Source organism: Pandoraea pulmonicola (assembly GCF_000815105.2).
Lineage (GTDB): Bacteria > Pseudomonadota > Gammaproteobacteria > Burkholderiales > Burkholderiaceae > Pandoraea > Pandoraea pulmonicola.
Window position 1 is genome coordinate 1,952,324 of record NZ_CP010310.2, and the last position, 456,809, is coordinate 2,409,132.

At 64.0% G+C, this 456,809-nt stretch carries 413 protein-coding genes, 5 tRNA genes, 2 other RNA genes and 6 pseudogenes (1 of these 426 cut by a window edge); 271 read left to right on the plus strand and 155 right to left on the minus strand.

Annotation, left to right across the window (positions count from 1 at the left end; genetic code table 11):
* Window positions 1–56 precede the first annotated feature (56 nt).
* From RO07_RS08480 to RO07_RS08515, 8 genes are all read left to right on the plus strand, one after another.
* Window positions 57–575 (plus strand): flavin reductase family protein, encoded by a 519-nt coding sequence (locus RO07_RS08480; protein WP_052267135.1) that lies wholly within the window; start codon window positions 57–59, stop codon window positions 573–575.
* Window positions 576–604: 29 nt separating this feature from the next.
* The gene (locus RO07_RS08485; protein ID WP_039409774.1) at window positions 605–2,086 is read left to right on the plus strand and encodes a 4-hydroxyphenylacetate 3-hydroxylase family protein; all 1,482 of its coding nucleotides are present in this window, start codon (window positions 605–607) and stop codon (window positions 2,084–2,086) included.
* Window positions 2,087–2,178: 92 nt separating this feature from the next.
* On the plus strand, window positions 2,179–2,559 hold the full coding sequence (locus RO07_RS08490; RefSeq protein WP_039409776.1) for a cupin domain-containing protein: 381 nt from the start codon (window positions 2,179–2,181) through the stop codon (window positions 2,557–2,559).
* 105 nt (window positions 2,560–2,664) lie between these two features.
* Window positions 2,665–3,906 carry an ABC transporter substrate-binding protein gene (locus RO07_RS08495; RefSeq protein WP_039409779.1) on the plus strand — a complete coding sequence of 414 codons (1,242 nt, stop codon included), beginning with the start codon at window positions 2,665–2,667 and terminating at the stop codon, window positions 3,904–3,906.
* 22 nt (window positions 3,907–3,928) lie between these two features.
* Window positions 3,929–4,618, plus strand: coding sequence for a DUF2848 domain-containing protein (locus RO07_RS08500; protein ID WP_039414781.1), 690 nt, complete (start codon window positions 3,929–3,931; stop codon window positions 4,616–4,618).
* 173 nt (window positions 4,619–4,791) lie between these two features.
* Window positions 4,792–5,280: an Rrf2 family transcriptional regulator gene (locus tag RO07_RS08505; protein WP_039409782.1), complete on the plus strand. Its 489-nt coding sequence runs from the start codon at window positions 4,792–4,794 to the stop codon at window positions 5,278–5,280.
* A gap of 307 nt (window positions 5,281–5,587) precedes the next feature.
* Entirely contained in the window at window positions 5,588–5,878 is a 291-nt protein-coding gene (locus RO07_RS08510) for a DUF4148 domain-containing protein (RefSeq protein WP_039409785.1), read from the plus strand.
* Between the two features lie 86 nt (window positions 5,879–5,964).
* Window positions 5,965–6,855 (plus strand): AraC family transcriptional regulator, encoded by an 891-nt coding sequence (locus RO07_RS08515; RefSeq protein WP_072636996.1) that lies wholly within the window; start codon window positions 5,965–5,967, stop codon window positions 6,853–6,855.
* A gap of 60 nt (window positions 6,856–6,915) precedes the next feature.
* Here the strand turns inward: RO07_RS08515 and RO07_RS08520 are convergent, their stop codons facing one another.
* The 4 genes from RO07_RS08520 to RO07_RS08535 all read right to left on the minus strand — a co-directional run bounded on the left by RO07_RS08520 (window position 6,916) and on the right by RO07_RS08535 (window position 10,774).
* Window positions 6,916–8,151, minus strand: coding sequence for a porin (locus RO07_RS08520; protein ID WP_039409787.1), 1,236 nt, complete (start codon window positions 8,149–8,151; stop codon window positions 6,916–6,918).
* A gap of 201 nt (window positions 8,152–8,352) precedes the next feature.
* Entirely contained in the window at window positions 8,353–9,336 is a 984-nt protein-coding gene (locus RO07_RS08525) for a glycerophosphodiester phosphodiesterase family protein (RefSeq protein WP_052267136.1), read from the minus strand.
* A gap of 81 nt (window positions 9,337–9,417) precedes the next feature.
* Window positions 9,418–10,185 (minus strand): DeoR/GlpR family DNA-binding transcription regulator, encoded by a 768-nt coding sequence (locus RO07_RS08530; RefSeq protein WP_039409790.1) that lies wholly within the window; start codon window positions 10,183–10,185, stop codon window positions 9,418–9,420.
* Between the two features lie 103 nt (window positions 10,186–10,288).
* A complete protein-coding gene (locus RO07_RS08535) occupies window positions 10,289–10,774 on the minus strand; it encodes an Lrp/AsnC family transcriptional regulator (protein ID WP_039409793.1) in 486 nt (161 codons plus the stop codon).
* Between the two features lie 152 nt (window positions 10,775–10,926).
* Between RO07_RS08535 and glmS the strand changes: the two genes are divergently transcribed.
* Complete coding sequence (gene glmS, locus RO07_RS08540; RefSeq protein WP_039409796.1) at window positions 10,927–12,756, plus strand: glutamine--fructose-6-phosphate transaminase (isomerizing); 1,830 nt, start codon at window positions 10,927–10,929, stop codon at window positions 12,754–12,756.
* A 139-nt stretch (window positions 12,757–12,895) separates the two neighbouring features.
* On the opposite strand, the pseudogene RO07_RS26550 reads toward glmS, so the two are convergent.
* A pseudogene (locus RO07_RS26550) lies at window positions 12,896–12,979 on the minus strand (hypothetical protein); the annotation flags it as partial.
* A gap of 318 nt (window positions 12,980–13,297) precedes the next feature.
* Here RO07_RS26550 and RO07_RS08550 point away from each other — a divergent pair.
* Entirely contained in the window at window positions 13,298–14,059 is a 762-nt protein-coding gene (locus RO07_RS08550; protein WP_147284525.1) for a hypothetical protein, read from the plus strand.
* Window positions 14,060–14,145: 86 nt separating this feature from the next.
* On the opposite strand, the gene RO07_RS08555 is transcribed toward RO07_RS08550, so the two are convergent.
* A complete protein-coding gene (locus RO07_RS08555) occupies window positions 14,146–15,312 on the minus strand; it encodes a DJ-1/PfpI family protein (protein ID WP_237171403.1) in 1,167 nt (388 codons plus the stop codon).
* 48 nt (window positions 15,313–15,360) lie between these two features.
* Between RO07_RS08555 and RO07_RS08560 the strand changes: the two genes are divergently transcribed.
* Window positions 15,361–16,362: a GlxA family transcriptional regulator gene (locus RO07_RS08560; protein ID WP_039409801.1), complete on the plus strand. Its 1,002-nt coding sequence runs from the start codon at window positions 15,361–15,363 to the stop codon at window positions 16,360–16,362.
* On the opposite strand, the gene RO07_RS08565 is transcribed toward RO07_RS08560, so the two are convergent.
* Window positions 16,359–17,117, minus strand: a complete 759-nt coding sequence (locus RO07_RS08565) for a COG4705 family protein (protein WP_039409803.1) — start codon at window positions 17,115–17,117, stop codon at window positions 16,359–16,361. The two genes, RO07_RS08560 and RO07_RS08565, sit on opposite strands and share 4 nt — an antisense overlap.
* 297 nt (window positions 17,118–17,414) lie before the next feature.
* On the opposite strand from RO07_RS08565, the gene RO07_RS08570 reads away from it, so the two are divergent.
* Entirely contained in the window at window positions 17,415–17,840 is a 426-nt protein-coding gene (locus tag RO07_RS08570) for a VOC family protein (RefSeq protein ID WP_039409805.1), read from the plus strand.
* Between the two features lie 121 nt (window positions 17,841–17,961).
* Here the strand turns inward: RO07_RS08570 and RO07_RS08575 are convergent, their stop codons facing one another.
* Both RO07_RS08575 and RO07_RS08580 read right to left on the minus strand, forming a co-directional pair.
* Entirely contained in the window at window positions 17,962–19,368 is a 1,407-nt protein-coding gene (locus RO07_RS08575) for an MFS transporter (protein WP_072636997.1), read from the minus strand.
* A gap of 5 nt (window positions 19,369–19,373) precedes the next feature.
* Complete coding sequence (locus RO07_RS08580) at window positions 19,374–20,027, minus strand: DsbA family oxidoreductase (protein WP_039409808.1); 654 nt, start codon at window positions 20,025–20,027, stop codon at window positions 19,374–19,376.
* 312 nt (window positions 20,028–20,339) lie between these two features.
* Here RO07_RS08580 and RO07_RS08585 point away from each other — a divergent pair, with 312 nt between their 5' ends.
* Together RO07_RS08585 and RO07_RS08590 are read left to right on the plus strand one after the other, a co-directional pair.
* Window positions 20,340–20,852, plus strand: coding sequence for a cupin domain-containing protein (locus RO07_RS08585; RefSeq protein WP_039409809.1), 513 nt, complete (start codon window positions 20,340–20,342; stop codon window positions 20,850–20,852).
* A 49-nt stretch (window positions 20,853–20,901) separates the two neighbouring features.
* Window positions 20,902–21,522: a flavin reductase family protein gene (locus tag RO07_RS08590; RefSeq protein WP_039409812.1), complete on the plus strand. Its 621-nt coding sequence runs from the start codon at window positions 20,902–20,904 to the stop codon at window positions 21,520–21,522.
* Window positions 21,523–21,645: 123 nt separating this feature from the next.
* On the opposite strand, the gene RO07_RS08595 is transcribed toward RO07_RS08590, so the two are convergent.
* The 6 genes from RO07_RS08595 to RO07_RS08620 all read right to left on the minus strand — a co-directional run bounded on the left by RO07_RS08595 (window position 21,646) and on the right by RO07_RS08620 (window position 27,668).
* A complete protein-coding gene (locus tag RO07_RS08595) occupies window positions 21,646–22,164 on the minus strand; it encodes a hypothetical protein (RefSeq protein ID WP_039409815.1) in 519 nt (172 codons plus the stop codon).
* Between the two features lie 709 nt (window positions 22,165–22,873).
* Window positions 22,874–23,869, minus strand: a complete 996-nt coding sequence (locus RO07_RS08600) for an aldo/keto reductase (RefSeq protein WP_039409818.1) — start codon at window positions 23,867–23,869, stop codon at window positions 22,874–22,876.
* A 17-nt stretch (window positions 23,870–23,886) separates the two neighbouring features.
* Window positions 23,887–25,002, minus strand: a complete 1,116-nt coding sequence (locus RO07_RS08605) for an alkene reductase (protein WP_039409822.1) — start codon at window positions 25,000–25,002, stop codon at window positions 23,887–23,889.
* Between the two features lie 68 nt (window positions 25,003–25,070).
* Window positions 25,071–25,877, minus strand: coding sequence for a 2,5-didehydrogluconate reductase DkgB (dkgB, locus tag RO07_RS08610; protein ID WP_039409826.1), 807 nt, complete (start codon window positions 25,875–25,877; stop codon window positions 25,071–25,073).
* A 206-nt stretch (window positions 25,878–26,083) separates the two neighbouring features.
* Window positions 26,084–26,407, minus strand: a complete 324-nt coding sequence (locus RO07_RS08615; RefSeq protein ID WP_039409829.1) for a MoaF-related domain-containing protein — start codon at window positions 26,405–26,407, stop codon at window positions 26,084–26,086.
* 58 nt (window positions 26,408–26,465) lie between these two features.
* Window positions 26,466–27,668: an MFS transporter gene (locus RO07_RS08620; protein WP_039409831.1), complete on the minus strand. Its 1,203-nt coding sequence runs from the start codon at window positions 27,666–27,668 to the stop codon at window positions 26,466–26,468.
* A gap of 103 nt (window positions 27,669–27,771) precedes the next feature.
* Between RO07_RS08620 and RO07_RS08625 the strand changes: the two genes are divergently transcribed.
* The 6 genes and pseudogenes from RO07_RS08625 to RO07_RS25850 all read left to right on the plus strand — a co-directional run.
* The gene (locus RO07_RS08625) at window positions 27,772–28,698 is read left to right on the plus strand and encodes a LysR family transcriptional regulator (protein ID WP_039409834.1); all 927 of its coding nucleotides are present in this window, start codon (window positions 27,772–27,774) and stop codon (window positions 28,696–28,698) included.
* A gap of 57 nt (window positions 28,699–28,755) precedes the next feature.
* A pseudogene (locus RO07_RS08630) lies at window positions 28,756–28,974 on the plus strand (phage minor tail protein L); the annotation flags it as partial.
* A 220-nt stretch (window positions 28,975–29,194) separates the two neighbouring features.
* Window positions 29,195–30,379, plus strand: coding sequence for a hypothetical protein (locus tag RO07_RS08635; protein WP_039409836.1), 1,185 nt, complete (start codon window positions 29,195–29,197; stop codon window positions 30,377–30,379).
* A gap of 96 nt (window positions 30,380–30,475) precedes the next feature.
* Window positions 30,476–30,787, plus strand: coding sequence for a type II toxin-antitoxin system ChpB family toxin (locus RO07_RS08640; protein WP_052267137.1), 312 nt, complete (start codon window positions 30,476–30,478; stop codon window positions 30,785–30,787).
* Between the two features lie 227 nt (window positions 30,788–31,014).
* On the plus strand, window positions 31,015–31,323 hold the full coding sequence (locus RO07_RS08645) for a hypothetical protein (protein ID WP_039409841.1): 309 nt from the start codon (window positions 31,015–31,017) through the stop codon (window positions 31,321–31,323).
* Window positions 31,324–31,455: 132 nt separating this feature from the next.
* A pseudogene (locus RO07_RS25850) lies at window positions 31,456–31,629 on the plus strand (IS256 family transposase); the annotation flags it as partial.
* Window positions 31,630–31,725: 96 nt separating this feature from the next.
* Here RO07_RS25850 and RO07_RS08655 read toward each other — a convergent pair.
* From RO07_RS08655 to ybgC, 9 genes are all read right to left on the minus strand, one after another.
* Window positions 31,726–31,801 (minus strand) — tRNA-Lys (locus RO07_RS08655).
* A 105-nt stretch (window positions 31,802–31,906) separates the two neighbouring features.
* Complete coding sequence (locus RO07_RS08660; RefSeq protein ID WP_039409844.1) at window positions 31,907–33,022, minus strand: YeeE/YedE family protein; 1,116 nt, start codon at window positions 33,020–33,022, stop codon at window positions 31,907–31,909.
* A gap of 325 nt (window positions 33,023–33,347) precedes the next feature.
* The gene (ybgF, locus tag RO07_RS08665; protein WP_039409846.1) at window positions 33,348–34,091 is read right to left on the minus strand and encodes a tol-pal system protein YbgF; all 744 of its coding nucleotides are present in this window, start codon (window positions 34,089–34,091) and stop codon (window positions 33,348–33,350) included.
* A 10-nt stretch (window positions 34,092–34,101) separates the two neighbouring features.
* Complete coding sequence (locus tag RO07_RS08670; RefSeq protein WP_039409849.1) at window positions 34,102–34,602, minus strand: OmpA family protein; 501 nt, start codon at window positions 34,600–34,602, stop codon at window positions 34,102–34,104.
* Window positions 34,603–34,632: 30 nt separating this feature from the next.
* Window positions 34,633–35,925, minus strand: a complete 1,293-nt coding sequence (gene tolB / locus RO07_RS08675) for a Tol-Pal system beta propeller repeat protein TolB (RefSeq protein ID WP_039409851.1) — start codon at window positions 35,923–35,925, stop codon at window positions 34,633–34,635.
* 101 nt (window positions 35,926–36,026) lie between these two features.
* The gene (tolA, locus tag RO07_RS08680) at window positions 36,027–37,037 is read right to left on the minus strand and encodes a cell envelope integrity protein TolA (protein WP_039409854.1); all 1,011 of its coding nucleotides are present in this window, start codon (window positions 37,035–37,037) and stop codon (window positions 36,027–36,029) included.
* Window positions 37,034–37,468, minus strand: coding sequence for a protein TolR (gene tolR / locus RO07_RS08685; protein ID WP_039409856.1), 435 nt, complete (start codon window positions 37,466–37,468; stop codon window positions 37,034–37,036). The genes tolA and tolR overlap by 4 nt, the downstream gene beginning before the upstream one ends.
* Window positions 37,469–37,489: 21 nt before the next feature.
* Window positions 37,490–38,164, minus strand: a complete 675-nt coding sequence (gene tolQ / locus RO07_RS08690; protein ID WP_039409859.1) for a protein TolQ — start codon at window positions 38,162–38,164, stop codon at window positions 37,490–37,492.
* Window positions 38,165–38,203: 39 nt separating this feature from the next.
* The gene (gene ybgC, locus RO07_RS08695) at window positions 38,204–38,665 is read right to left on the minus strand and encodes a tol-pal system-associated acyl-CoA thioesterase (RefSeq protein WP_039409862.1); all 462 of its coding nucleotides are present in this window, start codon (window positions 38,663–38,665) and stop codon (window positions 38,204–38,206) included.
* Window positions 38,666–39,008: 343 nt separating this feature from the next.
* On the opposite strand from ybgC, the gene RO07_RS08700 reads away from it, so the two are divergent.
* Window positions 39,009–39,857: an NAD(P)-dependent oxidoreductase gene (locus tag RO07_RS08700; protein WP_039409865.1), complete on the plus strand. Its 849-nt coding sequence runs from the start codon at window positions 39,009–39,011 to the stop codon at window positions 39,855–39,857.
* 273 nt (window positions 39,858–40,130) lie between these two features.
* Complete coding sequence (locus RO07_RS08705) at window positions 40,131–40,889, plus strand: IclR family transcriptional regulator (RefSeq protein WP_039409869.1); 759 nt, start codon at window positions 40,131–40,133, stop codon at window positions 40,887–40,889.
* 77 nt (window positions 40,890–40,966) lie between these two features.
* On the opposite strand, the gene RO07_RS08710 is transcribed toward RO07_RS08705, so the two are convergent.
* The 5 genes from RO07_RS08710 to RO07_RS08730 all read right to left on the minus strand — a co-directional run bounded on the left by RO07_RS08710 (window position 40,967) and on the right by RO07_RS08730 (window position 44,824).
* Window positions 40,967–41,578, minus strand: a complete 612-nt coding sequence (locus RO07_RS08710; protein ID WP_160118052.1) for an SRPBCC family protein — start codon at window positions 41,576–41,578, stop codon at window positions 40,967–40,969.
* 10 nt (window positions 41,579–41,588) lie between these two features.
* The gene (locus RO07_RS08715; RefSeq protein WP_039409871.1) at window positions 41,589–42,119 is read right to left on the minus strand and encodes a glycine cleavage system transcriptional repressor; all 531 of its coding nucleotides are present in this window, start codon (window positions 42,117–42,119) and stop codon (window positions 41,589–41,591) included.
* A gap of 182 nt (window positions 42,120–42,301) precedes the next feature.
* Entirely contained in the window at window positions 42,302–42,964 is a 663-nt protein-coding gene (locus RO07_RS08720) for a phosphoribosyltransferase (RefSeq protein ID WP_039409873.1), read from the minus strand.
* A 147-nt stretch (window positions 42,965–43,111) separates the two neighbouring features.
* Complete coding sequence (locus RO07_RS08725) at window positions 43,112–43,864, minus strand: sulfite exporter TauE/SafE family protein (RefSeq protein WP_039409875.1); 753 nt, start codon at window positions 43,862–43,864, stop codon at window positions 43,112–43,114.
* Between the two features lie 306 nt (window positions 43,865–44,170).
* Complete coding sequence (locus RO07_RS08730; protein WP_052267139.1) at window positions 44,171–44,824, minus strand: phosphatase PAP2 family protein; 654 nt, start codon at window positions 44,822–44,824, stop codon at window positions 44,171–44,173.
* A 589-nt stretch (window positions 44,825–45,413) separates the two neighbouring features.
* On the opposite strand from RO07_RS08730, the gene RO07_RS08735 reads away from it, so the two are divergent.
* The 11 genes from RO07_RS08735 (at window position 45,414) to RO07_RS08775 (ending at window position 55,079) form a co-directional block, all read left to right on the plus strand.
* A complete protein-coding gene (locus RO07_RS08735) occupies window positions 45,414–47,033 on the plus strand; it encodes a restriction endonuclease (RefSeq protein WP_039409876.1) in 1,620 nt (539 codons plus the stop codon).
* A 185-nt stretch (window positions 47,034–47,218) separates the two neighbouring features.
* A complete protein-coding gene (locus RO07_RS08740; RefSeq protein ID WP_237171404.1) occupies window positions 47,219–47,734 on the plus strand; it encodes a YjjA family protein in 516 nt (171 codons plus the stop codon).
* 183 nt (window positions 47,735–47,917) lie between these two features.
* The gene (locus RO07_RS08745) at window positions 47,918–48,562 is read left to right on the plus strand and encodes an FMN-binding negative transcriptional regulator (protein WP_039409878.1); all 645 of its coding nucleotides are present in this window, start codon (window positions 47,918–47,920) and stop codon (window positions 48,560–48,562) included.
* Window positions 48,563–48,664: 102 nt separating this feature from the next.
* A complete protein-coding gene (locus tag RO07_RS08750) occupies window positions 48,665–48,823 on the plus strand; it encodes a hypothetical protein (RefSeq protein WP_157118199.1) in 159 nt (52 codons plus the stop codon).
* A 51-nt stretch (window positions 48,824–48,874) separates the two neighbouring features.
* Window positions 48,875–49,834, plus strand: a complete 960-nt coding sequence (locus RO07_RS08755) for a DNA/RNA non-specific endonuclease (RefSeq protein WP_237171405.1) — start codon at window positions 48,875–48,877, stop codon at window positions 49,832–49,834.
* A gap of 185 nt (window positions 49,835–50,019) precedes the next feature.
* Complete coding sequence (locus tag RO07_RS08760; RefSeq protein WP_039408197.1) at window positions 50,020–51,039, plus strand: IS110 family RNA-guided transposase; 1,020 nt, start codon at window positions 50,020–50,022, stop codon at window positions 51,037–51,039.
* A 286-nt stretch (window positions 51,040–51,325) separates the two neighbouring features.
* Window positions 51,326–51,607, plus strand: coding sequence for a hypothetical protein (locus tag RO07_RS08765; protein WP_039409885.1), 282 nt, complete (start codon window positions 51,326–51,328; stop codon window positions 51,605–51,607).
* A gap of 746 nt (window positions 51,608–52,353) precedes the next feature.
* On the plus strand, window positions 52,354–52,689 hold the full coding sequence (locus RO07_RS25855; RefSeq protein WP_147284524.1) for a hypothetical protein: 336 nt from the start codon (window positions 52,354–52,356) through the stop codon (window positions 52,687–52,689).
* A gap of 165 nt (window positions 52,690–52,854) precedes the next feature.
* Window positions 52,855–53,022: a hypothetical protein gene (locus RO07_RS25860; protein WP_157112269.1), complete on the plus strand. Its 168-nt coding sequence runs from the start codon at window positions 52,855–52,857 to the stop codon at window positions 53,020–53,022.
* A complete protein-coding gene (locus tag RO07_RS08770; RefSeq protein WP_039409888.1) occupies window positions 53,022–53,375 on the plus strand; it encodes a hypothetical protein in 354 nt (117 codons plus the stop codon). Before RO07_RS25860 ends, RO07_RS08770 begins: the two co-directional genes overlap by 1 nt.
* A 243-nt stretch (window positions 53,376–53,618) precedes the next feature.
* On the plus strand, window positions 53,619–55,079 hold the full coding sequence (locus RO07_RS08775) for a M20 family metallopeptidase (RefSeq protein WP_039409891.1): 1,461 nt from the start codon (window positions 53,619–53,621) through the stop codon (window positions 55,077–55,079).
* A 95-nt stretch (window positions 55,080–55,174) separates the two neighbouring features.
* On the opposite strand, the gene RO07_RS08780 is transcribed toward RO07_RS08775, so the two are convergent.
* From RO07_RS08780 to RO07_RS08805, 6 genes are all read right to left on the minus strand, one after another.
* Window positions 55,175–56,428 carry a hydantoinase/carbamoylase family amidase gene (locus RO07_RS08780; RefSeq protein WP_039409895.1) on the minus strand — a complete coding sequence of 418 codons (1,254 nt, stop codon included), beginning with the start codon at window positions 56,426–56,428 and terminating at the stop codon, window positions 55,175–55,177.
* A gap of 70 nt (window positions 56,429–56,498) precedes the next feature.
* On the minus strand, window positions 56,499–57,449 hold the full coding sequence (locus RO07_RS08785; RefSeq protein WP_039409897.1) for a dihydroorotate dehydrogenase: 951 nt from the start codon (window positions 57,447–57,449) through the stop codon (window positions 56,499–56,501).
* Entirely contained in the window at window positions 57,442–58,377 is a 936-nt protein-coding gene (locus tag RO07_RS08790) for a dihydroorotate dehydrogenase electron transfer subunit (protein WP_084072523.1), read from the minus strand. The genes RO07_RS08785 and RO07_RS08790 overlap by 8 nt, the downstream gene beginning before the upstream one ends.
* A 58-nt stretch (window positions 58,378–58,435) precedes the next feature.
* On the minus strand, window positions 58,436–59,698 hold the full coding sequence (locus RO07_RS08795; protein ID WP_039409899.1) for an MFS transporter: 1,263 nt from the start codon (window positions 59,696–59,698) through the stop codon (window positions 58,436–58,438).
* 197 nt (window positions 59,699–59,895) lie between these two features.
* Window positions 59,896–60,222, minus strand: a complete 327-nt coding sequence (locus RO07_RS08800; RefSeq protein WP_237171406.1) for a hypothetical protein — start codon at window positions 60,220–60,222, stop codon at window positions 59,896–59,898.
* 263 nt (window positions 60,223–60,485) lie between these two features.
* The gene (locus tag RO07_RS08805) at window positions 60,486–61,541 is read right to left on the minus strand and encodes a porin (RefSeq protein WP_039409905.1); all 1,056 of its coding nucleotides are present in this window, start codon (window positions 61,539–61,541) and stop codon (window positions 60,486–60,488) included.
* Between the two features lie 338 nt (window positions 61,542–61,879).
* Here RO07_RS08805 and RO07_RS08810 point away from each other — a divergent pair, with 338 nt between their 5' ends.
* The 6 genes from RO07_RS08810 (at window position 61,880) to RO07_RS08835 (ending at window position 70,039) form a co-directional block, all read left to right on the plus strand.
* On the plus strand, window positions 61,880–62,794 hold the full coding sequence (locus RO07_RS08810; RefSeq protein WP_039409908.1) for a helix-turn-helix domain-containing protein: 915 nt from the start codon (window positions 61,880–61,882) through the stop codon (window positions 62,792–62,794).
* A 185-nt stretch (window positions 62,795–62,979) separates the two neighbouring features.
* Entirely contained in the window at window positions 62,980–65,064 is a 2,085-nt protein-coding gene (locus RO07_RS08815) for a hypothetical protein (protein ID WP_039409910.1), read from the plus strand.
* 420 nt (window positions 65,065–65,484) lie between these two features.
* Window positions 65,485–66,207: a gluconate 2-dehydrogenase subunit 3 family protein gene (locus tag RO07_RS08820; protein ID WP_039409913.1), complete on the plus strand. Its 723-nt coding sequence runs from the start codon at window positions 65,485–65,487 to the stop codon at window positions 66,205–66,207.
* A gap of 3 nt (window positions 66,208–66,210) precedes the next feature.
* Window positions 66,211–67,986 (plus strand): GMC family oxidoreductase, encoded by a 1,776-nt coding sequence (locus RO07_RS08825; protein ID WP_039409916.1) that lies wholly within the window; start codon window positions 66,211–66,213, stop codon window positions 67,984–67,986.
* Window positions 67,987–67,997: 11 nt separating this feature from the next.
* Complete coding sequence (locus RO07_RS08830) at window positions 67,998–69,401, plus strand: c-type cytochrome (protein ID WP_237171407.1); 1,404 nt, start codon at window positions 67,998–68,000, stop codon at window positions 69,399–69,401.
* Between the two features lie 170 nt (window positions 69,402–69,571).
* A complete protein-coding gene (locus RO07_RS08835) occupies window positions 69,572–70,039 on the plus strand; it encodes a hypothetical protein (RefSeq protein ID WP_039414808.1) in 468 nt (155 codons plus the stop codon).
* Window positions 70,040–70,082: 43 nt separating this feature from the next.
* Here RO07_RS08835 and RO07_RS08840 read toward each other — a convergent pair whose 3' ends face one another.
* Window positions 70,083–71,396 (minus strand): MFS transporter, encoded by a 1,314-nt coding sequence (locus tag RO07_RS08840; protein ID WP_039409919.1) that lies wholly within the window; start codon window positions 71,394–71,396, stop codon window positions 70,083–70,085.
* A 79-nt stretch (window positions 71,397–71,475) separates the two neighbouring features.
* A complete protein-coding gene (locus tag RO07_RS08845) occupies window positions 71,476–72,387 on the minus strand; it encodes a LysR substrate-binding domain-containing protein (protein WP_039409922.1) in 912 nt (303 codons plus the stop codon).
* Between the two features lie 364 nt (window positions 72,388–72,751).
* Between RO07_RS08845 and RO07_RS08850 the strand changes: the two genes are divergently transcribed.
* A complete protein-coding gene (locus tag RO07_RS08850; protein WP_039409924.1) occupies window positions 72,752–73,351 on the plus strand; it encodes a LysE family translocator in 600 nt (199 codons plus the stop codon).
* 54 nt (window positions 73,352–73,405) lie between these two features.
* On the opposite strand, the gene RO07_RS08855 is transcribed toward RO07_RS08850, so the two are convergent.
* The 5 genes from RO07_RS08855 to RO07_RS08870 all read right to left on the minus strand — a co-directional run bounded on the left by RO07_RS08855 (window position 73,406) and on the right by RO07_RS08870 (window position 77,035).
* A complete protein-coding gene (locus RO07_RS08855) occupies window positions 73,406–73,948 on the minus strand; it encodes a GNAT family N-acetyltransferase (RefSeq protein WP_039409927.1) in 543 nt (180 codons plus the stop codon).
* Between the two features lie 51 nt (window positions 73,949–73,999).
* The gene (locus RO07_RS25865) at window positions 74,000–74,737 is read right to left on the minus strand and encodes a hypothetical protein (protein WP_147284523.1); all 738 of its coding nucleotides are present in this window, start codon (window positions 74,735–74,737) and stop codon (window positions 74,000–74,002) included.
* A gap of 121 nt (window positions 74,738–74,858) precedes the next feature.
* A complete protein-coding gene (locus tag RO07_RS08860) occupies window positions 74,859–75,650 on the minus strand; it encodes an alpha/beta fold hydrolase (RefSeq protein WP_039409929.1) in 792 nt (263 codons plus the stop codon).
* 80 nt (window positions 75,651–75,730) lie between these two features.
* A complete protein-coding gene (locus RO07_RS25870) occupies window positions 75,731–76,036 on the minus strand; it encodes a hypothetical protein (protein ID WP_039409932.1) in 306 nt (101 codons plus the stop codon).
* Between the two features lie 117 nt (window positions 76,037–76,153).
* Complete coding sequence (locus RO07_RS08870; RefSeq protein WP_039409935.1) at window positions 76,154–77,035, minus strand: zinc metalloprotease; 882 nt, start codon at window positions 77,033–77,035, stop codon at window positions 76,154–76,156.
* A 568-nt stretch (window positions 77,036–77,603) separates the two neighbouring features.
* Between RO07_RS08870 and RO07_RS08875 the strand changes: the two genes are divergently transcribed.
* Window positions 77,604–78,467 carry an N-acetylmuramoyl-L-alanine amidase gene (locus tag RO07_RS08875; protein WP_052267141.1) on the plus strand — a complete coding sequence of 288 codons (864 nt, stop codon included), beginning with the start codon at window positions 77,604–77,606 and terminating at the stop codon, window positions 78,465–78,467.
* Between the two features lie 47 nt (window positions 78,468–78,514).
* Here RO07_RS08875 and RO07_RS08880 read toward each other — a convergent pair whose 3' ends face one another.
* The 7 genes from RO07_RS08880 to ubiG form a co-directional block, all read right to left on the minus strand.
* Window positions 78,515–79,414, minus strand: coding sequence for a DUF3626 domain-containing protein (locus RO07_RS08880; protein WP_052267142.1), 900 nt, complete (start codon window positions 79,412–79,414; stop codon window positions 78,515–78,517).
* A 504-nt stretch (window positions 79,415–79,918) separates the two neighbouring features.
* Window positions 79,919–81,028: a hypothetical protein gene (locus tag RO07_RS08885; protein WP_039409938.1), complete on the minus strand. Its 1,110-nt coding sequence runs from the start codon at window positions 81,026–81,028 to the stop codon at window positions 79,919–79,921.
* A gap of 551 nt (window positions 81,029–81,579) precedes the next feature.
* Window positions 81,580–83,589, minus strand: a complete 2,010-nt coding sequence (locus RO07_RS08890) for an NEL-type E3 ubiquitin ligase domain-containing protein (protein ID WP_084072525.1) — start codon at window positions 83,587–83,589, stop codon at window positions 81,580–81,582.
* Window positions 83,590–84,582: 993 nt separating this feature from the next.
* Window positions 84,583–84,941, minus strand: a transfer-messenger RNA (tmRNA) gene (ssrA, locus tag RO07_RS08895).
* Window positions 84,942–84,970: 29 nt separating this feature from the next.
* Complete coding sequence (locus tag RO07_RS08900) at window positions 84,971–88,963, minus strand: DUF748 domain-containing protein (RefSeq protein WP_084072526.1); 3,993 nt, start codon at window positions 88,961–88,963, stop codon at window positions 84,971–84,973.
* Window positions 88,964–89,078: 115 nt separating this feature from the next.
* Window positions 89,079–89,804, minus strand: coding sequence for a phosphoglycolate phosphatase (gene gph / locus RO07_RS08905; protein ID WP_084072527.1), 726 nt, complete (start codon window positions 89,802–89,804; stop codon window positions 89,079–89,081).
* A gap of 1 nt (window position 89,805) precedes the next feature.
* Complete coding sequence (gene ubiG, locus RO07_RS08910; RefSeq protein WP_039409941.1) at window positions 89,806–90,501, minus strand: bifunctional 2-polyprenyl-6-hydroxyphenol methylase/3-demethylubiquinol 3-O-methyltransferase UbiG; 696 nt, start codon at window positions 90,499–90,501, stop codon at window positions 89,806–89,808.
* Window positions 90,502–90,988: 487 nt separating this feature from the next.
* On the opposite strand from ubiG, the gene RO07_RS26770 reads away from it, so the two are divergent.
* Entirely contained in the window at window positions 90,989–91,423 is a 435-nt protein-coding gene (locus RO07_RS26770; RefSeq protein ID WP_039409943.1) for a biotin/lipoyl-binding protein, read from the plus strand.
* A 68-nt stretch (window positions 91,424–91,491) separates the two neighbouring features.
* On the opposite strand, the gene ald is transcribed toward RO07_RS26770, so the two are convergent.
* On the minus strand, window positions 91,492–92,625 hold the full coding sequence (ald, locus tag RO07_RS08920) for an alanine dehydrogenase (protein ID WP_039409946.1): 1,134 nt from the start codon (window positions 92,623–92,625) through the stop codon (window positions 91,492–91,494).
* Window positions 92,626–92,729: 104 nt separating this feature from the next.
* Complete coding sequence (locus RO07_RS08925; protein WP_039409949.1) at window positions 92,730–94,016, minus strand: D-amino acid dehydrogenase; 1,287 nt, start codon at window positions 94,014–94,016, stop codon at window positions 92,730–92,732.
* A gap of 104 nt (window positions 94,017–94,120) precedes the next feature.
* On the opposite strand from RO07_RS08925, the gene RO07_RS08930 reads away from it, so the two are divergent.
* Window positions 94,121–94,609 (plus strand): Lrp/AsnC ligand binding domain-containing protein, encoded by a 489-nt coding sequence (locus tag RO07_RS08930; protein ID WP_039409952.1) that lies wholly within the window; start codon window positions 94,121–94,123, stop codon window positions 94,607–94,609.
* An 89-nt stretch (window positions 94,610–94,698) separates the two neighbouring features.
* Here the strand turns inward: RO07_RS08930 and RO07_RS08935 are convergent, their stop codons facing one another.
* The 5 genes from RO07_RS08935 to RO07_RS08955 form a co-directional block, all read right to left on the minus strand.
* On the minus strand, window positions 94,699–95,883 hold the full coding sequence (locus RO07_RS08935; RefSeq protein ID WP_237171451.1) for a PA0069 family radical SAM protein: 1,185 nt from the start codon (window positions 95,881–95,883) through the stop codon (window positions 94,699–94,701).
* 237 nt (window positions 95,884–96,120) lie between these two features.
* A complete protein-coding gene (locus RO07_RS08940) occupies window positions 96,121–97,062 on the minus strand; it encodes a Rossmann-like and DUF2520 domain-containing protein (RefSeq protein WP_039409955.1) in 942 nt (313 codons plus the stop codon).
* A 9-nt stretch (window positions 97,063–97,071) separates the two neighbouring features.
* Window positions 97,072–97,521 carry a TM2 domain-containing protein gene (locus tag RO07_RS08945; RefSeq protein WP_039409958.1) on the minus strand — a complete coding sequence of 150 codons (450 nt, stop codon included), beginning with the start codon at window positions 97,519–97,521 and terminating at the stop codon, window positions 97,072–97,074.
* 9 nt (window positions 97,522–97,530) lie between these two features.
* The gene (locus tag RO07_RS08950) at window positions 97,531–98,340 is read right to left on the minus strand and encodes an META and DUF4377 domain-containing protein (protein ID WP_039409959.1); all 810 of its coding nucleotides are present in this window, start codon (window positions 98,338–98,340) and stop codon (window positions 97,531–97,533) included.
* A gap of 186 nt (window positions 98,341–98,526) precedes the next feature.
* Window positions 98,527–99,747: a PQQ-dependent sugar dehydrogenase gene (locus RO07_RS08955; protein ID WP_084072529.1), complete on the minus strand. Its 1,221-nt coding sequence runs from the start codon at window positions 99,745–99,747 to the stop codon at window positions 98,527–98,529.
* Window positions 99,748–99,946: 199 nt separating this feature from the next.
* Between RO07_RS08955 and rpsP the strand changes: the two genes are divergently transcribed.
* The 6 genes from rpsP to RO07_RS08985 all read left to right on the plus strand — a co-directional run bounded on the left by rpsP (window position 99,947) and on the right by RO07_RS08985 (window position 104,284).
* Window positions 99,947–100,198: a 30S ribosomal protein S16 gene (gene rpsP, locus RO07_RS08960; RefSeq protein ID WP_017234865.1), complete on the plus strand. Its 252-nt coding sequence runs from the start codon at window positions 99,947–99,949 to the stop codon at window positions 100,196–100,198.
* 121 nt (window positions 100,199–100,319) lie between these two features.
* The gene (gene rimM, locus RO07_RS08965; protein ID WP_039409963.1) at window positions 100,320–100,955 is read left to right on the plus strand and encodes a ribosome maturation factor RimM; all 636 of its coding nucleotides are present in this window, start codon (window positions 100,320–100,322) and stop codon (window positions 100,953–100,955) included.
* A 70-nt stretch (window positions 100,956–101,025) separates the two neighbouring features.
* The gene (gene trmD, locus RO07_RS08970) at window positions 101,026–101,796 is read left to right on the plus strand and encodes a tRNA (guanosine(37)-N1)-methyltransferase TrmD (protein WP_039409964.1); all 771 of its coding nucleotides are present in this window, start codon (window positions 101,026–101,028) and stop codon (window positions 101,794–101,796) included.
* Between the two features lie 104 nt (window positions 101,797–101,900).
* Window positions 101,901–102,290, plus strand: coding sequence for a 50S ribosomal protein L19 (gene rplS, locus RO07_RS08975; protein WP_039409967.1), 390 nt, complete (start codon window positions 101,901–101,903; stop codon window positions 102,288–102,290).
* A gap of 302 nt (window positions 102,291–102,592) precedes the next feature.
* Window positions 102,593–103,210, plus strand: a complete 618-nt coding sequence (locus RO07_RS08980; RefSeq protein WP_084072530.1) for a CoA pyrophosphatase — start codon at window positions 102,593–102,595, stop codon at window positions 103,208–103,210.
* A 135-nt stretch (window positions 103,211–103,345) separates the two neighbouring features.
* Complete coding sequence (locus RO07_RS08985) at window positions 103,346–104,284, plus strand: CobD/CbiB family protein (protein ID WP_039409971.1); 939 nt, start codon at window positions 103,346–103,348, stop codon at window positions 104,282–104,284.
* Window positions 104,285–104,375: 91 nt separating this feature from the next.
* On the opposite strand, the gene rsgA is transcribed toward RO07_RS08985, so the two are convergent.
* The gene (gene rsgA, locus RO07_RS08990; RefSeq protein ID WP_039409975.1) at window positions 104,376–105,320 is read right to left on the minus strand and encodes a ribosome small subunit-dependent GTPase A; all 945 of its coding nucleotides are present in this window, start codon (window positions 105,318–105,320) and stop codon (window positions 104,376–104,378) included.
* Window positions 105,317–106,564 carry a M48 family metallopeptidase gene (locus RO07_RS08995; RefSeq protein WP_039409978.1) on the minus strand — a complete coding sequence of 416 codons (1,248 nt, stop codon included), beginning with the start codon at window positions 106,562–106,564 and terminating at the stop codon, window positions 105,317–105,319. The genes rsgA and RO07_RS08995 overlap by 4 nt, the downstream gene beginning before the upstream one ends.
* 101 nt (window positions 106,565–106,665) lie before the next feature.
* On the opposite strand from RO07_RS08995, the gene orn reads away from it, so the two are divergent.
* On the plus strand, window positions 106,666–107,307 hold the full coding sequence (gene orn, locus RO07_RS09000; protein ID WP_052267145.1) for an oligoribonuclease: 642 nt from the start codon (window positions 106,666–106,668) through the stop codon (window positions 107,305–107,307).
* A 133-nt stretch (window positions 107,308–107,440) separates the two neighbouring features.
* Here the strand turns inward: orn and mog are convergent, their stop codons facing one another.
* The gene (gene mog, locus RO07_RS09005; RefSeq protein ID WP_039409979.1) at window positions 107,441–108,064 is read right to left on the minus strand and encodes a molybdopterin adenylyltransferase; all 624 of its coding nucleotides are present in this window, start codon (window positions 108,062–108,064) and stop codon (window positions 107,441–107,443) included.
* Window positions 108,064–108,669, minus strand: coding sequence for a ribosome biogenesis factor YjgA (gene yjgA, locus RO07_RS09010; RefSeq protein ID WP_039409982.1), 606 nt, complete (start codon window positions 108,667–108,669; stop codon window positions 108,064–108,066). Before yjgA ends, mog begins: the two co-directional genes overlap by 1 nt.
* Window positions 108,670–108,784: 115 nt before the next feature.
* Between yjgA and pmbA the strand changes: the two genes are divergently transcribed.
* The 7 genes from pmbA to RO07_RS09045 all read left to right on the plus strand — a co-directional run bounded on the left by pmbA (window position 108,785) and on the right by RO07_RS09045 (window position 116,744).
* Entirely contained in the window at window positions 108,785–110,143 is a 1,359-nt protein-coding gene (pmbA, locus tag RO07_RS09015; protein WP_039409984.1) for a metalloprotease PmbA, read from the plus strand.
* Between the two features lie 218 nt (window positions 110,144–110,361).
* Entirely contained in the window at window positions 110,362–111,513 is a 1,152-nt protein-coding gene (locus tag RO07_RS09020; protein ID WP_039409987.1) for an ABC transporter substrate-binding protein, read from the plus strand.
* Between the two features lie 130 nt (window positions 111,514–111,643).
* Complete coding sequence (locus tag RO07_RS09025; protein ID WP_039409990.1) at window positions 111,644–112,525, plus strand: branched-chain amino acid ABC transporter permease; 882 nt, start codon at window positions 111,644–111,646, stop codon at window positions 112,523–112,525.
* 13 nt (window positions 112,526–112,538) lie between these two features.
* Window positions 112,539–113,414: a branched-chain amino acid ABC transporter permease gene (locus tag RO07_RS09030; RefSeq protein ID WP_039409992.1), complete on the plus strand. Its 876-nt coding sequence runs from the start codon at window positions 112,539–112,541 to the stop codon at window positions 113,412–113,414.
* Between the two features lie 18 nt (window positions 113,415–113,432).
* Entirely contained in the window at window positions 113,433–114,236 is an 804-nt protein-coding gene (locus tag RO07_RS09035) for an ABC transporter ATP-binding protein (protein ID WP_039409995.1), read from the plus strand.
* Window positions 114,233–114,946, plus strand: coding sequence for an ABC transporter ATP-binding protein (locus RO07_RS09040; protein ID WP_039410000.1), 714 nt, complete (start codon window positions 114,233–114,235; stop codon window positions 114,944–114,946). Before RO07_RS09035 ends, RO07_RS09040 begins: the two co-directional genes overlap by 4 nt.
* A gap of 382 nt (window positions 114,947–115,328) precedes the next feature.
* The gene (locus RO07_RS09045; protein WP_052267147.1) at window positions 115,329–116,744 is read left to right on the plus strand and encodes a sensor domain-containing diguanylate cyclase; all 1,416 of its coding nucleotides are present in this window, start codon (window positions 115,329–115,331) and stop codon (window positions 116,742–116,744) included.
* A 75-nt stretch (window positions 116,745–116,819) separates the two neighbouring features.
* On the opposite strand, the gene RO07_RS09050 is transcribed toward RO07_RS09045, so the two are convergent.
* The 3 genes from RO07_RS09050 to RO07_RS09060 are packed head-to-tail and all read right to left on the minus strand — an operon-like array spanning window position 116,820 to window position 119,276.
* Window positions 116,820–117,308: a dihydrofolate reductase gene (locus RO07_RS09050; protein WP_039410003.1), complete on the minus strand. Its 489-nt coding sequence runs from the start codon at window positions 117,306–117,308 to the stop codon at window positions 116,820–116,822.
* Window positions 117,305–118,099 carry a thymidylate synthase gene (locus RO07_RS09055; protein ID WP_039410008.1) on the minus strand — a complete coding sequence of 265 codons (795 nt, stop codon included), beginning with the start codon at window positions 118,097–118,099 and terminating at the stop codon, window positions 117,305–117,307. Before RO07_RS09055 ends, RO07_RS09050 begins: the two co-directional genes overlap by 4 nt.
* Before the next feature lie 58 nt (window positions 118,100–118,157).
* Window positions 118,158–119,276 (minus strand): ABC transporter ATP-binding protein, encoded by a 1,119-nt coding sequence (locus RO07_RS09060; protein WP_039410010.1) that lies wholly within the window; start codon window positions 119,274–119,276, stop codon window positions 118,158–118,160.
* A 274-nt stretch (window positions 119,277–119,550) separates the two neighbouring features.
* Between RO07_RS09060 and RO07_RS09065 the strand changes: the two genes are divergently transcribed.
* From RO07_RS09065 to RO07_RS09105, 9 genes are all read left to right on the plus strand, one after another.
* A complete protein-coding gene (locus RO07_RS09065; protein WP_237171409.1) occupies window positions 119,551–121,362 on the plus strand; it encodes an ABC transporter permease in 1,812 nt (603 codons plus the stop codon).
* 564 nt (window positions 121,363–121,926) lie between these two features.
* Entirely contained in the window at window positions 121,927–122,850 is a 924-nt protein-coding gene (locus RO07_RS09070; RefSeq protein ID WP_039410013.1) for a LysR family transcriptional regulator, read from the plus strand.
* Between the two features lie 161 nt (window positions 122,851–123,011).
* The gene (locus tag RO07_RS09075) at window positions 123,012–124,088 is read left to right on the plus strand and encodes an ABC transporter substrate-binding protein (protein ID WP_052267148.1); all 1,077 of its coding nucleotides are present in this window, start codon (window positions 123,012–123,014) and stop codon (window positions 124,086–124,088) included.
* 117 nt (window positions 124,089–124,205) lie between these two features.
* A complete protein-coding gene (locus RO07_RS09080) occupies window positions 124,206–126,230 on the plus strand; it encodes an aconitase family protein (RefSeq protein ID WP_072637001.1) in 2,025 nt (674 codons plus the stop codon).
* A gap of 3 nt (window positions 126,231–126,233) precedes the next feature.
* Window positions 126,234–127,493 (plus strand): CaiB/BaiF CoA transferase family protein, encoded by a 1,260-nt coding sequence (locus tag RO07_RS09085; protein ID WP_052267149.1) that lies wholly within the window; start codon window positions 126,234–126,236, stop codon window positions 127,491–127,493.
* Between the two features lie 123 nt (window positions 127,494–127,616).
* Window positions 127,617–128,726 carry a CaiB/BaiF CoA transferase family protein gene (locus RO07_RS09090; protein ID WP_039410014.1) on the plus strand — a complete coding sequence of 370 codons (1,110 nt, stop codon included), beginning with the start codon at window positions 127,617–127,619 and terminating at the stop codon, window positions 128,724–128,726.
* A gap of 384 nt (window positions 128,727–129,110) precedes the next feature.
* A complete protein-coding gene (locus tag RO07_RS09095) occupies window positions 129,111–129,800 on the plus strand; it encodes a hypothetical protein (protein ID WP_237171410.1) in 690 nt (229 codons plus the stop codon).
* Window positions 129,801–129,871: 71 nt separating this feature from the next.
* Window positions 129,872–131,002: a DNA polymerase IV gene (dinB, locus tag RO07_RS09100; RefSeq protein ID WP_039410016.1), complete on the plus strand. Its 1,131-nt coding sequence runs from the start codon at window positions 129,872–129,874 to the stop codon at window positions 131,000–131,002.
* Window positions 131,003–131,025: 23 nt separating this feature from the next.
* On the plus strand, window positions 131,026–131,559 hold the full coding sequence (locus RO07_RS09105) for an MgtC/SapB family protein (protein ID WP_052267150.1): 534 nt from the start codon (window positions 131,026–131,028) through the stop codon (window positions 131,557–131,559).
* A gap of 251 nt (window positions 131,560–131,810) precedes the next feature.
* On the opposite strand, the gene RO07_RS09110 is transcribed toward RO07_RS09105, so the two are convergent.
* Window positions 131,811–132,200 (minus strand): hypothetical protein, encoded by a 390-nt coding sequence (locus tag RO07_RS09110; RefSeq protein WP_147284521.1) that lies wholly within the window; start codon window positions 132,198–132,200, stop codon window positions 131,811–131,813.
* Between the two features lie 144 nt (window positions 132,201–132,344).
* On the opposite strand from RO07_RS09110, the gene RO07_RS09115 reads away from it, so the two are divergent.
* Window positions 132,345–133,856 (plus strand): cryptochrome/photolyase family protein, encoded by a 1,512-nt coding sequence (locus tag RO07_RS09115; protein WP_052267151.1) that lies wholly within the window; start codon window positions 132,345–132,347, stop codon window positions 133,854–133,856.
* Between the two features lie 430 nt (window positions 133,857–134,286).
* Here RO07_RS09115 and RO07_RS09120 read toward each other — a convergent pair whose 3' ends face one another.
* The 3 genes from RO07_RS09120 to RO07_RS09130 form a co-directional block, all read right to left on the minus strand.
* Window positions 134,287–135,207, minus strand: coding sequence for an urea transporter (locus tag RO07_RS09120; RefSeq protein ID WP_039410019.1), 921 nt, complete (start codon window positions 135,205–135,207; stop codon window positions 134,287–134,289).
* A 295-nt stretch (window positions 135,208–135,502) separates the two neighbouring features.
* A complete protein-coding gene (locus RO07_RS09125) occupies window positions 135,503–137,221 on the minus strand; it encodes a glutamine--tRNA ligase/YqeY domain fusion protein (RefSeq protein WP_039410022.1) in 1,719 nt (572 codons plus the stop codon).
* Window positions 137,222–137,458: 237 nt separating this feature from the next.
* Complete coding sequence (locus RO07_RS09130) at window positions 137,459–137,644, minus strand: hypothetical protein (protein WP_039410025.1); 186 nt, start codon at window positions 137,642–137,644, stop codon at window positions 137,459–137,461.
* A gap of 157 nt (window positions 137,645–137,801) precedes the next feature.
* Between RO07_RS09130 and RO07_RS09135 the strand changes: the two genes are divergently transcribed.
* The 9 genes from RO07_RS09135 to RO07_RS09175 all read left to right on the plus strand — a co-directional run bounded on the left by RO07_RS09135 (window position 137,802) and on the right by RO07_RS09175 (window position 148,511).
* Window positions 137,802–138,317 (plus strand): hypothetical protein, encoded by a 516-nt coding sequence (locus RO07_RS09135; RefSeq protein WP_039410028.1) that lies wholly within the window; start codon window positions 137,802–137,804, stop codon window positions 138,315–138,317.
* A 638-nt stretch (window positions 138,318–138,955) separates the two neighbouring features.
* A complete protein-coding gene (locus RO07_RS09140) occupies window positions 138,956–139,189 on the plus strand; it encodes a hypothetical protein (protein WP_039410031.1) in 234 nt (77 codons plus the stop codon).
* A 113-nt stretch (window positions 139,190–139,302) separates the two neighbouring features.
* Window positions 139,303–139,776, plus strand: a complete 474-nt coding sequence (locus tag RO07_RS09145) for a GNAT family N-acetyltransferase (RefSeq protein ID WP_039410035.1) — start codon at window positions 139,303–139,305, stop codon at window positions 139,774–139,776.
* A gap of 91 nt (window positions 139,777–139,867) precedes the next feature.
* The gene (locus RO07_RS09150; protein WP_039410037.1) at window positions 139,868–141,799 is read left to right on the plus strand and encodes an ATP-binding cassette domain-containing protein; all 1,932 of its coding nucleotides are present in this window, start codon (window positions 139,868–139,870) and stop codon (window positions 141,797–141,799) included.
* Between the two features lie 285 nt (window positions 141,800–142,084).
* The gene (locus RO07_RS09155; RefSeq protein ID WP_039410039.1) at window positions 142,085–144,064 is read left to right on the plus strand and encodes a DNA topoisomerase IV subunit B; all 1,980 of its coding nucleotides are present in this window, start codon (window positions 142,085–142,087) and stop codon (window positions 144,062–144,064) included.
* A gap of 108 nt (window positions 144,065–144,172) precedes the next feature.
* A complete protein-coding gene (locus RO07_RS09160; protein WP_218026539.1) occupies window positions 144,173–144,592 on the plus strand; it encodes a DUF4399 domain-containing protein in 420 nt (139 codons plus the stop codon).
* Window positions 144,593–144,641: 49 nt separating this feature from the next.
* Entirely contained in the window at window positions 144,642–145,505 is an 864-nt protein-coding gene (locus tag RO07_RS09165; RefSeq protein WP_084072835.1) for a lytic transglycosylase domain-containing protein, read from the plus strand.
* A 204-nt stretch (window positions 145,506–145,709) separates the two neighbouring features.
* Window positions 145,710–148,046, plus strand: a complete 2,337-nt coding sequence (gene parC / locus RO07_RS09170) for a DNA topoisomerase IV subunit A (RefSeq protein WP_039410041.1) — start codon at window positions 145,710–145,712, stop codon at window positions 148,044–148,046.
* A gap of 12 nt (window positions 148,047–148,058) precedes the next feature.
* On the plus strand, window positions 148,059–148,511 hold the full coding sequence (locus tag RO07_RS09175; RefSeq protein ID WP_039410042.1) for a CopD family protein: 453 nt from the start codon (window positions 148,059–148,061) through the stop codon (window positions 148,509–148,511).
* Between the two features lie 30 nt (window positions 148,512–148,541).
* On the opposite strand, the gene RO07_RS09180 is transcribed toward RO07_RS09175, so the two are convergent.
* The gene (locus tag RO07_RS09180; protein WP_039410044.1) at window positions 148,542–149,465 is read right to left on the minus strand and encodes a LysR substrate-binding domain-containing protein; all 924 of its coding nucleotides are present in this window, start codon (window positions 149,463–149,465) and stop codon (window positions 148,542–148,544) included.
* Window positions 149,466–149,596: 131 nt separating this feature from the next.
* Here RO07_RS09180 and RO07_RS09185 point away from each other — a divergent pair, with 131 nt between their 5' ends.
* Entirely contained in the window at window positions 149,597–150,859 is a 1,263-nt protein-coding gene (locus RO07_RS09185; protein ID WP_039410046.1) for an MFS transporter, read from the plus strand.
* 210 nt (window positions 150,860–151,069) lie between these two features.
* Here the strand turns inward: RO07_RS09185 and RO07_RS09190 are convergent, their stop codons facing one another.
* The 5 genes from RO07_RS09190 to RO07_RS26285 form a co-directional block, all read right to left on the minus strand.
* Entirely contained in the window at window positions 151,070–151,525 is a 456-nt protein-coding gene (locus RO07_RS09190; protein ID WP_039410052.1) for a RidA family protein, read from the minus strand.
* Between the two features lie 151 nt (window positions 151,526–151,676).
* Entirely contained in the window at window positions 151,677–152,867 is a 1,191-nt protein-coding gene (locus RO07_RS09195; protein WP_039410055.1) for an aminotransferase-like domain-containing protein, read from the minus strand.
* A 140-nt stretch (window positions 152,868–153,007) separates the two neighbouring features.
* Entirely contained in the window at window positions 153,008–153,904 is an 897-nt protein-coding gene (locus RO07_RS09200) for a DMT family transporter (RefSeq protein WP_039410058.1), read from the minus strand.
* Window positions 153,905–153,985: 81 nt separating this feature from the next.
* Window positions 153,986–154,672, minus strand: coding sequence for a VOC family protein (locus tag RO07_RS09205; RefSeq protein WP_039410061.1), 687 nt, complete (start codon window positions 154,670–154,672; stop codon window positions 153,986–153,988).
* A gap of 219 nt (window positions 154,673–154,891) precedes the next feature.
* On the minus strand, window positions 154,892–155,254 hold the full coding sequence (locus tag RO07_RS26285; protein WP_052267153.1) for a DUF2917 domain-containing protein: 363 nt from the start codon (window positions 155,252–155,254) through the stop codon (window positions 154,892–154,894).
* A gap of 256 nt (window positions 155,255–155,510) precedes the next feature.
* On the opposite strand from RO07_RS26285, the gene RO07_RS09215 reads away from it, so the two are divergent.
* From RO07_RS09215 to RO07_RS09235, 5 genes are all read left to right on the plus strand, one after another.
* Window positions 155,511–156,956 (plus strand): aminotransferase-like domain-containing protein, encoded by a 1,446-nt coding sequence (locus RO07_RS09215; RefSeq protein ID WP_039410063.1) that lies wholly within the window; start codon window positions 155,511–155,513, stop codon window positions 156,954–156,956.
* 223 nt (window positions 156,957–157,179) lie between these two features.
* Window positions 157,180–159,066, plus strand: a complete 1,887-nt coding sequence (gene htpG, locus RO07_RS09220; RefSeq protein WP_039410065.1) for a molecular chaperone HtpG — start codon at window positions 157,180–157,182, stop codon at window positions 159,064–159,066.
* A 192-nt stretch (window positions 159,067–159,258) separates the two neighbouring features.
* A complete protein-coding gene (locus tag RO07_RS09225; protein WP_039410067.1) occupies window positions 159,259–159,855 on the plus strand; it encodes a chorismate--pyruvate lyase family protein in 597 nt (198 codons plus the stop codon).
* A 23-nt stretch (window positions 159,856–159,878) separates the two neighbouring features.
* Window positions 159,879–160,460: a DNA-deoxyinosine glycosylase gene (locus RO07_RS09230; RefSeq protein ID WP_072637003.1), complete on the plus strand. Its 582-nt coding sequence runs from the start codon at window positions 159,879–159,881 to the stop codon at window positions 160,458–160,460.
* Window positions 160,461–160,552: 92 nt separating this feature from the next.
* Complete coding sequence (locus RO07_RS09235; RefSeq protein ID WP_039410069.1) at window positions 160,553–161,395, plus strand: spermine/spermidine synthase domain-containing protein; 843 nt, start codon at window positions 160,553–160,555, stop codon at window positions 161,393–161,395.
* Window positions 161,396–161,526: 131 nt separating this feature from the next.
* Here the strand turns inward: RO07_RS09235 and RO07_RS09240 are convergent, their stop codons facing one another.
* From RO07_RS09240 to RO07_RS09255, 4 genes are all read right to left on the minus strand, one after another.
* On the minus strand, window positions 161,527–161,868 hold the full coding sequence (locus tag RO07_RS09240; RefSeq protein WP_039414858.1) for a DUF2322 family protein: 342 nt from the start codon (window positions 161,866–161,868) through the stop codon (window positions 161,527–161,529).
* Window positions 161,869–162,003: 135 nt separating this feature from the next.
* Window positions 162,004–163,200: a benzoate/H(+) symporter BenE family transporter gene (locus tag RO07_RS09245; RefSeq protein WP_039410072.1), complete on the minus strand. Its 1,197-nt coding sequence runs from the start codon at window positions 163,198–163,200 to the stop codon at window positions 162,004–162,006.
* 142 nt (window positions 163,201–163,342) lie between these two features.
* A complete protein-coding gene (locus RO07_RS09250; RefSeq protein WP_039410074.1) occupies window positions 163,343–164,518 on the minus strand; it encodes a vWA domain-containing protein in 1,176 nt (391 codons plus the stop codon).
* A 13-nt stretch (window positions 164,519–164,531) separates the two neighbouring features.
* Window positions 164,532–165,374: an AAA family ATPase gene (locus RO07_RS09255; protein WP_052267154.1), complete on the minus strand. Its 843-nt coding sequence runs from the start codon at window positions 165,372–165,374 to the stop codon at window positions 164,532–164,534.
* 281 nt (window positions 165,375–165,655) lie between these two features.
* Between RO07_RS09255 and RO07_RS09260 the strand changes: the two genes are divergently transcribed.
* Complete coding sequence (locus RO07_RS09260; RefSeq protein ID WP_039410080.1) at window positions 165,656–166,012, plus strand: c-type cytochrome; 357 nt, start codon at window positions 165,656–165,658, stop codon at window positions 166,010–166,012.
* 27 nt (window positions 166,013–166,039) lie between these two features.
* Window positions 166,040–166,462 carry a c-type cytochrome gene (locus RO07_RS09265; protein WP_237171412.1) on the plus strand — a complete coding sequence of 141 codons (423 nt, stop codon included), beginning with the start codon at window positions 166,040–166,042 and terminating at the stop codon, window positions 166,460–166,462.
* Window positions 166,463–166,597: 135 nt separating this feature from the next.
* Here the strand turns inward: RO07_RS09265 and RO07_RS09270 are convergent, their stop codons facing one another.
* Window positions 166,598–167,029, minus strand: a complete 432-nt coding sequence (locus RO07_RS09270) for a DUF1841 family protein (RefSeq protein WP_039410083.1) — start codon at window positions 167,027–167,029, stop codon at window positions 166,598–166,600.
* Window positions 167,030–167,167: 138 nt separating this feature from the next.
* On the opposite strand from RO07_RS09270, the gene RO07_RS09275 reads away from it, so the two are divergent.
* Together RO07_RS09275 and RO07_RS09280 are read left to right on the plus strand one after the other, a co-directional pair.
* Window positions 167,168–168,100, plus strand: a complete 933-nt coding sequence (locus RO07_RS09275; RefSeq protein WP_084072533.1) for a DMT family transporter — start codon at window positions 167,168–167,170, stop codon at window positions 168,098–168,100.
* A 91-nt stretch (window positions 168,101–168,191) separates the two neighbouring features.
* Window positions 168,192–168,785: a malonic semialdehyde reductase gene (locus tag RO07_RS09280; protein ID WP_039410086.1), complete on the plus strand. Its 594-nt coding sequence runs from the start codon at window positions 168,192–168,194 to the stop codon at window positions 168,783–168,785.
* 124 nt (window positions 168,786–168,909) lie between these two features.
* On the opposite strand, the gene nth is transcribed toward RO07_RS09280, so the two are convergent.
* Both nth and rsxB read right to left on the minus strand, forming a co-directional pair.
* Window positions 168,910–169,554 (minus strand): endonuclease III, encoded by a 645-nt coding sequence (gene nth / locus RO07_RS09285; protein WP_039410088.1) that lies wholly within the window; start codon window positions 169,552–169,554, stop codon window positions 168,910–168,912.
* Between the two features lie 68 nt (window positions 169,555–169,622).
* On the minus strand, window positions 169,623–170,486 hold the full coding sequence (rsxB, locus tag RO07_RS09290; RefSeq protein WP_052267155.1) for an electron transport complex subunit RsxB: 864 nt from the start codon (window positions 170,484–170,486) through the stop codon (window positions 169,623–169,625).
* A gap of 104 nt (window positions 170,487–170,590) precedes the next feature.
* Between rsxB and RO07_RS09295 the strand changes: the two genes are divergently transcribed.
* Window positions 170,591–171,229, plus strand: a complete 639-nt coding sequence (locus RO07_RS09295) for a TetR family transcriptional regulator (protein ID WP_039410090.1) — start codon at window positions 170,591–170,593, stop codon at window positions 171,227–171,229.
* 138 nt (window positions 171,230–171,367) lie between these two features.
* Here the strand turns inward: RO07_RS09295 and RO07_RS09300 are convergent, their stop codons facing one another.
* Window positions 171,368–172,609 (minus strand): polyhydroxyalkanoate depolymerase, encoded by a 1,242-nt coding sequence (locus tag RO07_RS09300; protein ID WP_052267156.1) that lies wholly within the window; start codon window positions 172,607–172,609, stop codon window positions 171,368–171,370.
* Between the two features lie 225 nt (window positions 172,610–172,834).
* On the minus strand, window positions 172,835–174,034 hold the full coding sequence (locus RO07_RS09305) for an amino acid aminotransferase (RefSeq protein ID WP_039410092.1): 1,200 nt from the start codon (window positions 174,032–174,034) through the stop codon (window positions 172,835–172,837).
* Between the two features lie 294 nt (window positions 174,035–174,328).
* Here RO07_RS09305 and uvrB point away from each other — a divergent pair, with 294 nt between their 5' ends.
* On the plus strand, window positions 174,329–176,416 hold the full coding sequence (gene uvrB / locus RO07_RS09310; RefSeq protein ID WP_039410096.1) for an excinuclease ABC subunit UvrB: 2,088 nt from the start codon (window positions 174,329–174,331) through the stop codon (window positions 176,414–176,416).
* A gap of 119 nt (window positions 176,417–176,535) precedes the next feature.
* Here uvrB and RO07_RS09315 read toward each other — a convergent pair whose 3' ends face one another.
* Complete coding sequence (locus RO07_RS09315) at window positions 176,536–177,477, minus strand: hypothetical protein (protein WP_039410098.1); 942 nt, start codon at window positions 177,475–177,477, stop codon at window positions 176,536–176,538.
* A 1,948-nt stretch (window positions 177,478–179,425) separates the two neighbouring features.
* Here RO07_RS09315 and RO07_RS09320 point away from each other — a divergent pair.
* The 11 genes from RO07_RS09320 to iscX all read left to right on the plus strand — a co-directional run bounded on the left by RO07_RS09320 (window position 179,426) and on the right by iscX (window position 188,404).
* The gene (locus tag RO07_RS09320; protein WP_039410101.1) at window positions 179,426–179,911 is read left to right on the plus strand and encodes a low molecular weight protein-tyrosine-phosphatase; all 486 of its coding nucleotides are present in this window, start codon (window positions 179,426–179,428) and stop codon (window positions 179,909–179,911) included.
* Window positions 179,912–180,184: 273 nt separating this feature from the next.
* The gene (locus RO07_RS09325) at window positions 180,185–182,293 is read left to right on the plus strand and encodes a site-specific recombinase (protein ID WP_039410104.1); all 2,109 of its coding nucleotides are present in this window, start codon (window positions 180,185–180,187) and stop codon (window positions 182,291–182,293) included.
* 116 nt (window positions 182,294–182,409) lie between these two features.
* Complete coding sequence (iscR, locus tag RO07_RS09330; RefSeq protein ID WP_039410107.1) at window positions 182,410–182,937, plus strand: Fe-S cluster assembly transcriptional regulator IscR; 528 nt, start codon at window positions 182,410–182,412, stop codon at window positions 182,935–182,937.
* 31 nt (window positions 182,938–182,968) lie between these two features.
* Window positions 182,969–184,192: an IscS subfamily cysteine desulfurase gene (locus tag RO07_RS09335; RefSeq protein ID WP_039410110.1), complete on the plus strand. Its 1,224-nt coding sequence runs from the start codon at window positions 182,969–182,971 to the stop codon at window positions 184,190–184,192.
* 18 nt (window positions 184,193–184,210) lie between these two features.
* Window positions 184,211–184,627 (plus strand): Fe-S cluster assembly scaffold IscU, encoded by a 417-nt coding sequence (gene iscU / locus RO07_RS09340; protein WP_039410112.1) that lies wholly within the window; start codon window positions 184,211–184,213, stop codon window positions 184,625–184,627.
* Between the two features lie 22 nt (window positions 184,628–184,649).
* The gene (gene iscA / locus RO07_RS09345; protein WP_023596698.1) at window positions 184,650–184,973 is read left to right on the plus strand and encodes an iron-sulfur cluster assembly protein IscA; all 324 of its coding nucleotides are present in this window, start codon (window positions 184,650–184,652) and stop codon (window positions 184,971–184,973) included.
* Complete coding sequence (locus tag RO07_RS09350) at window positions 184,939–185,184, plus strand: DUF3565 domain-containing protein (RefSeq protein ID WP_072637004.1); 246 nt, start codon at window positions 184,939–184,941, stop codon at window positions 185,182–185,184. Before iscA ends, RO07_RS09350 begins: the two co-directional genes overlap by 35 nt.
* A 111-nt stretch (window positions 185,185–185,295) precedes the next feature.
* Entirely contained in the window at window positions 185,296–185,826 is a 531-nt protein-coding gene (gene hscB / locus RO07_RS09355; RefSeq protein WP_039410115.1) for a Fe-S protein assembly co-chaperone HscB, read from the plus strand.
* Between the two features lie 86 nt (window positions 185,827–185,912).
* Window positions 185,913–187,790 carry a Fe-S protein assembly chaperone HscA gene (gene hscA, locus RO07_RS09360; protein WP_039410118.1) on the plus strand — a complete coding sequence of 626 codons (1,878 nt, stop codon included), beginning with the start codon at window positions 185,913–185,915 and terminating at the stop codon, window positions 187,788–187,790.
* A gap of 22 nt (window positions 187,791–187,812) precedes the next feature.
* The gene (gene fdx, locus RO07_RS09365) at window positions 187,813–188,154 is read left to right on the plus strand and encodes an ISC system 2Fe-2S type ferredoxin (protein ID WP_039410121.1); all 342 of its coding nucleotides are present in this window, start codon (window positions 187,813–187,815) and stop codon (window positions 188,152–188,154) included.
* Between the two features lie 55 nt (window positions 188,155–188,209).
* The gene (gene iscX, locus RO07_RS09370; RefSeq protein WP_039410124.1) at window positions 188,210–188,404 is read left to right on the plus strand and encodes a Fe-S cluster assembly protein IscX; all 195 of its coding nucleotides are present in this window, start codon (window positions 188,210–188,212) and stop codon (window positions 188,402–188,404) included.
* A gap of 198 nt (window positions 188,405–188,602) precedes the next feature.
* Here iscX and RO07_RS09375 read toward each other — a convergent pair whose 3' ends face one another.
* On the minus strand, window positions 188,603–189,295 hold the full coding sequence (locus RO07_RS09375; RefSeq protein ID WP_039410127.1) for a glycine zipper 2TM domain-containing protein: 693 nt from the start codon (window positions 189,293–189,295) through the stop codon (window positions 188,603–188,605).
* 487 nt (window positions 189,296–189,782) lie between these two features.
* Here RO07_RS09375 and RO07_RS09380 point away from each other — a divergent pair, with 487 nt between their 5' ends.
* Complete coding sequence (locus tag RO07_RS09380; RefSeq protein ID WP_039410131.1) at window positions 189,783–190,427, plus strand: hypothetical protein; 645 nt, start codon at window positions 189,783–189,785, stop codon at window positions 190,425–190,427.
* Between the two features lie 144 nt (window positions 190,428–190,571).
* Here RO07_RS09380 and lysS read toward each other — a convergent pair whose 3' ends face one another.
* The 4 genes from lysS to RO07_RS09400 all read right to left on the minus strand — a co-directional run bounded on the left by lysS (window position 190,572) and on the right by RO07_RS09400 (window position 194,230).
* Window positions 190,572–192,116, minus strand: a complete 1,545-nt coding sequence (gene lysS / locus RO07_RS09385) for a lysine--tRNA ligase (protein ID WP_039410134.1) — start codon at window positions 192,114–192,116, stop codon at window positions 190,572–190,574.
* A gap of 16 nt (window positions 192,117–192,132) precedes the next feature.
* Window positions 192,133–192,612, minus strand: a complete 480-nt coding sequence (locus RO07_RS09390) for an Ivy family c-type lysozyme inhibitor (protein WP_052267157.1) — start codon at window positions 192,610–192,612, stop codon at window positions 192,133–192,135.
* Between the two features lie 3 nt (window positions 192,613–192,615).
* Window positions 192,616–193,720, minus strand: a protein-coding gene (prfB, locus tag RO07_RS09395; RefSeq protein WP_174234863.1) for a peptide chain release factor 2 whose coding sequence is annotated in 2 segments (ribosomal slippage) — window positions 192,616–193,647 and window positions 193,649–193,720 — 1,104 coding nt in all. Because the reading frame shifts where the segments join, the coding sequence is not laid out codon by codon here.
* Between the two features lie 291 nt (window positions 193,721–194,011).
* Window positions 194,012–194,230 (minus strand): hypothetical protein, encoded by a 219-nt coding sequence (locus RO07_RS09400; RefSeq protein ID WP_039410136.1) that lies wholly within the window; start codon window positions 194,228–194,230, stop codon window positions 194,012–194,014.
* Between the two features lie 306 nt (window positions 194,231–194,536).
* Between RO07_RS09400 and RO07_RS09405 the strand changes: the two genes are divergently transcribed.
* The 5 genes from RO07_RS09405 to RO07_RS09430 all read left to right on the plus strand — a co-directional run bounded on the left by RO07_RS09405 (window position 194,537) and on the right by RO07_RS09430 (window position 200,084).
* Complete coding sequence (locus tag RO07_RS09405) at window positions 194,537–195,433, plus strand: LysR family transcriptional regulator (RefSeq protein WP_039410139.1); 897 nt, start codon at window positions 194,537–194,539, stop codon at window positions 195,431–195,433.
* A gap of 69 nt (window positions 195,434–195,502) precedes the next feature.
* Window positions 195,503–196,513, plus strand: a complete 1,011-nt coding sequence (locus RO07_RS09410; protein WP_052267158.1) for a helix-turn-helix transcriptional regulator — start codon at window positions 195,503–195,505, stop codon at window positions 196,511–196,513.
* A 128-nt stretch (window positions 196,514–196,641) separates the two neighbouring features.
* Window positions 196,642–198,924 (plus strand): TonB-dependent siderophore receptor, encoded by a 2,283-nt coding sequence (locus RO07_RS09415; protein ID WP_084072534.1) that lies wholly within the window; start codon window positions 196,642–196,644, stop codon window positions 198,922–198,924.
* 103 nt (window positions 198,925–199,027) lie between these two features.
* Window positions 199,028–199,675 carry a hypothetical protein gene (locus RO07_RS25875; protein ID WP_147284520.1) on the plus strand — a complete coding sequence of 216 codons (648 nt, stop codon included), beginning with the start codon at window positions 199,028–199,030 and terminating at the stop codon, window positions 199,673–199,675.
* Window positions 199,665–200,084, plus strand: a complete 420-nt coding sequence (locus RO07_RS09430) for a hypothetical protein (RefSeq protein WP_052267160.1) — start codon at window positions 199,665–199,667, stop codon at window positions 200,082–200,084. Before RO07_RS25875 ends, RO07_RS09430 begins: the two co-directional genes overlap by 11 nt.
* 58 nt (window positions 200,085–200,142) lie before the next feature.
* Here the strand turns inward: RO07_RS09430 and recJ are convergent, their stop codons facing one another.
* Window positions 200,143–201,840 (minus strand): single-stranded-DNA-specific exonuclease RecJ, encoded by a 1,698-nt coding sequence (recJ, locus tag RO07_RS09435; protein WP_039410150.1) that lies wholly within the window; start codon window positions 201,838–201,840, stop codon window positions 200,143–200,145.
* Window positions 201,837–202,916 carry a hypothetical protein gene (locus tag RO07_RS09440; RefSeq protein WP_052267161.1) on the minus strand — a complete coding sequence of 360 codons (1,080 nt, stop codon included), beginning with the start codon at window positions 202,914–202,916 and terminating at the stop codon, window positions 201,837–201,839. Before RO07_RS09440 ends, recJ begins: the two co-directional genes overlap by 4 nt.
* A 173-nt stretch (window positions 202,917–203,089) precedes the next feature.
* On the opposite strand from RO07_RS09440, the gene RO07_RS09445 reads away from it, so the two are divergent.
* The 9 genes from RO07_RS09445 to ftsB all read left to right on the plus strand — a co-directional run bounded on the left by RO07_RS09445 (window position 203,090) and on the right by ftsB (window position 214,906).
* A complete protein-coding gene (locus RO07_RS09445) occupies window positions 203,090–204,343 on the plus strand; it encodes a lipoprotein-releasing ABC transporter permease subunit (RefSeq protein WP_039410153.1) in 1,254 nt (417 codons plus the stop codon).
* Window positions 204,336–205,061, plus strand: a complete 726-nt coding sequence (lolD, locus tag RO07_RS09450) for a lipoprotein-releasing ABC transporter ATP-binding protein LolD (protein WP_052267162.1) — start codon at window positions 204,336–204,338, stop codon at window positions 205,059–205,061. Before RO07_RS09445 ends, lolD begins: the two co-directional genes overlap by 8 nt.
* A 198-nt stretch (window positions 205,062–205,259) precedes the next feature.
* Window positions 205,260–206,117 carry a TatD family hydrolase gene (locus tag RO07_RS09455; RefSeq protein ID WP_039410155.1) on the plus strand — a complete coding sequence of 286 codons (858 nt, stop codon included), beginning with the start codon at window positions 205,260–205,262 and terminating at the stop codon, window positions 206,115–206,117.
* 44 nt (window positions 206,118–206,161) lie between these two features.
* On the plus strand, window positions 206,162–208,978 hold the full coding sequence (locus RO07_RS09460) for a DNA internalization-related competence protein ComEC/Rec2 (RefSeq protein ID WP_072637005.1): 2,817 nt from the start codon (window positions 206,162–206,164) through the stop codon (window positions 208,976–208,978).
* 284 nt (window positions 208,979–209,262) lie between these two features.
* The gene (locus tag RO07_RS09465) at window positions 209,263–210,093 is read left to right on the plus strand and encodes an alpha/beta fold hydrolase (RefSeq protein ID WP_039410157.1); all 831 of its coding nucleotides are present in this window, start codon (window positions 209,263–209,265) and stop codon (window positions 210,091–210,093) included.
* 135 nt (window positions 210,094–210,228) lie between these two features.
* Window positions 210,229–211,887 carry a CTP synthase gene (locus tag RO07_RS09470; RefSeq protein WP_039410158.1) on the plus strand — a complete coding sequence of 553 codons (1,659 nt, stop codon included), beginning with the start codon at window positions 210,229–210,231 and terminating at the stop codon, window positions 211,885–211,887.
* Between the two features lie 36 nt (window positions 211,888–211,923).
* Window positions 211,924–212,778, plus strand: a complete 855-nt coding sequence (gene kdsA, locus RO07_RS09475; RefSeq protein ID WP_039410160.1) for a 3-deoxy-8-phosphooctulonate synthase — start codon at window positions 211,924–211,926, stop codon at window positions 212,776–212,778.
* A 361-nt stretch (window positions 212,779–213,139) separates the two neighbouring features.
* Complete coding sequence (gene eno, locus RO07_RS09480; protein ID WP_039410164.1) at window positions 213,140–214,423, plus strand: phosphopyruvate hydratase; 1,284 nt, start codon at window positions 213,140–213,142, stop codon at window positions 214,421–214,423.
* Between the two features lie 72 nt (window positions 214,424–214,495).
* A complete protein-coding gene (gene ftsB / locus RO07_RS09485) occupies window positions 214,496–214,906 on the plus strand; it encodes a cell division protein FtsB (protein WP_237171413.1) in 411 nt (136 codons plus the stop codon).
* A gap of 140 nt (window positions 214,907–215,046) precedes the next feature.
* On the opposite strand, the gene RO07_RS09490 is transcribed toward ftsB, so the two are convergent.
* The 3 genes from RO07_RS09490 to RO07_RS09500 form a co-directional block, all read right to left on the minus strand.
* Window positions 215,047–215,460, minus strand: coding sequence for a hypothetical protein (locus RO07_RS09490; RefSeq protein ID WP_052267165.1), 414 nt, complete (start codon window positions 215,458–215,460; stop codon window positions 215,047–215,049).
* 112 nt (window positions 215,461–215,572) lie between these two features.
* Window positions 215,573–216,508, minus strand: coding sequence for an Hsp33 family molecular chaperone HslO (gene hslO / locus RO07_RS09495; protein WP_039410165.1), 936 nt, complete (start codon window positions 216,506–216,508; stop codon window positions 215,573–215,575).
* Between the two features lie 232 nt (window positions 216,509–216,740).
* Window positions 216,741–217,265 (minus strand): gamma carbonic anhydrase family protein, encoded by a 525-nt coding sequence (locus RO07_RS09500; protein ID WP_039410167.1) that lies wholly within the window; start codon window positions 217,263–217,265, stop codon window positions 216,741–216,743.
* Window positions 217,266–217,314: 49 nt separating this feature from the next.
* On the opposite strand from RO07_RS09500, the gene RO07_RS09505 reads away from it, so the two are divergent.
* From RO07_RS09505 to RO07_RS09550, 10 genes are all read left to right on the plus strand, one after another.
* Complete coding sequence (locus tag RO07_RS09505; protein ID WP_084072535.1) at window positions 217,315–218,256, plus strand: ferritin-like domain-containing protein; 942 nt, start codon at window positions 217,315–217,317, stop codon at window positions 218,254–218,256.
* Between the two features lie 182 nt (window positions 218,257–218,438).
* A complete protein-coding gene (locus tag RO07_RS09510; RefSeq protein WP_039410168.1) occupies window positions 218,439–219,338 on the plus strand; it encodes an alpha/beta fold hydrolase in 900 nt (299 codons plus the stop codon).
* Between the two features lie 172 nt (window positions 219,339–219,510).
* Window positions 219,511–220,344 (plus strand): 3',5'-nucleoside bisphosphate phosphatase, encoded by an 834-nt coding sequence (locus tag RO07_RS09515; RefSeq protein ID WP_039414903.1) that lies wholly within the window; start codon window positions 219,511–219,513, stop codon window positions 220,342–220,344.
* A 12-nt stretch (window positions 220,345–220,356) separates the two neighbouring features.
* Complete coding sequence (locus RO07_RS09520; RefSeq protein ID WP_039410169.1) at window positions 220,357–220,983, plus strand: L-threonylcarbamoyladenylate synthase; 627 nt, start codon at window positions 220,357–220,359, stop codon at window positions 220,981–220,983.
* 73 nt (window positions 220,984–221,056) lie between these two features.
* On the plus strand, window positions 221,057–221,722 hold the full coding sequence (locus RO07_RS09525; RefSeq protein ID WP_039410170.1) for a site-2 protease family protein: 666 nt from the start codon (window positions 221,057–221,059) through the stop codon (window positions 221,720–221,722).
* A gap of 25 nt (window positions 221,723–221,747) precedes the next feature.
* Window positions 221,748–222,950 carry a tryptophan--tRNA ligase gene (locus RO07_RS09530; RefSeq protein WP_039410173.1) on the plus strand — a complete coding sequence of 401 codons (1,203 nt, stop codon included), beginning with the start codon at window positions 221,748–221,750 and terminating at the stop codon, window positions 222,948–222,950.
* The gene (locus RO07_RS09535) at window positions 222,947–223,555 is read left to right on the plus strand and encodes a class I SAM-dependent methyltransferase (RefSeq protein ID WP_052267166.1); all 609 of its coding nucleotides are present in this window, start codon (window positions 222,947–222,949) and stop codon (window positions 223,553–223,555) included. Before RO07_RS09530 ends, RO07_RS09535 begins: the two co-directional genes overlap by 4 nt.
* 42 nt (window positions 223,556–223,597) lie before the next feature.
* Window positions 223,598–224,515: a 4-hydroxy-tetrahydrodipicolinate synthase gene (dapA, locus tag RO07_RS09540; protein ID WP_039410176.1), complete on the plus strand. Its 918-nt coding sequence runs from the start codon at window positions 223,598–223,600 to the stop codon at window positions 224,513–224,515.
* A gap of 48 nt (window positions 224,516–224,563) precedes the next feature.
* On the plus strand, window positions 224,564–225,706 hold the full coding sequence (gene bamC / locus RO07_RS09545) for an outer membrane protein assembly factor BamC (protein WP_039410178.1): 1,143 nt from the start codon (window positions 224,564–224,566) through the stop codon (window positions 225,704–225,706).
* Window positions 225,707–225,714: 8 nt separating this feature from the next.
* The gene (locus RO07_RS09550; RefSeq protein ID WP_039410181.1) at window positions 225,715–226,506 is read left to right on the plus strand and encodes an MBL fold metallo-hydrolase; all 792 of its coding nucleotides are present in this window, start codon (window positions 225,715–225,717) and stop codon (window positions 226,504–226,506) included.
* A 125-nt stretch (window positions 226,507–226,631) separates the two neighbouring features.
* On the opposite strand, the gene RO07_RS25880 is transcribed toward RO07_RS09550, so the two are convergent.
* Window positions 226,632–226,889: a hypothetical protein gene (locus tag RO07_RS25880; protein WP_039410183.1), complete on the minus strand. Its 258-nt coding sequence runs from the start codon at window positions 226,887–226,889 to the stop codon at window positions 226,632–226,634.
* Between the two features lie 178 nt (window positions 226,890–227,067).
* Complete coding sequence (locus RO07_RS09560; RefSeq protein WP_039410186.1) at window positions 227,068–228,288, minus strand: cupin domain-containing protein; 1,221 nt, start codon at window positions 228,286–228,288, stop codon at window positions 227,068–227,070.
* Window positions 228,289–228,457: 169 nt separating this feature from the next.
* On the opposite strand from RO07_RS09560, the gene RO07_RS09565 reads away from it, so the two are divergent.
* Complete coding sequence (locus RO07_RS09565) at window positions 228,458–229,003, plus strand: FKBP-type peptidyl-prolyl cis-trans isomerase (RefSeq protein ID WP_039414910.1); 546 nt, start codon at window positions 228,458–228,460, stop codon at window positions 229,001–229,003.
* A gap of 212 nt (window positions 229,004–229,215) precedes the next feature.
* On the opposite strand, the gene RO07_RS09570 is transcribed toward RO07_RS09565, so the two are convergent.
* Both RO07_RS09570 and mutS read right to left on the minus strand, forming a co-directional pair.
* Window positions 229,216–230,517: a RodZ family helix-turn-helix domain-containing protein gene (locus RO07_RS09570; protein ID WP_052267167.1), complete on the minus strand. Its 1,302-nt coding sequence runs from the start codon at window positions 230,515–230,517 to the stop codon at window positions 229,216–229,218.
* Between the two features lie 150 nt (window positions 230,518–230,667).
* A complete protein-coding gene (mutS, locus tag RO07_RS09575) occupies window positions 230,668–233,379 on the minus strand; it encodes a DNA mismatch repair protein MutS (protein ID WP_072637007.1) in 2,712 nt (903 codons plus the stop codon).
* 312 nt (window positions 233,380–233,691) lie between these two features.
* Between mutS and RO07_RS09580 the strand changes: the two genes are divergently transcribed.
* The 24 genes from RO07_RS09580 to RO07_RS09695 all read left to right on the plus strand — a co-directional run bounded on the left by RO07_RS09580 (window position 233,692) and on the right by RO07_RS09695 (window position 256,566).
* The gene (locus RO07_RS09580) at window positions 233,692–235,665 is read left to right on the plus strand and encodes a diguanylate cyclase domain-containing protein (RefSeq protein ID WP_052267168.1); all 1,974 of its coding nucleotides are present in this window, start codon (window positions 233,692–233,694) and stop codon (window positions 235,663–235,665) included.
* Between the two features lie 339 nt (window positions 235,666–236,004).
* Complete coding sequence (locus tag RO07_RS26290; RefSeq protein ID WP_052267169.1) at window positions 236,005–236,262, plus strand: response regulator transcription factor; 258 nt, start codon at window positions 236,005–236,007, stop codon at window positions 236,260–236,262.
* 526 nt (window positions 236,263–236,788) lie between these two features.
* Window positions 236,789–237,793: an NAD(P)H-quinone oxidoreductase gene (locus RO07_RS09590; RefSeq protein ID WP_039410191.1), complete on the plus strand. Its 1,005-nt coding sequence runs from the start codon at window positions 236,789–236,791 to the stop codon at window positions 237,791–237,793.
* Between the two features lie 181 nt (window positions 237,794–237,974).
* Window positions 237,975–238,742: a triose-phosphate isomerase gene (gene tpiA, locus RO07_RS09595; protein ID WP_039414923.1), complete on the plus strand. Its 768-nt coding sequence runs from the start codon at window positions 237,975–237,977 to the stop codon at window positions 238,740–238,742.
* Window positions 238,743–238,840: 98 nt separating this feature from the next.
* Window positions 238,841–239,209, plus strand: a complete 369-nt coding sequence (gene secG / locus RO07_RS09600; RefSeq protein WP_039414926.1) for a preprotein translocase subunit SecG — start codon at window positions 238,841–238,843, stop codon at window positions 239,207–239,209.
* A gap of 164 nt (window positions 239,210–239,373) precedes the next feature.
* Window positions 239,374–239,458 (plus strand) — tRNA-Leu (locus RO07_RS09605).
* A gap of 129 nt (window positions 239,459–239,587) precedes the next feature.
* Window positions 239,588–239,947 carry an NADH-quinone oxidoreductase subunit A gene (locus RO07_RS09610; RefSeq protein ID WP_010807414.1) on the plus strand — a complete coding sequence of 120 codons (360 nt, stop codon included), beginning with the start codon at window positions 239,588–239,590 and terminating at the stop codon, window positions 239,945–239,947.
* 48 nt (window positions 239,948–239,995) lie between these two features.
* Window positions 239,996–240,475, plus strand: a complete 480-nt coding sequence (locus RO07_RS09615; RefSeq protein WP_010807413.1) for a NuoB/complex I 20 kDa subunit family protein — start codon at window positions 239,996–239,998, stop codon at window positions 240,473–240,475.
* A gap of 12 nt (window positions 240,476–240,487) precedes the next feature.
* Window positions 240,488–241,087 (plus strand): NADH-quinone oxidoreductase subunit C, encoded by a 600-nt coding sequence (locus RO07_RS09620; protein ID WP_039410196.1) that lies wholly within the window; start codon window positions 240,488–240,490, stop codon window positions 241,085–241,087.
* 9 nt (window positions 241,088–241,096) lie between these two features.
* Window positions 241,097–242,350: an NADH-quinone oxidoreductase subunit D gene (locus tag RO07_RS09625; protein ID WP_039410199.1), complete on the plus strand. Its 1,254-nt coding sequence runs from the start codon at window positions 241,097–241,099 to the stop codon at window positions 242,348–242,350.
* Window positions 242,351–242,521: 171 nt separating this feature from the next.
* Window positions 242,522–243,022 carry an NADH-quinone oxidoreductase subunit NuoE gene (gene nuoE / locus RO07_RS09630; RefSeq protein ID WP_039410200.1) on the plus strand — a complete coding sequence of 167 codons (501 nt, stop codon included), beginning with the start codon at window positions 242,522–242,524 and terminating at the stop codon, window positions 243,020–243,022.
* Window positions 243,019–244,311 (plus strand): NADH-quinone oxidoreductase subunit NuoF, encoded by a 1,293-nt coding sequence (nuoF, locus tag RO07_RS09635; protein WP_039410202.1) that lies wholly within the window; start codon window positions 243,019–243,021, stop codon window positions 244,309–244,311. Before nuoE ends, nuoF begins: the two co-directional genes overlap by 4 nt.
* A 29-nt stretch (window positions 244,312–244,340) precedes the next feature.
* A complete protein-coding gene (gene nuoG, locus RO07_RS09640; RefSeq protein ID WP_039410205.1) occupies window positions 244,341–246,653 on the plus strand; it encodes an NADH-quinone oxidoreductase subunit NuoG in 2,313 nt (770 codons plus the stop codon).
* Window positions 246,654–247,718 (plus strand): NADH-quinone oxidoreductase subunit NuoH, encoded by a 1,065-nt coding sequence (gene nuoH, locus RO07_RS09645; protein WP_039410208.1) that lies wholly within the window; start codon window positions 246,654–246,656, stop codon window positions 247,716–247,718.
* Window positions 247,719–247,741: 23 nt separating this feature from the next.
* The gene (nuoI, locus tag RO07_RS09650) at window positions 247,742–248,233 is read left to right on the plus strand and encodes an NADH-quinone oxidoreductase subunit NuoI (protein WP_039399235.1); all 492 of its coding nucleotides are present in this window, start codon (window positions 247,742–247,744) and stop codon (window positions 248,231–248,233) included.
* Between the two features lie 80 nt (window positions 248,234–248,313).
* Window positions 248,314–248,949 carry an NADH-quinone oxidoreductase subunit J gene (locus tag RO07_RS09655; RefSeq protein ID WP_039410211.1) on the plus strand — a complete coding sequence of 212 codons (636 nt, stop codon included), beginning with the start codon at window positions 248,314–248,316 and terminating at the stop codon, window positions 248,947–248,949.
* Window positions 248,950–248,958: 9 nt separating this feature from the next.
* Window positions 248,959–249,270 (plus strand): NADH-quinone oxidoreductase subunit NuoK, encoded by a 312-nt coding sequence (nuoK, locus tag RO07_RS09660; RefSeq protein ID WP_017233022.1) that lies wholly within the window; start codon window positions 248,959–248,961, stop codon window positions 249,268–249,270.
* Between the two features lie 17 nt (window positions 249,271–249,287).
* Entirely contained in the window at window positions 249,288–251,339 is a 2,052-nt protein-coding gene (gene nuoL / locus RO07_RS09665; RefSeq protein ID WP_039410216.1) for an NADH-quinone oxidoreductase subunit L, read from the plus strand.
* An 18-nt stretch (window positions 251,340–251,357) separates the two neighbouring features.
* Complete coding sequence (locus RO07_RS09670) at window positions 251,358–252,839, plus strand: NADH-quinone oxidoreductase subunit M (protein WP_039410220.1); 1,482 nt, start codon at window positions 251,358–251,360, stop codon at window positions 252,837–252,839.
* Window positions 252,840–252,859: 20 nt separating this feature from the next.
* Complete coding sequence (gene nuoN, locus RO07_RS09675) at window positions 252,860–254,329, plus strand: NADH-quinone oxidoreductase subunit NuoN (protein ID WP_039410223.1); 1,470 nt, start codon at window positions 252,860–252,862, stop codon at window positions 254,327–254,329.
* A 118-nt stretch (window positions 254,330–254,447) separates the two neighbouring features.
* Complete coding sequence (locus RO07_RS09680) at window positions 254,448–254,759, plus strand: DUF2818 family protein (RefSeq protein ID WP_039414929.1); 312 nt, start codon at window positions 254,448–254,450, stop codon at window positions 254,757–254,759.
* A gap of 79 nt (window positions 254,760–254,838) precedes the next feature.
* The gene (locus tag RO07_RS09685) at window positions 254,839–255,432 is read left to right on the plus strand and encodes an NUDIX domain-containing protein (protein WP_039410226.1); all 594 of its coding nucleotides are present in this window, start codon (window positions 254,839–254,841) and stop codon (window positions 255,430–255,432) included.
* Between the two features lie 68 nt (window positions 255,433–255,500).
* Complete coding sequence (locus tag RO07_RS09690; protein ID WP_039410229.1) at window positions 255,501–255,995, plus strand: DUF1178 family protein; 495 nt, start codon at window positions 255,501–255,503, stop codon at window positions 255,993–255,995.
* Between the two features lie 109 nt (window positions 255,996–256,104).
* Window positions 256,105–256,566, plus strand: a complete 462-nt coding sequence (locus RO07_RS09695; RefSeq protein ID WP_039410233.1) for a MaoC family dehydratase — start codon at window positions 256,105–256,107, stop codon at window positions 256,564–256,566.
* Between the two features lie 137 nt (window positions 256,567–256,703).
* On the opposite strand, the gene RO07_RS09700 is transcribed toward RO07_RS09695, so the two are convergent.
* The 7 genes from RO07_RS09700 to RO07_RS09730 form a co-directional block, all read right to left on the minus strand.
* Window positions 256,704–257,039 (minus strand): YegP family protein, encoded by a 336-nt coding sequence (locus RO07_RS09700; protein ID WP_039410235.1) that lies wholly within the window; start codon window positions 257,037–257,039, stop codon window positions 256,704–256,706.
* A 229-nt stretch (window positions 257,040–257,268) separates the two neighbouring features.
* A complete protein-coding gene (locus tag RO07_RS09705) occupies window positions 257,269–257,961 on the minus strand; it encodes a glutathione binding-like protein (protein WP_039410237.1) in 693 nt (230 codons plus the stop codon).
* Between the two features lie 187 nt (window positions 257,962–258,148).
* Complete coding sequence (locus RO07_RS09710; protein ID WP_039410240.1) at window positions 258,149–259,384, minus strand: acyl-CoA dehydrogenase family protein; 1,236 nt, start codon at window positions 259,382–259,384, stop codon at window positions 258,149–258,151.
* A gap of 21 nt (window positions 259,385–259,405) precedes the next feature.
* The gene (locus RO07_RS09715; RefSeq protein WP_039410242.1) at window positions 259,406–260,500 is read right to left on the minus strand and encodes a phosphotransferase; all 1,095 of its coding nucleotides are present in this window, start codon (window positions 260,498–260,500) and stop codon (window positions 259,406–259,408) included.
* 127 nt (window positions 260,501–260,627) lie between these two features.
* Window positions 260,628–261,344 carry a histidine phosphatase family protein gene (locus RO07_RS09720; protein ID WP_039414933.1) on the minus strand — a complete coding sequence of 239 codons (717 nt, stop codon included), beginning with the start codon at window positions 261,342–261,344 and terminating at the stop codon, window positions 260,628–260,630.
* Window positions 261,345–261,479: 135 nt separating this feature from the next.
* Entirely contained in the window at window positions 261,480–262,259 is a 780-nt protein-coding gene (locus RO07_RS09725; RefSeq protein WP_039410245.1) for an oxepin-CoA hydrolase, alternative type, read from the minus strand.
* A 16-nt stretch (window positions 262,260–262,275) separates the two neighbouring features.
* Window positions 262,276–263,823 (minus strand): 3-hydroxyacyl-CoA dehydrogenase, encoded by a 1,548-nt coding sequence (locus tag RO07_RS09730; RefSeq protein WP_052267171.1) that lies wholly within the window; start codon window positions 263,821–263,823, stop codon window positions 262,276–262,278.
* Window positions 263,824–264,436: 613 nt separating this feature from the next.
* On the opposite strand from RO07_RS09730, the gene RO07_RS09735 reads away from it, so the two are divergent.
* Window positions 264,437–265,090 carry a glutathione S-transferase family protein gene (locus tag RO07_RS09735; RefSeq protein ID WP_039410248.1) on the plus strand — a complete coding sequence of 218 codons (654 nt, stop codon included), beginning with the start codon at window positions 264,437–264,439 and terminating at the stop codon, window positions 265,088–265,090.
* Window positions 265,091–265,253: 163 nt separating this feature from the next.
* Here RO07_RS09735 and RO07_RS09740 read toward each other — a convergent pair whose 3' ends face one another.
* Together RO07_RS09740 and RO07_RS09745 are read right to left on the minus strand one after the other, a co-directional pair.
* Entirely contained in the window at window positions 265,254–266,447 is a 1,194-nt protein-coding gene (locus tag RO07_RS09740) for a pyridoxal phosphate-dependent aminotransferase (RefSeq protein WP_039410250.1), read from the minus strand.
* Window positions 266,448–266,588: 141 nt separating this feature from the next.
* Window positions 266,589–267,101 carry a putative toxin-antitoxin system toxin component, PIN family gene (locus RO07_RS09745; RefSeq protein ID WP_084072538.1) on the minus strand — a complete coding sequence of 171 codons (513 nt, stop codon included), beginning with the start codon at window positions 267,099–267,101 and terminating at the stop codon, window positions 266,589–266,591.
* Window positions 267,102–267,148: 47 nt separating this feature from the next.
* On the opposite strand from RO07_RS09745, the gene yaaA reads away from it, so the two are divergent.
* Together yaaA and RO07_RS09755 are read left to right on the plus strand one after the other, a co-directional pair.
* The gene (yaaA, locus tag RO07_RS09750; RefSeq protein WP_039410253.1) at window positions 267,149–267,928 is read left to right on the plus strand and encodes a peroxide stress protein YaaA; all 780 of its coding nucleotides are present in this window, start codon (window positions 267,149–267,151) and stop codon (window positions 267,926–267,928) included.
* Window positions 267,929–267,992: 64 nt separating this feature from the next.
* Entirely contained in the window at window positions 267,993–269,153 is a 1,161-nt protein-coding gene (locus RO07_RS09755) for a M14 family metallopeptidase (protein ID WP_039410256.1), read from the plus strand.
* A gap of 71 nt (window positions 269,154–269,224) precedes the next feature.
* Here RO07_RS09755 and RO07_RS09760 read toward each other — a convergent pair whose 3' ends face one another.
* On the minus strand, window positions 269,225–269,872 hold the full coding sequence (locus RO07_RS09760) for a BspC domain-containing protein (RefSeq protein WP_052267172.1): 648 nt from the start codon (window positions 269,870–269,872) through the stop codon (window positions 269,225–269,227).
* A gap of 325 nt (window positions 269,873–270,197) precedes the next feature.
* Here RO07_RS09760 and trmB point away from each other — a divergent pair, with 325 nt between their 5' ends.
* Together trmB and RO07_RS09770 are read left to right on the plus strand one after the other, a co-directional pair.
* Window positions 270,198–270,911, plus strand: a complete 714-nt coding sequence (gene trmB / locus RO07_RS09765) for a tRNA (guanine(46)-N(7))-methyltransferase TrmB (protein ID WP_039410259.1) — start codon at window positions 270,198–270,200, stop codon at window positions 270,909–270,911.
* Between the two features lie 70 nt (window positions 270,912–270,981).
* Window positions 270,982–272,754, plus strand: coding sequence for a hypothetical protein (locus tag RO07_RS09770; RefSeq protein ID WP_157118200.1), 1,773 nt, complete (start codon window positions 270,982–270,984; stop codon window positions 272,752–272,754).
* A 206-nt stretch (window positions 272,755–272,960) separates the two neighbouring features.
* On the opposite strand, the gene RO07_RS09775 is transcribed toward RO07_RS09770, so the two are convergent.
* The 5 genes from RO07_RS09775 to RO07_RS09800 form a co-directional block, all read right to left on the minus strand.
* A complete protein-coding gene (locus RO07_RS09775) occupies window positions 272,961–274,139 on the minus strand; it encodes a DUF2863 family protein (protein WP_039414943.1) in 1,179 nt (392 codons plus the stop codon).
* 132 nt (window positions 274,140–274,271) lie between these two features.
* Window positions 274,272–274,835, minus strand: a complete 564-nt coding sequence (locus tag RO07_RS09780; protein ID WP_039410264.1) for a methylated-DNA--[protein]-cysteine S-methyltransferase — start codon at window positions 274,833–274,835, stop codon at window positions 274,272–274,274.
* Complete coding sequence (locus tag RO07_RS09785) at window positions 274,832–276,319, minus strand: DNA-3-methyladenine glycosylase 2 (protein ID WP_039410267.1); 1,488 nt, start codon at window positions 276,317–276,319, stop codon at window positions 274,832–274,834. Before RO07_RS09785 ends, RO07_RS09780 begins: the two co-directional genes overlap by 4 nt.
* A 705-nt stretch (window positions 276,320–277,024) precedes the next feature.
* Window positions 277,025–279,730 carry an aconitate hydratase AcnA gene (gene acnA, locus RO07_RS09795; protein ID WP_039410273.1) on the minus strand — a complete coding sequence of 902 codons (2,706 nt, stop codon included), beginning with the start codon at window positions 279,728–279,730 and terminating at the stop codon, window positions 277,025–277,027.
* 207 nt (window positions 279,731–279,937) lie between these two features.
* Window positions 279,938–280,423 carry a hypothetical protein gene (locus RO07_RS09800; protein ID WP_039410276.1) on the minus strand — a complete coding sequence of 162 codons (486 nt, stop codon included), beginning with the start codon at window positions 280,421–280,423 and terminating at the stop codon, window positions 279,938–279,940.
* Between RO07_RS09800 and RO07_RS25885 the strand changes: the two genes are divergently transcribed.
* Window positions 280,422–280,964, plus strand: a complete 543-nt coding sequence (locus RO07_RS25885; protein ID WP_115088851.1) for a hypothetical protein — start codon at window positions 280,422–280,424, stop codon at window positions 280,962–280,964. The genes RO07_RS09800 and RO07_RS25885 overlap by 2 nt on opposite strands.
* 66 nt (window positions 280,965–281,030) lie before the next feature.
* On the opposite strand, the gene RO07_RS09810 is transcribed toward RO07_RS25885, so the two are convergent.
* Window positions 281,031–282,014: a malate dehydrogenase gene (locus RO07_RS09810; protein ID WP_039410281.1), complete on the minus strand. Its 984-nt coding sequence runs from the start codon at window positions 282,012–282,014 to the stop codon at window positions 281,031–281,033.
* 341 nt (window positions 282,015–282,355) lie between these two features.
* On the opposite strand from RO07_RS09810, the gene RO07_RS09815 reads away from it, so the two are divergent.
* From RO07_RS09815 to hisC, 25 genes are all read left to right on the plus strand, one after another.
* Complete coding sequence (locus tag RO07_RS09815; protein WP_039410284.1) at window positions 282,356–283,198, plus strand: GntR family transcriptional regulator; 843 nt, start codon at window positions 282,356–282,358, stop codon at window positions 283,196–283,198.
* A 191-nt stretch (window positions 283,199–283,389) separates the two neighbouring features.
* Entirely contained in the window at window positions 283,390–283,803 is a 414-nt protein-coding gene (sdhC, locus tag RO07_RS09820; RefSeq protein WP_039410288.1) for a succinate dehydrogenase, cytochrome b556 subunit, read from the plus strand.
* A gap of 1 nt (window position 283,804) precedes the next feature.
* Complete coding sequence (gene sdhD / locus RO07_RS09825) at window positions 283,805–284,170, plus strand: succinate dehydrogenase, hydrophobic membrane anchor protein (protein ID WP_039410290.1); 366 nt, start codon at window positions 283,805–283,807, stop codon at window positions 284,168–284,170.
* 3 nt (window positions 284,171–284,173) lie between these two features.
* Entirely contained in the window at window positions 284,174–285,949 is a 1,776-nt protein-coding gene (sdhA, locus tag RO07_RS09830) for a succinate dehydrogenase flavoprotein subunit (protein WP_039410293.1), read from the plus strand.
* 12 nt (window positions 285,950–285,961) lie between these two features.
* Complete coding sequence (locus RO07_RS09835; protein WP_039410294.1) at window positions 285,962–286,666, plus strand: succinate dehydrogenase iron-sulfur subunit; 705 nt, start codon at window positions 285,962–285,964, stop codon at window positions 286,664–286,666.
* Window positions 286,667–286,676: 10 nt separating this feature from the next.
* Window positions 286,677–286,949, plus strand: a complete 273-nt coding sequence (locus RO07_RS09840; RefSeq protein ID WP_039410297.1) for an FAD assembly factor SdhE — start codon at window positions 286,677–286,679, stop codon at window positions 286,947–286,949.
* Between the two features lie 28 nt (window positions 286,950–286,977).
* Window positions 286,978–288,279: a citrate synthase gene (gene gltA, locus RO07_RS09845; RefSeq protein ID WP_039410299.1), complete on the plus strand. Its 1,302-nt coding sequence runs from the start codon at window positions 286,978–286,980 to the stop codon at window positions 288,277–288,279.
* Between the two features lie 280 nt (window positions 288,280–288,559).
* Window positions 288,560–289,969, plus strand: coding sequence for a 3-isopropylmalate dehydratase large subunit (gene leuC / locus RO07_RS09850; protein ID WP_039410302.1), 1,410 nt, complete (start codon window positions 288,560–288,562; stop codon window positions 289,967–289,969).
* Between the two features lie 55 nt (window positions 289,970–290,024).
* Window positions 290,025–290,153: an entericidin A/B family lipoprotein gene (locus RO07_RS09855; protein WP_039410305.1), complete on the plus strand. Its 129-nt coding sequence runs from the start codon at window positions 290,025–290,027 to the stop codon at window positions 290,151–290,153.
* Between the two features lie 121 nt (window positions 290,154–290,274).
* Complete coding sequence (gene leuD, locus RO07_RS09860; RefSeq protein ID WP_039410308.1) at window positions 290,275–290,925, plus strand: 3-isopropylmalate dehydratase small subunit; 651 nt, start codon at window positions 290,275–290,277, stop codon at window positions 290,923–290,925.
* Between the two features lie 23 nt (window positions 290,926–290,948).
* Window positions 290,949–292,016 (plus strand): 3-isopropylmalate dehydrogenase, encoded by a 1,068-nt coding sequence (leuB, locus tag RO07_RS09865; protein WP_039410311.1) that lies wholly within the window; start codon window positions 290,949–290,951, stop codon window positions 292,014–292,016.
* 59 nt (window positions 292,017–292,075) lie between these two features.
* Window positions 292,076–293,206 carry an aspartate-semialdehyde dehydrogenase gene (gene asd / locus RO07_RS09870; RefSeq protein WP_039410314.1) on the plus strand — a complete coding sequence of 377 codons (1,131 nt, stop codon included), beginning with the start codon at window positions 292,076–292,078 and terminating at the stop codon, window positions 293,204–293,206.
* Window positions 293,207–293,345: 139 nt separating this feature from the next.
* A complete protein-coding gene (locus RO07_RS09875) occupies window positions 293,346–296,414 on the plus strand; it encodes a FimV/HubP family polar landmark protein (RefSeq protein WP_039410317.1) in 3,069 nt (1,022 codons plus the stop codon).
* 124 nt (window positions 296,415–296,538) lie between these two features.
* A complete protein-coding gene (gene truA / locus RO07_RS09880; RefSeq protein WP_039410321.1) occupies window positions 296,539–297,339 on the plus strand; it encodes a tRNA pseudouridine(38-40) synthase TruA in 801 nt (266 codons plus the stop codon).
* On the plus strand, window positions 297,336–298,001 hold the full coding sequence (locus RO07_RS09885; RefSeq protein WP_039410324.1) for a phosphoribosylanthranilate isomerase: 666 nt from the start codon (window positions 297,336–297,338) through the stop codon (window positions 297,999–298,001). The genes truA and RO07_RS09885 overlap by 4 nt, the downstream gene beginning before the upstream one ends.
* 60 nt (window positions 298,002–298,061) lie before the next feature.
* A complete protein-coding gene (gene trpB, locus RO07_RS09890) occupies window positions 298,062–299,264 on the plus strand; it encodes a tryptophan synthase subunit beta (protein WP_039410327.1) in 1,203 nt (400 codons plus the stop codon).
* A 57-nt stretch (window positions 299,265–299,321) separates the two neighbouring features.
* Entirely contained in the window at window positions 299,322–300,251 is a 930-nt protein-coding gene (locus tag RO07_RS09895; protein WP_084072539.1) for a DNA-methyltransferase, read from the plus strand.
* Complete coding sequence (trpA, locus tag RO07_RS09900) at window positions 300,205–301,029, plus strand: tryptophan synthase subunit alpha (protein WP_039410329.1); 825 nt, start codon at window positions 300,205–300,207, stop codon at window positions 301,027–301,029. Before RO07_RS09895 ends, trpA begins: the two co-directional genes overlap by 47 nt.
* 136 nt (window positions 301,030–301,165) lie before the next feature.
* On the plus strand, window positions 301,166–302,047 hold the full coding sequence (gene accD, locus RO07_RS09905) for an acetyl-CoA carboxylase, carboxyltransferase subunit beta (RefSeq protein WP_039410331.1): 882 nt from the start codon (window positions 301,166–301,168) through the stop codon (window positions 302,045–302,047).
* A 206-nt stretch (window positions 302,048–302,253) separates the two neighbouring features.
* Complete coding sequence (gene folC / locus RO07_RS09910; RefSeq protein ID WP_039410334.1) at window positions 302,254–303,552, plus strand: bifunctional tetrahydrofolate synthase/dihydrofolate synthase; 1,299 nt, start codon at window positions 302,254–302,256, stop codon at window positions 303,550–303,552.
* Between the two features lie 113 nt (window positions 303,553–303,665).
* Window positions 303,666–304,643, plus strand: a complete 978-nt coding sequence (locus RO07_RS09915; RefSeq protein WP_039414948.1) for an SPOR domain-containing protein — start codon at window positions 303,666–303,668, stop codon at window positions 304,641–304,643.
* Window position 304,644: 1 nt separating this feature from the next.
* Entirely contained in the window at window positions 304,645–305,613 is a 969-nt protein-coding gene (locus tag RO07_RS09920) for a CvpA family protein (RefSeq protein WP_052267175.1), read from the plus strand.
* A gap of 55 nt (window positions 305,614–305,668) precedes the next feature.
* The gene (gene purF / locus RO07_RS09925) at window positions 305,669–307,189 is read left to right on the plus strand and encodes an amidophosphoribosyltransferase (RefSeq protein WP_039410335.1); all 1,521 of its coding nucleotides are present in this window, start codon (window positions 305,669–305,671) and stop codon (window positions 307,187–307,189) included.
* A gap of 333 nt (window positions 307,190–307,522) precedes the next feature.
* Entirely contained in the window at window positions 307,523–308,710 is a 1,188-nt protein-coding gene (locus RO07_RS09930; protein ID WP_039410337.1) for an O-succinylhomoserine sulfhydrylase, read from the plus strand.
* Between the two features lie 15 nt (window positions 308,711–308,725).
* Window positions 308,726–309,796 (plus strand): histidinol-phosphate transaminase, encoded by a 1,071-nt coding sequence (hisC, locus tag RO07_RS09935; RefSeq protein ID WP_039410339.1) that lies wholly within the window; start codon window positions 308,726–308,728, stop codon window positions 309,794–309,796.
* A 61-nt stretch (window positions 309,797–309,857) separates the two neighbouring features.
* On the opposite strand, the gene RO07_RS09940 is transcribed toward hisC, so the two are convergent.
* From RO07_RS09940 to RO07_RS09955, 4 genes are all read right to left on the minus strand, one after another.
* Window positions 309,858–311,195 carry an MFS transporter gene (locus RO07_RS09940; RefSeq protein ID WP_084072540.1) on the minus strand — a complete coding sequence of 446 codons (1,338 nt, stop codon included), beginning with the start codon at window positions 311,193–311,195 and terminating at the stop codon, window positions 309,858–309,860.
* 52 nt (window positions 311,196–311,247) lie between these two features.
* A complete protein-coding gene (locus RO07_RS09945; RefSeq protein WP_115088849.1) occupies window positions 311,248–312,996 on the minus strand; it encodes a phosphoethanolamine transferase in 1,749 nt (582 codons plus the stop codon).
* A 304-nt stretch (window positions 312,997–313,300) separates the two neighbouring features.
* Complete coding sequence (locus tag RO07_RS09950; RefSeq protein WP_039410341.1) at window positions 313,301–313,639, minus strand: tRNA-binding protein; 339 nt, start codon at window positions 313,637–313,639, stop codon at window positions 313,301–313,303.
* 42 nt (window positions 313,640–313,681) lie between these two features.
* The gene (locus RO07_RS09955; protein WP_052267178.1) at window positions 313,682–314,491 is read right to left on the minus strand and encodes an AraC family transcriptional regulator; all 810 of its coding nucleotides are present in this window, start codon (window positions 314,489–314,491) and stop codon (window positions 313,682–313,684) included.
* A 285-nt stretch (window positions 314,492–314,776) separates the two neighbouring features.
* Here RO07_RS09955 and ssuE point away from each other — a divergent pair, with 285 nt between their 5' ends.
* From ssuE to gltX, 6 genes are all read left to right on the plus strand, one after another.
* A complete protein-coding gene (ssuE, locus tag RO07_RS09960; protein ID WP_039410343.1) occupies window positions 314,777–315,370 on the plus strand; it encodes an NADPH-dependent FMN reductase in 594 nt (197 codons plus the stop codon).
* 14 nt (window positions 315,371–315,384) lie between these two features.
* The gene (ssuD, locus tag RO07_RS09965) at window positions 315,385–316,536 is read left to right on the plus strand and encodes an FMNH2-dependent alkanesulfonate monooxygenase (protein ID WP_039410346.1); all 1,152 of its coding nucleotides are present in this window, start codon (window positions 315,385–315,387) and stop codon (window positions 316,534–316,536) included.
* Window positions 316,537–316,630: 94 nt separating this feature from the next.
* Entirely contained in the window at window positions 316,631–317,524 is an 894-nt protein-coding gene (gene ssuC, locus RO07_RS09970) for an aliphatic sulfonate ABC transporter permease SsuC (RefSeq protein WP_084072541.1), read from the plus strand.
* Complete coding sequence (locus tag RO07_RS09975) at window positions 317,521–318,540, plus strand: ATP-binding cassette domain-containing protein (RefSeq protein WP_039410349.1); 1,020 nt, start codon at window positions 317,521–317,523, stop codon at window positions 318,538–318,540. The genes ssuC and RO07_RS09975 overlap by 4 nt, the downstream gene beginning before the upstream one ends.
* Before the next feature lie 63 nt (window positions 318,541–318,603).
* Window positions 318,604–318,819 carry a TOBE domain-containing protein gene (locus tag RO07_RS09980; protein WP_010807342.1) on the plus strand — a complete coding sequence of 72 codons (216 nt, stop codon included), beginning with the start codon at window positions 318,604–318,606 and terminating at the stop codon, window positions 318,817–318,819.
* Between the two features lie 219 nt (window positions 318,820–319,038).
* Window positions 319,039–320,433 (plus strand): glutamate--tRNA ligase, encoded by a 1,395-nt coding sequence (gene gltX / locus RO07_RS09985; protein ID WP_039414966.1) that lies wholly within the window; start codon window positions 319,039–319,041, stop codon window positions 320,431–320,433.
* Between the two features lie 90 nt (window positions 320,434–320,523).
* Here gltX and aceE (RO07_RS09990) read toward each other — a convergent pair whose 3' ends face one another.
* Window positions 320,524–323,205: a pyruvate dehydrogenase (acetyl-transferring), homodimeric type gene (gene aceE / locus RO07_RS09990; RefSeq protein WP_039410352.1), complete on the minus strand. Its 2,682-nt coding sequence runs from the start codon at window positions 323,203–323,205 to the stop codon at window positions 320,524–320,526.
* A gap of 195 nt (window positions 323,206–323,400) precedes the next feature.
* Between aceE (RO07_RS09990) and RO07_RS09995 the strand changes: the two genes are divergently transcribed.
* Complete coding sequence (locus tag RO07_RS09995; protein WP_039410356.1) at window positions 323,401–323,859, plus strand: MarR family winged helix-turn-helix transcriptional regulator; 459 nt, start codon at window positions 323,401–323,403, stop codon at window positions 323,857–323,859.
* On the opposite strand, the gene RO07_RS10000 is transcribed toward RO07_RS09995, so the two are convergent.
* Complete coding sequence (locus RO07_RS10000; RefSeq protein ID WP_052267179.1) at window positions 323,838–324,974, minus strand: transketolase-like TK C-terminal-containing protein; 1,137 nt, start codon at window positions 324,972–324,974, stop codon at window positions 323,838–323,840. The genes RO07_RS09995 and RO07_RS10000 overlap by 22 nt on opposite strands.
* A 119-nt stretch (window positions 324,975–325,093) precedes the next feature.
* Here RO07_RS10000 and RO07_RS10005 point away from each other — a divergent pair, with 119 nt between their 5' ends.
* Both RO07_RS10005 and RO07_RS10010 read left to right on the plus strand, forming a co-directional pair.
* Window positions 325,094–325,747, plus strand: a complete 654-nt coding sequence (locus tag RO07_RS10005; RefSeq protein WP_039410358.1) for a glutathione S-transferase family protein — start codon at window positions 325,094–325,096, stop codon at window positions 325,745–325,747.
* Between the two features lie 3 nt (window positions 325,748–325,750).
* Window positions 325,751–326,071, plus strand: coding sequence for a DMT family transporter (locus RO07_RS10010; RefSeq protein WP_039410360.1), 321 nt, complete (start codon window positions 325,751–325,753; stop codon window positions 326,069–326,071).
* Window positions 326,072–326,146: 75 nt separating this feature from the next.
* Here RO07_RS10010 and RO07_RS10015 read toward each other — a convergent pair whose 3' ends face one another.
* Window positions 326,147–327,007, minus strand: coding sequence for an inositol monophosphatase family protein (locus RO07_RS10015; protein WP_039410362.1), 861 nt, complete (start codon window positions 327,005–327,007; stop codon window positions 326,147–326,149).
* 455 nt (window positions 327,008–327,462) lie between these two features.
* On the opposite strand from RO07_RS10015, the gene RO07_RS10020 reads away from it, so the two are divergent.
* Window positions 327,463–328,317 carry an RNA methyltransferase gene (locus RO07_RS10020; RefSeq protein WP_039410365.1) on the plus strand — a complete coding sequence of 285 codons (855 nt, stop codon included), beginning with the start codon at window positions 327,463–327,465 and terminating at the stop codon, window positions 328,315–328,317.
* A 348-nt stretch (window positions 328,318–328,665) separates the two neighbouring features.
* Window positions 328,666–329,469, plus strand: a complete 804-nt coding sequence (gene cysE / locus RO07_RS10025; protein ID WP_039410368.1) for a serine O-acetyltransferase — start codon at window positions 328,666–328,668, stop codon at window positions 329,467–329,469.
* A 79-nt stretch (window positions 329,470–329,548) separates the two neighbouring features.
* Here cysE and RO07_RS10030 read toward each other — a convergent pair whose 3' ends face one another.
* The 4 genes from RO07_RS10030 to RO07_RS10045 all read right to left on the minus strand — a co-directional run bounded on the left by RO07_RS10030 (window position 329,549) and on the right by RO07_RS10045 (window position 332,357).
* Window positions 329,549–330,355, minus strand: coding sequence for a UDP-2,3-diacylglucosamine diphosphatase (locus RO07_RS10030; protein ID WP_039410370.1), 807 nt, complete (start codon window positions 330,353–330,355; stop codon window positions 329,549–329,551).
* Window positions 330,356–330,419: 64 nt separating this feature from the next.
* Window positions 330,420–330,914 carry a peptidylprolyl isomerase gene (locus RO07_RS10035; protein ID WP_039410373.1) on the minus strand — a complete coding sequence of 165 codons (495 nt, stop codon included), beginning with the start codon at window positions 330,912–330,914 and terminating at the stop codon, window positions 330,420–330,422.
* 44 nt (window positions 330,915–330,958) lie between these two features.
* Window positions 330,959–331,561: a peptidylprolyl isomerase gene (locus tag RO07_RS10040; RefSeq protein WP_039414971.1), complete on the minus strand. Its 603-nt coding sequence runs from the start codon at window positions 331,559–331,561 to the stop codon at window positions 330,959–330,961.
* 67 nt (window positions 331,562–331,628) lie between these two features.
* Window positions 331,629–332,357 carry a tetratricopeptide repeat protein gene (locus tag RO07_RS10045; protein ID WP_052267180.1) on the minus strand — a complete coding sequence of 243 codons (729 nt, stop codon included), beginning with the start codon at window positions 332,355–332,357 and terminating at the stop codon, window positions 331,629–331,631.
* A gap of 254 nt (window positions 332,358–332,611) precedes the next feature.
* Between RO07_RS10045 and cysS the strand changes: the two genes are divergently transcribed.
* The 10 genes and pseudogenes from cysS (at window position 332,612) to RO07_RS10095 (ending at window position 342,779) form a co-directional block, all read left to right on the plus strand.
* Window positions 332,612–334,015, plus strand: a complete 1,404-nt coding sequence (cysS, locus tag RO07_RS10050; protein WP_039410375.1) for a cysteine--tRNA ligase — start codon at window positions 332,612–332,614, stop codon at window positions 334,013–334,015.
* 24 nt (window positions 334,016–334,039) lie between these two features.
* Window positions 334,040–335,209, plus strand: a complete 1,170-nt coding sequence (locus tag RO07_RS10055; protein WP_084072542.1) for a DNA-3-methyladenine glycosylase family protein — start codon at window positions 334,040–334,042, stop codon at window positions 335,207–335,209.
* A gap of 154 nt (window positions 335,210–335,363) precedes the next feature.
* Window positions 335,364–336,332 (plus strand): acetyl-CoA carboxylase carboxyltransferase subunit alpha, encoded by a 969-nt coding sequence (locus RO07_RS10060; protein WP_039410376.1) that lies wholly within the window; start codon window positions 335,364–335,366, stop codon window positions 336,330–336,332.
* A gap of 106 nt (window positions 336,333–336,438) precedes the next feature.
* Window positions 336,439–337,965 (plus strand): tRNA lysidine(34) synthetase TilS, encoded by a 1,527-nt coding sequence (tilS, locus tag RO07_RS10065; protein ID WP_052267181.1) that lies wholly within the window; start codon window positions 336,439–336,441, stop codon window positions 337,963–337,965.
* A gap of 113 nt (window positions 337,966–338,078) precedes the next feature.
* A pseudogene (locus RO07_RS26895) lies at window positions 338,079–338,186 on the plus strand (RidA family protein); the annotation flags it as partial.
* Window positions 338,187–338,398: 212 nt separating this feature from the next.
* Window positions 338,399–338,656 (plus strand): hypothetical protein, encoded by a 258-nt coding sequence (locus RO07_RS25890; RefSeq protein ID WP_039410378.1) that lies wholly within the window; start codon window positions 338,399–338,401, stop codon window positions 338,654–338,656.
* Window positions 338,657–339,383: 727 nt separating this feature from the next.
* Window positions 339,384–340,634 (plus strand): aspartate kinase, encoded by a 1,251-nt coding sequence (locus tag RO07_RS10080; RefSeq protein ID WP_039410381.1) that lies wholly within the window; start codon window positions 339,384–339,386, stop codon window positions 340,632–340,634.
* Window positions 340,635–340,859: 225 nt separating this feature from the next.
* Window positions 340,860–340,953: transfer RNA gene (locus RO07_RS10085), tRNA-Ser, on the plus strand.
* Window positions 340,954–341,074: 121 nt separating this feature from the next.
* Window positions 341,075–341,416, plus strand: a complete 342-nt coding sequence (locus RO07_RS10090; RefSeq protein ID WP_039410383.1) for an FKBP-type peptidyl-prolyl cis-trans isomerase — start codon at window positions 341,075–341,077, stop codon at window positions 341,414–341,416.
* Between the two features lie 151 nt (window positions 341,417–341,567).
* Window positions 341,568–342,779 carry an MFS transporter gene (locus RO07_RS10095; protein WP_052267182.1) on the plus strand — a complete coding sequence of 404 codons (1,212 nt, stop codon included), beginning with the start codon at window positions 341,568–341,570 and terminating at the stop codon, window positions 342,777–342,779.
* Window positions 342,780–342,876: 97 nt separating this feature from the next.
* Here RO07_RS10095 and RO07_RS10100 read toward each other — a convergent pair whose 3' ends face one another.
* Window positions 342,877–343,848 carry an aspartyl/asparaginyl beta-hydroxylase domain-containing protein gene (locus RO07_RS10100; protein ID WP_237171414.1) on the minus strand — a complete coding sequence of 324 codons (972 nt, stop codon included), beginning with the start codon at window positions 343,846–343,848 and terminating at the stop codon, window positions 342,877–342,879.
* 486 nt (window positions 343,849–344,334) lie between these two features.
* Between RO07_RS10100 and RO07_RS10105 the strand changes: the two genes are divergently transcribed.
* From RO07_RS10105 to RO07_RS10125, 5 genes are all read left to right on the plus strand, one after another.
* Window positions 344,335–346,179, plus strand: a complete 1,845-nt coding sequence (locus RO07_RS10105) for an extracellular solute-binding protein (protein ID WP_084072545.1) — start codon at window positions 344,335–344,337, stop codon at window positions 346,177–346,179.
* Window positions 346,180–346,312: 133 nt separating this feature from the next.
* On the plus strand, window positions 346,313–347,368 hold the full coding sequence (locus RO07_RS10110; RefSeq protein WP_039410384.1) for a microcin C ABC transporter permease YejB: 1,056 nt from the start codon (window positions 346,313–346,315) through the stop codon (window positions 347,366–347,368).
* A gap of 115 nt (window positions 347,369–347,483) precedes the next feature.
* Window positions 347,484–348,482, plus strand: coding sequence for an ABC transporter permease (locus tag RO07_RS10115; protein WP_418303720.1), 999 nt, complete (start codon window positions 347,484–347,486; stop codon window positions 348,480–348,482).
* Entirely contained in the window at window positions 348,479–350,074 is a 1,596-nt protein-coding gene (locus RO07_RS10120; protein ID WP_039410387.1) for an ABC transporter ATP-binding protein, read from the plus strand. The genes RO07_RS10115 and RO07_RS10120 overlap by 4 nt, the downstream gene beginning before the upstream one ends.
* Window positions 350,075–350,387: 313 nt before the next feature.
* Complete coding sequence (locus RO07_RS10125; RefSeq protein ID WP_072637009.1) at window positions 350,388–351,092, plus strand: C40 family peptidase; 705 nt, start codon at window positions 350,388–350,390, stop codon at window positions 351,090–351,092.
* Between the two features lie 251 nt (window positions 351,093–351,343).
* Here RO07_RS10125 and RO07_RS10130 read toward each other — a convergent pair whose 3' ends face one another.
* The gene (locus RO07_RS10130; RefSeq protein ID WP_039414987.1) at window positions 351,344–352,348 is read right to left on the minus strand and encodes a patatin-like phospholipase family protein; all 1,005 of its coding nucleotides are present in this window, start codon (window positions 352,346–352,348) and stop codon (window positions 351,344–351,346) included.
* A gap of 436 nt (window positions 352,349–352,784) precedes the next feature.
* On the opposite strand from RO07_RS10130, the gene RO07_RS10135 reads away from it, so the two are divergent.
* The gene (locus tag RO07_RS10135; RefSeq protein ID WP_052267183.1) at window positions 352,785–353,840 is read left to right on the plus strand and encodes a Fe(3+) ABC transporter substrate-binding protein; all 1,056 of its coding nucleotides are present in this window, start codon (window positions 352,785–352,787) and stop codon (window positions 353,838–353,840) included.
* Window positions 353,841–353,951: 111 nt separating this feature from the next.
* Here the strand turns inward: RO07_RS10135 and RO07_RS10140 are convergent, their stop codons facing one another.
* The 3 genes from RO07_RS10140 to trxA form a co-directional block, all read right to left on the minus strand.
* Window positions 353,952–354,953 carry a tetratricopeptide repeat protein gene (locus RO07_RS10140; protein WP_039410388.1) on the minus strand — a complete coding sequence of 334 codons (1,002 nt, stop codon included), beginning with the start codon at window positions 354,951–354,953 and terminating at the stop codon, window positions 353,952–353,954.
* A 199-nt stretch (window positions 354,954–355,152) separates the two neighbouring features.
* Window positions 355,153–356,415 carry a transcription termination factor Rho gene (gene rho, locus RO07_RS10145; RefSeq protein ID WP_039399112.1) on the minus strand — a complete coding sequence of 421 codons (1,263 nt, stop codon included), beginning with the start codon at window positions 356,413–356,415 and terminating at the stop codon, window positions 355,153–355,155.
* Window positions 356,416–356,606: 191 nt separating this feature from the next.
* Window positions 356,607–356,933, minus strand: a complete 327-nt coding sequence (gene trxA / locus RO07_RS10150) for a thioredoxin TrxA (RefSeq protein WP_039410389.1) — start codon at window positions 356,931–356,933, stop codon at window positions 356,607–356,609.
* Between the two features lie 294 nt (window positions 356,934–357,227).
* On the opposite strand from trxA, the gene ffs reads away from it, so the two are divergent.
* The 12 genes from ffs to RO07_RS10210 all read left to right on the plus strand — a co-directional run bounded on the left by ffs (window position 357,228) and on the right by RO07_RS10210 (window position 369,076).
* Window positions 357,228–357,326: signal recognition particle sRNA small type (gene ffs, locus RO07_RS10155), an RNA gene on the plus strand.
* A gap of 320 nt (window positions 357,327–357,646) precedes the next feature.
* The gene (dnaX, locus tag RO07_RS10160) at window positions 357,647–359,554 is read left to right on the plus strand and encodes a DNA polymerase III subunit gamma/tau (protein ID WP_039414992.1); all 1,908 of its coding nucleotides are present in this window, start codon (window positions 357,647–357,649) and stop codon (window positions 359,552–359,554) included.
* A 106-nt stretch (window positions 359,555–359,660) separates the two neighbouring features.
* The gene (locus RO07_RS10165; RefSeq protein ID WP_039410390.1) at window positions 359,661–359,987 is read left to right on the plus strand and encodes a YbaB/EbfC family nucleoid-associated protein; all 327 of its coding nucleotides are present in this window, start codon (window positions 359,661–359,663) and stop codon (window positions 359,985–359,987) included.
* 31 nt (window positions 359,988–360,018) lie between these two features.
* The gene (recR, locus tag RO07_RS10170) at window positions 360,019–360,618 is read left to right on the plus strand and encodes a recombination mediator RecR (RefSeq protein ID WP_039410392.1); all 600 of its coding nucleotides are present in this window, start codon (window positions 360,019–360,021) and stop codon (window positions 360,616–360,618) included.
* A 251-nt stretch (window positions 360,619–360,869) separates the two neighbouring features.
* Complete coding sequence (locus RO07_RS10175) at window positions 360,870–362,228, plus strand: sigma-54 dependent transcriptional regulator (protein WP_039410394.1); 1,359 nt, start codon at window positions 360,870–360,872, stop codon at window positions 362,226–362,228.
* Between the two features lie 744 nt (window positions 362,229–362,972).
* Window positions 362,973–363,548, plus strand: a complete 576-nt coding sequence (locus tag RO07_RS10180; RefSeq protein ID WP_039410395.1) for a hypothetical protein — start codon at window positions 362,973–362,975, stop codon at window positions 363,546–363,548.
* Between the two features lie 5 nt (window positions 363,549–363,553).
* Window positions 363,554–364,060, plus strand: coding sequence for a hypothetical protein (locus RO07_RS10185; RefSeq protein ID WP_147284519.1), 507 nt, complete (start codon window positions 363,554–363,556; stop codon window positions 364,058–364,060).
* Window positions 364,057–364,677 carry a hypothetical protein gene (locus RO07_RS10190; RefSeq protein WP_039410399.1) on the plus strand — a complete coding sequence of 207 codons (621 nt, stop codon included), beginning with the start codon at window positions 364,057–364,059 and terminating at the stop codon, window positions 364,675–364,677. The genes RO07_RS10185 and RO07_RS10190 overlap by 4 nt, the downstream gene beginning before the upstream one ends.
* Before the next feature lie 30 nt (window positions 364,678–364,707).
* Window positions 364,708–365,979 (plus strand): hypothetical protein, encoded by a 1,272-nt coding sequence (locus tag RO07_RS10195; RefSeq protein ID WP_052267184.1) that lies wholly within the window; start codon window positions 364,708–364,710, stop codon window positions 365,977–365,979.
* Window positions 365,980–366,034: 55 nt separating this feature from the next.
* The gene (locus RO07_RS10200) at window positions 366,035–366,745 is read left to right on the plus strand and encodes a C39 family peptidase (RefSeq protein WP_237171415.1); all 711 of its coding nucleotides are present in this window, start codon (window positions 366,035–366,037) and stop codon (window positions 366,743–366,745) included.
* 12 nt (window positions 366,746–366,757) lie between these two features.
* Window positions 366,758–367,519, plus strand: a complete 762-nt coding sequence (locus tag RO07_RS10205) for a hypothetical protein (RefSeq protein ID WP_147284518.1) — start codon at window positions 366,758–366,760, stop codon at window positions 367,517–367,519.
* Between the two features lie 225 nt (window positions 367,520–367,744).
* Window positions 367,745–369,076, plus strand: coding sequence for a hypothetical protein (locus RO07_RS10210; RefSeq protein WP_039410402.1), 1,332 nt, complete (start codon window positions 367,745–367,747; stop codon window positions 369,074–369,076).
* Between the two features lie 75 nt (window positions 369,077–369,151).
* Here the strand turns inward: RO07_RS10210 and RO07_RS10215 are convergent, their stop codons facing one another.
* Window positions 369,152–369,601: a RodZ family helix-turn-helix domain-containing protein gene (locus RO07_RS10215; RefSeq protein ID WP_147284517.1), complete on the minus strand. Its 450-nt coding sequence runs from the start codon at window positions 369,599–369,601 to the stop codon at window positions 369,152–369,154.
* A 369-nt stretch (window positions 369,602–369,970) separates the two neighbouring features.
* On the opposite strand from RO07_RS10215, the gene RO07_RS10220 reads away from it, so the two are divergent.
* From RO07_RS10220 to rlmD, 12 genes and pseudogenes are all read left to right on the plus strand, one after another.
* Window positions 369,971–370,711, plus strand: coding sequence for a helix-turn-helix transcriptional regulator (locus RO07_RS10220; protein WP_084072547.1), 741 nt, complete (start codon window positions 369,971–369,973; stop codon window positions 370,709–370,711).
* 338 nt (window positions 370,712–371,049) lie between these two features.
* Window positions 371,050–372,267, plus strand: coding sequence for a CaiB/BaiF CoA transferase family protein (locus tag RO07_RS10230; protein ID WP_039410411.1), 1,218 nt, complete (start codon window positions 371,050–371,052; stop codon window positions 372,265–372,267).
* Between the two features lie 103 nt (window positions 372,268–372,370).
* Window positions 372,371–373,402 carry an ABC transporter substrate-binding protein gene (locus RO07_RS10235; RefSeq protein WP_039410414.1) on the plus strand — a complete coding sequence of 344 codons (1,032 nt, stop codon included), beginning with the start codon at window positions 372,371–372,373 and terminating at the stop codon, window positions 373,400–373,402.
* Window positions 373,402–374,214, plus strand: coding sequence for an ABC transporter ATP-binding protein (locus RO07_RS10240; protein ID WP_039415007.1), 813 nt, complete (start codon window positions 373,402–373,404; stop codon window positions 374,212–374,214). The genes RO07_RS10235 and RO07_RS10240 overlap by 1 nt, the downstream gene beginning before the upstream one ends.
* 3 nt (window positions 374,215–374,217) lie before the next feature.
* Window positions 374,218–374,346, plus strand: a complete 129-nt coding sequence (locus RO07_RS26740) for a hypothetical protein (protein WP_257786861.1) — start codon at window positions 374,218–374,220, stop codon at window positions 374,344–374,346.
* Between the two features lie 45 nt (window positions 374,347–374,391).
* Window positions 374,392–375,210, plus strand: a complete 819-nt coding sequence (locus RO07_RS10245) for an ABC transporter permease (protein ID WP_039410417.1) — start codon at window positions 374,392–374,394, stop codon at window positions 375,208–375,210.
* Between the two features lie 291 nt (window positions 375,211–375,501).
* Window positions 375,502–376,263: a 5'/3'-nucleotidase SurE gene (gene surE / locus RO07_RS10250; protein ID WP_039410420.1), complete on the plus strand. Its 762-nt coding sequence runs from the start codon at window positions 375,502–375,504 to the stop codon at window positions 376,261–376,263.
* A complete protein-coding gene (locus tag RO07_RS10255) occupies window positions 376,260–377,414 on the plus strand; it encodes a protein-L-isoaspartate(D-aspartate) O-methyltransferase (RefSeq protein WP_039410423.1) in 1,155 nt (384 codons plus the stop codon). The genes surE and RO07_RS10255 overlap by 4 nt, the downstream gene beginning before the upstream one ends.
* 85 nt (window positions 377,415–377,499) lie before the next feature.
* On the plus strand, window positions 377,500–378,273 hold the full coding sequence (locus tag RO07_RS10260; protein ID WP_237171454.1) for a peptidoglycan DD-metalloendopeptidase family protein: 774 nt from the start codon (window positions 377,500–377,502) through the stop codon (window positions 378,271–378,273).
* A 15-nt stretch (window positions 378,274–378,288) separates the two neighbouring features.
* Window positions 378,289–379,380 carry an RNA polymerase sigma factor RpoS gene (rpoS, locus tag RO07_RS10265; protein ID WP_039410429.1) on the plus strand — a complete coding sequence of 364 codons (1,092 nt, stop codon included), beginning with the start codon at window positions 378,289–378,291 and terminating at the stop codon, window positions 379,378–379,380.
* An 88-nt stretch (window positions 379,381–379,468) separates the two neighbouring features.
* Window positions 379,469–380,245 carry a 3'-5' exonuclease gene (locus RO07_RS10270; protein WP_039410432.1) on the plus strand — a complete coding sequence of 259 codons (777 nt, stop codon included), beginning with the start codon at window positions 379,469–379,471 and terminating at the stop codon, window positions 380,243–380,245.
* 174 nt (window positions 380,246–380,419) lie between these two features.
* Window positions 380,420–381,739 (plus strand): annotated as a pseudogene (gene rlmD / locus RO07_RS10275) (23S rRNA (uracil(1939)-C(5))-methyltransferase RlmD); the annotation flags it as partial.
* A 245-nt stretch (window positions 381,740–381,984) separates the two neighbouring features.
* Here rlmD and RO07_RS10280 read toward each other — a convergent pair.
* Window positions 381,985–382,686 carry a Bax inhibitor-1/YccA family protein gene (locus RO07_RS10280; protein WP_039410434.1) on the minus strand — a complete coding sequence of 234 codons (702 nt, stop codon included), beginning with the start codon at window positions 382,684–382,686 and terminating at the stop codon, window positions 381,985–381,987.
* 405 nt (window positions 382,687–383,091) lie between these two features.
* Here RO07_RS10280 and ndk point away from each other — a divergent pair, with 405 nt between their 5' ends.
* From ndk to RO07_RS10365, 17 genes are all read left to right on the plus strand, one after another.
* On the plus strand, window positions 383,092–383,517 hold the full coding sequence (gene ndk, locus RO07_RS10285) for a nucleoside-diphosphate kinase (RefSeq protein ID WP_023596525.1): 426 nt from the start codon (window positions 383,092–383,094) through the stop codon (window positions 383,515–383,517).
* A 58-nt stretch (window positions 383,518–383,575) separates the two neighbouring features.
* Entirely contained in the window at window positions 383,576–384,697 is a 1,122-nt protein-coding gene (rlmN, locus tag RO07_RS10290; RefSeq protein WP_039410436.1) for a dual-specificity RNA methyltransferase RlmN, read from the plus strand.
* A gap of 261 nt (window positions 384,698–384,958) precedes the next feature.
* Window positions 384,959–386,026, plus strand: coding sequence for a helix-turn-helix domain-containing protein (locus tag RO07_RS10295; protein ID WP_052267189.1), 1,068 nt, complete (start codon window positions 384,959–384,961; stop codon window positions 386,024–386,026).
* Between the two features lie 18 nt (window positions 386,027–386,044).
* Window positions 386,045–387,325 carry a flavodoxin-dependent (E)-4-hydroxy-3-methylbut-2-enyl-diphosphate synthase gene (gene ispG, locus RO07_RS10300; RefSeq protein ID WP_039410439.1) on the plus strand — a complete coding sequence of 427 codons (1,281 nt, stop codon included), beginning with the start codon at window positions 386,045–386,047 and terminating at the stop codon, window positions 387,323–387,325.
* Between the two features lie 33 nt (window positions 387,326–387,358).
* Window positions 387,359–388,735: a histidine--tRNA ligase gene (gene hisS / locus RO07_RS10305; protein ID WP_039410442.1), complete on the plus strand. Its 1,377-nt coding sequence runs from the start codon at window positions 387,359–387,361 to the stop codon at window positions 388,733–388,735.
* 32 nt (window positions 388,736–388,767) lie between these two features.
* The gene (locus RO07_RS10310) at window positions 388,768–389,397 is read left to right on the plus strand and encodes a YfgM family protein (protein WP_039410445.1); all 630 of its coding nucleotides are present in this window, start codon (window positions 388,768–388,770) and stop codon (window positions 389,395–389,397) included.
* Between the two features lie 104 nt (window positions 389,398–389,501).
* Window positions 389,502–390,680 carry an outer membrane protein assembly factor BamB gene (gene bamB, locus RO07_RS10315; RefSeq protein ID WP_052267562.1) on the plus strand — a complete coding sequence of 393 codons (1,179 nt, stop codon included), beginning with the start codon at window positions 389,502–389,504 and terminating at the stop codon, window positions 390,678–390,680.
* Window positions 390,681–390,757: 77 nt separating this feature from the next.
* Entirely contained in the window at window positions 390,758–392,095 is a 1,338-nt protein-coding gene (der, locus tag RO07_RS10320; RefSeq protein WP_039410447.1) for a ribosome biogenesis GTPase Der, read from the plus strand.
* A 126-nt stretch (window positions 392,096–392,221) separates the two neighbouring features.
* A complete protein-coding gene (gene hfq / locus RO07_RS10325) occupies window positions 392,222–392,458 on the plus strand; it encodes an RNA chaperone Hfq (RefSeq protein ID WP_010807283.1) in 237 nt (78 codons plus the stop codon).
* A gap of 100 nt (window positions 392,459–392,558) precedes the next feature.
* Complete coding sequence (gene hflX, locus RO07_RS10330) at window positions 392,559–393,728, plus strand: GTPase HflX (RefSeq protein WP_039410449.1); 1,170 nt, start codon at window positions 392,559–392,561, stop codon at window positions 393,726–393,728.
* Between the two features lie 220 nt (window positions 393,729–393,948).
* Entirely contained in the window at window positions 393,949–395,301 is a 1,353-nt protein-coding gene (gene hflK / locus RO07_RS10335) for an FtsH protease activity modulator HflK (RefSeq protein WP_039410451.1), read from the plus strand.
* Between the two features lie 12 nt (window positions 395,302–395,313).
* Window positions 395,314–396,213 carry a protease modulator HflC gene (gene hflC / locus RO07_RS10340; protein ID WP_039410454.1) on the plus strand — a complete coding sequence of 300 codons (900 nt, stop codon included), beginning with the start codon at window positions 395,314–395,316 and terminating at the stop codon, window positions 396,211–396,213.
* A gap of 108 nt (window positions 396,214–396,321) precedes the next feature.
* On the plus strand, window positions 396,322–396,477 hold the full coding sequence (locus RO07_RS10345) for a DUF2065 domain-containing protein (RefSeq protein WP_237171455.1): 156 nt from the start codon (window positions 396,322–396,324) through the stop codon (window positions 396,475–396,477).
* Window positions 396,478–396,515: 38 nt separating this feature from the next.
* Window positions 396,516–397,676, plus strand: coding sequence for an ATP phosphoribosyltransferase regulatory subunit (locus RO07_RS10350; RefSeq protein WP_039410458.1), 1,161 nt, complete (start codon window positions 396,516–396,518; stop codon window positions 397,674–397,676).
* 74 nt (window positions 397,677–397,750) lie between these two features.
* Window positions 397,751–399,091, plus strand: a complete 1,341-nt coding sequence (locus tag RO07_RS10355) for an adenylosuccinate synthase (protein ID WP_039410459.1) — start codon at window positions 397,751–397,753, stop codon at window positions 399,089–399,091.
* Window positions 399,092–399,118: 27 nt separating this feature from the next.
* Window positions 399,119–399,655, plus strand: coding sequence for a phosphoribosyltransferase (locus RO07_RS10360; protein WP_039410461.1), 537 nt, complete (start codon window positions 399,119–399,121; stop codon window positions 399,653–399,655).
* Window positions 399,656–400,080: 425 nt separating this feature from the next.
* On the plus strand, window positions 400,081–400,560 hold the full coding sequence (locus RO07_RS10365) for a hypothetical protein (protein ID WP_160118051.1): 480 nt from the start codon (window positions 400,081–400,083) through the stop codon (window positions 400,558–400,560).
* Window positions 400,561–400,744: 184 nt separating this feature from the next.
* Here the strand turns inward: RO07_RS10365 and RO07_RS10370 are convergent, their stop codons facing one another.
* The 4 genes from RO07_RS10370 to RO07_RS10385 form a co-directional block, all read right to left on the minus strand.
* Window positions 400,745–402,823 (minus strand): M3 family metallopeptidase, encoded by a 2,079-nt coding sequence (locus RO07_RS10370; RefSeq protein ID WP_039415016.1) that lies wholly within the window; start codon window positions 402,821–402,823, stop codon window positions 400,745–400,747.
* A gap of 355 nt (window positions 402,824–403,178) precedes the next feature.
* Window positions 403,179–404,033, minus strand: a complete 855-nt coding sequence (gene folD, locus RO07_RS10375; RefSeq protein WP_039410464.1) for a bifunctional methylenetetrahydrofolate dehydrogenase/methenyltetrahydrofolate cyclohydrolase FolD — start codon at window positions 404,031–404,033, stop codon at window positions 403,179–403,181.
* Between the two features lie 375 nt (window positions 404,034–404,408).
* Window positions 404,409–405,053, minus strand: a complete 645-nt coding sequence (locus RO07_RS10380) for a response regulator transcription factor (protein ID WP_039410467.1) — start codon at window positions 405,051–405,053, stop codon at window positions 404,409–404,411.
* Entirely contained in the window at window positions 405,050–407,533 is a 2,484-nt protein-coding gene (locus tag RO07_RS10385; protein WP_237171417.1) for a PAS domain-containing sensor histidine kinase, read from the minus strand. The genes RO07_RS10380 and RO07_RS10385 overlap by 4 nt, the downstream gene beginning before the upstream one ends.
* Before the next feature lie 342 nt (window positions 407,534–407,875).
* Here RO07_RS10385 and aceE (RO07_RS10390) point away from each other — a divergent pair, with 342 nt between their 5' ends.
* The 4 genes from aceE (RO07_RS10390) to lpdA all read left to right on the plus strand — a co-directional run bounded on the left by aceE (RO07_RS10390) (window position 407,876) and on the right by lpdA (window position 414,802).
* The gene (gene aceE, locus RO07_RS10390) at window positions 407,876–410,563 is read left to right on the plus strand and encodes a pyruvate dehydrogenase (acetyl-transferring), homodimeric type (protein ID WP_039410469.1); all 2,688 of its coding nucleotides are present in this window, start codon (window positions 407,876–407,878) and stop codon (window positions 410,561–410,563) included.
* Window positions 410,564–410,660: 97 nt separating this feature from the next.
* Window positions 410,661–412,340, plus strand: a complete 1,680-nt coding sequence (gene aceF, locus RO07_RS10395) for a dihydrolipoyllysine-residue acetyltransferase (RefSeq protein WP_039410471.1) — start codon at window positions 410,661–410,663, stop codon at window positions 412,338–412,340.
* 81 nt (window positions 412,341–412,421) lie between these two features.
* On the plus strand, window positions 412,422–413,003 hold the full coding sequence (locus tag RO07_RS10400) for an Ntn hydrolase family protein (RefSeq protein ID WP_039410475.1): 582 nt from the start codon (window positions 412,422–412,424) through the stop codon (window positions 413,001–413,003).
* A gap of 20 nt (window positions 413,004–413,023) precedes the next feature.
* The gene (gene lpdA, locus RO07_RS10405) at window positions 413,024–414,802 is read left to right on the plus strand and encodes a dihydrolipoyl dehydrogenase (protein WP_039410477.1); all 1,779 of its coding nucleotides are present in this window, start codon (window positions 413,024–413,026) and stop codon (window positions 414,800–414,802) included.
* Window positions 414,803–415,201: 399 nt separating this feature from the next.
* Here lpdA and RO07_RS10410 read toward each other — a convergent pair whose 3' ends face one another.
* The gene (locus RO07_RS10410) at window positions 415,202–415,762 is read right to left on the minus strand and encodes a phasin family protein (RefSeq protein ID WP_039410478.1); all 561 of its coding nucleotides are present in this window, start codon (window positions 415,760–415,762) and stop codon (window positions 415,202–415,204) included.
* 486 nt (window positions 415,763–416,248) lie between these two features.
* Here RO07_RS10410 and RO07_RS10415 point away from each other — a divergent pair, with 486 nt between their 5' ends.
* The 4 genes from RO07_RS10415 (at window position 416,249) to pbpG (ending at window position 420,558) form a co-directional block, all read left to right on the plus strand.
* Window positions 416,249–417,226 (plus strand): histone deacetylase family protein, encoded by a 978-nt coding sequence (locus RO07_RS10415; RefSeq protein WP_084072550.1) that lies wholly within the window; start codon window positions 416,249–416,251, stop codon window positions 417,224–417,226.
* Complete coding sequence (locus RO07_RS10420) at window positions 417,223–418,218, plus strand: DMT family transporter (protein ID WP_039410481.1); 996 nt, start codon at window positions 417,223–417,225, stop codon at window positions 418,216–418,218. The genes RO07_RS10415 and RO07_RS10420 overlap by 4 nt, the downstream gene beginning before the upstream one ends.
* Before the next feature lie 159 nt (window positions 418,219–418,377).
* The gene (locus RO07_RS10425; RefSeq protein WP_052267563.1) at window positions 418,378–419,109 is read left to right on the plus strand and encodes a nitroreductase; all 732 of its coding nucleotides are present in this window, start codon (window positions 418,378–418,380) and stop codon (window positions 419,107–419,109) included.
* Between the two features lie 189 nt (window positions 419,110–419,298).
* The gene (pbpG, locus tag RO07_RS10430; protein ID WP_039410484.1) at window positions 419,299–420,558 is read left to right on the plus strand and encodes a D-alanyl-D-alanine endopeptidase; all 1,260 of its coding nucleotides are present in this window, start codon (window positions 419,299–419,301) and stop codon (window positions 420,556–420,558) included.
* A gap of 314 nt (window positions 420,559–420,872) precedes the next feature.
* Here the strand turns inward: pbpG and RO07_RS10435 are convergent, their stop codons facing one another.
* Window positions 420,873–421,700 (minus strand): IclR family transcriptional regulator, encoded by an 828-nt coding sequence (locus RO07_RS10435; protein WP_039410487.1) that lies wholly within the window; start codon window positions 421,698–421,700, stop codon window positions 420,873–420,875.
* Window positions 421,701–421,989: 289 nt separating this feature from the next.
* Here RO07_RS10435 and RO07_RS10440 point away from each other — a divergent pair, with 289 nt between their 5' ends.
* The 3 genes from RO07_RS10440 (at window position 421,990) to RO07_RS10450 (ending at window position 425,617) form a co-directional block, all read left to right on the plus strand.
* Window positions 421,990–423,279, plus strand: a complete 1,290-nt coding sequence (locus RO07_RS10440) for a hypothetical protein (RefSeq protein ID WP_039410490.1) — start codon at window positions 421,990–421,992, stop codon at window positions 423,277–423,279.
* 105 nt (window positions 423,280–423,384) lie between these two features.
* On the plus strand, window positions 423,385–424,110 hold the full coding sequence (locus tag RO07_RS10445) for a (Fe-S)-binding protein (RefSeq protein ID WP_039410492.1): 726 nt from the start codon (window positions 423,385–423,387) through the stop codon (window positions 424,108–424,110).
* Window positions 424,111–424,207: 97 nt separating this feature from the next.
* Window positions 424,208–425,617 (plus strand): lactate utilization protein B, encoded by a 1,410-nt coding sequence (locus RO07_RS10450; RefSeq protein WP_039410494.1) that lies wholly within the window; start codon window positions 424,208–424,210, stop codon window positions 425,615–425,617.
* Window positions 425,618–425,709: 92 nt separating this feature from the next.
* Here RO07_RS10450 and RO07_RS10455 read toward each other — a convergent pair whose 3' ends face one another.
* The 6 genes from RO07_RS10455 to RO07_RS10485 all read right to left on the minus strand — a co-directional run bounded on the left by RO07_RS10455 (window position 425,710) and on the right by RO07_RS10485 (window position 430,976).
* On the minus strand, window positions 425,710–426,369 hold the full coding sequence (locus RO07_RS10455; protein ID WP_039415029.1) for an amino acid ABC transporter permease: 660 nt from the start codon (window positions 426,367–426,369) through the stop codon (window positions 425,710–425,712).
* A gap of 254 nt (window positions 426,370–426,623) precedes the next feature.
* The gene (locus RO07_RS10460; RefSeq protein WP_039410497.1) at window positions 426,624–427,421 is read right to left on the minus strand and encodes a cystine ABC transporter substrate-binding protein; all 798 of its coding nucleotides are present in this window, start codon (window positions 427,419–427,421) and stop codon (window positions 426,624–426,626) included.
* Window positions 427,422–427,470: 49 nt separating this feature from the next.
* Window positions 427,471–428,499: a quinone-dependent dihydroorotate dehydrogenase gene (locus RO07_RS10465; RefSeq protein WP_039410500.1), complete on the minus strand. Its 1,029-nt coding sequence runs from the start codon at window positions 428,497–428,499 to the stop codon at window positions 427,471–427,473.
* A 244-nt stretch (window positions 428,500–428,743) separates the two neighbouring features.
* Window positions 428,744–429,520: an arginyltransferase gene (locus tag RO07_RS10475; RefSeq protein WP_039410502.1), complete on the minus strand. Its 777-nt coding sequence runs from the start codon at window positions 429,518–429,520 to the stop codon at window positions 428,744–428,746.
* The gene (gene aat, locus RO07_RS10480) at window positions 429,517–430,281 is read right to left on the minus strand and encodes a leucyl/phenylalanyl-tRNA--protein transferase (protein ID WP_039410505.1); all 765 of its coding nucleotides are present in this window, start codon (window positions 430,279–430,281) and stop codon (window positions 429,517–429,519) included. Before aat ends, RO07_RS10475 begins: the two co-directional genes overlap by 4 nt.
* A gap of 77 nt (window positions 430,282–430,358) precedes the next feature.
* The gene (locus tag RO07_RS10485; protein WP_084072838.1) at window positions 430,359–430,976 is read right to left on the minus strand and encodes an NUDIX hydrolase; all 618 of its coding nucleotides are present in this window, start codon (window positions 430,974–430,976) and stop codon (window positions 430,359–430,361) included.
* Between the two features lie 199 nt (window positions 430,977–431,175).
* Here RO07_RS10485 and RO07_RS10490 point away from each other — a divergent pair.
* Window positions 431,176–431,252 (plus strand) — tRNA-Met (locus RO07_RS10490).
* A 57-nt stretch (window positions 431,253–431,309) separates the two neighbouring features.
* The gene (locus RO07_RS10495; protein ID WP_237171418.1) at window positions 431,310–431,852 is read left to right on the plus strand and encodes a GNAT family N-acetyltransferase; all 543 of its coding nucleotides are present in this window, start codon (window positions 431,310–431,312) and stop codon (window positions 431,850–431,852) included.
* Here RO07_RS10495 and RO07_RS10500 read toward each other — a convergent pair.
* The 4 genes from RO07_RS10500 to RO07_RS25895 all read right to left on the minus strand — a co-directional run bounded on the left by RO07_RS10500 (window position 431,821) and on the right by RO07_RS25895 (window position 435,647).
* Window positions 431,821–432,705 (minus strand): EamA family transporter, encoded by an 885-nt coding sequence (locus RO07_RS10500; RefSeq protein ID WP_039410510.1) that lies wholly within the window; start codon window positions 432,703–432,705, stop codon window positions 431,821–431,823. The two genes, RO07_RS10495 and RO07_RS10500, sit on opposite strands and share 32 nt — an antisense overlap.
* A gap of 599 nt (window positions 432,706–433,304) precedes the next feature.
* Complete coding sequence (locus RO07_RS10505; protein WP_039410512.1) at window positions 433,305–433,565, minus strand: pyocin activator PrtN family protein; 261 nt, start codon at window positions 433,563–433,565, stop codon at window positions 433,305–433,307.
* A gap of 137 nt (window positions 433,566–433,702) precedes the next feature.
* Window positions 433,703–434,503 (minus strand): rolling circle replication-associated protein, encoded by an 801-nt coding sequence (locus RO07_RS10510; protein WP_039410515.1) that lies wholly within the window; start codon window positions 434,501–434,503, stop codon window positions 433,703–433,705.
* Window positions 434,504–435,425: 922 nt separating this feature from the next.
* Window positions 435,426–435,647 (minus strand): hypothetical protein, encoded by a 222-nt coding sequence (locus RO07_RS25895; protein WP_147284516.1) that lies wholly within the window; start codon window positions 435,645–435,647, stop codon window positions 435,426–435,428.
* A 1,201-nt stretch (window positions 435,648–436,848) separates the two neighbouring features.
* Between RO07_RS25895 and RO07_RS26560 the strand changes: the two are divergent.
* Both RO07_RS26560 and RO07_RS10525 read left to right on the plus strand, forming a co-directional pair.
* Window positions 436,849–437,118: pseudogene (locus tag RO07_RS26560) on the plus strand (helix-turn-helix domain-containing protein); the annotation flags it as partial.
* 119 nt (window positions 437,119–437,237) lie between these two features.
* Window positions 437,238–438,449 carry a HipA domain-containing protein gene (locus tag RO07_RS10525; RefSeq protein ID WP_039410521.1) on the plus strand — a complete coding sequence of 404 codons (1,212 nt, stop codon included), beginning with the start codon at window positions 437,238–437,240 and terminating at the stop codon, window positions 438,447–438,449.
* Window positions 438,450–439,406: 957 nt separating this feature from the next.
* Here the strand turns inward: RO07_RS10525 and RO07_RS25900 are convergent.
* From RO07_RS25900 to RO07_RS10545, 4 genes are all read right to left on the minus strand, one after another.
* Window positions 439,407–441,371: an ORC-CDC6 family AAA ATPase gene (locus RO07_RS25900; RefSeq protein WP_147284515.1), complete on the minus strand. Its 1,965-nt coding sequence runs from the start codon at window positions 441,369–441,371 to the stop codon at window positions 439,407–439,409.
* Complete coding sequence (locus RO07_RS10535; RefSeq protein WP_072637011.1) at window positions 441,368–442,636, minus strand: metallophosphoesterase family protein; 1,269 nt, start codon at window positions 442,634–442,636, stop codon at window positions 441,368–441,370. The genes RO07_RS25900 and RO07_RS10535 overlap by 4 nt, the downstream gene beginning before the upstream one ends.
* A gap of 3 nt (window positions 442,637–442,639) precedes the next feature.
* Window positions 442,640–443,599, minus strand: a complete 960-nt coding sequence (locus RO07_RS26900; protein WP_084072551.1) for a DNA adenine methylase — start codon at window positions 443,597–443,599, stop codon at window positions 442,640–442,642.
* Window positions 443,600–443,865: 266 nt separating this feature from the next.
* On the minus strand, window positions 443,866–445,005 hold the full coding sequence (locus tag RO07_RS10545; protein WP_072637013.1) for a site-specific integrase: 1,140 nt from the start codon (window positions 445,003–445,005) through the stop codon (window positions 443,866–443,868).
* A gap of 141 nt (window positions 445,006–445,146) precedes the next feature.
* Here RO07_RS10545 and dusA point away from each other — a divergent pair, with 141 nt between their 5' ends.
* Together dusA and RO07_RS10555 are read left to right on the plus strand one after the other, a co-directional pair.
* Window positions 445,147–446,175, plus strand: coding sequence for a tRNA dihydrouridine(20/20a) synthase DusA (gene dusA / locus RO07_RS10550; protein ID WP_072637014.1), 1,029 nt, complete (start codon window positions 445,147–445,149; stop codon window positions 446,173–446,175).
* Between the two features lie 173 nt (window positions 446,176–446,348).
* A tRNA-His gene (locus tag RO07_RS10555) sits at window positions 446,349–446,424 on the plus strand.
* Between the two features lie 84 nt (window positions 446,425–446,508).
* Here RO07_RS10555 and RO07_RS25905 read toward each other — a convergent pair.
* On the minus strand, window positions 446,509–446,823 hold the full coding sequence (locus RO07_RS25905; protein ID WP_147284514.1) for a hypothetical protein: 315 nt from the start codon (window positions 446,821–446,823) through the stop codon (window positions 446,509–446,511).
* A gap of 783 nt (window positions 446,824–447,606) precedes the next feature.
* Here RO07_RS25905 and RO07_RS10565 point away from each other — a divergent pair.
* Entirely contained in the window at window positions 447,607–448,560 is a 954-nt protein-coding gene (locus tag RO07_RS10565) for a hypothetical protein (RefSeq protein ID WP_147284513.1), read from the plus strand.
* A 167-nt stretch (window positions 448,561–448,727) separates the two neighbouring features.
* Here the strand turns inward: RO07_RS10565 and RO07_RS10570 are convergent, their stop codons facing one another.
* The gene (locus tag RO07_RS10570) at window positions 448,728–449,177 is read right to left on the minus strand and encodes a hypothetical protein (RefSeq protein WP_039410531.1); all 450 of its coding nucleotides are present in this window, start codon (window positions 449,175–449,177) and stop codon (window positions 448,728–448,730) included.
* A gap of 746 nt (window positions 449,178–449,923) precedes the next feature.
* Here RO07_RS10570 and RO07_RS25910 point away from each other — a divergent pair.
* On the plus strand, window positions 449,924–450,610 hold the full coding sequence (locus RO07_RS25910; RefSeq protein WP_147284512.1) for a hypothetical protein: 687 nt from the start codon (window positions 449,924–449,926) through the stop codon (window positions 450,608–450,610).
* Between the two features lie 195 nt (window positions 450,611–450,805).
* On the opposite strand, the gene RO07_RS10580 is transcribed toward RO07_RS25910, so the two are convergent.
* Window positions 450,806–451,948 carry a beta-propeller fold lactonase family protein gene (locus tag RO07_RS10580; protein ID WP_084072552.1) on the minus strand — a complete coding sequence of 381 codons (1,143 nt, stop codon included), beginning with the start codon at window positions 451,946–451,948 and terminating at the stop codon, window positions 450,806–450,808.
* 565 nt (window positions 451,949–452,513) lie between these two features.
* On the opposite strand from RO07_RS10580, the gene RO07_RS10585 reads away from it, so the two are divergent.
* The 3 genes from RO07_RS10585 to RO07_RS10595 all read left to right on the plus strand — a co-directional run bounded on the left by RO07_RS10585 (window position 452,514) and on the right by RO07_RS10595 (window position 454,150).
* On the plus strand, window positions 452,514–453,065 hold the full coding sequence (locus RO07_RS10585; protein ID WP_115088841.1) for an isochorismatase family protein: 552 nt from the start codon (window positions 452,514–452,516) through the stop codon (window positions 453,063–453,065).
* Window positions 453,066–453,594: 529 nt separating this feature from the next.
* Entirely contained in the window at window positions 453,595–453,852 is a 258-nt protein-coding gene (locus RO07_RS26295; protein ID WP_039410537.1) for a DUF1488 family protein, read from the plus strand.
* A 49-nt stretch (window positions 453,853–453,901) separates the two neighbouring features.
* Complete coding sequence (locus RO07_RS10595) at window positions 453,902–454,150, plus strand: hypothetical protein (protein WP_039410539.1); 249 nt, start codon at window positions 453,902–453,904, stop codon at window positions 454,148–454,150.
* Between the two features lie 39 nt (window positions 454,151–454,189).
* Here RO07_RS10595 and RO07_RS10600 read toward each other — a convergent pair whose 3' ends face one another.
* The gene (locus RO07_RS10600) at window positions 454,190–455,920 is read right to left on the minus strand and encodes an MBL fold metallo-hydrolase (protein ID WP_072637015.1); all 1,731 of its coding nucleotides are present in this window, start codon (window positions 455,918–455,920) and stop codon (window positions 454,190–454,192) included.
* Between the two features lie 380 nt (window positions 455,921–456,300).
* On the opposite strand from RO07_RS10600, the gene purT reads away from it, so the two are divergent.
* Window positions 456,301–456,809: the beginning of a formate-dependent phosphoribosylglycinamide formyltransferase gene (gene purT / locus RO07_RS10605; protein WP_039410541.1), read on the plus strand. It continues 694 nt past the right edge of the window; 509 of the gene's 1,203 nt are visible here — the first part of the coding sequence; its start codon is at window positions 456,301–456,303; its stop codon lies off the right edge, out of view.

The following is a 456,809-nucleotide window of genomic DNA, read 5'->3' on the forward strand; positions in this document are numbered from 1 at the left end:
TCGGGCAGAAAATCCCGTGCGTTTGTCAGCCGATCCGGCTTGAGAAGGAGGTTGCCATGAAGGACGCATCGACCGCAGTGCTGACTCAGGAAGACGAGGCGCGACAGTTTCGTCGCACGCTCGCCATGTTCGCGACCGGCGTAGCCGTGATCACGGCGCCACGCGCCGACGGGCCGCCCATCGGCATCACTGTGGCCTCGTTCAACTCGGTGTCGCTGGCGCCGCCGCTGATTCTGTTTTCGGTGGACCGCCGCTGCCTGAGCCTGGACGACCTGTGCGCGGCGGGCCGCTACACCGTGAACGTACTCGACGAGAGCCAGCGCGAAACGTCGAACCGTTTCGCCTCCGCGCGCGGCAACAAGTGGGACGGCGTGGCTTTCGAAAGCGACGGCGTCTGCCGTCTGCCCGGCGCGCTGGCGGCGTTCGAGTGCGAGCCGTTTGCCCAGCACGACGGCGGCGATCACGTGATTTTTGTCGGACGGGTCGTGCGCCACACCGCGCGCCACGACGGCCGGCCGCTCATTTTCTTTGGCGGGCAGTACCGCTCGCTCGATACCACGCCCGTCGCGGCGTGAGTTTCCCCCAAGGGTTTCAGGAGAGAGTCATGGTAAAGAACGGTAGTCAACATATCGCCCAACTGCGCGACGGTCGCGAAGTGTATATCGACGGCAAGCCCGTCGCGGACGTCACCACGCACCCGGCGTTTCGCAATTCCATTCGCAGCTACGCCAGCCTGTACGACTTTCAGGCCCGGCCCGAAAACCTCGACGCGATGACCTTTGCGTCGCCCGACACCGGCGACCACGTCTCGCGCATCTGGCAATTGCCCACGAGCTACGACGAACTGGTGCAGCGGCGCGAGATGCTGGAAGCCTGGAGCGAGCTGCACTACGGCTTCATGGGCCGTTCGCCCGATCACGTGGCCTCGTGCATTTCCGGCATGGTCATGGGCATCGACGTCTTCGAGCAATACGACAGGCGGCGCGCCGGGGCGCTGCGCGACTACTACAGGTACGCCCGCGACAACGATCTGTTCCTGACGTACGTGATCGTCAATCCGCAGGCCAACCAGTCGAAGGCGGCGCACGAGCAGGAGGACAAGTATCTGGCGGTGGGCATCGTCGATCAGGACCATGAAGGCATTACCGTGCGCGGCGCCAAGATGCTTGCGACGAGCGGCATCATGGCCAACGAGGTGTTCTGCAGCTGCATTCAGCCGCTCAAGGCCGGCGACGAGATGTACGCCCTGTCGTTCGCGATCCCGATGAACACCAAGGGGCTTCGCGTGCTCTCGCGCAAGTCCTACGAGGGCAGCGCCACGTCCGTGTTCGACAACCCGCTCGCGTCGCGCTTCGACGAGAACGACGCCGTGCTGTATTTCGACGACGTGAAGGTGCCGTGGGAGCGCATCTTCGTGGCAGGCGACACCGCCATGTGCGCGAAGCAGTTCCACGCCACGCCGGCGCACAGCTACCAGAACTACCAGTGCCAGGTGCGGCTGATGGTCAAGCTGCGCTTCCTGGTCGGGATCGCCCTGCGCATCACCGAGGTGAACGGCACCAACGCCTTTCCGCAGGTGCGCGAATCGCTCGGCCAGTTGGCGGCAGAGGCGGCGATGGTCGAAGCGTGGGTGCATGGCATGGAAGCGAAGGGCCATGTCGAGAGCGGCTACTACGTGCCCGATCGCAGCCTGCTCTACGGTTCGCAAGTGCTCACCCAGCAGCTCTACGCCAAGGTGCTCGGCACGCTGCGCGAGCTCGCCGGCGGCGGCATGATCATGCTCCCCTCGAGCATCCATGACTTCGAGAACCCGCTGCTCGCCAGCATCATCGAGAAGACGCAGAAGTCGCCCGTGGCCGACGCCGAGGAGCGCGTGAAGTTCTTCAAGCTGGCGTGGGACGCCGTCGGCTCCGAGTTCGCGTCGCGCCACAACCAGTACGAGATGTTCTACGCCGGCGCGACGTTCGTCACCAAGGGCCACGCCTATCGCACCTACGACTGGAAGAAGGCCACGCGGCTGGTCGACAACCTGCTCGGCACCTATTCGCTCTCGGACGAGATCGTCCGGCAGCCGGTCGCGGCCTGAGCGCAACGCCCCCGTCGCGTCTGCCGTCGGCGCTTCACGATCCGCGCTCACGACTCACGATTCACTGCCAACGACACAGACAAGGAGTCTCCATGGCAATCAACAAGCTGCACGACGAGTTCCATACCATCGATATGAAAAACGGCTGGGAGGTGCCTCCCGGCTACCCGCCCGGCATCGAACAGAAGATTCTCGCGGGCTCGCTCGACGAGGAAAAGCGCGCCGGCAGCCGTACGCGCCTGCTGCGCTTCGCGCCGGGCATCTATACCAAGGCGCCGTTCGTGCATACGTACTGGGAGGAGGTCTACCTCGTCTCGGGCGATCTGACCGTCGGCAACGACGCGCAGGGCGATGGGGGCGAGGCGTTCGCGCCGAACACGTACGCGTGCCGCCCGCCCGGCGCGTTCCATGGGCCGTTCAAGTCGAACGGCGGTTGTCTGCTTCTCGAAATTCATTACTACGACCCGGCCTGATTCGTTCAAGGCAAGGGCATTCGGCGCGGCGAACGTGAGGGCGTTCCCGCGCCGGCAGAGAGAGTCACTCACACGCAAACCGCTTCAGGCCAACGGGAAAACACCATGTCCACGTCTCGCGTACGTCGTCTTGCCTCATTCGCTTCGCTGGTGCTTGCCGCCGCGTTCTCCATTCCGTTCCCCGCACAGGCGCAGCCCGGCAAGACGAGCGACGGGGTGGTGAAGATCGGCGTGCTCACCGACATGTCGTCGATCTTCTCCGACATCGGCGGCAAGGGCTCCGTCATCGCGGCACAGATGGCGGTCGACGATTTCGGCGGCAAGGTCAACGGCGTGCCCGTCAAGGTGATCTCCGCCGACCATCAGAACAAGACGGACGTGGCGGCGACCATCGCGCGCGACTGGTTCGACAACCAGCAGGTCGACGTGGTCGAAGATTTGCTGCCGTCGTCGGTGGCGCTGGCGGTGTCCAACGTGGCGAAGGCCAAGCATCGCATCGCCATCGTGACGGGGGCCGGCACCACGCGGCTCGTCAACGAAGAGTGTTCCCCATACACGGTGCAGTACTCGTACGACACGTACTCGTTCGCGTCGAACACGGTCAAGGCCATGACGCGCGGCGGCGAGAACAGCTGGTACTTCCTGACGGTGGACTACGCGCTGGGCGCGTCGCTCGACAAGGACGCCAGCGAAGCACTGCAGCACGTAAACGGCAAAGTCGTCGGCCGCGTGAAACACCCGCTCAATTCGTCGGACCTGTCGTCGTACCTGTTGCAGGCGCAGGCCTCGCGCGCCAAGGTCATCGCGCTGGCCAACGCGGGCGCCGACACGGTCAACGCCATCAAAACCGCTCGCGAATTCGGCATTACCGGTCCGGGCAAACAGAAAATCGCCGGCCTGCACATGTTCATCAGCGACATCCACAGTCTGGGTCTCGAAGCGGCGCAGGGCATGACGCTCACCACGGCGTTCTACTGGGATCGCGACGACGCCTCGCGCGCCTGGGCGCAGCGCTTCTTCGCCAAGACCGGCAAGATGCCGACGCTCGTGCATGCGGGAACCTACTCGTCGGTCATGCACTACCTGCAGGCCGTGCAGCGCACCGGCACGGACGACGCCGATGCGGTCATGGCCTCGATGAAAAAGACGCCGGTCAACGACTTCTTCGCCAAGGGCGGGCAGATCCGCCCAGACGGCCTGATGGTGCACGACATGTACCTCGTCGAAGTGAAGTCGCCCAAGGAGTCGAAGAAGCCGTGGGACTACTACAAGGTCGTGCAGACCATTCCCGCCGGAGAGGCCTTCCGTCCGCTCGCCCAGAGCCAGTGCGCTTTCATCAAGAAGTAAGGTCATGACCGGAGTCGGCAAGATGAATCTCATGCATTTTGTAGTGCAAACGGCGAACGGCGCGGTCGATCGCGACATCGCCATCAAGCAGCTCGTGATCGCGGGCTGGACCGGACGCGATGCCGAAGCGATGGAGCATCACATCCGCGAACTGGAAGCGCTGGGTGTGAAGCGTCCGGCCGCGACGCCGATGTTCTATCGCGTGTCGAGCGACCGCCTAACCACGCAGGCGCACATCGAGGCGAGTGGCCGCGCGAGCAGCGGCGAAGTCGAATTCCTGCTCGTGCGCAGCGGTGGCGAGACATATGTCGGCGTGGCGTCCGACCACACCGACCGGGAGGTCGAGACGTACGGCGTGACGGTGTCGAAACAGATGTGCGAGAAGCCGTGCGCGACGGTGCTGTGGCCGCTCGCCGAAGTGCAGGCGCATTGGGACGCGCTCGTGCTGCGCAGCTACGCCAACATTGGCGGCGAGAAGGTGCTGTATCAGCACGGGCCGGTGACGGCGATGCGCTCGCCGCAGGATCTGCTCGAGAAGTTCGCCGCGGCGGGTGGCCGGTTCGAGGACGGCACGGCGATGCTGTGCGGCACGCTCGCGGCGATCGGTGGCATTCGCTCGGCCGAGCGCTTCGACTTCGAGCTCGAGGACCCCGTGCTGGGCCGTCGCCTGCAACACGGCTACGGCATCACGCCGCTGCCGGTCGTGGGGTGAGCGCATGCATCACGACGGCGGTTTGCCGCCCTGCGGGGCGGCATGGGCGGTGGCGCGAACATAAGATGCCTGCGCAAGCCATGTTAAACTGGCTCGCATCATCATTCTGAGCGGCGCCTGAGCCATACGCGCGTGTGCCGCCCGCCCGTTCCCGCCGACGTCTGGGCCGTGACATGCGACTCACCGACCACACCGATTACAGCCTGCGCACTCTGATCTACGTTGCGGTGCATCCCGACGAACTGGTACACGTGCAGGCCGTGGCGGACGCCTTCGACATTCCCAAGAATCACCTTGTCAAGATCGTGCAGAAGCTCGGCCAACTGGGCTTCCTGCACACCGTGCGCGGCCGCTCGGGCGGCATTCGCCTGGGACGCCGGCCCGAGCGCATCGGCCTCGGGGAAGTGGTGCGCGCGATGGAGCCCGACTTTGCCATGGTCGAGTGCTTCCATCAGGACGACAACGCGTGCGTCATCACCTCGGCGTGCTACCTTCGCGGCGTGCTCGGCGAGGCGTTGCGCGCCTACTTCGAGGTGCTCGACCGCTACACGCTGGCCGATCTGGTCGACAAGCCCGGCGTGCTGCGCAGGCTGCTCGGCGGCGCGGTCGCGGCCGTGCCCTTGGCCGATATCAAGGTCAGGCGGCGCGCCGCCACGTCGTAATCGCGGAAATCCTGCGCCCATACTGCACCGATCCCGCGCGGCGTCGCTGCGTTTCTCGAGGCGGTGCGCGCGCTCTCCCGTCGGTATATCGACGTTCTCTATCGTCCCGATAGCGTGGGCCAATGGCCAAGCCGTGTTCTGGACGATTGGTCGCATCTTGCAGACGCGCAGCCGCGAAATTCGAGCTGTCCTTTCGTAATCTTGAGTCATACCAAGCGGCGCCGATCCGGACTCCGAGGCCGGCGCCCAATGGAAACGACATACGGCATTCGCTAATCGCCAAATGCCGATCGAAAGGAGATTTACCATGAACGCTCGTCTTTTCGCCGCTGCCCTGATCGCCACCGCTACGCTGGTCTCCGCACCGGTCTTTGCCGAAACGCAAGTCGCCGACGCCGGCCAGCCGGCTGTCTCGCAAAGGTTGACGCGCGCACAAGTGCGCGAGGAACTGCGTCAGGCACGTGCGTCGGGCCAACTCGACCAATCGCTGGAAACCTACCCGTCGCTGCTGCAGCAGCGCTCCTCGGTCGGCCGTTCGCGCGCGGAAGTGCGCTCGGAGATCGGCACGTCCGACAACGTGAGCGACGGTCGCGCGTAAGTGGTTCGACGGGGTTGAGCCGTTCCCGGCAAGGATCGGACAAATCCTCCATAATCGGCGCACCGGGTTAATGTCATGAGTGCGTCATGGATCGGCTCTCCACCCTGATTTCGAATTTCGGCGTGCGCGCCGGTGTGTTTCATAGCGGCGGCCTGTGCGGCATTGCCAGCTACGGTGTCGATGCCCACGATGGCGGGCATTTGCACTTGCTGCGAGCGGGCGAAGTCGAACTGGTCCTCGAAGACGGTTCGAGGCAGGACATCGTCGAGCCGTCGCTCATCTTCTTTCCGCGCCGCAATCGTCACCAGTTGCTTGCGGGAGAGGGCGATCGCACCGAACTCGTGTGCGGCTCGTTGTCGTTCGACGGTGGGCATCACAACCCGCTCGTGGCGGCGCTGCCCGAGTTTCTCGTCCTCCCGACCCAATCCCTTTCCACGCTGGAACTCACGCTGAACTGGTTGTTCGCCGAGGCGTTCGGGGCGCAGTGCGGGCGTCTCGCGGTGATGGACCGACTGTTCGAGTTGCTCGTCATCCAGTTGCTGCGTCATGTGCTGGAGCAGCGCATCGTGAGCCACGGCATGCTGGCCGGGCTGGCCGATCCGCGTCTCGCGCGTGCGCTGAACGCCATCCACCATCAGCCGGGCGAAGCCTGGACCGTCGAATCGCTCGCGAGCACCGCGAACATGTCGCGCGCCAATTTCGCGGCGCAGTTCCGCGAGATCGTTGGGCAATCGCCAGCCGACTATCTGCTCGATTGGCGTATCGGGTTGGCGCAGAAGCGTTTGCGCGACGGCCAGCCGATCGCGCGCGTGGCCGAGGAGGTCGGGTATGACAGCGCGTCGGCGCTTGCACGGGCGTTTCGGCGCAAGACGGGCGCCAGTCCGCGCGACTGGCTGCGCGCGCAGATGCACGCCGTCACGAGGCTCCCGCCGCCGCGCGTGACGCTCGTGCCCGCGCTGCCAGCGCAAGCCGCATGAAAAATGCCCGGCAAACGCCGGGCATTTCCGCATTCTGGCGCGAGTGTCGGCGCGCTTGCCTCAGAACACGTGGCTCACCCCCAGTCGCACGACGGTCTGCGAGTTGGTTGCCGAGGACATGCCGTTTGCCGCATCGCCGACCGACGCCGTGGCGTCGATCACGTTGCCGAAGGCGTCAAGTGTGCTGCCGGACGCCTTCTGGTAGCCCGCCAGCGCATACAGCTCCGTCCGCTTGGACAGGTTGTAGAACGCCGCGAGGTTGAACTGGTGATACTTCGCGCCCGAGACGTTCGCGGCCGGAGCGTTCACCTTCGTGAAACTGTAGCCGCCGCCCAGCCGGAAGGCGTTCGTGAAGCGATACATCGCGAGCACGCCGACCGTGTCGAACTTCGCCGTGCGCGTGAAGCGCGAGTAGGCGCCGGGCGAATATTCCGTGTGGCTATAGTTCGCGCCCAGCGTGGTGTCGCCGATCTGGTACGTCATGGCGGTGGCGACGATGTCGCGCGCCTTGGCGCTGGCGTAGCCGGCGTTGATCGACGAAGCGAACGCCGATTCGGACGAACCCGCCCAACTGCCGATGGTCGTGTCCGTGGCACTCGCCTTGTCGTTGTTGGCGTGCGAGTAGCCGACGCCCCACGTGATCGGACCGTTGGCGTACTGTCCGGCGAGGCCCCAGGTGTTCTGACGGCCCATCGTGCCGGGTTGGCCGCCGAAGCCGTACATGGCGCCAAACGTGAAGCCGCCCCACGTCGGTGAACGGTATTTCACGCTGTTGTTCACGCGCGAGCTGTGGTCGAGGTTGTCGACGTCGCCCGGGTGCGCGGCGACGCCCGAGAGCAGCGCCGTGCCGCCGACCGAGCCGACCAGATCGATCAGCGGATCGTATTGGCGGCCCAGCGTCACGGTGCCGTACGCCTTGTCCTGCAGGCCGACATAGGCATGGCGGCCGAACTCCGCGCCGCCCTGGCTGGCGGTCCCGTTGCCGATATTGAAACCGTTCTCGAGCCGGAACAGCGCCTTGAGCCCGCCGCCCAGATCCTCCGTGCCCTGCATGCCCCAGCGGCTGCCCTGCCAGGTGCCACTCTGGAACGCGTAGTTCGACGCGCCGGCGACCGTTGCCGGGCGACCGGCGGCGCCGGCGCGCGTCACGGAGGCGACATTGCTGGCGTAGCCGATGCCGCCATCGACGATCCCGTACAGCGTGACGTTCGATTGGGCATGGGCGAGCGATGCCGCGCCGCAGCCGATGACCAGCGCCAGCGCGCGGGCGAGAGGAGAGCGAGAGTGAGTCTTCATGGTGTATGGATTTCCCTTGTGTGACGATGAAGAGCGACGTGTATTTCAGGGGCGATACCCTCTGTGGTTTCGTCGCGTATAAAATTCGTAGTCCTAACGGTAATGCGATCGAATCAGCCGGCGTACCCGTGAAACCCTGGCGCTGTGAAGCCGCGGCGACCGGGGGCGTGCGGTCTGCCGCGTCTTTCCTTTTTCCTTCGCTTACTTCGCCGCAGCCGCTGCGGCGGGTAGCGCGGCGCCCGACGCCTGTCCGGCCAATGCGGCGCGCAGGCGAGCGGGCGAATCCGTCATGACCGCATCGAAGCCGAGCTGCGACGCCGCCTCGAAGTCTTGCGGCGTTTCGACGCCGAACGCGACGAGATGCACATCGCCGCGCGACTTGAAGCACTGCACGGCCGCCGGCGTCCACCAGTTCGCGACGACCTTCGAAACGCCTTCGCCGAGCGTGAAGCGCTCCACGACTTCGACTTGCCGATGAAGCTCGATGCCGGCCCACGTGCCCGGTGCGGGCGGCGAAGCGCATTGCCCGGCAAGGGCGGCGGCCACGAGACGGTTGCGCGTGGCGTCGCGCGATTCGAACAATTGGGCCTGAGGGCGGCGCGCGCGCAGTCGATCGGTCGCTTCCGCCTCCGTGGAGTAGAGGCGAACGCGCGACCAGGCGTTCGTCTCGTCGAGCACCTGGATGACGGCTTCGACCAGCGGCGCGGCGGGCGTCTGCTTCAGGTCGAGCAGCACCGGTACGTCGGCTGGCACGGCGGAGAGCGCTTCGCGCAGCGTGGGTACGGGCAGCGGATGGTCGCGATACGGATAGGTGGGTCGTCCATCGGCCGACTTGCGCGAGAAGGCGTAGCCGGCGTTGAGCTTGCGCACGTCCGCATAGTCGACGTCGGCGAGCTTGCCGCGGCCGTCGGTCAGTGCGGAGAGATCGGCGGGGCGGTACATCACGGGCACGCCGTCGCGTGTGACCTGCACGGTCATCCACAGCGCCTGCGCGCCGTTCTTCAACGAGTTGGTGAAGGCTTGCACGGTATTCTCGGGCGTGTCGCCCGTGCCGCCACGATGCGCGACGATCAACGGCGCGGCGCTGGCGACCGGGGACGCAAGCGTGCCGAGGGAGCAGGCGAGGATCGCGGCAAGGCGTACCCACGCGGGGACGGGGTGGGGCGGGAGCGAGGCGGATGGCATGGGAAATCTCGAGAGTCGCGTGAAGGAGTTGAGGGCCGTGTCGGCGCTGGCGTCGGTATCGATATCGGTATCGGCGTCGTGTCAGACGCAGAGAATTTCGGGGGTGGATACGCCCGGCGCACCCGACCCGTCGCACAACGTTGCGGGCAGTGGCGCGTCGGTGATGATGAGATCCTGCTCGCCGAGCTGACCGCCGCGCACGCTTGGCCGGCGAGTGAACTTGTACGCGTCGGCGACGAGAATGCGGTATCGGCTGGCCTCGCGCAGCGCTTCGCGAGAGGCGGCTTCCTGCCGTTCGTAGTCGAGCAGGGTGCCGTCCTCGTCGATGCCCCCCACACTGTACACGCCGAAATCGGCACGGTAGGCGCGGAACAGCCGATCGGCTTCGTCGCCGAGAATCTCGGGATTCGGCGAGCGCAGCTCTCCGCCCGGCACGATCACGCGGTGTTCCGGATTGCTGGCAAGCACGAGTGCCGCGCGCAGATTGTTCGTGATGACGCACAGCCGCTTGCGATGCACGAGCGCGACGGCGACCTGTTCGGGCGTGGTGCCGATGCCGAGCAGTACCGTGGCGCCGTCCGGGATGCGTTCGGCGGCGGCGAGACCGATGCGCAGCTTGCCTCCGAGGTTGCGTACACGGCGCACTTCATAGGGCTGATTCGGGCCCGGCGTGAGCAGGCGCGCGCCGCCGTGGTAGCGGCGCAGTACGTTGGCCTCGCAAAGGGCATTCACGTCGCGCCGGATGGTCTGTGTGGCGACGCTGAAGTGCTCGGCAAGCGCATCGACGCTCATTTCGCCATGCTGACGAAACAGGGCGACGATACGGGTCTGACGTTCGGAGAGGTCCATCGGGCGGTCGTGTGGCGCGCATTCGTTCTGGAATGGGCGCCAGCTTGACAGCCACGCATGACATTCGAATGACGATGTCGAATGTTCAAATGAACATTCTCGATCAGCGGGAAACGTTCGGACGAACCGGGGCGTTCGCCTCGAACTTCGCGCAACGCGTCGAGAAGAACGTGCGCACGTTGCGAATGTTCGCCGAGCTTTTGAACAGACGCCGCGCGAGCGCGTCGTACTCGGCCATGTCGCGCACCTCGGCGATCACCACGAAGTCCGGGCCCGGCGAGACGCGATAGCACTGCGTCACCGCGGCTTCGGCACAGATGTACGACTCGAAGGCGTCGTAGTCTTCGGCGGCCTGCCGGTCGAGGCTGACTTCCACGACCGCCGTGAGCGACGGCCCCAGTGTCAACGGATCGACGATGACGATCTGCCGCGCAATCACACCCGCTTCGCGCAGGGCGCGCACGCGGCGCAGACAGGTTGGCGCGGACGCGTGCACGCGTCGCGACAGTTCCAGGTTCGAGAGGGAGGCGTCGGCTTGCAGCGCGCCGAGGATTCGCAAGTCCAGATCGTCGAGGGTGACGCTTGCCATATCGATTTCCGAAGGATGGTTTGAAATTAAATTTCACATAACTATTATTGTGAATTTTAATTTCATTTATAAATTTATTTTGATCATTAATTTCAGTTTGCTCACTTTACCATCGCCTCACTGACTTGCGAGACCCATTCTGGAGAGGCGTTATGTGTGGAATCATCGGCGCGGTGGCGCAGCGGGACATCGTGCCCAATCTGGTGGACGGGCTGAGGCGCTTGGAGTATCGCGGCTACGACTCGTGTGGTGTGGCGTTGTATCTCGACGGTGCGCTGGTGCGTGCGCGCAGCGTCGAGAGGGTGGCGCATCTGCAGGCGGAAATCGAGCAGCGTGGGCTGACGGGGTACACGGGCATTGCGCACACGCGTTGGGCAACGCACGGCAAGCCCGTGACGGACAACGCGCATCCGCACTTCTCGCCGAGCGCGGATGCGCCGCGCATTGCGCTCTCGCACAACGGCATCATCGAGAATCACGAGGCGTTGCGTGCGATGCTGCAGCGTCACGGCTACGCGTTCGCGAGTCAGACGGACAGCGAAGTGATCGCGCATCTGATCGATCATCTCTACGACGGCGATCTGTTCGAAGCGGTGAAGGCCGCGGCTGCGCAGCTGCAAGGCAGCTATGCGATCGCGGTGGTTTGCCGCGACGAGCCGCATCGTCTCGTGGGCGCGCGCGACGGCATGCCGTTGGTTGTCGGGGTGGGCGAGGGCGAGAACTTCCTCGCGTCGGACGCCATCGCGCTCGCCAACGTCACGGACCGGATCGTCTATCTCGAGAACGGCGACGTGGCCGACGTGCAGCTCCACCGCTATTGGGTCGTCGATGCGCGGGGCCAGCGCGTGGAGCGCGCGGTTCACCGTGTGGCGGCGCACAGCGGCGCGGCGGACCTCGGGCCGTATCGTTACTACATGCAGAAGGAGATCTTCGAGCAGCCGCGGGCCATGGCGGACACATTGATGGATGTGACCGCCATCATGCCGGAGCTGTTCGGCGACAATGCGTGGCGCGTGTTCAACGTCGTGGATTCGGTATTGCTGCTCGCGTGTGGCGGGAGCTATCACGCGGCGTTGACGGCCAAGTACTGGATCGAGAGCCTCGCGCAATTGCCCGTTGCCGTGGAGATCGCGAGCGAGTATCGCTATCGCGACAGCGTGCCCAATCCGAACACGCTCGTCGTGGCAGTCTCGCAAAGCGGCGAGACGGCCGACGTACTGGGCGCCATGCACGTTGCGAAGGCGCAAGGGATGGTGCACACGCTTGCGATCTGCAACGTCGCGACGAGCGCGCTGGCGCGCGAGTGTGCACTGACGTTCTTTACGCGTGCCGGGGTGGAGATCGGCGTGGCGTCGACCAAGGCCTTCACGACGCAACTCGTTGCGCTGTTCCTGTTGGCGTTGACGCTGGCGCAGACGCGCAAGCGGTTGTCGGAGGAGGACGAGCAGGAGCACTTGCGCGCGCTGCGGCATTTGCCCGATGCGATGGCAAACGTGCTGGCGCTCGAACCACAGATCATCGCGTGGGCGGAGCAGTTGACGCGTCGCCAGGACATCCTTTTCCTCGGCCGTGGCCTGCACTATCCGGTCGCCATGGAAGGGGCGCTGAAGATGAAGGAGATCTCGTACATCCACGCGGAAGCTTATCCGGCGGGCGAGCTCAAACATGGGCCGCTGGCGCTCGTGAGCGACGAGATGCCCGTGGTCGCCGTGGCGCCGAACGATCGTCTGCTGGAAAAGCTGAAGTCGAACATGCACGAGGTGAGTGCGCGCAACGGACGACTGTATGTCTTCGCGGACAGCGACTGCGGCCTGTCGCCCGGCCCGGACATCGACGTGATTCGTCTGACCGAGCATTACGGTTTGCTCTCGCCGATCCTGCATACGATCCCGATGCAACTGCTCGCCTACCACGCCGCCGTCGCGCGCGGCACCGATGTGGACAAGCCACGGAACCTCGCGAAGTCGGTGACGGTGGAGTGAAGGGGAAGGGCGGTGCGGCGGGGCTTACGGGGCCGCGCGCGCCCGCAGCCGACGCATTGCTGCCCGGCAACTGCGCGATCCGTTCGCTCAAAAAATCCACGAGCACGCTTACGCGCAGGGGCTGGTGGCGGCGCGGGGCATACAACAGGTGTGAATGTTGCGCCGGGCCGGCGTAGTTCGGCAGCACACGTACCAACTGTCCGCGTGCCAACGGCTCGACCACCGTCCAAGCAGGTTGCAGCGAAATGCCCGCGCCGCCGATAGCGCTATCGAAGAGCGCCCCCGTGCCGTCACGCGCTTACCATCCACCGGCGATCAATCGCTTGAAAAGCGTCCGGTGCACGGGTACGCCGGCGGCAAGTCTGTGCGTTCCGTCACCAGGCCACGCGGCGCTTTCTTTGCATGACTTGGTCATTATTTGCAACTGTTCCATTGGCTTCGCTAGTAATTTACTCACTCAAGTCGACATGCGGCATGAGCTGTTCCGCTTGAGTGTGTTGGAAGTCCGTCTCATCAGCTTCATTTTTTGGAGGTTGCAGATATGGGTGTTGAACTGACTAGTGCGCTGTTCTTGAGAAGCTTAGCGGAATACAACATTGGCGCTCCCAACGACGCCATTTCGCAGTCACAGGACGCGATGCGTAAGCTCCGTGACCAACATTCACGATCGACTGGCGCCTTAGAAACAGCACAACTTGTCAGCAGCGCTGTTCGTTCCGGTTCGGCCGAAATATTGATGACGGAGAGTGGAGAGCGTTGGTTTATCAAATTGCCAGAGTCAGACGCCAAAACGCTGGCGGAGCATGCGGATCGTTTGGTTACCACGGCCGGTGACGATCCTGTAAGCAGAAGGGCGGCAGTTCAGTGCCGAACCGCCCTGATGCAATGCACGGCTGTTCGGCCTGCTGGGGAGAGCCATCGCAGCGTTGTCAAGGAGATGTGCACCGCGACCGCCCCATGGACCCAACCTTCTCATTGGCATGAGCTATTTGCGTCTTTCGCTGGTGACACGAACGAAAAAGGGAATATTAAAACCGCGTCCTATAAGGAGGCCGCGTCGTACGTGGCGAAATCGCTGCCGAACGCCAAGTATTCCGATGAAAAAATGTCAAGTGATGCTGCGAAGAAACTGATTGGCGTGAGGGAAAAATTCGCTATCGGGACAGGCAGTAATTGGCTTAAGAAATTGCGCGCACGGGAATTTCAGAAGACATTTGACAAGAAGCTCTCCAAATTCCCCGAATACAAGTCTGCACTCTCGGCCCATCTCGCCAACCCCGGCGTTCTAACAACAAAACTCTGAAATACGCACATCGGCGTTCCATAGGAAGACATGCCGCATGAGGCTTCGGCGGTGGCATGATGCGGGCCCGCATCATGCCTCGGCGTTCACTGCGCCAGGGACGGCAGCGGGTATTCCAGTTGCAGGGCGACGAAGTGCGACGTGGCTCTGCCGTATCGCGAGTCGATGTCGCGTAGCGCGATGTCGAGCGCTGCGGCCGCGGGATTCCGTAGGCGTACGACGTGCGCCGCCGCGTCCGTCTCCCGGGTAGGCACCAGCGTCAGTCCACGCAGAGACTTGACGGTGTCCGTCGACGAAGCGACCGCCTTCGAACGATAGGTTCGGGACCATGCGTCGGCCGTGAGCGCGAGGGCAATTTCGTCGAATCCGGATGTCACCGGGATGTCGATGATTTCGTTGCGCCAGAATGGCAGCCAGTTCCTGGCGGCGGTGAAGACATGCTGCGACGTCAGTTTGAAGGGCGTACTATCGTGCTCGGCGCTCCATGTGGCGACCCCCAGGCGTTGCGCGGTCGCTTTCGCGACGTCGGCCCCCGCCATGCCCTGGAGAAGCGCGAGCGATGCCGGGAGAGAGGCCGTGACACCGCTCGTCGTCACGACATTCCCGTCCTGCACGTAGCGGCGGTCCTTGATCCAGCGCGTCCGCGCATGTTGGCGTTCGAGCTTGCGCAGCGCATACCAGTGAGACGTCGCCGTGCGAGCGTCGAGAAGGCCGGTGTTCGCCACCACGGCGGCGCCTTCGCAGATCGACACGATGAGCGCGCCCTTGCTTGCCTGCGCGCGTATCCATGTCACGACGGCGGGATTTTCGTCGTCGTGCATGGCGGGCACGATGACCACGTCCGCGCCTTGGGGCTGCGCCGAATCGAAGCCTTCGGTGCTCATGTCCGCGACCACGCGCAGCGCCGGCATGAGCTCGACGACACCGGGTTCCGTCGAGACGGTCACCACGTCAACGGCGCCGGACGCCTTCAGCACTCCGTACGGGACGATGAAGTCGGTCGTTTCGGTGCCTTTGTTGTCGGCCAGGATCGCGACCGTGGCGCGCGCACGCCCCGCCTTGGGCGGCGGAACGCGCAGCACCGAAGAGGCTTCGCTTTCGATGTGCCCCGCGTCGCTCGCCCAACCGGACGCAGGCGAACCGCCGCACGCCAATGTCGCGGCGACGATGGCTGCGGAAATACCGAATCGATGAGTGATATGCACGGTGTTGCAAGCCGGTGAGTTGTCAGCCGGGATGGTGACATGCATCATGCTGTCTGAAAGGACAATATAGTCGCAATTTCTGCCATTCTCTTCGTCATGCCGCCTAAACGTTCATCTGTCCGCGAAATCGTCGTCATTGGCTTCGACGGTGTTCAAACACTCGACGTTGTCGGTCCGATGGAGGTCTTCGCCGTTGCGAATCGTCACCGTCCGCCGTCCGTGCCGCCGTACCGCATTACGCTTGCGTCGCAAACCGGAGGAGAAATCGCCACGCATGCGGGCTTGCAACTCGCGGGCGCGGTCGCGCTCGATGCCGTGGCGCAACGCGTCGATACGATTCTTGTGGGAGGGGGCAGCGAACGCGCGCTGCGCGAGGCCGCGAGCGAGGCGGGCGTGCTGCCCTGGCTTCGCTCAAGGGCGCGGGGGACGCGCCGAATCGCAAGCATCTGCACGGGAGCGTTTGTTCTCGCGGCCGCCGGATTCCTGGACGGACGCCGCGCCACGACGCATTGGAACGCTTGCGATCTGCTCGCTCGGCTTCGGCCTGCCGTGCGCGTCGAACCGGATGCCATTTTCGTCGACGAACACCCGTTCTACACGTCGGCGGGGGCGACGGCCGGCATCGATCTGAGCCTCGCCATGGTGGAGGCGGACTGTGGTTCCGCGGCGGCGCTGGCAGTGGCGCGGGAGCTCGTTCTCTTCATGCGGCGCCCCGGCGGCCAAAGTCAGTTCAGCACGGGATTGCGGATGCAGGCGGATGCGACCCCGAGAGTGGCAAAACTCCTGACAAGCATCATCGACAACCCGACTGGCGATCTGAGCGCGATCGCGCTTGCGGCGCGGTTGGGTGTCAGCGAGCGGACGCTTTCGCGCCTGTTCCGCAAGACGGTCGATGCAACGCCCGCGGCGTTCGTGGAGTCCGCCCGTGTGGAACGCGCGAAGGGGTTGCTCGAGACATCCGACTGGCCGTCGGCCCGGGTGGCCGAGCGAGCGGGCTTCGGGAGCCTCGACGGGTTGCATCGCGCATTCCAGCGCAATGTCGGGGTGACGCCCGGCGAATACCGTGCGCGCTTCGGCGCGCGGCGGCATCGCGACTAATGCGCCTTGGCCGCGGCACGCTGCCGGACCAGCAGCAAAGCGGTCAGGATGAAGGCCAGCAGTGCGAACGACGCGGAGTAGCGGCTGAGTGCAAGGCCACCGGCGCTGACCGGTTTGTCCAGAAAATCGCCGACGACGGCGCCCAGCGGCCGCGTCAGTATGAAGGCCGCCCAGAACAGGAAGACGCGCGACGTTCGCGTCCAGAAATACGCACCCACAAGGACCAGCAGGAGCGCGCCGAAGATCATGGCCGCGCCCGTGTAGCCGAGCCCCGCCGTGTCCGCCGTCCAGTCGCCGAGCGCGGTGCCCAGCGTCTGCGAGAACATGATCGTGATCCAGTAGAACGCCTCCGCCCGGGGCGAATTGACGGTGTCGATCGACACCGACCCCATCGCCCGGTACCAGACCCACAGCGATCCGAGCAGCAACGCGAGCAGCAGCACCGATCCGCCTGCATAACCGATGCCGAGCGAACGATCGGCAAAATCGGCGAGGGTCGTGCCGACGGTAGTCGTGGCGATGATCGTCGCCCAGTACAGCGCGGGACGGAACGATTTCGCGCGAATCTGGGCGTACACGGCAACCAGGAAAATCAGGGCAAAGATCACCGTGGCGACCAGATATCCCAAATTCATCGACATGGACACCGCATCGCCACCGGTCTCGCCCAGCGTCGTGGCGGCAATCTTGACCACCCAGAACATGAGAGTGACCTCGGGCACCTTCGCAAGCGTCTTCCGAGTGTTTGTATTCATGGCAGAACCTGTCGTGACGACGCCCGCGAACGCTTCGCCGGCGCCAAAGAAGAATGCGTGCAGTTTCCGCCTCTATTCTTAGTTCTTGCATAGGTTAAGTATTTCGCCGACGTCGGCGCGGGCGTTCGTGGCTTCCTCTCCCAAGTGGCAAGGCGAGTTCCCGCGCGGAGCGGAATAGTCTCGGGAAGGTCCGTCGTTGGGGCAGGCCACAGATAACGATTGATCCCGGGCCGGAATTTGAGCGAGTATTGGCGTTTCGCACTGTCATCCATGACGGACGAGATAACGGAGACATAGATGAAACCATCGATTTCAGTGATGACGTTGGGGGTGGAGAATCTCGAGCGCGCGGTATCGTTCTATCGCGACGGACTGGGGCTGCCGACGGAGGGCATCATCGGCAAGGAGTTCGAGCACGGCGCCGTGGCCTTCTTCGATTTGCGTGGCGGCCTGAAGCTCGCCGTGTGGCCGCGCACGAGCATGGTGGCAGACACGGGGATCGCGTTGGCACCGGGGCAACCGATCCCGATCACGCTCGGTCACAACGTCACTTCGGAGGCGGAGGTCGATGCGGTCATGCGCGAGGCCATCGATGCGGGCGCCACGTTGATCAAGCCCGCACAGAAGACGTTCTACGGCGGCTACGCGGGGTACTTCCGCGATCCCGACGGGTATCTCTGGGAAGTCGTCTTCAATCCGGCAATGTTGCCGCCAGCCGAGTAGGCGACGTATCGATCCGGCGCGATTGACGCACAGAGACAGCAGCGAAACGTCAACGCCCCGCGCGAAGGCGGGGCGTTGGGTCGACATGTCGGACCGGCAAGGACCGGCAAGCGAAGCCCGCTCAGCCCTTCGGCTTGACCAGTCGTAGACCGCTCGCGAGGCATCCGGCGGCGGAGAACGCCGCGCCCCATGCAAGCGCCCACGTCGAGCCGTGCGTGCCGGCCAGGCCGAGGGCCAGCGCGACGAGTGCGGCACCCGTCGCCTGGCCGAGCAGTCGCGATGTGCCGACCATGCCGCTCGCGCCGCCGCTGCGCTCGGGCGGTGCGCTGTGCATGAAGGCCTTCAGATTCGGTGACTGGAAGAAGCCGAAGCCCAGCCCGCACAGTGCCATGCGCCAACCGATGTCCCACAACTGCGCGTGCTCCGGCATGACGGCGAGCAGGCCCATGCCCGCACTGAGCATGGCCAGACCGATCGCGCCGAGCGCGCCCGGCGGATAGCGATCGGAGAGGCGTCCCGCCAGCGGCGCGATCGCCGCGACGAAGAACGGCCACGGTGTCATCAGGAAGCCGGTTTCGATCGGGCTGCGATGCAGCACGTTCTCGAAATAGAACGGCAGCGACACGAGGCCCAGGCCCTGTGTCGCAAACGCGCAGATAGCCGTCACGGTCGAGAGCGCAAACGCCGGCAGACGCAGCAGATCGACCGGCAGCATCGGCGCGCGATGACCGCGTTCGCGCCGAATCAACGCCCAGCCGAACACGAGCGCGCCTGCGAAGCAGGCGAGCGTCAGATGCCAGTCGGCCTGTTGCGCGCTTTGACTCAGAGCGAAGATCAGCAGCGCGAACGTGGCCACGTTGAGCAGCGCGGCCACCATGTCGGGCCTGTGCTCGCTGCGCGGCGTGTCGGGCAGATTGCGTCGCGCGAACGCCAGCGCCAGCAGCCCCGTCGGCACGTTGATCAGGAAAAGCCACGGCCAGCTCGCAAACGCGAGCACGAGTGAGGCGACCGTCGGGCCGACCGCGAACGAGATGCCGACGATGAGCGCGTTCAGGCCGACGCCGCGTCCCAGTTGATGCGCCGGGTACAGGAAGCGGATCAGCGCGATGTTCACGCTCATCACGGCCGCCGCGCCAACCCCTTGCAGCAGACGCGCCGCCGCGAGAAAGCCGAGTGTCGGCGAGAGGGCGCACAGCAGGGACGCCACAAGGAACACGGCCACGCCCGCCATGAATACGCGCTTGTGGCCGACGCGCTCGCCCAGCGAGGCGAACGGCAGCAGCGTTGCCACCATGGCGAGCTGATACGCGTTGACGATCCAGACCGACGCCGAGGGCGATGTCTTCAGGTCGAGCGCCATCTGCGGCAAGGCGGTGTTGGCGATGGCCGTGTCGAGACTGGCCAGCGAGACGGCGAGCAGGACCGCCGTCATCGCGAGCCCGCGACCGGTGGCGGGAGGCTCGTGGGATTGCGCCGGAAGCGGGGCGCTGGCCACTGGTGCGCCGACGGGCGGAGGGAGTGACGACATGGCGCTCAGCCCTCGGCCAGAATCTGGCGGATGGCCTGTTCGAAGACTTCCGGCGGTTGACCGCCACTCACGAGATGGCGGTTATTGAAAATGATCGCGGGCACCGAGCGGATGCCGAGATTCTGGTAGTGACGCTCCAGGGCGCGCACCTGTTCGGCGTATTCGTCCGATGCCAGGATGTCGCGCGCGCGGGCGGTGTCGAGGCCGGCCTGTTGCACGGCATCGACCAGCACTTCCGGATCGCTCGTGCGCTTGCCGTCCACGAAATAGGCGCGCAACAGCGCTTCCTTGAGCGCAAGCTGCTTGTCGTTGCCAACCGTCTGGGCCCAGTGCAGCAGGCGATGCGCATCGAACGTGTTGTACGCGTGCGTGCGCAGATCGAGGCGCATCGGGAAGCCTTCGGCTTCGGCGCGGGCGCTGATGTTCGCGCGGTTCTGCGCCATCTGCTCCGGTGACAGGCCGTACTTGCGCGCCATGTAGTCGGCCAGCGGCACGCCTTCGGCCGGCATGTCGGGATTCAGTTCGAAGGGGCTGAAATGCAGGTCGACGTCGACCTCGTCGCCCAGGCGGCCGAGCGCCGTTTTCAGCGAGGCAAGGCCGATGGCGCACCACGGGCAGGCGACATCGGAGACAAAGTCAATCTTGAGCTTGGCGGGCATGATCTGGCGGCGCCGTCACGGCGCGGGCAATGAAAAACGCGCCGCCCTGACGCGACGCAACAAGCGAATCGTCGCATAAATCGGCCATTTGCGTCGGACCGTGGGAGGATCGTCTCCGCAGCCACTATCCATGCGGGTTCGGCAGGCATTGGTGCCGACGACGCATGCGACAGGCGGTTTTGCTTGCCGGAATAATTGCTTCATCAGATGAATCGCATCGTGCATGCATCATGCCGACCAGCAAATCCCTGCGGCAATGCGATATCGTGTGAGGCATTCGTCGCCTTGTTTTCTCATCCCCCCGGAGTCCTCATGACGTCTGCCGCCGAGTTCGTTGCCTCGCTTTCGTTGCAACCGCACCCCGAGGGTGGTTTCTATCGGGAGACGTACCGCTCGGCCGACACGATCGACGTGCACGCCTTGCCACCCGGCTTTACCGGCCCGCGCAGCGTCAGCACGGCGATTCTCTACCTCCTCGAAGCGGGTGACTTCTCGGCGTTCCATCGCATTCGCAGCGACGAGATATGGCATTTCCATCTCGGCGACACGCTTTGGGTCCATGAGATCGATGCGCAGGGCGCGCTCACGACCACCGCGCTCGGCAGCCGTATTTCCGATGGTGAACGTCTGCAGCACGTGGTGCGTGCGGGGCGCTGGTTTGCGGCGCAGCCTGCACCGGCGTCGCGTTTCTCGCTGGCCGGATGTACCGTCGCGCCGGGCTTCGCGTTCGAGGATTTCGAGATGGCCGATCCGGCGGCGCTGGCCGCACAGTGGCCGACGCACCGGGATCTGATCCTGCGCCTCGGGCGCGGCGCCGCCGGCTGACGCCGAAGACGCGGCGGCACAACCTTCACATCACGCTGTTCTTCCTGCTATGTCCAACGACGTTCATTTCTACGATCCGGCCAAGGGCCATGGTCTGTCTCACGATCCGTTCAAGGCGATTGTCGCGCCGCGCGTGATCGGCTGGATCTCGAGCCGCGACACCGAGGGCAGGGGCAACCTTGCGCCCTACAGCTTCTTCGGCGCGTTCGCGACGTTCCCGCCGATCATCGGCTTCTGCAGCGAAGGCTACAAGGACTCCATCGCCAACATCGAGGCCACGCGCGAGTTCGTCTGGAACCTGACGAGCAAGTCGCTCGTCGAGCAGATGAATCGCACCTCGGCACCGGTGCCGCACGAGGTCGACGAGTTCGAGCTTGCCGGGCTGACCAAGGCACCGGGCGTCAACGTTGGGGTGCCGCATGTGGCCGAATCGCCTGCCTCCCTCGAGTGCAGGCTCTTGCAGATCGTGCGCATGCAGGACCTCGACGGCAAGCCGATGAACAACTGGCTCGCGCTGGGGCAAGTGGTCGGCGTGCATATCCGTCGCGAGTATCTGCGTGAGGACGGTCTATTCGACACGGCAAAGGCACATCCCGTCATGCGAGCGGGCTACCTCGGCGACTATGCCGAGATCGGGCCGATGTTCGATCTGCGCCGGCCGAAGGGCTGAGTGTCGTGGCCGGCACTGTCGCAATTTCGTTCTCGAGTCCGTGGTGGACGAATTCCCGGAGAAGCTCGGCGTGGTGGCCGGCATCGTATGGATATCGCTGATCGGGATCTGACGTTTGAAACACTATCCCGCATTTTGTGGGTTGCTGCGCCTTAGCAGGTCGTTCCCCGTTGGCGTCAGTTCGCCGTCCTCCGTTACATATTGTCTTACCAAATGGAGACTCAGGCCCAACCTCTCCGCCCACGCCGTCAGGTCAAACGAACCGCCGCTGGCCCGTTCCTCGCGCAGCGCCAGCAAGTCTTGTGGCTCCACTGATCTCGACACGGACCAGGAGCGCGGGGGGAAGTTCGACGGCCAGTCTGACTCAGGAGGTAGAGAGGGGGCGTATTCCTGGATCGCTTTCAGTGTCCTTGCGTCGCTCAGCACCTTGTCGATGTGCACTTCGTACTTGTCCGCGAACGCCTGCGCGTCAAGCGGGGAGCCATTCTCTACCGCGATCTCCAGCGCCTGCAAGTAGTCGCGCTCGCCAAACTTCTTCCGGGAGACGGCCGCATTGCCGAGCACATCGATCATTTCATAACGCTCCAACGTCTCGAGGCTCACCCCGAGCGCTTGAGCGAGCGCAGGCTTGTCGGCGCGCATGCCGATGTCTGCCGCGGCCTGGACAAATGACAGGACACTTCGAATTTGATCGTCGCTTAATTTCTCATGAGACGCTTTTGCGGGAAAAGGTGTTGAGCCAGCGTATCTCTGGTTGCCTGTAACCTGTGATGCTGCTTGCGTTTCGGGATAACGCGGTTGTTCGACCAGACTCGTCGGCCTGTCGACCCACGTGCCGGCAAGGGCATGCGGTTCCTGAGAGACAGACCGCCGTCCCTCGAACGCCGAGGCTTGCCTGGCGATTCCCGGCATCCCAGTGGGAGGCCGGAATTGACCCGGGCTTGACGACGGAAGGGAGTCTCCGTCAGCCTGCCGTACTTCGCGCACATCGGTGCCGAATGGGTGTGGCTGCGTTGAGGTTGAAGTCGAGGTGGAGGACTGGACGGACGTCGAGGCCGTCACGGAAGGTTGGGAGCGCGGGCCCCCAGCGCCGGAAACGGAATACATGGTTTTTTTCTCGCAAGAGCTTTTTCGTTAGCGGCGTGCTCGTCGTTATCGGTGGCACGCCGTGTGTATTTTCATTGTCACAGACACTGTGCCATCTGGACTTGCATAAATCGCTCTTTTGCAATTGTGCAAATGCGGCGATAGGCGTGGGTGAGCCGACACGGGGGAATCGACCCGCGACAAGACGCCGAGCCTCGTGCGAGGCAGCCATGGGGCCGATGGCTGCCACCTCTCCCAGAGAGGCTTACCGCGGCGTCGGCGCGTTTTCGGCGATCAATCGGTTCGCCTTGAGCGCGGTCCAGACGTCGGCCGGAACCGGTGCCGCCGCCAGTTGCCGGTTCTCGTCGATGCGTTCCGGACGGCTTGCGCCGGGAATGGCGCCGGCGACCGCCGGATGCGCCAGTGAGAACTGCAGGGCCACCGAGCGGATATCCACACCGAACTGCTCGCAAAACTCTCGAATACGTGCTACACGTGCCAGCATCTCCGGCGGCGCGGGTTGGTATTCGAAATGCGTGCCGCCGGCCAGTACGCCGGAATTGTACGGACCGCCCACAATGATCCCCAGACCGCGTTCCAAGGCGAGCGGCATGAGTCGCTCGAGTGCGTTCGCATGGTCGAGCAGGGTATAGCGTCCGGCCAGCAGAAAGCCGTCCGGATCGGCGCGATCGAGGGCGAGCTCGCACGGCTCGATGCGATTGACGCCAAGCCCCCATCCCTTGATGACTTTTTCGTCGCGCAAACGCGTGAGCGCCTTGGCGGCACCCGACATGGCGATGTCGAACACGTCGCGCCAGCGCTCGCCGTGGAAGTCCACGGCCGGGTCGTGAATCCATACGTAGTCGAGGCGATCGGTGCGCAGGCGCTTCAGGCTCTCTTCGATGGAGCGCAGCGTGCCGGCTTCCGTATAGTCGTAGACGATTTTGTTGGGCAGGCCGTGACGGAACAGGCCGCCCTTTTCGCCGAGATCGCGTTGCGAGGCGTCTTCGTGTTCGTCCAGAATCAGGCGGCCGACTTTCGTGCCGAGCGAGTACTCGTCTCGTGGGCGGCCGGCGAGCGCCTCGCCAAGCCGGAGTTCGGCGAGGCCGGCGCCATAGAGCGGTGCGGCGTCGAAGTAGCGGATGCCGCTTTGCCAGGCGGCGTCGACCGTGGCGAGGGCTTCGTCGTTCGGGATGTCCCGATACATGTTGCCAAGCGGCGCGGTCCCGAACCCGAGGCGGGAGGGGAGATTGACTCTCATCGTCGTTTCCTTGGTGTTCAGGCCGCGGCCTTGTCCATCGCCGGGTAGTCGGTCAGACCGCGTGCGCCGCCACCGAAGAGCGTGTCGCGGTTGTGCAGCGCGAGCGGTGCATCCACGCGCAGACGCGCCGGCAGATCGGGGTTGGCCACGAACGGACGGCCGAAGCCGACCATGTCCGCCCAGCCTTCGGCGATGGCGTTGCGTGCGCGCTCGGCGGTGTAGCCGCCCGCGTAGATCAGCACGCCTGGGTAGACGGCGCGCAGCTTGAGCTTGAACTCGATCGGCATTTCGGGCGCATCGTCCCAGTCGGCTTCGGCAATGTGGAGATAGCCCACCCCCACTTCGCCGAGCAATTTCGCGGCGGCCAGATACGTCGTTTCCGGATCGGCGTCGACGCAGCCGTTGAGCGTGGTCAGCGGTGCGAGACGGATGCCGACACGCGAGGCGTCGCCGGTGCCTTCGACCAGCGCTTCGGCCACTTCGCGCAGGAACCGAAGACGATTTTCGAGCGAGCCGCCGTAGCGGTCGGTGCGCGTGTTGGCGTTCGAATCGATGAACTGATTCACGAGGTAGCCGTTGGCGCCGTGCAGTTCCACGCCGTCGAAACCGGCGGCCATGGCGTTTTGGGCGGCGACACGGTACTGATCGACGATCTCGGCGATCTCCGCGACGGACAACGCGCGTGGCGAGGACGCCTGAACGAAGCCGGGCGTCGCGCCGTCTTCGCCGGCGATGAAGACCTTCACCCCATCGGCCTGAATCGGTGACGACGACACCGGCTGGCGGCCGCCCAGCAGGCTCGTGTGGCTAAGACGGCCAACGTGCCACAACTGCGCGAACATGTGGCCGCCGGCCGCGTGCACGGCATCGGTAACGACACGCCAGCCCGCGACTTGCGAGGACGTCTGGATACCAGGCGTCCAGGCATAGCCCTTGCCCAGCGGCGAAATGTAGGTGCCTTCACTGACGATGAGTCCGGCACTCGCGCGCTGCGCGTAGTAGTCCGCCATGAGAGCGTTGGCTTCATCGCCGGGCTGGCTGGCGCGCGAGCGGGTCATCGGGGGCATCACGATGCGGTTCGGGAGCGTGAGCGCGCCGAGCCGCAGCGGTTGAAACAGAGGATCTTGCGTCATGATGTTCTGCGAATGGCTGCCGTGACCCGAAGGTCACGACGGGAGGGTTCAGGGGCGTGCGGTGTCGATCAGTCCCACTTCGGGGCCAGACCATCCGGGCTGACTTCGCGGCCGTTGCGATCGAGCGCGGCGATTCGGGCCATGTCGTCGTTCGTCAGACGCAGTGTCTGCGCCAGCAGATTGCTGGCAAGGTTCTCGCGCCTGGTCGACGACGGAATCACCGAGAAGCCGCGTTGCAGCGCCCAAGCGAGGGCCACTTGCGCGGGGGTGGCCTGATGGCGTTGCGCAATGGCGGCGATCACCGGATCGCCCAGCACCTTGCCGTAGGCGAGCGTCATGTACGAGGTGACGTGGATGCCTTCCTGCTGCAGGAATTCGACGAGCTTCGGATTCTGCAGGTACGGGCTCAGCTCGATCTGGTTGGTCGCGATGGCGTCCCTGCCGACGGCGGCGATCGCTTGCTTCGTCAGGTCGATGTTGAAGTTCGAGACACCGATCCGCCGAGTCAGACCTTTGGCCCTGGCATCGGCCAGCGCCATCATGAATTCTTCGAGCGAGACGCCGTTGCCAGGCGCGGGCCAGTGAATCAGCGTGAGGTCGACGTAGTCGGTGCGCAGCTTGGCGAGGCTCTCCTCGAGGCTCGGCACGAGCTTGTCCGTGGCGTAGTTGTCGACCCAGATCTTGGTGGTGAGGAACAGCTCGTCGCGGCGCACGCCGGAGTCGGCAATCGCTTGACCGACGTCGGCTTCATTGCCGTAGATCTGGGCGGTGTCGATGGCGCGGTAGCCGACTTCGAGGCCATTGCGCACGGAGTCGATCGCCACTTGCCCCTGCAGGCGGAAAGTACCAAGACCGAAGGCGGGAATATTGCTCATCGTGAGCTCCTGAATTGAGTAAATGCGGTGAAGAAAACGGTGAATCCGAGAGACATTCTGAGGTGTGTCACTCGTGAGATAAACGCCGTTACAGGTCAAATATTTTTGAATCTGAATCAAGTATCGGGCGGGGCGACAGCTCAATGCCGACGCTGAAACTTTCCTGGTCGAGCCTGCCGAGCGGGCAGGCCATCGCCGATCTCCGTTCAGATTTCCCGCAGGCTGCCGCTCAGGCGGAAGAAGTCGAGCGACGCGGCGGTAAAGAACGATTGCGATGTGCCGCCGGCGAAGTCGTCGATGTGGACGACGGTCGCGCGGTCGGTTTCCTGCCATGAAATGGCGAAGACGTGCGGTGCGATTTCGCGCCATGTGTAGGCGATTTCGCCCGTGGCGCCGGTGAACTCGCCTTCGGTGATTTCGTAACGCATGGTCTGGCCATCGTCCGCGTAGGCGTTGGTGGCCGTCAGTCCGTCGTAGCGGACTTCGAATATCTTGCCCGCGAACGGCGGGCGCTGGGTCGAGGTGTTCATGTGGATTGTTCCGGATGCGATGTGGGCAACGTGTGCAAAGCGATAGGGCCGACGACGTTCAATGCGCCATTTCGACGGGCTCGGCGGTGCTTGCCGGCAGGCCGTCGCGTTGATCGAGGCGCCCGCTTAGGGCCGTGAGCGCGAAGGCGCCGAGCGTGACGGCGGCGGCGATCCATGGCGTATGACCGAGCCCCACGTTGGCGACAATCAGGCCGCCCAGCGACGAACCGCCGGCCACACCGAGATTGAAGGCAGCGATGTTGAAGCCCGAGGCCACGTCCGTCGCTTCGGGGGCGAAATGGCGCGCCTGTTTGACGACGTACACCTGCAGGCCCGGCACGTTGCCGAAGGCCACTGCGCCCCAGGCCAGCATCGTCAGCACGGCCAGCCATTTCACGTGCACCGTGAACGTCAGCACGGCCAGCACTAGGGCGAGCAGCAGAAAAATACGCTTGAGCGCGCCCACTGGACCGATGCGGTCGGCGAGCTTGCCGCCCCAGACATTGCCGAACGCGACCGACACACCGTAGCCCACCAGCACCAGGCTCACCTGGGAGGGCGTGAAACCCGCGATCTGCTCGAGCAGCGGCGCCATGTAAGTGAAGGCGATCAGCGAGCCGCCGTAGCCGACTGCCGTCATCGCGTAGACGAGCAACAGGCGCGGCTGGGCAAGGACGCGGAACTGGCGGGCGAGCGGCGCGGGCGGCGTTTGCGGGAGGCGGCGGGGCACGAAGGCGATGGCGCCGAGAACGGCGATCAGGCCGAACAGGGAGACGACGAGGAACGTGGCGCGCCAGCCGAAGTGCTGACCAATGAACGTGCCCAACGGAATTCCCGCGACGAACGCCACGGTCATGCCGCTGAACATGGTGGCGATGGCGCTGGCGGCCTTGTCTTTGCTCACAAGCGTGGTCGCGATGATCGAACCGACCGAGAAGAACACGCCGTGGGCGAGCCCGGTGAGGACCCGGGCCACGATCAGCGAGGCGTAGCCGGGCGCTTGCCACGCCACCAGGTTGCCGACGGTGAAGAGCGCCATGAGCCCGACGAGCAGGATCTTACGGGGCACGCGTGCCGTCACGGCGGTGAGCAGCGGTGCGCCGATGGCGACGCTCAGGGCGTAGAGGCTGACGAGCAGGCCGGCGCTGGGCAGCGTGACGCTCAGATCGTTCGCAATCGTCGGTATCAAGCCGACGATGACGAATTCGGTGGTGCCGATGGCAAAAGCGCTGACGGTGAGCGCGAGCAATGCAAGTGGCATGGTAGGAAACCCCGGTTTGAATGATGTCGGACCGGAGTTTGCGCCCTTTACTTTTGATGAAAAAGTAGCTTATAAACGAAATTATTTTGATTTCAAATCAACAATGAAGGTCACGCTCGACGAACTCCAGGCCTTTGCCACCGTGGTCGACACGGGATCGATCACGGCTGCCGCACAGCAGCTCGACCTCACGGTGTCGGCCACCAGCCGCACGCTCGGGCGTCTGGAAGAGAAGTTGAAGACGACGCTGCTGCGTCGTACGACACGGCGGCTGGAGCTTACCGAAGAGGGGCAGGCGTTCTTGCAGAACGCGCGGGCGATCATCGACTCGGTCGAGAGTGCCGAGGAGCAGATGCTCACGCGGCGCGAGAAGCCTTCGGGCCGACTGCGCATCGATGCGGCCACGCCGTTCATGCTGCATGTGATCGTGCCGTTGGTGCCGGGTTATCGCGAACGTTTTCCCGAGGTCGAGCTGGAGTTGAACAGCAACGAGGGCATCATCGATTTGCTGGAGCGTCGCACCGACGTGGCGATCCGGATAGGCCGGCTCAAGGACTCCACGCTGCACAGCCGGCTGATTGGCAATAGCCGCGTGCGCATCTTTGCGAGTCCGGCCTATCTCGAAACGCATGGCACACCGCGCAAGGTGGAAGATCTTGGGAAGCACACGCTGCTGGGATTCAGTCAGCCGGAGTCGCTCAACGTATGGCCGGTTCTTGGCGTGGACGGCGAGCCGCACCGGATCGAGCCGGACATCATGTCGTCGAGCGGAGAGACGCTGCGCCAGCTCGCCCTCGAAGGCGCAGGCATCGTTTGCCTGTCGGACTTCATGACGGCGCGCGACTGCGAGTCGGGCCGTCTCGTGCAGATTCTCGCGCGCCAGACCCAGGACGTGAGGCAACCGATTCAGGCGGTCTACTATCGCAACACTGCGATTTCGTCGCGCATCGCCTCGTTCATCGACTATCTGGTCGCAGCCCTCGGCGAGCAGGCGTCGAAAGGGAAGGGCCGGTCGTGGACGGCGTCGTAGGGAAATCCCCCGCGCTGAAAAACAAAAATGCGGCGGTGATTTCTCGCAACTCCTTCCGAGTTGGCCAGTGTGCCTGATTTCAACGGCGAACTGCCGCCACGTCGGCAGATCGTTGAGAACGTTTGCATCTGGCTGACCATCGGCGGATACCGTGGCCCAAACCGCGGGTATATAGGTTCAGCCTATTTCGGCCGAGACGACGACCCTGTGGCAGATCGGTCGCTCGACAAGTGTGGTGGCCGTGTGTCGTCGTGCAAATGTCGGGCAAATATGTGAAGCCTCACACCACATCTCCATCAGGCCTTTGAAATCAATCAGCACAAGTGATTGTGTGCCGGCAATCCCTCGGCAATGCCATGGGATGATCGTTTTATGAATGCAGCATGTTCGACAACGGAACATTATTGCTTCGTCGGATCGAGGTAATCGACCGGCATAAGCGGACTCTCATTCATTACTCAGCACGAGAAGCGATTCGTTGTCGCTACCTGAACGTATGGATATTCATATCAGTGGAAGCTGGTACTCTCGATCAATCGACAAAAAGGGTATTCAGGCGTGTCTAAACGCTCAGCGCGAGAAAGATGTGGTCAGTCTATGGGGGAGGATCGCCGACTGGTTTCTTGGCACAAAAACCGAGGCCGCCAAGGTCGCTCTTTTCCGCCTCGCTCACTCGGACACGCTGGCACAACAACTATCCTCGTTTTCTGAACTTAAACAGTATGCGGCGCCTGCACGGCAAGACTCGCTGACTTGGCAGATTTCCGACAATGGCTCTCCCGTTTTCCGAATCGGGGATTTTGATATCCGATGCCACGCTGCTACGGAAAACACCATGGCGAACCTTCCCCCCTTCAACCTCGATGAGAGATCTCGCCTGCTTTCTTCCATGTACTACTCTGGCGAGAATGTTGTCGCCGAGTTTCACCGTTTCGCGGGGGAAAGCTCATCGTTGACAAAATCGGACAGGAGCGCCGATGCGGTGCTGGCGGACCAGGAAAGGTTTCTGACCCTGACGCCCAGCCTGCTCCGCGCCTTGAAGCTCATTGGTGTGGACAAAAATGATGTCAAAGGCGATTTCGCTCGCGACATTGGTCAGGCAGTTGAGCGCATGGTTTTGCAATGGACGGGAGACGAGGGCACCGCTGCACGGGCGGCTCGGAACGCAGAGAATCTGTCGATCTTTGCCAGTAATGCCAATGCCGTGCGCACAGTCAATGTGCCGGACACGTCCTATGTGTCGGAAACGTTGGATCGCCGTAGTGACGCCGCCCAGCTATACGGTCTTGATCCGGCGCTGCTCGATCGTCCACTGGACGCCATTCGCGCCATTCGTCTTAAGGCGCAGAATTCGAAAGAATACCTGTCGCCCTCCGCCGCCGCGCTTGAGTGGCTCGGCGCTTTATGCCGGGCCGGGCTGCTGCACGAGGCGAACGTTGCCTATACGGCGTTCGCCAAACAGTATCCGCGCAATGCAAATTACGTCGCGAGCATCGTGCCTGCCAAGGTCCTCAACCATTACTGGATGAGCCACCTCGACCATCACGGCGTCCAGCGCTCGAGAGTGTGGCAGACGGAGCATCCCACGTGGGTGGACGAAGGGGTGCAAGCGCTTCACGGCGGCAGGCTCGAAAAGTGGGCGGCGCAAGCATTGGATCAAATTCGCATGACCAGATTGTGATTGTCTGTATTGACCCAGCAAAACCTGCTCAGGTCTTGTGCTCATGTGTCAGTCTTCTAAGGTTAACACCTGGGCAGGTTTTCACTGGGTCATTACATGAGTTCGAACCCGACGATTGGGCATGAACAGCAGGGCGATTTTCGCCCTGTTCTTGTTCTGTCACCGGCGTCTTTTAATGCGCTGGGCGTAGCCTTGGTCGCACCAATCACCCAAGGCGGAGAATTCGCTCGTTTTGCCGGCTTTGCGGTGCCGTTGTCTGGTGCGGGCACGCAGACGCAGGGCGTCGTCGCGTTGGTGAACATGGTGCGCACGCTCGATCTTGACGCACGTGGAGCGAAGAAAATTGAGCGAGCACCCGTCGAGGTTGTGGAAGACGCACTCGCGCGCCTTCAGACCATTCTGGATTAATGGATTGGTGCACCGAAATTCGTTTGTAAGACGGAAGAATCGGGGCAGTCTACGTTCTTCTCGCCCACTATACGTCACGAACGTTTTCATTGCGTGTCGAAACGTTTCGAGTGTCGACGCATAGGCTGGGATATTCGGAAGTTGCTGAAACGCAAGGCGCAGCATTCCTGCGATGCTGGATTCAGCCGCTAGCACGGCTAAATCTACCTACATCTCAGGAGGTTTTGATGAGTGACTCAAACAAGAGCTGCGGGAAGGATGGAGGAAACGGCGGCCAAGGCGATGGCGGGCTCGACCTCCCCAAGTCGTTGACGCGTGAAGGACATGTTGTTTGGTTTCACGAATACAAGAAGTACCTCGGTTACGCGTGGGACGAGGCAGCGGGAGAAATCAGGCGGGCACATGTGTCCGACCCTGAGCACGCGATTTACTTTGGGACGTTCGCGGAAGCGATGGTGGCGACGGATGGGTTGATGGGGCCTCACGTCATCATTCACGCGTCGAAGCGGGGCGAGAAACCGCGATTGGTGCGGTGACTTCGGTTGCGGCCCATCCAAGGCGGTGGGCCGTTCTATCACGGCTATCAGACGTAACCGAACGGCGTTACTCTTCAAGGGGCCTGTCAGTAATTTCGTGTTAAAGGCATCAAATGCTCTCAAGGAGAGTTTATGCCTCGCAAACCGAAAACCCCGCTGGCAGAACTGCCGGCAATTCCCGCCGAACTGCTTGAGCAGTTCGGCAACGCTCCGATGACGGCCGAAGCTATCAATGCCGCGACCATGGCGCTCAAGAAGGCGCTGATCGAGCGCGCACTGGGAGGCGAGATGAACCACCATCTCGGCTAGAGGTGGATGGTTTTCATGGAGTTTTGCGGAAAACTCCACGGATTGCGGAAAACAAAAAGGGGCTGCGATTTCTCGCAACCCCTTGAATTCGTTTGGTAGGCCGTGCAGGATTCGAACCTGCGACCAACGGATTAAAAGTCCGCTGCTCTACCAACTGAGCTAACGACCCAACGAAGAAAAAGATTATAGCGTCGGGCTCGTTATAGTGTCAAGACGTGTGTGACGCAGATATGTCCGTTTCCACGCGATTTCTCGCGCGGCGCGCAATATCTCCTCAAACGCTGCGCTCAATGCGCCACATCTGGTACTTGAACGCGCAGACGCCGCCCGCCAGAATCGCCGCGATCGCAACGAACGAACCCACCGCCAGCGTCGACACACCCGACAGCCCCTGGCCCACCGTGCAACCCAGCGCCGTCACGCCGCCAAAGCCCATCAGCACGCCTCCGACCATGTGGTTCGCCGTATCCTCCGTGCCCTGAAAACCCTCCCAGCGGAACGTACGCGACGCCATCGCATAAACGAACGACCCCGCAATCACGCCCAACACGCTCGCAATGCCCAGCGTGATCACGTTGCTCGTGTCGCTCCACATCATCAGCCAGTACAGCGTGTACGCCAGCGGCGACACGAACGAGAGCGCTTCCATCTTGCCGGAGTTCGTCGCCACGAAGCTCTCCTCCAGCGTGTTCGGATTCTCGGCAACGTAGCCGACCTTGCCCGACACGTACCACAGCGCCACGATGATCGCGCCCACCACAACGCCGCCGAGCAGATTGTCGAACGTCCAGAATTCGCGTCGGGCCATGGCCGCCACCACGAACACCCCGCCCACGATCAGGCCGAGGACGAGCTGCGCGCGATGCACGTTGCCACCGAACATCCCGCCGAGCAACGTCGGCAGATCCTGCGACGTGGCAAACGTCGTCTGCACGCTGTCGATCGCCGTCACGCGCAAGACCGCGAAGATGCCTTTGAGCGTCATGTATGCCGACACGCCGATCATCACGAAAACGAGCAGCGACTTGAGGTTGCCGCCACCGATGCGCACGAGCGTCTTGCTCCCGCAACCCGACGCGAGCACCATGCCGAAGCCGAAGAACCAGCCGCCCACGAGATACGACAGCCAGGTGAAACGCGGCGTCGTGTAGATCGCCTTGACGGGATCGACGATGCCTTGCGAGGCCAGCACGCCGGTGCCGATGGTCGCCACGCCGATGGCGAGCCACCACATGCGCATGCGGTTCCAGTCGCCGATGTTCACGATGTCGGAGAGCGCGCCCATCGTGCAGAAATGCGTGCGCTGCAGTACGGCACCAAACACGAAGGCAAGAGCAAAGGTGAACCACACGACAGTGTGGGAGAGAGCGGTGAGATCGACGTCGGTCATGAGACTGGGAGCTAAGAGACGATATCGGCCGTGACCGGCCGTTCGATGCATTTTTGCGAACCACGGGGCGCGGTCGCTTTGTTATTGTCGACGCGTCGCGCAGTCCTCGCGCAAACCCGTCACGGGTACGGTCGCCATGCCACGCAGGCCATCGGCCCGCGCGCATCCCCTTCAGACGCCGCGCCTCGAACGCTTGGAAAGTCCGTATTCTACTTGAGGTCTCGCCAATGCCCGGAAACGACAACGCCGCCCTGAAGGCGGCGTCGTTCGTTTGACGAGTGTCCTCACACGGCAGGCTGGTTCGCACAGCCTGCCGAGGGGCGGACTACTTCAGCTTGGCCGCACGCTTCTTGGCCTCCGCTGCGGATTCGGTGTCCGGGTACTTGGCCACCAACTCCTGCAACGTTTTTTTCGCTGCCGCAGTCTGCCCGGATTCGGCCTGGTTGCTGGCAATCGCCAGCATGGCTTCGGCCGCCTTCGGGCTCGTCGGGTACTTCGTCACGATTGCCTGCAGCGTCGCAGTCGAACCCTTCAGATCCTTGTTGGCGTACTGCGCATTGCCAAGCCAGAACTGCGCTTCAGGTTGATACGGGCTGTCGGGATATTTGGCCGCGAAGGTCCGAAATGCCGTTTGCGCACCCTTGTAGTCACCGTTGCGGAATTTCGTCAGCGCGGCGTCAAAGACATCTTTTTCGCCCGGTTGGACGGTGCCCGTGACACCACCGACGGTCATCTGCTGCGGTTCGAATTTCTTCAGACGACCATCGAGGTCGTTGTAGAAATCCTTTTGACTCTGCTGCACGTTCGCAAGCTGGTTTTTCAGATCTTCGTTCTGACCGCGCTGGTCGGCCAGATCACGCTGCAACTGCTGAATCTGATTGTTCAAATCCAGCACGTTGCGCGTGAGCCCCTCGATCCGCTGCTTGTCCGAATCCAGACGGCTGCGGATATCGAGGATCGCTTTGCGCGCCTCGTCGTCGTCGAACAATCCGGCATGCGCAAGCGGGCTCAGCACCGCAGTGCCGAGCGTCGCCGCGCAAATCATGTTTTTAAGCAAACGAGACGTCATGACGATTCAATCAGTAAGCCAGATCGACGCGACGATCCTGTGCCCAGGACGCTTCGTCGGTACCGGTGGCCTTTTCCTTACCCAGCGAAACGGCTTCCATTTGGCTGGCGTTCGCGCCCAGGGCCGTCATGGTCTTCAGCACGGCTTCAGCACGCTTCTGACCCAGCGCCAAGTTGTACTCGCTCGTACCGCGCGGGTCGGTGTTGCCTTGCAGCAGCACCTTGCGTTGCGAATACTTGTTCAGGAAGGTGGCGTGTGCCTGGAGCAGCGGCGAGTACTGGCTGTCGACCGAGTAGCTGTCGAAACCGAAATACACGCTGCGCTTGGCGAGGGGACCGTTCGGGTTGTTCAGTTCCGCAGCCGACGCGTCGACCGGCGTGACGGCGCGAGCGTCGGTCGTGGTCTGGCCCTTGTTGGCGTTAGCCTGGTCGTCGAGCTTTACACCCGACGAGCAAGCGGCCACAGCGGTCAACGAGGAGATGGCGATAATGCTACGAAGCAGGGAACTCATATGAGCCTCCGATTGATGTTGCTGTTGATGTTATTGCATGAAAGGGCCCCAGGAGGGTTCGCGAACTTCCCCTCCCCGGACCTGAAGAATCTGCCGGGTTTGCCCGTCCACCGAGACTGCTGCGAGGACCTTCCGCCCCCCTGACTGCGTTGCGTAAAGAATGTACTTGCCGTTCGCGGCAAAACTCGGTGACTCGTCGTGCCTGGTGTCGGTCAGCGCCGTAACATCGCCAGTACTCATATCCTGCACGCACAGCTTGAATCCGCCATCCTGACGCGCGATGAACGCGAGCAACTTGCCGTCGGGACTGATTCGCGGGCTGACGTTGTAACTCCCCTTGAAGGTCACGCGCTGCGCGCCGCCTTCGCCTTCGCCACCGGCCGGCATCTTGTAGATCTGCGGACCACCGCCACGATCGCTCGTGAAGTAGATCCATTTGCCGTCCGGGGAATACTGCGGCTCGGTGTCGATCGCGCCGCTGCGCGACAGACGCTTGAGGCCGCCGCCATTGGCGTTGACCTGGTAAATCTGCGTGTTGCCATCGCGCGAAAGCGCCACGGCGAGCTTGCTGCCGTCCGGCGACCACGACGGCGCCGAGTTGTTGCCGCGCTCGTTGGCGAGCACCGCGCGTCGCCCCGAGGGCAGATCATGGATGTACACCACCGGCTTGCGCTTCTCGAACGAGACGTAGGCGACCTTCGTGCCGTCGGGCGACCATGCCGGCGAGATGATCGGCTCGCGGCTGTTGAGCGCCACGCGTGCATCCTGGCCGTCGGAGTCGGAGATCTGCAACTGGTAGGTGTTGCCCGTGTGCAGCACGTACGACAGGCGCGTGGCGAATACGCCACGATCGCCCAGCAGTTTTTGGTAGATGTAGTCGGCAATCTTGTGCGCGGTCAGGCGCAGGTTGGCGGCCGAAGAGGTCAGTGCCAGGCCGCCGAGCGGCTGACCGTTGACGGCGTCATACAAACGGAAGCTGACCTGGAAGTTGCCGTTGCCCGCCGGCGTGATCGTGCCCGAAACGAACGCATTGGCGCCCTTGGCGCGCCACGTGCCGAGATCGACCGAATCATCCACACCGACCGAGGCGCCGCCCGTGTCGATCTGGTTGAAGCGCCCGCTGTTCGTCAGGTCCGCCTTGACGACGGAGACGATGTCCGTCGGCGCGGTGCCCTTGAAGTTCGACACGGCGATCGGGTACCGGTTGGTACCGACGCCATTGATTTCGACGGTAAGTGGGGTCTGCGCATGGGCGATCGTGCAAGCCGCGGTGAGCCAGGTGGCCACCAGCGCACGCCATGCATATTTACTGGAAATTCGCATGCGTTCGATTGGTCAGTTGACGCGGTGCAAGAGGCATTTTTACCACATTCAGATGAAAATGGACTCGCATCGCTCGGTTTTCGTTCCCGTTTGGCAACAGTTCACCCCTTGGGACGGAGGCGAATGTCGAGGCTCGGGGGCGGGGCCTTGCCGTCGATACCGCGCGGCAATGGGTCTGATTTCTTGATGGCGGCCATGGCGGCGGCATCCCACGCCGGGTTGCCGCTCGACTTGCTCAGCGTCATCGACAGAATGCTGCCGTCCGGCGCAATGCGCACGGCGACGATGGCCTGTGGATTGCCGGTCGTGTCACCGGCATAGGCAATGTTCGGCATGACCTTGGCGCGCACGCGTTCCGCATAGCCTGCCGTCGACGTGCCGCCACCGCCTGCGCCCGTGCCGCCGGCCTGGGTGCCCAGGCCGTTGCCGTTGGCGCCCGGTGTGCCGTTGGCCATGCCGCGCAAGGCCGCCAGACGTTCGTTGCGCGCCGCATCGGCCGCCTTTTGCGCCGCGGCTTCCTTCGCGGCCTTGGCCTTCGCCGCCTTTTCTTCGGCGGCCTTCTTCTGCGCATCGGCGAGTTGCTGCTGCTTGAGCTGTTCGTCCTTCTGATGCTTCAGTTCGTCGGCCTTCTTCTGGTCGGCGAGCTTCTGTTGGCGCGCGGCCTCGTCTGCCGCTTTCTTGCGGGCGAGTTCGGCGGCGGCCTGTTGCTCGGCGAGCTGCTTTTGCTTGAGCGCTTCCTGACGTGCCTTTTCCTGTTGCTGGGCTTCGAGCAGGCGCGCCTGTTCGGCCGCTTCCTGCTCCTGCTTGCGTTTCTTCTGTTGCAGTGCGATATCGGCGTCGTCCTCGGGGCGCGGCGCCGGCACGGCAACGGCAGGTGGAGCAGGTGTCGGCGGTGGCGTTACGACCTGCGGCGTCGGCTCGGCGACTTCGGTAGGCGTCCACAATTCGGCTTCGGAGCCGGCGGGAGAACTGGTCTGCCAGCGCATGCCATAGAAGAGCAGCGCGAACAGCAGCGCATGCATGAGCAGCGCGAGGAGAAATGCCCGCCCCGTGCCGCGCTCATCCTTGCGCGGGCCGATGGGACGGTCGGAACGGGCTACGGTGGCGCTCATTTCTGCTTGACGAGCAGGCCCACACGCTTGACGCCCTGGGCCTTGAGATCGGACATCACGTTCATGACGATTTCATAGCGCACCGACTTGTCGGCGGCGATGACGACCGGCTGATCCGGATTGGCCGCCTGACGGCCTTGCAGGAAGCCGGTCAGATCGCCCGCGCTCATGCGCTGCTCGATGGTGTTCTGACCTTCCTTGTAGCGCACCAGCATGCGGTTGTCGGCTTCGATATTGACGACGACCGGAGGGGTTTGCTGCTGCGGGCTCGCATTCGCGACGCTCGGCAAATTGACGATCGACGGCGCCACCAGCGGCGCGGCCACCATGAAGATGACGAGCAGCACCAGCATCACGTCGATGTACGGCACGACATTGATGTCCGCCATGGCGCGACGGCCGCGGCGAGCGTTGCGCATAGAACCTGCCATGTCTCGGCGCTCCCGGAATGCTTAGTGAATCTGCCGTTGCAGGATGTTGGAGAACTCTTCGATGAAGCTCTCGAAGCGGATCGACAGCCGGTCGATGTCGGTAGCGAAGCGGTTGTAGGCAACCACGGCGGGGATAGCGGCGAACAGACCGATGGCTGTGGCTACCAGCGCCTCCGCGATGCCCGGTGCCACGTTGGCGAGCGTGGCTTGCTGGACGTTAGACAGGCCGCGGAATGCGTTCATGATACCCCACACCGTACCGAACAAGCCAATGTACGGGCTGACCGAGCCGACCGACGCGAGGAACGGCAGATTGGCCTCGAGCGAGTCCATTTCACGTTGATAGCAAGCCCGCATGGCACGACGCGCACCGTCGAGAATCGCGTGGGGATCGCTCAGACCTTTTTCGCTCGCCTTGATGTATTCGCGCATGCCTGACTCGAAGATCCGTTCCAGCGCGCCGGTTTGGTGGCGGTTGTTCAGCGCGCTCTGATAGAGCGCTTGGAGATCGCCGCCGGACCAGAAATCACGCTCGAAGCGCTCGGTCTGGGTGCGGGCGCGCCGAACCGCAAAAATCTTGCGGAAGATGTGTGTCCACGAGAGCAGCGAGAGCAGCAGCAGCAGGCCCATGACAGCCTGGGCGAGCACGCTGGCATGCATGACCAGCGAAATGATGGAAAGGTCTTGATCGGGCATGGTGTGGTGGTTGACGGACCAGAATGCTTGTTCTTGAAATCAGGCGTTCGCCGCGGCCTTGGCCGTTATTGACGCCGATTGCATGGCAAGGCGTACGTGCGGCGGAATCTTCCCGGGGCGTAGCGTTTGCGCGGCCACGCAGCCGATTTTGATGCTGCCGCGCGCCAACAGTTCGCTGGTGCCGTCAGAAGCATGTCGCCAGGCTTCCTGCAGGAAGTCGACGGAAGCCCCGCCAATGCGGTCGATGCGGCTTCGGATGTCGAGAAGATCGTCGAGCCGGGCGGGGCTCAGGTAGTCGAGTGCCGTGGCGCGCACAATGAAGATCATGCCGGTATTGCGGGCCAGTTCGTGTTGCTCGATACCGAGCGAACGGAGCCACTCGGTGCGGGCCCGTTCAAAGAATTTTAAGTAGTTGGCGTAGAAGACGACGCCTCCGGCGTCCGTGTCCTCGTAGTAAACGCGAATTGACCAACTGGTATCAAAATCAGCCATGCCGCGCATTGTATCGGAACCGGACAACAACGCCAGTCACGGAAACAGAATTTTTCAAACGTGCGCAACGATCCGATGTTTACAGTTTGTTTTGCCCCTCGCGGATTGCACCAAACTGGGGCAAAAGGCGTCGATGCCCCGTGTGACGGGCGATGCCGCTGGCGTGGGCGCGCCGCCCGTCTCTATAATGGCGGCTCGCAAGCCCCCTTAAATTCCGACGCGACCGCGCAGGCGCGCATCCACCGTGCGCCCGCGGTCCTCTCCTAGCGAAACCACCTGCGAGGCCCTCGAATTGACTTCCCCCACTTCCCAAGCTCCCGCCCTCCGCGTTGCCTTTCTCGGTCTTGGCGTGATGGGCTATCCCATGGCCGGCCACCTGCAGCGCGCCGGCCACACGGTCACGGTCTATAACCGCACTGCCGCGAAGGCGCAGCAATGGGTCAAGGAGTATGGCGGTGCTTGCGCGACGACCCCGGCGGAAGCGGTTCGCGACGCCGACATCGTTGCCGCCTGCGTGGGTAACGACGACGACCTGCGCAGCATCGTACTCGGCGAGCAGGGCGCCTTCGCCGGCATGAAGGCCGATGCCGTCTTCGTCGACCACACCACGGCCTCGGCCGACGTGGCGCGCGAGCTGTACGCCGTGGCGCGCGAGCAAGGGCTGCACTTCGTCGACGCCCCTGTCTCGGGCGGCGAAGCCGGCGCGAAGAATGGTGTGCTCACGATCATGTGCGGCGGTGACGCACCGGCCTTCGAGCGTGTGGCCGCGACGTTGGGCGCCTATGGGCGCGCCGTGACCCGCATCGGCGAGGCCGGCGCCGGGCAACTCGCCAAGATGGTCAATCAGATCTGCATCGCCGGGCTCGTGCAGGGCCTGTCCGAGGCGATCAACTTCGGGCAGCGCGCCGGTCTCGATATGCCGCTCGTGCTCGACGTGATCAACAAGGGGGCGGCGGCGAGCTGGCAGATGGACAATCGCGGTCAGACGATGATCGACGGCAAGTTCGACTTCGGCTTCGCGGTGGACTGGATGCGCAAGGATCTCGGCCTGTGTCTGGCCGAAGCGCAACGCAACGGCGTGTCGCTGCCGGTGACCGCGCTGATCGATCAGTTCTATGGCGACGTGCAGGCGTTGGGCGGCTCGCGCTGGGATACGTCGAGCCTGATTCATCGCCTGCGCGTGCTTTCCGGCAAGACTTGATCCGGGCTGGTGGCGGTATCGGCACCAGCGACAGGCAGGTTGGGGATATCGGGAAACCCCCGGGATAGTGCCCATCGCCCACTTTCGGCGATTGGCACTAGAATGCGCAAGACGGGACGTCGCGGCGCGACGGCACGGCGGTACGTTGGCGTAGCAGCGCGGGTGCGGGCTGGCGCGGTGGCGTTCGAAGTGCCCGAGGGAGCCTGGGGCAGGGAGACCGCCGCGAGCGATAACGACCTAGAAGACAACTCGACCCCGATATCCGACACCGACATGAGCAATCAGTCGAACGCCGCGGCTGTCCGCGCATTTCGCATTCTCGAAATTCTCAGCGCCGCTGGCGCCCCGATGACGCTGGCGCAGATCGTTGCCGCCATCGGTCTGCCCAAGCAGACCGTCCATCGCATTCTTAAACAACTCGAGGCCGCGTGGCTGGTGACGCGCGAGGCGGGTAGCCGGCATTACGAGCCGTCGTCGCGCGTACGTGCCATGGCTGTCAACGCCTTGATGCACGCCGGGCCGGCGGCGGCGCGCCACGCGATCCTTCAGCAACTCGTCGACAAGCTCGGCGAGACGTGCAATCTCTCGATGCTCTCGGGCGACGACCTCGTCTATCTCGACCGGGTGGAGACGGAATGGTCCCGGCAACTCAAGCTTTCCCCGGGCTCGCGCGTGCCGCTGCATTGCACCGCGAGCGGCAAGCTGCTGCTCGCGTACCTGCCGCGCGCGCGTCGCGAAAAGCTCATTGCACATCTGCCGCTGCGTCCGCGTGCGGAAAACACGATCACCGACCTTGAAGATCTCCGCAACGAGCTGACGGACACCCGCAAGCGCCGCATCGGCACCAATAATGAAGAGCACGTGCCGGGCATGATCGCCGTGGCGGTCCCGGTGATGCTCGACCGCAACCGCGCTTGTGCGGCCATCGCCGTTCAGGCAAGCGCGCAGCACACCACGCTCGAAAAGCTCATGACATATCTGCCGGATCTTCAGGAGGCGGCCGAGACGATGGCGGCGACGTTCAACGAGTAGGAGACAACACGGCTCGCGTGAGCCGTCGATGCCGCGCCAGCGCGTTTGTGCGAGGCGCGGCCTGTGTGGCTGACACTTCACTGCGCCTGCGTAGTGCTGGCTGGGCTGGCGGGGGCGGTGGAAGTGGCGGGACCTGTCGTCGACGCGGACGACGGCGTTGCCGGCGCCGACGTGTCGAACACCTTGGCAAGCTGCCGGGCGCCCTGTGCCGATTCGGCGCGCATGCGCGGGCCGACGAAGATCGGATCAAGAATCAGAAAAAGCAGGTTCGGGGTGCGATAGACGAAGTCGCGTTCGAAGCGGGTGCCCGAGCCGTCGGGCGTGAGCGTATAACGCACCTCCGCCGAAGGGCGCCGGTTGACCTCGCCCTCGGCCCGCCATGCCAGCGGCGGCTTCGCTTCAACCACTTTCCAATGAATGATGCCGTGCCGCCCGGCGAGCCGGAATTCTTCCGCGACCTCATCGCCGAGCACGAGAGGACGGTCCGTCGTGCCTTGCACCGCGAGCGAGGCCGGATGCCAGGCGGGCCAGTTCGCGGGCGTCGTCACATAATCGTAGACGGCTTGTGGCGGCGCGCGCAGTGTCACCACGTTGACGACGTGCGTCTGGCGTTCGAAGGGCAAGGGCAGCAGCGAAAGCAGGGCGACGACCGCCACCGCCCCGAGAACGAACAGGAAGGCGCGCTTCATCGGTGCGCGCTCAGGCACCGGCAGGCGAATCGAGTTCGACATCGACCATGAGATCGTCGGCGAGGCTTTCCAGAACGTCGCGCAATGCCTGCGTGCTCACGCTGGCCGGCACGCGCAGCCGCGCCGTGGCGCGAAACAGCGTACCGCCCGACATCGAGCCCTCGACACATTCGGTCGCGAGTTCATCGATGCTGATGCCGCGCGAGAAGAGTACATGCGAGATTTCCTTGACGATGCCCGGATGGTCCTGGCCCACGAGATCGAGTTGCAATGTGCGGGCCGCCGGATCTTCGACGGCGCTTTGCGCGCGCGTCACGGCGATGCGCAAGCCGTGCGTCTCGAGCGCATGGAGCGCCTGGGTGAGCGCTTCGGCCTGATCGTCGGGAACCTGCAGATGGATGATGCCGGCGAATTGGCCGGCGAGATTGGCGAGGCGGCTTTCCAGCCAGTTGGCGTTCGCGGCGGTGGCGCGATCGGCGATCGCATTGACCAGCCCCGGACGATCCGGGCCGATCACGTTCAGAATCAGGGACGTCGTCATCACAGGCTCCATCGATGCTGAGGGGCAAGAGGCGGCGCAGGCGGCACGCTCAGCCCTTGCCTGGGCCGTGGCGCGCATCAGGCTCAAGTGTAGTGCAATCGCAGGGGGTGCCGCTACGGCGCATGTTCGGCGCCGCTCAGCGGCGCGCCGCAGCATTCAGTGGCATCGAGCAGCGTTGCGCATCAGGGCCGGTCCGCCGCCATACGAAGCAGGGCGATGACGGTCGCGTCGTCCGTCTGGACGAAATCGTTGTAGGCGAGACTCACCGCATGGAACGGCTGTGGCGTCTCGAGGCAGACGACGGCGTCGGCGAGCGCGGTGAGGCGGGCGATGGCGTCGTGCGCCCCGACCGGCGCGCAGGCGATGAGCGGCGCCGCGCCGAGCCGCCGCATCGCACGCAAGGCGGCGATCATCGTGGCGCCGGTGGCAATGCCGTCGTCGACGAGCACCACGGGGCGCCCGTGCACGTTGGGTGCGCCGCGTCCCGGCGTGTAGGCCTGTCGCCGCTGGGTGATCAGGGCTCGCTGGCGTGCCGTTTCGCGCGAGAGATACATGCCGGTGGCGCCGAGCGAGAGCGCGTGGTCGGCGAGGAAGATGCCGCCGAATTCGTCGACGGCTCCGATGGCGAGTTCGGGCTGGTGCGGCGCGCGCAGCTTGTGCGCGAGCAACACGTCGAGCGTGCCGTTCAGTTGACGGGCGATCGGCAGGGCGACGGGCACGCCGCCACGCGGAATGGCCAGCACGAGCGGAGCGGCACAGCGCGTGAGCAACTCGTGCGAGGCGAGCACTTCGGCCAGCGCGTTACCGGCGGCGGCACGATCGAGAAACGAGGCAACGGCGGGCATGGCGGCGGTAGGAGGGCAATGCTCGCATCGTACCGCCGCTTGCGGACGTTCGTACGCGGTGAAGTGTATCCGTTTGTGACGACGCGAGCCCCTCTGTCTCCCGTGAGCCCGCGCGTGGGGAAGGGGGCAACAACACCGCTGCCCGGTTCAGCGTGCCAGCAGTTCCGGCACCGTGCCGACGAGCAGCGTTACACCGGAACATGCCAGCAGCGCGAGCACCATGCGCCGGAATGCGTGATCGGACAGGAATCGGTAGGCCCATGCGCCGACCAGCGTCGGCACGATCATCGCCGGCACGGCAATCGCGAAGACGTGCAACGTCGCGGTGGTGATCACGCCATGCACGGCATACAGCGTGACGGTGAGCGTGTGCATGACGATGAAGAAGATCTGCATCACCGCGCGTTGCATGTCCTTGTCCCAGCCGCGCAGCGTGCACCACAGCGTGGGCACCACGCCCACGAGCCCACCGATGCCGCCCATCACCCCGCCGATGAAGCCGACGACGCCGTCCGCGGCGCGTCCGCCGTGCGAGATGCGGGGCAGATGCGCCGAGAGCAGCAGGATCGAGCAGTAGATGACCAGCACCGCGCCGATGCCCGCGCGGAACCACACCGGGTCCAGATAGCGAAGAATCCACACGCCGACCGGCACACCGAAGAGTCCGCAGAGCACGAACGGTGCGAGGCGCTTGAGCGGCACGGCGCGGCGTGCGGCGCGCAGCCCGAGGAGCTGGCCGACGAGCGAGCAGAAAGCGGCGAGCGGGCCGGCCAGCGTGGGCGGCAGCGACCACGCCCAGAACGACAGGGCAACCAGGCTGAAGGCAAAGCCGGACAGGCCTTGGACGAAGCCGGCGATACAGGCGCCGGCAATGAGGGGGAGCAACGTGTCGACAGTCATGAATCGGGCGCGGCGGACGGCATTCGAAACTTCTCATGACTCCTTGCCGCGTCAGCCGCGTCGGGCGGCATCCCGTCGGACATCGCCAGACATCGTCGAGTGGCGTTCGATCTTGCCGGAACGCGGGCCGGACTCGGCAAGGCAGGGAAGCGAATGTGCCCGTCGCGGGGCGGTCTCGGTATTGTTCCGCGGACGGCGAGCCGTCCGCAGCTTTCGTTATCAATCCGCCATTATGCGGCGAACCCGGCAACTGGCAACAGGGGAGGGGGAGCGCCGCGTATGGGGCGCAACAGACCGTTTCGGGCCTCACGCCGCCCGCTGTCCCCAGCGCTCCCATGCGGCGATGAACGCCGTCCCGACCGCGATGCCGAGTGCGGCGCCGGCCAGCGCATCGCTGGTCCAGTGATACGCCGCCGCGATCTGGCCGAATCCCGTCACGGCGACCGCGACGGCGCAGGGCCAGCGCAATGCCCGGTGTCGAAGCGAGACGACCGTGGCGAAGGCGAGCATGACGGTGAGGTGTCCCGACGGAAATGATGCATAGGCCACGTCGCTGCCGCCGAACCACTTGAACGTGAAGACGCCGTCGCGCAGATACGAAGGGTTGTCGTGAATCCAGGTGGCGGGCCAGGTGCGTCCGAACGTGAACTTCAGACCTTGTTTGAGCAGGCTGCCGACGCCGACGGCGCCGCCGGCCAGCCAGAGCGTGACGGCCCATCGAGGGAGCGTGCGGCGCCATAGCAGCGCCGCGCCGCCGAGAACGAACACCGGCCACGCCAGCACGAAGAGCGGCGCCGGAAGTTCTGCGATGTGCTGGATCCAGGGAGTGCCTTGCGTGTAGACGTGCGCGACGTTCACGACCGGTCGGTCGATCCAGGCGATGGCCGCCAGCGCTGTCACCACGCAGATGACGGCACTTAGCCACGCGGTGCGCAGACAGTGGGCGGAAATGTCGGGCATGGACGACGCGGGAGAGGTGGGGGCTAGTTGGGTCATGGCGAGTACGAAGCGGATCAGGGGGGAGGCGGAAAGGGGCGGTGAAGGGGGGAGATGGCGAGCGCCAATGAAACCCTGGCATGGTAGTCGCCATCTTCCGTCGCAACCGGGAGATGTCCCATGATTCGGGCATTCTCCCAAACTTTTGGCGCGTTCGTGACGAATCGTGGAGAGTCGGATATGGCGCGGCACGTTGGCGGCGTGACAGGGCGCGGGGAGGCGGAATCCCCGACACTACGCAGACTGTCCCCGTCACATGGCGATTTGATGACGATCAGGACGCCGGCGTTGTGCTCATGACATGCTCCGGTCGCAAGGGATGGAAAGATTCCTTTGCCGGTTGAGGGGGCATCGTCCTACAATCGTCCCCTACGCAAACATCGGATATGGCGGGCGAGACTGCGAGGGAGGATGTGATGTCGTGGCTCGGCTATCGTGACGTACCGCGTTTCGAGGAACGGCAGCCGGGGCGTGGACCCAGCGCTGTTCGCCATCTCTCCGAAGTTGTTTTTCGAGTGGCAAAACAAAACCAATATCGCATGCGGGGGCAGTAGTGGATCGGGGATTCGAGGTCATCATCGACCGTCTGGCGCGCGAGTTCTGGCGCGCCTCGCACACGCGCGAACAACAGCGCGCAGACTCGGAAATACGCTCGCTCGCACCAGTGCGAGCGGTGGATCAGGCGCAGCGCGCGCTGGACGAGGCCGGCGCCATCGACGCCGCCGCCCGCGAGCGTCTTCAACTGGCGTTGGGGCAGGCCGAGGCCGCGGCCCGCAGCGCCCGCGCCAAACACGAAGTGACGCGTCTCGAGCGTTTGCTCGCCGACGGCCTCGCGCGCGACCTGCGCATTCCACCGGCCGATCTGCGCGCACGCAACACACCGCCGGTACTCGACACGCGTCGCCTGCCGAAGATTCTGGCCAAACCCGAATGGGAAGCCTTCGCTCCCGAGAAGCCGGGGCGCCTGGCGCTTGCCATGCCCGGCGCGTCGGCACGCTATGAGCAGGCCGTGGCCAAGGCACGCAGCGAGTTCGTCCACGCCGAGCGCGAGTACGAGGCGTCGAAGATCCGCCGCACGCAAGGCTCGATGATTCTCCAGATCGCGCAGCAGAAGGCCACGGAGGCGGCGCGCGCCGAGAGCGCGCGTCACAATGCCGCCGTGGCCGACTTCGAAGGCGCGCTGCTGCGTGGCGAGGCCGCGGCGGTCACCGGTTATGCGCGCATCGTGCTGAGCCGCAGTCCGTACCCCGAAGCGTTCATGCAGACGCTCGCCGCGCACTACGTCGAGAACCTCAAGCTGCTCGCCGTCGGCTACGACATTCCGACGCTCGACGCCATGGTGCCGGCCACGCTGGAATATCACTTCAACGCGACCGAACGCGTCGTGCAAGGCGTGCGGACAGGTGACGCGATGCGCGCTCAGGTGTACGCCAACGCACTGCGTCAGATTCTGCTTCGCTCGTTGCACGAACTGTTCTCGGCGGAGCCGCTGCGCCAGGTGAACGCCATCGTTTTCAATATGTACACGGGCGATGGCGAGACACGCGTCTGTGTGGCGAGCGTGCACGTATCGCGCGCCGACTTCTCGGCGCTCGCGCTCGCGGAGGGCGACCCCGCCGCGCATCTCGCAACGCTCGGCGCGCGTATCTCCGAGCGGCCCGAAGCGCAGCAGCCGGTCACGCCCGTGGCAGGTGTCGACATGACGCAGGCGATCACGGACGAGAAGGTCGCCGTCGACCGCCGCTTCAATCTGGCGACGCTCTCCGACAAGGACTTCACGCAGGTCATGTTCCATCTGCTGCGCTCGCACGGCTTCGAGGGGCCGCCGCTGCTGCCGGCCGAAGACGGCATGCTGACCTGCCGGGCATGGGATCCGCATCCGATCTTCGGCGGCGACGTGGTGGTGCACATTCGTCGGGCGTCGAGCCACAACGATCGCCTGGGGCTCCCGGCGGCCCGGGCGATACTCGCCGAGATGCAGCAGATCGGCGCCGCACGCAGCATGCTGATCACCACGGGTATGTTCGAAGATGGCGTCGAGGAATTTGCGCGCGACCGTCGCATCGAGCTGCTCGCCGGTCACCACCTCGTTTTCCTGCTCAAGGAGAATGCGGGAGTGGATGCGAGTGTCGTGGCGCCAGAGGCGGCGGATACGGTAGCGGCGCAGTTTTGACGTCTGCTGCGCCGCAGCATGACGGCGGTGCAAGACAACGAATCAAGACGACGAATGGCCGTGCGGTCGTCTCGGCGCGAGCGTCGGAGATCGGTCTCGGTGAAAGCGAATGCGACGTGATGTCCTGAGGGCCTGCTATAGTGGGTCTACCCCATCCACGTCACATCCCCATCACGGAGGTTCGTATGTCGCGACGCATGGACTGTTCGGCTGAGGTCGGTGTTACCCGTGGCGCCCGCGTGAGGCTTGCGGGGGCAACAGGGCTCGCACTGGCGCTGGCGTTAGGGACACCGCTGCCGGCCAACGCGCAGATCGACATGCTCAAGAACGCCCTCGGCGGAAGCTCGGGTGGCGGCAATTCCGGTGGCCTGGCCGGCAGTCTCGGCGGGCTGGCCTCCGCGGGGTCGTTGACGTCGGGCAGCATCGGCAATGCAACCGGTGTGCTCCAGTTCTGCATCAAGAACAACTATCTCAACGCGGCCAACCTGGGTTCGGCCACCGACGTCAAGGACAAGCTCCTCGGCAAGATCGGCACGCAATCCGGATCGCCTGCGGCGAGCCCCGGCTATCTCGACGGCGCCAAAGGCCTGTTGTCTTCGCCCGACGGCAAGACCGTCGACCTGAACGGCGGTGGGCTCAAGGAGCAGATCACCCGTCAGGTTTGCGACAAGATCCTCGACCAGGCCAAATCCTTCCTCTGACGGCGTGCTTCCGAACACCCCGAGGCGGCGACCGGTTGCCGGATCGCGCCGGGCCTTGGAACGCCTGGTGGCTCCAAAATAATCATCGGTTTTGGGTCTTTGCCGAGAGCCATGAGCGGACGTACGCTGCGTGGGTTTCCAACCCAGACAACGCCAGCCCACGGCCATCGCCCGGAGTCGCAGATGTTTCAGCCCGCCGCCTTTACCGAAGAACGCCCCGAGGTTCTGCACGACCTCATTCGCGCCCATCCGCTCGGCCTGCTCGTGAGCGCGGGCGCGCCGGGGCTGACCGCCGATTCGATCCCGTTCCTGATCGATCCGGCCGATGGTGAGTTCGGTACGTTGCGCGCGCACTTGGCACGGGCCAACCCGCATGTTGCACGCTTGCGCGACGTGGACGAGTGTCTCGTCGCGTTTACGGGCCCGCAAGGGTATATCTCGCCGTCGTGGTACGCGGCCAAGGCCGAGCATGGGAAAGTGGTGCCCACGTGGAACTACGCCGCTGTGCATGCGTGGGGCAAGCCGCGCGTGATCGACGATGCGGCATGGTTGCGTCGATTCCTCGACGGTCTCACGCAGTCGCAGGAGCACTCGCTGCCAGCACCGTGGGCCGTCGACGACGCGCCCGCGGACTTCATCGAGAGCATGCTGCGCGCGATCGTCGGCCTGGAGATCCCGATCCGGCGCATCGAAGGCAAGTTCAAGATGTCGCAGAACCGCGCGATGCCGGATCGCGTCGGCGTGGTTGCCGGGCTGCGGGCGCGAGGGGCGCAAAGCGAGCCGCTGGCGGCGCTTGTCGCCGAACGAGGGGACGTTCCCAAAAGCTGAGCCTGTCCCGTCGGTAACGAAACGAAACAATTCCATGGTTCGCAAGCGGGGCGTGCAATGGCATCCCCGCATACAATGCGGCATCCCGATTCGGACGCCGCAATGAAAACACTGCTGCTCATGCTCACCCTGACGCTCTGCCTGCTCTTTCTTGCGCAGGCATGGGCGCCAAGCGCGCAAGCGGACGAATGCGGCAACCTTGGCCCGTCGCAGACCTTGCAGTGCGCGGCCTACGGTGCAGCGAACGTCGTCCCCGAATAGCCATTCATCCGCTACAATCGCACCCCCTTAAGTCTTACCCTCAGCAGTGCGATGAAGCAGTCTCGATGGACGGTCGCCGTAATGCGCGCAAGCCGCTTGCGCGCGATGGCCGGGCAGTTGGCAGTCTCGTTGGCAATCTCCTCCTCCGCCGTAATCTCCGCCATCCCGGTGATGGCGCTCACCGCGGTCACTCCCCTGGCGAGTCACGCCGTCGCCGCGACCACGGCGTGCGGCGACCACTACTGGGCTGGTTCGGCGCCCGACATCACCAATGCCGCGATGGCGCGCAATGCGCGCGAGGTGTGCTTCAGCGCGTTCGGCGTGATGCACTCCGGTGTGACGCGCACCCCGCTGTGGTCCGCCGAACGTCTCACGCGGGCGAGCCTGAACGACGCGCGCGAGATCGGTCGCGTGAACAACTTCCACGCCGAATCGCGTCTGCCTCCGGGCGAGCGCGCCGAGTTGCGCGACTACGTGCGCTCGGGCTACGACCGGGGCCACATGGCGCCCTCGGCCGACATGCCCGACGCGCAGGCGCAGGCCGAGAGCTTCTCGCTGTCGAACATGGTGCCGCAGAACAGCGAGAACAACCGGTATCTGTGGGCCGGCATCGAAGCGAGCGTGCGCAGGCTTGCGCAGCAACGCGGCGAGTTGTTCGTGATTACCGGGCCACTCTTCAAAGGCAAGACGATCGTGCAGGTCGGCGATCGTGTCATGGTGCCCACGCAGTTGTTCAAGATCGTCTACGATCCGAAACGCAAGCAGGCTGGCGCCTACCTTGTGGCCAACGAGGCGACCGGCGACTATTCGGTGGTGAGCGTGGCGGAGCTCGAGAAGCTGGCCGGCATCGATTTCTTCCCCGACATGCCAGCCGAGGTCAAGAACACGGCGATGCGTCTGCCGGCACCCAAGGCCGCGGGCGGCGGTGGCAAGCGTAAGCGAGACCCGGACATGCCGACGTATCGCGAAGTGCAGACGGTGCTCGACTTCTTGCGTACGATCATCCGCTAAGGGAAGGGCGGCCTGGCTGCGCTGCCCGCCCCACGACTGACTTCCCCCCGATTCAGGAGAATGAAATGAACGCGTCCCACCCGAAACGGTGAGAGCAGAGGAAGGAGGTGAATCCTCACGGGCCAACGGCATCGAAGTGCCCAGGTGGAAAATGCACGCATTTCCCGGCAACCGGAGGATCCACGATGAACAGTATGGCCGTAGGCGTCGACATCGCCAAGCAGGTTTTCCAGGTGCATTACGTCGATCAGCACACCGGAGAGATTGTGAACAAGCCGATCAAGCGGGCAAAGTTTCTGGAGCACTTCGCGAACAGAGCGCCGAGCCTGATCGGCATGGAGGCGTGCGGCGGTGCGCACCACTGGGCTCGGCAACTCGCAAAGATGGGGCACGAGGTCAGATTGATGCCGGCGGAGTTCGTGAAGGCGTTCAACATCCGCAACAAGAACGACGCGGCGGATGCCCGGGCGATTTGGCTGGCGGTACAGCAGCCGAGCAAGCCGGTGGCGGTGAAGACGGAAATGCAGCAGGCGATGCTGGCGCTGCACCGGATGCGCGAGCAGTTGGTGAAATTCCGCACGATGCAGATGAACGGACTGCGCGGCCTGCTAACGGAATACGGCGAGGTGATGAGCCGTGGCCGGGCGAAGCTGGACCAGGAAATAGCCATTGCGCTTGGTCGGCTCGCGGAGCGCCTGCCGGGAGCGTTGATCGATACGTTGCGCGAGCAGTGGAGCGGGCTGGCGCGGCTCGACGAGCAGATTGCCGAGATCGAACGCCGGATGCTCGAATGGAAGAAGGAAGACAAGGCGGTAAAGGCGATCAGCGAGATACCCGGCGTGGGATTGCTCACGGCGACGGCGGCAGTGGCGATGATGGGCGACGCGAAGGCGTTTCGCTCCGGACGCGAATTCGCCGCGTGGGCGGGTCTGGTACCGAAGCAGACGGGCTCGGGCGGCAAGGTGAACTTGCACGGGATCAGCAAGAGGGGCGACACCTATCTGCGCACGCTGCTGATTCACGGTGCGCGAAGCGTGTTGAGCCATGCGAAGGAACCGGGTCCGTGGGTCGAGCAGATGAAGAAGCGACGGCCGGCGAATGTGGTGATCGTCGCACTGGCCAACAAGACGGCACGGACGATCTGGGCGGTGCTGGCCCATGATCGGCCGTATCGGAAGGACTACGTGAGCGTGAAGCCAGCCTGAACGGCCCGCGCGAGGTAGACGATCAATGTTTAACACAGGGTGAACGTCGAAAGGTTGCGCAGCAATCAAGTGTGATGACAAGCCAGGTAGGACCGGGACTCGCTAAGCCTGAATCGGTGCAAGAGCCTTGAGCTCGCCAGGAGAATGAGGCGCGAGTCAGCGAATTTCATAGGGGCCCGCAGCGGCAGTACCAGCTGCATCAAGGCCGGATATAGAGCTGCAGCCCATCCTGTCCGTCGGAACACAAGAAAACTGCTGCAAACGGGACGCGTTCATATAGTTACCAATGGCCGAATCGTCATCCGCCAACGTCAAGTTCACCCCCTTCGCCAACGACGCCGACGCACTCTCGCTCGGCGAGTTGAACGTCGAAAACCATGCCGATCACGTTGCCATCTTCGGTAACCTGGAGATCCGACGCGACGCCGAAGGTCGGCGCCAGGCGCAGGCGCTCAAGGCGGTGCTCGACGCCGTCGTGGCCGCACTCGCCGGTGACGACTTGCCGGAACGTGCGCAGGCGGACAGCCGCACGACCGCGCGACAGGTCAAAAACCCGTTTGAATCGTAAGTTTGACGAACCGGGAGGCGGGAGAGATGGGAGAAACGCCTCGGTGCCCCCCGGATTTACCCGAGGTTCGTCAATTATTTGAAGAATCGATGTTGCGGCGCACGACGCCACTTTCGACGGGCCTGGGCACCCCGTTATCGCGCGTCGGCTGCATGCCCAAAGCGGCTGCGACGGGTTCGACACATGTCGCGCCGCCAGGCCTGCCAAAACGGTGAATTCCACGGTTCATGCGGTTTGCGCGACAACTTGTCGCACCTGCGACATTCTGTCGCATTGACACATCCGGTCAGTAATTGCGAATCGCGTCACGGTGACGGTTTTCACCACATTTCCTGCTCGTCTCGAATTTCATCCGACATCCCCCATCGACATGCCGCGACGCAACACGGACGAGGGGTTTACGGGAAGTAAACGAAGCGCATACTAGCCCTGCGTCTCGTCGATTCCGATAGTCGGAATCGATGATCGGCAAGGCTACGAACACTAAACAACGCGAGGTAACTTATGCACATCCGTTGGAAAAAAGTGTATTCGAGTGGTTGGGGAACGATTCCTCACGAAGCACCGCGTTCCCATCGCAGCGCAAGCGAGCGCGAGCAACTCTTTCAACGTCTGTTGACAATCGCGATCGCCTGTAGCCTCGGCGGCTTCGTCCTCTTGTCAGTAGGCGCGGCCTTCCTGGGACGCTAAGTCACCCGTCTTCCTTTTCGTGTGCGGCGCCGCCTCCGGCGGATCGCCGCACCGCGTTGCCTGATCCCATCATCTTCATGCGCCCGGACCGGCGCACCCGCTCGGACGACGTCCGGGCCGCCGGCGTTTCGACGCCCGCTTTCCATCGTCGATTTCAAACGAACATTCGTACGGAATTGAAACGTCCCGTTACGGCGATTGCCATGTCGGGAAATGTCTGCGGCTATGCATTGCCGGCAATGCTGCCTGAGTTCCGTCGCGGGCTGAGGTCTGCCGATGCTAAATCTGTTTATCGTGCGTCGGTTGCGCTGATATCCATCGCCAATGAAGACGTCTTTCTCGTGGTTTCTCCGCACGCTTCGGGAAGTTCACTCTATTGCAATTCCGCTTGAATAATGACATCTTCAAACGACGACGCCGTGTCGGAATTTGGGGTGTTCCCGGTATCGGAAATCGCCCGGATTTGTCCGAATTGTCTTGCGTCTCGAAATTTCCGATAAAGAAGAAAAAAGATCAGTCGTCATGCGGGCCGGTTTGATTGCTTTGTGAGGTGCGTCATGGAAATTCGCTGGGAAAAGCTGTACTCGGGCGGATTGGGTCGTTTTTACGACACTTCGGAGTCGAGCCGCCGTCGGGCGCGGCGTGCGCAATTGGCATGGTTCGGCGTTGTCATTTCCATCGGCGTCGCCATTGGCGCCATTGCGATTGCCTGGCGCTGGATCTGATGTCAGGGGCAAGGCATATCCGTATTGGGGCGCTGGCGTTCCTCGGCCTTGCGCTGAGCGCTTCCCTGCATGCCCAGACACCGTCCGCCACCACGCCGGCGGAACCGGTGGATGCGTCGGGCCGCGCGTGCGGATCCATCCGCGCATTGCCGGCCGACGTGTTGAACTATCGCTACGAAGTCACCAATCTGTGCGCGCGGCCGATCACCTTCTCCTGGCGGTGTAACAGCACCGTGGCCGAGCAGTCGCTGGACGTTCCCGGCAAAGGCACCCAGCTCGCCACCTGCGTCAAGGCGAGCGGCGCGGCCGGCGAGATCGTGTTCCGTTTCGGGCCGCCCGGCACCGGCGATTGACCTCGTGAATCCTTCGGTATCCGATGCGGGGCGGCGTGCATCGACGTCCGCGACCGTCCTGCGCCGACTCTCCTGCTGTTCCATGACCTGATCGCCAGGCGGGTCGCCATGACTGCCCGGAATGGCTATCATGACGCCATACGATCCGCCGGTGTCGCGCTGTCGTGCTGTCGCGAACCCGTCCAGCGCGCATGATCCATCCCTCGCGCGCATCGGAACATCGGCACACCCCAAGGACTCCCCATGAACGATATCGTCACCCCGACCCAGCCGTCGCTCGACACCGCGGCGTTGCGCGAATTCGTCGAACGGAAATGGAACGATGAGATTCTCCATGCGCTGACCGACTACATCGCCGTGCCCGCCAAGAGCCCCGGTTTCGATGCCGATTGGGCACGCAACGGCTATATCGACCGCGTGGTGCGCGACGCCGCCCAATGGGCGGAACGCCAGCCCGTCAAGGGATTGACGCTCGAAGTCATCCGGCTGGAAGGCCGCACGCCGGTGATCTTCTTCGAAGCCCCGGCCACGCGCTCGGGCAGTACGGAGACGATCGTGCTGTACGGCCACCTCGACAAGCAGCCCGAGTTCGATGGCTGGCGCAAGGATCTCGGGCCGTGGACGCCCAAGTTCGAGGACGGCAAGCTGTACGGTCGCGGCGGCGCCGACGACGGCTACGCAATCTATTCGAGCGTGACGGCGCTCGCCGCCCTCGACGCGCAGGGTGTGGAGCGTCCGCGTTGCGTGGGGCTGATCGAGACGTGCGAAGAGTCGGGCAGCTACGATCTTCTACCGTACGTCGATGCGCTGCGCGACCGCCTGGGGCGCGTCGGCCTGGTGGTGTGCCTCGATTCCGGTGCGGGCAACTACGACCAACTCTGGCTGACGACGTCGCTGCGCGGGTTGATCTCGGGCAGTCTCGAGGTGCAGGTGCTGGATGAAGGCATCCACTCCGGCGGCTATGGCGGCATTGCGCCATCGAGCTTTCGCATCATGCGCCAGTTGTTCGAGCGCCTGGAAGACGCGGGCAGCGGCAACGTGCTGCCGAAGGGCTTTCACAGTCCGATCCCGTTGCAGCGTCTGAAGGAGGCCGAAGCCACCGCGAAGATCCTTGGCGACGACGTCTGGAAGAAGGTGCCGTGGGCCTGCGGGCAGGACGGCCTGTCCGTATTGCCGACCACGACCGACCCGAAGGAGGCGCTGCTCAATTCGACGTGGCGTCCGTCGCTGTCGGTGACCGGCGCGGCGGGGTTGCCGGCGCTGGCCGATGCGGGCAACGTGCTGCGTCCGCGCACGGCGTTCAAGCTGTCGCTGCGTCTGCCGCCGCTGGTGGATGCGGCGCAGGCCGTGGCGGAGCTCAAGTCGCTGCTCGAGGTCGATCCGCCGTACAACGCCAAGGTGACGTTCAAGTCGGATGCCGGTGCGGCCTCCGGATGGAATGCACCGGACGTGGCGCCGTGGCTCACGTCGGCACTGAACACGGCCTCGCAGCGCCACTACGGCGCGGACGTGGCGTACATCGGGCAGGGCGGCACGATCCCGCTGATGAACACGTTGCAGGCGGGCTTCCCGACGGCGCAGTTCATGGTGTGCGGCGTGCTCGGTCCGAAGTCGAACGCGCACGGCCCGAACGAGTTCCTGCACGTGCCGTACGCGAAGAAGCTCACGGCCGCCGTTGCCGAAGTCATCGCGCTCGCGCCGTGATCGCACAGCGAACCTGAACAAGCAGAACGGGCCGCGTCGACGCGGCCCGTTCCACTTTCAGGTGCTTGCAGGCGTCACAAGACGGGCGGCGTCGATCAGAGGCGGTGCGTGACGGCCTCCAGCACCTGCACGCCTCGCAGGAAATCGTCCAACGCCATGCTTTCCAACGGGTTGTGCGAGCCGTTGGCATTGCGCACGAACACCATGCCGCTCGGAATCCCCGCATTGGCGAAGATCGCCGCGTCGTGGCCGGCGCCGCTCGGCACGCGCTCCTGCGGCAGATCGAGCGCGCGGCACGCCTCTGCAAGCCGCGACGACACGTGGGCGTCCATGGTCGCGGGGGCGGACGAGAGGCGGCGATCGAACACGAACTGCACGCCGCGGTCACGCTCGATGGCGCGGCACTCGGTGCGCATGAGCTCATAGAACACGTCGAGCGTATCGGCACTCTGGCTGCGCACTTCCAGACTGAAGTCCACTTTGCCCGGGATGCGCGAGATGGCGTGCTCGGCAGGATCGGTGCCGACGACGCCGGCCGTCACCACGAGGTCGATGCCGCGCTCGAGCAGCGCGCGCCAGTGCTCGTCCAGACGCGAGATGAGATCCGCCACCGCGAACATGGCGTCGTGACGCAACCAGCGCGGCACCGCGCCCGAGTGCCCCGCTTCGCCTACGCACGATACGCGGTTGTGGCGCACGTTGCCGCGAATGCCGGGCACGATCGCCACGGGCATGTCGCGCGCGATCATGACCGGCCCTTGCTCGATATGCAACTCGAGCCAGGCCTTCGCGCGCGCAGCGTCGAACAGCAGCGCGCCGCAGCGAATCGCCTCGACATCGGCCCCGGCTTGCGCCATGCACTCCGCGAGCGTGCGACCGTGGGTGCGATGGGGCATGGCCAGATCGGCGTCGTTGAGCTTGCCGAACAGCGCGCTCGATCCCATGTAGGCCTTGCCGAACCACGCGCTTTCCTCACCGCGCAGCGCGAGCACGCGCACCGGCGTGTCGGCGCGGCGTCCGCTGCGCTGCTGCTCGACGAGACACAGCAGTCCCGCCACGATGCCGGCGAGACCGTCGTAGTTGCCGCCTTGCGGCACGGAATCGAGATGCGAGCCGATCCACGTGGCGGGCGCTTCGCCGGCGTCGTCCGGCAATGTGAAGATCAGGTTCGCCGCGCGATCGCGCGTGACCGCCAGTCCCTGATGGCCGGCCCATTCGGTGAGATAAGACGCGGCGGCGTTCTCGCCGTCGCCGTAGCTGTCGCGTGTGATGCCGACGCCGTCGCTGCCGAGACGGCGCAGGTCGGAGAAGAGTTGCTCGGCCAGTGGGGCCAGCGTGGTGAGTTCCATGAGCGTGCTTCTTTTCGCGACGACGGTCGCGAGGGTTGCGTATTCATTACTGCGATGGCGCGCGTGCCTGTCACCCCGACTGCTGCGCGAAGCGCAGCCAGCGGTCGGTGAGTTGCGCGTCGAGCGCCACGGCGCCGGTGAGCGTGGCGATGCGCTCGACGTCCTGCGCATCGCAATACGCGTCGAGTCCGTCGACGATGCGTCCCATGACGGCCGGGTCGCGAAACGAGGCCGTGCCCACCTGGACCGCGGTCGCGCCCGCGAGCAGGAATTCGACGGCATCGTCGGCCGTCTCGATACCGCCGCAGCCGATGATCGGAATGCGCACCGTGCGGTGACACTGGTGCACAAGCCGGATCGCGAGCGGCTTGATCGCCGGGCCGGACAGGCCGCCCATCACGTTGCCGAGCTTGGGTTTGCGCGTGCGCACGTCGATCGCCATGCCGAGCACCGTGTTGCCCATGACGATGGCGTCGGCGCCGGCGTCTTCGGCCGCACGGGCGATGGGCGCAATCTGGCCCGCGTTGGGCGTGAGCTTGACCCACAGCGGATGCGACGTGCGGCGGCGAATGGCGCTCACCGCCTTGTAGGTGCTCTCGGGCTGCATCGCGAACGCCATGCCGTCCGCTTCGAGATTGGGGCAGGAGATGTTGGCCTCGATGGCCGCGACCTCGGGCAGCGACAGCGCCTCGCAGGCCTCGCCGAAGGACTCGGCCGTATCGGCGGACACCGAGACGACGACCGGCGTATCGAAGCGCGTATAGGCGGGCAGCACGTCGCGCCGGTAGACGTCGAGTCCTTTGCTCGGAATGCCGATGGAGTTGAGCATGCCGCTGGCGGTTTCGGCCACGCGCGGCGTGGGGTTGCCCGCACGCGTGGCGGGCGAGACGCTCTTGACGACGAGTGCGCCGAGCCGGTTCAGATCGAGCGCCTCGGCGTACTCGACGGCGAAGCAGCCCGAGGCGGGCATCACGGGATTGCGCAGCGTGAGCGCGCCGACGCGTACGGAAAGATCAGCCAAAATCCACCTCCCCGACGACGTCGCGAATGGGAAACACGGGGCCTTCGCGGCACACCCGCAGAAATTGCTTGTCGCCGTCGCAATCGAACAGCCGCACGCACGACAGGCACACGCCCATACCACAGGCCATGCGTTGCTCCATCGCCACTTCGGCGGTGATGTGCGGGTGATTCGCCAGCACGCGCTGGAGCAGCATCAGCAAGCGATGCGAGCCGCAGGTGTAGACGGCGTCGTGCGGCGCGGCATCGAGCAGCGCGCGCACGCGCGGCTCCAGCGCTTCGACGGCAGACGAGCCATCGCTGTCGAACACGCAATGCACATCGGCGAGCGCGCGCGCTTCGGGCGATCGCAGGAATTCGTCACGCATCAGGTCGGCTTCGCGGCGCGCGGACATGACCGCCGTCAAGGCGACGCCTGCCGCCGCCGCCCGCTGCACGAGCGGAGCCATGGTAGCCAGACCCACGCCGCGGGCCACGACCATGACGCGCCGCCAGCGGGTGTCGAGCGTGAACGTATTGCCGAGCGGGCCGACGATGTCCAGCGAAGCGCCTTGCGCCAGCGTGGCGAGCGCGCGTGTGCCGACGCCCGTCACGTTGTAGAGGAATTCGATCGTATCCGGTTCGGGACCGGTGCCGTAGACGCTCATCGGCCGCAGCAGGAACGGCGTCTCGTCATCGGTCACCGGGCACTTCAACTGATAGAACTGGCCGGGCCGGGTGGTGAGCGCGATGGGCGCGTCGGCTTGCAACCGGAGGTAGCGGTAGCGCGTGTTGACGGCGCGGTGCTGCAGCACCCGGCAGCGGTGCGTCGCGACCTTGGGCACGGCATGCGAGGGGGCATGCGCGGGCGTATGCGCATCGGTGACGTTCGACGTGTCTGGGGCCGCGGGGCGGGCGGCGTCGAGACACGTCGGCGTGGCAACTGACATGGAGGGCTCCGGGGAAACGGTGGAGGAGAACGAAGTAGGGGGGAGGATCAACGTCGCGTCATTCGAGTTCGGCGCCCTTGAGCTCGGGAATCAGGAAGCGCGTGGCGAGCATGTCGAGCACGTACAGGCTCGCGAGCAGCGCAATGGCGATCTGGAACGAGTAGCGTGCGGCGAGCGCGCCGACCACGACGGGACCGAGCCCGCCGATGGCGCGTCCGATGTTCCACAGTACGTTCTGCGCGGTGGCACGGGCTGCCGTGGGGTAGGCCTCGGACATCAGGGTGCCGTAACCCCCGACCATGCCGTTGACGAACATCCCCATGAGCGCGCCGGCGAAGAGCATCACCGTCGGGTCGCTCAACTGGGCGTAGGCGATCACCATGATCACGGCGCCGGCCTGATAGAGCAGGAAGGTCGGACGGCGGCCGATGCGATCGGCCAGCTGCCCGAAGGCCCATACGCCGAACATCATTCCGACGACGGTGACGGCCGTCCACACGCCCGATTTCGTGAGCGAGAAACCGAGCTTCTGCGACAGGAAGGTCGGCAGCCAGATCATGATGCCGTAGTAGCCGAAGTTCTGCACCGAGCACAGGATCACGATGCCCAGGCTCACGCGGGTCGTGCGGGCATCCTTGACCAGCAGACGGAAGGCGTTGGCGCTGCCGTGAGCGCCTGCCGCGTTCCCCGTGCGTCGCACGAAGACTTCCGGTTCGTGCAGCTTGTTGCGCAGCACCCAGGCCACGAACGCGGGCAGTACGCCCACGAGGAACATGCCGCGCCAGCCGATATGCATGAGCAGCAGGGGCGTGAGCAGGGCAGCGGCGAGCACGCCCGTCTGCCAGCCCAGCGCCACGTACGACGACACGCGGGCGCGCTTTGCGGCCGGCCACGCTTCCGCGGCGAGCGCCATGCCGATGCCGAACTCGCCGCCCAGGCCGATGCCCGCGATCGTGCGATATACGAGCAGATCCCAGAACCCCTGAGCAAACGCGCACAGCCCTGTGAAAACGGCGAAGAGCAGGATCGTCCACGTGAGCATGCGCACGCGGCCATAGCGGTCGGAGAGCGCGCCGAAGAGGATGCCGCCCGCGACCGCGCCGATGAGCGTCCACGTCACGAGGGCGCCGGCTTGGCCGGGCGAGAGCTGCAGACCGGCCGTGATGGCCGGCAGCATGAAGCCGAGAATCAGCAGATCGAAGCCGTCCATCGCATATCCGATGGCAGAGCCCGCGAGCGCTTTCCACGCATACGGCGTAACGGTGTCGGCGCTGGTCGTACTGGCGCGTTGTGCGCTCGGCGTATTCAGCTTGGCTTCCATGATCGGTTCCTGTGTCGGTTCGTGTGGGGCGGCGAGGGGGAGAAAGTGCTAAGCCGAACCCGTCAAATATCTAAATTTTTAGACGGTCAAGGCGAAAAAAGCGAATAACTGGGGCAGGCGGCGTCGCGCACGATGAGCAGCGCGGTGTCCTGGTGCGACGCATCCCGCCGTCACCCCTGTTTTCACCGCCCACGGGTTCATGCGCAAACCTCGGCCGAAAGTTGTGCCGCGAAGGTATTGAGCGCGGTGAGGAAGCTGGCGTCCGAGGCGGCCGCCGCATCGCGCAACGTCATGGCATAGCTTCTGCAACGCGCGAGGAACGCGTGGAATGTCTCGCCGTTCGCAGCGACGCCGGATTGGCGCTCTGTGAACGTCTGTGCGGCCTGCGCCAGCAGCAACAAGGCGGCGGACTCTCGCGTCGCTGTATGTGACGCATGCAGACAGCGCGCGGCGAAATCCTCGATGTCGGACAGACCGGCCGTATCGCGCTGTAACCAGGCGTATGCAAGCTGCAGATCCATCATGCTCTCCAGTTGTCTAAATATTTAGACTAAACGAACCCAACGAGGTGGGCAAGGCGAAAATTATCGGGTCAAACCCTGAGGCCGATCGACGGTGATGGTGGCTGACGCGGCGGGTTCGCCCGCTGCCGTCGCCATTCTCCGACGCACGTCCATGCCTTCCGACGCGCTACCGCGGCGGTTGGCCGCATGACGGACGCCTGGAGGTGCGAGCGCCCGGGTAAGGGTGACGGCACACCTGTGCCGCCATCCCGCCTTCGACGCGTTCAGAACTTCATGCGCAGACCGGCGCCGTACGTCTGCCCGGTCGACAGATCGCTCATGTGGTCGTACTTGTATGCCGCGTAGATGTCCGTACGCTTGGACAGTGGATAGTCGTAGCCGAGCGCCCACGTGGTGCGACGCTGGTTGTCGCCCGAGCCGTTCGATCCGGTGTAGGCCACCGAAGCGAGCACGCTGCCCCGGCCCACAGGCACCGAGGCGCCCAACTGACCCGTATTCGCGTGGAAGTTGCCGCTTGCCGCCTGACTGGCCACGAGCATGTACTGCGCGAAGACTTTCACGACGGCGAAGTCGTACGAGAGGCCGACCTGAGCGGTGTTCTGGTTCGTGAGCCCGGCCACGCCCGGCAGTTGCGTACCGAAGTCGCCCGGCGTGTTGCTGAAGTTCACGTACTGATAGTTCGCGGCGGCCGCGAACGGCCCGTTGGTGTACGTGAGAGCCGCCCCCCATTTCTTCGCGCTATGGTCGCTCGCGCTGTTCCCCGTGGCGTAGATCAGCGTGCCGGCAAGCCCGGCGTAACCTGGCGACGTGTACGCCACCGCGTTGTTCCAGGCCGAGTCCCCGACCACGCCTTGCGTCCCCAGACCCTTGTAGGTGTGGAAGATCATCGGCGAGAACGTGTACGAGTTGTTGAACGGGTTGAACTGGATCGTCGCGAGATAGAGCGGCGTGGTGATGCGCCCGATGCGCAACGTGCCGAGGGTGGTGTTCGACAAGCCCACGTAGGCGTTGCGCGAGAAGAAGCTGTCGCCCGCGAAGCGCCCGTAGGTGCCGTTGTTCGGTTGGAAGTAGCTTTCCAGCACGAACAGTGCGCTGTTGCCACCGCCGAGGTCTTCCGTGCCCGACATGCCCCAGTACGAGGTGGTCATGCCACCGCCTTGCTGCACCACGGCGGCGTTGCCGCCCGGGTTCTTCACCGAGCCGACGTAGGCGTCGGCAAGTCCGTAGAAACTCACGCCCGACTGCGCGTGCGCCGTGGTGGCGAGCGTTGCTGCGCCCAGTGCGGCGGCGCCAGCCACCTTGTGCCAGGTCTTCATCATTCCCTCTCTGCTTTGTACAAATTTATGGACGGCGCGCAGGCTACCACTGCCGGCGCACGCGGTCATCCCCAAACGGGGAAGGGCAGCCCTGTGGTGCAGGGCATTCTCGTCGGATGGGGGAATCCGTGAGAGGATCGTGCCGATGTCTAAAAAAATAGACAATCGGAAAAATATTCTCGTAGCGGATGTGGGGCGCACGCGACAGTGTCCTCGATACGAGACCGGCAAATGCACCGCCGTGCGGGTGCCGGTGCACCGGTATAATCCCGGCACCGCCATGCGCGTGCTCCGCGACCAAGTACGCACCGGCATGGGCGAGGTATCCGACAGGGGGCGATTTGAATCGAACTGCGACGACTTCCCGGGCGCCGAGAGGCGCGCGCTTCAACTTCCGAGCCATCGGCGAGCGCTTGCGCGCCTATCGGCTGGCGGCGGAGTTGCGCAGTGACGATGTGGCGGAGCAGCTCGATATTTCGCGCGCCGCGATTTACAAGCTCGAGCGTGGCGAGATCGTCAAGATCGATACGCTGGAGCGGCTCGCGGCGCTGCTGGGGGTATCGCTCGCCAACCTGCTTGGCGTGGAGGTCGAGTACCACGACTCGGCGGTGAGCTACTTCGAGCGCATGCGGCAACTGGAGAGTCGCTCCGAGCGCATCGTTGCGCACTTCGACCCGATTTCCTTTCTGCTGACATCGGACGACTACGACGTGTGGCTTCGGCACATGCTCGAGGAGAGCATTCCGCCGCGCCTGGCCGATCGTCACTGGACGAACACGATGGACCGTGTGCTCGGCATTCTGCAGGAGCGCAAGTCGAGCTTTTCGCGGCAGCGGCTCGCGGTGACGAGCCTTATCGGACTGCGTCAGATCGAGCAGTTCCTGCATCACGGCCTGGTCGGACGTCTCGGTCTCCCGCCGGGCGTGCAGTTGGAGCGCAAGATGGCCGCGCGCCGCGAAGTCGCGCGCATCGTGGCGTTCCTCGAAGCGGATACGGCCGGCGTGCAGATCGGCATCGTGAGCGACAACATGCCGAACGAGACGTTCCAGATCTTCGAAGCCCAGGGCGAGGCGTACGTTGCCGTGTCGCCATTCCGCCTGGGCGAGTTGCCGAATCTGCGCACGGGCATCGCCACCATCACGACGTCGCCCGACGGCGTGGGCATGTATCGCGCCATGATCGACCGCCTGTGGGCGGACTCGGCCAAGGGCAAGGAAGGCGCGGCCTTGCTCGGACAACTGCTGGCGAGATTCTGACGCGTCGGTCGATGGCCGTTCCGGCGCCGCTCGGTGCGTGACGCCGGGCGCACCGTTCCTACGGGAAAGACGTCGAGCGATTCCACAACCAGAAGCCTTCCGTCACATTCGACATCCCGTTGCGTTGCAAGCGACTAGTCTCCTCGCGCCAAGACCCGGTGGTCTTGCGATCAGGAGATTACGTTATGGGATTCCCAAGAATTTTTTCATCGCAGGTCACGCCGCCTGTCGTGACACTGAGCCAGCGTCCGAAATCGGGCGATCTGCACGACAGTTTCGGTACCGATTTCGAGCGGCTCGGGCAGACGAGCCCCATCGCATCGAAATCGCCGTCCGCCCGCCCGTGGCGAGTCTGTCCCGAGCGCGCTCGCACCGTGCCCGGCGGGACGAGGCAAGTGTCGTACGGTGCGTGGCTCGCCGACTCGGGGCGCGATTGCTACGCCGTGATGGGGATGACGGCGGGCGTTGCCGCCCTGGGGCCCGTGGGCGACGCCCTCCGGGACTGGCGCATGTCGTTCCTTACCGACGTCAATGCCGCGCGAGACTTCGAAGGCGATCGTCACGACGCGTTGCGCGATATCGGCTGGGGGAGCCGGGTCTTCGATGTGCCGCGATTGCGCGCTTTTCACATGGGGGCGTTCCAGGTGCAGGCGAACGCCGTCGCCGGGCTGAGCGCGTGGATTGCGCAGCAATCGGCGGCGGGCGAGGCCTCTGCACCTGCGGACCTCGACGCCACCATCGATGCGGCGCTGGTCGAACGCGCGACGGATTTGCGCGACACGATGTTTGTCTACACCGCGAAGTCGATACGCAACCGCATCGCGCAACTCAACTGTGAGCGGCGCGATCTGTTCCTGCTCAATGACATGACGCGCGAGGCCGAAGGCATCGTCGGAAAAGGTGGCGAGAACGTACCTTTGCGCCTCGCGGTGCGCGGCGACAAGTGCGTGCTCAAACCTGCGAAATCGCGATCAAGGTTTCCGATCTGCATACAGCGCGCGCGTCGCGAGGCGGCCGCGTTGGCGCTGATGCTGGGGCGTTCGCCGAACGAACCCGTCACGCTGAAGACGTTGCGCGATCAGGGTTTCGGTCGTCACGAAAGCACGGTGCTGCTTGGCGATGCGCGCTGGACCGGTGTCGACATGGCGCCGGACGAACCGTGGTTGTTCGGTCGTATCCGCGAGCTGGAAAACGCGAAGCGCTCGGGCTTCAGTCTGCTCGACGAGATGAAGGACAGTGTGAACCGGCCGTACCGGGCGGGGGCGCCGGCGCTGGTCGTCGACGACAGCGCGGTCGATGTGGTGACAGAGGCGTCGTTGGGGCATCCCGGCGAGTTGCTGCTGCCGCAGGACAGGCACGAACCGTTGCGTGCGACATCTCGTCCGGTCGTGTCGGCGGAGGGCGCGCATCGGCGTGGATCGTCGGTCGACGACATGACGGCCGATGAACTCACGCCGCCGCAAACGCCTGCCCGCGAGGTCGGTAATGGCCCCACACCTCGCTCGACCGGTCGCGCATCCGTCGAGTTCGCGCGGACGATGGTGGATGCCGGACCGCAACGCCCGCGGGCACAGCGACAGGTGGTCTTTGCCGAGGTCATCGGCACGGACGACAATGCACGCGCCTCGCCATTGTCGTCGCATTCGCCACGGTCGCCACAGTCGCTCGGACAGCCGTTGTCGCAGTCCTCACCGCACTACGAATCGCAGCTGGAGTCGCGTGTGACACGGCACTACCAGCGACGCCACGAATCGCCGTCGCCGATCGCGTTGGCGTCGTCGACCGCTTCGGATGTTTCGACACCCTTGATACCCTCAACGCCTTCGACGCCGACGCCGCCACAAACACCTCAGTCCCGGCAGGCTTCGCAGGCGCCGTCTACACCGTCGTCGCTTCCACCGCCCGACGACCGGTCCGCTTCTCAGGGGGCTGACGATGCACCGCGCGCTCGCCGCCAGGACAAGTTCGAAGAGAAAGCGAACCGCCGTCCACACGTCACGTCGGCGCCGAAGCTGCCACCGGTGCTCTCGCTGAAGACGCTCAGGGCCAGGCATGGTCCCGCGCTGCGCGCCGCCGAAGCGCTGTCGGCGGAAAGGCTTCAGCAGGAGGAGAAGGCTGCCGAGCTTGCGCGCAGCCGCGTTGCCGCGGTTACCGCATCGGCCACGCCACCCGCGCGGTCGCCGGCAGGTGCTGCAGTGGCTTCAGTCGCTCCAGACGTGCCGTCCTCAAGGCCGCCGCATATGCCATCGATGCCGCCGATTCGGGAATAACGACGCGGCTCACTCGCAAGGCATGGTCCTCGCATCGAAAAGCGCGAGTTTCGAGACGCCGTCCCTCGTTGTCGAGGGGCGGTTTTTTATTGCCATCTCGGCATACGGAATGTCTCGGAGTTCTCTCCAAACTGCCGAAAATGCCCCGAACCCCCCCTCGATGTTCTGCATGCCAAAACACGTCGTGCGCGCGTGATAGTAAATATTTTAATTATTGGCAAGCCTTTTCCATCAACAAGTTGCGCAACTTTCGCAACGAACTCGACTTTGCCATGTAGGGAACTTGTAAGTAGAATGGCCGCGTTAAATTGCGCTACGCGAGGTGAATGCCCCCGTCAGGTTTTCTTCACGCATTGCGAGCCCCCGCTTGACTGTCATGCGTGATTCGTCCCGTCCCCCACAAAAAACGGAGAACACTCCATGTCACAGGACAAGGAACCGCGCCGGCGCTTTTTGCGCCAGGTGCTGGCGATCGTCCCTGCCACGACGCTCGCCGCCGGTGCGACGCTTACGCAGTCCGCCTGCAGCAGCGATAAAGCCGCGGCCCCCGCCGCTTCGAACACCCCCTACGAGCCCAAGTACTTCACTGCCGACGAGTGGCGTTTCGTCAACGCGGCGGTCGACCGCCTGATTCCGGCCGACGATCTCGGCCCGGGCGCACTGGCTGCGGAAGTGCCGCAGTTCATCGACCGTCAGATGGAGACGCCGTTCGGCCACGGCAAGCTCTGGTACATGCAGGGCCCGTTCCACACCGATCAACCGCCCGAAATGGGCTACCAACTGAGCCTAGTGCCGCGCGACATCTATCGCCACGGCATCGCGGCCTGCGACGCCTACTGCAAGAAGCAGCACAACAAGGCGTTCGCCGATCTCGACCATGCCACGCAGGAAGCCGTGCTCGGCGATCTGGAGCACAGCAGGATCGAGTTCGACAGCGTGCCGGCCCGCACCTTCTTCTCGTATCTGCTTGGCAATACCAAGGAAGGTTTTCTCTCCGATCCGATTCACGGCGGCAACAAGGACATGGTCGGCTGGAAGCTCGTCGGGTTCCCGGGGGCGCGCGCGGACTTCATGGACTGGGTGGACCAGCCGAACGTCAAGTACCCGTACGGGCCCGTGTCGATTTCCGGAAAGCGGGGCTGATCCATGGCAATCAAGAAAGACAAGGTCGATGCCGTCATCGTGGGCTTCGGCTGGACCGGGGCCATTCTCGGCCAGGAGCTCACCGACGCCGGGCTGAACGTGGTGGCGCTCGAGCGCGGCGCGATGCGCGACACGCCGACCGACGCCCAATATCCGAAGGTCATCGACGAACTCGAATACTCCGTGCGCGGCAAGCTTTTCCAGGAGCTCGCGCGCGAGACGGTCACGATCCGCCACACGCCTGACGACCTCGCCGTGCCGTACCGGCAGAACGGCTCGTTCCTGCTCGGCAACGGTGTGGGCGGCGCGGGTTTTCACTGGAACGGCATGCACTACCGGATCCTGCCCGAAGAACTCAAGCTGCGCAGCCACTACGAAGCGCGCTACGGCAAGAAGTTCATCCCCGAGGGCATGACGATTCAGGACTTCGGCGTGAGCTACGAAGAGCTCGAACCGCACTTCGACTTCGCGGAGAAGGTGTTCGGCACGTCGGGCAAGGCCGGCAATCTGAACGGCAAGATCGTGCCGGGCGGCAATCCGCGCGAAGGGGCGCGCTCGAGCGAGTACCCGACGCCGCCGCTGCAGAACACCTATGGCGCGACGCTGTTCGAGAAGGCGGCGCGCGAGGTCGGCTTCAATCCGTATCCGGCGCCCGCGGCGAACACCTCCGAGCCGTACACGAATCCGTATGGCGTGCGCCTCGGGCCGTGCAACTTCTGCGGCTTCTGCGAGAACTACGGCTGCTATATGTATTCGAAGGCCTCGCCGCAGACCACCATTCTGCCGGTGCTGCTCAAGAAACCCAATTTCGAGTTGCGCACGCACGCGTACGTCACCAAGGTCAATCTCGACAGCGACGGCAAGAAGGCGACCGGCGTGACCTACATCGATGCGCAGGGGCGCGAAGTCGAACAGCCGGCCGACATCGTCATCATGGCCGCATACCAGTTGCACAACGTGCGTTTGCTGCTGCTCTCGGGCATCGGCAAGCCGTACGATCCCAAGACTGGCGAGGGCGTCGTCGGCAAGAACTACGCCTATCAGATGAACGGCGCGATCAATGTGCTGCTGCCCAAGGGCACGCAGCTCAATCCGTTCATCGGCACGGGCGCGGGCGGGGTGTCGATGGACGATCTGAACGGCGACCAGTTCGATCACGGGCCGCTCGGTTTCATCGGCGGTGCGAGCATTCGTCACGTGCGCTACGGCGGCCGTCCCATCAAGATGACGCCGACGGTGCCCGGCACGCCATCGTGGGGCAGCAAGTGGAAGGCGGGCATTGCCGACGCGTACCAGCGCTACATGACCATCGGGATCTCCGGCTCGGTCATGTCGTATCGCGACGCCTGCCTCGATCTCGATCCGACCTATCGGGACGCGTACGGGATTCCGCTGCTGCGCATGACCTTCGACTGGCACGACAACGAATACGCCATGCTCGGCTACATGGGCGACCGGATGGAGGAGGTCGGTCGCGCGATGAACCCGGAGAAGGTGTTCCGTGCGATTCGCAAGAAGGGCACGCATTACGACACGCGGATCTATCAGAGCACGCACACGACCGGCGGCGCCATCATGGGCACGAACCCGTCGAACAGCGTGGTCAACAAGTACCTGCAGAGTTGGGATGTGTCCAACGTGTTCGTGATGGGCGCCTCCGCGTTTCCGCAGAACATGGGTTACAACCCCACGGGTGTGGTGGCGGCGCTGGCGTACTGGTCCGCGAAGGCGATTCGCGAGCAGTACCTCAAGAACGCCGGCCCGCTGGTGCAGGCTTGAGGAGCGACGCCATGATCCGCAAAACGATGATGAAACGCTCCGCCGCCGCCTTCGGGGCGGGAACGCTCGCCCTTGCGGCCTTCGCCGTGTGGGCGCAGAACGCGGCCTCGCCTTCGGCGGCTACCGTGTCGCCGGTGCCCACCCCTTCGGTGGCTGCTTTTCCCGTGAGCGCGGCGGGATCGCAGACGCCCGCCGCCAACGATCCGCAGGCGCAACTCGTCCGGCAAGGCGAATACCTCGCCCGCGCCGCCGACTGCGCGGCCTGCCATACGGCGCCCAAGGGCAAGCCGTTCGCCGGCGGCCTGCCGATCGCGTCGCCCATCGGCACGATCTATTCAACCAACATCACCCCGGACAAGGACACCGGCATCGGCAACTACAGCCTCGAGGACTTCGACAAGGCCGTGCGCCACGGCATTGCGAAGGATGGCTCGACGCTGTATCCGGCCATGCCCTACACGTCCTATGCGAAAGTGCGTCCAGCCGACGTGAAGGCGCTGTATGCCTACTTCATGAACGGCGTGCAACCGGTCGCACAGGCGAACAAGGCCACTGATATTCCATGGCCGATGTCGATGCGCTGGCCGCTGTCGATCTGGCGCAGGATGTTCGCGCCGCCGGTCGTGGCCGACGTCGCGTCGACCGACAACGATCCGGTCTCGCGTGGGCGCTACCTCGTCGAAGGGCTGGGCCACTGCAGCGCATGCCACACGCCGCGCGGCGTCGCGCTGCAGGAAAAGGCGCTGACGGACGACAGCACGGCGTTCCTCTCCGGTGGTGTGGTCGACAACTTCCTCGCGAAGAACCTGCGCGGCGATGTGACCGACGGTCTGGGCAACTGGAGCGAGGGCGACATCACGGCGTTCCTCAAGGGCGGGCGCAACGACCATTCGGCAGCCTTCGGCGGCATGTCGGACGTCGTGCGGCACAGCACGCAGCACATGAACGACGACGATCTCGCGGCCGTGGCGAAGTATCTGAAAACGCTCAAGCCCGTCGACCCGAACGCCAAGGCGCTCGCGTACGACGAGACGGCCGCCAAGGCGTTGCGTGCGGGCTCGGACAAGAGCAATGGCGCGCTCACGTTCATCGACAACTGTGCGGCATGTCACCGCAGCACGGGCAAGGGGTACACGCAGACGTTCCCGACGTTGGCGCTCAGCTCCACGGTGAACTCGGCCGATCCGACCTCGCTCATCCACATCGTGCTGCGCGGCGCGGAGATGCCGTCGACGAAGTCGGCCCCGACGCACTACGCCATGCCGGGCTTCGACGACCGTCTGACCGATCAGGACGTGGCCGATGTACTGACGTTCGTGCGCACGAGCTGGGGCAACAAGGCGCCGGCCGTGACGGCGGCGCAGGTCGCCAAGGTGCGCAAGGACGTGGGCGCCGCGCCGCAGCCGCAGCGGTGATGTGTCGTTGAGGCGTTGCTGAGGCCATACGGGCGTCGCGTCGGCATTGCGCGCGTGTGTGGTGAAATGAAGCCCCGTCGGGCTGTGCTGCCGATGGGGTTTCTCATTGGGGATTCGCGTCGCGCTGAGCGATGCGATCGAAGCGAACAACGCATGGCGAGGAGGTTGTCGTGCCATTCATTCTGCTGGCGCTCGTCGTTCTGGCGGGCATTGTCTATGGCGCGGTGCGGCTTTACGCGATTGTCGCGATGCGCTTCGGCACGCTGGCCGCCGTCGCGACGATTGCCATGTGTGTGCTCGTCGTGGCCTGGTTCGTGATGGACGCCGTGCGCCGGTATCGCGCGGTTCACGGCGTGCGGCGCGAGGGCAAGCGGCTGGTGCGCGTGGCGGGCGAATGGGGAGAGCTCGCGCTCGACGCCGATCACAAGATGGGCACGATCCGTGTCGATGGGCGCGAGACGCGCTTCGTCTTCTCCGACGTCGCGTCGGTGCATCCGGTGAGCGAGGGCGGGCGGTGGTCGCTGGTCATGACGCTTGCCCACAACACGCAGCCCGAGTGGCGCGTGCCGATGCCCGGGCGGGCGTTGGCGAAGCGCTGGACGAAGATATTCCGACTGGCCAATGCCCACCGCCTGTGACTCGCGCGCTTCCCTCGGGGCCTCCCCATGACCTTCATGCCCCTCATGCGCCTGCCGGCAGTGGCGTGCGCGCCGGGCGGACGACGCTGGCGTCATCGATTGGGAAGTGAAGTGCGGCGGCCGCGACACCCAGGATCGCGGTTGCGGCCCAGATCAGGTTGTAGGACCCGGTGACGTCGAGCACGTAGCCGCCGAGCCACGCGCCGAGGAACGAGCCGACCTGATGGCTCATGAAGCACACGCCGAAGAGTGTGCCCAGATGCTGGGTGCCGAACACTTTCGCGACCAGCCCGCTGGTGAGCGGCACCGTGCCGAGCCAGGTGAGGCCCATCACTGCCGCGAAGATCACCACGCTGGCGCTCGACTTCGGCGAGAGAAAGAAAATCGCGATGGCGGCGCCGCGAACGAGGTAGAGCCAGCCGAGCACATGATGCTGGCGGTAGCGTCCGCCCAGCCAGCCGCAAGCCCAGCTCCCCACCATGTTGAACAGACCGATCAGCGCGAGCGCTGTCGCGCCGAGGCCGATCGGCATGTGACACATCAGCAGGTAGCCGGGCAGGTGGGTGCCGATGAAAGCGAGCTGGAAGCCGCACGTAAAGAAGCCGAGCGTGAGCAACTGATAGCCGCGATGCGCGCGCGCTTCGCGCAGAACGTCGCGCAGCGACACGTGCTCGCTGTCGTTGGCCGCCGCGGTGTTGGTCGAGGTGCGAGCCGGCGGTGTTGTGGATGGCATTGTGGCGGTGGCGCCCGGCGTCTTGCCGCGGCGATGCAATGTCATCAGCAGGCCGAGCGGGGCCGCGCAGCACAGGATCAGTGCGAGCACGAAGAGCGAAGTCGAGACACCGAACGCCGAGCGCAGTCCTTGCGCGACAGGGACCAGTGCCACCTGCCCGAGCGAGCCGCCCGCGCTGACGAGCCCCATCGCCATCGTGCGCTTCTCCGGAGATACGGCGCGGCTCACGGCCGGCAGTACCACGCCGAACGTCGTGCAACTGATGCCGAGCCCGACGAGCACCCCCAGTCCGATGACGAGCCAGACGCCCGACGGTGCGAGTGCGGCCATGGCGAGTCCGCCGGCGAAGGCGAAGGCGCCGAAGGCTACCACGGGCGCTGGACCGTGGCGGTCGGCCATCGCGCCGGCGAACGGCTGTGCGAATCCCCACACCAGGTTATGCAACGCGATGGCGAAGGCGACGAGCGTCACCGGCACCCCTCGATCGTACGAGAACGGATTGATGAACAGCCCGAACGTCTGGCGCGTACCCATGGCGGCGCTCAGCACCAGCGCGCCGGCCAGGATGATCAGTGTGACGCGGCCTTGCAGCGAGGGCGATGCGGAAACTGCGGTTTTTGTCATGGCGGTGAGTCCTCCTCACCGAAGTGTCGCAACGAAAGTCCCGTCTGGCAAAGGAGTAATGCGTGAAGGCAGGTGAATTTTATTCACCTTCGATGGTGTCCGCCGAGAGCCTTGCCTGCTCGATGAGCCAGTCGCGGAAGGCGACGCATTCGGGGTGCGGCTCGATGTCGTCCGCACAGATCAGCCAGTAGGCACCCTGGGCTTGTGTGGCGACGTCGTGGGCGGGCACGAGGGCGCCGCTCGCAAAGTAGGCGTCGACCAGCGGACGTCGGGCGATCACCACGCCGAGGCCGGCCATGGCCGCGTCGAAGCCCATCTGGATACTGTCGAAGCTCAGCCCGCCGCGCGCATCGAAGTCGTCGATCGCGGCGCTCTCGATCCAGCCCTGCCAGTCTTCGCTGGCGCTGCTGACGTGAATGCGTGTGACGGTGCGCAGGTCGAGGCGCCCGTGCGCGTCGCCGTGTCTGGCGAGAAACGCGGGGCTGCAGGCGGGCACGAAACGCTCGCCGAATAGCCGGTGCCACCGATCGCTGGCGACGGGCGCGCGCGAGAGGCGGATGGCGAAGTCGAAGCCGTCCGACGGAAAGCCGACCTGGCGGCGCGAGGTGTCGACGGTGATATCGACGTTCGGCATGCGCGCCAGGAATTGATCGAGGCGCGGCAGCAGCCAGCGCGACGCGAGAGTCGGGGCGCAGGTGAGGGCGATGGCGCGCGAGGCGTCCGGCGTGGGCAGCCGGCGGGTGCCGGTGAGCAGCAGCGAGAACGCTTCGGTCACGTAGGCGAGATAGTCCACGCCTTCGGGCGTGAGCGCAAGGCCCTGCGGCGAGCGTGTGAAGAGGGCGACGCCGAGCGTCTGCTCGAGACCGACGATGCCGTGGCTGACGGCGCTCGGCGTGAGGTGCAGCTCGGCGGCGGCGCGTTTGAAACTCTGATGGCGGCCGGCGGCTTCGAACAGTCGCAGGGCGGAGAGCGGTGGCAGACGGGGCGGCATCGGGGTGAGTGTCGAGCGTTCGGGTGAGCGTGGCGCCGGGGTCGATAGCGTCGTTCGAATGCCGTCGATTCTCGCATGATGCCGGGCATTTTACCGCCGAGTGTTCACAGGGCCTCCGACATGCGGGAGGCGGCGCGGCACGACAGCGACATCGCTCCGACAACGTCGGCGCGCCCGCATCCTTGCCCGAGGTTGTGCTTCGACCGTCTGCGCGGGAACTGTCATGGCTGGCGGCCGGTACAGGCCCGTCCGTTTTTGGCGAACTGTACCGGGATTCGTCTGGGGAGCCTGCCTATGCTGTGACTCCGCGCACGCTGGGCGTCTGCATGGATGCGACGCCGGCGCGGCCTGATGCCATTCGACCATGTCTACTGAACAACTGCTCGCTTTCTGCGCTTTCGCCGTCATCACGCTTGTGACGCCGGGGCCGAACAATATGATGATTCTCACGTCGGGCCTGAACTACGGGTTCGTGCGCACGCTGCCGCATTTGGCGGGCATTGCGTTCGGTTTCGCGCTGATGGTCTTTCTGACGGGCACGGGGTTGCACTCGGTCTTCGTTCGTTTTCCCGTGATTCACACGGTGCTGAAGTATGTCGGCGCGGCGTATTTGCTGTGGTTGGCGTGGCATCTGGCGCGCTCGGGGCCGATCGACGGGGAGCGCGGCGGGCGCGAGCGTCCGATGCGTTTTCTGGGCGCGGCGGCATTCCAGTGGGTCAATCCGAAGGCATGGGTGATGGCGGTGGGCGCGATCAGCACGTATTTGCCGAATGCGTCGCATCTGCCGGACGTGATGCTGCTCGCGCTGATCTACGGCATCCTGTGTGCGCCGTGCATCGGCCTGTGGGCCGGCTTCGGGGTGGCGATGCGTCGCGTGCTGACCGATGCGCGTTCGGTTCGCATTTTCAACGGCGTCGCGGCGGCGTTGCTCGTGGCGTCGCTGTATCCGATCGTGGTGGATTGATCGGGCGTGGCGGTTGACGCGCGACGATCTTCGCGTGAAAGATCGCCGCTTTTTTCATTCCGGATCGGATGGCAAACGCGAGAAGACGTGGAAGTTGCCCGGCACGCCTCTGACCATTCGGTACGCTCGCAGGCATCCTTCCTGGCGATAGCCGCACGCGCGCAGGACGGCGGCCGATCTGAGGTTGCTCTCCAGCGTCACGCCCTGAATTCGAACCCAGCCATTCGCGTCGAATGCCCAATGGGTCATTGCTGCACATATGGCCTTGGCGATCCCTTTCCCCCAATGCGAGGGTGAGAGGTCGTAGGCGATTTCAGCACTCCGATTGGTTGCCGAAACACTATGAAAGCCGACCGTGCCGATCAGCGTGTTCGACGCAACGTCCATCACGGCCAACCGGCGGATGGACTCGGCGGCATCCGACGCGAGCGATTCGAACATCGGCAATAGATCCTCAGCCGCATTCAGATTCCAGCTCGTGTGCTCGACCACACTGGGTAGCCGCAGATAGGCGTACCACGCGTCGAGGTCGGCGCGCTCCAACTGGCGCAGTTGTATGCCGGGCAAGGTCACGTGCGGAGGATTGAAGATGCGCATGGCGGCTTGGCAGGAAGTGAGTCGGTCGCGTAATGATGCACCGCCAGCACATTATTGAAAAGAAATCACAACCAGTGGCCGTCCTGAACCCGTGTCGACCCATTTATTCAAACAATCGGAGTAATTGCAGGTCGCGCCGGAAACCTCGCCTGGGCTGCCAGTATTGGAGTCCACAATACTTGTCTGCCACGTGCCCGCATTTTCCTGGTATTTGGAATGGAGCCATTGGGCAGTGGTTTTCGGCCCACCGGAAGCCTGGATATTCCAAGTCACAGACTTATCTGCGTTGTTGCAATCGAATCCACTATTCCGATCGTCCAAATTGATTTGATAAGCCGTGCCTACGGGAACAGAAACTTTTTCGTTGCCGGGGCCGTACATGCATTGATAGTTCCCGCGGGTAATGGTCAGGTCATAACTACCAGAGCAATTCCAGAATGTTACGTCATGATATTGTTCTTTATTCTGGGTGGTGGCCTTCTCGGAACTACGTGATTGGAGGGGGAGGGTGGAGGTACACGAAATCCATCCATCTTTTCGCGCACTTGAACCTGTCCCATCTTCCTTTGCGGTCTGTTGCGATTTGACCGTGCCATTGACTGGTTTCTCCGCTTGCGCCGGAGTCAGAAAAATACTTGGCGCGAGCAATGAGATTATTATCCGCGCCGCGCCCAGCAGTCGATTCCCGTTGTGGCGTCTATTTTGACGTTTCCAGCAAGTGGGCACGGATATGTATTCCTCAAAAATCTCATCGCTGGTTCGACTCGCATCAAAACTGGGTCGTGCCATTTTTTGCTTCTCCATCGCAAGGTTGGTCGAAAGGGTACCGTCATCCGTTCAACGACACGGACCCCGTGTTGGCGCGAGTGGGCTTGTCACCGGATCGGTTGGCGGTACGACCCCATATCGCTCATTCATGCAGAAATTCACGAAGAATCTGCAAAAGACGCTCGGGCTGCTCGAGGGGACTTGGGTGCCCGCCCGGGATCTCGACGAACCGCGCGCCGAGTTTCGCCGCCAGCGCCTGCCCTTCACGCGGTGGGGTCAGCAAGTCTTCCGTTGCGGACACGACCAATGTAGCGTCGTGATGCGGAGGCATGCTGCCTACGCCTTCACCGAACGTCCTGAGGGCTGCCAATTGACGTCCCTGGTCTTCGAGGGTCTGAGGCGCCGGGTTCTGTCGAAGTGCTGCCTTGAAATTCTCGATGTTCTTCGGCTCCGAAAGCCATGCGAACCCCGATAGCAGGCGGAGACTGGCGTCAATCAGGAAATCGAAGTCGACATTCGCTCGTCGAAGCGCCAGCAGATCTTCAAGCAACATCAGCGTTGCCTGACTGAAAGTTTGCGTCGAGTTCAGGATTGCACACTTGCCGATCAGATCCGGATGCCGTGCCAGCAATATTTGCGCGATTGCTCCTCCCATGGATTGGGCGACAACGGCGGGCCGGGGCAGTTGCAAATATCGAATGAGTTGCGCGGTATCCGAGGCCATGGTTTCAACGGAAAACGATTTTCCGCTGTCTTTTGTGCGTCCGATCCCACGATTGTCGAACGTCACGACCTGAAAGCGCTTTGCGAGCTCGGGAACCATGGAGTCCCAGAACGTATGGTCGCAGGTATACCCTGCGATAAGGAGAAGCGGTGGCCCGCTGCCACGCATCTCATAGTGCATTTCCAGATCGTCCAGCCTGATGACATTCATGGTTGCTCCTTTGTCCCGGCTCATATCCTGTGGAAACGGATCGGCAACGCAGGACGGAAACGACTCGAGTTGATTTCGCGTTAATTCGCCTTGATGAGAACGCCTTCTATGTAGGTTCTGGTGGGATTGCATACGACCTCGACCGTGAACCCGGCCATGATGGCGACGTTCAGCATGTTGAGCAGGATTCTCCTGTTCTCAGGCGTAAAGGTGGGGTCGAATATGTAGGGAGAGGATGGATATTCCAGCAGTGAAAAGTAAGGCTGCGCGCCCATGAAACTGATGGTGGATATGTGCCCGGTATTCGATACGCAGTCAGCGCTGGCGACTTGGGACGCGGCCATCAGAATCACGGATGCGGCAAAGAGAATGGCTTTCTTTTTCATTCTGCTGCTCCAAAGTTATTGTATGGCGTGTCGTATCCGCTGAATGATTTGGGGCATCTCCACATCGCGTTGGCGCAAGGAATGCGTGGGGCCAATTGACAGACGCGTCAAATTTCGTCATCCATAGCTGTCGTCGCCATCGCCATCGTGGATGTAAGGCGGTTTGATGCAGAGCAGCAGGGATCCACATGTCGCCTGTTGCGTGCGCATCAGGGTTTGGACGGCATCGCCTTCTTCGGGCGTTACCTCGATGTAATCGTTGGTCAGCAATGTCTGGCTGGGATCGGGGACAAAATACTCGTCGGGTATATCCCCCATGTTGTTGACGAACGCAAACATCGTTCGAAGGTAGTAAAACAGGTTTCCTATCATGATGGGCGTTCTTAGCTGATTGTCCTGTACCTGGACTTCAACGAAGAAGTGGCTGCGCGCCTGGGTATGTGCGAGACCCAGAGCGTGGCCCAGTTCATGCTTTGCGATCCTTTTCACTATGAAACTAAGCAACCCCTGAATCGTTTGGTCCCTCAGGAACTGCAACGCCAGGGTGGCTTCGTGTCCGCCGAGATAATTTTGGAACTGATTGCTGTAGAACGTAATGGTGGTAGGAAGGCCGTTATGCGTCGGAATGGTGCCCGCCAGAACCGTGGATGTCGACGCTGACGGAGGATCCGTGGCGGTCGCAATGACGACATTGGCTTGAGCACGGTTGGTGACCCTCGTCAGCGACAGATTGCTCGTGCTTAGCGCAGCGCGCCACTCGCTGACGGCTTCCTCGATCACGCTGTTCCAGTCCACGCTATATGGAACGTTGTTGATCACGACCGTCATGAGCGCGGAATTGGGATCGATAAAATACCGTACAGTGCCGCCATATTCGGTCATTGGGTTGAATATGTGGCCGGGATTAGTCAGGCTGTTGGTGAAGGCGATGGGCATCTGCACCGCGGTGGCGGGAGTGGCGAAGAAAATAGCGACCAACAGCGATAGCAGAAACCTCATGTTCGTCCACCATTGAAATTAATCACGTGTATTGGCCTGGATTAAAACTGACAGTCGTCGGTTTTCTCCTGGGGCGCGGTGGTCGAGCTGGTGCTCGATGACGCTCAATTGCTGGTTGGGATTGATCGTTTCGCCTTTTTGCATCGATATTGTCGGTGCATATTCTCTGCGTAAAGGCGAGTCTATCCGAGTGGAAAGCTCAGTGATCCTATCAATGCTGATAGTTGAGTCTGTCGGGAAGTGTGCTGCGGCTGAATGCAAGTTGACCTGGCGTCGGGCTGCGCGCGCAGGATGTCGTGAGCGAATTGTGCTATTAGCCAGCGGGGCAGCAAGCTATGATCGGTTCCAGCGCCGACTTTGTATGTTTTACAGAGTTCGGTGCTTTGCCGAACGGGCGCCCTCCCACATGCGGGGCGTCGGTAAAGTGACGAAGTGTCTCCCTGCCAATCTATCGAATAGAAATCGAGGTGCCGACATGTTGCCAATTTCAGGAAGTGCAGCCTCTTCTGCCCAATTCGCTGCCGTTTCAGCCACGGCGAGCGCAGGACCTCGCGGGCAGCAGACGGGGATGGCGACCGATGTTGCCACGGTATCTTCCGGTGCGTCGCCATCCCTAATCCCGATCGACTACAACAGCTATCGTTCGACCGTCAGCTACGACAGTCGCGTGCGTTTTTTGGTCATGCACTACACGGCCCAGAATTTCAAGGATTCGATCCAATCGCTAGCGAGCGAAAAGTCGAAAGTCAGCGCGCATTATCTGGTTCCCGATCCGACCGATCCTTCATATCGAGACTCCGGGCGCACCGCCGTTCAGATCTTCAGCCTTGTGGACGAATCCAGCCGTGCGTGGCATGCGGGCGTCAGCGTATGGGCCGATCGCACCAACCTCAACGACAGTTCGATCGGCATCGAGCACGTGAATCTCGCGACAAGCGATAGCTCCGGCGAGATCCACTTTCCGCCCTACAATCCGGAACAACTGGAGGCGACCCGTCAACTGGCGCAGAACATCCTTCAGCGGTATCCCAACATCACCCCCACTCGTGTGGTCGGTCATTCGGACATTGCCATCGGACGCAAAAGCGACCCCGGCCCTTGCTTCCCATGGAAGGCGCTTCACGATTCGGGCATTGGCGCGTGGTACGACGAAGCGACCAAACAGAAATATACCGATCTCTTTAAGTCGCAAGGCGTGCCGCCCATTTGGGACGTCATGCAAAAATTCCGCGCTTATGGCTACGATACGTCGGTCGGGGTCGGTGATCCGCCTCTCGAATTCTCACAACTCGTCCGTGCATTTCAGCTTCATTTCCGCCCCGGCAATTATGACGGCAACCTGGACGTCGATACAGCGGCCACGCTGTACGCATTGGTCGAGAAGTACTTCCCTGACGCGGCAAAAGGGGCGTCGTGGAGTCCGGATGCCTGACGTTCGGCGCGTCTGATCAAATTGCCGGTTCGTTGTGCTGCGCCAGATCAACCGTCAATAAATACGAACTCGCGTCCCAGCCGGTGATTCAGATCGGTGCGCGCCCGTTCAAGGGTCTGTCGTAGTTTGGCCGGCATTTGCGACAGATCCTTGCGAGCGAAGTGAATTTCCTTTACGTCTCGATGCAGGACGATCCGGGCGTACACCTGTGCGTCGATGTAGTTATTCCAACCGCCATATCCATAGTTGCGATGGATTGGAATATCCTCGGCGCAAGCCTTTGCCTTGAGGCTTTTCAAACAGCTGTAGCCCCAAAGATCATCCTGGCAGTGGGCGATCAACGTTTCAAGATGGAAAAACGTGGACAGTTCATGCGGGTGAACGTTGGCATGTCGCAGCCTCAGTGCAAACGTGTCGACGGGGCAGTACGAGCATACATGCTTAAAGTGGTCGTGCAAGACGAGGAACGAGTGTCCATAAGTCGGCGCCCCGCCATTCGGTCCGTGTAGAAAGTCCAGCGCCGCATAGCAGGGTCGGCTGGTCCACTGAAAGTCCCGTGCCGGCCCGGCTCCGAAAACGACCGAGTCGTACCGACCGAACTCGGCGTATGGCTGTTTTCCCCGGAGCAATTCTCCCAGGCCCAGCACGTATTCTTCCATGTGCGCCCGTCCAGCGTTGGAGCCTTGTGGTGCGCCAGGTTTTTCACGAAACGCGAAACAATTCACCACCTCGTCGGCAATACGAGTGCTGGAAGACTGTTCAATCTGCACAGGATTGAAGTTGATGGTCAACCTCGCCTCCCGTAGCACTTGAAGCATCCCGTTGAGCAAGTGCTCGTCCCCACCAGCCCGTGCCAATGCTCGTTGCCTATCGACCTCGGCGCACTTTTCGCAGCGCGTGAAGATATCTTGCAACACCCGGGTGCGGAACAATTGTCCATAAATCAACTTGCGCTCTCGATCGCCATGGCGCGATGCAACGCTGTGTCGTCAGCCAGAGGCGCTTCCAATGACGTTCTGCCTTGATTTCCGCTGGACACCATGGCCTTGTCGCCAGCCACCCCGTGCGCGGAGATCTCGGTCGCCTGGGTTTGCCGCACCTCGTGCAAATCCCGGGCAAGAGATGGGAGCCAGGCCGATGCCGGGCGAACTGCTGGCATTGGGACCGCCGCTCTGTAGTGGTTGAGGTGGCTGGTGTTGTAATTTGGAGCGACAGGCATACAGGTCAAGGACAACGAGGTGAAGTATCGGCGGAGCCGCGCGCGGACGAAACGGTCTGGGCGTGGAGGGCGAAACTGCCACGGTCGGCATCGGGGCGGCCGGTATCTGCCGGGGTTGAGCAAACGCCGTGAACAGCGCGGGAACGCCACAGCCTGCCAGCGCTCTGGCGACAGGCGTGGTCACTGTGGACTTTTTGGTTCGGAGACGGTGCGGTCTTGGGAGCCTTGTCGTTCACATAGGCTGCGCGCCAGCCTTGCGGAGCCGGTTTTCGGCGACTGGGGTCAAGCGGCCGTCTGCACGAAGGTAATTTTTCAGTGCCGTCGCCGGAACCTTGTCCTGCCTGGCCACGGCATTGAGCCCCCCCGCGGCCTCGATGCCCGCCTGGCCGAGAGCTTTCCACTTCCGCAACATGGCGGCGGTGACCTTCATTTTCCCGCTTGGGTTGAGTCGGTCTTCGCCGCGCTGGGTCAGGCGGCCGTCGGCATGGAGGTAGTGTTTCAGCGCCCCAGCCGGGACATTGGCCCGCCTGGCGATACCGTTGAGCCCATCCGCCGCCTCAATCCCTGCTTGGCCGAGCGCTTCCCACTTCCGCAACATGGCATTGGTGATCTTTGTTTTCCCGGCTGGGTTGAGCCGGTCCTCGCCGATCTGGGTCAGGCGGCCGTCTGCACGAAGGTAACTTTTTATTGCCCCAGCCGGGACATTGTGCCGCCTGGCCAGACCGCTCAGCCCACCCGCGGCCGCGATCCCCGCCTGACCGAGGTCCTTCCACTTTCGCAACATGGCGTTGGTGATCTGCACATTCCTGCGCGAGGCGAGCCGATCTTCGCCGAGCTGGGTCAGGTCGCCGTCTTCACGAAGGTAACTTCTCAGCGTCCCGACCGGGACGTTGTCCCGTCTGGCCACGGCATCGAGCCCACCCACGGCCTTAATCCCGGCTCTGCCGAGTTCCTTCCACGCCTGCAACATGGCGTAGGTGATGTTCGTTTTCCCGCCTGGGTTGAGTCGGCCTTCGCCGCTGTGGGTCAGGCTGCCGTCTGCACGAAAACAGTGTCTCAGTGCCGCAACCGAGACATTGTTCCGCTTGGCCAGACCCTCGAGCCCCCCCGCGGCCTTAATCCCCGCTCGATCGAGGTTCTTCAATGACTGCAACAGGGCGTCGGTGATCTTCGCTTTCTCGCGCGGGTTGAGCCGGTCTTCACCGAGCTGGGTCAGGCGGCCGTCTACACGGAGGTAATTTCTCACTGTCCCAGGCGGGAGGTTGTTCTGCCTGGCCAGACCGCTGAGTCCGCCCGCGGCGCAAATCCCGGCTTTGCCGAGGTTCTTCCACGACTGCAACATGGCGGCGGTGACCTTCGCTTTCCCGCCCGACGCACCAGTCTCTTTTCGAGGGATTTTGGCTGGGGGCGGCATTGAAACAGCATCTTCTCTATCGCTTGCGTCCTCGGGTGCGGAACGCTTTTCCGGTCCACTGTTCGAGGTGATTCTTCGTGTTGCGAGGGAATGCGGTCGTTGGGTCGAGCTCGACGGCATGTCGAGTCGCTCATCGGCCTGACGCACCACCCGCACATTGGCAGCGAGCGCAGTAGGCGGCTGTGCATTCTGTTGAGGCTGCGCCGACGTTGACGCAGTCACTGGCGGATGGGAGCACGGGGCTCCAATGCTGGAAACTTGAGGCATGGCTTCACATGAGAGAACTTCTTGCGAACGCCTTTTACTGTCGCATGGTCTCGCCATCTGCGCTTGCATGAATCGCTCAGTGCGCGGCGTGCTCGGCCGGATGGGGCAGTGCGCTGCTCCACCGTCCGATGCGAAATGACGATGAAATCAGGGCGCGTCAATCATGAGAATGATCACCCGCCCGTTGCTGGCTTTGAACGATGCCGATGCTGTCACCGGTTGGCCGTGCCCAAGATCCGGTCCATGAGCGCCTCCTCGCCCTGCTTGCGCAAGAACTCTCGAGTGAGCGCTTCATAGACCGCCAACTGCTGTCTCTTCATGAGGTCGACTCCGACCTGCGCCTGCGTCTCGTAGTCTTCCGGCAGCCCGAGACTGACTAGCCGCCCCGCCGTTCCTTGCTCATATTCGGGGAGCATGTCCTGCAATTTTTGACGCGTGCGCTCGATCTCCTCCGGGGCCAGCCGGCCCAGCACCTGCTGCCAAGGCTCCCATTCGACCAGGAAATACTGGGGGAACTCCGCCCGCTCTCGGGCGAGAACTTCCTCCTCGGCGTCCTTCAGATCCTGTGGGGTCACACCGGAGAGCTTAAAGTAGCGCATGTTCGCGATGTCAGTGGGTAATTTCAGCGGTTCGCGCAAATGCACCTGATAGGCTAGATGGACTTCGATTTCCTCGACCAGCCGTAACGCCTGAGCCTTCTTGCGAGCGATACTTTCCAGGGCATCCAGACGAAATGTGCCGCGCCCGCGCTCGATGACCTCATCGAGCCTGTTGTCGTAATCGCCACGGCTGACGGCGTGGGCTTCACTGAGTTTCGTCAGGTTGTTATACGTTAGCGCGATCCGGTCCTCGCAGGACGTGGTGGCCTCCTGGACAGCCTGGAAGACCAGCCGGAGAAGCTCTTTATCCTGGATGACCTTGGACAACCACTTGGCGACAGCCGTCTTGAAGTCGACGTTGTCGTTGACGGGAAGTTCTTTCAAACGGTCCAGAAAACGGGAAAACTCTGCGGCGTGCGCTTCTCCGCTGTGCACCTGCCATTGGCCCACCTGCGCCTCTTCATTGTTGCTGAACCAGTCTTGAACCGTTTTGTAGAGGGGGCGCGTTGCTGCATCGTTCGCGCCGAAAGTCGCCATGGAGAAGTAGATTCGAGGCCCGCTATACCCCGGCGCAGACGTGACCTCCTGCAGCCATTGCAGGGCGGCGGCCGAGATTGGGTTGCCATCGATAATTACTGTGCCATCGCACGGCATGCTCAAAACGCTTGGCGGTAGGTGGGGCAACTGGTTATTGGCCGCCCAGAGGTCCGTGAGACTTACGGGCAGGTCTGGCAGCCGGGTCAACTGATTGGAAATGACATTGAGCACCGTGAGGCCCGGTGGCAATGCCGGCAGCCGGGGTAGCTTATTGTCGTGTACAGCAAGCATCGTGAGGTTCGCGGGCAAGGTCGGCAGGTGGTTCAACTCGTTGCCGGTTGCGTCGAGATTTTCGAGACTCGCGGGCAAGGTTGGCAGGTGGGACAACTGGTTGAATCGAGCGTTAAGCGTTACGAGACCGCTGGGCAAATCCGGAAGGCTGCGCAAACCTAGACGTTGTAAATCGAGTTTGCCATTCGCCATGTTGAGAATCCTGTCCTTCACGATCGCGCGGCCTTTGTCGTTCGGCGGCGCGATAGCCACCCATGCGCATAGGGCAGACCGGTAGAGTTCATCTACGCTGTTGCCATCCACCCCATGGTGCTCGGGTAAGCCCCCGATCAGTTCGCTCAGCAGTGGGCACGCGTCCACGCCTCTGTCCAGCGTGGCGAGCACGTCATGAGCAAGCTGCACATGCACCGGGGAGGGATCGGTGGATTGGCCATCGGGCGCATTTTCCGAGCAAAGGCTTGCGAGAGCGTCAGCCAATGCCTCGGCGTCTTCGCCTTCACTGCATGAGCGCTCCAAGTGCTGCGTCAGGTCGCGGCGCAGCGGCTCCATGTCGGCACCACCCCTCCGGTTGAACTGGCGATGGCTCCAGGCGAGCGCGGCCAATATTGCGGTGCAGCGCTGCTCGTGACCCCAGTCATCGCGCTGGCCCACATATTCGAGGACCAATCTTCTTGCTTCATCGACTTGCAGGGACGAGTAGGGCGGCGCGTTTAACGGCTGAGTCAGCGCGGTCAGCGAAGGTGATCCAGTTGGTGTGATTGGCATCGTGGATGAAATGGCAATGGAGGAGGGCATAGCCCCCGGTTCCCGGAAAAATGGGCCGCCTGTGTCAGGTCACTCTGGCATCGCTTCCACGGTGCTTGCAGTCGGCTTGGCGTGCGCTGACGGGGTGCCTGCGTACAGCCATCACCCCGCAGGATGAGCGTATGTTGGACGATAGGCCGCATAGGCGGCTATCAAAAAACGAGCGTCGGGACGGCATCACGCTGGACGCGGCGCACATCTCCGCCAGGGCCGCGAGGAGGCGCTATGTGGTGGGGCATATGGGGAGCGTGCTCCGTCGTGGAGGTTCTAAGTCGACGAGCCCGCGACCCTGCTCGGCGAGGACACATGGGAAATACGCCTGCGCGAGAGCGATGTCCATGCAAGGGAGCTTGCTGTTTGCCGCGACGCGATGGCGCAGGTTGATTGGGAGGCGCCCTACGCAACCGCAGTCCTCGGCCATATCAAATGTACAAGCTGTGCGTCTGAGCTTGTACATCCGATAGAAACAGCAGTTCGATATCGATCAGACCTGATCTTCGAATGTGTTGCATGTGGAGACCATTCGCCATTCGAAGGTGTCATCGATGATGCTATTTCCGATGCGTTTTGCGGCGAAAGCTATATCGCGATGACTGACGGAGGGGAGCAACCATTGGAGAGGTGTCCATAGTGCTACTAGGATGCCTTCCTCGTTGAATCAGGCCAGTGCATCATTTGCGATGGAAAATTGACGCATGTTCAGTGCCGTGTGTGCGGCGAAGGGTTGGGCCCACACGACCAGGACAATGGAGGGCTGTGCGGATATCACGCCTGGGCGGCGGAACGAGCAGACTGAGTTCATTGGAACGGGCGTTCCACGCATGGGGCGATGTTCAACGACCCGCCGCAGCGCGCCGTTTACGTGTCTTTTTTTCGACAACCAACGATAACCAGCGACAACGACGCAGAAATGAAAAACGGGCCCGAAGGCCCGTCTTTACTAGGTTTTTGACCGTCTTTCGTTGTCGTCGACGGTCGGTGTTTTGGTGGAGCCGGCGGGGATCGAACCCGCGTCCGCAAGTACTCTACGACCAGTTCTACATACTTAGTTCAGTCATTTGATTTAACCGTTTTGTCGCGGACGAACACGCTACGCAACGGCGATCCACTTGATTTTCGGCCCCGGCGTCATGGCACCACCGGAGATTATCTGACGTAAATGACCTCGCCTGGTATTGCTACCCTAGCCCGTCAGAGAGCTAGTGCGAGGGAGGCGCCCTTAGGCAGCCAGCTGGTAACGAGAGTCGTTAGCAGTTACTTAATTTCCCATTGATTAACGAGGTGACGGGTCCTCGGTATGCCCTGAATCGCTTCGCTACCCACGTCGAAACCATGTCGGCCCCGTGGAATTGCTGATTATGACACAAATGCCTCACTTGAGTGCGAAGTCCACCCGCGTCGTCGCCCCCTTGTCCTTGATGCCGTCCGCATTGAGTTTCGGCGCCACCACGAACAAGCGGTCCGACGCAATCTTGTCGTCCAGCCACGAGCGCACCCGCTGCGCACGGCGCTCGGCCAGCGCACGCAGATCGTCGTCGCCGACCTTGACGTTGGTCTCCATGAGCTTTTCCATCTCGTCGTCCGGCAGCGACTTGGTGAACCCGATCATGTTGCGCGGTTTCGCGAAGTCCGCCGCCTTGTATGCGGCCGTCAGGTACTTGCTGCGCTCCTCCGGCGTCACCTTCACGCTGTCCACGTCGATACTCTCGCCCTTGCCGACCATCGCTTTCACCTTCTGCGCCTTGATCGCACGCTCGACCGCCACCTGACGCAGCCCGTCGGTGTCCTTGGACGGATCCACACGGCCCACGATGTCGAGCTTGAGCGACGGACGGTCGTTCAGCGCCTTGACCAACGTCTCGAGACGCTTCTCGTCGCCCGGCATCAACCGCGCGCTGCCCGGTGCGAATTCCACGTAACCCAGTTCCTCGTCCTCGCCGCCGCCAAACGCCGACGCCAGCAGGCTGAACGGCGCGGTCACCGCCCTGACGACCAAATTGATCACCGCGCGGAAAATCACGCCGCCCAGACTGAACTGGGGATCGTCGAGCGAGCCGGAAACCGGAATGTTCACATCGATCTCGCCGCGCGAATTCTTCAGCAACGACACCGCCAGCCGCACCGGCAGGTTGGTTGCCGTCGGGCTGTCCACGTGGTCGCCGAACGTCAACTGGTCGATGAAGATGTGGTTGTTCGCCGTGAGCTTCGCGTGGTCGAGCAGGTAATGCACGTCGACCGTGAGCTTGCCTTTTTCGATGGGGTAGCCGGTGTACTTTGTCGAATAAGGGGTGAAGTTGGTCAGCTCGATGCCGTTGGCCTTTGCGCTCAGGTCGACGAACGCCATCGGCGCGAGCGGATTGATCTTGCCGTTGATGTCGATCGGTGCGTTGCGGTTGACCTTGCCTTGCAGCGCCACGTCAGCCGGTTCCGTCGTGGCCGTGCCGAACGCGCTGACGCGCCCACCGATACCCGTCAGATTGGCCGTGTAGTTCGGCTTCACGAAGTTGTCCGTGAAGTTGATGTTGCCGCCTTGCAGCGTGATCCGGCCAACGTGCACGTCCGCCGGCAGTGCCTTGCCCGTGCCGTAGCTCGGGCCGCGCTGCACGGTCGTCTCACCTGGCTTTTGCTCCTTCTTCTCGACTTCCGTCGGCTGCCCGGCTTCGACGGCCGAGGCTGCGGCGTCCAGCGGCGGCCTGACGGGCGAACCGTCGAGCGACACGCCGTCGTTGGCGCGCGTGAGCGAGCGCGGGGCTTCCTGCTTGTTGCCGATCACGTCGGCCAGGTTCAGACGCCCGTTCGCATTCACGATGATCCGCGCATAGAAACGCGACAGCGCAATGCTGCCCAACTGCACGTTCGGTCTGCCGCTGCCGATGGCCATGTTGATCTGCTGCACCGACAGCGCGTTCCAGCGCACGAAGTCGTCCGCCGTCACCTTGTCGAGCAGTCGCACATTGCCGAGAGTGGCGTCGCCTCGATAGGTGGCCTGCGGCGTGTCGCCCTTCATCGCGAAGGTCGCGCGGCCGCTGCTCGAGAGCAGGGCGCTCGCGATGCTCGCATTCAGTTCGTCGCTCATGTACGAATCGAAGGCGGCCAGATCGAGCTGCTGCGTCTTGATCTGCAGATCACCCGAGAGCGGCTGCGGGATGAGGTTGCCCGTGGCGTTCAGCGAGCCCTTCCTGTTGAGCGTGCCGGTCACTTCCAGCTGCAACGGCTTGCCCATGTCCTGCGATGCACCTTGCACCTTCACGTTGAGCGGCGCGAATTTCGCGTTGATCGGACGGCCTTTGACGGCGCGATCTTCAAACCCGATGCTGGCGTTCTCGATCGCCACCTTGCCGACCTTCCACTGCCAGTCGCCCGCGGCTTGTGCCTTCGATGCTTCGGATGCCTTGGCCGAGGTACGGCGACCTCGCTCGGTACCGACGCGAGCGTTGACGTCGCCGCGCCTGCGGTCCGACGCCTTCGCGTGACCATCGCCGGCGAGTGCGAGCAGGTTGATGGCGCCGTCCTTGTCGCGCCGCGCGGATACGTCGAGACCGGTGACCGAAAGTTCGTCGAGTTCGGCCTTGCGCGCCCCAAGATCGAAGTGCGATAGCTTCGCTTCGGCCTTGGCGAGCTTGAGCGGGGCGTCGCCCTTGCGGCCGGTGAGCCATTCGACCTTCTCGAGCGTCGCGCGCGCCGGTTCGATCTGTACGTTCGGCTGTTTGTCGGGAGCGAAGGCGGCGTTGAACTTGGCCTGCACGCCGAGGGTGCCGCTCTTGAGGTCGCCGGCGAGTGCCCCTTGCGCGAACGGCAGCAGCGGGGCGAGGGCGATGGACTGCGCGTCCAGCTCTCCGCTTGCGTTGTAGGCCGGCAGGCTGAATTGGCCGTGCGCCTTGATGGAGCCGCCGCTCTGGATGCCAATCGATGCGTCGTACGTGGCGGGCGTCTTGCCCAGCGTCGAGAACTGCTTCACGCCGACGGCGATGTTCTCCAGCGAGACGCTCGCCGGCTTTGCGCCGCGCTCATCGGTCAAGTGAACCTTGCTGTTGACGAGTGAGACGTCGCCCACCAACAGGTCGAGCGGCGCAGGCTGCGCAGCGGCGAGCGCCTTGACCTGTTCGGCCTCGGCGGCCGAAGCCGGCGTGGCCGGGCGCGCCGTCTGCTCGGCGGGCACCTTTGGCGCCGCTTTCGCGGCTTCGCTGGCCTTGGGCGATGCGGCCGCCTGATTGACGGCCTTGCCCACGGCCTTGATGGCTGGGCGCTCCGGCAGCAACGCACGCACGACATTGATCGAGCCGTCTTTCTCCAGCACGATGCGCTGGTCGAGACCGTCGACGCGCACGCTGTCGATGTGATAGACGTTGCCCAGCGGCTCGACCTTGCCCAGCTTCACGTCGACCTGCTTGAGCGAGACGAGCGGCGAGCCGTCCGCCTCGTTCACGACCGCATCGGTGAGCCCCGCCGTGCCGGTGAGCAGGACGTGCGCACCTTGCTTGTCGCGGGTGAAGTGCAGCTTCAGATCGGTGCTGATGGCAGCGCTCTTGATCTGTGCCGGCACCGTGACCGGCGAGTATCCGAGGTACTTCGGCACGTCGAGCCGATCGAGCTTGATGTCCACGGTCGATTCGAGCGAATCGGCAAACGGCTTCGTCTGGCCCGAGATATGCAGCGGCGAGCCGTCGATGGACGCTTGCAGCAGCGGCTGCACGAAGATGTTGGTGTCGGCCGGCAGATTGGCAATGAACGGCACGCCGACCTGCAGGTGGTCGACGACGTGCTTCTCGTTCTGCACGGTATCGTCGAAACGGATCGAGCCGTCTTTGATATGAACGTTGTTCAGCGCAAAGCGGGCAGGTTTCGACGGCTCGGGCGACGGTGGTCCGGACGTCGCGCGATCGATGATGTCCGAGAAGTTGAAGCGTTGCGGCGCCGTGCGCACGATGTTGACGACCGGCGTTTCCAGATAGAGCTCGTCGACGACGGGCGCCAGGCGGAACAACGAACTCCACGACGCGTTCACGCGCAGCAGGCCGACGTCCACGAACGGGTGGCCGGGCGTCTTGTCGCCGATATGAACCTGACGCAGGTCGAGGCGCAGCGTGTACGGATTGAAGCTGACGTCGCCAACGGTCACAGGCCGTTCCAGATAGGCGGAGAGCTTGTCGACGGCATAGTGCTTGAGCACCGCCGGCACCGTGAAATAGCTGACGACGCCGAACACGGCGATGACACCGATCGTCCAAAGACCGGTCTTGCGCGCCCGGCGGCGCACGTTGGGGTCGCGGCCCATCGCTTGCGCGCGGGCAAGACCCTGCTGCAGGCGGGCGCCGCCTGGGGAGGAATTTGAAGTCGGTTTGCGATCGTTCGCTTGCTCGGCCATGCGGTCCCCCGTAAGCAGCCAGTGAAGCACGCGCCGCGCCAGAGGGGCGCGGCGGGACAGACCCGGGACCGGCCGTAACGGCAGCGGCCCTGTCCCGGCAGGTGACGAAGCGGCGTCAGGCCGGCGACATCACCAGCGGGGCGATCGCGCCCGCGCGTTCGACGATCGCATCGGCCTGCCACTGAGCAGGCGCGAGCGTATCGCCGCAATAACCGTATGCGGCTGCGACGGTCGCCATCCCCGCCGCTTTGCCCGCCTGAACGTCGCGCAGGTCGTCGCCCACGTACACGATGTCGGCGGGGGCCACACCGATGCGCTCCGCTGCGTACAGCAAGGGCGCAGGGTGCGGCTTGCTATGCGGCGTCGTGTCACCCGAGACCACGCAGGCTGCGCTGTCGGCGAGGCCGAGCAGCTTGACGAGCGGGTTGGTGAGGCGAGCTGCCTTGTTCGTGACGATGCCCCAGGGCATGCCCCGCTCGGCGAGTTCGGCGAGCAGTGCCGGGATGCCGTCGAACAGACGACTCTGCACGCACAAGGCGGCTTCGTAGTTGGCGAGGAAGGCGTCGCGCAGTTCGGGAAACGCGGCGTCGTCCGGCGTGACGCCGAACGCGCTGCCGATGAGGCCGCGTGCGCCGTGCGACGCCTGCAGGCGCAACGTTTCGTACGGGCCTGGCGGGAGGCCGCGATCCGTACGTACCTTGTTGACCGCGGCGACGAGATCGGGCGCTGTATCGGCCAGCGTGCCGTCCAGATCGAACAGCACGGCGCGCACCCGGCCGCCCAGCAGGCGCGGAGGAGTGACCTGGACGGTGGAAAGGACTCGGGCGGGGGGCTCGAACATATCAGGCATCGCGTGTGCACGCGATCATATAGTTGACGTCGGTATCGCGATTGATCGCGTAGCGCTTGGTAAGCGGGTTGTACGTCAAGCCGCGCAGATCGCGGATCGTCAAGCCGCTGGCGCGGGCGAACGACGCGAGTTCGGACGGGCGGATGAACTTGGTGTAGTCATGCGTGCCGCGCGGCAGCATGCGCAGCACGTACTCGGCGCCGACGACGGCCAGCAGCCATGCCTTCGGATTGCGGTTGATGGTCGAGAAGAACACGTGGCCGCCCGGTTTGACGAGCGTGGCGCAGGCCGCCACGATCGATGCCGGCGACGGCACGTGTTCGAGCATCTCCATGCAGGTCACCACGTCGTAGGTGCCGGCGTCGCGCGCGGCGAGCGCCTCGGCGGATATCTCTTCATACTCGATGGACAGGCCGGCTTCAAGGCTGTGCAAGTCGGCTACGCCGAGTGCCTTTTTCGACAGATCGATCCCTTTGACACGTGCGCCCTGACGCGCCATGGACTCGGAGAGAATGCCGCCGCCGCAGCCGATGTCCAGCACGCGCTTGCCTTGCAGCGGTACGTGCTGCTCGATCCAGTCGAGGCGGAGCGGGTTGATCTCGTGCAGCGGTTTGAATTCGCTGTGCGGATCCCACCAGCGGTGGGCCAATTCACTGAATTTATTGAGTTCTTGGGGGTCGGCGTTCATCACTTGCTCATGGACATTGACGGCTTTCGGCAGGCGGGCCGTCGCGCGGCAGCGCGAGCCCGTTGACCGGGAGGATCGGCAGGCGCCGTCGAGATGGGGGAAGTATAACGAAGGGAGTGTGCCCATGTCCAAAGCGCGCCCATCTGACGCGGCGTAGCGACGAATGCACTGCCGGGATTGCCGTGATCGAAACGAGCGTTTGGAATATCGATTGCCGAGGGCGCGCCACCGACGCGACCATGGCGCGAGCATGGCGGGTAGCCATCGGTACGATGGCAAGGTATTGATCAGGCAGGGAAAATGGCGACTGCGAGCCCTACGTAGATGCGACACACTCGGGAAGCATTCCCTCGCATGAGCGGGACGCCATTTCGTATGTCGCGGCCCGGCGTGCCGGGCAGGACTGGTGGCGGCACAGTGCGGCAGCCGTCGCTGCCGCCGCCGTGAACCTCTGGCCGTTTTGGATCGGACTCCCGAGGGAGGCGCCATGACGCAACCCACGGCGCCGGACAATGCCGGCCCTGAGCCTGGCCGTCCACGCCCACCCGGCTGGCAACGCCGCTGGCGTTGGCTCGCGTTTTTCGTCCTTGTCGTCGTTCTTGTGGCCGCCGCGCTGCTGATCTGGCGCGGGGCCGTGCATCGCGCCCCGCCGCCGGATGCGGCCCAGCCTCCGATCGCTGTGGTGTTCACCGTCGTCGCCGCACGTGACCTGCCGCGCTACGTCGTGCAGGCTACGACGTCCGTGACCGTTCGGGCACGCGTCGACGGACAGATCGAGCGGGTGACGTTCTCCGAGGGGCGCGACGTGAAGGCCGGCGATCTGCTCGTGCAGATCGACCCGAGGCCGCTGCGCGCGCAACTCGATCGGGCGAGTGTCTGGTTCCGGGATCGAAAGGCGAGGCAGGCCCAATCGCCGGACTGAGCGCCTGCCTCCATGAGCTGCCGCCAGACGTTGTGGAGTCCGACGGCTGCCCGAGCGGATGCCGCCACTCAGGATGCGGCCGGCAGGTACGCGAGCACGGCACGCGGGTCGTGATAGCCGAGCCCGAGTGCGTCGGCTACGCCGCGATTCGTCACCATCCCACGTGCCACGTTGAGTCCGGCGAGCAAGTGCGGATCGGCGCGCATTGCGGCCACAGGTCCCTGGTCGGCAAGTTGCAGGATGAACGGCAGCGTTACGTTGTTGAGTGCCGAGGTCGACGTGCGAGGCACCCCACCAGGCATGTTGGCGACGCAGTAGTGAACCACGCCGTCGACGATGTAGACGGGGTCGGCGTGCGTCGTCGGATGCGACGTTTCACAACATCCGCCCTGGTCGATGGCGACGTCGACGATCACTGCCCCCTTGCGCATCAGCCCGAGCATGGCGCGCGTAATGAGCTTCGGTGCGGCGGCGCCTGGAATCAGTACGCCGCCGATGACGAGGTCTGCTTCGCGCAAGTGAGTTTCGATGGCGTGCTGCGTCGAGTAGACGGTTTGCACACGTCCACCGAACTGTGCGCTGAGGCGGCGCAACGCTTCGACCGACTTGTCGATGACCGTAACTTGCGCACCTATTCCAACGGCGACGGTTGCCGCATTGGTGCCGACGACGCCTCCGCCGAGGACGACGACTTTGCCGGCTTCGACACCAGGCACCCCGGAGAGCAACAGGCCCAGCCCACCGTGCGTCTTTTCCAGCGCAGTTGCGCCGGCCTGGATCGACATGCGGCCTGCGACTTCCGACATGGGGGCGAGGAGCGGTAGCCCGCCGGTGGCGGACGTCACCGTTTCGTACGCGATACACGTGGCGCCGCTCTTGATCAGATCGTGAGTTTGCTCGGGGTCCGGGGCGAGATGAAGATACGTAAACAGCGTGTGATGCGGCCGTAGCCGGGCGCGCTCGACGGCCTGGGGCTCCTTGACCTTGACGATGAGCTCGGCGCGATCGAAGACATCGACGGCATTGGCGGCAATGCGAGCCCCGGCGGCAGCGTAGACCGAGTCGTCCATGCCGATGCCCGCGCCGGCTTGCGTCTCGACCCACACCTCGTGCCCGCGTGCCACCACTTCGCGTACGGCTGCGGGCGTCATGCCTACGCGATATTCGTGGTTCTTTATCTCCTTGGGGATACCGATTTTCATGATGCGTCTCCTGTTTTCAGTGTCACGGCGAGAAATCCCGGCGCGTCCTCCGACGTAATGGACAGCCCAAACAAGAACGGCACCCGAAGGTGCCGTTTTCAACATCAGGCGAAGGCTGGTTGGGCCTGCGCATCGGGCGCGCCGCTGTAACGCGCTACGGAAAGGTCATCGGCAAGAATCGCGGGTCGGCGACCCGACATCAGGTCGGCCAGCAACTGACCGGAGCCGCACGACATCGTCCAGCCCAGCGTCCCGTGTCCGGTGTTCAGGAACAGATTGCGCAGTGCGGTGGCGCCGACGATCGGCGTGCCGTCCGGCGTCATGGGGCGCAGCCCCGTCCAGAACGACGCTTCGGCCGTGTTGCCCGCGCCCGGATACAGATCGTTCACGACCATTTCCAGCGTGGCGCGACGTGCCGCCTTGAGCGACTTGTCGTAACCCACCACTTCGGCCATACCGCCGACGCGGATGCGGTCGTCAAAGCGCGTGACCGCGATCTTGTAGGTTTCGTCCAGTACGGTCGAGACAGGCGCCCGCTGCGCGTCGACGATGGGAACGGTGATCGAGTAGCCCTTGAGCGGATACACCGGAATGTCGACGATGCCTTTCAGGAACGGCGTGGAGTAGGAGCCGAGCGCGACGACGTACGCGTCCGCACGTTGCATTGAACCGGCGCACACTACGCCTTCGATCTTGTCGCCCGCCACTTGCAGGCCGTCGATCGGCATGTCGTAGAGGAACTTCACACCAAGCGTCTCGGCCATGGCGGCCAGACGCGTAGTGAACAACTGGCAGTCGCCGGTCTCGTCGTTCGGCAGGCGAAGACCGCCCGTGAGCTTGTGCGATACGGCGGCGAGCGCCGGCTCCGCGCTGGCGAGCGACGCGCTGTCGAGCAACTCGAACGGAACACCCGCCTCTTCGAGAACGGCAATGTCGCGTGCGGCGTTGGCCAGTTGCTCTTCCGTACGGAAGAGCTGCAAGGTGCCGGCCTGGCGTCCTTCGTATGGGATACCCGTTTCCGCACGCAGGGCGCGGAAACAGTCGCGACTGTACTCGGCAATCCGCACCATGCGTTCCTTATTGACGGCGTATCGCTCGGGCGTGCAATTGCGCAGCATCTGGTAGAGCCACTTGAGTTGCGTGAGCGTGCCGTCCGGCCGGATGGCGAGCGGGGCATGCTTCTGGAACAGCCACTTGATGGCTTTTGTCGGAATGCCCGGGGCGGCCCACGGCGAAGCGTAACCTGGCGAAATCTGGCCGGCGTTGCCAAAGCTCGTCTCGAGCGCCGGACCCGCCTGGCGATCGAGCACAGTGACGTCGTGCCCGGCCTTTGCCAGATAGTAGGCGCTGGTGACGCCGATGACGCCACTCCCGAGAACGATGACCTTCATTGCGTTGACTCCTGTAAAACCATAGTTATCCAGTAATAATTCGCATGCTATTCTCGGTTAACTAGATTTAGTTAATGTATATCTCCTGAATTCAGGAAAAAATCATGAGAGTTCAACAGCAATCGATCCGGACGCTGGACCGGCTCGACCGGCGCATCCTCACATTGCTTCAGCAGGACGGACGGATGTCGATGAAGGACCTCTCGGAGCAGGTTGGCCTGTCGATCACCCCGTGCATCGAGCGCGTCAAGCGCATGGAGCGCGATGGCGTGATCATGGGATATTTCGCCCGGGTAAATCCCGCGGCATTGGGGGCGGCGCTGCTCGTGTTCGTCGAGATCACGCTGGACCACAAGTCGGGCAACATGTTCGACCAGTTCCGGCGCGAAGTGCTGCGCATACCTGAGGTGATGGAGTGCCACCTGATCTCGGGCGATTTCGACTATCTGATCAAGGCGCGTATTCGCGAGATGTCCGAGTATCGGAAACTGCTCGGCGACATCCTTTTGCAACTGCCGGGCGCTGTGCAGTCGAAGAGCTATGTCGTGATGGAGGAGATCAAGGAGACGCTGACGATTTACGTCGAGGAGTGAGGCGGGGCAGGGATGGCGTGGTGCCACTGCACCGCTTCGGCGCGAATATGGTTTTTGATGCCGGCTCCTGATGCGATTCGCCAGAAGCGTCAGAAGAGCGGCAACTGCGGATTGGCGGTTCCCGTTGGATCGCTGGAATCCAATGTTCCTCTTGGCGACGTCCGGTCGCGCGCTGGCTTACCGCCATTGCTGCCAGTCCTGGGCGGTGAGTCCGGCGCCGGGACCTTGAATTGATCGTTGCGCAGCGGCGGGCGCGCCTGGTTGAGTCCAAGCTTGCGCGCCGCCAGATGGAAGCGTTGCCGAATCAACTCGGCATGTAGACCCGTCCCCTTCATGCGGGTACCGAATTCCGAACTGTTGTGTTTGCCGTCCCGCACCTGCTCGATCAGGCTCATCACGTGGCGTGCTCGGAGCGGGTAGTGCTCTTCCAGCCACGTCACGAAAACGTCGTGAACCTCGAGAGGGAGCCGTAGCATCACGTAGGCGGCGTAGGTCGCACCCGCTTCGGCGGCGGTGGTTAACACGCGCTCGATATCAAAGTCGGTGAACGCGGGCACGATCGGCGCCACGATCACTCCGGTCGGAATCCCCGCACTGGTCAGCTTGCGAATGGCTTCTATACGGCGGGCCGGGGTGTTCGCGCGAGGTTCCATCTTACGGGCGATGTCCGCGTCGAGCGTTCCCACGGAGATGAACACACGCACCAGTCCCCGTTCGGCCATGCGCGACAGAATGTCGACGTCGCGTGTGACCAGCGCGGATTTCGTGGTGATGCCAACCGGGTGCCCGAAGCGCTCCAGCACTTCGAGCACGCTACGTGTGATGCGGTATTCCCGTTCGATAGGCTGGTATGGATCGGTGTTGGCGCCCAGTGCGAGAAGCGCGGGTTGATAACCACGTTTGCGCAGTTCTGCGTCCAGCCGTTCGGCCGCATTGTGCTTGGCGTAGAGCCGCGTTTCGAAGTCGAGCCCGGGGGACAGACCGAGATAGGCATGGGTCGGGCGCGCAAAGCAATAGGTGCAACCGTGTTCGCAGCCACGGTAGGGGTTGATCGAGCGGTCGAACGGAATGTCCGCCGACGTGTTGCGCGAAATGATCGTGCGCGCATTCTCCAGTGCGACCTGCGTGACGAATTTGACCTCGCATTCCTGGGCCATGTCCGATTCGTGGCGCGTTTCATCGCTTTCTCGGCGCCAGGCCGAAAAGCGTGACTCCAGATTGGCAGTAGCGCCTCGGCCCTTGCGCGACGGGGGCGGCGCGAACGAGGAAGCCATGGCTCGTCTCCTTGAAAGCAGTCCGGACACCGGCAACGGGTGTCCGCAGGGAATGCTCGTCATTATACTGTGTTTTTGTACAGTATTTCGACGGAGGCAATCATGTACGGCGACAAATGGACGAGTGTGGCGGGTGGGGCGAACACGGCCTGGCCGCTGAATGAGGCGAATAGCGTCGGGGACGACCGTGGCTGGCGGGGATGGCCGGCTGTCTGGATGTGGTGGAACTACGCAGCGTTATGCACTGCCGCCTGCTTTGGGCGGCGCGGTTGGGGGCAGGTAGGGGGCGATGGTTCTGGCGATGGCGTTGAGTGCAGCGTGGTCGGCGTTCGGACGTTGGCGGGCCAGATGGATCGCTCGAAGCGTCAGGAGCGAGTACAGCGTCGCGTGGTTTCCGCCCATGACCGCCAGCGCTTCCGTATGTCGAGCCACGATGCCGGCGTCGCCGCGCGACACCGGACCGGCGAGGGCGCCCGGCAGTCCGCGCTCGCGAGCCGCGTCAAGGGTGCCCATCACGAGCGGCCATATGGCGGCTTGTGCGTCGGCCTCCGGCATGCCGACCGCACGCCAGAGCGTCGTCGCTTCGTCGAGCAGGCAGAGCAGAAAACTGGCGGCGTAGTTGGCGCCGGCGTGGTAACGCATGCGTTCGCCAGCAGGAATCGACAGGGCGCGGCATCCCATGTCGCGGGCCAGTGCCTGCAGCGTGCGGTTCAGCGGCGCGTCCGCTTCGATCGTGATGGCGCAACCGGACATGCGCTCGGCGTCGTTGTCCAGCCCGGCAAACAGAAAGAGCGGGTGGAACCCCCCGATCTGGGCGCCGTGGCTCGCCGCCGGTGCGAGCAGAGCGACCTCGGACGCGCCACTGCAATGCACCAGCGCTTGTCCGGCTTTCGGGGACAGGGCGGTGGCGCAGATGGCGATGGCGTCGTCGGGAACCGTCAGAAACACCAGATCGGCATGGTCGAAGACCGCATTCATGTCCCGCGGCCGTTCAACTGGCATCGGTTCGCACTCGCGCAGCGCTGTCGCGATGCGTTGCGCGGCGTGGAGTTGCCGGCTAGCGACAACTGTCACCCGATAGCCGGCGCGCGATGCCGCAGCGGCCATGGCCCGAGCGACGCGGCCCGCGCCAATGAAGCCGAGCGTCGGCTTGAGAGAGGGGGAGGATGTCGTAGTCAAGGCGAAACGTTATTGCGACAGGCGGTTGGGCGTGTCGTGCGTTTCGAAATAGGTCTGGAACGCCACGGCAAAGCCGACCATCATCAGCATGGCGCCGACAAACAGGGAGACGGCGACAATGATGACCGCCGTCCAGCCCGAACGCGACTTTTGCCGCGCGCTCGGATTGAACTGGGCGTTCCAGCGTTCGTCGGGACGAAGGCCATAGACGATGGCGGCAAGAAAGGCCGAGAACAGCGAAATGGCTCCGAGGATAGTCAGGACCCACCCGGCGGGAGAACGCAACTCACTCGTCACCAACAATCCCCATCCGGCAATCCCGCATGCCGAGCCCACGATATGAGCCCAGCCAAAACGATCGCGCAGACCGTAAAGATAGAAGCGGTGCAGTCCGATCGTGCCGAACAGCATGGCCAGTCCAGCGGTCAGGGTCTTGGATTTATAGGCGACTGCGTTCATCGGGGCGCGTTATCGGGAAGGTGTTTCTCGAATGACTTCGACGAGCGTCCAGCGCATGCTCGAAGCGTCGGCGGGCGGATTTTCCATCGGTTCACCGTGGATTTTCACGCGGTATTCTACGCCGGGCTTCCACTCGAAGCCATCGATGTGGGCGTACCAGAGTTCCCACTGCGTTTTGCCCGAGTCATCCGCGTTGCGTACGCGCAGACACTTGCGCTTGGCCACGCCTGCGCAATCCGCCATCTTCGAGTCGACGTCCAGGATCCGGTCTTCCGTTTTTTGGTTTCCGGTGGCGCCGGCAATGGTGCGATTGAGCAGCGTTTGCGACGCGTAAGTCAGTGTTTCGCCGTCGGTCGTGCGAAGCGTCAATTGCGTATCGCGGCGCTCGAAACGCGTGACGCGAGGCAGCGTTTTCAGATAACGGTCTTCGAACGCCATCGAATCCGGACATGCCATGCGCGTTGCGGCAGGCGCCTGCAGACTCACTTGTCCGTTGCCCGGACCGATCTTGTACTGACCAAAGATCCGATTGCAGCCACCGGTGCCGGAGAAGGCGTTCTTGTCGTTGAATGTCAGATTGATCGTGCGACCTTCCGGCAGGGGCGGAACGTCGCTGGCACCCTCCCACTTCACCAACTGCCAGGTGCCGAGAATATCGGCCGGCGCATTGGCCGTGGCCGATGCGTCAGGCGAGGCGGATTGATTGTCCCCCCCGCCGGACGGTGCTGCGCAACCGGCCAGCATGGCTGCCGGGACGATCAAGGCCGCCAGATAGGAAGCGAACGACGAAGGCAGGAACGAGAGTCGACGTTGAGTCATGATGGGATTGTTTTTTGGTTGCGGAGAGGGCAGGGACGGCGAAATCATGACGACGGACGGAGGATGAAATGTCCGGATGAGGCCGTGAGTACCGTGAAGCGTTGACCGTCCGGGTTCATTGTCAGTTCCCCTTCGCACGGGGGAGGGGCGCTCGGAAGTGCAAGGGATTGGCGCCATGGTGATGTCTCACGGTCTGCGGTAGGTGATGCGGTAGATTGCGCCAGCATAGTCGTCACTGATCAACAAGGAGCCGTCCGGTAGCGTGAGGAGATCGACGGGGCGTCCCCAGACCGACTCGTCACTGCCGAGCCAGCCCTGTGCAAAGACCTCCTGTCTAGTGACGTTGCCTTTTGCGTCGAGCACGGTACGGACTACGCGATACCCGACCTTGCGGCTTCGGTTCCATGATCCATGTTCCGCGATAAAGATGCTGCCGCGATAGTCGTTCGGAAATTGCTTACCTGTATAGAAGCGCATGCCGAGCGCAGCGACATGGGCGCCGAGCTTGGTCATTGGGGGTGTGAAGGCTGCGCAGGGCTTTTCCCGGCCGAACTCCGGGTCGACGATATCGCCAGCGTGGCAATAGGGAAATCCGAAGTGTTCGCCCGGGCGGCCCAAACGATTGAGTTCGTCGTTCGGTAAGTCATCGCCGAGAAGGTCACGGCCGTTGTCGGTGAACCACAGCGCGTTGGTGCCCGGCTGCCAATCGAACCCGACGGTGTTGCGCACGCCACGGGCGACGACCCGCCAGTCACTGCCGTCCGCTTTCATGCTGCCAATTATGGCGTAGCGGTTTTCGTCGCGCTTGCAGACGTTGCAGGGCGCACCCACTCCCACATAGAGCCGCTGATCGGGGCCGAAGGCGATATATCGTCCGCCGTGGTGGCTCTCGCTCGGGAGCATGTCGTACACGACGACAGGCTTGCCCGGTTTGTCGAGCCGGTTTTCGATATCGTCAAGCTTAAGAATACGGGAGACAGCGGATATATATAGCGAGCCGTTGTGAATCGCGACGCCGATGGGCATGTTCAGATCGGACGCGATGGTGCGAACCTTCGCCGCGTAGGCGCGAGAGGGATCGAGCGTGATGGCGTAAACGTTGCCCTGTGCGCGGCTACCCACGAATAGCGTGCCTTTGGGGCCGAGCGCCATGCCGCGTGCGCCGGGGACCTGATCGGAGAGCACTTCGACGTGGAAGCCGGGCGGCAGGGAAAGGCGTTCGATGGGGAGCGCGTCCCGCGCAGTCGCAAGCGCAGGCCCGACGGCGAGACCGGTGGCAAGCACGTTTGCGGCGAGTACAGCGCCCGTCCGTTGCGCGAGGCTCCCGAGGCAGGCGCCTCGCGCGGCAAGCCGCGCTAGCCATTGCGGCCGGAAGGTGGGCTGCCATCCATCGGGAAATCGTCGCATGCAGGACTCGCTTCACACAAAGGATTGGTACATTGTAGACCAGTGACCCGCGGCCCTGGATTGCCGCGGTGCCCGCCCAGTCGTGGCCTGGCTTGACGGGCCTTGTCGATCGTTTGGCGAAGTGTTTGTTTTGACGAGGGTTTTGCGCTATAATCACGCGTTTTCTGTCCGAACACTTCTGGATTCACAAGGATTTATTATGGTCGTTATCCGCCTGGCTCGCGGCGGCGCGAAGAAGCGCCCGTTCTACAACATCGTTGCAACCGACTCGCGTAACCGCCGCGATGGCCGCTTCATCGAGCGTATTGGCTTCTACAACCCGGTCGCTGCCGAAGGCACGGAAGGTCTGCGCATCGCTCAGGACCGTCTGACGTACTGGCAAGGCGTTGGCGCCCAACTGTCGCCGACCGTGGCTCGCCTGATCAAGCAAGGCGCCAAGGCTGCTGCCTGAGCGTTTAGCAAGATACGCATTGCTATCGGTTTGCCGATGGCATAAGAATTGAACGGCGGTGCTTGCTCCCGAGCAATCTGGAGTGGGCATCGCCGTGTGTTCGTCACAACGTTGGATTGGCATGGTTCGTTCCGATCGACCCGCACGTGCGCGGTTGCCGCTGAAACTCGGGGCTGCCGGCAAGCGTGCTGAGCAGGTGCTCGCCCCGGTGTCCGAAGTGCCCGACGATCTCGTCGAACTGGGTTACATCGGCGACGCTTACGGAATTCGTGGCTGGATCAAGGTGCAGCCGCACACCGGCAAGGGCGAAGGGCTTCTGTCGGCGGATCGCTGGTATTTCCGCCGTCCCGGCGAGTCGACCTATGCGATGGCTGATGTGCTGCTTAGCCGTGGACATTCCGGAACGGTGGTCGCGCAGCTGCGCGGCAGTGGTAACCGGACGACTGCCGAGGCGCTCAAGGGTCTTCAGGTCTGGGTGCCAAGAAGTGCCTTCCCGACGGCCGGCGAAGACGAATTCTATTGGGTCGACCTGATTGGCGCCCAGGTAACGAATTTGCAGGACGAAGTACTCGGCAAGGTCGTGGGTTTGCTCGACAACGGCATTCATACCGTGTTGCGTGTCGCCTACGAAGCACCGGCGGCCGACGGCAAGCCGGCGAAGACCGCCGAGCGATTGATCCCGTTCGTCGGGCAATACGTGCAGACTGTCGATGTCGAGGCGAGGCGTATTGTGGCCGACTGGGGCCTCGATTACTGAGTTGCGCGTTGTTGCCGATTGACCGCCCGGCCGTTGCTGCGGTCGGGCACTTTTGGACGGATCCGGTCTGATGCAGTTTGACGTCGTCACGCTCTTTCCCGAGATGTTTCGGGCGCTGACCGAATGGGGCGTCACCAGCCGGGCGCTGAAGCAGTCTCGCTACGACTTGCGGTTCTGGAATCCGCGCGATTTCACGCACAACAACTATCGTACGGTCGACGATCGTCCTTACGGTGGTGGCCCGGGCATGGTTATGCTGGCCAAACCGCTGGATGATGCGATCGCCGCCGCGAAAGCGGCGCAGGCCGGAGCGGGCGTTGCGCGCGGCAGAGTGTTGCTGATGTCGCCGCAGGGCAAGCCGCTGACGCACCGCCGCGTGGTGGAGTTGAGTGAGCAGGAACAGGGCCTGATTCTGCTGTGCGGACGTTACGAAGCGATCGATCAGCGCCTGATCGATCGTGTCGTGGACGAAGAGATCAGCCTTGGCGATTTCGTCCTCTCGGGTGGTGAATTGCCCGCGATGGCGCTGATGGATTCGCTGATCCGGTTGCTGCCGGGCGCGCTGAACGATGCGCAGTCGGCCGAGCAGGACAGTTTCGTGAACGGCCTGCTCGACTGCCCGCATTACACCCGGCCCGAAGAGTACGAAGGTGTGCGCGTGCCCGACGTGTTGTTAGGCGGGCATCACGCAGAGATCGAAAAATGGCGGCGCCGCGAGGCGTTGACCAACACCTGGCGCAAGCGCCCCGACCTGATCGAGAGCGCGCGTGCCAACGGATTGCTCAGCCGGGCCGATGAGGCGTGGCTGGCAAGCCTGAAGGCCGACTCGTCGGCCAAGTAGGGCAACGGATGCCGTCATGGGGACGGCATTCGGTTTGAACCCATCCTCTGTCGGGGCCGGCATGCCGGTATAAAACGCCGATACGATGGCACAAGGAGTGGTAAATGAATCTGATCCAAAAGATCGAGCAGGAAGAAATCGCGCGTCTGACCGCGAACAAGACGATCCCTGAATTCGCCCCTGGCGACACCGTGGTCGTCAACGTGAACGTGGTGGAAGGTAACCGCAAGCGTGTGCAGGCCTACGAAGGCGTCGTGATCGCCAAGCGTAACCGCGGTCTGAACTCGGCGTTCATCGTTCGCAAGATTTCGTCGGGTGAAGGCGTTGAGCGTACGTTCCAGACGTACTCGCCGCTGATCGCCAGCATCGAAGTCAAGCGTCGTGGTGACGTTCGTCGCGCGAAGCTGTACTACCTGCGCGAGCGTTCGGGCAAGTCGGCACGTATCAAGGAAAAGCTCACGTTCAAGAGCAAGACCGCTGCTGCTGCCGAGTAAGTCGGACGCCGCTGCGCCCCGGCGACCTCGTGGCCGGGCGCAGCAAAGCCGCATGGAAAAAGCACCCTTCGGGGTGCTTTTTTCGTATTCGCGGCAAACGTTTTACGTCTTGCGGCGCTGCGTCATGAGCGTTGCATCGCACGAATTGGAGTGAGATTCGGTTTTTCTTCGCGTGTACGCATTTTCGTCTTCCTCGCTAAAATAGCGAAGTCCCCGATACTTCCAAGGTCTACGTGGCGCCACCTCTTATCCTGCATCCTGAAGCGTTACCCATCGTCTCGACAGGCGAGGGGGAGCCCTCGGTGCCGGCGGAGCGGCTCACGCCCGACGCGTTGCGAGACCGGCTTGCCCATCCGCCGATCTGGACACCGGATGCGAATATCGCAGAAGTCGTTCCCACCGCACTCTTCACGCCGCGTGCCGCGGCGGTGCTCATGCCGCTCGTCATGCGCCCGCAGGGAACGACGGTCCTGTTTACCCAACGCACGCAGCATCTGAGCACGCACGCGGGGCAGGTCAGTTTTCCAGGAGGCAGTCGCGAACCTGACGACCCGACGCCGATTGCCACCGCGCTGCGCGAATCACGCGAAGAGATTGGGCTGGATTCGGGTGTCGTCGAGGTCATTGGGCGTTTGCCGGACTACGTCACCAGGACCGGGTTTCGCGTCGCGCCCGTCATTGGACTCCTCAAGCCGCCATTCGACCTTGTGGCCGACACCGGCGAGGTGGCCGAGATCTTCGAGGTGCCGCTCGAATTCCTGATGAACCCCACGAACCATCAGGTGCGTCTCTTCCACTATCAGATGGGCGAGCGCCGGTTCTACTCAATGCCTTACCCCAAGCCAGCCGGAGGCGAGTATTTCATCTGGGGCGCGACGGCCGCCATGCTCCGAAATTTCTATCAGCTGTTGCGGGCCTGACGCGACGTACGGATCGAACGCGCAAGATGTCCGCTTGAACCGGCGGGCATACGCGCCGCGAAGGCGCACAGGGCGGGCATTTGCGAGAAGCTGTGCTATCGTTACACCATTCCGTCCGATGATCTGATCGCACGCATGACATTCTTTTCGGTACTCCTCGCGCTGATCCTCGAGCAGGTGCGTGCCCTCTCCACGCAAAACCCGATCTACAACCTGATTCGCTCCCACGCGGCCCACACTTCGCAGACGTTCGATGCCGGACAGCCTCGTCATGGTGTGCTCGCATGGCTCGTCGTCGTCCTGCCGTTCGTGCTGGGTGTCGGCGTTATCTATTTCCTGCTGATGCGGGTCAACATTTTCCTGGGCTTCGCATGGAACGTTCTCATCGTCTACCTGACGATGGGCTTCCGCCAGTTCAGTCACTATTTCACCGATATTCACGTCGCCTTGAACAACGACAAGGTGAACGAGGCGCGTGGGATCCTGCGTCAGTGGATCGGCATCGACACTGTCGACATGCCGGTCGACGAGATCGTGCGCCACACGCTGCTGCATGCGGTCATCGCGTCGCATCGCCACGTTTTCGGCGTATTTTTCTGGTTCCTGATGCCGATCGGCCCTGCGGGCGCCGTCCTCTATCGTCTTGCCGAATACCTGTCGCGCCGCTGGACGGAAGCGGCGCCGGACCGCAGTCCGGGCTTCGGCGCGTTCGCGCGCAAGGCGTTCTATGTGATCGACTGGGTGCCGGCCCGGCTGACCGCCATCGGCTTTGCTATCGTCGGCAACTTCGAAGACGCCATCTACGCGTGGCGTCACTACGCCAAGCAATGGCCGAACGAGAACGAAGGCATTCTGCTCGCTGCCGGCAGCGGCGCATTGGGCGCACGTCTCACGGGGCCGTTGGCGGAGGTGTCGAGTATCGACGCCCTCAATCAAGGCGACGATGCCGTCCTGCCCGTCGGCAGTGAATGCACGCCGCGCACCCTCCAGGCGGCCGTTGGCTTGGTCTGGCGCGCGGTGCTGCTGTGGATGCTGCTGCTCCTGCTCCTCACGCTGGCTGTCTGGCTCGGCTGATGGCCCGACTGGCGAGGCATTCGCATACGAATAGCAAAAACCCCGCTGCTGCGGGGTTTTTTCATGATTGGCACGGCGAGGACGCTTCGCCTTAGTAGGGAATTTGTTGCTCGGACTCGTGCACAAGTTGGGCATAGAGTGCATGGCGTTGTGCAGAGATCCGCCCATCGGCCACCGCCTCAAGGATGGCGCAGCCGGGCTCTTTCAGATGATGGCAGTTGTAGAAGCGGCAACCGGTCAGCAGTGGACGGAACTCCGGGAACGCCCGCTCCAGCGCGCCTTCCTTGAGATGGTGCAGTCCGAATTCCTGAAAGCCTGGCGAATCGATCAGCAGGCCGCCTTCGGGCAGATGGAAGATGCGGGTGAAGGTCGTCGTGTGCTTGCCGGAATTGAGCACCGTCGAGATTTCGCGGGTCGCGGCGTCGGCATTCGGCACCAGCAGGTTCACGAGGCTCGATTTCCCCATCCCCGATTGCCCGAGCAGCAACGACGCCTGGTGCGCCAGACGCGGTTGCAGCAACGCCGTCGCCGCTGCCGGATCGGCGCGCACAGACAACTCCAGCACCTCATAGCCCAGCGCGCGATAGGGCGCCAGCCGTTCGCGAGCGGCCGGCACGGCATGCGCCACGTCCGTCTTGTTGAGCACGATGAGGGGGCGCAGTTCGTTGGCTTCCGCGGCAACGAGCGCTCGGCCCAGCAGGTCTTCGCTGAAGTACGGCTCCGTCGCCAGCATGATCACCAACTGGTCGATGTTCGCGGCAAAGAGCTTGCTCTTGAACTGATCGGAGCGATACAGCAGATTGCGCCGGGGCAGGATCTCCTCGATCACGCCCTGATCGCCCGTACGCGCCCATTGGACTTCGTCGCCGACGGCGATTTCACTCTTCTTGCCGCGGGGAAAGCACAGCACGGTCTCGCCATCGTCCGCTTCCACGACGTAGTGGCGACCGTGCGCTGCCGTCACGCGCCCGTGGCGGCGCGCTTCCTGCGCGGTTGCGGCAACCGGCGACATCTTGCCCTTCACACCGCGCTTCATGCGTGCCCCAGCAAACGATCGATGCGCTGGGACGCAGGCGGATGCGAATAGTAGAACGCCGTGTAGACCGGGTCGGGCGTGAGTGTCGAGGCGTTGTCCTGATACAGCTTGACGAGCGCATTGACGAGGTCGCTCGCCTGCGTCTGGCTGGCGGCGAAGGCGTCGGCCTCGAACTCATGCTGGCGGGAGCTCAGGCTGCCCAGCGGGCTGGCGAAGAAGCCGAACACCGGCAGAACGAGGAAGAACAACACCAATGCCAACGCGTTGTTGCTGCCGGTCATCGATGGCATCACGCCAAGGTCGGTATAGAACCACGTGCGGCCTGCGAGCCAGCCCAATAGTTGGAGAAACGCGAGCGACAGCGCGAACGCGACGGCCAAGCGCTTGGTAATGTGATGACGTTTGAAATGCCCCAGCTCGTGAGCGAGCACGGCCTCGATTTCGGCGGGCGAGAGTCGTTCGATCAGCGTGTCGAAGAAGACGATGCGTTTCGCACGGCCGAAGCCGCTGAAATACGCGTTGCCGTGTGCCGAGCGCTTCGACCCGTCCATCACGAACAGGCCGCGCGCCGCGAAGCCGCAACGTTGCATCAGGCCCTCGATGCGTTGTGCCAGAGAGGCGTCCGAGAGTGGCTCGAACTTGTTGAACATCGGTGCAATGACGTGCGGAAAAATGAATTGCACGAACAGGTTGAACGCCACCCAGACCACCCATGTGTAGAGCCACCATAGCGGCCCGGCGCGGTCCATCAGCCACAGCACGACAAACAGCAGCGGCAAGCCGAGCACGGTCCCCACGGCCGTGCCCTTGATCAGATCCGCAATGAACAGCCCGAGCGACATCCGGTTGAAGCCGAAGCGCTGTTCGATCACGAACTGGCGGATGTAGGTGAACGGCAGATCCACGATGCCGGAGATCAGCAGCACGGCGCCGATCAGGACGATCTGGCCGAGGTAGCCTTCACCGAGCCACTCCGAAATGCCGATGTGCAGCACGTTCAGGCCACCGAGCAACGTGAAGGCGACGAGCAGTACGGCCTGAGCAAAGATCTCGGCCATGCCCAATCGCGTGCGCGCGACCGTGTAGTCGGCGGCGCGCTGATGGTCGGTCAGCGTGATCGTATCGGCGAACCGTGCGGGGACGGTGGCCCGGTGCGCAACCACGTGGCGGACCTGGCGAGCGGCCAGCCAAAGCTTGGTCATGACCATCGCCAGCAGGAAGATCACGAAGAGATAGGTGAACATGCGCTTAAGAAGAATCCGAAGTATGCGAGAATTATAAGTTCTTTCGACCGGCCAGGCGCCTTGTGGCCGTCCACCGACGCGTTTTCCAGAGTCCTCCGATCATGTCCGCCATTCCATCCCAAAATTCCACCCAAGCCGAAAGCGAACTGACGCTCGCACGCGCCGAGTTCAATCTGGTCTGGCTCGATATGGAAATGACGGGTCTGCAGCCCGACACCGACCGGATCATCGAAGTGGCGGTCGTCGTCACCGACTCCGCGCTCACGCGTCGTATCGAAGGCCCGGTCTTCGCCATCCATCAGTCGGACGCCGTGCTCGACGGCATGGACGACTGGAACAAATCGACGCACGGTCGCTCGGGGCTCATTGATCGCGTGAAGGCGTCGACGGTGGACGAGGCGTCGGCCGAAGCGCAGTTGATCGCGTTTCTGTCCCAATACGTACCGCCCAACAAGTCGCCGATGTGCGGCAACTCGATCTGTCAGGATCGCCGCTTCATGGCGCGTCATATGCCGAAGCTCGAGGCGTTCTTCCACTATCGCAATCTGGATGTGAGCACGCTCAAGGAGTTGTGCCGCCGTTGGGAGCCGACGGTCTACAAGGGCTTCACGAAGCGTGCTGCCCACACGGCATTGGCCGATATTCACGAGTCCATCGACGAGCTCGTGTATTACCGCGAGCACTTCCTCAAGACGTCCGTGCCGGGTGGGCCCGACGCCGGCGCGCCCGTCGTGACGGCCTGACTCGGCAGGCGCGCGGGGGCAGTGCTGACCTCGCGCCTGTCCGCCAAACGAAAAACGCCAGCGACGTTTGCGCTGGCGTTTTTCGTTGTGCAAGGCTCACAGCCTCGCGTTGCGAGGGCTTGCGAGCGGGGGCTCAAGCAGCCGGCTTTGACGCACGAATCGCGCTCTTGGGCCGGAACGCCTTGCATACGGCGTCGTCCGTCTCGATGTAAGGCCCGCCAATCAGATCGATGCAGTACGGCACGGCGGCAAAAATGCCCGGCACGATCGATTTTCCGTCGGCATCGCGCAAGCCTTCGAGCGTTTCCTTGATCGACTTCGGTTGTCCCGGCAGGTTGATGATCAGAGCCGCATGCTCGGCCGTTTCGCGGATGACGGCCACCTGACGCGACAGGATTGCCGTCGGCACGAAGCGCAGACTGATCTGACGCATCTGCTCCCCGAAGCCCGGCATTTCCTTGGTGCCCGCGCGAAGTGTGGCTTCCGGTGTGACGTCCCGGCGCGCCGGACCCGTACCGCCGGTGGTGAGCACCAGATCGCACTGCATCGTGTCGACGAGTTCGATCAGCGTGGCGGTGATGCCGTCGGCGTCGTCGGGAATCAGGCGCGTCTCGGCGACCCATGGCGTGGTGAGCGTGCTGCCAAGCCACGCCTGCAGGGCCGGGATGCCCTGGTCTTCGTACGTGCCCTGGCTCGCGCGGTCGCTGATCGATACGAGGCCGACGCGAAGTTCGTCCGGATGTGAGCGCGCAACCATCAGTCTTCCTCGCGGGTTGGGAATTCGGGCAGATCGCTATCGGCGTCTTCCGAAGTTTCGGCGCTCGCGGGGGCGCTCACGAGCAGGTCCTTGAGGGCCTGAAACAGCTCGCGGAAGGCCTTGGGCGGTTTCTGAGCCGCTTGCTCGCGGCGCGCGTTGCGAATGAGCGTGCGCAATTGCTGGGCATCGGCTTGCGGATGTTGCGCCAGCAACTCGGTAAGCGCCTCATCCTTGGCCATGAGGCGTTCGCGCCAGCGCTCGAGCGAGTGGAGCTTGGCGGTTTCCGCTTTCGAGACGCCCTTGATGGCATCCAGTGCGCGGCGAATCGCTTCGACTTCCGACTCGTGCAGCGTGCGCATTTGCTTGCCCACGTACTGCAACTGGCGGCGTCGGCCCTCGTGGGCGGTGATCTTGCGGCAGTCGCGAACCGCCTGTTCGAGATTTTCGGGCATCGGCACGCGGGCGAGCGCGTCCTTGGCCAGATTGACCAGTTCTTCGCCCAGATCCTGCAAGGCGTGGGATTCTCGCTTGCGCTGGGATTTGCTCGGGCCTTCGTCGGAAAGCTCGCTGTGGGCGATACGGTTAAAGCGTTGAATGTGCGTCATGGGCGCTATTGTAACGCGGCGCGCGGCGGGCAAATAGTTGCCGAGCGCCCGCACGACAGCGAGTAAGTCGCGCTAAGATGGCGGTTCCTATTCAGCTATTGACTCAATCGCGCCGATGTCCCAAGCGACCCAGCACTTCACGCATACCCAGGACCAACTCAAGGAAATCGTCAGCGACGTACTGCAGTACGCCCGTTCGCTCGGCGCCACCGATGCGGCGGCCGAGATTTCAGAGGGCGACGGCCTGTCGGTCTCGGTGCGGCGCGGCAAGGTCGAGACGATCGAACGCAACCGCGACAAGCTCGTGGGCGTGACGGTCTTCATCGGCCAGCGTCGCGGCAACGCCAGCACGTCGGACTTTTCGCGCAAGGCGCTGCACGACACCGTCGACGCCGCCTACAACATCGCCCGCTTCACCGCGGAAGACGATTGCGCCGGGCTGGCCGAGACGGAACTGCTGGAAATGCATCCCCAGGAGCTGTCGCTGTTTCATCCGTGGCGCATCGGCGCGGACGACGCCGTCGAGCTGGCGCGCCGCGCCGAGAAGGCGGCGCTCGACGTGAGTCCGCTCATCCGCAACTCGGAAGGCGCAAGCGTGTCGGCGCAACACTCGCAATTCATGCTGGGTACGACGCGCGGTTTCCTCTCCGGCTATCCGTATTCCCGTCACTACCTGTCCGTTTCGCCGATCGCGGGCTCGGGCAGCCACATGCAACGCGACGACTGGTATTCGTCCAAGCGCGCGGCCGAAGACCTGGCTTCGCCCGAATCGATCGGTCGGTACGCCGCCGAGCGTGCGCTGGCCCGCCTGCATGCCCGCAAGCTCTCCACGCGCAAGTGCGCCGTTCTGTTCGAGGCCCCGCTGGCGGCCGGCCTGCTGGGCGCGTTCGTGCAGGGGGTGAGCGGTGGGGCGCTGTACCGCAAGGCGACATTCCTTGTTGACAGCCTCGGCAAGCCGGTGTTTGCCGACCACGTCGGCATCCATGAGGATCCGCACGTGTTGCGAGCCATGGGCAGCGCGCCATACGACGAAGAGGGCGTGAAGACGCGCGCCCGCGACGTGGTAAGCGACGGCGTGGTGCAGGGCTATTTCCTCTCGACCTACTCGGCACGCAAGCTCGGCATGCAGACGACGGGCAACGCCGGCGGCTCGCACAACCTTCGCATGTACAGCAAGCTGACCGCGCCGGGCGACGACTTCCGCGCCATGCTGCGCAAGCTGGGTACGGGCCTGCTCGTGACCGAACTGATGGGGCAGGGCGTGAACTATGTGACGGGCGACTACTCGCGCGGTGCGTCGGGCTTCTGGGTGGAAAACGGCGAGATTCAGTACCCGGTCGAGGAAATCACGCTCGCGGGCAACCTGAACGACATGTTCCGCCAGATCGTCGCCATCGGCGCCGACACGCTCGTGCGCGGGACCAAGGAGGTCGGGTCAATCCTGATTGAACAAATGACCATTGCCGGTCATTGATGCTGCGAAAAGCCGTTATGACGCCATAATCGCGTTGCATTTATGCGCCATGACGGGGTGAAAACCCTTTTGTCGTGTCCGATGCAGGCAGTTTGCGTTATGCTTAGGAGTTTTCTTAAGCCGTGGCTTAAGAACCGACACGGTAGTTAGGGTAATGGGCGCGCTCATAAGGCGCGCCTTCTCATAACTAGAGACTAGGTATTGGAGGAAGAGGACTCATGAAAAGCACCATGACCAAGTTGCTGTGCGCACTTGTCGCTACGGGGATGGTGGCTGCGGCACACGCGGCCGATCTGAAGATCGGCGTGGCCGAGGCACTGTCGGGCGGTGCTGCGCAGTATGGCGCAGCCATCAAGAACGGTTTCCAGCTCGCGGCTGACGAAATCAACGCCGCCGGCGGCATCAACGGCAACAAGCTCGTGCTTCAGGTCGAAGACGAGCAGGGCAAGAAGGAAGAGGCGATCAACGTTTTCAAGAAGCTGATCTTCCAGGACAAGGTGCTCATGGTGTTCGGTCCGACGCTGTCCAACTCGGCCCAGGCGGCCGACCCGATCGCTCAGGCGGGCAAGACGGTGGCTTTCGGCACGTCGAATACGGCTGACGGCATCACGTCGATCGGCGACTTCATCTTCCGCAATTCGGTGACCGAAGCCGACGTGCTGCCCGAGACCATCAAGGTTGCGGCCAAGCATACGGGCATCAAGAAGGTCGCGGTGCTGTACGGTAACGACGACGTGTTCACCAAGAGCGGCTACGACAACTTCAAGAAGGCGCTCGAGGACCTGAAGATCCCGGTCACGACGACCGAAACGTTCGCCAAGGGCGACGTGGACTTCAAGGCGCAGCTCACGAAGATCAAGGCGACCAACCCGGACGCCATCGTGCTCTCGGCACTGATTGCGGAAGGCGCGCCGATCATGGTGCAGGCTCGCCAGTTGGGCATCAACGTGCCGTTCATCGGCGGCAACGGCATGAACTCGGTGAAGGTGTTCGACCTGGCCAAGGGCAGCTCGGACGGCCTGTGGGTGGGCAGCCCGTGGTCGATCGAGAACAACACGCCGGCCAACACGAAGTTCATCGGTGCTTACAAGGCGAAGTACAACGTGGCGCCTGACCAGTTCGCCGCGCAAGCCTACGACGCCATGTATATCGCGGCCAGCGCGATCAAGAACGTGAAGATCTCGGGTAACCTCGAGGCCGATCGCAAGGCACTGCGCGACGCGCTGCCGAAGGTCAAGCATGACGGCGCGACCGGTGCGTTCGCCTTCCGTCAGGCGACGGGCAAGAACGGCAAGCCGGCCGGCTACGACGCGCAGCAAGCGCCGATCGTCAGCGTGACGAAGGGCGGCAAGTACGTCATCGAGAAGTAAGCAGCCCGGCAGTACTTGAAGAAGTCCGCATGGGCGTAGGGCCGAAAGGCGCTACGCCCATCGGCGTTTCTGGCGCATGCCGCGTCCCCGCGCGGTGCGCGCCTCCGTCCCTCAGGCTGGAATACACACCATGCTGGAACAGCAACTCGTCAACGCGCTCTCCCTTGGGTGCGTGTACGCCTTGTTCGCGCTCGGGTTCACACTCGTGTTCGGCATTCTCGGCGTCATCAATCTCTCGCACGGCGCGGTTTTCATGGTCGGCGCCTACGCCGCCCTGCAAGCCGTCGTCCGTTTGCATCTGCCGCTGTGGGCCGCCATCGTCGTGGCCGTCGTCGCGGCCGGCCTGCTTGGTCTCGTCATCGACGTGCTGGTGCTCAAACCGTTGCGCAAGCGCGGTGCGCCTCACCTGATTCCGATGATCGCCACCATCGGCGTGGGCATTCTGCTCAACAACGGTGTGCAGGGCATCTTCGGTGCCGAGAACCTGCGCTTTCCGTACGACGTCGTCTCGCAGGACACCATCACGGTGGCCGGCGTACACATGACGGTGCTCGAGCTCGCGATCATCTTCATCTCGTTCGCGCTCATGGCCGTGCTGATCACCACGATCAAGAAGACGCAGCTCGGCCGCGCCTTGCGCGCCATCGCCGAGTCGCCCAAGGCAGCCTACCTGCTCGGGATCAACGTCGAAGGCCTGTTCCTGGCGACGTCGTTCGCGGCGGCCGGGCTGGGCGGCATGGCCGGTGTGCTGATCGGGCTGTATTCCAACGCGGTATTCCCGCTCATGGGGCAGCCGATGCTGCACAAGGGCATTGCCGTGATCATTCTCGGCGGCATGGGCGATATTCGCGGCGCGATGATCGGCGGGCTGTTCCTGGGCTTTGCCGAGGTGCTGTCGGTGGCTTACATCGGCTCGAACATGCGCGACGCCGTGGCGTTCGGCCTGCTGTTCCTGATCCTGCTGGTGCGTCCGCAGGGGTTGTTCGGCAAAGTGCTCGAACGCAAAGCGTAATCACGGGGGCGCAATGGACTGGTTCAATAATTTCTGGGCGGTTTACAGCAATCTGGTGCTCACACTCGGCACCAACGCGCTGCTGGCCCTGTCGATTTACCTCACGCTCTCGTGCGGCATGCTGGCGATGGCCAATGCGGCGTTCATGGGCATCGGCGCCTATACCGCCGCGCTGCTCACGATGAACTACGAGATGCCGTTCGCCGTGTCGCTTGCGGGGGGCATGGCCGCACCGGCGCTCATCGCGTTCATCATCGGCAAGCCGACGCTGCGTTTGTCGGGGGTGTATCTCGCGATGGCGACGCTCGGTTTCGGTGAAGTCGTGCGCGTGCTGATCCTGAACACCGAAGACCTGACGGGGGGGGCGCTCGGTCTGAACGGCATTCCGCAACTCACGCAGTGGTGGCATGTGGCGGGCGCGGTGGTGATCACACTGGCCGTGTTGTGGCGTCTGCGCCGCTCGAAGATCGGCCGCGCCTTCGAGGCCATCAAGGAAGACGAGACGGCGGCGGGCCTCATGGGCATCAATGTCACGGGCTACAAGATGCTGGCGTTCGTGCTCGGCGCCGTGCTTGCGGGTCTGGCGGGTGCGCTCAACGCGCATCTGACGTTTTTCATCGGGCCGAACGAGTTCGGTTTCGACCGTGGCGTCGAGATTCTGACGATGGCAATTCTCGGTGGTATCAACGGTTTGGTGGGCCCGGTGCTCGGCAGCACGATTCTCACGTTGCTGCCCGAGTTGCTGCGCGCGTTCAACGACTTCCGTCTTGTGGTCAACGGCCTGATCCTGGTGCTGATCGTGCTGTTCCTGCCCAAGGGCATCTGGGATCCGATGCGCTTTCGCCGTTGGTTCCGGACCGGCAAGACGCGTTCGGCCTCTTCCTCGTAAGCGGACGGAGGATACGACATGCTCAAGCTTTCCAATATTTCCAAACGATTCGGCGGTCTGCACGTTCTGCAGGACGTGAATATCGAAGTGCCGCAGGGCACGATCTTCGGGCTGATTGGCCCGAACGGCGCCGGCAAGACGACCGTCTTCAACCTGATCACGGGGTTGTTGCAGCCGACCGGCGGCGGCATCACGTTCGACGGCGAGAGCCTGGTGGGACAGAAGCCGCACCGGATCACCCAGCGCGGCATTGCGCGCACGTTTCAGAACATCCGCATCTTCAAGGAGATGACGCTGATCGAGAACGTGGTGGTCGGCATGCATCGCCACCTGACGTACGGTCCGGCGGGGTTGCTGCTTTCGCTGCCGGGCTTTCGCGACATGGAGAAGCGGTCGCGCGAGCGGGCTCACGAACTGTTGTCGTGGGTGAAGCTCGATCACAAGGCGTATGACGTTGCCGACAACCTCTCGTATGGTGACCAGCGCAAGCTCGAACTGGCGCGTGCGCTGGCGACCGAGCCCAAGCTGCTGTTGCTCGACGAGCCGGTGGCCGGCATGAACACGGGCGAGAAGGTCGATCTCATGAGCGAGATCGAGAACATCAAGGCACGTGGTTACACGATCTTCATGATCGAGCACGACATGCGTTTCGTGATGGGCTTGTGCGAGCGAATCGCGGTGCTGAACTTCGGCAAGATCATTGCCGAGGGCAGGCCCGACGAGATCAAGCACAACCCGCAGGTGATCGAGGCCTATCTGGGCCGCGACGACGATGATGATGATGCGGCTGCACTGGCAGTCGGCGCGGAGGACAAGGCATGAGCGCGCTGCTCGAAGTGAAGGGCCTGAAGGTGGCCTACGGGCATATCGAGGCCGTGAAGGGCGTGGACTTTTCGTTGCGCGAGCACGAAATCACGTCACTCGTCGGGGCCAACGGTGCAGGCAAGTCGACGACGTTGCTCGCGCTGTCCGGCCTCATCAAGAAGCAGGCGGGGACGATTCTTTTCGAAGGCGAAGATATCGGCGGGCTGACACCGAACAGGATCGTGCAGCGCGGGCTGGTGCAGGTCGCGGAGGGGCGGGCGACGCTCACGACCATGTCGGTGCGAGAGAACCTCGAGCTCGGCGCGTACACGCGGCGAGATCGTCAGAACGTGAAGCCGGACTTCGACAAGGTGCTGGAGCGGTTCCCGCGGCTGGCGGAGCGTCTGGACCAGATGGCCGGGAACCTCTCGGGGGGCGAGCAGCAGATGCTGGCGATCGGCCGGGCGTTGATGGCGCGTCCGCGTCTGTTGTTGCTCGACGAGCCGTCGATGGGGCTGGCACCGATCATCGTGCAGGGCATTTTCCACACGCTCAAGGAAATCAATGCCGACGGACTGACGATTTTCCTGGTCGAGCAGAACGTGCGTCAGGCATTGAAGATCGCGCAGCACGGCTACGTGCTGGAGACCGGCAAAGTCGTGTTGGACGACACGGGCCGGAATCTGCTGGGGAACCCGAGAGTGCTGGAGGCGTATTTGGGCGGTTGAAGTCGCCTCGGGAGGTGGCGTCCGCCGATGGGCCCGGGCTTCGCCCACCGCTGCCGACCAGCCGTCAATCCATGGACGCCCGGACGATGCGCGCCGATCCGTTCCGAAAGGACGGTCGGCGCGTTTTTTTTGTGAAAAGGGCGGTGTCGTCGCAGGCCACAGCGACGACACAACCGAGGCTGCTCGCAGGTTGGCACATCCCTCGGCACCCCAAAGCCTCCGGCCGGAGCCCGCCCATTTTGGCTGTTGGCATTCGTTATAAATTGGTGCATTCTTCTTACATCGCTAGTCCCGGCAGGTACGCCAATGTGCCTCGCCACCGAGTGTCGACTCACTACAACCAACACCAGGACACCGACCCGCGACGGGCTGAAGGAGTCTCATGGACGGCTTTCTGATGGAGCGTGCCTCCCAGGGGCAGCGGGCGTTGGCCGGTTGCCTGGCGCTTGCCATCCTTGCGATCTTGATCCTGTCGGCGCCGCGGGCAACATTGGTGCTGCCCGCCGTCGTACCCTTCCTGCCCATGTGCGGGCTGACGGTCTTCACCACCGCGATCATCGCCTCCTTCCTTCTGGCGGCTCAGTTTCAAGTGAGTCGTCTGCCGGTTTTCGGCCTGCTCGCCGGCGCCTATGCCTTCACGGCGCTCACGGTCGCCATGCAATTGCTGACGTTCCCCGGTCTGTTCGCCCCGCAAGGCCTATTCGGCGCCTTCCCGACGACCTCAGGCTGGATCTGGGTCTTCTGGCACGCTGGATTCCCGGTGCTGGTGCTTGTCGCAATGCTCGCCCGCCATCGCTTCACGCCGCAGACGGTGGCGCAACTCCCGCTGGCCGGCCGCGCGACGTGGCTCTTCGTCGGGCTGCCGCTCGTCGCCGGCATGCTGCTTTGTGTCACGGCCCTGGCCGTGCCGCTCCCTCCCGCTCTGACCCCGGCCACGGCGCCGGGAGACTTCTCAGATAGCGGGGCGGCCCTTGTCCTGCTCGCACTCAACCTCGCCGCGCTGGGCGCCGTGCTTTCGCTGGGCCGCCTGCGCACCGTGCTCGATCTTTGGGTCGCGCTCGCCGTGCTCGCCTGCGTGACCGATACGGTGCTCAGTCTGATGAGCACCGTGCGGTTTTCCTTGGGCTGGTATTTCGCGCGGGTGTTCAGCATGTCGACGCCGGGGGTGCTCGTGTGCGTCCTCGTCTGGGAAGTCACGCGGCTTTATCGAGAACTGACGCGCGCCCATCTGCGCCTGATCGAGTACAGCAATCGCGACTCGCTCACGGGCATTTTCAACCGCCGCTATTTCAACGACCGGTTCCCGCGGGAATTCGAGCAGGCGCGCCGCTCGGGGCTGCCGCTCTCGCTGCTGATGATCGACGTCGATAACTTCAAGCGGTTCAACGACGAATATGGGCATCCCGCCGGCGACGAATGTCTCGAGCAGGTCGCACTCGCGCTCATGCGCTCCACGCATCGGCCGGCCGATCTGGTCGCGCGTTACGGCGGGGAAGAGTTCGTGATCGTGTTGCCGGACACCGGTGTGGACGGCGCGACGTTCGTCGCCACGCGGGTCGTCGACAGCGTTCGGGAATTGAAGCGCACGGGACCCGGGCCGCATGGCTACGTGACCGTGAGCGTGGGGTGCGCCACGCATATCCCGCAACAAGGCGCGATAGACGATACGTCGGAGCGGTTGATTGCGCAGGCGGACGAGGCGTTGTATGCGGCCAAGCGCCTCGGGCGCGATCGCGTGCATGTCTCGACGCAGGCGGCGCACGAGACCCTCGTGCCGCGTGTGGACGCGAGCGCCTGATCCGGCAATCCGGCAGATCATCGGTCGTCGAAACCGGCCCCGGAAAAGACAAGGCGTGCCGGAGCACGCCATCCTTCAAATCCGTTCGTAAGTCACGAACGCATAATCGAAGTCGTTCGGGGGGGGCGAGTGGTGTGTCTCGCGCGTCGTCTCGCGCCACTGCTCGGGAGGCAGCGCGGGAAAGTGCGCGTCGCCTTCGAACGCCTTCGCGATCTCGGTGACGATCACCTTGTCCGCGCTCGCGAGCGCTTCCGCATACAACTGCGCACCGCCGATCAGGCAGATTTCCTCGACGCCGACGCACGACCGCATGGCATCGATGAGCGAGCCCGCGACTTCGCAGCCTTCGATCCTGAGGTCGGGGTTGCGCGACACCACGATATTGCGTCGGCCGGGCAGTGGGCGTCCGATCGAGTCGTAGGTCTTGCGTCCCATCACGACCGGCTTGCCGAGCGTTGTGCGCTTGAAGTGCGCGAGATCCTCCGGCAGACGCCACGGCAATTGATTGTTGCGCCCGATCACACCGTTCTCGGCGCGGGCCACCACCAACGTCAGAATCGTCATACGGCCACCGGCGCCTTGATGTGCGGATGCGCTTCGTACCCGGTGATATGGAAGTCCTCGAAGCGGTAATCGAAGATGGATTCGGGCTTGCGCGCGATCTCCAGCTTCGGCAGCGGGAACGGCTCGCGTTCGAGCTGCGTGCGCACCTGCTCCAGGTGATTGTTGTACAGGTGGCAGTCGCCGCCCGTCCAGATGAAGTCGCCCACATCCAAGCCGGTCTGCTGCGCCATCATGTACGTGAGCAGCGCGTAGCTCGCAATATTGAACGGCACGCCGAGGAAGATGTCGGCGCTACGCTGATAGAGCTGGCAGGAAAGCTTGCCGTCGGCCACGTAGAACTGGAAGAGTGCGTGGCACGGCGGCAGCGCCATGCGTGGAATCTCGCCGACGTTCCAGGCGGAGACGATCAGACGGCGCGAATCGGGGGTCTTGCGAATCTGCTCGACGAGCTGGGAAATCTGGTCGATGTGGCCGCCGTCGGGGGTCGGCCACGAGCGCCACTGGGCGCCATAGACGGGGCCGAGTTCGCCTTCGGCGTTGGCCCATTCGTTCCAGATGGACACGCCGTTCTCCTGCAGATAGCGCACATTCGTGCTGCCCTGCAGGAACCAGAGAAGCTCGTGCACGATCGACTTGATGTGCACCTTCTTGGTGGTGACGAGCGGGAATCCTTCCCGCAGGTCGAAGCGCATCTGGTAGCCGAACACCGAGCGCGTGCCCGTGCCCGTGCGGTCGGTTTTGTCCGCGCCATGTTCGAGCACATGGCGCATGAAGTCGAGGTACTGTTTCATAGGCCCATCCGTTTTGCGCGATTTTACCAGTCTCCGCGTCGCGACGTCCCGCAGCGCATCAGGCAAACGCGTCGGACCCGGGACGCGGCGCGGCGAATGCCACCGGGTGCTGCACCGCGAGCCGCAGCCCCACGCGCGCGCCGGCTTCGTGCGAGAGATCCCCGTCCACGCGCGCGACCACTTCGCGCCCCGACGCCAGCCGCAGGGTATAGAGTTGATCGGCGCCGCGAAACGCGCGGCGCACGAGTGTGGCCTCGAACGGGCTGGCCGGATCGTGGGCGATGTCGTCGGCGCGCAGCAGTACGTCGACGTTGACCGGGTACGTGTCGCCGGCCGTACGCAGCAGCTTGTCGGCCAATGCAGGCGAGACCGCGATTTCGCCGAGTTCGAGCGCGATGCCGCCGCCTTCGGCGTTACCGCGGAACGTTCCCGGAATCAGCGCACCGCGGCCGACGAAATCGGCCACCACGCGATTCGCCGGCGCCTGCCACAACGCCCGTGCCGGCGACCATTGTGCGATCGCGCCCGCATGCATCACGCCAATGCGGTCGGCCATCGCGAACGCCTCGTGCTGGTCGTGCGTGACCAGAATCGCCGTGGCGCCGCTCGCGCGAATGATCTCCCGCACCTCCACGGCCAGGCGCTCGCGCAGATCGAGATCGAGATTCGAGAACGGCTCGTCGAGCAGCAGCAACGCCGGCGAGGGAGCCAGCGCCCGCGCCAGCGCGACACGTTGCTGCTGACCGCCGGAGAGTTCGTGCGGGTACTTTTGCAACGCTCCTGCCAGTCCTACCCGTTCGGCGAGCATCTCCACGCGGGCCTGACGCTCGGCGCGCGCCATGCGTCCGAGGCCGAAGCCGATGTTGCGGGCCACGTTCAGGTGCGGGAACAGCGCATAGTCCTGGAAGACCACGCCCACATGGCGCCGCTCGGGCGGCTCGCTCGATTGCGCATTGGCGACTTCGTGAGCGTCGAGTACGATGCGGCCGCCCGCGAGCGGCTCGAAGCCGCACACTGCGCGCAGCACCGTCGTCTTGCCGCAGCCGGAGGGGCCGAGCAGACAGCCGATCTCGCCACGCGCCAGCGAGAGCGACAGGTCGCGAACGGCCGTATGCACGTGGCCGGCAGCGGCGTAGTTCACGCTGATGTGATCGAGCAGCAGATAGGGCAGGGACATCGAGAGAGAGGGGAAATGTCGTTGGGGGAGTGGGGGCACGCGCCTGCCGGCTGCCGATATCCCGATATCGATAGGGATGGGCACTTTCCGTAAGCGGGTGCGTCAGAGACTCAGTTGCGAATGCGTATAATTTACACCGCTTTAGACCGGCGGACATCCGCCGGTTCCCGAAGGCGGGGCCGGCAACAGGGGGGACATCCCGTCGTCTCCTGCCCGCCGGCACATCCGCGCCACCCGCGCGCCATTCGATCACCGATTTCACCGTTCTCTACCGATGTCATCGACGCCCCCGCCACGCGCCGCCGCCGAACCCGTCCCCGCCGATTTGCCGTTGCCCGCTTTCGCGAACGGCAGCCATTCGGCCGACGCTGCCGTGCCCGGCCCGGCCGCCGTGGCGCCATCGTCGCCGTTGGGGGCGCTGGCGCCGCGCAGTGCGCATCGGCTCGCGCGCCACTCGTGGTTCGCACGCCTGACCGGCTCGTGGGCATGGCGGCTCGTGGCGTGGCTGCCTGCGCTGATCGTGCTCGTGCCGATGTTCGGCATCGTGGCGGCCGTGGGAGCGGGCGGCGACGAAACCCGTGCGGTGCTCGCCCACATGCTCGATACGGTGCTGCCCGAGTACGCGCTCAATTCGCTGCGCATCTCGCTGGCCGTGAGCGCCGGCGTGCTGGCGATGGGCGTGGCGAGCGCGTGGCTCGTCGTGCATTGCGCGTTCCCCGGGCGACGCGTGCTGGAGTGGGCGCTGATCCTGCCGCTCGCGATGCCGGCCTACGTGACTGCCTACGCCTATACCGATTTCCTGCAATTCGCCGGGCCGGTGCAGAGCGCGTTGCGCAAGCTGCTCGCGACCGACCGGCTCGCCTGGTTCCCGGAAATCCGTTCGTGGTACGGCGCGGCGTGGGTTTTCGCCGGCGCGTTCTATCCCTACGTCTATCTGCTTGCCCGCACAGCGTTCCTCGAGCACAGTCAGCGCTTTTTCGAAGCCGCACGAACGCTCGGCTGCACGCCGGCCGGGGCATTCGTTCGCGTGGCGCTGCCGCTTGCGCGTCCTGCGCTCGTCGCGGGCGTCGCCCTGGTGCTCATGGAGACGCTGGCGGACTATGGCGCCGTCGCGTACTTTGGCGTGCCGACATTCACTACCGGCATCTACCGCGCGTGGCTGTCGATGGGCGACCGCGTCGCGGCGGCTCAGCTTTCGGCGTGTCTGCTGCTCGCGGTGTTCGTGCTGCTGATCGCCGAGGCGCGCAGCCGCGCACGGCTTCGCTACTACGGCGCGCCCGGACGTGCCCCCACGACCTCGCGCCGCACGACCCTGGGCGGCGGGAAGGCCCTGCTGGCAACGCTTGCATGCGCGCTGCCGCTGCTCTTCGGCTTCGTGCTGCCCGCGCTCATCATGTTGCGGCTGGCCGTCGCCGAACTGGATCAGGTGCCATGGTCACGCTACGGCGAGTGGGTCTACAACACGGTGCGACTCGCGGGCGTGGCGGCGCTGGCGGCGACCGTTTTTGCCGTCGTGCTCGGCTATGCCCAGCGCCTCGCGCCGGGACGAGTGACACGCCTCGCCGTGCGGCTCGTCGGCGTCGGCTATGCGATCCCGGGGGCGATCATCGCGCTCGGCATCCTGACCCCTGTGCTGCAGCTCGACACCTGGCTCGGCGACCTGTTCGGCGCCAACGGTCTGGTCCTGGCGGGCACGGCGGGCGTGCTCATCTACGCCTATCTCGTGCGATTCCTGCCGGCGGCGCTGCAGAGCGTCGATGCCGGTTTTGCCCGCATCCCGCCGAATCTCGACGCCAGCGCGCGCAGTCTCGGCGTGGGCGGCTGGGCGATGCTGCGCCGGGTTCACCTGCCCCTGCTGCGCGGCAGTGTGCTGACCGCCGCGTTGCTCGTGTTCGTCGACGTCATGAAAGAGCTGCCCGCCACGCTCGCGCTGCGGCCGTTCAATATGGACACGCTCGCCGTCGTTGCGAGCCATCTTGCCGCGGACGAACGGCTCGCCGAAGCGGCCGTGCCGGCGCTCACGCTGGTGCTCGTCGGGCTCCTGCCCGTGCTCATGCTCGCGCGCGCCATTGCGCGACGCCGCTGAGCCCGTCGCGTCCGACGGCGCGTGCGCCACGTTGTCGGGGCCTCGGAGCGCCTGTGCGTCGATCAAGTTCGCGAAGCCGCAAAAAGTACCTTGAAACGATCGGGAGTTGCCCAGCCGATAGCGCCGCACTATAGTCGAATCAGACCCGGCCACGAAACCGGGATGATTGAGCGTCAACAAAATGCTTGCGATCGTCATTTGCAAATGTTGGCTGTTCATGGCCTTGGCGTCGGCGCCGCCGCCCGAGCCATCGTTCAATGCGGCGGATGGCGGGTGGACCGCCGTCCTGCTGTCGGGGGCGATGCGCTAGCGGCTCTCCAGGGAGAGACCGACGCGGGGACTAAGAGACGGACGCGAGACGTCCGATGGGAGGGTGCAACCCGTCGGCCAGAAGGCGGTTTCGTGTCAATGGCGCGCAAGGCGCGACTTCCTCGTATCCGCGCCGACGTACGCACGCCACCGGCCGGCTGTTGTTTTCCTGTGTCGTGAGGGGCGGCCCCGAGTGGCGTTTTCGCCACACCCACCGCAAAATCGCTGTCAATGCAATCCTGCCGGGAGATGGGCATGGCGCTTTGGCGAATCGATCTCGTCTCATTGCGACTGTTCGTGGCCGTTTGCGAAGAGAGCAGCATTGCGCGTGCCGCGGAGCGCGAGTTCATCGCGCCTTCGGCTGTCAGCAAGCGAATCAACGATCTCGAGTCGCTCGTCGGCTCGGCGCTGCTCCAGCGGCACAAGTGGGGCGTGCGCGCCACGCCTGCCGGTGAGGCGTTGCTGCATCACGCGCGCAATGTGCTGCGCAGCCTCGAGAAGATGCAGGGCGACCTGTCCGAATACACGAGCGGCGTGCGCGGGCACATCCGCATCTTCGCCAACGTCTCCTCCATTGTCGAAACGCTGCCCGACGAACTGGGCGCGTTCCTGCGCCGGCACGAAGGCGTGAAGGTGGATCTCGAGGAGCACACCAGCGCCCAGGTCGTGCGCGGCGTGGCAGACGGCGCGACCGACATTGGCATCTGTTGGGACGCGGTCGATACGCGCGACATGGAGGTCTTTCCCTATCGGCACGACAGGATCGTGGTGGTTCTCCACCGTGAACACCCGCTCGCCGGCGTCGAGCAGATGGCCTTTATCGATACCCTCGATTTCGACCACGTCGGCGTACATCCCGATAGCGCCATGTACACGATGTTGCGTCGGCTTGCGGCCGAGCAGGGCAAGACGGTCAAGTTCCGAATTCATGTCTCGACGTTCGAAGCCGTGTGCCGGATGGTGCGCGCGCAGCTCGGGCTGGCCGTGGCGCCGCAGGAGGCCGTCGGCACTTATTCCCAGGTGACGGACGGCGAGGCGCTGCGCGTCATTCCGCTCACCGATCCCTGGGCGCAGCGGCGCCTTATCGTCTGCGTACGCCGCTACGACGCGTTGCCGGTCGCGTCGCGCATGCTGGTCGACCACTTGTGCGCACGTAACGTGACAGGCGGCCCCACGTGACGCCGCGTGCGGCGCCAAGCATCGTGAACGACGATGTCTGGCATGCCGAAACAGCGCTTGTCGAGGACGGGGCAGGGAACGATGCTCTTGGGGCCGATAGCGATTCCGGCCGACGAGCCGGGGCGCGCCTGTATCCCGCATCCGGCGGGGGGAGACACGCGATGACACCGATCGAAGCGCGCCGCGTGCGCGGCGCCGTGGGGCGTCTGATTCTCGTTCTTGCGTTGATGGTGCTGGGCCTCGTGGCGCTCAGCCTGAGTGCCGGCGCCTCTGCCGCACCCCCACAACCGCTGGAAAAGACGAAGATCACCATTGCCGTCGGCGGCAAGCCCGGCCTGTACTATCTCCCGCTCACGATCGCCGAGCAGCTCGGCTACTTCCGCGACGAAGGACTGGACGTCACCATCGATGACTTCGCCGGCGGTTCCAAGGCCTTGCAAGCCGTGGTCGGCGGCAGCGCCGACGTGGGCACGGGCGCCTTCGAGCACACCCTGCTGATGCAGACGAAGGGGCTGACCTATCAGTCGTTCGTTGTCCTTGGCGCTGCGCCGCAGCTCGTGTTGGGCGTGGTCAAGTCGCATGCCGCGCAAGTCAAATCGGTCAAGGACCTGAAAGGCATGCGCATCGGCGTGAGCGCGCCGGGCTCGAGCACGCACATGCTGGTCAACGTGGCGCTCGCTCAGGCCGGACTCAAGCCGAATGACGTGTCCATCGTCGGCGTCGGCAGCAACGCGACCGTGGTGGCCGCCGCGCGTGGCGGACAGGTGGACGCCGTGTCCAACGTCGATCCGATGATGACGCTGCTCACCGAGTCGGGCGATCTCAAGATCCTCGTCGACACGCGTACGCAGGCCGGCACCCGGGCCGTGTTCGGCGGGCCGATGCCAGCGGCCGTGATGTATGCCCCGCAGAGCTTCATCCAGAAGAACCCGCGTACGGTGCAGGCGCTCGCCAATGCCATCGTACGCGCGGACAAGTGGCTGCAGCACGCCTCGGCGGCCGATTTGCTCAAGACCGTTCCCGAACCCTATCTCCTCGGCGACAAGACGCTCTACCTGAAGGCTTTCGCCAATTGCCGCGAGGCGTTCTCGCCCGACGGCATGATGCCGTCCGGCGGGCCGGCCACCGCGCTCAAGGCGCTCGCCTCGTTCACACCCGAGGTCAAGCCCACCCAGATTCGTCTGGGTGACACCTGGACCAACACCTTCGCTACGCAAGCCAATCGCCAGTATCCCTGACGAACGGGCGCTTGGACGCCATGACATTACTTCGCCAATGCCGCCGTGCGCCTGTCCGGCACGCAACTTTCGCTCAAACCGGGTGAACCCATGCGGGAACCTTCGAGGAGCGAACTCATGCGAGCCACCGTGCGATTGAACGGGCGCGTGCTCTGGTTGAGCGACAGCGTCGACGTCATGACGCGCCAACTGGCCGGCGAGTCGCTCACGCGCGACGAGGCAGGGCCGCTGCGTGACCAGATTTCCACCGACGAAATGACGCCCGCGTGGGCGTGCCTCGCCTTCGACGAGTCGCTGGGCGATTACGTCTACGTCGGACTGCGGTGCGGCGAGGGCGCCGACGATCCTGTCGGCGCGTTCCCCATCAAGCCACGCACCGTGCGCGAAGGCGGCTTCGCGTTGTCGGTGTCCGGCACGCGCCGTGGCAAGGGCTCATCGCGCGAGGCGAGCCCGTTCGCCGAGTGGTGTGCGGGCATTCGCATCGTGATCGCGGAGAGCTTCGAGCGCATCTACGCCCAGAACTGCCAGAACCTCGGGCTGTTGATGTCGACGGATATCACCCTCGCCGAGCGCCTGCAGGCGGGCGACGAGGTGCCCATCGAGGCCTTTCTCGAGGATTGCGACCCGCTGGCCGACGCGATCGTGCGAAGCGGTGGTCTGTTCGGCTACACGCGTCGTCGGCTGGCGGGCGACGTGGTGCCGCCGAAACCCACGCATTCTCCCGGGCCGATGACCTACGGCGAGAAGATCGTCGCGAGGGCGCTCGGCGTGCCGCGCGTACGCCCGGGCGACGCGGTGTTCGTGCCAGCCGACTGGCGCTTTTCGCACGAATACGTCACACCGATGGCCGTGAGCTTCCTGCACCATGCGTTCGGCGAGGCCATTCCCGATTTGCACGATCGCGCGTCGATGCTCTGCTTCGAGGACCATCTCACACATCTCGACGCGGCGAGTGCCGATGGCAGTCGCGCGCCGACGCTGATCGACGCCGCGCGGCGACTGGGCGCCGTACAACGCGAATTCTGTGCGCAGCACGGTGTACGGCTGCACGGACGCGCCGCGGGCGGCGGCTCCGAGGGCATCTGTCATGCGCTGATGCTCGAACGCCACGCCGTGCCGGGACAGGTCGTCGTGGGCACCGATTCGCATACGCCGCACTGCGGGGCGATCGGCGCGTTCGCGTTCGGCGTCGGGGCGACCGAGATGGCCAACGCCTGGCTCACGGGAGACGTCCGGATGGCCGTGCCGGGCACTTGTCTCGTGCATTTGAGCGAAAAGCTGCCCGCGGGCGTCGGTGCGAAAGATCTGGCGCTGCATTTGCTGCATCTGCCTTACATTCGCGACGGCCGAGCCATCGGTCAGATCATCGAGTTCTCGGGCGACGCGGTGGCGCATCTGTCGACCGACGAGCGCGCGACGTTGACCAACATGGTCGCGGAAATCGGCGGACTCACCGGTCTGATCGTTCCCGACGAGGAAACGGTGCGGTACTTGCGCGAGCGGCGCGGCGTCGAGTTCGCGGTCGCGCCGTGGATGGCCAGCGACGCACAGGCGTCGTACGCCCACGTCATCGAAATCGACTGCGCGAGCCTGGAGACGATGGTGGCCAGCCCCGGAGACCCGGGCAACGGACTGCCGCTCTCCAGCTTGTCGGCGCCGGTCGCCATCGACATCGCGTACGGCGGCTCATGCACGGGCAGCAAGCGCGACGACCTGCGAGCCTGCCATGAGGTGCTTGCATGGGGCCTGTCGCACGGCCACCGAGTGGCCGACGGCGTGCGCTTCTACCTTCAGTACGGCAGCGAAGACGTGCGCGCGTGGTGCGAGGCGCAAGGCTATACCGACGTTTTTCGCGCCGCCGGCGTGACGCTGCTGTCGCCCGGGTGCGGCGCCTGCGTGAACGCGGGACCGGGCGTGTCGCGAACGGCCAACGAAGTGGTCATCAGCGCACAGAATCGGAATTTCCCTGGGCGCTCGGGCCCCGGGCAGATGTGGCTGGGCAGTCCGGCCACGGTGGCGGCGAGTGCGCTGGCGGGCTACCTCGTCGGCTTCGATCAATTGCGACGCGATGGCTTCGCAACGCCCGACAGCCGATCCGCGCGGCGGTGCGGCGAAGCGTCGGGAGCGGGTTCCGGAGGTTAGTCGATGCAGGACGTGTCCCCTGCGACGCCGATGCCGCTGCAAGGCATCCGTGTCGTGGAGTTTTCGCACATGGTGATGGGGCCGGCATGCGGCATGGTGCTCGGCGATCTCGGCGCCGATGTCATCAAGGTCGAGCCGGTCGGGGGCGACGCCACGCGGCGGCTGCTCGGCACCGGTGCGGGCTTCTTCCGAACCTTCAATCGCAACAAGCGCAGCTTGGCCGTCGACGTGACGCGGCCCGAGGGGCGCGAGCTGATTCTGCGCCTGGTGACGACCGCCGACGTGGTGACGGAGAACTTCAAGCCGGGACGCATGCGGCAGATCGGCCTCGATTACGCCACGCTCTCCAAGCTCAACCCCGCGCTCGTCTACGTCTCGCTGAAGGGTTTTCTGCCGGGGCCGTACGCCACGCGCACCGCGCTCGACGAAGTGGTGCAGATGATGGCCGGTCTCGCCTATATGACGGGACCACCCGGACAGCCACTGCGGGCGGGCTCGTCGGTCAACGACATCATGGGCGGCGTATTCGGGGCGCTCGCGGCGTTGGCCGCGCTTTACGAACGCAAGTCCACCGGGCGCGGGCAGGAGGTGCAGGGGGCGCTTTTCGAGAACTGCGTGCTGCTGGCGGCGCAACACATGCAGCAGTATGCGGTGACGGGCGTGGCGCCCGATCCGATGCCGGCGCGCGTATCCGCCTGGGGCGTGTACGACGTGTTCACCGCGCGCGACGGCGTGCAGATCTTTCTGGCGGTGGTGGGCGACTCGCAGTGGCGGGTCTTCTGCGACGTGTTCGGGCGTCAGGATCTGGCCGACGATGCGCGGCTGGCGACCAACAACGATCGGGTGCGCGCCCGCGACTGGCTGCTGCCGCTCCTGCGCGAGATGATTCGCGGCTTCGACGCGGGATATCTGGCGGCGGCGTTCGAGCGCCACGGATTGCCGTTCGCGCCGATCGTCGCGCCGCAGGCGTTGTTCGACGATCCGCATCTGCGTGCGAGCGGCGGCCTGGGCGAACTGGAGACGGACGACGGCGAGCACACGCAGGTGCCGCTGCTGCCGATCACGATGGCAGGCCAACGGTTGCCTGCGCGTCGACCATTGCCTTCGGCGGGCGAGCATACCAACGAAATCTTGCGGGATCTGGGCTATCGCGACACCCAGATCGCCAAGCTCTTGAGCGAGGGCGTGGTGGCGGGGCCGATCGACGAGCAGGCACCGGCGCATCCCGCCGACGCCGAGCTGCGGCGGCACCGCACGGAATGAAGCACCTCATCCCGCCATCCGATGATTCGGAGTTGTCCGAACCGTTTATGCCGATTGTCCGCTTGCGGGTAGCGGGTGCGGCGCGGTACGGTGTGGCTATCGACCTTCACCACCCGCCATGCCATGCACCAACCGCCCGATACGCTCGATACGCTCGGTAAGCCTGAGAGCCGCCGTGCCCCGGATTCCACGACGTCCTCCACTGCGCAGCAACCGCCGCTTGCCGGCGTCACGGTGCTCGATCTCACCCGCCTGTTGCCCGGTCCACTGGCGGGCATGCGGCTCGCGGAGATGGGGGCCGAGGTCATCAAGATCGAAGACAAGGGGGCGGGTGACTATTCTCGCGAGATGATGTTGCGCGAGGGCGAAGCGGCGCCCAGCGCGTTCTGGCGACTGCTCAATCGCGGCAAGACGGTGGCGCGTCTGGACCTCAAGGACGAGATCGACCGCGCGACGTTTCTCGCCCATGTGGCGCGTGCGGATGTGTTGCTCGAAGGATTCCGACCGGGTGTGATGGCGCGCCTGGGGTTCGATTTCGAGGCGCTCGCGCGCCACAGACCCTCGCTGGTGATGGCTTCGATTTCAGGGTATGGGCAGCAAGGACCGATGGCGCAGGCGGCGGGCCACGACATCAACTACGTCGGCTACGCAGGCGTGCTCGATCAGTTGTGCGACGCGGGCGATGCGCCCATCGTGCCGAACTTCCAGATCGGCGATCTCTACGGCGGCGCGCAGTCGGCGGTACAGGCGGTGCTCGCGGCACTGGTTTCGGCGCAGCGTACAGGGCGCGGCCGGTGGCTCGACATCTCGATGACGCACGAGGTGTTTCGCTCGAACCTCGTGCCGGCCGTCGCGTTGCATCGGCAGGGGCGTGCGCCACGTGCGGGCGACGATCTGCTCAACGGCGGCGCGCCTTGCTACCAGGTCTATCGGACGAAGGACGGCCGCTACATGGCCGTTGGCGCGCTCGAACTGAAGTTCTGGCAGACCTTGTGCGACGTGCTCGGGCACAGCGAGTGGAAATCCCGCCACTGGTCGCTAGGGCAGGCGGTCGGTGGGGACGATGCGCGAGCCCTGCAGGCGGAACTCGCAGCGATCTTTGCCAGCGCCACGCAGGCGGAGTGGACGGCGCGCTTCGCCGACGCCGATTGCTGCGTCACGCCGGTGCTGCGACTCGAAGAGGCCATGGTGCATCCGCTCTTTGCACAGACGAGGGAGGTCTTGCGACCTTGAGGCACAGCGAGTGTCAGGGGCGCGAAGTGGACGAGGGGCACCAGCGACACCAGCGGCGTGAGGGGCGAAAGGGGCGAATGGGGCGAATGGGGCGCGTTACCTATTGTCACAATTTTCACGAGGTGCGGGCGCGAAGTCCGGTCGCCGATCGCGTAGAGTCGACCGCGGATCGATAGCGAACGACTCATGACTCGAAGGTACGGACTGAACTGGCTGCACATGGTGCAGCGACAGCGACAGGGGCATGCGCGAACAGGGCGTGGCGAACAGAGAAGCCAACCGGCAGACGGGCTCGGTGTGCGACGTGCGCCATGTGCACCTCTTGCATTTCATGCACCACGCGCCCCATGCGCCATATACGCGCTCGCGGTACTGAGCCTCGCGATGTGCGCGGGATGCGCGTCGTATCAGAGCACGTCCACGGACCACGGCAAGGTGCGTTCGACGTCGATGACCACGGCGGACCTTGCGCAGACCGACATCAACCGTATGGCCACGCTTGGCATGCGAGCGAACCTGGAGAGTCTCTACCGGCTCGCGGACAAGCTGTACAAGCGCAATCCGCGCGAATGGCGCAAGGGCGGGGCGACGACCCAGGCGCAGGCGATGGCGCAACTGCGTGCTGCCGTCGAAGGGCGGCGAACGCTGCCCGAACTGAAGGACCTACGCGACGTGAAAGCGCTGTCGTTCTCGCTCGAACCGTCGTTTGATGGCGATCGGGTGGCGGCCTTCATCTTCAGCCTGTCGGACACGATCATCGCCGCGCATGGCGGCACCACCGTGTTCTATCTGAGCGACGGACTGGAGGCGCAGCGCATCTACAACGCCGCGCGCAATGTCGAGATTGCGGCGTGGCTGCTGGCGAGTCGCCACGACCTGTCCGGACGGCCGCTGCTGCTGGCAAACGAAATGGCCGACGTGCGCAATGTGAGTTTCGAGCGCGAGTTCGGCAAGATCATCGGCCGGCTGGATCTGCTTGCGGAAATGCTTGACGAAAAGTACCGCCGTGCGGGCATCGGCTACGTGCAGAACCTGCTTGGTGCTCAGTTTCTGCAGTTCTTGCCTGTGCGGTGAGACGATGTGATGGATGGGGCGCAATTATTGCGTGAATGCTGTATATTTGCACAGTATTTTCGCCGACAACCATGTCCGCCATCACGCGCAAGATCATTCACTGCGACGCCGACTGTTTCTACGCTTCCGTCGAGATGCGTGACGATCCGTCGTTGCGGGGGATTCCGTTGGCCGTCGGTGGACAGCCGGACCAGCGCGGCGTGGTGGCGACCTGCAACTACGAAGCGCGCGCGTTCGGCGTGCGCTCGGCGATGCCCTCCGCGCAGGCGCTCAAGCTTTGTCCGAGCCTGCATATCATTCCGCCGGCGATGGATCGCTATCGCGAGGCGTCGCAGCGCATCATGGCCATCTATCGCGACTACACCGAGTTGGTGGAACCGCTGTCGCTCGACGAAGCGTATCTTGACGTCACGCACAGCGAGCGCTGCGAAGGGTCGGCCACCCTCATCGCCCGAGAGATTCGCGCGCGTATCGCCGCCGAGGTCGGGCTGACGGTTTCGGCCGGCGTGGCGCCGAACAAATTCATCGCCAAGATTGCCAGCGACTGGCGCAAGCCCGACGGCATGTTCGTCGTGCGGCCGGCGGAGGTCGATGCCTTTGTGGCCGTCCTTCCCGTGGAGCGTCTGTTCGGCGTGGGCAAGGTCACGGCGGAGAAGTTGCGCTCGCTGGGGGTGGACTCCTGCGGCGATCTGCGCCGCCACTCGATGAACGAGCTGGTCGAGCGCTTCGGCGTGTTCGGGCAACGTCTGTACGAGCGTTGCCGAGGCATCGACACGCGCGAAGTGTCCCCCGATCGCGAGCGCAAGTCGATCAGCGTAGAGACCACCTACACGCGGGACCTGCGCACGCTGGCGGACTGCGAGACAGCGCTCGAGCCGCTGCTTCGCCAGTTGTCGGAGCGGCTCGAAAGGGCGCGCCGCAGCGAGCCGCTGGCGGTGGCCAAGGTGTTCGTCAAGATCCGCTTTGCCGACTTTTCACGCACGACGGCGGAAGCGGGGGCGCTCGGCGTCGATCCGGCGCAATGCCATCAGTTGCTGGCGGAAGCCGTCGGCCGCCGACGCAAGCCCGTCCGACTGATGGGCGTGGGGGTGCGTCTGCTCGAAGCGCAGGCGGCGCGGCAACTGCGGCTTTTCGACGACTGGGACGGCGACGCGTCGCTCGGCATGGCGTCGACGGGCGATAATGCGGCATCGCAATCGTAGCGCGTACGCGTGGGAGGTGAGGGATGGCGGAGATCATCGAAGTCATGCTCCGGCTGATGGCGGCGCTCGTACTTGGCGGCATGGTCGGGCTCAACCGGAATCTGCACCACAAGTCCGTCGGGCTGCGAACGCTGGCCATCGTGTCGTTCGGCTCCGCACTGTTCGTTCTGGCCGTCGTGCCGTTTCCAGGCACGTCGCTGACCTATGACGCCTCCTCGGTGAGCCGCGTCGTGCAAGGCATCGTCGCCGGGATCGGCTTTCTCGGGGCGGGCTGCATCATCCGTCCAAGCCATGGCGGGTCGGTCCATGGCTTCACCACGGCGGCGGCGCTCTGGAGCACCACCGGCATCGGCATCATCTGCGGGCTGGGCCGCTGGCATATCGCGCTGGCGGCCATGGTGCTGCTGCTTATCGTGCTGGCGGTCGGCGGGGCGATCGAGGATATCGTGCACCGGTGGCTGGGACACGACGAGCCGACGAAGGGATCGTCGCGAGAAGCACGGGCGGCGTCGCCGGACGAGGGCGCGGCGGCGCGGCATGAGCGCGACGGCAAGTGAGTGCCGCCGGGCGTTTGCAGAGGATGGACATCGCCGTCTCCTTGCCCCGCACACCAGGGGCAGATTTCTGCGGATGCCGAAGAAAAATGCCCGCCGAAGCGGGCAAATGACGTTGTCGCAGTACCCCCAAAAGGACGTAAGAGGGCGATTTCATTTTGGTCAGCCGGCCATCGTTCGCCTATCGGGGCTTGCCCGATTAGGGAAAGCACGTTCGGGAGACTACGTAACGCCGGCCTCCGTCACGAGGGCGCTCACTGCAACGCCCGCAACTCCGTGGCCCGGGCGCGCGCCACACGAAGGCCATCGGCCTGCAGCGTGAGCGTGGCCGCATCGGCCTGCTGTGCCGCGTCGGCCGCCGAAGTGTACGTCACGATGGCGGCTTGCCGCTCGCGACGGAAGCGCTCGCTGATCGGCGCACACTCCGTGGCGGCTTCGTCGGCGAGGTGGGCCGGGTCGGGAACGAGATTGATGTAGCGCGCAACGTGGCCGTAGAGGCAGGTGCGGTATTGAGCGGCCGCGGCATCGGCCGCCGCCAGATGGCGTTCGCGCAGGGTGGTCGCGTCGGACGCCGCGGGGCGCGATGCCGAGGTCGACGGTTTCGACGGGGTGGTACAACCCGTGGCCAGTACGGCGGCAGCCACGCAAAGCAAAGCCGGCACGGTGCGAGGCGCGCAGGCCAAAGTCGGAAACATCCGAATCATGAAGTCATCCAGGCCGATGGCATAAAGTTCGCGATCTCGATATGGTACGGGATTTGACGGATCTACCCGAGGCAGGCGTGCCGTATGTCGCGCCAATCTGACATGAACGAATTCCGTAAGGGACTGGTGTGGCTGCGGCGCGATTTGCGCTGCACGGACAACGCAACGCTGGCACAGGCCTTGGTGGCGTGCGACGAAGTGTATGTCGCCTTCGTCTTCGACACGACCATTCTCGATGGGCTGCCGCGAAACGACCGTCGTGTGGCATTTCTTCACGATAGCGTCAGCGCGCTCGCGAAGGGGCTCGAGCACGAGGGCGGTGTATTGATCGTGCGCCATGGGGACCCGGTGACCGAGATTCCCGCGCTCGCGAAATCGCTCGGTGTGCAGATGGTCTTTGCCGGCCGCGATTACGAGCCGGCGGCGGTTGCGCGCGATCGTGCCGTGTCACGCTCGCTCGAGGCACACGGCATGGGTTTTGCGCTGATCAAGGATCAGGTGATCTTCGAGTGCAACGAGATACTGACAGCGCAGGGCGAGCCGTACAGCGTATTCACGCCCTATCGGCGCGCGTGGCTCAAGCAGGTGAGCCCGGTCGATCTCGCGCCGCATGGGCGGGCCGGGGACCTGAAGCGGTTGGCTCCGGCGTCGCGTAGTGCCGGGCCGGTGCCGACGCTGGCGGCGCTTGGCTTCGATGTCCCCAACGGCCGACGCATGACGATTCCCGCAGGCGAGGCCGGAGCCCGGCGATTGCTCGACGATTTTCTGCCTCGCATGGCGCATTACCACGAGCGTCGCGATTACCCGGCGGTGCGGGGGCCGAGCTATCTTTCCGTCCATCTGCGATTCGGCACGATTTCGATTCGCACGCTGGCGCGCGAAGCCCACGCGGCCACGCTGCGCGGTGGCGACGCGGGGAGCGGCGCGCAGACGTGGTTGAGCGAACTGATCTGGCGCGAGTTCTACTTCATGATCCTGCATCATCACCCGTCAGTCGTCGGGGGCGCGTTCAAGCCGGCCTACGACGCCATCGAATGGGCCAGTGGCGCGGCGGCGGACGCGAATTTCGAAGCATGGCGCGAAGGGCGGACGGGCTATCCGATCGTGGATGCCGCGATGCGGCAGATGAATCAGACCGGCTACATGCACAACCGGCTGCGCATGATCGCCGCGAGTTTTCTCGTGAAGGACCTCGGTATCGACTGGCGTCGCGGCGAGGCGTACTTTGCCCTTGCACTCAACGACTTCGATCTGGCGGCGAACAATGGTGGCTGGCAGTGGGCGGCCTCGACCGGATGCGATGCGCAGCCCTATTTCCGGATATTCAATCCGGTCACCCAATCGGAGAAGTTCGATCCGCAAGGGCGCTTCATCCGGAAATACGTTCCGGAACTCGCCGACCTGCCGGACAAGGCCATCCACGCGCCGTGGCGTGCCGACGCCGGGGTGCTGGCATCGGCGAACGTGACGCTCGGACGGGATTATCCGCATCCGTTGGTGGCGCACGATGTGGCCCGCAAGGAAACGCTGGCGCGGTACGCGATCGTGAAGACGTCCGGCATCTCCGGCAAGGCGGCGGACGTCACTTCGGATTGACGCGGCCGTGCGCGATCAGTGGTGCGAAAGACCGTAGCCGAGCGTGCGCAACCTCAAAAAATGATCAAAACGTCCGTGTATACCCCCGTCAACTTTTTCTGCGGCCGGCCGTTGATAGGGGTATGGCACGCAAGAGGCCTGGGCTCCGGTATCGGTTCGCAACGTCGGGGGGGCGTTCGCGAGTGTCAGGGAGGAAGCTGTCAAAACAACGAAGCAAGGGCAGGCCAAAACCACACGGGGAAGCTGACGCAACGCTGCCGCGAAGACGGCGGTTTCGTACCATGAGGTCAGCGATAAGCGAGGGCCCGGAACGTCACTGTTCCGGGCATTTTTTTGCACCGATGCGCTTCACTCACCCGCGGCCCGGTCGTTGACATGGCCAGTTCGCCAAATTTCGGAAAGGCTGATGCCGGGAGCTACGCCCAGCCGCTTATCGTACCAACGGCCGTGGAGCGTCAGACCATGCCAGTACGATCCATACCGCAAGATTGAAGGGGAGCGTGAAGTAGGGCCATCCGAGCGGTCCCAGCCACGTTCCCAGGGCGACGCAAAGCAGGCTTGCGAGTCCTGCGCCGACGAAGCGCAGCGCGGGCGAGCGTCCAAAGACGCCGAGTCCGAGCGCCGCAAGAAACGCGTTCACGCCAATGCCGACGGCCTGTCCCGCCAGCGCCGGCCATTGGGCCGCCGTGAGCGCGATACCCGACCAGACGACGACGGCTGCGGCCAGCGCCCACAGCGTCGCGCGCAGGTTCCAGAGTGCGAGCACATACCAGACCAGCAATCCGAGCACGAGCGGCGCCACGAATACGACCTGCCCGACAGCACAGAAGACGAAGCCCGGCGTGCCCGTGCCGCAGTCGAGGGCGCCGATGCGCGGCGTCAGCCCGAGTCCAGGCTGCATGGCCCACGACCCCATCATGACGCCGACGAACGGTCCGGTCAGCGCGGGGAGATTGCGGCGCGCCAGGGCTGCCGTTGCCATCACGGTCAGGCAGACGCAAATTGCGAGCCACAGGGCATAGATGGCGTTGGGTTGCCAGAGCGCGCCAAACGCGATGCCCGTGAGTGCGCCGTTGTAGCCGTACAGGCCGGTATGCCTCGACTCGCGCGGCAACCGCAGCCCGATCGCGACTGCCGACGCGACAAAACTCGCGGCGAACCCGCTTATCGCGACGGTCCCATCCGCCAGCGTGAGCACGGCGAACAACAGCAGGCCGGCGCTTGCCGACGGGATGAAATAAATCTGCGCAAAGCTGGCCGCGGTGCCGCGTAGTTCAGCCGTCAGCCGGCGGAGCTGTGCGGTGAGCAGGGGGAACGGGGCAGACGCGTGTGCAGGGTGGGGCGAAGACATCGGTAGTGGCTTGGAACGAACGGGCCGGTTGACCCCCATCGCGCGAGTGCGCCAAAGCGTGATGGCGCAGAAGCATGAGGCGCTGGAACGAAGGGGCGGAATGGGCGCGAGCTTACGCCGAACGAGCCGAGGCGGGCGTGCCCGGCCGTTATAGTCCGTATTTGAGGGAACACGTCGGACTCGGGGTGGCGTCGCCGCAGCGCGGACAGTGCGCCGGACGCGCCAGGTGGGCTCAAAAAGAAAACCCGCGCTCAAGGGCGCGGGTTGGGACTGACAAGTGTTACCGACGTCGGATTTACTTGCCGCCGCCCTTCGCGGGCTTGGCGGCCCAACTGTCCTTGAGCGACACGATGCGGTTGAACACCGGCTTGCCCGGGGTCGAATCGTGGCGATCGGCGACGAAGTAGCCGTGGCGCTCGAACTGCACGCGATCTTCCGGTGTCACGCTCAACAGTTCCGGCTCGACGTACGCTTGCGTCACGCGCTTGGCGTCCGGATTGATGAAGTCGAGGAAGTTCTTCTCGCCGGCATCCGGATTCGGATCGAGGAACAGGCGATCGTAGATGCGCACTTCAGCGGCCAGCGCGTGCGGTGCGCTCACCCAGTGAATGTTGCCCTTGACCTTGTAGTTGTCCGCACCTGGCGTGCCCGAACGGCTGTCTTCGAAGTAGTTGCAGTGCACGGCGGTCACATTGCCGTCGGCATCGCTATCGAAGCCCGTGCATTCCACGACATAGCCATAGCGCAGACGCACCTTGTTGCCCGGGAACAGTCGGAAGAAACCCTTGACCGGCTCGGCCTGAAAGTCTTCGCGCTCGATCCAGAGCTCGCGGGAAATCGGGAACGTGCGCATGCCGCGCTCCGGGAAGTGCGGGTGTACGGGTGCCTGACAGTCTTCCTGCTTGCCTTCCGGATAGTTGTCGATGATCAGCTTGAGCGGATCGAGCACCGCCGTCGCGCGCGGCGCCTTCGGATCGAGGTCGTCGCGCAGGGCCTGCTCGAGAATGCTCATGTCGATCCACGAGGCCGACTTGGCCACGCCGATGCGATCGCAGAACAGTTGCAGGCTTTCCGGCGAAAAGCCACGGCGACGCAGGCCGACGAGCGTGGGCATGCGCGGGTCGTCCCAGCCATCGACGAACTTCTCGTCGACGAGCTGGCGAAGCTTGCGCTTGCTCGTGATCGCGTAAGTCAGTTGCAGACGCGCGAATTCGATCTGCTGCGGCGTCGGACGCGTGAACATGCCGGCATCGGCCAACTCGCCGAGCACCCAGTCGTAGAACGGGCGCTGGTCTTCGAATTCCAGCGTGCACAGGCTGTGCGTGATGTTCTCGATGGCGTCCTCGAGCGGGTGCGCGTAGGTGTACATCGGGTAGATGCACCAGGCGTCGCCCGTGCGGTGATGATGTGCATGGCGAATGCGATAGATGGCCGGATCGCGCAGATTGATGTTGGGCGAGCCCATATCGATCTTCGCGCGCAGCACGTGCGTGCCGTCGGCGAATTCGCCCGCACGCATGCGGCGGAACAGGTCGAGATTCTCCTCGACCGAGCGGTTGCGGAACGGCGAGTCCTTGCCTGGCTCGGTGAGGGTCCCGCGGTTGGCGCGCATGTCCTCGGCACTCTGGCTGTCGACATAGGCCTTGCCGCGCTGAATCAGGATTTCGGCGCCCTGATAGAACTGCTCGAAATAGTCGCTCGCGAAATAGAGGTGTTCCTTTTGCGGCGTGTCGTAGCTGAAACCGAGCCACTTGACCATATCGATGATCGAGTCGACATATTCGGTTTCTTCCTTCTCCGGGTTGGTATCGTCGAAACGCAGATGGCAGATGCCGCCGTAGTCGCGCGCCACGCCGAAGTTCAGGCAGATGGCCTTGGCGTGGCCGACGTGCAGGTAGCCGTTCGGCTCCGGCGGGAAGCGCGTCTCGACGCGCTGGCCCCATTTGCCCGAGCGGTTGTCTTCGTCGATGATGTTGCGGATGAAATTGGATGCCGCGTTCAGCTCTGTGCTCATGCCTGTCCAGTGTTCGGTGTTTGGCGAATATTCTACCGTACCGCACTGCACCACGGACAGGCGTCGACGCGCGCCGGTGGTCGATGACGACTGTCTGATGAGGTCGTCGTCGCCTCCGATCGGTCGATGGGGTGACGCTGAAGCGGCCGATGCCCCTCGAACAGGGCATGGGCCGCCAGGAACCAACGAACCGGCGAACCGATTGGATCCGGCGCGCCGGCCCGCGGCGTCGAGCGCTTATTCGGAACCGCGCTGACTCGGCCAGTTGGCGTAAGAGAGCAGCCAGAGGGAAATGATGTTGACGATCGGGATGAAGGCCAGCACGGTGAGCCACGGCGAGAGGCCGAGGCGTGTCAGGATCCGCCAGATGGGAATACCAACGAGCACAATGCCGATGAGCAAGCCGAGAAATCCGCTGAACATACGATATCTCCCCTCGAATCCCGCCGGCGGCGGGTTGACGCCAAGTATAGCCAGATATCGCCAGACTATCGGCCATCGCCGGCGCTGGATTGTTCTATCCTGAAAACACTGCCGGTCCTGCCGGTGGCTCTGTGAGTGACCCTTCAGGGAGGACATCATGGAACTGCACCTCCAGTCGCATCGCTTCACGCACCGTTCGCCCGACTGGGCGGCGGCCGCCGTCGCCGGCTTCGTCGCCTGCGCTTTCTTCTCCGCCGTGGAAATGCTTATGGTGCTGCTGGTCACCGGCCAGAGCCCGTGGGTGCCGCCGCGCATGGTCGCAGCCATCGTGCTGGGGCCCGGCATTCTGTCGCAGCCGGCCACGTTCGACGTGTCCATCGTGGCCATGGCGCTCATGGTTCATGCGGCGATCGGCGTCGTACTGGGCGTGGTCCTCGGGGCGATCATCGCGCCGTTCCGCCTCGATTCGGACGTCGTCACGGTGTCGATCGCCGGCGCCGTGTTCGGCCTCGTGGTCTACGCGGTCAACTTCCACGTGATGACGCAACTGTTCCCGTGGTTCGTCGAGTCGCGCACCTGGGTCATGGTGGCGGGACACGCGATCTTCGGGGCGTTCGCCGGCTACATGTACTGGATCCTGGCCAAGATCGACGATCGCAGCGCCATGCCGTAATTCCCCCGGGGCAGGCACCGACCCCGGCCGGGGCGGGTAAGACGGGCGGGCCGTTCGGCCTGCGGTGGGGCGGGGTTGCCGCCTTTTGGTGCACTCGTCCGCGTTTTCTGTTATGATTCGCCAACTGCGTTTATCTACCCGTCAACTTCGGGATGGAATGAACGCGGTTCCCGTGGCATGAAAAACGCCGGACAGCGATGCTCTCCGTCCAACGATGGCCAGTGTGCGACACGATTAACACTACAGAGATGTGTCGCGCGGTGTGAGCCGCCACATGCCGCCCAGTAAGGCCAGGAACGCTTCGGCGCGAATTTACGCCGAACGCTTGCATTTCGACGTTCCTGCCGCCGTGCCCGAAGGGCCGGCTTGCCGCCATTCCCCGAAACAGGAAGTCGTACGGAACCGCTTGCCTGCGCATTGCGTGGTGCCGGTGTGCATGAGGCCACGCGCCGCATGTCATGTTCGCCAGTCCGGTCTGCCGCATGTCAGTCACGCAAATGTCGCGCGTCTGTCATATTGGGTCGATACGCTGCGTGCACTTCACGGAAACATTTGTGCAGATTTGCACTCTCATCACCGTAAGCCGATTCGAGAGGGATAGTTATCAGTCATATTTTTGCAGTAAGAAGGAATACAAAATGAAAACAACGCAATATCAGGAATTCCAGTACAGCGTGCGCGCCGTCGAGCGCGACAACGCCCGTTGGGACGCTTTTTACGAAATCCATCGTCCGACCAGCCAAGGCATGGAAAAGGTCGGCGTCTATCAGGTGCAGACGGCCTACGGCTTCGCCACGCAAGGCAACGCCCTCGACGACGCCGAGCGCAACGCCCGTGCGGATATCGAGCAGGGCATCGTCTATTACCAGTAAGCCAGTCTCCCCTGCCATTCATTCCCAGTGCGTGATGCTGGCATCGTCGCTTCGCGACGGTGCTATAGTCCCGCCTTTCACAACGCATGTCGTGCAAGGCTGGAGAGTCGGTAATGGAATGGATGTGCAAGTCGTTCGATGAGTTGGGCAGTGCCTTGCTTTACCGCATTCTGTCGGCGCGCAACGCCGTCTTCGTGGTCGAGCAGCAATGCCCGTATCAGGACATCGACGGACGCGATCTCCACAGCCTGCACCTCGTCGCACAAGTGCGCGACGAAGCGGGTCAGCCGCAGATTGCCGCGTATCTGCGTCTGTTGCCGCCGGGGCTTGCTTACGACGAGGCGTCGATCGGGCGCGTCATCACGGCGGCATCGCACCGCGGCACGGGCCTGGGGCGCGAACTGCTCGCCCGTGCCGTCGCGATTGCCGAAGTGCAATGGCCCGACGCCCCGCTGCGCATCGGCGCACAAGCCCATCTCGAAGCGTTCTACGGCGCCTTCGGCTTCGTCAAGGCCAGCGAGCCGTATGACGAAGACGGCATCCTCCACGTCGAGATGGTGCGTGCGGCGATGAACTCGGCCGCCTGAGCGCGGCAGCACAGCCGTACCGCAGTACCGCCCGGGCTTTCGTGCCCGGCACTACAATATCTTCCTTTGCCGTTCTCGCGTTTCCCGACACATGGCCTTGTATTCCATCACGGGCGCCCAATTGGCGTTCGGTCACGTGGCATTGCTCGACAATGCCGATTTTTCGCTCGAAGTGGGTGAGCGCGTCGGATTGATCGGGCGCAACGGCGCCGGCAAGTCGTCGCTGCTCAAGATCGTGGCGGGGTTGACCTCGCCCGACGACGGACTCGTTGCGCGTCAGGCGGGGCTGCACACCGTGTATGTGCCGCAGGAACCGGAATTCGACGACGAGAAGAGCGTGTTCGACATCGTCTCGCTCGGACTCGGCGAATGGCACGACCTGCTTACCGACTACGACCGCACGGCCGCCGCGCTGGCGGAGGCGCCGGAGGGCGCCGAGCACGATGCGCTGCTCGCTCGTTTGAACACGTTGCAATCGTCGCTCGACGCCGCCGACGCATGGCAACTCAAGACCCGTGTGGAGACGACCATCGCGCAACTGGGCCTCGATGCGCATGCGCGCGTCGGCGCGCTCTCGGGCGGGATGCAGAAGCGCGTCTCGCTCGCACAGGCGTGGGTCGCGCGCCCCGACGTGCTGCTGCTCGACGAGCCGACCAACCACCTCGATTTCGATGCCATCCGTTGGCTGGAGGAACTGTTGATCGGCTATCGCGGCGCGCTGCTCTTCATCACGCACGACCGCAGCTTCCTCGATCGCGTGGCTACCCGCATCGTCGAACTCGATCGCGGACGTCTGCTCTCCTATCCGGGCAACTTCACGCAGTACCAGGAGCGCAAGGCCGCGCAGCTCGAAGTCGAGCGCGTGGAGAACGAGAAATTCGACAAGCTGCTCGCGCAGGAAGAGGTGTGGATCCGCAAGGGGGTCGAAGCCCGGCGCACGCGCAGCGTGTCGCGCATCGAGCGGCTCAAGACAATGCGCAACGAGCGCGCCGAGCGCCGCGAGATTCAGGGCAATGTCCGTATGGACGTGGCGCAGGCCGAGAAGTCCGGCAAGATCGTCGCCGAACTCACGAACGTGACGAAGGCATACGATGGGCGCACCATCGTGCGCGATTTTTCGGCGACCCTCATGCGTGGCGACAAGGTCGGACTCGTCGGGCCGAACGGTGTGGGCAAGACGACCCTGCTCAAGCTCATCCTCGGAGAGATCACGCCGGACAGCGGTCAGATTCGCGTCGGCACGAACCTGCAGGTGGCGTATTTCGATCAGATGCGCGCCCAGCTCGATCCCGAAAAGAGCCTGCTCGACACCATTAGTCCGGGCAGCGACTGGATCGAGATCAACGGCACGCGCAAGCACGTCATGAGCTACCTCGGCGACTTCCTGTTCTCGCCCGAGCGCGCCCGCTCGCCGGTGAAGTCGCTCTCCGGCGGCGAGCGCAACCGTCTGCTGCTCGCCCGCCTGTTCGCGCGCCCGGCCAACGTGCTCGTGCTCGACGAACCGACCAACGATCTCGATATCCCCACGCTGGAACTGCTCGAAGAACTGCTCGAGGAATACAGCGGCACCGTATTCCTCGTGAGCCACGACCGCACGTTCCTCGACAACGTCGTGACGTCGGTCATCGCCGCGGAGGGCGACGGCAACTGGCGCGAGTACGTGGGCGGTTTCACCGACTGGCAGGTGCAGAGCGAACGTGCCGAAGCGCTTGCCGCGCAGCGCGCGCCGGCCGAGGACGCGGCGAAGGATGCGCCGAGTGCGCCCAAGCGCAGCGCCAATCGGACCGTGAAGCTCAGCTACAAGGAGCAACGCGAACTCGATGGCCTGCCGGAGCGTATCGCCGCACTCGAAGCGGAACAGAAAGACGCCGCCGCGAAACTCGAGGACGGCTCGATCTTTGTGAAAGATCCGGCTGCAGGGGCAGCATTATCCGAACGTTTCGAGGCGATCGAACTGGAATTGCTCGAAGCGCTCGAACGCTGGGAAGTGCTCGAAACCAAGCAGCGCGGCGAGAGCGCGTAGCGATGGGCGGCCGGGGAATCCGGCCGCATCGCATTTTGCTGTTGGCGACGTTGCACGATGTGCGTCGCGAGTGACAGTACAATAGGCCGCGATTCATCGGGCGCGTCCCGAATCCGGGCCGTCTGCGCCGGATACCGGGCGCACTCGGCGTGCTCATTATGTGGGCGCCGAAATGCAAGTTGTTGATCCGGCGTCACTTTTGTCATGTGTTAATGGGTTTTCCCCGTGGTTGTCCACAGGATTTGTGGATAATCGGCGGGCGCCGCACCCCAATTCAGTCACGCTATGTCGAAAAAAAACACGCCTGCCCAATACAGTGAAGCTTCCATCAAGGTCCTCAAGGGCCTTGAACCGGTCAAGCAGCGCCCGGGCATGTACACCCGCACCGAAAATCCGCTGCACATCATTCAGGAAGTCATCGACAACGCCTCGGACGAAGCGCTGGGCGGTTACGGCAAGCAGATTCTCGTCACCCTCAACAAGGACGGCTCGGTGAGCGTTGAGGACGACGGCCGCGGCATTCCCGTTGGCATTCACCCCGAAGAAGGCGTGCCGGTCGTCGAGATCGTGTTCACGCGCCTGCACGCGGGCGGCAAGTTCGACAAGGCCGCCGGTGGCGCCTATACCTTCTCCGGCGGTCTGCACGGCGTGGGCGTGTCGGTCACGAATGCGCTGGCGACACGCCTGGCGGTGACTGTGTGGCGCGACGGCCAGGTCTCCGAACTCGAATTCGCCGATGGCGGCAACGTCAGCGTGGCGCTGCACTCGCGCGCCGCGCAGCGCGGTGAGAAGAAGAGCGGCACGCGTGTCACCGTCTGGCCCGATGCAAAGTACTTCGACAGCCCCACGCTGCCGCTCGGCGAACTGCAGCGGCTGCTGCGCTCGAAGGCGGTGTTGTTGCCCGGTGTGCGCGTCACGCTGCGCCAGGAGAAGAACGGCGAAGAGCAATCGTGGTTCTATGAGCAAGGCCTGCGCGGCTATCTCATGGAGGCGTTGGGCGGTGCGGAGCCGCTCATTCCGCTGTTCGAAGGCGAGCGCTTCGCCGACGGCAATGAAGACAGTTTCGCCGAAGGCGAGGGGGCGGCCTGGGTGGTGGCCTGGACGGAGGATGGCGCGCAGGTGCGCGAATCGTACGTCAATCTGATTCCGACGCCGGCCGGCGGCACTCACGAGTCGGGCTTGCGCGAAGGTCTTTTCCAGGCCGTGCGGGGCTTCATCGAGTTGCACAACCTCCAGCCCAAGGGGGTGAAGCTGTTGCCGGAAGACGTCTTCTCGCGCGTGTCGTTCGTGCTCTCGGCGAAGGTGCTCGATCCGCAGTTCCAGGGGCAGATCAAGGAGCGCCTGAACAGCCGCGACGCCGTGCGTCTCGTCTCGTCGTTCACGCGCCCGGCGCTGGAGTTGTGGCTCAATCATCATGTCGAGCACGGCAAGAAGCTGGCCGAGCTCGTGATTCGTCAGGCGCAGGCGCGCACGCGCGCCGGTCAGAAGATCGAGAAGAAGAAGAGCTCCGGCGTGGCGGTGCTGCCCGGCAAGCTGACCGATTGCGAGACCGAGGACATCACGCGCAACGAGCTGTTCCTGGTCGAGGGCGATTCTGCGGGCGGCTCGGCGAAGATGGGGCGTGACAAGGAGTTCCAGGCGATTCTTCCGTTGCGCGGCAAGGTGCTCAATACGTGGGAGACCGAGCGCGACAGGCTCTTCGCAAACAATGAAGTGCACGACATCGCGGTGGCGATCGGCGTCGATCCGCACGGCCCGAACGACACGCCGGACCTGTCGAATCTGCGTTACGGCAAGATCTGTATCCTGTCGGATGCCGACGTCGACGGCTCGCACATCCAGGTGCTGCTGCTCACGCTCTTCTTCCGTCACTTCCCGCAGCTGATCGCGACGGGGCACGTGTTCGTCGCGCGTCCGCCGCTGTTCCGCGTGGACGCCCCGGCGCGCGGCAAGAAGCCGGCGCAGAAACTCTATGCGCTGGACGAAGGCGAGCTCGAAGCCATTCTCGACAAGCTGCGCAAGGACGGCGTGCGCGAGACCGCATGGTCGATCAGCCGCTTCAAGGGGCTGGGCGAAATGAGTGCCGAGCAGTTGTGGGAAACCACGATGAACCCGGACACGCGTCGCCTGAGCCCGGTGGCGCTTGGCGGGCTCGATTTCGACGCCACGGTGGCGCGCATGAACATGCTCATGGGCAAGGGCGAGGCGGCGCAGCGTCGCAGTTGGCTCGAGGCCAAGGGCAATGAAGTGGAAGTCGACGTCTGAGCCGAGGCCGGACATCAGTGTAACGGCGGGCGTCTCACGCATGGGCAGATCAGCGTGAGCGCTCACATAGTGGGATAATCCAACCTTCACCCTACCGGGAGTCGCGTTATGTTGCGTTCTATGCGTTGTATTTTCGTGCCGCTGCTGCTTGCCGGAGCAAGCGCTACCGCCTTGGCACAATCGGCCCAGCCGCGCGTCTTCTTCGTCTCGCCGGCCAATGGCGCGACGGTCACGAACCCGGTAGTGGTCAAGTTCGGCGTCGAGGGCATGGAGATCAAACCGGCGGGCGACATGACGTCCAATACCGGTCATCATCATCTGATTGTCGACGGCGCCCCGATTTCCGCAGGGCAGGTGGTTCCGACGGACGATACTCACCTGCATTTCGGCAAAGGCCAGACCGAGACGAGCGTCAACCTGACGCCGGGCGATCACACGTTGACGATGCAGTTCGCCAACGGTGCGCACCAGTCGTACGGTCCGGCCATGAGTCAGACGATCAAGGTGCATGTCAAAGGTCAACAATAACGCTGGTCCGACGGCGGATTGCGACAGGGCGATCCGCCGAATGTTCTCGCTGCCGCTCGTGCAGCGGATCGCAGGGGCCGCGCTGGCAGCCTTGCTGCTTGTCGCGACGCCCCTTGCGCACGCAGAACTCTACGGCTACGTCGACGAGAACGGCGTCGCCCACCTGGCCGCGCGCAAGCTCGACGCTCGCTACCGGCTCGTGGTGAGCGGCGGCAACGCCGACCCGCGCGTCGCACAGGGCGGCGTGGTGAGCGGCACCGACCGCTCACGTCTCTACGACGCGCTCGCGCGTCACCCGAACCTGCGCAAGCTCGCCCCCGTGATCGCACAGGCGGCGCAGCGCTTTCAGGTGGATGCCGCCTTGCTCAAGGCGGTGATTGCGGCGGAGTCTGGCTTCGACAGCGAGGCGGTGTCGCCCAAGGGGGCCGTCGGTCTGATGCAGGTGCTGCCCGCCACGGGCGAGCGTTACGGCGTGCGCGCCGATGCGAAGCGCTCGGTTGCCGACAAACTCACCGATCCGCGCACCAACGTGCTGACCGGTGCCCGTTATCTGCGCGATCTGCAGGCCCGGTATCCCGATCGGCTCGAACTCGTCCTGGCGTCGTATAACGCCGGGGAGGGCGCCGTGGCGAGGCACGCGGACCAGGTCCCGCCCTATGCGGAAACGCGCGCCTACGTGGCGGCCGTGCTCGAACTCTATCGGCGTTTCAATCCCGACGCGCCGGACGTCGTGGCCGGCGCTCGCGCCATCCGCACGAACGGCAACGCGCGTGTCAGCGGTTCTCACGGTCGCATTCACGTGATTCTGAGTGCGCCCTCGGGTTTGCCGGTCGTGCCTGCTAACATGCCGAACGCGTCGGCTCCCGGCTCGGCGCCCACACAGGCGCTTTCCTCCGCACCCACGACCGATTGAGGCCCGCCCGTGCCCGCGCGGCTCGGATTTTTCCGTAATGTCGGCGGAATCCGGGCGATTTCCGCTTCCATCACGCTGAAATCACACCCTCGCTTCGTCATTTGGACGCGTTTTTGCCGATTTGTACCGGCGAGCTTGGTATGATCTCGCCGTCGACGTCCAACCGAACATTCGTCAAACGTTCGCAGCAAACCCACAGGTTTTATGGAACAAGTAGAAGATCTCTTTACGCAACCGTCGGATGACGACACGCTGACGCTCGGCGCCTATGCCGAGCGCGCTTATCTGGACTACGCAATCAGCGTGGTCAAAGGCCGCGCCTTGCCGGACGTCTGCGACGGCCAGAAGCCGGTGCAGCGCCGCATTCTGTTCGCGATGAACGAAATGGGCCTCGGGGCCGACGCCAAGCCGGTGAAGTCGGCGCGTGTGGTCGGCGACGTGCTCGGCAAGTTCCACCCGCACGGTGACCAGTCCGCGTACGACGCGCTGGTGCGTCTCGCGCAGGACTTCTCGATGCGCTATCCGCTCATCGACGGTCAGGGCAACTTCGGCTCGCGCGACGGCGACGGCGCGGCGGCCATGCGTTACACGGAAGCGCGCCTCACCCCCATTGCGAAGCTGCTGCTCGACGAAATCGACGCCGGTACGGTGGACTTCGTGCCGAACTACGATGGTTCGACTGAAGAGCCGCGCCTGCTGCCGGCCCGTCTGCCGTTCGTGCTGCTTAACGGCGCGTCGGGGATCGCGGTCGGGCTGGCGACGGAAATCCCGTCGCACAACCTGCGGGAAGTCGCTTCGGCGGCCGTGGCGCTGATCCGCAATCCGAAGCTCGACGATGCCGAGCTGATGACGCACGTGCACGGCCCCGATTTCCCGGGGGGCGGCCAGTTGATTTCGAGCGCCGCGGAAATTCGCGCGGCATACGAGTCCGGGCGCGGCAGCCTGAAGGTGCGTGCGCGCTGGAAGATCGAGGAGATGGCGCGCGGCCAGTGGCAGGCGGTGGTGTACGAGCTGCCGCCGAACACGTCGGGTCAGAAGGTGCTCGAGGAGATCGAGGAAATCACCAACCCGAAGGTCAAGCTCGGCAAGAAGTCGCTCACGCCCGAGCAGCAGAACCTCAAGCAATCGGTGCTTGCCATGCTCGATGCGGTCCGCGACGAGTCGGGCAAGGACGCGCCGGTGCGCCTGGTGTTCGAGCCGAAGTCGAGCCGCATCGACCAGCAGGAGTTCATCACGATGCTGCTCGCGCATACGAGTCTGGAGTCGAGCGCATCGGTGAACCTGGTGATGGTCGGGGCCGATGGCCGTCCGGGTCAGAAGTCGCTGCGCGAGATCATCACGGAATGGATCGGCTTCCGCTTCGAGACGGTTACACGTCGTTCGCAGCACCGTCTGGGCAAGGTCGACGATCGCATTCATATTCTCGAAGGCCGGATGATCGTCTTCCTGAATATCGACGAAGTCATCCGCATCATTCGCGAGTCCGACGAACCGAAGGCCGCGTTGATGAGTTCGTTCAACCTGAGCGAGCGTCAGGCGGAGGATATTCTGGAAATCCGGCTGCGCCAGTTGGCGCGGCTCGAATCGATCAAGATCGAACAGGAGCTCGCCGCGTTGCGCGACGAGAAGGCGAAGCTCGAAGACCTGCTGGCCAACGACAGCGCGATGAAGCGCCTGATCATCAAGGAAATCGAAGCCGACGCGAAGCAGTTCGGCGACGAGCGCCGCACGTTGATTCAGGAAGAGAAGCGTGCCGTGGCCGAGGCGAAGGTCGTGGACGAGCCGGTGACGGTCGTCGTGTCCGCGAAGGGCTGGGTACGCGCGCTCAAGGGGCATGGCCTGGACGCGCAGGGCTTCTCGTTCAAGCAGGGCGATTCCCTGTACGGCGCATTCGAATGCCGTACTGTCGATCCGTTGATCGCTTGGGGCAGCAACGGCCGCGTGTATTCCGTGGCCGTGGCGCTGCTGCCGGGCGGGCGTGGCGACGGTGTGCCGCTCACGTCGCTCATCGAGCTCGAGTCGGGCTCGCGTTTGCTGCATTACTACGCGGCGTCCGCTGAGCAGGGGTTGTTGCTGGCGACGTCGAATGGCTTCGGCTTCACCACGAAGCTTGGCGACATGGTGAGCCGCGTGAAGGCGGGCAAGTCGTTCATGACCATCGACGACGGCGCCGAGCCGCTCACGCCCACGCCGATCTGGCAGAGCGCAAGCGCGGTGGCCTGTCTGTCGAGCGATGGCCGCCTGCTGGTCTTCGGCATGGACGAAATGAAGGCGCTCACCGGCGGCGGCCGTGGCGTGACGCTCATCGGGCTCGAGGCGAAGCAGACCTTGGTCTCGGCCGTGCCGATCAGCGAGGCGGGGGTGACGGTGTACGGTGAGGTGCGGGGCGGCAAGATCCAGTCCGAAACGCTCTCGGGCGACGCGCTCGCGCCGAATATCGGCAAGCGCGCGCGCAAGGGCCGTGCGCCGGCCGTCAAGTTCGCGACCTTCAAGCCGCGTTCGCTCGAGCCGGTGCTGCCGGCAGCGCCTTCGGCGTCCTGACGGGAGTCACGCATGAGCGTTTATGCCTTGAGCCTGTTCCTGCATCTCGTGAGCGTGGCCGTCTGGATCGGCGGGATGTTCTTCGCGTTGGCGTGCCTGCGTCCGGCGTCGTCCGAGCTCTCGCCGCAGCAGCGTCTGCCGCTGTGGGAGGCTGCGTTCACGCGCTTCTTCACATGGGTCGGCGTGGCCATCGTGGTGATTCTGCTCTCGGGCGGTCACATGATGATGGCCATGGGTGGGGCGCATGCCCGTTGGCCCGTGCATGCGATGGCGGGTGTCGGCGTGGTGATGATGCTGGTCTTCGGCCATATCCGGTTTGCGCTGTTTCCGCGCCTGCAGCGTGCGGTGCAGGCGCAGTCGTGGCCCGATGGCGCGGCGGCCGTCAACGGCATTCGCCGGCTGGTGATTCTCAACCTCGGGCTCGGCGTGGTCGTGATCGGACTGGCGGCGTCGCTGCGCAGCTGACGTCCAGGGCCGGTACACGAATGGAATGCGTCAGCCCGCGGGCGGAGGCATTTCGTGAAGCTGGCCCGCCACTTCGTGGCACATGGCGACGAAGGCCTGTACGAGCGGACTGTTGTCGTCGCGGCGCTTCGCCAGCAGCAAAGGCGTGTGTGCGTCGCGCTCGACGACGTCCATGAAGCACGCCCCCTCGATCTGAATGCAGCGCACGGCCGCTGGCAGGATCGCTACCCCAAGACCACTTGCCGCCAGCGCGACGATCGTGGTCGACTCGCGCGCTTCCTGCACCACGCGCGGCGTGAAGCCCGCGCGCTCGCACATCTTCCGGATCTTCCCGTCCACCGCCGTACCCACGTCGGGCGGATGCATGATGAACGCTTCGCCGGCCAGATCGGCGATCGATACCCTCGCGCGTTGCGCCAGCGCGTGGCCCTGATGCAGGACCACGACCAGCGCTTCGTCCATCAACGTCTCGAAAGTCAGTCCGGGCACTGGCGCCGCGTCGTCCGCCTGCCGCAGCAGGCCGATGTCCAGCGTGCGCTCGATCAGCGCGTCGCGCTGGCGCTCCGACGGCGACTCGCTGAGCATCAGCGTCACGCGCGGGTATCGCTGCCGGTAACGGGTCAGCACACGCTTCATGACCTGGGTCATCGGGGCCGACGTCGTGAAGGCGATGCGCAACTCGCCGGCGTTCACCCCGGCGATCTGCTGCACTTCCTGACGCGCGGCATCGGCGTCCACAAGGATCTGACGTGCCCGCGCGAGGAACGCGCGTCCCGCCGTCGTCAGAAAGACACGCCGCTGCGAGCGTTCGAACAGCGGCACGCCGAGTTCCTCCTCGAGCGCGCGGATCTGCATCGACAGGGGCGGCTGCCCGATGTTGAGCTTCTGTGCGGCGCGGCTGAAATGCAGCTCTTCGGCGACCGTGACGAAATAGCGGAGATGGCGAAGTTCCATACGTCGCGACTCGATTGATCTATTTTATATATGGAAATGTCTAGTAAATATATATTGGACGCAAGGTAACGGCAAACCTATCATCGGCGGTGTCCCTTTCATCCTTGGCTCGCGCGAGGCGAGCCAGCATCATGGCGTCGACGAACTCTCTTTCGCTTCCTGCCGGCGGCCCCGCCGGCGGTTCCCCGTCCAGGCCTCCGGCCGGCGTCGCGCGCGGCACGCGCGAATATGCGGTCATCAGCCGCGCGCTATTCTTCGGCGGTTTCTCCACGTTTGCGCAGTTGTACTGCATGCAGTCGCTGCTGCCGCTGCTCACCGTGACGTTCGGTATCACGCCCGCGCAGGCGAGCTGGTCGGTCTCGGCCGCCACGATGATGATGGCGCTTGGTTTGCTGGTGACGTGTGTGGCCGCGGACCGTGTGAGCCGCAAGCGGATGATGACGATCGCGTTGCTCAGTTCATCGGTGCTCACGCTGGCGAGCGCGTTCTCGACGAACTTCGAGACGCTCGTGATCCTCGGCGCGCTCAAGGGACTGGCGCTCTCGGGGTTGCCGGCCATTGCGATGGCGTATCTGAGCGAGGAGATCGATCAGCGCTCGCTCGGCATGTCGATGGGGCTCTATATCGGCGGCAATATTCTCGGCGGAATGGCGGGACGTGTGCTCGCGGCCTTCGTCGCCGATATGTTCTCGTGGCGGGTCTCGGTGGCCGTGATCGGGCTCGTCTGTCTGGCGATGGGGCTGGAGTTCGCCCGCAGCCTGCCGCATTCGCGCCGCTTCACGCCGCGTCACATGTCCGTGCGCGAGGCCGTGGGGCATGCGCGCCGTCACCTCGCGGACCCCGCGCTGCTCGGCTTGTATCTCTTCGCCGGACTCATGATGGGCAGCTTCGTGAGCGTCTACAACTACCTGGGTTTTTATCTGTCGGCGCCGCCATTCCATCTGCCGCATGCCGCGATCGGCGCGATCTTCACCATGTATCTCATCGGCGTGATCGGCTCGTTCATCGCCGGGCCGCTGTCGGACCGCGTCGGCCGCGCACGCTTGCTATGGGTGCTGGTCGCGCTGGCGCTCGCGGGACTCGTGACCATGCTGGCGTCGCAGGTGCTCGGCGTGGTGCTCGGCCTGGCGATCTTCACCTTCGGATTCTTTGGTGCGCACACGGTGGCGAGCAGTTGGGTCGGCCGCCGCGCGACGGAAGGACGGGCGATCGCCTCTGCGCTGTATCTCTTCTTCTACTATCTCGGGTCGAGCCTGCTCGGCAGCTACTCGGGCGTGATGCTCAAGGCGCACGGCTGGCACGGCGTGGTGGCGCTGCTGGGCGTTGCGGTCGTGCTGTCGCTCGCCGTGGCGGTGGCCATGCGGCGAGCGTACGGGACCGGCAAGCCTGTTTGATGCGAGGATGACGCGAGGGCGCTTTGCCGGAACCCTCTGAACCGACCCCAGCGATTGGATTCGCATCCTAGGTTCGGGGCGGGATTCAGAGGGGGGCTTTGCAGCGATATGTTTGGCAGTTCAGTGGGCGCTCGACGGTGTTCCACTCGCGGCGCTCATCGTGGCCGTCGATCGACTTTTCCTCGTCGCCGAACCGCGATCGTCCCGGCGTCAGGCAACCTCGGCGATCAGCTCGATCTCGACGCATGCGCCGAGCGGGATCTGTGCCACGCCGAAAGCGGAGCGTGCATGCTTACCCGCGTCGCCGAACACTTCCGCGAACAGTTCCGAAGCGCCGTTGGTCACCAGATGCTGATCGGTGAACTCCTGCGTCGAGTTGACGAGGCTCATCAGCTTGACGATGCGCTTGACCTTGTTCAGGTCGCCCGTATGCGCGTGCAGTGTGGCGATCAACTCGATGGCGGTGGCGCGCGCGGCCGCCTTGCCTTCGTCCACGCTGACATCCTTGCCGAGCTTGCCGGTCCAGATCTTGCCGTCTTTCTTCGGCAGATGGCCCGAGAGGAACACGGTGTTGCCGGTTTGCGCGCTCATCACGTAAGCGGCGGCGGGAGCGCCGGCGTTCGGCAGTTCGATACCCAATTGCTTCAGTTTGTCGTAGACGGACATGTACGGCTTCCTTGCAGATGCGTTGAAATCGGACCGATCAATGGTATCGGACGGGGACTGGAGGAGCGATTCGCGCCGAACCGTGACGGCTCGGCGCGTTTTCCGCCTGACGATACCAGGCGATATCAGACGATAGCGGGCGCGTCCGGTATCAGGCGGCGCGGCGCGTCAACGTCTCGGCGATGAGGGCGCCCAGGCGGCTCACGCCGGCCTCGATCTTCTCGGGCGGCACCGTGACGAACGACAGTCGCAGCGTATTCGTTTGCGGCGTGCCGACATAGAACGGCGCTCCAGGCACGAACGCCACATTCTGCGCGATCGCTTTTTCCAGCAACTGCATGGTGTCGATGCCGGCGGGCAATGTCAACCAGATGAACATGCCGCCGGCTGGCGCGGTCCATGTGGCGTCTGCCGGCATGTGTTTCGCCAGCGCCGTCAGCATGGCCTGCGCCTGTGCGGCGTAGAGCGTGCGGATCGACGGGATGTGCGTGTCGAGGAAGCCGTCCTTGACCACTTCGTACGCGATGCGCTGCGTGAGGCTCGGCGTGTGCAGATCGGCGGCCTGCTTGGCCTGCACGAGTTTCGAGATCACCGCCGGCGGCGCGATGATGAAGCCGAGTCGCAGGCCCGGTGCGAGCACCTTCGAGAACGATCCCATGTACAGCACGTGCTCGGGCGCGAGCGACATGAGGCTCGGCAGACGCTGGCCCTCGTAGTCGAGTTCGCCGTACGGATCGTCCTCGATGATCACGAGTCCGTCGCGCCTGGCGAGTGCGGCGAGCGCCTCGCGTCGCGGCATCGGCAGGCGGCGTCCGGTCGGGTTCTGGAAATTCGGCATGGCGTACAGGAAGCGCGCGCCGCTCACGAGGTCGGGCGTGAGCGCTTCGGGCAGCAGACCGTGTTCGTCGGTCGGCACCGGCACATAGACCGGCGAGAACAGCGAGAACGATTGCAGCGCACCCAGATAGCTTGGTGCTTCCACGAGCACGCGGCTGCCTTCGTCGATGAAGATCTTGCCGATGAGATCGAGGCCTTGTTGCGAACCGGTGGTGATCAATACGTTTTCAGGCGCGAGCGTGAGGCCGTCGCGAGAGTAGCGCCGGGCAACCCATTCGCGCAGCGGTGCGAAGCCTTCCGTCGCGCTGTATTGCAGGGCGGCTTGCGGAGCATCGGTCAGCACGCGCTCGGCCGCGGCGCGCATCTGCGTCACGGGGAAGGTCGCAGGAGAGGGCAGGCCGCCCGCGAACGAGATGACCTCGGGGCGCTCGGTGACCTTGAGGATTTCGCGAATGGCCGAGCTGGTCAGTTTGCGGGCACGTTCGGAATATTGCCATTCATGCATGATGGTCTCGCTTTGATAGTGCGGCCTTTCTGAGCGGCCGCGAGTGTCTGGCATTGCGGGAGCCGGGTGCGTGGAGGCTGGCGCAACGCCGGGGGGCAGTCGCGTCTCGGCGCAGGGATCGCATGCGCCGAGACGCGGCTTCAGACCGGTTTGCCCGTGAGTCGCGAGTCGCCGATCTTCATATTCTTGCCGAGTGCGATGGTCAGGACGACGCCGGCGGCGAACAACCACGTCACCGCATCGACCTGTTCGCCGAAGAAGAGGGCGGACAGCGCAATCGTGAAGAAAATCTGTAGCAATTGTACCTGCCCGACGCGAGCGATCCCGCCCATGGCGAGGCCGGCGTACCAGGCGAAGAAACCGATGAATTGCGAGAACAGCGTGACATACGCGAACGCGCCCCACGCCCGGCCGCTCACCGGCCACGGTTGCTGCCATGCGAGCCAGCCGACCGGCAGCACCAGCACCGGCGCGCAAACCACGAGCGCCCAGCAGATCACTTGCCAGCCACCTATTTCGCGGGCGAGCTTGCCGCCTTCGGCATAGCCCAGTGCACCGACGACCACGGCGAGCAGCATCAGGCCGTCGGCCGCATGCAGGCTGCCGCCGCCGGCGCGCAGCGCAAACGCGATCACCAGCGCACTGCCGACGAGCGCGCACACCCAGAAGCCGCGCGACGGACGCTCGCCACCCAGCCAATAGGCGTAGATGGCGACGAAGAACGGTTGCAGACCGTTGACGACCGCGCCGTGCGAGGCGGGAATCGTCTTCATCGCCCAGGCGGAGAACACGGGGAAGGCCACGATCACCCCCAGCGACGTGATGGCGAGGCTCTTGATCTGACGCAGGTTCGGCCACGGTTCGCGCCGCCACCAGAGCAGCGCGCCGGCGAACACGGCGGCCACTAGCGCACGCCCCAGTCCGTTGAGCAGCGGGTTGACCTCCGCCACGACGATGCGCGTCATCGGCAACGTCAGACTGAAGATGAGCACACCGATCAGTCCGATCAGCATGCCCCGGGATTCGCGCGAATTCATGGTGTCGCCTCTTGTCTTTCGCAGGTTTTGCCGCCCGCCATGCGTTGTGCCGGGCGTTCGATGATGCAGGGGCCTGTCGTCCTATCGCAATGTGCGAGGACCATCAGGGGTTGCGATTTCCGCCGTGAGCGACGGCTCGACCAGCGTCGCTTCGACGCTCACGAGTGCTTCGGCGCCCAGCCAGCGCAGTTGTTCGTTGATCATGGCCGCTTGCGGATGAAAGCCCCGCAACGCGGTGACGGCGCAATCGGCATTCGGCAGGGCGTTGGCCGGGTGCTGCGGCGAATCCCACTGGATCAGCGTCGGCAGCAAACCTTGCCCCGCGCCCTGCCACGACGGCAGGCTACCGTCTTCCGGTACGCCGATCTGCCACGTCAGCGCGCCGCGTTGCATGGCGATCACCGGCGCCAGCCGCCGCGGATACTGTGCCTGCCAGCGCGGCAGCGAGCGTGGGCGCTCGACGCGCGCCACCCAATGCGCCAGATACGGTCCGCGTTCGAGTCGCGCCTGTACGGCGTCGTCATCGAGTCCGAACCAGCGCGCCCGCTCGGGCGGCGGGGCGTCCGGATCGATCGCGATGATCTCGAGGTATGTGCCGCCCCAAAGTCCCAGCAGGCTGTTGTGCGTGCCCATGCGCGCGTGCTTGCCGCCGCGCTGCGGGACGACGTCGGTCAGGCCCAATTGCTCGATGACGTGCGCCTCGCCGGCTTCCAGCGTTTGGGCTGCAACGACGAGATGGTCCAGTTTGAGGGCGTGAGATGCGGTCATATACAAATTCGGGCGAAGCGTTCGGAAGCGGACCGGGCGAGGTGCGCGTGACAGCAAGAGAAGCGGCGGGCGTTACAAGGACCTTGGGCTTATGCTGCTGTCGGCGCCGCGATGCGCGGCAAAAACCGATAGCTTACTCCGCCTTGCCATGCTTGCCGTCATGCCCCTGCGGTGTCCTGTGCCATCGGGCCATCGTCAGCGCGCCGACGCATCGATACCTCAGCCGCGCGACAGACGCGCCACCGCGCGGGTCGCCATGCGCGCCGCCATGCCGCGCCACACGAGCCGCCAACCTGCGCGCGCCGTGTGCGCGATGCGCTTGCCGGTCGTCGTCATGATCGTCTTCGCCGGCTGGCTCACCCGCAGTCGTGCGCCCTCGTTCCAGGTGCCGAGCCAGACGCGTTGCCCGGCGCGCATCTCGAAGCTCTCGCCCGCGCGCAGCCAGTGATCGGTGTGTTCGCCTTCCACGGTCAGCCACAGCAGGCCTTGCAGCACCTGCAGCGTTTGCGGCCGCTCGGCCGCCCGGTCTTGCCAGAGGACGGTCTGTTCCCGGTCCAGTTCGAAGAGTCGGATTTCACGCATGACGTTCTCCAGTTGAGAGGACACTTTATCGGTTAACTCCGGTACAGTACCGGTACAGATATCGAGATCATTTTCGGTACAGTTCGGGATTGACAGGGATTTTGGGGAGCGTAGAGTGGCGACCCATGGGCGTCGAGGGGCTGACACTTCCTCTTTCGAGCGCCAGTCAGATGCGCGGAAGCGCCGTGTCGGCACCGGCACGACCGGGGCAGATGAGACGGCGCTTTCCGGCAAGCCGCAAAAAGGTGGAAAGACGATGACGACAATCAACCGCATATCTCCGCTCGCGCTGGCGGACAACGCGGCGCTGGACACAGCCCGCATGACGCTCGTCGACCAGCTCGTGCACTGGGCGAGTCTGCGTATCGAGGAGCGGGTGTTCCTGCCCGGCATGCGCATGCCATCGATCCGCTCGCTTGCGGAGGACAAGCGCGTCTCGCGCTTCTCGGTCGTCGAGGCATATGAACGGCTGGTTGCCCAGGGGTATCTGGAGGCGCGCCGCGGTTCGGGCTTCTACGTGCGCGAGCGGCCGATGATGCCGCCGCAGAACGCCGCGTCGCCGATGATTACGCAAGGCCCCATCGACGTCGCATGGCTCGTGCGCAGCATGTTGCACTCGGTCGCGCCGGAGCGCGGCCCCGGTATGGGCTATCTGCCGCCCAGTTGGCTCGATGCCGACATGATGACGTCCGCCATGCGTTCGATGAGCCGCCAGTCGAGCGCGCATCTGCTGCAAAGCGGTCATCCGCATGGCTTCCTGCCGCTGCGCGTGCAGCTCCAGACGCAGCTCGCGGAACTGGAGATCGGCGCACGTCCCGAGCAGATCGTGCTCACCTCGGGCATCACGCAGGCGGTGGATTTCCTGCTGCGACTCTACGTGCGTGCCGGTGACACGGTGCTGGTGGGCGATCCCGCATGGTTCGTGATGTTCGGCCGCATCGCTTCGCAAGGGGCGAACACCGTCGGTGTGCCCTACACGCCGGAAGGCATGGACATGCAGGCGCTCGAACGGCTGGTGCAGCAGCATCGGCCCAAGCTGCTCATCATCAACTCCATCCTCCAGAATCCGACGAACACATCGCTGACGCCGGCGCGCGCGTTCCAGATCCTGCGCCTGGCCGAGCAGTACGACTTCATGGTGCTGGAGGACGACATCTACTGCGATCTGTGTCCGCCGCATCAGCAGGTGGCGCGTCTGGCCAGCCTCGATCAGCTCAAACGCGTGATCTACATGGGCAGCTTTTCGAAGACGCTCGCCGCCAATCTGCGGGTGGCCTTCGTCGCCTGCTCGCCGCAGCTTGCCAAGACATTCGTCGATCACAAGATGCTCTCGGGCTCGACCACGCCGGAGATCAACGAGCGGATCGTCTACAAGGCGCTCACCGAAGGGCATTATCGGCGTCACGTGGAGCGTTTGCGCACCCGGCTCGACGAGGTGCGCGACGGGACGCGCCGGCAGCTAGAGCGTATCGGCCTGCGGATGTTCGGCGACCCGACCAGCGGCATATTCCTCTGGGTCGACACAGGGGTGGACACGAGTGCCATCGCGGCGGCCGGGCACGAAGCCGGCTTCCTGTTCGCGCCCGGCGCCCTGTTCTCGCCGCGCCAGGCGCCGAGTACGTGGATGCGCATGAACATTGCGTGCTCCAGCGACCCTGCCATGTTGTCATTCCTCTCCAGGCAGCTCGAGCTGGCCGCCTGAGCGCTTGAGCCGGACCCGCGTCGTGCGGTGAATCGGCGCTTCGTCGCGCGTTCTTCGTGCATCTCGCCTGAAAATAACCCTTCCGGCGGCCTTGAAATGCCGGCGGCCCGTCCCTATGTTCGGGTCTGTACCGCCGGCCCGGCGGCGCGCGCGCGAGTGCAACCCGGGGGGCGGTTCGAGCCGAATTTCCATTCAACTCACCGTTTCACGAGGGTTCCCGACCATGGCGCAAGAAACCATGAGCTTTCAGGCGGAAGTCAAACAGCTTCTGCAACTGATGATTCATTCGCTGTACAGCAACAAGGAAATCTTCCTGCGCGAGCTGATCTCCAACGCCTCGGACGCCGCCGACAAGCTGCGCTTCGAAGCCATCAACGACGCCGCGCTGTACGAGCAGGATCCGGACCTCAAGATTCGCGTGTCGTTCGACAAGGACGCGCGCACCATCACCATCGAAGACAACGGCATCGGCATGAGCCGCGAGGAAGCCATCGCGCATCTCGGCACGATCGCCAAGTCCGGTACCAAGGAATTCTTCTCCCGCCTGTCGGGCGACCAGCAGAAGGACGCCGCGCTGATCGGTCAGTTCGGCGTGGGCTTCTACTCGGGCTTCATCGTTGCCGACCGCATGACGGTCGAGTCGCGCCGCGCGGGTCTGCCGGCCGGAGAAGGCGTACGCTGGTCGTCGACGGGCGAGGGCGACTTCTCGGTCGAGACGATCGAGCGCGCCGCACGCGGCACCGCGATCACGCTGCATCTGCGTGAGGGCGAAGACGAGTTGCTGTCGTCGTGGCAGCTCCAGTCCATCATCCGCAAGTATTCGGATCACATCTCGCTGCCCATCGTCATGCGCGGCGAGCGCTGGGACGAAGAGAAAAAGGCGATGGTGCCGGCCGAGAGCGACGAGACCGTCAACCAGGCCAGCGCCCTCTGGACGCGCAGCAAGAGCGACATCACCGACGAGCAGTACACCCAGTTTTACCAGCACATCGCGCACGACACGCAGGCGCCGCTCGCGTGGACGCACAACCGCGTGGAAGGCCGCAGCGAATATACGCAACTGCTGTACGTGCCGGGTCACGCCCCGTACGACCTTTGGGACCGCAATTCGCGGGGTGGCTTGAAGCTATACGTCAAGCGCGTATTCATCATGGACGACGCCGAGCAACTGCTGCCGAACTACCTGCGTTTCGTGCGCGGCGTTGTCGATTCGGCCGATCTGCCGCTCAACGTCTCGCGCGAAATCCTGCAGGAAAGCCGCGACGTGAAGGCCATTCGCGAAGGCTGCGCCAAGCGTGTGCTGAGCCTGCTCGAAGATCTCGCGGAGAACCAGAAGGACAAGTATGCGCAGTTCTGGAGTGCGTTCGGTCAGGTGCTCAAGGAAGGCACGGGCGAGGACTACGCCAATCGTGAGCGCATCGCCAAGCTGCTGCGCTTCGCGAGCACGCACACCGATTCGGCCGAACAGAATGTGTCGCTGGCCGACTACGTGAGCCGCATGAAGGAAGGCCAGGACAAGATCTACTACGTCACCGCGGAGAGCTGGGTGGCGGCAAGCCACAGCCCGCATCTCGAGGTCTTCCGCAAGAAGGGCGTGGAAGTGCTGCTGCTCACCGATCGCGTCGACGAGTGGATGCTCTCGTATCTGCACGACTTCGACGGCAAGGCGCTCGTGAGCGTGGCGCGCGGCGACCTGGACCTGGGCGCGCTCGAGGATGCGCAGGAGAAGGCCGAGCAGGAGAAGACCGGCGAAGCGCTAAAGCCGCTCATCGAGAAGATGAAGACGGTGCTCGCCGACAAGGCCAAGGATGTGCGTGTGACGTTCCGTCTGACCGATTCGCCGTCGTGCCTGGTGTCGGACGAGAACGACATGAGCGGAACGCTCCAGCGTCTGATGAAGGCGGCCGGTCAGAAGATGCCCGAGTTCCGCCCGATTCTCGAAATCAATCCGGAGCATGCGCTGGTCAAGCGTCTGAATGCCGAGAGCGCCGATATCGCCGACTGGACCGAACTGCTGTTCGATCAGGCGTTGCTCGCGGAAGGCGGCAGCCTCGAAGACCCGGCGGCGTTCGTCAAGCGTACCAACGCCTTGCTGCTCGCGGCGCACTGATCGCCGTCGCATCGACGGACGACGTCGGTCGAAGAATGCCCTCGCGCTGTCATGGCGCGGGGGCTTTTTATCGAGGGGGCGGTCGCGCGGCAAGCCGCTTTCCTTGTGGTGGAATCGGTGACGACCGTGCCGATGGCGTGGGACGGCGACGTGACCGGCGAAGGGGACCCCGCGCCTTTATAATGCCGAGCCATGACTTTCCGATTCGATGTAAGCGGGCGGCGCTGGCAGGCTGTCCCGTCACCGGTGCTCTCGCGCCATCACAAGGACTGGTTGACGCGCGGCGGTGCACTCACGCGTCACCTGGCCGCGCTCGGGCGGGTCAGCGTGCGCGTCGTTGCCGAGCGCGTCATGCCGGCCGACGCCGACCAGTGTCGCGCGATCGGCGTGCCGCTGCGCACGCCCATGTGGGCTCGCGACGTGATTCTGCTGGTCGATGGCGAGCCGGTCGTCGTCGCGCATAGCGTGACGCCTCTCGCATACAGCCGCTCGGTCTGGCAGGCAATGCGCAGACTGCGCACGCGTCCGCTCGCCGATCTGCTCTATCACGATCCCGCGGTATCGCGTTCCGTACTGGTGTCGAGCCCGCTGGGGCCACGGCATCTGCTGCATGGCCGGGCGCGGCACGACGCGCGCGACCCGCTCGTCGGCGCGAATCCGCGCGCACGGCTATGGGCGCGCCGCTCGGTGTTCGTGCGTCATGGCGCACCGTTGCTCGTCACCGAAGCGTTCCTGCCGCGCTTCTGGCGCCGATTGCAGGCCGGGCAACGCGCGCATACCGACGACTGAATTGCCGCGATATCGACGTCACCATGCCGAAACCCGCCTCCCGCCGCGCCAAACGCTCCGACGTCCCGGACGTTTCCGATCTCTCCGGCGAGTCCGACCTCAAACGCAACTTTCCGCCCGTTGCGGACGCCCGCACACGCGTGCTGATTCTTGGCAGTCTGCCAGGTGAGGTGTCGCTCGCGCATCAGCAGTACTATGCGCATCCGCAGAATCGCTTCTGGCATCTGGTCGGCGAGGTGATCGGCGAGCCGTTGCCGACGCTGCCGTATGGGGATCGGCTCGACGTGCTGCGTGCTCATGGCGTGGGACTATGGGATGTCGTGGCCGAAGCACGGCGTCAGGGCAGCCTCGACAGCAACATTCGCCTGCACGCGGGCAGCGACCTTGCCGGACTGATCGCAACGCTGCCCGCGCTGCGTGCCGTGGCGTTCAACGGCGGCACGGCGGCGCGCATCGGGCAGCGTGCGCTGGCTCAGGCGGCGGTGACGCTGCCGGTCGTCCTGCTGCCATCGAGCAGCCCGGCCTACACGGTGCCGTACGCGACCAAGCGCGACGCCTGGCTGATGTTGCGCGACTGGCTCGAAGAAGGGCCGCGTTCCCCCTGAGCGCTGGCTCTGCGACCCTGCACGGCCGTTGCCATGCACGAACCGGTACAATGCGGACCCATCGGAATTTCCCGAGTTTCAAAGAAGGACACATGACCCTCATCAAACGCAAATCCATCGAAGCCGAAGCGTTCGTCAACGACGAGCGCGCCGCCCGTTCTCCGCGTCCCGGCTACACGCCGCGTTTCGCGCCGGTGACTTTCTCCGAACTGGGTGGCGTGCGTTACCTGCACTTCGGCACGGAGTGGGTGCAGGGGGCGATGCGTTTGTCCAGGCCCGAGCGCATCGAACTGGAATACGCGCAACAGATGATGGCGTGGCTGCTGTTCATGCACGTGCCGAAGCACGTGGTGCAACTGGGCCTCGGCACGGGTTCGATCACCAAGTTTTCGCATCGGAAATTCGAGCGCACGCAGGTCACGGCCGTTGAGTTGAATCCGGCCGTGGTGGTCGCCGCGCGCACGATGTTCGGTCTGCCCGACGATTCGCGCCGCTTGAAGGTCATCGAAGCCGACGCGTGGGATTTCGTGACCGACGCCGCCAATCACGGTAGCGTCGACGTGCTGCAGGTCGATCTGTACGACGCAACCGCCCGCGGTCCGGTGCACGACACGCCGGCGTTCTACAAGGCCTGCCGCGCCACGCTGCGCGAGCCGGGGATGCTCACGATGAACCTGTTCGGCGATCACGACAGCTATCCGAAGAACATCCGTCGACTGCGTCAGGCGTTCGACAATCGCGTGATCGAGTTTCCCGAAGTGCACGATGGCAACGTCATCGCGCTGGCTTTCAACGGTCCGCTGCTGTCGGTAGCGTGGAAGGACGTGGAAGCGCGCGCGAAGGTGGTGGAAGCCGCGACGGGTTTGCCGGCGAAGCGCTGGGTCAAGCAGCTTCGCTCGGCCAACGGCGACGGTGGGCCGGTGCTGACGATCTGACGTTGCGGATGATGCGAGAGGCCTTCACAAGCCTCCCCCGTGTCGGCGACGAAAAAGCCAGCCGCAAGGCTGGCTTTTCTTTGGGCGTTGACCCGTGACGCGTGTCGACGCGATGTCGACGACGCGTGCGCTCAGGCCGCGATTTCGTCGATGGTGAGCGCGGAGCCGCCGGCGACGATCGCCAGCAGCCGGTCGACGTTCGGGTGCACCCCCGGGCGGTTGCGTGCATCGGCCGTGTGCTCGCCGAAGACGGCCAGGGCGTGCTCGGCGGCCTTGGCGTCGAGCGTGCCGAAGGCTTGCTTGAGGTAGTGATACACGGCGAGCGAACCTTGCTTGCCCGGGGCGTTCTCGATCGTCCCCACGACGGCGCCCGTGCCGTCGCGCAGTTCGATGCGGGCGATGCCGTCGATGCTGCTGCCGATGGCAGCCATCTGGGCCAGGTTGTCCTTGAAGACCGGGGTCGGTTCGATCACTGCCATGTTCAGACTACTCCTGCGGTTGCGTTGAATTCGGAAAACGTTGCGGGCCGAATGGTATCACTTCGCTTGCGGCGGATCGCCGCCTCATCGGGTCTCGGCCGGCACGTCCGATGTACCCGACGTGTCCGTTCATGCGCGGCGCCATTGCAGGATCGCCAGCGTCAGCACGCCGGCGATCAACCCCCAGAACGCCGAGCCGATCGACAGCAGCGTGAAACCCGAGGCCGTCACCATGAAGGTGATGAGCGCCGCTTCGCGCTGCTTCGTGTCGTGCATGGCGTTGGCCAGCCCGTTCATGATCGAGCCGAACAGCGCAAGCGCGGCGATCGACACCACGAGCGCTTTCGGGAACGCCGCGAAGAGCGCCGCAATGGTGGCGCCGAACGTGCCCGCCACCAGATAGAACGCGCCCGACCAGACCGCGGCCGTGTAGCGTTTGGCCGGATCTTCGTGCGCTTCGCGTCCGGTGCAGATGGCCGCCGTGATCGCCGCGAGATGGATGCCGTGCGAGCCGAACGGGGCGAGCAGCACCGACGCGATACCCGTCGTGGAAATCAGCGGCGAGGCCGGGACGTTGTAGCCGTCCGCACGCAGGACAGCCAGCCCGGGGACGTTCTGCGAGGCCATCGCCACCACGAACAGCGGGATGGCGATGCTCACCGTGGCCGAGAGCGAGAACGACGGCGTCGTCCACACCGGCCTGGCGAGCGCGATGTCGAAGTGGCTGAAGTCGAGCAGGCCGAGCCCGCCCGCCACCGCCGTGCCGACGATGAGCGCGAGCAGAATCGCGTAGCGCGACGCGAAGCGCTTGACCACGAGATAGGTGAGGAACATCGAGAACACGAGCGCGGTCTGGTGTTGCGCGGCGACGAAGATCTCCAGGCCGATGCGAAACAGAATCCCCGCGAGCAGCGCCGAGGCGAGCGCGGGCGGCACGCGTCGCATGATCGTCTCGAAGCCGCCCGTCAGACCGCACAGCGCGATGAGCGCATTGCAGACGATGAAGGCGCCGATGGCCTCGCCGTAAGGCACGCCGGGCAGCGACGTGATGAGCAGGGCGGCGCCTGGCGTCGACCACGCGACGACGACCGGCGTGCGGTAGCGCAGCGATAGCCCGATGGTGGTCACGCCCATGCCGATGGACAGCGCCCAGATCCATGACGAGATCTGCGCGGGCGAGAGATGTGCCGCCTGACCGGCCTGGAACATCAGCACGAGGGAACTGGTGTAGCCGGTCATCATCGCCACGAAACCGGCGACGATGGCCGACGGCGAAGTGTCCGACCACGGTCGCAACGGCGGAAGGGGAGTCGTACTGGACGTCATGATAGGAAAGTGTCTCGAAGTGCGTTGTTGTTGTGTGCGCCGCCATTGTGCGCGTCATCCACGTGCCGCGATGTCCCGCGACGCGACCCGAGGTGTCGCCATATGCCGAGATGCGTCGCTTCGCACGGGCCGCCGGCCGGACTTACTTGCTTAGCACGCGCATGGCCGATTCGAGGCCGGCGAGCGTGACCGGATACATGCGGTTGGCGAATAGCTGACGAATCACGGAAATCGATTGCCGATATTGCCAGATCGCTTCCGGTTCGGGATTGAGCCAGGCGTGATGCGGGAACCGGTCGATGAAGCGGCGCAGCCACACGGCGCCGGCTTCCTTGTTGTTGTACTCCACGGAGCCGCCGGGCTGCAGCACTTCATAGGGGCTCATCGTGGCGTCGCCGACGAAGATCAGCTTGTAGTCGGCCGGATATTTCCGCAGCACGTCCCACGTGTCGAAGCGCTCGTTGTGGCGGCGTCGGTTCTGTCGCCACAGGTAGTCGTAGACGCAGTTGTGGAAATAGTAGAACTCGAGGTGCTTGAATTCGGACTTTGCCGCCGAGAACAGCTCCTCGGTACGCGCGATGTGGTCGTCCATCGAGCCGCCCACGTCGAGCAGCATCAGCACCTTGACGTTGTTGTGCCGCTCCGGCACCAGCTTCAGATCGAGCCAGCCGGCGTTGGCCGCCGTCGAGCGGATGGTGTCGTCCAGATCGAGCTCTTCGGCGGCGCCCTCGCGTGCGAACTTGCGCAGCCGCCGCAGCGCGACCTTGATGTTGCGCGTGCCGAGCTCGATCGTGTCGTCGTAATCGCGATACGTGCGTTTGTCCCACACCTTCACCGCCGTGCGATTGCCGTTGCTCTCGCCGCCGATGCGGATGCCTTCGGGGTTGAAGCCGCCGTTGCCGAATGGCGACGTGCCGCCCGTGCCGATCCACTTGTTGCCGCCTTCGTGCCGGCCTTTCTGCTCCTCGAACAACGCCTTGAGCCGCTCCATGAGCTTGTCGAGACCGCCAAGCGCCTCGATGCGCGCCTTGTCCTCCGGGGAGAGCTCGCGCTGCATGCGCTTCTCGAGCCAGTCGAGCGGCACTTCTCCCGAAGCGTCGACGATCTGCTGCACACCCTTGAAATAGGCGCCGAACGCCTGATCGAACTTGTCGTAGTGCTTTTCGTCCTTCACGAGCGAGAGCCGCGCGAGGTAGTAGAACTCGTCGAGCGAGGGTGCGATGACCTGACGCTGCAGCGCTTCGAGCAGCGTCAGGTATTCCTTGACCGAGACCGGCAGCTTCGCCGCGCGCAGGGTGTAGAAGAAGTCGATCAGCATGACGGTGGCGCGCCTACCGGTTGGCGCGATTCATGAAGACGATGCGCTCGAACAGGTGCATGTCCTGCTCGTTCTTGAGCAAGGCGCCCGCCAGCGGCGGAATCGCCAGCTTGTTGTCGGGGCTGCGCAGCGCTTCGGGGCCGATCTCTTCGGCCATGAGCAGCTTGAGCCAGTCGATCAGCTCCGAGGTCGACGGCTTCTTCTTGAGCCCGGGGATCTCGCGCACTTCGAAGAAGGTCGCCATCGCGGCGTTCACCAGTTCGTGGCGGATGTTCGGGAAGTGCACGTCGATGATCGACTGCATCGTCGCCGGATCGGGGAACTTGATGTAGTGGAAGAAGCAGCGGCGCAGGAAGGCGTCGGGCAGTTCCTTCTCATTGTTCGACGTGATGATCACGAGCGGCCGGTGGCGCGCCTTGACGAGCTGGCGCGTCTCGTAGACGTAGAACTCCATGCGGTCGAGCTCGCGTAACAGGTCGTTCGGAAACTCGATGTCGGCCTTGTCGATTTCGTCGATGAGCAGCACCGTGGGTTGGTCGGCCTCGAAGGCCTGCCAGAGCACGCCCTTGACGATGTAGTTGGCGATGTCGCGCACGCGCTCGTCGCCCAGTTGCGAGTCGCGCAGGCGCGAGACGGCATCGTACTCGTACAGACCTTGCTGCGCCTTGGTCGTCGACTTCACGTGCCACTGCAGCAGCGGCATGCCGAGCGCGGCGGCGACCTCCTCGGCGAGCATGGTCTTGCCGGTGCCGGGTTCGCCCTTGATGAGCAAGGGGCGCTGCAGGGTGGCCGCCGCATTCACGGCGAGCTTGAGATCGTCGGTGGCGACGTACTGGGAAGAGCCTTCGAAGCGCATTGTCTGTGCCGTCCGCAAACCGCCGGCCGGGCGGCCGGGCAGGGAAAAAGTTCAGTATAAGACATTGCGCATACGGCTCGCTCGCGTCGCGAAAATGCGCCTTTGCATCAAGGGCTTGCGAAAAAACTTCGGAGAACTGTGCGGGTCAGCCCCGAGTTTGCGCCCGGGAGGGTGTGGGTTACAATCGATTGCTTTTTTCACAGGTCGGCGGCCTTGGAGTCGGGACGTCGGCCTGCGTGTTGCGGACCGGTATTCCAACCAAAAACGTTCCCAAGAAGACCATGAAAAAGTTCCTCACGATGATGGCGCTGGCGCTCGGCAGCACGTCGTTCACTGCGCTTCATGCGGCCGAACTCAAGCCCAACGCAGAGGCGGCAAAGGACAAGGTAGCCATGTGCATTGGCTGCCACGGCATTCCCGACTATCGCACCGCGTTTCCGGAGGTGTATCACGTGCCCCGGATCGGCGGACAGAATGCGAAGTACATCGAGAACGCCCTGAAGGAGTATGCCAAGGGCGATCGCAAGTTCCAGACGATGCACGGCATCGCAGCCACGTTGACCGAGCAGGACATCGTCGACATCGCCGCCTATTACGCGGCGCAGACGTCGTCGACGCCGGTCAATCCCCAGAAATAAAACGTGTGTGGCTGAGGAGAGAACACGATGAAGCATTCGATGTATGCGATGACGAAAGCCGCCGCGGCGGCATCCCTGGCGCTCGGCGCCATGCTCGCCGGCTGGAGCGGTGCCGTCGGCGCCGCAGGCAATATCGCCAACGGCAAGGCCCTCGTCGACAAGGGCATGTGCGCGAGCTGCCACGGCGCCAACCTGAACGCACCGATCTCGCCGGAGTATCCGAAGCTGGCCGGTCAGTATGCGGATTACGTCTACAACGCGCTGCGCGCCTATCAGAACGAGCACAGCCTCGTGTATGGCCGCAGCAACGCGATCATGAAGACGCAGGTCATGTCCAACCCGGCGACGCTCGGCAAGGACGGCAAGCCGCGTCCGTTCACGTCGCAGGAACTCAAGGACATCTCTGCCTATATCGAGTCGCTGCCCGGCGATCTCGTGACGAAGAAGTAAGGCGCGCGTCCCGCGGGCCTCGGCGCGGAGCGGGGCCGGGGGCGGTATAAGCGACGACGGCCGCTCGTGGAGCGACCGTCGTTTTGCATTGCCTCTGTCTTTGCCCGGCGAAGGCCGGGATCGCTCCGAGGCGGGTCAGCGTGAGGCTTGTTGCTCGATGCGTTGCAGATACGCGTCGGAGTCTGGCGGCTGGCCGCTGCGCTGCGCTTCCCACAGCGTCTGGCCGAGGCATTCCATGATGCGATGCTGCGCCTCGTGCGGCGAATCGAGGCGCTGGGTCAGTTTTTCGTAGGCGGCGCGAATACCCGGCGGCTGATCGATGGAGACCTGCTCGCTGATCGCCAGATGCATCGACAGATGCAGGAACGGGTTGGTCTGCCCGGCCTCGGGCGTGTAGTCGCGCGCGCTGGCGTCCTCGGTGTCGGCGAGGGCGTCGTGATACTCCGGATGTTCCTGAATCCAGTCGGCCGCCATCGTCTCGAGCGGGGTGAGAATGCTGCCGCTGCGTTGCTTTTGCCAGGTCGTGCAGAAAAATTGCCGGACTTCGTCGCGGCTCGGATTGAACATGGGGACTCCGTGGTTTCTGTGAGGCATCTTGCGGCGCGCCGCGCCGTGGCTACAATGGCGGATCGCACCAGCGTCCAACGGCGATCTGGCCGGTAACGCCTATAAAACACGCCGTATTGTCGCTCAATTTTCCCAATCATGTCGCAGAGCCCACGCGCCTCCGTCGCCCCCGTCTTGCCTCCGGCGCCCCCACCGTCGACATGGACGGGCGTGGTGCTGATCGCCGTGTCGGCCTCGGCGTTCGGGGCAATGGCGATCTTCGCGCGGGCGGCCGTGGCGTCCGGGGCCGATCTGTTTGCGATGCTGCTGTTCCGCTTCTTCGTAGCCAGCGTGTTGCTGCTGGTCTGGTGCCGGGTGCGGCGCGTGCGGTTCCCGTCGCGGCGCCAGACGCTGGGCATCGCGCTGATGGGCGGCATCGGGTACGTCGGCCAGTCGCTGTGCTTTTTCGGGGCGCTGCAATATGCGCAGGCATCGCTCGTGGCGCTGCTGCTCTACCTGTACCCGGTCTTCGTGACGATATTGGCGGCGATCTTTCTGCATGAACGTCTTACGCCGGTGAAACTCGGCGCACTCGTGCTTTGTTCGCTCGGCACCGCGCTGACGGTGGGCGGTGGGCAAGGGCAGCCGCTGGGCATGACGCTGGCGGTGGCTTCGGCGCTGATCTACTCGGGCTATATCGTCATCGGCGCACGGCTCACGCGGGGCGTCGACGCCCGGGCGACGGCAACGCTCGTCTGTCTGGCGGCTACGCTCTCTTTCGGGGCAATGGCGGGGGTGCGCGCCATGCAGGGGCTGGTGCTGCATTGGCCGGCCGGTGCGGGCGGCTGGGCGGCGCTCACGGCGATCGCCGTCTGCTCGACGGTCATCGCCATCCTCACGTTCTTCGCCGGCCTGCAGCGCCTTGGCGCCGGCCGGGCCTCCATGCTCTCGACGCTGGAGCCGGTGGTGACGGTGCTCCTTGCGGCCATGCTGCTGGGTGAAACGCTAAGCGCGGCGCAACTCGGCGGCGGCGCGCTGATCCTGGCCGGCGTGCTCTGGCTGTCGGCACGGGGTGCTGCGGCAACTGCCTGATCCGGCAGGGAAATTTCCGACGTCAGCGCATGCCTTGCGGCGACGGTACAATCGGCCATCGTTTTCCATACATCACTCGAGGTCATTGTTCATGAGCACCGTCGCCAAAGAAGCCATCGCCCAACTCTTCACCGAGGCCCGTACCCACAACGAGTGGCTCGACAAGCCGGTGAGCGACGAGACGTTGCGCGAACTGTACGAACTGATGAAGTGGGGCCCGACGTCGGCCAACACCACGCCGGCCCGCATCGTGTTCGTGAAGAGCGCGCAAGCGAAGGCCAGGCTGCTCGAATGCATGGCGCCGGGCAACGTCGAGAAGACCCGCACCGCGCCGGTGACCGCGATCGTCGCTTACGACCTGAAGTTCTACGAGCACCTGCCCAGGCTGTTCCCGAATGGCGCGGAACGGATGGTGCCGATGTTCTCGGGCGATGCCGCCAAGGCCGCCGGTGCCGCGCACATGAACAGCTCGCTGCAGGGCGGCTACTTTATTCTTGCCGCTCGCGCACTGGGCCTCGACTGCGGTCCGATGGCCGGTTTCGATGCGCAGAAGGTCAACGACACCTTCTTCGCCGGTACCGAATGGCGTGTGAACTTCATCTGCAACCTGGGCTATGGCGACCACGCCAAGCTGTTCCCGCGCAATCCGCGTCTGTCGTTCGACGAAGCCGCGCGCATCATCTGATTCGCATTCGCCGCCGGGCGCAGCCTGCGCCCGCGCGCGGACGCAAAACAAACGGGCGGTCCCGATGTCGGGGCCGCCCGTTGTCGTTTCCGCCGCTGGTTGGCGGCGACTCTGGTGGGGCGCCTCAGGCTTTGGGCGCGGGCGTCTTGGGACGGAAGTCGCAGAGCGGCTCGATGGCGCAATGCCAACATTCGGGCTTGCGCGCCTTGCACACGTAGCGGCCGTGCAGGATCAGCCAGTGGTGCGCGTCGTGTCTGAATTCGGGCGGGGTAACGCGCTCCAGCGCCAGTTCCACCGCGAGCGGGTCCTTGCCAGGGGCGAGCCCCGTGCGGTTCGCGACACGGAAGATATGCGTGTCGACCGCAATCGTGTCCTCGCCGAACGCCGTGTTGAGCACGACATTCGCTGTCTTGCGGCCGACGCCCGGCAGCGCTTCGAGGGCTTCGCGCGAGCGCGGAACTTCACCGCCATGCCGGGCGAGCAGCAACTCGCACGTGGCAATCACGTTCTTCGCCTTCGTGCGGTACAGGCCGATCGTCTTGATGTAATCGGACACGCCGGCTTCGCCCAGCGCGAGCATTTTCGCCGGCGTATTGGCCACCGCGTAAAGCTTGCGCGTGGCTTTGTTGACCGAGACGTCGGTCGCCTGCGCCGAGAGCAGCACGGAGATCAGCAACTCGAATGACGACGTGTACTCGAGCTCGGTCGTCGGATTCGGGTTGAGTTGTTGCAGCGTCTCGAACAGGGCACGGCGTTTGGCGTCGTTCATGGCGTGTGGCGCGTGGGATGGGTGTCTTGAAGCGATTCTGTTTTTCGGCGATGGCGCGAGTGCGACGACTACGGCTTGGTCAGGCCGAGCCGTTTGCGTCGCGCCTCCGCTTCGTCGATCTGTGCCTGCACGTCGGCAGACACGTTCTCCGTGTTCTTCGGACCCAGACCTTCGGCGGCCAGCGCGGCCTTCTTCTGACGCGCCCGTTCGAGCGCAGCCTGGATGATGGCCTGCTTGCGCGCCGCCGCTGCTGCGGCATCGTCCGCCGGTGGCGCGGCGGGCGTCGGCGTCGCTACGTCGGTCGCGCTGCCGGCCGTCTTCACGGCGTCGGCCTCGGTAGGCGTCTCGCCACCGGCCGGAGCGGGGCCTGCCGCAGGCGCTACGCGCGCGGCGCGGGCAGCCAGACGGGCTTCGCGCTCGGCCTTGTCCTTGGCCAGGCGAGCCAGGTGCGCTTCGTAGTGCACGCGCGCTTCGTCGGCCTGCGTCTGCGTCCAGGCGTCCCAGCCTGTGCGCTCGCCCGTGACCGGCACCATGTCGATGCAGTCGACGGGGCAGGGGGGTACGCAAAGATCGCACCCCGTACAGCGGTCCTCTATCACCGTGTGCATGAGCTTGGCGGCGCCGACGATCGCATCGACCGGACAGGCCTGCAGGCAGAGCGTGCAGCCGATGCACAGCGATTCGTCGATGACGGCGCGCGGTCGCGGCCGTTCCACGCCGTTCTCGGGATTGAGCGGAATGATCGGGCGCCCGAGCAGTCCGGCCAGACGCGCCACACCTTGCGCACCGCCCGGCGGGCATTGGTTGTAGCTGGCCTGCCCGCTCGCGATCGCGTCGGCGTAGGGACGACAGCCGGCATAACCGCATTTGGTGCACTGCGTCTGGGGCAATAAGGCATCGATGCGCTGCGCGAGCGCGCTGACTTCGGACACGACTTTTGTGGGGGATTCAGCGGAAATTCGAATTATCCTTCATTTTATGAAAACACTGAAACCGATGTGCCATAATTCCGCCCGTTGAGAACGACTGGCCGACCATGACCCCATCAGCATCGAAGATCAAACGCGACCCCGAACGCACCCGCCAGCGCATTCTCGATGCGGCGACGGACGAGTTCGCGGAACTCGGTTCGAGCGGTGCGCGCGTCGATAGTATCGCGCGCCGTGCCGAGGTCAACGAACGCATGCTGTATTACTACTTCGGTTCCAAGGACGGGCTCTATCTGGCGGTGCTCGAAGAAGTGTACGGCGCATTCAACCGCGCGGAGCACGCGCTCAAGCTCGACGCGCTTCCTCCGCTGCAGGCGATTGCCGAACTGGCCCGCTTCGTCTGGGACTACTACGCCGAGCATCCGGAACTCATCCGCCTCATCAACAACGAAAATCTGCATGGCGCCGAGTCGATGAAGAAGTCGAGCGAGATCCCCCAGCAGGTCTCGCCGATCGTCGATCTGCTCAAGGAAACGCTCGCACGCGGTCAGGCCAGCGGCGAGATCCGCCAGGGCGTCGATGCGATTTCCCTCTATGTGACGATCTCCGCGATGGGCTACTACGTGATGTCCAATCGCCACACGCTCGCCATCGTGATGAACTGCGAGTATGCGAAGGAAGACGTGCGCAAGTCGTACGCCGAATTCAATACCCAGATGCTGCTGGATTCTCTGCGCACGCGATGATCCGCCGGACCGGCTTTCCCCACTGACCGCGAGGCATGGCCGCCATACGATGGCTGCGTGAGCCCAAAACAAAACCGCCGCGAGGGCTGAGGCCTTCGCGGCGGTTTTGCCACGGGAGACGGCAAGAGCGACTGCCGATCAACCGTGTTTGGCGATGAAGTCGCGGATCTGCGGATAGATCACGTTACGCCAGCGGCTGCCCGAGAAGATGCCGTAGTGGCCGCACGACGGCGCAGTGAAATGCGAGCGCCGCTTCGCCGGAATGCCCGTGCAAAGTTCGTGGGCGGCTTGCGTTTGACCGCTGCCGGAGATGTCGTCCAGTTCGCCTTCGATGGTGAAGAGCGCGGTCGTCTTGATGTCCTGCGGACGTACGCGCTGGCCGGCCACGTCCCAGGTCCCGCGCGCGAGGCTGAAGTCCTGGAACACGGTCTTGATCGTGTCGAGATAGTACTCGGCGGCCATGTCGAGCACCGCGTTGTACTCGTCATAGAAGCGGCGGTGCGCTTCGGCGTCGTCGTTGTCGCCGCGCATCAGATCGAGATAGAAGTCCCAATGCGACTTCAGGTGGCGGTCCGGGTTCATCGCGACGAAGCCCGCGTGCTGCAGAAAGCCGGGATAGACCAGGCGACCTGCGCCGGGATAGTTGGCCGGCACCGGATGGATCACGTGATTCTCGAACCACTCGTAGGACTTGTTCGTGGCGAGCGAATTGACCGAGGTCGGGCTCTTGCGTGCGTCGATCGGGCCGCCCATCATCGTCATCGTCCTGGGCGTGGTTTCGCCGTTCGATGCCATGAGCGAGATTGCGCCGAGCACCGGCACGGTCGGCTGACATACCGAGATCACATGCAGGTTTTCCGCGCCGATATGGCGAATGAACTCCTGGATGTAGGCGACGTAGTCGTCCAGATGGAACGCACCGGCCTCGAGCGGCACCATGCGCGCATCGACCCAGTCCGTGATGTAGACCTTATGGTCCTTGAGCAGCGTCTTGACCGTGTCGCGCAGCAGCGTGGCGTGATGTCCCGAGAGCGGCGCCACGACGAGCACCACCGGATCGTCCTTGAGCTGACCGACGGCGCTGGCGTCGTCGGCATAACGCTTGAAGCGCAGCAGGCGGCAGAACGGCTTTTCCATCGCCGTCATTTCCACGACCGGGATGTTATGACCGTCGACCTCGACTGCCTTGATATCGAATTCGGGCTTTTCGTAGTCTTTGCCGAGCCGGTAGAGCAGTTCGTATCCGGCGGCGATGCGCGGCGCTCCGGGCATCATGGCAAGCAGGCTGCCGGGATTGACGAAAGTCGTCGCCGCGGCCTTTGCCCACGTGGTGAGAGGATTCAGCCACGCGCGGTTGTACTCATGAATCTGATACAGCATGTTGTGTGCCCTGAGGCGGAGGATGAGGAATTATGCAACCGTTTATCACGGCTGTGCAACGCAGCATAACCCTGATATATGGCATTTCCGCATCAGAGCCATAGTCTGAGCATATTCCAGCGATTGTTATTAACTATCGTTGTTGCATTGCAACAAATCGAAGGTCAAAAAAAGCCCGCCGGCAGGGCGGGCTTCCTCATTGCGCATCGTGCATGCAGACGGCGATTACTTCAGCACTGCGGCGATGGCCTTGACCACGGTGTCGATATTCTTGTCGTTGAGCGCGGCCACGCAGATGCGGCCCGTGCTGACAGCGTAAATGCCGAACTCTTCGCGCAGACGCTCGACCTGATCGGCGGTGAGGCCCGAGTACGAGAACATGCCGCGCTGCTTGATCACGAACGAGAAGTCGCGATCCACGCCCTCGGCGCGCAGTTTCTCGACCAGCTTCAGACGCATGTCGCGGATGCGCTCGCGCATTTCCGCCAGCTCCTCTTCCCACAGGGCGCGCAGTTCGGCGTTGCCCAGGACGGCGGCGACGACCGAGCCGCCGTGCGTCGGCGGGTTCGAATAATTCGTGCGAATCACGCGCTTGAGCTGCGAGAGCACGCGGGCCGACTCGTCCTTGTTGGCCGTGACGATCGACAGCGCGCCGACACGCTCGCCATACAGCGAGAACGACTTCGAGAACGAGCTCGACACGAAGAAGTTGAGGCCGGCGGCGGCGAACAGGCGCACCACGGCGGCATCGGCGTCGATGCCGTCGCCGAAGCCCTGGTAGGCGATGTCGAGGAACGGCACCAGCTTGCGGGCCTTCACGATTTCCACGACTTGCGCCCACTGGTCCATCGTCAGGTCGACGCCGGTCGGATTGTGGCAGCAGGCGTGCAGCACGACGATCGTACCTTCCGGTTCTGCGCCGAGTCGCTCGAGCATGCCCTTCAGGTTCACGCCATGGGTCGCGGCATCGTAGTACGGGTACGAAATGACGTTGAAACCGGCTTGCGTGAACAGGGCGCGGTGGTTTTCCCAGCTCGGGTCGCTGATGGCGACGTTGGCGTTGGGCGTCAGTTGCTTGAGGAAGTCGGCGCCGATTTTCAGCGCACCGGTGCCGCCGAGGGCCTGGGCGGTGATCACGCGGCCTTCGGCCAGCACGGGCGATTCCTTGCCGAACAGCATTTCCTGGACGGCCTTGTCATAGGCGGCGATGCCTTCGATCGGCAGATAGCCGCGCGGCAGACCGGCAGCCACGCGTTGTTCTTCCGCTGCCTTGACGGCCTTGAGCAGGGGCAGTTTGCCTTCCGCGTTGAAATACACGCCCACGCCCAGATTCACCTTGTTGGTGCGGGGATCGGCGTTGTAGGCTTCGTTCAGACCAAGGATAGGGTCGCGCGGGGCGAGTTCGACAGCGGAGAAGAGAGTCATTTCGACGGCTCGAGGCAGGTAGTAGGAAAATGCAGCGGGTCGGCCGCAACATGCGCAGGATCGGCCCAACGGCACATTTTAGCGAAGATTGACCGCGCTTGTGGTGAATGCGTGGCGCGAATGTGCGAATTGATGGCATTTCGGCACGAAAACTGCCAAGCAATGCCAGAAATTGGCGAGAAGTCGGAAAAACCGCTGCCGCCGGCCAGTCCCGCCGCTGTCACCCATCGGCGTCAGGGAATGATCCGACGCGCTAGAATGCTGGATTCCGTCCCTCATGCTCGCGCCCCCGCCATGACCCCTGCGGCTGACAACGATCTCGACGAAAGCAAGTTCCTGACGTTCCCGGATTCGCCCTATCAGCTCTACTGCCCGTTTCCGCCCGCCGGCGACCAGCCCGCGGCGATCGACCAGTTGGTCGAAGGCGTCGAGGACGGTCTGGCGTTTCAGACGCTGCTCGGCGTGACGGGCTCGGGCAAGACCTTCACGATGGCCAACGTCATCGCGCGGCTGGGCCGTCCGGCCATCGTGTTCGCGCCTAACAAGACGCTGGCCGCCCAGTTGTACTCCGAGTTCCGCGAGTTCTTTCCGCGTAACGCCGTCGAGTACTTCGTCTCGTACTACGACTACTACCAGCCCGAAGCGTACGTGCCGCAGCGCGATCTCTTCATCGAGAAGGACTCGTCGGTCAACGAGCACATCGAGCAGATGCGCCTGTCGGCCACGAAGAGCCTGCTGGAGCGGCGCGACGTCGTGATCGTGGCGACCGTCTCGGCCATCTACGGTATCGGCAACCCGAACGAATACCACCAGATGATTCTGACGGTGCGTCAGGGCGACAAGATGGGCCAGCGCGAGATCATCGCGCGGCTGATCGCCATGCAGTACACCCGCAACGAAACCGATTTCGGACGCGGCACGTTCCGCGTGCGTGGCGACACCATCGACATCTTCCCCGCGGAACACGCCGAACTGGCGCTGCGCGTCGAGTTGTTCGACGACGAGGTCGACACGCTGCAACTGTTCGATCCGCTCACGGGGCGCGTGCGACAGAAGGTGCCGCGCTTTACCGTCTATCCGTCCTCGCATTACGTGACGCCGCGCGACACCGTGCTGCGCGCCATCGAGACGATCAAGGAAGAACTGCGCGAGCGACTCGATTTCTTCTACAAGGAAGGCAAGCTCGTCGAGGCGCAACGGCTCGAACAGCGCACGCGCTTCGATCTCGAAATGTTGCAGGAACTGGGTTTCTGCAAAGGCATCGAGAACTACTCGCGGCATTTGTCCGGCGCCGCGCCCGGCGAGCCGCCGCCGACCCTCGTCGACTATCTGCCGCCCGACGCCCTGATGTTCCTCGACGAATCGCACGTGCTCATCGGTCAGCTCAACGGCATGTACAACGGCGACCGGGCGCGCAAGGAGAACCTCGTCAACTACGGCTTCCGTCTGCCGTCGGCGCTGGACAACCGTCCGCTCAAGTTTGCCGAATATGAACGCAAGATGCGTCAGGCGATCTTCGTGTCCGCGACGCCGGCCGACTACGAAAAGCAGCGTACGGGGCAGGTGGTGGAGCAGGTGGTGCGTCCGACCGGGCTGATCGATCCGATCATCATCGTACGGCCCGCGCGTACCCAGGTCGACGATGTGCTCTCCGAGATCAACAAGCGCGTGGCCGTCGAGGAGCGTGTGCTGGTTACGACGCTCACGAAGCGCATGGCCGAACAGCTGACCGAATACCTGTCCGACAACGGCGTGAAGGTCCGCTATCTGCACAGCGACATCGACACGGTGGAGCGGGTCGAGATCATCCGTGATCTGCGGCTCGGCGCGTTCGACGTACTGGTCGGCATCAACCTGTTGCGCGAAGGGTTGGACATTCCGGAAGTGTCGCTCGTCGCGATTCTGGACGCCGACAAGGAAGGTTTCCTGCGTGCGGAGCGCTCGCTGATTCAGACGATCGGACGCGCGGCGCGTAACGTGAACGGCACCGCCATTCTGTATGCGGACAGGATGACCGACTCCATGACGCGAGCCATTGGCGAGACGGAGCGTCGTCGGGCCAAGCAACTGGCGCACAACGAGGCGCATGGCATCGTGCCGCAGGGGGTGAAAAAGCGCATCAAGGACATCATCGACGGTGTGTACGATCCGCAGGACGCCAAGGCCGAACTCGCCGAAGCCAAGGAGCAGGCGCACTATCAGGACATGTCGGAAAAGCAGTTGGCGCGCGAGATCAAGAAGCTCGAGAAGCAGATGCAGGAGCACGCGCGCAACCTCGAATTCGAAAAGGCGGCGAAGGTGCGCGACCAGTTGCTGCACGTGAAGGCGCTGGTGTTCGGGACGGACGGCGCGAGCGAGGCTGAATTGGGGCCGAAGGCTTGAGCCGCGCGCAGCACACGGAGAACGTCGCGAAGGGAAAAGACGTCAGTTCCGTTCGTCTGCATGGACAGCCCTGACGCTGCCCGCAAACTCGCACGCGCGGCCAAGACAGGTGCCGCATGTCACATTGACCTTGTGGCAGCCTTGTGGAGCCGGGCTTTGCCGCGCGGGGTCAGGCTGCCATCGGCCCGAAGGTAATTTTTCAGTGCCTTAGCCTGGACATTTTCTTGCTGGGTCAGGCCTCCGAGCCCGCCTGCGGCCTCAATCCCCGCTTTGCCGAGGGTTGCCCACCGTCGCAACATGGCGTCGGTGATCTTCGCTTTCTCGCGTGGGTTGAGCCGATCCTCGCCGAGCTGGTTCAGCGTCCCGTCCGCCCGAAGGTAGAGTCTGAGTGTCCCGACCGTGACATTGTCCTGCCGGGCCAGACCGGCGAGCCCGCCCGCGGCCTCGATTCCCGCTTGGCCGAGAGTTGCCCACCGTCGCAACATGGCGTCGGTGATCTTCGCTTTCCTGCACGGGGCGAGCCGGTTCTCGCCGAGTTGGGTCAGGCTGCCGTCGGGACGAAGGTAGGTTCTCAGTGTTGTGAGGGTGACGTTGCCCCGCGAGGCCACGCCCTCGAGCCCACCCGCGGCCTTAATCCCCGCTTGGCCGAGGGTTGCCCACCGTCGCAACATGGCGTTGGTGATCCTCGCTTTCGTGCCCAGGTTGAGCCGGTCTTCGCCGCGCTGGGTCAGGCTGCCATCGGCACGAAGGTAATTTCTTAATGATGCAGCCGGGACATTGTTCCGCCTGGCCAGACCGTCGAGCCCATCCGCGGCCTCAATCCCCGCTTGGCCGAGGGTTGCCCACTGTCGCAGCATGGCGTTGGTGATCTGCGCTTTCCCGCCCGGGTTGAGCCGGTCTTCGCCGTGCTGGGTCAGGCTGCCGTCAAGATGAAGATAATTCCTCAGCGTCCCGGCCGGAACCTTGTTTTGCCTGGCCAGACCGTCGAGCCCGCCCGCGGCCTCAATCCCCGCTTGGCCGAGGGTTGCCCACCGTCGCAACATGGCGTTGGTGATCTTCATTTTTCCGTCCGACACGCCACCCTTTCTAGCCTTTCCAGCCTTTCGCCGGGGGCGTTTGGCTGGGGGCGGTATGAAAATGGTCTCCCTTTCACTGTCTGCGTCCGGTGGTGCCGAACGCTTTTCCGCTCCGCTGTTCGAGGTGCTCTCCAGTGTCGGGAGGGAAAGCGGTCGTTGGGCCGAACTCGACGGCCTGTCAGCCAACGCTCCGGCATTGGCCTGCGGTGCCGGGGGGGCTTCCATCTCCATGTCACCGGGCATCCACTCCATGGTTGGCGGTGCTGCATGGAGGGGCGGTCGTTGGGCTGAATCCGATGGCCAGTCGGCCAACGCCTCGGTATCGGCATGCGCCGTTGGCGAGCCCAGATACATGGCCAGTAGAACCGGTGTTTCGGAGGGTAGCGGCCGGGGGGGCGAACTCGACAGTGGGCTGACCCACGCGCTGGCACTGGCCTGCTGCGCTGATGCAGCGTCCATGTCCATGTATGTCAGCTCCCTTTCGACTATTCGCGCTGTTGCAGAGAGCGGCGGTCGTTGAGTTGAATCCGACGGCCAGTCTGCCAACGCCTCGGTATCGGCATGCGCCGCTGGTGAGCCCAGATACATGGCCAATAGAACCGGTGTGTCGGAGGGTAGCGGCCGTGGGGGCGAACTCGACAATGGGGTGAGCCACGCGCCGGCACTGGCCGCTTGTGCTGATGCGGCGTCCATGTCCATGTATGTCAGCGTCCCCTCGACCATGCGCGCTGTCGCGGAGGGCGGCGGTCGTTGAATCGAGCTCGTCGGTATGTCGACCAACGTGTCGGCACAGGCATGCGGTTGCTGAGAAACAGGCCACTGGCTCGCCAACCATGGATCCTGTCCGGCGACCGTCGGTGTCTTGAGGGGCGTCAGGCGCTGGCTCAAGCTCCACGACGAACAAGGCCACCCGCCAGCCTGCCATACTTCACGCACGTCGGCGCCAAATGGATTCGGTAGCGTTGACGTCGAGGTCGTCAAGGGAGGTTGGGAGCGCTGCGCTCCAGCGCCGGAAATGGGACGCATGTATTGTCTCGCGGAAACTCTTTCGTTCACGGCGTGCCCATCATTGTCGCGCCTCGCCGTGTGCTTTTTATTGTTGCAGAGGCTATGCCAGCGGCACTTGCATAAATCGCTCTTTTATCGCTCTTTTGGCATCGCGCAAATGCGGCGACGTTGTCAAACGTAGTAGAGTTGGACTGTCGCCAATCTCTGTCTGCCTCGGGAGTCGCGACGTTGGCGAGACGAAAAACTCATTCGGTATGCGAAGCGTTTTGTTCGTCGCTGGCGTAGCCATGTGACGAGGTAGTCAAGAGGTGCGGTAATTTTCAAGTCATGAGGTGAGATATGGGTGAAGTTATTTCCTTGGAAACTCTGCGTTTGGTGCTGGCCCAAAAAGACATGATTGAGAAACTCGTGGAGCATGTGGACGTGCTTTGCGGGTCCTGCCTCACAAATAGCTGACGCATTTGGCCAAGGCTGGGCAGCTCTTCGCATCGAGGCGTGCCTGAAATTCCTGTTTCCTGCCCCCTTCGACGACCTGACGCTCCCGTCGCCGTGGTAGCCGCCCAAGGGCACATTGGAGCAATGGATGGATGCCGCTTCGCTTCGCAACAGAGCGGCATTTTTGTGCCTGCACCGGTGAGCTGCGAAATTGCTCATGTCGGTGGCGCCGCTCCGTCATTGAGGTTGTAATCCGCGCAGTACCGCCGCTCGTGCCGGCCGCACCCCCCCTTGCGGAGCGGGACGAGGATAAGGTCGTTCAAGACGTTGCCGGATGCGCGAGCCATGGCGGCAGCACCTGCCCGCGCCCAGGGCGGTTTCGGTAGACTGTTCAAAACCGTTATGCACGTGTTTGATTCCATTGAGTCGAAACAGGACGTTCCCGCGCCTGTTTTTTGCTGCTCAATCGTCTCTCCGTTATTTGAATTTAATGAAAAGAACATCGGTCTTGTTTATCTGCATGGGCAACATCTGCCGTTCGCCGAGTGCGGACGGTATTTTTCGTCATCGGCTGGCGGAAGCGGGGTTGTCGGATCTGATCGAAGTCGATTCGGCTGGCACGCATGGCTATCACCTCGGTCACGCGCCTGACGTACGTACGCAAGCGGCGGCAAAGCGCCGGGGCTACGATCTGAGCGCGCTGGTGGCTCGCCGCGTCGACGCCGATGATTTCGAGCGATTCGATTGGATCGTCGCGATGGACGAGGCAAACGTCGCTGAACTCATGGCGCGCTGCCCGGCCGGGCAGCGTCACAAAATTGTGCGACTGATGGACTTCGCCACGCGTCACGACGCGACGGAAGTCCCCGATCCGTATTACGGCGGCGAACAAGGCTTCGAGACGGTGCTCGACTACATCGAGGACGGTCTCGACGGTCTGCTCGAACGGCTGAAGCAGGACGCGCCGGACAAATAAACCGCAGGTCATTGCCACCCGCGTCGATCCTGCATCTTTCCAGCGTTTGCGAGCGGGCGTTCGCGCCACGCTTCGCGAACAGCCCCGGGGCGCCCACGGCAGCGTCGGGACGGCGCGTTTCCGCCGCCCGCGGATGCGGCTATCATGCGCCCCATTACCCGCGTATGGGCAGCGTTCGCGCAGGTTTGCGCGGGTTTGCGCGGGTTTCGCCGGTCTCCGCGGTTTCCTATGTTCCCGTTGTCTTCCCATCCTCCTTTCCGGTGGTCCCGATAGATGCTCAAATCGCTTACTTCGTACTGGCGCAAATGGCGCGCTTCGCGCCATGCCGGTCATCAACTCGATGAACTGCTCGCGCATGCCGATCCGGCGGCGCCGCTGGCCGTCAGGAACCAGTGGCTGATCGAGTTGGCGCATTGGGTGCAAAAGCGCGGCGCGCTCGTCAACGAGGAACGTGGAGAAGGGGAGGTCGCGCGCTATCGTCCGCATACGCGTCTGCGCTATCTCCTGCAGATGCTCGAACGCAACCCGGCATGGCGACTGCCGGTAGCCCGTACGCTGCGAAGCATCATCAACGAGAGCGACGCCATTTCGCTGTTGTGCGATACCGGGATGCCCGTGCGCCCGGGCTTCTGGGGCGCACTCGTCGAGCGTATCGAGAAGGCGCTGATCCCACCGCCGCCCACGCGGCGCGATCTCTCGGCGTTGTGCGTGCTGATGTTCCCCGACGGCGACGCCGCCGACTGGATCGCCGCCATTCCGCCCGAACTGCTGGCCGACCTCATCGCGCTCCTGCACGAAGGGGAGGTCGAGGAAACGGACGCCGACTGGAACCCGTTCGCGCAGGATCTGCTCGCGGCGATGCACCATCTCGTCGATCAGATCGCTTCGACTGGGCTGTCGCAGGCGGTGCGCTCTCGGTTGACCTATCCGCGCGTCACGGAGTCGCCGTTCTACCGGCTCGGACGCGCCATGCAGGCACTGGAAGACGCCGGGCAGGAATTCGTGCGTGGCGCGCCGGCGTCGCAGCGCTTCGTGCAGGAGATCAACTTGTTTCGCGCGCTGCTCGACGATTGCGCTCGCGCGGTGCGGCAGGTGTATGCGCATCTCGACGAGAACGGCGTGAGCATCGATATCGTGTTTCAGGTCGAGCGCGCCAAGACCCGCATTCAACGGCTGGAACGTTTGCTCGAGGCGTGGCTCACGTCCGGTGACGTGGGCGACCGGGCCACGGCCCGCGTGCGTCTGCTCGCCGACCTCGTTCGTGCGAACCGGGCAAGCCAGAGCGTGGGCGAACTGGCGCGGACTTCGTTCGGGCTGCTCGCGCGCAAGGTCGTCGAGCGCAGCGCCGAGACCGGCGAACACTACATCGCGCGCAACCGCAGCGAGTATTTCTCCATGCTCAGGATGGCCTGTGGCGGCGGGCTCGTGACCGTGGTGACCGTCTACGTGAAGTTCCTGATCACGAGCGCCCATCTGCCGACGATCGTCGAAGGTTTTCTCGCGGGCGCCAACTACGCGGCGTGTTTCCTGTTCATGCACTTCTGCCATTTCACGCTGGCGACCAAGCAGCCCGCCATGACGGCGCCGGCCATCGCCAGTAAGCTCGACGACGTCGACACCCCCGCCGGCATGGACGCCTTCGTGCGCGAAGTGATCGCCCTCGTGCGTACGCAAGCGGCGGCCATCTTTGGCAACCTGGCGATGGTGTTTCCGTTCTGCCTGCTGGTGCAGTGGGCGGTGTCGGCGGCGCTCGGCATGAACACCATTGCGCCCGAGAAGGCGCATGCCACGCTCGCATCGTTCTCGATTTTCGGCGTGACACCGTTCTTTGCGGCCCTCACGGGCGTGCTGCTCTGGTGCTCCAGCCTGATCTCGGGCTGGGCCGACAACTGGTTCGCGCTGCATGGCATTGGCGACGTGCTGGCCTACAACCGGCGTGTGCGGTTCGTTCTTGGCCGCAACGGCGCCGCCCGGCTGGCCGACACTTGCCGCCGCCACATCGCGCCAGTGCTCGGCAACCTGACGCTGGGTTTCATGCTGGGACTGGTCCCCGCCGTGCTCACGGCGTTCGCGCTGCCGTTCGAAGTGCGTCACGTCACGCTCTCGACCGGCGCGATCGCGACTTCCATCGGCGTGCTCGGCCTGCCGGCGCTGCACGATCCGGCGCTCTGGCTGGCGGTGGCGGGGGTAGGGACGATGGCCCTGCTCAACGTCGGCGTCAGTTTTGCGTTAGCATTCCACATGGCGCTCCGTTCGCGTCCACTGCGACTGGGCGACCGCCGGCAAATCCATCGCGCCCTCTGGCGCGCCGTGCTGCGCAACCCCCTGGTGCTGCTGTTTCCTCTGCGCTCCCCGCGGAAGGACCTTGGTCCCGAAAAATAAGAATTTTCCCAGGCGGGCGAGGGAACTTCCGCAAAAAATGGGCCAGAAGTACTTGACTAAATTCGTAGGGAATTTATACTTGACGAAAATAGTCGAGATTAATCCCCTGCATCATCATGAGACTTACCACGAAAGGCCGTTTCGCCGTCACGGCGATGATCGACCTGGCCATGCGCCAGGACGCGGGTCCCGTGACGCTTGCGGGCATTAGTCAGCGTCAGCGAATTTCCCTCTCTTACCTGGAACAGCTCTTCGGCAAGCTGCGTCGCCACGAAATCGTGGAGAGCGTGCGCGGGCCGGGCGGCGGCTACAGTCTTGCGCGCCGCGCGGAAGAGGTGACGGTCGCTGACATCATCATCGCGGTCGACGAACCGCTCGATGCCACCCAATGCGGCAGCAAGGGCAATTGCGAGAAGGGCCAGGACGGCCATCGCGGCCACTGCATGACGCACGAGCTGTGGGCGACGCTCAACCAGAAGATGGTGGAGTATCTCGACTCCGTTTCGCTGCGCGACCTCGTCGAGCAGCAGCGCAGCAAGCAGGCCCAGCAGGCCGTCCTGCGCGACACGCGCGAGTCCGGCGCCAGCACGCAGACCGCCGCCACGCGCATCCCCAATTCGGTCTTCGATATGGCCCGTTCATAACAGGCGCCACGGCACGATCCTGGAGCACCCCATGAAAAACGACACCCTCAACCTTCCCATCTACATGGATTACAGCGCCACCACGCCGATCGACCCGCGCGTGGTGGACAAGATGCTGCCGTACCTGCGCGAGCAGTTCGGCAACCCTGCCTCGCGCAGCCACTCGTTTGGCTGGGCTGCCGAGCAGGCGGTGGAAGAGGCACGTGAGGAAGTCGCGAAGCTGGTGAACGCCGATTCGCGCGAGATCATCTGGACGTCGGGCGCCACGGAATCGAACAACCTCGCCATCAAGGGCGCGGCGCACTTCTACCAGGGCAAGGGCAAGCACCTCGTCACGGTGAAGACCGAGCACAAGGCCGTGCTCGACACCATGCGCGAACTCGAGCGCGAGGGCTTCGAAGTCACGTACCTGGACGTCAAGGACGACGGTCTGCTCGACCTCGACGTGTTCAAGGCCGCGCTGCGCCCGGACACGATCCTCGTGTCGGTCATGGCCGTGAACAACGAGATCGGCGTGATCCAGGACATCGCCACGATCGGCGAGATCTGCCGCGAGAAGGGCATCATCTTCCACGTCGACGCCGCACAGGCCACGGGCAAGATGCCCATCGACCTGAACACGCTGAAGGTCGACCTGATGTCGTTCTCGGCGCACAAGACGTACGGCCCGAAGGGTATCGGCGCCCTGTACGTACGCCGCAAGCCGCGCGTGCGGATCGAGGCGCAGATTCATGGCGGTGGCCACGAGCGCGGCATGCGTTCGGGCACGCTGGCCACGCACCAGATCGTGGGCATGGGCGAAGCGTTCCGTCTGGCACGTGAAGAGATGGCGGCGGAAAACGAGCGCGTTCGCGGACTGCGCGACCGTCTGCTGCGCGGTCTGAGCGAAATGGAAGAGGTGTACGTGAACGGCGACATGGAACGTCGCGTCGCGCACAACCTGAACATCAGTTTCAACTTCGTCGAAGGCGAGTCGCTGATCATGGCGATCAAGGATGTGGCGGTGTCGTCGGGTTCCGCGTGCACCTCGGCCTCGCTCGAGCCTTCGTACGTTCTGCGCGCCCTGGGTCGCAACGACGAACTGGCGCACAGCTCGATTCGCTTCACGGTCGGCCGCTTCACGACCGAAGCCGAAGTCGATTACGTGGTCGGTCTGCTCAAGAGCAAGATCGGCAAGCTGCGCGATCTGTCGCCGCTGTGGGAAATGTACAAGGACGGGGTCGATCTCAATTCGATCCAATGGGCCGCACACTGAGTATTCAAGGAGTTAGCCATGTCGTACAGCAAGGAAGTTCTGGATCACTACGAAAACCCGCGCAACGTCGGTTCGTTCGAAAAGGGCGATGATGCCGTCGGCACGGGCATGGTCGGCGCACCGGCCTGCGGCGACGTGATGAAGCTGCAGATTCGCGTGAACGACGCCGGTGTGATCGAAGACGCCGTGTTCAAGACCTACGGCTGCGGTTCGGCGATCGCATCGTCGTCGCTGGTGACCGAGTGGGTCAAGGGCAAGACGCTGGATCAGGCGCTCGAAATCAAGAACACGCAGATCGCCCAGGAACTGGCGCTGCCGCCGGTGAAGATTCACTGCTCGATTCTGGCCGAGGACGCCATCAAGGCGGCGGTGGCCGACTACAAGCAGAAGCACGGCGCGACGGCTGCGACGCCTGAAGTCGCCCCGGCGGCGTGACGGATAAAGGAATCGGGCAGAGATGGCCATTACATTGACCGAGAAGGCCGCGCAGCACGTATCGCGTTATCTGACGCGGCGCGGCAAGGGCGTGGGCCTGCGGCTGGGCGTGAAGACGACCGGCTGCTCGGGCCTGGCCTACAAGCTGGAATACGCCGATGAAGTGGCGGGCGAAGACACGGTCTTCGAAAGCCACGGCGTGAAGGTGATCGTCGATCCGAAGAGCTTGCCTTACATCGACGGCACCGAGCTCGACTTCGCTCGCGAAGGCCTGAACGAAGGATTCCGCTTCAACAATCCGAACGTCAAGGATGAGTGCGGCTGCGGCGAGTCGTTCCGCGTCTGAGTCTGCGCCGGCGCGCGAGATCGTCGGCTTCCGGCAGGACGAGGAAGGCCAGTGGGTTGCACAACTGGCGTGCGGGCACGGGCAGCATGTCCGGCACCTGCCTCCGTGGCAGATCCGGACATGGACGCAAACCGCGGCGGATCGCGACGCGATGCTCGGCACTACGCTGCGATGCCGCAAGTGTGAGCGCGGCGAGCCGCCCGATCGTTGACGACGGCGGGCGGTAGCGGCGGCAACAAGGCGGCGCAAGCCGCTTTTTTTACGGGTGCGCGGGTGCGAATGCGGTTCAGGCCGGCATCCGTGACGCAATGATGAGTGCGCGATGAGTGCATTGACTGACAACTATTTCACGCTGTTCGAGCTACCGCAGCGCTTCGCCATCGACATGGAAGCGCTCGACGCCGCCTATCGCGCCGTGCAGTCGCGCGTGCACCCCGATCGCTTTGCGAGTGCGAGCGACGCCGAGCGGCGCGTAGCCATGCAGTGGGCCGCGCAGGCGAATGCCGCCTACCGTACGTTGCGCGACCCGCTGCAGCGGGCGACCTATCTGCTCTCGCTGCAGGGCATCGATGTGGGCGCGGAAAACAATACCGCGATGGCCCCCGATTTTCTGATGCAGCAGATGGAATGGCGCGAAGCCATCGACGACGCCGTGGCGGCCCGTAACGTCGACGCGCTCGATGCGCTCGCCCGGTCGCTGCGCGAGGATCGCCGTGCGCGGCTCGCCAAGCTGGCCGAATGGCTCGACAGCGCCGCGTGGCAGCCGGCGGCGGAAGCCGTGCGGCAACTGATGTTCATTGCGCGTGCCGAGGAGGACATCGGGCACCGCATCGAAATGCTGGAAAACGCGTGACGGCCCGGTGCGGCGCCGTCACATGTCATTGAGAACTGCTTGAGAACAGGGTGTACGCGCGAGCGCGTCGCCCGTATTGCTAAGTCATGGCCCTTCTGCAAATTTCCGAACCCGGCATGTCCCCCGCGCCGCATCAGCGGCGCCTCGCCGTGGGCATCGATCTGGGCACGACGCATTCGCTCGTGGCCGCCGTGCGCAGCGGTGTGGCCGAAGTCCTTCCCGACGAACAGGGTCGCGTGCTGCTGCCTTCCGTCGTGCGTTACCTGGGCGGTCCGCGCACGCAAATCGGGTACGACGCCAAGGCGTCGGCCGCGCTCGATCCGCGCAACACCATCGTCTCCGTCAAACGCTTCATGGGCCGGGGTCTGGTCGATGTGGCCCACGCCGACAATGCGCCGTACGACTTCGTCGACGCTCCCGGCATGGTGCAGATGACCACCGCCGGCGGCGTGAAGAGCCCGGTGGAAGTGTCCGCCGAGATTCTGGCCACGCTGCGTCAGCGTGCGGAAGACACGCTGGGCGACGACCTCGTGGGCGCCGTGATCACGGTGCCCGCCTATTTCGACGATGCACAGCGTCAGGCCACCAAGGACGCCGCGCGTCTGGCCGGTCTCAACGTGCTGCGCCTGCTCAACGAGCCGACGGCCGCGGCGATCGCCTATGGTCTCGACAATGCGGCCGAGGGGCTCTACGCCGTCTACGATCTGGGCGGCGGGACATTCGACATCTCGATCCTGCGTCTGACGAAGGGCGTCTTCGAAGTGCTCGCCGCCGGCGGCGATTCGGCGCTCGGCGGCGACGATTTCGATCAGGTCATCTACCGCTGGGCGGTGGCGCAAGCCGGCCTCGACGCCGCATCGCTCACGCCGGAGGACGTGCGTGCGTTGCTCGATCACGCGCGCACGGCGAAGGAAACGCTGACCGAGGCCGAACAGGCGACGCTCAGCCTCACGCTGTCTGGCGATCGCGCGGTGACGCTGCGACTTACGCGCGAACAGTTCACGATCTTGGGCGCGCCACTCGTGCAACGCACGATCGGCCCGATGCGCAAGGCGTTGCGCGACGCGGGCATGGGGCCGGAAGACGTCAAGGGCGTCGTGCTCGTCGGTGGCGCCACGCGCATGCCGCAGGTGCGTGCCGCCGTTGCGAACTTCTTTGGCCGTGAACCGCTGATCGATCTCGACCCGGACCAGGTCGTGGCGCTGGGCGCCGCCGTGCAGGCCAACCTGCTGGCCGGCAATCAGGCCGAGGGCGACGACTGGCTGCTCCTCGACGTGATTCCGCTCTCGCTCGGTGTCGAGACGATGGGCGGCCTGGTCGAGAAGATCATCCCGCGCAACGCAACGATCCCGGTCGCGCGTGCGCAGGAATTCACCACCTTCAAGGACGGCCAGACGGCCATGGCCATTCACGTGCTGCAGGGCGAGCGCGAACTGGCGTCCGACTGCCGTTCGCTGGCTCGCTTCGAGCTGCGCGGGATTCCGCCGATGGCGGCGGGTGCGGCGCGCATTCGCGTGACCTACCAGGTCGACGCCGACGGGCTGCTCTCCGTCTCGGCCCAGGAAATGCACTCGGGCGTGGCCGCCTCGATCGAGGTCAAGCCGTCGTACGGTCTGGCCGACGACGACATTTCGCGCATGCTGCAGGACAGCTTCGGCTCGGCGGAAAAGGATATGCGCGCACGGGCGCTGCGTGAGCAGCAGGTCGAAGCCGAGCGTCTGCTGGTCGCGATCGACAGCGCGCTGCAGGCCGACGCGGAATTGCTCGATGCCGATGAGCGTGCACGGATCGACGCGCTGCTGGCCGACTTGCGCGAGAAGGCCGCCGGCGACGATCAGGCGGCGATCAAGGCCGCGACCGAAACGCTCTCGCACGCGACCGACGCCTTTGCGGCGCGCCGCATGGACAAGAGCATCCGCGCCGCGCTGGCGGGCCGGCGCGTGGCGGACATCGACAAACTGTAAGACACACACGGAAACCCAAGCCATGCCACAAATCGTTGTATTGCCTCACGTCGAGCTGTGCCCGGAGGGCGCGGTGCTGGAGGTCGCGCCGGGGACCACCGTGTGCGACGCCTTGCTTGCCAACGACATCGAGATCGAACACGCGTGCGAGAAGTCGTGCGCATGCACCACGTGCCACGTGATCGTGCGCGAGGGTTTCGAGTCGCTGGAAGCGGCCGAGGACGAGGAGGAGGATCTGCTCGACAAGGCCTGGGGCCTGGAGCCCACGTCCCGCCTGTCGTGCCAGACGAAGATGCCGGCCGACACGGATCTCGTCGTCGAGATTCCGAAGTACACGATCAACCACGCGAAGGAAAATCACTGAGCGCGCCGCGTGGCGTGCTCGAGTGACGAGATACGAACAACAAGGAGCCTGCCCCATGAAATGGACCGACATTCAGGACATCGCGATTGCGCTGACCGACGCGCATCCCGACGTTGACCCGCAATACGTGCGTTTCACTGACCTGCACCAATGGGTCATGTCGCTCGACGGTTTCGACGACGCGGCCGACCGCGCCGGCGAGAAGGTGCTCGAAGCCATCCAGATGGCATGGATCGACGAGGCGCGTTGACGCTGACAGTGCCTGGATGCGCTTCGCAAGCGTATCGAGGGTGTGAAGGGCACGAAGGGAATAAAGGGCATAACAGGCATAAAGGGCGTAGTGGAGCCCCGACTGCGCCAGGTGCGTCAGCCGCGATAACGAAGGCCGCTCGTTTGAGCGGCCTTCGTCGTTTCTGCGATGCCTGTCACGGCGTGGAGCGAGGTCCGATCATCCGGCGCGGACCAGCCCGCCGTTCTCGAGCCTCACGCGGTCGCCCGGCTGCACGCCCGGCGCCGACTGGTACGTCCAGTAGCGGGTCTTGCCGTTGTCCATGCGGACGTACACGCGATAGGACGTTTCGGAGCGCACGCGCTTCTCGACTTCGTTACCGGCCAGGCCGCCGCCGAGCGCACCGACCACGGTCATCGCGGTGCGGCCGTTGCCGGCGCCGAACTGGTTGCCGAGCAGACCGCCCGCGACCGCGCCACCCACGGCGCCGAGACCCGTCGCGTGGCCCTGCGTGCGGATCGGCTCGACCGACTGCACCGTACCGCAGGTCGAGCAGGCCGCAGCCTGTTGCTGCGCCGGTGCGGCGGACGTCTGTGCGTACGATGGTTGCGGTGCGCGCTGCGAAGGCGCCGGCTGTCGCGCCTGCTGCTGCGGGGCTTGCGGGTACTGTGCCCGCTCCGCTGCCTGCGGTTGCGGCTGCTGCGACGACGACTGCCATGCCGACGACGTCGATTGGGGCGACGTCAGCGCGTACTGCGAATTGGCGCCGCTCGGTGCGGGGCCGTTCGTGCTCTTCGCGGTGGGCAGGACGCCAGTGATCGCGGCGACGCCGAGCAGACTGACGACCACGATACTGCCGGCGGCGGCGGCGATCAGCGGATGCATGCGGCGCGGTTGCAGATCGTTATCCATGTTGTTTTCTCCATCGTGCGGTTGTTGCGAACCCCTTTCTGCGTGCTGGCGTGCACGGGCGGCTTCGCATGTGAAAAGTGTCTGCCACGGCAAGCGCGGCGACCGTTTCTTTTTGTAACGCGATGTAAGATGTTCGTCGTCGGCAACACCGCGACAGCGACCCGTTGAGGCTCAGTAACTCAATGAAAATAAATGGCTTTTTCATTGAGTGACGGAGTCTCGGATGCCACGCGCATGCGGGTGTCTTAACAAATGAAACAAGTCGTGCGGGAGGAGGGCGTGAATCGACCGGCGTTGGTTCGAAAAAATCGACTGACGTTCACCCCGCAAGGCACGACACACTGCATCGTATGGACGGCCGGCGCTCGTCGTGTTGCTTGTCCAGCGGAGTGCGTTGGGCGCACGGTTACGCCGATCGCGCATGCCCCGTATCCGATGCTGATGGGGTAGGGGCTTGTGCGTGCGCGGCGGGAATCGGGCGCGCATAATGATGCGCATCGTCCGTGAACGCCCACTCGCCTTGCTCGCCATGCATGACACGCTGCCGCCGCTCGATATACCGCTCGATTCCACCGCTTACTCGCATCTCTATCCCTACGTGGTCGAGCGCACGTGGGTCGAGACCCACGACCCGGCGGGGGATATCAGCGAACCGTTTTCCGACGACGTCCTCGTTACGCTGGTGCTCGAGGGGCCGCGAGGCCTGCGACGCCTGCAGGGGGCGGATCTGGACGCTGCCGGGCTCACGTTCGAGACGGCGTTCGCGCATGCGGCGTCGAATCTCTCGCGAGCATGGACCGCGCGTCATTTCGAATTCGGCATTGCACGACTGGACGACGGCACGATGATCGGCGGCTCGCGCGGCAACTGGCTGGCGCCTGCGGGTGCGCTGGTGCTCGGCAACCTCTATCGTTCGATGGTCGAGCACTTCGGCGTGAAGGTGTTTGCGGCGGTCGCCGTCAATCGCACGTTTCTCGTCGCCTTTCCCACAGACGCCGGGACGCTCTCGTCGCCGGCGTTGCGCCAACTGATCGAAGAGGGCGCCGGTGGTGCGATTCTTCCGATTTCGCGGACGTGGCTGCGGCTCGATGGCGACTGGCCGTCCGCGTACCGCGGCACGCCGGCTTTTTGACGCGGGCCGGGTGGTGAGGGCGTTCCAAGCGCAGGCCTTTCTTCTCCCCGAATTCCACGCAGGTTTCACGATCGCGATGGACAAAAAAGCCGCAGCTTTTTGAGCTGCGGCTTTTCTCGTGCGCGGGTGACGGCGCGCGGCCTATCAGTCTTCGCGGCGCAGGTGCGGGAAGAGCAGCACGTCGCGAATGTTCGGGCTGTCGGTGAGCAACATGATCAGGCGATCGATGCCGATGCCGCAGCCGCCCGTCGGGGGCATGCCGTACTCGAGCGCACGAATGTAATCGGCGTCGTAGTACATGGCTTCTTCGTCGCCGGCGTCCTTCTGCTTGACCTGGGCGGAGAAGCGCGCCGCCTGATCTTCAGGATCGTTCAGCTCGGAGAAGCCGTTGGCGATCTCGCGCCCGGTGATGAACAGCTCGAAGCGCTCGGTGATGCCCGGCACGGTGTCCGAGGCGCGGGCGAGCGGCGAAACTTCCACGGGGTAGTCGACGATGAAGGTCGGCTCCCACAGCTGGCTTTCGGCCGTCTCTTCGAACAGCGCCAGCTGCAGCGCGCCCAGACCGGCGTTCCTGAACTGGGGGGCATCGACAGCCACGCCGTACTTGCGCAGCGCGCCGCGCACGTACTCGATGTCGGCGAGTTGCGCTTCGGTGTACTCGGGAGCGTACTTGCGGATCGCTTCGACGATCGTCAGACGGTGGAACGGCTTCGACAGATCGAGTTCGCGACCCTGGTATTCGATGGTCGCGGTGCCGCGCGCATCGACGGCGGCGCGACGGATCAGTGCCTCGGTGAAGTCCATCAGCCAACGGTAATCCGTGTAGGCCGCGTAGAACTCCATCATCGTGAATTCCGGATTGTGGCGCGGCGACACGCCTTCGTTGCGGAAGTTGCGATTGATCTCGAACACACGCTCGAAGCCGCCGACGATCAGGCGTTTCAGGTACAGCTCCGGCGCGATACGCAGGTACATCTGCATATCGAGCGCGTTGTGATGCGTGACGAACGGCTTGGCGGCCGCGCCCCCAGGAATGGGGTGCAGCATCGGCGTTTCGACTTCCATGAAGTCGGCGTTCGTCATGTACTGACGGATCGAGGCGATGGCCTTGGCGCGCGCGCGGAAAGTGTTGCGCGTCTCCGGCGACGTGATCAGGTCGACGTAACGCTGGCGGTACTTGGTCTCTTGATCGGCCAGGCCGTGGAACTTGTCGGGCAGCGGACGCAGGGACTTGGCGAGCAGGCGCAGTTCCTTGACCTTGACCGAGAGTTCGCCGGTGCGGGTGCGGAACAGCGTGCCGGTCGCGGCGATGATGTCACCGATGTCCCAGCTCTTGAAAGCGGTCATCGAATCGGCGCCGACGTCGTCGCGACCGATGAAGAACTGGATCTGGCCGCTGCCGTCCTGCACGGTCGCGAATGCGGCCTTGCCCATCACGCGCTTGAGCATCATGCGACCGGCCACCGACACGGGCACCGGCTCGGCTTCGAGCGCTTCGTTGTCCACGTCCTTGTAGCGCGTTTGCAGATCGCCCGCGTGCTGCTCGGGACGGAAGTCGTTCGGGAACGCCACGCCGCCGGCGCGCAGCGCCTTCAGTTTTTCGCGACGCTCCGCGATGAGCTTGTTGTCGTCCTGCGGCAGGTCGCCGGCCGGGTTGGCCGATTCGGCCGGAGTGTTTTGATCGGTCATGATGCGAGCGATGAGGTTATTCGGTAAAACGCAGCGTGTGCAGCAGGGCATTCTTGAGCGAGCCGTCGGGCGCGCCCAGCCAGATCAGTTCGGTGCGATCCTGACGCGGTCCGGCGTTGGCCGCCGCACTCGGGTCCCGCACGAACAGCGCCGCGATCGCCTGCGAGCGCGGCTCATACAAAATGTGGACATACTCGCTGGGGCAGTCGTGCGGCTTGCAGCTCTGCACCAGAAGCCAGGGCTTGCCGGCGACGGTCACGCGTTGCGATGGCGTCGACGTGCCACCCTGGCGCACCCACGAAGGCACACCGCGCGGCGCGACGATTCGCGCATAGGCGCCCGAGAAGTCCGGGCGCTTGAGCAACTCATGCAGGTACGGTCCCGTCTCGGGACTTGCACCCGGTGCGCCCGGTGTACTCGCCGGGGCAGCAACGGCGGCGCGCTGCATGCACAGCGCGCTCACCACCCACACGGCTAGCGTGCGGACAAACGCCATTCCTTACACTCCCTGCTTGAGACTCGCGAAGATGAACTCGTCGAGATCGCCGTCGAGCACGCTGCCCGTATTGCCAATTTCCACGTTGGTGCGCAAGTCCTTGATACGGGAGTTGTCGAGCACGTACGAACGGATCTGATGGCCCCAGCCCACATCGGTCTTGCTCGACTCGAGCTTGTCCTGTTCGGCCTGACGCTTGCGCAGCTCGTGTTCGTACAGACGCGACTTGAGCATGGCCCACGCCTCGGCGCGGTTGCGGTGCTGCGAGCGGTCGTTCTGGCACTGCACGACGATGCCCGTCGGAATGTGCGTGAGACGCACGGCCGAATCGGTCTTGTTGATGTGCTGACCGCCGGCGCCCGAAGCGCGGTACGTATCGGTGCGCACGTCGGCGGGGTTCACTTCGATATCGATGGAGTCGTCGACCTCGGGGTACACGAACACGCTCGCGAACGACGTGTGGCGCCCGCCCGACGAGTCGAACGGCGATTTGCGCACGAGGCGGTGCACACCTGTTTCGGTGCGCAGGAAGCCGTAGGCGTAGTCGCCCGTCACCTTGATCGAGGCGCTCTTGATACCGGCCACGTCGCCATCGGACACTTCGAGCACTTCGGTCTTGAAGCCCTTGCGTTCGCAGTAGCGCAGATATTGGCGCAGCAGCATCGACGCCCAGTCGCACGCTTCCGTGCCGCCGGCGCCGGCCTGAATGTCGATGAAGCAGTTATTGGGGTCGGCCGGGTTGTTGAACATGCGGCGGAACTCCATCTCGCCGACACGCTTTTCCAGCGCCTGCGCGTCCGCTTCGGTCGCGAGCAGGGTCTCTTCGTCACCTTCTTCGCGCGCCAGATCGAACAGATCCTGCGTGTCGTTGATGTCGCTGTCGAGGGCGGTGAGCGTCTCGACGACGCTGTCGAGCGCCTTCTTTTCCTTGCCGAATTCCTGGGCCCGCTTCGGGTCGTTCCAGATGTTCGGGTCTTCGAGTTCCTTGTTGACGACGATCAGACGAGCTTGCTTGGCATCGAAGTCAAAGATACCCCCTGAGCTCGCCGGCGCGGGTGCGCAGATCGGTGAGGAGGGATTCGATGGCGTTCTGGCGTTGGGCTTCCATGAGCTATGACGGTTGCGAATTCGGGAAAACGGCAATTATAGCGCAGCGAAGGCCCTGTTTCCCCCACTTTTCAGGGGCTTTCGACGACTTTTGGGGGACGTGTCGTCAGTAGGGAATGCCGTGGTCGCCTGACGGGCGAGTGCGCGTCGGCGAGGCGAGGACGCCGCGGCATGGGAGTGTACGCCCCGTTCGCCGGCGGCGCGGCGAGCGGAACCCGGCAGCGGGCAGGGGCAGCGAGCAGGGGCGTTGACGGTCCGGACGATCGAGCCGATGGAGTGGGGCGAGGGTCGATCAGCGTACGGCGCGGCGCAGGCCGAACGCGTCGCGAGCGTAGCCGATGTCGGCCAGCGAAGTGTCGTCGAACGTGGTGAGCGCTTCGGCCTGGAGTGTCTGCTCGTAATGCTGGCGCCATTGATCGACGGCGCGGAAAAAGAGGCCGAGCGGCGTAACCGGGGCGGTGACCACCGGGACGGCGGTGTCGACGTTGGCGGCGGACAGAGGGCGGAGCATGTTGGAACCTTCCTTGATAGCGAAACGTACGGGGAAACGCACAGGGCGTCGTACAGACCGAAGGTGCGGCGCTGGCACACGAAACCTAGGGAATACCCGTAGCTTAGATCTTTCCCGTGCACTAAAAAAGTGAAATATGCAGGCAGTTTTATTCACTATTATTGAAGTGATGCGTCGCCTCGCATACCATGCACCACATCACGCCGCTCTCGCGTCGTCCTTGTGTTGCCGCTCCACCGCGCGCCCTCGGTAAGCCTCGCCCACAGCCCTCTTTGCGTTCCACGCGCCCCTCGCCCGGAGACCCTCATGGACTTTCTGCAGCTTCAGACCTTCAAGGCCATCGTTGACGAGGGCAGTGTGCTGGGTGCGGCCGAGGCGCTGCACTGCGTGCAGTCGAATGTCACGGCCCGCATTCGGGCGCTCGAACACACGGTCGGCGTCAAGCTGTTCCACCGGCAGGGGCGCCGCCTGCAACTCACGCCGAGCGGGCGCACGCTGCTCGGCTACGCGGACCGCATTCTGGCGCTCTCGCGCGAAGCGAGCGCCGCACTCAATCCGGCGAACGAACCAGCGGGGGACTTTTCGCTCGGCGCCATCGAATCGTCGGCAACCTCGCGCCTGCCGGCCGTTCTGGCGCGCTTTCACGTGGCGTATCCGAAGGTGCGTCTCAACCTCGTCACGGACACGTCGCTCAATCTGCTCGACGAAATCCAGCACGGACGGGTGGACGCCGCCCTGATCGCGGGCACGGCCTGCCAGGAAGCCCAGACGCAGGCCAGCGTGGTGGCCGACGAGATCTATCGCGAGCCCGTGATGCTGGTGGCGCCGGCGCGTGCGGGCCGGGTGCAGGACGCGTCGGACCTGGCAGGCGCCACGTTGCTCATGTGGCCGCAGGGATGTCCGTACCGTGCGACGCTGGAGCAATGGCTGGCCGCGAACGCCGTCTCGCCCGGACGCATTCTCAGCTACGGCAGCTACGCAACCATCGTGGCGTGCGTGGGCGCAGGCGTGGGGTATTCGCTCGTGCCGCGCGGCATCTATCTGCGCTACCGGCAGGAGGCCAACCTCGTTGGCCATGCGATGGAGGATCTGGCGGCGGTGCCCAACTTCTTCGTGCGCCATCGCGGCGTGGACGTCCATCCGGCGCGCGAAGCCTTCCTCCGGGTGATGCGCGAGTACGTGGCGCAGGCAGAGCCCGCCTGAGGCGCCCGTTGCCTAAATCGATACATCAAATGATAATGTGTCTCATTAACATTTGAATTGAGGCAGGACATGGCCGGACCGTGGCGGCACGAAATCGATCTCGATGGTTTGTCTCTCGCGCGCGGCGTGCAGCATGCGCGGGTCGGCGAGGCTGTGCGTGAACCGCTGGCGGCCGGGGACATCAAGATCGTGTTTCTCCTCGATGGCGCGTTGCAATGGGGCGCCGGCGGCGCGCCGCTGCTGCAGGCCCGGCCCGGCAGTGTCAACGTGTGCTTCGGGGCGAGCGGCTTCGACATCGAGAACGTTTATGGCGATGCGTGCGCGTTGCGCTACTGCGGTGTGCGCCTGTCCGGGCAGTATCTGCAAGCGACATGCGGGCTGGACGCGCATGCGCTCGTTCGTCGCTGGCGTCACGCGGCGCGCGATCCGTGGTCGCCTGCATGCGCTCGCGTGGCTGGCGAGTGGTCGGAGGGCAGCGCAGTACTCACGCGCGCGATGAGCGCCGAGGAATGGCGTTGGGCGAGCGCGATGGCCTCGCAAGCGAGCGGCGAGCGCGACGGCGCCGACCCCGCGTGGCAGCGTCTGGCGCTTGTGGCGCAGACTTTCGACGCGCTGGCGCGATGCGCGGCATACACACCGGATGCGCCGGATGTGTGGCGCGCGCCAGCCGCGGCCGAGGGAACGATAGCGCACCAGGTGCCCGGCGCACCGACGCAGGCGGCATCGGAGTCGCATCGCGCGAGAGTGACGCGGCGCGCCGTACTGGCGGCACGCGAGGTGCTCGACGCGCGTCTGCAGACGCCGCCTTCGTTGCCGGAGCTGGCGCGCGAGGTCGGCATCAACGTCAACAAGCTGTGCGCCGGTTTTCGCGAGCAGCTCGGCGTGACCGTGCAAGGCTACGTGCGCGAGCGGCGTCTGGCGATGGCGTACGAATTGCTGAGTGCGCGACGCATCAGCGTGAGCGAAGCGGCGTGGCAGTGCGGGTACACCGATTCGCACTTCGCGAAGGTGTTCCGCGCCCGGTTCGGCATGCTGCCCAACACCCTGTCACGTGAGCGAGGGGACGCGGCAATGCGGTAAAAGGGGCAAGGCGGCAACGCGATCGAGTGATCGAGCGGTGGGGCAACCCGGCGATCGGCGCCATTTCGTGATGCCATCGCCAGCCTTGATGATGCAAACGCGAGTGCGCGCGGCGCACGAGCGGCACGATGACGAGATCGATTTTCCGTCTCGTTCGCGTGTTGCCGATGTCTTCCAAAAATACAACTCGTTCCAACGTCGTTTCGGTCGGCGCGCCCGGGGCATGGCGCGCGGTCTCTCTGGCGGCAGTCGTCGTCGCGGCGGGCGCGATGGCGTTGCCGGCGTTGGCGCAGACGCCTGCGCCAACTGTTTCGCCATCGTCCGCATCAACCACCTCAACGACACCCGGCGCCTCCAAGGCCGACCATGACACCGACGGCGCACAAGCGACCGTGCTGCCGATCACGCAAGTGAGTGCGGCCGCCGATCGGGATCCGGCGGCGCGGGGTTCCGTGCTGGGGAGAATCGCGCCGTCGGTGCGGGACATTCCGCAGACGGTCACCGTCGTCGACGAAAAGCTCATGGCGCAGCAGGGCGCCAACACGATCGAGGACGTGCTGCAGAAAGTGCCCGGCATCACGGTGCAGCCGTATGTGCTGCTCACGACCGCGTTCTATTCGCGCGGCTTCAAGCTCGATGCCTTCGAGCAGGACGGTGTTCCGGTCCTGATGGCCAACACCGCTGCGGGCCCGCAGGACATGACGCCGTACGAACGCGTCGAAATCATCCGCGGCTCGACAGGGCTCTTTCACGGCACCGGGAACCCCGGCGGGCTGGTGAACCTCGTGCACAAGCGTCCCGGCAAGACCTTCGTGGCTTCGGCGGCCGTCACGCTCGGCAGTTGGGATCGCTATCGGGAAGAGGCCGACATCGGCGGCCCGCTCAACGCCAGCGGTTCCCTGCGCGCCCGGGTGGCGGTTTCCGACGACCGTCAGCGCATGTACTACGACGTCGGCCGCCAGCACGCGACGACCGTCTACGGCGTGGCCGAGGCGGATCTCTCCTCGACGACGATGTTGCGTGTGGGCGTGCAACATCAACGCACGACCTCGACGCCCAATCTCGCCGGCGTTCCGTTCTCGACCAGGGGCGGCGATCTGCAGTTGCCGCGCTCGACGTTCCTCGGTTCCTCGTGGGACACGTTCGACTGGACCGAAACGCGTGTGTTCGGCACGCTCGAACAGCAGCTCGGCAACGGCTGGGCAGCGAAACTCTCCGCCAACTATCTCGACGCGGGCGGCGATCTGAAATACGGCGTGGCGTTCGGCGCGATCGACCCGGCGACGAGGGCCGGCAGCCAGTTGACCGGCGCGGCCTATCGCTTCGACAACACGCAGACAGGCGTGGACCTGCAACTGGACGGCCCGGTGCGGTGGTTCGGCCGCGAGCATCATCTGCTGTTCGGGCTGCAACGGCTCGAAGCCACCACGCAGCAACGCAGCGCGTCGCTCAATCCGTCGGTCAACGGCAAGCCCGTCGACATCTTTCGCTGGGACCCGAATGGCGTGCCGGAGCCGGGTGTCGGGCCGTTCTCCAGTGTGACGCCGACGCGCACCGTGCAGAACGGCGCCTACGCGATGGGGCGGTTCCGGCTCGCCCAGCCGCTCACGCTCGTGCTCGGCGCGCGCGTGTCGTGGTGGGATCAGCACGCCCCCGCGAGCACCTATCGCACCGGCGCGAAGGCGACACCGTACGGCGGCGTGGTCTTCGATCTGAGCGAGAACTGGTCGCTCTACGCGAGCTATGCCGACATCTTCCAGCCGCAGACGGCGCTCGATGCCGGCAACAACCTGCTAAAACCGATCACCGGCGAGAGCTACGAAGCCGGTGTAAAGGGACAACTGTTCGACGGGGCGATGGATGTATCGCTCGCCGTGTTCCGCATCCGCCAGAAGAACCGTGCGCAGAGCGATCCCAGCGTGCCGTGCGTGGGCGCGACGTGTCGCTACGTCGCGTCGGGCGAAGTGCGGAGCCAGGGCGTGGAGATGCAGGCCAGCGGCCAGATCACCGACGCCTGGAACGTGTTTGCCGGCTACACCTTCAACACCACGAAGTACCTCACCGACGCCACGCTGCAGGGGCAGTCGTTCGTCGACTTCGCGCCGCGTCACCTGCTGCGTGTGTGGACGAACTACGACCTGCCGTTCGATGCGCGGCGCTGGAGCGTGGGCGGCGGCGTCGACGTGCAGAGCGAGACCTCGGCGACGTCGAACGGCATCCGGCTGCGGCAGGGCGGCTACGCAATCGTCAATCTGCGTGCGGGATATCGCTACAACAAACACGTCTCGGCCGCGTTCAATCTGAACAACGTGTTCGACCGTCGGTATTACCAGGGGCTGTCGAATCCCAGCTGGAACAACCACTACGGCATGCCGCGCAGCGCGATGCTGACGTTGCGTGCCGATTACTGATCCTCGCGGCGGGCGTGCAAGGACCGAGGTGCGGACGGCGGCGAGGAACAACGCCCGGCAGCATCGCGACCCGCTCGTCGCTCAACCTGGCAGGAGTCAATTCATGAAGAAAACGACGAGGGATTTACGAACGGCGCGTGCGGCGGCGCTGGCGGGGGCCGTGGCTCTGGCCGCTGCGCTGAGTGTACCGGTGACCCATGCGCAGACGGCGGCCACCTCCACTTCCGCCACCACCTCCACCTCTGGCTCGATCCCGACGCCGGCGCTTTGCGCGGCTACCTCGGCGGCGTCGGTGTTGCGCGGCACTTATCGTCTCGAAGGGGAGGGGCCTTTGCCGATCGAGCTGGTACTCGCCCCTCGCGATGGCGCCTCGGCGGGCTTGTTCGACGTCACGGGGCTCGTCTCCGAGGGGGCGCACCGCTTCGGGGTGTCCGGCATGGCGTACTGCACGGGTGACGACCGTCGCACACTGGTCTTCGATATGACGATGAGCGGGGGCTTTCACGATGCGCCGGTCGACGACGAGCTGCGTCGCGCCTGGCCCGCGGGCAAGGCGCCGAAGCGCGCGAGTTCGGCGGGCACGAGCGTGGTGCATGCGCAGGTGTCGCTCGCGACGATGCGAGGATGGGCCGAGGCGATGCGCACGATCGTACTCACGGGGCAGCGCGTGATGGGGCCGCGCCACGTATCGGCTTCGCTCGCTTTCGACAGCGTCACCCCGGATGCTGGAGAGGCTCCCCATGCCCGGTGAGGAGGATCGCGTGCCCGAACATAGTCATGGCGAGCGACTGCCTTGGGCGTGCGGGCTGGGGCGCGACGCGATGCTGGGCCTCTACGACGACACGCTCGCGCCGCTGGTCGCGCAGGGCGGTGCGCGTCGCATGATCGGCATGTTCGACGCGCCGGACGATGCATCGGTGCATGCCCACGTGTGGGAGTGTCACGACGCGGGCGACGAACTGCTGATGGTCGCGCGGGGCGCGTTGGCGCTCGACTTCGTGGATACGGCCGGCGTGACGCACACGCTCGAGATCGTGGCGCCCCGGCTGGCGGTGGTGCCGTCGCGATGCTGGCACCGTGTGCGGGTGCTGGCGCCGGCGGTGCTCGCGTTCGTCACGCCCACCGGGCGTACGCGGCGCTCGGCGCAGCCGTTGGGATGACGGGCCGGACGCGGCAACGGTGCAGTCCTCACGGGCGCTGCCCCGTTGCCCGAGGGCGTCAGCCCTGCGCATGTTCCACGATCATCTGCACGCGCGACACACCGTTGAACGTGTCGGCGGCCAGCCGGTAGGCAAACCGCGCCCGGCTGGGCAGCGTGTCGGCATGGTTGAACCAGATGGCGTTGAAACGCATGCGTCCGCGTCCGAGCTGCAGCTTGAGATGCTTGTCTTTCAGGATCGCTTGCGAGAGCACGTCGAACTCGCCCGAGAACACGGGCGGCGGGAAGCCCTGCCCCCACACCTGCGCGTCGAGCAGCGCGACGAAAGGCGGCACGAAGCAGTCGTCGCCGATGTCGCCATCGGTCTCGATCACGCGCGAGAGCGCCTTCTCGTCGAGCCATTCCTGCCCGACCGCCTCGAACACTGCCTGGAAGCGCGGCAGCGCATCGGCCGCGATCGTGAGACCGGCGGCCATGGCGTGGCCGCCGAACTTGGCGATCAGCCCCGGCTCGCGCTTGGTGACGAGATCGAGTGCGTCGCGCATGTGGAAGCCCGGAATCGAACGTCCGGACCCCTTGATCTGACCGTCGTCCCCTGGCGCGAACACGATGGTCGGCCGGTAGAACTTTTCTTTGAGACGCGCCGCCACGATGCCGATCACGCCCTGGTGCCAGGTCTCGTTGAAGGCGCACAGCGTTGTCGCGGCGCGCGGATCGAAGCGGGCGAGATCGGCGAGCGCTTCCTGCTGCATGCCCGCTTCGATTTCGCGACGCTCGCGGTTCATGGCGTCGAGCTCCTGCGCGAGCGTCCAGGCGCGCGCGTCGTCGTCCGTGAGCAGGCATTCGATGCCGAGCGACATGTCGGCGAGGCGTCCGGCCGCATTCAACCGCGGGCCGAGTCCGAATCCCAGATCGAAACTGCCGGCCTGCCGGGCGTTGCGCGCCGCCGCGCGAAAGAGCGCGTTGATGCCCGGATGCATCCGTCCGGCGCGCATGCGCGAGAGTCCTTGCGCCACCAGAATGCGATTGTTGGCATCGAGCTTCACGACGTCGGCCACGGTGCCGAGCGCCACCAGATCGAGCAAGGTGTCCAGCCGCGGCTGTTCGCGCGCGTCGAACGCCCCGCGTTGGCGCAGTTCGGCACGCAACGCGAGCAGTACGTAGAACATGACGCCCACGCCGGCGAGGTTCTTGCTCGGGAATTCGCAGCCGGGCTGGTTCGGATTGACGATGCAGCGCGCGTTCGGCAACTCGCTGCCCGGCAGGTGGTGATCGGTCACGACGACTTCGATGCCGAGCGTCTGTGCGGCGGCGACGCCGTCGAGGCTGGCGATGCCGTTGTCGACCGTAATCAGCACATCGGGCGGGCCTTGTTTGCCGCGCGCGGCGAGCGCAACGATCTCCGGCGTCAGCCCGTAGCCATACTCGAAGCGATTCGGTACCAGGTAGTCGATCTTTGCGCCGAACATGCGCAGACCGCGAACGGCCACGGCGCAGGCCGTTGCCCCGTCGCAGTCGTAGTCGGCCACGACCAGCATGCGCTTGTCGGCGGCAATCGCGTCGGCGAGAAAGGCGGCGGCTTCCCGCGCACCTTTGAGTTGCGTGGGCGGGATCAACCGGGCGAGCGCGGTTTCGGTTTCCTCGCTGGCGGCCACGCCGCGCGAAGCGAACAGGCGCGCGAGCACGGGGTGGATGCCATTGCGCGAGAGGGCGGCGGCCGTGGCGTCGTCGACGTGACGCGTGACGATGTCGGTCATGCCGCCTCCTCACCGAGCCGGGCGAGCGGCGTCATGCGTGCGGCGAGCGGCTGACGGCGCCAGAACTTGCGCAGGTCGCCGCCGCGCACGCGGATTGTCACGCTGTGGCTGTCGCCGCACAGCGTGAGGGCGATTTCGCGCGTGCGGCCCTTGGCAACGCCGTCGAGCGCCGGCGCGAGCCATTGGCGGTCGATTTCGACGAGGGTGTCGCGCCAGCGGGCCCAGTCCTCCATGAGGAAGTGCGGCGTCAGGCCGTCGAGCTGCACGAGCGTGCGGCCGTTGGCGGCGTCGAGCCCGGCGCCGGTCGGATGCAGGGCGATTTGCAGATGGGTCGCCAGGCCGCGCGTGGCGGGGGCGTCCGCCAATATCGTCACGCAGGGGCGGTTCAGGCGAGGTGCCGCGATGCGCTGGCCTCCCCCATACAGCCAGATGGCGTTGACCGGCGGCAGACGTCGCGTCTCGCGCGCCTGATTGGCGGGATGGTCGTACCAGGCCATCTGCACTTCGTTCTGCCATTTGCGCCACGTCAGCTCAGCCGTGCCTTGCGGCAGCCAGATGTCGACGTTGCGGCCGGCGGCGCGGGCGGGCGATGCCGTGAGGAGATCGCCCAGCACCGGCGCGCTCAGATACCAGCGGTCGGCGCGCGGCGCGATCAGCTCGCCGCCTTCTTCCGCGAAAAGCGCGTGGGCGGTGGCGAAGAGCGCGGCCGATTCCTCGCTGCTCAGTGCCAGCTCGGCCGGATCCGTGAGCACCAGATGGTCGGTGGCGATGTGGATGTGCGCCGGCTGCGCGCAGTACCAGACGCGGGTGTCGAGCGTGCCGCTGTCCTCGAGCAGCATGAACGGGGCGAGCGGCGCGCGTGCGGGGCCGCCGGGCAGGCCGAAAGCGTCGGCGAGCCAGCGTTCATGGGGCAGCGTGGGAACGAAAGGGTCTTCCGGCACGTCCTGCGCCGACGGGACGCCGCGAGCGAGCAACTTTTCGAGCGCGGGCAACTCCAAACCGGCCAGCAGTGCGGGCAAGTGGGCCGACGCGGGAAGCGCGAACGGCAGAAGAAAGTGCAGGGCAGGTGTATCCATGTCGAGGCGAATTGTATGGCAAACTTCGCGCTGGCAGTTGGGTGACCCTGACGTCAGGTACGGAACGTACCGTGCCTCGGCCGCGGCGGCTTCGTCCCCGTCCGGGCTGAGACCGCCGGCGCGGACCGGCCCGGCACGCTCCGATCGATCCTTATCAAGAATCAGGAATCCGTTTGAAATTCCCATACGAATGGCAGATCGGCTGGCGCTACACGCGCACCGGCAAGCGATCCTCCGGCAACGGTTTCATTTCCTTCATCTCGTTCATTTCCATGGCCGGCATTGCGCTGGGCGTGGCGGCGCTCATCGTGGTGCTCTCGGTGATGAACGGTTTCCAGAAGGAAGTGCGCGACCGCATGCTCTCCGTGCTGGCGCACATCGAAGTCTTCGCGGTGGACGGCAATCTGCCCGACTGGCAGCGCACGGCGGCCGAAGCGCTGCAGAACAAGAACGTCATTGCCGCTGCGCCCTATGTGGGTGAGCAGGCCATGCTCACGCGCGACGACAATGTCCGCGGCGTCGTACTGCGCGGCATCGTGCCCAGCGAAGAGGCGAAGGTTTCCGACCTGGGCAAGCAGATCACCGAAGGCACGCTCGCGAATCTCACGCCGGGCAGTTTCGGCATCGTGCTCGGGCGCGAACTGGCGCGCGCGCTCGGCGTGACTATCGGCGACAAGATCACGCTCGTGGCGCCGCAAGGCACCATCACGCCGGCGGGCGTGCTGCCACGGGTCAAGCAGTTCACCGTGGTGGCGATCTTCACCGCGGGCCATTACGAATACGACAGCTCGCTCGCGCTCATCGACCTGCACGACGCCGAGACGCTCTTCCGTCTGAGCGGGCCGACGGGCGTGCGTCTGAAGATCCAGGACATGGAGCAGGCGCCGCTCGTCGCGCGAGAGCTCGCCAGGACGCTCTCCGGCAATATGTGGGTGCGCGACTGGACGCAGCAGAACAAGAACTGGTTCGTGGCCGTGCAGACCGAAAAGCGCATGATGTTCATCATCCTGACGCTGATCATCGCGGTGGCGGCGTTCAACCTGGTGTCCTCGCTCGTGATGACGGTGACCGACAAGTATGCGGACATCGCCATTTTGCGGACGCTCGGCGCGCAACCTGGCTCGATCATGAAGATATTCATCGTGCAGGGCGTGACGATCGGCTTCGCCGGGGCATTGCTCGGCGTGGGGCTCGGGTGCCTGATTTCGGTCAACATCGGCACTATCGTGCCGTTCATCGAACGCTTGCTGGGCATCCATTTCCTGCCGCAGGACATCTATTTCATTTCCGAATTGCCTTCGGACCTGCAATCGTCGGACGTGATTCGCATCGGGGTGATTTCCTTCATCCTCTCGGCACTGGCGACGATCTATCCGAGCTGGCGTGCCTCGCGCGTTAAACCGGCGGAGGCGCTGCGCTATGAGTGAAGCCAACAAGACCCTGACCCCTGTGTCCAACCTCGCCTACGACGGACCGGTGCTGCGCGCTCGCGACCTGCACAAGACGTTCCGTCAGGGCCAGCTCAACGTGACCGTGCTCAGCGGCGCAAGCCTCGACGTGGCGCCGGGCGAGAAAGTGGCGATCGTGGGCGCCTCCGGCTCCGGCAAAAGCACGCTGCTGCACGTGCTGGGTGGGCTCGACGATCCGTCGCGCGGCGAAGTGTCGCTGCTCGGCAAGCCGTTCTCCTCGTTGAAGGAGCGTGAGAAGACGGCGCAACGCAACCAGTCGCTCGGCTTCGTCTATCAGTTCCACCATCTGCTGCCGGAGTTCTCGGCGCTCGACAATGTGGCGATGCCGCTGCGCATTCGTCGCTTGCCGACCGAGCAGACGCGCGCGGCGGCGTTGGCGATGCTCGAGCGCGTGGGCCTTGCGTCGCGTGTGAAGCATCGTCCGGCCGAGCTCTCGGGCGGCGAGCGCCAACGCGTGGCGATGGCGCGGGCGCTGGTCACGCAGCCGGCATGCGTGCTGGCCGACGAGCCGACGGGCAACCTTGACGGACATACCGCCGAGACGGTTTTCGAACTCATGCTGGAATTGTCCGAAACGCTGCGCACGAGCTTCGTGATCGTGACGCACGACATCGATCTGGCGCGCCGCTGCGATCGCGCGTTGCGTTTGCGCGAAGGGAAACTGGAACCTGCATGAGTGCGGGGCCGTGCCGTCTCTGCGCGGCTTCGCGCGACGTGGAAAACGCCGGGAGATCCCCGGCGTTTTTCGTTGGCGACGCGACACACGTTTCGGCAACGTCCTAGTCCATGACGCGGCGTTGTCCGATGGCCCGCGCAACGGCAACGTGCGAGCCTTGTCATCGCCCCGTAGAATTGACGCTCAAGGACATCAGACATGTGGATCGATACCCATTGCCATCTCGACGCACCCGAGTTCGACGCTGACCGCGCGAGCGTGATTGCCGATGCCGTGGAGGGCGGCGTGGCGGGGCTGGTCGTGCCCGCCGTCGAATGCGCGACGTTCGACGCCGCACGCGCGGCTGCCTGCGCTTTTCCCGGCGGCGCGTACGCGCTCGGGATTCATCCGCTCTATACACCGCGGGCCCGCGGTGAGGACGTCGCAACACTGCGTCGCGCGGTCGAAGTGGCGATGGGCGATCCTCGCTTTGTCGGCATCGGCGAGATCGGGTTGGACTTCTTCGTGAAGACGCTGGACCCCGAGCGCCAGTTGTTCTTCTATATCGAGCAACTGAAGATCGCGCGTGACTTTGACTTGCCGGTGATCCTGCATGTTCGTCGCTCGCAGGACGCCTTGCTCAAGCAATTGCGCATCTTCGCGCCGCGCGGCGGCATTGCGCACGCGTTCAACGGCAGCCGTCAGCAGGCGGACATGTTCGTCGAGCGCGGCTTCTGTCTCGGGTTCGGCGGACAGATGACGTTCGACCGGGCGCTGCAGATCCGGCGTCTTGCGGTGGATATGCCGATCGACACGCTGGTGGTTGAAACCGACGCACCCGATATCGGCCCGGAATGGCGCTACAAGCAGCGCAACAGCCCAGCCGAATTGCCGCGCATCGCGCGCGTGCTTGCCGAATTGCGAGGTATCTCGGCCGAAGCGCTCTCGCAGGCGACGTGTGCCAATGCGTGGCGCGTGCTGCCTCGATTGTCGGGCGCGATGGCCATGAAGCCCGGCGACGGGCCGGCGTCGTCCGCCTCTCTCCTTTCCCCGAAATCCGACACGCCGGCGCGCTGACGCTCCGGCGTCGCGCGAATGGCAAGCCATGACGAGGTGACGTCATGAGAGCCGTGCTGCTCGCCTGGGTCGCAGGCGTCTGGTGGCTGCAACAGGCGGCGGCGCTTCCGTCCGGCCTGTGGCTCGGTGTCGCGCTGGGGGTTGCCGGAGGGGTTTGTGGCGTGGTTGGGATGGTTGCGGCGTGGGGCGCGATCCGTGCCGCGCGCGATGCTGCGTCGGTCTCCTCGCGCAGATGGCGTGTCGTTGCGGTGGCGATACTGGCGGCCTGTGCCGGGCTATTCGGCTATGCGTGGGCGGCGTTTCGAGCGGACGTGCGCATGAGTGACCGTTTGCCCGCCGTGTGGGAGGGACGCGATGTGGTGGTGGTCGGTGTCGTTGCCGGATTGCCCGTATCCACCGGCGAAGGCGTGCGATTCGCCTTCGACGTCGAACGTGCGTATGCAGCGCGCGCGGGATGTGTATCGGCGCGAATCGCTTCGGGAGCCTCCGTGAGATCCCCTGTGGCGACGGGCGAGCACGGGGCACGCGCCGCGGCGCCCTGTGAGTCAGTGCCTGTGCCGACTCGGATCGAACTCGTGTGGGCTGCGCGATCGAGGTTCGAGAGAGGGGGGAGGGCCGAGGAGGCCGAGAAGGCAGACAGTGCAGAGCGGTCGGGCATGGCGGACGAGGCCGCTTCACCGCGTGCGGGCGAGCGTTGGCGCTTGCCGGTGCGGCTCAAAGTCCCGCGGGGCTTTGCGAACTGGGGCGGTACGGATGCCGAGTTGATGGCGGTCGTCAAAGGCGTGGGCGCCACTGGCTATGTCCGGGCCGCTTACCGTACGTCGCGTGTGTCACGTTCGCCACCGGAATCGCGTGCAGCGCAAGCGAGTGCTGCGCGTCGTCTGCAGGCCGGGCCGGTGCCCGGTTATCGATTCGCGGCATGGCGAGAGCGATTGCGGGACGATTTTCGCACCGCACTGGGACCGTCGGCTCGCTATGGCGGTGTACTGATGGCGCTGGCGTTGGGCGAGCGAGGTGACATCGCGGACGACGATTGGCAAGTGTTTGCCGACACCGGGGTAAGCCATTTGCTGGCGATCTCGGGGCTGCATGTATCGCTCGTGGCAGGGGTGTTCGGCGCGATGGTCGGTGTGCTTTGGCGTCGCACATGCAGCCGGCGCTTCAGTTTGCCGCTTTGGTGGCCCGCACCGAAGGCCGCTGCCGTCGCGGGGTTGCTGGCGGCAATCGCCTATGGCGCGGTGGCGGGCTGGGGCGTGCCGGTGCGACGCGCCGTCGGGATGGTCGCGATTGTCGTTTTCGCGCTGATCCAGGGCCGAATGGCGGCGCCGTCGTACGTGCTCGCATGGGCGCTGGCTGTCGTGGTTGCGCTCGATCCGTGGGCTGTCGTGACGCCGGGACTGTGGCTCTCGTTCGGAGCGGTGGCGGCGTTGGTGCTGGGGGCGCGGCGGGGGCGGACGTCGTGCGCGCGTCGGGAGATCGGCTCGCGCGATGCCGCCGATTGTCGGGAGGCGCCGGAGGCCATTGCCCAGCCCGGCCTGTGGGCGCATATCGTGACGCTGGCAACGCTACCGCATCGGATCGCGCAAACGCTTCTGCCGCGAGTCGGGCAGGCCGCCCGCGCGCAGTACGTCGTCACGATCGGCATGGTGCCGCTATCGCTGGCGTGGTTCGGCACGGTGCCCTTGCTCGGCCCGCTGGCCAACGCCGTCGCCATTCCGGTCATGACGTTGATCGTCACGCCGCTCGCGCTCGCCAGCCTGTTGCTGCCCGCGGTGCTCGCCCACTGGTCGTTGGCCTTCGCGCATACGGTCGTGATCTGGCTCGCCGACTGGCTTGGGTTGCTGGCGGCGTTGCCATGGGCCGTGTGGCGTGCTGCGATTGCGCCGCCGTGGGCGCAACTGCTTGCTGTGGTCGGCGTCGTCGTATGCCTCGCGCCGTTGCCGGCGTGGGCCGGATCGGCGCGGGCATGTCGCGTCGGTATTCGAATCGCGGGGTTCGCGATGGTGGGGCCCGCATTGTTCGCGTCGGTGCCACGTCCCGCGACGGGCGCGTTCCGCCTGACGATGCTCGACATTGGTCAAGGCAACGCCGTGCTGGTGGAGACCGCCACGCGCACCTTGCTCTTCGACGCGGGGCCGCCGCTGGGGCGCCGCGGCGACGCCGGGCGTCGCCTCATCGTTCCGTATCTGCGCGCCCACGGCGTGAAGCAGCTCGATCGCCTCGTCGTCAGTCACGCGCACGACGATCACTTCGGTGGGGCGCGCAGCGTGTTGCGAGCGTATCCGGCGGCGCATGTGATGTCGTCGCTGCCGCCCGGCCATCACGTGAGGCGGGCTGCCGCGGCGCATCGCACATGCCTTGTCGGCCAGCAATGGACATGGGACGGCGTGACGTTCCGTTTTCTGCATCCCGATCCCGCCACGCTGCGCGATGGCTGGGCCGGGCGTACGGGGCCGAACAGCGTCAGTTGCGTCCTGCGAATTACGAGCGGGCGGCACAGTGCGTTGCTGGCGGCCGACGCCGAAGCGGCGCAGGAACGCGCGATGCTGGCCCGCTTCGGCCCACAGTTGCGCGCAGATGTCCTGCTTGCGCCGCATCACGGCAGCCTGACGTCGTCGACGCCGGCCTTTGTTGCCGCCGTCTCGCCGCGGCATGTCGTGTTTCAAACCGGCTACCGCAATCGCTTCGGGCACCCGAGGCCACGGGTCGTCGCACGTTATCGCGAGGCGGGGGCGCGCATCTGGCAGAGCGTGGCGCATGGGGGCGTACGGTTTTCCATCACTGCGGACGGGATCGAGGCGCAGGCCTACCGCGAGGCGCATCGTCGATATTGGCATGCGCAGACGCAAGCGGCGCGATGAGCCGCGCGACTTAAGACGGTAAGGTGGCGGGACAGCAAAACGACAATGCGGCAGTGCAACTGGGAGGCAAGGGAGCAAGGGAGCAAACGGACGGTACGTCACGCCGGCAAGGCGTCCGCCGGCCGTGGCGATTCGACGGAAACCTCTACCGGCACTCGCGTAGGGGTTCGCTAGAATGGCTCGGCGAGCTTCCCGCGATGCGATCCGCCGTCGCCCCGTTAGGTGGGGTGAAACCCGCCGGCGAGTGCACGGCAAGCATCAGGCTCGCCACGACAACGAATTCCATGACAAGAGACATCATTCATTTCTCGCACGGCAACGGTTTTCCGGCCGGCGTCTATCGCAAGATGCTCGGCGCGCTGGCCGACGAGTACGACGTGCGGGCCATCGATCGTATCGGCCACGACCCGCGCTACCCGGTCACGCCGGGCTGGCGTTACCTGCGCAACGAACTCGTCGACACGCTCGAACGCCAATATCACGGCGAGCCGGTCTGGCTCGTGGGGCATTCACTCGGCGGCTTCCTGAGTCTCATGGCGGCGATCAAGGCTCCGCAATGCGTGCGCGGCGTGGTGATGATCGACTCTCCCATCGTGACACCCGGCTGGCGCACGAAGATGTTGCGGCTTGGGCTGATGACGGGACTGTACGAGCGGATGTCGCCGGCGGGTGTGACGAAGAAGCGCCGCGATCATTGGCCCGGGTGGGAGGCCGCGTGGCAGCATTTCGCCAGCAAGCCCGCCTTCGCGCGCTGGGATCCGGACGTGCTGCGCGACTACATCGACTGCGGCACGGTGCCGACGGGGCAGGGCGAGGCCCGTCGCCTGTCGTTCGCGCGCGAAATCGAATACCGCATCTATCTGACGCTGCCGCCGCGGCTCGCCGTGCGGGCCATGCGCGGCGTGGCGGTGCCGGTGGGTTTTCTTGCGGGCACCGAGTCGCGCGAGTTGCGCCAGGCCGGGATGGGGGCCACGCGACGCATCGTCGGTTCACATCTGCGCTTCGTGCAGGGCACCCACCTTTTTCCGATGGAGCGTCCGCTGGAGACGGCGCAGGCCGTGCGCGACATGCTGGCGCAATTGCGCGGGGCCGGTCGTCACCCACTCGCCGCCTGATTCCCTCGGCCGCGTGCGCCAGCCGCCGTGGGGCGGCGTCACCGACCGGTGTCAAGGCCAAAATTTGCCGCGCTGCACGTCGAGGGCGGGACGGCTTTCGGGTATAATCCGGCTTTCCCGCGAGCAATTACTGCGATGACCAAATTCGTTTTTGTCACGGGCGGCGTGGTTTCCTCTCTTGGTAAGGGAATTGCTGCCGCGTCTCTGGCCGCGATTCTCGAATCGCGTGGCCTCAAAGTCACCCTCCTCAAGCTTGATCCCTACATCAACGTCGACCCGGGCACGATGAGCCCGTTCCAGCACGGCGAGGTGTTCGTGACCGAGGATGGGGCGGAAACCGACCTCGATCTGGGCCACTACGAGCGCTTCATCAGCGCGAAGATGCGTCGTGCGAACAACTTCACGACCGGCCAGATCTACGAATCGGTGATCCGCAAGGAACGCCGTGGCGAATATCTCGGCAAGACCGTCCAGGTCATCCCGCACATCACCAATGAAATCCAGGCCTTCGTCGAGCGCGGTGCGCGTTCGACGTGGGACGGCCATCCCGACGTGGCCATCGTCGAAATCGGCGGTACGGTCGGCGATATCGAATCGCTGCCGTTCCTCGAAGCCGCGCGTCAGATGAATCTGCGTCTGGGTCGCAACAGCGTGGCCTTCGTGCACCTCACGCTCGTGCCGTACATTGCCACGGCCGGCGAGCTCAAGACCAAGCCGACGCAGCACAGCGTGCAGAAGCTGCGCGAAATCGGTATCTCGCCGAACGTGCTGCTGTGCCGTGCCGATCGTCGGATTCCGGAAGACGAGTGCGCCAAGATTTCGCTGTTCGCGAACGTCCCGCAAGACGCCGTGATCTCGGTGTGGGACGTCGACACGATCTACAAGATTCCGCAGATGCTCCACGATCAGGGCATGGACAAGATCATCTGCGACGAGCTGAAGATCGAAGCCAAGCCGGCCGACCTGTCCATGTGGACGCGTCTGGTGCATGCCGTCGAGAATCCCAAGCATGACGTCACCATCGGCATGGTCGGCAAGTATGTCGATCTGACCGAGTCGTACAAATCGCTCATCGAAGCGCTGCGTCACGCCGCGATCCATACTGAGACGCGCGTGAACATCGAGTACATCGATTCCGAACAGATCGAGAAGGACGGCACCGATGCCCTCAAGCATCTGGACGCCATTCTTGTGCCGGGCGGCTTCGGTCGTCGCGGTACCGAAGGCAAGATCAAGGCGATCCGCTACGCTCGCGAGAACCGCGTGCCGTACCTCGGCATCTGCCTCGGCATGCAACTCGCGGTGATCGAATTCGCGCGCGATGTCGCCAAGCTGGCCAATGCCAACAGCACGGAGTTCGAGCCGTCCACGCCGCATCCGGTCGTGGCGCTCATCACCGAATGGCAGGATCGCGACGGCAAGATCGAGCAGCGCACCGAAGACTCGGACCTTGGCGGCACCATGCGCCTGGGTTCGCAGCGCGTGCCGGTCAAGGGCGAGACGCTCGCTTCGCGCATCTACGGCGACACGGTCAACGAACGTCACCGTCACCGTTACGAAGTCAACAACCACTACGTGCCGCAGCTCGAGGCCGCTGGCCTGGTGATCTCGGCGCGTACGCCGACCGAGAACCTGCCGGAAATGATGGAACTGCCGCAGCAGGTGCACCCGTGGTTCGTGGGCGTTCAGTTCCACCCCGAATTCACCTCGACGCCGCGCGACGGCCACCCGTTGTTCAAGGCCTATGTCGAGGCGGCGCTGGCGGGTCAGCAAGCGCGCAAGAAGGCGGCCTGAGACCGAACCCGCCAGGGTGAGAAACAAGGAGTTCCCATGAAACTGTGCGGTTTCGAGGTTGGCCTGGACAAGCCGTTTTTCCTGATCGCGGGTACCTGCGTCGTCGAGTCGGAGCAAATGACCATCGACGTCGCGGGCCAGCTCAAGGAAATCACGGGCGCGCTTGGCATTCCGTTCATTTACAAGTCGTCGTTCGACAAGGCGAACCGCAGTTCGGGCAAGTCGTATCGCGGCCCGGGCCGCGACGCCGGTCTGAAAATCCTTGAGGAAGTGCGTCGTCAACTCGGCGTGCCGGTGCTCACCGATGTGCACAGCGAAGAGGATGTGGCAGTGGCCGCGCCGATCGTCGACGTGCTGCAGACGCCGGCCTTCCTGTGCCGTCAGACCGATTTCATCCGCGCCTGCGCCCAGTCGGGCAAGCCGGTGAACATCAAGAAGGGGCAGTTCCTGGCACCGCACGACATGATCAACGTCATCGACAAGGCGCGCGACGCCGCGCGCGAAGCGGGGTTGCCGGATGACGTGTTCATGGCCTGCGAGCGCGGCGTCTCGTTCGGCTACAACAACCTGGTCTCGGACATGCGCTCGCTGGCGATCATGCGCGAGACCGGCGCGCCGGTCGTGTTCGATGCGACCCACTCGGTGCAATTGCCGGGCGGGCAGGGCACCAGCTCGGGCGGTCAGCGCGAGTTCGTACCGGTGCTCTCGCGTGCGGCGGTCGCCGTAGGCGTGTCGGGCCTGTTCATGGAAACGCACCCGGATCCGGCCTGCGCGCTCTCGGACGGCCCCAACGCCGTGCCGCTCGGCCGCATGCGCGAGTTGCTCACCACGCTCAAGACCATTGACGCGGCGGTGAAGCAGGGTGAGTTTCTGGAAAATAATTTCAACTGAAATGAGACACGCCGTCCTGGGGCCACTATCAGCACGCCCACAGGACGGGTATAGCGCCCCGACGCCTTGGCAGCCTGGCGTCGAGTCGTTAAGCTTGGGGCGCTGCGGCCTGACATGGCCGCCGCGCCGGTGGGCTCGTATCGAAGCCGTCCGACAGGCCGCCGTGCCTCATTTCGAGGCGCCGTTGTTCCCCCATCTACGTATTGCCCCGCCGCTGCGCGCCCATGCGCCGCAACGGTTTTCACGCCAGGGTTCGGCGCGCGCGGTTGCGCCTGATCCCGCCAGGCGCGCGGCGCGTAGTGAACGACGGCGCGAAGCAGGTTCCCTTTAGCGTTTTTGTCATTCAGATACCGAGGAATACATGAGTGCAATCGTAGATATCATCGGGCGCGAAGTGCTGGACTCGCGCGGCAACCCGACGGTCGAGTGCGACGTGCTGCTGGAGTCGGGCGTGATGGGCCGTGCGGCAGTGCCGTCGGGCGCGTCGACCGGTTCCCGCGAAGCGATCGAGCTGCGCGACGGCGACAAGGACCGTTATCTCGGCAAGGGTGTGCAAAAGGCCGTCGAGCACATCAACACCGAGATTTCGGAAGCCATCATGGGCCTGGACGCCGCTGAGCAAGCGTTCCTGGACAAGACCCTGATCGAGCTCGACGGTACGGACAACAAGTCGCGCCTCGGCGCGAACGCCATGCTCGCGGTGTCGATGGCCGTGGCCAAGGCCGCCGCCGAAGAGGCCGGTCTGCCGCTGTATCGCTACTTCGGCGGCTCGGGCGCGATGCAGATGCCGGTGCCGATGATGAACATCGTCAACGGCGGCGCACACGCCAACAACAGCCTGGACATCCAGGAATTCATGGTGATGCCGGTTGGCCAGTCGAGCTTCCGTGAAGCCCTGCGCTGCGGCGCCGAGATATTCCACGCGCTGAAGAAACTCATTGCCGACAAGGGCATGAGCACGGCCGTGGGCGACGAAGGCGGTTTCGCACCGAACTTCGCGTCGAACGAAGAGTGCCTCACGACCATCCAGCAAGCCGTCGAGAACGCCGGCTATCGTCTGGGCGATGACGTGCTGCTGGCGCTGGACTGCGCCTCGACGGAGTTCTTCAAGAATGGCAAGTACGAGTTGGCCGGCGAAGGCCTGTCGCTCACCTCGGCGGAATTTGCCGACTATCTGGCCAATCTGTGCGACAAGTTCCCGATCGTCTCGATCGAGGACGGCATGTCGGAAGACGATTGGGAAGGCTGGAAGATCCTGACCGAGAAGCTCGGCAAGAAGGTGCAACTGGTCGGTGACGATCTGTTCGTGACCAACACCAAGATCCTCAAGCAGGGCATCGAGCAGGGCGTGGCCAACTCGATCCTCATCAAGATCAACCAGATCGGTACGCTCACCGAGACGTTCGCCGCCATCGAAATGGCCAAGCGCGCTGGTTACACGGCTGTGGTGTCGCATCGCTCGGGCGAGACGGAAGACTCGACGATCGCCGACATCGCCGTGGGCACGAACGCGGGTCAGATCAAGACCGGTTCGCTCTCGCGCAGCGACCGTATCGCCAAGTACAACCAGTTGCTGCGCATCGAGGAAGATCTCGGCGACATCGCTTCGTACCCGGGCAAGGAAACGTTCTACAATCTGCGCTAATTCCGTTTCCCCGGGAGGCCAGGCCCGACGGCTGTCGGCCGACGCTTCCCGGAATTCTTGCCAGGCGAAAGCATGCGAATGGTGACCTTGGTGCTGGTGTTGCTGCTTGCGGCGATCCAGTATCCGCTCTGGTTCGGCCACGGCGGTTGGCTGTACGTGCATGAACTGCGCGACGAGCTGAGCGCCGAACAGCAGAAGAACGAGCAGTTGAAGGAGCGTAACGATCGCCTTGCCGGCGAAGTGCAGGATCTGCAGGAAGGTACGGCGGCGATCGAGGAACGCGCTCGTTTCGAGTTGGGGATGGTCAAGGACGGCGAAGTGTTCGTGCAGTTCGTCGCGCCGGACGGCAGCGGCGGTCCGCAGTCGGCTTCCGGTTCGAGCGCGCCGCTCGTTTCGTCGACCGAACCCGCGCACAAGTCGGTGGCGGCCGCACCGCCCGCCAATCCTCCGTCACAGACGAAGGGGCGAGGGCAGCGTCACTGACCGCGATCGGTCCGAATGGGCCCCGACGGGCTTGGCATGAAGCTCAGGTGGTAAAACGAAAAGGCGCTCCCGAGGGAGCGCCTTTTTCGTTGATGCGGGGGAACGTGGGGGCCATCCAACGACCTCCCGCGCCACCGCACTCAGAAGCCGACACTCAAGCCCACCGACGAACGCGGGCCATACCAGCCGGGCCTGTACCAACCCGGCCCGTACGATCCGGGGCCGCCATACCAACCCGGCCCCCAGCCACCGTAGTACGCGCCGTTCGCATAGCTGCGCATGGCGTCTTCAATGGCGCGCTGCGCCCGTTCGCGTTCGATGGTGCTTTCCTGCTCGTCATAAATGCGCTTGTTCAGGCGCGTGAGGTCCTGTTTCTGGGTCTCGGTCATGGCGGCTGGCGCCCCGGCGCTTTCCGGAAGCCGAGCCGCTGGCGCATCGGGCGGCGGCAACTGCAGTTGCGTGCAGCCGCTTGCGATCATCAGCGCGAACGCACTTGCCACGATGGCAAGCCGCCGAACGTGCGGCAAACGAGTGAGCAGGGCGAATCGCGACATGAGGGACTCCCAGTGAACGGACGACGTTTTTTGATAACGCCAACGGCAAGCGCGTTGGATTCGACATCCGACCCGCGAGCGGGCCGGACGTTCCGTGCGTGCCGCCGTCGGCTCAATGCTGGCCAGATGGCGCGGCGTGCGATTGGTTCGTAAAGAGCTGTGCGGCGTCGACTTTGTCGAAGTGATACGTCTGGCGGCAGAACTCGCACGCGACTTCCACGTTCGGGCGCTCGTCGAATACGCTCATCACTTCCGCTTCACCGAGCGTACGCAGCATGTTGGCGACTCGCTCACGCGAACATGTGCAACGAAATGCCGTGACCTGCGGATCGAAAACGCGCACGGTCTCTTCCCAGAACAGGCGGTGCAGCAGCGTCTCACGATCGACGCTGAGCATTTCTTCGCGCTTGAGCGTGTTGCCCAACTGGCAGACACGGTTCCACGTGTCCTCGTCCTGCTCGGGCGCGACTTCGGCGCCGGTGCCAGCCGTGCCGCCGTGGCCGGGCAACTTCTGCAGCAGCATGCCCACGGCGTGCGTGTCGTCCGAGGCGAGCCAAAGGCGCGTGTCGAGCTGCTCCGAGTGGTGCATGTAGTGTTCGAGTACCGATGCGATATCCGGCAGCGGGCCGTGCTCGTCCACGAGCGGGACCACGCCTTGATACGGCTGCTGGCCCGGCTGCTTCTCCCGCGGATCGAGCGTGATGGCGAAGTGTGCGTGCCCGTTCACGTTGACGAGCGCCTTGAGCGTTGCGTCGTCCGGGATGTCGCCGGCGTACTTTGCCGTGGCGCGCATCGTCAGGTCGGCGTTGCATTCGACGACGATCATGCTGACGGGGCCGTCGCCATGCAACTGCAGCACCAGGGCGCCATCGAACTTGACGTTCGCCGTGAGCAGGGCGGCGGCGGCCATCATTTCGCCGAGCAGATGGCGAACGGCCGGCGGGTAATCGTGGCGCTCCAGCACGGCGCGCCAGGTGGCGTCGAGGCTGACGTACTCGCCGCGCACCGGGGCGGCGTCGAACATGAATTTCTGAAGTTGGTCGGACACGGTCGAATTCCTGAAAAGTGCGGCAACGGCGGGTCATGCGCGCTGGACGCTGGGGCGGGCTGTAAATACCGCAAACCCACCGCAAAAACCCGCAAACGGCCCCGATTTCGCACGAGAGCCGATGTTTGGCGCGTCAATGGTGCGTTAACTGGGGGCGCGCGCCGCACTTTTCAACCCACGGCGGCCGGAGTCGCGCACCGGGCTGCCGGCACGCGCCGCCGCCAGCCGGGTATCAGCCGATGCGCACCAGCTGTTCCTTGAACACCTGACGGCGCGTCGCGTACGTGTCGGCGTTGCGCTTGAGGTTGGCAACTTCCTCGTCGGTCAGCTCGCGCACGACCTTGGCGGGCACGCCGAGGATCAGCGAGCGATCCGGGAACGTCTTGCGTTCGGTGACCAGCGCACCGGCGCCGACCAGGCTGTCGCGGCCGATCACGGCGCCGTTGAGCAGCACGGCCTGAATGCCGACGAGCGAGTTTTCGCCCACGGTGCAGCCATGCAGCATGGCCTGATGGCCAACGCTCACGCCATCGGCCAGCGTCAGCGGGTAACCCGGGTCGGCGTGCAGCACGGCGCCTTCCTGCACGTTGGTGCCCGCGCCGACCTTGATCGGCTCGTTGTCGCCGCGAATCGCCACGCCCGGCCACACGCTGCTGTTCTCGGCAAGAATCACCTCGCCAATGATGGTTGCGGTGTCGGCCACGAAAGCACTCTCGTGGATCTGCGGGGTCTTGTCTCCAAGTTTATAGATCGGCATGGCGGCTTCTGTTCGCGGTTAAAATCGACGAAACTGCTATTGTAACGTCATGGCCGATTTCACTCCTGCGCCCGGCGAGCGTGCCGCAACCGACGCGGCTTGTGTGTCCCGCGCTCGCTCTCCGTCGTCATCCTCCGTCGTCACCGATCGCGCGCGCTGCGCTCGCGAGCAGGCGCTGGCGCTGCTGCGTCTGTGCGACCCGTACGCCAAGGCCGAAGGCGTCACGGCGCTGCGCGATGCCGTGAGTCGCGGCGTCGCCGTATGGGATGCGGCGAGACGCTTCGGTGGGGAAGCCGTCACCGGCGACGCGTCGGACGACGGCGAATCCGGCATTCCGGGGCGTCCCGCCGAACCGAGGCTGGTTTCGCCGCGCGAACTGAAACATCGTGCGGTCACGTCGGTGCCGGGGCGCGCGGCGCTGCTGCATGCGCTGGCGCACATCGAGTTCAACGCGATCAATCTGGCGCTCGACGCCCTGTGGCGCTTCGACGGGCTACCCGTTGCCTACTACGACGACTGGCTCAAGGTCGCGGCCGAGGAGGCGTATCACTTCTCGCTGCTTGCGACACATCTGAAGACGTTAGGCGACGAGTACCACTACGGCTGCTTCCCCGCGCACGACGGCCTATGGGAGATGGCGCGACGCACCGCCGGCGATTGGCTGGCTCGTCTGGCGCTGGTGCCGCGAACGCTCGAAGCGCGCGGCCTCGACGCCAGCCCGCCGATCCGCGCCAAGCTCGCCAGTGCGGGCGACGCCGCCGGGGCTGCCATTCTCGACATCATTCTTCGTGACGAGATCGGTCATGTGGCTATCGGCAACCGCTGGTACCGCTGGGGTTGCGAGCGAGCCGGCCTCGACCCGGTCGAGACCTACGCCCGGCTGGCGACCCGGTATCACGCACCGCGCCTGCGCGGACCGTTCAATCTGGAGGCGCGCCGCGCGGCCGGCTTCGACGACGATGAGCTCGCTGCGCTTCAGGCAGGCGAGTAGATGAGCGGGATGGCCGAAGTGCCCTGGCCGAGCGAGGCGGTCGAGCGGTTGTGCTGAACGAGGCAGTCGAGCGGTTGTGCGCGCCCGCCCCCCGGATGCTCGACGTCTGGGCGATGCCTCCTTTTTGAAGCCGATATACTCGTCGTTCCTTTTTATTCAGATGTTCACTATCTGCCTGTGCCATGACCGATTCGACCGATTCGAGATCTGAGTTTCTGACGGTGCGTGGCCTGCGTCACCACGTCCGGCAATGGGGGACGCCGGGCGCGCCGAAGCTGTTCCTGCTGCACGGCTGGATGGACGTCTCCGCCTCGTTCCAGTTCGTGGCGGAAATGCTTGCGCAGCGCTGGCATCTGCTCGCCCCCGACTGGCGCGGCTTTGGCCTGACCGACTGGCCCGTGGCGGACGGCCGCAGCGGCAGCTACTGGTTTCCCGACTACCTCGCCGACCTCGAAGCACTGCTCGACGTCTACACGGAGCCGGGCGAAGCCATCAACCTGATCGGGCACAGCATGGGCGGCAATGTCGCGTGTCTCTATGCCGGCGTGCGCCCGGCGCGCGTGCGTCGCCTGGTGAATCTGGAGGGCTTCGGCCTGCCGCCTTCGCAGCCGACTGCGGCGATCCGGCAACTCGGGCGCTGGCTCGACGACCTCCAGAGCGTGCCGACGCTGCGCCCCTACGCCACGCTCGGCGATGTGGCGGCCCGCCTGCGCAAGACGAATCCGCGTCTCGCCCCCGAGCGTGCCGCATGGCTCGCGCAGCGCTGGGCGCGACAGGAGCGCGATGGCCAATGGCACCTGCTGGCCGATGCCGCCCACAAGATCGCGAATCCGTACCCGTACCGGCTCGACGAAGCCATGGCCGTATGGGGTAACGTCAGCGCGCCCGTATTGCATGTGGAAGCCAATGATTCGGAAGTCCTGCGGCACTTCGTGGGGGCGCAGGGCACGGACGCCTTCCGGGAGCGGTTCAAGGTCTTTCCGAATTTGACGGAAGCTCTCGTGGCCGACGCCGGCCACATGCTCCATCACGACCAGCCCGAAGCCGTGGCGCGCCTGATCGACGACTTCTGTCGGGACTGACTCGGTCAGCGAGTCGCTGCGGCGTGCGCGGAGCGTGTGGGCATGCCGACCTACCGGCAACTCGCGTCGCGTGCACTTGAGCGGTAGAATGAAGCCGTCATTACAGCGTCATTTGCCGGTAACGCGCCCGCCCGACTCGTCGTCCGAGGCGGCGTCGCCCCGGCGGCTCATCATGCTCAACGCGGATCTTCATTGTCATTCCAGGGTGTCGGACGGCACGCTCACGCCGTCCGAAGTGGCGCAGGTCGCATTCGAGGCCGGCGTCGACCTGTGGGCGCTCACCGATCACGACGAAGTCGGCGGTCAACGCGAGGCCCGTGCGGCAGCCGAGGCGCTGGGCATGCGTTACGTGAGCGGCGTCGAGATTTCGATCACCTGGGCGAACCGCACGGTGCACATCGTCGGACTGAATATCGATGCGGAGAACCGTGCGCTCGTCGACGGACTGAGCGCAACGCGGGGCGGACGTTCGGCGCGCGCGAAGCTGATGAGCGAGCAGTTGGCGGCCGCGGGCATCCCCGGCGCGTACGAGGGGGCGTTGCGCTTCGTCGGCAATCCCGATCTGATTTCGCGCACGCACTTCGCCCGGTATCTCGTGGAGATCGGCAAATGCGCGTCGGTCTCCGACGTGTTCGCGAAGTATCTGTCCGAGGGACGTCCGGGCTACGTGCCGCACCACTGGGCCACGCTCGAGGATTCGGTCGACTGGATTCTGGGTGCGGGCGGCGTTGCCGTCGTGGCGCACCCGGGGCGATACAAGTTTTCGCCGGTGGAGTTCGGCGCGCTGTTCGATCGGTTCCGCGAGTTGGGCGGCGAAGCCATCGAAGTGATCACCGGCAGCCATACGCCGGAGCAGTATCGCGAGTATGCCGACGTTGCGCGCCAGTACGGTTTCCTGGCCTCGCGCGGCTCGGATTTCCATGGACCGACCGAGAGCCGTGCGCTACTCGGCAAGCTGCCGCCGCTGCCCGCCGATCTCACCCCGGTCTGGAGCCGCTGGCAGTAACCTTCCGACGCTATGTCGCAATTCTTCCAGATTCATCCGGAAAACCCTCAGCCACGTTTGATCAAGCAGGCCGCCCAGATCATCGATCGCGGCGGCATCGTCGCGTTGCCCACCGATTCCAGCTACGCGATCGCCTGCCACATCGACGACAAGAGCGCCGTCGATCGACTGCGCCGGATTCGCGGCCTCGACGAGAAGCAGTTGCTGTCGCTGCTGGTGCGCGACCTGTCGGAGCTGGCCGAATTCGCGATCGTCGACAACCGCCAGTACCGGCTCATCAAGACGACCACGCCCGGGCCGTACGTGTTCATTCTCGAGGCGACGAAGGAGGTGCCGCGCCGGCTCTCGCATCCGTCGCGAAAGACGATCGGCCTGCGCGTGCCCGAACACGCCATCACGCTGGCGTTACTCGAAGCGCTCGGGCAGCCGCTGCTGGCGACGACGCTGATCCTGCCGGGCGAAACCGAGCCTTTGAATGACCCGGAGGAGATTCGCGAGCGGCTCGAGAAACAACTCGACCTCGTGATCGACGGAGGCGCTTGTCCCAAGGAGCCGTCGACCGTGGTCGACCTGACGGTCACGCCGCCGGAGGTCCTGCGTCGCGGACGCGGTCCGCTGGCACCGTTCGGCCTCACGTGACGCGCGGCATGCCGGCTGCGTCGAAATGCGCGGTAATACTGGCGCGCGGGTCCGCTTGCTACAATAGCCGGCTATGAATGCAGACCTCATCCAGACCATCGCGGTCTACGCGCTCCCCGTCCTCTTTGCGATTACGTTGCATGAGGCCGCGCACGGCTACGTCGCCAAACATTTCGGCGACCCCACGGCGTTCCTGATGGGACGCGTGACACTCAATCCCCTCAAGCACATCGACCCGATCGGCACGATTCTCGTGCCGCTCGCGTTGTATTTCATGACGAGCGGGGCATTCCTGTTCGGCTATGCCAAGCCAGTGCCCGTGGCCTTCGGCAGCCTGCGCAATCCACGCGTCGATACGATCTGGGTGGCGCTGGCCGGCCCGCTGTGCAACTTCGTGCAGGCCATCCTGTGGGCGGTGCTGGCCATCGGGCTGCAGTTCGCGGGTGTGCACGAGCCGTTCTTCATGATGATGGCGCAGGCCGGTCTCGTGGTGAACCTTGTGATGTGCATGTTCAACCTGTTTCCGGTGCCGCCGCTCGACGGCGGCCGCGTGCTCGTGTCGCTGCTGCCCGCGCGTGCCGCCTACACGCTCTCGCGAGTGGAGCCGTACGGCTTCTTCATCGTGATGGCGCTGGTGGTGAGCGGCGTGCTGGGCCGCCTGTGGCTCTGGCCGCTCATCCAGTGGGGGCGGGACGTCATTCTGTGGATGCTCACGCCGCTGCTGTCGCTGATTTCCTGACGTTCCTGCAAACAATAACGAGACCATGTACCCCGAACGCGTCTTCTCCGGCATGCGACCGACCGGTCGCCTGCACCTCGGCCACTATCACGGCGTGCTCAAGAACTGGATTCAGCTCCAGTCCGAGTATCCGTGCTACTTCTGCGTGGTCGACTGGCACGCGCTCACCACGCACTACGAAACACCGGACGTCATCGAGCAGAACGTATGGGACGTGCTGATCGACTGGCTGGCTGCCGGCATCGATCCGAATCAGGCAACGCTCTTCATTCAGAGCAAGGTGCCCGAGCATGCCGAACTGGCGCTGCTCATCGGCATGAGCACGCCGCTGGGCTGGCTCGAGCGCGTGCCGACGTACAAGGAGCAGATCGAAAAGCTCAAGGAGAAGGATCTTTTCACGTACGGCTTCCTCGGCTACCCGGTGCTCATGGCGGCCGACATCCTGCTCTACCGCGCGCTGCACGTGCCGGTCGGCGAGGATCAGGTGCCGCACGTCGAAATGACGCGTGAAATCGCGCGTCGCTTCAACTACCTGTACGGCCGCGAGGCGGGCTTTGAAGAGAAGGCGCTCGCCGCTGCGCGCAAGCTCGGCGGCAAGCGTGCGAAGCTTTATCTGGAATTGCGCACGGCATATCAGGAGCAGGGCGACGACGAAGCGCTGGAGCAGGCGCGCGCCATGCTCTCCGAGTCGCAGTCGCTCTCGATGGGAGATCGCGAGCGCCTCTTCGGCTATCTCGAAGGCTCGCGCAAGCTGATCCTGGTGGAACCGCAGGCGCTGCTCACGCCGGCCTCGCGCATGCCGGGGCTCGACGGTCAGAAGATGTCGAAGTCCTACAACAACACCATCGGGCTGCGCGAAGACGCGGAATCGATCACGAAGAAGGTGCGCACGATGCCGACCGATCCGGCGCGCGTGCGCCGTACGGATCCGGGCGATCCGGACAAGTGCCCGGTGTGGCAACTGCATCAGGTGTACAGCGACGACGACACGCGCGAGTGGGTGCAGAAGGGGTGCCGTAGCGCGGGCATCGGCTGCATCGAATGCAAGCAACCAGTCATCGAAGGCATTCTTCGCGAACAGCAGCCGATGCTCGAACGTGCGCAGAAGTACATGGACGACCCGTCGCTGCTGCGCGCCATTGTCGCCGACGGCTGCGAGAAGGCGCGCAAGTCGGCGCAGGAAATCATGCGCGACGTGCGTGAGGCCATGGGGTTGCAGTACTCATGACGGACGCCGTGTCGGGGGTGATCGGTGTCGGGCAGGTACATGGCACGGGGGCGCCGTCGCCGTGGCTGCTGCGGTGGGCGCATCTGATCCCGACCGGCGCCCGCGTGCTCGATCTGGCATGCGGGCAGGGCCGTCACGCGCGCTGGCTCGCGGCGCGCGGTGCGCACGTCACGGCCATCGATCATGACGCGGCAGCGCTTGCCACGATGTCAACGCTGGAGGGCATCGAGCCGCTCGTCGCCGATCTGGAAGGCGCGCCGTGGCCGCTGGCGGATGACGCGACGTTCGACGCGGTCGTCGTCACGAACTATCTGCATCGCCCGCTGCTCGCGCGCGTCGCGGCGAGCGTGGCGCCCGGCGGCGTGCTGATCTACGAGACGTTTGCCCGAGGAAACGAAATCTACGGAAAACCGTCCAATCCGCTGTTTTTGCTGATGCCGGGTGAATTGCTCGACGTCGCCCGCGACGCCGGGTTGCGGGTGGCGGGGTACGAAGACGTCACGTTGCCTGCGCCGCGCGCGGCGTGCGTGCAGCGTCTGTGCGCGACACGCACGGCCCCCGGGGAAAACCCCGGCACCGCCGCGCTGTACGAGCCGACGGCGTAATCCGCTACAATCCACCCTTATCGCTGAATTGTTCGATCAACCATGACTACCCAAACTCCGATTCAAGGCAGTATCGTCGCGATTGTCACGCCGATGGCAGAGGACGGCAGCCTTGACCGCGAAGCCCTGCGCAACCTGATCAACTGGCATGTCGACGAAGGCACGGACGGTATCGTGATCGTCGGCACGTCGGGCGAATCGCCGACGGTGAACGTCGAGGAACATTGCGAACTCATCGAGATTGCCGTGCAGCAGGCCGCGGAAGCCGGCAAGGCGCGCGGCCGCAAGGTGCCGGTGATCGCTGGCACGGGCGGCAACTCGACGGCGGAAGCCATCGAACTCACGAAGCACGCCAAGAAGGTCGGCGCCGATGCGTCGCTGCAGGTCGTGCCGTACTACAACAAGCCCACGCAGGAAGGCCAGTACCAGCACTTCCGCGCGATTGCCGAAGCCGTCGAGCTTCCGGTCATCCTCTATAATGTGCCCGGCCGTACCGTGGCGGACGCCAGCAACGACACGCTGCTGCGTCTGGCCCAGGTGCCCGGCATCGTCGGCGTGAAGGACGCCACGGGCAATCTGGATCGCGGCATCGACCTGATCCGGCGCGCCCCGAAGAGCTTCGCCGTGTACAGCGGCGACGACCTGACGGCTGTTGCGCTCATGCTCATGGGCGGTCAGGGTAATATCTCGGTCACCGCCAACGTGGCGCCGCGCGCGATGCACGAACTGTGCGCCGCTGCCCTGGCCGGCAACGTGACCAAGGCGCGCGAACTGCAGTTCCTGCTGTTCGAACTGCACCGTGCCATGTTCGTCGAAGCCAATCCGATCCCTGTCAAATGGGCGCTGCAAAAGATGGGCATGATCGCGTCGGGCATCCGCCTGCCGCTCACGCCGCTGGCACAGCCCTATCAGGAAACGGTGCTGGCCGCGCTCAAGTCGGCGAACATCGCCGTCGTCTAAGCCGCCGTTCAGGCACCCGGGATCGACCCACCCCTTTTTTTGCGACTCATGAAACGAATCGTCAGTAATTCCGTAGCTCGTCCCGTGCTGGCATGGGCCGCTATTGCCTCGTTGGCCCTCGTTGCCGGATGCAGCTCGCTCTCGAGCGCCTTGTCCTCGGACAAGGTCGACTACAAGAGCTCGAAGACCGGCCCTTCGCTCGACGTTCCGCCGGATCTGACGAACGTTCAGGCCGCCGACCGCAAGTACGTGACGCCAGGCGGCACCGCTACGCTGTCGACCTACGAAAACCAGCAGAAAGTCGTGGCAGCCAGCCCGACGGACAACGTGCTGCCGTCCGTGCCGGGCATGAAGGTCGTGCGCGACGGCAACGAGCGCTGGCTGGTGATTCAAAAGACGCCGGGCGACCTGTGGCCGACGTTGCGTGAATTCTGGCAAGAGAACGGCTTTGTGCTGACGATCGACTCGGCCGACACGGGGGTGATGGAAACCGACTGGGCCGAGAACCGCGCCAAGCTCAATCAGGACATCATCCGCGATCTGCTCGGCAAGGTGCTCGACGGGCTGTATTCGACGGGCGAGCGCGATCGTTTCCGCACGCGTGTCGAGCGCGACCCGAATGGCGGCACGGACATCTACATCACGCACCGTCGCATGGTGGAAGTGTTCACGAACTCGCAGAAGGACACGACCAAGTGGGAGCCGGCGCCGAACGATCCGGGTCTCGAGGCGATCATGCTCACGAAGCTGATGCAGCGCTTCGGTGCGCAGGCCGATCAGGCCAAGGCGCAAGTCGAGAACGCCAAGGCCGGCGGTCCGACGGCGCAGATCGTCAAGACGGCCGATGCGGCCTATCTGGACATCAACGAGCCGTTCGACCGCGCCTGGCGTCGTGTCGGTGTGGCGCTCGATCGCGGCAACTTCACCGTGGACGATCGCGACCGCGCGAAGGGCCTGTATTTCGTGAGCTATGTCGATCCGGCAACGCTGTCGAAGGACAACGGCTTCTTCTACAGTCTGTTCCATGCGAAGGAAGTGCAGGACAGCAAGAAGGCGAAGAAGTACAGCGTGAACGTGCAGGGTCGCGGCGACAACCAGACTCGCGTGCAGGTGCTCGACGACAAGGGGAACGTCGACAATTCGCAGATCGCGCAAACGATCATCAGCGTGATCAGCAACCAGCTCCGTTAAGGCGGGGCGTGCGGTTCGCAAGTCTAGGCAGCGGCAGTGAAGGCAACGCCCTGCTGGTGGAGGTGTCGGAAGGCGTCTCCACGACACGCATTCTCCTCGATTGCGGTTTCTCGATGCGGGAGATCGAGCGACGCCTCGCGGCGCGCTCGGTCGACGTGGCGTCGCTCGACGCCATCGTCATCACGCATGAGCATGCCGACCACATCGGCAGTGCGCTCTCCCTCACTCGCAAATATCGGATCCCGCTCATCATGAGTTGGGGAACGGGGCAGGCCGTGAAGGCCCATGCCTCGCTCAAGAGCGATGACGAAGTCGCGCTCGTACGCTGGTGCCGTTCCGATGAGCGGTTGGCCGTGGGTGGCGTCGAGCTACATCCCTATACCGTGCCTCACGATGCACGCGAGCCCCTGCAATTCGTGTTCTCCGACGGCGCGCGCCGCCTCGGCGTGCTGACGGACGCCGGTTGCCCGACGGCACACCTGATCACCACCCTCGGTGGTTGCGACGCCCTGGTGCTCGAGTGCAATCATGACCGCGAGATGTTGGCGAACAGCAAGTATCCGCCGTCGCTCAAGGCGCGTATCGGGGGTACGTACGGGCATCTGGCCAATGACGCCGCCGCGGAGATTCTCGGTGCCATCGATCGTGCGAAGCTTCAGCGCGTGATCTGCGCGCACCTCAGCGAGCAGAACAATACGCCCGAACTGGCGATGGCGGCCATGGCGGCTGTGATCGGCACGGAGGCGACGGAAATTCTGGTGGCGACGCAGGCGGGGGGATTCGACTGGCTGACGTGCTGATGCGCAGGCGGAGCCGTCGTTGCGCGCTCGAGGAATGGAGTTGGCGGAACGCGAAGTGTAGGGACAACAAAAAGCCGGTCGTGAGACCGGCTTTTTTTGCTCAACTGCCTTGCGGCAGCGAGAGCTTACTTGCTGGCAGCAGCTTCAGCAGCCGAAGCAGCGGCGTCGGCAGCAGCACCAACAGCCGAAGCGGCCGTGTCAGCAGCAGCGCTGACAGCCGAAGCAGCCGACTCAGCGGCAGCGCCAGCAGCCGAAGCGGCGTCCGAAGCAGCCGTAGCGGCCGAAGCGGCAGCGTCAGCAGCCGGAGCGGCGGCTTCTTCCTTCTTGCCGCAGGCGGTCAGGGCGATAGCCAACAACGAAGCGACGAGGAGAGACTTCTTCATGATCACGTCCTTTTATGGTAGAAGACAAGCGAATGAATATTAGTTACGGTAATACGCTCTTGCCAGCGCAAAGCCGATTGCGAGACATTGGCAATTAAGGATTACCCTTGGTCATGCAAGCTGCTTGGCGAGAAATTATATTGGGTTTTCCCCAACGCGTCACGTCAAACTCGCGCAATTACCCCGCTTTTTTCCTTACGGTGCGCAACTTTCGCACCGGCATCGGGTCAGGCCCGATCAGCAGCCACCCCGAAGCATACCAATCGTACAGAATTTCAACGATTTCTTGGTCTTTTTGCCCGAAATTCGCACATTCCACCGCATTCAGTCGACGTTGATCGGCAAGACTCCGGATCGTGGAGCGCGCATTGACGGGGACTTCGAGCGGCTCGCCATTGGCGAAGTATCGGTTGCGTCGATACAACAATTGCGTCTTCGGCGAGAGCGCCAGACCGTTGCTGGCTGCCAAACGCGCGAATTTCGAGAGCGAGACAGGGCTGTCTGGTGCCTCGAAAAATACGTGCGACTTGGGCTCGCTCAGCCAGCGGCCAAGGAAATCCTCCACTTCCTTCTGTCCCCAGCGGACCTTCTCCAACTGTGAGACCAGCGTACCGATCATGGCGTCGGGCAGCGATGCGGGGTGTTTGACGGCTGTCTGGCCGGGATCGGCGTATCGTCCAGCGAAATGGCGGGCGAATGGCAACGCCGCTGCGTTTTCGGCGAGGTAGTACAGGAAGTTCTGGAGCATCTCCTGTTCGAGTGGCGCGCGAAAGCCGATCGAGTACGTCATGCATTCGCCCTCGGCCACGCCATCGTGCGCGTAGCCGGGCGGCAGATACAGCATGTCGCCCGGTTCCAGCACCCACTCCTGCTCGGCTTCGAAGTGCTTGAGGATGCGCAGCGGCACACCCTCGAGCCAGGTCGTGTCGCGTTGCGGACCGATGCGCCAGCGACGCTTGCCGTGCGCCTGGAGCAGAAAGACGTCGTAGGAGTCGAGATGCGGCCCCACGCCGCCGCCATCGGTGGCGTAGCTGATCATCACGTCATCGAGACGGGCGTCGGGAACGAAGCGAAACTGCTGCATGAGGGCGTCGACCGCGGGCGCGTGAAGATTCACGCCCTGGACGAGCAGCGTCCATTGCTTGCGACTGAGCGGCGGCAGATCGTCGGCGTCGAACGGACCGTGTTCGAGTTGCCAGCGCTTGCGAGTGTGGCTGATGAGGCGTGACTCGACGTCGTCCTGCGCGGCGAGCGCAAACAGCGCTTCGCGCGAGAGCGGTGCGGTGAAGCCGGGGATCGCTTGCCGGATCAGCAGCGGGCGCTTGTGCCAGTAGCGCTTCATGAAAGCGTCGGGCGCGAGGCCGCCGAGCAGGGGCGAAGGGGTGCGGGATGTCGTCATGCTAAATCGCTGCGCGAAGCGTTACGATGTGTTGAAAGGGACCGATGGCCGCGCGTTGCGCCATCCAGAGACAGCCGCTGGCCGACGCCCGCCGATGGCGCGCAACGTCGCGACCGGATCGCTGTCATACGGCTACGCGTATAATGCGGGCTGTTTTTCGGAGAGTTTGATGAAAATCGAAAAGAATACCGTCGTCTCGGTGACTTACAAGTTGTCGGACGCTCAGGGCAACCTGATCGAGGAAAGCGGCGCCGAGCCGATGGTTTATCTGCACGGCGGCTATGATGGCACGTTCCCCAAGATCGAGGAAGCGCTCGATGGCCAGGACGTGGGCTTTGAGACGCATCTGCAGTTGGAACCGTCGGACGCCTTCGGCGACTATGATCCCGAACTGGTGAAGATGGAAGAGCGCAGCCGTTTCCCGGATCCGCTCGAAGTCGGCATGCAGTTCGAGGGCACGCCGGAGGATGGCGACGAAGAGTCCGACACGCTGATCTATACGGTGACGGACGTCGCCGACGACAAGGTCGTGCTCGACGGCAACCATCCGCTCGCGGGCATGGCGCTGCGTTTCGAGCTGAAGGTGTCCGACGTGCGTCCCGCAACGGACGAGGAAATCGAGCATCAGCATGCGCACGGCGCGTCGGGTCTCGAGATCGTCGACGAAGGCGAGGACGAAGACGAAGGCGAAGACGACGCCCCCACGCTGCACTGACGCGATGACGTCGTGCCGTCGTCATGCCTGGCCATGACGACGGTCGACGCACACCGCGCGAAGAGATTCAGGACAAACGCCGGGCCGGCGCATTGCGTGATTGCGATGCGTCCGGCCCGGCGCTTGTTTTTTGTGTGCGACGATGTCTGTGCTTCGTGGTCGACGTCTGCCCGCGCCGGTGCGATGCATCGCCTTGCGGCGGGCGATGGTGCTCAACCGCCGCGCGTGTTGGCCCGGGAGCCGGCGTTCGGTGTGAGCGTTGGCGTCAGCGATGGACCGATGGGCATGACACCCTGGTTGGGATCGGAGCTGGCGGCGTTGGCCGCGGGACCCGACGACGGATAGAGCGCGGAGTAGGGCGTGCCGCCCAGCGTGGGTAGCGCGGCACCGCTGGTAGCCCGGGAAGGTTCCGGATTTGCGATGTTGCTGCTCGCGGGCGCGGGAGCGCGCTGGCTCGCAGATGCCGCCGTGCTGTTCGGCGGCAGCGTGACGCTCTCGAAATGAAACAATTGCGACGTGCGCGGATCGACGCGCACTCGCACCCATCGATCGACGTTCGGCGCCCCGAACGTGCTCAGTTGCGTGAACGACTTCACGTTCGTGCCGTGGACGTCGCGCAGCGGTTGCCCGTGCCGCATCGACTTGCCGCTGTCGATGAGCAGGATCTGACCTTTGAAGCGGCTCGCGAGTCGTTGCAGGTGCGCGCGGAAATCCTTGTAGCCGTCCACGCCGTGCCGTCCGCCGCGATCCGAAAAGAGGCTCCCCAGTCCGCCGCCGCGCGCCGGTTCGAACTCCGGATCGGCCTGCGCGACGATGACCATGCCGATGGCGTCTTTCTGTTGCGCGTAGACGAGCGCGTGCTGCAGCCAGACACGCGTGGCGACGATGCGGTCTTCGTACTCGCCGTTGCGCCCGCCCGCCGAGCGGTAATTATTGTTGTTGCCGGGCAGATTCAGGCCGACGAACACCACGCCGCGATAGAACCACCGCACGTTCTCGTGATACTGCCGGAAGCGCGCCATGTCGCTCTGGCGCGTGAGGTCGAACTGCGCGTAGCCCACCGGCCCGGGGCCAAGCAGCGCGTCGTCGTCGAATGCGTGATCGCGCAGGAAGTCGAGACGTTCCACCGGATTGAAGCCGCCGGCGTTGGCGTGCTGGCAGTTGGCCCAGTCGTTGGCGCCCGGCACGTAGATGAGCGGCTTGGGCGAGCTGGCGAAGAGGCTCAGCCGCTGCCCGATCAGTTCGTCGCGGCACGACTCGGTCGCGCTCTTGAGATTGCCCGCGTGCACGACGAACACGGCAGGGCTGTCGCCGATGTTCGCGAGCACATTGCGCACGACGGGCACTTCGGTATTGGCGAAAGGGGTATCGCCGAGCACGGCGAATTCGAACGGCGGTAGCTTCGCGGACGCGCTGGCCGCCGGCGTTGCCGAAGCTTTGGCCGGCACCTTCGCCGGCACTTTCACCGATATCTTCGCTGACACCTTCGCCGGCACGTCCACGGTATTCGTCACCTCACCTTGCGCTGCCGCGACTGCGGGGAGTCCGCCAAGTGCGAACGCCGCCCCGAACGCGAACGCCGCGACATACGTCCGGCATCGCGCGCATACGAGCGAGCGGACATGCGCGCGACGAGGGCCAGGGCTCGGCATGGCGCGCCTGCGTCAGCCGTTGGCCCGGCCGTCGATCAGGCCGCGCAGTTCGTACAGCAGGTCGAGTGCCTCGCGCGGACGAAGATCGTCCGGATTGATTTGCGCCAGTCGTGCCAGTGCCGCCTGCGCGGCCGGATCGACAGAGGCCTGCGTGGAGTCGTCGCCCGCACCATGCGGCAGTGCGGCGCCATCCGCCATGTCATCGAATTCGCCGGTCTCCGCAGGTGCGCGCGGCGCAAACAGATCGAGCTGCGGCGCGGCGGGGTCGAGCGCCTGCTGTTCGAGCAACGCGAGATGCTTGCGGGCGGCGCGAATGACCGGCATCGGCACGCCGGCCAGTTGCGCGACCTGCAGCCCGTAACTCTGGCTCGCCGGGCCGTCCTGTACGGCGTGCAGGAAGACGATGCCTTCGCCATGCTCCACGGCCGAGAGATGGACGTTCGCGCATTGCGGGAACTCGTCGGGCAGCTGCGTCAGCTCGAAGTAGTGCGTTGCGAACAGCGTGTAGCAGCGGTTGTGGCCAAGCAGGTGGCGCGCAATCGCCCAGGCGAGCGCGAGTCCGTCGAAAGTCGACGTGCCGCGCCCGATCTCGTCCATCAGCACGAGGCTCTGGTCGGTGGCGGTGTGCAGAATCGCGGCGGACTCGGTCATCTCGACCATGAACGTCGAGCGTCCGCCGGCGAGATCGTCGGAGGCGCCGATACGCGTGAAGATCGCGTCGAGCGGCCCGAGCCGGACCGCCTCGGCCGGCACGTAGCAACCGACATAGGCGAGCAGCGCGATGAGCGCGGTCTGGCGCATGAACGTCGATTTACCGCCCATGTTCGGGCCGGTGATGAGCAGCAGTCGGCGCGCGTCGCCGAGCGAGCAGTCATTGGCGATGAAGCGCTCGACCTGTTGTTCGACGACCGGATGGCGACCCTGACGAATATCGACCACGCGTTCAGCCACCAGCTCGGGCTTGACCCAGCCCAACGTCTCCGCGCGTTCGGCGAGCGCGGCGAGCACGTCGAGTTGCGCAAGCGCCTGGGCAATGCGCTTGAATTCGCCGATGTGCGGCAGCAAGGCCTGCAGCAGGGCTTCGTAGAGCATCTTCTCGCGCGCGAGCGAGCGCTCCTGCGCGGACAGCGCCTTGTCCTCGAACGTCTTCAGTTCCGGCGTGATGTAGCGCTCGGCGTTCTTGAGCGTCTGGCGGCGGCGATAGTCGTCGGGCACCTTGTCGGTCTGGCCGCGCGTGACTTCGATATAGAAGCCGTGAACCTTGTTGAACTCGACGCGCAGATTGTTGATGCCGGTGCGCTCGCGCTCGCGCGTCTCCAGATCGACGAGGAACTGGCCGCAGTTCTCCGAGATGTCGCGCAACTCGTCGAGCTCGGCATCGTGACCGCGTGCAATGACGCCGCCGTCGCGCAGCATGGCCGCCGGCTCCTCGGCAATGGCGCTGGTGAGCAGGGCGAGCGCGGCGTCGGGAATCGCCAGATCCTCATGCAGCATGGCGAGCAACGGCGAGCGCGCTTCGACGGCGCGCAGCGTCGTATGCAGTTCCGGCAGGCGGCGCAGCGCATCGCGCAGGCTCGACAGATCGCGCGGGCGTGCGCTCAGCAGCGCCAGGCGCGCCGTAATGCGCTCGACGTCCGCGACATGGCGCAGTTCGCTATTGAGCGCGCGCCACGTGCCGGCGCCTTCGAGCAGGGTGGCGATCGCCAACTGGCGCGACTGCGGCACCTGCTGATCGCGCATCGGATGATGCAGCCAATGCCGCATGAGGCGGCTGCCCATGGTGGTGCCGCAGGTGTCGAGCAGCGAGAGCAGCGTTGGCGACTCGGTGCCGCGCAGCGTCTCGGTCAGCTCGAGATTGCGGCGCGTCGCGGCATCGAGCCCGATATAGGCCGCTTCCCGCTCCACGTTCAGATTTTGCACATGACGCAGCGACTGACCTTGTGTTGCCGCTGCGTATTGCAGCAATGCGCCCGCCGCGCCCAGTGCGGGATTCAGGCCGTCGCAGCCGAACGCGGTGAGGCTCGCCACGCCGAGCTGATCGCGCAGCCGCTGCGTGCCGGCGGCGGTGTCGAAGTGCCAGTCCGGCACACGCGTTGCGGAGCCCAGCGCAAAACCGGCGAACGCTTCGGCGGCGCTGTCGGGCAGCAGCGTCTCGGCCGGGCGGATGCGCTCCAGTTCGCGCGACAGCTTCTCGGCGGGCACTTCCATCAGGCGCAACTCGCCGCTGGCGAGCGAGAGCCACGCCAATCCGGCAAGTCGCTCGCTGGCGCGCCGCGCCGGGTGGATCTGCACCGCGAGCAGGTATTGGTCGAGCTTGTCGTTGAGCAGGGCGGCGTCGGTGAGCGTGCCGGGCGTGACGATGCGCACGACCTTGCGCTCGACCGGGCCCTTGGAGGTCGCGGGGTCGCCGATCTGTTCGCAGATGGCCGCGGACTCGCCGAGCTTCACCAGCTTGCCGAGATACTGCTCGACCGCGTGATGCGGCACGCCCGCCATGCGGATCGGCTGGCCGCCGGACTGGCCGCGCGCGGTGAGCGTCAGGTCGAGCAGACGGGCGGCCTTGACGGCGTCGTCGTGGAACAGCTCATAGAAGTCTCCCATCCGATAGAAGACGAGCATGTTCGGGTGCTCGGCCTTGATGCGCATGTATTGCTGCATCATCGGCGTCATCGGTGGCGTGTTGGCGGCCGGGGCAGGGGTAGCTTGGACTGGTGTGCTCGTCATGAAATGAATCGGTTCGGCGAATCGGGGCGCGCGGCACGGAATCCGCGCGGCGGTGCGGTGGCCAGGAAGCCCATGTGGCGTCCCGTCGGCGAACCTGCCGTGCGCGGTGTCGTGGCGCGTTGGATGCGCAATTTTACGACGGGTTCGGCGCGCGCCGTGATTCAGCGTGCCGGCGTGTGACTCGGCGGCGTGCGGAGATGTGACGCGAGGGAGGCGAATTTTCCTCAAGTTTCCCGGAAATGTGCCGTTTCGGGTGTTAAGCTCTCGCAAAAATAACCAAAAGCATTACAAGCTCCTCTCGCACGGGTCGGTATGGTGAAGTCGTTGAAGGGACGGGTCGCAGCCACCACGGCGCTCGTCTCGATGATATTGATTGCCGGTGTGGCCGTTGGCATCGAGTTTTTCGTCTACGGGGAGCTGCGCAACTCGATGCAGGCCCAGCTCGACAATCAGGTCAAACTGGTCGCCGATCAGCTCGACGACAAACTGCGTGCGAAGTTTGTCGCGCTGCATCGCATGGCCCGCCACATCGGCAAGCCGGAAACCCTGACGGTGGCGCAATTCGACGCGTTCGCCAACGCGTCGGTGTCGATGCCGGAGACCTTCAACACGATCTTCGTCGCCGCGCCCGACGGGCGCGTGCTCTACGACTCGACGTTTCCCACGACACCGCTGAACGTTGCCGACCGCGACTATTTTCGCCAGTTGCTCGCCGGTGCGCCGCAAGCGGCGTCTGGACTGCTTGCGGGCAAGATCACGCGCTCACCGGGCGTGGTGCTGGCGGTACCCGTCACCGACGCAAGCGGACGCGTGATTGCCGTGATCGGCGGCGCGATCAATCTGTTGCGCCAGAACTTCATCGTCGACCTAGCGAGCAATGCCGTGGGCGAGACGGGCCGCTACTGTCTGGTCACGAACGAAAAGCCTGCGCGCTACGTGATCCAGGCCGATGTCTCGAAGATCCTCTCGCCCGTGGACAACGAACACACGCTATGCGGCGTGCGCGACCATGGTTCGAACGACATCTTGCACATGCACCCGCTCGTGGCCCGCGCGACGATGGGCACCACCGGCTGGTCGGTGGTGGCCGTGCTGCCCGGGACGGAAGCATTCGATCCGCTCGCGCGTGTGCGTCGTCGCGTGGTGATACTGGCGATCGTCGCCATCGGCGTCGCGGCGTTCGTCATGTGGTGGGTGGCGCGCTTCATGCTCCGTCCGCTCGACACGCTGCGCAGCCTCGTCGAGCGCAGTGCCGGCGACATGCGTGCGGTGCAATCGTTGCCCGTACAGCGGGCCGACGAGATCGGCGCGCTGGCAAACGCGTTCCGCACGATGATGGAGCAGTTGGGCGATCGCACCGAGGCGCTCGAGATGTCGCGCGAGGCGGCGCGCGCCAATGTGCGTCGCATGCAGGAGATCGCCGACCGCGTGCCGTATCTCGTGGCGTTTCTCGACGGCGACGAGCGCTTCGCCTTCGTGAACCGGGCCTGCGAAGTGCGGTTTCGGCGGCCGAGGGATCGCATCATCGGTGTTGCCGCGCGTGAACTGCTCGGTCCTTCGCTCTATCGGGAATTCGCGCCTCATCTGGCGCGCGCGTTCGCCGGCGAGGCCGCCACGTTCGTCTGGGATTTCGGCGAGGACGCCGCCTATCGATGCTTTGAGACGAGTTACCAACCGGAATGGGCGACGCATAACGTGCTCGCGGGGGTGCACGTGTTCGTGCGCGACATCACGGTGGAGCGCTCGAACGAGCGGCGCTGGCGGCGCGAGTCGCACACCGATCATCTGACCGGGCTGCTCAACCGCAAGGGGTTCGATCAGGCGCTGAACGGTGCTGTGCGTCGGGCGCGCGAAGGGGCGGGCGCGCAGGCGCTGCTGTTCGTCGATCTCGATCGCTTCAAGGTCGTCAACGATACCTGGGGTCATGCATTGGGCGACGAACTGCTGCGGCGCCTCGCCAAGCGTCTCGTGACCAGCGCGCCGGAGGGCTGCGCGATCGCTCGCTTCGGCGGCGACGAGTTTGCCGTGATCATGCGCGACGTGGACGATGTGCTCGACGTCGAGCGTACGGCGGTGGCGATTCTGGAGGCCGCTTCGCGTCCGATGGTGCTCTCCGTCGGCGAAGTCTCGGTGGGGGCCTGTGTGGGCGTGGCGATCGTGGCGAGCGGTGAAGACAAGACCCCCGACATGGTATTCGAGGCGGCGGACCGGGCGCTCTACGACGCCAAGCACGGTGGACGCGGACTTTTCGTGGTGAGCGACGGCGCATCGATACGTTCGCTGTGAGCGGGTGCTCACCGGGTGGCCGCGATGTCGTCATGCACCCGCGTGCGTTCGGCGCGATGGCGATACTCGCTCATTAGCCGCAAGCAATCGGAAGCTGTATTGCGATGAGCTTCGCGGTAGTTACGAACGCATGTTGTCTGTCGCACAATGGGCGACGCCACCCGTTCGCGACCGGGCTTCGCTCACGGGCGAGGGCGTGGGAAGGTCTTCTCAGAGGAGGTGGGCATGAAACTCCAAGGCGGACGAAGCCGGGCGGTATCGCGGGCGGCTTCCGACGCAGAGTGGCGCGAAGCAGGCGCGCGCCGTGAGCCGCCGCGGGCATCGCATCGGGCGCCGCGTATGCGGCGAGACCCCGAAGCACGCAAGGACGAGCCGAGACATCACAGTCTGTCGGTTCGCGAAAACGAAGTGTTCCACATGCTGGTCGACGGCCTCGCCGTCAATGAGGTCGCTCACGCGCTGCACCTGAGCGAACGCACGATTGCATCGCACGTTGCAAATATCCTGCACAAGCTCGCGCTCGGCGATAGTGCGGAACTCATCGGCTACGCCGTGCGGCACGGGCTGGTCGACGAAGGGGCGGAAGACGTCGTCTGAACCGCCTCGTCCATTTGAGCGCATGGCGGCGCTGGCTCGCATGATGCGGCCTGCGCCATCCGCGACCCACCCGGCGCGTCGTGTGAGATCCCTGACGATCGCACGCGGCGCGCCCGCACCTTCCGGCCTTCCACCCGACATCTCTCCCGACCCCCAACCGCGCGCCGGAACGTTTCGCACCCTCTTCGTCGGTTCTCGATTTCCCTTTGTTCCGCGACCGTCGCCTGAAGTGCAGGGCCGGGCCGCGGCGATGCCTCGCGACGTACCGCCGCGCGAGACGTCTTGCCGTGCCTGGCGCTCGCAGGTAAACGTCTCGATTAAATGGCATTGCGCGCGCCGGGCGTGTCAACGTCCAACGCAATTGCGCCATCGGTGATAACGTACCGGCTCGACATCATTTTCATGGGAAGCGTGAGTCGTGCTGCGTGCGGTTCCGCCCACGCAATGGCGACGCGTTCATCCCGACCCGACATCACGGGCGGCCGGCGACGACCGGACCGCTCGACAGCACACGAGGACAGAAACGATGAAGGCCATCGAGATCACCCAGTACGGCGCACCGGAAGTGCTCAAGCTTACCGAGCGTCCGCGTCCCGAACTCAAGCCGGGCGAAGTGCTCATCAAGGTCGCGGCGGCAGGGGTGAACCGGCCCGACGTGCTTCAGCGCATCGGTCAGTACCCCGTGCCGCCGGGCGCGTCCGACTTGCCGGGCCTCGAGGTGGCGGGCGAGATCGTGGAAGGGGCGCTCGACGGCGCGGACAATCGCTGGGGCCTGACGATCGGCTCGCGTGTGTGCGCGCTCGTGCAGGGTGGCGGCTACGCCGAATACTGCGCCGCGCCCCTCGCGCAGTGCCTGCCGGTGCCGGAAGGACTGTCGGACGTGGAGGCGGCCTCGCTGCCGGAGACGTTCTTCACTGTGTGGAGCAACGTGTTCGACCGCGCCCATCTCGGTGAGACCGAGACCGGCGAGAAGGAGACGCTGCTGGTGCAGGGGGGCACGAGCGGCATCGGCGTGACCGCCATTCAGCTCGGCGTGGCGCTCGGCCATCGCGTGTTCGCGACCGCGGGCTCGGACGAGAAGGCGCGGGCGTGCGAGGAACTGGGCGCCGAGCGCGGCATCAACTACAAGACCGAGGACTTCGTCGCCGTGACGAAGGCGCTCACCAACGATCGCGGCGTGGACGTGGTGCTCGACATGGTCGGGGGCGACTATCTGCCGCGCGAAGTGCAGGCGCTGGCGTTCGACGGCCGCATCGCCATCATCGCGCTGCTCGGCGGCAGCAAGGCCACGCTCGACATGGGCGCGCTGCTGCGCCGCCGGCTGACGGTCACGGGCTCGACGCTGCGTCCGCGCTCGGTGGCCTTCAAGGCCGCGATCGCCCGCAAGCTCGTGGACAACGTCTGGCCGCTTTTCGCTGCCGGCAAGATCCGTCCCGTCATTTATCAGACGTTCCCGGCCGAACAAGCGGACAAAGCCCATGCGCTGATGGAAACGAGCACGCACGTCGGCAAGATCGTGCTGACCTGGTAAGCACGCGCTCGCCGGTTCGTGACGGCAATCCGCGCGAAAGTCCCATTTCGCGCGGTTTTTCGCGCTGCGATGCCGGCGAAATTGACCCCCATGCCCCGGACGCACTAGAATGAGAGGTTTTTCGTCCATACGCATCGGGGGATAAGGCGTGACAACTGGTACCGCAGCTTCGGCTCGCACCATCAGCCGCAAGGCTGGCAAGCTCGTCGTGGGCAATTGGAAACTGCATGGCAGCCTGGCCGGCAACGAAGCGTTGTTGGGCGATCTGCTGGCCTCGCCGGTGCTGAGCGCGCCGGGTGTCACGGCGGCGGTGTGCGTGCCGTTCCCCTATCTTGCGCAGTGCCAGGCTCGTCTTTCGGGGCAGGTGCTCGGTTTTGGCGCGCAGGACGTCTCGGCGCAAGTGAGCGGTGCCTTCACCGGTGAAGTCGCTGCGCCGATGATCGCCGAATTCGGCGCGCGGTTCGTGATCGTGGGGCACTCGGAGCGTCGTACCTATCACGGTGAGACGGACGCCGGCGTGGCCGCCAAGACGGTGCGCGTGCTCGAAGCGGGTATGACGCCGATCGTCTGCGTGGGCGAAACGCTCGCCGAGCGCGAGGCAGGCAACACGAAGGCAGTGGTGACGCGCCAGTTCGAAGCCGTGCTCGCAGCGCTGACGGCGGAGCAGGCCGCGCAGATCGTCGTGGCCTACGAGCCGGTCTGGGCGATCGGCACGGGCAAGACGGCAACGTCGGCCGAGGCGCAGGAAGTGCATGCGCATCTGCGCTCGCTGCTGCGCGCGAAGGGCGAGGCGGTCGCGGACGTGGCGGTGTTGTACGGTGGCAGTGTGAAGCCGGACAATGCGGCCGAATTGTTTTCGATGCAAGACGTCGACGGCGGTCTGATCGGCGGTGCGGCGTTGAAGGCAGTCGATTTTCTGGCGATTTGCGAGGCGGGTCTGCCGCGCTGACGCCAATGCCGCGCATGAGGCCATGAGGCGGCATGAAATGTCATGATGCGGTGCATCAAAATGCACTGCAAATCGGGTTCTTCTATACGGGTGATGAGATGGGGTTGTTGAAAACGTTGTTGATCGTGGTGCAGGTGCTTTCCGCGCTGGGCATCATCGGTCTGGTGTTGCTGCAGCATGGCAAGGGTGCCGACATGGGCGCTGCATTCGGTAGCGGTTCGTCGGGTAGTCTCTTCGGCGCATCGGGCTCGGCCAACTTCCTCTCGCGCACCACGGCAGTACTCGCCGCCGTGTTCTTCGTGACCACGCTGGGCTTGACGTACCTGGGTTCCTACAAGCCGAAAGCAAATATCGGTGTCCTTGGTAATTTGCCTGCCGCAACGGCGCCGGTCGCCGCTTCGGCCGCGGCTGCATCGGGTGTGCCGGCGCCGGCTTCGGTAGCGAATCCGCAGGACGTGCCGAAGTAATCGATCGCGTCGCGACAACGCTGCGGCAGCGTGGTCGTGACAAGTAATAAGCTGTAAATAAAATCGAAAAAAATTCGATTTGTGCGTTGAACAAAATGCCGAAGAGCGCTAATATAGCGGTCTTGAAGCGATTCGTAAGTGACAGCGGATTGCAGAATATGAATGCCGACGTGGTGAAATTGGTAGACACGCTATCTTGAGGGGGTAGTGGCGAAAGCTGTGCGAGTTCGAGTCTCGCCGTCGGCACCACAGTTCTCCGATGCCAGCCTTGCGTTTATGCTTTGGCTGGCATTTTATTTTGTGCTCACCGTTCATCCGCTTTCCGGTCCCCACACCATCGACGAGAGCGGTTCTTGAACTAACCGAAAGAGGGTAGAGTTGAACCTCGGAACCTATTATCCCGTCCTGCTGTTTCTTCTGGTAGGTGGCGGTCTTGGGGCGGTACTGATTGGGGTCGGCAAATTCCTCGGCCCCAACAAACCCGACAGCGAAAAACTCTCTCCGTACGAGTGCGGCTTCGAGGCATTCGAAGACGCGCGCATGAAGTTCGATGTGCGCTACTATCTCGTCGCCATCCTTTTCATCCTGTTCGATCTCGAAACGGCATTCCTGTTTCCGTGGGGCGTCGCCCTGCGCGATATCGGCTGGGTGGGCTTTATCTCCATGATGGGTTTCCTGCTTGAGCTGCTGGTCGGTTTCGTTTTCCTGTGGAAGCGCGGTGCGCTCGACTGGGAATAAGGCCGGCAACGTAATCGGCAGCATTGCAGAAGGATTCAGGGTAAGCATATGAGCATCGAAGGGGTTTTGCGCGAAGGGTTCGTCACCACCACGGCTGACAAACTCATCAACTGGACGCGCACGGGTTCGCTGTGGCCGATGACGTTCGGCCTGGCCTGCTGTGCCGTCGAAATGATGCACGCGGGCGCGGCGCGTTACGATCTGGACCGGTTTGGCGTGGTGTTCCGCCCGAGCCCGCGCCAGTCGGACGTGATGATCGTGGCAGGCACGCTGTGCAACAAGATGGCGCCCGCGCTGCGCAAGGTCTACGACCAGATGGCCGAGCCGCGCTGGGTGATCTCGATGGGGTCGTGCGCGAACGGCGGCGGCTACTATCACTACTCCTACTCGGTGGTGCGCGGTTGCGATCGCATCGTGCCGGTCGACGTCTACGTGCCGGGCTGCCCGCCGACGGCCGAGGCGCTCGTCTACGGCATCATCCAGTTGCAGTCGAAGATCAAGCGGACTGCGACGATCGCGCGCAAATAACCGCTACCGCCCATGTCCAAACTAGAACAACTCAAGACCACCCTGCAGAACGTGCTCGGCACCCGCGCCGAGCAGTTGGTGGAAGCCCTTGGCGAGCTCACGCTGACCGTCAAGGCGAGCGACTATCTCGAAGTGGCGCGCACGCTGCGCGACCATCCCGAGTTGAAGTTCGAACAACTGATGGACGTTGCCGGCCTGGACTATTCGGCCTACGGCGACGGCATCTACGACGGCCCGCGTTACGCCGCCGTCTCGCACCTGCTCTCGCTCTCCCACAACTGGCGTCTTCGCGTGCGCGTGTTCGCACCGAATGACGATCTGCCGGTCGTGGCGTCGCTGATCGACGTGTGGAGTTCGGCCAACTGGTTCGAGCGCGAGGCGTTCGACCTCGTCGGTATCGTGTTCGAAGGCCATCCGGATCTGCGCCGCATTCTGACGGACTACGGTTTCATCGGTCACCCGTTCCGCAAGGACTTCCCGACCTCCGGCTATGTCGAGATGCGTTACGACCCGGAGCAGAAGCGGGTGATCTATCAGCCGGTGACGATCGAGCCGCGCGAAATCACGCCGCGCGTCATTCGTGAAGAACATTACGCCGGTCTGAAACATTAAGGTGGCCTTGTGGCAGACATCAAGAACTACACCCTGAACTTCGGTCCGCAGCACCCGGCAGCGCACGGCGTGCTGCGCCTGGTGCTCGAGCTGGACGGCGAAGTGATCCAGCGCGCCGACCCGCACATTGGCCTGTTGCACCGTGCGACCGAGAAACTCGCCGAATCGAAGACGTATCTGCAGTCCGTGCCGTACATGGATCGTCTCGATTATGTGTCGATGATGTGCAACGAGCACGCATACGTCATGGCGATCGAGAAGCTGCTCGGCGTTGACGTGCCAATTCGCGCACAATACATCCGTGTGATGTTCGACGAAATCACGCGGGTGCTCAATCACCTGATGTGGATCGGCTCGCACGCGCTGGACGTGGGCGCGATGGCCGTGTTCCTGTACGCCTTCCGCGAGCGCGAAGATCTCTTCGACGTATACGAAGCCGTGTCGGGCGCGCGTATGCATGCGGCGTACTACCGTCCGGGCGGCGTGTATCGCGACCTGCCGGACACGATGCCGAAATATCGTGCGTCGAAGATCCACAACGAACGTGCGATCAAGAAGATGAACGAGGCACGCGAAGGCTCGCTGCTCGACTTCATCGAGGATTTCGCCAATCGCTTTCCGAAGTGTGTCGACGAGTACGAAACGCTGCTCACCGACAACCGCATCTGGAAGCAGCGTCTGGTGGGCATCGGCGTGGTGTCGCCCGAGCGTGCGATGCAGCTCGGCTTCTCCGGCGCGATGCTGCGCGGTTCGGGCATTGCATGGGATCTGCGCAAGAAGCAGCCGTACGAAGTGTACGACCGCCTCGACTTCGAGATCCCGGTGGGTAAGGAAGGCGACTGCTACGACCGTTACCTGGTGCGCGTGGAAGAAATGCGCCAGTCGGCCAGCCTGATCCGCCAGTGCGTGAAGTGGCTGCGCGCCAACCCGGGTCCGGTGATCACGGACAACCACAAGGTGGCGCCGCCGTCGCGTGTTGAAATGAAGTCGAACATGGAAGAGCTGATTCACCACTTCAAGCTCTTCACCGAAGGCTTCCATGTGCCCGCCGGCGAGACGTACGCGGCTGTCGAGCATCCGAAGGGCGAGTTCGGCATCTATCTGGTGTCGGACGGTGCCAACAAGCCGTACCGCTTGAAGATTCGTGCGCCGGGCTTTGCCCACTTGGCGGCGCTCGATGAGATGGCCAGGGGACACATGATTGCAGACGCTGTGGCGATCATCGGTACCCAGGACATCGTGTTCGGCGAAATCGATCGCTAAACGCGCAGCGGGCGCCTCGGGCGCCCGCAGGTTTTAATTCGGCAAGGTTTCGCAGGTCGATGCCATTGCCGTTCCAGTTGCCGTGCCTGTGAGTCGCGGGCGGCCGAGAATCTCGGCTCGCCCGCGCTGGCACGAGCGGGGATAACGTTTTAGAAAACAGTCGGATCGGAAATGCTTTCTCCCGAAGCCCTGAAGAAAATCGACCGTGCCGTTGCCAAATACCCTGCCGACCAAAAACAGTCGGCGGTGATGCACGCGCTTGCCGTTGCGCAGGTCGAGAAAGGCTGGTTGTCGCCCGAAGTCATGCAATTCGTGGCGGACTACCTCGAGATGCCCGCGGTCGCGGTGCAAGAGGTGGCAACCTTCTACACCATGTTCAACACGAGCCCCGTGGGCAAGTTCAAGTTGACCGTGTGCACGAACCTGCCTTGCCAGCTCACGCGTGGCGAAGAAATGGCGAAGTACCTGAAGGAGAAGCTGGGTGTCGAGTATGGCGACATCACGCCTGACGGTCTCTTCACCGTGAAGGAAGGCGAATGCATGGGCGCCTGTGGCGACGCACCGGTCATGCTGGTGAACAACCACCGCATGTGCGGCTTCATGAACGAAGAGAAGGTCGACGCCCTGCTCGAAGAGCTCAAGGCCAAGGGCGCTGCCGGAGAGAAAGCATGACGTCGCTGCATAACCGTCACATCAAGCCGCTGATCCTCGCCGACCTCGATGGCGATAACTGGCACCTCGAAGATTACGTCAAACGTGGTGGCTATCAGCAACTCGCCCGTATCCTGAAGGAAGGCATCACGCCGGAGCAGGTCATTGCCGACGTCAAGGCGTCGGGCCTGCGTGGCCGCGGAGGTGCGGGCTTCCCGACCGGTCTGAAGTGGAGCTTCATGCCGCGCGCGTTCCCGGGGCAGAAGTACCTCGTGTGCAACTCGGACGAGGGCGAGCCCGGCACATTCAAGGATCGCGACATCCTTCGCTACAATCCGCACGCGCTGATCGAAGGCATGGCCATCGGCGGTTACGCCATGGGCATCACCGTCGGCTACAACTACATCCACGGCGAAATCTACGAAGTGTACGAACGCTTCGAAGAGGCCCTGGAAGAGGCGCGCGCCGCCGGCTATCTGGGCGACAACATTCTCGGCACGGACTTCTCGTTCCAGCTGCACGCCCACCATGGCTATGGCGCGTACATCTGCGGCGAGGAAACGGCGCTGCTCGAGTCGCTCGAAGGCAAGAAGGGGCAGCCGCGCTTCAAGCCGCCGTTCCCGGCGAGCTTCGGTCTGTACGGCAAGCCGACGACCATCAACAACACCGAGACGTTCGCTGCCGTCCCGTTCCTGCTCGCGGCCGGTCCGCAGCAGTACCTCGAGATGGGCAAGCCGAACAACGGCGGCACCAAGATCTTCTCGGTGTCGGGCGACGTCGAGTTGCCGGGCAACTACGAAGTGCCGCTGGGCACGCCGTTCCCGGAACTGCTCGAGCTCGCCGGCGGCATGCGTGGCGGCAAGAAGCTCAAGGCCGTGATTCCGGGCGGCTCGTCGGCGCCGGTCGTGCCGGCCGGGCTGATGATGGAAACCACCATGGACTACGACAGCATCGCCAAGGCCGGCTCGATGCTGGGTTCGGGCGCCGTGATCGTGATGGACGAGACGCGCTGCATGGTGCGCTCGCTGCTGCGCCTGTCGTACTTCTACTACGAGGAATCGTGCGGTCAGTGCACGCCGTGCCGCGAAGGCACGGGCTGGCTGTGGCGCGTGGTCAACCGTATCGAGCACGGCCAGGGCCGCCAGGAAGATCTGGACCTGCTCAACTCGGTGGCCGAGAACATCATGGGCCGTACCATTTGCGCGCTGGGCGACGCCGCAGCGATGCCGGTGCGCGGCATGCTCAAACACTTCTGGGACGAGTTCGCCTACCACGTCGAGCACAAGCATTGCTTGGTCGGCGCTCACTAATCCCTTTTGACGCTTGGCATTGAACCGCTATGGTTGAAATCGAAATTGACGGCCAAAAGGTCGAGGTGCCCGAAGGCAGCATGGTGATCCAGGCTGCCAAGAAGAACGGCACCTACATTCCCCACTTCTGTTACCACAAGAAGCTGTCCATCGCGGCGAACTGCCGCATGTGCCTGGTCGAGGTCGAGAAGGCCCCGAAGGCCGTGCCGGCATGCGCCACGCCCGTGGCCAACGGCATGGTCGTGCGCACGAACTCCGAGAAGGCTGTGAAGGCGCAGCAATCGGTGATGGAGTTCCTGCTGATCAACCACCCGCTCGACTGCCCGATCTGCGATCAGGGGGGGGAGTGCCAACTGCAGGATCTGGCCGTCGGTTACGGCAAGTCGGCATCGCGCTATCAGGAAGAGAAGCGCGTGGTGTTCCACAAGAACGTGGGCCCGCTCATCTCGATGGAAGAGATGTCGCGCTGCATTCACTGCACCCGCTGCGTGCGCTTCGGTCAGGAAGTGGCCGGCGTCATGGAATTCGGCATGCTGGGGCGTGGCGAGCACTCGGAAATCACGTCGTTCGTCGGCAAGACGGTCGACTCCGAACTCTCGGGCAACATGATCGACCTGTGCCCGGTCGGTGCACTCACGTCGAAGCCGTTCCGTTACAGCGCCCGTACGTGGGAGCTGTCGCGCCGCAAGTCGGTGAGCCCTCACGACGGCGTGGGCGCGAACCTCGTGGTGCAAGTGAAGAACAACAAGGTCATGCGCGTCGTGCCGCTCGAGAACGAAGCGGTCAACGAATGCTGGATCTCGGACAAGGACCGTTTCTCGTACGAAGGTCTGAACAGCGACGAGCGCCTCACCAAGCCGATGCTCAAGCAGGGCGGCGAATGGCATGAAGTCGACTGGCAGACGGCCCTCGAGTACATCGGTCATGGCCTGACGGACATCATCCGCGATCACGGCGCCGACGCCGTCGCCGCACTGGCGTCGCCGCACGCCACCGTCGAAGAACTGCACCTGCTGCAGAAGTTCGTGCGCGCGCTCGGCAGCGACAACGTCGACTTCCGTCTGCGTCAGACGGACGTGTCGGGCGGCACGCAAGGCGCGCCGTGGCTCGGCATGCCGATCGCCGAACTCGATACGCTGCAAGGCGCGCTGGTCGTCGGCTCGTTCCTGCGCAAGGATCATCCGCTGTTCGCCTCGCGTCTGCGCTCGGCCGTGAAGGCCGGCGCTCAGCTCAACGTGCTGCACGGCGCGGACGACGATCTGCTGGTGAAGCTCGCCAACAAGATCATCGCGGCGCCGAGCGCCTGGGTGAGCGAGCTGGCCGGCATCGCCGTGGCTGCGGCCGCAGTGAAGGGCGTTGCCGCTCCGGCGGAACTCGCTGGCGTGAATGCCAGCGATGCGGCCAAGGCCATCGCGGCCTCGCTCGCGAGCGGCGAGCGTCGCGCCATCCTGCTGGGCAACGCCGTGGTGCAGCACCCGCAGTTCGCGCAACTGCACGCCATCGCGCAAGTGATCGCCGACATCACCGGCGCCAAGCTGGGTTTCCTCACCGAAGGCGCCAACACCGTCGGCGGCCATGCCGTGAAGGCCACCAACGCGAAGGGCGCCGCCGCACTGTTCGCGCAACCGCGTCAGGCCTACCTGCTGCTCAACACCGAGCCGGAATACGATTCGGCCGATGCGAAGCAAGCCCTCACGGCGCTGAACGCCGCGAAGATGGTCGTCTCGCTCTCGCCGTTCAAGCACGGCCTCGAGTACGCCGACGTGCTGCTGCCGATCGCGCCGTTTACCGAAACGGCCGGTACGTTCGTCAACGCCGAAGGCCTGCCGCAACACTTCAACGGTGTGGTGCGTGCGCTGGGCGAAACGCGTCCGGGCTGGAAGGTGCTGCGCGTGCTGGGCAACCTGCTCAAGCTGCAGGGCTTCGAACAGGACACGGCCGAGCAGGTGCGCGACGAAGCGCTCGCCGGTTTCTCGGCCGCATCGCTCGACAACCGCGCCAAGGCCGCGCTGACGGCCCCGAAGGCCGCAGGGCAGGGGCTGGAGCGTCTGGCCGATGTGCCGATCTATGCCGCCGACTCGCTGGTGCGCCGTGCGCCGTCGCTGCAACTGACCAACGATGCCAAGGCCGCGCTGCGCGCCACGCTGCCGGCCGCGCTGTTCGACAGCCTGGGCCTGGCCGCCGGCGACGCCGTGCGCGTGCGCCAGGGCGATGCCGTGGTCACGCTGCCGGCCGTGCGCTCGGAAACGCTGCCAGCCAATGTGGTGCGCGTACCGGCGGCCACGCCGGCATCCGCCGCGCTTGGCGCGATGTTCGGTGAAATTTCGGTGGAGAAGGCGTAAATGAGCCTGAACGAAGTCATCAATCAATACGGCACGCAACTGCTGGGCGTGGCCTGGCCGACGGTGTGGGCGCTCGTGCGCATTCTTGTCGTGGCCGTGATTCTGCTGCTGTGCGTGGCGTATCTGATTCTGTGGGAGCGCAAGCTCATCGGCTGGATGCACGTGCGTCTCGGTCCGAACCGCGTGGGTCCGGCGGGTCTGCTCCAGCCGATCGCCGACGTGCTCAAGCTTCTGCTCAAGGAAGTCATTACGCCGACGCAGGTCAGCAAGGGCATTTACGCCATCGCTCCGGTGATGGCCGTGCTGCCGGCCTTCGCCATCTGGGCGGTGATCCCGTTCCAGCCGGGCGCGGTGCTCGCCGACGTGAACGCCGGTCTGCTGTATGCCATCGCGATTTCGTCGATCGGCGTGTACGGCGTGATTCTGGCCGGTTGGGCGTCGAACTCGAAGTACGCTTTCCTCGGCGCCATGCGCGCGTCGGCCCAGATGATTTCGTATGAAATCGCCATGGGCTTCGCGCTCGTGACCGTGCTGATGACGGCCGGCTCGCTGAACCTGTCGGATATCGTGCGCTCGCAGGAGGCCGGCATGTTCGCCGGCATGGGCCTGAACCTGCTGTCGTGGAACTGGCTGCCGCTGCTGCCGATGTTCGTCGTCTACTTCGTGTCGGGCATTGCGGAAACGAACCGCCACCCGTTCGACGTGGTGGAAGGCGAATCGGAAATCGTGGCCGGTCACATGATCGAGTATTCGGGGATGGGCTTCGCGCTCTTCTTCCTGGCCGAGTACATCAACATGATCATCATCTCGGCGCTGGCCTCGGTGCTGTTCCTGGGTGGCTGGAGTGCGCCGTTCGGCTTCCTGTCGTTCATCCCGGGCGTGTTCTGGCTCGCGTTCAAGGTGTTCCTGCTGCTGTCGGTGTTCATCTGGGTGCGTGCGACGTTCCCGCGCTACCGCTACGACCAGATCATGCGTCTGGGCTGGAAGGTGTTCCTGCCGCTGACGATCGTCTGGGTGATCGTGGTGGGTGTCTGGATCATGTCCCCCTGGAACATCTGGGGCTGAGGCGAACGGAGTAGAGGAATCCCATGGTAAGGGCAATCAAAGACTTTTTCGGCAGTTTCCTGTTGTTGGAACTGCTCAAGGGCATGGCGCTCACGGGGCGCTACACGTTCGCGCGCAAGGTGACGGTGCAGTTCCCGGAAGAGAAGACGCCGCTGTCGCCGCGTTTTCGCGGACTGCACGCACTGCGTCGCTATCCGAACGGTGAGGAGCGCTGCATCGCGTGCAAGCTGTGCGAAGCCGTGTGCCCGGCAATGGCCATCACGATCGAATCGGACGTGCGTGAGGACAATACGCGCCGCACCACGCGTTACGACATCGATCTGACCAAGTGCATTTTCTGCGGCTTCTGTGAAGAAAGCTGCCCGGTGGACTCGATCGTCGAGACGCACATTCTCGAGTATCACGGCGAGAAGCGTGGCGATCTGTACTTCACCAAGGAGATGTTGCTCGCGGTGGGCGATCGTTACGAAAACGAAATCGCGGCGGCCAAGGCGGCCGATGCGCCGTACCGTTAAGCAGGGCAGGGCGCAGCCCATCGACGACTGCACCCGGTACGGCAATTGACGTTGGCTAATTCTCGCGACACCCGGTGATTATGGAATTCACAACCTTTCTTTTCTACGTGTTTGCGCTGATCCTCGTGGTCTCCGGCCTGAAGGTCGTGACCTCGCGCAACCCCGTACAGTCGGCACTGTTCCTGGTGCTGGCCTTCTTCAACGCCGCGGCGATCTGGATGCTGCTCGAGGCCGAGTTCCTCGCCATCATGCTGGTGCTCGTCTACGTCGGCGCGGTGATGGTGCTGTTCCTGTTCGTGGTGATGATGATCGACATCAACCTCGACGAACTGCGGCGCGGTTTCGGCAAGTTCATTCCGCTGGCGAGTGCCGTCGGCGCGATCATGATCGTCGAGGCGGCGCTGGTGCTCATGCGCGGCTACGGTGCCACGCGCTCGCCGGTCAAGGCCGTGTCGGCCCCGGACGTGCCGAACACCAAGGCGCTCGGTATCGCGCTGTACACCGACTATATCTTTGCCTTCGAAGTGGCAGGTCTGATCCTGCTGGTCGCCGTCGTGGCCGCCATTGCGCTCACGATGCGTACCCGTAAGGATCACAAACAGACCGACCCGAACAAGCAGGTGCGCGTGAAGAAGCGCGACCGCGTGCGTCTGGTGTCGATGCCCGCCGAAGCCCGGCAGCAGTCCACCGGCACCGATGCGCCGGCGGCGGAATAAGGAGACAGCATGATCTCGTTGTCGCTAGCGCATTATCTGGTGTTGGGCGCGATCCTGTTCGCGATCAGCATTACCGGTATCTTCCTCAACCGCAGAAATGTGATTGTGCTGCTCATGGCCATCGAGCTGATGTTGCTCGCGGTCAATCTGAACTTCGTCGCGTTCTCGCATTACCTGGGTGACATTGCCGGCCAGGTATTCGTGTTCTTCATTCTTACGGTGGCCGCCGCGGAAGCCGCGATCGGTCTGGCCATTCTGGTCACCCTGTTCCGTAAGCTCGAAACGGTCAACGTCGAAGATCTCGACCGCCTCAAGGGTTAACAAAAGCGAACGCTGTTATGGCATCCACACTGAATCCAAACCTGCTGCTCGCGATTCCGCTCGCGCCGCTCGTCGGCTCCGTGATCGCCGGCCTGTTCGGCAAGCAAGTCGGACGCGCGGGCGCCCACACGGTCACGATCCTTGGCGTGCTGGTCGCATTTGTACTGTCGGTCATGACCTTCATGGACGTGATGAACGGGGCGAGCTTCAACGCCACGGTCTATGAATGGGCCCGCATCGGCGAGCTCAAGCTCGAGATCGGCTTCCTCGTCGACACGCTCACCGTCACGATGATGTGCGTGGTGACGTCCGTCTCGCTGATGGTGCACATCTACACCATCGGCTACATGGCGGAAGATCCCGGCTACCAGCGCTTCTTCTCGTACATCTCGCTGTTCACGTTCTCGATGTTGATGCTCGTGATGAGCAACAACTTCCTGCAACTGTTCTTCGGCTGGGAAGCGGTGGGCCTGGTTTCGTACCTGCTGATCGGTTTCTGGTACACGCGTCCGACCGCGATCTACGCCAACATGAAGGCGTTCCTGGTCAACCGCGTGGGCGACTTCGGCTTCCTGCTCGGCATCGGCCTGATCCTGGCCTTCACCGGCACGCTGAACTACGGCGAAGTGTTCGCCAAGGCGAACGACGTCGCGGCCCTGTCGTTCCCGGGCACCGACTGGCGTCTGATCACCGTGGCCTGCATCTGCCTGTTCATCGGCGCGATGGGTAAGTCGGCGCAGTTCCCGCTGCACGTGTGGCTGCCGGACTCGATGGAAGGCCCGACCCCGATCTCGGCACTGATCCACGCGGCCACGATGGTGACCGCCGGCATCTTCATGGTGAGCCGCATGTCGCCGCTGTTCGAGCTGTCGGACACCGCACTGTCGTTCATCACGATCATCGGTGCGATCACGGCGCTGTTCATGGGCTTCCTGGGCATGATCCAGAACGACATCAAGCGTGTCGTGGCCTACTCGACGCTTTCGCAGCTCGGCTACATGACGGTGGCGCTCGGCGTGTCGGCCTATCCGGTCGCCATCTTCCACCTGATGACGCACGCGTTCTTCAAGGCGCTGCTGTTCCTCGGCGCAGGTTCGGTGATCATCGGCATGCATCACGATCAGGACATGCGCAACATGGGCGGCCTGTGGAAGTACATGCCGATCACCTGGATCACGTCGCTGCTCGGTTCGCTCGCGCTGATCGGCACGCCGTTCTTCTCGGGCTTCTACTCGAAGGATTCGATCATCGAAGCCGTGGCCGCCTCGCATCTGCCGGGTTCGGGCTTCGCGTACTTCGCCGTGGTCGCCAGCGTGTTCGTCACCGCGTTCTACTCGTTCCGCATGTACTTCCTGGTCTTCCACGGCAAGGAGCGCTTCGGTCAGGCGCATGCGCACCACGACCATGAGACGCACCACGAGGAAGACGAGGAGACGCACGATCACCACCATGGTCTGGCCCCGGGTCAGAAGCCGCACGAGTCGCCGGCCGTCGTGACGATTCCGCTGATTCTGCTGGCGATTCCGTCGGTGATCATCGGCGCCATTGCGATCGCCCCGATGCTCTTCGGCGAGTTCTTCAAGCAGGGCGTGGCGTTCAAGGACGTGATCTTCATCGGTGAAAACCACCCGGCGATGGAAGAGCTCGGTCACGAGTTCCACGGCTGGGTCGCGATGGCGCTGCATTCGTTCGGCACGCTGCCGATCGCACTGTCGGCCCTGGGGATCGTGCTGGCGGCGTTCTTCTACCTGAAGCGTCCGGACATTCCGGCCGCGCTGGCCAAGCAGTTCTCGGGCATCTACAAGCTGCTCGACAACAAGTACTACATGGACAAGATCAACGAAGTGGTCTTCGCCAAGGGCGCGCTCAAGATCGGTCGCGGCCTGTGGAAGGCCGGTGACCAGGGCCTGATCGACGGTGCTGTCGTGAATGGCAGCGCCCGTCTGGTGGGCTGGTTCGCCGGTGTCATCCGCTTCGTGCAATCCGGTTACATCTATCACTACGCGTTCGCCATGATCCTCGGCATGCTCGGGCTCCTGACGCTGTTTGTGACGTTGAACGGCAAGTAACAGGGGGAGCCAATAATAATGCAATCGCTACCGCTTCTGAGTCTGGCCATCTGGCTGCCCATCCTGTCGGGGATCGTCGTCCTCGCGGTGGGGAACGACCGCAACCCGGGCGGCGCACGCGTGCTGTCGCTCATCGGTTCGCTCGCGAGCTTTCTGGTCACGCTGCCGCTGATCTCGAACTTCAACGCCAATACGGCGGCGTTCCAGTTCGTCGAGAAATCGAGCTGGATCGAGCGCTTCCACATCAACTACTTCCTGGGCATCGACGGCATCTCGCTGTGGCTGGTGGTGCTCACGGCGCTCATCACGGTGATCGTGGTGATCGCCGGCTGGGAAGTGATCACGGAGCGTGTCGCGCAGTACATGGCGGCCTTCCTGATTCTCTCGGGTCTGATGATCGGCGTGTTCTCGGCGCAGGACGGCCTGCTGTTCTACGTGTTCTTCGAAGCCACGCTGATCCCGATGTACCTGATCATCGGCGTGTGGGGCGGCCCGAACCGTGTGTACGCGGCGTTCAAGTTCTTCCTGTACACGCTGCTCGGCTCGCTGCTCATGCTCGTCGCGCTGATCTATCTGTACAACGAGACGGGTTCGTTCACGCTGACCGACTGGTACGCGGCGAAACTGCCGATGGACGTGCAGATCCTGCTGTTCGTGGCGTTCTTCATGGCGTTTGCCGTGAAGGTGCCGATGTGGCCGGTGCACACCTGGCTGCCGGACGCCCACGTGGAAGCCCCGACGGGCGGCTCCGTGGTGCTGGCCGCGATCATGCTGAAGCTGGGCGCCTACGGTTTCCTGCGCTTCTCGCTGCCGATCGCGCCGGACGCCAGTCATTACCTGTCGGGCTTCATGGTCGCGCTCGCGCTGATCGCCATCGTCTACATCGGCCTCGTGGCCCTGGTGCAGACGGACATGAAGAAGCTGGTGGCGTACTCGTCGATCGCTCACATGGGTTTCGCCATCCTCGGCTTCTTCATGTTCAGCGAAATCGGCATGCAGGGCGCGATGGTGCAGATGATCTCGCACGGTTTCGTCTCGGGCGCCATGTTCCTGTGTATCGGCGTGCTGTATGACCGCATGCACTCGCGCAACATCGCCGACTACGGCGGTGTAGTGAACACCATGCCGAAGTTCGCCGCGTTCCTGATGCTGTTCGCCATGGCCAACAGCGGTCTGCCGGCAACGTCGGGCTTCGTGGGTGAATTCCTGGTGATCCTGGGTGCCGTGAAGCTGAACTTCTGGGTGGGTCTGCTGGCGGCAACGTCGCTGATCACCGGCGCGGCCTACTCGCTGTGGATGTACAAGCGCGTGATCTTCGGCGCCATCGCCAACGACCATGTGCGCGAGTTGATCGACATCAACAGGCGCGAGTTCTTCATGCTGGCGGTGCTGGCGGCCCTCACGCTGTTCATGGGTATCTATCCGAAGCCTTTCACGGACCTGATGCACACCTCCGTGGTTAACCTCCTCGCCCACGTGGCGCAGACCAAGCTGCCATAATCGGGGAGGAAATCTAGATCATGCAAAACATTAATCTGCTGCCTGCGTTGCCGGAGGCCATCCTGCTGCTCATGATCCTCGTGATCATGATGTGCGACGCGTTCCTCGGCCAGACGCGCAAGCTGAACTACGTGCTGGCACTCATCACCAGCGCCGTCGTGTCGGTGCTGTGGGCCTGCAACGCCGGCGATCCGACTTCGCACTACCTGTTCGGCAACGTGTTCGTGGCCGATCCGATGTCGAACCTGCTCAAGGCTTTCGGCGGTCTGGCGACGTTCGTCACGTTCGTCTACGGTCAGAAGTACCTGGAAGCGCGCGGCCTCGCCCGTGGCGACTTCTACATCCTCACGCTGTTCTCGCTGCTCGGCCTGTCGGTGATGATCTCCGGCAACAACTTCCTGACGCTGTACCTGGGTCTGGAACTGATGTCGCTGTCGCTGTATGCGCTCGCCGCCGTGTGGCGCGATTCGACGAACGCGACCGAGTCGGCCATGAAGTACTACGTGCTGGGTGCACTGGCTTCGGGCTTCCTGCTGTACGGCATGTCGATGATGTACGGCGCGACCGGCTCGCTCGAACTGGCCAAGGTCTTCGAGGTGATCGCCTCGGGCGCCGTGAACAAGATCGTGCTGGTGTTCGGCGTGGTGTTCGTCGTCGCTGGTCTGGCGTTCAAGCTCGGCGCCGCACCGTTCCACATGTGGGTGCCCGACGTCTACCAGGGTGCGCCGACCCCGGTCACGCTGCTCATTGGCGGCGCGCCGAAGCTGGGCGCCTTCGCGCTGCTGCTGCGTTTGCTCGTCGAAGGCATGCTGCCGCTGGCGATCGACTGGCAGCAGATGCTGATCATCCTGGCGGTGCTCTCGCTGGTGGTCGGTAACCTGACGGCCATCGTGCAGACCAACGTCAAGCGCCTGCTGGCCTATTCGACGATCTCGCACATGGGCTTCGTGCTGTTGGGCATGCTCTCGGGCGTGGTGGGCGGCAAGATCGACGGCATCGCCGACGCCTACGGTTCGTCGCTGTTCTACAGCGTGATCTACCTGCTCACGACGCTCGGCACCTTCGGTATCGTGCTGCTGCTCTCGCGCAAGGGCTTCGAGGCCGAGAACCTGTCGGATCTGAAGGGCCTGAACCAGCGCAGCCCGTGGTTCGCCTTCGTCATGCTGATGCTGATGTTCTCGCTGGCCGGCATTCCGCCGCTGGCAGGCTTCTACGCCAAGCTGGCCGTGCTGCAGGCGGTGGTGAACGCCGGCATGGTGTGGCTGGCCGTGGTGGCGGTGGTCGCTTCGCTGATCGGCGCGTTCTACTACCTGCGTGTCGTCAAGCTGATGTACTTCGACAAGCCGGAAGACACCCATGGGCTGGAAGGCAGCGGCACGATGCGCTTCGTGTTGTCGCTCAACGGCCTGGTGCTGCTGTACCTGGGCCTGATGCCCGGCTCGCTGATGGACTGGTGCCTGCGCACCATCAAGCTGACGCTGGCCAGCTGAGCGACGCAACAAACGAGTGAGCACGGGCAGGCCATGAACCCTATGGCCCGCCCGGCCCCGGAACGCAACAGGCGGTCGACGAACCGCCGACGAACGGCAGGAGAGCGCAACGATGAGCATGTCCGCGGGCGGTATGCTGGTGATTTTGCTGGCCGTGCTGGGTGCGAACCTGCCGTTCGTGAACCAGCGTCTCTTTGGCGTGGTGCTGCTCAAGCGGGCGGTCAAGCCGTTGTGGCTGCGCCTGATCGAGATGCTGGCGGCGTATTTCGTCGTCGGGGCGCTCGGTTACCTGGTCGAGTCGGGCATCGGCAACGTGTTCCCGCAAGGCTGGGAGTTTTACGCCATCACCGCGAGCCTGTTCGTGGTGTTCGCATTTCCGGGCTTCGTCTACCGGTATTTGTGGCGTCATCGACCGGCGGCTACCGCCTGAGATGCCCGCTTCACGAGACGCCGCCCCATCGGGCGGCGTTTTGTTTTTGGCTTCGCCAATCTTCAGCCCCGGAGGGCTTATGACCGAACGTCAACTCGACGATCAGCATTTGATCGAGACGCCTTTGGCGAGCGAAACCGTCTATGACGGTGCATTCCTGACCATCAAGCGCGACAGCGTGCGCCTGCCCGACGGCAAGACGGCCACGCGCGAGTACACCACCCACCCGGGGGCCGTCATGGTGATCCCGTTGTTCGAGGACGGGCAGGTGCTCATGGAGCGCCAGTATCGCTACCCGCTCAAGCGCGTGATGACGGAGCTGCCGGCGGGCAAGCTCGACGAGGCCGAAGGCGGTCTCGCATGCGGTCAGCGCGAATTGCTCGAAGAGACCGGCTATCGCGCCGAGCGTTGGGACTACCTCACGCGCATCCACCCGGTGATTTCCTACTCGACCGAGTTCATCGACATCTGGCTCGCACGCGAACTGACGCACGGCGAGCAGCGGCTCGACGAAGGCGAGTTTCTCGACGTATTCAAGATGCCCGCGACCGAATTGCTGCAGTGGGTGCGCGACGGCCGTGTCACGGACGTGAAAACGATTATCGGCGCGTTTTGGCTGGAGAAGATATTATCGGGAGTCTGGCAGCCGAACGAGCGTTCGCCGCTGCGCTGATCCCGATCTCTGATCTGTTTTCCATCGCGCGTCTCGCTGCGGCGGGGCCGGGACACATTCATCGCGTCATGAAGGTATTTGATTTGCGCTGTGCGAAAGAGCACACCTTCGAGGGCTGGTTCGGCTCGGAGGACGATTACCTGTCGCAACAGGCTCGAGGCCTGGTGAGCTGCCCTGTGTGCGGCGAGACGGAGATCGTGCGCATGCCGTCGGCGCCGCGCCTGAATCTGTCGGGCGGCACGGCGCTCGGCGGCGATGCTCGCGCGAGAGGCGAGGCGGGCGGCGCCGGTGCTGCTGCGCGTCCGCCCGTGCCGCCGGAAGTCGCCGAAGCGCATCGCGAGCTGCAATCGCTCTGGATGAAGGCGGTGCGTCACGTGATGGCCAACACGGAGGACGTCGGCGAGAAATTTGCCGAGGAAGCGCGCAAGATCCACTACAACGAGGCGCCGGAGCGCAATATCCGCGGCACGACCTCGCGCGAGGAGGCCGAAGCGCTGGCCGAGGAAGGCATCGACGTGATGATGCTGCCGCTGCCGGACGCCGCGAAAGAGACCCTGCAATAGGGCTTGTTGCCTCTCGAGCGCGTTCGTGCTCATGGTTGTGCTCATGCATAATGATTGACGAACGCAGGCCCGGACACGGCGCCGGGGTGGCGCATTCAACATGCGGGAGATGGAGATGGCAACGCTGGAGTACTACTTCGAGGACTTCGCTGTCGGGGACACGTTCGATCTCGGCGAGTACACGTTCAATGCCGACGAGATCGTGCGCTTCGCCCGGCAGTTCGACCCGCAGCCGTTTCACGTGGACGAGGGCGCCGGGCGAGACTCCCATTTCGGCGGTTTGGTCGCGAGCGGCTGGCATACGTGCAGCATCATGATGCGGCTGAACGTCGACAAGCTCCTCTCGCGCGCCGCGAGCATGGGGTCGCCGGGGGTGGAGCAGATCGAATGGCTCAAGCCGGTGCGTCCCGGCGACACGATCACGGTCACGAGCAGCACGCTGGAAGTGCGGGCGTCGAAGAGCCGTCCCGACCGCGGTATCGTCCGCCAGCTCTGGACCGCCACCAATCAGCATGGCGAGGAAGTGTGCCGCTTTCGTGGCACGGGACTGTATCTGAAGCGTCCGACCTGAGTGCCCGACCCAAACGCCCATGGGCCCTGGGGGCCGATCCGGTCCCCGACGGGGCTTTCAATCAAGTTCTGCAAGTCTGCCGATCCCGCCGACCGGCGTGCCGTCGCGCGGATCGGTGCGAGTCGGTCGGTGTCGGATCAGTGCGAAAGGTCGCTCACGGACGCCGCCGGCGCGTCGCGCTTGACCTGCGCAATACCGTCCTCCATCTGTTCGGCCGTCGAGAACATCTGGCTTTGACCGATGATCTCCCCATTGCGTGCCTTGAGCACGAAATAGGGGCGGCCCGACGTGGATGTCTTGCGCTCGAAGCGGTGGTCTTCGCCCGAGTTCTTTCGTACGGATTCGATGCCGTTCTGCGCCGAGGCACGGGCCTTGTAGGACTCGGAGGAGAGAATGACGTGCCCGCTGTCGGCCAGCAACTGAAAGTGGAATTCACCGTTGGGGCTGCGCTTGAGTTCGAACTTGCCTGACATATGTGGATCTCCCGGATCTTCCAAAAGCCAGCGGCGAGGAACTGCGAACTGCAAGGTGATGGCGGCGTGCGCCGCATCGAAGCGGTTTGCCCGGACAAGTCACGAGACGACGTACCGGGCGGATTGCGCTTAGATTAGCACCGCCGGCGTTCCGACGGAACCGCAGTTTGTTTCGAAGTGTAAACCACTTGCGGGCCGGACCAGCCGGAAGTCCGGCCCGGCCGACACATCAGCGTCGCGCGTACTGCGTGGCGCCGAACAGGATCTCGCGGGCCTTGTCGTCCTGCAGCGGCTTGCGCGCGTCGGCGAGCACCTTGGTGCCGCGCTGGACGGCGGGACGAGCCTCGATGGCCTCGAACCACCTCTTCACGTTGGGGAAGTCGGACAGTTCCACGCCCTGATTCTTCCAGGAGCGCAGCCACGGCCAGATCGCAATATCCGCGATGGTGTACATGTCGCCCGCCACATACGGATGGTTGCCCAGACGCTTGTCGAGCACGCCATACAGGCGTCGCGCCTCGTTGGTGTAGCGCTTGATCGCGTAATCGATCTTCTCGGGCGCGTAGATGCGGAAGTGATGCGCCTGGCCGAGCATCGGGCCCACGCCGCCCATCTGGAACATCAGCCATTCGAGCGTTTCGTACTTGCCGCGCACGTCCTCGGGCAGGAAGCGCCCGGTCTTGCCGGCGAGATAGAGCAGGATCGCGCCCGACTCGAACAGCGAGATCGGCTCGCCGTCCGGGCCGTCCTCGTCGACGATGGCCGGGATCTTGTTGTTCGGCGAGATGGCGAGAAATTCGTCCTTGAACTGGTCGCCCGCGCCGATGTCGATGGCATGTGCGTGGTAGGGCAACCCGCACTCTTCGAGCATGATGTGGACTTTGTGGCCGTTGGGCGTGGCCCAGGAATAGACCTGAATCAATTGCGGCTCCTCGTATGGTGGCGTCGACGGACGCCGGTCGCCAATCGGGTGCCGCAACCATCGCGTCGAGCGGGCGGCACGGTGACGGCACGGATGTCGGAACGGGGCGGGGGCGCGAGCGCCGCACCCCCGGGAAACACTGCCCGGAAATTACACCACAGAACGCCGACGCTTGCCTGACGCGGGGTCAGTGGCTACCGTCTTCGTCGTCCATGTGACGCGCCAGTTCGAGCTTGGCGATGGCGTTGCGATGGACCTCGTCGGGACCGTCGGCAAAGCGCAGTGTGCGGGCGCTGGCATAGGCGTAGGCGAGCGGGAAGTCGCCGGACAGCCCCGCTGCGCCATGTGCCTGCATTGCCCAATCGAGCACCTGGCAGGCCATGTTCGGCGCCACGACCTTGGTCATGGCGATCTCCGCGCGCGCCGCCTTGTTGCCGACCGTATCCATCATGTAGGCCGCCTTGAGCGTGAGCAGGCGCGCCTGTTCGATCAGGCAGCGCGCTTCGGCGATGCGCTCGCGGGTGACGCCTTGCGCCGCGATCGGTTTGCCGAAGGCCACGCGCGAGAGCGTGCGCCGGCACATCAGCGCCAGTGCTCGTTCGGCCAGCCCGACGAGACGCATGCAGTGGTGGATGCGTCCCGGCCCGAGCCGTCCCTGTGCGATCTCGAAGCCGCGCCCCTCGCCGAGCAGCAGGTTCGAGGCGGGGACGCGCACGTCGTCGAGCACGATTTCCATATGACCGTGCGGCGCATCGTCGTAGCCGAAGACCGTGAGCGGACGCACGCGCGAGACGCCCTTGGCGTCCGCCGGGACCAGGATCATCGATTGCTGGACGTGTTTCGGCGCCTCGGGATCGGTCTTGCCCATCACGATGTACAAGGCGCAGCGCGGATCGCCCGCGCCCGTCGACCACCATTTTCTGCCGTTGACGACATAGTCGTCGCCGTCGCGCCGGATCTGGCATTGCACGTTGGTCGCGTCCGACGACGCAACGTCCGGCTCCGTCATCAAAAACGCCGAACGGATTTCGCCGCGCAGCAGCGGCGCCAGCCACTGCGCCTTCTGGGCCTCGGTGGCGTAGCGCTCGAGCGTCTCCATGTTGCCGGTGTCCGGCGCGTTGCAGTTGAACACCTCGGGTGCCCACGGCACCTGTCCCATGATCTCGCACAGCGGCGCGTATTCGACGTTCGTGAGGCCCGCGCCGCGGCCGGAGTCAGGCAGGAAGAGGTTCCAGAGGCCGGCCTGCCGGGCGAGCGGCTTGAGCCGTTCGATGACCTGCGACGGTTGCCAGGCGTCACCCTGCCGGCGCGCGATGTCGATCTCCTCCAGATACCGATGCTCGTTCGGAAAGATGTGTTCGTCGAAGAACGCGTTCAGGCGGGCGCGCAGGGCTTCGACTTTCGGGCTGTAGCTGAAATCCATGACGTCTCCGTTCGGTGACCGTTAGCGCGACGCCGCGTCGCGTTGCGCGTACTCCCACGCCAGCTCGGCCATCGGCCGCGCGCGCTTGCCGGCGTCGAGCGCTTGCTGGCTCGCGGCCGTGCCGTCGCTCACGCGTTTCATGATGCCTTGCAGGATCGCGGCGATGCGGAACATGTTGTACGCGAGATAGAAGTTCCACTGGGCGGGCGGCTGGCTGCCCGTGCGTGCGCAGTAGCGGGCCACGTACTCGCGCTCGCCCGGAATACCCAGCGCGGCCCAGTCGAGGCCGGCAATGCCACGAAACACGCCGGGACTGACGTGCCACGCCATGCAGTGATAGCTGAAGTCCGCGAGCGGATCGCCCAGCGTCGAGAGTTCCCAGTCGAGCACGGCGAGCACGCGCGGCTCGCTCGGATGGAAGATCAGGTTGTCGAGCCGGAAGTCGCCGTGCACGATGGTCGTGCGTTCGGGGGCGTCCGACGGCAGATGCGCGGGCAGCCATTCGATCAGGCGGTCCATGGCCTCGATCGTCTCCGTCTCCGAAGCGCGATATTGCTTGCTCCATCGCGCGATCTGGCGCGCGATGTAGTCGCCGGGCTTGCCGTAGGTTTCGAGTCCGATGGCGCGGTAGTCGACGCGGTGAAGGGCGGCGATGACGCGGTTCATCTCGTCGTAGATGGCGCCACGTTCGGCCGGCGACATGCCGGGCAGCGACGGGTCCCACAGCACGCGCCCCGGCACGTAATCCATCACGTAGAACGCCAGCCCGATCAGGCTTTCGTCTTCGCACAGGCCACGCATGCGGGCGACGGGAACGTCCGTGCGCGCGAGCGCGTCCATCACGCGGTACTCGCGCTCGATGGCGTGGGCGGAGGGGAGCAGTTTGCTCGACGGCGCCGGCTTCGTACGAAGCACGTACGCGGCGCCCGGGGTCGTCAGGCGGTACGTCGGATTGGATTGGCCGCCGTTGAATTGCGAGATCGCGAGCGGCCCGGCGAAGCCGTCGACGTGCGAGGTGAGCCAGCGCTCGAGCGCGGCGGCGTCGAACGGGGCTCGTCCCTCGAGGGGCCGTTCGCCCGCGAACGCGGAAAAATCCTGGGGAAGCGCCTCGGCCATGCTGTCTCCTGCATTTCCGGTGCTGCGTTGATCGGAAGTGTCTCGACTGCTGTGGGGACTTCGGGTCTTGCGGTGCGCCGTCCGGCGGCGCGGCGGCTGCGCCACACCTGCCGCCGCCTGCCTTCGCTCAACGGCGCTGCAGCGAACGCGTAAACGACGCGAAGATCTTTTCCATTACCGTGAGCCGGTTGTCGCGATGCAATGGCTGCGGTGGCGCGAAGTTCAACAGACGAACGATCCAGTCTTCCGGCTTGTCGCCCACGTCCAGCGCATTGATACAGGCCGGTGTCTGGGCGAGCTGGCCGATGAACAGGCGTCCGAGTGGATGCATCGCATGCGAGAGAATCGCGCGGTTCACGCCGCCGTGCAACACCAGCAGCACCGTGTCCCACGAGCGGTCGGCGCGCAGCTCGGCGAGCGGCGGTACCACGCGCTCGAGCAGTTCGCGCACGGACTCGCCGTTCAGGAAGCGCGTGTCTTCGGGCACGACGCCATCGAACGCCGCGAGGAACGCCTGCGCGAGATCGCCCGGTGACAGATCGGCGATGTTGCCTGCACGAATTTCCTGCCAGCACGTCCACGTTTCGATCTCGACCTGTTGCCCGGTCTCCGCGAGAACGCGTTCGGCCGTCTCGCGCGTGCGCGGCAAGCCGCTCACGATGACCCGGTCGAAGCGGATGTTCTCCGCCGCGAAGGCGCGCCCGGCGGCGCTCGCCTGTGCGCGTCCCTGTTCGTTGAGCGGGACGGCGTCGGCATCGATCGGTTTGCCGCTGTCGTCGAAGTATGTGACGTCGCCGTGGCGCATCAGATAGATGCGTCGACGTTGCGGCGGGGTGAAGGCCAAGGGGCTCGTGTCGGGGCCGGGATGGCCGAGTGAGCTCATGCGGAAATTCTCCTGAGTTTGTGCGTGGCGCGCGGCCGGACATCGACGTGCCGCAAGCGCCGGAAGTTCATGTGCGCGGTTGCCCGACCGGATTCGTCAGTCGTATTTTGCTGGGCGTTTCTCCAGGAAGGCGCTGATGCCTTCCAGACCATCGGCGTGATGCAGCGACGCCACGAAGTTGTCGCGCTCGGCGCTCAGTTGCGCGTTGAGGGTTTCGCTCGCGCCGCTCTCGATGAGCGACTTGATCCGGCCGACGGCATTCGGCGAGAGCTGCGCGAGATCGGTGGCCCAGTTCAGCGCTTCGGCGCGCGCCTGCCCGGGAGCGACCACGCGGTTCACGACGCCGGCAGCGGCCAGACGCGGCGCCGCCACTGGCTTGCCTTCGAGCAGGATCTCGGTGGCGAGGGCGCGCGGCAGCGCTTGCGAGAGGAACCACGAACCGCCGCCGTCGGGCGTGAGGCCGACTTTGACGTAGGCCATCACGAACTTCGCGTTCTCGGCGGCAACCAGCAGATCGCAGGCGAGGGCGAGCGAGAAGCCCGCACCCGCCGCGGCGCCTTCGACCGCCGCGATCACCGGCTTCGGGCAGGCGCGCAGCGCCTCGATCCACTCGGCCAGTGCGTCGATGCTGGCGGCCTGCACCGACGGATCCTGCTTGCGGTTCTCGAGCAGGCGGTTGAGGTTGCCGCCCGCGCAGAAGAAGTTGTCGGCGCCGGTGAGCACCACGGCATGCACCGACGGATCGCGTTCGGCCGTGGCGAGCGCTTCCACTCCGGCGGCATACATGTCCGGATGCAGTGCGTTGCGCGCTCCGGGGTTGGACAGCGTCAGCACCAGGGTCTGGTCGATGCGTTCGGCAAGCAGTTCGGCGCTCATGAGGCGAGTCTCCGGATCACTGTTCTTCGGTGAGCAGCGACACGCCGAGCTGCGCGCGGCGCGTGAGCCACGGCGACGGACGGTAGCGCTGGTCGCCATAGAACGATTGCAGATTGCGCAGGACGGTGAGCAGTTGGCGGGCGCCCACGGCGTCGCCAAGCGCCAGCGGGCCCTTGGCGTAGCCCAGTCCCAGCGTCACCGCGCGGTCGATGTCGCCCGGCGTGGCGATGCGCTGCTGCGCGATGTCGGCGCCGATGTTCACGATGGTGGCGATCACGCGCTGCGCCACGAAGCCGGCGGAGTCGCGGATGACCGTGACCGGCGTGCCGCCCTGCGCGAACAGGGCGTGCGCGGCGTTGCGCGCTTCGGGCGTGGTGACCGGCGTGGTCATCAGTGTATGACGCTTCGCGCCCGCGAGCGGCAGCAGCGTGTCGACGGCGACCGTACGCGTGGCGTCGAGGCCTTGCTCGACGGCGCAGGTGGTGGCGTCGAGGCCCAGCGGCGTGACGACGATCAACGCGTCATCGGACGGCTTCTCGCCGTTTTCGATGTTCACGCCCGTCGCTCCCAGCAGTTCGACCACCGCCGCGAAGCCGCGTGTGTCCGCGCGGCTCACCCAGACGCTGGCGGGCAACGTGTCCGGTGCCGGCGCCTCGGGCGGCACCAACTGCTTGCCATCGACATAGCGGTAGAAGCCTTCGCCGACCTTGCGGCCGAGCAGACCCCCTGCGAAACGCACGGCCGTGATCGGCGACGGGCGGAAGCGTGCTTCCTCGTAGAACTGGTGATAGATCGACTCCATCACCGGATGCGAGACGTCGAGCGCGGTCAGATCGAGCAGTTCGAACGTGCCCAGGCGGAAGCCGGCCTGCTCGCGCAGGATGCGGTCGATGTCGGCAAAGCTCGCCACGCCTTCGCTCGCCACGCGCAGGCCTTCGGTGTTCATGCCGCGCCCCGCGTGGTTGACGATGAAGCCCGGCATGTCCTTGCAGCGCACGGCGGTGTGACCCATGCGCCGCCCGAGAGCGAGCAGGGCGTCGCCGACTTCGGGCGCGGTGCGCAGGCCGTCGATGACCTCGACCACCTTCATGAGCGGCACCGGGTTGAAGAAGTGGTAGCCCGCCACGCGCTCCGGACGCTCGCATGCGGCGGCAATCGCCGTGATCGACAGCGACGACGTGTTGGATGCGAGGATCGCGTCGGGCGCCACAATGCCTTCGAGCGAGCGGAACAGGTCGCGCTTGACGTCGAGCTTCTCGATGATGGCTTCGACCACCAACTGACAATCCGCGAGGTCTTCCAGTGCGGCGCAGGCCTGCAGGCGGTCCATCGTCGCCGCGACGCTCGACGCCTCGATCTTGCCCTTCGCGGCGAGCTTGTCGAGCGTCTCGCGCAGCGTGTCGAGGGCGCTCTGGACGGCCTTGGCGTTGGTGTCGTAGAGCTTCACGCGCAAGCCGGCCTGGGCGGCGATCTGAGCGATGCCACGGCCCATGGCGCCGGCGCCGACGATGCCCAGCACATCGATTGCCTTGGCGGAGGATGCGGTCGGGGAAGATGCTGTCATTCGGAGTGTCTCGAAGTTGTGATGTCTGTGATGGTCGCGTCAGCCACGCATGCTCGGGGGAGGTCGCTCCAGTCGCTCCGGCGCGATGACAGACGCGAGCGCCTGAAATCCCGCTGCCGGTCGGCATGACGCGGCGGTGGTGCCGCCATGGTGCGCCATTCTATCGTCCGACCGGTCGGTCGGGAAATGAATTTCCTGGCGAGACGGCCTGCGATGCAAACCGATGCCCCTGCGGCGTTGCGGCTATTGTCGCCGATCTCGCGTCGGCTGCCAGCGGTTGTTCCGCTGCGCGGTCGGGAGACGGGGCGGGGAGCGTGCCTCCGGGCGGGCGAGTGCCGCGGGAGCGTGGCGGAATTCGGGACGTCGTGACAGGCTAGCACCTCCCGTTTGCCCCCGCGATGCCGGTACACTCCCGGTAGCCGCCGTTCGCGGACCGCCATTCGCTATTGTTCGCTACCGCGAGATGGCGCGATGCCGCGGGAGCGCGAGCGACGGCCATCGACGCCGCTGCCGTTATCGAGGCAGCGCACCCGGGACGCATCATGAACATTGCGCACGCGTCGTCGCCCGCTGTCCATTATCGAGGCGCCGGTCGTGCCGCAGGGGAGACATCATGTTGAAGCTGTACGGATTTCCAATCAGCAACTACTACAACAAGGTCAAGGTTGTGCTGTACGAGAAGGGTCTGCCCTTCGAAGAAGTCGAGTCGATCCCGTGCCAGGACGAGCCGGTGCTGCAGTGCTCGCCGCTCGGCAAGGTGCCGTATCTGCAGACCGAACACGGCTATCTGGCCGAGTCGCAGGTAATCTGCGATTACCTCGAAGCCGCGCATCCGACGCCGGCGCTGTTCTCGCAGGACCCGTGGCGCCAGGCAAAGGAGCGCGAATTGCTCACGATGCTCGAACTGCATCTGGAGCTGGTCGTGCGCGAAGTGTACACGCAGGCGTTCTTCGGCGGCACAGTGTCGGAAGGCACGCGCAGTCGCACCGAGAAGCTGCTGCGCCGGAACATCGTGGCGTTCAAGCGTCTGGCGAAGTTCTCGCCGTACCTGGCAGGCGAGACGTTCACCATGGCCGACGTTGCCGCCGGTATCCATCTGCCGATTCTCGGCATGGCCACGCAGGCGGTGTACGGCGAGGATTTCCTGCAGAGCGCCAGCATCGACTGGAAAGCGTATGGCAAGCAGTTAGCGGAGCGCGAGTCGTTCCAGCGCATGCGTGCCGAGCAGAAGGCGTATCAGCAGGCGCAGAAGGCCAAGGCGGGTTGATATTGGCGAAGACGTCTGCGGGGGTGTTGGCGAGCGCCTGCTGAGGCGCGCCGTCGCATCCTCTCAAAAGAAGAGGGCCGTCATCGTTCGATGGCGGCCCTCTTTTTTGCATTTCGCATGCGGCATGCCGCGCGCGTCACCGCCTGTGGCAAGCCGTGGTGGATCAGAGCTTCGCCAGACGCGCGAGCGCCGCGCGCAGCGTATCGTCCTGCTTGGCGAAGCAGAAACGCACCACGCCCGATTCGTGCGGCTCGTGATAGAAGGCCGAGACGGGAATGGCCGCCACGCCGATTTCGCCGGTGAGCCACAGCGCGAAGTCGCCTTCGCTCATGTCGCTGATCGCGCTGTAGTCCACGCACTGAAAGTAAGTGCCTTCGCACGGCAGCAGCTTGAAGCGCGTGTTGGCGAGGCCCGCGCGGAACAGATCGCGCTTTTTCTGATAGAAGTCCGAGAGCTCTAGATAGGGCGCCGGGTCGCGCATGTAATCGGCCAGACCGACCTGCATCGGCGTGTTCACCGTGAACACGTTGAACTGGTGCACCTTGCGGAACTCCGCCGTGAGCGAGGCCGGCGCGGCGACGAAGCCGACCTTCCAGCCTGTCACGTGATACGTCTTGCCGAAGCTCGAAACGATGAAGCTGCGCCGAGCCAGTTCGGGATGGCGAGCCACGCTCTCGTGACGCTTGCCGTCGTACACCATGTGTTCGTAGACCTCGTCCGAGATCAGCAGAATGTCGGTGCCTGCCACGATCTCGGCGAGCTTCGCCAGATCGCGCTCATGCCACACGGTGCCGCTCGGGTTGTGCGGCGTGTTGAACAGGATGAGACGCGTGCGCGGCGTGACGGCCGCGGCGAGCTTGTCGAACGGGATGCGGAAGTCGGGCGCCTCCAGCGTGATGTACACCGGCTTGCCGCCCGCGAGCTCGATCGACGGCACATAGCTGTCGTACGTCGGCTCGAACACGATCACTTCGTCGCCCGGATGCACCGTTGCGAGAATCGCGGTGAGCAGCGCCTGCGTGGCGCCGGCCGTGATCGTGATCTCGGTGTTCCAGTCGTAGCGTTGTCCGTAGAGTTTGCCGATCTTCTCGGCGATCGCCTGACGCAGCGCCGGCACGCCGGCCATCGGCGGGTACTGGTTGTGGTCTTCGCGCATGGCGCGCGAGACGGCGTCGACGATCTTCGGGTCGCACGCGAAATCCGGGAAACCCTGGCCGAGATTCACCGCCTGCTTCTCCGCCGCGAGTGCGGACATCACGGTAAAGATCGTGGTGCCGACGTTCGGCAGGCGCGAGGTGAGCGGCGGGGCGGTCAGTGCGGGAGAGGAAGCGGCAGGAGCCATGGGTGGCGCGTTCATTTGGACAGTGGAGGCAATCGGCAGCGATCAACAGACCCCCATTCTACCGCCGGCGCGGCGCCCATGCGGGCGACGCCCGGTGTGAGCGAGCCTAAATCCGGCTCAAATCGAACTCAAATGCAAACCGCACCTCGCATGACCTCAGACGGCTGTGGTCAACAGCGAGGTGAAAGCGCTCGCCGTCACGATCCGAAAGCCGAACTGACGGGCCACGCGGCTGCGCAACTTGAGTACCGCCTTGTCTTTGCTGACGAGCCAATGGGCCTGGCCGTCGCGCGCCGCTTCGAGGAATTTCTGATCGTCGCGGTCGCGGCACAGCGGCAGCGGCACGGCGGGTGCGGCGTCCTCGGGGGCGAGGACCGGTTGCGTGTGCGTGTCGACCCAGGCGAGTGCGGCGCCATTGTCGATTTCGCGCGAAGCGAATTGCGGATAGGTCAGGACGATGGCGAGCTCGTCGCGACAGCGCGGCGCCATGAGCGCGGTGAGGCGGCGCGCGACGAGCGCATCGCGCACCGGCCGGGCGATGGGATCGTCGAAGACGAGTAGGTCGATCCAGACGTTCGTGTCGAGCACCACGCGCGGTGGCGCGGCGAGGGTCGCGAGGTGTTCGGCGAAGGCCCGGTCGGCGGGCGTGGCAACAGCGTTTTGAAGCATTGGATAGAATGACGGTTTCACGTTTTTGCAGGAACGCTGCACCCTCTATGATAATTGTTCTCTCGCCGGCCAAATCGCTCGACTATGAAACGCCGCCGCACGTGAGCACGCACACCGTGCCGCAATTCGTGGACGATGCGGCCGAACTGATCGAAGGCCTGCGTGAACTGAGCCCGGCCCAGGTCGGCTCGCTCATGAGCATTTCCGATCAACTCGCCGCGCTCAACGCCACGCGCTACGCCGAGTGGACGACCCGCTTCGACACCACCAATGCCAAACAGGCCGTGCTCGCATTCAACGGCGACGTCTACGAGGGCCTCGCCGCCCGTAGCCTGAGCGCTTCGCAGCTCGATTTCGCGCAACGCCACCTTCGCATTCTGTCGGGCCTGTACGGCGTGCTGCGTCCGCTCGATCTGCTCCAGCCGTATCGTCTCGAGATGGGCACGCGCTTTGCGAACAAGCGCGGCCGCGACCTCTATGCATTCTGGGGCGAGCGCGTGACGCAGACGATCAATGCGGCGCTCGCCGAGCACGTCGAGACGCGCCGCGTACTCGTGAACCTGGCTTCCGAGGAGTATTTCAAGGTGATCAAGCGCCGTCTCGTCGCAGCCCCCGTGATCACGCCGGTGTTCGAGGACTGGAAGAGCGGCAAGTACAAGATCATCAGCTTCTACGCCAAGCGGGCGCGCGGTCTGATGGCGCGCTATGCGATCGAGCGCGGCGTGACCGACGTGCAGCAACTCAAGGCATTCGACAGCGAGGGTTACGCCTTCGACGACAGCGTGTCGAACGACGCGCTGTGGGTCTTCCGCCGTCGCGTGGCCTGACGCCCGCCACCTCCCAGCCCCGGGCATGCCCCGGGGTTTTTCATTTCCGCCAGTGGGGCAAGTCATGACCGTCCAGATCAGCAGCAGGTTCGACAGCGGCGCCATTCACGTGGTGAGCCGCGAGCGCGCCGACGACATTCACGTTCGCGTGCCGCAAGACGGCGCCGCCGAATTCGCCCAGTGGTTCCATTTCCGCGTCCAGGGCGTGGGCGGCGCGCCGTGCCGCATCGTGTTCGACAACGCCGGGCAGACGTCGTACCCGCGCGGCTGGGAAAACTACCGCGCGGTGGCGTCGTACGACCGCGTGAGCTGGTTTCGCGTGCCGACGACCTACGACGGCCACGTCATGACCGTGTCGTTCACATCGGCGCACAACAGCGTCTATCTCGCCTATTTCGAGCCCTACCCGGAAGAGCGCCATCTGGCGTTGCTCGGCACGGCGCAGAATTCGCCGCGCGTGAGCTCGCGTTCGCTGGGGCAGACCATCGACGGCCGCGACATGACGCTGCTCACCGTGGGTGAGCCAGGCGAGGGCAAGCGCAATATCTGGGTGATCGCGCGTCAGCACCCCGGCGAGACGATGGCCGAGTGGTTTGTCGAGGGCCTGCTGCGCCGTCTGCTCGGGGCGGGCGACTGGACTGGCGATCCGCTGGCCGCCGCGGTGCTCGACGAGGCGGTGTTCCACATCGTGCCGAACATGAATCCCGACGGCGCCGCGCGTGGCAATCTGCGCACGAACGCGGCCGGCGCGAACCTCAATCGCGAGTGGCTCGAACCCGATCCGTCGCGCAGCCCCGAGGTGTATCAGGTGCGGGCCGCGATCGAATCGCTCGGCTGCGACATGTTCTTCGACATTCATGGCGACGAAGCGCTGCCGTACGTCTTCCTGGCGGGCAACGACGGCGTCGAGTGGGCGACCGATGCGGTTCTTGCGCGCGAGAAGGCCTTCGGCGAGCGGCTGAAGGCCGCGAGCCTCGATTTCCAGGACAAGTTCGGCTACCCGCCGGGCAAGCATGGCCCGGAGTCGCTCAAGCTCGCGTCGAAATGGATCGCGCACCGCTTCGGCTGTCTCTCGCTCACGCTGGAGATGCCGTTCAAGGACAACGCGAACCGGCCAGATGCGCGCGTGGGCTGGAGCGGCGCGCGCAGCGCTGCGCTGGGCGCGTCGATGCTCGCGGCCATCTGGTCGCAGATGCAGGCCGACAAGGCGCAGGCGCCGACGTAACGCGCGACAGGGCGCGACAAGGCGCGTCAAGGCACGACGCGCGCTGCGTCGTGCTTCCGCACACGGATCGCTCAGTGCGCCTTCTTCTTCGCGGTGTTCTTCTTGGCCGTGCCCGACTTCGACGACGACGCCTTCGCCGTCGACTTGCCGCCTGACGATTTCGCCGTCGTGCCGCGCTTGCCCGACTTGGCGGTGGCGTGCGACGACTTGCCGCGGGTGCCGCGCGTAGCACGCTTGACTGGCTGTTCGACCTGCGGCAGCGGCGACGTATAGTCGAAGCCCATCATGCGGCCATCGGCGTAGCCGCAGCGGATGTGGATCTTGTCCGTCTGTCCGCCGGTGCGTTTGCCGGTGCCGTCGAGTTCGACCATCTGCGTGACGTCGACGCGTTGCTTGCGATCGTCGAACGGGCCGGACCATGGGGCGACCTTGGCATGCTCGGGGTCGAGCGCATTGTCGGCGTATTCGACGCTCTCGTACCCGGGCAACGTGGCCACGACGAAGCTCGCGTGCGCGGCGCAGTCGGCCACGAGCGGATCCGCGTGACGGGTGTTGATGAACTGCTCGACCAGCGCGCGATGCTGCTCGAGCGTGAATGCCTGTGCGGGGGCCGTGAAGGCCGACAGGCAGAGAGGCGTCGCGACCGTGGCGATACCGGCGATCTGGCGCACGGCTCGCAACACGGCGCCTGCGGCGCGTTGAAAAAATCGATTCGACATTGCTTGACGTATTCTCGGGGGGCGCAAGGGTCAGACCCTAAGCATTGCAGAGCAATGCGGGCATGCGGCGACTCATTCGATGAGTCTCTGGCACGCGCCGCTCGCGAAGAAGCTTTGCCGCATGCTGAGAGACTGCGACAGAGCGGCTCTCATCTTAACCGAAAAAAAGTCGCCGACGCCCGCTGGATAAGCCCGTCGACGCAACTCGAAGCGGGGCGAGAGTTACGGCGCGCTACAATGCCCTCCTTTCCGGCGTTCGCGCGTCGGGCGTGTACCACGTATCCACGCCGATGCGCACGGCCCGCACACGATTTCTCTTTCCTGCATGTTTGCAAACTCACGCACTGTCGACAGCGCTCAAACCGGTCCGCATGAAAAGCTCGCCGCGCTCGTGATGCGTCATCGCGACGCCGCATTCCGCAAGCCGTTGGCGGCTTACAGCGCGGGCGCTTTCGAGGCGGCCGTCGCGGCGTGGCGCAGTGCCGGATCGCGGCCGCTGGTCATCGACGCCGGTTGCGGCGTGGGCGAGAGCACGCTGCGTCTCGCGACGCGGTTTCCCGACCACTTCGTCATCGGCGTCGATCAGTCGGAGAGCCGCATCGTGCGCGGCAAGGATTGGTGGGACGGCGTGTGGCCGGAGAACTTCGTCTGGGTGCGCGCCGACCTCGTCGACTTCTGGCGGCAGTTGCACGACGCGGGGATTCGTCCGGCGAGGCATTACATCCTCTATCCGAATCCGTGGCCGAAGATCGGGCAACTCGCGCGCCGTTGGCATGCACATGCCGTATTCCCGACGGTGGTGGCGCTGGGCGGCGCGCTGGAGTGTCGTAGCAACTGGGGCGTCTACATCGACGAGTTCGCGCTGGCCGTCGAACTGCTGAGCGGCGTACGGCCGACCGTCGAGAAGTACTCGCCGGCGCGCGAGGCGGATGCCATCACGCCGTTCGAGCGCAAATATCTGGCGTCGGGGCACGGGTTGTATCGGTCCGTTGTGACCCTGTCACCTGGTGCTTGTGGAGGGCGAACCGACCTCCTATAGTGTTTTATTGCGTCCATCCGATGCCATACCACCGACGCGAACAGAATAGCCAAAGTGCCACGGACCACACATGACGGGGGAATCTCGAATGCTATCCGGACATAGATCCTATCTGCTGGTCGGCTTGTTGCATTTTCTCTGCGCGACGGCGGTTTTCGCTGATCCACAACCCGCCTTGGTGGACCAGGACTCGACGGGCATCGCGCTTACGCGGGAAGCATGGCGGAAAACCATCACGGAAGCCGCGCCGCCTGGGCCGGGCTGTTTTCAGGTGACCTATCCTGGCATCGTAGCGAAGCAAGTCCCCTGTGGGCCTTCCCCTGTACGCCCCCGTTTCTCCCCGCCAACGACGAGCGGGAAGGGTGGTCAGAAAATAGTCGGCGACGGCAAGGGCTACGTTCTGGTCGCGCCGCAGAGACAGATTCTCTCGCGGGTCGCCGGCAGTTTTCCATCGATAAAGGGCGTCACCTCCGTAAGCACCTTTGCAGGGCTGCCAGGAGAACGACACAGCTATACCTTGCAACTCAACGCCAAGACAAGCGTGCCTACGTCGATCTGCCAAGGCTTGGGGGAACATTGCAATGTCATCCAGCAGTTCGTGTACACCACGTCTGACTATTCGGCGCCCGGCGACGACGCCGAGATAGGTATTTCATACTGGGTTCTCGGCGCCGATTCCTGTCCGAAACCCCTTGAACGCTACGGTAGCTTTTGCGCGGCAGGCAGCCCGACGATGAAAGTCCCTCGTATTCCCGCGACAGACCTCGACAAGGTGGAGTTATGGGGACTCGCCTATCCCGGTGTGTACGATCGGTTGTTCCTGTTTTACAAAGACACGATATACATGTTGAACACCGACACGAGCATGTTGCGCCTCGGTGAAGCGTGGAACTGGGCGGAATTCAATATATTCGGAAAGGACGCCGGCGGCGAAGCCATCTTCAATCCGGGATCGGCGCTCGACGTGAGGTTGGCTGCGGTATTCGGCGGGAACTACAAGGTCGTACCGCAGTGCGCAAACGGTTCGGTCACCGCCGAATACAATAATTTGGTGCTGGTCGACGGGAGCTGCAAGACTTGGGGGTACCCCAACCCGGCCGGCGTAGGCGCGCCTTACATTCAGTTCAGCGAAGCATCGGACGACAATCCGAACGTCTGGCCCAAGCTGACGTTTTTCAACCCCGCGGTTTCGGGGTTCGACAAGCTTCAATGGACCCTGCAAATCCAGCAGACCGGGTCCGGCAGGCAGTGGCGGTGGTCGCAGCAAAATACGAGTAGCTGGAACGGTTTCATGAGGCTTGACGTGCTGCCTGGCGACAGAAAAAGCGACGGCACAGTCGCGTTTTCTCTTGGCGATGACCCCGTTGTCGTATTCAGCGGAAAATCCCCGTCCTGCGCGAAAAACAATGCTGGCGTGACCTGTTCCATCTCCTATCCCTGGGTCTTGGGGCGCTCTTACACGTTGACGATCAAAAGCGCAGCTCAGGATCCCACCCAACCGGTCTGGACAGGCACGGTCACCGATGATCTGACGGGAATATCCACGACCATCGGCACCATTGCCATCACTTCGGTCGGCAGCGCCATCTTCACCAACTGGGCGCTGATACCGCCGAATAGCGCGGTCTACGCAACCCTGGACTCATCCCAGTCCCCTCCGTCGCGCTTCAGCGAATGCAGTGAGCTTCCTTTCGTGGACGCGGTCGTCAGCATGCCCGTTGGATACTACGCAAATCAACCGGCGCCAATGACCGAGAACAGTTTCGTGGGTAATTGCGTTTGGTACGACCCCGTAGCGCCAGGGCAATATGACCTCCGGATAGGCGGCGCCGGCCACGAATAGGCGGCGTTGGCCAATATAAACTGAAGCCACGGCGGCCCGGGAGAGCGCTACTCAACGGGAGGCTATCGCCGCAGGCCGCCCCTGAAGGGACAACAGCATGGGGGAAGTCGAATTGGCCTGCGGCGCGCCATTTGTCGAGCGGCAACTCGCTGATCGAGTTGCCGGCTCGGTGGACCGGTCAGGCGTTACGAGGTCGGCGCGCGTGCTCAGTGGAAATGCGGGCGGCTCGGTTCGGCGTCTTCCGGCATTTCGGCGTGGACGACTTCGCCCACGGGGTCCGGGTACAGCGGCACGCCGCAGTCGTCGCAGTACTCCGGATCGAAGCGGCCCGGGTGCTTGCGGATCTCGGTGACGCCGCATGCCTTGAGCAGGTCGGTCACTTCGTCGAGCGCACCGCCTTCCACCTCGCCGTTCTCACGGCCATACAATGGCCAGACAACACCATAGATCACGTCGTTGCTGCCGCGCTGTGTGAAGCCGACGCGGTATTCGTCGATGTTCTGTTCGCCGAAGCCGGCCACCACGGCCCGCAGCTCCTGCGGCGTGAGCGTCAGCACGTCCTCCAGGTAGCGCAGCGCCGTGCGAATCGTGTGCGGACGGATGCGTTCGTCGGCCTCGCGGCAGCTCGCGTAATACGCGTCCGGCAGCAGGCATTCGATCTCGCAGCCGGGCAGCAGTGCGTTCAGGTTCGGCCCGCCTTGCGCCGACCAGGCTTCCTGGCACTGACCGCGCTCGGCGTGGCGGGCGCCTTCTTCCTGCCAACGGAACATCGGTGCGCCCTTGGGCACGGCGACGGCCGTAAGCAGGAAGCGCGGATCGGCGAGAATCGGGGCCGTCTCCGGCAGATCGGTGCCCGGTGGTTTCACTTCGTCGTTGTCGACGGCCGCCCGCACGAGTTGCTGCGTGACCTTCCACGATTCGCAGTGCGTGCGCGGCAACTGGTCGATGCTGTAGAGGTAGGGCGAGATCGCCACGCGGGCCGATTCGGCCAGCACGTGCGCGTGCAGGTGAGCGCGAATGGGCATCAGCGCGTCTGCCTTCACCGGGCCCGAGGGGATGGCGTAGCGTGTCCAGGCGAGGATCGGAATGGCGACGAGCAGACCGTCCCATACTTGTTCCTCGGCTTCCGGCTCGGCGGATTCGCTTTGCGACTCGATCAGGTCGGCCAGCGCGCCGTAGGCTTCGCTGTGATTGGCCTGAAGGTGGTCGAGGGCGGTGTCGATAGCGGGTTGATTGCCGGTGCGCAGCACGCGCGTGAGCAGCGTGTCGAGCTGCGCTTCCCAGAAGCGGTCTTCGATACGGCTACCCGAGGCGGCCAGCGCGAGCGCGTGGCCGACCAGCTTTTCGGCGTCGGGAGTCAGTCGTTTGGCGGTGCGTGAGCGCATAATCTTGCGAAGCAGAAACACATGAACTCACGATTGTACGGCATGCGTGCACCCGAGGGACGGGATGTGTACGCCGAACCGCCGGCCGGGCGGCTTCTGCCGGCGCACGAACATGGCCACGGGGCGGCAACGTCAGAAATCGAACGCCAGATTTGCCGGCGCCGAGAGCCGCGTGTGGCGTGTCGCGGCGGTTGTCGCGGCGTGTGCCGAGGGCAACGCGGCCCCTTCCAGCGAAAGCAGCGCGAGCTTGCGCTCCACGCCGCTCGCATAGCCGGTGAGTGTGCCGTTGCCGCCGATCACGCGATGGCACGGCACGATGATCGTTATCGGATTGCGCCCGTTCGCGGCGCCCACGGCGCGCGACTTGTTGATGTCCCCGAGGGCGTGCGCGAGATCGCCATAGCTGCGCGTCTCGCCGAACGGGATGCGCAGCAGTTCTGCCCAGACCTGCTGCTGGAACGGCGTGCCTTCGGGCGCGAGCGGAAGCTCGAACGTGCGGCGTCCCTCGTGGAAATACTCGTTCAGTTGCTGCCTGGTGCGTTTGAGCACCTCGACGTCGTCGCCTTCGCGGCGCACGTCGCCCTCGGCCGGGAAATACTTCTGATGGGCGAAATACACGCCGGTGACGGCGTCGCCATTGGCGACCAGCAGCATCTCGCCGAGTGGGCTGTCGTAATACGTTTCGTAGCGCGTCATGCACAAATCTCCTGCAAGGTCTCGACCGGCTGGCCTGCCGGTCCCTGCGCCGCCGCGCGCCAGATATGCAGCGCCGCGTAGGCGCGCCAGGGTGCCCAGCGCGCCGCGCGTGCGGCCACTGCGCGGCCGTCCGGCGCCCCCAGCGCCTGACGGAGCACCAGGTCGTCGGCGGGCATCGCGTCGGGCGAGCCGAGGGCGCGCATCGCGATGTACTGTGCCGTCCATGGCCCGATGCCCTTGACCGAGAGCAGTGTAGCTACCGTCGCGTCCAGCGGCGCGAGCGGATCCAGACGCAGCCGGCCGTCCACGATTGCCTGCGCGACGCCGTGAATGGCGGCGACACGACTACGGATGATACCGGCTTCGCCGAGCGCGTCGGCGGGAACGGCGAGCATCTGGGCGGCGCTCGGGAACGTATGCGTGAGTCCGTGCGTGGGCGACGGGAGTGGCGAGCCGAATCGCTGGGCGAGGCGCCCGAGTAGACGCCGGGCGCCCTTGACGGTGATTTGCTGGCCGACGACGGCGCGCACGGCCATCTCGAAACCGTCCACGGCGCCCGGCACGCGCAGGCCCGGGGTGCTCGAGGCGAGCGGGCCGAGGTGGGCGTCGATGACATCCGGGCGCGCACCGAGATCGAACAGGTGGCGAAGCTTGCCGAGCACTTGCGGCACGCTGTTCGCAAGTGCGGGGGGCAGCGTCACCTGCAGGGCGTGCCGGTCGTTCAGCGGCGTGACGCGGCACCAGCCCGAGACCGTCTGTCCATCCGGGCGTTCGACGCTGAGCGTGCGTGTGTAGACCTCGCCGTCGCGTTGCTCCACGCCTTCGACGGCCCGGTCGCCCAGAAAATCGAGCAGGGCGTGCCAGGCGAAGGGAGGGCGATAGGCGAGCTGGAAGACCAGGTCGCCGTCGGGTAGCGCGGCGTGGCGCGCGTTCAGACGCAGGCGTCCGGGGGCGAAGCCGTAGCGGGCCTTGAACAGGCCGTTGAAGCGGCGCACGCTGCCGAAGCCGGCGGCGAGAGCGACTTCCGTCACGGGCAGGGCGGTGTCGGTGAGCAGGCGCTTGGCGAGCAGCAGCCGTTGCGTCTGGGCGTACTCGATGGGCGAGACGCCGAATTCGTCGGCGAAGATCCGGCGCAGGTGGCGCTCCGTGATACCGATGCGAGCGGCGAGGGCTGGCAGGCTGGCGCGGTTCAGGAAGCCTTCGTCGATCATGACGGCGGCGGCGTCGGCGAGTTCGCGGCTGGCGTCGAAGCGTGCGACGCCGGGGGCGAGTTCCGGGCGGCATTTTAGGCAGGGCCGGAAGCCGGCCTTTTCGGCGCCGGCGGCGCTGCCGTAGAACGAGCAGTTCTCGAAGCGGGGCGTGCGCACATTGCAGACCGGCCGGCAGTAGATACCGGTGGACGAGACGCCGACGAAAAACCAGCCATCGAAGCGCCGGTCACGGGCGGAGACCGCTTTGTAGCAGACTTCGGGATCGAGATTCATGGGAGGTGGCCCGGGAGGGCAGGGAGAACGCTGGGAAACATGGCATCACTCTACGCGCGCGCCCGATGAGACGCTAGTCATTTTCGGACATGACAAGGGAGGCGAAGAAGATAGAGAAACGGGTGGTGTTGGCCGGGACGAGGGATGGTGGGCCTAAGCGGGTGTTTGCCGGAGCGATTTGGAGGGGGAGTCCAGGAGAGGACTCACGTGGGGCTGTGCTGGTGGGGTGTGAAGGCGGGAGGTCTTGGCCCTGGGCGTTGGGTGGCTGCCTCGAGGGGGTGCTTGCCGGAGCGATTTGGAGGGGGAGTCCAGGACAGTACTCGCGTGGGGCTGTGCCGGTGGGGTGTGAAGGCGGGGAGGTCTTGGCCCTGGGCGTTGGGTGGCTGCCTCGAGGGGGTGCTTGCCGGAGCGACTTTCAGGTGGAGCGCAGGCGAGTACCCCCTCGAGGCAGCACTGCTGGGGCTGGAGGAGGTGAAGGGGTGGGAGGCGAGATGGGTGTTCGGGGCGTGAGAAGCACCATAACCCAGTACCAAAGCGCGGTACCGCCGAGTTCAAGAACGACAAGAACGACAAGAACGACAAGAACGACAAGAACGACAAGAACGACAAGAACGACAAAACCCGGCGCGAGGCCGGGTCTTGTCGGCTACCGGGGCAGCGAAGCCTCGCCGCCCGGCAACCGCGGTCACTGCACGAAACTGCCGGTCAGGCAGCGGCGAGCAGTTGACGCAGCACGAACGGCAGGATGCCGCCGTGCTTGTAGTAGTCCACCTCGATCGGCGTGTCGATACGCAGCAGCACCTGCACCTTCTGCGTTTCGCCGTTCTTGCGATGGATCACCAGCGTGACGTCCTGTTGCGGTTTGATATCGGCCGTCAGACCTTCGATGTCGAACGTCTCGTCGCCGGTGATGCCGAGCGACTGCACGCTGTCCGAACCCTTGAACTGCAGCGGCAGGACGCCCATGCCGACGAGGTTCGAGCGGTGGATGCGCTCGAACGAACGGGCGATCACGGCCTTCACGCCGAGCAGCTGCGTGCCCTTGGCTGCCCAGTCGCGCGACGAACCCGTGCCGTACTCCTCGCCGCCGAACACCACCGTCGGGGTGTTTTCGCCCACGTACTTCATGGCGGCATCGTAGATCGACAGCTGTTCGCCGCTCGGCTGATGAATCGTAAGGCCGCCTTCCACGCGCGAACCGTCCGCCTTCGGCGGGATCATCAGGTTCTTGATGCGGACGTTGGCGAACGTGCCGCGCATCATCACCTCGTGGTTGCCGCGACGCGAACCGTAGCTGTTGAAGTCGGCCTTGAGCACGCCGTTCTCCAGCAGCCACTTGCCTGCCGGCGACGTTTCCTTGATCGAGCCGGCCGGGCTGATGTGGTCCGTCGTGACCGAGTCACCGAACACGCCCAGGGCGCGCGCGCCATGGATCGGCTTGATGTCGGCGTTCGGCGCCATCGCGAAGCCCTCGAAGAACGGCGGCTCGGCGATGTACGTCGACGTCGGCCAGTTGTAGACCTCGCCCTTCGAGCCCTTGACCTTCGCCCACAGCGGGCTCGGCTCCTTCACCGAGTCGTAGTTCGACTTGAAGGTCTTCGCGTTCATCGCAAACTTCATCAGCTTGTGGATTTCGTCGCTGGTCGGCCAGATGTCGCCCAGGTAGATGTCCTTGCCGCCGCGACCCTTGCCGACCGGCTCGGTCATCAGGTCGCGCGTCACGTTGCCGGCGATGGCGTAGGCCACCACCAGCGGGGGCGAGGCCAGGAAGTTGGCGCGGATGTTCGGGTGAATACGTGCTTCGAAGTTACGGTTGCCCGACAGTACGGCCGCCGCGACCATGTCGTTCTTCACGATCGTATCGTTCAGTTCCGCCGTCAGATCGCCGGCGTTGCCGATACACGTCGTGCAGCCGTAGGCCGTCACGCCGAAGCCCAGCTTCTCGAGGTACGGCAGCAGGCCCGCCGCTTCGAGGTATTCCGTCACCACGCGGCTTCCCGGGGCAAGCGACGTCTTGATGTGCGGCGCGACCGTCAGCCCGGCTTCCACCGCCTTCTTGGCCAGCAGGCCGGCGGCCAGCAACACGCTCGGGTTCGACGTGTTCGTGCACGACGTGATGGCCGCGATCAGCACATCGCCGTTGTGCACGTCGATGCCGCTGGCGGTCTTGTACGTCGTATCGAGCTGCTCCTGCGTCTTGTTGAAACCGTTCTCGGCGACCGGCTTCGTGAACAGGTCCTTGAACGTCGACTTCACGTTGCCGATTTCGATACGGTCCTGCGGACGCTTCGGACCGGCCAGCGACGGCGCGACCGTGCCCAGATCCAGCTTGAGCGTCTTCGTGTAGTCGATTTCGTTGGTCTTCGGAATGCCAAACAGCTTCTGGGCCTTGAAATACGACTCGAACGCGTCGATTTCGGCCTTCGTGCGGCCCGTGCCCTTGAAGTAGTCGATCGTCTTCTCGTCGACCGGGAAGAAGCCCATCGTGGCGCCGTACTCCGGGGCCATGTTCGCGATGGTCGCGCGGTCCGGCAGCGCCAGGCTCGACGTGCCTTCGCCGAAGAATTCCACGAACTTGCCGACCACCTTCTCCTTGCGGAGCATTTCCGTGATGGTGAGCACCAGATCGGTGGCGGTCACGCCTTCGCGCAGGCGGCCCGTCAACTCCACGCCGACGACGTCAGGCGTGAGGAAGTACACCGGCTGACCCAGCATGCCCGCTTCGGCCTCGATGCCGCCCACGCCCCAGCCCACCACGCCGATGCCGTTGATCATCGTCGTGTGGCTGTCCGTGCCCACGAGGGTGTCCGGGTAGTACACGTCGTCCTTCTTGTGCACGCCGCGCGCGAGGTATTCCAGGTTCACCTGGTGCACGATGCCGAAGCCCGGCTGCACCACGCCGAACGTGTCGAACGCCTGCATCCCCCACTTCATGAACTGGTAGCGCTCGTTATTGCGCTGGAATTCCAGTTGCATGTTCAGATCGAGCGCCTTCTTCTCGCGGAAGTGATCGATCTGGACCGAGTGATCGACCACCAGATCCACCGGCACGAGCGGCTCGATGCGCTTCGGGTTCTTGCCCTGACGCTCGGCAACGTTGCGCATGGCGGCCAGGTCGGCCAGCAACGGCACACCGGTGAAGTCCTGCAGCACGACGCGCGCCACGACGAACGGGATCTCGTCGATGCGCTCGGCATTCGGTTTCCAGTTGGCCAGTTGCCTGACGTGCTCCTCGGTCACCTTCTTGCCGTCGCAGTTGCGCAGCACGGACTCGAGCACGATACGGATCGACACCGGCAAGCGTTCGACGTTCACACCCAGGGCTTTACCCAGTTGGGGCAGCGAGTAGAACTTGCCTTTCTTGTCGCCGAGCTTGAACTCTTTAAGCGTTTTGTGGAGGTTGTGGGCCATGATCTTTCCTTGAGTGATACAGAAAAACGAAGCGGTGGTGATGCGATTAACGGGGGCCGGCATCGCGCGAGCACCTGCGTGAGTGCTCGCTGCGACGCCAGCCCGTCGAAGGTCCGGCGTATCGGGTACTGCGATCAAACCTGAAGCTACGGCAGGAAAGTGGCTGGCGCATCACGCGAACGCTGTCGGCATCCACCGAGCGCAAGCTCAGTTGGTCACCTTGATCAATTCGTTCGACTGGGTCGGCGCCAGCTTGTTCTGCTCCGACATCGCTTGCGTCATGCACTCGTCTGCCAGACGGGCGCCGCCGTCGCGGTGCGTGAACAGCATCGCCTTGGCCGGAATCACGACCAGATCCATGCCGCTCGCGGCGTCATAGAAACGATCGGCGCCGGTGGTCGTCTGCTGACGCGGCAGCTTGTAGTTGCGACCTTCCCAGAACATCGTGAGAATCTGGTCGCGCTTCATGTCGCCCTTGATGTACAGCTTGTTGTTCTCCTTGCAGCTCCACAGCTCCGAGCCTTCGTCCGGTTGCACCGGTGCGGCGGCTGCGGCCTTCTTCTTTGCCGGTGCCTTCTTCTTCGGGGCAGTCTTCTTGGCGGTCGTCTTGCTGTTCGCCTCGGCAGCGAATGCGGCCGGCACGAGGGCGGCGGAACACAGGGCAACCAGCGCAGTCAGGCAAAGCTTCTTCATGGTCAATCTCCAAACGGTAAGGGCGAACAAAAGCGCAGATTATCGTACGAAGTCCGCGTCCTTCGGCGCTACCGTACAAAATTTTTCAATTCGTGTTGGGCATGCGCAATCGGCGCCGGCGGTACGAACCGACGTCGCTGCATCATGGATTGCGGTGTGGAACGAGGCGCCTCGCCGGAAGGCGCTGCGGGAATTCACGATGCCGGCGGGCGGAGCGAGCGGGGCAAGCGCGAAGTGGATCGATCGGGAAAAGGAGAACCGGCGCAATACCGGACAAAACGCTTGGCAAAGCGAACGCGATACGGCCCCGGCGGTCAGGGGCGGCTGCGTTGCACGGCGGGCGGCAGGGCAGCGCGGCATTCGCTTGGCCAAGAATGCACTCGGCGCGGCGAAGGGGACGGCAAGCGTAAGTGCGAGTGTCATAGCGCGATCGATGGCGCGGGGCGCCGCGCAATATTTCGTCACTCTGTTCGTCACTGTGGATCCGGCTCTGCTGGAAACTTTCCCGAGCAGGGCAGGGGTGCGCCGGCACTGGGGGTAAGCCGCCGGCGCAGTTTCGGCCCGTTGCGACGCTTGTGACGCCGCGCGGGGCCGAAGTCCCCGGGGATTAACCCAGCAGATGGGCCACGCCGGCGCGCTCTTCTTCGAGCTCGTTGAGCGTGATGTTCATCTTTTCACGCGAGTAGGCGTCGATCTCGAGGCCTTCCACGCGCTTGTACTTGCCGTTTTCGCAGATCACCGGCACGCCGTAGATCACATCTTGCGGGATGCCGTACGAGCCGTCCGACGGGATGCCCATCGTGACCCACTTGCCGTTCGAGCCCAGCACCCAGTCGTGGATGTGGTCGATGGCGGCGTTGGCGGCCGAAGCGGCCGACGACAGACCACGCGCTTCGATGATCGCGGCGCCGCGCTTGCCGACGGTCGGCAGGAACACGTCGTTGTTCCACGCGTCGTCGTTGATCATGGCCTTCACGCTCTGGCCGTCGATCGTGGCGAAGCGGTAGTCGGCGTACATCGTCGGCGAGTGGTTGCCCCACACGGCCAGCTTTTCGATGCTCGACACCGGCTTGCCGGTCTTGGCGGCGAGTTGCGACAGGGCCCGGTTGTGGTCCAGGCGCAGCATCGCGGTGAAGTTTTCCTTCGGCAGGTTCGGTGCCGACTTCATGGCGATGTAGGCGTTCGTGTTGGCCGGGTTGCCGACCACGAGCACCTTGACGTCGCGCTTGGCGACTTCGTCCAGGGCCTTGCCCTGCACCGTGAAGATCGCGCCGTTGGCTTCGAGCAGATCCTTGCGCTCCATGCCCTTCGAACGCGGACGGGCGCCGACCAGCAGGGCGACGTCGGCATCCTTGAAGGCGACCTTCGGGTCGTCGGTCACGACCACGCCGGCGAGCAGCGGGAACGCGCAGTCTTCCAACTCCATCACCACGCCCTTGACGGCGGCTTGAGCTTGCGGGAGGTCGAGCAGTTGCAGGATGACGGGCTGATCCTTGCCGAGCATGTCGCCATTGGCGATGCGGAACAGCAGGGAGTAGCCGATTTGGCCAGCGGCGCCGGTGACGGCGACACGCATTGCGGGTTTTGCCATGAGAATCTCTCCAGACGTGTACAAATTCCTGCGAAGCTCAGGGTAGGCTCGCCGTCCGGGTGGCATCTTTTGCCAGGCTGACAGCGCCGCGTCACATGAAGCTTCTAAAATTCCTTGACCTACGGAAGCTTGCGGGCTGCGGGGTGTGCTGCCATCGATGAGTGCGAAGCACCGGACTCTCTTATAAGATAGCCGTGCTGCGGCGACAGGCCCCTGTTAGCCCGCGTCAGTGTAGGAGTGGCTACAACGAATGTCAACTCTATCTTATGTCTTATATAAGACATAGGATTATTGCTGTTATTCGATGGACGAAGGTCTTGATTTGTGGTCAAATCCCCGCCATGAATGCGAACGTTCGCGACACATCCAACCCTACGCCGCCTGTCGATGCCCAGCAGCGACCGGACAGCGCGCGCGACACCGCACCGGCCGCCGCGGCCGCGCAGAGTGTCGGCGCCGCGGGAGCGTCGCCGACCTTCAGTCCGCTGTACCAGCAGATCAAGGGGCTCATCACGCAGAGCCTGCAAGCCGGCGACTGGAAGCCCGGCGAAATCATCCCCAGCGAAGTCGATCTGGCCTCCCGCTACAAGGTGAGCCAGGGGACGGTGCGCAAAGCCATCGATGAACTGGCCGCCGAGAATCTGCTCGTGCGCCGTCAGGGGCGTGGCACCTTCGTCGCGACCCATCACGAGGACCGGGTGCAATTCCGGTTTCTGCGTCTTGCGCCCGACTCGGGCGAACCCCATCACCCGCCCAGCCGCCTGATCGAGTGCCGCCGCACGCGCGCGCCGGCCGAAATCGCGCGTCAGCTCGAGCTGCGCGCCGGCGATGGCGTGATTCTGATTCGTCGCATGATGGACTTCTCGGATCGCCCGACGGTGCTCGACGAAATCTGGCTGCCCGGTGCGCTGTTTCGCGGGCTGACGGCGGAGAGGCTGAATGAGTACAAGGGGCCGATGTACGGCCTTTTCGAAGATGAATTCGGGACGCGCATGATCCGCGCCGTGGAAAAGATCCGCGCTGTAGCGGCGGACGACGTGACCGCGGATCTGCTCAAGGTGCCGAAGGGGTTTCCGCTTCTGAGCGTGGAGCGCGTCTCCTACACCTATGGGGACAAGCCGGTGGAAGTGCGCCGGGGTTGGTACGTCACCACGGAACATCATTACCAGAACGAATTGAGTTGAGAGGGGCAGGGCGACTTGCCAGGAGTGAGCCGGTGTCGTGGCCGGCGAGCGCCTGAGAGTCGGGAACAGTTGGAGCGACGGCGTGACGTGCGTCGTCGGCAGGAATTTCCGGGCGTTTGGGAGCCGGTATGGTGCATCGCACTAGAATCGGCGCTAAAATCCGGGGCTGATGTAACTACATGGGGTCTAGCATGGCTGAAGTGGTAAAAAAAGAGCGGCCAGTCTACAGGAATATCGGTATCGGACAGCTTGTCACGTACCGTCTCCCGCCGGCTGGTATCGTTTCCATTCTGCACCGTATTAGCGGTGTGATCTTGTTCCTTCTGTTGCCGTTCGCGCTTTTCCTGTTCGAACAGAGCCTCACGTCGGAACTCAGCTTCGACGTTCTGCGAAGCATCGCCTCCAACTGGTTTGTCAAGCTCGTCATCCTGGCGTTGTCGTGGGGGTTCCTGCACCACTTCTGTGCTGGTCTGCGCCATCTTCGCATGGACTTCAGCCACGATGCCGTGAGCAAGGAAGCGGGCAAGAGCTCGGCCGTGCTCGTGCTGGCCGTGTCGCTGGTGCTGACGCTGGCCGTCGCCCTCAAGCTGTTCGGAGCGTTCTAAGATGGCACAGAACAATATCGGTTCGAAGCGCCTCGTCGTCGGCGCGCACTATGGCTTGCGCGACTGGATCGCGCAGCGCATGACCGCGGTCATCATGGCCGTGTACACCGTGATCCTTCTCGTGTGGTTCTTCACCGCCAAGGATTTCTCCTATGAAGGCTGGGCTGGCATCTTCTCGCATCAGTGGATGAAGCTGGCCACGTTCGTTACGCTGCTCGCGCTGTTCTATCACGCGTGGGTCGGTGTGCGCGACGTCTGGATGGACTACGTCAAGCCGGTCGGCCTGCGACTGGCGCTGTACGCGCTGACGATCGTCTGGCTGCTGGGTTGTGCTGGCTACGCCGCGCAGATTCTGTGGAGAGTGTAAAGAATGGCTGCAATTAAAAATTCGCTGCCGCGCCGCCGCTTTGACGTTGTCATCGTGGGCGCAGGTGGTTCGGGCATGCGCGCGTCGCTGCAACTGGCCAAGGCCGGTCTGTCGGTGGCAGTGCTGTCCAAGGTGTTCCCCACCCGTTCGCATACCGTGGCCGCCCAGGGCGGCATTGGCGCTTCGCTCGGCAACATGAGCGAAGACAATTGGCATTACCACTTCTACGACACCATCAAGGGCTCCGACTGGCTCGGCGACCAGGACGCGATCGAGTTCATGTGCCGTCAGGCGCCGAACGCCGTCTACGAGCTGGAGCACTTCGGCATGCCGTTCGACCGTAACCCGGACGGCACCATCTATCAGCGCCCGTTCGGCGGCCACACGGCCAACTACGGCGAGAAGCCGGTCCAGCGCGCCTGCGCGGCGGCCGACCGTACCGGTCATGCACTGCTGCACACGCTGTACCAGCAGAACGTGGCGGCCAAGACCCACTTCTTCGTGGAGTGGATGGCACTCGATCTGATCCGCAACGAAGAGGGCGATGTTCTCGGCGTGTCGGCGCTGGAACTCGAAACCGGCGAAGTCTACCTGCTCGAAGGCAAGTGCACGCTGTTCGCCACCGGCGGCGCCGGTCGCGTGTACGCGGCGTCGACCAACGCGTTCATCAACACCGGCGACGGTCTGGGCATGGCGGCGCGCGCGGGCATTCCGCTCGAAGACATGGAATTCTGGCAATTCCACCCGACCGGCGTGGCCGGCGCGGGCGTGCTGATCACCGAAGGTGTGCGCGGCGAAGGCGGCATTCTGCGCAACTCGAACGGCGAGCGCTTCATGGAGCGCTATGCGCCGACGCTCAAGGATCTGGCGCCGCGCGACTTCGTGTCGCGTTCGATGGACCAGGAAATCAAGGAAGGCCGTGGCTGCGGCCCGAACGGCGACTACGTGCTGCTCGACCTCTCGCACATCGGTGCCGAGACGATCATGAAGCGCCTGCCGTCGATTCGCGAAATCGCGCTGAAGTTCGCCAACGTCGACGCGATCAAGGAACCGATCCCCGTCGTGCCGACCATCCACTATCAGATGGGCGGTATTCCGACGAACTACAACGGTCAGGTTGTCGTCGAGAAGAACGGCGCCTCGACGCCGGTCAACGGTTTCTACGCTGTGGGCGAGTGCTCGTGCGTGTCGGTCCACGGTGCAAACCGTCTGGGCACGAACTCGCTGCTCGACCTGGTGGTGTTCGGCCGTGCGGCCGGCAACCACATCGTCGACTTCGTGAAGAACCATGGCGAGCACAAGCCGCTGCCCGCCGACGCCGGCGAGAACGCACTGGCGCGTCTGGGGCGTCTGGAAGCGTCGAGCTCGGGCGAGTACGCGCAGGACATCGCCAACGACATTCGCGCGACGATGCAGAAGCACGCCGGCGTGTTCCGTACCTCGGAACTGCTCAAGGAAGGCGTGGACGAGATCAAGCAAGTGGCCGAGCGCGTGTCGCACGTCCACCTGAAGGACAAGTCGAAGGTCTTCAACACCGCGCGCATGGAAGCGCTGGAAGTCGACAACCTGATCGAAGTGGCCAAGGCCACCATGATCGCAGCCGAAGCCCGCAAGGAAAGCCGTGGTGCGCACGCGCACAGCGATTATCCGGAGCGCGACGACGCCAACTGGATGCGCCATTCGCTGTTCTTCAGCGAAGGCAACCGTCTGGAATACAAGCCGGTGCAGATGAAGCCGCTGACCGTCGACTCGGTCCCGCCCAAGGCGCGGACGTTCTAAGGGATTCGCAAGATCATGAAACGCATTTTTGAAATCTACCGCTACGATCCGGACAAGGACGCCGCACCGTACATGCAGACCTACGAGGTCGAGCTCGACGGTCACGAGCGCATGCTGCTGGACGCTCTGGTCAAGCTCAAGAAGATCGACGAAGGCATCGCTTTCCGCCGTTCGTGCCGTGAAGGCGTGTGCGGTTCGGACGCGATGAACATCAACGGCAAGAACGGTCTGGCCTGCCTGACCAACATGAACGATCTACCGAACAAGATCGTGCTGCGCCCGCTGCCGGGGCTGCCCGTCATTCGCGACCTGATCGTCGACATGACGCACTTCTTCAACCAGTACCACTCGATCAAGCCGTACCTGATCAATCCCGAGCCGGCACCGGAGAAGGAGCGTCTGCAGTCGCCCGAGCAGCGTGATGAGCTCGATGGTCTGTACGAGTGTATTCTGTGTGCTTCGTGCTCGACCTCGTGCCCGAGCTTCTGGTGGAACCCGGACAAGTTCGTCGGCCCGGCCGGTCTGCTGCAGGCCTACCGTTTCATCGCGGACAGCCGCGACACGGCGACCAACGAGCGTCTGGACAATCTGGAAGATCCGTACCGTTTGTTCCGCTGCCACACGATCATGAACTGCGTCGACGTGTGCCCGAAGGGTCTGAACCCGACGAAGGCAATCGGCAAGATCAAGGAATTGATGGTGCGTCGCGCCGTCTGACCCCACGATCATGCCGGATAACACTCACCAGTCCGATCCGGTCAAACGTGCCCGCCTGCGCTGGCGGGCACGCCGCGGTTTGCTGGAAAACGACCTGATCCTCGAACGATTCTTCGCCAGGTACGAAGCCTCGATGACCGACGAGGATGTGGGCGCCCTCACGAAACTGCTCGACTTGAGCGACAACGATTTGATGGATCTGCTGCTAGCGCGTAAAGAGCCCGACGCGGATCTGGACGGGCCGGACGTGCGGCGCCTGCTGGCGCTTTTGCGTGCCGTGTAGGGTTTCAGTATTTTTTTGAGGAAGCGATATGACTCCGTCTGATGTTAAAGCCACCCTATCTTTCTCTGACGGTTCGCCCAGCGTCGAACTGCCGATTTATCAGGGAACGATGGGCCCGGATGTGATCGACATCCGCAAGCTGTACGGCCAGACCGGCAAATTCACATACGACCCGGGCTTCATGTCGACGGCGTCGTGCAATTCGGCCATCACCTACATCGATGGCGACAAGGGCGAGCTGCTGTACCGCGGCTACCCGATCGAGCAGTTGGCGACTCACTGCGACTTCCTCGAATCCTCGTATCTGCTGCTCAAGGGCGAACTGCCGAACGTGCAGCAAAAGGAAGAGTTCGTTCAGACCGTGACCCGTCACACGATGGTTCACGAGCAGATGAACTTCTTCTTCCGCGGTTTCCGTCGCGATGCGCACCCGATGGCTGTGCTGACCGGCTCGGTCGGCGCCCTCTCGGCGTTCTACCACGACTCGCTGGATATCAATAACCCGAATCACCGCGAGGTCTCGGCGATTCGTCTGATCGCCAAGTTGCCGACGCTCGTCGCCATGGCGTACAAGTACAGCATCGGCCAGCCGTTCGTGTACCCGCGCAACGACCTGTCGTACAGCGCGAACTTCATGCGCATGATGTTCGCCAACCCGTGCGAAGAGTACAAGGTCAACGACGTGCTGGTGCGCGCACTCGACCGTATCCTGATCCTGCACGCCGATCACGAGCAGAACGCTTCGACCTCGACCGTGCGTCTGGCCGGTTCCTCGGGCGCGAACCCGTTCGCCTGTATCGCCGCCGGTATCGCCTGTCTGTGGGGCCCGGCGCACGGTGGTGCGAACGAGGCCGCGCTGAACATGCTCGAGCAGATCGGTTCGCCGGACAAGATCCCCGAGTTCATCAAGCAGGTGAAGGACAAGAATTCGGGCGTGAAGCTCATGGGCTTCGGTCACCGCGTGTACAAGAACTACGACCCGCGCGCCAAGCTGATGCGCGAGACGTGCTACGAGGTGCTCAACGAACTGGGCCTGCACGACGACCCGCTGTTCAAGCTGGCCATGCAGCTCGAGAAGATCGCGCTGGAAGACGAATACTTCGTGTCGCGCAAGCTGTACCCGAACGTCGACTTCTACTCGGGCATCGTTCAGCGCGCGCTGGGCATCCCGACCTCGATGTTCACCTGCATCTTCGCGCTGGCCCGTACCGTGGGCTGGATCGCGCAGTGGAACGAGATGATCGGTGAGCCGGATCAGAAGATCGGTCGTCCGCGTCAGCTGTTCATCGGCCACACGCCGCGCGAAGTCGCGCCGATCGATAAGCGCTAAGCGCTGTCGACGCGTCCGGCACGGCCCCCGCTTGCCGTGCCGGCACCGCGACCTTGCCGAAACGGCAAGGCGGTGCGCACCGCAACGAGCCCTCGTTGCGCTATATTCGAAGCCACGGCACAAGCTGCCGTGATTCGCACAAATCCCCGGTTGATCGTGCGTTTACCGCCCGGTTTCCCGGGGATTTCGTATTCCGCCGGCGCGAAAGCGCTATGGCATAATCAAAAGTTCCCGGAACGGTTTCCGTTCACAGAACGATATTCAGCCCCGCGTTTTTATCATGGCCAAGACGCTGTATGACAAATTGTGGGATGCACATGTCGTGCATACCGAGGACGATGGCACCACGTTGCTCTATATCGACCGTCACCTGCTGCACGAGGTGACCAGTCCGCAGGCGTTCGAGGGGCTAAAACTCGCGCAGCGTCCGGTCTGGCGTCTGTCGGCCAACCTTGCCGTGTCGGACCACAACGTGCCGACCACGGACCGCACGCAAGGCATCGCCGATCCGATTTCGCGTCTGCAGGTCGACACGCTCGACAGCAACTGCGACAACTTCGGCATCACCCAATTCAAGATGAACGACGTGCGCCAGGGCATCGTGCACGTGATCGGCCCGGAGCAGGGCGCCACGCTGCCGGGCATGACGGTGGTGTGCGGCGACTCGCACACGTCCACGCACGGCGCCTTCGGTGCGCTCGCGTTCGGCATCGGCACGTCGGAGGTCGAGCACACGCTCGCCACGCAGACGCTGCTCATGAAGAAGAGCAAGAACATGCTCGTGAAGGTGGAAGGCACGTTGCCGCGCGGCTGCTCCGCGAAGGACATCGTGCTGGCCGTCATCGGCAGGATCGGCACGGCCGGCGGCACGGGCTACACGATCGAGTTCGCCGGCTCGGCGATTCGCTCGCTCACGATGGAAGGCCGCATGACCGTGTGCAACATGGCCATCGAGGCCGGTGCGCGTGCGGGTCTGGTGGCGGTCGACGATACGACGATCAACTACGTGAAAGGCCGTCCGTTCGCACCGACGGGCGTCGAATTCCAGCAGGCCGAAGCCTATTGGCGGACCTTCCACTCCGACGCCGGCGCGCATTTCGATCACGTCGTGGAAATCGACGCGAGCACGCTGCGCCCTCAGGTGAGCTGGGGCACGTCGCCGGAAATGGTGGTGAGCATCGAAGACCGCGTGCCCGATCCCGAGAAGGAAAAGGATCCGGTCAAGCGCAGCGCCATGGAGCGCGCGCTGGAGTACATGGCGCTCACGCCGGATACGCCGATGGCGAGCATCAACGTCGACAAGGTGTTCATCGGCTCGTGCACCAACTCGCGCATCGAGGATATTCGCGCTGCGGCCTACGTGGTGAAGAAGCTCGGCCGCCGGGTGGCGTCGAACGTGCGTCTCGCGATGGTCGTGCCGGGCTCGGGGCTGGTCAAGCAACAGGCCGAGGAAGAAGGGCTCGACAAGGTGTTCAAGGCCGCCGGTTTCGAATGGCGCGAGCCAGGCTGCTCGATGTGCCTGGCGATGAACGCCGACCGGCTGGAGCCGGGCGAGCGTTGCGCCTCGACCTCGAACCGCAACTTCGAAGGCCGTCAGGGCGCGGGCGGACGCACGCACCTGGTGAGCCCGGCGATGGCGGCTGCGGCCGCGATCGAAGGCCACTTCGTCGACGTGCGACGTCTCGTCTGACGCGAACGCATCGATTTATCCGTCGTTTGACACTTTCTTTGAAAGAGAAAACATCATGAAGAAACTGTGGATGCTGATCGGTGCGGTGCTGGTGTTCGGCGTGGCGGGCTGCAACACGATGGCGGGTCTGGGCAAGGACACGCAGGCGGCAGGCTCCGCGCTCGAGAACGCGGCGAAGAAGTGATGCGACGGTGCGCGGCGCGAGGCGGTTCGCTTCGCTCGCGCACCCACGAAATTTCCGGCGTCGATGGCCGTGCCCGAGGGGGCGGGGCCGCCGCCGAACTGTTTTGATCAGGTGGTTTGTGATGGAAAAATTTACCGTCCATACGGGGTTGGTGGCACCGCTCGATCGCGAGAACGTCGATACCGACGCGATCATCCCCAAGCAATTCCTGAAGTCGATCAAGCGCACGGGCTTCGGCCCGAACCTGTTCGACGAGTGGCGTTATCTCGACGTCGGTCAGCCGGGCCAGGATTGCAGCACGCGTCCGCTGAACCCGAACTTCGTGCTCAACCAGCCGCGCTTCCAGGGCGCGACGATCCTGCTCTCGCGCAAGAACTTCGGATGTGGCAGCTCGCGTGAGCATGCGCCCTGGGCGCTGCAGCAATACGGCTTCCGTGCCGTTATCGCGCCGAGCTTCGCCGACATCTTCTTCAACAACTGCTACAAGAACGGGCTGTTGCCGATCGCGTTGTCCGAAATGCAGGTCGATCACCTGTTCAACGAGACGGCTGCGTTCAACGGCTACCAGTTGACGATCGACCTGGACAAGCAGGCGGTCATCGCCGCCGATGGCCGAGCCTACGAGTTCGACATTGCACCGTTCCGCAAGTACTGCCTGTTGAACGGCTTCGACGACATCGGCCTGACGCTGCGTCACGCCGACAAGATTCGCGCCTACGAGGCCGAGCGGCTCGCCAAGCAGCCGTGGCTCGCAACGCGTCTGCCGGGCTGAGCCCGGGCATTCAAGGAGAACGCATGAAAATCGCAGTGTTGCCGGGTGACGGCATTGGTCCGGAAATCGTGACGGAAGCCGTCAATGTGCTCAACGCGCTTGGCGAGAAGTTCGAACTGGAAGAGGCGCCCGTGGGCGGCGCCGGCTACGAGGCCGCGGGTCATCCCCTGCCGGACGCCACGCTCAAGCTCGCCAAGGAGGCCGACGCCATCCTGTTCGGCGCCGTGGGCGACTGGAAGTACGACTCGCTGGAGCGCGCGCTGCGTCCCGAGCAGGCCATCCTGGGGCTGCGCAAGCATCTGCAGCTCTTCGCCAACTTCCGCCCGGCCATCCTGTACAAGGAACTGGCGGACGCCTCGAGCCTGAAGCCGGAGATCGTGGCAGGGCTGGACATCCTGATCATTCGCGAACTGAACGGCGACATCTACTTCGGTCAGCCCAAGGGCTTTCGCCAGTCGCCGGACGGTGCTTTCGAAGGCGCCCGCGAAGGTTTTGATACCATGCGCTATAGCGTGCCGGAAGTGGAGCGCATCGCGCACGTGGCGTTCCAGGCGGCGGCCAAGCGGGGCAAGCGTCTGTGTTCGGTGGACAAGGCCAATGTGCTCGAGACCTCGCAACTGTGGCGCGACACGATGATCGAGGTCGCGAAGCAGTATCCGGACGTCGAACTCTCGCACATGTATGTCGATAACGCCGCGATGCAACTGGTCAAGGCGCCGAAGAACTTCGACGTGGTGGTGACTGGCAACATGTTCGGCGATATCCTGTCGGACGAAGCCGCAATGCTCACGGGTTCGATCGGCATGCTGCCGTCGGCGTCGCTGGACGCCAACAACAAGGGGTTGTACGAGCCGTCTCACGGTTCGGCCCCCGACATCGCCGGCAAGGGCGTGGCCAATCCGTTGGCAACGATCCTGTCGGCTGCCATGATGTTGCGCTACACGCTGGGCCGTGCCGAACAGGCCGACCGCGTGGAAAGCGCGGTGAAGAAGGTGCTGGCGCAGGGGTTGCGCACGCCCGACATCTGGCAGGAGGGCGCGACCAAGGTTGGTACGCGCGAAATGGGCGCGGCGGTGGTTGCCGCGCTATAGAGCCGACGGGGCGTCGTGAGACGCCCCCGGCGCAATTGCAACGATAAGAGAGTGGATAAATGAAAACCGTAGGTCTGGTAGGTTGGCGGGGCATGGTCGGTTCGGTCCTGATGCAGCGCATGCAGCAGGAGAACGACTTCGCCTTGATCGAGCCGGTGTTTTTCAGCACCAGCAACGCGGGCGGCAAAGCCCCGTCGATGGCGAAGAACGAGACTTCGCTGAAAGACGCCAATGATGTCAACGAGCTGAAAAAATGCGACATCATCATTACCTGCCAGGGCGGTGACTACACTACCGAGATCTTCCCGAAGCTGCGCGCGGCGGGCTGGAACGGCTACTGGATCGATGCAGCCTCGACGCTGCGCATGAAGGACGATGCCGTCATCGTGCTCGATCCGGTCAACCTCAACGTGATCAAGAATTCGCTCGTGAAGGGCACCCGGAACTTCATCGGCGGCAACTGCACCGTGAGCTGTATGCTGATGGGTCTCGGCGGCCTGTTCCAGCATGACCTGGTCGACTGGCTGACGTCGATGACGTATCAGGCGGCCTCCGGCGGCGGTGCGCAGCACATGCGCGAACTGCTCACGCAGTTCGGTAGCATCAATGCGGAGGTCAAGGCGCTGCTCGACGATCCGCATTCGGCCATTCTCGAAATCGACCGCAAGGTGCTGGCCAAGCAGCACGCGCTCACCGGCGAAGAGACCAAGCAGTTCGGCGTGCCGCTCGGCGGCAACCTGATTCCTTGGATCGACAAGGATCTGGGCAACGGGCAGTCGAAGGAAGAATGGAAGGGTGGGGCCGAAACCAACAAGATCCTGGGTCTGGGCGACGGTTTCCCGGGCACCCGTGCGATTCCGGTGGACGGTCTGTGCGTGCGCATCGGTGCGATGCGCTGCCACAGCCAGGCCCTGACTATCAAGCTTACGAGGGACGTGCCGTTAGACGAACTGACCGACATCATCGGCCAGGCAAACGACTGGGTGAAGGTGGTGCCGAATACGCGCGAGGCGTCGATGACCGATTTGACGCCCGCGGCCGTGACGGGCACGATGACGATTCCAGTGGGGCGTCTGCGCAAGATGTCGATGGGTCCGGAGTACCTGTCGGCATTCACGGTGGGCGATCAACTGTTGTGGGGCGCGGCGGAACCGCTGCGTCGCATGCTGCGGATCCTGCTCGACGCTTGAGCGTCGCGGTGCATCGGTAAGGCGTGAAGAACGGCGGCCCGCGAGGCCGCCGTCCGCGCTTTGGGAGGCGTCCCTTTTTTCGCCGTTTTTTCGGCTGGGGACGCCAACGACAAACGACTGACAGGCTAGACAAGACACAGTGCGGAAATACTCGATCGGCAAGCACGCAAATTCGTCCCGCAACTCGTTTCGCTTGAGCGCGGCGGCGGCTGTTCTGTGGAGTCTCGGGATTCTGAACGCCGGGGCGGCCGAATTCGGGCCGCAGCAGGTGCGCTCGGGGCCGGGGCAGCCATTGCGTGCCGTGATCGTGCTGGGCAACGTGTCGCAGGCGGAAGCCGACGGTCTGTCGGTGAAGCTCGCGCCGCGCGAGGCTTTCAAGCAGGCCGGTCTGCGCTACGACCCCACGCTCGAGAAGCTCTCCGTGTCGGTGTCGCCCACGGGCGGGCGCGAGGCCGGCTACAGCGGCACCTATCTCGTGCATGTCGATTCGGCCGAACCGGTGAGCACGTCGTTCCTCGATTTGCTGCTGGTGGTCGAATGGCGCACCGGCCGCCAGTCCAACGCGGTTACGCTCTCGGCAATTCCCGAAGCGAGCGCGGCGCAGCCGCAAGCCGTCGTGCCGGCCGCCACGGCCGCACCGGCCGAGTCTTCGGAATTCGTCTCGCCGGCCGCTCCATCCGCTTCGTCCGCTTCCTCCACCACCCAGGCAGCCGCGCCGACGCGTGCCGAAGGGGGCGTGTCGTCCGCGGCTTCGGCAGAGGCGGCGCACACGGTCGGCGCCGGCGAGTCGCTGTCGTCGATCGCTCGTGAATTCACGGGGGGCGAAGGCGGCGCGACGCTGGCGCAGATGATGGCCGCGTTGTTCGAGGCGAACCGCTCGGCGTTTATCGGGAACGATCCGAATCGTTTGCGTAAGGGCGCGACGCTGAACCGTCCCGCCGATGCACAGGTGCAGAGCATTCCTCCCGCGCAGGCTCGCAAGTTCGTGGCCGCGGCGCGGGAACAGTTTGACGCGTATCGCGCGCGGCTGGCCGATTCGACGGCGCAGCGGACGGCACCGGCCGGTGGCCGCAGTGCACAGGGCGCGATCGAAGCGGGCAAGGCGCCGGAAGCCGCCGCCCCCGCCACGCGCGATGAATTGAAGCTGTCGCGGCCCGGCAAGGGCAGCGCGGCCGGCACGGCTGGACGTGCGGGCGGCAGCGAAGAAGAACAGATCGCCCAGGGCAAGGCGCAGACCGAGGCTCAGGGCAGGGTGAACGAGTTGCAGAAGAACGTAGCAGATCTCCAGAAGTTGTTGGCGATGAAGAATCAAGCCGTCGCCAATCTGGAGGAGCAGGCCGCCACCGCTTCCGGGGCGGGTGCGCAAGACAAGACGGCGAAATCCGCCGATGGGAAGACGGCTGCGGCCGCGGCGAAGCAGGCAAGCAATACCGGCAAGAGCGCCGACGCGGGTGCGTCGGTCGGGGCCAACACGGCCAACGCAACCGACGCCGGCGCCAGTGCCGCGACGGCCGTCGCTTCGGACGCCGTCGCCTCGTCGGCCGAGGCCGGCGCAGGCGCCTCGGAATCTGCGGCAGCCACCGCAGCCGGAGCGGCAAGCGACGCCACGACCGCCTCCGCCGCGTCGACCGAAGCCACAGCAAGTGCGCCTGCCGCCGCCAAGCCGAGCGTGAACGGCGGCATGAGCTGGCGCGCGGTGCGTGAGAATCCGTACGTCTTGCCGGGTGCGGGAGTATTGGCCGTGCTGCTTGGCCTGTGGTGGCTGATGCGGCGTCGCCGCGCCGAGCCGCCCGCCGGCCAGCCGGGGCCGTATGACGATGGGCGCGATGATCATGTCGGCCATGACGGTCATGATGCCGATGCGCAGCACGACGGCTCGCCGGAGGAGCCCACGTCCTCGCACGGCGTGGCGACGGCTGGTGTCGTGGCAGCCGGTGCGGCCGGTGCCGCGGCGCTGTACGCGGCCAATCAGGCGGAAGCGGACGAACACCTGCACCCCACGACCGACGAGACGCCGGTCGACCCGGTGGCGGCCGACGCCAGTGCACCGGGCGAGTGGGATGCCGAACAGGAACCGCTGACCGACGAACTGGCCGACAAGGCGCAAGCCGACGGGCTCGGTGTGTCGGTCGCCGACAATGCCCAGGAAGCTACCCACACGGCCCATGAGCCGTTCGTGAGCGAGCCGCTGGCCATGGAGGAAGCGTCGGCCGCGCAACCCGCCAGCGAGCCTGAAATCGACTGGGATGCGGCGTTCGCCGAGCAGACGGGCGAAGCCCCTGAGACGCACGGCGATCCGGCCGACACAACCTTGTCATCGCTGGAATCCTTGGGTGCAGCGGCGGCGGTTGGTGGCGCGGCGGCTGCGGCCGCCCCATCGGACCGGACGGCGGATGAGTCACGTGCGTCAGCCCCCGAGTCCGGGCCGGCAGCGGGGACGATCGCCGCCGAGGCGACGCCGGATGGCGGTGTGGCCGGCATGCTGGGCGATCTGGATCTGTCGATTCCCGGCCAACCGGCGCACGTCGGTACGATTTCGAGCGATGCGTTGCCGTCGCTGACGCAGGGCCTCGGTTCGGTGCAGTTCAAGATGGCGCCGCAGGGCTCGCCCGAGCATGAGGAAGTGGCTGGCGAGGCGGACGCAACCGACGTCCATGACGAACTGAGCGACGCCGATTTCGATGCCGCGATGGCACAGGCGCGGGCCGCCTCGGAAGCCTCGCACGGCAGCTATACGGACAAGGCGCACGAAGCCCCGTCGCTCAAACCGATGTCGTTCGACCTGTCGGATTTCAGTCTCGACCTGAAGGGTGACGACACCTCGGGAGCCCCCGCCTTCGTGAACGCGCCGGTCTTGCCGGCCGGGACGGACGAGGAGGCGTTGGTCTCGCATGGGACACTGGCGCCGCCCGAACCGGATTCGCCGTACGCCGCCGTCCCGGCTGCGCCGCAGGCACAGGACGCAGCGCCCGTGGCGACCTTCGCGGGTGCCGAGCCGATCGTGCCGCATGCCGCGACGCCTGCGGCAGCGGCGTCGAGCGAGCTCGAGGTGCCGGACGAGTTCCATACGAAGCTCGAACTGGCCATGGCGTATCAGACCATCGGCGACGACGATGGCGCGCGCGAGTTGCTCGAGGAAGTGATCGCCGGTGGCGACGCCGCCCAGCAATCGTTGGCGCGCACGCGACTGGCCGAGCTGGGCAAGTGACGGCGGCGCGACGCAACGGCGAACACTCCACAGATTGACCGTAGTTTGGGGCGCCCGTAGGTTGGGCGCCCGTTTTTCTTTTTACCGCAGGCGCGCCGCGGGGCGCGCATCACGTTTGGCGCATATGCGAATCGCACTGGGCATCCACTACGACGGCACGGCGTTTTCCGGCTGGCAATCGCAGCCGCACGGCAACACCGTGCAGCAGGCGCTCGAGGCGGCGCTGCGCGAATTCGGCGGCGTTGCGCTGCCGACGACCGTCGCGGGCCGTACCGACACCGGTGTGCACGGCATCGGCCAGGTCGTGCATTTCGACACCGAGCTGGATCGCGCCATGTTCTCGTGGGTGCGCGGTGTCAACGCGTTCCTGCCGAAGACCGTCGCTGTGCAATGGGCGCAGGCGATGCCCGACGACTTCCACGCGCGCTTTGCCGCGTTCGAGCGCACGTATTTCTATGTGCTCTACGTGCATCCGGTGCGCTCTCCGTTGCTGGATGGCCGTTGTGGCTGGCTGCACACGCCGCTCGACCTCGATGCGATGCGCAGCGCGAGCCAGGCGCTCGTCGGGGAGCACGACTTCTCGGCGTTTCGTTCGTCCGAGTGCCAGGCCAGGACGCCCGTAAAGCACCTGTACGCGATCGACATTGAACAGCAGGGGCATTTCTTCGTGTTCCGGTTCCGCGCGAGCGCGTTCCTGCACCACATGGTGCGCAACATCATGGGATGCCTCGTGGCGATCGGTCGGGGACGCCAGTCCGCAAGCTGGATGGCGGATGTGCTCGCGAGCCGCGACCGCCGTCAGGCCGCGCCGACGTTCATGCCCGACGGCTTGTATCTGGCGCGCGTGGGGTATCCTGATCGTTTCGCGGTGCCCGAGCCCAACTGGGCCGCGTGGCCGTTTCCGATGCCGTGGGGCAGTGCATGAAATCCCTCAACACTCGTACGCGAATCAAGATTTGCGGCCTGTCGCAGCCGGCTGACGTCGATCATGCCGTCGCGCTCGGTGTGGACGCGATCGGCCTCGTCTTCTATCCACCCAGCCCGCGTTTCGTGGACCTGACGCGCGCGGCCGAGCTCGCTCGCCGGGTGCCGCCGTACGTGAGCGTGGTAGGCCTGTTCGTCAACGCGACGGCCGACGAAATCGCCCGTACGGTCGAGGTCGTGCCGCTCACGAGCCTGCAGTTTCACGGTGACGAGACGCCCGAGCAATGCGCGGCGCTCTCGGCGGCGGCCGGACACCGTCCGTACCTGCGCGCCATGCGTATCGGCCCTGAGACGAAAAACAGCGGCGATTTGCTACAATTCGCCAACGCATACACCGCCGCGCAAGGCCTCTTGCTCGACGCCCTGGTGGAGGGCTACGGTGGTGGAGGAAAGGTCTTCGATTGGTCACTTATTCCAAAAGACATCGCGCGTCGGGCCGTTTTGAGTGGTGGCTTGAACGCACACAACGTTGCTGATGCCATCCGGCAGGTGACGCCGTACGCCGTCGACGTGTCGAGCGGTGTGGAGGCGTCACGGGGCGTGAAGGATCCCGCCCGCATGACGGCGTTCGTGCACGCGGTGCGTGCCGCCGACGCCGAATGAGCAACCCGCCGGTGCGACGGCCGCAAGGGCCCGGCACCGGTACTGCGAAGAGTGACGACCATGTACGATTTACCTGACGCCCGCGGCCATTTCGGCCCGTACGGCGGTGTCTTTGTGGCCGAGACGCTGATTCACGCGCTCGACGAATTGCGCGACGCGTATGCCAAGTACCAGCGCGATCCGGCCTTCCTCGAAGAATTCCATTACGAACTGAAGCACTACGTCGGCCGTCCGTCGCCGATCTATCACGCCAAACGCTGGAGCCGCGAACTCGGCGGTGCGCAGGTGTACCTCAAGCGCGAGGACCTGAACCATACCGGCGCGCACAAGGTGAACAACGTGATCGGTCAGGCGCTGCTCGCGCGTCGCATGGGCAAGCGCCGTGTGATCGCCGAGACGGGGGCCGGGCAGCATGGCGTGGCGACAGCCACCATCGCCGCGCGCTTCGGCATGGAGTGCGTGGTCTACATGGGCGCGGAAGACGTCAAGCGCCAGGCCGCCAACGTTTATCGCATGCAATTGCTGGGCGCGACCGTCGTGCCTGTGGAGTCCGGCTCCAGGACGCTCAAGGACGCGCTCAACGAAGCCATGCGCGACTGGGTGACGAACGTCGAGAGCACGTTCTACATCATCGGCACGGTGGCCGGCCCGCATCCGTACCCCATGCTCGTGCGCGATTTCCAGAGCGTGATCGGCGAGGAGTGCAAGGTGCAGATGCCCGAGCTCGCCGGCCGTCAGCCGGATTACGTGCTCGCCTGCGTCGGCGGCGGCTCGAACGCGATGGGCATTTTTTATCCGTACATCGACGTGCCGGACGTGAAGCTGATCGGCGTGGAAGCGGCCGGCGACGGCATCGAGACCGGCCGTCACGCGGCGTCGATCATCGGCGGCACGCCGGGCGTCCTGCATGGCAACCGCACGTACCTGCTGCAGGATGCGAACGGCCAGATCACCGAGACGCACTCGATCTCGGCCGGGCTGGACTATCCGGGCGTGGGGCCGGAGCATGCGTGGCTGCACGACATCAAGCGCGCCGAGTACGTCGGCATCACCGACACCGAGGCCCTCAAGGCATTTCACGATTGCTGCCGGATCGAGGGCATCATCCCCGCGCTGGAGTCGAGCCACGCGCTCGCCTACGCGTGCAAGCTTGCGCCGACGCTGCCGAGCGACCAGATCGTGCTGGTCAATCTCTCGGGACGCGGCGACAAGGACATGCACACCGTGATGGCGCTGGCGAAGCCGGCGCCCGAGGGCGCGTGAGCGCGTAAGCGGCGTCGCGAGACTCCCCACTGATCCGACAAGGTAACCGGAACCAGCATGACCGATCTGAGCGATCGCAAGGCAAAAAATGACGTCCTCGGGACCGAGCGTCCCCTGGACGCCACCGAAGCCGCCGCCGCACGACTCGAGGCCCTGGAAGCGGCCGGCGAGCTGCGCGCGCGTTGGGCGCCGGGCGACATCACGTTGCGTCATGCGGACTTCCTGCAGCATGTGCACGAACTGGAAGACGGCAGCGTCGACCTGATCCTTGCCGACCCGCCGTACGGGCTCGGCAAGGACTACGGCAACGACTCCGACAAGCGCTCCGGCGAGGACTTCCTCGGCTGGACGTACGGCTGGCTGGAAGCGGCGATTCCGAAGCTCGCGCCGCGCGGCTCGCTGTATCTGTTCTGCACATGGCAGTACGCGCCCGAGCTGTTCGTGTTTCTCAAGCAGCGCATGCTGATGATCAACGAGATCATCTGGGATCGCCGCGTGCCCAGCATGGGCGGAAGCACGCGGCGCTTCTCGTCGGTGCACGACAACATCGGCTTTTTCGCGGTCTCGAAGGACTATTACTTCGACCTCGATGCCGTGCGCGTGCCCTACGACGCCGCAACGAAGAAGGCGCGTTCGCGTCGCATCTTCGAGGGCAGCAAGTGGCTGGAGCTGGGGTACAACCCCAAGGATCTGTGGTCGATCTCGCGATTGCACCGGCAAGACCCCGAACGCGTCGATCATCCGACGCAAAAACCGCTGCATATCATCGAGCGCATGGTGCTGGCCAGTTGCCCGCCCGGTGGGCTCGTGCTCGACCCCTTCATGGGCAGCGGCACGACTGCCGTGGCTTGCGCGCTGCACGGCCGACGTTTCGTCGGCTTCGAGCTCAATGCGCACTACCACGCGCTCGCCAACCAACGACTTCAGAGACTTTCCGATCATGTCCCGCATTCAAGCGACGTTCCAAGCCTTGCAAGCGCAGGGTAAGAAGGGCCTCATCCCGTTCATCACGGCCGGCGATCCCGAGCCGGGCTGGACGGTCAAGCTGATGCATGCGCTCGCGGATAACGGCGCCGACGTCATCGAGCTCGGCGTGCCGTTCTCCGATCCGATGGCCGACGGTCCGGTCATCCAGCGTGCTTCGGAGCGCGCACTCGCCCGCGGCGTGAGTCTGGCCGAAGTGCTCGGCTACGTGGCCGCCTTCCGTCAGACCAACGACCGCACGCCGGTCGTGCTCATGGGCTACGCCAATCCGATCGAGGCGATGGGGCTCGATGTCTTTGCCGAGCGCGCCGCCAAGGCCGGGGTGGACGGCGTGCTGGTCGTCGACTATCCGCCCGAGGAGGCCGAAGACTATGCCGGTGCGATGCGCGCCCGTGGCATGGATCCGATCTTCCTGCTTGCGCCGACGTCGACCGAGGCCCGCATCGCCGCGGTGGCCCGCCAGGCGAGCGGCTATCTGTACTACGTCTCCCTGAAGGGGGTGACCGGGGCGGCCAGCCTCGATCTCGCCAGCGTGGCCGCCAGGATCCCCGAAATCAAAGCGGCAGCGGCGTTGCCGGTCGGTGTCGGCTTCGGGATTCGCGACGCCGAGACGGCCCGCGCCATCGCGTCGGTGGCCGATGCCGTGGTCATCGGCAGCGCCATCGTGCAACGGCTGGAAAGCACGCCGCGTGATCCTGAGGGCCAGAACGCGGTAAAATCGCTGGCTGAATTCATCGGCGGTATCCGCCAGGCGCTCGACGAGGGGGCCAAATCCGCGTAAATTGCGGCGTAAATTCGCGCCCAAGGGCGCGCAACGGTGTGAAGTCGCCCGGTGAACGCTGAATTGAAACGGCCGTGTAATACGGCCGCCAGAAACGCCCGCTCCTTATGGTGCGGGCGTTTGCCAAGGAGAAACTATGAGCTGGCTCGACAAGCTGCTGCCCCCGAAGATCAAGCAAATGGATCCGACGCAGCGCAACAAGAGCATCCCGGAAGGGCTGTGGATCAAGTGCCCGTCGTGCGAAGCGGTGCTGTATCGCAACGACGTGGAAGCGAATCTGCACGTTTGCCCGAAGGAAGATTGCAATCATCACATGCGCATCGGCGCGCGCGCGCGTCTGGACGCGCTGCTCGATTCCGAAGGCCGCTACGAGCTCGGCCAGGAGATCGTGCCGGTCGACGCGTTGAAGTTCAAGGACAGCCGCAAGTACCCGGACCGCATCAAGGAAGCGATGGACGACAGCGGGGAGACCGACGCGATGGTCGTCATGGGCGGCGCGATCCACACGCTGCCGGTCGTGGTGGCGTGCTTCGAGTTCTCGTTCATGGCCGGCTCGATGGGTTCAGTCGTCGGCGAGCGTTTCGTACGCGGGGCACAGAACGCGCTGGAGCAGGGCGTGCCGTTCATCTGCATCACCGCTTCGGGCGGTGCGCGTATGCAGGAAAGCCTGCTCTCGCTCATGCAGATGGCCAAGACCACGGCGATGCTGACCAAGCTGGCCGACGCCAAGCTGCCGTTCATCTCCGTGCTGACCGACCCGACCATGGGCGGCGTGTCCGCCAGCTTCGCCTTTCTCGGCGACGTGGTGATGGCCGAGCCCAAGGCGCTGATCGGCTTCGCCGGTCCGCGCGTGATCGAGCAGACCGTGCGCGAGAAGCTGCCGGAAGGCTTCCAGCGCGCGGAATTCCTGCTGCAGAAGGGCGCGATCGACATGATCGTCGATCGTCGCAAGATGCGCGAGGAAATCGCCCGTCTGATCGCGCTCATGCAGTGTCAGCCGGCCGACGCGGTCGCCTGAACCCGATGTGCACGACATCTGTCGTGCGAAACGCGTGACGCGCGCCGTGGCGGCGCCACAAAAGGCAGTACAACGGCGTAGAATGCCGTGACGCCACGCCATCACGCAGTGCCGCGCAAGCGACACCTGAACGCATTACTTCGCAGAACCCGAAGCGCGGACGTCACTTGGTTACGTCCGCGCTTTGCATTTCTGCCCGCACATTCATGCCGACATACTCCACTCTCGACGCCTGGCTCGCCCATCTGGAAACCGCCCATCCCGTGGGCATCGACATGGGCCTCACGCGCATCGGTCGCGTCAAAGAGGCGCTCGGATTGAAATTCCCGTGTCCTGTCTTCACCGTCGGCGGCACCAATGGCAAGGGTTCGACCTGCGCGATCATCGAGGCGATCCTGCTGTCCGCCGGTTATCGCGTCGGCTGCCACACGTCGCCACACCTGCTCACGTTCAACGAGCGCGCCCGCGTGAACGGCGAGATGGTCGACGACGCCACGCTGCTGCCGCACTTCGAAGCCGTCGAGCGCGCCCGCACGAGTTTCGACGAACCCGTCTCGCTCACGTACTTCGAATTCACGACGCTCGCGATCATGCATCTGTTCGCCACCGCCGGGCTCGACGCCGTGATTCTCGAAGTCGGCCTGGGCGGACGGCTCGATGCCGTGAACATCGTCGACGCCGACTGCGCGATCGTCACGAGCATCGACATCGATCACGCGCAGCACCTGGGCGACACGCGCGAGGCCATCGCCATCGAGAAGGCGGGCATCTTCCGCGCGGGCAAGCCGGCGATTTGCGGCGATCCCATGCCGCCCGCCACACTGCTCGCCGAAGCCGAGCGCATCGGCGCCGACCTGTGGCGCTTCGGGCGCGACTTCAACTACCAGGGCGATAAGCAGCAGTGGAGCTACGGTGGACGTCACATGCGCCGTCCGGCGCTGGCCTATCCGGCGCTGCGCGGCGCGAACCAGTTGCTCAACGCGTCGGCGGCGCTCGCGGCGCTCGAAGCGATGCGCGCCGAGTTGCCGGTCTCGGCGCAGGATATCCGGCTGGGGCTTGCTTCCGTCGAACTGCCGGGACGCTTCCAGGTGCTGCCGGGGCGTCCGGCCGTGGTGCTCGACGTGGCGCACAATCCCCACGCGGCCGCCGCGCTCGGTCACAATCTCGACGGCATGGGCTTCTTTCCGTACACGTACGCCGTGTTCGGGGCGATGGCCGACAAGGACATCGAGGGCGTGTTGCGTCACCTCGTCGACAAGGTCGATCACTGGCGTTTGTGTGCGCTGCCGACCGAGCGTGCGGCGAGCCCGGCGCTGCTCGAAGAGAAGCTGCGCGCCGCCGGGTTCCACGAAGACGCCGATCATTCGGTGGAAACCTTCGAATCCCCTGAGAAAGCCTACGCCGCCGCGCTCGAGCAGTGCGGCGAGAATGATAGAATCTTGGTTTTTGGATCGTTCTTTACGGTGGCGGGTGTGATGTCGCACCGCAAATTGCAGCGCCATTGAACGTGTACGGTGCGCGGCCGTGACATTTGCTTACGAGAAATGTCATGCGCATGACGCACCGGATGCGAGATGATCAGTCCAACGACGCGAGTTTCGACCTGAGCCAAGGGCCTATGGGATTGTTTTCCTTCCGCAAGAAAGACGCCGAAGCCGTTCCCCCGAAGCGCGGTAGCCGCAGGAGCGGCCGCACCGGCACCCGTACGGCGGGAGGGGGCGAGTACAGCGAGCACGAGCAGCTCGACCCGCTGTTGCCCGAGAAGCAGCGCGCGCGCCGCCGTCTGGTCGGCGCGCTGGCGTTGGTGCTCGCCGCCGTCATCATTTTGCCGATGGTGCTCGCGCCCGAACCGAAACCGACGGCCGACGACATCGCCATCCAGATTCCCGGCAAGGACGCCAATTCGCCGCCCGTGCGCGTGAAGCCGAAGGCGGCCGCGCCGTCGACCGACGCGTCGCTCGACAAGGGCGAGGAGACGGTTGACGGCAACGCATTGGCGAACAACGCCGCCAAGCCGTCCACATCCACGCCGGCACCGGCGCCGACGGGTCTGCCGCCTTCGTCATCGTCTCCCGCACCGGCCGTCGTCGCCGTGTCGCCCACGCCGAGCACCGTGCCGGAGCCGTCGGTCGCACAGGCCAAGCCGGATCACAAGGCGGACGCCAAGCCCGAGACCCGCAAGCCTGAGCAACACGCGGACGCCAAACCCGCCGCCAAGCCGGCCGAGTCGCACGACACGGCCAAGGCGCAAGCCAAGCCGCAGAACAACGTGGCCGATCCGATCGCGCAGTTCGCGCAGAACAACACCAAGCCCGCGAAGGCCTCGGACTCCCACGACAGTGCCCAGAAGCCGGCCGCCTCGGGCGGCAAGTATCTGGTGCGCATCGGCGCATTCTCGACGCAGGATCGCGCGCAGGCGTGGCTGGTCAAGCTCAAGCTGGTGAATGTGCCGAGCTACATGGTCAAGAGCACCGTGGACGGTCGCGAGCTGTATCTGCTGCGGGCGGGGCCGTTCTCCGATCGCGCGAGCGCGGAGGCGGCGGGCAAGAAGATTCGCGACGCCGGGTTGACCGCCCAGGTCGCCGAGGCGGGCTGAGTTGGGCGATTCGGTGCACGGCGGTCTGTTGACCGTGGTCGATTACGCGGCCATTGCCATCCTGATCGGATCGATGTTGCTGGGCATGCTGCGTGGGCTGGTCCGCGAGCTGTTCAATCTGGTCGGCTGGGTCGTGGCGTTCTTCGTCGCGCGCGCCTTCGGGCCGACGGTGGCGCACTGGCTGCCGGCCGATCTGCCCGGCGGCGAGATGACGCAGGGCGCGCTGGGTTTCCTGCTGGTGCTCGTGGCGGTGGTCTTTGGCGCCGGTATCGTCAGCGCGCTCGTCGGACGCATGACCGATCTGATCGGCCTGCGTCCGGCCGATCGCGGTCTGGGCATGTTGTTCGGCATCGTTCGCGGCGCTCTGCTCTTGATGTTGTTGATGGTCGCCGCCAGATTGACGGCATTGCCGCAGCAACCGGCATGGCAGCATTCGTTGACGCGCCCGTGGGTCGAAGCCGGACTGGAGCGGTTGATGCCGTATCTACCCGAGCCGGTGCAGCACTATCTGCGCAAGCCCGAAGCCGCCGTGCCTGGGGGGCCCAGCGTGCCGGGTGTGAATTCGCTGAACGTGCCGATTCCGTTGCCGCAACTGGAACCTTATCGGGGTTCGCCGGCACCGTCGCCAGGCACGCCCGAGGCGCCGAACGCGCTGCCGCGGGGCAGTGGTCAGGGCGCGTCCGCGGGTCGCGCAATTCAGACGGGGCAGGGCGGACAAAGCGGCATCGGCAGCGTGGGTGAGACGGGTATGCAGGGTGCGCAGGCGCAGCCGGTCGGCCAGCGCACACGGGGCGACGGCGCCCGGGCGTCGGGGATTTCGGCCCTTATGGGCGGGGACATGATGCACAGCGGCCGGGGATTGACGAGTCAGGGCGGCTCGGGTGCCGCCGGGGCGCAATCGCAGGGATGGGGCATGCGCAGCGGCGGATCGGCCGCGCCGTCGACCGGCCTGCAGAAGGTTTCCGAATGACGGATAATACAGTCCGTTTGACGCAGATTTCGATGTTTTTTGAAGGATTCATGCCATGTGTGGCATCGTCGGTGTAGTCTCCAAATCCCCGGTCAATCAGTTCATCTACGATAGCCTGCTGCTGCTGCAGCATCGCGGCCAGGACGCCGCGGGCATCGCCACGACGGATGGCCAGTCGTTCTACATGCACAAGGGCAACGGCATGGTGCGCGACGTGTTCCGCACGCGCAACATGCGCGATCTGCCGGGCACGGTCGGCATCGGCCAGGTGCGCTACCCGACGGCCGGTTCGTCGAGCGCCGCACAGGCCCAGCCGTTCTACGTGAATGCCCCGTACGGCATCGTGCTCGCGCACAACGGCAACCTGACGAACTGGGAACAGCTCAAGGACGAGATGTTCCGCGTCGATCGCCGCCACATCAACACCACGTCCGACTCCGAAGTTCTGCTCAACGTGCTCGCCCACGAGCTGCAGGAAAGCTCGCGCGACGGTCTTTCCGTGGCGTCGCTGTTCCAGGCCGTGGGCAAGGTGCACGGGCGTCTGCGCGGCTCCTACGCGATCGTCTCGATCATCTCGGGTTTCGGTCTGCTCGCGTTCCGCGATCCGAACGGTATTCGTCCGCTGTGCATCGGCCGCTTCGATGGCCCGAACGGCACGGAGTGGATGGTGGCCTCCGAGTCGGTGGCCCTCGAAGGCATGGGTTTCGCGTTCGAGCGCGACGTCAAGCCGGGTGAGGCGATCTTCATCAGCAACGATGGCGAGCTCACGTCGCAGCAGTGCTCGCAAGCCGCGTCGATGCATCCGTGCATTTTCGAGCTCGTGTATCTGGCGCGTCCGGATTCGGTGCTCGACGGCGTGCCGGTCTACGATGCACGTCTGCGCATGGGCGACTACCTCGCCGAGAAGATCCGTCGCGAGATCGACTACAAGGACATCGACGTCGTCATGCCGATTCCGGACTCGAGCCGTCCGGCGGCGATGCAGGTTGCCAAGCGCCTGGGCCTGAACTATCGCGAAGGCTTCTTCAAGAACCGCTACGTCGGCCGCACGTTTATCATGCCCGGCCAGGCGATGCGCAAGAAGTCGGTGCGTCAGAAGCTCAACGCGATGCGCGTCGAGTTCAAGGACAAGAACGTGCTGATCGTGGACGACTCCATCGTGCGCGGCACCACCAGCCAGGAAATCGTGCAGATGGCCCGCGACGCCGGTGCCCGCAAGGTGGTCTTCGCATCGGCGGCGCCTCCCGTGAAGTTCCCGAACGTGTATGGCATCGACATGCCCACGCGCAGCGAACTGGTGGCCCACGATCGCAGCGACGAAGAAGTGGCGCGCATTATCGGCGCGGACGAACTGATCTATCAGGACGTCGAAGACATGAAGGCCGCGGTGCGCGACATCAACCCGGCGCTGACGGACTTCGACGCGTCCTGCTTCGATGGCAACTACATCACGGGCGACGTCACGCCGGAGTACCTGAACCGCCTGGAGCAACAGCGCAAGGCGCCGAAGGCCCCGGCCGTGGAGAGCACCGAAGCCGACGAAGGCGAGCCGCGCGGAGCGCAGCTTGGCCTCTGAGGCCGGTCGGGCCAGGTCCGACACCGCCGGCAGCCCGGGAAACCCCGGGCCGGCCGGCGGGGCGGGGCAGGCGGAGGGGATTTTTCTTCTTCGCCGGCAACGTGCTACACTGCATCACACGTCGATTTGATTTCAGCTTGCGGACGTGGGGGAACATCCCCGAAACAGCTAAAGCGAGGCCTAGACAGATGGATTTCGAGCCCGTTTTGCTGACAAGCGAAACGGGCTTTTCTTTTTTCGGGCGACGGTCCGGCCACCGTAATGCAGCCATGTGCAGCCATGGACTGCACCACGGTGACGGACGGCGGCCCCGGTACAACGACGAGACACACGATGGATTCCTTCGACTTCGATACCCTGGCGGTGCGCGCGGGCACGCAGCGCTCCGAGTTTGGTGAGCACTCCGAGGCGCTGTATCTGACCTCGAGCTTTGTCTTCAAGAGCGCGGCCGAAGCCGCCGAACGTTTCGCGCATTCGGAGGAGGGCTTCACCTACTCGCGCTTCACCAACCCGACGGTGTCGATGTTCCAGGATCGTCTCGCGGCGCTCGAAGGCGGCGAGGCTTGCATGGCGACGGCTTCGGGCATGAGCGCCATCGTCTCGGTCGTGATGACGGCGCTCTCGGCCGGCGATCATCTCGTGAGCTCGCAGAGCATCTTCGGCTCCACGCTCAACGTCTTCTCCACGATCTTCAGCCGTTTCGGTATCGAGACGACCTTCGTCGACCCGACCGACCTCGACGCCTGGCGCGCCGCGATCCGTCCGAACACGAAAATGTTCTTCCTGGAGACGCCGTCCAATCCGCTCACCGAAATCGCCGACATCGCGGCGATCGGCAAGATCGCGAAGGAAGCCGGTGCGCTCTTCGTCGTGGACAACTGTTTCTGTACGCCGGTGCTGCAGCGTCCCATCGAATTCGGCGCCGATGTCGTGGTGCACTCCGCGACCAAGTACCTCGACGGCCAGGGCCGCGTGCTGGGCGGCGCCATTGTCGGCAGGAAGGACTTCGTCATGGGCAAGATCTTCACGTTCGTGCGCAGCGCGGGTCCGACCCTATCCGCGTTCAACGCGTGGGTGCTGCTCAAGGGGCTGGAAACGCTGTCGTTGCGTGTCGAGAAGCAGTCGGCCAACGCGCTGGCCGTGGCCCAATGGCTGGAGCAGCAGCCACAGGTGGCGCATGTGTACTACCCAGGGCTGCCGTCGCATCCGCAATACGAACTCGCGCAGCGCCAGCAGAAGTCGGGCGGCGGCATCGTCGCGTTCGAGCTCAAGGGCGCCACGCCGGCCGAGCAGCGCGAGAACGCCTGGCGCGTGATCGACAACACCCGCGTGTGCTCGATCACCGGCAACCTCGGCGATACGCGCACGACCATCACGCATCCGGCGAGCACCACGCACGGCCGCATCACGCCCGAGGCGCGCGCCGCGGCGGGCATCACCGAGGGCCTGATCCGTCTCGCCGTGGGGCTGGAGTCGCCGGCCGACATCCAGGCCGACCTGGCGCGCGGTTTCGCGAACTGAGCGAGGGCTGAAGTCATGAGTCGATTCTGGAGCGCGGGCGTTGCCGATCTGACGCCCTACGTGCCCGGTGAGCAGCCGCAGATGCAGCGGCTCGTCAAACTGAACACCAACGAAAATCCGTACGGTCCGTCGCCGCGCGTGCTCGCGGCGATTCGCGATGCGCTGGGCGAGACCGCCGATGCGCTGAAGCTGTATCCCGACCCGGATGCGCGCCGTTTAAAGCAAGCGATTGCGCAGCGCTTCGGCCTGGAAGTCGCCAACGTCCACGTCGGCAACGGTTCGGACGAAGTGCTGGCGAATGTCTTCCAGGGGCTGCTCAGGCACGACCTGCCGATCCTGTACCCCGATATCACGTACAGCTTTTATCCGGTGTACTGCGGGTTGTACGGCGTGGCGTTCGAGACCGTGCCGCTTACGGCGTCGTTCGAGATCCGCGTTGACGACTATCTGAAGCCGAACGGCGGCATCGTCTTCCCGAATCCGAATGCGCCGACCGGGCGCGCGCTGGCCACGGGCGAGATCGAGCGCCTGCTCGCGGGCAACCCGGATTCGGTCGTGGTGATCGACGAGGCCTACATCGACTTCGGCGGCGAGACGGCGGCGACGCTGATCGCGAAGTATCCGAATCTGCTCGTGGTGCAAACGCTGTCGAAGTCGCGCTCGCTCGCGGGCTTGCGTCTCGGCTTCGCCATCGGGCATCCGGATCTGATCGAAGCGCTCGAGCGTGTGAAGAACAGCTTCAACTCGTATCCGCTCGACCGTCTCGCGCAGGCGGCGGGGGTGGCGGCCATCGAAGACGAGGCGTACTTCGACGAGACGCGTCAGGCGGTGATCGCCAGCCGCGAGGCATTGACCGGACGCCTGAGCGCGTTGGGCTTCGAAGTGCTGCCGTCGAAGGCGAACTTCGTGTTCGCCCGCCACCCCTCGCACGACGCGGCGGCGCTCGCCGCCGCGCTGCGCGAGCGCTCGATCATCGTACGGCACTTCAAGCATGCGCGCGTGGCGCAGTTCCTTCGCATCACGGTCGGTACCGAGAGCGAGTGCCGGGCGCTGACGCAGGCGCTTGGAGAGATTCTGGGCGCTTGAGCCCTGACGCCGGAGCGCTCGACGAAAGCCGGTGCGAGAAATTGCACCGATTTTTTTGTGCTCAATGTGCATCCCGACGTGCGGCGCTCGCAGCGCTGTCGAGCGATGCGAGCCGTGCCGCGCGTGACGACGCGATGATGGCGAGTTGCACGGCGAAGCCCGTCGCCATGCCGACGAGGCACGCCCGGGCGCCGAACGTCGCGGCCAGCGACGCGCCGAGGAATGCCCCCAGTGGCCGCGCGCCGAACGTGGCCGTCATCGTGGCCGCCGACACGCGCGCGATCAGGCCGGCGGGCGTGACGACCTGGCGCAGCGACGTCGTCGAGATAGTCCACACGATCGGCCCGAAGCCGAACAGGAAGAACGCGCCGAACACGATGGCGTAGGCCGCCGCACCGCCCGACAGCCACCACGTGCTTGCCATCAGCAGCGCGGCGAGGCAAGCGCACACCGGGCCGAGGAGAATCTGACGGCCGAACGTCAGGCGCGCCGCGAGCCGCGCATACCCGAACGCGCCGCACACCATCCCGAAGCCATACACCCCGAGCGCAATGCCGACGGTCTGCGCCGTGAACGCCAGCGAGTGAATCGCGTAATAGGCGAACACGGCCAGCAGCAGATACCAGGAAGTATTGAAGACGAAGGCCGTCATGACGATCGGGCGCAGGTAGCCGTTCACCGCGATGAAGCGGATCCCTTCCGTCAGTTCGCGGACGAAATGGCGGTGCGAAGCCGGCCGCGGCGCTTCGCGAGGCAGACGCGACAGGCAATACGCGCTGGCGAGCGAGAGCACGAAGGCGCCGGCGAACGCCGGTGTGCCGGCGGCCCAGCCGGCGAGCACGCCACCGAGTGCCGGCCCCGCGGTAAATGCCACGCTGCGTGCGATTTCCAGCTTCCGGTTCGCCGCGAGCAGATCGCCGGCGCCGACCAACGAGGCGACCAGCGAAGGCGCTGCCGCACCGAAGACGACCGTGCCCGTCGCCATCGCGAAGCCGAGCACGGCCAATGCCGTGAGCGTGAGTGTGCCTGTGCGGAACAACGCGAAGAGCAGCAGCAACGCGAGCGCGCGCAGCAGTTCCGTCGCGATCATGAGCGGCTTGCGGCGATAGCGATCCGCGAACACGCCGGCGGGGAGCGACAGCAGAAGGAAGGGCAGTGTGGTGGCGCCCTGCAGCGAGGCGGTCTGTCCGGCGGAAGCGCCGAGGGCGATCACCGCCACGATCGGAATGACGGCGAGCGTCATCTGCTCGCTGAATTGCGCGGCGAGATTCGCACGCGAAAGATCGGTCACCAGTGCGGGCACAGGCACCGCGTCACGCGCTGCGGGCGGTATCGCGGCGCCCGGTCGGGCGCTCGCTGGACTGTCGTTGATTGCGTCTCGTGAGGTGCCGTCTGCCATCGAATCTGCTCCTTGCGGCGGGAATGCCTGCGGAGCAGTCTAGGCGGATCCGTCAGCGCGAACGCTCCGTTTCTTGCGATTGAATTGGCGCTGCGGCGGAAATCGCCGTCGCTGCCGCCGATTTTGCTGCCAATGAAGACGCCGATGCTGCTGCCAATGAAGACGCCAAAGGCGATGGCACGTACTTCTGCCCGTTGATGTGCCGTGCCGTGGGTGTGAAGGCATCGCTCAGCACGTCGTGGGCGGCGTCGTAGTACGTCGTGTCGATGTCGAGCAGACCCAGCACGGTATGTTCGAGCCGGTCGGTCTGATAGGGCCTCGTTTCGAGCGAAGCACGGGTGCGGGCGTCCGTGGCATCGCGCGTCCACACGATCATCGGGATCTCGTAGCCGGACGCGTCGGAGACCGACTGCCCCGTGTGATTGCGTGTATGTCCGACTTCCTGCGCGTGGTCGGAGGTGAACAGCAGACTGGCGTCCGTGGTGGCGTTGGCCCTGGCTGTCGCCGCCATCGTCTTGCGGATGAGGCCGGCGACGACGAAGTCGTTGTAGGCAATGGCGTTGTCGTACTCGTTGCGCAGGCGTCTGACCCACCGCGAGCGTCCCTGCGCTTCAAGGTGAGCCATCACGGCATCGTGGGTATTGTCGAAGCGCGCGAATTCCTTCGGATACCGCATGCCGTAGGTGGGATGCGCGCCGAGCAGATGCACGACGATGAGCTTGCGCGGGGCATCGTCCGCGAGCGCTGCGTCGAATTCGGGCAGCAGATTGCCGTCGAAATTGTTCTCGCCGCGCCCCAGGCCTTTGTTGATGAACACGCGCTCGTCGGCGCGATTGGCGACGAGCCCGAGCCAGCCGTCGTTGGGCACCTGGTTCGAGATCCAGTAGGTGCGATAGCCCGCTTCCTTGGCGAGCATCACGAGATCGGGCTGGCGGGTCCAGGCCTCGGGATCGTCGAGGCTCGCGGGCGTGAGCATCTTCATGAGCGAGGCCATCGTTGCCGGCTCCGACGACACCACGTCGCGAAACACGGTCAGGTGTTCGCGCAACGAGTCGAGCATCGGCGTGGTGTTGCGGGCGTAGCCGTAGAGCGACATGTTGTTGCGGTTCAGACTCTCGCCGATCACCCACACGACGGTCTTGTTCGCCGGCCCGCGATAGCGCACCCGCCAGTCGCCGCGCTGCGCCATGTTGGCCGCCAGTTCGCGTTGCAGCTTGTCGGCGTGCGCGAGCTGCGTCTTGTAGTCGAGATAGCGGATCGGCCAATAGAGCAGAGGATTCTCCTTGGCCATCGTCGGGTTCAGGTGCAGCGTCAGGAAGCTGGCGAGCAGCGTGGCCACGGCGATCTTGCTGCCGCGCCGCATCGGCAACGAGGGTCGTGCGGCCTCGGCGCGCGACAGCCGGTGCTCGAGGGCGGCAACGCCTGCCATGATCAGAACGAAGGCGGCGCTGGCTTCGAAGACGTCGCGCCAGTTGTGCCGGAAGAACTCGCCCGTCTCCGACGGATTGGTGTTGAACACCGCTTGGAGCACCAGCAAATGATTCGGCCGCATGCCGAAGTAATCGCGCAGGAAGCCCTTGGTGGCGGCATCGAGAAAGAAGAGGGCAATCACGCCGAGCGTCGTCGCACTCAGCCAGACGGGACGCGCGCGCAGCAGCAGGCACAGGCCCGCGAGCCCGGGCAGCGCCGTGATCATGAGCGCCGAGCTCTTGGCGAATTCATTGGCGCTCAGCATGCCGACCGCCCAGAAAACACTCAGCCCGCCGAGACCCAGGCACAGCCGATATAGCAATGATTTCAAAATTGTCTCCCCCAGATTCCGCACTGCCGCGGTCACGTCGTTGGCAGACCGAATCAGTGCGATCCGCCATGGTACGTGCAGCGCTGCGGCATTCGACCACGGATTGTGCAATTGGTGTCGGAGGCGTGCAATTTTTTAGACGAACGGCGGTCGCTTTTGATCGCCGGAGTCGCGCGGAAGGCCCGGAAGCGGCATGGCCTGGCGACTCACGTGCGAGGAGGAGGGAAGACGTGCGCTTCGCAACTGCCGGGGAGAACGCCCGGCCCAGCGTTGGCGCCCCGCACAGGGGGCGTGCCGGCGCGTCTCAGTGCAAACGGGCGCCGTTGGGCACGGGACGCTCCACGCCCGCGAGCACAATGGCGCCTTGTGCGTCGGCAAAGCCCGTCACGAGCACTTCCGAGGCGATTCCGGCAATGCGCTTCGGCGCGAAATTGCACACGCACAGCACCTGGCGTCCCACGAGCGATTCGGGCGTGTAGTGCACGGTGATCTGCGCGCTCGACGTCTTCACGCCCAGTTCGCCGAGATCGACTTCCAGCACATAGGCCGGTTTTTTCGCCTTTTCATTCACGCGCGCGGCGACGACGGTGCCCACGCGCAATTCGATCTTCTCGAAGTCCTGCCACTCGATGGTCTCGGCCATGTCCTCTTCCTTCCTGAATCGATGGATGACGAAACGGGAAGACTAGCGCGACGGCGTGTCGGGCGGCTTGTGAAATTCGGCAGACGGCGTGCGGACGTGCTGCCCGCGCCGCCAGGCGGCAGGCGTGTGGCCGAAGTGCTGGCGGAACGCGTGGGTGAGGGCGCTCTGATCGTTGAAGCCGACGTCGAGCGCGATGTCGGCGAGCGGCGCGTCGGTGGTCGAGAGCAATGTGGCGGCGCGTGCCAGGCGCAGCCGCATCAGGTGGCGGTGCGGGGTCTCGCCGGTCATGGCGACGAAGCACTCGTGGAAGTGCCGCACGCTCATGCCGGCGTCGCGCGCCAGCGTGGCGGTGTCGGGCGGTGTGGCGAGATCGGCCTGCAGCCGCGCGTCGACACGGGCCAGATCCAGCCGCACCGTCCGCAGCGCGTGGCGCGCCGGTGCGAGCCGGGCCATGAGCGCGTCGAGCCATTCGCGCACGACGGGATCGCTCTCGCTGAGCGGACGGCCCGCGTCCACCCCGGCCGCAATGCGGCGCGCCAGCGCCAGCAGCGACGCATCGAGCGAAAAGAACGCTTCGCGGGCAAACGCGCGCGCGGCGCCGGTCACCGCCGCGAGTCGCACGGGCACATCGAGCACGACCTGCCGGTTCGGCCCGTCGCCGCGGTAGTCGTGGCGCACGCCGGCCGGGATCACCACGCCGTTGCGCGCGCCCACGCGGCCATATTGCGCGGCGTCGCCGTCGAGCGAAATCGCCATGCGCCCGGACAGCCCGATCACGACCTGATGGAAGTCGTGCGTATCGCTGCTTTCGGTCGGGCTGTATTCGCGCAGTTCGAGGATCGGGGCGGACATGGCCGAGGAAAATCGTACGAAACACCGTGCCGGGGAATAAGGCGAGAACGGTGCATGACTACAGGTTATGAAAAAACGCGCAAAGCTATCCCGGATTCATTGGTTCGGACGCGCGGGACGCCTCGCTACACTGGTTCACCAATGGCCGGGAGACCCCCGGCCCACATCGGGTGTCAGCGGGTGTCAGGCGTGCGTCGCGCTGCCTGCGCGCATGCGGTGTGCTTCGTTTTCACAGGGCCGGCGCAGGCGACACGCGCGAAACCGGCCCGTCTTTGGCAGGGAAGTATGACATACGCCGTCACGATCTCGGGCAGCCCGTCGGCCGCCTCGCGCAGCGCCCGCTTGCTGCGCTTCGTCGAACACGAGCTGGCTGCGGCCGGCATCGCCGTGCGCCGCATCGACATCCGCGCGTTGTCGCCGGCAGCGCTGCTCGCGGCCGACACGTCGCACGACGACTTGCGGCACGCGCTCGCGCAGGTCGCCGGCGCCCAGGCCGTGGTGGTGGCGACGCCCGTCTACAAGGCTGCCTACAGCGGTCTGCTCAAGGCCTTTCTCGACGTGCTGCCGCAGGACGGCCTCGCCGACAAGCTCGTCGCGCCGTTCGCCACGGGCGGCAGCCCGGCCCATTTGCTGGCCCTCGACTACGCGCTCAAGCCCGTGCTCTCGGCGCTGGGCGCGCAGCACATCCTGCGCGGCGTGTTCGCCGTCGATCAGCAGGTCCCCAAGGAAGACGGCGCGCTGCTCGACGGTGCGATTGCCGAGCGGCTGAGCACGACCGTCGATCAACTCTCGCAGTGGCTGCACGAGCGCGAAGTGATCCGCCAGTGGCCAGCAGCCAACGCTCGCCCGGGACTTGCCCGCGCGACGCTGGCCGCCTGACGACCGGAGCACGCATGCAAGTCTTCTGGTTCATTCCCACGCACGGCGATACACGCTACCTGGGCACGTCCGAAGGGGGACGCGTCTTCGATTTCGATTATGCGCGTCAGATCGCCAGTGCCGTCGATGCCCTCGGCTACGAAGGTGTGCTGCTGCCTACCGGCCGCTCGTGCGAAGACGCCTGGGTGACGGCATCGAGCCTCATCGGCGCGACGCGTAATCTCAAGTTTCTCGTGGCTGTGCGCCCGGGTATCGCCTCGCCCGCATTGACCGCGCGCATGGCGGCCACCTTCGATCGCCTGTCGGGGGGCAGACTGTTGATCAACGTCGTGACCGGCGGCGACGCGGGCGAACTCGAAGGCGACGGCTTCTTCGCCGATCACGCCGAGCGCTACGCGGTGACCGACGAATTCCTGCGCATCTGGCGTTCGCTGTTCGAGAAGTCGCACACCGGCGAGAGCGTCGATTTCGAAGGCGAGCATCTGCGTGCGAAGGGCGCGAAGCTGTTCTTCCCGCCGGTGCAGTCGCCGCACCCGCCGCTCTATTTCGGGGGCTCGTCGGAAGTCGCGCGCGACATCGCGGCCGAGCAGCTCGACGTCTACCTGACGTGGGGCGAGCCGCTTGCCGACGTGGCCGAGAAGATCGCCGACGTGCGGGCGCGCGCGGCGAAGCTCGGTCGCACGTTGCGCTTCGGCCTGCGGTTGCACGTGATCGTGCGCGAGACCGAAGACGAAGCGTGGCGCGCGGCCGATGCGCTCATCAGCAAGCTCGACGACGAGACCATCGCGCGCGTGCAGGCGCAGTTCGCGAAGATGGATTCGGAAGGGCAGCGGCGCATGGCGGCGCTGCACGGCGGACGCCGCGACAAGCTCGTGATCGCACCGAACCTGTGGGCGGGCGTGGGGCTGGTACGCGGCGGTGCGGGCACGGCGCTCGTGGGCGACGGGCCGACCGTGGCGCAGCGCTTGCGCGAATACGCCGAACTGGGCATCGACACGTTCATCCTCTCGGGCTACCCGCATCTCGAAGAAGCGTATCGCTTCGCGGAGCTGGTGTTTCCGCATCTGCCGCGCGACGTGCGCGAGCGGCTCGGCGGCGCACCGCTCGCCGGCCCGGTCGGCGAGTTGATGGCCAACAACCTCGTGCCGCGCGCATCGCAGAGCTGAATCGAACATTGAACGGAACGCGGACGGGCCGTTGCGCGACGGTCACCCGCATGAAGCATGAATACGGGCTGCGCCAGCCCCAGGAGAAATTGGCATGACGCAATCGATTTCGGCCGACGCCATCAACGGCGGCGGCAAGCAGTACGGCAACGGCACACCCGCGACATCCGCGGCGGCGGGCGCTGCCACCAGCGGCGCGCTGCAGCGCGTCTGGCGCACTGGCGCGCGACGCCTCGCGCCGTGGATCGTGCCGATCGTCCTCGTCGTGGTCTGGCAGGTCGCCGCGCAGGCCGGCTGGCTCTCCACGCGAGTCCTTCCCGCGCCCTCGGCCGTGGTCGACGCCGCCTGGCAACTCGCCGTGAGCGGACAGATCTGGCGCGACATCGGCGTATCGACGGGGCGCGCGGTGATCGGTTTTCTGATCGGCGGCGGCCTGGGGCTGTTGCTCGGCATGCTCACCGGCCTGTCGCGCGTGGCGGAGACGGCGCTCGATTCGTCGTTCCAGATGCTGCGCAACATTCCGCATCTGGCGCTCATTCCGCTGGTGATCCTGTGGTTCGGCATCGACGAGAAGGCCAAGCTGTTCCTGGTATCCATCGGCGTGTTCTTCCCGATGTACCTGAACACGTATGCCGGCATTCGCGCCGTCGATCCGGCACTCGTGGAGATGGCGCGCAGCTATGGCCTGCGTGGCTGGGCGTTGTATCGCGACGTGATTCTGCCGGGCGCGCTGCCGTCGATTCTGGTCGGCGTGCGCTTCTCGCTCGGGTTGATGTGGGTCACGCTGATCGTGGCCGAGACGATCTCGGCGCAGTCGGGCATCGGCTATCTGACGATGAACGCGCGTGAATTCCTGCAGACCGACATCGTGCTTGTGGGGATTCTCCTGTACGCGCTGTTGGGCAAGCTGGCGGACGTGCTGGCCAAGGAATTGGAATTTCGCTGGTTGCGCTGGCATCCGGCCTTTCAACGAGGAACCGCCGCATGAGCGCACAACAATTCGCCCCGCTCGCGGGCGTCGACATCGAAGCGGAATGGACGGCCGAACAGCGCGCCGCTGTCGCGCCGTCTCTCGATCCCCAGGCCGATCCGTTCGGCACGCAATTGCCGCTTGGCGCGAAGGTCGGCGCACGTACCGCGCCAGGCAACGCTCCCGCCGGCGGCACGAATCTCAAGGTGGTGCATTCGACGGACGAGGTCGCGGCATCGGGGCTTCGGATCGAAGCCGTCGGCAAGCGCTATGGCGCCCGCTCCGTGCTTTCCGACTTCTCGCTGTCGATTCCGCGCGGCGGCTTCGCCGCCATCGTCGGCCGCAGTGGCTGCGGCAAGTCGACACTGCTGCGCCTCATTGCCGGACTGGAGACGCCGGATGCCGGACGCATCACGCTCGACGGACAGGCGCTCGGCGGCAAGTCCGGGGCGGCGTCGGCCAACGTTGCCACGCGCATCATGTTCCAGGACGCGCGTTTGCTGCCGTGGCGCACGGTCCTGCAGAACGTGGCGCTCGGCCTGCCGAAGTCCTCGCATGCGCAGGCGCTCGAAGTGCTGCGCGAAGTCGGCCTCGCCGAGCGTGCGCACGACTGGCCAAGCCAACTCTCGGGCGGTCAGCGCCAGCGCGTGGCGCTCGCCCGGGCACTGGTCCATCAACCCGATCTGCTGCTGCTCGACGAGCCGCTGGGTGCGCTCGACGCGCTCACCCGCATCGAGATGCATGCCCTCATCGAACGCCTCTGGCGCGCCCATGGCTTCACCGCGCTGCTGGTGACGCACGACGTGCAGGAAGCCGTGGCGCTCGCCGATCGCGTGGTGCTCATCGAGCAGGGCCAACTGGGCCTGGACCAGACCGTGTCGCTGGCGCGCCCGCGCGCTCGCGGCAGTGCCGAATTCGCCGGACTCGAGGCACAGGTGCTCGCGCGCGTGCTGCAAACCGAGCCGTCCACCACGCAGCACGCTGCCGCTCCCGAACCGACGTGGCCGGCCGCGACCGTGCGCTGGGCGGTCTGAGGGCGCTCGACTGACGCTTCTTTCCTATTTCTCGTTCACTTTTTCCGTACATTGGAGTCCACCATGGGTATCACCGCCATCAACGTCCGCAACCAGTTCAAGGGTCGAATCCGCGAAATCCTGCGCGGCCCGGTACTCTCCGAGGTCGATGTCGAGACGCCGAGCGGCATCGTCACGTCGGTCATCACCACGCGCTCGATCGACGAATTGCGTCTGGACGTCGGCTCCGAGGTCGTGGCGCTCGTCAAGGCCACGGAGGTCTCGCTCGCCAAGCTCTGAGCGCGCTGCCGCAGACCGAAGGCGGGGATTCGTCGGACGCGCGTACGAGGGAGGCGTCCGACGGCCCTGGCAGGAAATTCCGAGCTGGGCTCGGACTGTGCCGCGAATGCACGCACTCGGCTGATATAATGACGGCTTCCGAATGTTGGCGACCCGCCTGCGCGAGACCCTCCGCCGCGGGCGTTTTTGTTTGTCGCCGACGCGATGCACCGAAGCCAAATCATGACCACTGTCCGCACCCGCTTTGCGCCTAGCCCGACCGGATTCATCCATCTGGGCAACATCCGTTCCGCTCTCTATCCGTGGGCCTTCGCGCGTCACAACGCCGGCGCCTTCGTGCTGCGCATCGAGGACACCGATCTCGAGCGCTCGACGCCGGAAGCCGTGCAGGTCATTCTCGAAGGCATGGAATGGCTCGGCCTGGATTACGACGAAGGCCCGTTCTACCAGATGCAGCGCATGGACCGTTATCGCGAGGTGCTGCAGCAGTTGAAGGACGCCGGCCATGTCTATCCGTGCTACATGAGCGTGGAAGAGCTCGACGAACTGCGCGAGCAGCAGCGCGCGCGCGGCGAGAAGCCGCGCTACGACGGCCGTTGGCGTCCGGAACCGGGCAAGGTGCTGCCCGAGCCGCCGGCCGGCGTGCAACCGGTGCTGCGCTTCAGGAACCCCCTCACGGGCAGCGTCGCGTGGGACGACGCCGTGAAGGGCCGCATCGAGATCTCGAACGAAGAGCTCGACGACCTCGTGATCGCGCGTCCGGACGGCACCCCGACGTACAACTTCTGCGTTGTCGTCGACGACATCGACATGGACATCACGCATGTGATTCGCGGCGACGACCATGTGAACAACACCCCGCGTCAGATCAATATCTTCGAAGCGCTGGGCAAGCAGCCGCCGGTCTACGCGCATCTGCCGACCGTGCTCAACGACCAGGGCGAGAAGATGTCCAAGCGCAACGGTGCGATGAGCGTCGTGCAGTACCGCGAGGAGGGTTTCCTGCCCGAGGCCGTGGTGAACTATCTGGCGCGTCTGGGCTGGGCACACGGCGACGCCGAAGTGTTCTCGCGCGAGCAGTTCGTCGCGTGGTTCGACCTGGAGCACCTGGGCAAGTCGCCGGCGCAGCACAATCCGGAAAAGCTGCTGTGGCTGAACAACCAGTATCTGAAGCAGGCCGATGACGAGCGCCTGGCGGGTCTCACCGAGCCGTTCCTGCAGAAGGCGGGCGTGTCGATCGAAGGCGGTCCGTCGCTTGCCGGCGTGGTCGCGCTGTTCAAGGATCGTGCGAACACCGTCAAGGATATCGCCCAGAGTGCGGAGATGTTCTATCGCAAGCCCGCACCGTCGGATGCCGACATGGCCCAGCACATGACCGACGCCGCCCGCGCCGCCGTGAAGGATCTCGCCGGGGCGCTCGCCGCCTTGCCGGAGTGGAAGAAGGAGGCGATCTCGCCGGCGTTCAAGGCGACGCTCGCACAGCACGGCATGAAGATGCCGCAGCTCGCGATGCCGGTGCGTCTGCTCGTCGTGGGCACCACGCACACGCCGCCGATCGACGCGGTGCTCGAATTGCTCGGTCGCGATACGGTGCTCGGGCGCCTCGGCGCGTGAGGTGCTGACGCCGGACACGGCGGACGGAAGGAAGGCTGAAGGAAGGCTCAAAGGGCTGCGATGCGCAGCCCTTTTTCATGCGCGCCGATGTCAGACCGACGCGGGATCGCGCTTGTCGACGTCGATCCCGTAGCGGGCGATCGCTTCACCGACGCGCGAACGCGGCACCGCGCCGTCGTCGGCAAGTGCCTTCAACGCGGCCAGCACGATGAAGTGGCGGTCGACCTCGAAGAACGCGCGCAGCGATTCGCGCGTGTCGGAGCGGCCGAAGCCGTCCGTGCCGAGCGAAACGAAGCGGCGGTCCTCGACGAACGGCCGGATCTGGTCGCCCACGATCTTCATGTAATCGGTGGCGACCACGACCGGGCCCGCATGATCGCGCAGGCACTGCTGCACATACGGCACGCGGGGAGACGCGTCGGGATGCAGGAGGTTCCAGCGCTCCGCGGCCATGCCGTCGCGGCGCAGCTCGGTCAGGCTGGTCGCACTCCACACGTCGCCGGCCACGCCGAAATCCGTCGCCAGCAACTCGCTTGCCGCGATGACTTCGCGCAGAATCGCGCCGCTGCCCATCAACTGCACACGCGGTGCGGCTGCCCCGGTTGCCGACGCGTGGGCCGCCTCGCGCAACAGATAGAGCCCCTTGAGAATGCCGGCCTCGGCGCCCTCCGGAAGCGCCGGATTCGGATAGTTCTCGTTGAGCAGCGTGATGTAGTAGTAGATGTCCTCCTGCTCGACGTACATCCGGCGCAGACCGTCCTGGACGATCACCGCGAGTTCGTAGGCGAACGTCGGGTCGTACGACACGCAGTTCGGGATCACCGAGGACAGCACGTGGCTGTGTCCGTCGTCGTGCTGCAGGCCCTCGCCCATGAGCGTGGTGCGCCCGGAGGTGGCGCCGAGCAGGAAGCCGCGCGTGCGTGCGTCGCCGGCGGCCCAGGCCAGATCGCCGACGCGCTGCAGGCCGAACATCGAATAGAAGATGTAGAACGGAATGGCCGCCAGTCCGTGATTGCTGTAGGCCGTGCCGGCGGCGATCCACGACGAGATCGCCCCCGACTCGTTGATGCCTTCCTGCAGGATCTGTCCGTCCTTCGCCTCCTTGTAGTAGCTCAACTGACCGGCGTCCTGCGGCGTGTAGAGCTGTCCCAGGTAGGAGTGAATGCCGATCTGGCGGAACAGGCCTTCCATGCCGAACGTGCGCGACTCGTCGGGAACGATCGGAACGATCAGCTTGCCGATGCCCGGATCCTTGAGCAACGTGGTCAGAATGCGCACGAACGACATGGTGGTCGACACGCCGCGCTCGCCGCTGTCCTTGAGCTGCGTTGCAAATGCGCTCAACGGCGGCACGTCGAGCGGTGCGATCTTCCCGACGCGTGACGGCACGTAGCCGCCGAGCGCTTCGCGGCGCTGCGCGAAGTAGCGTGCCTCTTCGCTGCCGGGGGCGGGCAGCAGATACGGCATGTCCTCGAGCTGGTCGTCGGACACCGGCAGCGCGAAGCGGTCGCGGAAGGCGCGTACGGCGTCCGCGCTCATTTTCTTCAACTGGTGGTTGATGTTCTGACCCTCGCCGGCCTCGCCCATGCCGAAACCCTTGACCGTCTTGACGAGCACCACGCTCGGGCGGCCTTGTGTGCCGACGGCCTGTGCGTAGGCGGCGTAGACCTTCTCCGGATCGTGGCCGCCGCGTGTGAGCGCCCAGATCTCGTCGTCCGACAGATGCGCGACCAGTTCGAGCAACTGTGGATACTTGCCGAAAAAGTGCTCGCGCACGTACGCGCCGTTTTGCGACTTGAATGTCTGGTACTCGCCGTCCACGCATTCCATCATGCGCTGACGCAGTAGCCCGGTCGTGTCGCGTGCGAGCAGGTCGTCCCAGCCGCTGCCCCACAACACCTTGATCACGTTCCAGCCGGCGGCGCGGAACGTGCCCTCCAGCTCCTGCACGATCTTGGCGTTGCCGCGCACGGGGCCATCGAGACGCTGCAGGTTGCAGTTCACGACGAAGACCAGGTTGTCGAGCCGCTCGCGACCCGCGAGGGAAATGGCCGCCAGCGACTCGGGCTGATCCATTTCGCCGTCGCCGAGAAATGCCCAGACCTTGCGGCCTTGATGCTCGAGCAGGCCGCGATATTCCGCATAGCGCATGAAGCGCGCCTGATAGGCGGCGGTGAGTGGACCGAGGCCCATCGAGACGGTGGGGAATTGCCAGAAGTCCGGCATGAGGCGCGGGTGCGGATACGACGACAGCCCGTCGCGCCCGGCTTCGCGGCGGAAGTTGTCCAACTGCGCTTCGGTGATGCGCCCTTCGAGGTAGGCGCGCGCATAAATGCCCGGGGCCGAATGTCCCTGGATGTAGACCATGTCGCCGCCGAAGGTGTCGGTGCGGCCGCGGAAGAAGTGGTTGAAACCCACGTCGTACAGCACGGCGGCCGATTGGTACGTGGCGATGTGACCGCCCACGTTGGAGTGCTTGCCCGCGCGAAGCACCATCACCATGGCGTTCCAGCGGATGTACGCATTCAGGCGGCGCTCCACGCCCAGATCGCCGGGATACGCGGGCTGGCGCGACTTCGGAATGGTGTTGACGTAGGCCGTCGTCACCTTGCCGTGCAGGTCGCCGTACTGCGCGACGTCGAAGTCCATCAACTGGTCGATCAGGTAGTGCGCGCGCGGGCGGCCCTCGACGGCGACGACCGCTTCCATCGCCTCCAGCCACTCTCGTGTTTCCTGAGGGTCGATGTCGGGCACTGCGAGCGGCTGGGTCATGGTTTATCTCCTGGAAGTGGTGAAGGCAACGTTGTCGATGCGGGCCGTAGGTTGGTCCCTCGGCCCCTGTGGGGCGGACTCGCGAGTCTGCAAGTCAGTTGATGTTTAATTGCAATTGCAATAGTAGCATTTGCAATCGTTTGGTGTGGGATAGAATTGCAGCTGCAACCGGAATTCGGAGAGAGGAGCTTGGCAATGACAGCAGGGAGACCTGATCTTTGGTACTCGTTTGTGCGGGCGCACCGGATGATGATCCGCGAGATCGAACGCCGTCTGTCGGCGGCCGGACTGCCCGGCTACGCGTGGTATGACGCGCTGTGGGGCCTCGAGAGCGGGCCGGGCGGCACGCGACGCATGCACGAGCTGGCCGACGCGCTGGCCATCGAGCGCTACAACCTCACGCGGCTCGTGGATCGGTTGGAGCAGGAGGGGCTCGTCACGCGTGCGCGTTCGGCTGAAGACGGACGTGCGGCGTTTGCGTCCATCACCAAGGAGGGGCGCGCGTTGCGCAAGAAGATGTGGAAGGTCTACGAGTCGACCGTTGCCGAACTGTTTCTGAGCCAGTTCAGTGCGGGCGAGCAGGGCACGCTCGCCGACGGGCTCGATCGGACCACGGCCGCGGTGCGTGCGGTTCAGTCCGGTACGGCGGACTGACGGCCGCGCGATACATCGACGGCGGTGGTTCCCGCGGGCAGCACGCCGTCGTCCATCAGCGCTTTGAGCGCGACGGCGGCAATCCAGCGCGCGTCCGGTGTTGCGGTGCCCACCGGATTCGGCTCCGCGCCGAGCGCCACGAAGCGTCCCGGAACGAATGCGCCGATCTGGCTGGCGATCGATCGGGCATAGCCGGTGACGGCGACGACCGGCGCCGTGCTATCGGAGAGACACCGCAGCACATGCGCCGTTCGGGTCTGCGTCGGTGCGCAGAACAGGTTCGAGCGTTCGACTTCGTATGCCTCCCGCGCGAGGCGCGTGTAGCTCGGGCAACTCCAGACTTCGCAGTTCACCCCCCATGCTTCGTTGAGCAGGGCAGCCGCTCGCCGCACCTCGGAGAGCGCTTTGCCCGCGCCGAGCAGCCGAAGGCTGCGCGTGCGTTCGCCCTCGTGCACGGCGACGCGGTACATGCCGCGAAAGGCGTGCTGCGCATCGGCGTCCGACAGCGGTGGTGAGTTGTCGTCGTCGGGGTGGGTCGAGACGTAGACGAAGCCGCGCTCGCCGTCGAGGTATAGCGCGCGGAGTGCGGCGCGCAGGATGGCGAGGGTTTCGGCGCCCGACGCCGGGTCGTACGGCGTGCCGTCGGGGCTCGCCGAGAGCCAGAGGGGCAGGGCGGGCTGCACGCTGCGCGGCCAACGCGACGCGAGCGCTTCCACATCGTTACAGAAGACGCCGTGATGCGCCGCTTCGAACAGCGCGGCGCGAAGCCCTGTCACGGAAGGCGAACGAAGCAGGTACAACAGCGGCTTCTCGACGCGTTGCGTTTCATTCCCGAACCATAGCGGCCAGGCGCTGACACGGCGGTGCGCCGCCGTTGCGTCGACATCGGTCTCGACGTCGCCTGCCGTCTCCCGTGCGGCCCGAACGACCCAGGCGGCTTCGCCCGTCGTGTCGTGCTGCTCCAGCGCGCTTGCAATGGCGCGTATCGCGCGGCGTGGCGAGAGGGTCGAACAGTGCGCGCTCAGCGCGTCGTCGGCGAGCCGCGCCAGACAGGCGCCGGCGGCGGCGCGCGTCTGCTGCGTACGCACCGAAAGATCGAAGCACTCCCCATTCATGGCATATCCCTTGTCTCGTGACGGACGACTTGCGGAAATTCCGTTTCACTCATACGATTGCAGTTGCAATGATTGTAATTGCAATTTATTGATGCAACAAGAATGCAACGAGGAGCCTCATGACAACCGCTAACGGTCTTACGTTCTATACGGCCGACACGCCCAATGGCCAAAAGGTCGCCATCTTCCTGAGCGAGGCCTCGCTCGGGCACGAACAGGTCACGCTGGATCTTTCCCGGGGCGATCAGCAACGGCCCGAGTATTTGAAGCTCAACCCCAACGGCAAGATTCCCGCCATCGTCGATCACGCGGCGGGCGTGACGCTCTTCGAGTCGGGCGCGATCCTCTCGTATCTGTCGCGCAAGACCGGATGCCTCCTGCCGTCGAGCGACGCCGGGCGTCTTGCCGTCGATCAGTGGCTGCATTTCCAGATCGGCGGCATCGGGCCGATGTTCGGGCAGTTGTGGTGGTTTCTCCACGGCTCCAAGACCGGCAACGAAGAGGCGATCGAGCGCTATCGGCAGCAGGCGCTGCGTCTCTACCGCGTCGTGGATGGGCGTCTGAGCGAGTCGGCGTTCCTCGCCTTGCCGGACTACAGCATTGCGGACATCGCCGCCTTCACGTGGTTGCGAACGAGCGGCGAGTTGAATCTGGATATCGGACCGTACACGCACGTGCGCCGATGGCTGGACCGGATCGAGTCGCGCACTGCCGTGCAGCAGGGGCTGTTGCGCTCGCGGTTGGGTACGGCAGCCGAGCGCGTGGAGGCTTGACTCATGGCCTGGGTCTATCTGTTTCTCGCCGCCGCACTCGAAGTGATCATGGGGCTGTCGCTGAAATTCAACGAGGGATGGACGCGACCCGGCCCGAGTGTGCTGGCTGTGGCGGCGGCGCTGGGCAGCATCTATCTGCTCGCGCTGGCGCTGCGCTCACTGCCGGTCGGCGCGGCCTATGCGATCTGGACGGGGGTGGGCACGGTGGGGCTGATTCTCGTTGGCGCGATGGTGTTCGGCGAGACGGTGAGCGGTTCGCGCATCCTGTTCCTCGCGCTCACGATCGGCGGGATCGTCGGTCTGCGTTTTTCCGAAGCGGCATGAAAAAACCCCGGCGCGCGTTGTTGGCATCGCCGGGGGGAGGGAGGGTGCGGGGCGCGCAGGCGCCCGTGTGCAAGCTTACGACTGTGCGTTGTCTTCCGTGGCGGCGCTGGTCTTGGCCTTCGTCTTCGGGGCGACGCGCTTGGCGCGCGAGTAGCCGTCCAGCAGTCTGACCATCTCCGCGTATATCTTCGGATTGGCTGCGAGGATTTCGCCTTCGAACAGGAAGTTCGACTCGCCGGTGTAGTTACCGACCAGACCCCCGGCTTCGGTGATCAGCAGGCTGCCTGCGGCCATGTCCCACGGGTTCAGGCCTTGCTCGAAAAAACCGTCCATGCGGCCGGCGGCGACGTTCGCCAGATCGAGCGCCGCAGCCCCCGGACGGCGAATGCCGGCACAGTGTTCGGTCATCGTGCCGAACATCTTGAGGTAGTTCTCCACCCCTTGCAGGTCGCGGAACGGGAAACCCGTGCCGATCAGGCCGTCGGCCAGGCGATCGCGGCGCGAGACGCGGATGCGCTTGCCGTCGAGGTAGGCGCCGCGGCCGCGCGAAGCCGTGAAGAGTTCGTTGCGGGTGGGATCGTAAACCACGGCTTGCTGGACGATGCCCTTGTGCGCGAGTGCGATCGAGGTGCAGTAGTAGGGCAGGCCGTGAATGAAGTTGGTGGTGCCATCGAGCGGATCGATGATCCACTGATATTCCGAATCCGCTTTGCCGTGCGCCTCGCCGGATTCTTCGGCGAGGATGGCGTGGTCGGGATAGGCTTGCAGGAGGGTTTCGATGATCGCTTGCTCTGCCGCCTTGTCCACTTCCGTCACGAAGTCGTTGTGCTGCTTCTTGCTGACCTTGATGGCGTCGACATCGAGGGAAGCCCGGTTGATGATGGTACCGGCGCGGCGCGCGGCCTTCACCGCGATATTGAGCATGGGATGCTGCATGACAGATTCCTGTTAAGGCCAACGCTGGCGCAACGCGCGATCCCTTGGGGGCCGCATGGCGGGCATGGCAGACAAAGCGAACAAATTGAGCAAGAGCGATGTCCCGGCAAGCGCCGCACACAGGGTGGCGGCTCGATTGCGGAGACGAAAGCGCGTATTTTAGCAAAAACGCGTGGCCTCCGCTGCGCCGTTTTGGATTCTGACCCTTTTATCGGTGAGGAGGCGTCTTACGGAGAATGCGCGGGGATGTCTGGCGTAGAGCAAGGGCATGGGGCGGCATGTTCCGGACGCCAGTGTGCGTAACACCCCTGCCAACGGCGATTCGGGGCAAAATAGCGGCGTTTGCCGATCGGCCTGCGCCGGAGACGCGTTTCGGACCATGCCGATGTGCTTCCTCCCGCAGGCGCTCACTCATCGTCTCGCTGCCGTTGCGTCGCAACCATCATCGCCGTCCTATGCCTCAGTCCCCCGCCCCTGTCGATCCCGCCACCTCCGCCGCCCCCACCATCGTGCCGCCGTTGTTCGATCGCGTGCGTTTCGTGCTCAACGAAACGAGCCACCCCGGCAACGTCGGCTCCGCCGCGCGTGCGATCAAGACGATGGGCTTTGGTCGTCTGGTGCTGGCGGCGCCGCGTGCGGGTGTCGAAGTCCTGCGCGACCCGGAAGCCGTGGCGCTGGCCAGCGGGGCGGACGATGTGCTGGCGAATGCGCTCGTCGTGCCCGACCTGAACACCGCGCTGCAGGGCGTGAGCTGGGCCGTGGCGCTCTCCGCGCGTTCGCGCGAATACGGGCCGCCGAACGCCGAGCCGCGCGAGAGCGCCGCGTTGGCCGTGCAGCACGCGGCGCAGGGCGACGCGGTGGCATTCCTCTTCGGCAGCGAGCGCACGGGGCTGTCCAATGTCGACGTCGAACGCTGTAACGCGCTCGTCCACATCCCCGCCAATCCGTTGTACAGCTCGCTCAATCTGTCGCAGGCAGTGCAACTGATCGCTTACGAAGTGCGCATGGCGTGCCTGGCGCGCGAGCGCGGCGAACTGGTCAGGGATGGGGCAGACACGGGGACGAGCGACGTGGCTGCCGCGAGTGCGCCCACGACGCACGAATCGCTGGCGACGCGCGACGACGTGGAAGGCATGCTCGCGCATCTGGAGCGTGCGCTCGTCGATCTCGACTTTCTCGATCCCGATAATCCCAAGAAGCTCATGACGCGCTTGCGGCGGCTCTTCGCCAAGAGCCACCTGGAGCGCGAGGAAGTGAACATCCTGCGCGGCATCGCGAAGCACATCCTCGAGCGCAGGATCCGGCGTTGAGCGTGACGGAGGACGATGGCCGCGCCGCGGCCATTTTCGCCGAAGGGGTGTTCGAGCACACGTCGCCAAAACCCCATACAATCTTCAGTCACAAGCTTATAAGTCTCTCGCGGATATGAACCGTTTGCGCCAGCGCTGCGCCGCCTCCCTGCCTTATCACGTGCACTGTTAGCCCTGCGCCGACACGCGTGAGCCTGCCTCCCCGGCGGGTGTCACCGCCTCTGCCATGCCCTTCGCCGCTCAGCGCTTGTGCCACGACGGCCGACGGCTTTCCGCTCCCCCCGATTACGCCGCGACAACCCTGCCCCCAGACGGCGGGACGCGCACCACAGGATCGACTTCAGGCTCATGTTTACCCGTCTTCGCGAAGATATCGCCGCCATTCGGCAAAAGGACCCCGCCGCTCGCAGCAACTGGGAAGTGCTCACCTGCTATCCCGGCTTGCATGCCGTCATGCTCCATCGCGTGGCCAACGGTTGCTGGCGGTCGGGTTTCAAGTGGCTGGGTCGCTACATCTCGCAGTACGCGCGCTTTCTTACCGGCATCGAGATTCACCCCGGCGCTACGCTGGGTCGACGCGTCTTCATCGATCACGGCATGGGCGTGGTGATCGGCGAGACGGCCGTGATCGGCGACGATTGCACGATCTATCAGGGCGTCACGCTTGGTGGCACGTCGCTTGCGCGCGGCGCAAAACGCCACCCCACGCTCGAGGCCGGTGTGATCGTCGGCGCCGGGGCCAAGGTGCTGGGCGGCTTCACCGTGGGCGAAGGGGCGAAGATCGGCTCGAACGCGGTCGTGGTCAAGGAAGTCCCCGCGGGCGGTACCGCCGTGGGCAATCCCGCACGCATCATTCGGCCGCGCAGCGCCGAGGCGCCACGTGGCGAAGGCGAGAGCGGGCAGGGCGCCGGCTTGCCGGGCGGCAATGGTCGCAAGGCGGAGTTCTCGGCCTACGGCATCACGCCGAACGCCGACGACCCGGTTTCGCTCGCCATTCACGGACTGATCGAGAACGCGGCCGATCAATCGCACAGGATCGACGTGATGGTCGTCGCGCTCAATCAGCTCGGCGCGCACCTGGAAGCGCTCGGTGCGAGCAGGATCGATACGGCCGAACTGCGCAAGCTCGGCAAGGAAATTCAGGACATGTGAGGTGCCGCGGGCATGGCGCCGCGCAAACGACCCGGCCCGTCGTCATGACAGGCTGTTTGCTCGTTTGCTTTGCACAGGCCTATGCGCCCGGTACGAGATCGATCGCGCGCAGGCCGTGGGCATCCCACTGCAGATAGCCGCCGCGCGGCGGCTCCATGTCGAATTCCCAGTCGGGCAGCACCCAGCGCACGCGCCGGCCGTCGGCATGGCGCGCGGGGCGATGCGTGTGGCCGTGCACGAGCGTGCGCTCGCCGGCGGCGTCGAGCAGCGCATGGATGGCGTCTGGGTTGGCGTCGGCATATGCCATCCGATGCGCGCCCCGGGCGGCGCTGCGACGACGGATGCGATCGGCAATCGCCATGCGAAGCCGCAACGGCAGCGCAAGGAAAAACGCCTTGCCGAGCGGCGAGTGCGCCACGCGGCGAAAACGTTGATAACCCACGTCGTCGGTGCACAACTGGTCGCCGTGGCTGAGCACGAGCGCCTGACCGAGAAACGGGAACACGCACGGATCGTCGAGCATCACCGCGCCCGCGGCCCGCGCGAAGCGCTCGCCGAGCAGGAAGTCGCGGTTGCCGCGCATCACCGCGATCGGCACACCGCTGGACGACAGTTCGGCCATGGCGGCGGTCATGCGTCGGGCGAATGCGCCGAGCGGTTCGGGAGCGGCGTCGGCGGAGTCATTGCCGCCGGCGCCCGGCATGTCGGCGCCGAGCATGTCGTCGCCGACCCAGTATTCGAACAGATCGCCGAGAATGAAAAGAATGGACGCTTCACGCGCGGGACCGCGCAGGAAGTCTTCGAACACTTGCACCGTGCGCGGCAGGGCGGGCGAGAGGTGAAGGTCGGAAATGAAAAGCGCGGGCCCGTCGCCCCGTGGTGTCACGGGACATTGCGGGCACCGCGCAGTCGATACTGGCATCGATCGTCGCAGTGAGCGGGTAGCGTGCTTACGCGACGATGACGGCCTTCTCGATCACGACGTCGTCGACCGGCACGTCCTGGTGGAAGCCCTTCGAACCGGTCTTCACGGCCTTGATCGCATCGACGACGTCCTGGCCTTCGACGACCTTGCCGAACACGGCGTAGCCCCAGCCTTGCGGCGTCGGCGCGCTGTGGTTCAGGAAGTCGTTGTCGGCGACGTTGATGAAGAACTGCGCCGTGGCCGAGTGCGGATCGTTAGTGCGGGCCATGGCCAGCGTGTACTTGTTGTTCTTCAGGCCGTTGTTGGCTTCGTTGTCGATCGGCGCTTGCGTACCCTTTTGCTTCATGCCCGGCTCGAAACCGCCGCCCTGGATCATGAAGCCGTTGATCACGCGGTGGAACACCGTGTTGTCGTAGAAGCCGGCCTTGACGTAGTTCAGGAAGTTCTCGACCGTCTTGGGCGCCTTGGCTTCGTCGAGTTCGATGCGGATGATGCCGTGATTGGTGTGCAGTTCAACCATGATGCTTTCCTTCTGATGTAATGGTCCCGGTGGGCCGGAGGAGTTCAGCGTTTGACGACGCTGGCCGATTCGATCACGACCGGCGTGGCCGGCACGTTCTGATGCATGCCCTTGTTGATCGTGGCGACACCCTTGATTTTCTCGACAGTGTCCATGCCGGCCACCACCTTGCCGAACACGGCGTAGCCGTTGCCGTCCGGGCTGGGGTAGTCCAAGCCCGGATTATCCTTCACATTGATGAAGAATTGCGCGGTTGCGGAATTCGGGGCCGACGTGCGGGCCATCGCGATGGTCCCGGTCAGGTTCTTCAGGCCGTTTTTCGACTCGAGCGGGATCGGCGCGCGCGTGGGCTTTTCGGCCATCTCGGGCGTGAAACCGCCGCCCTGGATCATGAAGCCGTTGATCACGCGGTGAAAGATCGTGCCGTTGTAGAAGCCCGAATTCACGTATTGCAGGAAGTTCTCGACCGTTTTCGGCGCGGCCTTCGGGTTGAGTTCGACCACGAAGTTGCCGGCCGACGTCTTGAACTGCACGCGCGGTTGCGCGTCCTGCGCGGCGGTGTTCAGGCCCGTGTCCGCAAAGGCGCTCGGACTCGTGCCGGCGAGGGCTGCAACGGCGACGGCGCCGGTGAGCATGGCGCGGCGCAGGCGATTCGGAAGGGACATGCGTGTCTCCATAGGGAATGGGGAGCCGGTTCGAAAGAAAACGAAGGACTTAGTTGCCCGACTTGCCGATGTTTTTCAGCGCGGCGTCGTCTCCGGCCTTGGGCGCCGCCGGCGTCTGGCTGACCGGTGCGGCGCGTTGCGGGGCGAGCATGTTCGCCAGAATCTTTTCGCGGTTCGATACGCGCGCCGTCGGCGCGAGCTTGAGAGACTTCTGATAAGCCTGCTGGGCGAGCTTGGCATAGACGTCGCCCAGATTCGAATAGGCCACGGCAAAGCCGGGGTTGTTGCGAATGGCGCTCTCGAGTGCGGCGCGCGCCTTGTCGTACTCGCCCGATTGCGCGTAGAGCGCGGCCAGGTTGTTGTACGGCTCGGGCAGTTCCGGGAAGTCCTGCGTGAGCGCGGTGAAGGCGTCGATCGCCTCCGCGCTGCGGCCCATCTCCATGAGCACGCGGCCGCGCGTGAAGCGAACCTGCGCGTCGCGCGGATACTGCTTGAGGTGTTCGTCGATCTTCGCGAGCGCGTCGCTGAAGTTGCCTTTGTCGACCAGTTTGTTGATGGCCGACTCGCTCGCCTGCTGCGGCGTTTGCAGCGGTGCGGGCGGCGGCGGGTCGATGATCGCCTGCGCGCCTGCCGGCAGGGCGAACAGCGCGCCCGCGAGGCCGAGCGTCGCGCCGGCGAGCGCGAGCGCACGGGCGTGGCGTGCGGCAGCGGCGGCCGGGTGGCGTCGGGAGAGGAGGCGCGTTGCGGGGTGCGAAAGTGACCGGCTTCGTTGCGTCATAGTGGGTGCTTGGGATACCTGAGAGGTGCGCAAGAGATGCTATACTCGGCCGCATTCTAACAAAACACCTGCGGCCGGCCCGTGCCATTTGTCCCCATGGCGGTGGATGCGGTTCGCAGGTTCGTTTTTTCCACCGTACGGCGCGCAGCCCGCTTCGCGATGTCGCTACACCCGCATGGCCACGGCCGTGTCCCGGTGTCGACGGCATCGACGCGGCGTCCGGCGCTGTTGCCGCCCCGGTCAAGCGCTTATCTATGGATTCACTCCGTGTCTACAACTCGCTCGCGCGAGATAAACAGCCGTTCGTACCCCTCGTTCCCGGCGAAGTTCGCATGTACGTCTGCGGGATGACGGTGTACGACTACTGTCACATCGGTCATGCGCGTGTGATGGTGGTGTTCGACATGGTGCAGCGCTGGCTGCGCGCGCTCGGCTATCGCGTGACCTATGTGCGCAACATCACCGACGTCGAGGACAAGATCATCAAGCGCGCCGTGGAGAACGGCGAGACCATACGCGAGCTCACCACGCGCTTCATTGCCGCAATGCATGAAGACGCCGACGCGCTCGGCGTGCAGCGCCCCGATCACGAGCCGCGCGCGACCGACTTCATCGGGCAGATGGTCGACATGATCGGCACGTTGCAGCGCAACGGCTACGCCTACCAGGCCGAAGACGGCGACGTGAACTATGCGGTGCGCAAGTTTGCGAACTACGGGCAGCTCTCGGGCAAGTCCATCGAGGATCTGCGTGCGGGCGAGCGCGTGGCGGCAAACACGGCCAAGCAGGATCCGCTCGACTTCGTGCTGTGGAAGCGCGCCAAGGACTCCGAGCCGGAAGAGTCGAAGTGGGCCTCGCCCTGGGGGAAGGGGCGTCCGGGCTGGCACATCGAGTGCTCGGCCATGAGCTGCCAGTTGCTCGGCAACCATTTCGACATTCACGGCGGCGGCGCCGATCTTCAATTCCCGCACCACGAGAACGAGATCGCGCAGAGCGAAGGGGCCACGGGCGAGAAGTTCGTGAACTACTGGATGCACAACGGCTTCGTGCGCGTGGACAATGAGAAGATGTCCAAGTCGCTCGGCAACTTCTTCACGATTCGCGAGGTGCTGGCGAAGTTCGATGCGGAGGTCGTGCGCTTTTTCATTTTGCGTGCGCAATATCGCAGCCCGCTCAATTACAGCGATGCGCATCTGGAAGATGCCCGCGGCGGTCTGACACGTTTGTACACGGCGCTCAAGGACGTGCAGGGCGACGGTGCTCCGCTCGACTGGAGCGAGTCGTTCGCGCAGCGTTTCGCGGCGGCCATGAACGACGACTTCAATACGGCGGTGGCCATCTCGGTGCTGTTCGAGCTCGCCGGCGAAATCAACAAGCAGCGCGACCCGGTGCTCGTGCGTCAGCTGCAGGGGCTTGCCGGCACGTTGGGCCTGCTCGGACGCGATCCGCAGACGTTCCTGCAGGGCGCGACCGGCGGTGACGAGGCAGGCGACGGCGATGCGTTGCGTGTGTCCGTCGAGGCGCGCATCGAAGCGCGGGCGCAGGCCAAGCGCGAACGTAACTTTGCAGAAGCCGATCGCATCCGCGCCGAATTGCTGGCGGAAGGCATCGTGCTTGAAGACCGTCCCGGAGGCGCCACCGAATGGCGTCGTGCCTGAGCGCGACGCATCGAGGCAAAATTCATGGTGACTCGTAAATCCGTGGCCGCGAAGGTGGCGTCCAAAACCGCCGCAACCAAGCCTGCGACGAAGGCGGCCAAGCCGGCAGCGCCGGTGGACGGCGCACGCCGAACATCGGCCGCCAGACGGTTGGGGACCGAGATCGAGGTCGTGGCAAGCAAGAAGACGTCTGCGCGTACCGCGGCGGGTGGCAAGAGCGGCAAGGCCGACAAGGCAGACAAGAGCGAGAGGGCGTCGAAGGCCAGGATCGGTGCGACGGCCGGTGCAGCGCGCAAGCATGCTCAGCCGGTGAGCCCGAAGGACGCGTCGACGCGCACGGCCGGCAAGGTCGCGTCGAAGGCGGGGGCGAAGGTAGCGCGCAAAGCGTCGCCGAGGTCAGGGACGTCGGGGACATCGGCGGCATCCGGCGCCTCGAGCGCGGCGTCCACGCGTCGGGTCATTGCCAAGCGCGATGGCGAGACGCGCATCGTCACGCCCGATATCGAGCGCCTCGAAGCGGAGATCGTCGAGGCGAAGGTCACCGGGGTGGTGCCGTTGCCGGTTGCACCCGGCGCGACGCGTCCCGACTTCTGGGATCAGGCGTGCGCGGATCTGATGAAGCGCGACCGCATTCTCAAGAAGCTGATTCCGCAGTTCGGCCCGGCGCATCTGACCGGTCGTGGCGAGCCGTTCGTCACGCTCGCGCGCTCGATCGTCGGGCAGCAGATTTCCGTCAAGGCGGCGCAGGCGGTGTGGGATCGCGTCGTGGCGATCTGCCCGAAGCTCACGCCTGCCCAGTTCATCAAGGCGGGCCACGACGCGCTCGCTGGCTGCGGCCTGTCGCGCCGCAAGGCCGAGTACATCCTCGATCTGGCCACGCACTTCAAATCCGGTGCACTTCACGTCGACGCCTGGGCCGGCATGGACGACGAGGCGGTCATCGCCGAATTGACCGGCATTCGCGGCATCGGCCGCTGGACTGCCGAAATGTTCCTGATGTTCAATCTGCTGCGCCCCGACGTCCTGCCGCTCGACGACGTCGGCCTGATCAACGCGATCAGCGTTAACTATTTCAGTGGCGAGCCCGTCACCCGTAGTGAAGCGCGCGAAGTGGCCGCCAACTGGGAGCCGTGGCGCTCCGTCGCCACCTGGTATATGTGGCGCAGCCTCGAACCGGTGCCGGTTCAATACTGATTGTTCGGCGAAGGACGTATAATCCGCGTCCATTCCGCCTCATTGATTCATTATCAACGTCTATTGCGGGTCGTATAGCGATGAAAGTTGTCTATCTCGATCGGTCGGACGTCGCCGGCGGTACAATACGCTGCCGCATTTCCGGGGAAACCTGATGAAGAATACCTTTTTGGATTTTGAACAGCCGATCGCCGAGCTCGAAGCGAAGATTGAAGAGCTGCGCTTCGTGCAGGACGATTCAGCCGTCGACATTTCCGAAGAGATCGAGCGCCTCTCCAAGAAGAGCCAGCAGCTCACCAAGGACATCTACACCAACCTGTCGCCCTGGCAGGTTTCGCAAATCTCGCGCCACCCGCAGCGTCCTTACACGCTCGATTATGTGCGTGACATCTTTACCGACTTCCACGAACTGCATGGCGACCGCACGTTTGCGGACGATCATGCCATCGTGGGTGGCATGGCGCGCTTCAACGGCCAGGCTTGCATGGTGATCGGTCACCAGAAGGGCCGCGACACCAAGGAGCGTGCGCTACGCAACTTCGGGATGCCGCGTCCCGAGGGGTATCGCAAGGCCATGCGCCTGATGAAGCTCGCCGAGAAGTTCGGCTTGCCGATTTTCACGTTCGTCGACACGCCGGGCGCCTATCCGGGCATCGATGCGGAAGAACGTGGTCAGTCGGAAGCCATCGGCCACAACCTGTACGTCATGGCCGAGTTGAAGACGCCGATCATTACCACCATCATTGGTGAGGGCGGTTCGGGCGGCGCGCTGGCCGTGGCCGTGGCAGACACCGTCATGATGCTGCAGTTCTCCACGTACTCGGTCATTTCGCCCGAAGGTTGCGCGTCCATTCTGTGGAAGAGTGCTGCCAAGGCGCCGGAGGCGGCCGAAGCGCTGGGCCTTACGGCGCATCGTCTGAAGGCGTTGGGCTTGATCGACAAGATCATCAACGAGCCGCTGGGCGGCGCGCATCGCGATCCGCTCGGCATGGCCGGCATGCTTAAGCGTGCGCTGGCCGATTCGCTGCGCCAGTTCCAGGGCATCAGCCATAAGGAATTGCTCGATCGCCGTTTCGAGCGTTTGATGAGCTATGGCAAATTCAAGGAAGCCGGCGCGAAGTAAAGCGCCTGCCGGTGCGTCGTCGCCCGTGGTGGCGATGACGCCGAATCCGAGGCCTCCTCGCGAATCTTCCGCTGCCGCGTTCGCATCCGCCCGATGCGACGCGGCAGTGGCACATGTGGACGTCGCGTTGCGCCTTGCGATTTCGGCGCACGTGAGCGCGCTTGCGCTGACCGCGTCGTCGAGCGACGCCACGGCTTCAAGCGTCTCCAGCCTTTCCCTTCCCTCCGGCGCGTCCGCCGCCACCTCTCCCATCGCACCGCAACTTGCCCTCGCCCTGAGTGGCGGCCTCGATTCGATGGTGCTGCTCGATGCGCTGGCGTACTGGGTCCAGACGCGTCGCGAGGCTGGCGAGACCGTGGCGCAACCGCTCGCCATTCACATCCATCATGGATTGTCGGCGCATGCCGACGAGTGGGCGACCGTTTGCGAACGCGAGGCGAAACTGCGGGGTTTCGCGTTCGTGACGAAGCGTGTCACGGTACCGCGCAATGCGAAGCAGGGCGTCGAGGGGGCGGCCCGGGCTGCGCGATACCAGGCGCTGGCCGAGTGTTGCGATGCGCACGGCGCGACGTGGCTGCTGACGGCGCATCACGCCAACGATCAGGCCGAGACCGTGCTGTTGCAGATGTTGCGCGGGGCGGGCTTGCCGGGAGTGGCGGCGATGTCCGTGGCGGGCGCGTTGCCTGTCATCGGGCGCACGACATCCGCCGTGCGGTTGCTGCGTCCGCTGCTCGAAGTGTCGCGTGAAACGATGCGAGCGTATGCACAGGCGCGTTCGCTCGCGTGGGTCGAAGATCCTTCCAACGACAATCGTCACTACCTGCGCAACGCGTTGCGCCATGACGTGATGCCGGCGATTGCCGCACATGTGCCGGCGTATCGCGAGACGTTGTCGCGCTTCGCGCGCCACGCGGCGCAAGCGCAGTCGTTGCTCGATCAACTGGCGCAGCTCGATTTCGAGCGCGCGAGCGCGACTGTGGCGGGCGAAGCGAGTGAAATCGGCGAAGCAGGTTTGCAGCGAAGCCGCGTGCAGGCACTCGGCGCCGAGCGCCTGGCGAACCTGTTGCGATACTGGGTTGCCCGTCGAGGGATGGCGATGCCGCCGGAGGCGCGCCTCGACGAGTGGGTGCGACAGATTCGGGACGCGCAGCCCGATGCGTCGCTGACGTTGCCGCATGGCGATGCGGTGCTGCGTCTGTACCGTGACATCCTGCAGTGGACGCCGGTGCACGAGCGTGAGGGTGCCGACGGCGCGCCGGAAGATGTCGAGTTGCGTTGGGCAGGTGAGCGCGAGTGGCGCCTGCCGCAGTGGCGGGGGAGTGTGGTGTTCGCGCCGGTGCCTGCAGGCGAAGCGAGTGAGGGAACTGTCGGCGAAGCGGTGTTGCGCGCGCGGCCATTGGTGGCGAGGGCGCGCGTGGGCGGCGAGCGTTGGCGGGAGCATGCGGCGGGCCATTCGCGTTCGTTGAAGCACTGGTTCCAGAGTCGGGGCGTCGCGGCGTGGTTGCGGCATGTCCCGATCGTGTGGCAGGGCGACAAGATCGTCTTCGTGCCGCGCTTGGGGATCGACGGGGCTGCGCAGGAAGACGGGGGCAGTGGTGCGCGATGGACGATGACGTGGCGCGACGAGGTGTGAGCGCAAAACATACCCCATCCACAACCCGCAAAAAACAGCAGAACCTGCTGCTGGATGCTGCCGGCGATGCAACCGACAGGGAGTGTCGCGGAAGTCGTAGTTTTACCGCCGGGCATGAACGCAATCGCTATTCGCCAGCGACTCGCTCGGATGGATTCCTCTTCGTGTCGGGGCAGATGGAAAGTCGTGAGGATGGCTTGGCCGAGCCCGATCTGGAGGCGTCGGCAAGCTCATGCCGCCAGACTCACCGCAACCTCCTTAACGGACGGTCTTTTCCATTTTCTGTCACGCCACGTCCCATATTGAGAAATTTCCCAGATTTAGGGCTGGCTTTCTGGTGTAGGGCGTGGCCATGGTAAGGTGAAAATCCGTATTTAACGGGGGCAAGGTGTCCTTTTTTCATGCCCAAAGTTAAACCCTTAGGAGCCGTATTATGACAGTTCGAAATGATGCGCTAAGAGAGTTTGCAAATGAGCAACTGAATATTGCTGCGCGGACCATTGAGAATAAAGGCGACAAAATGGACAAGGTTGCGGCTGGGAAAATAGAGTTTTTCCTTGCGCTGAGAAGTGTCTTGTCGGGAGAGGTGGAAAAAAGGGAATTGGGGTTGATTGATGCCGTCAATGACACGCTTCAATTCATCAAGCTCATCGGGGATAAAGAAACATTTTATAAATCCCCGCAGACTTGACGTTGCGGTGCAAGGAATCGGCGGGTTGTCGCGTGCGCTTGTAAGGGGGCGGGCAGGCATTCACACGCCGAAGGCAGTAGCCCGTTAATTGCTGCATGAGCGAGGAATGTATGACCATTTCAATTTCATCGCCCAATGCCGAGTGCTTGTGACGTCGGAATGAAGTGGCCGGCGGATTCCCCCCCGTCGCCCGGCATGCAAATCTGAGCCGGGCGATTCGAGCGGTTCGAGGGCGGAGAGCCCTGCGGGGCGTCAAGCTCAATAAGCGGGCGGCGGCGCGGCCCACCGGTCGTGCCCGACGGCGAACCGAACTGTCGTCGGTCGGCGGGCCATGTGGGGGACTCGCAACTGGCTGTTTCGAATGGCTTGGCGAGTTTCGGCTTTGCCGTATCTGTCGCGTACTTCCCTTCCTTTGCTCTTGGGCCCAGGCCGCCGGGGCCCCAAGACCACTACAGCCAGCTTAACGTTCGATTTTCTCCGTCTCTCCGTCTCTCCATCGTCTTCGATGCCGCCTGTGCGTTGTACCGTCAGCGGCATCCGGCAGCAGATTCTGCTGTTTTTGGCGGTTGTGGGTGGGTTTTGTTCTGCACTCACCTCGTCGCGCCACGCCGTCGCGATACATTCATGCGATAATCAAAAGTTCCGCGAATCGAAACGTCACCGGTACCCGCGACGGGTATCCGCGCAGGATTCATAAACGGTTTTAAATCAATGTGTTAGCAATGTTATGGCTCTGATCGTACACAAATACGGCGGCACGTCGATGGGCTCGGTGGAGCGCATCAAGAATGTCGCCAAGCGCGTGGCCAAGTGGCACAAGGCCGGTCACAAGATGGTGGTGGTGCCGTCGGCAATGTCCGGCGAGACCAATCGTCTGCTGGGGCTGGCCAAGGAGATTTCGGCACAGCCCGATCCGCGCGAACTCGACGCCATTGCCGCCACCGGCGAGCAGGTGAGCGTCGGCCTGCTGGCGCTCGCGCTCAAGGAAGCGGGCGTCGACGCCGTGAGCTATGCCGGCTGGCAGGTACCGATCAAGACCGACAGTGCTTTCACCAAGGCCCGTATTTCGGAAATCGACGACAAGCGCGTCATGGCCGATCTGAACGCCGGCCGCGTGGTCGTCATCACCGGCTTTCAGGGGATCGATCCGAACGGTAACGTCACCACGCTCGGCCGTGGCGGTTCGGACACCTCGGCCGTCGCCGTGGCCGCCGCGCTCAAGGCCGACGAATGCCTGATCTACACCGATGTCGATGGCGTCTACACGACCGACCCGCGCGTGGTCGACGAGGCGCGCCGTCTCGACAAGGTGACCTTCGAGGAGATGCTGGAAATGGCCAGCCTCGGCTCCAAGGTGCTGCAGATCCGTTCGGTGGAATTCGCGGGCAAGTACCAGGTCAAGACTCGCGTGCTCTCGAGCTTGACCGACCCGATGATCGCGCTCGACGAAGAAGCGCGCTCGGGCACGCTGATTACTTTTGAGGAAGAGGAACAAATGGAAAAGGCCATCATCTCGGGTATCGCATTCCAGCGCGACGAGGCCAAGATCACCGTGCGCGGCGTGCCCGATCGTCCGGGCATCGCCTACCAGATCCTCGGCCCGATCGCCGACGCGAACATCGACGTCGACATGATCATCCAGAACCTGAGCGTGGACGGCAAGACCGACTTCACGTTCACGGTGCCGCGCGGTGAATACCAGCGCGCCATGGCGCTGCTGCAAAGCGAGGTGCAGGGCCACATCGGCGCGGCCGAAGTCGTGGGCGATCCGAAGGTCTCGAAGGTGTCGATCGTCGGCGTGGGCATGCGCTCGCACGTCGGTATCGCCAGCAAGGCCTTCCGTACGCTCTCCGAAGAAGGCATCAACATTCAGCTGATCTCCACCTCGGAAATCAAGATCTCGGTGCTGATCGACGAGAAGTACATGGAGCTCGCCGTGCGCGCGCTGCACAAGGCGTTCGAACTCGATCAGGCCTGAGCCGTCGATCATTGTGAAAATGCGTGCCGCATGCACGTGTGATGCATGCGGCGTGATGCGCGATTTTGCCGTCGCGATGCGGGGAAATATCTCCGAACGTGTCGAGTGCATGACACGTACGCAAAAAAAGTTGGTTTTTGATGCGCATAATGTTTGACGGCATCGCGAACAGTAGGTAATATCACGCCTTCGTTACATCACCTCCCTGATGTGACGACAAGTTTGGGAGACGTGGCCGAGAGGTCGAAGGCACTCCCCTGCTAAGGGAGCATCTGGGCCAAAACCTGGATCGAGGGTTCGAATCCCTCCGTCTCCGCCAAGTCGCCTTGGCGGAACACCCCCGGCTCTTCGCGGAGAGCCGGGGGTTTTTTCTTTCCCGAGTTCGCGCGTTGGCGATTTCTCGCGCGTCGATTTCATCCCTTCTTCGAGCGAGGACAACGATGTCGATCATCACCACCGATTCCGGCCTGCAATACGACGATCTGCAAGTGGGCGATGGCGCCGAAGCCACCGCGGGCAAGACCGTCACCGTTCACTACACCGGCTGGCTGACCGACGGCCAGAAATTCGATTCCAGCAAGGACCGCAACGACCCGTTCGCCTTTGTGCTCGGCGGCGGCATGGTCATTCGCGGTTGGGACGAAGGCGTTGCCGGCATGAAAGTCGGCGGCAAGCGCAAGCTGGTCATTCCGCCCGAACTGGGCTACGGCGCACGCGGCGCCGGCGGTGTGATTCCGCCCAATGCGACGCTGGTCTTCGAGGTCGAACTGTTGAACGTCTGAACCATCGAATGCCGTGCATGACGCACGGCCGGTGCAACAGACACCCCCGGTGCCTCGCTGGCATCGGGGGTGTTGTCTTTTTACGTGGGCCTTCGCTTCGTCATGAGCGAAGGTTGCACAAAGGAGCCTTTACGAGGTGACTCACTCAGCAATGCCTGTTTCAAGATTCTGGTTTCCGTTCTCGCTGGTGCTCTTCGAGTTTGCCGTCTACATCTCGAACGACATGATCATGCCGGGCATGCCACTGGTGACGCGCGAATTCGGCGCGTCGGCCGACATGACCACGCTGGCCCTGACCGCCGCCATGCTCGGCAACGCCAGCCTGCAATGGCTGCTCGGCCCGCTCGCCGATCGATTCGGACGCCGTCGCGTGCTGCTCTCCGGGCTCGGCATGTTCGTTCTCGCCTGCCTGGCGATGCACTACGTCCAGACCATGCCCCAGTTCATCCTGCTGCGCTTCCTGCAGGGCATGGGCTGCTGTTTCGTGCTGACCGTCGGTTATCCGACCGTGCACGAGGCCTTCGAAGAGAAGACGGCCGTGCGCGTGATGGCGCTCATGGCGAACGTGTCGCTGCTCTCGCCGCTGTTCGGACCGCTCGCGGGCGCCGCCGTCGTTTCGTACTGGCCGTGGCGCAGCATCTTCTGGCTGATCGCGATCGTGGCCGTGTGCTCGTTCATCGGGCTGTACCGCACCATGCCGGAGCTCTCTCGGCACGATCGCAATGCGTTGAGCGCGAAGCATCTCTGGGCCGGCTACAAGCTGCCGCTGTCGAGCGCCCGCTTCTGGCGCGGCGCAGTGCTCACGGGCATCGCCGTGACGCCGTTGCTCTCGTGGATCGCGCTGGGTCCGGTATTCCTGATCGAGCGCGCGGGACTGTCGCAGATGCAGTACGCCATGTTGCAGGTGCCGGTGTTCGCGGCGCTGATCCTGGGTAACGTGTTGCTCGCGCGTCAGGTCGGACGCTGGTCGAATGGCCGCCTGCTCGCCACGGGCGTGGCCGCCATGCTGATCGGTGCGGCCGTGTCGCTCATCGGCACCGCGATTCTCGCGCCGGGCTATCCGGCGCTGCTCGTGGGGACGTCGCTGCATGCCTTTGGTATGGGCATGAGCTACGGCGTGGTGTATCGCCAGTCGCTCTTCGCCGTCGACAGCCCGAACCGCGCGACGATCGCCGGTATGCTCAGCATGATCACCATCGTGGTCGCGGTTGCGGTGATCGAAGCGATGAAGGTGGGCTACCTGCATTTCGGCGACGCGGCGCTGGGCATCGGTGCGATGATCGCGGCGGCGTTGGTGGCCGTTCTCGCCGCGAACTTCGTGCCGCCGCCTGCGCAGGACGCGCTTGCCCAGCCGGGGCGGTAGTCGTAACGTCGGCAGTCTCGGTACACAGGCCAGCGAAAGGTTCGCTGGCCTTTTTTTCGCGCGGCTCCGGGAAGGTGAGGTCGCGACGGCGACAGCGTTATCCGTGTGCGCGTTCGTCGGCGACCGACTCGGTGCGATAGGCGTCGCCGCGTGAGGCATTCGCGCGCGAGGCCTCCACTTGGTTTGCAACCGTGGTCGGGGAGGAAGGGGGCGCCGCGCTGGGGGACGTGGAGGAGGCGACGGAAGCTGACGAGACAGCCGGTGTGGACGAGATTGACGAAGCAGGCGCCGGGCCGTTGGGTGACGCCTCGTCGGCGTAGTAATCGCGCTCCCACTTCTCGTGATTCGTCTTGGCTTGCTGGAGCTCCGGCGTGAGGGGAGCGAAGGAGAGCAGCAACTTGTTGAGCCACGACACCGGCGCCTTGCACGGCCGCTCGAAGTCCACGAACAGCACCACGCGCGTTTCGTCGGTGTCGTTGTGGACCTGATGCGGATAGGCGTCGTCGAAGATCACGGCGCGGTTGGCCTGCCAGACGTAGCGCTGGCCATCGACTTCGATCCAGCACTTCTCGCGCTCGCGAGGCACCTTCAGCGCGAGGTGCAGACGCAGCACGCCGTTGTACGGGCCGCGATGCAGGGGAATCTTCTTACCCGGCGACAGGATCGAGAAAAATGCCGTGCGCAGGCCGGGAATGCCCTCGAGCGCGGCGGCCGTCGCCGGGCATCGCGCGAGATTGCGCTGCGCACGCATGCCGTAGCCGAGAAAGACGAAGGTCTGCCATTGATGATCCTGCGTGATCGTGGCGACGTCGGGCGAGATTTCGTGAAAGGCGGGCAGGCGTCCCGGATTGGCGAGGACGGCCTCGAGTTCATGGGCAATGGCCGGTGCTTGGGCTTCGAGCTCGGCGACCCATGGAAACTGGGTGTTGTCGAAGATGGGCTTGTCGCCGACCAGCGAGCCGCGGGCAATGCGGCGTTGCGCCGCTTCAACACAATGAAAAAAGAACTTCGCGAGCCAACGGGGCAGGGTACGGTTGGGGTTCTGCACGGGCGATCGTGTAGCACTCAACGTCGGCCTCCAGGCGGATATAAGGGAACCGGGCCGGCGTGGATGTGTCTTTCAGTGCGGTGAACGCCGGGCTTTTGGGTACAATTGTCGCGCGGTCCGGCCTCGCCGCCAAGCCTCGTGCGGGAAATGTGCGCGAGCGTGTGATTACGAGACGTTACGAAACGCCACGTTGGATTGGGCGGGCCGAAGGGGAGGGGCTGGATGCGTCCGGGCCCCACGGGGCAGGCGCTCGGCGACGAGTACGGGAGACGCATGAACGCGCGAACAACACGGCATTCACATACGATCGGGCGCGCGCTTGTCGCCTTCGTGACTTCTCTGGCTTCGCAAGCGTCTTCCGCGCCCGTCGCCTCATTCGCACCATTCGCACCATTCGCACCACTCGCCTCATTCGTCTCTGTCGCATCCATCGCGACACCATCGCGCTCCAAGATTTCCTCCTGCTTTCGCGCCACTTGCACGGCGCTCGCGCTCGTCGGCTTGACGATGTCGCCAGCGGCGCACGCCAAGTACGCCATCGCCCAATACGGCGAGCCGAAGTACCCGCAGGGCTTCACGCATTTCGACTACGTCAACCCGGATGCGCCGCGCGGCGGCACGCTCACGCTGGGCAATCCCGACCGGCGCACCGGCTTCGACAAGTTCAATCCGTTCACGCTGCGCGGCACCGCGCCGCCGGGCGTGCTCGCGCTCATGTTCGAGACGCTGGGCACTGGCAGCGCCGACGAACCCGCGACCGTCTACGGTCTGCTCGCGGACGACATCGCCGTCGCTCCCGATGGCGCCTCGGTCACGTTTCACCTGAATCCGGCCGCGCGTTTCAACAACGGCGACCCGGTCACGGCGCAGGACGTCAAGTATTCCTTCGATACCCTGATCGGCCCGCAGGCGGCGCCGGGCTTCAAGGTGATGCTGGCGGACGTGAAGGGCGTGACGGTGCTCGACAGGCGGCGCGTGCGCTTCGACTTTCGCCGCGTGAGTCCCGATCTGCCGCTGCTGGTGGCGACGGTGCCCGTGTTCTCGCCGAAGTGGGGTGTCGGCCCCGACGGCAAGCGCACGAAGTTCGACGCGCTCACGTTCGAGACGCCGATCGCGAGCGGTCCCTATCTGATCGAATCCTACGATGGTGGGCGGCGTATCACCTTCCGCCGCGATCCGAACTACTGGGGCAACGATCTGGCCGTGCGGCGCGGTACCTACAACTTCGAGCGCATCGTCTACAAGCTGTATTCGGACGACATCGTGCGGCTCGAAGGCTTCAAGGCGGGCGAATTCGACGCCATCACCGAGTACCGTGCGCGCAGCTGGGTGCGCAGCTACGTCGGCAAGCGTTTTCGCGACGGCGAACTGATCAAGCGCGAATTCGCGCATCACAACGCCGCGGGCATGCAGGGCTTCATCCTGAACACCCGTCGGGCGCTTTTCAGGGACGTGCGCGTGCGACGTGCGCTCGATCTCGCGCTCGACTTTCAATGGCTCAACCGCCAGTTGTTCTACAACCAGTACCAGCGCATCTACAGCTACTTCACCAACAGCGATCTGGCAGCGCGCGGCATGCCGAGCGAGGCGGAGCTCAAGCTGCTCGAACCGCTGCGCAGGAAGCTCGATCCCGCCGTGTTCGGGCCGATGGTCCAGCAGCCCACGACGAATCCGCCGGCGAGTCTGCGCGAGAACCTGCGCGAGGCGCGCGCGCTGCTCGCGCAGGCGGGCTGGACGTATCGCGATGGCGCGCTGCGCAACGCTAAGGGCGAGCCGTTCGTGTTCGAGTTTCTCGACGACGGCGGCGCGATGGGGCCGATCGCCTCGGCGTACAGCCGCAATCTCGCAAAGCTCGGCATCACGCTCAACTTCCGTCAGAGCGATTTCGCGCTGTACCAGAAGCGCATCGAGACGTTCGACTACGACATGATTTCGCTGCGCTTTCCCGACTCGCAGATTCCCGGCACCGAGCTGCTCGATCGCTTCGGCAGCCGGTCGGCCGATGTGGAAGGCTCGGATAACGTCATCGGCCTGAAGGATCCGGCGGTCGATGCGCTGACGGGCGAACTCGTGCGCGCCCGGACGTACGAAGACCTCGTGGCCGCGGCGCGCGCGCTCGACCGGGTGCTGATGAACGGCTATTACATCGTGCCGCAATGGTTCTCGTCCGTGCATCGCATGGCCTACAAACGGAATCTGCATTTCCCCGACAAGTTGCCGCTGTACTACACCGCGGAGGGCTGGCTGGTGTCGACGTGGTGGGACGCGAGCCCCGCAGGAGGCAAGGCCGCGGCGCCGCCGGGCCCGGCCGCCTCGGCTTCGTCCCCGTCGTCTTCCTCGCCCGCACGTTAATTCGCACGTTAATTTGCACGTTAACCCGCACATCAACGCCATGCGTGCGCCGATCCGAACGTCGATGCAAGCGAACCCGATGCCGGCGCGCCGTGCGTGAGCGGCACGTACCGACAGGAGCTGCCTTCTCGCCATGTGGTCCTACATACTCAAACGATTGCTGATCATGATCCCGACGCTGCTCGGCGTGATCACGCTGACCTTCGTTGTCATCCAGTTCGTGCCGGGCGGGCCGGTCGAGCAGGTCATGCTCGAGCTCAAGGGGCGCGGCGGCGGTGGGGAGGCGAGCGGCGGGGGGAGCGGCGGCAACTATCGCGGCCGTCACGGCATCGACGCGCAGCAGCTCGCGCAGATCAAGGCGCTGTACGGTTTCGACAAGACGCCCGTGGAGCGCTACTGGCTCATGCTCAAGCGCTTCGCGAAGTTCGATCTCGGCCAGAGCTACTTCCATCATCAGAGCGTGTGGAAGCTGATCGTCTCGAAGCTGCCCGTCTCGATCTCGCTCGGACTATGGACGTTCTTCCTCACCTACCTGATATCGGTGCCGTTGGGCATCGCCAAGGCGGTGCGCAACGGCTCGCGCTTCGACACGCTCACGAGCCTGGTGGTGCTCGTCGGTTATGCGATTCCGGGTTTCGTGCTCGGCGTGCTGTTGCTGGTGCTGTTCGGCGGCGGCACGTTCTGGCAGTTGTTCCCGCTGCGCGAACTCGTGTCGGATAACTGGAGCGAGCTGTCGTGGCCCGCGAAGATCACCGACTATCTGTGGCACATCACGCTGCCGGTCACGGCGTCCGTGGTGGGCAGCTTCGCCGTCGTCACCATGCTCACCAAGAATGCGTTTCTCGACGAGATTCGGCGCCAGTATGTGCTGACCGCGCGCGCCAAGGGGCTCTCGGAGCGCAAGGTACTGTTCAAGCACGTGTTCCGCAATGCGCTGATTCCGCTCATTACCGGTTTTCCGGCGGCGTTCATCGGCGCCTTCTTCGCGGGCAGCCTGCTTATCGAGACGCTGTTCTCGCTCGATGGACTCGGCCGTCTGTCGTACGAATCGGTGCAGCGCCGCGATTACCCGGTCGTACTCGGCTCGCTGTATCTGTTCACGCTTATCGGGCTCGTCACCAAGCTCGTCTCCGACCTGTGCTACGTGCTGGTCGACCCGCGCATTCAATTCGATCGACTGGAGCACTGACGTGACCCGATCCGCCACGCCATCGCAACGCTCGCCCTCGTCGTCCGCCTCGCCGTCGTACTCGCGGTCGTATTCGCCGCGCTGGCGCGTCTGGCGGCGCTTTCGCAGCCACCGGCTGGGCTACTGGAGTCTCGTCGCCTTCGTCGTGCTGTTCGGCATCAGCCTGTTTGCCGAAGTCATCGCCAACGACAAGCCCTGGGTCGTCCGCTATGAAGGGCAGTGGTACTTCCCGCTGGTCAAGACGTATCCCGAATCGACGTTCGGCGGCGACTTCCCCACGCCGACCGATTACCTCGATCCATTCATCGAGGATCGCATCCGCGCGGGCGAGAACTTCGCCATCTACCCGCCGGTGCGCTATCACTACGACACCATCAACTATTTCGCGAAGGTGCCGAACCCCGCACCGCCTTCGCGCGAGAACTGGCTCGGCACCGATGACCGCGGGCGCGACGTGTTCTCGCGTCTGCTCTACGGTTTCCGGCTGTCGGTGGTGTTTGCCCTCGCGCTGACCGTCTCCGGCACGTTGCTCGGGGTTCTGGCAGGCGCGGTGCAGGGCTTTTACGGCGGACGCATCGATCTGACGCTGCAACGCCTCATCGAAATCTGGGGCTCGCTGCCGGAGCTTTATCTGCTGATCATCTTCGCGTCGATCTTCGAACCGCATCTGTGGCTGCTCTTCGTGCTGCTCTCGCTGTTCGGTTGGATCGGACTGTCGGACTATGTGCGCGCCGAATTCCTGCGCAATCGGCAACTCGACTATGTGCGGGCCGCGCGGGCGATGGGACTGTCGAACTGGCAGATCATCCGGCGTCACGTGTTGCCCAACAGCATGACGCCCGTCATCACGTTCCTGCCGTTTCGCATGAGTGGGGCGATCCTGGCCCTCACGAGTCTCGATTTCCTCGGACTCGGCGTACCGCCGCCCACGCCGAGTCTTGGCGAATTGCTCAACCAGGGCAAGGCGAATCTGGATGCGTGGTGGATCTCGCTGGCCACGTTCGTCGTGCTCGTTCTCACGCTGCTGCTGCTCACGTTCATGGGCGATGCGCTGCGCAATGCGCTCGACACACGGATTGCCGACAAGCAGGCCGCGGCCGGGGGGGCGATGTGAGCACGCCTTTGCTGAGTATCGAAAACCTGTCGGTGCGCTTCGGCGATACGGAAGCGGTGAAGCACGTGAGCCTGGCCATCGAGCGCGGCGAACGCGTGGCGCTCGTCGGCGAGTCGGGATCGGGCAAGAGCGTGACGGCGCTGGCCATTCTGCGGCTGCTGCAGGACGCACAGGTGCAGGGGCGCGTCCTGCTCGACGGCGAGGATCTGGCGGCGCTGAGCGAACGCGCGATGCGCGGGATTCGCGGCAACGACGTCGCGATGATCTTCCAGGAGCCGATGACCGCGCTCAACCCGCTGTATCCCATCGGCGAGCAGATCGCCGAGGCGCTGGCGCTGCATGAAGGCCTCGGCGCGAAAGACGCGAAGGCGCGCGCGGTGGAGTTGCTGCGACGCACGGGGATTCCCGAACCGGAGCGGCGCGTGGCGCACTTTCCTCACGAGCTCTCGGGCGGCCAGCGCCAGCGCGCCATGATCGCCATGGCGCTCGCCTGCCGGCCCAAGTTGCTGCTGGCCGACGAGCCGACCACGGCGCTCGACGTCACCATTCGCGCGCAGATCATCGAGCTGCTGCTCGAGTTGCAGCGCGACGCCGCCGAGAAGCGGGGCATGGCCGTGCTGCTCATCACGCATGACCTGAACCTGGTGCGCCGCTTCGCGCAACGTGTGGCGGTGATGGAGAAGGGCGTGCTCGTCGAATGTGCCGACACCGAGACGCTTTTCTCCAATCCGCAGCATCCGTACACGCGTCGGCTCATCGACAGCCGTCCGCAGCGCGAGATTCATCCGGTGCTGCCGATCGCGCCGGTGCTGCTCGAAGCGCGCGGCGTGGCGGTGGACTACGCCACCTCGCAGCCGGGGCTGCGCGGCTGGTTCCGGCGCGGGCGTTTCCGGGCCGTGCATCCGGTCGACCTGACGCTGCGACAGGGCGAGACGCTGGGCGTGGTGGGGGAGTCGGGGTCCGGCAAGTCGACGCTCGCGATGGCGTTGCTCGGCCTGCAGCACGCGAGCGCGGGACAGATCGAGTTTCAGGGCGAACCGCTCTCGGCGTATCGCGGAGCGGCACAGCGCACGCTGCGCTCACGCATGCAGATCGTGTTCCAGGATCCGTTCGGCTCGCTCTCGCCGCGCATGACCATCGAGGAGATCGTGGGTGAGGGGTTGGCGTTGCACAGTCCACAGTCGACGGAAGAGGAGCGCTGTGCGCGGGTGGCCGAGGTGCTGCGCGAGGTGGGTATCGATGCGCGCGCGATGTCGCGCTATCCGCACGAGTTTTCAGGCGGTCAACGGCAGCGGATTGCCATTGCGCGAGCGCTCGTCGTCGATCCGCAGATCCTCGTGCTCGACGAGCCGACCAGTGCGCTCGATGTGTCGATTCAGCAGCAGGTGCTCCATCTGCTCGCGCAACTGCAGATCAAGTACAACCTCAGTTACCTCTTCATCAGTCACGATCTGGCCGTCATGCGGGCCATGGCGCACCGCGTGCTGGTATTCAAGGACGGGCATCTGGTGGAGCAGGGCGATACGGAGTCGGTATTTTTTGATCCGCAAAACCCGTACACGCGGGAACTGGTCGCGGCGGCCATGCTGTAGCGTCATGACATGACCGCGAAACATCGCGCAACGTCGGGAAACGTCGGCCAAATCGCAAAAGCATGATTGTTAATGAAAATTTTCTAATTGTGCTGATTGTTTTTTTCTATTACCTTTTGACATCATGTGACGTTCACATTACTATCGCGTACCAATTAAGTTGAATATTCAACGAGTTAACGCGTCAACCAAATTAGACGCCGGTTCGGTGGCAGGCTAGCCGGGCGAGACTCGAAGGTGTTCGACACGGCAGCATCCTGTTGCACCTGACGAGCTACTCATCGGCCTACCGACACACTCAACCCGGCGACCAATGCAGACGATCCCTCCGCGCACCCGCAAGACACTCCTTCTCGCGTTCACTGCCGCTGGCCTCGTTACCGCTTCGTTGACGGCGAAGGCTGACGACTACAACAACGGCCCGACGGCCGCCGCCCGCGCCGCTGCTGCCGCCAACCAGGCCGCCAGCGCTTCCGCCTCTGCCTCTACCTCCACGCTCAATGTCGCCACGGACGCCCCGCAGGCCGCCGTGGAAGAGACGCGTGTGCAACGTGCGCAGAAGCTGCTCTCGAACGTGACGGACAAGGCGTCGGATGTCGTGCTCGGTGCGTTGAACTACATCGGCGTGCGCTACAAGTACGGTGGCAACACGCCGGACAGCGGTCTGGACTGCAGTGGCTTCGTGCGTTACGTGTTTCAGGACACGCTCAACTTCATGCTGCCGCGCCGCTCCGAAGAGATGAGCCAGGTGGGCGAGCGCATCGCCAAAACCGATCTGAAGCCGGGTGATCTGGTGTTCTTCAATACGATGCGCCGCAGTTTTTCGCACGTGGGCATCTACATCGGCGGCGACAAGTTCGTGCACGCCCCGGCCACCGGCGGCAAGATCCGCGTGGAAGACCTGCGTGAGTCGTACTGGTCGGCCCGCTACAACGGCGCGCGTCGCGTCGAAACGCTCAAGGCCAGCGCCGAACTCACGCGCGTCGAGCAACTCTTCAAGAACGATCATCCGATGTAAGCGATCGACGCCGCGTCAGCGGGCATCGATGCCAAAAGACAATGCCGCCCCGATGGGCGGCATTTCTTTTTGGTGCATGAGGCGGCGAGGCGAGGAGGGGCAGGGCGGGCGTGGTGCGGGGCCGGGCGATTCGGCAGCGGACCGCGGGCGTGCCGTTCGATGGCGGGCGGGTACTGAACTTCGGCCACCGTCGGGTGGTGGCGCTGGTGGCCGGCCCATGTGTCATGACACGCAGGCCTGCGAAGCCTTGTTCAGCGAGCAGCGGCTTGCTGAGCCCCGCTCGTTGCCTGCGTCTGCGCTTCGGCGAGCTTGCGCTGGATTTGGGGCCACATCTTGGCAACGGCTTCCTCGCCCGCCAGAATTGCGCGATTTCGACCCTGGAAGTCAGACGCGCCCATCTTGGCCAGCGACGGCCGGATGACCACGTCCGCATTCTTCTCCAATTCGTACTGCTTGATCGACTGCCCCATGATCGTGAACGTCTGCATCAGGATGTCGAACTGGCCTTGCGTCGCCTGCGCAGTGGGGTTCGCCGAGATGTCGACGGCGATCACGAAGTCGGCGCCCATCTGGCGGGCATACTCGGCGGGCACCGGGGCGACGAGGCCGCCGTCCACGTAATCGCGCGAGCCGATATGCACGGGCTCGAACACGCCCGGTACGCTGCTCGACGCGCGCACGGCCTGGCCTGTGTTGCCGCGACGGAACAGGATCGGTGCGCCGCTCTGCAGGTCGGTCGCCACGATGCCCAACTGGCGCGGCATCTGTTCGATGGTCCGGTCCTTGAGCACCTTGTTGACGTAGGACTGGAGGGCTTCGCCGCGCAGCATGCCGCGTGAGCGGAACGGCATCGTCCAGTCGCTGATCGAGGCTTCGTCCATCGTGGCGGCAAGACGATTGAGCTGGAAGCCATTCAGGCCGGAAGCGTACATCGCCCCCACCACACTGCCCGCGCTGGTGCCGACGACGATATCCGCATGAATGCCCCGTGCCTCCAGCGCCTTGATCACGCCGACGTGAGCGAAGCCGCGCGCGGCGCCGCCACCGAGCGCCAGGCCGATTTTCAGCGGGCGTACGACCTTCGGCGGCGTGGTCGGGACGCTGGGCGTCGAGGGCGTGGTTTGCGCCACGGGAGGCGTAATAGGGCTGCCGGATGACGAGTCGACCGACGGGGCGCTCGCGCAGCCAGCCAGGATGGCCGCGCACGCGAGCGCGCTCAGCGCTGTGCGCGACGCAGCAGCACGTTTGACGGCCATCGGCGCCGTGCGCACGGAGGCGGACAACAAGGCGGGGGTATCGCCGGCGGGCGGGATGACCGCTCGGCGCACAATTCGAAGCAACGGCAGCAAGGGGAGGACTCCGGCAAGGCAGGACAAACGCGTGCGGCGCCGGTAATCGTTGGGATGTGAGGCTGACCGCTTTGCGTCGACGCGCAATTTTACGGCGATTGGAGCGGCGCAGGCGCACATCAGTTCACTTTTCGAGGGAGACATTGAAGTGCGGCAACGCGTCGCGGAACCTTCATGGTTCGAGGCCGTCTTAGCTGCCGCGACACCGGCGCCGCGTTCCCGCTTCTATCATCGCACTCAATAGTGAACATAGAAATTGTGCGAATGGGAATCATTTGCGTTGATGATGTTTTTTCATTATGCTGTTCCCTCCTACGAAACCATGACTGCGGGGGAATAGCCCATGAAGGCGAAGACGATCGGACAACTGGCGCGACTGACGGTGCTCGGCACCGCGATGGCCGCCGCGTTCGGCGCACAAGCGGACACCAACGGTGTGCTGAATCTGTACTCGGCGCGTCACTATCAGACCGACGAACAGCTTTACGGCACGTTCACCAGGCAGACGGGCATCAAGATCAACCGGATCGAGGCGGACGATGCGGCACTGCTCGAGCGTCTGAAGAGTGAAGGGGCCAAGAGTCCGGCCGACGTGATCCTGATGGTCGACGCCGCGCGTCTGGCCAAGGCCGATGAAGCCGGGCTTTTCCAGCCGACCAAATCGGCGACGCTCGACGCACGCATTCCTGCCAAGCTTCACGCCGCCAGCACGAAGTCGGGCACCGACTGGTATGGCTTTTCGACGCGCGCCCGCGTGATCGTCTACAACAAGGACAAGGTCGATCCGAAGTCGGTACAGACCTATGCGTCGCTCGCCGATCCGAAGCAAAAGGGTCAGGTGTGTACGCGTTCGGGCTCGCATCCGTACATGCTCTCGCTCGTGGGGGCGCTGATCGCGCGTGACGGCGCACAGGCCACGCAGAAGTGGGCCGAAGGCATGGTGGCGAACTTCGCGCGTGCGCCGCGCGGCGGCGACACGGACCAGATCAAGGCCGTTGCGACGGGTGAATGCGGTGTGGCGCTGGCGAACTCGTACTACTACGTGCGTATGGCGCGCTCGGAAAAACCCGAAGACAAGGCGCTGATGTCGAAAGTCGGGTTCATCTGGCCGGATCAGGCAGGCAAGGGCACGCACGTGAACGTGGCCGGCGCCGGCATTGCAAAGCATGCGCCGAACCATGCCAACGCGGTCAAGTTCCTGGAGTATCTGGCGAGCGACGAAGCGCAGCAGTATTTCGCGAACGGCAACAACGAGTGGCCGGCCGTGCCGACGACCAAGGTCGATAACCCGGCGCTCGCCTCGCTTGGCGAGTTCAAGGCCGAGGACGTGCCCATTGGCACCATCGCCAGGAATCTGCCGGAAGCGCAGCGCATTCTCGATCGTGCCGGCTACAAATAAGGCGATAGAAGAGGGTGCTGCGGAGAGGGGCGCCGGCATCCGGCGCCCTTTTTGCGTCTTGCGTCCGCCGGCGGTTCGTCGCCGCCGGCAGGAGGCGTCGATCGAACGACGTCAGTCGACGTCGTCACCCGGCTGATACATATGGTAGTCGCCCGTGGCGTAGACGCCCTTGTAGGGGGCGGGTGCCTCGTCGTCGTGTTCGACGGGATGCGTCTCGGCGATACGGAGCGACGCGCGGACCTGCGGCGGCTCGCACTCGGCGATCAGGCGCAGCGCCTCTTCCTCGTTATCGGCCACGACATCGTAGGTGGTCACGAATTCCGGCGCGGGGCCATCGGGATCTTCGTCTTCCAGCGGCTCGTACCACTGGCCTTCCACGATCAGATGCATGGCATGAGCCGTGTCCGACTGTGCTTCGCGGGCGGCGCGCAATGCCCACAGGGCCGCTTCGCTCCACTTGTAGCACTGGACGGCTTCGAGCGCGACTTCCAGCGCTTTGTCGTTGTCGCCCGCCTGCTTGTGCGCGAGCGAGAGCTCGGCCAGCACGTCGGCCATCGACACGTTGCTGCCTTCCTCGTCGTGTTCCACGTTGTGCAGTGCCTGGTACGTGTCGATTGCCGCACCCGGTTCGCCTTGCGCGTTGAACAGGTGCATGCGCAGCGCGATGGCGTTCTCGATGAAGGCTCGCCCGGCCTGCGCGAGGTGAGGGCTTTCCAGCACGCGGTCCAGACGGGTTTGCGCGGCAGTGTAGTCGCCGTGGCGCGTGAGCGCGTTGGCGTGGTTGAAGTCGACGATCACCAGGTCTTCGTCCGGTGCGCAGTTGCCCGCCGCCTCGTAGGCCTCGATGGCGGCCGGGAAGCGTCCCAGATCGGAACGGTAGTTGCCGAGCAGTTGCCACAGCAGCCAGACGCCCGGCGCATGCGCGACGCCGGCTTCGAGCACGGCCACCGCCTGTTCCATCTCGTCCATGTCGGCATAGGCCATGGCCTGCACCTCGTAGGCACCCGAGTACTGCATCGACTCGAGTTGCTTGCCGATTTCCAGCGCGGATTCGGGGTCGCCGGCTTCGAGGTGGGCAAAGGCTTCCGCCATCAATTCATCTTGCTCGGACATTTCAAATTCTCCTTCGGGGACGGCTTGGTGGCGCGTGCCGGCGGGCAGAGCGCGGTACCGTCCCATCATATAACAGTCATCGTGACAGGCCGCCCGGGCACGCCGACGCTCGCCGTCGCCAACGAAAAAAAAGCCGCGACATATCGCGGCTTTTGCGGCTTTTTCGCTTGATGCGTGGGTGGGTGGGTGGGAGGTGGGATCAGCCGCCGCGGCGCATCAGGTCGAAGAACTCGGCGTTGTTCTTGGTCTGCTTGATCTTGCCAAGCAGGAATTCCATGGCTTCGGCCTCGTCCATATCGTAGATGAGCTTGCGCAGCACCCAGATCTTTTGCAGGATTTCCGGCTTGATGAGCAGCTCTTCGCGACGCGTGCCCGACTTGTTCAGATTGATCGACGGGTAGACGCGCTTTTCCGCGAGACGGCGTTCCAGGTGCACTTCCATGTTGCCGGTGCCCTTGAATTCCTCGTAGATCACGTCGTCCATGCGGCTGCCGGTTTCGATCAGCGCGGTGGCGATGATCGTGAGCGAACCGCCTTCTTCGACATTACGGGCCGCGCCGAAGAAGCGCTTCGGGCGCTGCAGGGCGTTGGCGTCCACACCGCCGGTGAGCACCTTGCCCGAAGCCGGGATCACGGTGTTGTAGGCGCGCGCCAGACGCGTGATCGAGTCGAGCAGGATCACCACGTCTTCCTTCATCTCGATCAGGCGCTTGGCCTTCTCGATCACCATTTCGGCGACCTGCACGTGACGCGTGGCCGGTTCGTCGAACGTCGACGCGATCACTTCGCCGCGCACCGAGCGCTGCATTTCCGTCACTTCTTCGGGGCGCTCGTCGATGAGCAGCACGAACAGCTTGGCTTCCGGATGATTGGCGGTGATGGCATGCGCAATGTGCTGCAGCATCACGGTCTTGCCGGACTTCGGCGAGGCAACCAGCAGACCGCGCTGGCCCTTGCCGATCGGGGCGATCATGTCGATGATGCGGCCCGTCACGTTCTCTTCGCCGCGAATGTCGCGCTCGAGCAGCAGCGGCTTGTTGGGGTGCAGCGGCGTGAGGTTCTCGAACATGATCTTATGTTTCGAGGCCTCGGGCGGGTGGCCGTTGACTTTATCGACCTTCACCAGCGCGAAATAACGCTCGCCGTCCTTGGGCGTACGCACTTCCCCTTCGATCGTGTCGCCGGTATGCAGGTTGAAGCGGCGGATCTGCGACGGGCTGATATAGATATCGTCCGTGCTGGCCAGATACGATGTCTCGGGCGAGCGCAGGAAACCGAAGCCGTCCGGCAGCACTTCGAGCGTACCGTCGCCAAAGATGGTTTCGCCGGACTTTGCGCGCTTCTTCAGAATGGCGAACATCAGCTCCTGCTTGCGAAGGCGGTTTGCGTTCTCGATTTCGAGACCGTTCGCCATTTCAAGCAGTTCGGAGACGTGCTGGGACTTAAGTTCGGATAAATGCATACAGAGGTGCCGTCCATCGGACGACAAGTGAAGGATCAGGGAAAAAGTGAGCGAACGCTCGAAGAACTTTGGGGTGCTTTTGGCCGGATTATATAGCAAGCAGCGTCGGGCGCAAGCATTGCGCCGCGTGCCGGGCGCCGGGGTGTCGCACTGCGGCGACAAAGGCCCCGGCGGCCGCCATCGGCCTGGGATTACAGGTGGCTGTCGAGGAAGGCCGTCAGTTGCGACTTCGACAGGGCGCCGACCTTCTGCGCGGCCACGGTGCCGTTCTTGAACAGAATCAGCGTGGGAATGCCGCGAATGCCGAACTTGCTCGGGGTGCCATGGTTTGCATCGACGTCCAGCTTGGCGATCTGCACCTTGTCGCCGTAGTCGTTGGCCACTTCCTCCAGGATCGGGGCGATCATCTTGCACGGGCCGCACCATTCCGCCCAGAAGTCGAGGAGCACCGGCTTGTCGGACTTGAGCACGTCCGCATCGAAGCTGGCGTCGGAGATATGTTTGATTTTGTTGCTCATGAGTGTTGTTGCCTCGTCTGACTATTCGGAAACGCCGGCTGAAAACGGTTCGTCTTCGCCAGCGCTGGAGATGTCGCCCGGCCAGCGGCCTTCGCGTGCATTCTCCATATGGAGGCTGCACACGCGGGCTTCAATAGCACCCGCCAATGCAGTTTGTGCTCATCTTAGCGGAAATCACGAACGCTTGCGCGCGCTGGCCCCGGACGCGTGGTGTGCCCCGCGGGCCCGAATTCTCATGCAATGTGCCGGAAATGGGCTTCTGTTGACGCGTCGACTCTGGTAGAATCTTTCGCTGACGGGCCTCCTCGCATGGTGGCGCGGCCAATCTGGTCAGGTCGGGAACGAAGCAGCCACAACCGTTTTCTGCCAGTGCCGAGGGTCAGGCTCGTCACCTATTTCCTTGTTTTATCGATGTTCTTCGCGCGTTCTGCGCAACTTCATCCCTCTCGTTCGACCGCCGCGACGCCATGTGCGAAGCCGATGGCATTGGCCTGTCGCGTCCGCGCGGCCACCGTCGACGGGCGATTGCCCTGGATTGCTCCGGATTGCCTCGGTAGCGCGCGCCGCGCCTCGCGTGGGACAAAACGGCTTGGTAGAATCGCGCAACATTTTTTTCTATCGCGCCGATAACCCCCGTATTCCTCGCTTGGATGCCGTCCGATCATACGTTGACACCGGGGCGGACGCTCACCGCCGAACTGTTACAATTTGGCATGACCTATCAAGTACTCGCGCGCAAATGGCGCCCCAAAGGCTTCTCGACCCTGGTGGGCCAGGAGCATGTCGTGCGTGCGTTGACGCACGCGCTCGAGCAACAGCGTCTGCATCACGCCTATTTGTTTACCGGTACGCGCGGCGTCGGCAAGACCACGCTCTCGCGTATTCTGGCCAAGGCGCTCAATTGCGAGACGGGCATCACCGCCGAGCCGTGCGGCGTGTGCAAGGCGTGCCGTGCCATCGATGAGGGCCGTTTCGTCGACTATGTCGAAATGGACGCGGCCTCGAACCGCGGCGTCGACGAGATGACGTCGCTGCTGGAAAAGGCGGTCTACGCTCCGGCGGACGCGCGCTTCAAGGTCTACATGATCGACGAAGTGCACATGCTCACCGGGCATGCGTTCAACGCGATGCTCAAAACGCTCGAAGAGCCGCCCGCTCACGTCAAATTCATCCTGGCGACGACCGATCCGCAGAAAATTCCCGTCACCGTGCTCTCGCGCTGCCTGCAGTTCAATCTAAAGCAGATGCCGGCGGGGCATATCGTGTCGCATCTGACGAATATTCTCGGCGAGGAGGGTATCGAGAACGAACCGCAGGCGCTGCGCCTGCTCGCCAAGGCGGCGGGCGGCAGCATGCGCGATGCGTTGTCGCTCACCGACCAGGCCATTGCGTATGCTGCCGGGCCGCTGACCGAGTCGGCCGTGCGCGGCATGCTCGGGGCGATCGACCAGAGCGTGCTCGTGCGCCTGCTCGACGCCCTCAAGGACGAGTCCCGCGCCGATCTGCTGGCGATTGCCGACGAAATGGCCGAGCGCAGCTTTTCGTTCGCGGCCGGCTTGCAGGATCTCGGCAGCCTGCTCCACAAGATTGCGCTGGCGCAGTTCGCGCCGCAGGCGGTCTCCGACGACTGGCCGGAAGCTGCCGACGTGCGCCGTCTGGCCGAAGTCTTCTCGCCGGAAGCCGTTCAGCTCTATTACCAGATCGCCACGCGTGCGCGCGGCGAACTCGGCCTCGCGCCGGACGAATACACCGGCTTTTCGATGGCCTTGCTGCGCATGGCAGCGTTCACGCCATTGCTGGCCGGCGGCATGCTCGCCGAGCCTCCGACGCCGCACGCCGTGGGAGGCCGCCCGACGGTGGCGGCCGCCCCGGCGCGGGCGCCGATGGGCGAGCCGATGCGCTCGGCGCCGCAGGCAGGCGCACCGCATTCCCCTGCCGCATCCGCGGCGCCCGCCGCCCAGCCGGAGGCCCGGCGTGCGCCGGCGGCGCGCAGCAGCGCACCGACCGACGGCGCGCCGATGTCACCCGCGCGAGCGGCGCTCGCTGCGCTCAACGCGGGGCGCAAGGGCGCAGGCGGGCGGACTTCCGGTGGTGCGACGCCAGCCGCGCGGGGTGGTGCCGCTCGCGCGTCGGACGACGCTCCCGCGGGCGCCGACCCGGAGCCCGAGCCTGCCAGACCTGCGGCGCCCGCACCCGAGCCGGCGCCTCGCGCCTGCGTCTATCGTGAAGCCGAGGGGGTGGCGCCCGTCTTTACGGGCGAGTGGCCCGCTCTGGCTGCCGAGTTGTCCGCACGCGGCCTGGCTCAGCAACTGGCATTCCAGAGCGAATTGACCGAAGTCGCCGGTCGCGCGCTGCATCTGCGTGTGCCGCTGCGTCAACTGGCCGACGCCGCCACGGTCGACAAGCTTCGCCAGGTGCTGACGGAGCACTTCGGCGCTGACGTGCAGTTGCACGTCGAAGTAGGGCAGGTGGGCACCACGGCCGCGTCGCTGGCGGCCGAAGCGGCGGCAGCCCGTCAGCGGGCGGCCGAACAGGCCATCGCCGACGATCCGCTCGTGCGCGAGCTGATCGAGGAATTCGACGCGCAGATCCTGCCCAACAGCATTCGCCCGGTACAATAAGCAAGTTCGCTTTCGCGACGTGGCGCCAGTTTGTGGAAATTGCTTCATCAAACGCGCGTCACACGCTTCGCTAGCTATCCCCCATTCGATTTACTCAGGAGTCAAGATGCTCAAAGGAAATATCGCCGGCCTGATGAAACAGGCTCAGCAAATGCAGGAAAACATGAAGAAGATGCAGGAGCAACTGGCCCAGATCGAAGTCGAAGGCCAGTCGGGCGCCGGTCTCGTCAAGGTGGTGATGACCTGCAAGAACGACGTGCGGCGCTTGACCATCGATCCGAGCCTGCTGACCGACGACAAGGACATGCTCGAAGACCTCGTGGTGGCCGCCATCAACGACGCCGTGCGCAAGGCCGAAGCCACCACGCAGGAGAAGATGGGCAGCATGACCGCCGGCCTGCCGCTGCCGCCGGGTTTCAAGATGCCGTTCTGAGCGACACCGCCTCACGATAGAAAGACGACGCATGCCCCCCCTGCTTTCGAGCCTTCAGGAACTCGTCGATGCTCTGCGCGCGCTGCCGGGCGTCGGTCCGAAGTCTGCCCAGCGCATTGCCTATCACCTGCTGCAACGCGATCGCAAGGGCGCGGTGCGGCTGGGCGAAGCGCTGGTGCATGCGTCCGAGCAGATTCGCCATTGTGCGCGCTGCAACACCTTTACCGAAGTCGACATCTGCGAGACGTGCCTCGATCCGGAGCGCGACACGAGCCTGCTGTGCGTGGTGGAAACCCCCGCCGACCAGAACATGCTCGAGCAGACAATGACCTTCAAGGGTCTGTATTTTGTGCTCATGGGCCACCTGTCGCCGCTCGACGGCGTAGGCCCGGGCGAGATCCATTTCGAACAACTGATCCGACGCGCCACCGACGGCGTGGTCAAGGAAGTGGTGCTCGCCACCAACTTCACCAACGAAGGCGAGGCCACCGCGCACTACCTGGGGCAGATGCTCAAGGCTCGCGGATTGCGCGTGAGCCGGCTCGCTCGCGGCGTGCCTGTGGGCGGCGAACTCGAGTACGTGGATGCCGGCACGATCGCTCGTGCCGTGCTCGACAGGCATACGCTCTGAGCATGACGCGCGCGTGAGGGCATGCGCGCTTGCGCGTAGGTACTGCTACTCTCATCCAATTGGATTAGCTGTTATTCGCTATTTCTGCGCCTACCCCCGTCTTCTAGACTGAACCTGCCGACTCGGGGACCCAACAACACGGGGAATACCAGACAACTCCCAAGCGGCGTGGGGCCGTATATCCTGTCGCGACGAACCGGTCCGAGACCTGATAACGACGTGCAGGCACTGCTTAGGCAGGGAGTTAAGGTATGGCTAACGATACCGGGCGCACCCTGATTTACGCTTCCCGAAAGCACAACGATGGCTTGTTGTCGTTTCTGGGGGGACAAGGCTGGCAAGTCGTGCCGGCCAAAAGCGCCAGCGACGTGGGTCGCATTCTCAACCCGGGGGTTACCAGCGCAGCACTCATCGACCTGGCGAGCGGTTACAGCGACCGCGAAATGGGAGCCTTCGAGTCCTGCATGCAACCGGTCACGGTCGGCTGGGTCGCGGCCACCCATCCCGAGCAGCTCACGACGACGGCCATTCGCCGTCTGATTCGCGATTACTGCTTCGATTACGTCAACGTTCCCTGCACGAACGATCAGATCGCGCATTCGATCGGTCACGCGTGGGGCATGGCGTCGCTCTCCGAAGTGCCGATCATCACGCCGCAAGTCGGTGGCGACCAGGAAATGGTCGGTACGTGCGAGGCCATGCAGCAGCTGTTCCGCACCATCCGCAAGGTCGCCAACACCGATGCTCCCGTGTTCATCTCGGGCGAATCCGGCACCGGCAAGGAACTGAGCGCGGTGGCGATTCACGAGCGCTCCTTGCGCGCCAAGGGGCCGTTCGTGGCGATCAATTGCGGCGCGATTCCGCCGCATCTGATGCAATCCGAACTGTTCGGCTACGAGCGCGGTGCCTTTACCGGCGCGAATGCGCGCAAGATCGGCCGCGTCGAGTCCGCCAATGGCGGCACGCTGTTCCTCGACGAAATCGGCGATCTGCCCATCGAGAGCCAGGCGAGTCTGCTGCGCTTCCTGCAGCAGGGCGCCATCGAGCGGCTGGGCGGCCATGAGGTGATTCCGGTCAACGTGCGCATCATCTCGGCCACGCACGTCGACCTCGAGGAGGCCGTCAAGGACGGACGCTTCCGCATGGATCTATACCACCGCCTGTGCGTGCTGCGCGTGGACGAGCCGCCGCTGCGCGCGCGCGGCCAGGACATCGAGATCCTCGCGCACCATGTGCTGCAACGATTCAAGGGCGACAACCATCGCAAGATCCGCGGCTTCACGCAATGTGCCGTGCAAGCCATGTACGAATACCACTGGCCCGGCAATGTGCGCGAGTTGATCAACCGCGTGCGTCGTGCCATCGTCATGGCCGACAGCCGCATGATCTCGGCCAAGGATCTCGACTTGCTGCCGTGGGTGCCCACGATGGTGCGCACGCTCGAGGAGATTCGCGCGGAAGCCGAACGAACGGCCATCGAGCAGGCTTTGCTGCGCCACTGCCATCGACTCACCGACGTGGCGGCTGAATTGGGCATTTCACGTATTACCCTGTATCGGCTCATGTGCCGGTATGGATTGCGGGGTGACGAATCGGGCGTGCCGGCCTGATGTCTTCTGGCGAAGAGAGGGCGGCCGTCCTGTGATGAGCGGGGCGGTCGTTTCTTTTTGGTTTCCTGAATATCGCCACGAGCGCGCGTGAAATCCCCTCGGATTTTCAGCCATTCCCTCCCTTTCCTCGCGTTTCGCGAATCCTGCCATCGCCAATGACGTCGGGTGCCGGCGGCGATCCCGCAAGTGTTCCTTTCGCTTCCCTTCCGTACGCATTGCGCAGTGGCACGCGGCGAGCAAGCGTCGCCGGCGATGCCACGCGTGATGGATGGCGATGCTTCGCCGTGCGCGCGTGTCACGACGCCGTCGCATCGCCGTGTCATGGCGTGCGCGCGCCTGGGAAAACGCAGCGAGCGCGAGTTCCCCGCAGACACATCAAAGATGAAACATCCGGTGCGAGAGCGAGTGTGCGGCCCGGCGGACGCCTTCATGACGTTGTCGCGTCGCAGGGCCGGGCGTGTTCGAATTTGCCGCACAACCGTCACTCGGGACCTTTGCTCGGCGGGGCGTCTACGCGATGCATCGCTGGATGCGCCGACATCTTTCGCCGTTCGGAATACTCGCGAATCGCGTCGATGACGTGACATCCGTCGCTTGCGTTGGGGCACGTATCAATGCTGAAACGTTTTCGCCCACGTGTCTGGAGCGGTCGCGCGAGCAGAGAATTTTCCGTCAATGATTTCAACCACTTAGTTAGCGTGGCACGGAAGTCGCTTTATTGAGCCCGGCCAGGAGGGCACGACGATGCGAATTCTCACCACCGACATGCAGTACCGAGTGCGACAAGGCGCCGGCGCATTGGCCGCTGCCGTGCTTGTGACCTTCGGTCTGTGCGCCGCTCCAGCACAGGCTCAGGAAGTCTTGCCCGCCGTACGCGCACCGTTCATGCAACTGGCGATGCTCACCGGCTCGACGATGCCCGGCGCGGCGGTTGCGTTGACACCGACGATGTCGATCTCGGACGCGGAAACCGCCGTCGTTGCCGCGCCCGTTGCGGTGCAGGTTCCAGAGGAAGACACCCCGGCCGCAGCCAACACCGCGAGCCCCGCCGGTACCGATGATAGGAATACTCCCGCCTCTGCCGCCGTTCCCGGCGTTCCCCTGGCGGCTGCCCGTATAGACGACGAACAACTGCGCAGCCAGCGCGGTCGCAACCTGCCGGACGGCACGATGCTCAAGTCCCCCGGCATGTCGTTCGCCAACGGTGTGACGCTGTGGGACGAGATGCCAGGCGCCGTGACACCGACGCCGCGTCCGCAGCAGTTGTCGAACGGCGTGAACAATGTCCAGGTCACGCGTGTGATCTACACCACGCGGTGAACGACATGACCCAATTCCCAGCCGTGCATGCCGGCAGCTTCCTCGCCACGATGCTCGTGGCGGTGGCGCCGGCGATGCTCCCGGGCGGCGTCCGGGCAGAGCCGGCCACGCCGGGCGATCTCGTGATCGAGCGCAACATCGGCCCGGAAATCGCTTATCGCGGCCTGCCGCGCGAGCAGAACCCGATCGGCATTGCCGTTCCCGCTTTCCCGACTGGCCCGTTCAATACCGCAATGGGCGCGGTCAACCAGGTGACCGATGGCGAACTGACTGGGCACGGCTCGGCAGGTCTCGTCACGGGCGCCGTGCAATCCGGCATCAGCCCCGTGATGGGCGTGCTGGTCGGCAACGCCCGCGGCGGCAATGGCCTGAATACCTCGAACGGTGTGGGTGGCGGCTTCTCCGGCGCCGCCGGCGGCGGAATCGGCAGCACCGGCACGCTTGTGCCATCGGTGATCGGTTCCGCGCTGGCGCCGCTCACCAGCGTCGGCGCCGCGGGAGCTGCGAAATGAACTCGCTTCGTCTCGTCGCGGTGGGGGTGGTTGCCGCCTTCGCCAGCGTGGCCTCCGCCGAGGATGCGTGGATCGTGAACGGCGAACTCGCCGGCACGCACGCGACCGTCGAGAACGGCGTCGCCGTGGGCGTGTCCGGCGCCCTGGGCGTGAACCAGGCAGCGGGCGTGAACAACGTGCAGGCGAACAGCGCCGTGCTGGCCACTGGCGGTTCGGTGACGGCCGGCGCGAGCGGCACGAATCAGCAGACGCTCGTCACGACGGCGACCGGTGCGGCCAGCGCCGCAATTCAAGGCAACGCATTTTCGGGCACCTCGGGGTTGATGCAAGTCAACCAGGCGAGCGGTGCCGGCAATCTTCAACGCAACGCGACCGTCATTGTGATCGGCGATGCGTCTGGAGTGGCGAGCGTATCGGATACGGCACTGTCCGCTGCGATCGCCAAGGGTGGCCCGGCTGGGCACAACAACCTCAACGATCAGTTCCGCACGGCATCGATTTCCGGTGACGCATTTCGCGGGGTGAGCGGTGTGTTGCAGGTGAACCAGTCGGCTGGGATAGGCAATGTAACCGCAAATGTTTTTGTGCTCCGTCCCCCGGCGGGCACATCTTTTTAAATGGGTAACTCTCTCGTCAAGGAGATGGTCATGAAAACGAAGGCAATTGCAGCGGCTGCACTGCTGGTGGCAACGGGTAGCGCCATGGCGTCGCCCCACCACCCGCAATACAGCTTTTCGTTCATCGGCAACGAAACCAATGTCCTGAACCTGGTCGGCATCTTCGGTCTGATCGGCATTCGCGGCTGCGTGACGGTGGACAACACCGGTAACGCCGTCGTGCAAAGCAATCAGGTTGCCGACGTACACCACGTCAATCTGAAGGGCCCGCTGCTTGGCAGCTATGTGACGGGCAAGGTGACGTATGGTACCGATTCGAAGACCACGACGGTTTCGAACCAGGGCGGCGCCTACTTCCTCGCAAGCAAGACGACCAAGCACTTCGACGATTCAACGTCGTGGGTGAATGCCACCGCCAGTGGCCATCTCGACACGAGCCAGTCCTTCCAGACCGGCGCGGCTTTTGCGGCAGCGCAGTCGAGATCGGGCTCGGGCAGCTTCATCATCAGCGGTGGCGCCAGTTGGCATTCGGTGTGGGGCAGTTATGCGTTTGCTCAGCAATCGCATCAGGCGGCCTCGTTCTTCGCGGCAGGCTTCTTGAATACGCAGAAGAGCTTCGATGCGGCCTTCCATGCCACGCTCAACCATGGCAGCTACTCGGTCACGTCCGATTCGGTCGCGGCGGCGGCGCTGTGGGGCTTCACCGACACCTACACACGGTCGGTCAGCTGGGCCAAGGGCTCGCTCACGTTACACGTCAATACGGCGCAATACCAGACCATGGGTGCGTCAGTCGGCAACGGTGCGTTGGCTAACGCCAACGGCAACATCGGCGTGAACGTGGCAGCAGGCGCCGACAACGTGCAGGCCAACAACGTGGCGATCGCATCGCTCAACGCTCAGCCGGCGTATGCCTCGGCACAGGTGTTCGCGAACCAGACGTCGAAGGGCTCGGCAAGCATCTCGCAGTTCTACGTCAAGGCGAGCGTGGGTGACGGCGCTCTCGCGGGTGCGACCGGCAACGTGGGTGTGAACGTGGCTTCGGGTGTCGGCAACGTGCAGTCGAACAACCTTGCCGCAGCCGTCTCGCAAGGCGGAAGCGGCCGGCATAAGGGCGGTGCCGCCAACGCGACGGCACAAAGCGATCAGTCGGCCAGCATGAAGGCCTCGGGCGACTTCATCGCCAATGCCACGGTTGGCAACGGTGCGCTGACCGGGGCCAGCGGCAACGTGGGTGTGAACGTGGCTGCGGGTATCGGCAACGTTCAGACCAACAGCCTGTCGATCTCGGCAATCAAGTGATGTACCTGGCCGGTCCGGAGAAGTTTCCCGGACCGGTTTTTCCATGAGGTGTGTCATGAATGACGCGCGTCGTGCCGTAGTGAGGATCGCTACTGCTTGCGCTTTGGCGTGCGCAAGCGTGGCTGGGCACGCGCAGTATGCATCGGTGAGCCTGGAGTCTTCCACCGGAGTACCGGCGGTCAAGAAGATGCGCTCGTTCAAGTCGATGCACTACGTGAATCTGGTCCAGCAGGAATACGACTTCAGTTGTGGATCCGCGGCGCTGGCAACGCTGCTGCGTTACGGCTACGGGATCGACATTCCCGAGACCGAAATGATCCAGCGAATGATGGTTTTCTCCAATCCGGAAACCGTCATCAGGAACGGCTTCTCGATGCTCGACATGAAGAAATTCGTCGAGACGATCGGGCTCGAGGGGCGAGGTTTCAAAGTCGATGTGAATGCGCTTTACGACCTGAAGATCCCGGTCATCGCGCTCATCGACGTCAACGGCTATCAGCACTTCGTGGTCATCAAGGCGGCGAAGGACGGACGCGTTTTCGTCTCCGATCCGGCGCTGGGCAATCGCATCATCGAGCAGGCCGATTTCGCCAGGCAATGGAACGGCTTGGTACTGGCGATTATCGGCAAGCCGTTTCTGGAGGATTCACCGCTGCTCAAGGGAAACGAATCCCTGGCCGCCAAGCTGCGCGACAGCGCGCTGGCAACCGGGACGTCACCGACCCCGATGGTGGACTTCGGCATCATCCGGGCGGACCTGTTTTGAGAACAGACCATCATGAACCGATATGTCCCGATGTTGGCCATTCCGCTGTTGGCGGGCGCCGTGCCGGCGTTCGCCTCCAGCGTGGTGCCCGAGAACTGGATGCCCGTGAGCGATGAGGTGCTCTCGCACGCGACCGGTAAATATGCGCAACAGAACATGATCACGGGCTTCCAGCTCGTCATGCAGTCCCAGTGGCAGATGCCGACCGGTGCGAGCCTGATGGCTACCGGCGTGCTCGGCGTCAGCCAGAACGGTTCCGGCTACCAGGTGCAAACGGGGGCCTCGACCGCCATCATCCCCGGCCTCGTGAATGCTACGTCGCCATTGACGCAAATCGTGGTGGGCGCGGCCGGCGTGCTCGTGAACGGCGTCGCACAGATTACGCAGGTGGCCGGCGACGCGAACAACGCGCTGAACAAGGCGACCATCCAGTTCGCGCCCGGCATCTCGATCTCCGCGCTTGTACCGGCAGGCGGGCAGGGGGCGAACAGTTCGCAGACCTCGGTGGGCAATCTCAACGCGAGCGTGGCGATCACGTCGGCAGGCATGCAGATCTCGCTCAATACCCCGAACGGCAATCTCGGCCAGAGCGTGGCGGGCGGCGCCGGCGCCGCCATGAACCAGATCATGCAGGTCGTGCAGGTCGCGGGCAACGCGCAGCAGGTAATGAACACGATGCAGCTCAATCTCCAGACGAGTCCGCTCACGTCCGCCGGATTGCGGCAGTTCGGTATTCAGAGCGCGCTGGCGAACATGGTCGGCATCCGCCGGTGAGGCGCCGGCATCGAATCCACAACAACGATAAGCGGGGCATTGCCGCGGACCTCTCGCGGCAAACAAAGACGGTGATGTCGGCGAGCCTGGGAGCGCTCCGAACGTTTCAACCCGGGTCTCGCACGCGTCACTTCGCAGTCGTGCGGCAAGGACAACCGTAGTCGGAAACAAGTGTTGGTTGGATTGCGCGCGGACGCCTGTCCGCATCTTTACCCGGGGGGGATCATGAGCACTCACCGTTTTTTTCCCGTTGCCGCTATTCCGTTGGGTGTATTGCTTTTCACGCTATCGGCCCAGGCTCAGGAGCATACAAACCCATCGCCGGACGACCGTCTGCAAATGTTGACGGACATGGTCGACCGGCAGCAGCGGGAAATTTCTTCTCTGAAGCAGCGCCTCACCGATATCGAGATGGCGCAACGCGGACGCGGCCTGACCGCGTGGGACACCGCGCAGATCGCTCAGGTCTCGCCCGGTGACGGCTCTGCCGCCGGTTCCGCCGGCACGCCCGGCGGTGGCGCGGCAGGCGCGGCCGGCCCGGCGGCGGCCACACCGATCGGCGCCACGCAGCAGATGCAGAAGAGCGAGAACGATTCGCAGCGCACCCCCGCCGAAGAGGCCGTGGTGCAGGCGCAGCACGCACCGCTGTTCGATCGCAGGCTCACCATCGACGCGGGCATCAGCTATAGCTACTACGATCGCCGTCAGCTTGTACTGAGCGGTTTTCTCGCCCTCGATGCCATCTTCCTCGGTCAGTTGAACCTCGGTCAGACGAAGGCCAACGTATGGACGTTCGACGTCAACACGCGCTACGGGATCAACGATCGCCTGAGCGTGGCGTTCGACGTGCCGTATCTGTATCGCAACTCGAACTTCATCTCGGGGGGCGTGGGTGGCGCGGCGTCCTCGATCAGCGACATCAGCAAGAACTCGGCGAACATCGGCGACGTCAATGCGTCCTTGTACTACCAGTTGGTCAAGGAAAACGCGAACTGGCCGGATATCGTGGCGTCGTTGCGCGTGACAGCGCCGACCGGCACCTCGCCGTTCGGCATCAAGCTCGGCACGCCCGATCCGGCCAACAACAACCTTACTACGCCGTCGCGTCTGCCGACGGGGAACGGCATCTGGGCGGTGACGGCAGGGCTGTCGTTCCTGCGCACCTACGATCCGATCGTGCTGTTCGCCAATGTGGCCTACACGTACAACATCGCGCGCACGTTCGACGATATCTCGACGATCGAGGGAACGACGCAGCCGGCCAAGGTCAAGCTCGGCGACATCATTCAGGTGGGCGCTGGGATGGCGCTGGCGCTCAATGACAAGACGGCGTTGTCGATCTCGTATTCGACGGCGATTTCACGCGCGACGAAGACAGCCACGCCGGGTGGTGCCTACACGACGGTGGCGGGCAGCGCGACCAACGCGGCATCGCTCAACTTCGGGATCAACTACGCCATCAACAAACATTGGACCGTGAACGGCTATGTGAACGCCGGCATGTCGCCGGATGCGCCGAACTATGTGATCGGCGTGCGCTTCCCGTATACGTTCTGACAGAGTGGGACAAGGGGGGCGGTCCCGGGAGGCAGGGACTCGTCGGGGTCCGGCGAGGCCAACAAGGACCGCGATTTAGCGCGCGAAACCGGCGTGCATGCGGGCGGTGGCCGCGTTGTTGACGTTGCTGACACGAAGGCTGGTCGTTTGCAGGCTGGCAGCCGTGCCGACCTGGACCGGCGTCGGGCTGACTGCCGCCGTGCGAGGTTGGCTCGGCAGCGTGAGCGACGCCTGCGTGGGTTTGGGCGAGGGTGCGGGTGGGATGACTTCGTCCCACAGGCGCACGTTGTTGGCGACGGTCTGCGTGGCGTTGACCGGTGCAACGGTTGCCGGTGCCACGCCGCCTAGATTGCCCACAAGGCCGCGCTGGAGGTTTGCTGCATGAGTGGTGGCGAGCAGCGCGTCGCTGACGGCGACCGGCACACCGCCAGTGGTCGTAAGTTCGGCGTGCGCGGAGCTCGCAAGGCACGCGCTCGCCAGACAGAACATGGCGCTGCGCGTCGTGTTGACGGTGATTTTGAACATGGCGTGCCCCCCGGCCTCCATCCTCCCAGCACTGCTTGTATTCTATTGCGCGATTCGAGAAAGAAAAGGAGAAAAAAGTAATGGCGGGATCCCGGAAATTTACGTAAATGCTTTACGCGGATTGCGGTTTGTCGCGCAGAGGCAACAATGGCCGGCCTCCGCTGATGAGGAACTCGCCGCCATGCGGGCTTCGCGCATAAACTGCGCTGAAAGCGAGGTGACGCCTGACGCATCGACATCACGGCAAGTGACCGAAGCATTCTTCGGTTTTTGCCTCGGCCCGGTCACAATACAAAACATGACGGGTCGCAAGCATCGGTGCGGCGGGCGTGACAAGAAGCGGGGCGGCGGTGCAAGGGGCCGACCGGAATGACAGGGGAAACCATGCGTGTGCTGGTCGTGGGTGAGGCTGCCAGTTGGATCGGTGGCTTACAGGTCGCGTTGCATACCGAAGCCAACGCGACATCGCCGGTCCTGCGTCAGGTCGATGAAGTGACGACGCAGGACTGGGTGTGGCTGCGCGAACTGCCGTCGCGCCGCGCGCTCGTGCTCGATGAAGCCGTGGCTCGCACCCCGGCGGTCGACACATTGTGTGCAGTGGCCGTCGAATGTGTCCCGCCCGTGCCGGTCGTCGTGATCGGCGATACGGGTTTCCCCGATGAAATCATTCGCTGGCTGCAGGCCGGCATTGCCGCCTGTCTGCCGTGGCCGAGTTCCGTCGCACGCATTCGTTCGGTCTTCGATCTGGCGTTTTCCGGCGGACGCTTCGTGCCGGAAGAGGCGCTCTCGGCCCTGCTCGTCCTCTGGCGACAGGAGGCGCTCGGCGAAGCACTACCGCTCTCGCGCCTGCCGGTGTTTCCGCTCGGCGGCGACAAGGCAACGCAACTGGCCGAATCCGCGCTGCTCGGCATCTCTCAACGGCAGTACGAAATTCTCGCGCTGCTCTCCCGCGGTTTATCCATCAAAACGATCTGCCAGCAACTGGTGATCTCCGAAGGAACGGCAAAGACCCACGTGTCGGCGCTGTACCGGCGGCTCGGCGCACGCAACCGGGGCGAGGCGATCTATATCGCAGCGCAGCGCGGGGCACGTCATCTGTTCGAGACCTGAACGAGACCTGAAATTTCGCGCTGCGGCAGGATGTGGCCATCATGGGACCTGTCGATCGGAATTCGCGCTCAATCGTCTCGGAGGTTTCCCTTATCTGTTGGGATGCAGTTGGCCGACGGCGGGCTGGCGCGTTACGATACGACCTTCATTTGCCATTCACTTTCCCTCGCGGCCTTGCTGGGCTGCGATTCGAAGTCGACGGTCGTCGCCGTCGATGGGGCACAGGAGTCTGCGCGTTGTCCAAGTCGTCCAAGCCGTTCGAGTCTGCCTCGCCGCATCGCGGCGATTCTCGCGCCTTCGCCTCAGGCGCATCTTCCGAAACGTCCGATCCGTCCGCAATGGGTGCGTCCGGCTTGCCTGCGCGCGGTGCGCTCGCCGGCGTGAAGGTGCTCGAGCTCGGCACGCTGATCGCCGGGCCGTTTGCCGCCCGCATGCTCGGCGAGTTCGGGGCGGAGGTCATCAAGATCGAAGATCCGCAGCACGGCGATCCGCTGCGCAAGTGGCGCAAGCTGCATCCGGAGGCGGGCGGCACATCGCTCTGGTGGGCGGTGCAGGCACGCAACAAGAAGTCGGTGACGATCAATCTGAAGACGTCGGAGGGGCAGGCGATCGTTCGCAAGCTCGCGGCGCAGGCCGACATCGTGGTGGAGAACTTCCGGCCCGGTTTGCTCGAACGATTCGGCCTGGGCTACGAGCAGTTGTCGGCGGAGAATCCCGGGCTCGTGATGGTGCGCCTCTCGGGCTACGGGCAGACCGGACCGTATCGCGACCGTCCCGGCTTCGGGGCGATTGCCGAGTCGATGGGCGGACTGCGCCACATCACCGGTTATCCCGACCTGCCGCCGCCGCGTATCGGCATCTCCATCGGCGACTCCATCGCGGCGCTGCATGGCGTCATCGGCGCGATGATGGCGCTGCATCACCGCAACGTGAACGGCGGGCGGGGGCAGGTGGTCGACGTCGCGCTCTACGAAGCGGTCTTCAACCTCATGGAGAGTGTTGTGCCCGAATACAGCGTGGCGGGGATGGTGCGCGAGCGCACCGGCGCGTCGCTGCCGGGCATCGTGCCCTCGAACACCTATGCGTGCGCCGACGGCATGATCGTCGTGGGCGGCAACAGCGATCCGATCTTCAAGCGCCTGATGCACGCGATCGGGCGCGCCGATCTGGCGGAAGATCCCGCGCTTGCGCACAACGACGGGCGCGTGCCGCGCACGCAGGAGATCGACGAAGCCATCGGCGCCTGGACGCGCGCTCGCTCGATCGACGAGGCGCTTGCCGTGCTGCAGGGGGCCGATGTGCCGGCGAGCCGCATCTATACGGTAGCCGACATGTTCAAGGATCCGCAGTTCATTGCGCGTCAGATGATCCAGCGCCACACCTTCCCGGACGGCACGCCCATCGACCTGCCGAACGTCACGCCGAAGCTGTCGGAGACGCCGGGCCAGACGCAGTGGCTGGGTCCCGAACTCGGCGCGCATACCGACGAAGTGCTCGGGCAACTGGGTTATGATGCCGGGCAAATCAAGGCACTGCGCGAGAACGGCGTCATCTGAGTCGTTCGGAATGCGCGGGATCACGGGGCGCGACGTCGGTCGCATCCCGTAAAAAAAAGCACGTACACAAAGAAAGCACGCTGCAACCACGGAGACAATCACCATGCAAAGACGTCAGTTCGTCACGGCACTGGCCGCCACTGGCCTGATCGGCGCGGGCATTCGCCCTGGCTTCGCGCAAGGCAAGCCGGAGAAGACCAGGATCGCCATTGCCGTCGGCGGCAAGAATCTCTTCTACTACCTGCCGCTCACCATCGCCGAACGACTGAACTACTTCAAGGACGAAGGGCTCGACGTCGAGATCTCGGATTTCGCGGGCGGCTCGAAGGCGTTGCAGGCGCTCGTTGGCGGCAGCGCCGACGTGGTTTCTGGTGCCTACGAACATACGATCCTGTTGCAGGCCAAGAACCAGTACATCCGCGCCTTCGTGCTGCAGGGACGTGCACCGCAGATCGTGTTCGGTGTATCGAACAAGACGATGCCGAACTACAAGACGCTCGCGGACCTGCGCGGCAAGAAGATCGGCGTTACCGCACCGGGATCGTCAACGAACATCATGGCCAACTTCGTGCTGGCCAAGGGGGGCGTCAAACCGAATGAAGTGGCTTTCGTCGGTGTCGGCGCCTCGTCCGGCGCACTCGCCGCGATCCGTTCGGGCAACGTCGACGCGATCGTCAACCTGGACCCGGTCATCACGATGCTCGAGCGCGACAAGGAAATCCGCGTGATTTCGGACACGCGCACGCTCAAGGAAACGGTGTCGGTGTTCGGCGGCAACATGCCGGCCGGTTGCCTCTATACGAACGAATCGTTCATCCAGAAGAATCCGAACACCACGCAGGCCCTGACCAACGCCATGGTGCGCGCGCTGCGCTGGCTGCAGACCGCGGGGCCGTCGGATCTGATCAAGACGGTGCCCGATGCCTATCTGCTCGGCGACCGCGCCTTGTACCTCGATGCCTGGAGCCGCGTGAAGGAAGCCATTTCGCCGGACGGGCTGATTCCCGCGGACGGCCCGGCCACGGCGCTGCGCACGCTGCAGGCGTTCGACGAGACGGTCAAGGGCAAGTCGATCGATCTGTCGAAGACGTTCACGAACGAGTTCACCAAGAAGGCCGACGCCAAGTACAAATGATGACTGCGCCGGCTCTGAGTTTCGACAGCATTACGTGCACCTTCGTCGCGCGCGACGATCGCGCAAAGCGCTACACGGCCGTGGCCGACACCTCGCTCGCCATTGCGCCGGGCGAGTTCGTGTCGGTCGTCGGGCCGACTGGTTGTGGCAAGTCGACGTTGCTCAACGTCGCCGCCGGTCTGTTGGCGCCGTCCTCGGGCACGATCAAGGTGTTCGGCGAGCCGCTCAAGGGCATCAACGCCCGTGCCGGCTACATGTTCCAGGCCGAAGCGCTGATGCCCTGGCGCAACGCGATCGACAACGTTACTGCCGGGCTGGAGTTTCGTGGCGTGGCGCCCGACGAGGCGGCGGCACGCGGGCAGGAGTGGCTCAAGCGCGTGGGCCTGGGTGGCTTCGGCGATCGCTATCCGCATCAGCTCTCGGGCGGGATGCGAAAGCGCGTCGCGATGGCGCAGACGCTGATTCTGGACCCGGACATCATTCTGATGGACGAGCCGTTTTCGGCGCTCGACATCCAGACGCGTCAGCTCATGGAAAACGAGTTGCTCGAGCTGTGGGCGGCCAAGCGCCGCGCGGTGCTGTTCATCACGCACGATCTGGACGAGGCGATCGCGCTGTCCGATCGCGTCGTGGTGCTTGCGGCGGGGCCGGGCACACATCCGATCGGCGAGTTCCGGATCGATCTGCCGCGTCCGCGCGACGTGGCGGAAATCCGCAACCATCCGCGCTTCACCGAGTTGCACGCCCAGATCTGGGATGTGCTGCGCGAAGAGGTGCTCAAAGGCTATGCCCAGCAGTTGAAGGCGGTCTGAAACATGATGTGGCACGCCATGGGGCAAATCACCGGCTTTCTGATGAGCGCATGCGGCTGGTTGCGCTGGCTCGACTGGCTGGACTGGTTCGATTTGCCGGATGGCTTCGGTCTGTTCGACTGGCTCGTGTGAGGGCTCGTCCGATCGCTCGTCTGATATTTCCGGAATTCGTTCGTCATGCGTAATCGTTCGATCATGCGGCATCTGCGTTTGTGGCAATGGCTGCTGCTGGTGGCGGCATTTCTCGTGTGGTACGTCCTCACGAGTCCGACGTTGCTGCCCGCGTTCTATTTCGACAGCCCCGACAAGGCGGCTTTCTTCTTCGGCGAGCCGCAGAAGGTACTGCTGCAGATATGGCAGTGGTTCGCCAGCGGGGAAATCTATCTGCATCTTGGCGTCACGCTGCTCGAGACGGTGCTGGCGTTTGCCATCGGCACCGTCGCGGGGCTGGCGGTCGGGCTGTGGCTCGCGCTTTCACCGAGCGCCGGGGCGTTGCTCGATCCGTACATCAAGGCGGCCAATTCCATGCCGCGTGTGATTCTCGCGCCGATCTTCGGCGTGTGGTTCGGCCTGGGCATCTGGTCGAAGGTCGCGCTCGGTGTGACGCTGGTGTTCTTCATCGTGTTCTTCAACGTCTACCAGGGTGTGAAGGAAGTGAGCCCGGTCGTGCTGGCCAATGCGCGCATGCTGGGCGCCAATCAACGCCAGCTGCTGCGCCGCGTGTATCTGCCGAGCGCCACGAGCTGGGTGTTCTCGAGCCTGCACAACTCGGTCGGCCTGGCTTTCGTTGGCGCGGTTGTCGGCGAGTACCTGGGGTCGTCGCGCGGTGTCGGCTATCTGATTCTCCAGGCGGAAGGGACGTTCGATATCAACGCGGTCATTGCGGGCGTGCTGATCCTGACGGCGTTCGCGCTCGTGCTCGATGGACTGGTCGGCGTGGTCGAGCGGCGCTTGCTCGTGTGGCAGCCGCAGGCCGGAGAAACCGAGAAGATGTGACGCGTCTGGGCGGAGCGCGACCGAGCTGCGGTCGTCGTAAGGCATTTGCGTGGCAGGCGTGTGGCGAATTCGTGGCATGGCGGTGCCCCGTCGCTTGCGAATTCGCCGTGAATGCGTGGCGCAGCGGTGTGCATTTCCGTGCCGGAGCGGGGCTGTGGAGGGGTATTGACTGGGGGAAGACGCGGCCTAGTCATCGGGGTGGATCCGAGGGGCGGGGTGGGACGTGTTGTGGCGCCGCCGATGCCGTCAAGGCGTCATATCGGCGCACCTTTCCTCGGTTACAATTGCCGCATGCGAATCCTGCTCAGCAACGATGATGGGTATCAGGCGCCAGGCCTGGTCGCGCTCTACGAAGCGCTGAAGCCGCTTGGCGACATTACCGTGGTGGCGCCCGAACAGAACTGTAGCGGTGCGTCCAATTCTCTGACCCTGCAACGACCGCTTTCGGTGTTCAAGGCGCCTAACGGCTTTTCGTTCATCAACGGCACGCCGACCGATTGCGTGCACGTGGCCTTGACCGGCCTGCTCGACGAGCGTCCGGACATCGTTGTCTCGGGGATCAACAACGGGCAGAACATGGGCGAGGATACGCTGTACTCCGGCACCGTGGCGGCGGCCACCGAAGGGTTTCTCTTCGGCATTCCGTCGTTCGCGTTCTCTCAGGTTCACAAAGGCTGGGAACATCTGGACAGCGCCGCGCGCGTGGCTCGCGAGGTGATCGAGCGGTACATGGAGCGCCCGCTCGGCGCGCCGTTCCTGCTCAACGTCAACATTCCCAATGTGCCGTACGACCGGCTTAAGGGCGCGCTGGCGACGCGCCTCGGGAAGCGACATCAATCGCAGCCGGTCATCCGTCAGGAGAACCCGCGCGGCGAAACGATTTACTGGATCGGCCCGGCCGGCGACGCGCGCGACAGCAGCGAAGGCACCGATTTTCACGCCGTGGCGCACGATTACGTCTCGGTTACCCCCTTGCAACTGGATCTTACGCATACCGCACGGCTTGGCGTCGTGCACGATTGGCTGGCCAGCGCAAGGGTGGTCCAGCGATGACGACACCGCCCAAGCGTTTTCCCCTTCCTCTGGCCGAAGTGATGACCCGCCGGCAACGCAAGGCGCCGGCGCTCGACAAGGCGTCGCGGGCCAGTCCGGCCGGGGCGCCGCCTGCCGCGATGACGCGCGCAGCGGCTCCGGCAAGTCAAGGAAGCGGCAAGACGCCGGCGGCGGGACACAACAATGCCGGGCACAGCAGCCTGCGCCCGGCGGCCACGCCGATGGCGGGGGCGTCGGCGCGCCCCGGCGGCGCGCACGCGCCACACGCGGTTGTGCCGAAAGGCTTGGCGCGTCCAGCTTCGGCGCCCCACGCGCAACCGGCACCCCATGGGACTCATGGGGCTCATGGTGTTCACGGCACGAAGGCGCAGCAGCGGCCGGCGGCCGGTGCATCGAAGGGCACGGCGGTCGGTGTGGAGGGGCGCGCCCGTGGGGCGGCACCCAAGAAGGCATCGGCGGCCGGCGCGGCGCGCAGCGGTGCGACCGCGCCGGCCACCTCGCCTGACGGCATCGGGCTGACGTCCGAGCGCGTGCGGGCGCGAATGGCTGAACGGGTTGCCGCATCGGGCGTCAAACACGCAGGCGTGCTCGCCGCGTTGGCCACGGTGCCGCGTCATGGTTTCGTCGACGCGGCCCTTGCCAATCAGGCCTACGAGGACGCGGCGCTGCCCATCGGTCACGGCCAGACGATTTCGAAGCCGTCCGTGGTCGGACGCATGATTGAATTGCTCCTGGCGGGCGGGCGCCCGCTGGAGAAGGTGCTGGAAATCGGCACCGGTTGCGGCTATCAGGCGGCGGTGCTGTCGTGTGTGGCGCGCGACGTGTATTCCATTGAGCGGGTTCGTCCGTTACATGAGCGGGCGAAGGCCAACCTGCGGCCCCTGCGGGTGCCGAACATTCGTCTGCATTACGGCGATGGACGATTGGGTCTGCCCGCTGTTGCGCCTTTCGACGGCATTGTGATCGCGGCGGCCGGTCTGGAGATTCCGGATGCGTTGCTCGATCAGCTCGCCGTCGGTGCGCGCCTTGTCGCCCCGGTGGGCGGCGAGCAACAGATTTTGACCCTGATAGAGCGCGTCGGGGCGCGCCAATGGCGCGAGACGCAACTTGATAGGGTGTTATTCGTCCCCTTAAAATCGGGCATCATCTAAGCCCGACGGGTCTATTCTGCGGAGGATTTGAGTGAATTTGCGAGCGGGTTTCCAACAACGCGTCGCCAGTGTCCTGTTGCTGAGCATGCTGGCAGCGTGCGCGTCGCGACAAGTCGGGGCGCCGGTCGTCGACCGTACCGTAGGCGGTACGACGACTGACGGCAGTGCGGCCAGTGCCGCGCCTGTCATCGACAATACGCCGGTGCCGGCGGGCTATTACCGCGTCAAGCCGGGCGATCGCCTTTATCGCATCGCGCTGGAGAACGGCCAGAACTATCGCGATATCGCACGCTGGAACAACATCCAGAACCCTGATCAGATCGAAGTGGGTCAGGTGCTGCGCGTGAAGCCGCCCGGCGGCGACACCGGCACGCCGGTGCCGCCGCCGGTGGCAAGCACGCCGTCCACCAGCAACAACCCGGCAGCGGTGCCGCCGGCCGCCGTGCCGCCTGCCAGCGCGGCCTCGGCGGCGCCGAGCGCCGTGTCGAGCGGCGAGCTGCAGCTCTCGTGGCCTGCCAAGGGTCCGGTGGTCGGCCGTTTCGACGATTCGAAGAACAAGGGCCTGAATATCGGCGGCGAGGCGGGCAGTCCCGTGTATGCCGCCGGCGCGGGCAAGGTGGTGTACTCGGGCGCCGGTCTGCGCGGCTACGGCAACCTCGTCATCATCAAACACGACGCCACCTTCTTGACGGCGTATGCGCACAACCGCACACTGTTGGTCAAGGAAGGCGACTCCGTCACGCGGGGGCAGAAAATTGCCGAAATGGGCAACTCGGATGCGGATCGTGTCATGCTGCACTTCGAGGTGCGCCGCGACGGCAAGCCTGTGGATCCGATGAAGTATTTGCCGCCTCAATAAACTAGGCAGGGTCGAATGCTCAAGAGAAAGCGTCGTACTTCGCAAGAGGAAGACCTCGCTGCCCCGGAGCCCGATCAGGACATCGACGATCGGCAATCCCGGCAGGAAGAGGGCGTGGACGACGCTTTCGACGCGCGCGAGGCGGAGGATGACGATGTCTCGTCGTCCGATACCGCCGACGCCGGAGACGAAGGCACCGGTCGCAAGCGCAAGTCCGCCGACGCCGACGACTTCGGCACCGTGCTGCAGGCCGAATTGACGGCCGACACCGTTCAGCACTATCTCAACCGCATCAGCGTCAAGCCACTGCTCACGCCCGCCGAGGAGCTCGATTACTCCACGCGGGCGCAGGCGGGCGAGTTCGCTGCGCGTCAAGTGATGATCGAGCGCAACCTGCGCCTGGTGGTCAGCATCGCAAAGGGCTATCTCAACCGCGGCGTGCCGCTGCTCGATCTGATCGAGGAAGGCAATCTCGGTCTGATGCACGCCATCGAGAAGTTCGACCCGGGCCGTGGCTTCCGTTTCTCGACCTACGCCACGTGGTGGATCCGCCAGAGCATCGAGCGGGCCATCATGAATCAGGCGCGCACCGTGCGCCTGCCGGTTCACGTGATTCGCGAGCTCAACCAGGTGCTGCGTGCCAAACGTCATCTGGAAAAGAGCGCGGCCTATATCGATGGCGGCGAGCAGCGCGAGGCGAGCATCGAGGACATCGCCGATCTGACCGGTAAGACGCCGGAAGAAATCACCGACATCCTGGCGCTCAATGAGCACGTCGCATCGCTCGACGCGCCGCTCGAGATCGACCCGGGCAGCAGTCTGCTCGACTTGCTGTCGGACGACCACAGCGAAGCGCCGGAGCAGGAGGTGCAGCACCGCGAGCTGGAAGACCTCATGCGCTTGTGGCTTTCTCGTCTGTCGACCAAGCACCGCTATGTGGTCGAGCGTCGCTTCGGGCTCAATCGCGTGGAGCCCGCCACCCTGGAAGAGCTGGCCGACGAGATGGGGCTCACCCGCGAGCGCGTGCGTCAGATCCAGCAGGAGGCGCTGGTGAAGCTCAAGCGTTACTTCGCGTCGAACGGCGTGCGCAAGGACGCCGTCCTCTGAGCGTTGCCCGCTCCCGAGCGTTCCATAATTTCACCGTGCTCCGCGCGTGTCCGATGGCGTACGGTTGAACTTTTTCCAGAGTTTTCACATGTCCACTCCCGTACTCGTCTTCGATATTGAAACGATTCCCGACGTCGACGGCCTTCGCCGGCTCGAGCCCGCTTACGCCGATCTGTCCGACGACGCCGTGGCAGAGGCGGCGTTCGCGGCGCGCCGCGAAAAGGTCGGGCACGACTTCCTGCCATTGCATCTGCAACGTGTCGCCGCGATTTCGTGCGTCTTCCGCGACCGAGACGGTTTTCGCGTGAAGTCGCTCGGCTCGCTCGAGGATGGCGAGGCGGCGCTGGTGTCCGGCTTCTATCGGACGATCGAGAAGTACGCGCCGCAACTCGTGTCGTGGAACGGCGGAGGCTTCGACCTGCCGGTGCTGCACTATCGCGCCATGATCCACGGCATTGCGGCGCCGCGTTATTGGGACATGGGCGAGGACGATCGCGAATTCAAGTGGAACAACTACATCAGCCGCTACCATCAGCGCCATCTGGATCTGATGGATCTGCTGGCGATGTACCAGGCGCGCGCGAACGCACCGCTCGACGATCTGGCAAAGCTCTGCGGTTTTCCGGGCAAGCTGGGCATGGACGGCAGCAAGGTCTGGGAAGCGTATCGCGCGGGTAAGCTCGACGAGATCCGCAACTACTGCGAGACGGACGTCGTGAATACCTATCTCGTCTACTGTCGCTACCAGTTGATGCGCGGCGGCTTGCGTCAGGAGGCATACGAGCAGGAGATCGACTTCGTCAAGCAGTCGCTTGCCCAGGAAATCGCGCCGCACTGGAAGGAATATCTCGACGCATGGGGCTGAGCCGACAGGCTCACGGCGAATCTTGCTGAGCGGGTGTGCGTAAGCGGCGCGCGAATCGATTAAAATGCCGGGTTTGCTGTCGCACATGAGAACGAATACGTGACCCGCTCCTCCCGAAACTCGCGCGGCCGGCCCAGCGCCGAGCCTGGCATCATCGATATCGAATCGCTCGACATGGAAGCGCGCGGCGTTGGCCGCACCGCGCCCGAGGGCGAGCCGGGTACGCCGGAGTACAAACCCGGCAAAGTGATCTTCGTCGAAGGTGCGCTCCCGGGTGAGCGCGTCACTTATCTGAGCTATCGCCGCAAGCCCAAATTCGAGCAGGCCGAGGCAATCGACGTGCTGCGCGCCAGCCCCATGCGGGCCAAGCCGCAATGCCCGCATTTCGGCAAGTGCGGCGGCTGCTCGATGCAGCACCTGGAGCCACGGGCGCAGATCGCGATCAAGCAGCGCGTGCTCGAGGACAATCTGTCTCGCCTGGGCAAGGTGAAGGCCGAAGCGATGTTGCGTCCGATTCAGGGGCCGGACTGGGGCTACCGCTTCCGCGCGCGTCTGACGGTGCGCTACGTGCCGAAGAAGGGGGGCGTGCTCATTGGTTTCCACGAGCGCAAGAGCAGTTACGTCGCCGACATGGATTCGTGCGAGGTGCTGCCGCGCCACGTCTCGGACATGCTCGTGCCGCTGCGCCGGCTCGTCGAGTCGCTGTCGATTCGCGAGCGTCTGCCGCAAATCGAGCTTGCGATCGGCGCGGATGTGACGGCGCTGGTGCTGCGTATTCTCGAACCCCTCACGCCCGCGGACGAAGATATCCTGCGCGCGTTCGCCGACACCCATCGCGTCCAGTTCTGGGTGCAGTCGAAGGGCCCGGACACCGCCGTGCCGTTCTATCCGCTCGAGCCGGAATTGCACTACACGCTGCCGGAGTACCAGATCCGGATGCCGTTCAAGCCGACGGATTTCACGCAGGTCAATCATCAGATCAACCGTGTGCTCGTACATCGGGCGCTGCGCCTGCTCGAGCCGCAGTCGAACGAGCGCGTGCTCGACCTGTTCTGCGGCCTTGGCAACTTCACGCTGCCGCTCGCCCGACGTGCCGGTACGGTCATGGGCATCGAGGGCAGCACGGCACTCACCGAGCGCGCGCTGGCCAACGCGCAGCGCAACGGTGTGGCCGACCGCACGGAATTCGCCTGCCGCAACCTGTTCGATATCACCGCGGACGATATCCGCGCGCTGGGCGCTTTCGATCGCTATCTGATCGATCCGCCGCGTGAGGGAGCGCTCGCCGTATCAAAGGCGCTGGCCGAGTTGGCGCAGCAGGGCTACGAGGGGCTGCCCAGGCGCATCGTGTACGTCTCGTGCAGCCCGGCCACGCTCGCGCGCGACGCGGGGCTGCTCGTGCACGAGGCGGGTTACCGATTGACGCTGGCGGGCGTGGTGAACATGTTCCCGCACACGTCCCACGTGGAATCGATGGCCGTCTTCGAGCACGAAAGCATCGGTCAGTCGTGGGTGCCGCGTGTACGTGTCGATGAGGCGGAAGACGCCTCTGCCGACGCGGTGGACGAGGGAGTGGAAGCGATTGGCGGCGCCTCGGGCGGCGCCGGCGTAATTCACGAAGACGCTTCCTGATCACGTCGCGGCGCAGGGTCTGCCCAATGAAAAAGCCAGTCCGGAGAGGGACTGGCTTTTTGTTTGCTGCCAACGTGGCCGAGGCCTGCGTCGGCGCAGGACGTCTCTCAGTTGCGGTTGCCGCCCAGCACGCCGAGGATGGCGAGCAGGTTGGTGAAAATGTTGTACAGGTCGAGGTAGATCGCCAGCGTGGCCGTCACGTAGTTCGTCTCGCCGCCGTTCACCACGCGCTGCACGTCGAACAGGATGTAGGCCGAGAAGATGGCGATGGCCAGTACCGATACGGTGAGCATCAGAGCCGGCAGTTGCAGCCAGATGTTGGCGACCGAGGCGAGCAGAATGACCAGCACGCCCATGAACAGCCACTTGCCCAGGCCGCTGAAGTCGCGCTTGCTCACCGTGGCGATCGACGCCATCACGCCGAAGATCACTGCCGTGCCGCCAAACGCGAGCATGATCAGCGACGCGCCGTTCGAGAAGCCCAGCACGAAGCTCAGCAGGCGCGTGAGCATCAGTCCCATGAAGAACGTGAAGCCCAGCAGCAGCGCCACGCCGACACCGCTGTTCTTGAAGCGCTCGATGGCGAACATGAAACCGAAGGCGATCGCGAGGAACGCGATCACGCTGACCATCGGACTGCCCGCGAACAGCGCGAAGCCGTAAGTCACGCCCAGCCAGGCCCCGGCGATCGTCGGCAGCATCGACAGGGCTAGCAGCCAGTACGTATTGCGCAGCACCTTGTTGCGCACCTGAACGGTCGTCGCGCCGCCCGTGCCGCTATAGCCGAAACGTTGGAAATCCTGGTTCATATATTGAGTTCTCCGTGGTCTTTGCACCCGCCGGCGGAACCGGCCGGCGCCTTTTTGACGCCTACGATGCCGGCGCGTACCGGCAAATCCCCCGCAGCCGTTGGTCTGGCTCGTCGTTCAAGTTGAAGCTTACCCCGGGTTGTCCGGTAAATCACTTGGACGATTCCGGAAATTTCTGGGCAATAAACCCAAATTTCAACCCCCCGGTGTCCCGGCAGACCCTTCCATCATGGGATGGTGTCGGAATCGTCGCCTCGCATCAACTTGCCGAAAAGCCGGATCGCCCGGCCGTCCTGCGTTTGAGCGGTGTGCGTACTGTAGGTTCCATCCCCATCATAACAGCCTTCATGCTACAATTACGGGTTCATGTTGGTTATATAACTGCTTAATTTTTTGGAGTTTTTCATGGCAGTCGAACGCACTTTGTCGATTATCAAGCCCGATGCCGTTGCCAAGAACGTGATCGGCCAGATCTACAGCCGTTTCGAAGGCGCAGGCCTGAAGATCGCCGCTGCCAAGCTGGTGCACCTGTCGCGCGCTGAAGCCGAGCAGTTCTATGCCGTGCACAAGGAGCGCCCGTTCTTCAAGGATCTGGTCGACTTCATGGTCTCGGGCCCGGTCATGATCCAGGTTCTGGAAGGTGAGAACGCCATCGCGAAGAATCGCGAACTGATGGGCGCCACCGACCCGAAGAAGGCGGAGAAGGGCACGATCCGCGCCGACTTCGCCGACAGCATCGACGCCAACGCCGTGCACGGCTCGGACGCCGCTGAAACGGCCGCCGTGGAAGTGGCATTCTTCTTCCCGGGCATGAACGTCTACGCGCGCTAAGCCGCGTAGCCGCTCGATCGCAGGAAGATACCGAAGGGATGTTTGACAGACTACGGCCATGACCAACCTTACGAATCTGCTTGATTACGATCCGGACGGTCTGGCCGCCTATTGCGGCACGCTCGGCGAAAAGCCGTTCCGTGCCCGCCAGCTCCAGCGTTGGATCCATCAGATGGGTGCCGCCGATTTCGACGGCATGACCGATCTGGCGAAGTCGCTGCGCGAAAAGTTGCACACGCGTGCGACCATCGCCGCGCCGACGATCATCACCGATCACGTGTCGACCGATGGCACGCGCAAATGGCTGCTCGACGTGGGCAATGGCAACGCGGTGGAGACTGTCTACATCCCCGAGGAGACGCGTGGCACGCTGTGCGTTTCATCGCAGGCGGGCTGCGCCGTCAACTGCCGGTTCTGCTCGACCGGCAAGCAAGGTTTCTCGCGCAACCTGTCGCTTGGCGAAATCATCGGCCAATTGTGGATGGCCGAATTCGCATTGCGCCGCGATCTTGGCCGCGAAGGCAAGAACGAGCGCGTCATCACCAATGTGGTGATGATGGGGATGGGCGAGCCGCTGCTCAATTTCGACAACGTCGTGGGCGCCATGCGCCTCATGCTCGACGATAACGCCTACGGGCTGTCGCGTCGCCGCGTCACATTGTCGACGTCCGGCGTGGTGCCGATGATGGACCGTCTGGGCAAGGAACTGCCCGTGGCGCTGGCCGTCTCGTTGCACGCGCCGAACGACGCGCTGCGCGATGTGCTCGTGCCGCTCAACAAGAAATATCCGTTACGCGAACTGATGGGCGCGTGCGAACGTTACCTGGAAGTGGCGCCGCGCGATTTCATCACGTTCGAGTACTGCATGCTCGACGGTGTGAACGACACCGAAGCGCATGCGCGCGAGCTTGTCGCCCTGACGCGCGACGTGCCGTGCAAATTCAATCTGATTCCGTTCAATCCGTTTCCCGAGTCCGGCCTGTTGCGCTCGAAGGATCCGCAGATCAAGCGATTTGCGCAAATCCTGCTCGATGCGGGCCTCGTCACGACCGTGCGCAAGACGCGCGGCGATGACATTGATGCCGCGTGCGGACAACTCGCCGGAGAAGTGCAAGACCGTACACGGCTTGCGCAGCGAGGAAAATTCGGGAAAATCGCGGTCGAGGTGCGTACCGTATGAGGTTACGCATGGGCGGGCGTGGACCGTGGCGAGGGCCGTCGGCCCCGCACGTGCCGTGCCGCCCGTCGGATCAGTCTCGCACCACAGCATTCCTTGCGCGGGGCGCGTGTCGCGTCTCGCGTGATTCCGTCAGTTCCTCGCCGAATCGTCCGAAGCGCTGCGCAGATTTTCACGCCGAGCGCGCGGTCGGTGACGTAGCGGGACTGTCGTCAGCATATCCTCAGCCGCCGCGGGCGGCTGCTTACGAACGGGGGCGTATCGATGGATAACCAGAATCAGGCGGATGCAGGCGGGCAAGCCGAGGCTCAGGGCCAAGGACTGCCGCAAGAACCGGCCGCCGGATTGGCCGCGCTTGGGGCACCGGTGGGAGCGCAGCTGGCCGCATTGCGCGAGAAGCGCGGCATGTCGATCGAAGACGTGTCGGCGCGTCTGAAGGTCTCGGTGCAGAAGCTCAAGCGCCTCGAAGCCGGCGAGTGGGATGCCTTGCCGGGAATTCCGTTTATCCAGGGTGTCGTGCGCAGCTACGCACGCATGCTCGGCGGCGACCCCGAGCCGATGATCGAACCGCTGCGACGTTATGGCCGCACGCCACCGATCGAAATCCCGCAGCCGCAGTCGGGACAGCCGAGCATTCCGAAGAGTCCAGTGCGCTTCCGCTCGCCCGTGGCCGCCACTCAGGCCAAGTGGCCTTGGGCGCTCGCGGCATTGGTGGTGATCGCAGGGGCCGCCTGGTACTTCGGCAACAATCACAAGGCTGGACGCGGCGCGACCGAGCCGGCGGAGCTGGCGAGTGCCGCATTGGCGCAGGGCGCGACGGATGCCGCCGAGCCCGCGAGCCAGCCGGTGGTCGCCGATGTGAACGGTACGCCGCCGGGCGCAGATGGCGCGACCAACGCCGCCAATAGCGGCAGCGTGGACAATGCGGCAAACAGTGCGTCGGCGAGTGCCGCGGCAGCGGCCGGTCCGGGCCTGATCGCCGCTGCCGATCCGACGCACGTCGTCGAGGGGCTGGCGAGTGCCGCCACGGCGGTGTCCGCGCCGGCATCGGTGCCGGTCGCGGCGTCGGCCGCCGTCGCGGGAGCGCCGGGCAATGGCAGGATTGCGTTGCGCCTGAAGGCGGACAGCTGGGTCGAAGTGCGTTCGAAGAGCGGCAAGGTGCTGTTCTCCCAGTTGATGCGTGCAGGCGCCGAACAGGAAATTACGGGCGATGCGCCGCTCAAGATCGTCGTAGGTAACGTCGCGGGCGTCGAGTCGCTGGAGTTCAACGGTCAACCGGTCGAGATCAAGTCCCGCAATGCGGGCAACGTGGCGCGTCTGACGCTCCAGTAAGACCGAAAGAGGGTAATCATGGCTTCTTTGGAATGCATGCCGATCATCGGCGGTCCGGCGCCTCGCCGTCAGTCGCGCAAGGTCGCGATTCGCTGGGGTGGCCAGTTGGTGACGGTCGGCGGCGATTCGCCGATTCGCGTGCAATCGATGACCAACACCGATACGGCGGATGCGATCGGCACGGCCATTCAGGTCAAGGAACTGGCGCAGGCCGGCTCCGAGCTCGTGCGCATCACGGTGAATACGCCGGAGGCCGCCGAGGCGGTGCCTGCGATTCGCGACCAGCTCGATCGCATGGGTGTGATGGTGCCGCTCGTGGGCGACTTCCATTACAACGGTCACAAGCTGCTCGCGGACTTTCCGGCGTGCGCCGAGGCGCTGTCGAAGTACCGTATCAACCCGGGTAACGTCGGGCAGGGCGCCAAGCGCGACACGCAGTTCGCGCAGATGATCGAAATGGCGATCAAGTACGACAAGCCGGTGCGCATTGGCGTGAACTGGGGCAGTCTGGATCAGTCACTGCTCGCGCGCATCATGGACGAGAACGCTGCGCGCGCCACGCCGTGGGAAGCGCAGAGCGTGATGTACGAGGCACTCATCACGTCGGCGCTCGAATCGGCGGAGCTCGCCCAGCGCGTAGGTCTGTCGGCCGACAAGATACTGCTCTCGTGCAAGGTGAGCGCGGTGCAGGACCTGATCGCGGTGTATCGCGAACTGGCCAAGCGTTGCGATTACGCGTTGCACCTGGGCCTCACTGAAGCCGGCATGGGTTCGAAGGGTATCGTCGCCTCGACGGCGGCACTGTCGGTGCTGCTCCAGGAAGGCATTGGCGACACGATCCGCATTTCGCTCACGCCCGAGCCGGGCGGCGCGCGGACGGGCGAAGTCGTGGTGGCGCAGGAAATCCTGCAGACGATGGGTCTGCGCGCGTTTGCGCCGATGGTCATCGCCTGCCCGGGTTGCGGACGCACCACGAGCACGGTGTTCCAGGAACTGGCGTCGAGCATTCAGACATATCTGCGTGAACAAATGCCAGTGTGGAAGGCTCAATATCCGGGCGTCGAGAACATGCACGTCGCGGTGATGGGTTGCATCGTGAACGGCCCGGGGGAATCGAAGCACGCGAACATCGGCATCAGCCTGCCGGGTTCGGGCGAATCGCCGGCGGCGCCGGTGTTCGTCGATGGCGAGAAGGTGCGTACGCTGCGCGGCGACCATATCGCCGAAGAATTCCAGCAGATCGTCGACGAATACGTGAAGACGCGCTACGGCCAGGCCGAAGGAGCGGTCGCGGCCTGAGTTGGCAGGTAAGCTGGCACGACACAAGAGAATATGACTGAAGCGAAGAAGAAGCGCCCCGCCAAGCTGGCCGGGGTCAAAGGCATGAACGACATCCTCCCGCAGGACGAAGCCCTGTGGGAGTTTTTCGAGGAAACGGTGCGTGCGATGCTGCGCGCGTACGGCTATCAGCAGATCCGTACCCCGATTCTCGAGCACACGCAGCTCTTTACGCGCGGCATCGGTGAAGTGACCGACATCGTCGAGAAGGAGATGTACAGCTTCACCGACTCGCTCAATGGCGAGCAACTCACGATGCGTCCCGAGAATACGGCCGCCGTCGTGCGCGCGACGCTCGAGCACAACCTGCTCTACAGCGGACCGAAGCGCCTGTGGTACTTCGGCCCGATGTTCCGCCACGAGAAGCCGCAACGCGGGCGTTATCGCCAGTTCCATCAGGTGGGCGTGGAAGCGCTCGGGCTGGCCGGCCCCGACGCCGACGTCGAGATCATCCTGATGTGCCAGCGCCTGTGGGATGACCTAGGCCTCACCGGCATCCATCTACAGCTCAACTCGCTGGGCCAGAGCGAGGAGCGTGCGCGTCATCGGGCCGATCTGATCGCCTATCTCGAGAAGCACGTCGATCTGCTCGACGAAGACGGCAAGCGTCGTCTCTATACGAATCCGCTGCGCGTGCTCGATACGAAGAACCCGGTGATGCAGGCGATGGTCGAAGGTGCGCCGAAGCTCATCGATTACCTCGGCGACGAGTCGCTCAAACACTTCGAGGGTGTGCAGTCGCTGCTCAAGGCGAACAACATTCCGTTCACGATCAATCCGCGCCTCGTGCGTGGTCTCGACTACTACAACCTGACCGTGTTCGAGTGGGTGACGGACAAGCTCGGTGCGCAGGGCACGGTGGCCGGCGGCGGTCGCTACGATCCGCTGATCGAACAACTCGGCGGCGATGCCACGCCAGCGTGCGGTTGGGCGATGGGCGTCGAGCGCATTCTCGAACTGCTGCGTGAAGACGATCTGGCGCCGCAGGCCGAAGGGGCCGACGTCTACGTCGTGCATCAGGGCGAGAGCGCCGTGGCGCCGGCACTGATCGCGGCCGAGCGCATGCGCGACGCCGGCCTGAACGTCGTGTTCCATTGCAGCCCGGACGGCAAGAGCAGCAGCTTCAAGTCGCAGATGAAGCGGGCGGATGCGAGCGGCGCGAATTTCGCCGTGATCGTCGGCGAGAACGAAGTCGCTTCGGGCGCGGCCGTGGTCAAGCATCTGCGTGCGGCCGATCAGGCGAACAATCAGACGAGCGTGGCGTTCGACGCCCTCGCCGAATATCTGATCGACGCCATCGTGGCCAGCGCCGACGAAAGCGTGAGCGAAAGCCTGACCGATGGCGGTGCAGGCAACGAAACCCTTCATTAATCCACGACGCCAGACACGGAGAACCCCGGCGAATGAGCAGCTATCACGAGGAACAGGAACAGATCGAGAACGTAAAGGCCTGGTGGAAGCAGTACGGCAATTACGTTATCTGGACGCTGGTCGTCATCATGCTGGCCTATGGCGGCTGGAATCTGTGGCGCTACTATGACCGCAAGCAGACGGTCGAGGCCGGTGTGCTCTACGGCGAGCTCGAGAATGCCATCGACGCCAAGAACAAGGCGAAGGTGGCGCGTATCGCGTCGGACATGGAAAGCAAGTACGGCGGCACGCCGTACGCCCAGATGACGGCGCTGCTCGCCGCCAAGTCGCTCGCCGATGCCGGTGACGCCGCCGGCGCCAAGGCGCAGTTGCAGTGGGCCGTGTCGAACGCGAAGGACGACGAGTACAAGCAGCTCGCCAAGCTGCGCCTGGCCGGTGTGCTGCTCGACGAGAAGGCGTTCGACGAAGCGCTCAAGCTGCTCGACAATCCGCCGGCGCCGTACGCCGGCCTGTTTGCCGATCGCCGTGGCGACGTGCTCGTCGCACAGAGCAAGGTGGCCGACGCTCGCGCGGCGTACAAGCTGGCGCTCGAGAAGCTCGACAAGCAGGACGCGGGCATGCGCCAGTTCGTGCAATTCAAGCTCGACGCGCTGGGGGCCTGAGGCGCGTCGGCATTCCGTTGGCAAGTATTACCCTCCCATAACGCATAACCGGGTACATGATGATCCTTAACGACTCCCGTCGATCGATGCCGCAAACGATGGCCATGTCACAGTCCGAGCAGGCGGTCCCGACGCGCCATGGCATTTTCAAGCGCGCCGGCAGCGCCGTGCTGACGCTGGCGGTGCTGGGCACGCTGGCTGGCTGCGGACTCTTCGGCAGCAAGCCGGCCCACGAGCCGACGCCGCTCACGGAGATCAAGCAGGCACTGACCGTCAAGCAGGCCTGGACGGCGAGCGTCGGCAAGGCGGGCGCCTACAGCTTCGCGCCGGTCGCCGTGGGCGACGCCGTCTTCGCGGCGGGCGCCAACGGCAGCATCATTCGTGTGGACGCGGCCACGGGCGCGTTGACCTGGTCGGCGAAGGCAGGTACGGACATCACGGCAGGCCCCGGCAGCGACGGCGAGACGACCGTCGTCGCCACGCACAAGGGCGACGTGATCGCGTTCGATCACGACGGCAAGCAGGCATGGACGGCCAACGCCGGCAGCGAAGTGCTGACCGCGCCGCTGGTCGGCCGTGGCCTGGTCGTGGTGCGCGCGATCAACAACCGCGTGACGGCGTTCGACTCGGGCACCGGTTCGGTGCGCTGGTCTTACTCGCAACCGGTCTCGACGCTCACGCTGCGCACCGGCACCGGCATGACGTTCGTGGGCGATCGCGCGGTCGTGACGGGCTTCCCCGGCGGCAAGCTGGTGGCGCTCGACACCACCACCGGCAACCCGCTGTGGGTCACGCCGCTGTCGTACCCGAAGGGGGTGACGGAAGTGGAGCGCGTGAACGACGTGACGGGCTCGCCGGTCGTGTTTGGCCGTCAGGTTTGCGGCGCGACGTTCCAGGGCCGTGTCGGCTGTGCGGATGTGCAGACCGGCAACGGTCTGTGGGCGCGCGAGTTCTCGTCGCCCAACGGCGTGTCGCAGGACGAGCGCGTGGTGACGGCGGTCAATACCGACGGCGCCGTGTACGCGTTCAGCGCAGCCGATGGCAGTACACTGTGGCAGAACGACAAGCTCAAGTACCGCGATCTGTCGGCGCCGTTGGCGCTCGGCCGCGTCGTGGTGGTGGGCGACAAGCAGGGCTATCTGCATTTCCTGTCGCGCGACAACGGCGAATTCCTCGCTCGCGTCAAACTCAGCGGTGCAATCAGCGCGCAGCCGGTACTCGCCGGTCAGACGCTGGTCGTGCAGACGCGCGACGGCAACATCTACGGCTTCCGTCCGGAATAACCGGTTACCGGCAGCACCCGGGCAACTCCGGGAACGGCCGGCAGCGCGCCGGCCGTGTTCGTTTTTAGGGCTTATTCATGAAACCCGTGATCGCGCTCGTAGGGCGCCCCAACGTCGGCAAATCGACGCTATTCAACCGTTTGACCCGATCGCGCGACGCCCTCGTCGCCGACATGCCCGGGCTCACGCGCGACCGTCACTACGGCGAGGGGCGCGTTGGCGAACACCCGTATCTGGTGATCGATACCGGCGGCTTCGAACCCGTGGCCAAGGAAGGCATTTTCCACGAAATGGCCAAGCAGACGCGCCAGGCCGTGGTCGAGGCCGACGTGGTGATCTATATCGTGGACGGCCGCCAGGGGCTTACGCCGCAGGACCAGATCATCGCCGAGTACCTGCGCAAGACCGGTCGCAAGATCATGCTCGTGGTCAACAAGGCCGAGGGCATGAAGTACACCACGGTCGCCAACGACTTCTACGAGCTCGGCCTCGGCGACCCACTGGCCATCTCGGCCGCGCACGGCGATGGCGTGAAAGAGGTCATCGACGAAGCGATTGCACCGTTTTATGCCAATCAGGACGAAAACGAAGACGACGAACAGAACGACGGCCGGGTGAAGATCGCCATCGTCGGGCGTCCGAACGTCGGCAAATCGACGCTGGTCAACACGCTGCTCGGCGAAGAGCGCGTGATCGCGTTCGACATGCCGGGCACCACGCGCGACTCCATCCACATCGATTTCGAGCGGCAAGGGCGCAACTACACGCTCATCGATACGGCCGGTCTGCGCCGCCGCGGCAAGGTGTTCGAAGCGATCGAGAAGTTCTCGGTCGTGAAGACGCTGCAATCGATCGCCGATGCGAACGTCGTGATCCTGATGCTCGATGCGCGTCAGGACATTTCCGATCAGGACGCCCATATCGCCGGCTTCATCGTCGAATCGGGCCGTGCGTTGGTCGTCGGCGTCAATAAGTGGGATGGTCTCGACGAGTACACACGTGACCAGACCAAGCAGGAACTCGAGCGAAAGCTCAAATTCCTCGGTTTCGCCAACTTCCACTTCATTTCGGCGGCAAAGGCCACGGGCATCGGCGCCTTGATGCGCTCGGTGGACGAGGCGTTCGCCGCGGCGATGAGCAAACTGCCGACGCCGAAGCTCACGCGCGCCCTGAACGAGGCCGTGGAGCATCAGCAGCCGCGCCGTTCCGGCTTCTCGCGTCCGAAACTGCGCTATGCGCACCAGGGCGGCTCGAATCCGCCGATCATCGTCATCCATGGGAATAATCTCGATGGCGTGACCGACAGCTACCGTCGCTATCTCGAGAACCGTTTCCGCGAAACTTTTAAGTTGAAGGGCACTCCATTACGCATAGAGTTCCGCAACAGCGCGAACCCTTACGCCAAGGGCGAGTGAAAGCCAGTCCCGGGCGGGGTTTTGCTGGCGAGCCCAGCAAAATCAGCTATAGTGTGGGAGTCAGGGTGGGAAGCGCGCACACGCCCTGGCGTACGGTCATTTGCTAAAAATACAATGGAGTAACTTATGAGCAACAAAGGGCAACTTCTACAAGACCCGTTTCTGAACGCCTTGCGTAAGGAGCATGTTCCCGTCTCGATCTATCTGGTCAACGGTATCAAGCTGCAGGGAAACATCGAGTCGTTCGATCAGTATGTCGTCCTGCTGCGCAACACGGTCACCCAAATGGTCTACAAGCATGCCATTTCGACGGTCGTGCCTGCGCGTCCGGTGAATTTCCATCCGGAAGCCGAGCAGTCCTGATTCAGGCTCGCCCGACCGGGAGTTTCCTCCGGCCGGGCGAATTTATCTTCCCCATCGCCCGCTCTTGTCCAACAGTCCCAATACCCATCCCCAGCGTAGCTTGACCACTAACGCCGCGCTCGTCGGCATCGATTTCGGCAAACTCGATTTCGAAGCCAGTCTGCAAGAACTCGACCTTTTGACGCAATCCGCAGGCGCCGAGCCTGTCGTGACCATTACCGGTCGCCGTCACAGCCCGGATGCGAAGCTGTTCATCGGCAGCGGCAAGGCCGAGGAACTGCGCGAGGCGATTGCCGAGTACGACGTCGAACTGGTCATCTTCAATCACGCCCTGACGCCGGGGCAGCAGCGTAACCTCGAACACCTGCTGCAACGCCGCGTCGTGGACCGCACCAGCCTGATCCTCGATATCTTCGCGCAGCGCGCGAAGAGTCACGAAGGCAAGCTGCAGGTCGAACTGGCGCAGTTGCAGTACCTGTCCACGCGTCTGGTGCGCGCCTGGACTCACCTGGAACGTCAGAAGGGCGGTATCGGTCTGCGCGGACCGGGCGAGACGCAGCTCGAAACCGACCGGCGTCTGCTGGGCGAGCGCGTAAAGTCGCTGCAGGCGCGATTGGCCAAGCTGCGTCGTCAGCACGACACGCAACGGCGCGCGCGTCAGCGCAGCGGCACGATGTCGATTTCGCTCGTCGGCTACACGAACGCGGGCAAGTCCACGCTGTTCAACGCGATGACGAAGGCCAACGCCTACGCCGCCGACCAGCTCTTCGCCACGCTCGATACCACGTCGCGTCGCGTTTATCTTGGCGAGGCGGGGAACATCGTGCTGTCCGACACTGTCGGATTCATCCGCGAGTTGCCGCACCAATTGGTTGCGGCGTTCCGGGCAACCCTCGAAGAAACGGTGCATGCCGACATGCTGTTGCATGTCGTGGATGCCTCCAGTCAGGTGCGCCAGGAACAGATGGCCGAGGTCAACGCCGTTCTGGCGGAGATCGATGCGGCGGACATTCCGCAGATTCTCGTCTGGAACAAGATCGACGCGGTGCCGGAACTGGCCGCGCAAGGACCGAGAATCGAACGGGACGAAGCCGGGCGTATCACGCGAGTCTTTTTGAGCGCACGCACGGGGCAGGGTCTGGACCTGCTGCGGGAGGCCATCAGCGAGGCGGTTGTCGCCGGCACTGCTGGGTTACAATCGCAGCACGAAGCGCCCGATGTCCGGCTCGTCGACCGTTGGGACGATGCGCCGCGCGCAGAAGACAGATAACACGAGACGTCGCACCGTGAGGGGCGGGCTGCCACGGGGAAGGCCGGCAGCGCGCTCCAACGCGGGTGACGAACTGGCAAGAGACTAGACGGAGGCCGGGCGAGGCCGCCGATCGGCACACCAGATTCGGGAACCACGCGCGAACCGGCAACATGCGCGCTCCGAAGTGCGGCGCGCCGGTCGCAACGCCAAGACCGCTTCAGTCACCACGCTTCTACCTATGCTTCCAAGAGCTTTGATGCGACGAGTTGGCTTGATTTTCTCCCTGAACGACCCGCGCTGGGGGCGGGACGGCGGCGGCGATACGCCGTCCGGCAATCAGGAGCCGAACCGCCCCGATCGTGCGAACAATCCGAATTCGCAGGATCAGAAGGAGCCGCAGCGCGGACCGCAGGGCCCGCAGCAGGACGGTCCTCCCGATCTCGACGAACTGTGGCGCGATTTCAACCGGCGGTTGAACCGCATTTTCGGCCGTAAGAACGGCGGGGGCGGCAACGGTGGCTCGGGCAATATCCCGGGCAACTCGCGCGGCTCGAGCATCGGCGTCGGTGTGGTCATCGCGCTGGCGTTCCTGATCTGGCTCGCAACCGGCGTCTTCATCGTGCAGGAAGGCCAGGTCGGGGTCGTCACCCAGTTCGGCAAGTACAAATACACGACGACCTCGGGTATTCAATGGCGCTTGCCGTATCCGTTCCAGTCGGTCGAGATCGTCAACATGTCGCAGATCCGTTCGGTCGAGATCGGCCGTTCGAACACCATCCGCGACACCGATCTGAAGGACTCCTCGATGCTCACCGGCGATGAGAACATCATCGACGTGCGCTTCGCGGTGCAGTACCGCATCAAGGACGCGACCGAGTTCCTGTTCAATAACGTGGACGCCGAATCGTCGGTCAATCTGGCCGCGCAGACGGCGGTGCGCGAAATCGTCGGCAAGAGCAAGATGGACTTCGTGCTCTACGCCGGCCGCGAAGAGATTGCCAACGAACTGGTCACGTCCATCCAGCGCATCCTCGACAGCTACAAGACCGGCATTCTGGTCACGAGCGTGACGATGCAGAGCGTGCAGCCGCCCGAGCAGGTGCAGGCGGCATTCGACGACGCCGTGAAGGCCGGTCAGGATCTGGAGCGCGCGAAGAACGAGGCGCAAGCCTATGCCAACGACGTGATTCCGCGTGCCAAGGGTACCGCGTCGCGTCTGACCGAAGAGGCGGCCGCTTACAAGGCGCGTGTCGTGTCGCAGGCGCAGGGTGACGCCGATCGCTTCAAGTCGGTGCAGGAAGCCTATGCCAAGGCACCGGGCGTGATCCGCGAGCGCATGTATCTCGATACGATGCAGCAGATCTACTCGCGCACCACGAAGATCATGGTGGATTCGAAGAACAACAGCCTGTTGTACCTGCCGTTGGACAAGATCATGGAGCGCTCGCGCCCGGACGCGTCGAGCCCGGCCCCCGCCTCCGGCGCGGGCACGGGACCGGCCGCGGGGGCGCCTGCCGCTGATGACAACAACGATGTCGACCATGATCGATCGCGCGCGGCACTGCGCAACCGCGACCGCGATTCACGCTAAGGGGATAAGCGCATGAACCGTATTGGAACCGTTATCGTCGCGCTGATCGTGCTGTTGATCGTGCTTGCCTCGACCATGTTCGTGGTGGATCAGCGTCGTTATGCCGTGGTGTTCTCGCTGGGCGAGATCAAGGACGTCTACAACCAGCCGGGCCTGAAATTCAAGCTCCCGCCGCCGCTCCAGACCGTGCTGTATCTGGACAAGCGCATCATGACCATCGACAACCCCGAGCCGGAGCGCTTCATCACGGCCGAGAAGAAGAACCTGATCGTCGACTCGTACGTGAAGTGGCGCATCGTCGATCCGCGCAAGTTCTACGTGAGCTTCAAGGGGGACAACCGTCTGGCGCAGGATCGTTTGACGCAGCAGATTCGCTCGGCCCTGCAGGAAGCATTCACCAAGCGGACGGTGACCGAAGTGGTCTCCACGCAGCGTGAACAAGTGATGCAGTGGGTTACGCAGAAGGTGGGGGAAGACGCCGCACAAGTCGGCATCCAGATCGTGGATGTGCGGATGCGTCGGGTGGATCTGGCCGCCGGCATCAGCGATTCGGTGTACAGCCGCATGGCGGCCGAGCGCAAGCGCGTGGCCAACGAATTGCGCTCGACCGGCGCTGCCGAGGCCGAGCAGATTCGCGCGGATGCCGACCGCCAGCGCGACGTGGTCGTGGCCGAAGCGTACGCCAAGGCACAGCAGGTGAAGGGTGAGGGCGACGCCACCGCCGCCGGCATTTATGCGCAGGCGTTCGGACGCGATCCGCAGTTTGCCCAGTTCTACCAGAGCCTCGAAGCGTACAAGGCGACCTTCCGCGACAAGAAGGACGTCATCATTGCCGATCCGAATAGCGATTTCTTCCGATTCATGCGCGGATCGGGCGGCGCTGGCGCGTCGGCCGGAAAAGCGGGAAAATAACCGCTTTGACACCCGAGTAGCAGCCACCGCCCGCGTCAATCGCGGGCGGTGGCATTTTGGCCGAGTCCCCCTGTGACCAGCAGCACGATAATTCTCGCTTTGGCCCTCATGCTGATCGTCGAGGGAATGTTTCCGTTTGTCGCCCCGGACCGGTGGCGTCAAAGTTTTCGTAAAATAACGGAAATGCCGTCCGCCCAGATTCGCTTCTTCGGCCTGGCCGCCGTCGTGCTGGGGCTGATGCTCATGCTGCTGGCCGATCACTAAAAGGCGCTTCCACGCGCCGTCTGAATACCGAAATACCCATGCCGAACTGGCTACTCCCCGAAAATATCGCCGACGTGCTGCCGTCCGAGGCGCGCAAGATCGAAGATCTGCGCCGGCTCATGCTCGACCGTTTCCGCACCTACGGCTACGAACTCGTCATGCCGCCGATGCTCGAATACGTCGAATCGCTGCTGACCGGCACGGGCCATGACCTCGACCTGCGCACGTTCAAGCTGGTCGACCAGCTTTCGGGGCGCACCATGGGGCTGCGCGCCGACATCACACCGCAGATTGCCCGGATTGACGCCCACCTGCTCAACCGCAAGGGCGTGACGCGTCTGTGCTATGCGGGCAGCGTGCTGTTTACGCGTCCGCGCAATCTGCTGGCGACGCGTGAGCCGTTCCAGATCGGGGCGGAAATTTTTGGTCACAGCGGTCTGGAGGCGGACCTCGAAATCCAGGAGTTGCTGCTGTTCTGCCTGCAGTTGGCCGGCCTCAAGCAGATTCGTATCGATCTGTGCCACGCGGGCGTGCTCGAAGCGTTGATCGAAGGCGTGCCCGCGGCGGAAGCCCTCGAGAGCCAGCTGTTCGGTGCGCTGGCGACCAAGGATGTGCCCCAGATCGACGCGCTCACGCAGGACCTGCCGGCGCATCTGCGCGATGCACTGCTGACCTTGACCACGTTGTATGGCGAACCCTCGGAGACGCTGGCGCGTGCCCGCAAGGCCCTGCCGGACCTGCCTGGCGTGAGTGCCGCGCTCGACGATCTGGCGTATCTGGCCGCGTCGCAAGGCAAGAACGGCCCGGCCGTCCTCTCGATCGATCTGGCCGATCTACGCGGCTACCAGTACCACAGCGGCGTGATGTTCGCGGCGTACGTCGACGGTATTCCGAATGCCATCGCGCGTGGCGGGCGGTACGACAAGGTGGGGCAGGCGTTCGGTCGTGACCGACCGGCGACCGGTTTTTCGCTCGATTTGCGTGAGCTGGCGGCGATTTCGCCGGTGGAAGCGCGCAGCAATGCGATTCTGGCGCCGGCGGACGATGTGCCCGGCCTGCGCGCCAAGATCGACAGCCTGCGCGACGCGGGCGAGGTCGTCATCCGCATGCTGCCGGGCCACGATCAGGATTTCGAGGAGTTCACCGGAGACCGGGTGCTCGTCGAGAAAGATGGCCAGTGGGTTGTGACGCCACGGTGACTTGCGCTGAAAAAAGCGGCACTGGCGCAGGCCAACACGGGTAGAATACGTTTTTAACCAAACCAACTATTGTTATGTCCGGCAATGCTTTGAATCAGGGACGCAACGTCGTCGTTATTGGAACCCAATGGGGCGACGAAGGTAAAGGTAAGGTCGTCGATTGGCTGACCGATCACGCGCAAGGCGTGGTGCGTTTCCAGGGCGGCCACAATGCCGGACATACGCTCATCATCGGTGGCAAGAAGACGATTCTGCGCCTGATCCCGTCGGGCATCATGCATGATGGCGTCACCTGCTACATCGGCAACGGCGTGGTGCTCTCGCCCGAAGCCCTGTTCAAGGAAATCGAAGAACTTGAAAGCGCCGGCCTGAACGTCTGCGGTCGTCTGCGCATCTCCGAAGCCTGTACCCTGATCCTCCCGTACCACATTGCCATCGACCAGGCGCGCGAAGCGCGTCGCGGTGCAGGCAAGATCGGCACGACCGGTCGCGGTATCGGCCCGGCGTATGAAGACAAGGTCGGCCGCCGCGCGCTGCGGGTCCAGGATCTGTTCGATCCGGAAACGTTTGCCGCTCGTCTGCGCGAGAACCTCGATTATCACAACTTCGTGCTGACCCAGTATCTGGGCGCCGAGGCCGTGGACTTCCAGAAGACGCTGGACACGATGCTGAGCTACGCCGATCGTCTGCGTCCAATGATCACCGACGTGTCGCAAGCGCTGTACGCCGCGAATCGCGAAGGGCAGAATCTGCTGTTCGAAGGCGCGCAAGGCACGCTGCTCGACATCGATCATGGCACGTATCCTTTCGTGACCAGCAGCAACTGCGTGGCAGGTGCCGCATCGGCTGGCGCCGGCGTGGGCCCGCAACAGCTGCACTACGTCCTGGGCATCACGAAGGCCTATTGCACGCGGGTGGGCGCGGGTCCTTTCCCGAGCGAGCTGTACGATGCGGACAACCCCGCACGTCAGGAGAAGATCGGCCTGCAACTGGCAACCGTCGGCAAGGAGTTCGGCTCGGTGACAGGGCGTCCGCGCCGTACCGGCTGGATGGATGCCGCCGCGCTCAAGCGTTCGATCCAAATCAACGGTGTGACTGGCCTGTGCATGACGAAGCTCGACGTGCTCGACGGTCTCGAGAACGTGCGTCTGTGCGTGGGCTACAAGGTGGACGGCCAGTCGGTCGACATTCTGCCGCGCGGCGCCGTGGATGTGGCGCGTTGCGAGCCGATCTACGAAGACTTCCCGGGCTGGACGCAAAGCACGTTCGGCGTGAAGTCGTGGGATCAGTTGCCGGTTCAGGCACAGAACTACCTCAAGCGCATTGAAGAGGTGAGCGGCATTCCGATCGACATGGTGTCGACCGGTCCGGATCGTGAGGAGACGATTCTCCTGCGTCATCCGTTCACGAACTGAATTTCCGTGGGACTGGCAAGGCACACCATGAATCTGCCCCAAAACGACGATAAGAACCTCTGGGTCTCGTGGGACGACTACCATCGACTGATCGAGCGCCTGGCGCTCAAGGTCTACGAGTCCAACTGGAAGTTCGACAAGATCCTGTGTCTGGCCCGTGGAGGCTTGCGTGTGGGCGATCAGCTCGCACGCATCTATGACGTGCCGCTTGCAATTCTGGCGACGAGTTCGTATCGGGAAGCCGAAGGCACCGTTCGCGGGGACCTCGACATCGCCCAGTACATCACCATCACACGCGGCGAGCTGGAAGGCCGCGTGCTGCTGGTCGACGATCTGGTCGATTCGGGCGTGACGCTCGAGCGCGTCGGACAGCATCTGAAGGAGCGTTTCCCGAAGGTGTCCGATGTGCGTTCGGCGGTGCTGTGGCACAAGGCATGCTCGAAGGTGGCGCCGGACTATGCCGTGGACTTCCTGCCGACGAACCCCTGGATTCACCAGCCGTTCGAGGAGTACGACACGCTGCGTCCGCACAATTTGGCAGCGTGGATCAAGCGCGGCACTTGAGGCGATAGGCGGCACGCGAAGGTCGGCGGCGCTGCGAGGCGTCGACGCGACCCGCATGTTTGGGCAAGCAGGCGGTGACATCGAAAGATGCACCGCCTGTTTTGTTTCCGGACAGTTTGCGTGTCGTTTCCGCGTCGCTTTCGCGTCGGCCGGGAGTTCTGCCAACGGTACGTTTCAGGCCATAAGACGGGCAAGTTCCCCTTTGCTTGGTGCTTCATTCGGGGCCCTGATGTGGTCTGATGCGGAATCCATTCCGACTTTCGCCGCGTTTTGGCTTCGCTCCTATGAGGTGGTTGCGCTTTCTGTCGACGACTTTCGTTGGCCTGATGATACTGGCCTGTGGGCAAGCTGATGCTGCGTCCGCTGTCGCGGGCGTGCGCTCGGCAGGTGGCGTGCGCGTAGTCTATGCGACGAATCAGACGTCCATGGCCAAGGCGAAACTGGCGGCGCTGGAGCGATGCAGAAGCCGACTGGGCGCTGGCGGCCGGGGAGGGCGATGCGAAGTGCTGATGGCGGGTAACGGGCCCGCCTACTGGGCCGTCGTCCACGCGAGTAACGGGGAGGTCGGTATTGCGCTAGGCGAGACGGAGGAGGCCGCATTGCAGGACGCTTTCGTCGTCTGCCAACGCGGTGGGCAGTGCACTACCGACGGCGCCCAGATGTGGTTCGACGATGGTCAGGGCCCCGGAAAACGTCTGCCGCCAAAGCAGGCCGCCCAGCCGGCTCCGACGCAATGCAGGATTCCCACCGGGCAGGTTGTTCGCATGCGGACACGTTGTGTGAACGGCGAGTGCATTCGGACGTACGAGAACGGCTGTACGATCCGCTTTCAGGCCGCGCGCTGTCTCGACCGCGAGACGAACACCTACGTGTGGCGCCCGAATGGGTGTGACGACGACAGTTGAAGGCGCATAGAGCGTAGGTTCGAACGAGCATCCAGGGCCGCCTTTTGGCAATGAACAGGCGATCGTCAATGTCCCGTCGGCGGCCTGCCCATGCCGTTGGCGGGGCGGCGAGGCCCGGCGAACCCTCGCCAACCCATCGCCAACCTCTTACCGATGCGGTATTGCCCGGACACCCTCAGACGGCCTAGTTGGCCGACATCCCGCTATGACGCAGGAGGGCATCCACCTGCGGTGCACGACCCCGGAATGCGATGAACGATTCCATCGCTTCGCGGCTGCCGCCAACGGCGAGAATCTCGTCGCGATAACGTGCCCCGGTCGCCGTATCGAGCACCGAGCCACTGACCTTCGCGGCTTCCTCAAACGCCGCGTACACGTCTGCCGACAGCACCTCGGCCCACTTGTAGCTGTAATAGCCCGCGGCATAGCCGCCCGCAAAGATATGGCTGAACGTGTTCGGCCAGCGCGAGAATTCGGCCTGCGGCGTGACATGTAGCCGGTCATTGATGCGCCGCGAAAGCGCCAGCACGGATTCCTTGCCGCGCGGATCGAAATCGTAGTGCAGATGCATGTCGAAGTCGGAGAACACCAACTGACGCAGCATCATCAGGCCACTCTGGAAGTTACGCGCGGCCACCATCTTGTCGAACAACGCCCGCGGCAGCGGCGCACCGGTGTCGACGTGCGCGGTCATGTGCTCGAGCACGTCCCATTCCCAGCAGAAGTTCTCCATGAACTGGGATGGCAGTTCGACGGCATCCCATTCCACACCGTTGATGCCCGCCACGCCGGCATCCTCCACCTGCGTGAGCATGTGGTGCAGGCCGTGGCCGAACTCATGGAACAGCGTAATGACATCGTCGTGCGGCAGCAGTGCGGGCTTGCCGCCCACGGGCGCCGGGAAGTTGCATACGAGGTAGGCGACCGGCGTCTGCAGCTTGCCGTCGTGGAGACGCTTGCGTGTACGCGCGCTGTCCATCCACGCGCCGCCGCGCTTGCCTTCGCGGGCAAACAGATCCATGTAGAACTGGGCGACCAGTTCGCCGTCGCGCTCGATGCGATAGAAGCGCACGTCCGGGTGCCACGTCTCGGCATCCTGCGGGCGAATCGTCACGCCGAACAGTGTGCCTGCCACGCGGAACAGACCGTCGAGGACCTTGGGCAGCGGGAAGTACTGACGAACCTCCGTCTCCGAGAACGCGTAACGCTGCTGGCGCAGCTTTTCCGACGCGTACGCGGTGTCCCACGGCTGCAGCTTGTCGATGCCCAGCGACTGCGCGGCGAAGGCTTGCAGCTCGGCCCAATCCTGTTCTGCATAGGGGCGCGCGCGGCGAGCGAGGTCCTCGAGGAATTCGAGCACCTGGGCGGGCGACTCGGCCATCTTGGGCTCGAGCGACACTTCCGCGTAGTTCTTGAAACCAAGCATCTGTGCCTCTTCGCGGCGCAGCGCGAGTTGGTCGACGATGATCTCGGTGTTGTCCCAATCGGCCTCGCCGTTACCGAATTCCGGGCCGAGTTCGGAGGCACGGGTCACGTTGGCGCGATAGAGGGTCTCGCGCAGTGCACGGTTGTCGGCGTACTGGAGCACCGGGAAATACGACGGGAAGTGCAGCGTGAATTTCCACCCTTCGACGCCGTCGCGCTCGGCGGCGGCGCGCGCGGCAGCCTTGTCGTCTTCGGGCAAGCCGGCGATCTCCTTCTCGTCGGTGATCACCAGCGAGAACTTGTTGGTCGCGTCGAGCACGTGATCCGAGAAGTTCTTGGCCAGACGCGCCTGTTCTTCCTGAATCTCGGCAAAGCGCGGTTTCTGGTCTTCAGGGAGCTCGGCTCCGCCCAGGCGGAAACCGCGCATTTCGTTATCGAGAATCTTCTTGCGGGCTGGCGAGAGTCCTGCGAATTCTGGGCCGGCGGCAATGGCCTTGTACTTTTCGAACAGCGCCAGATTCTGGCCCACGCTCGCCGAAAACTCGGTTACGCGGGGCAAATTGTCGCTATAGGCGGCACGCAGCTCCGGCGTATCGACCACGGCATTCAGATGGCCGACGATTTCCCAGGCACGGCCAAGCCCTTCGGTGCCATCCTCGACCGCGTCGAGGATATTGGCCCAGGTCGCCGGTGTTGCGGGATCTGCCGCGCGGTCGACCGCTGCGCGCGCGCGTTCGAGCAACACGTCCACGGCGGGCGTCACATGTTCGGGGCGGATGTCGGCAAAGCGGGGGAGACCTTCGGTATCGAGCAGAGGATTGGTTTGCGGCGTATTCATGCGTTCGTTGTCCACTGGGAGGGGCATACGAAGAGTGTGGGGGCAATCTGTGGATTTTTCCAGTCGTTTTTTTCAACCGGCGTGATTGATGCCACTCACGGAAAGAGAGGCGAAAGGCCTTGTGGCGTATGGATTTGCGGCGTGTGAGGCGGCGCCAGGACCGATCCTTACGAGGGTGTTGTCACGTAACGCAGGCCGAATTTTCGGGAGAATCCGAGTCCCGGGGCGGGCATTTCGCTCGCACGCCGGGATATGGGAGGTGGTGGCAACGGCGCACGGACGGTTGTGAGAACGTCGCGCGCGCGTCGCGTTACCGTATTGAGCGGGATACGCTCAGAAGGCATTGCGACGGTGTTCAGGCCCCGAGCGTGCGCTCCGCGGCTTCGATCGTGTTGACGAGGAGCATGGTGATCGTCATGGGACCCACGCCACCCGGCACGGGCGTAATGTAGCCGGCGACGTCCTTGACGCCATTGAAATCGACGTCGCCGCACAGCTTGCCTTCATCGTCGCGATTCATGCCGACGTCGATCACGGCGGCCCCCGGCTTGACCATGTCCGCCGTCACGATATTACGCTTGCCCACGGCGGCGACGATCACGTCGGCGTTACGCGTGTGGGCTGCCAGATCGCGCGTCTTGCTGTTGCAGATAGTGACCGTGGCGCCGGCCTGGAGCAGCATCATGGCCATCGGTTTGCCGACGATGTTCGACGCACCGATCACGACAGCCACCGCACCGCGCAGCGGAAATTCCACGGATTCGAGCATCTTCATGCAACCGTACGGCGTGCAGGGACGGAACAGCGGCGCGCCCGTCATCAGCGCGCCGGCATTCGATACGTGGAAGCCGTCGACGTCTTTTTCGGGGGCGATGGCTTCGAGCACCTTGTGGCTGTCGATATGCTTGGGCAGGGGCAATTGCACCAGGATGCCGTTGATCTTCGGGTCTCGGTTGAGCTCATCGATGCGGGCGAGCAACGCGCTTTCCGTCAGGTCGGCCGGGTAGCGGTCGAGCGACGAATAAAGGCCGTTGTCTTCGCAAGCCTTGACCTTGTTGCGGACGTAGACCTGGCTGGCCGGATCGTCGCCAACCAGCACCACGGCGAGGCCGGGTTGATGGCCGCGAGCGGTGAGGGCGGCGGCGCGGGTGGCAACTTCGGCGCGAATGCGTTTGGCGAGGGCGTTGCCGTCGATGAGGGTGGCGGTCATGTTGCGTGGATATCGTGTGAAGGAAGGGGGCTGGCCCGCAGAGGCCGGATACGGCAGCGTCAATCGGAGGCGCGACGACGCAAAAACGACATTATAACGGCGCGCCGAATCGGGCGGGAGGGGTGGCAAGGCGGGGGACGGGGAATGCGGCCCCCGCCCGGTCGCGCTTTGTACGCTATCAGCGAGACGGGCGACTGCTACGGCAGTGAGGCGATGGCGGCCAGGAGCGAGTCCCGAGTCATGGCTCGTGGGCCACGCTCTGCGGGGACTGGCCCGCGTCGTGCGCCGTCAGCGTAGGGCGCGGCACCCGGCGATTGGCGCGGGTGCCGTGGGCCCTGGCGTCAGCTTTGAGGGCGGCGGGGTCCAGGGCCTCACTCAGGGGCGGGGCGATCCGCTGGAACGTTTGGAGAGGGCCAGACGGAGCAAATCGGCAACGGTGTTGACGTTGAGCTTCTCCATGATGTTGGCGCGGTGGGCTTCGACGGTCTTGATACTGATGCCAAGATCGTCGGCAATCTGTTTGTTGAGGCGGCCGGCGATGATTCGCTCGAGCACCTGATGTTCGCGGCTCGTCAGCTTGGAGAGCAGTTCCTCGGCCGCTTGTTGTTCACGCTGGCTGCTGGCGTCCTGGCGGGCCTTGGAGAGCATGCGCTCGACCTGGCCGCGCAATTCCGCTTCTTCGAAGGGCTTCTCGATGAAGTCCATGGCGCCCTTCTTCATCGTGTCGACCGCCATCGGCACGTCGCCGTGGCCCGTCACGAAGATGATGGGGATGTTGATCTTCTGGGCGATCAGTTGCTCCTGAAGCTCCAGCCCGCTCATGCCGGGCATACGCACGTCCAGGATGAGACAGCCAACCTGATGTCCGTTGTAGTGCGAAAGAAACTCCTCCGCGCTCGGAAAAACACGCACGTGGTAGCCATTGGCCTCCAGCAACCAGCGCAGTGAGTCGCGTGCGGCCTCGTCGTCATCGACGACAAAGACGGTTTCTTGATCGATATTGGTGTTGGGTGTCGTCATGGTCCTCCCCCGGATCCGGATGTCGTATCGCTTTCTAACGGTAACAGAATACAAAAAGTACAACCATTCCGCACGCTGTCGATTTCATTGTTTTCCACCCACAGACGGCCGTGGTGCGATTCGATGATTGAACGGCAGATATTCAGGCCCATGCCCATGCCGTCCGATTTGGTGCTGAAGAAGGGTTCAAACAGCCGTTCGATAGTCGCTTCATCCACGCCCGGGCCATGATCCGAGACGTGGAATTCCACCGACTTGTCGCGCCGCTGCACGTGCAGACGCACTGTCGGATCGCGTCGCTGCCCCGGTGCAGGCGTGTAGCCGTGCATGGCTTCGGCAGCGTTTTTCAGCAGGTTCACGAGCACCTGCTCGATCAGCACCGGATCGACATAAATCTGTGGCAGTCCGGCAGGCAACTCGGTCACGATGCGAATCCGGCGCTTGCGGGCTTCGAGCTCGGCCAGACCGACCGCGTCCGCCACGATCTCATAGATCGATGACGGTTGCCGTTTCGGTTCGCTGCGTTTCACGAACGCACGAATGCGCTTGATGATCATGCCGGCGCGAACGGCTTGCTGCGACGTCTTCTCGAGCGCCGGCAGCAGCGTTTCCGGCGAGGTGCGGCCGGCCCGCACGAGGGCGGCCGTGCCCATGCAGTAATTGTTGATCGCGGCGAGCGGCTGGTTGAGTTCGTGCGCGAGCGACGAGGCCATTTCGCCCATCGTCGTCAGACGACCCGTGAACTGCAAGCGCTCTTCTTCCTGACGCGCCAGCTCTTCCGCGTGGCGGCGCGCCGTGATATCCGTGGCGACTTGCAACTGCGCAAGGTGGCCGTCCACCCATTGAATGTACTGGCGTCGGACTTCGAACCATTTCTGATGTGTCGGCAGATAGATTTCCTGCGTCTCGGCCGAGGTATCCGTGAGCGACGCGGCGGGCAGCCCGGCGAACGCGTCGACCATGTCGATGTGATCGAGCGACGTGGGTGAGAGCTCGCCGCCGCCCGATAACTCCAGGTGGCCTTCCGGGCGCGTGCCGAACAACTGGCGATAGTAGCGGTTGGCGAACAGCAGTTCGGCCTTGTCCACGGCGAGCACGGACACCGAGGCGTCAAGGCTTTCGAGCACCGTCGTGAAACGCTCGTGGGCCGCCGCGAGTTCTTCGCGCGCCCGCTTCGGTTCGCTGATGTCCGTCAGCGACGACATCCAACCGGTCTGGCGTCCGTGCGCGTCCACCAGCGGCGAGACGAACATGCGTGCGTAGAAAATGGTGCCGTCCTTGCGCTGCACGCGAATTTCGAAGCCATGCGACGGAGCCTTGCCACGCAGCGTCATGTCGATGCGACGCTGCATTTCGTGAATGTCGTCCTTGGGCCAGTACGGATAGGGCGGCGCGCGGTTCATCAGGTCCTGCTCCTCCCAGCCGGTCATTCGGCAAAACGCCGGGTTCACATAAGTGATGTGGCCCTGGAGGTCGAGCACCCGCATGCCGATCACGATGGAGTTCTCCATCGCACGCCGGAACGACGTTTCGTTGAACAGCGCCTGTTGTGCTTCGAATCGCTGTCGCGTGTGTCGCCACAGGCTCCAAAGGCTCCAGAGGACGAAACAGGACAGTCCGGCGATCAGCCAGACCAGCGTGTTGTTGACGAAGTTGCCGACGGCCGGATACGAGTAGATGCGAACGGCAAGGCTGTGCCCTGGCGGGTCGAGGAGCAGCTCGTACGAGACATCGCGCGGCAGCGGTGGACGCGTGGAGGTCGTCGCCAGTTCATTGTTGTGCGTGTCGATGAACGACACCTTGAACTTGTCGCCGAGCTCCTGCGGCAACTCATGGATCAGCAGCCCTTCGACCGAATACACCGCGCTGATCGTGCCGAGAAATTCGCGCTCGCGCAGCACCGGCACCTGCACCACGATATAGCTCGCGCCCGAGGCGTCGTAGATCAGTGTGGAGTAGGCCGAGCGGCGCGAATCGCGCGCCGCGCGAAACGCCACCAGGAGTTCGTCCTCCATCGGGTGCTGCGCCGAGCCCTGCAGGCGCGAGGCGAACGGCGAATCGGCGGGCACCGCCCAACGCGGACGCTGCGAAGCATCGAGCCAGTTCATGAAGACGATGTCCGCATGATTCTGCATCAGCTCGCTCGCCGTATTCTGGAAGTGGGCCACGTCCTGAGGCTTCGCCGCCGTATCGCGCGCAAGGGAACTGATCTGGTCCTGGATGGCCAGCATATTCAGACGGACCTGCTGCTGCGCCCACGCCACGTTCCGATACAGCGTGTCCTGCTGCTGCTCCGTCTCGCGGCGATTCAGGCTCCACAGGATCAAACTCATCACCACGAGGAAGATCACAATGGAGACGAGCGGCACCAGCAAGTAGTAGTGCGACTCCGCGAACCCTTGCAACCAGCGATTGGAGCGGGCAGGCGCAGCAGCGGACCGGGACGGCGGGGCGGAGTTGGCAAGGCGTGGCGAAAGCATGCCGAGATTGTAGCTCAGGCCGACCCGTTTCCCGCGGTCATGCCGCGTTGTGCCTTGCTTTTCGGAAGCGTCCGATGTTTTTGGTAAGACGGCCGCTCAATTTACTCGTGATACCGATCGGTACGCATCGAATCCGTGGTGTGATGGCGTCAGCAACTCCTTGATTTTATGTGCACTGCAACAGAATTCCGTAATATGAAATTTGCTATCGTAATCTGAAATTTTGCTTGCGGAGCCGGGAATAACCTTCGTACAATGCCCCGGTAAAAATGCCGGTGGGCCCGTCCATGAAGCGGGTATCACTTGTTACGCCAACCCGCTAACGACAGACAAGGAGACACCATGTCCGCCGTACCTGAAGAAGCCCTGAAGATCGTGTCCCCTGCGGATGCGGATCCCCAAGAAACGCAAGAATGGCTGGCCTCGCTCGAAGGCGTACTGGCTGCCGAGGGCCCCGAACGTGCCCACTACCTGCTCGAGAAGCTGATCGAGTTTGCGCGCATCAATGGCGAACATCACCCGTTCTCGGCCAACACCCCTTACATCAACACCATCCCCGTCGACCAGCAGGCCCGTATCCCGGGCGATCAGGAAATCGAGCACACGATTCGCTCGTACACCCGCTGGAATGCGATCGCGATGGTGCTGCGCGCCGGCAAGGACACGAACGTCGGCGGCCATATCGCTTCGTTCGCCTCGGCCGCCACGCTGTACGACGTCGGCTTCAACCACTTCTGGCATGCCCCGTCGGAAAAGCACGGCGGCGATCTCGTCTTCGTCCAGGGCCACTCGTCGCCGGGCGTGTACAGCCGCGCGTTCCTTCTCGGCCGCCTCGAAATGAGCCAGCTCGAGAATTTCCGCCAGGAAGTGGACGGCGGCGGTCTGTCGTCGTACCCGCACCCGTGGCTGATGCCGGACTTCTGGCAGTTCCCGACGGTGTCGATGGGGCTCGGCCCGATCATGGCGATCTATCAGGCTCGCTTCATGAAGTATCTCGAATCGCGCAACATTGTGAAGACCGAAGGCCGCAAGGTCTGGGCCTTCCTCGGCGATGGCGAGACGGACGAGCCGGAATCGCTGGGCGCCATCGGCATGGCAGGGCGCGAACAGCTCGATAACCTCGTGTTCGTGATCAACTGCAACCTGCAGCGCCTGGACGGTCCGGTGCGCGGCAACGGCAAGATCATCCAGGAACTGGAATCGGAATTCCGTGGCGCCGGTTGGAACGTGATCAAGGTGATCTGGGGCAGCCGCTGGGATTCGCTGCTCGCGCGCGACAAGAAGGGCCTGCTCATGAAGCGCATGATGGAGTGCGTGGACGGCGAGTATCAGACGTACAAGTCGAAGGACGGCGCCTACGTTCGCGAGAATTTCTTCAACACGCCCGAGCTCAAGGCCATGGTGGCCGACTGGTCCGACGAGGATATCTGGGCGCTGAACCGCGGCGGCCACGACCCGCACAAGATTTACGCCGCTTACCAGGCGGCAACGCAGCACAAGGGACAGCCGACCGTCATCCTCGCCAAGACCATCAAGGGCTATGGCATGGGCGAAGCCGGTCAGGCCATGAACATCACCCACCAGCAGAAGAAGATGCCGGTGGAGTCGCTCAAGAAATTCCGCGACCAGTTCAAGCTGCCGATTTCGGACGACGAGATTGGCGACGTGCCGTACCTCAAGTTCGAGGAAGGTTCGAAGGAACTGGAATACATGCGCGCTCGCCGCATGGAGCTTGGTGGCTACCTCCCGCAGCGCCGCACCAAGGCCGCCTCGCTGCCGGTGCCCGCGCTCAACGCGTTCGACGCGTTGCTCAAGGCGACCGCCGAAGGCCGTGAGATTTCGACGACGATGGCGTTCGTGCGTATTCTCAACGTGCTGCTCAAGGACAAGACGCTGGGTCAGCGTATCGTGCCGATCGTGCCGGACGAGTCGCGTACCTTCGGTATGGAAGGTCTGTTCCGTCAGATCGGTATCTGGAGCCAGGTGGGTCAGCGCTACATCCCGCAGGATCAGGATCAGCTGATGTTCTACAAGGAATCCGAGAACGGCCAGATTCTGCAGGAAGGCATCAACGAAGCCGGCGGCATGTGCGACTGGATCGCCGCCGCAACGTCGTACTCGACGCACGGCGAGACGATGATCCCGTTCTACATCTTCTATTCGATGTTCGGCTTCCAGCGTATCGGTGATCTGGCCTGGGCGGCGGGCGACATGCGGGCCCGCGGCTTCCTGGTCGGGGGGACCGCCGGTCGTACGACGCTCAACGGCGAAGGTCTCCAGCACGAAGATGGTCACTCGCTGCTGTGGGCGTCCTCGATCCCGAACTGCCTGCCGTACGATCCGACGTTCGCCTACGAACTTGCCGTGATCGTTCAGGATGGTCTGCGCCGCATGGTGCAGGAGCAGGAAGACGTGTACTACTACCTGACGGTGATGAACGAGAACTACGCCCACCCGGCCATGCCGGAAGGTGTGGAGCAGGACATCCTCAAGGGCATGTATTCGTTCCGTCGCGGCACGGACAACAGCAAGGCGCCGCGCGTGCAACTGCTGGGTTCGGGCACGATCTTCAACGAAGTGCTTGCCGCCGCCGAGATGCTCAGGAACGATTGGGGTGTCGAATCGGACCTGTGGAGCTGCCCGAGCTTCACCGAACTGGCTCGCGAAGGCAACGATGTGGCTCGCCACAATCTGCTGCACCCGACCGAGGCGCCGCGCCTGTCGCACGTCGAGAAGTGCCTGAACGACACCCGTGGCCCGGTCATCGCATCGACCGACTATATCCGTACGTACGCCGATCAGATTCGTCCGTTCGTGCGCGGTCGCTACGTGGTGCTCGGCACCGACGGCTATGGCCGCTCGGATACGCGTGAGAAGCTGCGTCATTTCTTCGAGGTGGATCGCAACTGGGTGACGGTCGCTGCGCTAAAGGCGCTGGCCGACGAAGGCACGCTGCCGGCAAGCAAGGTCGCCGAAGCCATTGCCAAGTACAACCTGGACCCGAACAAACCCAACCCGATGACCGTCTAAAGGCCGCTTCGTGCGGTGGCCGCGCCCGTCAGCCGCCCCTCAGCGGCAGACGGGCGCGCGCTGCACGTCAAGCGCAGCCTCGAGGAGATTGTGGAAAATGAGTCAAGTGATCGAAGTGAAAGTCCCGGACATCGGTGACTTCAAGGATTTGCCCGTCATCGAAGTGCTGGTCAAGGAAGGCGACAAGATCGATGCCGAACAGGCCCTGATCACGCTGGAGTCGGACAAGGCCACGATGGACGTGCCGAGCCCGGCCGCCGGTACCATCAAGGCGATGAACCTGAAGGTCGGCGATGAAGTGTCCGAGGGATCTCTCATTCTGACGCTCGAGACGGCCAACGGCTCGAGCGCGCAAGCGAACGGCGCTGCCGCACCGGCTGCGGCCCCGCAGGCATCGGCACCCGCAGCAGTACCGGCGGCGCCCGCGCCCGCCGCTGCCCCGGCCGCTGCCGGCGGCACGGGCACGATCGACGTGAAGGTGCCGGACATCGGCGGCTACGACGACGTGCCCGTGATCGAGGTGCTGGTCAAGGTCGGCGACTCCGTCACGGCCGAGCAGTCGCTCGTCACGCTGGAATCGGACAAGGCGACGATGGATGTGCCGAGCCCCGCCGCGGGCGTGGTCAAGGAGCTGAAGGTCAATGTCGGCGACAAGGTGTCGGAAGGCTCGATGATCCTCGTGCTCGAAGGCGCCGCCGTGCCGGGCAAGGCCGCTGCCGCCCCGGCACCGGCTGCAAAGAGCACGGCGCCTGCTGCAGCCCCTGCGGTCGCACCGGCGCCCGCGCCTGCCCAGGCCACTGCTCCGACAACTGCGCCAGTCGCTGCTCCCGCGGTGGCACAAGGCAGCCAGCCGATCAGCCACGCAAGCCCGTCTGTGCGCAAGTTCGCCCGTGAGCTGGGTGTCGACGTGACCCAGGTCAAGGGCACGGGCCCGAAGGGACGTGTGACGGTCGACGACGTGCGCGGCTTCGTCAAGAGCGTGCTGGCGGGCAACCGTCCGGCGGCCTCGGGCAGCGCTGCAGCGGCGGGTGGTGGCGAACTGAATCTGCTGCCGTGGCCGAAGATCGACTTCTCGAAGTTCGGTCCGGTCGAGCCGAAGGCGCTTTCGCGCATCAAGAAGATCTCCGGCGCAAACCTGCACCGCAACTGGGTGATGATCCCGCACGTCACGAACAATGACGAAGCGGACATCGGCGAACTCGAAGCCTTCCGCGTCCAGTTGAACAAGGAAAACGAAAAGGCCGGCGTCAAGGTCACGATGCTCGCCTTCGTGATCAAGGCCTGCGTGTTGGCATTGAAGAAATTCCCGACGTTCAACGCGAGTCTCGACGGCGACAACCTCGTCTTCAAGCAGTACTTCCACATCGGTTTCGCTGCCGACACGCCGAACGGTCTGGTCGTGCCGGTCGTTCGCGATGCCGACAAGAAGGGGGTGTTCGAGATCGCTCGCGAGACGTCCGAGCTGGCCAAGCTCGCCCGCGAAGGCAAGCTCAAGCCGGATCAGATGCAAGGCGGTTGCTTCTCGATCTCGTCGCTGGGCGGTATTGGCGGCACGACCTTCACGCCGATCATCAATGCACCGGAAGTGGCCATCCTGGGGTTGTCGCGTTCGTATCAGAAGCCGGTGTGGGACGAGCGCAAGCAGCAGTTCGTGCCGCAACTGACGCTGCCGCTGTCGCTGTCCTACGATCACCGCGTGATCGACGGTGCAGAGGCTGCGCGCTTTAACGCCTACCTTGGCCAACTGTTGCAGGATTTCCGCCGCGCGATGCTGTAAAGGCGGACGCCGCCGGTCGTGCGCGCAAGTGCAGGCCGGTGGCGCTCGCACGAGCTTCGGAATCTGGACAGGGAGGGCATCATGACCACCGTGGTAGTCGTCAAGAAGGCAGGCGAGATCGCCATTGCCGCCGACTCACTCGTGACGTTCGGCGACACGCGCCTGTCGCAGTCCTACGAGGAGAACCGCAAGGTTTTCCTCGTGGGCGATTCCTATGTCGGCCTGGCAGGCACGACTGCGCATTTTCCGGTCATGCGCGCCATTCTTTCCGAAATGGCGGATGAGTGCCGTCTGCATTCGCGCGACGAAGTGTTCCGCACGTTCTGCCGCGTCCATCAGAAGCTCAAGGAAGAGTATTTCCTCAACACCAAGGAAGAGGAAGACGATCCGTACGAATCGTCGCAGATCACGTCGGTGATCGCGAATCCGACCGGCATCTACGGCGTGTATTCCTACCGGGAAGTGTTTGTTTTCGATCGGTTCTGGGGGATCGGTTCGGGGCGCAACTTCGCGCTCGGCGCCATGTACGCCCTCTACGACCAGGATCTGAGCGCACGTGCCATCGCCGAAGCGGGCGTGAGGGCGGGCGCCGAATTCGACAAGAGTTCGGACGGCCCGTTTCAGGTGCATGCGTTTCCGATCGATACCACCATCAAGTCATAAATGCGACAGGGAGACCCCGCATGAGTCTCATTGAAGTCAAGGTGCCGGATATCGGCGCCGAGGGCGTGGATGTCATCGAAGTGATGATCAAGCCCGGCGACAGGATCGCCAAGGAAGCGTCGCTCGTCACGCTCGAATCCGACAAGGCCTCGATGGAAGTGCCGTCCGAAGTGTCGGGCACGGTCAAGGAAGTCAAGATCAAGGTCGGCGACAAGGCCAGCGTAGGCACGCTGATCGCGATTGTCGAGGCCGATGACGCCGGCGCCGCGAAGGCCACCGCGCCTGCCGCGGCAGCCCCCGCGGCTCAGACAGCACCGGCAGCGCCGGCCCCCGCCGCCCAGCCGAGCACGCCGGCGCCGGCCGCAGCGAAGCACAGCGGCGGCGCGGACACCGAGTGCGACGTGGTCGTGCTGGGCGCGGGGCCCGGTGGCTACTCGGCCGCGTTCCGCAGCGCCGACCTGGGCCGCAAGACGGTGCTCGTCGAGCGCTATGCAACGCTCGGCGGCGTATGCCTGAACGTGGGTTGCATCCCGTCGAAGGCGCTGCTGCATACCGCAGCCGTCCTCGAGGAAGCCCAGTCGCTCGGCCATCATGGCATTTCGTTCGCGAAGCCGGAGGTCGATCTCGACAAGCTGCGCGCCTACAAGGAAAGCGTGGTCGGCAAGCTCACGGGCGGTCTGGCGGGCATGGCCAAGATGCGCAAGGTGGAAGTCGTGCGCGGTGTGGGTACGTTCCTCGATCCGAATCACCTCGAAGTTGTGGCCGAAGACGGCAGCAAGCGCGTGGTGAAGTTCGCGCAAGCGATCATCGCTGCCGGCTCGCAAGCCGTGAAGCTGCCGTTCCTGCCGGAAGATCCGCGCATCGTCGACTCGACCGGTGCGCTGGAGTTGCGCCAGATCCCGAAGAAGATGCTGGTGATCGGTGGCGGCATCATCGGTCTCGAAATGGCGACGGTCTACAGTGCGCTGGGCGCCGAGATCGACGTCGTGGAAATGCTCGATGGACTGATGCAGGGCGCGGACCGCGATCTGGTCAAGGTCTGGGAGAAGATGAACGCCAAGCGTTTTGGCCGTGTCATGCTCAAGACGAAGACTGTGGGCGCCGAGGCGAAGGCCGACGGCATCTACGTGAAGTTCGAGGGCGAGGCCGCACCGGCCGAGCCGCAACGTTACGATCTGGTGCTGGTGGCCGTGGGCCGCAGTCCGAATGGCAAGAAGATCGGTGCGGAGAAGGCGGGCGTGGCGGTGAGCGATCGCGGCTTCATCGCCGTCGACAAGCAGATGCGCACGAACGTGCCGAACATCTTCGCCATTGGCGATATCGTCGGCCAGCCGATGCTCGCGCATAAGGCCGTGCATGAGGCGCACGTGGCGGCGGAAGCGGCGAATGGCGAGAAGGCCTACTTCGATGCCATCCAGATTCCGTCAGTGGCCTACACCGATCCGGAAGTGGCCTGGGCCGGCAAGACCGAGGACCAGTTGAAGGCTGAAGGCGTGAAGTACGGCAAGGCCGTGTTCCCGTGGGCGGCGTCGGGGCGCGCCATCGCCAATGGCCGTGACGAAGGCTTCACCAAGGTGCTGTTCGACGAAGAAACCCATCGCATTGTTGGCGGCGCTATCGTCGGCACGCATGCGGGCGACCTCATCGGTGAACTGTGTCTGGCCGTCGAAATGGGCGCGGACGCCGTCGATATCGGCAAGACGATTCACCCGCACCCGACGCTGGCCGAATCGGTCGGCATGGCCGCGGAAATCTACGAAGGTGTCTGCACCGACGTCCCGCCGGCACGCAAGAAGTAGTCCTCAACGCTTCGTCCAGCGCACGCGCATCGTCATTGCCATGACGCGCGTGCTGTCCATGGAGGGGAATTCAGCGTCCCCAATCGTCTGCCCACCACGGTGACGGGCGCCGAAACGAAAAACCGCCATTCCTTCGGGATGGCGGTTTTTTTGTTAGTGACGTTTGCAAGCGCGAACATTGGTGACGAGCATCGTCGGGCGATGGGCCACCGATGACCGGTGATGAAGCGATGAGCGAGAGCGCCCGTATCAAAAAGAAAACCCGGCTTGGGGCCGGGTTCGAAAGGTACCTGCGGTACCGAGGAGACAACTGGTGTCGCTGTATCAGCTTGGGGGGCGGCGACGGTATTTCAAGCGTCCCTCGTCAACTTGATCTGGACGCAGCCGATCCGCAGTCGATTACTTCTTGGCGCTGGCAGCACGGGAGGCTTGCGCGGCGGCCTTCGAGGCGACGTTGGTCGCAGCGGCGAAGTTCGTTTCGGCGATTTCCACGGCTTGCTTGGTGGCCTTTTGCACGCTGTCGAAGGCGCTGTTGGCCGCCGACAGCGCCGACTTGGCGAGCGCGACGGCAGATTCCGAACCGGCCGGGGCATTCTTCGCCAGGTTGTCGAACAGGGCTTGCACGTTCTGCGAGCTCTCGGCCAGTTGGGCTTCGGCCACACGGGTCACTTCAGCCTGCGTCGACGAAGCGATTTCATACAGGTGACGACCGTACGCAAGTGCCTTCTCGGCAGCCGGCTGAACGAGGTTGGCTTGCAGGGCGAGCAGTTCCTGGGCGTCCTTCACGGCAAAGGCCTTCTGGGCCGTCGAAGCCGATTCGGCCAGCGATGCCTTCACGGCTTGCAGGTTCAGTTCGACGAGCTTCTCCACGCCTTCGAACGCCTTGTTCGTCAAACCGAACAGGGTTTCGAGGTTGGCTTTGTGTGCGGCGGCGAGTTGCTCGGGGGTCAGAAACGACATGGCGTTCTCCTATGGTGTCATACACAGCATATCGACCCACTCCGTGTTCGCTTGTCGGTTCTCACCTTATGTCGGTGAAAACACGGTTGGGGCCTCTCATTGGGGTGCGATCTCTTTTGTGCATCGCACAATCGCAAGTTTAGAGATATTTTTGGCGGTGTCAAGAATTTTTTGTGCAACGCACAAATTCAATAAAAACTTAAAAAATCAAAAGGTTGGGATCCACTTTTCGGGGCGGTCCGTCGCGTCGCGGCGCGCGCGCGTATTCCCGCCAAAATCCTTGTCTGGTGCGGCTTTGCACCGTTTGGGGGCCCGGCGAATCCGGGGCGGCGATGGTACTATCGTCCCGTTCCGATACCGATTGGACGGGAAATGCGACAGCGGCATGACGTTGTTTTTTGTCCGTGCGCTGCGCCCCGCTCGCCGGTGTCGATGCCACCCAGATTTCTTTCCTTTGCCTGCCGCAGCTGCGGGCCACTCGCGTCGATGCAAGCGTTCTACAGCGATCACTTCGTTTTGCCGTTGCCGCCCGGGCATCGGTTTCCCATGCAGAAGTACGCCCGGTTGCGCGAACGCGTGGCCGGTGAATTGCCGGATGTTGCGCTGACCGAGGCGTTGCCGGCCGACGACCTGATGCTCACGCGCGTGCACGCTCGGGACTACGTTGCCCGCGTGAGTCGTGGGGAGCTGAATCCCAAGGAGCAGCGCGAGATCGGTTTTCCCTGGTCGCCGCAAATGGTCGAGCGCTCGCGCCGCTCGGCCGGCGCGACGGTGGCTGCATGCCGTGCCGCGCTCGTACAAGGCGTGGCCGTCAATCTTGCCGGCGGCACGCATCACGCCTGTGCCGACCGTGGCGAAGGCTTCTGCGTATTCAACGACGCGGCCGTCGCGGCACGCGCAATACAAACGGAACTCGGTCCGGGCACGCGGATCGCGATCGTCGATCTGGACGTGCATCAGGGCAATGGAACGGCCGCCATCTTCGAACACGACCCGAGTGTGTTCACGCTGTCGCTGCACGGTGAGCACAATTACCCGTTTCGCAAGGCACGCAGTGACCTCGACGTGGCGTTGCCGGACGGGTGTGGCGACGAGGACTATCTGGTCGCACTCGGACACGCGCTCACCGATCTCTTCGCCCAGTTCACTCCGGCGCTGGTCATTTATCTCGCCGGCGCGGATCCGCTCGAGAACGACCGGCTCGGACGCCTCGCGCTCACGCACGACGGTTTGCTCGCACGCGACCGTTGCGTGCTCACCGCCTGCGCGGAACGCGCGCTGCCGGTAGCCATCGCCATGGCGGGCGGGTACGCGCGAGACATCGAGCAGACGGTCTCGGCGCATTTCGCAACGGTTCGTCTGGCCAGTCAGTTCCATCAGGCCGGCCGTCGAACGTATGGCGTACCGGCGGCGCCATCGACGCCCACGGCACAACCGGCACAACCGAGCGGCGCCCTCGTATGAGTGACCGTTCGACGTCATCGGCGAGCGCATCACGCGGGATAAGCGCGGGCCCCACGGCCATCTGGAGCGCCACCATGCCGTGGTGGTTCGTGTTGATCTGGAGCACAGGCTTCATCGTGGCGAAGTACGGCATGCCGAATGCCGAACCGCTGACGTTTCTCGCACTGCGCTTCGGCGGTACGCTACTGGTCATGCTTCCCGTGGCGCTGCTGACCGGTACGCCGTGGCCGACGCGACAGGCGTCGTCTTCGTCGGGGCGGGACGCTGTGGGCGCCATTGCTCGGGCCGACTGGGCGCTCTACGCGCATCTGGCCGTATCGGGCATTCTCATTCAGGCGGTCTATCTGGGCGGCGTATGGGCAGCCATCAAGCATGGCGTGCCGGCGGGACTCGCGGCGCTGATCGTCGGCATTCAGCCGCTGCTGACGGCGCTGTTTGCCCGCGTAGTCGGTGAGCCAGTGTCGCGGCGTCAGTGGCTCGGACTGTTGTGCGGCTTCGCGGGTGTGGGGTTGGTCGTCGCCAACAAATTGGGCGTGCGCGGTCTTAGCGCTTCGGCGGTGGCGCTGTGTGTACTCAGTCTCTTTGCGATCACGTCGGGCACGCTTTATCAGAAGCGCTTCTGCGCGCATTTCGATTTGCGCGTGGGCACACTCGTCCAGTTCGGTGCGGCGTTCGCAGTGACGTTGCCGGCTGCGTGGGCGCTCGAAACCATGGAAGTTCGCTGGAATGCCGAGATGATCGGTGCGCTCGCCTGGTCGGTGCTGGCCCTGTCGATCGGTGCGATTTCCCTGCTGTTCCTCCTGATCCGGCATGGTGCTGCGACGAAAGTCTCCAGCCTCATGTATCTGACGCCTCCGACGACAGCCGTCATGGCATGGCTGTTGTTCGGGGAAACACTGTCCCCCTTGAGTGCGGCCGGCATGGTGGTGGCGGCGCTCGGCGTTGCGCTTGTGATCGAGCGGCGCTCGGCGCCTGCCTCGCCCGCGTCGTGACAGGGTGGATTGGCGTCATTCTTCATTTGTCGTGAGCGATAACCCATGAAACATCCACACCCGAGCGCGCACAACGCGCAGCCATTGCCTCAAGACGAGATTTCGGCGCTCGACGTCCACGCGCGCGCGGCAGCGATCGGTGCCGCTGCCGAAGCGGGGATGGCTGGGGAAAGTACGCATGTGTCGGCTGTCAACGACAACGTCAGCCCGCGCGTGGAATATGTTGACGAGGCGATTCGAAGCCGCCGCTCGATTCGGGCGTACCTGCCGACGCCGGTGTCGCAGGACACCGTGGCCGACATTCTTGCAGTGGCGTCGCGTGCGCCTTCGGGCAGCAACATCCAGCCTTGGCAAGCGTATGTGTTGATGGGCGACGCGTTGCAGCGTCTGACGTCGCGACTGCTGGACGCATTCAACGACCCGGCGCAGCGTTTGATGCATCAGGAAGAGTACGCCTACTATCCGCGCGAGTGGACAGAGCCTTATCAGGCGCGGCGTCGCAAGGTTGGCTGGGACTTGTATGGTTTGCTGGGCATCGGTCGTGCCGACAAGGAACGCATGCAAGGTCAGCATGCGCGCAACTTCCGATTCTTCGATGCACCGGTTGGCATGATCTTCACGATCGACAGGCATCTGGAGCAGGGGAGCTGGCTGGACTACGGCATGTTCCTGCAAAGCGTGATGGTGGCGGCGCGGGCGCGCGGGCTCGACACATGCCCGCAAGCGGCATTCGCGACGTTCCATCAGGTCATTGCCGACGCGTTGCGTTTGCCGGAAACCCGGATGGTCGTATGCGGCATGGCACTGGGGTACGCGGACCCCAATGCGGTGGAAAACCAGCTCGTCACCGAGCGCGCGCCCCTGCAGGAATGGGCGCATTTTTTGAACTGACGTATTTCAAAGGGATTGGCGTTATTTGGCGAAATTTGGCAAATGTGTATTTCGACGCGCTGCGTTGCACAAAACTGCCAGATGCCAGTTTAAGTATTTCAGCTAAGTCATTCATATTGCTTATTTTTTCGGAAGTTACTAAACTTCTCCCAAACTCGTTGCCTGCCAACCTTACGCTACTCCCAATCTATGCACGCGATCACCGCCCTTGCGCGTCTGTGCCGCTCCCGCCTCTGGGGTGCTGCCGTCGTGGCGATTTCGCTCGCCGCCGGTACCCCGGCAATCGTCCACGCTGCCGGTAAAGCGAGCGAATGCTCGCCGAAGACGGCCAAGACGGCTGCCCAGAAGCGGGCGTGCGCGAATACCAAATCCACTGCCGCCTCCAAGGCCGGCGCCAAACACGCCATAGCGACCAAGGCGTCTCGCGAGACCAAGAGCGCGAAAGTGGGCACCAAGGCCCGCAAGCTCGCGGCCGTCGAAGACGATGGACCCGCGGCCAAGCGTGTTGCCGTCAAGCGCGTTGTCTACAAGAACGGTAAGCGCCGTGTCGTGACGTCGTATCGCACCGTCAATTTCGCACCGCAAGCACCGGAGCGTCTGTCGACGGGCCGCGCCTTCGGCCTGCACGAAACGCCGGATGCGCTCGCGCTGCGTTCGTCGGTTGCCTTTGTCGTGGACGAGCGCACCGGCGAGTCGCTCTTCGACAAGAACTCGCAAGCGGTGCTGCCGATCGCGTCGATCTCGAAGCTGATGACGGCCATGGTTGCCCTCGACGCCGGCGTTCCGATGACCGACGTGATGGAAGTGACCGACGAGGATCGCGATTACGAGAAGGGCACCGGTTCGCGTCTGTCGGTCGGCTCGCGCCTCTCGCGCGAGGACATGCTGCACATTGCGCTGATGTCGTCGGAGAATCGCGCAGCCGCGGCACTCTCGCGTTACTTCCCGGGCGGGCGCCCGGCGTTCGTCGCCGCGATGAACCGCAAGGCCAAGCAGCTCGGCATGAACGACACGCACTTCAGTGATCCGACGGGGTTGTCGAGCCAGAACGTGTCGAGCGCGCGCGACCTCGTGAAGATGGTCAAGGCGGCGTACCAGTACCCGATGATTCGTCGCTTCTCGACGGACAGCAATTACGATGTCAACACCGGTCGTCGCGAGCTGCACTACGTGAGCACAAATCATCTGATCGGTCACGCGGGCTGGGAAATCGGCCTGCAGAAGACGGGTTACATCAATGAGGCCGGTCAGTGTCTCGTGATGCAGGCCAACGTCGATGGCCGTACGGTGATCATGATTCTGCTCGATTCGAGCGGGAAGTATTCGCGCTTTGCCGACGCCACGCGCGTTCGCAAGTGGCTGCTCGATGGTGGTGGCGCGACGCCGCAACGCACGGCCGGTACCACACCGACCGCGCAAGTCGCCACCAATGGCGAGCACGCGCTGTAATCCGTGTGAGATCGATTGGCGCGATACACGTCGCGTCAGCAGTAAAAGGGCGCTCCTGCGGGAGCGCCTTTTTATTGCGTGTCATGAATTGGACGGCGTATCGCGTATCGCGATGCGATGACGGGGAGCCCCGGGACGAGGGCGTCGTCTGCCGAACGCCAGACCGCGTGATGGCATCGGGAATCACGAGGCGACAAGCCGTGGCGCACGCAAGCAAGCTATCCGTCAAGTCGCCCGAGAAGCGATCTGCCGCAAGCGCGATTAGCGCCGACTAATGCAGGTGGTGCACGTGGTGCAGGGTGGTGCGCGCCGGTTCACTCGACGGTCGTCGTCTGGGGCGCTGAGCCATTCGCGTCGGGACGCGGGGCATGAAAGCCGAGCGACGCTGAAATCTGCAGGGCGGTCTCGTTCAGATTCGCGAGCCATGCATCCTGCAGGCGATCGGCCGGTGCGGACAACGAGAGTCCTGCCACGAGCTTGCCGCTGTCATCGTAGATCCCGGCAGCGATGCAACGCACGCCCAACTCCAATTCCTCGTTATCGCGCGCATAGCCCGACTTGCGTACGTGGCTCAGTTCGCGCTCGAGCTTCTGCAGATCGGTGATGCTGTTGCGCGTATGCCCGGACAGACCGGTACGCGTGGCATATGCGCGCACGCGCGCGGCTTCGTCCGCGGCGAGGAACAGCTTGCCCACGGACGTGAGATGCAGCGGAGCGTGACCGCCGATGGCACGCACGACCTGCATGCCCGAGCGTTCGCTGTAGGCGCGCTCGATGTACACGATTTCATCGCCCTGGCGCACCGACAGGTTCACCGTCTGTCCGGTAATCCGGTGCAGGCCGCGCATTGGTGTCAGGGCGGCATCGCGCACCGACAGGCGCGCCTTGACCAGATTGCCGAGCTCGAGCAGACGCATGCCGAGTCGATACGTGCCCGGATCGCAACGATCGACGAAGCGGCACACCACCATGTCGTTCAGGATGCGGTGGGCGGTGGACGGATGGAGTTCGGTGGCTTGCGCCAGATCCTTGAGGCTGACCGGATCGGCATGCGCGGCGAGGGCATCGAGCAGACGCATCATGCGCTCGATTACCTGAATGGACGTGCGCGACTCCGCGCCTTGACTGCTTTCGTCTTTCATGAGGTAGGGCCGAGTTTCGTATAGGGGTGATTCTATATCATATTGTGAAAAATTCGCAGGGCTTCGCGTAGAAGAAAACTGCGAAAAAGGGAGGCTCGGCATGGCAGCGCCATGTCCTGCGTACAGACGCCGTCAATACCTCGAGCCAGCGTGACGAGTTGCATGCATGCCGTGACAGAAATCTAAAGTGCGCCGTCGATCGCATCGTTAGCATGACCTTCGTTCCCGTAACGATGTCGGGCCCCGCCGGGAGTGCGGGTGTGCCCAGCATCAAAAAGGAGAGGGGTGGATGTATCACGAATACGTGGGGTATGCCGGATGTCCGGATTGGCCGATGAAAACCAGTCCCTGGTCCGCGCCGGCGCAGATTTGCGAAAAGGGTGTTTCGATCGCGGAGAAACGCTCCGAAATCGCCGCGCAACTGATGCAGCTTCGGAATACGTGCGAGACGCTGAACCTGAGCACGTATTCCGTCGACAAGCTCACGGAGACGTTTGAAAAGTCCTTTGACAAGGCGACCGCCGGATACTGGCGCGGCGGTCTTCGCGACCCGTTCTGGCGCTGCATCACGACGCCCGACCGGCCCGGGTTCTTCTGCTCGATGGTTGGCGAGCAACTGGATCAGCAATGTGCCGAGTTGCTGACGCCATCCGCGCGGCGATTCCTGAAAGTGCTGACGGCGTTCGGTGAAGCGCTTGAGCACGAACGGGACATGCTGAATCGGTACGGCGATCTGGTAAAGCGCAATCACGCGGCATCGCGGGGCGAAACACATGCGGATGCAGGCGAGCAGTGGCAGGCACTGGAAGGTGCGAAGCGTCGGTGCATGGCCCTCTATGACGAGACTGCGCCGCTCGTGGAAAAGATGCGGCGGGCGATCGACCGGGCTTGCGCGAGCGTCCGGCCGGACAAGAAGCACCACGGCACGCGCGAGGCCATCACCGGCGGCGTCTACGCAGTCGCCGCCGTGGTTGCCGCCGTTGCGTTGTCGGTAGCGTCGGTGGCGGTGGCGATCGTGGGTTTTGCCGTCACGGTGCTGATTCGGTGTGTAAGCCTGGGAAGTATCCGGGGATTTGACAGGGAAAAGGGGTGGAAGGCCGTGGAAGACCTTCTGAATCACACGAGGGAATTCATCAACAGCGAGGAGCACAGAATGTATTCGAACATCAACAGAGTCATCACGTGGGAGCAGGCTGATCAACAAGCGCTTGCGTGGAAGCAGGGAGAGGAGGCGTTGAAGCTGGCTCGGGAAAACTGGCGTCAGAGCGAAAAGACGTTGGATCTGGTGCATGCGCTCCAGTCTCAAGTGAAGGCGACGTCGGACTCGGTGAGCGCTCTCGACTCGCGCATGTCCGGATTGTCCGGACGCATGTCACGCCTGGAGGAGAAGACCGACGATATGGCAGTCGACTTGAAGCGGGTGCTGAACCTGCTTTCGCTCGAGGCCACTTCGCGCACATGGGGGCGGCCGAGTTCACGTGAGGCGCCGTCCGACCGTGGCGACGGCGCACGGGTGGCAACGCGCCGCGCGCCCATGGAGCGGGCCGAATCACTGGAGACGTACCGGTCCGGGATGTGAGGCCCTTGTCATAACCGGCAACCTGCGAGTCCGGGAATCCACGCTGGGCCGTACCGGTCCAGCGTCTTATAATGGCCCATTATTCCCGAAAAGAGGATTCCCCCAATGCGCGTCGGACTCTTTGTCACGTGTCTGATCGACCTGATGCGTCCGGAGATCGGTTTCTCGACGCTCAAGCTGCTCGAGACGGCCGGCTGTGAGGTCGTGATCCCCGATTCACAAACCTGTTGCGGGCAGCCGGGCTACAACTCCGGCGAACGGGCCATCGCCCGCGATCTCGCCCAGAAATTCCTCGACGAATTCGAATCTTTCGACTATGTCGTCATGCCCTCGGGCTCGTGCGGCGGCATGGTCAAGGCGCATTACGGCGATCTCTTCGCCGACGATCCCGAGCTCATGGGCCGCTACGAGCGCTTGCGCCCGCGCGTGTACGAGCTCACCGACTTTCTCGTCAACGTGCTGCACGTGGAGACGGTGCCCGGCGACTACAACGGCGAGGTGACGTACCACGATTCGTGCTCCGGTTTGCGAGAACTCGGCGTCAAGTCGCAACCGCGTGCGCTGCTTGCCAGGATGTCGGGCGTGAAGTTGACCGAGATGAAGGACTGCCAGGCGTGCTGCGGTTTCGGCGGCACTTTCGCTCTCAAGTACGGCGATATCTCGACGGCCATCGTCGACGAGAAGTGCGCCAATATTGCGGCGAGCGGTGCGCCTGCCGTCGTGCTGGGCGACCTCGGCTGCATGCTCAACATCGAAGGGCGCCTGCGTCGCACGGGCGATACGAAGACGCGCGTGTTGCATATCGCGCAGGTGCTCGCCGGCGATGCGTGAATCCGTCGCCGTCTCCGACCTATCGACCCGTACGTCCGTGTGCGCCGTACCGTCTCCGGTGACGCGTGCTGGCCGTCATCACTTTTCGTGAGTCGCGATGCAAGTTCAATCGATGCAGTTCAAGGCGCGCGCCGGGCAAAAGCTCGCGGACCAGCGCCTGCAGGCCAACCTCAAGAAACTCTCGACGAAGTTTGTAACGGCGCGCGCGGTCGCCATGGAGGAGATCGATTTCGAGGCGACGCGCGAGGCGCTCAAGGCGAGGCGTAACCGCGGGCTGGAGAATCTCGACGTCTGGCTCGAGATCTTCGAGCGCGAAGCCACGCGTCGCGGCGCGACCGTGCTTTTCGCCGAATCGACGCAGGATGCCGCGCGTCTGATCGCCGAGATCGCGCGCAAGCACGACGTCAGGAAAGTGATCAAGTCGAAGTCGATGGTCACCGAGGAACTGCAGCTCAACAAGGTGCTCGCCGACATGGGCGTGCAGTCGATCGAGACCGATCTGGGCGAGTACATTCTTCAGATCAACGACAACGAACCGCCGTCGCACATCATTGCGCCGGTCGTGCACAAGGACAAGGACGAGGTCGCCGACCTGTTCGCGCGCGTACACGACAAGCCGCGTCTCACCGAGATTCCGGCCATGACGCGCGAGGCGCGCGAGATGCTGCGCCCGCAGTTTCTGTCGGCCGACATGGGCGTGACCGGCGGCAACTTCCTCGTGGCCGAAACCGGCTCCGTGGCGGTGGTGACCAACGAGGGCAACGAAGGCATGTGCACGATCATGCCGCGTGTGCATGTGGCGGTGACCGGTATCGAAAAGGTGCTGCCCACGCTGGAGGATCTGGCTACGGCCATGCGCCTGCTGCCGCGCTCGGCGACCGGGCAGGGCACGTCGAACTATTTCTCGTTGCTGACCGGCACGCGCGCCGAGGGCGAAGTCGACGGTCCCGATCATATGTATTTCGTGCTCGTCGACGGCGGGCGTACCGGGCTGATCGGCGGCGCGTTCCAGGAGATGCTGCGTTGTATTCGCTGCGGTGCGTGCATGAATCACTGCCCTGTGTACCAGAAGATCGGCGGGCATGCGTATGGCTGGGTGTATCCGGGGCCGATGGGATCGGTGCTCACGCCGAGCTACGTCGGACTGGAGAAGACGCTCGACCTTCCGCAGGCGGCCACGATGTGCGGCGAATGCAACCGGGTATGCCCGGTCGGCATTCCGATCTCGGATTTGCTGCGCAAGCTGCGTGAGCGCCAGGTCGATCGCGGCCTGCGTCCGTGGCAGGAACGGGCGGCGCTGGCGGCGTGGGCCTTTGCGGCGCGGCGTCCGCGTCTCTATTCGGCGCTTTCGGGGCTGGGCTCGCGTGCGTTGAAGTGGATGGGACGCGAGCGAGGCAGCATCTCCAAACTCCCCTTCGGCGGCGGCTGGACCGACACGCGGGAGATGCCGGTGCCGAGCGGCAAGACGTTCCGCGCCATGTATCGCGAGCGTCGCGCACCGCGTTGAACGTGGGCGGCCGGTCGATCGCCGGTCAGTCGCAAGAGAAAAAGCCGGACTGCGGGTCCGGCTTTTTTTCGCGGCGACGAAGCGTTGGCGGTTCAGTTTCGCGCCGGCAACGCGAGACGTTTCTCGATGCGTCGCTGCAGTGCCGACAGCCCCGTCGAGAGCACCCAGTAGATGGCTGCACACGCGAGATAAAGCGGCAGCGGTTGATAGGTCGATGCGATGACTTCCTGTGCCGAGCGCAGCAACTCGGTGACGGTGATCACCGACACGAGCGAGGTGTCCTTGATCAGGCTGATGAGGCTGTTGCCGAGACTCGGCACGGCGATACGCAGCGCCTGCGGCGCGATCACGTAGCGCAGCGTCTGCCAGTACGAGAGGCCGAGGCTGTATGCCGCGTGCCACTGGCCGCGCGGCATGCCTTCGAGTGCGCCGCGCATGCTCTCGGACAGATAGGCGCCGACGTTGAGGCTCAGCGTAAGCACGCCCGCGGGCGTTGGCTCGAGTGAGATGCCGATGCCGGGCAGGCCGTAGTAGACCACGAAGATCTGCACGAGCAGCGGCGTGCCGCGCATGATGCTCACATAGGCGCGGGCAATGGCGCGCAGCACGCGAACCTTGCCGATGCCCATGATCGCCACGACGATGCCGATCGCGAGGCCGAATACCATCGACATCAGGGCAAACTTGACCGTGAGCACGGTGCCCTGCAGGAGCACCGGCATGGATTGGGCGGCGAGTTCAAGTGGATTCATGGGGGCGTGTTTGTGAGTGGCGATGGTGGCGCGGTGCGGCGGCGCTGCCCGATGACCGGGCGTCGCGCCTTCGTCAGCCGATGCGGCGCGTTCGCCGTCGTGCGTCATCCGCGGTGAAGCGGCTGCGTTGGCGCTCTACGTGGACATTCCGGTCGCGGGGCGCCGCAAACGCGACGGCCGGCACCTGCTTTATGCGCATGGTGCCGGCCGTCGGGCGACGAACGAGGTGCCGCCGCGTAGCCGAATCGGGCGTGTTACTTCGCGGGCTTCGACGTGTCTTCGCCGAACCACTTCTGCGAGAGCTTGGCGAGCGAGCCGTCTTGCTTCATCTTCGTCAGCGCCTCGTCGACGGCCTTGGCGAATTCGGGGTTGCCCTTGCGGAACGGGATACCGACCGACTCGCTCGCGCCGTGGAGCACCGCGCCCGGACGCAGCGGCAGGTTCGACGTCTTGATCAGGTAGGCCAGCATCAGGCGATCGTTGAGTGCCGCATCGATACGCTGGGCTGCCAGGTCGCGCAGATATTCGGGCGCGCCCGGATACGTGCGCACGTCGATGCCGGGTACCGACTTGGCGAGCGTGTTGTAGTTGCTGCCGAGGCTCACGCCGAGCTTCTTGCCCTTGAGGTCGTCGAGCGACTTGAACTCGCGCTTGTCGTCCTTGCGCTGAATGAGCTGCGCTGCCGAGTAGACGTACGGCTGACTGAAGTCGACCGACTTCTTGCGCTCGTCGGTGATCGCCACCTGGTTGACGATGACGTCGAACTTGCCGGCCACCAACCCGCCGATGATGCCGCTCCACTCGGTGGTCACGAACACGGGTTTCACGCCCAGGCGTTCGGCGACGGCCTTGGCCACGTCGACATCGAAGCCGTCGAGCTGCCCGTCGGCGCCGCGATAGTTGAACGGGGGATAGGTGCCTTCGATGCCGATCTTGAGCACGCCCGCGGATTTCACGGTGCTGAGCAGGTCGGCGGCGCGCACCGGCGAGGTGGTCGCGAGCGCGGCGGCGGCCAGCGGGACGAGGCACAGCTTCTTGAACCAGTTTTTCATGGTGATGATCTCTCCCTTGGGGAATGTGGGGCGCGTGGCGTCCGGCCCCTCAGACCGTACGCAACGCTTGCACGCATTCTCGCACTAGCTCGGGTCCACGGTAAATCAGGCCGCTGTAAACCTGCACCAGGCTGGCGCCTGCGTCGAGCTTCGCCTGCGCGTCGGCACCGCTGAGGATGCCGCCTACGCCGATGATCGGCAGCGCGCCGCCGAGCTCGGCGGCGAGCGCCCGGATCACCCGGTTCGAGGCGTCAAACACAGGACGCCCCGACAGGCCGCCTGTCTCGTTCGCGTACGGGAGCCCGGCCACGGCCTCGCGCGAGAGCGTCGTGTTGGTGGCGATCACGCCGTCGAAGCCATGGCGCGTGAGCGTGCCGGCGATAACCTTGATCTGTTCGTCGTCGAGGTCCGGAGCGATCTTCAGTGCGATCGGGACGTACTTGCCGTGGCGATCGGAGAGCGCGCGTTGCTTGTCCTTGAGCTTGCCCAGCAATGCGTCGAGTTCGTCGCCGCCCTGCAATTGACGTAGGTTCTTCGTATTCGGCGAGGAGATGTTCACGGTCACGTACGTTGCGTACGGGTACACCTTCTCGAGGCAGATGAGGTAGTCGTCGACGGCGCGCTCGATCGGCGTATCGGCGTTCTTGCCGATGTTCAGGCCGAGCGGTCCCTTGTAACGCGCCGACTGCACGTTCTGGAGGAATTGCTCCACGCCGCCGTTGTTGAAGCCCATGCGGTTGATGATCGCTTCGGCTTGCGGCAGGCGGAAGATGCGCGGCTTCGGATTGCCTGGCTGCGGCCGCGGCGTGACGGTGCCCACTTCGACGAAGCCGAAGCCCAGCGCGGCGAGGCCGTCGATGCAGCTGCCGTCCTTGTCCAGGCCGGCGGCCAGGCCGACCGGATTGGGGAAGCGAATGCCCATGACCGTGCGCGGATTTTCAGGCAGTGTCTGCCCGACAAGTCCGGCCAGACCGAGCGAGGCGGCGCCGCGCAGGGTGGCCAGCGTCAGATGGTGAGCCTGTTCGGCGTCAAGACAGAACAGGGCGCGACGGGCCAGAGGATAGAGGGGCGCAAGCACGATGTCGGGTTCGGCGGAATCGGAAAGTCGCCATTTTACCGGGATACCGGTCGCAGAGCGCGTCTTTTTCTACGCTCTGCGTACTCTTGTTTTGCGTAGCATCGGGCGCCTTATGGACGCGATGCGCACTACGATGAGGCAATGGCAGGCGAAGCGCGGGCGGAGTGGAGACGAAAACCCACGGCCCGCCAAAGTGCGGGCCGTCGTCCGGAGCAGCGAGCGTGTCGACTTTGCGGAGTGCGTGTCAGGTACCGGCTGCGTCCAGTAGCTGTTCCGGCATGTCCTGCCACTGGCCGTCGACCAGTCCTTGGAGCGGTCGGAAGTTCGCCTTGTACACCATCTTGCGACTTGCCTGAATCCAGTAGCCGAGATAGACGTGCGGCAATCCCAGGGCGCGCGCCTGTTCGATCTGCCAGAGGATGTTGTACGTACCGTACGATGCGCCTTCGATGTCGGGATCGAAGAAGGTGTACACGGACGACAGGCCATCGCTCAGGATGTCGACCATGCTGATCATGCGTAGCGTGCCCGCGCCCTGATGACCGGGCGGCTCGCGGAATTCGACGAGCCGCGAGTTCACGCGGCTTTGCAGCAGGAACTGCTCGTATTGCTCGCGACTGTCGTGGTCCATGCCGCCGCCCGCGTGACGCCGCGACTGATAGCGCATGTACAACTGGTAGTGCTCTTCCGTGTAGTGCAGACCGGAGACGTTCACGGCGAGCGTGGCGTGGCGTCGCCAGATGCGTCGTTGCGTACGGTTGGCGGCAAAGCGGGCGACCGGCACGCGCACGGGCACGCAGGCACGGCAGCCATCGCAATAGGGCCGGTATGTGAAGACGCCGCTGCGGCGAAAGCCGGCGCGGACCAGTTCGCTGTACACGTCGGAGTTGATGAGATGGCTGGGCGTGGCGACCTGCGAGCGAGCCGTATGGTTGTCGAGATAGCTGCAGGGGTAGGGCGCCGTTGCGTAGAACTGAAGGGCGGACAGCGGAGAGAGCGGCAGTTCGTTTGGGTGGGTCACTGGGAAACCTCGTGAGCCTTGTCTGCTGCGTTACCGTAGGCGAGTGCGCCCAGAATCTGTTTGTCCAGACGCCAGACCGGTGCCGGTGCCATGACCGCCGTCTGCACGTGTGCGAGAAACGCATGGCGGGGAATTTCGCCGCCGCCGAGCGACGCCAGATGGGCGGTACTTTGCTGGCAGTCTATCACCTCTATTGCGTGTGTGCGTGCAAACGCGACGAGTGCGGCGAGTGCGATTTTTGAGGCGTCGCTGCGCTTGGCGAACATCGATTCGCCATAGAACATGCGGCCGAGCGATACGCCGTAGAGGCCGCCGACACGCTCGCCGTCGTAGAACGTCTCCACGCTGTGCGCGAGGCCTGCATCGTGCAGTGCGCGATAGGCGCTCACGATGGCGGGCGTGATCCAGGTGCCGTCCTGGCCGCGCCGGGGCGCCTCGGCGCAGGCGTGCATGACGGCCGCGAAGTCCGCGTCGAGGCGGATTTCCCAGGTCTCTTCGCGCAGCACGCGGCGCAGTAGCTTGCGGAAGTTATGGCTGACGACGAAGTTCTCGGGGCGTAGCACCATGCGTGGGTCGGGGCTCCACCAGAGCACCGGCTGACCCTGCGAGTACCACGGGAAAATGCCGCGGCGGTAGGCGGCGAGCAGGCGTTGCGGCGAGAGATCGAGCCCCGCCGCGAGCAGCCCTGGGGCGTCGCTCGACGCGTCGAGCGCTTCGTCGACCGGAGGAAAGGGATCGTTTGCTTCGAGCCAGACGACCATGGCGACGTCAACCTGCGGAACGAGCGGATCGGTGGACGGGGGCCGACCTTGCGTGCGGGCGAAAAGCGGAGGGGCGCTCAGACACGCAGCATCGGCGTGAGGATGTCTTCGGTGTGCGCGGTGTTGACCGGCAGACCCGGCACCGGCGTGCCTGGTAGCGCAGCGCCATTGGCGACTGGCTCCAGATGCACGCCGAACGCGCCGGCGCGACGATCCTCGAAGAAAAAGCGCAGCGTCTTGGCCACGGTCGCGAAGGCGATCTCGTCCCAGGGGATTTCGTCTTCCGAGAAGAGTGCGACCTCCAGGCTCTCTTCGCCGGCGGCAAATTGCGGTTCGCGCATCTGTGCCAGATAGAAGATATGGACCTGATTGACGTGCGGGACGTTGAGCAGCGAAAACAGGGCGCCGACTTCGACGACGGCGCCGGCTTCTTCCAGCGTCTCGCGCGCGGCGGCCTGAGCCGTCGTTTCACCGATTTCCATGAAACCCGCGGGCAGCGTCCAGTAACCGAGACGCGGCTCGATGGCACGCTTGCACAGCAGCACCTGATCGCCCCAGACGGGCACCGTGCCGAGCACGTTGCGCGGGTTCTGATAGTGGATGGTGCCGCAATGGGTACAGACATGCCGCTCGCGGTTGTCGCCGGGCGGAATGCGCAGCTCGACCGGATGGCCGCAGGCGGAACAGAATTGGATGGGAGGACGTCGGTTCATGGTTGCTGCGAGTGTATCATCGGCGGCGCGCGCTGTGCGGCGCCCCGCCCGGCGTCGCGGGATAACCCATGTTGCGGGGCACAGCGATGAGCGCGCCGCGGCCGTCGATGGGGACGAGGAAAATTATCCGTCATTCTTGTTGCACTGCGATGGCAATTGTCATATAATCTTATTCTTCAGACGCGGGGTGGAGCAGTCTGGCAGCTCGTCGGGCTCATAACCCGAAGGTCACAGGTTCAAATCCTGTCCCCGCAACCAAATTCGAAAGCCTGATTTCCACGTGAAATCAGGCTTTTTGCGTTCTGGCGCCGCCATGTGCGCCGTGCATCGATTTTGTCCGAACGTCGCGCCGATCGCGCTGAACGTGTCAACGAATCTTGGTCAGACGCCGCTATGTCAGGCATTTTCACTACCAGCGAACATGAGTACGACGCCATCACCGAGCTATGGGAGGCGTCCGTGCGTGCGACGCACGATTTCCTGAGCGACGCCGATATCGAATGGCTGCGTCCGCGCATTCGCCACGAATACCTGGGGGCTGTCACGCTGCGGGTGTTTCGCGACGATGCCGGCCTGATCCGTGGATTTGTGGGGGTCGCGCAGGGTAGCGTGGAGATGTTGTTCGTGGCGCCCGAGGCACGTCGCCAGGGCATCGGGGGAGCATTGCTCGCATACGCCGTGCGCGAGCTCGACTGCACGCGCGTCGACGTCAACGAGCAGAATCCGCAGGCGCTGGCGTTCTACCGGCGCGAAGGTTTCGATGTGGTCGGGCGTTCCGAGCTCGACGGGCAGGGGCGGCCGTTCCCGCTCCTGCATTTGGAACTCGCTAGCGCGAAGACGGCATCAGACGTTGTTTGATCCTGGCGCCGAACACATTCACGGCGAGGCCGGACATCACCAGTGCGGCGCCACCAATCTGGGGCGCCGTGAGCTTTTCGTCGAGCAATAGCGCGGCCGAGGCGAGTCCGATGATCGGTACGAGCAGCGAGAACGGTGCGACCTGACTGGCGGGGTAGCGTGTCATCAGGCGCCCCCACAGCGAGTACCCGACGAGTGTGGCGACGAAGGCGAGATACGCGATTGCGAACACCGACGCTGCCGAGATGTGTGCGAGCGAATCGGCGATCTGCTGCGGGCCTTCGAACCAGTAGGACAGCAGTGCGAAGGGAATGGGCGGAATCAGGCTCGCCCACACCACGAGACCGACGAGATCGACGTTGCCGATTTTCTTGGTGACGATGTTGCCGGTCGCCCAGCTTAGCGATGCGCACAGCGTGAGGACGAAGCCGAGCAGTGTCATTGCGCCGTCGCCTTGTCCGCCGATGACGGCCAGACCGGCTGCGGCGATCAGCAAGCCCGCGATGTTCTGTGCACGAAAGCGTTCGCCGAGGCACAGCACCGCGAGCCCCAGCGTAAAGAAGGCTTGCGCTTGCAGCACGAGCGAGGCGAGGCCGGCGGGCATGCCGACGTACATTGCGGTAAACAAGAGGGCGAACTGTCCGAACGAAATCGTCGCGCCGTAGGCGGTCAGCCATCGCCACGGGACTTGCGGACGTTTGACGAAGAAGATCGCAGGAAAGGCGGCGAGCAGGAAGCGCAGTGCACCGAGCAGCATGGGCGGCACGCCATGCAGGCCGACCTTGATGACGACGAAGTTCACTCCCCAGGCGAGTACGACGATGAGTGCCTGTAACAGATCCTTCGGTGCCATGCGGCCTCTCCTTGTGCTGCGTGCTCGTCAGCGTGTCATTCGGGGGAAGGCGAAAGTGTACTCCTGGCGCGTGAACGTGTCGTGTGAAGAATCCGCGCTGTCCCCGTGGCGACGGCCGCGGGCGCCCATGTCGAGCGGGCGGCGCATCCCGGCGACGCGCAGAAGCATGACGTATACTTTGTGTTTCGTTTTTCAAGAGACGTCGTCTTGCCAAGGCGGGACGGCGTTTGCTGTATCTGAGGAATTTGCATGAACCTGCCTGCACGCCGCGTCAGCGTCGCGCCGATGATGGATTGGACGGCTTAAACGCGCGAAAGCCGCGTCGTTTGGGCGTTCTAGGGTAGGGTGATGATTCATGTAGCACGGATGTAGCACTTCTTCGCGGGCCGGGCCGTGGCGCAAGTCCTCCGTGGACGAGCGAGTTCGCCTCAGACGAGGCAGTTCCGGGCCGTGAGCAAGGTTGGGGGCTCTGCTGATGAGTGGCGTGCATTCGCTGACGAGACAGCCATGAAAAACACCCCAAAGATTGGATTCGCATCCAATTTTCGGGGTGCAATCTACACATCGAGCCTCTTGCTATTGCGATTGAGGCACACGATTCAGTAGCAGAGTTGGTTGCACTCTTTCACTGCCGCTGCTCGGCGTTCATCGATGTACTTCGCCAGGTCCTCCACATGCACTCCCTTCGCGCTTTTCTGTGAACCCTCCATTCGGACTAAGGGGAGCGCGATATCGCCTGCGCCAATCTTTCGCGTCAGTTTCTCTGCGCTGAGGTGGGAGAAGTAGTCCCGGCACACGATTTCGATAGGGACCACTGCGACAGCACCGTACTGAGCCATAAGAAGAAAAGTGGTGTTCATCGGATACCGCCTGCGCTTGGTTTGCTCGCCCTGGGGTGAGTTGCAGGCGGCTGCATGCTTCCAGTTTGAGAGCTAGCAAACGTGCCACGTCGCACGATTTGCTCGCAGCGAGAATATTCGAACATTGTTGTATCTCCTTATGCCTTGCTGGAAACGGCCGGACGCTCTTTTGTCGCCATCCAAAAGTAGCCGTTGTCCTGACTCCAGTAATACGCGTGATCGTCAAGCGTCGCACCAGTCTCCAATGCCGAATCGTACGCAGCGACGATGGCTTCGGCGGGGCTATCCACGAGGAAATGCCTAATCGTTTCTGGCTCAGGAATCGTGATGCCGCGACTTGTCCAATAGCGCTTCTCGTTCAACTGATGCTCGTCAAAGTTCTTGACGATGTACTTGCCGATGTAGGACGCGATCTTGTGACGCAGACCCACTTCGCGATTCGGATTACGAACGTCGACGTTGCCGTTGTCTTCACCGACGACGCGCAACCACAGCGTCCGCAGTACCCGGTAGTTCTGTCGGCCCTTAACGGCAATGTGAAGATGCCAAGCACCGCGCTTTTGACGTTCTGCGACCGCGACGTATTGGAAGTTCTGAATCCGGCCTAAGAGGCGGCGCAGTGCGTCGAAATCGCGCTTGAGTCGTTCCTTGTCCAGCATGTTCTCGCGATACGTCAGCGTGATCATCCTGTCCGCGCCAATGGCTTTGCAGCGTAGCCGAACTTGCTGTTTCGCACGCTTGGCGGCCATCAGCTTGTTCTCCTCCGTGGTCTGCGACTCACCGCGCTTTGCACGCGGCATGAGGTGAAACGCTTGCACCTTCAGGTAGCGGTCGAATCGAATCGCTGTCGCCTCAAGTTGACCGTCCTCAAACACACGTCGACGGACGATCCACTCGCGACGGAAAGGGGAGCAGTTCAATACGTTCGTGTCATTCATCGCTTGCCTCAATCACGTTGATCAGGGGTCCCCTTGCGCGGATGGCTTGGGGGTAAGTGTTCCTGTCGTGCCTTGTCTGGCGAGCGCTTCCGAGGACTTGTCGTTAAGTGCTAGTGATACAAGTCTACGGGCGCACTTCGTGCGCCCGCCGTCCTCGACCCTGCGGGCGGCGGGCGCTCGCAGTGCTTTCTACCTGTTGTCCGTAACCTTAGCGATCAAGACGAGTGATAGCGCGCCGTGGACGACTGGAAGGTTTGGCATGAAGGCCAGAATGCAGAGGTATGAGGTGACGGCGGACGCGCGAGGTAATACCCGCTGCTCGGTCACGCAAGCCGCGCTGAGCCGCGCGACAACCGCCCGGACTCTGCAAGGCACGCATACGCAACCCTCTCTCCGGGTGCGGCGCTGACACTCCCGACGCTAGACGTCCTGAAAGACGACCGGCTTACGGAAGCAATAACGTCAACGAACGAACCAACGGGTGAGGTTGGGTTGCGACGGCCCTACCTGCTGGGCGAGAAAGGAAATTTTTGGGATGATGGCCGCAGTACGACGATGGACACTGCCCGCGATGGGATATTGGCCGAGCTCTCGTATAAATGCCCTAGCAAACGCTTTTGAGCGCTAAGAGACTTCTGGCATCTGTCGCCGGAAGTGGTGATGCTTGGTGCTGCACACAAACGGAAGCCGCGTATGGAGGCGTGGCGCGAATGTGGAGTTATTACAGCAGCGCGCGAACGCACCGTATATGGGGAAATTCCGATTGGAACGACGGGGAGGGGAGTGATGGCGTGCATGGCGAAAGGCGTGGCTTGAAATTGAAGCAGCGAGCGCACATGAGGGTAGCGCGATGCTGTAGATACAGCCGAAACATGCGGGGGCCATGCCGTTGGCAGAGTCAGACGAACTGCTGAGGGGAAGACTACGCGTCGAGGCAATCAGCCTTCAATTTGTGGCATTCACAGACGAGTTCAACTGTCATTTCGCCAAGCTCTTCGAAGATCGCGACGAGGAATCGATGAGGTATTTCGTTGCCGGTGTCCGTGGTTGTGCACGTCGTGAGGGCAAGGATACGTTCGGAGAGCGTGTTGAGTTTGTCGACGGAAGCGTGGACTAAGGAAGCTGTGGGAAGATGAAGCGTCATGCGGGGCACCTCTAACTAGCCAATCTGAGATTCCCGCCACCCGCTGCATTGCGCAGGGGTGGGCGGGCACTGGACTAGGTTAGCGAACCGCTGATGTACCAGGCTAAAGCGGCACACCCGAAGGTGTCCCAATCCAGGCCCACCCATAGATTGGATGTGCGTGGTAAATCGCACACGAAAGCCGCAATGTTCTGCGGCTGTGTGCCCTGGCATTCATCATTCGGGTCGCTAAACCCGGTCGCGTTTGGGGCGCGACGGGAACAAGATTATCGAGCTGACGATGTGGGCACCACGCGTTCGGAGTCGCATTCTAGGTCACTCATTGAGATTCAGAGCATTCCGATGCCTCAATAGGGATTCTCCTTGGCCGATGGCGAACATCGACGCAATGCGCAGCCAGAAACGAAAACGGAGCCGAACGGCTCCGTTGAATCGTGCGCACAGGCGACATTATCCGTACCGTTTGACTAGCAGCCCGCTAGCGATGAGTCCAGCGATCGTGGCAATCACCGTAGTGGTTACGCTGGGAGTCATAGGCGCTACCCCGAGGCTTACCGAAACTGTTCCAGCGAAAGCGGAGGCGACTTTTATCAACCCGCTAGAAGCCTGTGGACGACGTTGATACGAAGTGCTTCGATGTCTGAAACGAGTCTTTGGAATCGCACGCGCTTTCGCTGAGCTAGCTGCAAGTTTCTTCCGCGCGGGTGTCGCGTCGATGATTCGCTTTCGCTCCGTTCGTATCTTCGCGTACTTATGACGGCCTGCATCCTGTCAGTCGATGAGAGGAGTAATGCGGTCGCGGTGTACGGTGCGCGCATGCGACGATGGGCACTTCGAGCAGCGCTTGCTGTGGGAATCGCTGTGGTACCGGGACGTCGCCGCATGCCTGACTTCCGCTTGGAGCAAAGGAGGGCGGCAGCCAATTCTCGGAAATTTGAGAGCGAGCTCAAGCAAACCAGTGTCACTTTTTCGTATCCGAGCGGGAACAAAAGCGCTTGAAGCACCCAAGTTGAGTAATTTCGTACCTGATCGGGAACCAAATGGCGATGTGAATGCGGATTTTCTAATTTCGTTTCCGAGCGGTAACGAAATTTGTTCCAGAGGGATCTTGTTGCGATATCGTATCCGTTCGGGAACGAAATCCAAGCTAAGCCGGCTGTCAGGCTATAATGTTCCCGAACGGGAACGAAATGAGGTGATGGTGATGACGGATGAACTCATCAATGGCGCGGAATCTTTGGGGCGAACGATAAGGCTCGCTAGGCTTCAGCAGGGCTTCACGCGCGACGCCCTGGCGCTGGCGACAGGCCTGTCGCCCAAGTTCATCAGCCAGGTGGAGGCAGGCAAGCCGACAGCACAGTTGGGCAAAGTGCTCCTTCTCTTGCGAGAGTTGGGTGTCTCAATTCGCGCGCAAATTCCCGAGCTTTATTTCGAGCCTTCGAACACTCGTATGGTGAGAGCCGCGGAACGGCTGGTCGCTAACCAATCACCCGTTGCTGTTGCATTGAAAACGCAAAGAGTTAGAAAGAACCAAGAGACTTCAGCCGCCCCCGAGACTGAATCCTCAAAAGACGTAAAGAGGAAAGTTAAATGACGGAACGCTCACTGAAGGTTCTTTCCAACGGCCAGCACATGGGAAGCTTGACCGAAACCGATGGCGTTTGGTCGTTTGGATATGCCCCAGAATGGCTGTCGTTCGACCAACGCTTCGAGTTGGCACCAGCGTTCCCGCTGAATGAAAAAGTTGTAATTGACGGCTCCAGTCAGCGACCGGTGCAATGGTTTTTTGACAACCTTCTGCCGGAGGAAGCGATGCGCATCGCACTTGCGAAGGAGGCAAAACTGGAGTCGGAGGATTCTTGGGGCTTGCTGGCGTACTACGGACGAGAGTCTGCCGGATCTCTCACGCTGCTTCCTCCGGGTGAGGGCGATGACGCCGGAGGTCGGCGTGCATTGCCATACGACGTACTTGAAGCTCGCATTCAGGCAATGCCATCTGCGCCGATCACGGCAGACGCTCCAAAGCGAATGAGTGCGGCCGGCGCTCAGCAAAAGCTGTTGGTGATTCTCGACGCGGAGCATGACAACCAGCTTTTTGAGCCGGAAGGGAATGAGCCATCGACGCACATTCTCAAGCCGGATATGCGCCACACCGGGTATCCGCATTCGGCCGTCAACGAGTTTTACACGATGCGTCTGGCCCGAGCGGTTGGACTGCCCGTTCCGAACACCTACTTGCTGCGTGTCCCATCGGCTTGCTACGTGGTGGAACGATTCGACAGAAATCTCAAAAAGAGTCCAGTCCAAAGAATTCACACTCTCGATGCGTTGCAACTCCTGAGTCGTGACCGAACGTTCAAGTACCACTCGGCAAATGCCGAGTCTCTCTCTGCGTGCATTGAACATCAGACAGCCAGGGCTCTCAGTAGAAACGCGATATACCGATGGGCTGTGTTCAACGTGTTAGTTGGGAATGGTGACAACCATTTGAAGAACGTGTCGTTCTTCTCGCAGCCAGGTGGCTATGGACTGGCACCGTTCTATGACTTGCTTAGCACGGTGGCGTATCACACGCCGGAAAACTATGGATGGAGCCAATGGCCAAATGTCGAATTGGCGATGCGCATCGGAACGGCCACGCACTTTGACGACGTTATTGTCAAAGTCCGGGAGCAGGCAGAACCTCTTCGTGCGGCTATTGAGCGTGCCCACAACCTATCAGGAGGAGAGGCTCGACTGCTTCGCATGATAGTCAACATGCCAATCAAAGAGATGACGATTCGACTCGGGGGAGGGCAATGAGTTGAGATGTTGCATTTCACCACGTCAGCCATTACTGGAATCTCTATGTGGGGCTTAAACGTGCCCGAAACGCGACGGTGTGATCAGACGCGGTGTTAGATGTCTCTAATACGTCAGAGTCGCCCGTAACGTGCCAAACCCCTATTTCTCGGTATATGGCACCAACCAAGAGATTCAGAGCAAAAAAAATTTTTGGACCGAAGGGCAGCAGCACAGGGTTAGTTCGGGATAACAGGTTTGATGTGACGGAAGCCAATTGGCCAAACGCTTCCGTTGGATGATCTACCCTGTAACTGACGAGTCGATCGCGCAACTGTGATCGCTTCATGAGTTCAGTGTTGTTTGTCACGACGGCCTCATCATATGCAAATAGCGGTGAGCACGGAAAAAAAACCCACGTTTCGCTCGCATCGAAGTATTCACACGCTCCCTCTGCTTTGGCTCGTTCATATCCTAGGCCAACAACTAGCGCTGTCGATGCTCCTGAATCGCTTGGCCAACCTGCGAACCAATCGCTTATTGGCCTGATGTCCTCGTTGGGAGGGAGGGTTGTGGGGGGCGGAGAGTATGACGCTATGGCATAGCCGACCACCAATGTTAGTTCTCGATTGCTAGCGGAGCGGCAGATTGCTTCAAACGTTGCTGCCATGACAGGGCGAGGCATGCAGGATACGTCTATTGCGACAACGGGGGATTCCAACTTGCTACTCCGAAACCAATGTTCGATTGTGGCGGGGACTGATTCGATGCCAATGAGGGTCGCGTTGCTAAAGGGGCCGACCGCTGTGCCTGGCGAGCCGTTTGCAGATTGCGATATCAACAGAGATTCCCGTGCAATGCTCTCCAGTGACATGGGAATAACTTGTCCACGTGTCTCCGAAGATTGTGTCGCTATCAGGAGGTCACACTCCTTCAGTTGCGAAAGAGTGACGTCGTGCATATCGCTCAACTGAAAGCTCATATTAATCTCCATTGCACAGGATGAGTTTCTGATTCTCCTTCAAGCAGGCCGGTCTGGGTCCCTTTGGAGGTCGTTCGTCCCTTGTCGGAAGTGGATAATAATTCACCAGCGCGAAGCGCCGCGCTCATCTTCTGTTCCTTAACGTAAAGCAATGGAAGGCGGAACTCGGGAGCGAGCCGATACGTGATGCGAACACGTGCACCTACGAGAGTTTGCACACTCCCACCCGCGGCAAGTGGCGCCGGTCCGCCTCCTCGGAGAATAACCAATGCTCCCAAATCGATGGCGGTCTTGATGTACTCATCGAATTGATCAATTGAGGTTTGGTCAACAAGAAATGACATTGCGGGATCCGTGTTGAACGGACCGTCAAAAAGAACTGTTGAGATTGAGTGACCCAATGCTTTCACAAAATCGTGCGGAGTCCATCTGCGCCCGCTAGCTGCAGCCTTTGTCGGATAAACCATTAATTTTGCCGACATCTGCTGAACAAAATCCCTGATGGCGGCGGACTGAACGGTAGGGGTGCTCAATGCATGCCCATCTGCCTTGCTTGCTGAGACCAACGCTTCCACCATGGTCAGTACCCATCGAGGATTTCCTTCCGTCAAATCGATGATGTTAGGAACGCCGAAATACCCATGGGGGCCGCGCCGTCCACCTTTTCTCTTTGCTCCGTTAGCGTAGGTGTAAGACTCGATTTCACGAACACGATGAAATACAAGTTGTGTGATCTTTCTAACGAGGATTCCCTCTGGGGTTGCATCTTTATACGGAGGGTTGCGAGGGTCTATTTTTTTTTCGTCGAGCAAATGCCGAAACGATTCATCCTTGGCGTAAAGAGTGCTAAACGCACTGACGCGGGCTCGTTGCATAGCCGGCGTATCCTTAATGTTCAGGAGCTGGATATCTTCGCTTGACTTGCTGTCATCGTCAAAATCTTCAGTAGACCAACTGGCCCCCAAAATCCTATGAAGCGTAGAGACATCAATTGCTTGGTCGAGCGCTCTAGACAAGCTTGCTGCAAACAATCTGCTTGCGAAAGCACGAGCATCTCCCTTCTTTTCGTACCATAGCTTTATGGGACGGTAGTCTTCGAACGAACTAGACGCGCCGGCTTGTCCTACGGGTATAAGATCGGAGCCCGTGGGGCTTAACGCTAACTTAAATCGGACCTTGTTCGATGTGGAGCGCAGTGCATCGACAATCGTTTGAAGAAGCGCCTGCGGAACAATTTCAAGTTCGTCCAATAGGACTGCCCATAGCTGATTGGGACGTTCCAGGACATCATTGACACTTTCGATTGCCGATACCAGATTATCCAGCCACGTGCTTGTGATGTAGGGATATTTTTCGCGGACTTCTTTTGCACTTGTCCCTTCGGCAAGCAGGGACGCAACCGAGCTGAGTTGGATTTGACGTTTGCGAAGGGCTAGGCGGATGCCGTTGAACGATGGCACCGGAACGTCAAGTAACCAGACCTCTGCTAAGACGGACACTATGTCCGCTTGAATTTGTCTACTTGCCGGGAAGAATAGTAAGGGATGCGCGGCGCCAAATTTAGGTTCAAGCTCTACACAGCGCTGAATTGTGTCAATCAAAGCCAATCCGACTGCGACCGAAAAAACCGACTGTTGTAGTAAGTCTTGCCCCACTGGATCGACAATGCGAGCCACACGTAAAGACAATTGCTTTGCCCAGCGGACATCGGCGGGAACAAAAATTCCGATGAAATTGATGTCCTCTCCTTGGACGTGCTGACGCCACAGTGCATAAGCCTCGGGTGTTAGCATCCGAAGCAGCGTCGTTTTCCCACTTCCGCGAGGGCCCTCCAAAATGCAGTGAGCCTTGCTCAGCAGGCGTTCAAAGGCAGGTGGAGGCAAAAAACGTTGCGCGACCTCTGGCGGAGCCAAGTCACGTGCATTGAAGACGTCACCGCCAGCTGAAGAGGTTTCGTTCATCGCGCTACCTCGGTCGGGAGCCAATCACCGTCTTGCCATGTTGAGTGTAGCCCCTTGCTTTCCATCAGGCCTCGCAAGAATCGTGTGTCTGCAGGTTGCAGGTGACGCAATATGGGAACTCGACCCAGCACCTCCTCCCAACGTAGATACGGAATATCTTCGTTTGCAAATACATTAACTACCGAGTCGATGGCCTCTTCAAGGTCAAAATTTGGCACATGGAATCCGCATCGATCTGGTAGGCCGCCTCTCTGCGCGTTGTTGTAGGACCAACCGGAGCCGGTCCAGGACAGCGCGCGTATATGTGCGCGAGCTTTTGGCTGCAATGATTGGTCTAATACGTCCATTTCTATAATGTAGAACTGTTGCTGCATTTTCAGCGCCAAATCCCCGTCAAGAAACGCACCAAAACTGCCCGCAGAAAAGACCATAGGGGACCCCATGCCGCCTTGCGACGGGATTAGCCGAGCATAGTGTTTGTGACCGTGGATCACCAACCATGTAACGCCGGTTTCCTGAAGTGCCTCCATCAGCTGAGCACCGTTGTACATGTTGGTCCTATCCTCAACCAGGCCTAGCGGCTGATGCGGAATTGGGTGGTGGTGCATGAGAGCAACAAATGCCCTTGATTTTCCTTTGGAAACGCGGGCTTTCAACTCTTCTCTGAGTAATTGCAACGCCACGTCACCAACGCGCCCTCTCTCAAATTCGTTCGGGCGAGTCGTTGGATGAAAGTGACTCGAGTTGATGAGAAGGAATAACGCATTAGGCTGTTCAACGATCTGATAGCCGCGTCCCCAGTAAATCCACCTGTCACCATCATTGGTAAATGCGGTAGATGGGTAATCGACTTGCTTTTGGATCACCGATAAGGGATCTAATGCTTGTTCGCTATTTCCTGCCTGATTATCCCTTTCGCTAGCGCGAGAGTTGACTTCGTGGTTCCCCGTGACTGCCAACAAGTGCTTTGCACCAAGCGCTGCTTGCAACTCTTTGAGTTGACGCCAGCCCTCGTCAAATCCATCGGGACTTGCTCTATTCGTGATGTCACCAGCGCAAAGAAGATAGTCTGCACTTAGCAACTCAGCGGGAGATCCCGATGACGATTGCTTTACAAGTTGGAGAAGTCCATGCATCGGGTCGCCCGCGACTCCATTTCGCGCGGTAATCGGGCGGCACGGATCCGTGTCCGTCACGCGATCGTAATGCAAGTCGGATAGGACTGCCAGCCGTAGCTGGGTACTTGACATGTCGGGAACATGCATGGGTTATTTGCTTTTGTAATTGCGCAGAATAATCTCGGAAACCGAGGTCCGTCCAGCGGTGAACCCGCTAACGTTGCGAGCCACCTCAACTCGAGTCAAATTCCATTTGCAGAAAAGATCTCGTACTATAGGTAGATCGGCGTACGAAATTAGTATTTTAGCGCCTCTATTGCTTGCCATCTGAACTGCGGAGAACAGGCGCTGCATGTCTGACATTTTGAAAGCACCGGGGCCGTATTCTCCCCTGTCTCGGACGTCACGGCCTGCATACGGGGGGTCTAAATATACAAAATCTCCTTCGCCCGCGTTCGCGACAATATTTTCAAAGTCACTGCAATGGAATTCCGCGTTACGAATTAGACGGCCGAAAGCAAGTAGCTCTTCAATATTTGGAATGCTCCCAGTATGTCTGCCGCGAGAAACGTTAAAGTACCCCGCACGATTTGTTCGATATACGCCGTTAAAGCAGAATCGATTTAAATATAAGAACCGTGCAGCACGCTGCTCAGCTGAAAGCGTATTAGGGGCGATGGATCGAAGGCGGTAGTATGTGGCCGAATCAATGGGCAAAGCGTGGGCAAGTTCGGCCACAACGCGGGGGCGCCACGAAATAATCCGATAGAAATGGATAAGTTCACTATTGATGTCCCCTACAAGCGCATTTTTTGGCTTCAGGGCCACAAATAGGCAAAGTGACCCGCAGAATGGCTCTACGTATCGGTCGAATGCCGTGGGGGCGAGTTCCTGCAACTGTAGTAGCAATTTACGTTTGCTACCGGCCCATCGGATGGGTGATCGTGACAGCTCGTGCGCAAGCACTCTATTCCCCTTCCCTATATTTTTAGTGGAACTGATTAAGCCTCTGCCCGAACACTGCGGGGAGTGAATCTCTTGAAGGGGCAAGTTTCTGGCACAACCAATCCAATAGGTCTTGCGCCCGCCGTAGGTAAAGTGTACCAACATATCCCGGCATGCAGTGAGGAGGCCGCCTCGTGCAGGCTGTCTCAAAAGAAATCAATTCGTCCCATAGAGCGAGAGGTGCTCGCCGGAGCGGTCGGCGAATGCGCTTCACCAACGGGGCGGTGCGGTGCCTGGAGGGCTAGCGATCTCCGCAATAGCTAGGCAGCTCAAATAAACACGTGTGCAAGGGTGCCTATGAGTACCGCCGTTTTCGGGCCCGTGATCCATGGCACCGTAAGCCTCAGTCACCCCCGCTTGAGGTTAGTAGCCTATCTAGTTAACTCTTGATATGGCACATCGATGATGCTGGGGTGTTCTCCGCGTGACGCGTACACCGACGGTGCCAGTCTCTCAAGCCACGACCAATCAGCGAATCGATTGCCGGTCTCGCGGATATGTGTGTATCTCTTCAGGCTTGTCCAGCTTCGGTGGCCGGTTACGGCTGCCACGCGAGGTATCGATAGACCTTGTTCGAACAGCCAACTGGTGCCTTCGTGGCGCAGGTCATGAAATCGCAGATCCTGAATTTGCAGGAACTGGCATGCGCGCGTGAACGCCGCGCCGACGGCGTCGGTGGTGTGGGGGAAGATTCGGTCTTCGCCTTCGTGTTGAGGTATCGCAGACAGAATGCGCATGGCTTCCGGGGGAAGGTCGCACCAGATGTCGTTGCCGATCTTTTGTCCGGGGTGTTTCATGTCCCGTACCAGTATCCGCGAGCCATCCCTGTCCAGGTTCGACCACTTGATCGTCACGATCTCTTCTTGGCGTCGGGTCGAGAAGATCGCGAAGGGCACGATGTACTGCATCGGCACGCTATTAGGATGCCGCTGGCGAATTCCTACGAAATGTTCGAGCAGCAGATCCAACTCGGCAAAACGCACGCGTCGTTCCCTTTTGGCCGACTTGCCGGTATGACCAAGGTGGGACAGAACTCGCCGCGCATCCTTCAATGCTTGCTCGGACAGCGGGTAGCCCCACGCAGGACGTGCTACGTTCACAACGGCTCCGATGTGAGACATATAGTTACTCGCCGTCTGCGGAAGCACATCGAGACTCTTGGCAAAGTCAACGTAGTCCGTGCTGCCGAGTTCGCTACAACGCTTTTCCCCGATGGGCGCTCGCGCGACAGCATTCAGGACCTGAGCCTTCGTCCGCCCGATCTTCTTGATCGATTCCCGGATGTACTTCTCAATCACCTCACTAAATAGTGGGTCGACCCGCGCCGCGGCTTCTATTCCCCCCGGCCTCGCCAACTCCTTCTCCCGCTTGACGATCCACGCCACCGCAGCTTGCCTGCGGTCAAACGTCTTCGCCTCGGTGTAGGCCACGCGTCCGCCGCGCTTCAGGCGGATCTGTGCCGTATACCCTATACTTTTGTCCTTTCGTTCTCGTACTGTGATTGTGCCCATAGGTTTGGTCGGTGCTACACGGCTTTTTTCGGTGCTACACCGTAGCATTCGGGTGCTAAAACGAGCGAAAAACGGTGTCAACATTGGGAAATTAGGCACTACGCTTTCTGCTGTAATTGCCTGTTTTGTAAGAGATTTTTAATGAATTTACCTCCCCGCCGCGTTAGTGTCGCGCCGATGATGGATTGGACAGATTCGCACTGTCGCGTTTTCCATCGTCAGATCTCGCGTCATACGTGGCTCTATACCGAGATGGTCACGACGGGGGCGTTGTTGCATGGCGACGTGGCGCGCCATCTCGACTTCGATGCCGTGGAGCATCCCGTCGCGTTGCAGTTGGGCGGCAGCGAGCCGCAGGACCTCGCGCGTGCGGCGAAGCTTGGTGAGCAGTGGGGCTATGACGAAATCAACCTGAACTGCGGTTGCCCGTCGGAGCGAGTGCAGCGCGGCGCGTTCGGTGCGTGCCTGATGGCCGAGCCGGAGCTGGTCGCCGATTGCGTGAAGGCAATGCGTGATGTGGTGCAGGTGCCGGTGACGGTAAAGCATCGGATCGGCATCGACGATGTCGAGTCGTTCTCGTTCGTGGAAGACTTCGTCGGCAAGATTGCGGATGCGGGATGTTCGACGTTCATCGTGCATGCGCGCAATGCCATTCTCAAGGGATTGAGCCCGAAGGAGAATCGCGAGATTCCGCCGCTCAAGTACGACTATGCGTATCGATTGAAGCAAGCTTTCCCGCAGTTGGAGATTCTTATCAACGGTGGCGTGAAGACGCTCGACGAAGTGGAAGCCCATTTGCGGCATGTCGATGGCGTGATGCTCGGGCGAGAGGCGTATCACAATCCGTATGTGCTTGCGCAGGTCGATGCGCGTTTCTATGGCGACACGACCCCGGCGAAATCGCGCGAAGCCATTGAGGATGCGCTGATCGAATACGCGGCGACGCAAGTGGAGAAGGGCCAGTATCTTGGTGCGATCACGCGTCACGCGCTGGGCTTGTATCGCGGTGTGCCGGGCGCGCGGGGGTGGCGTCGCGTGCTGTCCGATCCGAAGCGATTGAAGGCAGGCGTCGGAGCATTCGAGGAAGCGCGGGCGCAATTGCGTGCGGGCGCGTTGGTGGAGCGTGATGCCGAGGGGCAACCGGAGATGACGTCGTTGACGACGGCATGAGCGGATGAAGCGCGGCGAGCGTTTGCCGCGCGAGAATGGCGTGTTGCGCGTCGAACGCGCACCTGAGCCAAGAAATATTTCGAAGAAGTGAAAAAAGTGCTTGGCAACGCGATAAAAACGTCGCTATAATCTTGTTTCTGTTCAGCAAGCAAGTCATGTTGCTGATCACGGCGGTGGCCGTAGCTCAGTTGGTAGAGTCCTGGATTGTGATTCCAGTCGTCGTGGGTTCGAGTCCCATCGGTCACCCCAAAATCCCCTTGTTGTTCAAAGCGTTACAAGCGCTTCAATTTCCCCGGTCGGGAAATTTCCCCGCAAAAAATCAAATTTTCCCGCTCATTCGGTTGACGATGCGCGTTTTACGCGACGACGGTCGTAGTGTTTGTGCGTCATCGCAGGGTTCGCATGTGCGGAGAAAACGTACGAGTCGGCTGCGCGGCTTTGCGGCTTCGCAGAGATAGCGGCGGGGCGGATGTCCTGCTGCGCGAAGTACTCGGCAGGACGCGTGAGCGTGATCTCGAATTTGCTCTCGATCTTCTTCTTTTCCGTTTCGCTGCCTCTCGCGTCTTCTTCAATTCGTACTCGGCTGCAATCTCGGGATCCCTCGTGCCGATGTAGGTGGACATGGCATCCTGCCAGGTCGAGCCCCATCCCGTGCGCGAGTCGCGCCACCGCGCCGTACCGACAACAGGAAGACGCTCGCCACCTTGCGATCGCGTTTCGCTCGTTCAACGCCGACACGCAGGCGAGGCGACCACTCGCGGAGTTTACTGACTACGCGCTCACCCTTCCTGCGCTTCGCGTTTTGCACCGCCACACCGTCGCGCGACCGACCGAGAAAGTGACGCTTACCTTTTTCTCTCGGAATAGACGAATCACGTCGGCCACGGGGTCAGCCACGATCGTGCCGGACTGAATTTCGAGTGCCCGCCGCTTTGCGACGCGCTCCGCATTGGCGATGACGGCCTGGTCGCCCAAATCTGCCGTGACGAGGCGTTCGTTGCTGCCGTCAAGGTGCCTATAGTGGAAGGACACTTTGTGTTTGCCGACGTACTTGCGGAGGCAGTCAACGCCCTGGACTGTCTCCTTACGGTGCGAAGGCGAGGAGGTTCGGCGCTTACATCTCAAAAAAATCGGATTGCGAAGCATGTCTTTTCCGTCTCGTCATCAGCGATTTATGCAATCTTCCAGTCGAGGCGCGGGCTACTATCTATCCCAATGCTGAGCTTGCGTGACACACCAAGTGAGGGGGACACCCTCCATCACGCGGGGCATCGTGAAAGAAAACAGTTGCCCATCAATCTAGCGAATCGAAATCGAGAGGCCGACATGTTGCCGATTTCAGGAGGCTCCACCTCTTCTTTCCAGTCCACTGCCGTTTCGTCGACAGCGTCAGCTACAACGTCCGCTGTACCCCAAGGGCAGCAGAGGAGGATGGCAACTGATGTTGCAGCGGTATCTTCCAGCGTGTCGACAGTCCCTTCATTGCCCAGCAGCAGTTCGGCGACCGAGGATGTCGGGCAAAAAAAACCATTGCAGCATATGTCCGATGGGTTTCAGATGCAGATCATTTCAAGGTTGCGTACCCCGAGAGAGTCGCTGAATTTGGCCCTGACCAGCAAATGCGTGCATTTATTGGCCCGCAATCCTGGGCTTGAGGAAAAAATCGATCAGCAGATCCGTCAAGGGGTGACCAATTACAAAGCCTTTACGGAATTGCTGGGGGAGATCGAGCGAACCGAGGCGAGTGCATGCAGTGAACTGCTTGGGCGTCTCATCCTGGATATTCCGCGGATGCGCACCCGACAAATCCAACAGCCGTTAGGCATGGCAGCCACAGAGCAGCAGTTACAGGCAGCCGAGCAATCAGCATTTGAGCAGTCTCTTAACGCAATTCACCGATTACCCGGCAAGCACCGCGCCACTCCGCTCCAATCCCTGGCCGGCGTATTCACTGGTCGCGAAACAAGGAGCGTCTCTCTCAAAGATCCTGCAACCGTATTCAATCGCCTTCTCGACGAAGTGAGGCGTCTGCCCGATTTAGACCATCGAAAAGTGCTGCTCCGTTCCGACATGGCTCCCGCACTTTTAAAGCTGCCGGAAAATACCCGCGCAGAGGCGTACTATCGTCTTCTCGACGCGGTCAACGAGATTCTTCAGTCTGGCGAGAATAACCACCAAAGTAGCGACGATGCAATCGCAGCAGGCGTCCCGCCAGATGATTGGCTGAGGGGAGATTTAATCGTTGCAGCGTATTGGCTACCGGAAAGCTCTCGGGTGGAAGCGTTAACTCGTGCGCTCAACACAATCACAAAACCCGGTGCACTCCGCGACGACCTGCGCACAAAACTTGCCGATTGGGGTGCCGGGCATGGAGCTCTTCATTAGCACGCATCGGCCCCATAGCGCCGCGTCGCTGCCCCGGCCAGCCTCAGTGCCCGCACCTTTCGAAACAACCCTGGCAGCGCGCCACGTGTCGCTACGGGCACCTCTTGCGAGTGAACGGCGACGGGGCACGTGCAAAAAAAGCCCGCTTCCGCGGGCTGCAAACCGACTTATCTTCGTGCTCGTTCCAAACTCGCGCGGAGATCCGCCGGACGCACGGACATAAGCTCACGGACACTGCCGCGAATCACGTTCTCACGCAATGTATTGATTTCGCCAGCGCTAACTCCGGCCCGGCCATTCGACTTCGACGAGATGCTGTTGTATCGGCTCACGGGCATCAGAGATCCCTTGCCTTCCTTGCTGGAAAGCCGCGGCGATACACCTGCGATCGCGGAACACGTTGCGTCGCCTCCGCTCATCTTCATGCAGTGATACTCGAGCACGATTTCGTACTGTTCGGCCGGAAACTGAGCGGTGAATTCGTCAGTGACAAGGTCACGGACCAGCCCGATGGCGTTGGTGGGCGTGTCGCCAAATGAGGTCACGATGAACTCGCCGGCCTGTGCGCTCAGCGAGCAGCACAGCAGTGCGGTCAATAAGGCCAAGCCTTTTTGCATACGGTCTCCAGAACAGGAAAATTAAGCGTCCTGTAAACAACGGAAGATTGCCGCCATTCTTGAGGCGCTCACAAATACTTCATGGGGTTCTTCCCGGGAGGGGCCGGCGGAGCGGTGGGGCGGCACGGATCGTTCCAGTAAAAAAGCCGCGCTTATACTGCTTGGACTTCGTTGCTAGTGAGACTTCCGATGCGCCGTGGCAGCAATGAGCATTTGATGTGGTCTTCCGAAGACCGGCGGAGGCGGGTCGTCTGGATCCGACTCTGTTCTATTGCAGGAGCGGTGGTGTTTTTTATGCTCAGTTGGTATTGCCTGGGTAGCGCGTACGACGCTTTCGTTTTTCACAAACCCGTTGTTTGGGGGCGCTATTCGATGGTCAAGGTCTATCGATTCGAGGATGGCGCCCGAGCGTTTTACGCCGTGGCTAGCCTGCACTTTGTCAGTGGTATGGCTTTTGGTGCCATGAGCGTTTGGTACTTGCTCAAGGGAATATTCGAACGACCGTGGCTTTAGAATCCTCAAGAGAGCAGACCTATCCAGCAACCGGGGATAGTGGACGGGCTATTCGACGTCGCCGCACCGACGCGGGTTTGTCAGTTTCCACCAAACGGCCGCCTATTCTTCAGCGCCATCGCTGGCTTGGTCCGCGCCGTTTCCGGGTGGCTCATGAGTGAAACGTGATAGACGAAATATGGGCAGATCGTAGTCTACGAACAGCGTCTATCCACTTTCAAAAATGAACTGCTATGGAGATATTTAGAACTGGACACGATGTCCGAGCCTATGCGAGAAGCCATGATGGCGTCTCTCTTCGCGCTCAGCGGGCCGAGGACACCGAACTCGTTCGTAACCTGATTTGTGATTTTTCAGGGAATGTCCTCTTCCTGGAACGGGTGAAGTCGGCGATCGTGTATCTACACCGGCAGTTGAATTTCGGGGCTGGCGATGTGCCGTTATGCTCCTCGGGTTTTGGCTTTCTTGCCGGAACGGGGAAGCCTTCGCCTGACAAGGAACAAATGGAACGTATGTCGGCGGCCCTTATTCGGCTGTGCACCCGCCGCCATGCCACATTTGACAAGATCTTTTATAGTGAATCGCACCTTCCGCGTCACATCACCGAAATCCTGCGAGATTTGGCGGACTTAACGAGCGTGGCTCGCAGCCGTTCAATGGCAGAAGGGCAAGGAGCCGCTTCACAAGAGCCGCCGGCCGAACCGACCGGAAGCGATGGAAATTCGCCTGTGGAACCACACGACGCCCAGGCAGGCCCGTCTTTCGCTGCCTCCGCCGACGGAACATTGCAAAACGACGAGGTGCTGGTTCCTCCCCCGACCAATGAAACGGAGCGCGATGAACTGTCACCCCAGCGAGAGCGGGCGAGTTCGTCCATTTCGGATACGGCGTCACACGAAAACTATCGAACTCGCCTGTGAGGTGAGGGAGGGAACTGCTTCATGGGTGGGCGCGGGCACAAAAAAGCCCGCCTCGAGCGGGCTATTCCCTGGGGAACTGAACTCCGCGCTTGTCAGGTAGACGCGCCGGCAGAGAAACGAAATCATCTGTGTTTTTCTGAGTCGCGCCTTTGCTCTCGGTCGAGAGTAGTCCTCCTCGTCGGCGTCCACAAGAGGTCAAACGTCCAGTATGACCATGCCAGTTAACGAACTGCCAACGGCAATGTCGAGATTCATCGGTGGCTTGGGCGTAAGGGTTCCATCCTCGTCGTTGATTTCATAGATATAAACAGCCCCGCCATACTCGGATGGAGCGTAAAGATATCGCCCGCCGGGTTCAATGACCAGTGTCGCCACCCCTAGGGCCCCGCAAGGCTTTTGATCGGACTTGGTTAATGATCCGTCCGATTCGATCTTATATGAAATAACAGCGTTTCCTCCTGCCTCGATCGCAACGAAAAGGTATTTTCCATTCTGACTGACGACGCCGGCAATGCCGCTACCTGTTAACTTGGCCACCTCTCCCAAAGAAGTGAATTGACGTCCCGAGCCCTCCAGCTTGAATCCAGTGATCTGGTTTGGTACGGGAATAGTATTTCTTATGCTGTCGTAAATAACGTAAGCAAATTTTCCATTTGGGTCGGCGGCCAGGTAGTATCCACTATATTCAATGTCGGCATCGTCGCTGGTGATTTCTTTGCTACCCAAATAGCCAAGCCCAAAGGCACTGGCGCCGAAAGAGACTATCCATGCTTTGTCGACCTGCGCGTCTTGGAAAATGGCCAATAGAAATTGGGCCTGATAAGATGGGCTTGCTCCAGGAGTGGAGACAAGCTCCAGCGTCCTGATGTCACCAGTGATAGTGTCCGGAACGTCAATTACCTTCTTGTTCCATGGTTTGATGTTACTCGGTGCATTGAATTTGAATACGCGAATCTGTTCAGACACTGGATTTTGAGCGTCTCTGCCATAGAAGTTGTCAATATAGATGTCGTACGTGTTTGATCCGCTGTAAAAACCGAAAATATATTGAGGGGCAGTATCCACTCCGTTCGTGTCATTCTTCACGTTCGGAGTCAATGAGCCGTCCGTTTCAATATGATAAACGCTTAGCGATCCCGTTTTATCGCCCTGGCTTTCTGATTCGCTGGCGATGAATAGATAATCACCGCCGCGAGAGAATTTTGACGCATTGGTATAGGCAATGCAGACTGCATCCGTGCATGGTACCGGATCTCCCAGTGACGAAAGATTGCCATCAGGTTGCACGGAATAGCGATGGATGACTCCGTATTCCAAGATGTAAGCAAATTTTGGCATGCTTCAACTCCTTCGGGTGTTGATCGTGTCAATGTGTGCTTGTGAATTGCGAGGTTTCGTATGGTTGATTTGATGTCGGATCGTCGACTGTGGATGTTCGATTCATGAGCCGTCATGAAATGAGCGATCGATGAATCTCCATGTGATCATATGCGAAAGGTATAGTCACCTATTTGGGTTGTTGGTATGCGTGATAAAAAAATATGGATAACGTTGATGTCTTTAGGAAGGAGAGGGGGTAATTAAATTATCCGGTTCGCTTCGAGCGGGATGGGTTTTGAAGGTGGTTTTCTGGATTTTCATCGCCTTCGCCTGACGCTCGAAGGGACGTTTTTGCACGAATCGGGGGCGATGGCGTTTACACGCAACGGTCAGACCGACGCGGCGAGCCTTGCCGCAATCCGGCTGATATCGATGCTCGTCGTCATGCGGTTCGGTGCGTCAGCGGCGATAGGCTTCAGTCGTAGTTTCCTCGCTCCTGTGGCAAGCTCCGGTCAACGAAAAAACGGAAGCGGTCCTAATGTCTGCCTTGAATTCACCCCCGTACTCGCCGAAATTTGCCGACATGTCGGTCGATGCCCTGCTGGTCGTCGACATGCAAGTCGGATTCGTGTCTGGCGCCGATGCCGTGCCAGGGCACGTTTCGCTGCTTGCCGCGATTACGACGTTGCTCGATAAGGCTCGCGCTGCTCGCGTGCCCGTCATCTTTCTGCAGAACGACGGCGAGCCGGGTACCGTCGATCATCCATCCCAACCCGGATGGACGCTGTATTTCACCGCGCGCGCCGAAGACCACATCGTCAGAAAAGCGCAGGACAATGGCTTCGATGGAACCTCTCTCGACCCCGTTCTGAAAACGCATGGCGTACGCAGTCTCGCGATATGCGGCGTGTTATCGGAGATGTGCGTGGCGGCCACGGCGCGCGCAGCGCTTGAACACGGCTATGACGTCGTGATACCGCACGACGCGCATGCCACCTACGACGTCCCGGCCGGTCCGGGATCCGAGCCGGTTCCTGCCGCCATGGCCGCCCGAGCGGCCGAATGGTCGCTGGGCGACGAGATCCGAATCTGCGCCTCGGCCTCCGATGTGCAATTCATCGCACGGCAGCGGTAAAACCCACGCTCGAACACGCCACATCGTTGCCATCAGGCCTCAGCGGCGACCGGCGACGGTTTCGTCAGCGGCGCCTTCCCGTCCGAATTTCCCGCGTTCAAGAAAATCCGTCGCGAGTCGAGCCGTGATGCCAGAAACGCGCGCACTGCCCCATGGCGCCGGTTCCGTTCCGCTGGGTGTCGAGCGGGCGGAGCGGATCATGGTGGCGTTAAGCATCGCCAATTTGATCCAGGTCTAATTCCGTGCGCGGGAAAGGGGCCCGCGCGGCTGGGGGCGGCCCATAATGAAGACGTCATGTTTTCATGACCCTGTCTTCCCGGGGTCGCTATGGTGCCCCATACATCCCGGACTTGAACCCGCCTCCCTCAGGCGGGCTTTTTTTGCTTTCCGTTCTTACGCGTCTCCCGGCCCCTCGGTAGGGCTCGAGGTCTTGCGCCTGCGCGCGGCAATGTCACCCATCGAATTCGAACGTGCTAGGATTTTTGGCAACACTAGGTGTTTTGATGGTCGGCACGTCGTGGAGATGGCAATGGATCCCTTTCTGCATGGTGGTCTTGGACTCGGCAACGATGGCGAGTTCGTGCGCTTTTACCTCAACGTCAGCGGCAAGGTCTGGACCTGCCAGATCTCGCGCAGTGCACTCAACCGCCTCGCCGGCGCCGATGCTGCCGGCGACGCGCTCTTCGATCAGTTCATGGAGCACGAAGACGACATCGTCGATCGTGCCGCCGCGGCCATCGCCGATGGCGCTGTCAGCGAACCGATCGTCATCGGCGACGTCCCCTGAGCGGGGCGCCACGCCGGTCTTTCCGTACTTTCGCCAAACGGAGTCCGACATGAGCTACGCATCGCATGAGCAGGTCTACGAGTACCGCGCGGGATACCAGATCCGGGTTCGCGCGTTCCAGAACGAGTACGCGGGCCCTTGGGACTATCTGGTGCAGGCGATCCGGCACGGCAAGCCGGAAGGTCCCGAAGTCCGCTCCCCCGACGGCCATCGCGACAATCGGGTGGATGCCGAGATGGCAGGGCGCAAGGCCGGTGAGCGCATCGTCGACGAACTGTTGGGCGACGGCGACGCCTGACGGGAACGCCCGCAGCCAGGCCGTTACCGTGTGATAACGCTACCTCGCGCCCACCGCCTCGACGGCGCGCCATTGTCCGTCCCCCGACAACGCAACGCGACCGTCTTCGGCCAGCTTGTCCAGATGCGCCTGCAATGAGCGTCGCGCCACGGCATGGCGTGCCGCCGGGACATCCGCATAGACGATCGGTGTGAGGGCGTCGAGCGTTGCCGGTCCCGCTTGCGTGAGCGCATCCAGCACGCGAGCCTCTCGCGCCAGACGATGCGTGATCAGTTGCGCAATCCGCTGCGCGGGACGATCCATCACGAAGCCGTGCCCCGGCGCGAGCCACGCGGGCTCGAGCGCTGCGAGCTTCTCCAGCGAAGCGAGATACGTCGCCATGTGCCCGTCAGGCGGATTGATGACCACCGTCGAGCCCTGCATGACATGGTCGCCGGTGAAGACGAGCTTCTCATCCTCCAACCCGTAGCAGACGTGATTCGACGCATGTCCGGGGGTATGGATCGCGCGCAACACGCGTCCGTCCGGCAGGGAAACGGCGTCGCCGTCGGCGAGTTCGACATCGGGCGAAAACGCGGTGTCCTGTCCAACGTCATGGCGCGCCGCCATGCCATACGTGCGCGCGCCGGTGCGGGCCTTCAGCAGTGCCGCGCCCGGCGAATGATCGCGATGCGTGTGCGTGACGAGGATCTGGCGGATCTCGCCCGGCGCCGCCCGCATGATGGCGTCGATGTGCGCCGGGTCGTCAGGGCCGGGATCGATGACCGCCCAGCCGTCTTGCGGACCACCGCCAACGAAATACGTATTCGTCCCGGGGCCAGTCATCATGCCGGGATTCGGCGCGGTGAGTCGCAGCACCCCCGGCATCAGCGCCACCACGCGCCCCGGCGCGATGTCGTAGCTGCCGACGCCTCGCTCGTCGGGATCCGTCAGCGTGAGCTCGGCCCATGCCGGCTCGTCGGGCGTGATGGGCCAGGGGCCGCGCTTGCCGTCAGCGAGACGCGGTTGTACGCACGGCACGTCGGCGAGCGCACCGGCCGCCGCTATTGCGAGATCGACGCTCTCCATGCTCGCCAGCCATTGCAGCAACTTGTGCGTCGGCGGCAACAGCCGCAATTGATCGGCGTGGGCGAGGGCGTATTGCGGTCGCATCCAGCGATGCGCGGCCGTCTCGACGTGATCGACCTCGACCTGTTGCGCCTCGGGCAGCGTGGCGAGAAAGAACCGCGTGTCGAAACGCTTCGCCAGGGCCAGTGGCGTGACCCAATGGCTCAGATAGCGCAGGCGCTGGGGCGTGAGGCGAATTCCGAAAGATCGGCACAGCGACGCGATGTCGATCTGTCCGTCGTGCAACGCTTCCCGCTGAGCGCGCACTTCGTTCAGACGCACGGCGTCGAGTGGGGCGCCGTTCTCATCGCAGGCGAACAGCACGCCGGTTTCCTCGAAGCACTCGCGTATCGCCGCGACGTAGTAGTCCAGTCCGCCATCGAGCAGTTTCAGGCGCCCGCTGGCGGTCGCGTCGTCCATGCCGATGCAAGCCGAGTGTCCGGCACGATCGTTGGCGTCGACCACACCGCCGGGGAAGACGTAGGCGTCCGAGCTGAAGTCGTTCGCACGCACCGCGCGGCGCAGCAGCAACACTTCCACGCCGCTCGGGCGCTCGCGCAGCACGACGAGACTGGCAGCCAGCCTTAACGTGGATCGGGTGGGCTGGGTGGGCCGGGAGGGCTGGGCGGGCACCGCGGAGGGCGCATCGGGGCGTTCGGACATGGGCGGCCGCGCGAGGGGCGCGAGATCGGAAAGCGCCTAGTTTGCCATTGGATGCGCGATACCGCAGGCACACGACGGCGCCGACCCGCTGCGGATGGTCCCCCCAGCGCATGCCCGACGACGAGCGGCGCTCGAGGCCAGGCGCGGATCGTCGGCCAGGTGCTCGTCGGCGCGATAACCAACGCCGGCGTCGCCTGGTCGCTCACCGGGTATCAGGACAGCGAAGCCCGCATGGCGGCGAGTTGCCATCGCATGTTGCGTGGCGCACTTACGTGAATTCGCGGACGGCGCGGCTACAATACGGCTTTCGCGTACGGCGCGTCGGTCGTGAACCGCGGCGCGTCGATGCTTCCCCATTTCCTACTCTCCAAAGGTCGCAAATGACCACTATCGGAACCCCGCTGTCGCCGAACGCGACGAAGGTCATGTTGTTGGGCGCCGGCGAACTCGGCCGCGAAGTGCTGATCGCGTTGCAGCGTCTCGGCGTCGAGACGATTGCCGTCGATCGCTACGAGAACGCGCCGGGCCAGCAGGTCGCGCATCATTCGCGCACCATCGCGATGACGGATCCCGAGCAGTTGAAGGCGCTTATCGAAGCCGAGAAGCCGGATCTCGTCGTGCCCGAGATCGAAGCGATCGCCACGCCGATGCTCGAAGCGCTGGAAGCGGACGGCGTCGTGCGCGTGATCCCGACCGCGCGTGCCGCACGCCTGACGATGGACCGCGAGGGCATCCGCCGTCTGGCCGCCGAGACGCTGGGCCTGCCCACGAGTCCGTATCGGTTCTGCGATTCGCTCGAGCAACTGCAGGCGGCCATCGACGACGGCATCGGTTATCCGTGCATCGTCAAGCCGGTGATGAGCAGTTCGGGCAAGGGCCAGAGCAAGAT

Bases quoted from the DNA above. Each gene is read 5' to 3' on its own strand.
- RO07_RS10185 (WP_147284519.1), top strand. From the start codon at position 363,554: ATGACCCAATTCCCAGCCGTGCATGCCGGCAGCTTCCTCGCCACGATG.
- RO07_RS08795 (WP_039409899.1), bottom strand. From the start codon at position 59,698: ATGGAAGCCAAGCTGAATACGCCGAGCGCACAACGCGCCAGTACGACC.
- RO07_RS08995 (WP_039409978.1), bottom strand. From the start codon at position 106,564: ATGTTCACCTATCTCTTCGTGATCTTCCTGCTGGCGATGGTCATGACC.
- RO07_RS09400 (WP_039410136.1), bottom strand. From the start codon at position 194,230: ATGCTCCGCCCTCTGTCCGCCGCCAACGTCGACACCGCCGTCCCGGTG.
- RO07_RS08790 (WP_084072523.1), bottom strand. From the start codon at position 58,377: ATGTCAGTTGCCACGCCGACGTGTCTCGACGCCGCCCGCCCCGCGGCC.
- RO07_RS08900 (WP_084072526.1), bottom strand. From the start codon at position 88,963: ATGGCCGAGCAAGCGAACGATCGCAAACCGACTTCAAATTCCTCCCCA.
- RO07_RS08600 (WP_039409818.1), bottom strand. From the start codon at position 23,869: ATGAGAGTCAATCTCCCCTCCCGCCTCGGGTTCGGGACCGCGCCGCTT.
- RO07_RS26290 (WP_052267169.1), top strand. From the start codon at position 236,005: ATGCGGCGAGACCCCGAAGCACGCAAGGACGAGCCGAGACATCACAGT.
- eno (WP_039410164.1), top strand. From the start codon at position 213,140: ATGAGTGCAATCGTAGATATCATCGGGCGCGAAGTGCTGGACTCGCGC.
- RO07_RS09680 (WP_039414929.1), top strand. From the start codon at position 254,448: ATGTCCGCGGGCGGTATGCTGGTGATTTTGCTGGCCGTGCTGGGTGCG.
- ubiG (WP_039409941.1), bottom strand. From the start codon at position 90,501: ATGAACGCCGACCCCCAAGAACTCAATAAATTCAGTGAATTGGCCCAC.
- RO07_RS08525 (WP_052267136.1), bottom strand. From the start codon at position 9,336: ATGCCATCCGCCTCGCTCCCGCCCCACCCCGTCCCCGCGTGGGTACGC.
- RO07_RS25870 (WP_039409932.1), bottom strand. From the start codon at position 76,036: ATGAAAAAGAAAGCCATTCTCTTTGCCGCATCCGTGATTCTGATGGCC.
- nuoE (WP_039410200.1), top strand. From the start codon at position 242,522: ATGCTTTCTCCCGAAGCCCTGAAGAAAATCGACCGTGCCGTTGCCAAA.
- RO07_RS10355 (WP_039410459.1), top strand. From the start codon at position 397,751: ATGTCCGGCAATGCTTTGAATCAGGGACGCAACGTCGTCGTTATTGGA.
- pbpG (WP_039410484.1), top strand. From the start codon at position 419,299: ATGCACGCGATCACCGCCCTTGCGCGTCTGTGCCGCTCCCGCCTCTGG.
- hscB (WP_039410115.1), top strand. From the start codon at position 185,296: ATGAGTGCATTGACTGACAACTATTTCACGCTGTTCGAGCTACCGCAG.
- RO07_RS09115 (WP_052267151.1), top strand. From the start codon at position 132,345: ATGTCGCGCCAATCTGACATGAACGAATTCCGTAAGGGACTGGTGTGG.
- RO07_RS09350 (WP_072637004.1), top strand. From the start codon at position 184,939: ATGAGTGCGGCTGCGGCGAGTCGTTCCGCGTCTGAGTCTGCGCCGGCG.
- RO07_RS09980 (WP_010807342.1), top strand. From the start codon at position 318,604: ATGGGTATCACCGCCATCAACGTCCGCAACCAGTTCAAGGGTCGAATC.
- RO07_RS08950 (WP_039409959.1), bottom strand. From the start codon at position 98,340: ATGACTCAACGTCGACTCTCGTTCCTGCCTTCGTCGTTCGCTTCCTAT.
- RO07_RS08930 (WP_039409952.1), top strand. From the start codon at position 94,121: ATGAGAGTTCAACAGCAATCGATCCGGACGCTGGACCGGCTCGACCGG.
- RO07_RS09690 (WP_039410229.1), top strand. From the start codon at position 255,501: ATGAAGGTATTTGATTTGCGCTGTGCGAAAGAGCACACCTTCGAGGGC.
- lysS (WP_039410134.1), bottom strand. From the start codon at position 192,116: ATGACCGATCAAAACACTCCGGCCGAATCGGCCAACCCGGCCGGCGAC.
- RO07_RS09080 (WP_072637001.1), top strand. From the start codon at position 124,206: ATGCGAGCCACCGTGCGATTGAACGGGCGCGTGCTCTGGTTGAGCGAC.
- RO07_RS09855 (WP_039410305.1), top strand. From the start codon at position 290,025: ATGAAGAAACTGTGGATGCTGATCGGTGCGGTGCTGGTGTTCGGCGTG.
- mog (WP_039409979.1), bottom strand. From the start codon at position 108,064: ATGGTTGCGCGCTCACATCCGGACGAACTTCGCGTCGGCCTCGTATCG.
- RO07_RS09520 (WP_039410169.1), top strand. From the start codon at position 220,357: ATGTCGCAATTCTTCCAGATTCATCCGGAAAACCCTCAGCCACGTTTG.
- leuB (WP_039410311.1), top strand. From the start codon at position 290,949: ATGAAAATCGCAGTGTTGCCGGGTGACGGCATTGGTCCGGAAATCGTG.
- fdx (WP_039410121.1), top strand. From the start codon at position 187,813: ATGCCACAAATCGTTGTATTGCCTCACGTCGAGCTGTGCCCGGAGGGC.
- RO07_RS08745 (WP_039409878.1), top strand. From the start codon at position 47,918: ATGTTTCAGCCCGCCGCCTTTACCGAAGAACGCCCCGAGGTTCTGCAC.
- RO07_RS08585 (WP_039409809.1), top strand. From the start codon at position 20,340: ATGACGTCTGCCGCCGAGTTCGTTGCCTCGCTTTCGTTGCAACCGCAC.
- RO07_RS10080 (WP_039410381.1), top strand. From the start codon at position 339,384: ATGGCTCTGATCGTACACAAATACGGCGGCACGTCGATGGGCTCGGTG.
- RO07_RS08560 (WP_039409801.1), top strand. From the start codon at position 15,361: ATGCCGCCTAAACGTTCATCTGTCCGCGAAATCGTCGTCATTGGCTTC.
- RO07_RS10440 (WP_039410490.1), top strand. From the start codon at position 421,990: ATGTATCACGAATACGTGGGGTATGCCGGATGTCCGGATTGGCCGATG.
- hflK (WP_039410451.1), top strand. From the start codon at position 393,949: ATGCTTCCAAGAGCTTTGATGCGACGAGTTGGCTTGATTTTCTCCCTG.
- RO07_RS09135 (WP_039410028.1), top strand. From the start codon at position 137,802: ATGGAACTGCACCTCCAGTCGCATCGCTTCACGCACCGTTCGCCCGAC.
- RO07_RS10000 (WP_052267179.1), bottom strand. From the start codon at position 324,974: ATGAATGGGGAGTGCTTCGATCTTTCGGTGCGTACGCAGCAGACGCGC.
- RO07_RS09180 (WP_039410044.1), bottom strand. From the start codon at position 149,465: ATGGAACTTCGCCATCTCCGCTATTTCGTCACGGTCGCCGAAGAGCTG.
- truA (WP_039410321.1), top strand. From the start codon at position 296,539: ATGCGAATCGCACTGGGCATCCACTACGACGGCACGGCGTTTTCCGGC.
- RO07_RS25875 (WP_147284520.1), top strand. From the start codon at position 199,028: ATGAAGAAAACGACGAGGGATTTACGAACGGCGCGTGCGGCGGCGCTG.
- RO07_RS09740 (WP_039410250.1), bottom strand. From the start codon at position 266,447: ATGAACGCGCCACCCATGGCTCCTGCCGCTTCCTCTCCCGCACTGACC.
- RO07_RS10230 (WP_039410411.1), top strand. From the start codon at position 371,050: ATGGGTGCGTCCGGCTTGCCTGCGCGCGGTGCGCTCGCCGGCGTGAAG.
- RO07_RS09940 (WP_084072540.1), bottom strand. From the start codon at position 311,195: ATGGCAGACGGCACCTCACGAGACGCAATCAACGACAGTCCAGCGAGC.
- RO07_RS10045 (WP_052267180.1), bottom strand. From the start codon at position 332,357: ATGACGCAACGAAGCCGGTCACTTTCGCACCCCGCAACGCGCCTCCTC.
- parC (WP_039410041.1), top strand. From the start codon at position 145,710: ATGGAACAAGTAGAAGATCTCTTTACGCAACCGTCGGATGACGACACG.
- RO07_RS08755 (WP_237171405.1), top strand. From the start codon at position 48,875: ATGAAGCAGTCTCGATGGACGGTCGCCGTAATGCGCGCAAGCCGCTTG.
- RO07_RS08815 (WP_039409910.1), top strand. From the start codon at position 62,980: ATGGGATTCCCAAGAATTTTTTCATCGCAGGTCACGCCGCCTGTCGTG.
- RO07_RS10165 (WP_039410390.1), top strand. From the start codon at position 359,661: ATGCTCAAAGGAAATATCGCCGGCCTGATGAAACAGGCTCAGCAAATG.
- RO07_RS08925 (WP_039409949.1), bottom strand. From the start codon at position 94,016: ATGAAGGTCATCGTTCTCGGGAGTGGCGTCATCGGCGTCACCAGCGCC.
- hisS (WP_039410442.1), top strand. From the start codon at position 387,359: ATGACTGAAGCGAAGAAGAAGCGCCCCGCCAAGCTGGCCGGGGTCAAA.
- RO07_RS09185 (WP_039410046.1), top strand. From the start codon at position 149,597: ATGGCGTCGACGAACTCTCTTTCGCTTCCTGCCGGCGGCCCCGCCGGC.
- RO07_RS10010 (WP_039410360.1), top strand. From the start codon at position 325,751: ATGGCCTGGGTCTATCTGTTTCTCGCCGCCGCACTCGAAGTGATCATG.
- RO07_RS09735 (WP_039410248.1), top strand. From the start codon at position 264,437: ATGTTGAAGCTGTACGGATTTCCAATCAGCAACTACTACAACAAGGTC.
- der (WP_039410447.1), top strand. From the start codon at position 390,758: ATGAAACCCGTGATCGCGCTCGTAGGGCGCCCCAACGTCGGCAAATCG.
- dusA (WP_072637014.1), top strand. From the start codon at position 445,147: ATGAATTTACCTCCCCGCCGCGTTAGTGTCGCGCCGATGATGGATTGG.
- RO07_RS08615 (WP_039409829.1), bottom strand. From the start codon at position 26,407: ATGAACACCTCGACCCAGCGCCCGCCGTTCGCGGGCAAGATATTCGAA.
- RO07_RS09390 (WP_052267157.1), bottom strand. From the start codon at position 192,612: ATGGCGTTTGTCCGCACGCTAGCCGTGTGGGTGGTGAGCGCGCTGTGC.
- lolD (WP_052267162.1), top strand. From the start codon at position 204,336: ATGAGTGAAGCCAACAAGACCCTGACCCCTGTGTCCAACCTCGCCTAC.
- RO07_RS09075 (WP_052267148.1), top strand. From the start codon at position 123,012: ATGACACCGATCGAAGCGCGCCGCGTGCGCGGCGCCGTGGGGCGTCTG.
- RO07_RS26740 (WP_257786861.1), top strand. From the start codon at position 374,218: ATGATGTGGCACGCCATGGGGCAAATCACCGGCTTTCTGATGAGCGCA.
- RO07_RS09560 (WP_039410186.1), bottom strand. From the start codon at position 228,288: ATGACGACATCCCGCACCCCTTCGCCCCTGCTCGGCGGCCTCGCGCCC.
- RO07_RS09730 (WP_052267171.1), bottom strand. From the start codon at position 263,823: ATGACAGCATCTTCCCCGACCGCATCCTCCGCCAAGGCAATCGATGTG.
- RO07_RS10005 (WP_039410358.1), top strand. From the start codon at position 325,094: ATGACAACCGCTAACGGTCTTACGTTCTATACGGCCGACACGCCCAAT.
- iscU (WP_039410112.1), top strand. From the start codon at position 184,211: ATGTCGTACAGCAAGGAAGTTCTGGATCACTACGAAAACCCGCGCAAC.
- aceF (WP_039410471.1), top strand. From the start codon at position 410,661: ATGAGTCAAGTGATCGAAGTGAAAGTCCCGGACATCGGTGACTTCAAG.
- RO07_RS09745 (WP_084072538.1), bottom strand. From the start codon at position 267,101: ATGCTTCAAAACGCTGTTGCCACGCCCGCCGACCGGGCCTTCGCCGAA.
- RO07_RS09060 (WP_039410010.1), bottom strand. From the start codon at position 119,276: ATGTCCCTGCCCTATCTGCTGCTCGATCACATCAGCGTGAACTACGCC.
- ssuD (WP_039410346.1), top strand. From the start codon at position 315,385: ATGCAAGTCTTCTGGTTCATTCCCACGCACGGCGATACACGCTACCTG.
- recR (WP_039410392.1), top strand. From the start codon at position 360,019: ATGCCCCCCCTGCTTTCGAGCCTTCAGGAACTCGTCGATGCTCTGCGC.
- ybgC (WP_039409862.1), bottom strand. From the start codon at position 38,665: ATGCGCGGCATGGCTGATTTTGATACCAGTTGGTCAATTCGCGTTTAC.
- RO07_RS09780 (WP_039410264.1), bottom strand. From the start codon at position 274,835: ATGACGCGCTACGAAACGTATTACGACAGCCCACTCGGCGAGATGCTG.
- RO07_RS10135 (WP_052267183.1), top strand. From the start codon at position 352,785: ATGAAGGCGAAGACGATCGGACAACTGGCGCGACTGACGGTGCTCGGC.
- RO07_RS08590 (WP_039409812.1), top strand. From the start codon at position 20,902: ATGTCCAACGACGTTCATTTCTACGATCCGGCCAAGGGCCATGGTCTG.
- RO07_RS25900 (WP_147284515.1), bottom strand. From the start codon at position 441,371: ATGAACGAAACCTCTTCAGCTGGCGGTGACGTCTTCAATGCACGTGAC.
- RO07_RS10175 (WP_039410394.1), top strand. From the start codon at position 360,870: ATGGCTAACGATACCGGGCGCACCCTGATTTACGCTTCCCGAAAGCAC.
- rsgA (WP_039409975.1), bottom strand. From the start codon at position 105,320: ATGAAGCGCGGTGTGAAGGGCAAGATGTCGCCGGTTGCCGCAACCGCG.
- RO07_RS09315 (WP_039410098.1), bottom strand. From the start codon at position 177,477: ATGAAGATCACCAACGCCATGTTGCGACGGTGGGCAACCCTCGGCCAA.
- RO07_RS10570 (WP_039410531.1), bottom strand. From the start codon at position 449,177: ATGCAAAAAGGCTTGGCCTTATTGACCGCACTGCTGTGCTGCTCGCTG.
- RO07_RS10295 (WP_052267189.1), top strand. From the start codon at position 384,959: ATGGATAACCAGAATCAGGCGGATGCAGGCGGGCAAGCCGAGGCTCAG.
- cysS (WP_039410375.1), top strand. From the start codon at position 332,612: ATGGATTCACTCCGTGTCTACAACTCGCTCGCGCGAGATAAACAGCCG.
- nuoK (WP_017233022.1), top strand. From the start codon at position 248,959: ATGATCTCGTTGTCGCTAGCGCATTATCTGGTGTTGGGCGCGATCCTG.
- RO07_RS09235 (WP_039410069.1), top strand. From the start codon at position 160,553: ATGACCCTCATCAAACGCAAATCCATCGAAGCCGAAGCGTTCGTCAAC.
- nth (WP_039410088.1), bottom strand. From the start codon at position 169,554: ATGAACGACGCCAAACGCCGTGCCCTGTTCGAGACGCTGCAACAACTC.
- tolR (WP_039409856.1), bottom strand. From the start codon at position 37,468: ATGGCAGGTTCTATGCGCAACGCTCGCCGCGGCCGTCGCGCCATGGCG.
- RO07_RS08720 (WP_039409873.1), bottom strand. From the start codon at position 42,964: ATGCCCGCCGTTGCCTCGTTTCTCGATCGTGCCGCCGCCGGTAACGCG.
- RO07_RS09465 (WP_039410157.1), top strand. From the start codon at position 209,263: ATGACAAGAGACATCATTCATTTCTCGCACGGCAACGGTTTTCCGGCC.
- RO07_RS09120 (WP_039410019.1), bottom strand. From the start codon at position 135,207: ATGTCTTCGCCCCACCCTGCACACGCGTCTGCCCCGTTCCCCCTGCTC.
- RO07_RS09535 (WP_052267166.1), top strand. From the start codon at position 222,947: ATGACGGACGCCGTGTCGGGGGTGATCGGTGTCGGGCAGGTACATGGC.
- RO07_RS10090 (WP_039410383.1), top strand. From the start codon at position 341,075: ATGTCGATCATCACCACCGATTCCGGCCTGCAATACGACGATCTGCAA.
- RO07_RS09295 (WP_039410090.1), top strand. From the start codon at position 170,591: ATGACCCCATCAGCATCGAAGATCAAACGCGACCCCGAACGCACCCGC.
- folC (WP_039410334.1), top strand. From the start codon at position 302,254: ATGCCGACATACTCCACTCTCGACGCCTGGCTCGCCCATCTGGAAACC.
- RO07_RS08520 (WP_039409787.1), bottom strand. From the start codon at position 8,151: ATGAAGACTCACTCTCGCTCTCCTCTCGCCCGCGCGCTGGCGCTGGTC.
- RO07_RS08700 (WP_039409865.1), top strand. From the start codon at position 39,009: ATGGGCTATCCCATGGCCGGCCACCTGCAGCGCGCCGGCCACACGGTC.
- RO07_RS08805 (WP_039409905.1), bottom strand. From the start codon at position 61,541: ATGATGAAGACCTGGCACAAGGTGGCTGGCGCCGCCGCACTGGGCGCA.
- RO07_RS10415 (WP_084072550.1), top strand. From the start codon at position 416,249: ATGCAAGCGTTCTACAGCGATCACTTCGTTTTGCCGTTGCCGCCCGGG.
- RO07_RS10545 (WP_072637013.1), bottom strand. From the start codon at position 445,005: ATGGGCACAATCACAGTACGAGAACGAAAGGACAAAAGTATAGGGTAT.
- RO07_RS08760 (WP_039408197.1), top strand. From the start codon at position 50,020: ATGAACAGTATGGCCGTAGGCGTCGACATCGCCAAGCAGGTTTTCCAG.
- RO07_RS10035 (WP_039410373.1), bottom strand. From the start codon at position 330,914: ATGGTTGAACTGCACACCAATCACGGCATCATCCGCATCGAACTCGAC.
- trpA (WP_039410329.1), top strand. From the start codon at position 300,205: ATGTCCCGCATTCAAGCGACGTTCCAAGCCTTGCAAGCGCAGGGTAAG.
- RO07_RS09695 (WP_039410233.1), top strand. From the start codon at position 256,105: ATGGAGATGGCAACGCTGGAGTACTACTTCGAGGACTTCGCTGTCGGG.
- RO07_RS10380 (WP_039410467.1), bottom strand. From the start codon at position 405,053: ATGACGACACCCAACACCAATATCGATCAAGAAACCGTCTTTGTCGTC.
- RO07_RS10020 (WP_039410365.1), top strand. From the start codon at position 327,463: ATGCCTCAGTCCCCCGCCCCTGTCGATCCCGCCACCTCCGCCGCCCCC.
- hflC (WP_039410454.1), top strand. From the start codon at position 395,314: ATGAACCGTATTGGAACCGTTATCGTCGCGCTGATCGTGCTGTTGATC.
- RO07_RS08530 (WP_039409790.1), bottom strand. From the start codon at position 10,185: ATGGACCTCTCCGAACGTCAGACCCGTATCGTCGCCCTGTTTCGTCAG.
- ispG (WP_039410439.1), top strand. From the start codon at position 386,045: ATGGCTTCTTTGGAATGCATGCCGATCATCGGCGGTCCGGCGCCTCGC.
- RO07_RS08620 (WP_039409831.1), bottom strand. From the start codon at position 27,668: ATGCCACTTGCATTGCTCGCGCTCACCGTCAGCGCTTTTGCCATCGGC.
- sdhD (WP_039410290.1), top strand. From the start codon at position 283,805: ATGGCACAGAACAATATCGGTTCGAAGCGCCTCGTCGTCGGCGCGCAC.
- RO07_RS09265 (WP_237171412.1), top strand. From the start codon at position 166,040: ATGAAGCATTCGATGTATGCGATGACGAAAGCCGCCGCGGCGGCATCC.
- RO07_RS08870 (WP_039409935.1), bottom strand. From the start codon at position 77,035: ATGAGGTTTCTGCTATCGCTGTTGGTCGCTATTTTCTTCGCCACTCCC.
- RO07_RS26285 (WP_052267153.1), bottom strand. From the start codon at position 155,254: ATGCGTGAAATCCGACTCTTCGAACTGGACCGGGAACAGACCGTCCTC.
- ybgF (WP_039409846.1), bottom strand. From the start codon at position 34,091: ATGACGTCTCGTTTGCTTAAAAACATGATTTGCGCGGCGACGCTCGGC.
- RO07_RS09140 (WP_039410031.1), top strand. From the start codon at position 138,956: ATGAAAACAACGCAATATCAGGAATTCCAGTACAGCGTGCGCGCCGTC.
- RO07_RS08580 (WP_039409808.1), bottom strand. From the start codon at position 20,027: ATGCCCGCCAAGCTCAAGATTGACTTTGTCTCCGATGTCGCCTGCCCG.
- RO07_RS09950 (WP_039410341.1), bottom strand. From the start codon at position 313,639: ATGGCCGAGACCATCGAGTGGCAGGACTTCGAGAAGATCGAATTGCGC.
- RO07_RS08625 (WP_039409834.1), top strand. From the start codon at position 27,772: ATGAAGGTCACGCTCGACGAACTCCAGGCCTTTGCCACCGTGGTCGAC.
- RO07_RS09320 (WP_039410101.1), top strand. From the start codon at position 179,426: ATGAAAAGAACATCGGTCTTGTTTATCTGCATGGGCAACATCTGCCGT.
- RO07_RS09225 (WP_039410067.1), top strand. From the start codon at position 159,259: ATGACTTTCCGATTCGATGTAAGCGGGCGGCGCTGGCAGGCTGTCCCG.
- RO07_RS09215 (WP_039410063.1), top strand. From the start codon at position 155,511: ATGACGACAATCAACCGCATATCTCCGCTCGCGCTGGCGGACAACGCG.
- RO07_RS09085 (WP_052267149.1), top strand. From the start codon at position 126,234: ATGCAGGACGTGTCCCCTGCGACGCCGATGCCGCTGCAAGGCATCCGT.
- RO07_RS09470 (WP_039410158.1), top strand. From the start codon at position 210,229: ATGACCAAATTCGTTTTTGTCACGGGCGGCGTGGTTTCCTCTCTTGGT.
- RO07_RS09050 (WP_039410003.1), bottom strand. From the start codon at position 117,308: ATGACGATTCTGACGTTGGTGGTGGCCCGCGCCGAGAACGGTGTGATC.
- sdhC (WP_039410288.1), top strand. From the start codon at position 283,390: ATGGCTGAAGTGGTAAAAAAAGAGCGGCCAGTCTACAGGAATATCGGT.
- RO07_RS09655 (WP_039410211.1), top strand. From the start codon at position 248,314: ATGGAATTCACAACCTTTCTTTTCTACGTGTTTGCGCTGATCCTCGTG.
- RO07_RS09615 (WP_010807413.1), top strand. From the start codon at position 239,996: ATGAGCATCGAAGGGGTTTTGCGCGAAGGGTTCGTCACCACCACGGCT.
- RO07_RS08875 (WP_052267141.1), top strand. From the start codon at position 77,604: ATGGCGACCGATGTTGCCACGGTATCTTCCGGTGCGTCGCCATCCCTA.
- RO07_RS10140 (WP_039410388.1), bottom strand. From the start codon at position 354,953: ATGTCCGAGCAAGATGAATTGATGGCGGAAGCCTTTGCCCACCTCGAA.
- aceE (WP_039410352.1), bottom strand. From the start codon at position 323,205: ATGACCCAGCCGCTCGCAGTGCCCGACATCGACCCTCAGGAAACACGA.
- RO07_RS09045 (WP_052267147.1), top strand. From the start codon at position 115,329: ATGGACGGCTTTCTGATGGAGCGTGCCTCCCAGGGGCAGCGGGCGTTG.
- ald (WP_039409946.1), bottom strand. From the start codon at position 92,625: ATGAAAATCGGTATCCCCAAGGAGATAAAGAACCACGAATATCGCGTA.
- RO07_RS08845 (WP_039409922.1), bottom strand. From the start codon at position 72,387: ATGCCGCCCCGTCTGCCACCGCTCTCCGCCCTGCGACTGTTCGAAGCC.
- RO07_RS10510 (WP_039410515.1), bottom strand. From the start codon at position 434,503: ATGAATGACACGAACGTATTGAACTGCTCCCCTTTCCGTCGCGAGTGG.
- RO07_RS10280 (WP_039410434.1), bottom strand. From the start codon at position 382,686: ATGAACCAGGATTTCCAACGTTTCGGCTATAGCGGCACGGGCGGCGCG.
- RO07_RS09020 (WP_039409987.1), top strand. From the start codon at position 110,362: ATGAAAAGCACCATGACCAAGTTGCTGTGCGCACTTGTCGCTACGGGG.
- acnA (WP_039410273.1), bottom strand. From the start codon at position 279,730: ATGGCCCACAACCTCCACAAAACGCTTAAAGAGTTCAAGCTCGGCGAC.
- RO07_RS10365 (WP_160118051.1), top strand. From the start codon at position 400,081: ATGGCCAAGGCGAAACTGGCGGCGCTGGAGCGATGCAGAAGCCGACTG.
- recJ (WP_039410150.1), bottom strand. From the start codon at position 201,840: ATGACCGACATCGTCACGCGTCACGTCGACGACGCCACGGCCGCCGCC.
- nuoF (WP_039410202.1), top strand. From the start codon at position 243,019: ATGACGTCGCTGCATAACCGTCACATCAAGCCGCTGATCCTCGCCGAC.
- RO07_RS08670 (WP_039409849.1), bottom strand. From the start codon at position 34,602: ATGAGTTCCCTGCTTCGTAGCATTATCGCCATCTCCTCGTTGACCGCT.
- kdsA (WP_039410160.1), top strand. From the start codon at position 211,924: ATGAAACTGTGCGGTTTCGAGGTTGGCCTGGACAAGCCGTTTTTCCTG.
- tolB (WP_039409851.1), bottom strand. From the start codon at position 35,925: ATGCGAATTTCCAGTAAATATGCATGGCGTGCGCTGGTGGCCACCTGG.
- RO07_RS09460 (WP_072637005.1), top strand. From the start codon at position 206,162: ATGAGAGCCGTGCTGCTCGCCTGGGTCGCAGGCGTCTGGTGGCTGCAA.
- RO07_RS09230 (WP_072637003.1), top strand. From the start codon at position 159,879: ATGCCGAAACCCGCCTCCCGCCGCGCCAAACGCTCCGACGTCCCGGAC.
- dapA (WP_039410176.1), top strand. From the start codon at position 223,598: ATGACTACCCAAACTCCGATTCAAGGCAGTATCGTCGCGATTGTCACG.
- dnaX (WP_039414992.1), top strand. From the start codon at position 357,647: ATGACCTATCAAGTACTCGCGCGCAAATGGCGCCCCAAAGGCTTCTCG.
- RO07_RS26770 (WP_039409943.1), top strand. From the start codon at position 90,989: ATGACGCAACCCACGGCGCCGGACAATGCCGGCCCTGAGCCTGGCCGT.
- RO07_RS09275 (WP_084072533.1), top strand. From the start codon at position 167,168: ATGTCGCAGAGCCCACGCGCCTCCGTCGCCCCCGTCTTGCCTCCGGCG.
- pmbA (WP_039409984.1), top strand. From the start codon at position 108,785: ATGTCCCAAGCGACCCAGCACTTCACGCATACCCAGGACCAACTCAAG.
- RO07_RS08555 (WP_237171403.1), bottom strand. From the start codon at position 15,312: ATGATGCATGTCACCATCCCGGCTGACAACTCACCGGCTTGCAACACC.
- RO07_RS09375 (WP_039410127.1), bottom strand. From the start codon at position 189,295: ATGGATAACGATCTGCAACCGCGCCGCATGCATCCGCTGATCGCCGCC.
- RO07_RS09260 (WP_039410080.1), top strand. From the start codon at position 165,656: ATGAAAAAGTTCCTCACGATGATGGCGCTGGCGCTCGGCAGCACGTCG.
- RO07_RS10015 (WP_039410362.1), bottom strand. From the start codon at position 327,007: ATGCAGCATCCCATGCTCAATATCGCGGTGAAGGCCGCGCGCCGCGCC.
- RO07_RS08885 (WP_039409938.1), bottom strand. From the start codon at position 81,028: ATGTTGCAGTCGTGGAAGAACCTCGGCAAAGCCGGGATTTGCGCCGCG.
- RO07_RS09895 (WP_084072539.1), top strand. From the start codon at position 299,322: ATGACCGATCTGAGCGATCGCAAGGCAAAAAATGACGTCCTCGGGACC.
- yaaA (WP_039410253.1), top strand. From the start codon at position 267,149: ATGATAATTGTTCTCTCGCCGGCCAAATCGCTCGACTATGAAACGCCG.
- RO07_RS10535 (WP_072637011.1), bottom strand. From the start codon at position 442,636: ATGCATGTTCCCGACATGTCAAGTACCCAGCTACGGCTGGCAGTCCTA.
- RO07_RS10350 (WP_039410458.1), top strand. From the start codon at position 396,516: ATGCCGAACTGGCTACTCCCCGAAAATATCGCCGACGTGCTGCCGTCC.
- RO07_RS08740 (WP_237171404.1), top strand. From the start codon at position 47,219: ATGTCGCGACGCATGGACTGTTCGGCTGAGGTCGGTGTTACCCGTGGC.
- RO07_RS10200 (WP_237171415.1), top strand. From the start codon at position 366,035: ATGAATGACGCGCGTCGTGCCGTAGTGAGGATCGCTACTGCTTGCGCT.
- ftsB (WP_237171413.1), top strand. From the start codon at position 214,496: ATGCGAATGGTGACCTTGGTGCTGGTGTTGCTGCTTGCGGCGATCCAG.
- RO07_RS10600 (WP_072637015.1), bottom strand. From the start codon at position 455,920: ATGTCCGAACGCCCCGATGCGCCCTCCGCGGTGCCCGCCCAGCCCTCC.
- RO07_RS10110 (WP_039410384.1), top strand. From the start codon at position 346,313: ATGTGGTCCTACATACTCAAACGATTGCTGATCATGATCCCGACGCTG.
- RO07_RS09995 (WP_039410356.1), top strand. From the start codon at position 323,401: ATGACAGCAGGGAGACCTGATCTTTGGTACTCGTTTGTGCGGGCGCAC.
- RO07_RS09930 (WP_039410337.1), top strand. From the start codon at position 307,523: ATGGATTCCTTCGACTTCGATACCCTGGCGGTGCGCGCGGGCACGCAG.
- RO07_RS09955 (WP_052267178.1), bottom strand. From the start codon at position 314,491: ATGTCCGCCCCGATCCTCGAACTGCGCGAATACAGCCCGACCGAAAGC.
- RO07_RS09515 (WP_039414903.1), top strand. From the start codon at position 219,511: ATGCTCAACGCGGATCTTCATTGTCATTCCAGGGTGTCGGACGGCACG.
- hfq (WP_010807283.1), top strand. From the start codon at position 392,222: ATGAGCAACAAAGGGCAACTTCTACAAGACCCGTTTCTGAACGCCTTG.
- nuoI (WP_039399235.1), top strand. From the start codon at position 247,742: ATGGTAAGGGCAATCAAAGACTTTTTCGGCAGTTTCCTGTTGTTGGAA.
- RO07_RS10565 (WP_147284513.1), top strand. From the start codon at position 447,607: ATGGCAACTGATGTTGCAGCGGTATCTTCCAGCGTGTCGACAGTCCCT.
- RO07_RS10505 (WP_039410512.1), bottom strand. From the start codon at position 433,565: ATGAACACCACTTTTCTTCTTATGGCTCAGTACGGTGCTGTCGCAGTG.
- RO07_RS09255 (WP_052267154.1), bottom strand. From the start codon at position 165,374: ATGCGCTTCGAAGGCTCTTCCCAGTACGTCGCCACCGACGATCTCAAG.
- dkgB (WP_039409826.1), bottom strand. From the start codon at position 25,877: ATGAGCAATATTCCCGCCTTCGGTCTTGGTACTTTCCGCCTGCAGGGG.
- RO07_RS08485 (WP_039409774.1), top strand. From the start codon at position 605: ATGGTAAAGAACGGTAGTCAACATATCGCCCAACTGCGCGACGGTCGC.
- trxA (WP_039410389.1), bottom strand. From the start codon at position 356,933: ATGAGCAACAAAATCAAACATATCTCCGACGCCAGCTTCGATGCGGAC.
- aat (WP_039410505.1), bottom strand. From the start codon at position 430,281: ATGGTCGTCTGGCTCGAAGCAAACGATCCCTTTCCTCCGGTCGACGAA.
- RO07_RS09270 (WP_039410083.1), bottom strand. From the start codon at position 167,029: ATGTTCAATCCGAGCCGCGACGAAGTCCGGCAATTTTTCTGCACGACC.
- RO07_RS09840 (WP_039410297.1), top strand. From the start codon at position 286,677: ATGCCGGATAACACTCACCAGTCCGATCCGGTCAAACGTGCCCGCCTG.
- RO07_RS09035 (WP_039409995.1), top strand. From the start codon at position 113,433: ATGCTCAAGCTTTCCAATATTTCCAAACGATTCGGCGGTCTGCACGTT.
- bamB (WP_052267562.1), top strand. From the start codon at position 389,502: ATGTCACAGTCCGAGCAGGCGGTCCCGACGCGCCATGGCATTTTCAAG.
- RO07_RS10500 (WP_039410510.1), bottom strand. From the start codon at position 432,705: ATGGCACCGAAGGATCTGTTACAGGCACTCATCGTCGTACTCGCCTGG.
- RO07_RS08855 (WP_039409927.1), bottom strand. From the start codon at position 73,948: ATGCGCATCTTCAATCCTCCGCACGTGACCTTGCCCGGCATACAACTG.
- rho (WP_039399112.1), bottom strand. From the start codon at position 356,415: ATGCATTTATCCGAACTTAAGTCCCAGCACGTCTCCGAACTGCTTGAA.
- RO07_RS09195 (WP_039410055.1), bottom strand. From the start codon at position 152,867: ATGCATGAATGGCAATATTCCGAACGTGCCCGCAAACTGACCAGCTCG.
- RO07_RS09380 (WP_039410131.1), top strand. From the start codon at position 189,783: ATGATGCGCATCGTCCGTGAACGCCCACTCGCCTTGCTCGCCATGCAT.
- secG (WP_039414926.1), top strand. From the start codon at position 238,841: ATGGGGTTGTTGAAAACGTTGTTGATCGTGGTGCAGGTGCTTTCCGCG.
- RO07_RS09090 (WP_039410014.1), top strand. From the start codon at position 127,617: ATGCACCAACCGCCCGATACGCTCGATACGCTCGGTAAGCCTGAGAGC.
- ndk (WP_023596525.1), top strand. From the start codon at position 383,092: ATGGCAGTCGAACGCACTTTGTCGATTATCAAGCCCGATGCCGTTGCC.
- RO07_RS09405 (WP_039410139.1), top strand. From the start codon at position 194,537: ATGGACTTTCTGCAGCTTCAGACCTTCAAGGCCATCGTTGACGAGGGC.
- RO07_RS10585 (WP_115088841.1), top strand. From the start codon at position 452,514: ATGTCGGTCGATGCCCTGCTGGTCGTCGACATGCAAGTCGGATTCGTG.
- RO07_RS09500 (WP_039410167.1), bottom strand. From the start codon at position 217,265: ATGCCGATCTATAAACTTGGAGACAAGACCCCGCAGATCCACGAGAGT.
- RO07_RS09305 (WP_039410092.1), bottom strand. From the start codon at position 174,034: ATGACTCTCTTCTCCGCTGTCGAACTCGCCCCGCGCGACCCTATCCTT.
- RO07_RS09430 (WP_052267160.1), top strand. From the start codon at position 199,665: ATGCCCGGTGAGGAGGATCGCGTGCCCGAACATAGTCATGGCGAGCGA.
- RO07_RS08570 (WP_039409805.1), top strand. From the start codon at position 17,415: ATGAAACCATCGATTTCAGTGATGACGTTGGGGGTGGAGAATCTCGAG.
- RO07_RS25910 (WP_147284512.1), top strand. From the start codon at position 449,924: ATGGAGATATTTAGAACTGGACACGATGTCCGAGCCTATGCGAGAAGC.
- RO07_RS09280 (WP_039410086.1), top strand. From the start codon at position 168,192: ATGAGCACCGTCGCCAAAGAAGCCATCGCCCAACTCTTCACCGAGGCC.
- RO07_RS09885 (WP_039410324.1), top strand. From the start codon at position 297,336: ATGAAATCCCTCAACACTCGTACGCGAATCAAGATTTGCGGCCTGTCG.
- nuoL (WP_039410216.1), top strand. From the start codon at position 249,288: ATGGCATCCACACTGAATCCAAACCTGCTGCTCGCGATTCCGCTCGCG.
- RO07_RS08535 (WP_039409793.1), bottom strand. From the start codon at position 10,774: ATGGCAAGCGTCACCCTCGACGATCTGGACTTGCGAATCCTCGGCGCG.
- RO07_RS10385 (WP_237171417.1), bottom strand. From the start codon at position 407,533: ATGCTTTCGCCACGCCTTGCCAACTCCGCCCCGCCGTCCCGGTCCGCT.
- RO07_RS09530 (WP_039410173.1), top strand. From the start codon at position 221,748: ATGTACCCCGAACGCGTCTTCTCCGGCATGCGACCGACCGGTCGCCTG.
- RO07_RS09410 (WP_052267158.1), top strand. From the start codon at position 195,503: ATGGCCGGACCGTGGCGGCACGAAATCGATCTCGATGGTTTGTCTCTC.
- RO07_RS09040 (WP_039410000.1), top strand. From the start codon at position 114,233: ATGAGCGCGCTGCTCGAAGTGAAGGGCCTGAAGGTGGCCTACGGGCAT.
- RO07_RS09175 (WP_039410042.1), top strand. From the start codon at position 148,059: ATGAGCGTTTATGCCTTGAGCCTGTTCCTGCATCTCGTGAGCGTGGCC.
- RO07_RS10445 (WP_039410492.1), top strand. From the start codon at position 423,385: ATGCGCGTCGGACTCTTTGTCACGTGTCTGATCGACCTGATGCGTCCG.
- RO07_RS09205 (WP_039410061.1), bottom strand. From the start codon at position 154,672: ATGACCGCATCTCACGCCCTCAAACTGGACCATCTCGTCGTTGCAGCC.
- RO07_RS09975 (WP_039410349.1), top strand. From the start codon at position 317,521: ATGAGCGCACAACAATTCGCCCCGCTCGCGGGCGTCGACATCGAAGCG.
- RO07_RS08710 (WP_160118052.1), bottom strand. From the start codon at position 41,578: ATGAAGCGCGCCTTCCTGTTCGTTCTCGGGGCGGTGGCGGTCGTCGCC.
- RO07_RS08820 (WP_039409913.1), top strand. From the start codon at position 65,485: ATGTCACAGGACAAGGAACCGCGCCGGCGCTTTTTGCGCCAGGTGCTG.
- RO07_RS08490 (WP_039409776.1), top strand. From the start codon at position 2,179: ATGGCAATCAACAAGCTGCACGACGAGTTCCATACCATCGATATGAAA.
- RO07_RS10525 (WP_039410521.1), top strand. From the start codon at position 437,238: ATGACGGAACGCTCACTGAAGGTTCTTTCCAACGGCCAGCACATGGGA.
- RO07_RS08715 (WP_039409871.1), bottom strand. From the start codon at position 42,119: ATGACGACGTCCCTGATTCTGAACGTGATCGGCCCGGATCGTCCGGGG.
- RO07_RS10400 (WP_039410475.1), top strand. From the start codon at position 412,422: ATGACCACCGTGGTAGTCGTCAAGAAGGCAGGCGAGATCGCCATTGCC.
- rpoS (WP_039410429.1), top strand. From the start codon at position 378,289: ATGCTCAAGAGAAAGCGTCGTACTTCGCAAGAGGAAGACCTCGCTGCC.
- asd (WP_039410314.1), top strand. From the start codon at position 292,076: ATGAAAACCGTAGGTCTGGTAGGTTGGCGGGGCATGGTCGGTTCGGTC.
- RO07_RS08500 (WP_039414781.1), top strand. From the start codon at position 3,929: ATGAATCTCATGCATTTTGTAGTGCAAACGGCGAACGGCGCGGTCGAT.
- RO07_RS10245 (WP_039410417.1), top strand. From the start codon at position 374,392: ATGCGTAATCGTTCGATCATGCGGCATCTGCGTTTGTGGCAATGGCTG.
- RO07_RS09415 (WP_084072534.1), top strand. From the start codon at position 196,642: ATGACGAGATCGATTTTCCGTCTCGTTCGCGTGTTGCCGATGTCTTCC.
- RO07_RS09335 (WP_039410110.1), top strand. From the start codon at position 182,969: ATGAAAAACGACACCCTCAACCTTCCCATCTACATGGATTACAGCGCC.
- gph (WP_084072527.1), bottom strand. From the start codon at position 89,804: ATGTTCGAGCCCCCCGCCCGAGTCCTTTCCACCGTCCAGGTCACTCCT.
- RO07_RS09785 (WP_039410267.1), bottom strand. From the start codon at position 276,319: ATGAATCTCGATCCCGAAGTCTGCTACAAAGCGGTCTCCGCCCGTGAC.
- RO07_RS10580 (WP_084072552.1), bottom strand. From the start codon at position 451,948: ATGCCAAAATTTGCTTACATCTTGGAATACGGAGTCATCCATCGCTAT.
- hisC (WP_039410339.1), top strand. From the start codon at position 308,726: ATGAGTCGATTCTGGAGCGCGGGCGTTGCCGATCTGACGCCCTACGTG.
- iscA (WP_023596698.1), top strand. From the start codon at position 184,650: ATGGCCATTACATTGACCGAGAAGGCCGCGCAGCACGTATCGCGTTAT.
- RO07_RS10410 (WP_039410478.1), bottom strand. From the start codon at position 415,762: ATGTCGTTTCTGACCCCCGAGCAACTCGCCGCCGCACACAAAGCCAAC.
- RO07_RS09620 (WP_039410196.1), top strand. From the start codon at position 240,488: ATGTCCAAACTAGAACAACTCAAGACCACCCTGCAGAACGTGCTCGGC.
- RO07_RS26295 (WP_039410537.1), top strand. From the start codon at position 453,595: ATGGATCCCTTTCTGCATGGTGGTCTTGGACTCGGCAACGATGGCGAG.
- RO07_RS08705 (WP_039409869.1), top strand. From the start codon at position 40,131: ATGAGCAATCAGTCGAACGCCGCGGCTGTCCGCGCATTTCGCATTCTC.
- iscX (WP_039410124.1), top strand. From the start codon at position 188,210: ATGAAATGGACCGACATTCAGGACATCGCGATTGCGCTGACCGACGCG.
- RO07_RS08605 (WP_039409822.1), bottom strand. From the start codon at position 25,002: ATGACGCAAGATCCTCTGTTTCAACCGCTGCGGCTCGGCGCGCTCACG.
- RO07_RS09725 (WP_039410245.1), bottom strand. From the start codon at position 262,259: ATGAGCGCCGAACTGCTTGCCGAACGCATCGACCAGACCCTGGTGCTG.
- RO07_RS10060 (WP_039410376.1), top strand. From the start codon at position 335,364: ATGAAGAATACCTTTTTGGATTTTGAACAGCCGATCGCCGAGCTCGAA.
- RO07_RS10425 (WP_052267563.1), top strand. From the start codon at position 418,378: ATGGCTGGGGAAAGTACGCATGTGTCGGCTGTCAACGACAACGTCAGC.
- RO07_RS10055 (WP_084072542.1), top strand. From the start codon at position 334,040: ATGGTGACTCGTAAATCCGTGGCCGCGAAGGTGGCGTCCAAAACCGCC.
- RO07_RS25880 (WP_039410183.1), bottom strand. From the start codon at position 226,889: ATGAAGAAGTCTCTCCTCGTCGCTTCGTTGTTGGCTATCGCCCTGACC.
- RO07_RS25905 (WP_147284514.1), bottom strand. From the start codon at position 446,823: ATGGGGCTCGACCTGGCAGGATGCCATGTCCACCTACATCGGCACGAG.
- RO07_RS08780 (WP_039409895.1), bottom strand. From the start codon at position 56,428: ATGGAACTCACCACGCTGGCCCCACTGGCCGAGCAACTCTTCTCCGAC.
- accD (WP_039410331.1), top strand. From the start codon at position 301,166: ATGAGCTGGCTCGACAAGCTGCTGCCCCCGAAGATCAAGCAAATGGAT.
- aceE (WP_039410469.1), top strand. From the start codon at position 407,876: ATGTCCGCCGTACCTGAAGAAGCCCTGAAGATCGTGTCCCCTGCGGAT.
- RO07_RS09300 (WP_052267156.1), bottom strand. From the start codon at position 172,609: ATGCTGTATCAGATTCATGAGTACAACCGCGCGTGGCTGAATCCTCTC.
- RO07_RS08565 (WP_039409803.1), bottom strand. From the start codon at position 17,117: ATGAATACAAACACTCGGAAGACGCTTGCGAAGGTGCCCGAGGTCACT.
- trmD (WP_039409964.1), top strand. From the start codon at position 101,026: ATGCAGTTTGACGTCGTCACGCTCTTTCCCGAGATGTTTCGGGCGCTG.
- RO07_RS09155 (WP_039410039.1), top strand. From the start codon at position 142,085: ATGTCGAAAAAAAACACGCCTGCCCAATACAGTGAAGCTTCCATCAAG.
- RO07_RS10195 (WP_052267184.1), top strand. From the start codon at position 364,708: ATGAAAACGAAGGCAATTGCAGCGGCTGCACTGCTGGTGGCAACGGGT.
- RO07_RS09070 (WP_039410013.1), top strand. From the start codon at position 121,927: ATGGCGCTTTGGCGAATCGATCTCGTCTCATTGCGACTGTTCGTGGCC.
- RO07_RS10435 (WP_039410487.1), bottom strand. From the start codon at position 421,700: ATGAAAGACGAAAGCAGTCAAGGCGCGGAGTCGCGCACGTCCATTCAG.
- nuoH (WP_039410208.1), top strand. From the start codon at position 246,654: ATGAGCCTGAACGAAGTCATCAATCAATACGGCACGCAACTGCTGGGC.
- RO07_RS09055 (WP_039410008.1), bottom strand. From the start codon at position 118,099: ATGAAACAGTACCTCGACTTCATGCGCCATGTGCTCGAACATGGCGCG.
- RO07_RS10220 (WP_084072547.1), top strand. From the start codon at position 369,971: ATGACAGGGGAAACCATGCGTGTGCTGGTCGTGGGTGAGGCTGCCAGT.
- RO07_RS09565 (WP_039414910.1), top strand. From the start codon at position 228,458: ATGAAAATCGAAAAGAATACCGTCGTCTCGGTGACTTACAAGTTGTCG.
- RO07_RS09710 (WP_039410240.1), bottom strand. From the start codon at position 259,384: ATGGATTTCAGCTACAGCCCGAAAGTCGAAGCCCTGCGCGCCCGCCTG.
- RO07_RS10240 (WP_039415007.1), top strand. From the start codon at position 373,402: ATGACTGCGCCGGCTCTGAGTTTCGACAGCATTACGTGCACCTTCGTC.
- RO07_RS09190 (WP_039410052.1), bottom strand. From the start codon at position 151,525: ATGTCCGTCTACGACAAACTGAAGCAATTGGGTATCGAACTGCCGAAC.
- RO07_RS09245 (WP_039410072.1), bottom strand. From the start codon at position 163,200: ATGACGTCCAGTACGACTCCCCTTCCGCCGTTGCGACCGTGGTCGGAC.
- RO07_RS10455 (WP_039415029.1), bottom strand. From the start codon at position 426,369: ATGAATCCACTTGAACTCGCCGCCCAATCCATGCCGGTGCTCCTGCAG.
- RO07_RS08840 (WP_039409919.1), bottom strand. From the start codon at position 71,396: ATGACAAAAACCGCAGTTTCCGCATCGCCCTCGCTGCAAGGCCGCGTC.
- gltA (WP_039410299.1), top strand. From the start codon at position 286,978: ATGACTCCGTCTGATGTTAAAGCCACCCTATCTTTCTCTGACGGTTCG.
- ssuC (WP_084072541.1), top strand. From the start codon at position 316,631: ATGACGCAATCGATTTCGGCCGACGCCATCAACGGCGGCGGCAAGCAG.
- RO07_RS09510 (WP_039410168.1), top strand. From the start codon at position 218,439: ATGACCGATTCGACCGATTCGAGATCTGAGTTTCTGACGGTGCGTGGC.
- RO07_RS09025 (WP_039409990.1), top strand. From the start codon at position 111,644: ATGCTGGAACAGCAACTCGTCAACGCGCTCTCCCTTGGGTGCGTGTAC.
- RO07_RS09130 (WP_039410025.1), bottom strand. From the start codon at position 137,644: ATGTTCAGCGGATTTCTCGGCTTGCTCATCGGCATTGTGCTCGTTGGT.
- RO07_RS08985 (WP_039409971.1), top strand. From the start codon at position 103,346: ATGACATTCTTTTCGGTACTCCTCGCGCTGATCCTCGAGCAGGTGCGT.
- RO07_RS08890 (WP_084072525.1), bottom strand. From the start codon at position 83,589: ATGCCCTCCTCCATTGCCATTTCATCCACGATGCCAATCACACCAACT.
- RO07_RS09440 (WP_052267161.1), bottom strand. From the start codon at position 202,916: ATGGATACACCTGCCCTGCACTTTCTTCTGCCGTTCGCGCTTCCCGCG.
- RO07_RS08595 (WP_039409815.1), bottom strand. From the start codon at position 22,164: ATGCGCGCCGACAAGCCTGCGCTCGCTCAAGCGCTCGGGGTGAGCCTC.
- RO07_RS09065 (WP_237171409.1), top strand. From the start codon at position 119,551: ATGTCATCGACGCCCCCGCCACGCGCCGCCGCCGAACCCGTCCCCGCC.
- RO07_RS09160 (WP_218026539.1), top strand. From the start codon at position 144,173: ATGTTGCGTTCTATGCGTTGTATTTTCGTGCCGCTGCTGCTTGCCGGA.
- RO07_RS10345 (WP_237171455.1), top strand. From the start codon at position 396,322: ATGCTGATCGTCGAGGGAATGTTTCCGTTTGTCGCCCCGGACCGGTGG.
- RO07_RS25885 (WP_115088851.1), top strand. From the start codon at position 280,422: ATGGTCAATCTCCAAACGGTAAGGGCGAACAAAAGCGCAGATTATCGT.
- RO07_RS10130 (WP_039414987.1), bottom strand. From the start codon at position 352,348: ATGGCCGTCAAACGTGCTGCTGCGTCGCGCACAGCGCTGAGCGCGCTC.
- RO07_RS08550 (WP_147284525.1), top strand. From the start codon at position 13,298: ATGGGTGTTGAACTGACTAGTGCGCTGTTCTTGAGAAGCTTAGCGGAA.
- RO07_RS10215 (WP_147284517.1), bottom strand. From the start codon at position 369,601: ATGTTCAAAATCACCGTCAACACGACGCGCAGCGCCATGTTCTGTCTG.
- RO07_RS08505 (WP_039409782.1), top strand. From the start codon at position 4,792: ATGCGACTCACCGACCACACCGATTACAGCCTGCGCACTCTGATCTAC.
- RO07_RS09810 (WP_039410281.1), bottom strand. From the start codon at position 282,014: ATGGCAAAACCCGCAATGCGTGTCGCCGTCACCGGCGCCGCTGGCCAA.
- RO07_RS08775 (WP_039409891.1), top strand. From the start codon at position 53,619: ATGAACGATATCGTCACCCCGACCCAGCCGTCGCTCGACACCGCGGCG.
- RO07_RS08800 (WP_237171406.1), bottom strand. From the start codon at position 60,222: ATGATGGATCTGCAGCTTGCATACGCCTGGTTACAGCGCGATACGGCC.
- RO07_RS09670 (WP_039410220.1), top strand. From the start codon at position 251,358: ATGCAATCGCTACCGCTTCTGAGTCTGGCCATCTGGCTGCCCATCCTG.
- RO07_RS08510 (WP_039409785.1), top strand. From the start codon at position 5,588: ATGAACGCTCGTCTTTTCGCCGCTGCCCTGATCGCCACCGCTACGCTG.
- yjgA (WP_039409982.1), bottom strand. From the start codon at position 108,669: ATGACGCACATTCAACGCTTTAACCGTATCGCCCACAGCGAGCTTTCC.
- RO07_RS08860 (WP_039409929.1), bottom strand. From the start codon at position 75,650: ATGAATGTCATCAGGCTGGACGATCTGGAAATGCACTATGAGATGCGT.
- RO07_RS10125 (WP_072637009.1), top strand. From the start codon at position 350,388: ATGCAGACGATCCCTCCGCGCACCCGCAAGACACTCCTTCTCGCGTTC.
- uvrB (WP_039410096.1), top strand. From the start codon at position 174,329: ATGACCCCTGCGGCTGACAACGATCTCGACGAAAGCAAGTTCCTGACG.
- orn (WP_052267145.1), top strand. From the start codon at position 106,666: ATGTCCGCCATTCCATCCCAAAATTCCACCCAAGCCGAAAGCGAACTG.
- mutS (WP_072637007.1), bottom strand. From the start codon at position 233,379: ATGACGAGCACACCAGTCCAAGCTACCCCTGCCCCGGCCGCCAACACG.
- RO07_RS09325 (WP_039410104.1), top strand. From the start codon at position 180,185: ATGCTCAAATCGCTTACTTCGTACTGGCGCAAATGGCGCGCTTCGCGC.
- RO07_RS08495 (WP_039409779.1), top strand. From the start codon at position 2,665: ATGTCCACGTCTCGCGTACGTCGTCTTGCCTCATTCGCTTCGCTGGTG.
- RO07_RS10260 (WP_237171454.1), top strand. From the start codon at position 377,500: ATGCTGGCAGCGTGCGCGTCGCGACAAGTCGGGGCGCCGGTCGTCGAC.
- RO07_RS09915 (WP_039414948.1), top strand. From the start codon at position 303,666: ATGGGATTGTTTTCCTTCCGCAAGAAAGACGCCGAAGCCGTTCCCCCG.
- RO07_RS08730 (WP_052267139.1), bottom strand. From the start codon at position 44,824: ATGCCCGACATTTCCGCCCACTGTCTGCGCACCGCGTGGCTAAGTGCC.
- RO07_RS08660 (WP_039409844.1), bottom strand. From the start codon at position 33,022: ATGACCGACGTCGATCTCACCGCTCTCTCCCACACTGTCGTGTGGTTC.
- glmS (WP_039409796.1), top strand. From the start codon at position 10,927: ATGTGTGGAATCATCGGCGCGGTGGCGCAGCGGGACATCGTGCCCAAT.
- RO07_RS09105 (WP_052267150.1), top strand. From the start codon at position 131,026: ATGGCGGAGATCATCGAAGTCATGCTCCGGCTGATGGCGGCGCTCGTA.
- RO07_RS09760 (WP_052267172.1), bottom strand. From the start codon at position 269,872: ATGTCGAATCGATTTTTTCAACGCGCCGCAGGCGCCGTGTTGCGAGCC.
- RO07_RS10255 (WP_039410423.1), top strand. From the start codon at position 376,260: ATGACGACACCGCCCAAGCGTTTTCCCCTTCCTCTGGCCGAAGTGATG.
- RO07_RS08850 (WP_039409924.1), top strand. From the start codon at position 72,752: ATGTCTACTGAACAACTGCTCGCTTTCTGCGCTTTCGCCGTCATCACG.
- RO07_RS08635 (WP_039409836.1), top strand. From the start codon at position 29,195: ATGGATATTCATATCAGTGGAAGCTGGTACTCTCGATCAATCGACAAA.
- RO07_RS08515 (WP_072636996.1), top strand. From the start codon at position 5,965: ATGGATCGGCTCTCCACCCTGATTTCGAATTTCGGCGTGCGCGCCGGT.
- RO07_RS09030 (WP_039409992.1), top strand. From the start codon at position 112,539: ATGGACTGGTTCAATAATTTCTGGGCGGTTTACAGCAATCTGGTGCTC.
- RO07_RS09150 (WP_039410037.1), top strand. From the start codon at position 139,868: ATGGCCTTGTATTCCATCACGGGCGCCCAATTGGCGTTCGGTCACGTG.
- RO07_RS09815 (WP_039410284.1), top strand. From the start codon at position 282,356: ATGAATGCGAACGTTCGCGACACATCCAACCCTACGCCGCCTGTCGAT.
- RO07_RS10235 (WP_039410414.1), top strand. From the start codon at position 372,371: ATGCAAAGACGTCAGTTCGTCACGGCACTGGCCGCCACTGGCCTGATC.
- leuC (WP_039410302.1), top strand. From the start codon at position 288,560: ATGGCCAAGACGCTGTATGACAAATTGTGGGATGCACATGTCGTGCAT.
- rlmN (WP_039410436.1), top strand. From the start codon at position 383,576: ATGACCAACCTTACGAATCTGCTTGATTACGATCCGGACGGTCTGGCC.
- hscA (WP_039410118.1), top strand. From the start codon at position 185,913: ATGGCCCTTCTGCAAATTTCCGAACCCGGCATGTCCCCCGCGCCGCAT.
- RO07_RS08830 (WP_237171407.1), top strand. From the start codon at position 67,998: ATGATCCGCAAAACGATGATGAAACGCTCCGCCGCCGCCTTCGGGGCG.
- RO07_RS10460 (WP_039410497.1), bottom strand. From the start codon at position 427,421: ATGAAAAACTGGTTCAAGAAGCTGTGCCTCGTCCCGCTGGCCGCCGCC.
- RO07_RS09590 (WP_039410191.1), top strand. From the start codon at position 236,789: ATGAAGGCCATCGAGATCACCCAGTACGGCGCACCGGAAGTGCTCAAG.
- RO07_RS08955 (WP_084072529.1), bottom strand. From the start codon at position 99,747: ATGCGACGATTTCCCGATGGATGGCAGCCCACCTTCCGGCCGCAATGG.
- RO07_RS10270 (WP_039410432.1), top strand. From the start codon at position 379,469: ATGTCCACTCCCGTACTCGTCTTCGATATTGAAACGATTCCCGACGTC.
- rimM (WP_039409963.1), top strand. From the start codon at position 100,320: ATGGTTCGTTCCGATCGACCCGCACGTGCGCGGTTGCCGCTGAAACTC.
- RO07_RS09505 (WP_084072535.1), top strand. From the start codon at position 217,315: ATGGCCGATTTCACTCCTGCGCCCGGCGAGCGTGCCGCAACCGACGCG.
- RO07_RS09490 (WP_052267165.1), bottom strand. From the start codon at position 215,460: ATGTCGCGATTCGCCCTGCTCACTCGTTTGCCGCACGTTCGGCGGCTT.
- RO07_RS09525 (WP_039410170.1), top strand. From the start codon at position 221,057: ATGAATGCAGACCTCATCCAGACCATCGCGGTCTACGCGCTCCCCGTC.
- nuoG (WP_039410205.1), top strand. From the start codon at position 244,341: ATGGTTGAAATCGAAATTGACGGCCAAAAGGTCGAGGTGCCCGAAGGC.
- RO07_RS08750 (WP_157118199.1), top strand. From the start codon at position 48,665: ATGAAAACACTGCTGCTCATGCTCACCCTGACGCTCTGCCTGCTCTTT.
- rpsP (WP_017234865.1), top strand. From the start codon at position 99,947: ATGGTCGTTATCCGCCTGGCTCGCGGCGGCGCGAAGAAGCGCCCGTTC.
- RO07_RS09145 (WP_039410035.1), top strand. From the start codon at position 139,303: ATGGAATGGATGTGCAAGTCGTTCGATGAGTTGGGCAGTGCCTTGCTT.
- RO07_RS09685 (WP_039410226.1), top strand. From the start codon at position 254,839: ATGACCGAACGTCAACTCGACGATCAGCATTTGATCGAGACGCCTTTG.
- RO07_RS25865 (WP_147284523.1), bottom strand. From the start codon at position 74,737: ATGGCACGACCCAGTTTTGATGCGAGTCGAACCAGCGATGAGATTTTT.
- folD (WP_039410464.1), bottom strand. From the start codon at position 404,033: ATGACCGCCACCCTCATCGACGGCAACGCCCTCGCCAAACGCATTCGC.
- tolQ (WP_039409859.1), bottom strand. From the start codon at position 38,164: ATGCCCGATCAAGACCTTTCCATCATTTCGCTGGTCATGCATGCCAGC.
- RO07_RS10370 (WP_039415016.1), bottom strand. From the start codon at position 402,823: ATGAATACGCCGCAAACCAATCCTCTGCTCGATACCGAAGGTCTCCCC.
- RO07_RS08935 (WP_237171451.1), bottom strand. From the start codon at position 95,883: ATGGCTTCCTCGTTCGCGCCGCCCCCGTCGCGCAAGGGCCGAGGCGCT.
- purF (WP_039410335.1), top strand. From the start codon at position 305,669: ATGTGTGGCATCGTCGGTGTAGTCTCCAAATCCCCGGTCAATCAGTTC.
- leuD (WP_039410308.1), top strand. From the start codon at position 290,275: ATGGAAAAATTTACCGTCCATACGGGGTTGGTGGCACCGCTCGATCGC.
- RO07_RS10180 (WP_039410395.1), top strand. From the start codon at position 362,973: ATGCGAATTCTCACCACCGACATGCAGTACCGAGTGCGACAAGGCGCC.
- RO07_RS10420 (WP_039410481.1), top strand. From the start codon at position 417,223: ATGAGTGACCGTTCGACGTCATCGGCGAGCGCATCACGCGGGATAAGC.
- RO07_RS09800 (WP_039410276.1), bottom strand. From the start codon at position 280,423: ATGAAGAAGCTTTGCCTGACTGCGCTGGTTGCCCTGTGTTCCGCCGCC.
- trpB (WP_039410327.1), top strand. From the start codon at position 298,062: ATGTACGATTTACCTGACGCCCGCGGCCATTTCGGCCCGTACGGCGGT.
- RO07_RS26900 (WP_084072551.1), bottom strand. From the start codon at position 443,599: ATGTTGGTACACTTTACCTACGGCGGGCGCAAGACCTATTGGATTGGT.
- RO07_RS25895 (WP_147284516.1), bottom strand. From the start codon at position 435,647: ATGACGCTTCATCTTCCCACAGCTTCCTTAGTCCACGCTTCCGTCGAC.
- RO07_RS10205 (WP_147284518.1), top strand. From the start codon at position 366,758: ATGAACCGATATGTCCCGATGTTGGCCATTCCGCTGTTGGCGGGCGCC.
- RO07_RS08725 (WP_039409875.1), bottom strand. From the start codon at position 43,864: ATGACTGTCGACACGTTGCTCCCCCTCATTGCCGGCGCCTGTATCGCC.
- surE (WP_039410420.1), top strand. From the start codon at position 375,502: ATGCGAATCCTGCTCAGCAACGATGATGGGTATCAGGCGCCAGGCCTG.
- RO07_RS08945 (WP_039409958.1), bottom strand. From the start codon at position 97,521: ATGAACGCAGTCGCCTATAAATCCAAGACCCTGACCGCTGGACTGGCC.
- dinB (WP_039410016.1), top strand. From the start codon at position 129,872: ATGTCCGCCATCACGCGCAAGATCATTCACTGCGACGCCGACTGTTTC.
- RO07_RS09770 (WP_157118200.1), top strand. From the start codon at position 270,982: ATGACGGGGGAATCTCGAATGCTATCCGGACATAGATCCTATCTGCTG.
- RO07_RS08640 (WP_052267137.1), top strand. From the start codon at position 30,476: ATGAGTTCGAACCCGACGATTGGGCATGAACAGCAGGGCGATTTTCGC.
- RO07_RS10190 (WP_039410399.1), top strand. From the start codon at position 364,057: ATGAACTCGCTTCGTCTCGTCGCGGTGGGGGTGGTTGCCGCCTTCGCC.
- bamC (WP_039410178.1), top strand. From the start codon at position 224,564: ATGAAACGAATCGTCAGTAATTCCGTAGCTCGTCCCGTGCTGGCATGG.
- lpdA (WP_039410477.1), top strand. From the start codon at position 413,024: ATGAGTCTCATTGAAGTCAAGGTGCCGGATATCGGCGCCGAGGGCGTG.
- tolA (WP_039409854.1), bottom strand. From the start codon at position 37,037: ATGAGCGCCACCGTAGCCCGTTCCGACCGTCCCATCGGCCCGCGCAAG.
- RO07_RS08770 (WP_039409888.1), top strand. From the start codon at position 53,022: ATGTCAGGGGCAAGGCATATCCGTATTGGGGCGCTGGCGTTCCTCGGC.
- RO07_RS08765 (WP_039409885.1), top strand. From the start codon at position 51,326: ATGGCCGAATCGTCATCCGCCAACGTCAAGTTCACCCCCTTCGCCAAC.
- RO07_RS09755 (WP_039410256.1), top strand. From the start codon at position 267,993: ATGACCGTCCAGATCAGCAGCAGGTTCGACAGCGGCGCCATTCACGTG.
- RO07_RS09700 (WP_039410235.1), bottom strand. From the start codon at position 257,039: ATGTCAGGCAAGTTCGAACTCAAGCGCAGCCCCAACGGTGAATTCCAC.
- rplS (WP_039409967.1), top strand. From the start codon at position 101,901: ATGAATCTGATCCAAAAGATCGAGCAGGAAGAAATCGCGCGTCTGACC.
- RO07_RS25890 (WP_039410378.1), top strand. From the start codon at position 338,399: ATGACAGTTCGAAATGATGCGCTAAGAGAGTTTGCAAATGAGCAACTG.
- RO07_RS08480 (WP_052267135.1), top strand. From the start codon at position 57: ATGAAGGACGCATCGACCGCAGTGCTGACTCAGGAAGACGAGGCGCGA.
- RO07_RS10310 (WP_039410445.1), top strand. From the start codon at position 388,768: ATGAGCAGCTATCACGAGGAACAGGAACAGATCGAGAACGTAAAGGCC.
- cysE (WP_039410368.1), top strand. From the start codon at position 328,666: ATGTTTACCCGTCTTCGCGAAGATATCGCCGCCATTCGGCAAAAGGAC.
- RO07_RS09200 (WP_039410058.1), bottom strand. From the start codon at position 153,904: ATGAATTCGCGCGAATCCCGGGGCATGCTGATCGGACTGATCGGTGTG.
- RO07_RS10105 (WP_084072545.1), top strand. From the start codon at position 344,335: ATGTCGCCAGCGGCGCACGCCAAGTACGCCATCGCCCAATACGGCGAG.
- RO07_RS09455 (WP_039410155.1), top strand. From the start codon at position 205,260: ATGTGGATCGATACCCATTGCCATCTCGACGCACCCGAGTTCGACGCT.
- trmB (WP_039410259.1), top strand. From the start codon at position 270,198: ATGTTTGCAAACTCACGCACTGTCGACAGCGCTCAAACCGGTCCGCAT.
- RO07_RS09775 (WP_039414943.1), bottom strand. From the start codon at position 274,139: ATGCGCTCACGCACCGCCAAACGACTGACTCCCGACGCCGAAAAGCTG.
- RO07_RS08825 (WP_039409916.1), top strand. From the start codon at position 66,211: ATGGCAATCAAGAAAGACAAGGTCGATGCCGTCATCGTGGGCTTCGGC.
- RO07_RS09715 (WP_039410242.1), bottom strand. From the start codon at position 260,500: ATGGCCGAGGCGCTTCCCCAGGATTTTTCCGCGTTCGCGGGCGAACGG.
- RO07_RS09580 (WP_052267168.1), top strand. From the start codon at position 233,692: ATGGTGAAGTCGTTGAAGGGACGGGTCGCAGCCACCACGGCGCTCGTC.
- RO07_RS09125 (WP_039410022.1), bottom strand. From the start codon at position 137,221: ATGAGCACAGAGCTGAACGCGGCATCCAATTTCATCCGCAACATCATC.
- htpG (WP_039410065.1), top strand. From the start codon at position 157,180: ATGGCGCAAGAAACCATGAGCTTTCAGGCGGAAGTCAAACAGCTTCTG.
- RO07_RS10095 (WP_052267182.1), top strand. From the start codon at position 341,568: ATGCCTGTTTCAAGATTCTGGTTTCCGTTCTCGCTGGTGCTCTTCGAG.
- RO07_RS08645 (WP_039409841.1), top strand. From the start codon at position 31,015: ATGAGTGACTCAAACAAGAGCTGCGGGAAGGATGGAGGAAACGGCGGC.
- iscR (WP_039410107.1), top strand. From the start codon at position 182,410: ATGAGACTTACCACGAAAGGCCGTTTCGCCGTCACGGCGATGATCGAC.
- sdhA (WP_039410293.1), top strand. From the start codon at position 284,174: ATGGCTGCAATTAAAAATTCGCTGCCGCGCCGCCGCTTTGACGTTGTC.
- nuoN (WP_039410223.1), top strand. From the start codon at position 252,860: ATGCAAAACATTAATCTGCTGCCTGCGTTGCCGGAGGCCATCCTGCTG.
- RO07_RS10450 (WP_039410494.1), top strand. From the start codon at position 424,208: ATGCAAGTTCAATCGATGCAGTTCAAGGCGCGCGCCGGGCAAAAGCTC.
- RO07_RS25860 (WP_157112269.1), top strand. From the start codon at position 52,855: ATGGAAATTCGCTGGGAAAAGCTGTACTCGGGCGGATTGGGTCGTTTT.
- RO07_RS09250 (WP_039410074.1), bottom strand. From the start codon at position 164,518: ATGCTGATCGACTTCTTCTACACCCTGCGCGCGGCGAAGCTGCCGGTC.
- RO07_RS10360 (WP_039410461.1), top strand. From the start codon at position 399,119: ATGAATCTGCCCCAAAACGACGATAAGAACCTCTGGGTCTCGTGGGAC.
- RO07_RS10210 (WP_039410402.1), top strand. From the start codon at position 367,745: ATGAGCACTCACCGTTTTTTTCCCGTTGCCGCTATTCCGTTGGGTGTA.
- RO07_RS10595 (WP_039410539.1), top strand. From the start codon at position 453,902: ATGAGCTACGCATCGCATGAGCAGGTCTACGAGTACCGCGCGGGATAC.
- RO07_RS09095 (WP_237171410.1), top strand. From the start codon at position 129,111: ATGTGCGCGGGATGCGCGTCGTATCAGAGCACGTCCACGGACCACGGC.
- RO07_RS08575 (WP_072636997.1), bottom strand. From the start codon at position 19,368: ATGTCGTCACTCCCTCCGCCCGTCGGCGCACCAGTGGCCAGCGCCCCG.
- ssuE (WP_039410343.1), top strand. From the start codon at position 314,777: ATGACATACGCCGTCACGATCTCGGGCAGCCCGTCGGCCGCCTCGCGC.